The 461,373-nt window shown below is 61.4% G+C and carries 418 protein-coding genes, 8 tRNA genes, 5 pseudogenes and 1 riboswitch (2 of these 432 only partly in view); of the genes and pseudogenes, 192 read left to right on the top strand and 239 right to left on the bottom strand.

Features of this window, described 5'->3' with window-relative positions; translation table 11 throughout:
- The 4 genes from KSW38_RS06455 to KSW38_RS06440 all read right to left on the bottom strand — a co-directional run.
- Window positions 1–727, bottom strand: partial view of a beta-L-arabinofuranosidase domain-containing protein gene (locus tag KSW38_RS06455; protein WP_216923755.1) — the 5' portion only. The gene continues 1,568 nt to the left of window position 1, outside the view; only the first 727 of its 2,295 coding nucleotides appear in the window; it begins with the start codon at window positions 725–727; its stop codon lies beyond the left edge, outside the window.
- A gap of 505 nt (window positions 728–1,232) precedes the next feature.
- On the bottom strand, window positions 1,233–2,135 hold the full coding sequence (locus KSW38_RS06450) for a carbohydrate ABC transporter permease (protein WP_216923754.1): 903 nt from the start codon (window positions 2,133–2,135) through the stop codon (window positions 1,233–1,235).
- Window positions 2,135–3,094 carry a carbohydrate ABC transporter permease gene (locus KSW38_RS06445; protein WP_216923753.1) on the bottom strand — a complete coding sequence of 320 codons (960 nt, stop codon included), beginning with the start codon at window positions 3,092–3,094 and terminating at the stop codon, window positions 2,135–2,137. The genes KSW38_RS06450 and KSW38_RS06445 overlap by 1 nt, the downstream gene beginning before the upstream one ends.
- A 66-nt stretch (window positions 3,095–3,160) precedes the next feature.
- Window positions 3,161–4,432, bottom strand: coding sequence for an ABC transporter substrate-binding protein (locus tag KSW38_RS06440; RefSeq protein WP_216923752.1), 1,272 nt, complete (start codon window positions 4,430–4,432; stop codon window positions 3,161–3,163).
- Window positions 4,433–4,727: 295 nt separating this feature from the next.
- On the opposite strand from KSW38_RS06440, the gene KSW38_RS06435 reads away from it, so the two are divergent.
- Together KSW38_RS06435 and KSW38_RS06430 are read left to right on the top strand one after the other, a co-directional pair.
- On the top strand, window positions 4,728–5,729 hold the full coding sequence (locus KSW38_RS06435; RefSeq protein WP_216923751.1) for a LacI family DNA-binding transcriptional regulator: 1,002 nt from the start codon (window positions 4,728–4,730) through the stop codon (window positions 5,727–5,729).
- Window positions 5,726–8,131 (top strand): glycosyl hydrolase family 95 catalytic domain-containing protein, encoded by a 2,406-nt coding sequence (locus KSW38_RS06430; RefSeq protein WP_216923750.1) that lies wholly within the window; start codon window positions 5,726–5,728, stop codon window positions 8,129–8,131. Before KSW38_RS06435 ends, KSW38_RS06430 begins: the two co-directional genes overlap by 4 nt.
- A 21-nt stretch (window positions 8,132–8,152) precedes the next feature.
- Here KSW38_RS06430 and KSW38_RS06425 read toward each other — a convergent pair whose 3' ends face one another.
- The 6 genes from KSW38_RS06425 to KSW38_RS06400 form a co-directional block, all read right to left on the bottom strand.
- Window positions 8,153–8,536: a DUF7793 family protein gene (locus KSW38_RS06425; RefSeq protein WP_308169294.1), complete on the bottom strand. Its 384-nt coding sequence runs from the start codon at window positions 8,534–8,536 to the stop codon at window positions 8,153–8,155.
- A gap of 236 nt (window positions 8,537–8,772) precedes the next feature.
- The gene (locus tag KSW38_RS06420) at window positions 8,773–9,960 is read right to left on the bottom strand and encodes an acetyl-CoA C-acetyltransferase (protein ID WP_216923749.1); all 1,188 of its coding nucleotides are present in this window, start codon (window positions 9,958–9,960) and stop codon (window positions 8,773–8,775) included.
- 80 nt (window positions 9,961–10,040) lie between these two features.
- Window positions 10,041–12,128: a 3-hydroxyacyl-CoA dehydrogenase NAD-binding domain-containing protein gene (locus KSW38_RS06415; protein WP_216923748.1), complete on the bottom strand. Its 2,088-nt coding sequence runs from the start codon at window positions 12,126–12,128 to the stop codon at window positions 10,041–10,043.
- Between the two features lie 2 nt (window positions 12,129–12,130).
- Window positions 12,131–13,324, bottom strand: coding sequence for an acyl-CoA dehydrogenase family protein (locus tag KSW38_RS06410; protein ID WP_216923747.1), 1,194 nt, complete (start codon window positions 13,322–13,324; stop codon window positions 12,131–12,133).
- A complete protein-coding gene (locus KSW38_RS06405) occupies window positions 13,291–14,538 on the bottom strand; it encodes a CaiB/BaiF CoA transferase family protein (RefSeq protein WP_216923746.1) in 1,248 nt (415 codons plus the stop codon). The genes KSW38_RS06410 and KSW38_RS06405 overlap by 34 nt, the downstream gene beginning before the upstream one ends.
- Before the next feature lie 30 nt (window positions 14,539–14,568).
- Complete coding sequence (locus tag KSW38_RS06400) at window positions 14,569–15,945, bottom strand: MFS transporter (RefSeq protein ID WP_216923745.1); 1,377 nt, start codon at window positions 15,943–15,945, stop codon at window positions 14,569–14,571.
- 432 nt (window positions 15,946–16,377) lie between these two features.
- Between KSW38_RS06400 and KSW38_RS06395 the strand changes: the two genes are divergently transcribed.
- The 4 genes from KSW38_RS06395 (at window position 16,378) to KSW38_RS06380 (ending at window position 20,224) form a co-directional block, all read left to right on the top strand.
- On the top strand, window positions 16,378–17,409 hold the full coding sequence (locus KSW38_RS06395) for a LacI family DNA-binding transcriptional regulator (protein ID WP_216923744.1): 1,032 nt from the start codon (window positions 16,378–16,380) through the stop codon (window positions 17,407–17,409).
- Between the two features lie 84 nt (window positions 17,410–17,493).
- Complete coding sequence (locus KSW38_RS06390; RefSeq protein WP_216923743.1) at window positions 17,494–18,495, top strand: VOC family protein; 1,002 nt, start codon at window positions 17,494–17,496, stop codon at window positions 18,493–18,495.
- A 29-nt stretch (window positions 18,496–18,524) separates the two neighbouring features.
- The gene (locus tag KSW38_RS06385; protein ID WP_216923742.1) at window positions 18,525–19,067 is read left to right on the top strand and encodes a carboxymuconolactone decarboxylase family protein; all 543 of its coding nucleotides are present in this window, start codon (window positions 18,525–18,527) and stop codon (window positions 19,065–19,067) included.
- Between the two features lie 47 nt (window positions 19,068–19,114).
- Window positions 19,115–20,224 (top strand): alcohol dehydrogenase catalytic domain-containing protein, encoded by a 1,110-nt coding sequence (locus tag KSW38_RS06380; protein WP_216923741.1) that lies wholly within the window; start codon window positions 19,115–19,117, stop codon window positions 20,222–20,224.
- 65 nt (window positions 20,225–20,289) lie between these two features.
- Here KSW38_RS06380 and KSW38_RS06375 read toward each other — a convergent pair whose 3' ends face one another.
- The gene (locus KSW38_RS06375; protein ID WP_216923740.1) at window positions 20,290–20,820 is read right to left on the bottom strand and encodes a cupin domain-containing protein; all 531 of its coding nucleotides are present in this window, start codon (window positions 20,818–20,820) and stop codon (window positions 20,290–20,292) included.
- Between the two features lie 149 nt (window positions 20,821–20,969).
- Here KSW38_RS06375 and KSW38_RS06370 point away from each other — a divergent pair, with 149 nt between their 5' ends.
- The 8 genes from KSW38_RS06370 to KSW38_RS06335 all read left to right on the top strand — a co-directional run bounded on the left by KSW38_RS06370 (window position 20,970) and on the right by KSW38_RS06335 (window position 28,089).
- Window positions 20,970–22,037 (top strand): fumarylacetoacetate hydrolase family protein, encoded by a 1,068-nt coding sequence (locus KSW38_RS06370; protein ID WP_216923739.1) that lies wholly within the window; start codon window positions 20,970–20,972, stop codon window positions 22,035–22,037.
- A gap of 8 nt (window positions 22,038–22,045) precedes the next feature.
- On the top strand, window positions 22,046–23,035 hold the full coding sequence (locus KSW38_RS06365) for a C-terminal binding protein (RefSeq protein ID WP_216923738.1): 990 nt from the start codon (window positions 22,046–22,048) through the stop codon (window positions 23,033–23,035).
- Complete coding sequence (eno, locus tag KSW38_RS06360) at window positions 23,032–24,336, top strand: phosphopyruvate hydratase (protein WP_254186109.1); 1,305 nt, start codon at window positions 23,032–23,034, stop codon at window positions 24,334–24,336. The genes KSW38_RS06365 and eno overlap by 4 nt, the downstream gene beginning before the upstream one ends.
- Window positions 24,333–25,379, top strand: coding sequence for a phosphotransferase family protein (locus KSW38_RS06355; RefSeq protein ID WP_216923737.1), 1,047 nt, complete (start codon window positions 24,333–24,335; stop codon window positions 25,377–25,379). The genes eno and KSW38_RS06355 overlap by 4 nt, the downstream gene beginning before the upstream one ends.
- The gene (locus tag KSW38_RS06350) at window positions 25,376–26,332 is read left to right on the top strand and encodes a fumarylacetoacetate hydrolase family protein (protein ID WP_216923736.1); all 957 of its coding nucleotides are present in this window, start codon (window positions 25,376–25,378) and stop codon (window positions 26,330–26,332) included. Before KSW38_RS06355 ends, KSW38_RS06350 begins: the two co-directional genes overlap by 4 nt.
- Window positions 26,329–27,267 (top strand): quinone oxidoreductase family protein, encoded by a 939-nt coding sequence (locus tag KSW38_RS06345; protein ID WP_216923735.1) that lies wholly within the window; start codon window positions 26,329–26,331, stop codon window positions 27,265–27,267. The genes KSW38_RS06350 and KSW38_RS06345 overlap by 4 nt, the downstream gene beginning before the upstream one ends.
- 314 nt (window positions 27,268–27,581) lie before the next feature.
- Complete coding sequence (locus KSW38_RS06340) at window positions 27,582–27,749, top strand: hypothetical protein (RefSeq protein WP_216923734.1); 168 nt, start codon at window positions 27,582–27,584, stop codon at window positions 27,747–27,749.
- A gap of 121 nt (window positions 27,750–27,870) precedes the next feature.
- Window positions 27,871–28,089, top strand: a complete 219-nt coding sequence (locus KSW38_RS06335) for a hypothetical protein (RefSeq protein WP_216923733.1) — start codon at window positions 27,871–27,873, stop codon at window positions 28,087–28,089.
- A gap of 67 nt (window positions 28,090–28,156) precedes the next feature.
- Here KSW38_RS06335 and KSW38_RS06330 read toward each other — a convergent pair whose 3' ends face one another.
- Window positions 28,157–29,428: a glycosyltransferase gene (locus KSW38_RS06330; RefSeq protein ID WP_216923732.1), complete on the bottom strand. Its 1,272-nt coding sequence runs from the start codon at window positions 29,426–29,428 to the stop codon at window positions 28,157–28,159.
- Entirely contained in the window at window positions 29,425–30,021 is a 597-nt protein-coding gene (locus KSW38_RS06325) for a TetR/AcrR family transcriptional regulator (RefSeq protein WP_216923731.1), read from the bottom strand. Before KSW38_RS06325 ends, KSW38_RS06330 begins: the two co-directional genes overlap by 4 nt.
- Before the next feature lie 256 nt (window positions 30,022–30,277).
- On the opposite strand from KSW38_RS06325, the gene KSW38_RS06320 reads away from it, so the two are divergent.
- Window positions 30,278–31,552, top strand: coding sequence for an MFS transporter (locus KSW38_RS06320; RefSeq protein WP_216923730.1), 1,275 nt, complete (start codon window positions 30,278–30,280; stop codon window positions 31,550–31,552).
- 145 nt (window positions 31,553–31,697) lie between these two features.
- Here KSW38_RS06320 and KSW38_RS06315 read toward each other — a convergent pair.
- The 9 genes and pseudogenes from KSW38_RS06315 to KSW38_RS06275 all read right to left on the bottom strand — a co-directional run.
- A pseudogene (locus KSW38_RS06315) lies at window positions 31,698–31,915 on the bottom strand (NAD(P)(+) transhydrogenase (Re/Si-specific) subunit beta); the annotation flags it as partial.
- Between the two features lie 411 nt (window positions 31,916–32,326).
- A pseudogene (locus tag KSW38_RS06310) lies at window positions 32,327–33,339 on the bottom strand (citrate/2-methylcitrate synthase).
- 111 nt (window positions 33,340–33,450) lie between these two features.
- Entirely contained in the window at window positions 33,451–34,206 is a 756-nt protein-coding gene (locus KSW38_RS06305; protein WP_216923729.1) for an SDR family NAD(P)-dependent oxidoreductase, read from the bottom strand.
- A 51-nt stretch (window positions 34,207–34,257) separates the two neighbouring features.
- A complete protein-coding gene (locus KSW38_RS06300) occupies window positions 34,258–35,472 on the bottom strand; it encodes an acyl-CoA dehydrogenase family protein (protein WP_216923728.1) in 1,215 nt (404 codons plus the stop codon).
- Between the two features lie 47 nt (window positions 35,473–35,519).
- Entirely contained in the window at window positions 35,520–35,750 is a 231-nt protein-coding gene (locus KSW38_RS06295; protein WP_216923727.1) for a hypothetical protein, read from the bottom strand.
- A gap of 33 nt (window positions 35,751–35,783) precedes the next feature.
- A complete protein-coding gene (locus KSW38_RS06290; RefSeq protein ID WP_216923726.1) occupies window positions 35,784–37,100 on the bottom strand; it encodes a dihydrolipoamide acetyltransferase family protein in 1,317 nt (438 codons plus the stop codon).
- Window positions 37,101–37,112: 12 nt separating this feature from the next.
- Complete coding sequence (locus tag KSW38_RS06285; protein WP_216923725.1) at window positions 37,113–38,099, bottom strand: alpha-ketoacid dehydrogenase subunit beta; 987 nt, start codon at window positions 38,097–38,099, stop codon at window positions 37,113–37,115.
- The gene (locus KSW38_RS06280; protein WP_216923724.1) at window positions 38,096–39,178 is read right to left on the bottom strand and encodes a thiamine pyrophosphate-dependent enzyme; all 1,083 of its coding nucleotides are present in this window, start codon (window positions 39,176–39,178) and stop codon (window positions 38,096–38,098) included. Before KSW38_RS06280 ends, KSW38_RS06285 begins: the two co-directional genes overlap by 4 nt.
- The gene (locus KSW38_RS06275; RefSeq protein WP_216923723.1) at window positions 39,175–40,266 is read right to left on the bottom strand and encodes a Glu/Leu/Phe/Val family dehydrogenase; all 1,092 of its coding nucleotides are present in this window, start codon (window positions 40,264–40,266) and stop codon (window positions 39,175–39,177) included. The genes KSW38_RS06280 and KSW38_RS06275 overlap by 4 nt, the downstream gene beginning before the upstream one ends.
- 149 nt (window positions 40,267–40,415) lie before the next feature.
- Between KSW38_RS06275 and KSW38_RS06270 the strand changes: the two genes are divergently transcribed.
- The 4 genes from KSW38_RS06270 to KSW38_RS06255 all read left to right on the top strand — a co-directional run bounded on the left by KSW38_RS06270 (window position 40,416) and on the right by KSW38_RS06255 (window position 44,418).
- Complete coding sequence (locus tag KSW38_RS06270; RefSeq protein WP_216923722.1) at window positions 40,416–40,922, top strand: Lrp/AsnC family transcriptional regulator; 507 nt, start codon at window positions 40,416–40,418, stop codon at window positions 40,920–40,922.
- 46 nt (window positions 40,923–40,968) lie between these two features.
- Window positions 40,969–42,777, top strand: a complete 1,809-nt coding sequence (locus tag KSW38_RS06265) for a gamma-glutamyltransferase family protein (RefSeq protein ID WP_254186108.1) — start codon at window positions 40,969–40,971, stop codon at window positions 42,775–42,777.
- A 92-nt stretch (window positions 42,778–42,869) separates the two neighbouring features.
- Window positions 42,870–43,589 carry a GntR family transcriptional regulator gene (locus tag KSW38_RS06260; protein ID WP_216923721.1) on the top strand — a complete coding sequence of 240 codons (720 nt, stop codon included), beginning with the start codon at window positions 42,870–42,872 and terminating at the stop codon, window positions 43,587–43,589.
- A gap of 115 nt (window positions 43,590–43,704) precedes the next feature.
- On the top strand, window positions 43,705–44,418 hold the full coding sequence (locus KSW38_RS06255; RefSeq protein ID WP_308169293.1) for a DUF1275 family protein: 714 nt from the start codon (window positions 43,705–43,707) through the stop codon (window positions 44,416–44,418).
- Window positions 44,419–44,434: 16 nt separating this feature from the next.
- Here KSW38_RS06255 and KSW38_RS06250 read toward each other — a convergent pair whose 3' ends face one another.
- Entirely contained in the window at window positions 44,435–45,283 is an 849-nt protein-coding gene (locus tag KSW38_RS06250) for a dihydrodipicolinate synthase family protein (RefSeq protein WP_254186176.1), read from the bottom strand.
- 307 nt (window positions 45,284–45,590) lie between these two features.
- Between KSW38_RS06250 and KSW38_RS06245 the strand changes: the two genes are divergently transcribed.
- From KSW38_RS06245 to KSW38_RS06225, 5 genes are all read left to right on the top strand, one after another.
- On the top strand, window positions 45,591–45,992 hold the full coding sequence (locus KSW38_RS06245) for a hypothetical protein (RefSeq protein ID WP_216923719.1): 402 nt from the start codon (window positions 45,591–45,593) through the stop codon (window positions 45,990–45,992).
- A gap of 67 nt (window positions 45,993–46,059) precedes the next feature.
- Window positions 46,060–47,025 (top strand): alpha/beta hydrolase, encoded by a 966-nt coding sequence (locus KSW38_RS06240; RefSeq protein WP_216923718.1) that lies wholly within the window; start codon window positions 46,060–46,062, stop codon window positions 47,023–47,025.
- 111 nt (window positions 47,026–47,136) lie between these two features.
- On the top strand, window positions 47,137–48,318 hold the full coding sequence (locus KSW38_RS06235; protein WP_216923717.1) for an FAD-dependent monooxygenase: 1,182 nt from the start codon (window positions 47,137–47,139) through the stop codon (window positions 48,316–48,318).
- Between the two features lie 149 nt (window positions 48,319–48,467).
- Window positions 48,468–50,867 (top strand): phosphoenolpyruvate synthase, encoded by a 2,400-nt coding sequence (gene ppsA / locus KSW38_RS06230; RefSeq protein ID WP_216923716.1) that lies wholly within the window; start codon window positions 48,468–48,470, stop codon window positions 50,865–50,867.
- Entirely contained in the window at window positions 50,868–51,710 is an 843-nt protein-coding gene (locus KSW38_RS06225; RefSeq protein WP_216923715.1) for a pyruvate, water dikinase regulatory protein, read from the top strand.
- Window positions 51,711–51,741: 31 nt separating this feature from the next.
- Here KSW38_RS06225 and KSW38_RS06220 read toward each other — a convergent pair whose 3' ends face one another.
- A complete protein-coding gene (locus tag KSW38_RS06220; protein ID WP_216923714.1) occupies window positions 51,742–52,305 on the bottom strand; it encodes a TetR/AcrR family transcriptional regulator in 564 nt (187 codons plus the stop codon).
- Between the two features lie 94 nt (window positions 52,306–52,399).
- On the opposite strand from KSW38_RS06220, the gene KSW38_RS06215 reads away from it, so the two are divergent.
- Window positions 52,400–53,233, top strand: coding sequence for an alpha/beta fold hydrolase (locus KSW38_RS06215; RefSeq protein ID WP_216923713.1), 834 nt, complete (start codon window positions 52,400–52,402; stop codon window positions 53,231–53,233).
- A 200-nt stretch (window positions 53,234–53,433) separates the two neighbouring features.
- Here the strand turns inward: KSW38_RS06215 and KSW38_RS06210 are convergent, their stop codons facing one another.
- Window positions 53,434–54,474: an AAA family ATPase gene (locus KSW38_RS06210; protein ID WP_216923712.1), complete on the bottom strand. Its 1,041-nt coding sequence runs from the start codon at window positions 54,472–54,474 to the stop codon at window positions 53,434–53,436.
- Between the two features lie 157 nt (window positions 54,475–54,631).
- Here KSW38_RS06210 and KSW38_RS06205 point away from each other — a divergent pair, with 157 nt between their 5' ends.
- A complete protein-coding gene (locus KSW38_RS06205) occupies window positions 54,632–55,819 on the top strand; it encodes an FAD-dependent monooxygenase (RefSeq protein WP_216923711.1) in 1,188 nt (395 codons plus the stop codon).
- On the opposite strand, the gene KSW38_RS06200 is transcribed toward KSW38_RS06205, so the two are convergent.
- The 4 genes from KSW38_RS06200 to KSW38_RS06185 all read right to left on the bottom strand — a co-directional run bounded on the left by KSW38_RS06200 (window position 55,792) and on the right by KSW38_RS06185 (window position 59,758).
- Window positions 55,792–55,947, bottom strand: a complete 156-nt coding sequence (locus KSW38_RS06200; RefSeq protein ID WP_216923710.1) for a hypothetical protein — start codon at window positions 55,945–55,947, stop codon at window positions 55,792–55,794. The two genes, KSW38_RS06205 and KSW38_RS06200, sit on opposite strands and share 28 nt — an antisense overlap.
- 15 nt (window positions 55,948–55,962) lie before the next feature.
- Complete coding sequence (locus KSW38_RS06195; protein WP_216923709.1) at window positions 55,963–57,003, bottom strand: LLM class flavin-dependent oxidoreductase; 1,041 nt, start codon at window positions 57,001–57,003, stop codon at window positions 55,963–55,965.
- Between the two features lie 117 nt (window positions 57,004–57,120).
- Window positions 57,121–58,380, bottom strand: a complete 1,260-nt coding sequence (locus KSW38_RS06190; RefSeq protein ID WP_216923708.1) for an FAD-dependent oxidoreductase — start codon at window positions 58,378–58,380, stop codon at window positions 57,121–57,123.
- Window positions 58,373–59,758, bottom strand: a complete 1,386-nt coding sequence (locus KSW38_RS06185; protein ID WP_216923707.1) for an MFS transporter — start codon at window positions 59,756–59,758, stop codon at window positions 58,373–58,375. Before KSW38_RS06185 ends, KSW38_RS06190 begins: the two co-directional genes overlap by 8 nt.
- A gap of 48 nt (window positions 59,759–59,806) precedes the next feature.
- Between KSW38_RS06185 and KSW38_RS06180 the strand changes: the two genes are divergently transcribed.
- The 4 genes from KSW38_RS06180 (at window position 59,807) to KSW38_RS06165 (ending at window position 63,466) form a co-directional block, all read left to right on the top strand.
- A complete protein-coding gene (locus KSW38_RS06180; protein WP_216923706.1) occupies window positions 59,807–60,604 on the top strand; it encodes an IclR family transcriptional regulator in 798 nt (265 codons plus the stop codon).
- Window positions 60,605–60,735: 131 nt separating this feature from the next.
- Window positions 60,736–61,872: a cupin domain-containing protein gene (locus KSW38_RS06175; RefSeq protein WP_216923705.1), complete on the top strand. Its 1,137-nt coding sequence runs from the start codon at window positions 60,736–60,738 to the stop codon at window positions 61,870–61,872.
- Window positions 61,872–62,708 carry a fumarylacetoacetate hydrolase family protein gene (locus tag KSW38_RS06170; protein WP_216923704.1) on the top strand — a complete coding sequence of 279 codons (837 nt, stop codon included), beginning with the start codon at window positions 61,872–61,874 and terminating at the stop codon, window positions 62,706–62,708. Before KSW38_RS06175 ends, KSW38_RS06170 begins: the two co-directional genes overlap by 1 nt.
- The gene (locus KSW38_RS06165) at window positions 62,708–63,466 is read left to right on the top strand and encodes a maleylpyruvate isomerase family mycothiol-dependent enzyme (RefSeq protein ID WP_216923703.1); all 759 of its coding nucleotides are present in this window, start codon (window positions 62,708–62,710) and stop codon (window positions 63,464–63,466) included. The genes KSW38_RS06170 and KSW38_RS06165 overlap by 1 nt, the downstream gene beginning before the upstream one ends.
- A gap of 157 nt (window positions 63,467–63,623) precedes the next feature.
- Here KSW38_RS06165 and KSW38_RS06160 read toward each other — a convergent pair whose 3' ends face one another.
- From KSW38_RS06160 to KSW38_RS06130, 7 genes are all read right to left on the bottom strand, one after another.
- The gene (locus tag KSW38_RS06160; RefSeq protein ID WP_216923702.1) at window positions 63,624–63,866 is read right to left on the bottom strand and encodes an acyl carrier protein; all 243 of its coding nucleotides are present in this window, start codon (window positions 63,864–63,866) and stop codon (window positions 63,624–63,626) included.
- A complete protein-coding gene (locus tag KSW38_RS06155; protein ID WP_216923701.1) occupies window positions 63,863–65,302 on the bottom strand; it encodes a dihydrolipoamide acetyltransferase family protein in 1,440 nt (479 codons plus the stop codon). Before KSW38_RS06155 ends, KSW38_RS06160 begins: the two co-directional genes overlap by 4 nt.
- On the bottom strand, window positions 65,295–66,275 hold the full coding sequence (locus tag KSW38_RS06150; RefSeq protein ID WP_216923700.1) for an alpha-ketoacid dehydrogenase subunit beta: 981 nt from the start codon (window positions 66,273–66,275) through the stop codon (window positions 65,295–65,297). Before KSW38_RS06150 ends, KSW38_RS06155 begins: the two co-directional genes overlap by 8 nt.
- Window positions 66,272–67,291, bottom strand: coding sequence for a pyruvate dehydrogenase (acetyl-transferring) E1 component subunit alpha (pdhA, locus tag KSW38_RS06145; protein ID WP_216923699.1), 1,020 nt, complete (start codon window positions 67,289–67,291; stop codon window positions 66,272–66,274). Before pdhA ends, KSW38_RS06150 begins: the two co-directional genes overlap by 4 nt.
- Window positions 67,288–69,102 carry an acetate--CoA ligase gene (gene acsA, locus KSW38_RS06140; RefSeq protein ID WP_216923698.1) on the bottom strand — a complete coding sequence of 605 codons (1,815 nt, stop codon included), beginning with the start codon at window positions 69,100–69,102 and terminating at the stop codon, window positions 67,288–67,290. The genes pdhA and acsA overlap by 4 nt, the downstream gene beginning before the upstream one ends.
- A gap of 90 nt (window positions 69,103–69,192) precedes the next feature.
- Window positions 69,193–69,528, bottom strand: coding sequence for a CU044_2847 family protein (locus KSW38_RS06135; RefSeq protein WP_216923697.1), 336 nt, complete (start codon window positions 69,526–69,528; stop codon window positions 69,193–69,195).
- A gap of 455 nt (window positions 69,529–69,983) precedes the next feature.
- On the bottom strand, window positions 69,984–70,652 hold the full coding sequence (locus KSW38_RS06130) for a hypothetical protein (protein ID WP_216923696.1): 669 nt from the start codon (window positions 70,650–70,652) through the stop codon (window positions 69,984–69,986).
- Window positions 70,653–70,825: 173 nt separating this feature from the next.
- Between KSW38_RS06130 and KSW38_RS06125 the strand changes: the two genes are divergently transcribed.
- Both KSW38_RS06125 and KSW38_RS06120 read left to right on the top strand, forming a co-directional pair.
- Window positions 70,826–71,290: an LpqB family beta-propeller domain-containing protein gene (locus KSW38_RS06125; RefSeq protein ID WP_216923695.1), complete on the top strand. Its 465-nt coding sequence runs from the start codon at window positions 70,826–70,828 to the stop codon at window positions 71,288–71,290.
- The gene (locus KSW38_RS06120; protein WP_308169292.1) at window positions 71,227–73,044 is read left to right on the top strand and encodes a DUF5671 domain-containing protein; all 1,818 of its coding nucleotides are present in this window, start codon (window positions 71,227–71,229) and stop codon (window positions 73,042–73,044) included. The genes KSW38_RS06125 and KSW38_RS06120 overlap by 64 nt, the downstream gene beginning before the upstream one ends.
- A 243-nt stretch (window positions 73,045–73,287) precedes the next feature.
- On the opposite strand, the gene KSW38_RS06115 is transcribed toward KSW38_RS06120, so the two are convergent.
- The 8 genes from KSW38_RS06115 to KSW38_RS06080 all read right to left on the bottom strand — a co-directional run bounded on the left by KSW38_RS06115 (window position 73,288) and on the right by KSW38_RS06080 (window position 85,682).
- Window positions 73,288–74,796, bottom strand: a complete 1,509-nt coding sequence (locus KSW38_RS06115) for a sulfatase family protein (protein WP_216923694.1) — start codon at window positions 74,794–74,796, stop codon at window positions 73,288–73,290.
- A 91-nt stretch (window positions 74,797–74,887) separates the two neighbouring features.
- Complete coding sequence (locus KSW38_RS06110; protein WP_254186107.1) at window positions 74,888–77,341, bottom strand: beta-glucosidase family protein; 2,454 nt, start codon at window positions 77,339–77,341, stop codon at window positions 74,888–74,890.
- 11 nt (window positions 77,342–77,352) lie between these two features.
- Window positions 77,353–79,023 (bottom strand): sulfatase family protein, encoded by a 1,671-nt coding sequence (locus tag KSW38_RS06105; protein WP_216923692.1) that lies wholly within the window; start codon window positions 79,021–79,023, stop codon window positions 77,353–77,355.
- Complete coding sequence (locus KSW38_RS06100) at window positions 79,020–80,396, bottom strand: sulfatase family protein (protein WP_216923691.1); 1,377 nt, start codon at window positions 80,394–80,396, stop codon at window positions 79,020–79,022. Before KSW38_RS06100 ends, KSW38_RS06105 begins: the two co-directional genes overlap by 4 nt.
- 79 nt (window positions 80,397–80,475) lie before the next feature.
- On the bottom strand, window positions 80,476–81,312 hold the full coding sequence (locus tag KSW38_RS06095) for an ATP-binding cassette domain-containing protein (protein ID WP_216923690.1): 837 nt from the start codon (window positions 81,310–81,312) through the stop codon (window positions 80,476–80,478).
- Window positions 81,309–83,144, bottom strand: coding sequence for a dipeptide/oligopeptide/nickel ABC transporter permease/ATP-binding protein (locus KSW38_RS06090; protein WP_216923689.1), 1,836 nt, complete (start codon window positions 83,142–83,144; stop codon window positions 81,309–81,311). Before KSW38_RS06090 ends, KSW38_RS06095 begins: the two co-directional genes overlap by 4 nt.
- Window positions 83,141–84,082: an ABC transporter permease gene (locus tag KSW38_RS06085; protein ID WP_216923688.1), complete on the bottom strand. Its 942-nt coding sequence runs from the start codon at window positions 84,080–84,082 to the stop codon at window positions 83,141–83,143. The genes KSW38_RS06090 and KSW38_RS06085 overlap by 4 nt, the downstream gene beginning before the upstream one ends.
- A gap of 61 nt (window positions 84,083–84,143) precedes the next feature.
- Window positions 84,144–85,682: an ABC transporter substrate-binding protein gene (locus tag KSW38_RS06080; protein ID WP_216923687.1), complete on the bottom strand. Its 1,539-nt coding sequence runs from the start codon at window positions 85,680–85,682 to the stop codon at window positions 84,144–84,146.
- Window positions 85,683–85,941: 259 nt separating this feature from the next.
- Here KSW38_RS06080 and KSW38_RS06075 point away from each other — a divergent pair, with 259 nt between their 5' ends.
- The 3 genes from KSW38_RS06075 to KSW38_RS06065 are packed head-to-tail and all read left to right on the top strand — an operon-like array spanning window position 85,942 to window position 89,140.
- Complete coding sequence (locus KSW38_RS06075) at window positions 85,942–87,504, top strand: sulfatase family protein (RefSeq protein WP_216923686.1); 1,563 nt, start codon at window positions 85,942–85,944, stop codon at window positions 87,502–87,504.
- A gap of 2 nt (window positions 87,505–87,506) precedes the next feature.
- On the top strand, window positions 87,507–88,169 hold the full coding sequence (locus KSW38_RS06070; RefSeq protein ID WP_308169291.1) for a helix-turn-helix transcriptional regulator: 663 nt from the start codon (window positions 87,507–87,509) through the stop codon (window positions 88,167–88,169).
- A complete protein-coding gene (locus KSW38_RS06065; protein WP_216923685.1) occupies window positions 88,166–89,140 on the top strand; it encodes a formylglycine-generating enzyme family protein in 975 nt (324 codons plus the stop codon). The genes KSW38_RS06070 and KSW38_RS06065 overlap by 4 nt, the downstream gene beginning before the upstream one ends.
- A 25-nt stretch (window positions 89,141–89,165) precedes the next feature.
- Here the strand turns inward: KSW38_RS06065 and KSW38_RS06060 are convergent, their stop codons facing one another.
- The 5 genes from KSW38_RS06060 to KSW38_RS06040 form a co-directional block, all read right to left on the bottom strand.
- Entirely contained in the window at window positions 89,166–89,513 is a 348-nt protein-coding gene (locus tag KSW38_RS06060) for a ParB N-terminal domain-containing protein (RefSeq protein ID WP_216923684.1), read from the bottom strand.
- A 14-nt stretch (window positions 89,514–89,527) separates the two neighbouring features.
- Entirely contained in the window at window positions 89,528–91,198 is a 1,671-nt protein-coding gene (mctP, locus tag KSW38_RS06055) for a monocarboxylate uptake permease MctP (protein WP_216923683.1), read from the bottom strand.
- Window positions 91,195–91,542 (bottom strand): DUF3311 domain-containing protein, encoded by a 348-nt coding sequence (locus KSW38_RS23615; RefSeq protein WP_308169290.1) that lies wholly within the window; start codon window positions 91,540–91,542, stop codon window positions 91,195–91,197. Before KSW38_RS23615 ends, mctP begins: the two co-directional genes overlap by 4 nt.
- A 197-nt stretch (window positions 91,543–91,739) precedes the next feature.
- Entirely contained in the window at window positions 91,740–93,041 is a 1,302-nt protein-coding gene (locus KSW38_RS06045; protein ID WP_254186106.1) for an FG-GAP repeat domain-containing protein, read from the bottom strand.
- 148 nt (window positions 93,042–93,189) lie between these two features.
- Entirely contained in the window at window positions 93,190–93,990 is an 801-nt protein-coding gene (locus KSW38_RS06040) for an alpha/beta fold hydrolase (RefSeq protein ID WP_216923681.1), read from the bottom strand.
- 110 nt (window positions 93,991–94,100) lie between these two features.
- Between KSW38_RS06040 and KSW38_RS06035 the strand changes: the two genes are divergently transcribed.
- The 4 genes from KSW38_RS06035 (at window position 94,101) to KSW38_RS06020 (ending at window position 97,238) form a co-directional block, all read left to right on the top strand.
- Window positions 94,101–94,997: a LysR family transcriptional regulator gene (locus KSW38_RS06035; RefSeq protein WP_216923680.1), complete on the top strand. Its 897-nt coding sequence runs from the start codon at window positions 94,101–94,103 to the stop codon at window positions 94,995–94,997.
- 205 nt (window positions 94,998–95,202) lie between these two features.
- Window positions 95,203–95,895 (top strand): histidine phosphatase family protein, encoded by a 693-nt coding sequence (locus tag KSW38_RS06030; RefSeq protein WP_216923679.1) that lies wholly within the window; start codon window positions 95,203–95,205, stop codon window positions 95,893–95,895.
- Window positions 95,896–95,919: 24 nt separating this feature from the next.
- A complete protein-coding gene (locus KSW38_RS06025) occupies window positions 95,920–96,471 on the top strand; it encodes a DUF3090 domain-containing protein (protein WP_216923678.1) in 552 nt (183 codons plus the stop codon).
- On the top strand, window positions 96,471–97,238 hold the full coding sequence (locus tag KSW38_RS06020) for an SCO1664 family protein (RefSeq protein ID WP_216923677.1): 768 nt from the start codon (window positions 96,471–96,473) through the stop codon (window positions 97,236–97,238). The genes KSW38_RS06025 and KSW38_RS06020 overlap by 1 nt, the downstream gene beginning before the upstream one ends.
- Before the next feature lie 153 nt (window positions 97,239–97,391).
- Here the strand turns inward: KSW38_RS06020 and KSW38_RS06015 are convergent, their stop codons facing one another.
- The gene (locus KSW38_RS06015) at window positions 97,392–97,910 is read right to left on the bottom strand and encodes a cupin domain-containing protein (protein ID WP_216923676.1); all 519 of its coding nucleotides are present in this window, start codon (window positions 97,908–97,910) and stop codon (window positions 97,392–97,394) included.
- A gap of 192 nt (window positions 97,911–98,102) precedes the next feature.
- On the opposite strand from KSW38_RS06015, the gene KSW38_RS06010 reads away from it, so the two are divergent.
- Window positions 98,103–98,648 carry a MarR family winged helix-turn-helix transcriptional regulator gene (locus KSW38_RS06010; protein ID WP_216923675.1) on the top strand — a complete coding sequence of 182 codons (546 nt, stop codon included), beginning with the start codon at window positions 98,103–98,105 and terminating at the stop codon, window positions 98,646–98,648.
- A gap of 86 nt (window positions 98,649–98,734) precedes the next feature.
- Here the strand turns inward: KSW38_RS06010 and KSW38_RS06005 are convergent, their stop codons facing one another.
- The 12 genes from KSW38_RS06005 to KSW38_RS05950 all read right to left on the bottom strand — a co-directional run bounded on the left by KSW38_RS06005 (window position 98,735) and on the right by KSW38_RS05950 (window position 109,851).
- Window positions 98,735–99,535, bottom strand: a complete 801-nt coding sequence (locus tag KSW38_RS06005) for an aspartate dehydrogenase domain-containing protein (protein WP_216923674.1) — start codon at window positions 99,533–99,535, stop codon at window positions 98,735–98,737.
- A gap of 203 nt (window positions 99,536–99,738) precedes the next feature.
- Entirely contained in the window at window positions 99,739–100,827 is a 1,089-nt protein-coding gene (locus KSW38_RS06000) for a Rieske 2Fe-2S domain-containing protein (RefSeq protein WP_216923673.1), read from the bottom strand.
- Between the two features lie 3 nt (window positions 100,828–100,830).
- Entirely contained in the window at window positions 100,831–101,049 is a 219-nt protein-coding gene (locus KSW38_RS05995) for a recombinase-like helix-turn-helix domain-containing protein (RefSeq protein ID WP_216923672.1), read from the bottom strand.
- The gene (locus KSW38_RS05990; RefSeq protein WP_216923671.1) at window positions 101,042–101,665 is read right to left on the bottom strand and encodes an alpha/beta fold hydrolase; all 624 of its coding nucleotides are present in this window, start codon (window positions 101,663–101,665) and stop codon (window positions 101,042–101,044) included. Before KSW38_RS05990 ends, KSW38_RS05995 begins: the two co-directional genes overlap by 8 nt.
- Before the next feature lie 15 nt (window positions 101,666–101,680).
- Window positions 101,681–103,327 (bottom strand): thiamine pyrophosphate-binding protein, encoded by a 1,647-nt coding sequence (locus KSW38_RS05985; RefSeq protein ID WP_254186105.1) that lies wholly within the window; start codon window positions 103,325–103,327, stop codon window positions 101,681–101,683.
- 97 nt (window positions 103,328–103,424) lie between these two features.
- Window positions 103,425–104,213, bottom strand: coding sequence for an SDR family oxidoreductase (locus KSW38_RS05980; RefSeq protein WP_216923669.1), 789 nt, complete (start codon window positions 104,211–104,213; stop codon window positions 103,425–103,427).
- Between the two features lie 84 nt (window positions 104,214–104,297).
- Window positions 104,298–105,041: an SDR family oxidoreductase gene (locus tag KSW38_RS05975; protein ID WP_216923668.1), complete on the bottom strand. Its 744-nt coding sequence runs from the start codon at window positions 105,039–105,041 to the stop codon at window positions 104,298–104,300.
- Complete coding sequence (locus KSW38_RS05970; RefSeq protein ID WP_216923667.1) at window positions 105,038–105,853, bottom strand: alpha/beta fold hydrolase; 816 nt, start codon at window positions 105,851–105,853, stop codon at window positions 105,038–105,040. Before KSW38_RS05970 ends, KSW38_RS05975 begins: the two co-directional genes overlap by 4 nt.
- Window positions 105,837–106,781, bottom strand: a complete 945-nt coding sequence (locus tag KSW38_RS05965) for a VOC family protein (protein WP_428982371.1) — start codon at window positions 106,779–106,781, stop codon at window positions 105,837–105,839. Before KSW38_RS05965 ends, KSW38_RS05970 begins: the two co-directional genes overlap by 17 nt.
- A 77-nt stretch (window positions 106,782–106,858) precedes the next feature.
- Window positions 106,859–107,893, bottom strand: coding sequence for a PDR/VanB family oxidoreductase (locus KSW38_RS05960; RefSeq protein ID WP_216923665.1), 1,035 nt, complete (start codon window positions 107,891–107,893; stop codon window positions 106,859–106,861).
- A gap of 3 nt (window positions 107,894–107,896) precedes the next feature.
- On the bottom strand, window positions 107,897–108,244 hold the full coding sequence (locus KSW38_RS05955; protein WP_216923664.1) for a RidA family protein: 348 nt from the start codon (window positions 108,242–108,244) through the stop codon (window positions 107,897–107,899).
- 44 nt (window positions 108,245–108,288) lie between these two features.
- A complete protein-coding gene (locus tag KSW38_RS05950) occupies window positions 108,289–109,851 on the bottom strand; it encodes an aldehyde dehydrogenase (protein WP_216923663.1) in 1,563 nt (520 codons plus the stop codon).
- A gap of 404 nt (window positions 109,852–110,255) precedes the next feature.
- Here KSW38_RS05950 and KSW38_RS05945 point away from each other — a divergent pair, with 404 nt between their 5' ends.
- Both KSW38_RS05945 and KSW38_RS05940 read left to right on the top strand, forming a co-directional pair.
- Window positions 110,256–111,119: an MFS transporter gene (locus KSW38_RS05945; RefSeq protein ID WP_216923662.1), complete on the top strand. Its 864-nt coding sequence runs from the start codon at window positions 110,256–110,258 to the stop codon at window positions 111,117–111,119.
- Complete coding sequence (locus tag KSW38_RS05940; protein WP_216923661.1) at window positions 111,116–111,538, top strand: MFS transporter; 423 nt, start codon at window positions 111,116–111,118, stop codon at window positions 111,536–111,538. Before KSW38_RS05945 ends, KSW38_RS05940 begins: the two co-directional genes overlap by 4 nt.
- A gap of 141 nt (window positions 111,539–111,679) precedes the next feature.
- Here the strand turns inward: KSW38_RS05940 and KSW38_RS05935 are convergent, their stop codons facing one another.
- The 7 genes from KSW38_RS05935 to KSW38_RS05905 all read right to left on the bottom strand — a co-directional run bounded on the left by KSW38_RS05935 (window position 111,680) and on the right by KSW38_RS05905 (window position 120,145).
- Window positions 111,680–112,918: an XdhC family protein gene (locus tag KSW38_RS05935; protein WP_254186103.1), complete on the bottom strand. Its 1,239-nt coding sequence runs from the start codon at window positions 112,916–112,918 to the stop codon at window positions 111,680–111,682.
- Between the two features lie 17 nt (window positions 112,919–112,935).
- Complete coding sequence (locus tag KSW38_RS05930; RefSeq protein ID WP_216923659.1) at window positions 112,936–115,266, bottom strand: xanthine dehydrogenase family protein molybdopterin-binding subunit; 2,331 nt, start codon at window positions 115,264–115,266, stop codon at window positions 112,936–112,938.
- Complete coding sequence (locus KSW38_RS23765) at window positions 115,263–115,754, bottom strand: (2Fe-2S)-binding protein (protein WP_346433257.1); 492 nt, start codon at window positions 115,752–115,754, stop codon at window positions 115,263–115,265. The genes KSW38_RS05930 and KSW38_RS23765 overlap by 4 nt, the downstream gene beginning before the upstream one ends.
- Window positions 115,755–115,812: 58 nt before the next feature.
- Entirely contained in the window at window positions 115,813–116,679 is an 867-nt protein-coding gene (locus KSW38_RS05920) for an FAD binding domain-containing protein (RefSeq protein WP_216923657.1), read from the bottom strand.
- 234 nt (window positions 116,680–116,913) lie between these two features.
- Window positions 116,914–117,765, bottom strand: a complete 852-nt coding sequence (locus KSW38_RS05915) for a TauD/TfdA dioxygenase family protein (RefSeq protein WP_216923656.1) — start codon at window positions 117,763–117,765, stop codon at window positions 116,914–116,916.
- 202 nt (window positions 117,766–117,967) lie between these two features.
- Complete coding sequence (locus tag KSW38_RS05910; protein WP_216923655.1) at window positions 117,968–119,323, bottom strand: MFS transporter; 1,356 nt, start codon at window positions 119,321–119,323, stop codon at window positions 117,968–117,970.
- Window positions 119,324–119,827: 504 nt separating this feature from the next.
- A complete protein-coding gene (locus tag KSW38_RS05905; protein WP_216923654.1) occupies window positions 119,828–120,145 on the bottom strand; it encodes a DUF6457 domain-containing protein in 318 nt (105 codons plus the stop codon).
- Between the two features lie 175 nt (window positions 120,146–120,320).
- On the opposite strand from KSW38_RS05905, the gene KSW38_RS05900 reads away from it, so the two are divergent.
- Window positions 120,321–121,892: an ATP-dependent DNA ligase gene (locus tag KSW38_RS05900; protein WP_216923653.1), complete on the top strand. Its 1,572-nt coding sequence runs from the start codon at window positions 120,321–120,323 to the stop codon at window positions 121,890–121,892.
- 31 nt (window positions 121,893–121,923) lie between these two features.
- Complete coding sequence (locus KSW38_RS05895; protein ID WP_216923652.1) at window positions 121,924–122,511, top strand: TMEM175 family protein; 588 nt, start codon at window positions 121,924–121,926, stop codon at window positions 122,509–122,511.
- 20 nt (window positions 122,512–122,531) lie between these two features.
- On the opposite strand, the gene KSW38_RS05890 is transcribed toward KSW38_RS05895, so the two are convergent.
- A complete protein-coding gene (locus KSW38_RS05890; RefSeq protein WP_216923651.1) occupies window positions 122,532–123,143 on the bottom strand; it encodes a TetR/AcrR family transcriptional regulator C-terminal domain-containing protein in 612 nt (203 codons plus the stop codon).
- Window positions 123,144–123,208: 65 nt separating this feature from the next.
- On the opposite strand from KSW38_RS05890, the gene KSW38_RS05885 reads away from it, so the two are divergent.
- The gene (locus tag KSW38_RS05885) at window positions 123,209–124,438 is read left to right on the top strand and encodes a beta-ketoacyl-[acyl-carrier-protein] synthase family protein (RefSeq protein ID WP_216923650.1); all 1,230 of its coding nucleotides are present in this window, start codon (window positions 123,209–123,211) and stop codon (window positions 124,436–124,438) included.
- A 9-nt stretch (window positions 124,439–124,447) separates the two neighbouring features.
- Here KSW38_RS05885 and KSW38_RS05880 read toward each other — a convergent pair whose 3' ends face one another.
- The 5 genes and pseudogenes from KSW38_RS05880 to KSW38_RS05865 form a co-directional block, all read right to left on the bottom strand.
- On the bottom strand, window positions 124,448–124,606 hold the full coding sequence (locus KSW38_RS05880) for a hypothetical protein (RefSeq protein ID WP_216923649.1): 159 nt from the start codon (window positions 124,604–124,606) through the stop codon (window positions 124,448–124,450).
- A gap of 155 nt (window positions 124,607–124,761) precedes the next feature.
- The gene (locus tag KSW38_RS05875) at window positions 124,762–125,316 is read right to left on the bottom strand and encodes a hypothetical protein (protein WP_216923648.1); all 555 of its coding nucleotides are present in this window, start codon (window positions 125,314–125,316) and stop codon (window positions 124,762–124,764) included.
- 273 nt (window positions 125,317–125,589) lie between these two features.
- A pseudogene (locus tag KSW38_RS05870) lies at window positions 125,590–126,456 on the bottom strand (phenylacetaldoxime dehydratase family protein); the annotation flags it as partial.
- Window positions 126,457–126,525: 69 nt separating this feature from the next.
- Complete coding sequence (locus KSW38_RS23360; protein WP_254186102.1) at window positions 126,526–126,678, bottom strand: hypothetical protein; 153 nt, start codon at window positions 126,676–126,678, stop codon at window positions 126,526–126,528.
- On the bottom strand, window positions 126,679–127,713 hold the full coding sequence (locus KSW38_RS05865; RefSeq protein ID WP_216923647.1) for a carbon-nitrogen hydrolase family protein: 1,035 nt from the start codon (window positions 127,711–127,713) through the stop codon (window positions 126,679–126,681).
- A gap of 185 nt (window positions 127,714–127,898) precedes the next feature.
- Here KSW38_RS05865 and KSW38_RS05860 point away from each other — a divergent pair, with 185 nt between their 5' ends.
- The gene (locus KSW38_RS05860) at window positions 127,899–128,858 is read left to right on the top strand and encodes an AraC-like ligand-binding domain-containing protein (protein ID WP_216923646.1); all 960 of its coding nucleotides are present in this window, start codon (window positions 127,899–127,901) and stop codon (window positions 128,856–128,858) included.
- A 286-nt stretch (window positions 128,859–129,144) separates the two neighbouring features.
- Here KSW38_RS05860 and KSW38_RS05855 read toward each other — a convergent pair whose 3' ends face one another.
- Window positions 129,145–129,600 carry a DUF1003 domain-containing protein gene (locus KSW38_RS05855; protein ID WP_216923645.1) on the bottom strand — a complete coding sequence of 152 codons (456 nt, stop codon included), beginning with the start codon at window positions 129,598–129,600 and terminating at the stop codon, window positions 129,145–129,147.
- A 127-nt stretch (window positions 129,601–129,727) separates the two neighbouring features.
- Here KSW38_RS05855 and KSW38_RS05850 point away from each other — a divergent pair, with 127 nt between their 5' ends.
- The 3 genes from KSW38_RS05850 to KSW38_RS05840 all read left to right on the top strand — a co-directional run bounded on the left by KSW38_RS05850 (window position 129,728) and on the right by KSW38_RS05840 (window position 132,280).
- Window positions 129,728–130,498, top strand: coding sequence for an SDR family NAD(P)-dependent oxidoreductase (locus KSW38_RS05850; protein WP_216923644.1), 771 nt, complete (start codon window positions 129,728–129,730; stop codon window positions 130,496–130,498).
- Between the two features lie 73 nt (window positions 130,499–130,571).
- Window positions 130,572–130,829: an SHOCT domain-containing protein gene (locus KSW38_RS05845; protein ID WP_216923643.1), complete on the top strand. Its 258-nt coding sequence runs from the start codon at window positions 130,572–130,574 to the stop codon at window positions 130,827–130,829.
- Window positions 130,829–132,280 carry a multicopper oxidase family protein gene (locus KSW38_RS05840; RefSeq protein ID WP_216923642.1) on the top strand — a complete coding sequence of 484 codons (1,452 nt, stop codon included), beginning with the start codon at window positions 130,829–130,831 and terminating at the stop codon, window positions 132,278–132,280. Before KSW38_RS05845 ends, KSW38_RS05840 begins: the two co-directional genes overlap by 1 nt.
- Here the strand turns inward: KSW38_RS05840 and KSW38_RS05835 are convergent.
- Together KSW38_RS05835 and KSW38_RS05830 are read right to left on the bottom strand one after the other, a co-directional pair.
- Window positions 132,277–134,676: a phosphoketolase family protein gene (locus KSW38_RS05835; protein ID WP_254186101.1), complete on the bottom strand. Its 2,400-nt coding sequence runs from the start codon at window positions 134,674–134,676 to the stop codon at window positions 132,277–132,279. The genes KSW38_RS05840 and KSW38_RS05835 overlap by 4 nt on opposite strands.
- A gap of 8 nt (window positions 134,677–134,684) precedes the next feature.
- A complete protein-coding gene (locus tag KSW38_RS05830) occupies window positions 134,685–135,857 on the bottom strand; it encodes an acetate/propionate family kinase (protein ID WP_216923640.1) in 1,173 nt (390 codons plus the stop codon).
- 166 nt (window positions 135,858–136,023) lie between these two features.
- On the opposite strand from KSW38_RS05830, the gene KSW38_RS05825 reads away from it, so the two are divergent.
- The gene (locus KSW38_RS05825) at window positions 136,024–136,836 is read left to right on the top strand and encodes a universal stress protein (RefSeq protein WP_216923639.1); all 813 of its coding nucleotides are present in this window, start codon (window positions 136,024–136,026) and stop codon (window positions 136,834–136,836) included.
- 49 nt (window positions 136,837–136,885) lie between these two features.
- Here KSW38_RS05825 and KSW38_RS05820 read toward each other — a convergent pair whose 3' ends face one another.
- Window positions 136,886–137,404 (bottom strand): pyridoxamine 5'-phosphate oxidase family protein, encoded by a 519-nt coding sequence (locus tag KSW38_RS05820; RefSeq protein WP_216923638.1) that lies wholly within the window; start codon window positions 137,402–137,404, stop codon window positions 136,886–136,888.
- A gap of 136 nt (window positions 137,405–137,540) precedes the next feature.
- Between KSW38_RS05820 and KSW38_RS05815 the strand changes: the two genes are divergently transcribed.
- Entirely contained in the window at window positions 137,541–140,150 is a 2,610-nt protein-coding gene (locus tag KSW38_RS05815) for a cation-translocating P-type ATPase (protein ID WP_216923637.1), read from the top strand.
- Between the two features lie 54 nt (window positions 140,151–140,204).
- Complete coding sequence (locus tag KSW38_RS05810) at window positions 140,205–140,663, top strand: universal stress protein (protein WP_216923636.1); 459 nt, start codon at window positions 140,205–140,207, stop codon at window positions 140,661–140,663.
- Here the strand turns inward: KSW38_RS05810 and pta are convergent.
- Window positions 140,660–142,735 (bottom strand): phosphate acetyltransferase, encoded by a 2,076-nt coding sequence (gene pta, locus KSW38_RS05805; RefSeq protein ID WP_216923635.1) that lies wholly within the window; start codon window positions 142,733–142,735, stop codon window positions 140,660–140,662. The two genes, KSW38_RS05810 and pta, sit on opposite strands and share 4 nt — an antisense overlap.
- 205 nt (window positions 142,736–142,940) lie before the next feature.
- On the opposite strand from pta, the gene KSW38_RS05800 reads away from it, so the two are divergent.
- Window positions 142,941–143,363: a pyridoxamine 5'-phosphate oxidase family protein gene (locus KSW38_RS05800; RefSeq protein WP_216923634.1), complete on the top strand. Its 423-nt coding sequence runs from the start codon at window positions 142,941–142,943 to the stop codon at window positions 143,361–143,363.
- Here KSW38_RS05800 and KSW38_RS05795 read toward each other — a convergent pair.
- From KSW38_RS05795 to KSW38_RS05780, 4 genes are all read right to left on the bottom strand, one after another.
- On the bottom strand, window positions 143,302–145,170 hold the full coding sequence (locus KSW38_RS05795; protein WP_216923821.1) for a heavy metal translocating P-type ATPase: 1,869 nt from the start codon (window positions 145,168–145,170) through the stop codon (window positions 143,302–143,304). The genes KSW38_RS05800 and KSW38_RS05795 overlap by 62 nt on opposite strands.
- Window positions 145,171–145,242: 72 nt before the next feature.
- A complete protein-coding gene (locus tag KSW38_RS05790) occupies window positions 145,243–146,310 on the bottom strand; it encodes a zinc-dependent alcohol dehydrogenase family protein (protein ID WP_216923633.1) in 1,068 nt (355 codons plus the stop codon).
- Window positions 146,311–146,393: 83 nt separating this feature from the next.
- Window positions 146,394–146,858: a pyridoxamine 5'-phosphate oxidase family protein gene (locus KSW38_RS05785; RefSeq protein WP_216923632.1), complete on the bottom strand. Its 465-nt coding sequence runs from the start codon at window positions 146,856–146,858 to the stop codon at window positions 146,394–146,396.
- Window positions 146,859–146,944: 86 nt separating this feature from the next.
- Entirely contained in the window at window positions 146,945–147,415 is a 471-nt protein-coding gene (locus tag KSW38_RS05780) for a pyridoxamine 5'-phosphate oxidase family protein (protein WP_216923631.1), read from the bottom strand.
- A gap of 152 nt (window positions 147,416–147,567) precedes the next feature.
- On the opposite strand from KSW38_RS05780, the gene KSW38_RS05775 reads away from it, so the two are divergent.
- On the top strand, window positions 147,568–149,277 hold the full coding sequence (locus tag KSW38_RS05775) for a GAF domain-containing sensor histidine kinase (RefSeq protein ID WP_216923630.1): 1,710 nt from the start codon (window positions 147,568–147,570) through the stop codon (window positions 149,275–149,277).
- A gap of 21 nt (window positions 149,278–149,298) precedes the next feature.
- Here KSW38_RS05775 and KSW38_RS05770 read toward each other — a convergent pair whose 3' ends face one another.
- Window positions 149,299–149,988, bottom strand: a complete 690-nt coding sequence (locus KSW38_RS05770) for a response regulator (protein WP_216923629.1) — start codon at window positions 149,986–149,988, stop codon at window positions 149,299–149,301.
- A 228-nt stretch (window positions 149,989–150,216) separates the two neighbouring features.
- Here KSW38_RS05770 and KSW38_RS05765 point away from each other — a divergent pair, with 228 nt between their 5' ends.
- The 3 genes from KSW38_RS05765 (at window position 150,217) to KSW38_RS05755 (ending at window position 153,061) form a co-directional block, all read left to right on the top strand.
- Entirely contained in the window at window positions 150,217–150,579 is a 363-nt protein-coding gene (locus KSW38_RS05765) for an SPW repeat protein (protein WP_216923628.1), read from the top strand.
- Between the two features lie 97 nt (window positions 150,580–150,676).
- Window positions 150,677–152,062 (top strand): MBL fold metallo-hydrolase RNA specificity domain-containing protein, encoded by a 1,386-nt coding sequence (locus KSW38_RS05760; protein ID WP_216923627.1) that lies wholly within the window; start codon window positions 150,677–150,679, stop codon window positions 152,060–152,062.
- Between the two features lie 135 nt (window positions 152,063–152,197).
- Window positions 152,198–153,061 carry a universal stress protein gene (locus tag KSW38_RS05755; protein ID WP_216923626.1) on the top strand — a complete coding sequence of 288 codons (864 nt, stop codon included), beginning with the start codon at window positions 152,198–152,200 and terminating at the stop codon, window positions 153,059–153,061.
- A 66-nt stretch (window positions 153,062–153,127) separates the two neighbouring features.
- Here KSW38_RS05755 and KSW38_RS05750 read toward each other — a convergent pair whose 3' ends face one another.
- The 5 genes from KSW38_RS05750 to KSW38_RS05730 all read right to left on the bottom strand — a co-directional run bounded on the left by KSW38_RS05750 (window position 153,128) and on the right by KSW38_RS05730 (window position 156,982).
- Window positions 153,128–153,970, bottom strand: a complete 843-nt coding sequence (locus KSW38_RS05750; protein ID WP_216923625.1) for a universal stress protein — start codon at window positions 153,968–153,970, stop codon at window positions 153,128–153,130.
- A 40-nt stretch (window positions 153,971–154,010) separates the two neighbouring features.
- The gene (locus tag KSW38_RS05745) at window positions 154,011–154,454 is read right to left on the bottom strand and encodes a pyridoxamine 5'-phosphate oxidase family protein (RefSeq protein ID WP_216923624.1); all 444 of its coding nucleotides are present in this window, start codon (window positions 154,452–154,454) and stop codon (window positions 154,011–154,013) included.
- A 108-nt stretch (window positions 154,455–154,562) separates the two neighbouring features.
- A complete protein-coding gene (locus KSW38_RS05740; protein ID WP_216923623.1) occupies window positions 154,563–155,093 on the bottom strand; it encodes a flavodoxin family protein in 531 nt (176 codons plus the stop codon).
- A 26-nt stretch (window positions 155,094–155,119) separates the two neighbouring features.
- A complete protein-coding gene (locus tag KSW38_RS05735) occupies window positions 155,120–155,563 on the bottom strand; it encodes a universal stress protein (protein ID WP_216923622.1) in 444 nt (147 codons plus the stop codon).
- A gap of 87 nt (window positions 155,564–155,650) precedes the next feature.
- Window positions 155,651–156,982, bottom strand: a complete 1,332-nt coding sequence (locus KSW38_RS05730; protein ID WP_216923621.1) for a sensor histidine kinase — start codon at window positions 156,980–156,982, stop codon at window positions 155,651–155,653.
- A gap of 235 nt (window positions 156,983–157,217) precedes the next feature.
- Between KSW38_RS05730 and KSW38_RS05725 the strand changes: the two genes are divergently transcribed.
- The 4 genes from KSW38_RS05725 (at window position 157,218) to KSW38_RS05715 (ending at window position 161,271) form a co-directional block, all read left to right on the top strand.
- Complete coding sequence (locus tag KSW38_RS05725) at window positions 157,218–159,284, top strand: HAD-IC family P-type ATPase (protein ID WP_308169289.1); 2,067 nt, start codon at window positions 157,218–157,220, stop codon at window positions 159,282–159,284.
- Between the two features lie 68 nt (window positions 159,285–159,352).
- The gene (locus KSW38_RS23700) at window positions 159,353–159,622 is read left to right on the top strand and encodes a hypothetical protein (RefSeq protein ID WP_308169288.1); all 270 of its coding nucleotides are present in this window, start codon (window positions 159,353–159,355) and stop codon (window positions 159,620–159,622) included.
- A 69-nt stretch (window positions 159,623–159,691) separates the two neighbouring features.
- Window positions 159,692–160,693: a zinc-dependent alcohol dehydrogenase family protein gene (locus KSW38_RS05720; RefSeq protein WP_216923620.1), complete on the top strand. Its 1,002-nt coding sequence runs from the start codon at window positions 159,692–159,694 to the stop codon at window positions 160,691–160,693.
- Between the two features lie 155 nt (window positions 160,694–160,848).
- The gene (locus KSW38_RS05715; RefSeq protein ID WP_216923619.1) at window positions 160,849–161,271 is read left to right on the top strand and encodes an Hsp20/alpha crystallin family protein; all 423 of its coding nucleotides are present in this window, start codon (window positions 160,849–160,851) and stop codon (window positions 161,269–161,271) included.
- Between the two features lie 74 nt (window positions 161,272–161,345).
- Here the strand turns inward: KSW38_RS05715 and KSW38_RS05710 are convergent, their stop codons facing one another.
- Genes KSW38_RS05710 through ppsA (KSW38_RS05700) form a run of 3 tightly spaced genes read right to left on the bottom strand, consistent with a single transcriptional unit; the run spans window position 161,346 to window position 167,961 of the window.
- Window positions 161,346–162,371 carry an ATP-dependent 6-phosphofructokinase gene (locus KSW38_RS05710; protein ID WP_216923618.1) on the bottom strand — a complete coding sequence of 342 codons (1,026 nt, stop codon included), beginning with the start codon at window positions 162,369–162,371 and terminating at the stop codon, window positions 161,346–161,348.
- On the bottom strand, window positions 162,368–165,541 hold the full coding sequence (locus KSW38_RS05705) for an HAD-IA family hydrolase (RefSeq protein ID WP_216923617.1): 3,174 nt from the start codon (window positions 165,539–165,541) through the stop codon (window positions 162,368–162,370). The genes KSW38_RS05710 and KSW38_RS05705 overlap by 4 nt, the downstream gene beginning before the upstream one ends.
- Window positions 165,538–167,961 carry a phosphoenolpyruvate synthase gene (ppsA, locus tag KSW38_RS05700; protein ID WP_216923616.1) on the bottom strand — a complete coding sequence of 808 codons (2,424 nt, stop codon included), beginning with the start codon at window positions 167,959–167,961 and terminating at the stop codon, window positions 165,538–165,540. The genes KSW38_RS05705 and ppsA (KSW38_RS05700) overlap by 4 nt, the downstream gene beginning before the upstream one ends.
- Window positions 167,962–168,088: 127 nt before the next feature.
- Here ppsA (KSW38_RS05700) and KSW38_RS05695 point away from each other — a divergent pair, with 127 nt between their 5' ends.
- From KSW38_RS05695 to KSW38_RS05610, 18 genes are all read left to right on the top strand, one after another.
- Complete coding sequence (locus KSW38_RS05695) at window positions 168,089–168,418, top strand: DUF3040 domain-containing protein (RefSeq protein WP_216923615.1); 330 nt, start codon at window positions 168,089–168,091, stop codon at window positions 168,416–168,418.
- A complete protein-coding gene (locus tag KSW38_RS05690; RefSeq protein ID WP_216923614.1) occupies window positions 168,415–168,882 on the top strand; it encodes a flavodoxin family protein in 468 nt (155 codons plus the stop codon). The genes KSW38_RS05695 and KSW38_RS05690 overlap by 4 nt, the downstream gene beginning before the upstream one ends.
- Complete coding sequence (locus tag KSW38_RS05685; protein ID WP_216923613.1) at window positions 168,882–169,328, top strand: universal stress protein; 447 nt, start codon at window positions 168,882–168,884, stop codon at window positions 169,326–169,328. The genes KSW38_RS05690 and KSW38_RS05685 overlap by 1 nt, the downstream gene beginning before the upstream one ends.
- A gap of 1 nt (window position 169,329) precedes the next feature.
- Window positions 169,330–170,322, top strand: coding sequence for an ABC transporter ATP-binding protein (locus KSW38_RS05680; RefSeq protein WP_216923612.1), 993 nt, complete (start codon window positions 169,330–169,332; stop codon window positions 170,320–170,322).
- Complete coding sequence (locus KSW38_RS05675; RefSeq protein ID WP_216923611.1) at window positions 170,319–171,083, top strand: ABC transporter permease; 765 nt, start codon at window positions 170,319–170,321, stop codon at window positions 171,081–171,083. Before KSW38_RS05680 ends, KSW38_RS05675 begins: the two co-directional genes overlap by 4 nt.
- 2 nt (window positions 171,084–171,085) lie before the next feature.
- Window positions 171,086–172,537, top strand: a complete 1,452-nt coding sequence (locus tag KSW38_RS05670) for a DUF4389 domain-containing protein (protein WP_216923610.1) — start codon at window positions 171,086–171,088, stop codon at window positions 172,535–172,537.
- The gene (locus tag KSW38_RS05665) at window positions 172,534–173,490 is read left to right on the top strand and encodes a polysaccharide deacetylase family protein (protein ID WP_308169287.1); all 957 of its coding nucleotides are present in this window, start codon (window positions 172,534–172,536) and stop codon (window positions 173,488–173,490) included. Before KSW38_RS05670 ends, KSW38_RS05665 begins: the two co-directional genes overlap by 4 nt.
- Before the next feature lie 18 nt (window positions 173,491–173,508).
- A complete protein-coding gene (locus KSW38_RS05660; protein ID WP_216923609.1) occupies window positions 173,509–176,220 on the top strand; it encodes an HAD-IC family P-type ATPase in 2,712 nt (903 codons plus the stop codon).
- Window positions 176,221–176,229: 9 nt separating this feature from the next.
- Window positions 176,230–176,763, top strand: coding sequence for a hypothetical protein (locus tag KSW38_RS05655; protein ID WP_216923608.1), 534 nt, complete (start codon window positions 176,230–176,232; stop codon window positions 176,761–176,763).
- Window positions 176,738–177,208, top strand: a complete 471-nt coding sequence (locus KSW38_RS05650) for a pyridoxamine 5'-phosphate oxidase family protein (protein ID WP_216923607.1) — start codon at window positions 176,738–176,740, stop codon at window positions 177,206–177,208. The genes KSW38_RS05655 and KSW38_RS05650 overlap by 26 nt, the downstream gene beginning before the upstream one ends.
- A 15-nt stretch (window positions 177,209–177,223) precedes the next feature.
- Entirely contained in the window at window positions 177,224–178,192 is a 969-nt protein-coding gene (locus tag KSW38_RS05645; protein ID WP_216923606.1) for an ABC transporter ATP-binding protein, read from the top strand.
- Window positions 178,193–178,194: 2 nt separating this feature from the next.
- Window positions 178,195–179,367 (top strand): ABC transporter permease, encoded by a 1,173-nt coding sequence (locus KSW38_RS05640; RefSeq protein WP_223949112.1) that lies wholly within the window; start codon window positions 178,195–178,197, stop codon window positions 179,365–179,367.
- Window positions 179,364–180,530 (top strand): ABC transporter permease, encoded by a 1,167-nt coding sequence (locus tag KSW38_RS05635; protein ID WP_216923605.1) that lies wholly within the window; start codon window positions 179,364–179,366, stop codon window positions 180,528–180,530. Before KSW38_RS05640 ends, KSW38_RS05635 begins: the two co-directional genes overlap by 4 nt.
- A 125-nt stretch (window positions 180,531–180,655) precedes the next feature.
- Window positions 180,656–181,144 (top strand): GyrI-like domain-containing protein, encoded by a 489-nt coding sequence (locus KSW38_RS05630; protein WP_216923604.1) that lies wholly within the window; start codon window positions 180,656–180,658, stop codon window positions 181,142–181,144.
- Window positions 181,145–181,146: 2 nt separating this feature from the next.
- Complete coding sequence (locus KSW38_RS05625; protein WP_216923603.1) at window positions 181,147–181,533, top strand: hypothetical protein; 387 nt, start codon at window positions 181,147–181,149, stop codon at window positions 181,531–181,533.
- 40 nt (window positions 181,534–181,573) lie between these two features.
- Complete coding sequence (locus KSW38_RS05620) at window positions 181,574–182,443, top strand: universal stress protein (protein ID WP_216923602.1); 870 nt, start codon at window positions 181,574–181,576, stop codon at window positions 182,441–182,443.
- Window positions 182,444–182,555: 112 nt separating this feature from the next.
- Window positions 182,556–182,939 (top strand): ArsR/SmtB family transcription factor, encoded by a 384-nt coding sequence (locus tag KSW38_RS05615; RefSeq protein ID WP_216923601.1) that lies wholly within the window; start codon window positions 182,556–182,558, stop codon window positions 182,937–182,939.
- Window positions 182,936–184,642 carry a SulP family inorganic anion transporter gene (locus KSW38_RS05610; RefSeq protein WP_216923600.1) on the top strand — a complete coding sequence of 569 codons (1,707 nt, stop codon included), beginning with the start codon at window positions 182,936–182,938 and terminating at the stop codon, window positions 184,640–184,642. The genes KSW38_RS05615 and KSW38_RS05610 overlap by 4 nt, the downstream gene beginning before the upstream one ends.
- Before the next feature lie 67 nt (window positions 184,643–184,709).
- On the opposite strand, the gene KSW38_RS05605 is transcribed toward KSW38_RS05610, so the two are convergent.
- The 8 genes from KSW38_RS05605 to KSW38_RS05570 form a co-directional block, all read right to left on the bottom strand.
- Entirely contained in the window at window positions 184,710–185,096 is a 387-nt protein-coding gene (locus tag KSW38_RS05605) for a VOC family protein (RefSeq protein ID WP_308169286.1), read from the bottom strand.
- Between the two features lie 110 nt (window positions 185,097–185,206).
- Window positions 185,207–186,301: a tellurite resistance/C4-dicarboxylate transporter family protein gene (locus tag KSW38_RS05600; RefSeq protein WP_216923599.1), complete on the bottom strand. Its 1,095-nt coding sequence runs from the start codon at window positions 186,299–186,301 to the stop codon at window positions 185,207–185,209.
- 3 nt (window positions 186,302–186,304) lie between these two features.
- Entirely contained in the window at window positions 186,305–187,552 is a 1,248-nt protein-coding gene (locus KSW38_RS05595) for an MFS transporter (RefSeq protein WP_216923598.1), read from the bottom strand.
- 12 nt (window positions 187,553–187,564) lie between these two features.
- Window positions 187,565–188,452: a respiratory nitrate reductase subunit gamma gene (gene narI / locus KSW38_RS05590; RefSeq protein WP_216923817.1), complete on the bottom strand. Its 888-nt coding sequence runs from the start codon at window positions 188,450–188,452 to the stop codon at window positions 187,565–187,567.
- 8 nt (window positions 188,453–188,460) lie between these two features.
- Window positions 188,461–189,081, bottom strand: coding sequence for a nitrate reductase molybdenum cofactor assembly chaperone (narJ, locus tag KSW38_RS05585; protein ID WP_216923597.1), 621 nt, complete (start codon window positions 189,079–189,081; stop codon window positions 188,461–188,463).
- Entirely contained in the window at window positions 189,078–190,772 is a 1,695-nt protein-coding gene (narH, locus tag KSW38_RS05580; protein ID WP_216923596.1) for a nitrate reductase subunit beta, read from the bottom strand. The genes narJ and narH overlap by 4 nt, the downstream gene beginning before the upstream one ends.
- Window positions 190,772–194,482: a nitrate reductase subunit alpha gene (locus tag KSW38_RS05575; RefSeq protein ID WP_216923595.1), complete on the bottom strand. Its 3,711-nt coding sequence runs from the start codon at window positions 194,480–194,482 to the stop codon at window positions 190,772–190,774. The genes narH and KSW38_RS05575 overlap by 1 nt, the downstream gene beginning before the upstream one ends.
- Before the next feature lie 433 nt (window positions 194,483–194,915).
- Window positions 194,916–196,292: an aspartate aminotransferase family protein gene (locus tag KSW38_RS05570; protein ID WP_216923594.1), complete on the bottom strand. Its 1,377-nt coding sequence runs from the start codon at window positions 196,290–196,292 to the stop codon at window positions 194,916–194,918.
- A 129-nt stretch (window positions 196,293–196,421) separates the two neighbouring features.
- Here KSW38_RS05570 and KSW38_RS05565 point away from each other — a divergent pair, with 129 nt between their 5' ends.
- Window positions 196,422–197,990 carry a PucR family transcriptional regulator gene (locus tag KSW38_RS05565; RefSeq protein WP_216923593.1) on the top strand — a complete coding sequence of 523 codons (1,569 nt, stop codon included), beginning with the start codon at window positions 196,422–196,424 and terminating at the stop codon, window positions 197,988–197,990.
- Between the two features lie 89 nt (window positions 197,991–198,079).
- Here the strand turns inward: KSW38_RS05565 and KSW38_RS05560 are convergent, their stop codons facing one another.
- The gene (locus KSW38_RS05560) at window positions 198,080–199,585 is read right to left on the bottom strand and encodes a CoA-acylating methylmalonate-semialdehyde dehydrogenase (protein WP_216923592.1); all 1,506 of its coding nucleotides are present in this window, start codon (window positions 199,583–199,585) and stop codon (window positions 198,080–198,082) included.
- A 490-nt stretch (window positions 199,586–200,075) separates the two neighbouring features.
- Between KSW38_RS05560 and KSW38_RS05555 the strand changes: the two genes are divergently transcribed.
- From KSW38_RS05555 to KSW38_RS23805, 12 genes and pseudogenes are all read left to right on the top strand, one after another.
- Complete coding sequence (locus tag KSW38_RS05555) at window positions 200,076–200,792, top strand: GntR family transcriptional regulator (RefSeq protein ID WP_216923591.1); 717 nt, start codon at window positions 200,076–200,078, stop codon at window positions 200,790–200,792.
- Between the two features lie 5 nt (window positions 200,793–200,797).
- The gene (locus KSW38_RS05550; protein WP_216923590.1) at window positions 200,798–201,391 is read left to right on the top strand and encodes a short chain dehydrogenase; all 594 of its coding nucleotides are present in this window, start codon (window positions 200,798–200,800) and stop codon (window positions 201,389–201,391) included.
- Window positions 201,392–201,707: 316 nt separating this feature from the next.
- A complete protein-coding gene (locus tag KSW38_RS05545) occupies window positions 201,708–202,556 on the top strand; it encodes a substrate-binding periplasmic protein (protein ID WP_216923589.1) in 849 nt (282 codons plus the stop codon).
- 19 nt (window positions 202,557–202,575) lie between these two features.
- Window positions 202,576–203,313, top strand: a complete 738-nt coding sequence (locus tag KSW38_RS05540) for an amino acid ABC transporter permease (protein WP_216923588.1) — start codon at window positions 202,576–202,578, stop codon at window positions 203,311–203,313.
- Window positions 203,310–204,176 (top strand): amino acid ABC transporter ATP-binding protein, encoded by an 867-nt coding sequence (locus KSW38_RS05535; RefSeq protein WP_216923587.1) that lies wholly within the window; start codon window positions 203,310–203,312, stop codon window positions 204,174–204,176. Before KSW38_RS05540 ends, KSW38_RS05535 begins: the two co-directional genes overlap by 4 nt.
- A 30-nt stretch (window positions 204,177–204,206) precedes the next feature.
- Entirely contained in the window at window positions 204,207–205,469 is a 1,263-nt protein-coding gene (locus KSW38_RS05530) for an NAD(P)/FAD-dependent oxidoreductase (protein WP_216923586.1), read from the top strand.
- A 51-nt stretch (window positions 205,470–205,520) separates the two neighbouring features.
- Complete coding sequence (locus KSW38_RS05525; protein ID WP_216923585.1) at window positions 205,521–206,435, top strand: dihydrodipicolinate synthase family protein; 915 nt, start codon at window positions 205,521–205,523, stop codon at window positions 206,433–206,435.
- Window positions 206,432–207,523, top strand: a complete 1,092-nt coding sequence (locus KSW38_RS05520) for a proline racemase family protein (protein ID WP_216923584.1) — start codon at window positions 206,432–206,434, stop codon at window positions 207,521–207,523. The genes KSW38_RS05525 and KSW38_RS05520 overlap by 4 nt, the downstream gene beginning before the upstream one ends.
- 99 nt (window positions 207,524–207,622) lie before the next feature.
- Window positions 207,623–209,116, top strand: coding sequence for a gamma-aminobutyraldehyde dehydrogenase (locus KSW38_RS05515; protein ID WP_216923583.1), 1,494 nt, complete (start codon window positions 207,623–207,625; stop codon window positions 209,114–209,116).
- Entirely contained in the window at window positions 209,113–209,886 is a 774-nt protein-coding gene (locus tag KSW38_RS05510; protein WP_216923582.1) for an SDR family NAD(P)-dependent oxidoreductase, read from the top strand. Before KSW38_RS05515 ends, KSW38_RS05510 begins: the two co-directional genes overlap by 4 nt.
- A complete protein-coding gene (locus KSW38_RS05505; RefSeq protein ID WP_216923581.1) occupies window positions 209,883–210,632 on the top strand; it encodes an SDR family NAD(P)-dependent oxidoreductase in 750 nt (249 codons plus the stop codon). Before KSW38_RS05510 ends, KSW38_RS05505 begins: the two co-directional genes overlap by 4 nt.
- Window positions 210,633–210,881: 249 nt before the next feature.
- Window positions 210,882–211,007 (top strand): annotated as a pseudogene (locus KSW38_RS23805) (proline racemase family protein); the annotation flags it as partial.
- A 361-nt stretch (window positions 211,008–211,368) separates the two neighbouring features.
- On the opposite strand, the gene KSW38_RS05485 reads toward KSW38_RS23805, so the two are convergent.
- On the bottom strand, window positions 211,369–212,469 hold the full coding sequence (locus KSW38_RS05485) for a flavin monoamine oxidase family protein (RefSeq protein WP_216923579.1): 1,101 nt from the start codon (window positions 212,467–212,469) through the stop codon (window positions 211,369–211,371).
- Window positions 212,470–212,688: 219 nt separating this feature from the next.
- Between KSW38_RS05485 and KSW38_RS05480 the strand changes: the two genes are divergently transcribed.
- From KSW38_RS05480 to KSW38_RS05470, 3 genes are all read left to right on the top strand, one after another.
- Complete coding sequence (locus KSW38_RS05480; protein WP_216923578.1) at window positions 212,689–213,288, top strand: TetR/AcrR family transcriptional regulator; 600 nt, start codon at window positions 212,689–212,691, stop codon at window positions 213,286–213,288.
- Window positions 213,285–215,078 carry an alpha/beta fold hydrolase gene (locus KSW38_RS05475; RefSeq protein ID WP_216923577.1) on the top strand — a complete coding sequence of 598 codons (1,794 nt, stop codon included), beginning with the start codon at window positions 213,285–213,287 and terminating at the stop codon, window positions 215,076–215,078. Before KSW38_RS05480 ends, KSW38_RS05475 begins: the two co-directional genes overlap by 4 nt.
- 300 nt (window positions 215,079–215,378) lie before the next feature.
- Window positions 215,379–216,254, top strand: coding sequence for an NmrA/HSCARG family protein (locus KSW38_RS05470; RefSeq protein ID WP_216923576.1), 876 nt, complete (start codon window positions 215,379–215,381; stop codon window positions 216,252–216,254).
- Window positions 216,255–216,467: 213 nt separating this feature from the next.
- Here KSW38_RS05470 and KSW38_RS05465 read toward each other — a convergent pair whose 3' ends face one another.
- The 8 genes from KSW38_RS05465 to KSW38_RS05430 form a co-directional block, all read right to left on the bottom strand.
- Window positions 216,468–216,980: a gluconokinase gene (locus KSW38_RS05465; protein WP_216923575.1), complete on the bottom strand. Its 513-nt coding sequence runs from the start codon at window positions 216,978–216,980 to the stop codon at window positions 216,468–216,470.
- Complete coding sequence (locus tag KSW38_RS05460; RefSeq protein ID WP_216923574.1) at window positions 216,977–218,050, bottom strand: L-idonate 5-dehydrogenase; 1,074 nt, start codon at window positions 218,048–218,050, stop codon at window positions 216,977–216,979. The genes KSW38_RS05465 and KSW38_RS05460 overlap by 4 nt, the downstream gene beginning before the upstream one ends.
- The gene (locus KSW38_RS05455; protein ID WP_216923573.1) at window positions 218,050–218,820 is read right to left on the bottom strand and encodes an SDR family oxidoreductase; all 771 of its coding nucleotides are present in this window, start codon (window positions 218,818–218,820) and stop codon (window positions 218,050–218,052) included. The genes KSW38_RS05460 and KSW38_RS05455 overlap by 1 nt, the downstream gene beginning before the upstream one ends.
- A 62-nt stretch (window positions 218,821–218,882) precedes the next feature.
- The gene (locus KSW38_RS05450; protein WP_216923572.1) at window positions 218,883–219,821 is read right to left on the bottom strand and encodes a 2-hydroxyacid dehydrogenase; all 939 of its coding nucleotides are present in this window, start codon (window positions 219,819–219,821) and stop codon (window positions 218,883–218,885) included.
- 66 nt (window positions 219,822–219,887) lie between these two features.
- Entirely contained in the window at window positions 219,888–220,649 is a 762-nt protein-coding gene (locus KSW38_RS05445) for an SDR family oxidoreductase (protein ID WP_216923571.1), read from the bottom strand.
- 141 nt (window positions 220,650–220,790) lie between these two features.
- Window positions 220,791–221,804, bottom strand: coding sequence for a 5-oxoprolinase subunit C family protein (locus KSW38_RS05440; protein ID WP_216923570.1), 1,014 nt, complete (start codon window positions 221,802–221,804; stop codon window positions 220,791–220,793).
- Complete coding sequence (locus KSW38_RS05435; protein WP_216923816.1) at window positions 221,801–222,532, bottom strand: 5-oxoprolinase subunit B family protein; 732 nt, start codon at window positions 222,530–222,532, stop codon at window positions 221,801–221,803. The genes KSW38_RS05440 and KSW38_RS05435 overlap by 4 nt, the downstream gene beginning before the upstream one ends.
- Before the next feature lie 2 nt (window positions 222,533–222,534).
- The gene (locus KSW38_RS05430) at window positions 222,535–223,320 is read right to left on the bottom strand and encodes a LamB/YcsF family protein (protein WP_216923569.1); all 786 of its coding nucleotides are present in this window, start codon (window positions 223,318–223,320) and stop codon (window positions 222,535–222,537) included.
- 396 nt (window positions 223,321–223,716) lie between these two features.
- Between KSW38_RS05430 and nac the strand changes: the two genes are divergently transcribed.
- Together nac and KSW38_RS05420 are read left to right on the top strand one after the other, a co-directional pair.
- On the top strand, window positions 223,717–224,664 hold the full coding sequence (gene nac / locus KSW38_RS05425; protein WP_216923568.1) for a nitrogen assimilation transcriptional regulator NAC: 948 nt from the start codon (window positions 223,717–223,719) through the stop codon (window positions 224,662–224,664).
- Between the two features lie 123 nt (window positions 224,665–224,787).
- Window positions 224,788–225,030, top strand: a complete 243-nt coding sequence (locus KSW38_RS05420) for a hypothetical protein (protein WP_216923567.1) — start codon at window positions 224,788–224,790, stop codon at window positions 225,028–225,030.
- 153 nt (window positions 225,031–225,183) lie between these two features.
- Here KSW38_RS05420 and KSW38_RS05415 read toward each other — a convergent pair whose 3' ends face one another.
- Together KSW38_RS05415 and KSW38_RS05410 are read right to left on the bottom strand one after the other, a co-directional pair.
- Window positions 225,184–225,879 (bottom strand): 4-carboxy-4-hydroxy-2-oxoadipate aldolase/oxaloacetate decarboxylase, encoded by a 696-nt coding sequence (locus KSW38_RS05415; protein WP_216923566.1) that lies wholly within the window; start codon window positions 225,877–225,879, stop codon window positions 225,184–225,186.
- A 46-nt stretch (window positions 225,880–225,925) separates the two neighbouring features.
- Window positions 225,926–227,134: an aspartate transaminase gene (locus tag KSW38_RS05410; RefSeq protein ID WP_216923565.1), complete on the bottom strand. Its 1,209-nt coding sequence runs from the start codon at window positions 227,132–227,134 to the stop codon at window positions 225,926–225,928.
- A gap of 333 nt (window positions 227,135–227,467) precedes the next feature.
- Here KSW38_RS05410 and KSW38_RS05405 point away from each other — a divergent pair, with 333 nt between their 5' ends.
- The 5 genes from KSW38_RS05405 to KSW38_RS05385 all read left to right on the top strand — a co-directional run bounded on the left by KSW38_RS05405 (window position 227,468) and on the right by KSW38_RS05385 (window position 234,246).
- Entirely contained in the window at window positions 227,468–228,022 is a 555-nt protein-coding gene (locus KSW38_RS05405; RefSeq protein WP_254186099.1) for a hypothetical protein, read from the top strand.
- A gap of 338 nt (window positions 228,023–228,360) precedes the next feature.
- Window positions 228,361–230,541 (top strand): amylo-alpha-1,6-glucosidase, encoded by a 2,181-nt coding sequence (locus KSW38_RS05400; protein WP_216923564.1) that lies wholly within the window; start codon window positions 228,361–228,363, stop codon window positions 230,539–230,541.
- A 572-nt stretch (window positions 230,542–231,113) separates the two neighbouring features.
- A complete protein-coding gene (locus tag KSW38_RS05395; RefSeq protein ID WP_216923563.1) occupies window positions 231,114–232,493 on the top strand; it encodes an MFS transporter in 1,380 nt (459 codons plus the stop codon).
- A 725-nt stretch (window positions 232,494–233,218) separates the two neighbouring features.
- Window positions 233,219–233,431 carry a hypothetical protein gene (locus KSW38_RS05390; protein ID WP_216923562.1) on the top strand — a complete coding sequence of 71 codons (213 nt, stop codon included), beginning with the start codon at window positions 233,219–233,221 and terminating at the stop codon, window positions 233,429–233,431.
- 74 nt (window positions 233,432–233,505) lie between these two features.
- Complete coding sequence (locus tag KSW38_RS05385; protein ID WP_428982366.1) at window positions 233,506–234,246, top strand: GAF and ANTAR domain-containing protein; 741 nt, start codon at window positions 233,506–233,508, stop codon at window positions 234,244–234,246.
- Between the two features lie 199 nt (window positions 234,247–234,445).
- Here the strand turns inward: KSW38_RS05385 and KSW38_RS05380 are convergent, their stop codons facing one another.
- The 5 genes from KSW38_RS05380 to KSW38_RS05360 form a co-directional block, all read right to left on the bottom strand.
- On the bottom strand, window positions 234,446–235,987 hold the full coding sequence (locus KSW38_RS05380; protein WP_216923558.1) for a carboxyl transferase domain-containing protein: 1,542 nt from the start codon (window positions 235,985–235,987) through the stop codon (window positions 234,446–234,448).
- On the bottom strand, window positions 235,988–237,229 hold the full coding sequence (locus KSW38_RS05375) for a CaiB/BaiF CoA transferase family protein (protein WP_254186098.1): 1,242 nt from the start codon (window positions 237,227–237,229) through the stop codon (window positions 235,988–235,990). It lies immediately after the preceding gene.
- Window positions 237,230–237,245: 16 nt separating this feature from the next.
- A complete protein-coding gene (locus KSW38_RS05370) occupies window positions 237,246–238,472 on the bottom strand; it encodes an amidohydrolase (protein ID WP_216923556.1) in 1,227 nt (408 codons plus the stop codon).
- Between the two features lie 49 nt (window positions 238,473–238,521).
- Window positions 238,522–239,259, bottom strand: coding sequence for a hypothetical protein (locus tag KSW38_RS05365; protein WP_216923554.1), 738 nt, complete (start codon window positions 239,257–239,259; stop codon window positions 238,522–238,524).
- A gap of 74 nt (window positions 239,260–239,333) precedes the next feature.
- Entirely contained in the window at window positions 239,334–240,083 is a 750-nt protein-coding gene (locus KSW38_RS05360; RefSeq protein ID WP_216923552.1) for a DUF5058 family protein, read from the bottom strand.
- 274 nt (window positions 240,084–240,357) lie between these two features.
- Between KSW38_RS05360 and KSW38_RS05355 the strand changes: the two genes are divergently transcribed.
- The gene (locus KSW38_RS05355; protein WP_216923549.1) at window positions 240,358–241,806 is read left to right on the top strand and encodes an amidase; all 1,449 of its coding nucleotides are present in this window, start codon (window positions 240,358–240,360) and stop codon (window positions 241,804–241,806) included.
- Here KSW38_RS05355 and KSW38_RS05350 read toward each other — a convergent pair.
- From KSW38_RS05350 to KSW38_RS05340, 3 genes are all read right to left on the bottom strand, one after another.
- A complete protein-coding gene (locus KSW38_RS05350) occupies window positions 241,787–242,740 on the bottom strand; it encodes an Lrp/AsnC family transcriptional regulator (RefSeq protein WP_216923547.1) in 954 nt (317 codons plus the stop codon). The genes KSW38_RS05355 and KSW38_RS05350 overlap by 20 nt on opposite strands.
- Window positions 242,730–242,894 (bottom strand): hypothetical protein, encoded by a 165-nt coding sequence (locus tag KSW38_RS05345; protein ID WP_216923544.1) that lies wholly within the window; start codon window positions 242,892–242,894, stop codon window positions 242,730–242,732. The genes KSW38_RS05350 and KSW38_RS05345 overlap by 11 nt, the downstream gene beginning before the upstream one ends.
- Before the next feature lie 77 nt (window positions 242,895–242,971).
- A complete protein-coding gene (locus KSW38_RS05340) occupies window positions 242,972–243,913 on the bottom strand; it encodes a LysR family transcriptional regulator (protein ID WP_216923542.1) in 942 nt (313 codons plus the stop codon).
- A 120-nt stretch (window positions 243,914–244,033) separates the two neighbouring features.
- Here KSW38_RS05340 and KSW38_RS05335 point away from each other — a divergent pair, with 120 nt between their 5' ends.
- The 5 genes from KSW38_RS05335 to KSW38_RS23910 all read left to right on the top strand — a co-directional run bounded on the left by KSW38_RS05335 (window position 244,034) and on the right by KSW38_RS23910 (window position 250,243).
- The gene (locus KSW38_RS05335) at window positions 244,034–245,026 is read left to right on the top strand and encodes a DUF1852 domain-containing protein (RefSeq protein WP_216923540.1); all 993 of its coding nucleotides are present in this window, start codon (window positions 244,034–244,036) and stop codon (window positions 245,024–245,026) included.
- A 20-nt stretch (window positions 245,027–245,046) separates the two neighbouring features.
- Window positions 245,047–246,093, top strand: coding sequence for a methionine synthase (locus tag KSW38_RS05330; RefSeq protein ID WP_216923538.1), 1,047 nt, complete (start codon window positions 245,047–245,049; stop codon window positions 246,091–246,093).
- 2 nt (window positions 246,094–246,095) lie between these two features.
- Window positions 246,096–246,668 carry a flavin reductase family protein gene (locus tag KSW38_RS05325; protein WP_216923536.1) on the top strand — a complete coding sequence of 191 codons (573 nt, stop codon included), beginning with the start codon at window positions 246,096–246,098 and terminating at the stop codon, window positions 246,666–246,668.
- A 1,004-nt stretch (window positions 246,669–247,672) separates the two neighbouring features.
- Window positions 247,673–249,967, top strand: coding sequence for a catalase/peroxidase HPI (katG, locus tag KSW38_RS05320; RefSeq protein WP_216923534.1), 2,295 nt, complete (start codon window positions 247,673–247,675; stop codon window positions 249,965–249,967).
- 126 nt (window positions 249,968–250,093) lie between these two features.
- Entirely contained in the window at window positions 250,094–250,243 is a 150-nt protein-coding gene (locus KSW38_RS23910; RefSeq protein ID WP_308169296.1) for a hypothetical protein, read from the top strand.
- 416 nt (window positions 250,244–250,659) lie between these two features.
- On the opposite strand, the gene KSW38_RS05310 is transcribed toward KSW38_RS23910, so the two are convergent.
- The gene (locus KSW38_RS05310; protein ID WP_216923524.1) at window positions 250,660–251,028 is read right to left on the bottom strand and encodes a type II toxin-antitoxin system death-on-curing family toxin; all 369 of its coding nucleotides are present in this window, start codon (window positions 251,026–251,028) and stop codon (window positions 250,660–250,662) included.
- Window positions 251,025–251,231: a ribbon-helix-helix protein, CopG family gene (locus tag KSW38_RS05305; protein WP_223949093.1), complete on the bottom strand. Its 207-nt coding sequence runs from the start codon at window positions 251,229–251,231 to the stop codon at window positions 251,025–251,027. The genes KSW38_RS05310 and KSW38_RS05305 overlap by 4 nt, the downstream gene beginning before the upstream one ends.
- 257 nt (window positions 251,232–251,488) lie before the next feature.
- On the opposite strand from KSW38_RS05305, the gene KSW38_RS05300 reads away from it, so the two are divergent.
- Window positions 251,489–251,761 (top strand): DUF4192 family protein, encoded by a 273-nt coding sequence (locus KSW38_RS05300; protein ID WP_216923522.1) that lies wholly within the window; start codon window positions 251,489–251,491, stop codon window positions 251,759–251,761.
- A gap of 34 nt (window positions 251,762–251,795) precedes the next feature.
- On the opposite strand, the gene KSW38_RS05295 is transcribed toward KSW38_RS05300, so the two are convergent.
- Window positions 251,796–252,539: a FadR/GntR family transcriptional regulator gene (locus KSW38_RS05295; RefSeq protein WP_216923521.1), complete on the bottom strand. Its 744-nt coding sequence runs from the start codon at window positions 252,537–252,539 to the stop codon at window positions 251,796–251,798.
- A gap of 202 nt (window positions 252,540–252,741) precedes the next feature.
- Between KSW38_RS05295 and KSW38_RS05290 the strand changes: the two genes are divergently transcribed.
- The 6 genes from KSW38_RS05290 (at window position 252,742) to KSW38_RS05265 (ending at window position 258,942) form a co-directional block, all read left to right on the top strand.
- Entirely contained in the window at window positions 252,742–254,109 is a 1,368-nt protein-coding gene (locus KSW38_RS05290; protein WP_216923519.1) for an MFS transporter, read from the top strand.
- Window positions 254,110–254,229: 120 nt separating this feature from the next.
- A complete protein-coding gene (locus tag KSW38_RS05285; RefSeq protein ID WP_216923517.1) occupies window positions 254,230–256,011 on the top strand; it encodes a dihydroxyacetone kinase family protein in 1,782 nt (593 codons plus the stop codon).
- A complete protein-coding gene (locus KSW38_RS05280; protein ID WP_216923515.1) occupies window positions 256,008–256,478 on the top strand; it encodes a ribose-5-phosphate isomerase in 471 nt (156 codons plus the stop codon). The genes KSW38_RS05285 and KSW38_RS05280 overlap by 4 nt, the downstream gene beginning before the upstream one ends.
- Complete coding sequence (locus KSW38_RS05275) at window positions 256,462–257,274, top strand: triose-phosphate isomerase family protein (RefSeq protein ID WP_216923510.1); 813 nt, start codon at window positions 256,462–256,464, stop codon at window positions 257,272–257,274. Before KSW38_RS05280 ends, KSW38_RS05275 begins: the two co-directional genes overlap by 17 nt.
- The gene (locus KSW38_RS05270; protein WP_216923508.1) at window positions 257,271–258,080 is read left to right on the top strand and encodes a sugar phosphate isomerase/epimerase family protein; all 810 of its coding nucleotides are present in this window, start codon (window positions 257,271–257,273) and stop codon (window positions 258,078–258,080) included. Before KSW38_RS05275 ends, KSW38_RS05270 begins: the two co-directional genes overlap by 4 nt.
- Window position 258,081: 1 nt before the next feature.
- On the top strand, window positions 258,082–258,942 hold the full coding sequence (locus KSW38_RS05265; protein ID WP_216923502.1) for a phosphogluconate dehydrogenase C-terminal domain-containing protein: 861 nt from the start codon (window positions 258,082–258,084) through the stop codon (window positions 258,940–258,942).
- Between the two features lie 131 nt (window positions 258,943–259,073).
- Here the strand turns inward: KSW38_RS05265 and KSW38_RS05260 are convergent, their stop codons facing one another.
- Together KSW38_RS05260 and KSW38_RS05255 are read right to left on the bottom strand one after the other, a co-directional pair.
- Window positions 259,074–259,226 (bottom strand): hypothetical protein, encoded by a 153-nt coding sequence (locus tag KSW38_RS05260; RefSeq protein WP_216923499.1) that lies wholly within the window; start codon window positions 259,224–259,226, stop codon window positions 259,074–259,076.
- Between the two features lie 97 nt (window positions 259,227–259,323).
- A complete protein-coding gene (locus tag KSW38_RS05255; protein WP_216923498.1) occupies window positions 259,324–261,018 on the bottom strand; it encodes an apiosidase-like domain-containing protein in 1,695 nt (564 codons plus the stop codon).
- 401 nt (window positions 261,019–261,419) lie between these two features.
- On the opposite strand from KSW38_RS05255, the gene KSW38_RS05250 reads away from it, so the two are divergent.
- The 3 genes from KSW38_RS05250 to KSW38_RS05240 all read left to right on the top strand — a co-directional run bounded on the left by KSW38_RS05250 (window position 261,420) and on the right by KSW38_RS05240 (window position 267,034).
- Entirely contained in the window at window positions 261,420–263,831 is a 2,412-nt protein-coding gene (locus KSW38_RS05250) for a glycoside hydrolase family 3 N-terminal domain-containing protein (protein WP_216923496.1), read from the top strand.
- Between the two features lie 52 nt (window positions 263,832–263,883).
- Window positions 263,884–264,924, top strand: coding sequence for a family 43 glycosylhydrolase (locus KSW38_RS05245; protein WP_254186097.1), 1,041 nt, complete (start codon window positions 263,884–263,886; stop codon window positions 264,922–264,924).
- 256 nt (window positions 264,925–265,180) lie between these two features.
- Complete coding sequence (locus KSW38_RS05240; protein WP_216923494.1) at window positions 265,181–267,034, top strand: hypothetical protein; 1,854 nt, start codon at window positions 265,181–265,183, stop codon at window positions 267,032–267,034.
- A 190-nt stretch (window positions 267,035–267,224) separates the two neighbouring features.
- On the opposite strand, the gene KSW38_RS05235 is transcribed toward KSW38_RS05240, so the two are convergent.
- From KSW38_RS05235 to KSW38_RS05185, 11 genes are all read right to left on the bottom strand, one after another.
- Window positions 267,225–267,983 carry an SDR family NAD(P)-dependent oxidoreductase gene (locus tag KSW38_RS05235; RefSeq protein WP_216923486.1) on the bottom strand — a complete coding sequence of 253 codons (759 nt, stop codon included), beginning with the start codon at window positions 267,981–267,983 and terminating at the stop codon, window positions 267,225–267,227.
- Window positions 267,980–269,728, bottom strand: coding sequence for a D-apionate lactonase family protein (locus KSW38_RS05230; protein WP_216923485.1), 1,749 nt, complete (start codon window positions 269,726–269,728; stop codon window positions 267,980–267,982). Before KSW38_RS05230 ends, KSW38_RS05235 begins: the two co-directional genes overlap by 4 nt.
- Window positions 269,725–271,467: a DUF5605 domain-containing protein gene (locus tag KSW38_RS05225; RefSeq protein ID WP_216923484.1), complete on the bottom strand. Its 1,743-nt coding sequence runs from the start codon at window positions 271,465–271,467 to the stop codon at window positions 269,725–269,727. Before KSW38_RS05225 ends, KSW38_RS05230 begins: the two co-directional genes overlap by 4 nt.
- Complete coding sequence (locus KSW38_RS05220) at window positions 271,451–272,731, bottom strand: MFS transporter (RefSeq protein WP_216923482.1); 1,281 nt, start codon at window positions 272,729–272,731, stop codon at window positions 271,451–271,453. Before KSW38_RS05220 ends, KSW38_RS05225 begins: the two co-directional genes overlap by 17 nt.
- Window positions 272,732–272,792: 61 nt before the next feature.
- On the bottom strand, window positions 272,793–274,556 hold the full coding sequence (locus KSW38_RS05215) for a DUF5605 domain-containing protein (RefSeq protein ID WP_216923480.1): 1,764 nt from the start codon (window positions 274,554–274,556) through the stop codon (window positions 272,793–272,795).
- Window positions 274,557–274,567: 11 nt separating this feature from the next.
- On the bottom strand, window positions 274,568–276,088 hold the full coding sequence (locus KSW38_RS05210; protein WP_254186096.1) for a glycoside hydrolase family 43 protein: 1,521 nt from the start codon (window positions 276,086–276,088) through the stop codon (window positions 274,568–274,570).
- Entirely contained in the window at window positions 276,085–278,901 is a 2,817-nt protein-coding gene (locus tag KSW38_RS05205; protein WP_216923477.1) for an alpha-L-rhamnosidase, read from the bottom strand. The genes KSW38_RS05210 and KSW38_RS05205 overlap by 4 nt, the downstream gene beginning before the upstream one ends.
- Before the next feature lie 71 nt (window positions 278,902–278,972).
- Window positions 278,973–279,830 (bottom strand): ATP-binding cassette domain-containing protein, encoded by an 858-nt coding sequence (locus KSW38_RS05200; protein WP_216923475.1) that lies wholly within the window; start codon window positions 279,828–279,830, stop codon window positions 278,973–278,975.
- 3 nt (window positions 279,831–279,833) lie between these two features.
- Window positions 279,834–281,594: a dipeptide/oligopeptide/nickel ABC transporter permease/ATP-binding protein gene (locus KSW38_RS05195; RefSeq protein WP_216923473.1), complete on the bottom strand. Its 1,761-nt coding sequence runs from the start codon at window positions 281,592–281,594 to the stop codon at window positions 279,834–279,836.
- Window positions 281,591–282,529 carry an ABC transporter permease gene (locus KSW38_RS05190; RefSeq protein WP_254186155.1) on the bottom strand — a complete coding sequence of 313 codons (939 nt, stop codon included), beginning with the start codon at window positions 282,527–282,529 and terminating at the stop codon, window positions 281,591–281,593. Before KSW38_RS05190 ends, KSW38_RS05195 begins: the two co-directional genes overlap by 4 nt.
- Window positions 282,530–282,559: 30 nt before the next feature.
- On the bottom strand, window positions 282,560–284,095 hold the full coding sequence (locus KSW38_RS05185; RefSeq protein ID WP_216923469.1) for an ABC transporter substrate-binding protein: 1,536 nt from the start codon (window positions 284,093–284,095) through the stop codon (window positions 282,560–282,562).
- 309 nt (window positions 284,096–284,404) lie between these two features.
- On the opposite strand from KSW38_RS05185, the gene KSW38_RS05180 reads away from it, so the two are divergent.
- From KSW38_RS05180 to KSW38_RS23610, 5 genes are all read left to right on the top strand, one after another.
- Window positions 284,405–285,478 carry a LacI family DNA-binding transcriptional regulator gene (locus tag KSW38_RS05180; protein WP_308169285.1) on the top strand — a complete coding sequence of 358 codons (1,074 nt, stop codon included), beginning with the start codon at window positions 284,405–284,407 and terminating at the stop codon, window positions 285,476–285,478.
- A 16-nt stretch (window positions 285,479–285,494) separates the two neighbouring features.
- Entirely contained in the window at window positions 285,495–286,541 is a 1,047-nt protein-coding gene (locus KSW38_RS05175; RefSeq protein ID WP_254186095.1) for a LacI family DNA-binding transcriptional regulator, read from the top strand.
- A gap of 378 nt (window positions 286,542–286,919) precedes the next feature.
- Window positions 286,920–288,176: an ABC transporter substrate-binding protein gene (locus KSW38_RS05170; protein WP_216923465.1), complete on the top strand. Its 1,257-nt coding sequence runs from the start codon at window positions 286,920–286,922 to the stop codon at window positions 288,174–288,176.
- 55 nt (window positions 288,177–288,231) lie between these two features.
- Window positions 288,232–289,164 carry a carbohydrate ABC transporter permease gene (locus KSW38_RS05165; protein ID WP_254186094.1) on the top strand — a complete coding sequence of 311 codons (933 nt, stop codon included), beginning with the start codon at window positions 288,232–288,234 and terminating at the stop codon, window positions 289,162–289,164.
- Window positions 289,161–290,021, top strand: a complete 861-nt coding sequence (locus KSW38_RS23610) for a carbohydrate ABC transporter permease (protein WP_216923463.1) — start codon at window positions 289,161–289,163, stop codon at window positions 290,019–290,021. Before KSW38_RS05165 ends, KSW38_RS23610 begins: the two co-directional genes overlap by 4 nt.
- Before the next feature lie 110 nt (window positions 290,022–290,131).
- Here KSW38_RS23610 and KSW38_RS05155 read toward each other — a convergent pair whose 3' ends face one another.
- From KSW38_RS05155 to KSW38_RS05115, 9 genes are all read right to left on the bottom strand, one after another.
- Entirely contained in the window at window positions 290,132–290,584 is a 453-nt protein-coding gene (locus tag KSW38_RS05155) for a VOC family protein (RefSeq protein WP_216923461.1), read from the bottom strand.
- A 6-nt stretch (window positions 290,585–290,590) separates the two neighbouring features.
- Entirely contained in the window at window positions 290,591–291,340 is a 750-nt protein-coding gene (locus KSW38_RS05150; protein WP_216923459.1) for an SDR family NAD(P)-dependent oxidoreductase, read from the bottom strand.
- 134 nt (window positions 291,341–291,474) lie between these two features.
- Window positions 291,475–292,461 (bottom strand): Gfo/Idh/MocA family protein, encoded by a 987-nt coding sequence (locus tag KSW38_RS05145; RefSeq protein ID WP_216923457.1) that lies wholly within the window; start codon window positions 292,459–292,461, stop codon window positions 291,475–291,477.
- 135 nt (window positions 292,462–292,596) lie between these two features.
- The gene (locus KSW38_RS05140; protein ID WP_216923456.1) at window positions 292,597–293,880 is read right to left on the bottom strand and encodes an MFS transporter; all 1,284 of its coding nucleotides are present in this window, start codon (window positions 293,878–293,880) and stop codon (window positions 292,597–292,599) included.
- Window positions 293,850–294,842: a Gfo/Idh/MocA family protein gene (locus KSW38_RS05135; protein WP_216923454.1), complete on the bottom strand. Its 993-nt coding sequence runs from the start codon at window positions 294,840–294,842 to the stop codon at window positions 293,850–293,852. The genes KSW38_RS05140 and KSW38_RS05135 overlap by 31 nt, the downstream gene beginning before the upstream one ends.
- On the bottom strand, window positions 294,842–295,741 hold the full coding sequence (locus KSW38_RS05130; RefSeq protein WP_216923452.1) for a sugar phosphate isomerase/epimerase family protein: 900 nt from the start codon (window positions 295,739–295,741) through the stop codon (window positions 294,842–294,844). The genes KSW38_RS05135 and KSW38_RS05130 overlap by 1 nt, the downstream gene beginning before the upstream one ends.
- A gap of 3 nt (window positions 295,742–295,744) precedes the next feature.
- Window positions 295,745–296,311: a VOC family protein gene (locus KSW38_RS05125; RefSeq protein WP_216923450.1), complete on the bottom strand. Its 567-nt coding sequence runs from the start codon at window positions 296,309–296,311 to the stop codon at window positions 295,745–295,747.
- Window positions 296,308–297,303 carry a LacI family DNA-binding transcriptional regulator gene (locus tag KSW38_RS05120; RefSeq protein ID WP_216923448.1) on the bottom strand — a complete coding sequence of 332 codons (996 nt, stop codon included), beginning with the start codon at window positions 297,301–297,303 and terminating at the stop codon, window positions 296,308–296,310. Before KSW38_RS05120 ends, KSW38_RS05125 begins: the two co-directional genes overlap by 4 nt.
- Window positions 297,296–298,282 carry a Gfo/Idh/MocA family protein gene (locus tag KSW38_RS05115; RefSeq protein WP_216923439.1) on the bottom strand — a complete coding sequence of 329 codons (987 nt, stop codon included), beginning with the start codon at window positions 298,280–298,282 and terminating at the stop codon, window positions 297,296–297,298. Before KSW38_RS05115 ends, KSW38_RS05120 begins: the two co-directional genes overlap by 8 nt.
- 142 nt (window positions 298,283–298,424) lie before the next feature.
- On the opposite strand from KSW38_RS05115, the gene KSW38_RS05110 reads away from it, so the two are divergent.
- The 13 genes from KSW38_RS05110 (at window position 298,425) to KSW38_RS05050 (ending at window position 312,196) form a co-directional block, all read left to right on the top strand.
- Window positions 298,425–299,072, top strand: a complete 648-nt coding sequence (locus KSW38_RS05110) for a bifunctional 4-hydroxy-2-oxoglutarate aldolase/2-dehydro-3-deoxy-phosphogluconate aldolase (RefSeq protein WP_216923437.1) — start codon at window positions 298,425–298,427, stop codon at window positions 299,070–299,072.
- A complete protein-coding gene (locus tag KSW38_RS05105; RefSeq protein ID WP_216923436.1) occupies window positions 299,072–299,614 on the top strand; it encodes a P-loop nucleotide/nucleoside kinase family protein in 543 nt (180 codons plus the stop codon). Before KSW38_RS05110 ends, KSW38_RS05105 begins: the two co-directional genes overlap by 1 nt.
- 309 nt (window positions 299,615–299,923) lie before the next feature.
- Window positions 299,924–301,342: an MFS transporter gene (locus KSW38_RS05100; protein ID WP_216923434.1), complete on the top strand. Its 1,419-nt coding sequence runs from the start codon at window positions 299,924–299,926 to the stop codon at window positions 301,340–301,342.
- Window positions 301,343–301,456: 114 nt separating this feature from the next.
- A complete protein-coding gene (locus tag KSW38_RS05095) occupies window positions 301,457–302,269 on the top strand; it encodes a sugar phosphate isomerase/epimerase family protein (RefSeq protein WP_254186153.1) in 813 nt (270 codons plus the stop codon).
- A gap of 79 nt (window positions 302,270–302,348) precedes the next feature.
- On the top strand, window positions 302,349–303,137 hold the full coding sequence (locus tag KSW38_RS05090; protein ID WP_216923430.1) for an SDR family NAD(P)-dependent oxidoreductase: 789 nt from the start codon (window positions 302,349–302,351) through the stop codon (window positions 303,135–303,137).
- Between the two features lie 1,104 nt (window positions 303,138–304,241).
- On the top strand, window positions 304,242–304,643 hold the full coding sequence (locus KSW38_RS05085; protein ID WP_216923428.1) for a winged helix-turn-helix transcriptional regulator: 402 nt from the start codon (window positions 304,242–304,244) through the stop codon (window positions 304,641–304,643).
- A 246-nt stretch (window positions 304,644–304,889) separates the two neighbouring features.
- Entirely contained in the window at window positions 304,890–305,078 is a 189-nt protein-coding gene (locus KSW38_RS05080) for a hypothetical protein (protein WP_216923426.1), read from the top strand.
- 364 nt (window positions 305,079–305,442) lie between these two features.
- Entirely contained in the window at window positions 305,443–305,856 is a 414-nt protein-coding gene (locus KSW38_RS05075; protein ID WP_216923424.1) for a tautomerase family protein, read from the top strand.
- 380 nt (window positions 305,857–306,236) lie between these two features.
- On the top strand, window positions 306,237–307,100 hold the full coding sequence (locus KSW38_RS05070) for an alpha/beta fold hydrolase (RefSeq protein ID WP_216923422.1): 864 nt from the start codon (window positions 306,237–306,239) through the stop codon (window positions 307,098–307,100).
- 602 nt (window positions 307,101–307,702) lie between these two features.
- Window positions 307,703–308,494, top strand: a complete 792-nt coding sequence (locus KSW38_RS05065) for an SDR family NAD(P)-dependent oxidoreductase (RefSeq protein WP_254186152.1) — start codon at window positions 307,703–307,705, stop codon at window positions 308,492–308,494.
- 85 nt (window positions 308,495–308,579) lie between these two features.
- The gene (locus KSW38_RS05060) at window positions 308,580–309,977 is read left to right on the top strand and encodes an MFS transporter (RefSeq protein ID WP_216923418.1); all 1,398 of its coding nucleotides are present in this window, start codon (window positions 308,580–308,582) and stop codon (window positions 309,975–309,977) included.
- 25 nt (window positions 309,978–310,002) lie between these two features.
- Window positions 310,003–310,767, top strand: a complete 765-nt coding sequence (locus KSW38_RS05055) for an SDR family NAD(P)-dependent oxidoreductase (RefSeq protein ID WP_216923416.1) — start codon at window positions 310,003–310,005, stop codon at window positions 310,765–310,767.
- 457 nt (window positions 310,768–311,224) lie between these two features.
- Window positions 311,225–312,196 (top strand): alpha/beta hydrolase, encoded by a 972-nt coding sequence (locus KSW38_RS05050; RefSeq protein ID WP_216923414.1) that lies wholly within the window; start codon window positions 311,225–311,227, stop codon window positions 312,194–312,196.
- Between the two features lie 296 nt (window positions 312,197–312,492).
- Here the strand turns inward: KSW38_RS05050 and KSW38_RS05045 are convergent, their stop codons facing one another.
- Together KSW38_RS05045 and KSW38_RS05040 are read right to left on the bottom strand one after the other, a co-directional pair.
- Window positions 312,493–312,861: a type II toxin-antitoxin system death-on-curing family toxin gene (locus KSW38_RS05045; RefSeq protein WP_216923412.1), complete on the bottom strand. Its 369-nt coding sequence runs from the start codon at window positions 312,859–312,861 to the stop codon at window positions 312,493–312,495.
- Window positions 312,858–313,064, bottom strand: coding sequence for a ribbon-helix-helix protein, CopG family (locus KSW38_RS05040; protein WP_241650980.1), 207 nt, complete (start codon window positions 313,062–313,064; stop codon window positions 312,858–312,860). Before KSW38_RS05040 ends, KSW38_RS05045 begins: the two co-directional genes overlap by 4 nt.
- 403 nt (window positions 313,065–313,467) lie before the next feature.
- Between KSW38_RS05040 and KSW38_RS05035 the strand changes: the two genes are divergently transcribed.
- The 4 genes and pseudogenes from KSW38_RS05035 to KSW38_RS05020 all read left to right on the top strand — a co-directional run bounded on the left by KSW38_RS05035 (window position 313,468) and on the right by KSW38_RS05020 (window position 318,385).
- Window positions 313,468–314,499, top strand: coding sequence for a DUF4192 domain-containing protein (locus tag KSW38_RS05035; RefSeq protein WP_216923411.1), 1,032 nt, complete (start codon window positions 313,468–313,470; stop codon window positions 314,497–314,499).
- A gap of 280 nt (window positions 314,500–314,779) precedes the next feature.
- Window positions 314,780–315,319 (top strand): annotated as a pseudogene (locus KSW38_RS23800) (alpha/beta hydrolase); the annotation flags it as partial.
- A gap of 265 nt (window positions 315,320–315,584) precedes the next feature.
- Window positions 315,585–315,974: a glycosyl hydrolase 2 galactose-binding domain-containing protein gene (locus KSW38_RS23795; protein ID WP_216923808.1), complete on the top strand. Its 390-nt coding sequence runs from the start codon at window positions 315,585–315,587 to the stop codon at window positions 315,972–315,974.
- Between the two features lie 263 nt (window positions 315,975–316,237).
- Window positions 316,238–318,385, top strand: a complete 2,148-nt coding sequence (locus KSW38_RS05020; protein ID WP_216923407.1) for an amylo-alpha-1,6-glucosidase — start codon at window positions 316,238–316,240, stop codon at window positions 318,383–318,385.
- Between the two features lie 79 nt (window positions 318,386–318,464).
- On the opposite strand, the gene KSW38_RS05015 is transcribed toward KSW38_RS05020, so the two are convergent.
- The 4 genes from KSW38_RS05015 to KSW38_RS05000 all read right to left on the bottom strand — a co-directional run bounded on the left by KSW38_RS05015 (window position 318,465) and on the right by KSW38_RS05000 (window position 320,957).
- A complete protein-coding gene (locus KSW38_RS05015; protein WP_216923405.1) occupies window positions 318,465–318,869 on the bottom strand; it encodes a hypothetical protein in 405 nt (134 codons plus the stop codon).
- A gap of 75 nt (window positions 318,870–318,944) precedes the next feature.
- The gene (locus KSW38_RS05010) at window positions 318,945–319,520 is read right to left on the bottom strand and encodes an NADPH-dependent F420 reductase (RefSeq protein ID WP_216923403.1); all 576 of its coding nucleotides are present in this window, start codon (window positions 319,518–319,520) and stop codon (window positions 318,945–318,947) included.
- Window positions 319,521–319,626: 106 nt separating this feature from the next.
- Window positions 319,627–320,499 carry a DODA-type extradiol aromatic ring-opening family dioxygenase gene (locus KSW38_RS05005; RefSeq protein WP_216923401.1) on the bottom strand — a complete coding sequence of 291 codons (873 nt, stop codon included), beginning with the start codon at window positions 320,497–320,499 and terminating at the stop codon, window positions 319,627–319,629.
- A gap of 83 nt (window positions 320,500–320,582) precedes the next feature.
- Window positions 320,583–320,957, bottom strand: coding sequence for a DoxX family protein (locus KSW38_RS05000; RefSeq protein ID WP_216923399.1), 375 nt, complete (start codon window positions 320,955–320,957; stop codon window positions 320,583–320,585).
- A 163-nt stretch (window positions 320,958–321,120) separates the two neighbouring features.
- Between KSW38_RS05000 and KSW38_RS04995 the strand changes: the two genes are divergently transcribed.
- Window positions 321,121–321,648, top strand: coding sequence for a MarR family winged helix-turn-helix transcriptional regulator (locus KSW38_RS04995; protein ID WP_216923397.1), 528 nt, complete (start codon window positions 321,121–321,123; stop codon window positions 321,646–321,648).
- 820 nt (window positions 321,649–322,468) lie between these two features.
- Here KSW38_RS04995 and KSW38_RS04990 read toward each other — a convergent pair.
- The gene (locus KSW38_RS04990; protein WP_216923395.1) at window positions 322,469–323,509 is read right to left on the bottom strand and encodes an ABC transporter permease; all 1,041 of its coding nucleotides are present in this window, start codon (window positions 323,507–323,509) and stop codon (window positions 322,469–322,471) included.
- Entirely contained in the window at window positions 323,496–325,067 is a 1,572-nt protein-coding gene (locus KSW38_RS04985) for a sugar ABC transporter ATP-binding protein (RefSeq protein WP_216923393.1), read from the bottom strand. The genes KSW38_RS04990 and KSW38_RS04985 overlap by 14 nt, the downstream gene beginning before the upstream one ends.
- A gap of 342 nt (window positions 325,068–325,409) precedes the next feature.
- Between KSW38_RS04985 and KSW38_RS04980 the strand changes: the two genes are divergently transcribed.
- The 5 genes from KSW38_RS04980 to KSW38_RS04960 all read left to right on the top strand — a co-directional run bounded on the left by KSW38_RS04980 (window position 325,410) and on the right by KSW38_RS04960 (window position 330,710).
- Window positions 325,410–326,636, top strand: coding sequence for a cytochrome P450 (locus KSW38_RS04980; RefSeq protein WP_216923391.1), 1,227 nt, complete (start codon window positions 325,410–325,412; stop codon window positions 326,634–326,636).
- A 13-nt stretch (window positions 326,637–326,649) separates the two neighbouring features.
- Window positions 326,650–327,519 (top strand): SDR family oxidoreductase, encoded by an 870-nt coding sequence (locus KSW38_RS04975; RefSeq protein WP_216923389.1) that lies wholly within the window; start codon window positions 326,650–326,652, stop codon window positions 327,517–327,519.
- Window positions 327,520–327,820: 301 nt separating this feature from the next.
- On the top strand, window positions 327,821–329,047 hold the full coding sequence (locus KSW38_RS04970) for a thiolase family protein (protein WP_216923387.1): 1,227 nt from the start codon (window positions 327,821–327,823) through the stop codon (window positions 329,045–329,047).
- The gene (locus KSW38_RS04965) at window positions 329,047–329,850 is read left to right on the top strand and encodes an enoyl-CoA hydratase/isomerase family protein (RefSeq protein WP_216923386.1); all 804 of its coding nucleotides are present in this window, start codon (window positions 329,047–329,049) and stop codon (window positions 329,848–329,850) included. Before KSW38_RS04970 ends, KSW38_RS04965 begins: the two co-directional genes overlap by 1 nt.
- The gene (locus KSW38_RS04960) at window positions 329,847–330,710 is read left to right on the top strand and encodes a 3-hydroxyacyl-CoA dehydrogenase family protein (protein WP_216923384.1); all 864 of its coding nucleotides are present in this window, start codon (window positions 329,847–329,849) and stop codon (window positions 330,708–330,710) included. Before KSW38_RS04965 ends, KSW38_RS04960 begins: the two co-directional genes overlap by 4 nt.
- Window positions 330,711–330,983: 273 nt before the next feature.
- Here the strand turns inward: KSW38_RS04960 and KSW38_RS04955 are convergent, their stop codons facing one another.
- Window positions 330,984–332,177 carry an NAD(P)/FAD-dependent oxidoreductase gene (locus tag KSW38_RS04955; protein ID WP_216923382.1) on the bottom strand — a complete coding sequence of 398 codons (1,194 nt, stop codon included), beginning with the start codon at window positions 332,175–332,177 and terminating at the stop codon, window positions 330,984–330,986.
- Window positions 332,178–332,590: 413 nt separating this feature from the next.
- On the opposite strand from KSW38_RS04955, the gene KSW38_RS04950 reads away from it, so the two are divergent.
- Complete coding sequence (locus tag KSW38_RS04950) at window positions 332,591–333,091, top strand: HtaA domain-containing protein (RefSeq protein WP_216923380.1); 501 nt, start codon at window positions 332,591–332,593, stop codon at window positions 333,089–333,091.
- Window positions 333,091–333,609, top strand: a complete 519-nt coding sequence (locus tag KSW38_RS04945) for a flavodoxin domain-containing protein (RefSeq protein ID WP_216923378.1) — start codon at window positions 333,091–333,093, stop codon at window positions 333,607–333,609. Before KSW38_RS04950 ends, KSW38_RS04945 begins: the two co-directional genes overlap by 1 nt.
- Window positions 333,610–334,686: 1,077 nt before the next feature.
- Here KSW38_RS04945 and KSW38_RS04940 read toward each other — a convergent pair.
- From KSW38_RS04940 to KSW38_RS04805, 28 genes are all read right to left on the bottom strand, one after another.
- Window positions 334,687–335,949, bottom strand: coding sequence for an NAD(P)/FAD-dependent oxidoreductase (locus tag KSW38_RS04940; RefSeq protein WP_216923376.1), 1,263 nt, complete (start codon window positions 335,947–335,949; stop codon window positions 334,687–334,689).
- Window positions 335,946–336,263: a 2Fe-2S iron-sulfur cluster-binding protein gene (locus KSW38_RS04935; RefSeq protein ID WP_216923374.1), complete on the bottom strand. Its 318-nt coding sequence runs from the start codon at window positions 336,261–336,263 to the stop codon at window positions 335,946–335,948. Before KSW38_RS04935 ends, KSW38_RS04940 begins: the two co-directional genes overlap by 4 nt.
- A gap of 448 nt (window positions 336,264–336,711) precedes the next feature.
- On the bottom strand, window positions 336,712–337,887 hold the full coding sequence (locus KSW38_RS04930; RefSeq protein WP_216923372.1) for an epoxide hydrolase family protein: 1,176 nt from the start codon (window positions 337,885–337,887) through the stop codon (window positions 336,712–336,714).
- A 12-nt stretch (window positions 337,888–337,899) separates the two neighbouring features.
- A complete protein-coding gene (locus tag KSW38_RS04925) occupies window positions 337,900–339,327 on the bottom strand; it encodes an NAD(P)/FAD-dependent oxidoreductase (protein WP_216923370.1) in 1,428 nt (475 codons plus the stop codon).
- A 221-nt stretch (window positions 339,328–339,548) separates the two neighbouring features.
- On the bottom strand, window positions 339,549–341,204 hold the full coding sequence (locus KSW38_RS04920; protein ID WP_216923368.1) for an FAD-binding protein: 1,656 nt from the start codon (window positions 341,202–341,204) through the stop codon (window positions 339,549–339,551).
- Window positions 341,205–341,397: 193 nt separating this feature from the next.
- Window positions 341,398–341,856 (bottom strand): VOC family protein, encoded by a 459-nt coding sequence (locus KSW38_RS04915; RefSeq protein ID WP_216923366.1) that lies wholly within the window; start codon window positions 341,854–341,856, stop codon window positions 341,398–341,400.
- Window positions 341,857–341,926: 70 nt separating this feature from the next.
- Complete coding sequence (locus KSW38_RS04910) at window positions 341,927–342,766, bottom strand: SDR family oxidoreductase (protein WP_216923364.1); 840 nt, start codon at window positions 342,764–342,766, stop codon at window positions 341,927–341,929.
- A 128-nt stretch (window positions 342,767–342,894) separates the two neighbouring features.
- Window positions 342,895–344,037, bottom strand: coding sequence for a sugar ABC transporter substrate-binding protein (locus tag KSW38_RS04905; RefSeq protein WP_216923362.1), 1,143 nt, complete (start codon window positions 344,035–344,037; stop codon window positions 342,895–342,897).
- A gap of 420 nt (window positions 344,038–344,457) precedes the next feature.
- Entirely contained in the window at window positions 344,458–344,694 is a 237-nt protein-coding gene (locus KSW38_RS23790) for a transposase (RefSeq protein WP_216923360.1), read from the bottom strand.
- Entirely contained in the window at window positions 344,640–345,155 is a 516-nt protein-coding gene (locus KSW38_RS04895) for a transposase (protein WP_216923349.1), read from the bottom strand. The genes KSW38_RS23790 and KSW38_RS04895 overlap by 55 nt, the downstream gene beginning before the upstream one ends.
- 124 nt (window positions 345,156–345,279) lie before the next feature.
- Window positions 345,280–346,620 (bottom strand): FAD-binding oxidoreductase, encoded by a 1,341-nt coding sequence (locus tag KSW38_RS04890; protein WP_216923347.1) that lies wholly within the window; start codon window positions 346,618–346,620, stop codon window positions 345,280–345,282.
- Window positions 346,621–346,791: 171 nt separating this feature from the next.
- Window positions 346,792–347,427, bottom strand: coding sequence for a TetR/AcrR family transcriptional regulator (locus KSW38_RS04885; RefSeq protein WP_216923345.1), 636 nt, complete (start codon window positions 347,425–347,427; stop codon window positions 346,792–346,794).
- A 154-nt stretch (window positions 347,428–347,581) separates the two neighbouring features.
- Window positions 347,582–348,061, bottom strand: coding sequence for a nuclear transport factor 2 family protein (locus tag KSW38_RS04880; protein ID WP_216923343.1), 480 nt, complete (start codon window positions 348,059–348,061; stop codon window positions 347,582–347,584).
- A gap of 269 nt (window positions 348,062–348,330) precedes the next feature.
- The gene (locus KSW38_RS04875; protein WP_216923341.1) at window positions 348,331–348,729 is read right to left on the bottom strand and encodes a nuclear transport factor 2 family protein; all 399 of its coding nucleotides are present in this window, start codon (window positions 348,727–348,729) and stop codon (window positions 348,331–348,333) included.
- A 148-nt stretch (window positions 348,730–348,877) separates the two neighbouring features.
- Complete coding sequence (locus KSW38_RS04870; RefSeq protein WP_254186090.1) at window positions 348,878–349,813, bottom strand: zinc-binding dehydrogenase; 936 nt, start codon at window positions 349,811–349,813, stop codon at window positions 348,878–348,880.
- 223 nt (window positions 349,814–350,036) lie between these two features.
- Window positions 350,037–350,873, bottom strand: coding sequence for a cytochrome b/b6 domain-containing protein (locus KSW38_RS23340; RefSeq protein WP_254186089.1), 837 nt, complete (start codon window positions 350,871–350,873; stop codon window positions 350,037–350,039).
- 590 nt (window positions 350,874–351,463) lie between these two features.
- Window positions 351,464–352,432 (bottom strand): electron transfer flavoprotein subunit alpha/FixB family protein, encoded by a 969-nt coding sequence (locus KSW38_RS04860; RefSeq protein ID WP_216923337.1) that lies wholly within the window; start codon window positions 352,430–352,432, stop codon window positions 351,464–351,466.
- A 10-nt stretch (window positions 352,433–352,442) separates the two neighbouring features.
- On the bottom strand, window positions 352,443–353,219 hold the full coding sequence (locus KSW38_RS04855) for an electron transfer flavoprotein subunit beta/FixA family protein (RefSeq protein ID WP_216923335.1): 777 nt from the start codon (window positions 353,217–353,219) through the stop codon (window positions 352,443–352,445).
- 72 nt (window positions 353,220–353,291) lie between these two features.
- Window positions 353,292–354,053, bottom strand: coding sequence for an SDR family NAD(P)-dependent oxidoreductase (locus tag KSW38_RS04850; RefSeq protein WP_216923333.1), 762 nt, complete (start codon window positions 354,051–354,053; stop codon window positions 353,292–353,294).
- A gap of 107 nt (window positions 354,054–354,160) precedes the next feature.
- Entirely contained in the window at window positions 354,161–355,774 is a 1,614-nt protein-coding gene (locus KSW38_RS04845; RefSeq protein WP_216923331.1) for an SMP-30/gluconolactonase/LRE family protein, read from the bottom strand.
- Between the two features lie 26 nt (window positions 355,775–355,800).
- Window positions 355,801–356,718, bottom strand: a complete 918-nt coding sequence (locus tag KSW38_RS04840; protein WP_216923329.1) for a VOC family protein — start codon at window positions 356,716–356,718, stop codon at window positions 355,801–355,803.
- Window positions 356,719–356,739: 21 nt separating this feature from the next.
- A complete protein-coding gene (locus tag KSW38_RS04835; RefSeq protein WP_216923327.1) occupies window positions 356,740–357,723 on the bottom strand; it encodes an alpha/beta hydrolase in 984 nt (327 codons plus the stop codon).
- A 41-nt stretch (window positions 357,724–357,764) separates the two neighbouring features.
- A complete protein-coding gene (locus tag KSW38_RS04830; protein ID WP_216923325.1) occupies window positions 357,765–359,375 on the bottom strand; it encodes a bifunctional 3-(3-hydroxy-phenyl)propionate/3-hydroxycinnamic acid hydroxylase in 1,611 nt (536 codons plus the stop codon).
- A gap of 220 nt (window positions 359,376–359,595) precedes the next feature.
- The gene (locus KSW38_RS04825; protein WP_254186088.1) at window positions 359,596–361,608 is read right to left on the bottom strand and encodes a 3-hydroxyacyl-CoA dehydrogenase NAD-binding domain-containing protein; all 2,013 of its coding nucleotides are present in this window, start codon (window positions 361,606–361,608) and stop codon (window positions 359,596–359,598) included.
- A gap of 62 nt (window positions 361,609–361,670) precedes the next feature.
- Entirely contained in the window at window positions 361,671–362,585 is a 915-nt protein-coding gene (locus tag KSW38_RS04820; RefSeq protein WP_216923321.1) for a cyclase family protein, read from the bottom strand.
- Window positions 362,582–363,481, bottom strand: a complete 900-nt coding sequence (locus KSW38_RS04815) for an enoyl-CoA hydratase-related protein (protein WP_256449681.1) — start codon at window positions 363,479–363,481, stop codon at window positions 362,582–362,584. Before KSW38_RS04815 ends, KSW38_RS04820 begins: the two co-directional genes overlap by 4 nt.
- Window positions 363,482–363,725: 244 nt before the next feature.
- The gene (locus KSW38_RS04810) at window positions 363,726–364,628 is read right to left on the bottom strand and encodes an acyl-CoA dehydrogenase family protein (protein WP_216923318.1); all 903 of its coding nucleotides are present in this window, start codon (window positions 364,626–364,628) and stop codon (window positions 363,726–363,728) included.
- Window positions 364,625–365,770, bottom strand: coding sequence for an acyl-CoA dehydrogenase family protein (locus KSW38_RS04805; RefSeq protein WP_216923316.1), 1,146 nt, complete (start codon window positions 365,768–365,770; stop codon window positions 364,625–364,627). The genes KSW38_RS04810 and KSW38_RS04805 overlap by 4 nt, the downstream gene beginning before the upstream one ends.
- 250 nt (window positions 365,771–366,020) lie before the next feature.
- On the opposite strand from KSW38_RS04805, the gene KSW38_RS04800 reads away from it, so the two are divergent.
- The 4 genes from KSW38_RS04800 to KSW38_RS04785 all read left to right on the top strand — a co-directional run bounded on the left by KSW38_RS04800 (window position 366,021) and on the right by KSW38_RS04785 (window position 369,965).
- Window positions 366,021–367,583 (top strand): class I adenylate-forming enzyme family protein, encoded by a 1,563-nt coding sequence (locus KSW38_RS04800; RefSeq protein ID WP_216923314.1) that lies wholly within the window; start codon window positions 366,021–366,023, stop codon window positions 367,581–367,583.
- 133 nt (window positions 367,584–367,716) lie between these two features.
- On the top strand, window positions 367,717–368,565 hold the full coding sequence (locus KSW38_RS04795) for a fumarylacetoacetate hydrolase family protein (protein WP_216923312.1): 849 nt from the start codon (window positions 367,717–367,719) through the stop codon (window positions 368,563–368,565).
- 88 nt (window positions 368,566–368,653) lie between these two features.
- Window positions 368,654–369,640 carry a phosphotriesterase family protein gene (locus KSW38_RS04790; protein WP_216923310.1) on the top strand — a complete coding sequence of 329 codons (987 nt, stop codon included), beginning with the start codon at window positions 368,654–368,656 and terminating at the stop codon, window positions 369,638–369,640.
- Window positions 369,641–369,737: 97 nt separating this feature from the next.
- A complete protein-coding gene (locus tag KSW38_RS04785) occupies window positions 369,738–369,965 on the top strand; it encodes a hypothetical protein (protein ID WP_216923308.1) in 228 nt (75 codons plus the stop codon).
- A 1,178-nt stretch (window positions 369,966–371,143) separates the two neighbouring features.
- Here KSW38_RS04785 and KSW38_RS04780 read toward each other — a convergent pair.
- Window positions 371,144–372,130 (bottom strand): NAD(P)-dependent alcohol dehydrogenase, encoded by a 987-nt coding sequence (locus KSW38_RS04780; RefSeq protein ID WP_254186086.1) that lies wholly within the window; start codon window positions 372,128–372,130, stop codon window positions 371,144–371,146.
- A gap of 309 nt (window positions 372,131–372,439) precedes the next feature.
- Here KSW38_RS04780 and KSW38_RS04775 point away from each other — a divergent pair, with 309 nt between their 5' ends.
- From KSW38_RS04775 to KSW38_RS04755, 5 genes are all read left to right on the top strand, one after another.
- Window positions 372,440–373,468 (top strand): amidohydrolase family protein, encoded by a 1,029-nt coding sequence (locus tag KSW38_RS04775; RefSeq protein ID WP_216923304.1) that lies wholly within the window; start codon window positions 372,440–372,442, stop codon window positions 373,466–373,468.
- Window positions 373,465–374,190, top strand: a complete 726-nt coding sequence (locus KSW38_RS04770) for an iron-sulfur cluster assembly protein (RefSeq protein ID WP_216923303.1) — start codon at window positions 373,465–373,467, stop codon at window positions 374,188–374,190. The genes KSW38_RS04775 and KSW38_RS04770 overlap by 4 nt, the downstream gene beginning before the upstream one ends.
- Window positions 374,191–374,973: 783 nt before the next feature.
- A complete protein-coding gene (locus tag KSW38_RS04765; RefSeq protein WP_216923302.1) occupies window positions 374,974–375,315 on the top strand; it encodes a hypothetical protein in 342 nt (113 codons plus the stop codon).
- Window positions 375,312–378,875, top strand: coding sequence for a MobF family relaxase (mobF, locus tag KSW38_RS04760; protein WP_216923301.1), 3,564 nt, complete (start codon window positions 375,312–375,314; stop codon window positions 378,873–378,875). Before KSW38_RS04765 ends, mobF begins: the two co-directional genes overlap by 4 nt.
- 20 nt (window positions 378,876–378,895) lie before the next feature.
- Window positions 378,896–379,438, top strand: a complete 543-nt coding sequence (locus tag KSW38_RS04755) for a RipA family octameric membrane protein (RefSeq protein ID WP_216923300.1) — start codon at window positions 378,896–378,898, stop codon at window positions 379,436–379,438.
- Here KSW38_RS04755 and KSW38_RS04750 read toward each other — a convergent pair.
- From KSW38_RS04750 to KSW38_RS04705, 10 genes are all read right to left on the bottom strand, one after another.
- Entirely contained in the window at window positions 379,435–380,406 is a 972-nt protein-coding gene (locus KSW38_RS04750) for a GTP pyrophosphokinase (protein ID WP_216923299.1), read from the bottom strand. The two genes, KSW38_RS04755 and KSW38_RS04750, sit on opposite strands and share 4 nt — an antisense overlap.
- 147 nt (window positions 380,407–380,553) lie before the next feature.
- Entirely contained in the window at window positions 380,554–380,835 is a 282-nt protein-coding gene (locus KSW38_RS04745; protein WP_216923298.1) for a hypothetical protein, read from the bottom strand.
- Between the two features lie 102 nt (window positions 380,836–380,937).
- A complete protein-coding gene (locus KSW38_RS04740; protein WP_216923295.1) occupies window positions 380,938–381,441 on the bottom strand; it encodes a single-stranded DNA-binding protein in 504 nt (167 codons plus the stop codon).
- 53 nt (window positions 381,442–381,494) lie between these two features.
- A complete protein-coding gene (locus KSW38_RS04735) occupies window positions 381,495–382,640 on the bottom strand; it encodes an ArdC-like ssDNA-binding domain-containing protein (RefSeq protein WP_216923293.1) in 1,146 nt (381 codons plus the stop codon).
- Window positions 382,641–382,725: 85 nt separating this feature from the next.
- Window positions 382,726–383,226 (bottom strand): hypothetical protein, encoded by a 501-nt coding sequence (locus KSW38_RS04730; protein WP_216923291.1) that lies wholly within the window; start codon window positions 383,224–383,226, stop codon window positions 382,726–382,728.
- Window positions 383,223–384,986, bottom strand: a complete 1,764-nt coding sequence (locus tag KSW38_RS04725; protein ID WP_216923289.1) for a type IV secretory system conjugative DNA transfer family protein — start codon at window positions 384,984–384,986, stop codon at window positions 383,223–383,225. The genes KSW38_RS04730 and KSW38_RS04725 overlap by 4 nt, the downstream gene beginning before the upstream one ends.
- 26 nt (window positions 384,987–385,012) lie before the next feature.
- On the bottom strand, window positions 385,013–386,473 hold the full coding sequence (locus KSW38_RS04720) for an ATP-binding protein (RefSeq protein WP_216923278.1): 1,461 nt from the start codon (window positions 386,471–386,473) through the stop codon (window positions 385,013–385,015).
- Window positions 386,470–387,948 (bottom strand): SCO6880 family protein, encoded by a 1,479-nt coding sequence (locus KSW38_RS04715; RefSeq protein WP_216923276.1) that lies wholly within the window; start codon window positions 387,946–387,948, stop codon window positions 386,470–386,472. Before KSW38_RS04715 ends, KSW38_RS04720 begins: the two co-directional genes overlap by 4 nt.
- Window positions 387,941–389,353: a type IV secretion system protein gene (locus KSW38_RS04710; RefSeq protein WP_216923274.1), complete on the bottom strand. Its 1,413-nt coding sequence runs from the start codon at window positions 389,351–389,353 to the stop codon at window positions 387,941–387,943. Before KSW38_RS04710 ends, KSW38_RS04715 begins: the two co-directional genes overlap by 8 nt.
- Window positions 389,354–389,359: 6 nt before the next feature.
- Window positions 389,360–389,674 carry a hypothetical protein gene (locus KSW38_RS04705; protein WP_062096305.1) on the bottom strand — a complete coding sequence of 105 codons (315 nt, stop codon included), beginning with the start codon at window positions 389,672–389,674 and terminating at the stop codon, window positions 389,360–389,362.
- Between the two features lie 202 nt (window positions 389,675–389,876).
- On the opposite strand from KSW38_RS04705, the gene KSW38_RS04700 reads away from it, so the two are divergent.
- The 3 genes from KSW38_RS04700 to KSW38_RS04695 are packed head-to-tail and all read left to right on the top strand — an operon-like array spanning window position 389,877 to window position 393,512.
- Window positions 389,877–391,073 (top strand): ABC-three component system protein, encoded by a 1,197-nt coding sequence (locus KSW38_RS04700; RefSeq protein WP_216923272.1) that lies wholly within the window; start codon window positions 389,877–389,879, stop codon window positions 391,071–391,073.
- Window positions 391,057–391,560 (top strand): three component ABC system middle component, encoded by a 504-nt coding sequence (locus tag KSW38_RS23785; RefSeq protein WP_428982362.1) that lies wholly within the window; start codon window positions 391,057–391,059, stop codon window positions 391,558–391,560. The genes KSW38_RS04700 and KSW38_RS23785 overlap by 17 nt, the downstream gene beginning before the upstream one ends.
- 2 nt (window positions 391,561–391,562) lie before the next feature.
- On the top strand, window positions 391,563–393,512 hold the full coding sequence (locus KSW38_RS04695) for a DUF3732 domain-containing protein (RefSeq protein ID WP_216923270.1): 1,950 nt from the start codon (window positions 391,563–391,565) through the stop codon (window positions 393,510–393,512).
- Window positions 393,513–393,568: 56 nt separating this feature from the next.
- Here the strand turns inward: KSW38_RS04695 and KSW38_RS23335 are convergent, their stop codons facing one another.
- From KSW38_RS23335 to KSW38_RS04680, 3 genes are all read right to left on the bottom strand, one after another.
- Entirely contained in the window at window positions 393,569–394,675 is a 1,107-nt protein-coding gene (locus KSW38_RS23335) for a C40 family peptidase (protein WP_254186085.1), read from the bottom strand.
- Window positions 394,675–395,175: a hypothetical protein gene (locus KSW38_RS04685; RefSeq protein WP_216923263.1), complete on the bottom strand. Its 501-nt coding sequence runs from the start codon at window positions 395,173–395,175 to the stop codon at window positions 394,675–394,677. Before KSW38_RS04685 ends, KSW38_RS23335 begins: the two co-directional genes overlap by 1 nt.
- A 270-nt stretch (window positions 395,176–395,445) precedes the next feature.
- Entirely contained in the window at window positions 395,446–396,339 is an 894-nt protein-coding gene (locus tag KSW38_RS04680; protein ID WP_216923261.1) for an RNA polymerase sigma factor, read from the bottom strand.
- A gap of 180 nt (window positions 396,340–396,519) precedes the next feature.
- On the opposite strand from KSW38_RS04680, the gene KSW38_RS04675 reads away from it, so the two are divergent.
- The gene (locus tag KSW38_RS04675; protein ID WP_216923258.1) at window positions 396,520–396,843 is read left to right on the top strand and encodes an ArsR/SmtB family transcription factor; all 324 of its coding nucleotides are present in this window, start codon (window positions 396,520–396,522) and stop codon (window positions 396,841–396,843) included.
- Here the strand turns inward: KSW38_RS04675 and KSW38_RS04670 are convergent.
- On the bottom strand, window positions 396,797–397,300 hold the full coding sequence (locus tag KSW38_RS04670; protein ID WP_216923256.1) for a hypothetical protein: 504 nt from the start codon (window positions 397,298–397,300) through the stop codon (window positions 396,797–396,799). The genes KSW38_RS04675 and KSW38_RS04670 overlap by 47 nt on opposite strands.
- 183 nt (window positions 397,301–397,483) lie before the next feature.
- On the opposite strand from KSW38_RS04670, the gene KSW38_RS23780 reads away from it, so the two are divergent.
- On the top strand, window positions 397,484–397,765 hold the full coding sequence (locus KSW38_RS23780) for a helix-turn-helix domain-containing protein (protein WP_428982361.1): 282 nt from the start codon (window positions 397,484–397,486) through the stop codon (window positions 397,763–397,765).
- Here the strand turns inward: KSW38_RS23780 and KSW38_RS04660 are convergent.
- The 6 genes from KSW38_RS04660 to KSW38_RS04635 all read right to left on the bottom strand — a co-directional run bounded on the left by KSW38_RS04660 (window position 397,737) and on the right by KSW38_RS04635 (window position 403,028).
- Window positions 397,737–398,798, bottom strand: coding sequence for an alpha/beta hydrolase family protein (locus KSW38_RS04660; RefSeq protein WP_487345391.1), 1,062 nt, complete (start codon window positions 398,796–398,798; stop codon window positions 397,737–397,739). The two genes, KSW38_RS23780 and KSW38_RS04660, sit on opposite strands and share 29 nt — an antisense overlap.
- A gap of 133 nt (window positions 398,799–398,931) precedes the next feature.
- Window positions 398,932–399,384: a hypothetical protein gene (locus tag KSW38_RS04655; RefSeq protein WP_216923250.1), complete on the bottom strand. Its 453-nt coding sequence runs from the start codon at window positions 399,382–399,384 to the stop codon at window positions 398,932–398,934.
- A complete protein-coding gene (locus KSW38_RS04650; RefSeq protein WP_216923248.1) occupies window positions 399,381–400,394 on the bottom strand; it encodes a hypothetical protein in 1,014 nt (337 codons plus the stop codon). The genes KSW38_RS04655 and KSW38_RS04650 overlap by 4 nt, the downstream gene beginning before the upstream one ends.
- Window positions 400,391–400,882 carry a hypothetical protein gene (locus KSW38_RS04645; RefSeq protein ID WP_216923246.1) on the bottom strand — a complete coding sequence of 164 codons (492 nt, stop codon included), beginning with the start codon at window positions 400,880–400,882 and terminating at the stop codon, window positions 400,391–400,393. The genes KSW38_RS04650 and KSW38_RS04645 overlap by 4 nt, the downstream gene beginning before the upstream one ends.
- Before the next feature lie 257 nt (window positions 400,883–401,139).
- Window positions 401,140–402,039 carry a toll/interleukin-1 receptor domain-containing protein gene (locus tag KSW38_RS04640; protein WP_254186084.1) on the bottom strand — a complete coding sequence of 300 codons (900 nt, stop codon included), beginning with the start codon at window positions 402,037–402,039 and terminating at the stop codon, window positions 401,140–401,142.
- A 164-nt stretch (window positions 402,040–402,203) separates the two neighbouring features.
- A complete protein-coding gene (locus tag KSW38_RS04635) occupies window positions 402,204–403,028 on the bottom strand; it encodes an ETEC_3214 domain-containing protein (protein ID WP_216923241.1) in 825 nt (274 codons plus the stop codon).
- A 347-nt stretch (window positions 403,029–403,375) separates the two neighbouring features.
- Between KSW38_RS04635 and KSW38_RS04630 the strand changes: the two genes are divergently transcribed.
- The gene (locus KSW38_RS04630; RefSeq protein ID WP_216923239.1) at window positions 403,376–403,639 is read left to right on the top strand and encodes a hypothetical protein; all 264 of its coding nucleotides are present in this window, start codon (window positions 403,376–403,378) and stop codon (window positions 403,637–403,639) included.
- Window positions 403,640–403,654: 15 nt separating this feature from the next.
- Here the strand turns inward: KSW38_RS04630 and KSW38_RS04625 are convergent, their stop codons facing one another.
- The gene (locus tag KSW38_RS04625) at window positions 403,655–404,785 is read right to left on the bottom strand and encodes a tyrosine-type recombinase/integrase (protein ID WP_216923237.1); all 1,131 of its coding nucleotides are present in this window, start codon (window positions 404,783–404,785) and stop codon (window positions 403,655–403,657) included.
- 87 nt (window positions 404,786–404,872) lie between these two features.
- Window positions 404,873–404,954 (bottom strand) — tRNA-Leu (locus KSW38_RS04620).
- A 198-nt stretch (window positions 404,955–405,152) separates the two neighbouring features.
- On the opposite strand from KSW38_RS04620, the gene KSW38_RS04615 reads away from it, so the two are divergent.
- On the top strand, window positions 405,153–405,758 hold the full coding sequence (locus tag KSW38_RS04615) for an ANTAR domain-containing response regulator (RefSeq protein ID WP_216923235.1): 606 nt from the start codon (window positions 405,153–405,155) through the stop codon (window positions 405,756–405,758).
- A 139-nt stretch (window positions 405,759–405,897) separates the two neighbouring features.
- Here the strand turns inward: KSW38_RS04615 and pyk are convergent, their stop codons facing one another.
- The 11 genes from pyk to hisI form a co-directional block, all read right to left on the bottom strand.
- Window positions 405,898–407,388 (bottom strand): pyruvate kinase, encoded by a 1,491-nt coding sequence (gene pyk / locus KSW38_RS04610; RefSeq protein ID WP_216923233.1) that lies wholly within the window; start codon window positions 407,386–407,388, stop codon window positions 405,898–405,900.
- A gap of 55 nt (window positions 407,389–407,443) precedes the next feature.
- The gene (locus tag KSW38_RS04605; RefSeq protein WP_216923231.1) at window positions 407,444–408,901 is read right to left on the bottom strand and encodes a glutamate synthase subunit beta; all 1,458 of its coding nucleotides are present in this window, start codon (window positions 408,899–408,901) and stop codon (window positions 407,444–407,446) included.
- Complete coding sequence (gene gltB / locus KSW38_RS04600) at window positions 408,894–413,507, bottom strand: glutamate synthase large subunit (RefSeq protein ID WP_216923229.1); 4,614 nt, start codon at window positions 413,505–413,507, stop codon at window positions 408,894–408,896. The genes KSW38_RS04605 and gltB overlap by 8 nt, the downstream gene beginning before the upstream one ends.
- Window positions 413,508–413,767: 260 nt before the next feature.
- Window positions 413,768–414,922, bottom strand: a complete 1,155-nt coding sequence (gene lgt / locus KSW38_RS04595) for a prolipoprotein diacylglyceryl transferase (RefSeq protein ID WP_216923228.1) — start codon at window positions 414,920–414,922, stop codon at window positions 413,768–413,770.
- Between the two features lie 23 nt (window positions 414,923–414,945).
- Window positions 414,946–415,758, bottom strand: a complete 813-nt coding sequence (trpA, locus tag KSW38_RS04590; protein ID WP_216923226.1) for a tryptophan synthase subunit alpha — start codon at window positions 415,756–415,758, stop codon at window positions 414,946–414,948.
- Window positions 415,758–417,134, bottom strand: a complete 1,377-nt coding sequence (trpB, locus tag KSW38_RS04585; protein WP_216923224.1) for a tryptophan synthase subunit beta — start codon at window positions 417,132–417,134, stop codon at window positions 415,758–415,760. The genes trpA and trpB overlap by 1 nt, the downstream gene beginning before the upstream one ends.
- 113 nt (window positions 417,135–417,247) lie before the next feature.
- Window positions 417,248–418,066: an indole-3-glycerol phosphate synthase TrpC gene (gene trpC, locus KSW38_RS04580; RefSeq protein ID WP_216923222.1), complete on the bottom strand. Its 819-nt coding sequence runs from the start codon at window positions 418,064–418,066 to the stop codon at window positions 417,248–417,250.
- A gap of 2 nt (window positions 418,067–418,068) precedes the next feature.
- Window positions 418,069–418,341 (bottom strand): HGxxPAAW family protein, encoded by a 273-nt coding sequence (locus KSW38_RS04575; RefSeq protein ID WP_216923214.1) that lies wholly within the window; start codon window positions 418,339–418,341, stop codon window positions 418,069–418,071.
- A gap of 131 nt (window positions 418,342–418,472) precedes the next feature.
- A complete protein-coding gene (locus KSW38_RS04570) occupies window positions 418,473–419,075 on the bottom strand; it encodes a Trp biosynthesis-associated membrane protein (RefSeq protein ID WP_216923212.1) in 603 nt (200 codons plus the stop codon).
- The gene (locus KSW38_RS04565) at window positions 419,072–420,655 is read right to left on the bottom strand and encodes an anthranilate synthase component I (protein WP_216923210.1); all 1,584 of its coding nucleotides are present in this window, start codon (window positions 420,653–420,655) and stop codon (window positions 419,072–419,074) included. Before KSW38_RS04565 ends, KSW38_RS04570 begins: the two co-directional genes overlap by 4 nt.
- A gap of 57 nt (window positions 420,656–420,712) precedes the next feature.
- A complete protein-coding gene (gene hisI / locus KSW38_RS04560) occupies window positions 420,713–421,129 on the bottom strand; it encodes a phosphoribosyl-AMP cyclohydrolase (protein WP_216923208.1) in 417 nt (138 codons plus the stop codon).
- A gap of 89 nt (window positions 421,130–421,218) precedes the next feature.
- Between hisI and KSW38_RS04555 the strand changes: the two genes are divergently transcribed.
- Entirely contained in the window at window positions 421,219–421,863 is a 645-nt protein-coding gene (locus KSW38_RS04555; protein ID WP_216923805.1) for a TIGR03085 family metal-binding protein, read from the top strand.
- A gap of 81 nt (window positions 421,864–421,944) precedes the next feature.
- Here the strand turns inward: KSW38_RS04555 and hisF are convergent, their stop codons facing one another.
- From hisF to KSW38_RS04470, 17 genes are all read right to left on the bottom strand, one after another.
- A complete protein-coding gene (gene hisF, locus KSW38_RS04550; RefSeq protein WP_216923206.1) occupies window positions 421,945–422,721 on the bottom strand; it encodes an imidazole glycerol phosphate synthase subunit HisF in 777 nt (258 codons plus the stop codon).
- 66 nt (window positions 422,722–422,787) lie between these two features.
- Window positions 422,788–423,648 carry an ATP phosphoribosyltransferase gene (gene hisG / locus KSW38_RS04545; RefSeq protein WP_216923204.1) on the bottom strand — a complete coding sequence of 287 codons (861 nt, stop codon included), beginning with the start codon at window positions 423,646–423,648 and terminating at the stop codon, window positions 422,788–422,790.
- Between the two features lie 82 nt (window positions 423,649–423,730).
- The gene (locus KSW38_RS04540; protein ID WP_018778638.1) at window positions 423,731–423,994 is read right to left on the bottom strand and encodes a phosphoribosyl-ATP diphosphatase; all 264 of its coding nucleotides are present in this window, start codon (window positions 423,992–423,994) and stop codon (window positions 423,731–423,733) included.
- Window positions 423,995–424,126: 132 nt separating this feature from the next.
- The gene (gene ribH, locus KSW38_RS04535; RefSeq protein WP_216923202.1) at window positions 424,127–424,612 is read right to left on the bottom strand and encodes a 6,7-dimethyl-8-ribityllumazine synthase; all 486 of its coding nucleotides are present in this window, start codon (window positions 424,610–424,612) and stop codon (window positions 424,127–424,129) included.
- 18 nt (window positions 424,613–424,630) lie between these two features.
- On the bottom strand, window positions 424,631–425,335 hold the full coding sequence (ribA, locus tag KSW38_RS04530; RefSeq protein WP_216923200.1) for a GTP cyclohydrolase II: 705 nt from the start codon (window positions 425,333–425,335) through the stop codon (window positions 424,631–424,633).
- On the bottom strand, window positions 425,332–426,027 hold the full coding sequence (gene ribB, locus KSW38_RS04525; protein WP_216923198.1) for a 3,4-dihydroxy-2-butanone-4-phosphate synthase: 696 nt from the start codon (window positions 426,025–426,027) through the stop codon (window positions 425,332–425,334). The genes ribA and ribB overlap by 4 nt, the downstream gene beginning before the upstream one ends.
- Window positions 426,024–426,710, bottom strand: a complete 687-nt coding sequence (locus KSW38_RS04520; protein WP_216923182.1) for a riboflavin synthase — start codon at window positions 426,708–426,710, stop codon at window positions 426,024–426,026. Before KSW38_RS04520 ends, ribB begins: the two co-directional genes overlap by 4 nt.
- The gene (gene ribD / locus KSW38_RS04515; RefSeq protein WP_216923804.1) at window positions 426,710–427,801 is read right to left on the bottom strand and encodes a bifunctional diaminohydroxyphosphoribosylaminopyrimidine deaminase/5-amino-6-(5-phosphoribosylamino)uracil reductase RibD; all 1,092 of its coding nucleotides are present in this window, start codon (window positions 427,799–427,801) and stop codon (window positions 426,710–426,712) included. The genes KSW38_RS04520 and ribD overlap by 1 nt, the downstream gene beginning before the upstream one ends.
- Window positions 427,802–427,842: 41 nt before the next feature.
- Window positions 427,843–428,535, bottom strand: a complete 693-nt coding sequence (pnuC, locus tag KSW38_RS04510; protein ID WP_216923181.1) for a nicotinamide riboside transporter PnuC — start codon at window positions 428,533–428,535, stop codon at window positions 427,843–427,845.
- 86 nt (window positions 428,536–428,621) lie between these two features.
- Window positions 428,622–428,775: riboswitch (FMN riboswitch) on the bottom strand.
- Window positions 428,776–428,852: 77 nt separating this feature from the next.
- Window positions 428,853–429,539, bottom strand: a complete 687-nt coding sequence (gene rpe / locus KSW38_RS04505; protein ID WP_216923172.1) for a ribulose-phosphate 3-epimerase — start codon at window positions 429,537–429,539, stop codon at window positions 428,853–428,855.
- Window positions 429,540–429,665: 126 nt separating this feature from the next.
- Complete coding sequence (locus KSW38_RS04500; RefSeq protein ID WP_216923170.1) at window positions 429,666–431,216, bottom strand: RsmB/NOP family class I SAM-dependent RNA methyltransferase; 1,551 nt, start codon at window positions 431,214–431,216, stop codon at window positions 429,666–429,668.
- Window positions 431,213–432,133, bottom strand: coding sequence for a methionyl-tRNA formyltransferase (gene fmt, locus KSW38_RS04495; RefSeq protein ID WP_216923168.1), 921 nt, complete (start codon window positions 432,131–432,133; stop codon window positions 431,213–431,215). Before fmt ends, KSW38_RS04500 begins: the two co-directional genes overlap by 4 nt.
- A complete protein-coding gene (gene def, locus KSW38_RS04490; protein WP_216923166.1) occupies window positions 432,130–432,702 on the bottom strand; it encodes a peptide deformylase in 573 nt (190 codons plus the stop codon). The genes fmt and def overlap by 4 nt, the downstream gene beginning before the upstream one ends.
- A 50-nt stretch (window positions 432,703–432,752) precedes the next feature.
- Window positions 432,753–433,685 carry a cytochrome gene (locus tag KSW38_RS04485; RefSeq protein ID WP_216923164.1) on the bottom strand — a complete coding sequence of 311 codons (933 nt, stop codon included), beginning with the start codon at window positions 433,683–433,685 and terminating at the stop codon, window positions 432,753–432,755.
- 37 nt (window positions 433,686–433,722) lie between these two features.
- The gene (locus tag KSW38_RS04480; RefSeq protein ID WP_216923162.1) at window positions 433,723–433,902 is read right to left on the bottom strand and encodes a hypothetical protein; all 180 of its coding nucleotides are present in this window, start codon (window positions 433,900–433,902) and stop codon (window positions 433,723–433,725) included.
- A 242-nt stretch (window positions 433,903–434,144) separates the two neighbouring features.
- Entirely contained in the window at window positions 434,145–435,626 is a 1,482-nt protein-coding gene (locus KSW38_RS04475) for a SpaH/EbpB family LPXTG-anchored major pilin (protein WP_216923160.1), read from the bottom strand.
- Window positions 435,627–435,732: 106 nt separating this feature from the next.
- Window positions 435,733–438,033, bottom strand: coding sequence for a DUF7507 domain-containing protein (locus KSW38_RS04470; protein WP_308169284.1), 2,301 nt, complete (start codon window positions 438,031–438,033; stop codon window positions 435,733–435,735).
- Between the two features lie 715 nt (window positions 438,034–438,748).
- On the opposite strand from KSW38_RS04470, the gene KSW38_RS04465 reads away from it, so the two are divergent.
- From KSW38_RS04465 to KSW38_RS04445, 5 genes are all read left to right on the top strand, one after another.
- Entirely contained in the window at window positions 438,749–439,210 is a 462-nt protein-coding gene (locus KSW38_RS04465) for a hypothetical protein (protein ID WP_216923156.1), read from the top strand.
- A gap of 272 nt (window positions 439,211–439,482) precedes the next feature.
- On the top strand, window positions 439,483–440,046 hold the full coding sequence (locus KSW38_RS04460) for a hypothetical protein (RefSeq protein ID WP_216923154.1): 564 nt from the start codon (window positions 439,483–439,485) through the stop codon (window positions 440,044–440,046).
- 282 nt (window positions 440,047–440,328) lie between these two features.
- On the top strand, window positions 440,329–441,297 hold the full coding sequence (locus tag KSW38_RS04455; RefSeq protein ID WP_216923152.1) for an MFS transporter: 969 nt from the start codon (window positions 440,329–440,331) through the stop codon (window positions 441,295–441,297).
- Complete coding sequence (locus tag KSW38_RS04450; protein ID WP_216923150.1) at window positions 441,260–441,706, top strand: SRPBCC family protein; 447 nt, start codon at window positions 441,260–441,262, stop codon at window positions 441,704–441,706. The genes KSW38_RS04455 and KSW38_RS04450 overlap by 38 nt, the downstream gene beginning before the upstream one ends.
- Before the next feature lie 958 nt (window positions 441,707–442,664).
- Window positions 442,665–442,970: a hypothetical protein gene (locus KSW38_RS04445; protein ID WP_216923148.1), complete on the top strand. Its 306-nt coding sequence runs from the start codon at window positions 442,665–442,667 to the stop codon at window positions 442,968–442,970.
- 153 nt (window positions 442,971–443,123) lie between these two features.
- On the opposite strand, the gene KSW38_RS04440 is transcribed toward KSW38_RS04445, so the two are convergent.
- Window positions 443,124–443,315: a hypothetical protein gene (locus KSW38_RS04440; RefSeq protein WP_216923146.1), complete on the bottom strand. Its 192-nt coding sequence runs from the start codon at window positions 443,313–443,315 to the stop codon at window positions 443,124–443,126.
- Between the two features lie 480 nt (window positions 443,316–443,795).
- Window positions 443,796–444,263: an FG-GAP repeat domain-containing protein gene (locus KSW38_RS04435; RefSeq protein WP_216923145.1), complete on the bottom strand. Its 468-nt coding sequence runs from the start codon at window positions 444,261–444,263 to the stop codon at window positions 443,796–443,798.
- Window positions 444,264–444,866: 603 nt separating this feature from the next.
- Between KSW38_RS04435 and KSW38_RS04430 the strand changes: the two genes are divergently transcribed.
- The 7 genes from KSW38_RS04430 to KSW38_RS04400 all read left to right on the top strand — a co-directional run bounded on the left by KSW38_RS04430 (window position 444,867) and on the right by KSW38_RS04400 (window position 450,225).
- A complete protein-coding gene (locus KSW38_RS04430; RefSeq protein WP_216923143.1) occupies window positions 444,867–445,121 on the top strand; it encodes a hypothetical protein in 255 nt (84 codons plus the stop codon).
- Window positions 445,122–445,210: 89 nt separating this feature from the next.
- The gene (locus KSW38_RS04425; protein WP_216923141.1) at window positions 445,211–446,017 is read left to right on the top strand and encodes a hypothetical protein; all 807 of its coding nucleotides are present in this window, start codon (window positions 445,211–445,213) and stop codon (window positions 446,015–446,017) included.
- 324 nt (window positions 446,018–446,341) lie between these two features.
- A complete protein-coding gene (locus KSW38_RS04420; RefSeq protein WP_428982359.1) occupies window positions 446,342–446,632 on the top strand; it encodes an excalibur calcium-binding domain-containing protein in 291 nt (96 codons plus the stop codon).
- 236 nt (window positions 446,633–446,868) lie between these two features.
- Window positions 446,869–448,059, top strand: coding sequence for a serine hydrolase domain-containing protein (locus KSW38_RS04415; protein WP_256449680.1), 1,191 nt, complete (start codon window positions 446,869–446,871; stop codon window positions 448,057–448,059).
- 65 nt (window positions 448,060–448,124) lie between these two features.
- Window positions 448,125–448,283 carry a hypothetical protein gene (locus KSW38_RS04410; RefSeq protein WP_216923137.1) on the top strand — a complete coding sequence of 53 codons (159 nt, stop codon included), beginning with the start codon at window positions 448,125–448,127 and terminating at the stop codon, window positions 448,281–448,283.
- Between the two features lie 143 nt (window positions 448,284–448,426).
- Window positions 448,427–449,728, top strand: coding sequence for an FG-GAP repeat domain-containing protein (locus KSW38_RS04405; protein ID WP_254186082.1), 1,302 nt, complete (start codon window positions 448,427–448,429; stop codon window positions 449,726–449,728).
- Between the two features lie 197 nt (window positions 449,729–449,925).
- Complete coding sequence (locus KSW38_RS04400; RefSeq protein WP_216923135.1) at window positions 449,926–450,225, top strand: DUF4193 domain-containing protein; 300 nt, start codon at window positions 449,926–449,928, stop codon at window positions 450,223–450,225.
- A 534-nt stretch (window positions 450,226–450,759) separates the two neighbouring features.
- Here KSW38_RS04400 and KSW38_RS04395 read toward each other — a convergent pair.
- Window positions 450,760–450,834, bottom strand: a tRNA-Val gene (locus tag KSW38_RS04395).
- A 282-nt stretch (window positions 450,835–451,116) separates the two neighbouring features.
- Here KSW38_RS04395 and KSW38_RS04390 point away from each other — a divergent pair.
- The 9 genes from KSW38_RS04390 to KSW38_RS04350 all read left to right on the top strand — a co-directional run bounded on the left by KSW38_RS04390 (window position 451,117) and on the right by KSW38_RS04350 (window position 455,064).
- Window positions 451,117–451,189 (top strand) — tRNA-Gly (locus tag KSW38_RS04390).
- Window positions 451,190–451,234: 45 nt separating this feature from the next.
- Window positions 451,235–451,305: transfer RNA gene (locus tag KSW38_RS04385), tRNA-Cys, on the top strand.
- A gap of 38 nt (window positions 451,306–451,343) precedes the next feature.
- Window positions 451,344–451,418: transfer RNA gene (locus KSW38_RS04380), tRNA-Val, on the top strand.
- Window positions 451,419–451,475: 57 nt separating this feature from the next.
- Window positions 451,476–451,548: transfer RNA gene (locus KSW38_RS04375), tRNA-Gly, on the top strand.
- A gap of 24 nt (window positions 451,549–451,572) precedes the next feature.
- Window positions 451,573–451,647 (top strand) — tRNA-Val (locus KSW38_RS04370).
- 57 nt (window positions 451,648–451,704) lie between these two features.
- Window positions 451,705–451,780: transfer RNA gene (locus tag KSW38_RS04365), tRNA-Gly, on the top strand.
- Between the two features lie 175 nt (window positions 451,781–451,955).
- The gene (locus KSW38_RS04360; RefSeq protein ID WP_216923133.1) at window positions 451,956–453,410 is read left to right on the top strand and encodes an amino acid permease; all 1,455 of its coding nucleotides are present in this window, start codon (window positions 451,956–451,958) and stop codon (window positions 453,408–453,410) included.
- A gap of 83 nt (window positions 453,411–453,493) precedes the next feature.
- Window positions 453,494–453,727 (top strand): antitoxin, encoded by a 234-nt coding sequence (locus KSW38_RS04355; protein WP_216923131.1) that lies wholly within the window; start codon window positions 453,494–453,496, stop codon window positions 453,725–453,727.
- A gap of 116 nt (window positions 453,728–453,843) precedes the next feature.
- Window positions 453,844–455,064: a benzoate/H(+) symporter BenE family transporter gene (locus tag KSW38_RS04350; protein WP_216923129.1), complete on the top strand. Its 1,221-nt coding sequence runs from the start codon at window positions 453,844–453,846 to the stop codon at window positions 455,062–455,064.
- A gap of 13 nt (window positions 455,065–455,077) precedes the next feature.
- Here the strand turns inward: KSW38_RS04350 and zapE are convergent, their stop codons facing one another.
- The gene (gene zapE / locus KSW38_RS04345; protein ID WP_216923802.1) at window positions 455,078–456,118 is read right to left on the bottom strand and encodes a cell division protein ZapE; all 1,041 of its coding nucleotides are present in this window, start codon (window positions 456,116–456,118) and stop codon (window positions 455,078–455,080) included.
- A gap of 210 nt (window positions 456,119–456,328) precedes the next feature.
- Between zapE and KSW38_RS04340 the strand changes: the two genes are divergently transcribed.
- From KSW38_RS04340 to ybaK, 3 genes are read left to right on the top strand one after another with little or no spacing between them, the layout of a single operon-like run.
- Window positions 456,329–457,255 (top strand): sulfurtransferase, encoded by a 927-nt coding sequence (locus tag KSW38_RS04340; RefSeq protein WP_216923127.1) that lies wholly within the window; start codon window positions 456,329–456,331, stop codon window positions 457,253–457,255.
- A 37-nt stretch (window positions 457,256–457,292) separates the two neighbouring features.
- A complete protein-coding gene (locus KSW38_RS04335) occupies window positions 457,293–457,760 on the top strand; it encodes a SufE family protein (RefSeq protein WP_216923126.1) in 468 nt (155 codons plus the stop codon).
- A gap of 59 nt (window positions 457,761–457,819) precedes the next feature.
- Window positions 457,820–458,314, top strand: coding sequence for a Cys-tRNA(Pro) deacylase (gene ybaK / locus KSW38_RS04330; protein WP_216923125.1), 495 nt, complete (start codon window positions 457,820–457,822; stop codon window positions 458,312–458,314).
- A gap of 33 nt (window positions 458,315–458,347) precedes the next feature.
- On the opposite strand, the gene KSW38_RS04325 is transcribed toward ybaK, so the two are convergent.
- The gene (locus tag KSW38_RS04325; RefSeq protein WP_254186080.1) at window positions 458,348–459,604 is read right to left on the bottom strand and encodes an alpha/beta hydrolase family protein; all 1,257 of its coding nucleotides are present in this window, start codon (window positions 459,602–459,604) and stop codon (window positions 458,348–458,350) included.
- A gap of 137 nt (window positions 459,605–459,741) precedes the next feature.
- On the opposite strand from KSW38_RS04325, the gene KSW38_RS04320 reads away from it, so the two are divergent.
- From KSW38_RS04320 to KSW38_RS04310, 3 genes are all read left to right on the top strand, one after another.
- The gene (locus tag KSW38_RS04320; protein WP_216923124.1) at window positions 459,742–460,233 is read left to right on the top strand and encodes a hypothetical protein; all 492 of its coding nucleotides are present in this window, start codon (window positions 459,742–459,744) and stop codon (window positions 460,231–460,233) included.
- Between the two features lie 14 nt (window positions 460,234–460,247).
- A complete protein-coding gene (gene msrB, locus KSW38_RS04315; RefSeq protein ID WP_216923123.1) occupies window positions 460,248–460,724 on the top strand; it encodes a peptide-methionine (R)-S-oxide reductase MsrB in 477 nt (158 codons plus the stop codon).
- Window positions 460,725–460,907: 183 nt separating this feature from the next.
- Window positions 460,908–461,373, top strand: the 5' portion of a protein-coding gene (locus KSW38_RS04310; protein ID WP_216923122.1) for a DUF6421 family protein. Its footprint extends 902 nt past the window's final position; only the first 466 of its 1,368 coding nucleotides appear in the window; the start codon lies at window positions 460,908–460,910; its stop codon lies off the right edge, out of view.

Raw genomic sequence — 461,373 nt, 5'->3', positions numbered from 1 at the left:
CCGCAAGTGAGTCCTGCGCTCTTTCACCCGGTAGAGAAAGCACCCGGGTTATCAGCTCTTCCCGGATGAACCTCATGGACAGCTTAAGGTAGCGCCCATCCTGCCGGAGAAGTGCAAGGCGGGCGAACGCTTCAGTAAGACCGCCGAACTCGGTCTGGATTATGAGCTCGAGTGCTTCCTGGTCCAGTCGGTCCATGGTTTCCAGCCACCAATTGGCGAGCTCATCCAGGACCTGGTCCGCCTCTGCGGAGGGAACATTCCATGCGACATCCACCAAGCCCGCCAGCGTCTTGTGCAGGTTATACAAGGGAACCCAGCGCCCATTGAGCTCAAAAGGGGAAGCGCTAATGTCTCCCTGAACGAGTTCGTCCCAAAGCTGCCGCCCTTGAGGTACGCCGCCCAAGTATCCTGTCCCGGAGGCCTGCTGCACTTCCCGGAGTCCGGACAGCAGGCTTCCAAGCATCTTCTCCAGGCGTGGGTCACCGTCCCCGGCTACAGCGTGGGCCAGCGCTGACAAGACGTGCCCTGCCGTATGGCCGTTAAGTCCCGTCGATTCCCATCCGCCGTAGAGCCCAGCCGTAGCCGGAAGGCCCGCTTCTTGCCGGAAGGGCGCCAGAAGACGATCAGGATCCAGCCGCAGCAGCACTTCACGGTTCACACGCTGGGCTTCAGCGAAGCGGCCCTCACGGAGCCGAATCTGTCTGAGCGGCCGGTAATTAAGAGCCATCGTCATAACCTTCCGTGGAAATGCAGTTGAATGGCAGCAGCCCAATCGAACTATGGCAGCGAAGCCGTTTTTCCTGTCCATAAACTTCGCCGAAGCTGCGCAAAACCCGGGGAACTCTTGATCCAACTGCAGCATGGTTGAACCAGCAGGATGCAGGAGGAGCCATGAAGCGCATTACAGCCACCCCAACCTTTGGCGGAGCACCCAAGGGAAACTCCCCGGTCAAAGTGCCGAGCGGAGTAACGCATCCGACGACGGGGTGCAGGACTCCCTGCCCGACGGACCTGCGAGCCAAATCGTGTGGCTTTGGCATTCAGGAGACAAGCGCCCAGCTCTGGCCCGATTGTCGGGACTGAAGGATTTCCGGAGGCGTACCCACGCCTCGAGCTCGAGCCCGAGGCGTGGAGAATGTCTCTCTAGCCTGTCTCGGCGGCGATCGACCATGGTGTGCGCAGGACGCGCGAGGTCTGGGGTAATTCATTTGCGCTCGAGGTGTGTTGCAGCATCAGCCCTTGAACGCCCCATCCATGATCCCGGACACCATTCGCCGGCCGACAAAAAAGAACACGATCAACAGGGGCAGCGTAGCCAGGAACGAGCCGCCCATGGCCAAGGCAACATCAATCGTCCGGTTGGCCTGGAGCTGCTTCAGTGCGATCTGCACTGTGAACAGCTCCGGGGATTTCAGGACAATGAACGGCCACATGAAGTCGTTCCACACGCTGGTGAACGTGATTAGTCCAAGCACAAACGCGGCCGGACGCACTACCGGGAATGCGATGCCCCAGAACATCTGCCACGAATTGGCACCGTCAATGCGGGCAGACTGGATAAGCTCGTCGCTCACGGTGGTCGCCATGTGTTGACGCATCCAGAAGATACCGAACGCGCTGGCCAGCCCAGGAACGATGATTGCTTGGAGCGTGTCCACCCAGTCAAGTCCGGAAATGATCAGATACTGCGGAATCACACTGAGCTGGGCAGGAACGGTCATTGTCAGCAGGACGATGAGGAACAACAAATTCCGGCCGGGGAACTGAAGCTTGGCAAACGCGAACCCCGCCATCGCGCACATGATCGCGGAAACGACCGCGATCGTGAGCGAGACAAATACGCTGTTGATCAACGATGCGAAGAACGGAACGGTATCAAACACCTTCGCTGCGACGTCGAAGAATTGCGTGCCCGGATACATTCGGGGCGGGATTGAGGTCACAGCCGTGGCTCCCGCAGACGCGATCACAAACATGTAGTACAGCGGGAATACCGACACGGCGACGGCGAGGGCGAGGAACACGTACACGCGACGGCTGACTCCGCGCTTGCCGCGTCGCGTGGGGTGAGGTCCTGGCTTCACCCCGGGTGCGAGGAGCTGCTGCGGGATAGCCTCATCGATTACATCGGACATCAGCGGGCCTTTCTCGTACGTGTGGACAGGAAAAAGTTAAGGAGCGATACGAGAACGACGATCACAAACAGCACGACGCCGATTGCGGAACCATAACCAAACTTGAACAGGCCAAAGCCCTGCTCATAGAGAAAGAGGGAGAGCGTCTGGCACTGTCGGCCCGCCCCGCAGGTGAGGCCGGATTCGGGCGATACGAGAAGCGGTTCTGTGAAGATTTGCAGCCCGCCAATGGTTGACATGATGACACTGAACACGATGATGGGGCGCAGCGACGGGATCGTCAGATGCCGGAACTGCTGCCAGCTCGAAGCTCCGTCCACGGAGGCCGCCTCGAACATCTCCCGGGGCATCGACTGCAGTCCAGCGAGGTAAAGCAGTGTGTTGTATCCGAACCAACGCCACATGACCATCGCCGAGATCAGTATCCAGGAGCCGTAGTTGGTCGCAAGGAAGTTCACGGACGGGAGCCCGAACAGCCCCAGGACCCAGTTGATGAGGCCAAAGTTCTTGTCGAAGATCTGAGCGAATACGATCGCTGTCGCTGCGACGGAGGTGATGTAAGGAACAAGCAGTGCCATGCGAAAGAAGTTCGCCCAGCGCAGACGCGCATGGTTGAGCAGGTGGGCGAGAAAAAGTGCCAGAAGTAGCTGTGGGATTGTCGAGATCAGGAATATCCCGAACGTGTTCAGGAGTGCATTCCAGAACCTGCCGTCCGCAAAGAGCAGCTCAAAGTTCCTCAGACCAACGAAGGTCTGCTTCCCGATGGGATTCCAGTCAAAGAGCGAGACGTAGAAGGTGAAGACGAGGGGAAAAAGTCCGAAGACTATGAAGATCAGGAAGAAGGGCGCAACGTACGCGTAGGGAGCAATCCGCTCCGAGAGCGGGTTACGGATCCGCGTGGCCTTCTGAATCGGGCCTTTGCGCTGTTTGCGGGAAAGAGTGGCTGTCGCCGATGACATAGGTGTACCTCCGTCAAGGAGTGGCCCGGCCCTGTTCACGCCGGGCCACTCGGGTGGGTGGGACGATCAGCCGCCGATAGCCTGCTTGGCCGTCTGCAGGGCGGTCGTCCAGGCCTTATCGGAGGTGACACCGCCGGCTTCCAACTGGACAAGGGTGTTCAGGAGCGCACCGTTGATGGGGGTCGTGTCGGGGCCGTTGTAGAACGACGGGAATTGCTGAACGGAGGTGGCCATAACTTTGCCGATCTTCGAGTCTCCGAAGAACGGGTCAGTGTAGTCAAGGACTGACTGGCTTGTAACCGCGGAGGTCGCCGCCGGGAAGGTGCCTGATTGCACGAAGTGGTCCGTTTGACCCTCAGCCGACATCATCGTCTTGATGTACTGCCAGGCCGCCTCAGGGTGCTCCGCCCGGGCCGGGATGGCAATAACGCTGCCTCCCCAGTTACCCCCGACGCCGGGCACGCTGGCGATGCGCCACTTGCCTGCGGTGTCCGGGGCGTCGGTCTTGATGCCTTTGAGGATCCAAGAGGGAGCGATGGTGACGGCAAAGGCACCGTTCGCGCGGCCTGGAGCCCAGCCCGAGGACCACGCCGCAATACCGGCGCTGATGCCGGCGTCATGGGTTTTCACGGCGACGTCGAATGCGTCTTTCACCTGGGGGTTCGTGTCGTAGACGAGCTTGCCCTCGTCCGAATAGTACTTCTCGCTGACCTGGTTAACGGTCGAGAAGAAGACGCTGGTCTCAATGTTGTCAACGAAGGGCTTGCCGGTGGCGGCCGTGTACTTCCGCCCCATTTCGATAAACGAGGGCCAGTCCTTCCACATGGCAGCGACTTCTTCGGGCTTCGTCGGCAGGCCGGCCTGCTCGAAGAGATCCGCACGGTAGGCGAAGCCCAGTCCTCCGACATCCGTCGGAATGCCTATCACTGAGCCGTCAGGCGCGGTCGCAGCACCTGCAGCCCAGCCTAGGTAGTCGTGGGCGATGTTGTCGCCGCCCAGGCTGCGCAGGTCCACGAAGTTGGAGCTGTTCTCTACGAACTTGGGCAAGTCGTCATTCTGGATCATAACGAGATCGGGAACCTTGCCCCCCGCCAACGCGGCTGTGAGAGCAGTTGCGGTCTCGGTGGTGCTTCCGACCTCAGTCAGCTTGACCTTCGCGTCGGGCACCTTCTTGGCGTACTCATTGACGCTGTCCTTCGCATTGATCCCGGTGAAGGACCAGAAAGAGACCTCCGCATTCGGGCCGGCTGGTTTTCCGCCGCCACCGGAGGAGCATCCGGTGAGAGCGAGGGCAAGTACTGCTGCAGTGGCGGCTATCGCCGTCAAGCTTCTTTTCACGACAATTCCTCTTCGTTGGGGCCTTGGAAGTGATCTCAGAGCGTTCGATCTGGACTGAGAGAACGATCTCTGGCTAAACGGTAGCCGTCGGTTCAGGACCACGCAATAGCAATCTGCGAGAACAGATAAATATCGAGGTATCGATCTCTATACTGTTCGATAACCAAGTTTCGCCAACGGGGCGCGTTCAGCTGACGGGTTTCTGGATTCCATGGGAGCCTTGAGATCGAAGTCTGGAGCTGGCCTGCAGCCACGAACCAAGGCCCATCGTCGACAACCTTAAAAAGGATGCACAATGCCAAGACCCACGCTGGTAGACGTTGCCAAAATCGCAGGCGTGTCCCGAGCCACGGCTGCGCGGGTACTTGCCGGCGAGACGAACGTCGACGCCACGATGGCTGCGGCTGTTGAGCAGGCCGCCAAGGAGCTGGGCTATGAGGCCAACAGCGCAGCTCGCATGCTGCGCGGAGGGCGCGCGGGAGCGATCGCACTCATCATCGCCTTCAACGAGCTGGACAGCCTGACAGGCACGTTCTTTACCGCAGTGCTCAAGGGCGCTGCGAAGGGACTTTACGCTGGGGAGGTTCAACCAATTCTGGTCCCGGCCGACCACGACGATGGCGACCGTATCCCACGGTTTCTGCGCTCGGGGGCAATAGACGGTGCAATCGTCATCCTTCAGCACGAGATCACGCATCTGGCGCAGGCGCTCATCGACTCCCCCGTTCCGATCGCGTGGGTTGGGCAACCCCGCATCGCGCTTGCTCCCGACGCGATCGTCATCGACTCCGACAACTACGGGGGCGGAAGGCTGGCCGCCCGGGCGCTCGCGGACGCCGGACGACGACGGCTGGGCATCATCGCGGGCCCCAACGATATGGAGCCAGCCCGCGAGCGTATCAGGGGCTGGCGCGACGAGCTGGCGCGGCTCGGCATCGACGACAGTCCGATCGTGCACGGCGAGTTCACCCTTGTGAGCGGTTCAGCCGCTATGGCACGGCTCCTCAAGCGATACCCAGACCTCGACGGCGTCTTCGCGTCCTCCGACCTGATGGCGAGCGGGGCGATCCGGGTACTCCAGGCAGCAGGTCGACAAGTCCCGTCCGACGTCGCCGTGATCGGTTTCGACGACGTCTCCATCGCGACCACCATGGATCCAACACTCACGACAGTTAGACAGCCGTTGGAGGATATGGGCCGGGTCGCCGCAGAGACCCTACTCGCGGTCCTGCGTGGGCGCGACGTCGAACGGAGGCCGATTCTGAGCACTTCCCTCGTCCAGCGAGAGTCAGCATGATGAACGGCCTTCCACCCGCCACCCCCGGACGGCAAGGGCCGGTCTTTGTGACGGCAACGAACGCCGGCACTTGGGAGGAGGGGCTCATTGTCGGGAGTGGCCGGGTCGGCGCGGTCGCGTACGGTCCCGCCGACGCCATCACCATTTCCTTCGCGCACGAGAACTATTTCCTCCCCGTGAATCCGCGGCCTGACGCACCCGACCTCGCTCCTGTGCGGAGGCGGCTACGGGATGCCCTACTCTCGGGTGATGCGGACACCGCAAGCGCCGCGCTCAGCCATGGCGTCCGCGCCAGCGGCTATGGGGACGACCTGATCTGGACCGACCCACTCGGGCTTTGCGCGACACTGACCATCCGTACCCCCGGCGGCGTATCTGAGTCGCAGCGGACCGTCGATCCGCTTCTTGGCGAGGTTGCGATCGAGTGGACCGATCTCGATCTTGGACGGCACGCGCTCCGGCTCATCGCCCCGTACGGTAGCGAGTCTGTCCTGCTTGCGCTCGAGGCTGACTGTGAAAGCACCAGCATTCTCGAGCTAGGTCTGGGTGCCGGCGCACCAACGTCCTTTGACACCGGTGTGCCCGACGCTTCCGCCGTGGTCAACGCGAGTTTCGAAGGTGGGGCCCGAGGCATACTCTTTGCTGATGCAGGCGACGGACCCACCGCCATTCGTGCTGCCGTTACTGCCGTGACGGAGACGACGTGGCAGGCCGATGGAGGTCTTGCACACTCAGGCGTACCGACAGGGCCCGAGGTCCCGCGGGTGATCCGCGTCGACATCACGCTGGCGTCCGACGACCTAAGCGCTGAAGCGGCCGGTGACATGCCGACGTCGTGGGACGACGTCCGCAACGAGCAGCGGGAAGCGCTTTATCCCCTTACCGGCGCGTCAATGCTTGATCTGCAAAGCGGCTCGTCCGAGACACGAACCGAGGAACTTTGGGCAACGGCCCGGGCCGGTGACGAAAGTGCGCGACGCCGGGTGGTCGAGGCCGCGTATTTGAGCGGACGGGCGAACATCATCGCCTCCACAGGTGAGCTGCCACCAACCCTCCAGGGCGTCTGGCAGGGAACCTGGCGCCCTGCCTGGTCAGCCGACTACACACTGAACGGCAACGTACAGAACGGCGCCATGGCCGGTATGACTACAACTGGCACCCCGGAGCTTGCCCTGTCGCTCCTCAACCTCGTACTCCCCCACCTGGACGATTACCGCGATAACGCACGATTGGTCTTCGGTGCCGAGGGAATGTTGTTACCCTCGCGGATGTCGACACACGGCCGCGCTAACCATTTCGCCGAGCAATACCCCCACCTGTTCTGGACCGGGTGCGGCGGCTGGGTTCTGCGAATCGTGGCCGACGCCCTCACCACTACCGGCGATCGATCCATCGTGGACGACAGAGTGTGGGAAATGGCCGAAGGGGTTCTCCGTTTCGCCGAAACCGCATTTCCTAAAGTCGGCGGCGTGCGCAGGATTGTCCCTTCTTATTCACCCGAGAACACGCCCGGAAAAGCGCGAGTCCCCCTCGCGACGGACGCGACGATCGACGTCGCCATTCTGCGCGATTCTGCCCGGGCGACCAAGCTGCTTGGCCGAGCCCGCGACGACGACTCGCTGGATGCACGATGGTCTCATGTCCTGCGCCAACTGCCGGCCTATCGCGTGGCAGGTGACGGCACACTCGCCGAATGGCTCGACCCACAGTGGAACGAGAACATCGCGCACCGCCACGCCTCCCAGCTCTACCCGCTGTGGTACGAGATCGATCCGGCCTTCGACGGCGACGGTGAGGAGGCGGCACGATTGCGTGCAGCCGCCTCTGAAACCGTGAGGAACAAGATAGCGTGGCGTGCTGAGGCGCCCACCGCGCCCCCTGGACGCATGGAGATGGCGTTCGGCTTGGTCCAGGTCGGGCTGGCTGCTGCAGCGCTCGGGGATGCGGCGGCGGCAGAGACCTGCGTCAACTGGCTTGCGATTGACCACTGGAGCCCGACGCTGACAACGACGCACGATGCGGGCAGGATCTTCAACTTGGACGCAAGCGGAGGTCTTCCCGCACTCGTTGCTGCGATGTTGCTTGGGTCCACCACCGAGTCGCTGTCAGTGCTGCCCGCGGTACCCACCGCATGGCCGCGCGGGTCCGTGACGGGACTTCGCGCACGCGGAGGGCTCGCCGTCGATCATCTTAGTTGGGACACACAAGGTGCCTCCTTCACGGTGCGTCGACTTCCTGGAGCCGAATGGCTGGCACCATCGGCGGGGACGCTGGTGCGGCTCCCCCGTCCGGCGTCGATCCGCATTGACGGCAAGCCAGTGACGGGAGTACGACTCGAGATCGGCGAGTGTCCGGTTCACGTCGAGCTGGAATGGCTGAGCGTCCAAGACGCCGGGCTTTAAAGCCGCATGCCGCCCTACGGATCAGGAAAGCCGAGTACCGAGAAGCCAGGCCATGGCCTCGTCGCGGGAAGTGAAGTACCGAGTGGGACACGGGAGTGTGCGCCGTGCCATAGCAAAGTTGGCAATGACACGATCGAGTGGACTTGAACCAAGCAGCGCAATCCGCGAAGCGGCACACTTCACACTGAAAACGGACCTGGCTTGGCGGGTCACCGCTTGGGTGTTCGCTATGTCGATCAACATCGGGTATTCCACACCGTCTGCAAGCTCATTTACCTTCGCCATCGCCCCTTGTACATCCGGAGCCTCCAGAACAGTCCCTGGCTTCCACACAATCCGGAGAATTCCCTCGGCAGCCAATTCCACTGTGCCTTTGCCGCCGTCAACCATGATCGGTTTCATCATTTGCTCCCCCAGCATCTTGTTGAAGCCAAGACTAACTGCCTGCTTGAAGATGCGTACAGAAGTTATGCAGAAAGTTGGCAGGGTGCCATTACCTCGGAATCGAGACGCTTCTGGTGGGACACCACTCTCGGCTCGGGCGTCAGTTTCCGAAGTCATCTGCGTCGGCAATGCTTCTCGATAAGGACTTGGTTGTTGGCGTGGCTCTTTGAGGCCACGTTGAGGCCGTGACTACTTGATCACCTCCACAGAAGGAGCGCCTCGCCCTGGCCTCCGCCGCCGCACAGCGCCACTGCCGCTTTGCCGGTGCCGCGACGTTGCAGCTCGTACGCTGCGGAGACCACCACCCGCGCGCCGGAGGCGCCAATGGGATGGCCCAAGGCGATCGCTCCCCCGTTGATGTTGACCCTGTCCATGCCGATCCTGAGCTCCGCAGCTGCATGCAGGGTTACCGAGGCAAACGCCTCGTTGATCTCCACGAAGTCCAGCTCGTCCGTACTCCACCCTTGCCTCTCAAGCGCTGTTGCGATGGCACGGGCGGGCTTGTCAGGCAGCGAGGTATCGGGGCCAGCTGTCTGTCCCGGGGCGCCCAGCACTGCCATGATTTTGAGACGGTGGGCTTCTGCATAGCTGCGCGTTGTGAGGACGACGGCGGCAGCGCCGTCATTGAGCGGGGAGGCATTGCCGGCGGTAATGGTGCCCTTCGGGGAGAACGCAGGCCTCAGCTTGCCCAGCGACTCTGTGTTGCTGTCCGGACGCACACCTTCGTCTGTGTCTACCAGCTCGGACTCTCCGCGCCGCCGGGGCACTTTGACCGGAGAGATTTCCTGGTCGAATACCCCCGCCGTCTGGGCGGCCGCTGCCCGTCGGTGAGAGTCAGCCGCCACCCTGTCCTGATCGGCGCGGGGAATCCCAAGGGCGTCATTGGCGCTATCCGTGGCCAGGCCCATGGCCTCGTGGTCGAAGGCATCGGTGAGTCCGTCGTGGGCAGCTGAGTCGATCAACGTGGTGTTTCCGTAGAGATGCCCGGCGCGGGACCCTGGCAGCAGATGCGGGGCATTACTCATGGATTCCTGTCCGCCGGCAACCACGACCGCGGCTTCACCGAGACGTAACAGCCGGCTCGCCTCAATGATTGCGCTCAGCCCGGAGAGGCACACTTTGTTGACGGTGACGGCGTGCGCGCTCAGCGGGATGCCGCCGGCGACTGCTGCCTGGCGGGCAGGATTCTGTCCTGCTCCGGCCTGGAGCACGTGTCCCATGATGACGGCGTCGACATCCTTAGGGTGCACGTTGGCCCTTTCGACGGAAGCACCGATTGCGGCACCACCGAGTTCGGTTGCGGACAGCGGGGCAAGCTGACCCATCAGCCGCCCTTGCGGCGTACGGGCGGCCCCGACGATGACGACATCTAGTTGGGGGTTCATTTTCTTCTCCTCGGACGGGACGGCAGGACGGAAGGGCCGGGACGCAGCGTATGGCGACCCGGCTGTTGATCAGGACGGGGCTAGCTAACGGCGGAAACGGGGACGCGCATCCCGGGATGGAAGGTACTGCCAGCCTCCCGATCCAGAAGGGGTGTCAGGCCGCCGGTGTGAAAGGGATAGTTGGCGCCGAGGACCATGCAAAGATCGATCTGTTGCGGGCCGGCAACGATTGACTCTTCCAGCATCGCCGTCACTTCCTGGGCCAGCGCCGCCAGCACGTTCGTGCGGACCTCCCCGGAATCCGTCGGGTGGGCCGGCGGCAGGAGGGCGGCGGCGGCAGACGAGATTCCGCCCTCGTTGTCAAGGTAGCCCGGGAGCCCTGCCGCCACCACAGCGGTCAGGCTGCGGCTCACGCCAAAGCGTTCCGGATACGCCCGGTTCAGGGTCTCGCAAATGTGTAGCTGCACGCCCGGGCCGATGTACTGGAGAAGTTGCAGCGGAGTCATGGGCAGTCCCAGTGGTTCCAAGGCGCGGTCCACAATACCGGGGTCGCCGCCGTCGTCAATCAGTGACAGCACTTGGTCAATGAGCCGCGTCAGCAAGCGATTCACCACGAATCCGGGAGTGTCCTTGACGAGCACGGCTGTTTTCTGAAGTCGTCCCGCCAGGTCAAATGCCGTGGCCAGCGCCTCTTCGTCTGTGTGTTGTGTCGCGACTATTTCCACGAGCGGCAGCACGGCCACTGGATTGAAGAAATGGAAGCCAATGAGTCGCTCGGGGTGGTTCAGAGTGGCACCCATGGCCTCGACCGACAGGGAGGACGTGTTGGTCAACAGCAGCGCGTCTGGCCGGATGAGCGGTTCGACTTCTGCAAACACAGCGCGCTTAAGATCAAGTTCTTCGAAGACTGCCTCAATGACCACATCGCAGTCCGCCAATACCGCCTTGTCCGTCCCGCCGGTGATTAGAGCGAGAATGTCGTCGGAGTCCTCAACCGCGAGGCGGCTGGCGGAAACCTGTTTGTCCAACTGGACACCGATCCGGCCCAACGCGGAATCGACGCGTTCCTGGGACAGATCCGTGATTCGCACCGGGAGGCGCAGCTTTTGCGCGAAGATCAGCGCGAGCTGGCTGGCCATCAGCCCAGCTCCGATAACGCCCACGGATCGAACCGGGAGGGGCTCAACAGCTGGCCTGCCCGTGGGCTTCTTCACCATGGACTGTGTGACATGGAATGCATAAATGCTCGCTCGGGCCTCATCGGAGAGCAGCAGTTCGCCGAACGCACGAATCTCTGCCGCTGATCCCGTGGTGCCGCGCGGCGTTCGGGCTGCCGCGGAGATCAGCTCCAAGGCACGATAGGGTGCGGGGGCAGCGCCATGGAGACGCGCGTCCAGCTTCTTGCGCATCGCGTCCAGGGCCGTGAAAGGGGCGACGGCGCCAAAAGGCTTCCGTTCTTTGTCTGGGCCCATGTGCGCTGTGGCTGAGTCCTTTCCGGAGAGGATGCCGACCGCGAAGTCCAGCGAGGCTTGCAGGAACCCGTCCCCCGGGAGCATGCGATCGACCAAGCCAATGTTGGCCGCCGCCTGCGAAGAGAGCGTCCTGCCCGCGAGCGAGTCTGTGACCACCAGACGTGCCGTGAGGTCCGGGCCAAGGAGTTCCACTGTGCGCCGAATACCGCCCCAGCCCGGAATCAGGCCGAGCCGGACTTCCGGAAAACCCAGTGCCCGTGCAGAGTGGGCGACAGTGCGGTAGTCGGCATGCAGTGCCAGTTCCAGCCCGCCGCCCAACGCGACGCCATTGATGAAGGCGAACGTTGGAACAGATAGCGCGGCCAGGCGACCCAACGCCGTTAGGCCTTGGCGCGCCACATCCTCGGCCTGTTCCAGGGTGGTGAGTGCTGTCATCACTTTCAGGTCTGCTCCGGCACAAAACACCGGGCCTTGACCGGTGACAGCAACTGCGTCAACCCTGGAGAGGTCCAAGGAGTTCAACGCGGCCTCGAACCCGGCCAACGATGTCGGCCCCATGGTCACAGGGCGATGCCCGGAGTTCGTCAAAGTCAGAAGTGCAAAGCGGAATCCAGCATGGTCAATGTAGGTGGTGGAAGTCGTAGTGACTGACTTCCCGGACTCTTGAGGTACCTCGATGCGGGTAGCTGTTTCCATGGCTACGAAAAGCTCGGGATGCCAGTGATCGCACGGCCCATGATCAGCGTGTGAACCTCGTCTGTACCCTCGTAGGTGCGCACGCTCTCCAGATTGTTGGCATGGCGCAGCGGTGAATACTCAAGCGTGATCCCGTTTCCGCCAAGGATGGTGCGGGCAGAACGGCAGATCTCGATCGCTTGGCGGACGTTGTTGAGTTTGCCGAAGGAAATCTGCTCGGGGCGTAAGCGTCCAGCGTCCTTGAGCCGCCCTGTCTGAAGGGCAACGAGCGTTCCCTTCTGGATTTCCAGGACCATGTCAACGAGCTTTTGCTGGGTGAGTTGGAACGAGGCGATCGGTTTGCCGAATTGTATGCGCTCGTGCGTGTATGCCAGAACACTCTGGTAGGCGTCCCGGGCCGCACCCATCGCGCCCCACATGATGCCGTACCTCGCTTCGTTGAGGCAGGAGAACGGACCACGGAGGCCGACCACGCCCGGTAGTACGGCACTTTCTGGCAGTTGAACGTTCTCAAGGGTGATGTCGCACTGGATCGACGCCCGCATGGACATCTTCTGGGATATCGGAACGGCGGAGAAGCCCGGCGTGTCGGTGGGGACGACGAAGCCGCGGATGCCGCCGTCGGTCTTCGCCCAAATGATCGCGACGTCGGCGATGGATGCGAGGCCTATCCAGCGTTTCGCTCCGTTGAGGACCCAGCCCAACTTTCCTCGAACGGCCCGGGTGACCATCCCCGCGGGGTCACTGCCGGCAGTGGGCTCGGTGAGGCCAAAACAACCGATTAGTTCCCCGGCCGCCATGCCCGGCAGCCATTGTTGCTTGTGCTGCTCCGAGCCGAACTTGGAGATCGCGCTCATGGCGAGAGAGCCTTGCACTGACACAAAAGTCCGGATGCCGGAGTCACCGGCTTCAAGTTCCATTGCGGCGATCCCATATTCGACCGCGCTGCGGCCGCCACAGTCGTAGCCGCTCAGGTGCATTCCCAGGAGGCCCAGGCTCCCCATTTCCTTGACAAGGTCCTGTGGGAATACAGCGTCCTCGTACCAGGAATTGATGTTGGGACGGATCCGGTCATCGACGAACCGGCGGACCTGGGTGCGCAGGTCAAGCTCCTGCTCCGTAAGCAGGGAGTCGATGTCGAGGTAGTCGGTGGCAAGGTCGGTCACGTGTGTGCTCCCATTGGTTGATGCTGGCATTTGCTCTTTTGGTCCAGATGTTGCGGTAGCTTCGTTGTTGTGGGTCCGTGAAGCCAGGCGGACACTTCCTCAGCGTCCTGGCCGAGCCGTGGCGGCCGGCGGTGGTAAGAGACGGGCGTCTCTGACAGGCTGATCGGATTGGCCGGCAGGCTGACGGTGTCGGTTCCTTCCCCGACGTCGACGCGGGCGTTCAGTCCGAGTCGGCCTGCCATCGCGAAGGCGCCAGCAATGTCATTGACGGGACCGCAGGGGACCCCGCAAGCCGACAGCTCGCGGTACCAGTGCTCTGCGCTTTGACCCATGGTTTGCGCACTTATTGCCCGATCGAGTTCTTCGATGTGGGCCACGCGCGACGGATTGGTAGCGAAACGGGGCTCTTCGGCGATATCAGGGATTCCGAGTGCAGAACATAATTGGGCGAACTGCCGGTCGTTGCCTACGGCGATGACGATTTGCCTGTCCGACGCCGGGAACAGCTGGTAGGGCGCGATCGAAGGGTGCCGGTTACCAATGATGCCCGGAACGAAGCCGCCGGCGGTATAGCCAACGCTCTGGTTGACCATACTGGATAGCAACGTACTCAGTAGGTTCACTTCGACGAGTTGGCCCCGGCCTGTGGACTCCCGAGCCCTGAGGGCGGCCAGCACGCCAATCGCCGCATGCAGCCCGGTCAGCACATCTACCAAGGCGACCCCTGCTTTTACAGGTTCGCCCGGCCCAGGACCGGTCACACTCATTAGTCCTCCAACGGCCTGCACCAGGAGGTCGTAGCCTGGCAGGGCTGCCGCGTCATCACTCGAACCAAACCCCGTGATGGAGCAATACACCAGCTGTGGGTTAATCTCTGCGACCTGGTCGTAGGACAAGCCGTGCCGGGCCATGGTGCCTGGACGGAAGTTTTCGATCAGCACGTCCGCGCGCCGGATAAGCTCCACCAGGTCCCGATGGTCGGCAGGGTTGGCCATGTCAGCGGTGAATGATCGCTTGTTGCGGTTCACTGATAAGAAGTATGTAGCTTCATGATCGTCGGTAAACGGCGGGCCCCATTGCCGGGTGTCATCACCTAGGCCGGGCCGTTCAATTTTGATGACATCGGCGCCAAGGTCACCGAACAACATTGTTGCGTAGGGTGCTGCCAGCACCCGGCTGAAATCGGCAACGAGTATCCCGGTCAGTGCGCCAATTGGCTGCTCCTGGAAATCGGCGTCAGTCATGTGGTTCTCCTTTCGGTCGAATCACAGGGATCAATGGGCGGCCGCGCGCGGCGCGTTATTGAACAGCGATGTCTGAACGATCAGCATGATGGCGGCCGCAGCCAGCGGTAGTACGGTGACTTGCAGCAGCCCGGCTCCCTGCCAACCGAATTGAGGCACCAGCGCTGCGAACAGCAGGCCGGAAAAAGCTGCGGAGCCGTAGTAGCAGGTGACGAACAGCCCGGCGGCTCGCCCCACTTGGTGGGGACGGACTGCCCTTTGGATCACGCTGTTGGTGTTGGGGAAGAAGACTCCGGTCCCGAACACGCCCATGAGGCAAGCGAAGACGCACTGCCACACGAAGGTTGCCTGCACTACGTAGATGAGCACGCCGAGAACAGCCATCACGGCCAGGGATACGATCAACAGGATTCTCTGGTTGATCCGGTCACCGATCCAACCACCGAGCAGGCCCGCCAGACCACCCACACCGACAAAGCTCAGCGCCAGTGCTGATTCCCCGGTGGATACGCCCAACTGCGTGGTCAGGAACGTGGGGTACAGACCCAGGAATCCATATAAGGCGAGGGCCCCGCATCCGGAAGCTGCAGCGATAGCGAGTGAGTTACGGTTGTAGGCCTTGGCCGGCATGTAATCGTAGGAACCCTCCACGCCGGTGGTGCTGATAGCTTGCTCAGTGAATTTGCGGCTGACGGTGAACATCGCTGTCACTGCCAGAACCAGGCCAAGAAGTCCGAAGATGGTGAACGGGGCCCGCCACGTTCCAAATTGGCCAGCGAACATAATGCCGAGTCCGGGCCCGAAGGTTGCGCCCAAGCCAAATGCGAAGCCCAGAATCCCGAGGGCAAGGCCACGACGGTGGTGGAAGAACGCGCCAACAGCTGCGAACAGGGCTGCGGCTTGCATCCCCTCGCCGAGCCCGGAGATGATCCGGTACACGGCCATGTCTCCCCACGATGTTGCGAGCGGGGTAGCCAAGGTACCTAGTGAGTAAATCGCGATGCTGACCAGCAGGACGGCTTTACGCGAGAACCGCTCCACGAGGAAACCTGCGGGAATTCCGGCGACAGCCATACCCAGGGTAAATACCGTGGCCAGAAGTCCACCTGTCTGGAGGTTGAAGCCGTACTCTTTTGCGATCGTGGTCATGAGGGGCGCGAAGACCTGCCGGTCCATGGCGTTGAGCATGAAAGTGATGGCCAAGACCCCCAGCGACACGGCAGCAATGAGGTTCGTTGCCATGCCCTCGGGGTTGTTCTTGACCCTGGATGGGGCCGGACTGGCCGGGATGGCATCCATGGAGATAGCGTCCATCGGCTCAGGGTAGGTGGGGACTGCGTGCTTAACGCTGGAAGCCGCCGTGCCAGGGGCGCTCCCGGAACTGGAAGTATTTGGATGGGACATCATTGTCTCCTTGTAGAGGACTGGCGTTGTATGGGGCTTGCGTTGTATGTGGCTTGCATCAGCGGAGTGCCTGGCTGCAAGGGCCAGTTCGGAATGCTTGAAGTGGGCCAACCTGTAACGCAGGAAGGGGTTGGCTGCGCAGTAAGGCGGTGGGAACTTTCTGCGATTCGATGTAGTGCTAACGATAGCACCGAGTGGCATCGAGTCAAGAGCGGCTACGAAAATCACCATCAAGAAGTTTTGAAACCAGCAAGAATCCAATGATTACACTCGCATTGGGAGCCAACGACAAGGGGCTAACATTTCTTCGATCCAATGGATTCCCCTTGACGTCGCAGACAGCCGTGCTATCGTTAGCATCAAGCCAGGGGGTTTGGGCTACAAGTCAAACCACCGAAAGCAATGACCCACGAAGAGATTTGCCCAGGAGGAACGATGGTTACGACCAAGGATATCGCTGCGCATTTGCAACTATCCGTCTCTACGGTCGGCCGCGCACTGGCCGACGACGCCCGCATCAGCGAGCAGACCAAGGTGCGTGTCCGCCAGGCCGCTTCGGAGCTTGGCTACGTCGGTAACCGGGCGGCCAGGATGATGCGTGGCGCCTCAAGCAACGTCGTCGGGCTTGTCATCCCGGATGTCCGCAACAGCTTCTACTCGACCATCGCCCACGAATTGTCCGCGATCATGGCCGGGGAGGAGTATCAGCTGATGCTCGCGGAGACGTTCGATGATCGCCTGATCGAGCGGCGGCACCTCCGTGAGTTGTCCGCCAGTCACGCAGCAGGAGTGGTGATTGCACCGACACCCAACCCCCACGGGGACTCGGTCAACCTGCTGCGGGGCATGCCGCACGTCCAGTTGCTGCGCCGGCATGCATCCCTGGGCGGTCAATGGTTCGGCCTCGACGACCAGCGGGCGTTACAGGATGCCACGGCGCACTTGCTGGAACTCGGGCACACGCGGATTGCATATATCGGCGCTTCCGAGGACCTGCCCACGGGCCGGGAACGGCTGGAGGGCTACACCCAGGCACTACTCGCCGACGGCATCCCGCCGGCCTCTGATCTGGTCGAACTCGGGCCTCCTGCCTCACCGGAGCATGCCAAGGAAGCGATCCGCCGGCTGCTGAACCACCCAACCCCGCCAACCGCCGTCGTACTGGGCTCCGTGCAACACACCGTTGGGCTGCTGGACGCGGCCCTGGAGATAGGAATCGAGGTGCCCAGTGAGCTTTCGGTCGTCGGGTTCGGCGATCAAAGTGGATTCTCCTGGTGGGGGCCTGGCCTCACCACCATAAGTCTCCCTATCGGAGACGTGGCTACGTCCTGCGGACTTTGGTTCATCCGCAGGCTCAACAACCCGCCAGCCGGCAACGATCCCTATGAGTCCGTCTCGGCGGGCTGGCTCGTACCCCGCGGAAGCACCGCCGCGCCGCGGGCGGAATCGCGCAAGCGCTCCGCCTGACATCGTGACCACTACAAGAGATGCGCACCTTCTGCGCACGAAGATTAAAGGGTGCTGCCCCTAGCACCAATTGGAGAAAACATCATGCTGCCACCGGTCGACTTGCGCCCGCCGTTCAACATCAGCCGAACCAGCCATCTACGACTTAATGTCGCCGACCTGGCCGAGAGCCGTAAGTTCTACACCACGGTCCTGGGCTTGGTGGTAAGTGACGAGGACGAATCGACAGTTTACCTCCGCGGCCTGGCGGAGGCTTGTCACCACAGCCTCGTATTGGAGAAAAGCTCCGACGGCGGCACCGCCCGCAGGATTGGATTCCGAGTCTTTTTCGACGAGGACCTTGACGAGGCCTACCGCTATTTTCGTGACCGCGGCCTCCCCGCCGAGTGGGTGGAGATGCCGCATCAAGGCCGCACACTCCACGTTTCGGACCCTATTGGCACCCCATTGGAGTTGTGCGCAACAATGTCCACCCGGCCGCGCCTGCACATCAATTTCGAGCAATACCAGGGTGCCCATGCCCAGCGGCTGGACCACTTTCAACTGCTCGTCCCGGACGTCTATGAACTATGCGCTTTCTACAGCGGACTGGGGTTCCGCAACTCGGAGTACTTGGAGCATGGCGACGAGCTGATCGGTGCCTTCATGTACCGAAAGGGCACCTGCCTGGATCTGGCCATGGTGCCCGGCGACGGTCCCAGCCTTCACCATTTCGCTTACACCGTTTCCGAAAGCCACGATATCTTCACCGCCTGCGACTTCGCTGGAATCCTGGGTTACGGCGACGGGGTGGAACGCGGCCCGGGACGACATGGACCCGGCGGCATGCTGTTCAGCTACCTTCGCGACCCGGACGGCCACCGCGTCGAAGTCTTCAACAGCCACTACCAGACTATCGACATCGAGACTGAACCTGTGCGGTGGGATGCCACGTCGGTCAGCACCAACGCCCGATGGGGACTCCCGGCCTTGGAAAAGTGGTACTTCGAGGCCTCTGCTTTCGTTGACGTCCCCTTGAAGTCTCCTGCCACTCCCCCATCCCCCATGACGCTGGAGAAGTTCCTGTCCAGCCCACAGCCTCGCTGATCCCAACCCGAACTGGAGTCCAATACATCATGTCCCGAGTTCCTTCCCTCTCCCGTGACCATGCCGCGTCGGCTGATCATCAGTCTCTATGGGACCGCCTCGAAGCCGAGCGCAAAGTACCTACGGCCAACATTTTCCGCACGCTGGCGAATGCGCCTGTCCTTTTAGATGCCTTCCTTTCCTACGCCAACGCCTTGCGTGACGGTTCCAAGCTAAGTCCGAAACTGCGTGAACTGGCGATACTGTCCGTCGGCCATGCCACCGGTTCCGAATATGAAATCGCCCACCACCAGTCGCACGGGCGCAAAGCCGGGATCACAGAAGAACAACTGGGGGCCGTTGCCTCCGCGGAGGATTCCGGGCTCTTCAACGAGCCAGAGCTTGCCGTCATTGCCCTTGCCAGGGAGTCCACGACGCATGTGCACGTATCGAGTGCTACGTGGGATGCTGCCGCTGCGCATCTGGACGACCAGCAGATGGTGGAGCTAACACTGACCATTGCCTGGTACAACTCCGGAGTTCGCATCATGGGACTGCTCCACATTGACCTGGAAGACAGCTACCGCAAGTAGCTTCCGGCCCCACCCCAACCAACCCCTCTATTCAAGGAGCCCCGTCAATGACGATGATGCGCGCCGCACGACTGCACAAGATCGGCGAACCCATGTCGATCGACACCATAGAAGTACCAAAACCCCGGCCCACAGACGTTCTTGTCCGTGTCAAAGCTGTCGGCATCGTCCCGAACATGGCGAACGTCATTAACAGCTGGCCAACGTGGTTCCCACATCAACCCATCCCGGCCTTCCCCGCGATATTCGGGCTCGACCCCACTGGCGTAGTGGAGGAGGTCGGAGAATCGGTCATCAACGTCAAGCCTGGTGATCGGGTCTATGTGAGCCCTTTGCGCTCATGCGGCAGCTGTTATGCCTGTTCAGCGGGCACCCCCAGCCGCTGCCGCTACTACACACTCAACGGCTACTTCAGCACTTCCCGCGACGGCCAGCGGATTTTCGACCAGTATCCGTATGGCGGCTTCAGTGAATTCATGACTGCACCCCAACAGGCCCTGGTCAGGATCCCGGACAATCTACCCTTCGAATTGGCCGCCCGCTTTGGCTATATCGGCACAGCATACGGAGCGCTACGTCTGGCTGAGGCGGGGCCAGGAACCGTTGCCTTGATCGACGGTATAACCGGGACACTGGGTGTAGCTGCCACTGTGCTCTGCCTCAGCATGGGCGTGGCCAAGATTCTGGGCACCGGACGCAATCAACAGTTGCTCGAGAGGGTGAAGGCACTCGCACCGCGCAGAATCGAAGTGCTGACGCTTGGCGAGAAGTCGAGTGGAGAATGGGCCAAGGAACGTACCCGCGGGGACGGTGCACACTTCGTCATCAGCGCACTCGGTGCCCGGGCCGATGCTGCGGCCATGGTCGACTCCATGAAGGGAGTCAGGCGGGGCGGTCGCGTCGTGAACGTCGGCGGGGTCTCCGAAGAGGTTCCTGTGGACATGAAATGGCTCATGGACGAGCAGGTTCAAATCATCGGCTCCAATTGGTTTACCGCAGCGCAGGGCCAAGAAATGGCGGACATGATCGAAACGGGAACGTTGGATCTGTCCTATCTGGAGACTGAGGCGTTTCCGTTGTCGGAAGTCAACACCGCAATCTCCGGTCGGCTGAAAGACCCTCGTGGCGGCTTCAGCAACTACATCGTTCTCCCCTAGCAAGTAAGCGGTGCCGGTCATTCCCAGGAGCGACCGGCACCGCTTACGGATTAACCCAACAGCACTCAGGCGTCGACGCCGGTGAGCACGAAAGCCACCGTCGCCGGCGCTTTCGTCTTGTTACGCCACGCATGCCGCGCCGCAACCTGGACGATGGTGTCGCCCGGCGTGAGCTGAACCTGGACTCCGTCGTCCAGTTCGAGCCACACCTCTCCCTCCAACACAACTCCATAGTCGATGCTGGGCGTTTTGTGCATGCCGTTGGGCTCGAATAGTTCAGCAAGATCCGGAGCGTAGGCCTCCAGTTCCTGCCCTGCTGCCAGCGGGTCAAAGTCCGGACTCATCACCACGGAATCGGGCGCGTAACGCACGATCAGGAAGCTTGCACCGCCCGGGCCGGGGACCACAGGACCATGGTTGTTGGTCGGCTCGGCTTCAGGAGTCTGGCTTGTAGGCGTTCCAGCGGTGAACCAGACCCTGATCTGCGATTGCCCCGGCATGCTCTCGAAGTCGTGGCTGTGGGGCACCACTCCGTCCGAGACCAACACCGACTTTCCTGCGGAGTCGGTACCCGTTACTACCCTGCGAACGCTCATTGTGGATCCTCTCGTCAGATCATGCCATCGTTAGCACTATCGCCCACGGCTGTTTTCCTGTCAATGCTGCCGCGTTGTACTGCTCCATCAGGCGGTAGTCATAAAAATAGGTAGTGACCCGCCGCGATCATTGTGCTATCGTTAGCATTATGTTCGACGAAGATCATCAAGAACCTGAATTTGCCCCCACAGGAATCGTGCTCGCCCAAGCGGGACGGATGGAAGAGGCGGCTGAGGTTTGGCTCGTATACCAAGGCCGAGCCCTCCCCCTGCGGGACTGGGCGCCGCAGTGGGACTGTGCGAGGTTCGCCTCAATCACTGAACTGATTGGGCAATGGAGCGATCATCACACCGAACTTCGACGACTTACCGAGCTGCCGCAGACCGCACAAACCATCGCCGAAGGCGGTCTCTCCGTAGCCTCGCTCCGTTTCGAGGCCCCCCTCCGCCCCGCTCAACTCTTCTGCACTATCGGTAACTACAGGCGCCAGGTGGTGGAGGCCGCCGTCGACGCCGGTCTTCCGACCGAAGCCGAGCGAGTGCGTGCCGCGACGCTGCAGGCGCTCGACCAGCGCCAGCTACACGGCTCGCCCTATATCTGCCTGACCAGCGTGGACCGCGTTGGAGCCCCGGTCGGAGAGCTGGGTCTGGATCCGGAAGTGGACACCTTGGACTGGGAAGTTGAGATCGGCGCCGTCATCGGCTCGCCCCTCTCGCGACTCACACTCCCCGAAGCGTCGGCAGCTATTGCCGGCTACTGCGTGGTCAATGACCTGACAATCCGATCACGCGTTGTCCGGCCTGACCTTCCAGCTCTGGGCAGCGACTGGGTGCAAAGCAAAGGCATGCACGGATCGCTGCCCCTTGGACCTTGGTTCGTACCTTCATGGCAGGTTCAGGACCCTTCCGGCCTCCGGCTGCAGCTCTGGCTCAACGACACGCTGATGCAAGACGACACAGCAGCGGACATGGTCTTCACCATTCCCGAACAATTGCAGTATCTGTCCCAGCACACCAGGCTTCGCCCCGGTGACGTGCTGTGTACTGGCTCACCCGCCGGGTTCGGACTCCACCACGGCCGCTTCCTGCGGCCGGGCGACGTCGTCAAGGCTTCGGTAACCGGCCTGGGCGAGCAGATCATACGGTGTGCGGAGGTAGCTCCCGCCCCGGAACACATTCAATCCAACTCCGGCCGCACCGGCCGGACACTGACATAGGAGCACGCATGACACAGCAGCAAACCGTCCTGCTGACCGACCGGGCCTGGCCCGACGACAGCATTGAACGGGACATACTTGAAGAGGCTGGATTCCGCGTGGTTGCCGGCCCCGCCGACCCCGCGCCGGTGGAAGCCATCGACGCCTTGGTCGCTGAGCACCAACCCGCCGCAATCCTCACCTGCTGGGCGACCGTTTCTTCGGAAGCGGTCTTGTCCTCTGCCTCTCTGCAGATCGTCGCCCGTATGGGAGTGGGCCTGGACAACATCGCAGTACCTGCAGCTACGAATCGCGGTGTGCTGGTTACCAATGTCCCGGACTACTGCGTTGCGGAGGTCTCTGACCACGCCGTCGGACTGGCCCTCGCGTGGACCCGCGGCCTGGTTGCAGCCGACCGCGAGGTTCGCGCTGGCAAATGGAACCCGGCAGGGGCCCGGCTTCGCCGACTATCCACCCTGACCTGTGGCGTCATCGGTTACGGTCGGATTGGCAGGGCAACCGCTGCTAAACTCCGCGCACTTGGCGCCCGCGTGGTGATCAGCGACCCTCATGCCCCTGCAGATACCGACGGCATGGAGGCCATGCCCCTTGACGACCTTCTCGCGGCCAGTGATGTTGTTGTCCTGCACGCGCCTTTGGTGCCCCAGACCCATCACCTCATCGGTGAGAGGGAGCTGTCCTTGCTTCCGCAAGACGCATTCGTGATCAACGTCAGCCGCGGCGGTCTGATCGACACCGCAGCGCTGGTGGCGTCATTGGAAAGTGGGCACATCAGTGGAGCGGGCCTCGACGTCCTGGAGGAAGAGCCGACGGTTCCCCAGGAACTACTGGCGCACCCCGGAGTCATCGTTACCCCCCACATCGCCTTCGCCTCCGACGCATCGGTTATTGACCTGCGTCGCAGTGCTGCTGAGGAAGTCGTACGCGTCCTGCGCGGCGAACCGGCACACTACCCGTGCAACACGCCCTCCCCTCTCACAACTGGAGTGTCATCTTGAGCGCAATCCAACTCGTCCACGGCCGCCAGATTTTCGACTCCCGTGGTCGCCCCACTGTCGAGGTCGAAATTGTCCTGGACAACGGCGCCTTGGCGCGTGCTTCCGTTCCCTCCGGCGCCTCCACCGGCACCCATGAGGCCCACGAGTTGCGCGACGGGGATGACTCGGTGTTCGACGGACTCGGTGTTACCGCCGCAGTCGAGCATGTGAACGGCGAGATTGCTGCAGCGTTGCATGGTCTCGCCATCGACAACCAGCGTGCAATCGACGAGCGGCTGCGGGAACTGGATGGGACCCCGTCCCTGTCGCGCCTCGGGGCCAACGCCGTTCTCGGCGCATCACTGGCAGTCTGCCGAGCCTCCGCTGTGGCCAGCGGCTTACCGCTGTACCGACGGATCGCCCAGCTCGCCGGCACTGAGGAACCGGTTCTGCCGATGCCAATGGTCAACATTCTTTCCGGCGGTCTCCACGCCGGCCGTGGCATGGACGTCCAGGATTTCCTGGCCGTCCCGGTAGCAGCGACCTCAGCCCTCGAAGCGATCCACCTCACCTCCCGCGTCAGAACCGCCGCGGCCAGGCTTTGCGCAGACCGGGGGCTTCCAACCCTGCTGGCAGACGAGGGCGGTCTCAGCCCTGCATGCCGCACTGCCGAGGAGGCCCTCGAGCTGATCACACTCTCCATTGAGGCGGCGGGCCTGCGGCCCGGCACTGACATCGCGATCGCCATCGATGTGGCTGCCTCCTCCCTCTTCGACAGGGACACAGGTGATTACCACCTGCGGCGACAGGAACGGCACGTCAGCACCGCGGAAATGATAGACATGGTTTCCGCATGGGTGGATAACTATGCAATTGTGTCGATCGAGGACCCCCTCGACGAGGACGACTGGGCCGGTTGGGAGACATTAACCACCCGTCTGGGAGACCGGATCAGGCTGATCGGGGATGACTTGTTCACTACCAACAGTTCACGGCTTGCTCAAGGAATAGCCCGCGGCGTTGCCAATGGCGTCCTGGTCAAGGTCAATCAGAACGGCACACTGACCGGCACATTGGACGTGGTCGCAGAGGCCCGCGCAGCAGGGTATGCCCCTGTTGTCTCGGCGCGATCCGGGGAGACCGAGGATGACTTCCTCGCGGACCTGGCCGTAGGAACCGCAGCGGGGCAGATCAAGATAGGTTCTGTCCGGAACTCGGAACGACTGGCCAAGTACAACCAGTTGGTCCGAATCGCCGAAGACACCACCCTTGGGTTCAGTCAGCTGCCTGCCTTGGGCTCCACCCCCGTGGCTGTCCGGTGAGCGCGTACGAGCCTGAGTCCCGTGTCAGGGAGTTCCTGCTCCACCACGGGCTCATGCAGCCTGCCGAAGCCGCTGTGCTCACGCCCCTTGCCGGTGGCGTGAGTTCGGACCTCTGGCGGGTAGACCTGCCCGGCCGTAGCCTCTGCGTTAAGGGCGCGCTGGCCAGGCTGAAGGTGGCCCAAGAGTGGCTCGCACCCACCTCGCGCAACCGCGTGGAATACGACTGGCTGCAGTTGGCCGGCACGATCACTCCAGGGCAGGTTCCGCAGGTACTCGCCTATGACGAGCAGGCCGGTCTCTTCGCCATGCAGTTTCTTCCTCCCGAGGACTATCCGGTGTGGAAGACGGAACTCCTCGCCGGGCACATTGAACCCACGGCCGCGTATGCAGTAGGAGACCTCGTTGGCCGGCTGCATGCAGCAAGCGCCAAAGACCCCTCCGCTGCGGCCAAGTTTGCCACAGACGATAATTTTGACGCTTTACGCATCGAGCCATACTTCCGGGTCACAGCCCGCGCAAACCCTGATGTTGATGATCGAATCGATTGGTTGGCTGCAGTGACCACCGGTACACACCTGGTGGTGGTCCACGGTGACGTCAGCCCCAAGAATATCCTTCTGGGACCGCACGGGCCTGTGCTGCTCGACGCCGAGTGCGCATGGTTCGGGGACCCGGCGTTTGACGTGGCGTTCTGCTTGAACCATCTCCTGCTCAAAGCGATGGTCCTCCCCGACCACATCGAGCAATTGCACCGGTCCGCCCAACTGCTGCTGGAGGGCTACATGCAGCACATCAATTGGGAACCGGCGGCTCACCTCATGGGACGCGTCGCGGCGCTCCTGCCGCTGCTCGCCCTTGCCCGGGTGGACGGCGCGTCCCCCCTGGAATACCTGTCGCCAGACCAACGGCATCACGTGCGGGACCTCGCGCGATCACGGATGGCACGTCCGATTCCCGCCATCGACGTCGTTATCGACGACTGGATGGTGGCAGCCCGAGCCACCACGGCAGGAGCGCCGCCGATCAAGGAGCCGGCACCGTGACGTTCTCGCTTGCGACAACCCGGATTGACGGAACGCCGACACCAGTCCTTAGTCTTCCTGATGGGCGCCTTTACAGGATCGCCGACCTCTCTCCCGGCTTACTCTCCGACAAATCCCCAGCCGGGCTGATGGCTGTCTTCGAGAACTGGGAGACGGCCGAGCCGTTGCTGCTCGAGGCTGTTGACACCCTCCAAGAACGTGCTGTCCAGTCAGTCGACCCACCAGTGGACCTCGGAGACTGGCTTACGCCGTTGCAGTACCCGAGAAAGGTCATCTGCACTGGGGCGAACTACTACGACCATGTCATCAACGACGGCGGCCACGCGGGTTTTTCGAAAGAGGACAACGTTCCTGTCTTCTTCCTCAAGCCACCCACCACGACGCTGGTGGGTCAGGGCCGGTCCGTCCGCTATCCGAACCAGACCGAAAAGTTCGATTACGAGCTTGAGTTGGCATTCGTCATCGGCAGGGCCGGCAAGAATATCCCCGTAGGCCGTGCTCGTGAACACATCGCCGGCTACACCATTGCGTTGGACTTATCCGCCCGCGACTGGCAGCGCCATCCCAAGCACCTGGTCAAATTCGACCTGTTTGGAGGCAAAGTGTTTGACGACAGCTGCCCGCTGGGTCCGGGGATCGTGCCGGCACGCTTCATCGACGACACCAACCTGCAGTTGCAGTTCCGGCTCAACGGCGAACTCCGACAAAACGCCAATACTTCTGACCTCATCTGGTCGGTGCCAGAGCTAATATCCCTGATCAGCGAACACATGACCCTTGAACCCGGTGATGTCATACTCACCGGAACCCCGGCCGGGGTAGGGCTCGCCACGGGCACGTGGATGAACGTCGGGGACCAGCTGAAGGGCGAGATCAGCGGCCTGGGGGCCATCAGCGTGGAGATCATCGACGGCGCCAATACCCAACCTCCGTCATCAAAGGAAAGACCATGAAAGCAGCAGTCCTCACACAGGCTGGAACCATGCCGGAGTACGCGGACTTTCCCGAGCCCCAAGCTGTCAGCGGCCATGTGGTCGTCGACATCGCTGCGGCCGGGGTCCACCACCTCGATCTCGCGAAGGCATCCGGTGCCTTCGGCAATCCGGGCACCCTGCCCTACGTCATCGGGGTAGACGGCGTGGGCCGGACCTCCACCGGGCGCCGCGTCTTCTTCACGGCACCGATTTCACCCTACGGCTCCTGGGCAGAGCGCACTTTGGTGCCCGAACAGGATTTGCTGGACCTCTCGGACGACATAGACGATGTCACCGCCGCCGCGCTCGGTAACACCGGGCTCGCCGCCTGGCTGGCACTCACTTGGCGGGCGAACCTTCAACCCGGCCAGAACGTACTGGTCCTTGGCGCGACCGGAGCACTGGGGTCGGTCGCTGTCCAGCTCGCCAAAGCCCTCGGCGCAGCCACGGTGCTTGCTGTCGACCGGGATTCCGACCGGCTGGCCCTTTCCCGCCAAAGAGGAGCCACGGACACCGTCACCATCACACCGGAGACCGACTTGGTGGAGGCCTTCCGAAACACCGTTGATGGGCGGGGCTTCGACGTCATCATCGATCCCGTCTGGGGCGAACCGGCACTTGCCGCCATGCGCGTGGCCGCACGGGGCGCCCGTCACATTCAGATCGGCCAGTCCGCGGCCCCAACCATCGAACTCCCTGCCGACATCATCCGCGCAGCACGCCTGGAACTGCTCGGCTTCGCCCACGTCGACCCACCGGCAGAAATTCGCCGAAACGCCTATCTGAAGCTCACCGGGCTTGCGGCCACGGGTGCCCTGAACGTTGATACGACTGTCCTGCCACTCGCCGATTGCCAGCAGGCATGGGAGATCCAGCAACAGGGCTCCCCGCGCAAACTCGTCCTTACCCCCTAGTCCCGGCGATTTAGTCCGGGCGATCAGGAGGAATCCAATGATTAGCCAGCCTACTCATTACTACGTTGAGGTCAGGATTACCGATGGTAACCAGCTACAAAACCAACTCAACGAAGCCATCGGGAACGCGATCCGGGAAGGCCTCATGAACCCTGGCCGCGGAGTGATGGTTACCCGTCATGACCTGCAGACGTTCTCGGTGGAACTTACCCACGACGTTCCCTACGGAACGATCTCCGAGCGCGAAACGTCAGACCTCCATCCCGCGCCGCAAGCAGTCTACGAAAGCAGCCGACCCGTCTCCAGGAGCTTTTATGTACAGCGAACTCAACACACCATCTCCGAACCGGCGGATCGAGTCGGATCAGGAGGCCCACGAAGAAACCAACCGGATAATTGACCAGACGCCGGACGGTGAGGCCCTGATCGCGCTGCCATGGATCGGCTGGCACTACGTCAACGAAGTTCACCGTGGAAAATGATAAGCGACCCTCCGTCCGCGCCCCAGAGCGCAGTCGGGTTATTCCGAAGCCCCCTTCGGACTGGAGGCTTGCCTCAGGGGCAGCCTTTCGTGAACACGAGCGACGACGTGAACCCCTGCTTATGAAGCACTGGAAATACTTGTGGCCACATGAATACATTGAACTCCGCCGTGGAAACACCGTGTTGGGCACGGGATACGTCGACGAAACGACCGACGACGCAAGCGTCATATGGATTCACCTCGCCAACGGTCGGGGCCGGATCCTGGTCCATTACGACGACGGAATCGATATATGGCGCCTGGACGCCCGCATCAGTGGTCACCGAGGCCACTCCTAGACTCGGATGAGATGTTCAGAATTACACCATCAAAGAGCGTTCCGAGTGCCAGTCTTTTGCTGGGTATTCAGCGCGATAGCAGCTCCTCCAAGGCATCCGCCCCTGCCACAGCGCCTCCAGCGGCCGCATAACCGGCCGCGACACGACGCGCTCCCTCCGCCTTATCACGGGCCTTTTCGACCGCTTCCCTCAGCGAGTCCGGGGTGAGCTTCCTAGGGCTTAGCCGCACCCCGGCGTCGGCCGCCAAAACCCTGGCCGCAACCTCATGCTGGTCCCTCCCAAACGGAACCACCACTACAGGCACCCCTTTGGCCAGCGCCTTCTGGGTGGATCCCATGCCGCCATGGGTGATGGCGACAGCGGCCCTATCGAGCACCAGCGAGTGGGGCACGAAGTGCTCAACCCGGGCGTTGTCCGGAATGGCATGGATAGCGTTGGTGCCGGATGCCCGTGTGGCGCCTGCCGATCCGGCGTTGGCGGCCGGCAGCGTGGCTACGACAGTGTAGGGCTCTTTGGCGAGGGCCTCCAGGGCGGTACGCACCAGGTTTTCGTCCGCCTGATACTCCGAGGACGTCGTCACAAGCACCGCAGGGTTCTGCATTCCTTCGAGCCACGGCGGTGTACTGACAGGTGGTTCCCACGTCACGGAGCCGATCATTCGGATGCCCGGGGCCCAGTCGGGGTGGGCATACTCGAAGGGTTCCGCGGTGGTTACAAGCATCAGTGGGGCTGTCCGGAAAAAGGCGTCCGCAGTGCGCACCGGCGGTAGCTGCCCTCCAGAAACCTCTGCACGCAGGCGGTTCATCCCCGGCATCATCAACTTCTCGACGGCGCCAATCACCATGCGTCGGACGACGGCGTCACGGGCGCTTCCCAAAAGTCCTGGCATGGGAAGGAGCCCCGGACCGAAAGGCGGTGTCCCCTTGGACTGGAGAGGCGGGGTATAAGGGCTGAATGTCGCCCACGGAAGGCCGGAGTGTTCGGCAACAATGCGTGCACCCCAGGAATTGATATCGACGAGCGCAAGATCAGGGCCGACGTCGTCCATGGCTGCACGGAAGTCCGGTGCATCGAAGCGGGCGCGCGAGGTGAAAGTGTCAACGCTGGAGGCGAGGGCGTCTTTGGTCGACTTCGTGAGATAGTCCCGCGCTTCGATTTCGAGCAGCCGCTCGTCGACCGCTTCTGCGTGGAAGCCAAGATCCCGCATGGTTTGGACTTGTTTGGGGAGCGTTCGCAAGTGCACCTCGTGGCCCCGCGATTTCAGCTCCAACAGCAATGGAACCATGGGAAAAAGGTGGCCGATGGCGGGCGAAGAGTAGGCGAGGACGATGGACATCATGGTCTCCGGGTAAACGGCTCAAGCATCTCGAGCAGCGAAAGAGTGACCTGGTCGCGGCCCAGCCCTGCATCGTGGCGGAGGAGCTTCCAGGTGTAGACGTCGCACAGGGCGACGAACTGGGCAAGACGGCGATCGCGATCCGGCTCATTCCTGAGAAAGGGGTCAAAGACCCGTTCGCACCATTGCCGGTGCAGTTGCCGGCCCCCCTTCACGATTTCAGCCAGGACCGGTGACGAGCTTTCCTCGGCGAGCAACTTCAGCGCCAGTGCCCCCGTGGTTTCGTAATGTTCAATCAGATTCTCGACGGCGGCCCTCACGTCGCCCGCCGGAGCGGCATCCCGCTGGGCCATCACCCGGGCGGATGCGAACTCTGCGGTGGCGTTGATCAGGCCCAGACGGTCCCGGAAACGGCGTATCACTGTTTGCACGGTGACCCCAGCCCGTTCCGCGACAGCATTGAGGGTGAGGTCGGAGAGCGGACCCTCCATGAAGAGGTCTTCGGTTGCCTGCAAGATGCGACGTCCGGTTTCCGCCGCAGAGGAGGCTCGTTTACTCATGTTGTAGGAGCGGCTCTCCGTCCCACTGATTTTCATGTTAATCAGACTAACGTGAATTCCGCTGGAGGTCCAGAGTGTTTGCAGCGGATGGGTGCCGCGATGATGTCGCCCCACCCTTGACGCTGCCCGCCCTTACGTGAGATCGTCATCACATCAAACTGGATCCAATCACTAACAAATAAGATCCAATCCATATTAACCCGAGCCAGTTTGCAGCCTTTGGGCCTTGCGGCATGCCAGATGTTCCTCCGCTTGCCGCGGCCTCCCCAACCAATGGCCTAGTAGGAGTCCCATGCCATCCCCAGACCTCACCAAGCTCTCCAGGAATGACTCGACAATCCAGCAAAACAGCGGCGGCCTGAAGCTGTCCGAGCTAAGCGGGCGCGTGCTCTTCTTTCTGCTGGTCCTGGATCTCTCGTATTTCATCAATGCCATGGACAGACAGGTCTTCGCCGTCCTTCTGCCGGATATCAAGGCGGCTTATGGGCTCACCGGTGGCGAGGCGGGCATCATCGCGACCATTTTCACACTTGGCATGGGGCTAGCTGGGGTTCCGGCTGGTTACCTGGCCGATCGATTCGGCCGTAAAAAGGTGGTTCTCATTAGCCTCCTGATCTTTTCGGTCAGTTGTGCCCTCCAGTCAGTGGCCGCAGGAACACTGGACATGGCACTATGGCGAATCCTTTCTGGCGTAGGCGAAGGAATGCAGGTCGCTGCACTCTTTGCGGCAGTAGGGGCATACTTCACTCGTCACCGCGGATTGGCGCTTGGCTCTATCAGTGCAGCTTTTGGCTTGGGTGGTTTTACCGGCCCGTTGCTTGGCGGTGCCATCGTTTCGGCAACGGGCGACTGGCGCATTCCACTCATCCTGTTCGGTGTAATTGGCATCCTTATCCTTTTCCTGGTTTTGGCACTTGTGCCCAAATCCTTTACGGAGGTTGGTCGTGGGGATTCATCATCGAGCTCGTCGTCGGAGATGACCACTGGCCTGCGGTTCTTCAACCGGCGAGTCCTGTGCTGTGTCGTCGTGGCCATTGCGGGAGGTTTCGCAATCTATGGGTACTTGGGGCTGTACCCGACCTATCTACGGGAGACACTGGGATTCACGCCTGCAGAAGCTGGCTGGGCAGCGAGCATGTTTGGAATCGGCGCCCTCGGAGCCCTCGTTGGAGGCGCGATCGCAGACCGTGTTGACCAGCGATTGCTTAACGTCGTGGGTTTGCTTTCCATCATGGTCCTGGGAGTAGCCATATTTGGCTTCGCTGCCTCGCTGGCAGTTCACATGATCTTCTCGGCACTGCTTGGCGTTGCCTTCAGCGGAGTTCTCATCACGAATACAAGCGCCCTAATGCAGCGATCTGTGGACCCAAAGTACCTCGGCCGAGTCAGCGGCCTAATGATCGCAGCAATGTATATACCCGCCAGCGCTTCCGGCTACTTCGTAACCTTCATGCAAAGCAACGTAGGGTGGCAGACCGCCGGAATCATCCAATTGACGCTTATTCCAGCCATCGGCTTGATTGCCATGGCTGCCATGGGCAAGCTGCCTGCAGGCAGCAAGTCCTAGTACTCCCCTAAACGGCGTCTGCCTTCCTTGCGAAGGCAGACGCCACTTGGCGTTTCGCTTTGGCGGCCAGGACACTGGCGTACTTCGGAGGAGCCTGGCCCCTGACCTCCTCAACTTTTCGGAGCTATGGCCAATGGTGTCGAAACCATCCTCGTTTGAGGGGCAGTCCTGCAATTGGGCTGTTTGGATCTTCTGCTGCTGCAGGGTCCACCGTATCGTCGGCCCCAATGACAAGGACGACGGAGGTCGAGGAGAGGTCTTCGTTGATCTCGTCCATCTCAATGTCTATATATACGGGACTTTCGCGAGTTGTTTGGCGAGTTCTGCAATCGGGTATTGAGCCGGGGCTACGGCCATGCCATGGAGAGCTCCGAGGTCGAGGACGTTCCTGCCAGGCAGCATAAGCGGTAGGGGCCCGGCGCGGGTCCCGGCTTTCGGGTTTGTGCGTTGCGATGTAAGGCCGCGCCGGGAAAATCGGCTGGCTAGCCATGGCTGAACGTCGGCCTTCTTTTTTCCATGAAGGCCCGCATCCCCTCTTTTTGGCCTGTGCTGGAGAAGATTGAGCGGAAGCGCCTTCGCTCGAACTGAATTCCGGCGTCCAAAGTGATGCTGAAGGCGGCGTTGACGACCGGTCCCACCCTTGGAGCCAGTCCTCGAGGTACATGTCAAAGCCTCGGGTCGGTTCAAGCGGATGACGCCCACCGTCCTTCATAGGAGAGCTCAATGCTCCCGAACGTCTCAGGAGCAGGCTGAAGTGTCGTCGAGAGTTGGCGATCAGGCATTGGCCACGCACTTTTTCGGTAGAGGCCGTTCTTCCGGTCCGTTGTATTCGCTGAGCGGTCGGATGAGGGAGTTCGAGGCGAACTGTTCCATGATGTGCGCAGTCCAGCCGGTGATGCGGATGGCGACGAACAACGGGGTGAACGTTTGGGTGTCGAATCCCATGAGGTGGTAGGTGGGTCCGGCGGGGTAGTCAAGGTTGGGTTTGATGGCCTTGGCTTCGTCCATGGCTTGTTCGAGTCCGTTGTAGAGTCCCAGGAGTTCGGGCCGTCCGTAGTGGGCGATCATCTTGTCCAAGGCCGCTTTCATGGTGGGTACCCGGGAGTCGCCGTGTTTGTAGACGCGGTGCCCGAAGCCCATGACTTTCTTCTTCTGTGCCAGGGCGTCTTCCATCCATGCCCGGGCCCGTACGGCGGCTTCTTCCATGGATTCTTCGCTGCGGATGCCGATCTCGCGTAGAGGATCATCGAGACGTTGAAGGCCTCCACAACCTCGTCCACTGGGTCTTCGCCGAATGTCATCCACAGGAAGTTGGCCGAGTAGTCCAGGTCCTCCCGGGGCTCAACAACGTCCTGGCCGCGACGGCGGCGCTGGTCGTAGGCGACCACGGCAGGCATCGCAGCCCAGAGAGCGATAGCCTTCTTCATGTTGGCATCGGGGGATGAATCTTCGGCCAGCTCGTGCCGGGCTCCCAGCACGGAAGCAGCCGTTCGGCACACGTCCATGGGGTGCGAGGTGGTGGGCAGCGTGTCAATAACTGACTTGACCACCGGGTCCAGGGCACGCCCGGCGCGTTCGCGGGCAACAAATTCAGCCAGTTGGGCATCGTCGGGCAGTTCGCCGTTCCATAGCAGGTAGGCAACCTCTTCAAAGCTGCACTTCGCGGCCAGTTCCTGGACCGGGTATCCCCGGTATAGCAGCGAGTTGGTGTCCGGATTGACCTTCGAGACGGCGGTGTAGTCCACCACGACGCCGGCAAGGCCCTTCCTAATGTCTGCTTGGGCCATGTTGGAATCGTTCGGTGTGGTGAGGTTCTCCTCAGGCTTGTAAACACGGACGTGGTTGTTCACCGTGGATTGGTCCTTTGGTTGGTTTGTGTATGGGGTGATCCGGCCCGGCTATCGAGGCGCCATCCGGAGGGCACCGTCCATTCGGATTGTTTCCCCGTTGATGTAGTCGTTTTCGATGATCGAGATGGCCAGTTGGGCGAACTCATTGGGTGATGCCAATCGCTTAGGGAATGTGACGCTGGCTGCCAGGGCTTGACGTATTTCGTTCGTGACGCTGGCCATCATGGGTGTTTCCACAACACCTGGTGCGATTGCATTGACGCGGATTCCGTATTGCGCGAGGTCCCGTGCGGCTGGAAGGGTGAGGCCGACGATGCCGGCTTTGGAGGCAGCATAGGCAACCTGGCCGATCTGTCCTTCGAAGGCCGCTATGGAGGCAGTGTTGATGATCACTCCGCGCTGACCGTGTTCATCGGCCTGCGTGAGTGAAATGGCCTCTGCAGCCTTGGCCAGGATGTTGAAGGATCCGATCAGGTTGACTTGGATAACTTTGGCGAAAACAACCGGATCGTGCACTCCCCCGCGGGCTAGAATGCGCATGGTGGGAAGGATCCCGGCGCAGTTGATAACGGTCCGGAGCGGTGCCCCGGCTGCGGCTCTGGCCACGGCCTGGCGGACATCGTCGACGTCGGTTACGTCCGCCGGGACGTATTGAACGCCACGTGCGGGGATACTTTCCTGAATGGCACCGGGTAGATCAAGGGCGAATACTTCTGCGCCATGACCTGCCAATGCACGGACTGCGGCCGCGCCCAGCCCTGAGGCGCCGCCTGTGACGATGGCTGATGTGTTGTTGAGATCCATATCCGGGTCCTCTTATGTGATGTGTGGTGGGGCGGAGACAGGGGGGCAGTTTTAGGCGAAAGCGGAGATTCCTGTTACTGCGCGGCCTACGAGTAGGGAATTGATCTCGTAGCTGCCTTCGTATGAATAGATCGCCTCAGCGTCGGCAAAGATTTTTGCCATCTCGAAGTCGGTGCTTATGCCGTTGCCGCCAACGATCGAGCGCCCAAGCGCGACGGTCTTGCGCATGTTGGCGGTGCAGCTGGACTTGGCCAAGGCTGCATGGTCCATGGTCAGGCGGCCGGTTCCACGGAGGCGGGCGAGCTGAATCATCAACGACAAGGACATGGTGGCATTGCTGACCATTCTGGCGAGTTGTTCTTGGATTAGTTGGAAAGAAGCGATTGGTTTGCCGAACTGCTTCCGTTGCATGGCGTATGCCCTTGCCACATCAAAAGCCGCGAACTGTTGTCCCACTGCCTGCCAGCTCACCCAAACCCTGGAATGAAGCAGTAAGGAGTTGGCATCCTGAAACGTTGAAGTGCCGGGCAGCCAATTGCTGAACGGGATCCGTACGTTATCCAGCGTGATGTTGGCGTTTTGAATGATTCGGACAGAGATCTTGTTGTTGATGGCCTCGGCGCGGAAGCCGGGCGTTCCTTTTTCGACGATGAAACCCTTGATTTGTCCGTCCGCGGTGTCCCGGGCCCAAACCAAGACGAAGTCGGCAAAAGTTGCGTTTCCGATCCACCTCTTGTGCCCGTTGAGGATCCACGCGTCGCCCGAGCGTGTAGCTGAGGTTTCCATTTCACGGGAGATGTCGGACCCATGAAGGGGTTCAGTCAGGGCGAAGGCACCGATCTTACGGAGCGCAAGGAGATCCGGCAGGATTGTGCGGCGCTGCTCCTCTGACCCGAGTTCCTGGATGGCGGTCGTGAAGAGTTCGTCATGAACGCCGAAGAAGGTGGATACGGAGGTGTCCGCGCGGGCGAACTCCATCTGGATCAGTCCAGCGAGGAGAGGGCCACGACGGTTCATGCCTGTCAGCTGTTGCCTGGCCAGGCTTGGAATGAGCTCGAATGGAAATTCAGCACGATTCCAAAAGTCGACGGCGACCGGCCGCACCTGCCGTTGAAGGAAGTCCCGTGCCTTCAAATACAGCCTATGTTCCTCGTCAGTCAAGAGGTCCGAAAGGAACAGCAAGTCCGCTTCTACGTACGGGGGCGTCAGGCCGGGTTCGTCGCATGCTGCGAATACAGACGGTTCCGTCTCCTTGAGTACGGTCATGGTTTCTCTTTCTGAGGAGTCGTTAAGTGGTGCTGTGACCCATGGGGTCATCGGACCCGGCCTATGGCACGGAGCCGGTCTTCGGAAATGTAAATCTTGAAGCCGGAGCTTTTGTCCACAAGCTGCCGGCCGAATCCCTGGCCCTGTTCGAGCCAGACGATGGAGCCGTCGGGTGTGTAGGACTCAACGACTCCTTCTCGAAGGAAATCCCGGCCAATTCGGATTTCCACCATGGCCCCAGCGAGGATGGTCCAGTCATTGACGATGTAGTACTGCATTTGGCCCATGTTTTTGGTGGGTGCCGTACAGACTTAGATCAGTGCCAGGCCAGGTTCACGGAGCAGGGCCGCCGTGTCGGCCAAGAGCTGCGACCCTTGCTGGCCGTCCATGATCCTGTGGTCAAAGGAGAGCGCCAGTTGGAGGACCGTACGGGGCTCGATTCGTTCACCCTGTTCATCGTGAACGACCCACGGGGTACGCCGGGCAGTTCCGACAGCGAGAATTGCCGCCTCTCCAGGATTGAGAATCGGGGTTCCCGCGTCGATCCCGAAAACACCGATGTTCGTGATGGTAATTGTTCCGTTGGCCATCGCTTGGGACTCGGTTTTCCCAAGCCTGGCAGTTGAAGCCAGATCCGAAATTGCTGCTGCCAGCCCGGCAAGCGGCAAGGGCTGTGCGTCCTTGATATTGGGCACGATCAAGCCGCGCGGCGTTGCTGCGGCAATGCCTAGATTCACCTTCTCAAACTGCACGATTTCCTGCGAGGACTCATCCCACGTAGCGTTTGCTTCCGGCGTGCTCTTCAGGGCATGGAGGAAGGCCTTGGCGACAAACGTGAGCGGGGTCAGCTTCACGTCCGCAAATTCGCGGCGACGAGCTATCTGCTCCTTCAGCTCCAGGGTGCGGGTGATGTCGACTGCCACGAATTCGGTGACGTGGGGAGCTGTGAAGGCTGACTGCACCATAGCTGCCGCGGTGTGCTTTCGGACTCCCCGGACAGGTATCCGGAGATCGCCAGTGCCGCTTCGGGAAGTTTCGCCTGTCGTCGCCGGAAGGTTTTCTCTGTCTGAATGGGCCTTGAGCACGTCTGCGCGGGTACAGATTCCATCATTTCCGGTTGCCCTAACCATCCCGAGGTCGACGCCAAGGTCCTTAGCCAGCTTCCGAACCGGAGGCGTTGCCTTGGGGCGACCAGCTACGCGCTCAGAGTTGCCGGAGGGGCTGCCGACGGCGGTTGCCGGCGTGGTTGCCGGCGTGGTTGCGGTCGGTCCAATGCGTGGACCCCGTCGTCGACGACTTGCCACTTCCCGTGCCCCGTAGCCGACCAAGAGTTTGGGGTCGTCGTCGGTGGCTGCTTCGGAGGGTTCTGTCGCCTTGATGTTCTTTGCAGCGGTGGCAATGCTGATGATTGCGCGGCCTACATCGACGGTCTCGCCTTGCTGAACCAAGAGTTCGCTGACTTCCCCTTCAAAGGGGCAAGGGAGTTCCACAAGCGATTTGGCGGTTTCGATTTCCACGATTGCCTGATTGACGGCTACTTTGTCGCCGCGCTTTACCAGCCAATTGACGATCTCGGCCTCCGTAAGCCCTTCGCCTACGTCCGGGAGGGCGAATTCCTTGATGGTCATTTTTACCTTCCGTTAGTAGCTGAAGCTGCGGTCAATGGCGTCGAGGATTCGGTCAAACCCTGGCAGCCATTCCTCTTCCAGGCGGCTTGCCGGGTAAGGGGTGTCATAGCCGGTCACCCTGATGACTGGAGCTTCGAGGGAATGGAAAACGGCGTCCTGGACACGTGAGGCGATCTCGCTGCCTAGGCCAACACTGCGTGAGGCTTCATGGGCCACCACCAACCTTCCAGTGCGTTCCACCGATCGGACAATGGTTTCGTCGTCAATGGGAGACAGCGACCTCAAGTCGATGACTTCAACGTTCCGGCCTTCCTCGGCGCAAACGTCGGCCACTTTCCGGGCAACGGGCAAAAGGGCGCCGTATGCAACGAGCGTCAGGTCCTCGCCAGGGCGAACGATGCTGGCCTTCTCGAGTGGACCTGGTAGGCGGCTCAGGTCCACTTCTCCTTTGAGCCAGTAATTGCGTTTGGGTTCCAGGAAGATCACGGGATCGTCGCTTCGGACCGCCGCGCGGATCATGTCGTAGGCTTCCTGGGGTGACGAGGGTGTCACGACCTTCAGTCCAGCGGTATGCGCAAAGTAGGCTTCGGGAGACTCGGAGTGGTGCTCAATGGCACCGATGCCGCCGCCGACAGGAATCCTGATTACTACGGGCAAGGAGATCTTGCCGTCCGAGCGGTGCCTGTACTTGGCGAGCTGGGTGGTGATCTGGTTCATGGCCGGGAAAACAAAGCCGTCGAACTGTATTTCGCAAACGGGCCGATACCCGGCCATGGCTAGTCCTATGGCGCTTCCTACAATTCCGGCCTCGCCAAGGGGAGCGTCCACCACCCGGAGGTCGCCGAAACCCTTCTGGAGCCCATCGGTAACCCTGAATACACCGCCCAACTGACCGATATCTTCACCAATGAGCATGACCTTATCGTCGGCTTCCATCGCGTCGCGGAGGCCTGCATTCAGTGCGTGGGCGATAGGCATAGTGCTTGGTTGGGAGGTCATGCTCCAGCCTCCACAAAATTCAGGTGTTCGATCATTTGATCCTCAAGTTCTTTCGGCATCTCGGCATAGGTATTCCGGAAAGGATGATCTGGCGCCGGGTTGGGCAGGGCGCGGCACCCTGCCCGGAGCTTCTCAGCGAGTTCCTGTTCCTCCGCCGCGACTTTGCTCAGGAAGTCCTGGTCGATCTTGTTTGAGCCCACCAAGTAGTTCTTAAGTCGCTCGATGGGGTCCAACAATTCCCAGACATCGTTTTCTGCACCGGAGCGGTACCGTCCGTCGTCGTCGGATGTTGTGTGGGGGTTGCGGCGATATGTAAAGGCTTCGATGAGTGTAGGTCCGTTGCCTGACCTGGCGGCGGCCATGGCCTCACGTGTAGCAGAAAGGCAAGCAAGCACATCGTTTCCGTCTACCCTGATGCCTTTGAAACCAAATCCTTGGGCGCGCTGAGCCACGGCCACGCGACTTTGGACCGAATAGGGCGCCGAGATGGCCCATTGATTGTTTTGGCAGAAAAATACAACCGGCAAGTTTTGGGCCGCCGCCCAGACAAAGGCTTCGTTGGTTTCTCCCTCGCTCAGTGCGCCATCACCGAGGAAGACGAGGACAGCCCTGTCCCGTTCCGGATCCCCGGTGCCGACATCACCGTCCCGGACGATGCCCATGGCGTATCCCACGGCGTGCAGCGTTTGGGCCCCGATCACCAGGGTGTAGAGGTTGAAATTGTTTTCAGTAGGATCCCAGCCGCCCATCGTCGTCCCTCGGAACAAACCCAGTAAGTTCACGGGGTCCACTCCCCTGCACCACGCGACTCCATGTTCGCGATAGGTGGGGAAGACAACGTCCCGCGGAAAAAGCGAGGCGGCAGCGCCTACCTGGGCAGCTTCCTGGCCCAGGAGAGACGGCCACAAACCGAGCTCGCCTTGTCGCTGAAGCGCGATTGCTTCAGAGTCGACCCTGCGGGTCATGATCATGTCGCGCAGAAGCTGGGCGCAGTCAATCGACCCCGGGTCCAGCGGGAGGGCCATTTGCGATTGGTAGGTCCCGTCTTGAGTGAGAAGAGACAGCGGTTGGCTGGTCATGAATTGTGTCCTTTGGCTTCGGAAAGTCGGCGCAGGACGAGTTCCCGGGCTGCCTGGGCCGGAGTTTGTGATCCGTCCCCGGCTGCTTCGAGCATTCCGGTAACAGCTGGCCCGATCTTTGCTATTCGGTCGGTTACTTCTTCGGTTCCAAGGTCGGTGACCTCGGAGGAAACCTGGATCACCCCTCCGGCATTTGCGACGTAGTCCGGGACCCACAGAATGCCAGCGGACTGCAGCTGTTCTTCGCAGTCTGTGTCGAGTAGCTGATTGTTTGCGGCACCGCAGACAATGCGGGCACGGACGGCGGGAATGGTCTTGGGGTTCAGCGTCCCACCCATGGCGCACGGAGCGTAGACGTCGATGTCCTGGTCCAGGACCCGGTCAGTAACGTCGGTCCCGGGGTGTGTCCCTGAGACGCGTTGCAGGGCCATGGGGTCTCTGTCAGCCAAGACGACGTCCGCTCCGGCGTCGACAAGCAACCGGACAAGTTGGCTTCCAACCTTCCCGGCACCTTCAACACCGACGCGGCGCCCAGCCAGTCCTTGGCTTCCCCAGACGTAGACCGCAGCTGCCTGCATTGCCACGAAGACACCGAACGCTGTGGAGTATCCACTGTCACCCGAGCCCCCTGCGTTGCGGCCAACGACCCACGGCGTCTGCGAACCGATGACGTCCATGTCGGCAGCCGTCGTCCCCACGTCACCAGCCGTGATGTAGTCGCCGCCAAATGCGTGGACAAACTGCCCGTATGCGCGCAGGAGCTCGGGGGACTTGTCTGTGTGCGGGTCGCCAATGATGACGGCTTTGCCGCCACCCAGCGGCAATCCGGCGGCGGCCGCCTTAAGGGTCATGCCCTCTGACAGCCGAAGGACATCTGTGAGCGCTTCAGCTTCTCTTTGGTAGGGAAAGAAACGTGTTCCTCCCAGGGCCGGCCCCAAGGACGAATTGTGGATCGCAACAATGGCCTTGAGCCCGGTTTCCTTGTCACGAACCATTCGTACGCGCTCGTGACCGCTGGTGTGCTCGTCAATAATCTCGAAGGGACTGCCTTCAGCAACCCTCGGACCGTCCAACAATGCCGCACACATCTGGTGCCTCCTGCTTTGTTCAGACATTGGATCCAATACCAATGTGTCCTTCAACTGTGAATTAAGCGGGGTGATATGGTCAATTCATTTCCCTTGAACTAATCGAAACGTTCAGCTATGCAATATGAGGACGGAGTCATCTAGACAAAATGATCAGCATTGACAAGCTCGACGCCGAACTACTCAAACGCCTTCATGGAAACGCCCGGGCGGGGGTGGCTGAACTCGCCGCCCAATTGGGCATCTCTCGAAATACCGTCCTGGGAAGGCTCCAGCGGCTGGAGACTGCCGGCATTCTGAAGGGGTTCAGTCCCGTTATGAACCTTGAGGCCGCTGGCATTCCGGTCCAGGCGTTCATCGGCTTGGAGTTGGACCAGCGCCAACTCACCAGCGTCGTGGACGCCCTCAGCAAAATCCCTGAGGTCTTAGAGGTCACCACGCAAGCCGGGCGGGAAGACCTTATGGTCAGGGTGGCCTCCACCACCCTGCAGGGAGTGCAGTCCGCCGCCGCCAGGATGGTGGATATTCCCGGCGTGCGACACACGAATACGACACTGACCGTTTCCACGCCACTCCCCTACCGCGTGCAGCCACTCTTGGACCATCTGACGAGGAACTCGGGCTGGGGCAGGTCGACACCCTTGCCGGAAACCTAACCATCAAATTGGATCCAAACATAGAAAAATTGAATACACTGGTGATATGACTCAAACAGCCACGACGTTCACCCCTCCGTCGACTTCTCCCACGCGGCCCACGCTCAAGGGATCCTTTGGCATGAGCGCCTCAACCCACTGGCTTGCGACGGCTACTGCGCAATCCGTGCTTGAGCGAGGGGGCAACGCCTTTGATGCAGCGGTCGCGGCAGGCTTTGTGTTGCACGTCGTGGAACCCCACTTGAACGGGCCTGCTGGCGACATGGTTGCCCTTTATGCCCCAAAGGGCCGCAACCCCCGGGTTCTCATGGGCCAGGGCCCTGCTCCAGCCAGGGCGACCATTTCCCACTTTGCCAACGAAGGTCTGGAGTCTGTCCCCGGCGCCGGTGCGCTGGCTGCAGCCGTGCCAGCCGCCGTCGAGGCTTGGTTAACCCTGTTGGCCGATCAGGGCACTTGGGAACTTTCGGATGTGCTCGAGTATGCAATCCATTACGCCGGGCTCGGACATCCGATTGGGCACCAAGCTGCCGCTGTCATCGAAACAATGGCTGACCACTTCGAACAGCATTGGCCGACTTCCGCCGCGCAGTGGATCCCGCTAGGTAGAGTTCCCGAGGGAGGTGAGCTAATCAAAAACGGCGCTTACGCGAATGTTCTTCGAAAGCTCGTTGAAGCGGGTCATGCGGCAGGAACCCGGGAAGCGCGGATCCATGCCGCGCGGGAGGAATGGAAGGAAGGATTCGTTGCCAAGGCCATTGTGGAGTTTGCGCGAAAGCCCCACCGTCACTCTTCCGGTTCAGACCACAGCGGTGTCATAGAGCTTGAGGACTTTTCCCGTTTCGCGGTCTCGGACGAGTCCCCGATCTCCTTGGAGTTTCGAGGCGTCACCGTCGTCAAAGCCGGTTTCTGGTCCCAGGGCCCCGTGCTGCTCCAGGCGTTGGCTATTCTGAAGCATTTCGACGACGATCACCTGGACCCTTCAACAGCACTAGGCGCCCACACAATCATCGAAACCCTGAAACTTGCCATGGCTGACCGGGATTCATACTACGGTGATGCCCGCAAAGTAAAAGTTGACCTCAACGTGCTGTTCTCTGATGAGTATGGCAGGGAAAGGGCAGCACAGATTGCAGCGTCCGCATCCACACAGTTCCGGCCCGGAACACTTCCTGGTACGAGCCCCTACCCGCCGGCCCTTGTCACCGCGGCCGACCACCCCTCTGTCTTGGGTGCCGGGGAACCAACGGTCCGGATCTCGGGCGAAACCCGCGGAGACACCTGTCATCTGGACGTTGTAGACCGGTTCGGGAACATGATAAGCGCTACCCCTTCAGGGGGCTGGCTACAGTCATCGCCGGTTATACCAGAGCTGGGTTTCCCCCTCGGTACCCGCCTGCAGATGTCATGGCTCGATGCCGGCTCCCCGTCGGCCTTGAAGCCCGGGGCCAGGCCACGCACCACCTTGAGCCCTACCCTCCTTATGCGGGAGGGCCGAACCGTCGCAGCCTTGGGTTCCCCGGGCGGCGACCAGCAGGATCAATGGCAGTTGCTGTATTTACTCAGAACACTCGTGGGCGGCTACACCCCGCAGGAGGCAATTGATGCTCCCACTTTCCACACCAGTGCTTTGGCAAGCTCATTCTGGCCACGGACCTGGAACGCGGCCGGCGTCGTCGTGGAAGATCGCCTCCCGCAACACGTGATCGCAGAACTACGCGAACGCGGCCATGATGTGACCGTCGTGAATGGGTGGTCACTGGGACGGCTATCCACGGTCACTCTGGACCCGGAAACGGACGAGCTCGGAGCGGCGGCGAACCCACGCGGCAACCAGGGGTACGCTGCCGGGCGTTAGGCACCGACATTCTGCACCGCCGCAGCGGAGTCTGCAGAAGCAATCGGATAGGATCCAATTGACGACCCAACAGCGAGACAGTGGAGGCCTTCGTGACACAACCTATTGATATCGGTTCGCGCCGACAGCAGCTTGAAGGCCGGGCCAAAACCGTGGAGTCGCTGGTTGACGCACTTCAGGAAAGAATCAGCGACGGTGAGTTTGGCGTCGGTTCTTGGATTCGCCAAGAGCGCCTGGCGGAAGAGTACGGCGTCAGCCGAATGCCCATCCGGGAGGCGCTTCACCGCCTCCAGGCTCTGGGCGTTGTGGAAATCATCGCCAACCGTGGGGCGCGGGTTCAGATGCCGTCGATGCGGGACATTGCTGAGGCGTATGAAGTCAGGGGCGTCCTTGAGGGGCATGCCGCGTACAGGGCCGCCCGCTCCAGCACTCAGGCAGACATCGACAACCTCCATCAGGCTGTCAAGTGGTTCAATGATGCGGTAGACAAAGCCCGGAGCGGATCCAAGACGGCCGCCAAGGACCTTTGGTACAAGGCCAATGAACTGTTCCACGCCACGGTGATCCTAGCCGCAGGCAACAGCCAACTGAGTGCCAGCATCAGCGCCCTCCACCATCGAATGCCACGGAACCTGACGTGGGCAGCCCTGGGCGGAGATCCACGCCTTCTTGCCGACAATGCGCAGGAACACATGCGCATAGCAGAGGCGATCGAGACGAGGAACGCCGAAGTAGCCCGTCAGCTGACTGTTGAACATAGTGCACACGCCCGGGAATTAGTTGAGGTCCACGTAACGTCGAGGTCGTCGTAACAGAGATTAACAGATTGGATCCTAAAACACGTTTTTGGATACCATAAGTCATGATTCTTTCTTCTCAAATACTCCGAACCCTTGCTTGCCGCCCCGTGGTCGGTGGTTCTCAGCCGTGACGCGCACCTCAATAAAAACGGAAACAGTACACCTGTGGTTGATGCTCGCCCTTACGTTTTCCACGGGTGTGGCCGACGCCGTGGGCTATTTAGGTCTGGATAAAGTCTTCACCGGAAACATGACCGGCAACGTCGTAATTCTCGGCATGGCATTGGCGGGCGCTGATGGACTGCCTGTCCTGGGGCCCAGCATTGCCCTCGCCGGCTTCATGGCAGGAGCTGCAATTGCCGGTAGAGCGCTCCGGGGCCTGCCGTCGTCTTGGAGCTCCGTGACCACAGGTATTCTCCTGGTCGTCGGCCTTGTTCTTGCCGCAGCAGCAGTGTATCTAGGTATGGAGTCGAATGCGGGCTTTGAACTGAACCATGTCGCTCTTGCCGGCGTACTGGCAGCAACGATGGGCGCCCAAGCGGCGGCGGCACGCCATCTGGCGGTCAAAGATGTCACGACCGTCGTGGTGACATCTACTATCACAGGCCTCTCAGCGGACTCGTGGCTGGGAGCCCGGGTCTCGCAACCGTGGGCTCGCCGCCTTTTCGCCGTGGTACTCATCAGTCTGGGAGCGTCAGTCGGAGCGCTTCTCCTCAATCTTCATCTGGCGGCCGGAGTCGGTCTCTCGGCCGTAATCACGATCGTGGTCGCCATCACGGGGCACCTGCTGGGACGGCCAGTACGAGCGATTGAGCGAGACGCCCAGGCCGTCCGCGTATAGCTGCCGTTTCGCGCAGTCACGCTTGGTTGAATCCATAGAATCGGCTATGGGCATCGAAGGCCGCCGACCACGGGATGGTCGGCGGCCGAACGCCTGCATGCTCGATGACGCCCTGGCGGCGCCAGTGCTCTTTCCTGATCGCAATGCTCGGCCCCTGCTGCGTTTCCAGGTTGATCAGGCCGGAGATTCCGGCGATAAGGCTCGAAGCTCCGCGCTCATCGCCTGATTGCCATTGGTGTATGGCCTGCGCCAGCACTTCTGGACGGCTAATCCCCGCCGCCATGCCGGTGGCGCCTGCTCGCAGGTCATCAACGAGGCCGATGCCCCCGAACCCGCCAACGAGGCGACAATTGACCCTGGACGCCAGGTGCCGGATCCGCTCGAAAGTTGGCTCCGCTTCACATTTAATGGCCTGCACAAATTCCAGACCGTCAACCGCCTTGATGAGTGCGGCGGTCTCAATTCGTACACCCGTGGCCTTTGGCAGGTCCTGGATGATGAGGGGCAGGCCGCTCGCAGCATGCACCGCTCGGAGGTTCTCCCTGAAGGTGTGGTCGTCGCTATGTGACACCGGGACCATGATCGCCGAAATCCTGCCTTCGAGAGTGTCCGTAAATTCCCGGGCCTCCTCCACTGCTGCCGTGCGGTCCAGACTCATTACCGTGGCCACCACAGGCGCGGAACCGGCTTCCTCGGAGACGGCGGCAAGCACCTCGATCTTCTCCGTCGCAGACAGGCTTGCCGGTTCGGCAAGTACACCCAGGCAAACCAGCGATGTGCACCCCCGATCCAACAGTGTCCGAGCCAGTGTGCGAAGGGATGATTCATCCACGGCACCCCCGGGAAGAAAGGGTGTGGCAACCATTCCCCACAGTTGCATCGAAGGTTCAGTTTCCGCGGGCGTACGAGGGGCTGGGATCGGGAACGAGCTCATGGAGGACCATCCAATGGGAGTAGTAGAGAGGGTGACAAGTACCTGCCTGATGAGTTCGCAGGTCGCTGCCCCCTGTGAAGGGTGAACTTTCGGGATCATCTTGACGAACAGCGGTGAACGTGCCATATTCATCACATCAGATCGGATCCAATTCTACACATTTACATCCAATCTTTGACGTTAGAGGCGCATCAGACTTGGATCCCTCGTCAGGGAGCGGATAAATCCAGGGAGAATCATGACCCAGGCTACTTTTCCTCCTACCCCCGGTGACAGGCTCATTTTCGAGAACGACCGCGTACGTGTGTGGTCCATGACCATCCCCGCCAACGGGATGTTTGACTACCACCAGCACTTTCATGACCACGTGATTCTTTGGCCGGAAGCCGGACACGTCCAGGGCCAGGAACTTGGCGACGATGACTGGTCCTTGGAGCAGGTTGCTCAGCCGGGATATGTCGCATTCAAGACAGTGGGCTCCTCCGGGCCGCTTGTTCCCCATCGCGTTCGGAGCCTCGACGATCACCCAACAACCCACTACATAGTGGAGCTCATCAGCGAAAAGTCACCCAGTGAAACCGACCTTCCGACAGTCTCGAACGACTTGGGCAACGTCACCGATCTACGCAAAAGATACTGACTCTCCAAGACAGGGAAGTCCTTGGAAGCCGCGTCCCGGTTCGTACAGTAATTAGAAGGAAAGCAGGATGCTCCCCAACGACACTTCACCGGTTGATGTAACCGATGAACACGTATCAACACTCATGCCGGCGTTCGATTACGATCAGCTGGCTCCGGCTGCGTTGCTCACGCCAAGTCCGCAGCATCTGCTCGACCAAACGGTCAGCTACATGAACGTTCAGTACGCTACTCCGCTGGGCTGGCGGCCGTTGCTGTTGGACGTTCACCTTCCCGCACACGGCAACGGTCCATACCCCGCAGTCATCTATGTACACGGAGGAAGTTTCCTGGGGGGCATCAAGGCAATGGGGCCTTGGTTGTCCCTGCCCGCAGCCGGGATAGCGGTCGTCTCAGTCTCCTACCGATTGTCCGGTGAAGCCCGGTTCCCTGAACCGATCGAGGACATACGCGCAGCTGTCCGCTGGACCCGGTTCAACGCAGAAAAGTTCAACCTCGACCCCGACTCCTTGGCTCTGTGGGGAAGCTCGGCAGGCGCATATTTGGCATCGATGGTGGCGGTTACAGGCGATTCTGCCCTTGGCCGGACTACAGGAGCATCGATTTCCGCAACGGCACGGGTTGCTGGCGTAGTCAACCACTACGGGATCTCCGACTTCCTGGCACTGCGGGAGGATGCGTTCGAGAACGATGAGTCGGAGATGGACGCACTGGCCCGGATCGTGAGGCAGTTCCTTGGTTTCGACCCCGCAACCGATCGGGAGCGGGCCGCGCTGACCAGTCCGGCACTGCTGGCTGCAGGCCACGGGACCACTCCCCCGTTCCTTTTCATGCACGGGGACAAAGATCACCGGGTGGGTTTCGGACAGAGCCTACGCTTCCACCGTAGTCTTCTGGGGCTCGGGCGCTCGTCAACACTCATTACTGTTGCTGGTGCTGACCACGGGGACAGCGTGTTCGCGGAAGCCGAAGCGGTGGGCCAAGCGATCACGTTCTTGCGCATGTGTTGGGCAAACCACAGTTCGAACGACTAGTTCGGGCACATTGGAATCCGATCCTGAAGACCAACTACGACAGAGCTCATGCCCAGTCACATGCCATTTCCACCAGCGAACCACTGTTCCAGTAGACCCTGAGAGGCACTGATGCCGAACCTTACAAACTCCTCCCGCATTGAACCGACGCGCACGCAAAGCTCCAAACGTACGGCACTTGTCGTGGGCGCAAGCATGGCCGGACTTTCAGCTGCTGCGCAGCTTACGGATATCGGCTATCTGGTTACCGTGGTCGAGAGGGCGCCTCAACTGCGCCTTGTCGGCACGCCCATCGATGTCAGGGGTGAAGCTCTCGCCGTAGCGGACAAGATGGGCATTCTCGACGCCATCCGGAGGAACAAAGTCTCCAGTGATGAGCGCCCGGTGTTTACAACTTTTGTAGATGCCAGTGGACATGCCGTGGCTGAGCTGCCGCTGGAAATGGCGAACGACTCCCCGGACGACGTCGAGATCTCACGGGAAGCCCTTATCAACATCCTCCACGCGAGGATTGGGAGCGACACAAAGTTCGTCTACCGCGACTGGCCAGTGGCTCTGAGCCAGACTGGGCAAGGTGTAGAAGTTGGCTTCGCTGGCGGCTCTTCGGCAAACTTCGACATAGTCGTCGGCGCAGACGGTATTCATTCGTCTGTTCGAAAGTTGGTTCACGGACCCGAACACCTTTACCGCAAACACCTCGGCGTCTACTACGCGATTGTTGACCTACCGAGCGGCGCTCTGGGCATCGTCAACGAAAGCCGGACGTATAACTGTCCCGGCAGCATGGTAGGCATCAACGACTACGGCGATCGTGCCTATGGCGTGTTCGCATTCCGCGCTCCTGAAACCGAGTACGACTACCGCGACATGGCTGCACAACGGGACTTGTTGACCCGAGCCTTCCGGAATGAAGCCGGATGGCACATTCCCTTCCTTTTGGACGCAGTACGCGATGCTCCGGACATCTATTTCGACTCAGTGAGCCAAGTCCGCATGTCCGGCTGGTCACAGGGCCGGATCGTTCTGGTCGGCGATGCCGCACATGCCGCTTCTTTGTTCTCGGGGAGGGGAACCTCCCTGGCCATGCTGGGAGCCTCAATCCTTGCCGAGGAGCTCGACGCCTCAAATCACGAGCCGTCCGTCGCGTTCACACGGTATGAGTCCCGTCTGCTGCCCGTAGTCAGGAAGGCACAGGAGGGTGTCATCGAGGCCCGAGACTTCATGGTTCCTGAAAGCCAGAACAAGATCAACGAACGCAACAGCCGGTTTCCGCTGAAGTCCTTGCGTCACTGACTGGTCATTGGATGGACAGTGACTTTCCGTTACACCTGATGAATGTTGCACCCATCACATTTGTTTGCATCTGGTACCTGCGCACTAGATCCTTGCATGACCTAGTTTTTTAGCGCTTGTCAGAGCGTGCCCAATGGAGGACACAATTTATGACTAACGTTCTTTGGTTTTCTGAGCTTGGCTTGTCCGACCTTGACCAGGTTGGCGGCAAAAATGCATCACTCGGGGAAATGGTCCGGAATCTCGCCTCTGCCGGGGTGAAGGTTCCGGACGGTTTCGCCACCACCGCAGACGCTTACCGGCGTTTCCTGAGTGAGTCCGGCTTGGACGCCCGTATTGAAACCATCCTTGACGGCTTGGACAGCGGCGATGTGACTGCTTTGGCCACGGTTGGCCAGGAGATCCGGGACCTGATCCGTGTCACGCCGTTCCCGGCCGGTTTCGAGGAGGAAATCCGGACCGCGTATCAGCGCCTGACCGAGGAGCATGGCGGGGATGTGTCGTGGGCCGTACGTTCCAGTGCCACGGCCGAGGACCTGCCGGATGCTTCTTTCGCCGGGCAGCAGGAGACGTTCCTGAACATCCGCGGGATCGAGAACATCCTGCACGCGATCAAGGATGTCTTTGCGTCGCTCTACAACGACCGGGCGATCGCGTACCGGGTGCATCACGGCTTCACGCATTCGGAAGTGGCGCTTTCGGCTGGCGTGCAGCGGATGGTGCGTTCCGACGTCGGCGCATCCGGGGTGATGTTCACCATGGATACCGAGACCGGCTTCAACGATGCGGTCTTCATAACGTCCTCGTACGGCCTCGGCGAGGCAGTGGTCCAGGGAGCCGTGAACCCTGATGAGTTCTATGTCCACAAGCCGGCCCTGGCTGCCGGGCGCCCTGGCGTGCTCAAGCGTGGCCTTGGGGACAAGGCCATCCAGATGATCTACACCGAATCCGAAGAGGTTGGCCGGACGGTTGACTTCGTCCCCGTCCCGAAGGACCTCAGGAACCGGTTCAGCCTGACTGATGCAGAGGTTGAGCAGCTCGCCCGCCACGCGCTGGCCATCGAGGCCCATTATGGCCGGCCGATGGACATTGAGTGGGGCAAAGACGGTGTGGACGGAGAGCTCTACATCCTGCAAGCCCGCCCTGAAACGGTCGAGTCCCGCAAAGTTGCGGGGACCACTTCCCGGTACACCTTGGCGGAGCGATCGACTGTCCTGGTGGAGGGCCGCGCGATCGGTCAGCGGATCGGCGCCGGGCAGGTACGGGTCCTGTCCTCCATTGACCAGATGGCATCCTTCCAGGAGGGCGATGTCCTTGTGGCGAACATGACGGACCCGGACTGGGAACCGATCATGAAGAAGGCCGCCGCGATCGTCACGGACCGCGGCGGACGGACCTGCCACGCAGCGATCATCGCGCGCGAGCTGGGCATCCCGGCCGTTGTCGGTACGGGCTACGCTTCCCAGATCCTCAAAGACGGCACCCCCGTCACAGTGTCCTGCGCAGAGGGTGAAGCCGGGCTCGTGTACGAGGGGCTGCTGGAGTACACGCTCCAGGAGACCAGCCTGGAGACCATGCCGGAAGCTCCAGTGAAGATCATGATGAACGTGGGCACCCCGGAACAGGCGTTCAGTTTCGCCAAGCTTCCGAACCATGGTGTCGGGTTGGCACGGCTGGAGTTCATCATCAACCGGCAGATCGGCGTCCATCCCAACGCCCTGCTGGCAGTGGCCGGCGAGATTGAGCGCCCGGCAACCTTGGATGATTACACCGTGCGGCAAATCCAGGAGAAAACCGCCGCCTATGATGGGCCCCGGGATTACTACGTCCGGCGGTTGGCCGAGGGCATCTCTACCATCGCGGCTGCCTTCGCGCCTGAACCGGTGATCATCCGGCTTTCGGACTTCAAGTCCAACGAGTACGCCAACCTCCTGGGTGGTCCGGCGTTCGAACCGGAGGAAGAGAACCCAATGATTGGGTACCGTGGCGCCTCCCGGTACCTCTCGGCATCCTTCCGGCAGGCCTTTGAACTCGAATGTGAAGCACTGAAGTATGTTCGCAACGAGATGGGACTGAGCAACATCAAGCTTATGGTCCCCTTCGTGCGGACCCTGGACGAGGCCCGCGGCGTCATCGATTTGCTTGCAGAGAACGGGCTGCGCCGGGGCGAGGACGGGCTGGAGATCGTGATGATGTGCGAGCTCCCAGCCAATGCGCTCCTCGCGGATGAGTTCCTCGAGTACTTCGACGGGTTCTCGATCGGCTCCAACGACCTGACCCAGCTGACGCTGGGCCTGGACCGTGACTCCGCCTTGGTTGCTGAAGGCTTTGATGAACGCAACCCGGCCGTTACCAAGCTACTGGAGATGGCGATCGCCGCTTGCCGCGCCAAGGGCCGATACGTCGGCATCTGTGGCCAAGGCCCGAGTGATCACCCGGACTTTGCCGAATGGCTGCTGGCACAGGGCATCAGCTCGATCTCACTGAACCCCGACGCGGTGACCGAGACGTGGCTGCGACTGGCCCGTACCACCAGCGCCGCCGTCTAAATGGCAGAACACCACATCGTGGGGGCGGGCGCTTCGCCCGCCCCCACGGTCTTCTTCCTCTCCGACAGCACCGGGATTACCGCCGAAACCCTTGGCAATACCCTGCTCACACAGTTCCCCGGCCAGCGATTGGAACGGCGCACCATCCCGTTCATCACCACTGTGGAACAAGCCCGCGACGTCGTCGCGCTTATCGACCACGTCGCGGCTGCCGGTCCTCAACCGATCATCTTCTCCACGACCGTCGGACAGGATATCCGTGCTGTCCTGTCCCAAAGCCGCGGGCAGTTCTTCGACCTATTCGGTGCGCACATCGGCCAACTCGAGCAAGCCCTGGGCACGGCCGCCAATGGCAAGCCCGGTCAGGCGCACGGTGTGGGCGATGCGGTGCGCTACCAATCGCGCATGGCCGCCGTCGAATACGCCATCGAGCACGACGACGGCCAATCGCTCCGCGCGCTCGAACGCGCCGAACTGATCCTGATCGCCCCATCCCGCTGCGGGAAAACTCCCACAACTATGTACTTGGCACTGCAGCACGGCATCCTCGCCGCCAACTTCCCCCTGGTCGAAGAAGACTTCGACACGATGACCCTGCCCAAACCTCTGCTTCCCTTCGCGAGCAAATGCTTCGGTCTCACGTCCCAGCCCGTCCGGCTCAGCCAGATCCGCCAGGAACGGCGCCCCGGCAGCAACTACGCATCACTGAACCAATGCAGCTTCGAACTGCGCAACGCCGAAGACATGTACAGGGCAAACAACATCCCCTACGTGAACTCCGCATCCATGTCAGTGGAAGAAATATCCGCCACCGTCCTGCAACGGATGGAGTTGCACCACTAGACGCCCTGAGCGGTCTGATGCCCCCGCCGGTCTATTTCGTGTTCAGGGCCGCGTCGATCAGCACTTCTGCGGCTTGCCGCGCCTGAGTGGCAGCGTTCGGGGTACCTGCGATGGCAGCTGTTGTTTGCGCCCCCTCGGCAAGGATTGCCAGTTGCGGCGCGAGATATCCAGGCGCTCCAGCCCCGGCAGCGAGGGAGGCGACGTATTCCTGGAACGATTCCTTGTGCTTGCGCGCATACTCAGCCACCTCGGGACTGATCGCGCCGAGCTCGGCGAAACTGTTGATGAACCCACACCCCCGGAACGTGGACTGACAGAACCACTGCCCGAGGTAGTCGAAGATGGCGAGCAGTTGCTCACGCGGCGTCGGAGCGCGGCGGACTGTCGCATCCAGGCCTTCGGTCCATGATTGATGGCGTCGCTCGAGGACGGCCATGACGATGCTCCCCTTCGACGGAAACTCCTGGTAGAGCTTCTTGAGGGAAACACCGGCAGCCGTGCGCAGTTCATCCATTCCCACCGCTTGGATTCCCTTCGCGTTGTAGAGCTCATCGGCTGTGGCGACGATCCGGTTCCGGGCATCGGAGATATCCATGCGTACATTCTACTTGCACCGAGAACGATCGTTCTATACGATGTAACAACAACGAGAGAACGACCGTTCTCCTCTTCGAGAAAAGGATCAGTCCATGGGCTTCATCAAGGTCGGCACAGAGAACAGCACTGACATCGAGCTCTACTACGAGGACCACGGCGCAGGCCAGCCCGTTGTCTTGATTCACGGATATCCCCTCGATGGAGGATCCTGGGAAAAGCAAGCAGCGGCCCTGCTGAAAGCCGGGTACCGGGTCATCACTTACGACCGCCGCGGTTTCGGCAAGTCCAGCAAACCCACCACCGGTTACGACTACGACACCTTCGCCGCTGACCTCAACGCCGTCCTGGAAACCTTGGACCTGCAGGACGCCGTCCTGGTCGGTTTCTCCATGGGCACCGGCGAAGTCGGGCGCTACATCGGTACCTACGGCGAAGCCCGCCTCGCCAAGGCAGTCTTCCTCGCCTCCCTGGAACCCTTCCTCCTCCAAACCGACGACAACCCTACGGGAGTTCCATCCTCGGTCTTCGACGGTATCCGCAACGCCGCCATCGAGGACCGCTACGCCTGGTTCACCAACTTCTACAACGATTTCTTCAACACCGACAACTTCCTCGGAAACCGCCTCAGCGAGGAAGCCCTGCGCAACGCGTGGAACGTCGCCGCCGGCTCCTCCTGGTACGCATCTTTCGCCGTGGTGGATTCATGGCTCACGGACTTCCGCGCGGACATCGACAGGGTCACCGTTCCCTCCCTGATCGTTCACGGCACCGACGACCGCATCCTGCCGATCGACTCCACGGGCCGCGAGTTCATCAAGCGTCTCCCTTCCGCGGAGTACGTTGAGATCGAGGACGCCCCGCACGGCATGCTCTGGACGCACGGCACCGAAATCAACGAGGTCCTCCTGCGCTTCCTGGCCAAGTAGCCCGCCAAAGCGACTAGAAAGCACGACGGCGGCAGGTCACCCAAGGTTCCACGGAACCGCGGGGACCTGCCGCCGCTCATCAGGGTGGGGTTCATCGCCGGCAGGCTGGATGCGTTGGGCATTAATCGGTTCGGCCACGAACACGCGGAAGCATTGCCAGCGCGGCGGGGCATCCAGCCCGCCTGCCACCTAAGATCCGGTCAGACGAGCCAGCGCCACCATCGCGACTGCTCCGGTGCCGGCGTCGGTTCCGTCTCCGGCTCCGGCTCCTCGCCCAAGGCCAGCGCGGCCTCTGCGATGTCGTCCGCGGTGAGCGTCATGACGGCCTCACGATCGAGCGCGTCGAGACTTTGTTCCTCGTCGCGCGACAGCCGCAGCGCCTGGCGGTTGAGCGCCTGCTCGAACAGTGTGCGGGCGAAGCGTGCGTTGCCGGAGTCCTCGCCCGCGTGGAGCCCGGTGAGAATACGACGCAGCATCTGGTCCGCGCCCGGCTCCAGCGTGTACTCGTGCTGGGCCAGCATCTGGTGGAAGATCGTCTGGAGTGCATCGACGGAGTAGTCCGGGAACGTGATCTCCCGGGCGAACCGGGAGCGCAGACCGGGGTTGGAGAGCAAGAAGGATTCCATCAGCCGCGGGTACCCCGCCACAATCACGACCAAGCGGTGGCGGTGGTCCTCCATCCGCTTGAGCAGGACCTCGATCGCCTCCGGGCCGAAGTCCATCCGGCCGTCCTCCGGGGCCAGCGCGTAGGCCTCGTCGATGAACAGGACACCGTCCAGCGCACGCCGGATCACCCGGTCCGTCTTGATCGCGGTCGCCCCGACGTACTGCCCCACCAGACCCGAACGGTCGACCTCGACCAAGTGTCCTTTCTGCAGCAGACCGACCGCGCGATACATCTCCGCCAGAAGCCGCGCCACCGTCGTCTTGCCCGTACCCGGGTTTCCCAGGAACACCAGATGCTGAGACGTAGCCACCTCGGGCAGGCCATGCGCCTTACGGCGGGCCTGGACCTGCAGTAGCGCGACCAGAGCCCGCACCTGTTCCTTCACGGTCTCCAGTCCAACCAACGAGTCGAGCTCGGCCTGCACCTCGGACAGCGGCCGTGCCGGCCCAGGCTTCGCACCGATGAGATCACCCACGAGGTCGTCGACACGCTCCGAACCGGACAGCTTGAGCTGATTGGCCAGATGGCCAATGGTTTCGCGCAGTTCATCGAGCGGATTGCGGCTGGCAGCCATACATCCACTGTAGTACCGGATTCAAGGCCGGGTGGCCTCCGCTGTCTTGACGAGCCTCAAGGAGAGGCTCAAGAATGAGGCAACGGCGCGCCGATGCTGGCGCTTTCCGTTCCGTTGACGGTTCCTCGGGGGCCGAGCCGACGAAGTGGGGTAAGACGTGAAGGCCATAATCGTCGGAGCGGGCATCGCCGGCCTCGTCGCAGCCCGTCAACTGGGTTTGGCTGGCTGGGACGTCGAGGTGCTTGAGAAATCCCCCGCACCGCGTCCTGACGGGTACATGATGGATTTCTTCGGTCCCGGGGTTGAGGCATCAGAACGAATCGGTCTCTACCCGCGTTTGGCCGCCGTCGCTTACCACGTGAAAGCGGTGGAGTACGTCAATGCCGATCTGCGCCCGACCGCCAGCCTCGACTATGACCAGTTCGCCAGGATCGCCGGTGAGAAGGTACTGAGCTTGCTGCGCCCTGATATGGAGCGTGCCGCCTTCGCCGCCCTTGAGGACGTCCCGACGGGCCGGATCCGGGTCCGTTACGGCGCGCAGCTTTCCGGCGCTTGGGCGGACGACGACGGCGCGAGTGTGGCCGTCGGTTCTTCCGCGGAGGCGCTGCCCACCGCAGATCTCCTCATCGGTGCGGATGGCGTCCACTCCGGGGTGCGCGCGAACGTGTTCGGTCTCGAGGAGAACTATCTGCATTCCTTAGGTATGCGCGCTGCTGCGTTCATAGTGACGGACCCTGGGCTGAACTCCCGCTTCCGAAACCGCTTCGTGCTCACCGACACCTTGGACCGCATGGCAGGGCTCTACAGCCTGCGCACCGACCAAGTGGCTGCCTTCCTCGTCTACCGTGACACCGATGGAGGCACGAGGGAAAGACAGCCCCACGGTACCCGGGAGCGGCTCCGCAGTGAGTTCTCCGGTCTGGGCGACGCCGTAGACAGGCTGCTGGAACTGTGCCCTGAACACCCTTACGACGACGTCGTGGCGCAGGTCGTCATGCCCGCTTGGCACAGGGGAAGGGCCGTTCTGATCGGGGACGCCTGCGGAGCGGTCTCGCTCCTGGCCGGCCAAGGCGGCTCCCTCGCCATCGCTGGCTCGGCGCTTCTCGGGGATCTCGTCGGGCCTGTGGACTCCGCGGCCGGGATTGGTCCAGCGCTGGCTGAATTCGAGCGGCGCTGGCGGCCGGTAGTCGAGGCAGCGCAGGCCGCGGGACGGCGCGCGGCGTCGTCGTTTCTTCCCGCGAACAGACTCCAGCGTGTCCTGCGCCGCTGGATCATACGCGCGACCCACCTTCCCGGCATCGATAGGCTTGTGGCTCGTCAGATCGTGGGCAGGATCGCGAAGTAGGCGGCTACCGCGCCAAGCTCGGCCTCGGCGTCAGCTATGCGTTTGCACCCGACTACGCCCGGCCCCACCACAGGACAGTACAGGCTCGGCAACGTCCCCCACACCACTGTTTCGTCCAGACTGATCAAAGCTGAACTTGCTTTTCACGCAGCCGTCGCGACCCCGAGTTCCCGGTTGACCGCGGGCATGATCTCGGTGGCGAGGAGCTCGATGGACCGGGCCGTCTCCGCGAACGGCAGCCCGCCCAACCCGACCTGGGCCGCGTACCGTGTGGTCCCCAAGGACTCATGGATGGCGAGCAACTTCTCCACTACCTGCGGCGGGCTCCCAACGAGCAGCCCGCCGCCGGGTCCGGACCAGTCGTCGAAGGTGGAACGCGGGAAGTGGTCCACCGCGCGGGGCATGTTCTGCTCGAAGTAGGCGCGGTAGTACGGGTAGAAGGTATCGCGCGCCTGCTGCGACGTCTGGGCTGCGTAGAAATGCCCACCGGCACCCACCGGCAGCGCCGCGGCGTCGTGCCCGGCTTCGGTAGCGGTATTCCGGTAGAGTTCCACAAGGCGGCGGAATCTCTCGGGCCCGGACAACAAAGCGACGAACAGCGGCAGGCCGAGCCGCCCGGCCCGGGCGAAGCTTGCCGGCGTGCCGCCCACGCCCACCCAGACCGGGAGTTTTTCCTGCAACGGACGCGGGGCGATGTCCATGCCGGGGATGGTTTGGGTCAGGGTTCCCTGCCAGCTGAGGTTGGCGTTGTCCCGCAGCTCAAGCAACAGCCGAAGCTTTTCCTCGAACAGGGCGTCGTAGTCCACGGTGTCGTAGCCGAACAATGGGTAGGACTCGATGAACGCGCCCCGCCCGGCGATGATTTCGGCGCGACCGCCGGACAAAAGGTCCAGGGTAGCGAACTGCTCGAAAAGCCGCACTGGATCTTGCGTTGACAGCACGGTCACGGCGGTGCTCAGGCGGAGGTTGGTGGTTTCCCGGGCAATGGCGGCGAGCACGATCTCGGGCGCCGATAAGGCAAAGTCGTGGCGGTGGTGCTCGCCCAGGCCGAGAAAGCTGATGCCCGCCTGGTCCGCCAGCCTTGCCAGCTCGATGATTTCTGCAAGCCGCTGGTGTGGCGACAACGCCCTGCCGGTTGTTTCATTGCGCGATAGCTCACCGAAGGTAAAGATGCCGAAGTCCATAGTGGTTGAACATTCAAGTTTATTGTTCTATTCCGCCGCACCCTTTATCGAAAGGAAAGGCGGGCGTACGACGGCGGGAGCCACCCGCCGTCGTACGCCCGCCTGACACTGGGGTGCTTAGGCCTCCACGAGGTTTCCCTGTGCCGAAGCACCGGCTGGAACTTCGGCCGGAACGCCCGGCTCGTTGCGGCCGTACAGCCAGTCGTTGTACTGGAAGTTGTTGTCGCCGCGGCTCTTGAACAGCATGTTCCGCAGTAGCCGGGCCACCCCGTCCACGTGCCAGGACTCGCCCCAGATCCGGGCGGTGCGCTGGACCCGGGCGGTCCGGGCTGCGCGGGCTCCATTGAACGCGCTAAACGCTGCCTCCCACGCGCCGGGGTTGACGCCTTCCTCCGTAAAGACAAGGCCCTGCGTCGCATCCTGCAGAACGGCCGCATCCTCAAGCGCCTGGCAGGCGCCCTGGGCCAGGTACTGCAGCATGGGGTGCGCGGCATCGCCGATGAGGGCCATCCGGCCGGCAACCCAGTTTTCGATCGGGTCCCGGTCATACATGGGCCAGCGGATGCCGGTGGCCAGGTTCTTCAAGGCTTCCTGTACGGCCGGGACGCAGTCGGCGTAGGCGGCTTCGAGCTCGTCCACCCCGCCGTACTGTTCTTCGCCACGTTCGAAGGAAGCGGACTTGAAGACCGCCACAGTATTCAGCAGTTCACCCTTGCGCAGCGGGTACTGCACCAAGTGGCAGTTGGGGCCGAGGTAGACGATGACGTCCTCAAGGTCCGCGGCCGGGGTCTCGGGGGTGATGGGCACGGTGCCGCGGTAGGCGACGTATGCGGAGGAGACCGGACCGTCGTTGGCGACGCCGCCGCGCAAGGCGGACTTCAGGCCGTCGGCGGCCAGGACGGCGTCGGCCTCGTACACGGCGCCCGAAGCGGTGTATGCGCGCGCCTTGTCCCCCTCGGTTTCCACCTTCTGCACCAGGACGTCATTGACCAGCTCCACCCCGGCTTCCTGGCAGGCCTGGAGCAGGATGCGGTGCAGGTCGCTGCGGTGGATCACCACGTAGGGGGCACCGTAGCGCTCCTCGAATTCGCCACCCAGCGTCTGGCGCGTCAGCTCCTCGCCGGTAACGGCGTCGCGGAACACAAGGTGTTTGGGCTGAACGCCGATTTCCAACGCCTTCTCCAACAGGCCCCAGCGCTTGAGGACACGGGAGGCGTTGGGTGCCATCTGCAGGCCGGCGCCCACTTCACCGAAGGCCGGGGCTACCTCCACCAGGGTCACTTGGGCACCATTTTCCTTCAGGGCCAAGGCGCCGGCCAAGCCGGCCATGCCGCCCCCCACTATCAGGACGTCGGTGGTCGCTGCGTCTTTAGACATGTGATTCTCCTACTGCTTTGGATGTTGAATTCTTGGTGATGATGAAGCCGAGCAGGATCGCTGCTACGGCGGCGGCCCCGGCGAATGCCAGGAAGTTCGAGTTGACGCCCAGGCCTGCGACGAGCAGCAGTCCCCCAATCTGGGGTGCGGCGACGGCGCCGATGCGGCCTACGCCCAGGGCCCAGCCCAGCGCAGTGCCCCGCAAATGTGCCGGGTAGTGGCTGGCGACTGCGGCAATGATGAGGCACTGGGTTCCGTGCGTACCCACACCGGCAAGCACCAACATGAGGTAGACGACGGCGACCGGCGGCCCGGTTACCAGCACCAGGAGGCCTGCGGCGGCGACGGCGGCTGCCGCGATCGCCGTCGGAACCGGCCCGAAGCGGGTGCCGGCCCAGGCAGTGATCACCGATCCGGCCACGGCGCCGAGGTTCAGGGCAAGGGCAAAAGTCAGGGCGGAGCCGAGGTTGTACCCAGCAAGCTGCATGAGGTTCGGCAGCCAGGTTCCCAGACCGTACCAGGCGAACAGGGTGGCCAGCGTAGCCAAGGCGTACAGCACGCTGAGGCCAAGGAACGGCGGGCGGAGCAGTGAGCCGAAGCCCACCGGCTTTTTGCCGGCAGCCTGGTTTCTGTTCGCAGCCTGATCAGGGGCCTTTCCTGCCTCGGAGGGCAGCGTTTCAGGCAGGTAGCGCAGGCCGAGCGGGATAACCACCACCAGGGCGAGGACGCCCACGAGGAACATGACGGGCCAGCCGAACGCGGGGATAAGCGGGATGCCCGCCAGCGCCGCAATCGATCCGCCGATGGGGACACCGGACATCATCAGCGTGGCAATGGTGGACCGCCACTTGGGTGGCACGAGTTCAGCCACCAAGGCGTTGGCCGACGGCACCAGGCCGCCCAGGCCGATGCCGGCCAGTAGCCGGAGCGCTCCGAAGATGAAGGCGTTAGGGGCGAAGGCACACAGGATGGTGAAAACGGAGAACACCACGGCACAGCCGAGGATAGTCCGGCGCCGGCCCCAGGAGTCGGACATCCTGCCAGCAAAGATGGCGCCGATCATCATTCCGACGAACGCCATGGAGCCGATGGTTCCGGCGGTGGCCTTGGTCAGGCCCCAGCCGGTATCGCTGATCAGCGATCCCTGCACTGTGCCGTAGACAATGAGGTCGTAGCCGTCGAAGACCACCAGCAGCCAGCAAACCAGAACAGCCATTATCGAACGCTTGGGGAACGCGGCGGGGCCGGTGCCTGCGCCGGCGGGCGAAGCGCCGCCAGAGGGGAAGCCGCCGCCGGAGGGGGCGCCTGCGCCCGCTCCGGCCGGGGCGGGAGTCGAGGCATGTCGCTGTGGCGCTGCAGCGGAAGGGGTGTGATTCATCCCACCACTGTGCTGGCGAGCCTGCCGCGACGCCTATAACATTCTGTCATGCAGAATCTTCCCGCCCGGAAGTTGCCGACGTACCCCATAGAGGCCGTGGACAATGCCCTCCAGCTCCTCCAGCTGCTGCGCGACGTCGGGAGCCTTCGGCTCAAGGACGCAGCGGAGGAGTTGCAGGTGGCGCCGTCCACGGCCCACCGCCTACTGGCCATGCTCGTTTACCGCGGATTTGCCGTCCAGGACGAGTCACGCCGCTACGTTCCCGGACCCGCCATGGGTGCCGGGCCCGCGGGCGTGAGCTGGACCGGGCCATTGCGGGAAATCTCGCGGCCGCACATGGAACTGCTGTCCTCGCGGACCAGTGAGACCGTAAACCTCATGATCCGGGTGGGGACGAAGGTGCGGTTCCTGGACACCGTAGAGGGCACCAACACCTTGCGCGTGGGAGACCGGCAGGGGACAGTAATGCCCGCAAACAAAGCCTCGGGCGGCAAGGCAATGCTGGCCGAGCTGGACCCCGGCATGCTCGAACAGCTGTTCCGCAGCCCCAACGCCGAAATCGGCGGGGACAACATCCCGGACGATGAATACCCCGGATTCCTCCGCGAGCTGGACACCATCCGGACCAACGGCTTCGCCGCCAACTTCGAAGGAACCGAGGAAGGCATCAGCGCCTTCGGCATGGCCCTCCACAACGGCCGCGGCAACGTGGTGGGTGCCATCAGCGTGGCCACCCCCGTGGCCCGGTTCCGGCGACTGTTCGACGCCGGCCTGGTGGCAGTGATGATGGAGACCCGGCGGCAGCTCGAGATCGACATCGCCTCCAACCCGGCGGATCCGGACTGAGCCCGCCGTAGAACAGGCCCCACAAAGCAGTCTTTAATTCTGCACAACAGAATATGTTGGGCATCACAACCGCGCACTCCTTAGTGTCGAATCCACGCCGTATTCAGTCCGCACGCAAGGAGAAGGCCACCGTGTCCATCAGCGCCGATAACCCCACGCACGAGTCCGTTGCCCAGGGCATGTCCGTCCCGGAACCCAGCCCCGAAGAGGCTGCCCAGCTGGAACAGCTCTACCGCGACTTCGACAGCGAGAACCTGATCCCGCTGTGGACGGAGATCGCGGATCTCATGCCGATGGTCCCGTCCCCTAAGGCGGTGCCGCACGTGTGGAGGTGGAACGACCTCTACCCGCTGGCCGCCCGCGCCGGAGATCTGGTACCCGTGGGCCGCGGCGGCGAACGCCGCGCCATTGCACTGGCCAACCCGGGCCTGGGCAACACCCCGTACGCCACACCCACTCTCTGGGCTGCCATCCAGTACCTCGGAGGTCACGAAACGGCCCCCGAGCACCGCCACTCACAGAACGCGTTCCGGTTCGTCGTGGAGGGCGAGGGCGTGTGGACCGTGGTGAACGGCGATCCCGTGGCCATGCGCCGCGGTGACTTTCTGCTCACCCCGGGCTGGAACTTCCACGGCCACCACAACGACACCGACCAGCCGATGGCCTGGATCGACGGCCTGGACATCCCGTTCGTGCATTACACCGATGCCGGGTTCTTCGAGTTCGGCACCGAACGCGTCACTGACGAGGCAACCCCGGATATCTCCCGTTCCGAGCGGTTGTGGGCGCACCCCGGCCTGCGTCCGCTCTCCGGGCTGGAGAACACCACCAACTCCCCCATCGCCGCGTACCGCTGGGAGCACACCGACGCAGCCCTGCGCGAACAACTGCTCCTCGAGGACGAAGGCCACCCGGCAACGGTGTCACAGGGCCACGCCGCCGTCCGCTACACCAACCCCACCACCGGCGGCGACGTGATGCCCACCATCCGTGCCGAGTTCCACCGCTTCCGCGCCGGAGCTTCCACCGAGCAACTCCGCGAAGTTGGGTCCAGCGTCTGGCAGGTCTTTGATGGCACCGGCACGGTGGTACTCGACGGCGAGCGCCGGACTCTCGCCAAGGGTGACCTGTTCGTTGTCCCTTCCTGGGCACAGTGGTCCCTGGAAGCCTCGGTCGATGGTGAGTTTGACCTGTTCCGCTTCTCCGACGCCCCCATCTTCGAACGCCTGAACTTCAACCGAACCTACATCGAAGGACACACCAAGTAATGAGACTCCTTACCCTCCGCACCTCTGTTGAGGACAAGACAGTAACCACGGCTGTCCGCCAGGACGGCGACACCCTCACCGAGATCCCGGGCTTTTCCGACGTCGGCGCCCTCCTGCAGGATCCCGACTGGGAAACCACGGCGAGGGCAGCCAACGGCGCAACGCACGCGCTGGACGGCGCGGACCTCGCCGCCGTCGTGCCCGCCCCAGGGAAGATCATCTGCGTGGGCCACAACTACCGTAACCACATCAAGGAGATGGGCCGCGAAGTTCCCGAGCACCCCACCCTCTTCGCCAAATACGCCGAATCGTTGATCGGGCCCAACGACGACCTTGCCCTGCCGCAGGAATCGGACACTGTGGACTGGGAAGCTGAGCTCGCCGTCGTGATCGGCAAGACGGGCCGCCGTGTCCCCGAATCGGAAGCAGCGGACCACATCGCTGGCTACTCTGTGCTCAACGACGTCTCCATGCGTGACTACCAGTTCCGCACCATCCAGTGGCTGCAGGGCAAGACGTGGGAGAAATCCACCCCGTTCGGCCCCGCACTTGTCACCAAGGACGAATTCACCACCGGCCCGCTGATGACCTCGGCGGTGGACGGCGAAGTCCAGCAGTCCACTCCCACATCGGATTTGGTGTTCACCCCCGAATTCCTGGTGTCTTACATCTCCACGATCATTACGCTGAACCCGGGCGACGTGATCGCGACCGGCACCCCTGGCGGCGTCGGCCACGCACAGGATCCCAAGCGCTACCTGCAGGAAGGCCAGGTCCTGGTCACCACCATCGAGGGTCTGGGCCGACTAACGAACCGCGTGGTCAAGGAAGCCTGATGGTTGCACGGCGCGATCAGACCACCGACCCGGTGCTCCTCGAGGGACTGCTGCAGGCACGGCGTGGGACGGCGTTCTTTGCCCGCAAGCTGAACGAACTGACGGATGCGGAGCTGGACGGCGCCTCGCTGCTGCCGGGCTGGACCCGGCGGCACGTCGTGGCCCACGTCGGCTACAACGCCCGGGCAATCGCACGGCTGGTGGAGTGGGCGGCCACGGGCGTGGAAACGCCGATGTACCCTTCTGTGGAGGTCCGGAACCATGAGATCGACTTCGGCGCCACGCTCAGTCCCATCGCGTTGCGGAACCTGTTCGACCACTCGGCAGTGCACCTCAACGTCGAATGGCGGGACCTGGCCGCCGATTCCTGGCACCACAAGGTCAAGACCGTGCAGGGCCGGGTGGTTCCCGCGGAGGAAACGGTGTGGATGCGCACCCGGGAGGTGTGGGTGCACGCCGTGGACCTGGACAACGGGGCAAGCTTCGCTGACATTCCGGCCCCTGTCCTGGCGCGTCTGCTCAAGGACATCACCGGAGCTTGGAAGACGCGCGGCACCGACAAGGACCTGGTGGTTGAAGTGACGGACCAACCCGCCGCCTTGATGTTCGGCGATACTGCGGCTGTTTCACCGCTGGAGATTAGGGGCTCCCTGGCGGACATCGCCTGTTGGGCCGCCGGCCGCGGAGCAGCCGGCGTTCTTGCCCGCAGTGGAGGCAAATCCGTCAGCCCGGCGCCTCCGGCTCCTGAGTGGATCTGAGGCGGGCAATCTGAAACGGGAGTCCAGGAACGCTGGCCTCCCGGGGAACTAAGTCAAGATGCCCGCCTGGGTTGTTTCGAGGTGCTGGCATCTTTGATGAGTCACTGTACATTTTGCTGCAACCACGACCGGCCTTAAAGTCACAGGCACTGCTGCATCAGCCGCGGTTCACCAGGTAACTGACGAGGCCGTCAACCGTTGCCACCGCCGGATAGTCGCGTTCGGGAATATCGACGCCGGTGGACTGTGCGATGGTTTCTACGAGACGGAGAAAGTCCAGTGAGTCCATCTCCAGGTCCTGGCGCAGCCTGGCGCGACCCTCGAGGTCCTCTGGTTCGAGATCAGGGGCCACGAGTCTGATCGCAGCCTGCACTGCCTGACGGGCGTCCTGGTCTTTCATAGCTCCTCCGGTGTCTGCAGCAATTCATCAATACGGGAAAGGAATCTTGCGCCGCGCAGTCCGTCGCTGACACGGTGGTCTGCCGAGAGCGTTGCCGTGACCGCTTGGCGGACTCCGAGCATTCCGTTGTGTGCCCACGGCTGTTCAAGGATTTTGCCGAATCCCACCATTGCCACCTGCGGCGGATAGATCACGCCGTAGACGCTTTCCACCCCGAGGTCGCCCAGATTGGTCACGGTGATGGTGGGGTCGGCCATCTCGGCCCGCTGCAGCCGGCCTGCCCGGGCTCGGCTGACGAGGGCGCGCAGCTGAACCATCAGTTCGTCGAGGGTCAGCGTTTCAGCATCACGCAGGGCGGGAGCCACAAGGCCGCCTTGGCGCAGCGCCACTGCGACACCTAGATGGACGCTGCTGCTGGGGTGGAACGCACCACGGGTGAAATAGCCATTCATCTCCGGCGTTTCCGTTGCAGCCAGTGCGGTCGCCTTCAGCAGCAGTGCCGAAGGAACCAAACGGGCAGAGACGGACCGCCGTTGGTTCTCCGACTGCATCCATGCCATCGCCGTATCCAAATTTAGGGTGCCGGCCAGGTAGTAGTGCGGAATTTCCTTCTTCGATCGGGACATCAGCGAGCCAATTGCCTGCCTCAAAGTGCTGGCCTTATCTGCTGCCGGCTCTTTTCGGCCGCTCTGCGGCGCAGCCTCGATTGGTGCCTCGACTGGTTGAACCTGAGCAGGCCCCGATGCCTCCCCCCGCATTCCCGAGGCCATGCCCAAGGCACGACGCACATCCGATTCGGTGATGGCGCCCTCGCGCCCGGTTCCCTGCACGTCCTTCAAGTCAATGCCGAGCTGGGCAGCAACCCGCCGGGCCAGCGGCGAAGACCGCAGCCGCTGCTCCCGCGCCGGTCCGCCGCCCACTGCTGTGGGAGAAGTTGAAGGCATCTCGCTGACCGGACCTTTGACGGCGGTTTCGACGTCGGCCCGGCTCACCTCACCGTTGGGGCCGCTGCCCCGCACGGATTCAACATCGACCCCGAGAGCGTGGGCCAGGTGCCGGACCGGCGGCGAAACACGGACGCCGCGTTTGCTCGTCGGAGGCGAAGCCATTTTGGGCACCGACGGTGCCGGGGCCAACCGGACCGCCGGAAGTGCCTCCAGGTCCCGGGGCGCCGCCTGTGGAGCAGACATCTGTTCCGCCGGCGTGGCCGTGATCCGGGCGATGGGCGTCCCTACGCTCACTGTGTCACCGATTTCCACCAGGAACTCTGCCAGCACGCCTTCCTCAAATGACTCGATGTCCATGACGGTCTTGTCTGTGTCAACCGCGGCCACCAAGTCGCCCTTGTGGATGTAGTCGCCCGGTTTAACAAGCCACTCCACTACCTTGCCATGCTCCATGTCCGCGCCCAGGGACGGCATCCGAAACTCAGCCATGGCCGCCCACAGCCTTCCGTGCGGCAGTCACGATCCGCTCCACGGACGGTAGCGCGGCCAGCTCCATGTGTTTGGAGTACGGCACGGGCACCTCTTCACTGCAGACCCTCCCCACCGGGGCGTCCAGTTCGAAGAAGCCCTCGTCGCCAATCCTGGCGGCGATCTCGGCGGAGATGCTGCCGCTCCGCCAGCCCTCGTCCACCACCACTGCCCGGTGGGTCTTGCCGACGCTTCCAAGGATGGTCCCGTCGTCGAGCGGCCGGAGGGTGCGCAGGTCGATGACTTCGGCGTCGATGCCCTCCCCGGCCAGCCGGTCAGCGGCCTCGAACACGGCGGGAAGCGTGCCGCCGTAGGTGATGAGCGAGATGCCGGTTCCCTGGCGCCGGACCGCCGCTTTATCGATGTCAACCGGTCCGGCGTCGTCCTCCAGCTCCCCGGCTACGTTGTACAGGGACCCGTGCTCAAAAATCAGCACCGGGTCCGGATCCTGCAGTGCGGTCCACAGCATTCCACGCGCGTCGGCCAGGGTGGCCGGGGCAAGAATGCGCAGCCCTGGAATGTGCGCATACCAACCCTCCAGGCTGTGGGAATGCTGGGCACCAAGCTGGCGGCCCGCGCCGGTGGTCATCCGGATAACTACCGGTACGTTGAACTGTCCGCCGGACATGTGCAGCAGGGTCGCTGCATTATTGATGATCTGGTCCAGGGCGAGCAGGCTAAAGTTGACAGTCATGATTTCGACGACGGGACGCATGCCGCCCAAGGCTGCCCCGATCCCCGCACCGACGAAGCCGGATTCGGATAAGGGTGTGTCGCGGATGCGTTCGGGGCCGAATTCTTCCAGTAGGCCCAGGCTTACGGCGAAGCTGCCTCCGTAGCGACCCACATCCTCGCCCATAAGGAACACACGCTCATCGCGCTGCAAAGCGTCACGGAGGGCTGCGCGGACCGCTTCCCGGTAGGTGGTTTTCATCGTGCCGCCCGGCCTTCCCCGGCGTCGCTGCTTCGCTCGCTGTAGACGAACCGCCGGAGGTCCGCCACCGGTTCCAGGGTGCCTGCCTCGGCAAATTCGACACCGGCGGCCACCTCCGCGTCGACGTCGGCCTGCAGTGCCGCCCACTGCTCCTCCGACAGCTGTCCTGCCGACTTGATGGCGCTCTGGAGCAGGAGGATCGGGTCCCGTTCCATCCAACGCGCCACCTCCGATTTCTCCCGATAGAGCTCCGGATCGAACATTGAGTGCGCGCGGAAGCGGTAGGTGCGTAGCTCCAGGAAATGCGGCCCGCCGCCGGAGCGCACCGCATCTACTGCCCGGCGCGCTGCCTCCTCGACCGAGAGAACGTCCATCCCGTCAACGCTCCAGGCGGGAATCTCATATCCTGCGGCTTTGAGCGCCATATCCGTCTGCGACTCGGAGCGGACAAGTGCTGTGCCCATGGCGTACAGATTGTTTTCGCAGCAGAAGAGCACAGGAAGCTGCCACAGAGCAGCAAGGTTAAGACTCTCGTGGAACTCCCCTTCCGCGACGGCGCCTTCACCAAAGAAGCATGCCGTCACCCGGCGCCGGCCGGCCATTTTGTCGGCAAGTGCAAGGCCGACGGCGAGCGGGAGACCGCCAGCCACGATCGCGTTTCCACCGTAGAACCGGGTGGCTGCGTCAAAGAGGTGCATGGATCCTCCACGGCCTCGGCAGCATCCTTCGAGACACCCGTACATTTCGGCCAGGATGGCCCGGGCCGACACACCCCGCAGGAGCGCATGGCCATGCTCACGGTAAGTGGCCACCACGGCGTCGTCAGGCGCGAGGGTTTCAATGACGCCTGCGGCGACGGCTTCCTCCCCGATATACACGTGCAGGAATCCGCGGATTTTGGCAGCACTGTAGAGTTCGATGCACTTTTCCTCAAGCTTGCGCACTCGCAGCATCTGCCGAAGAACGTGCCGGGCGTGCTCTGCATCAGGGATGTCCTGGCCCCGCACGTCATTCATGGCCGCGGCCCAGCCTGTTCCAGCGTAGACAGGTCCCCCTCCGGCAGGCCCAGTTCACGGGCCTTCAGGAGCCGACGAAGGATCTTACCGCTGCGGGTCTTGGGCAGGTTGGTGGTGAAGTCGACAAGCCGGGGCGCAATGGCGGCACCCAGGCGTTTCCGGGCGAATCCGATGATTTCCAGCCGGAGTTCTTCGGACGGTTCGTGACCTGGCCGCAGTTCGACAAATGCTTTCACGACTTCCCCTGCCACAGGATCGGGAATACCAATCACTCCGGCCTCGGCCACTGACCGGTGCTCCATCAGGCAGCTTTCAACTTCGAAGGGACCGATCAGGTGGCCTGAGGACTTGATGACATCATCCCCGCGCCCTACGAACCAGAAATACCCGTCGTCGTCGCGTTTTGCCAGATCACCGGTTAAGTACCATCCGCCAGCAAAACAGCGGCGATACCTCTCCTCCTCATTCAGGTAGCCGCGGAACATGGAGGGCCAACCGGGACGTAGCGCCAGTTCGCCCATGACATCAGGTTCGGTGACGAGTGTGGCTGCTCCGTTCTCGATGAGGGGCTTGCCCTGGCCGTCCCTGGCTACCAGCGCAGCTTCGATCCCGGGCAGTGGGCGTCCCATGGAGCCGGGCCGAATGGGCATAGAGGCGAAGTTCGCGATCATGATGCCGCCCGTTTCGGTCTGCCACCAGTTATCGTGGACCGGCAGGCCCAGCACATCCTGTCCCCACACCACGGCTTCGGGGTTGAGCGGCTCGCCAACACTCGCGATGAACCGGAGCGCGGACAAGTCATGACCCGCAGCCCTTTCCGCCCCGGCCTTCATCAGCATCCGCAGCGCCGTCGGAGCCGTGTACCAGATTGTGACGTGCTGTTCGGCAAGGATGCGGTACCACCGGTCAACGTCCAATTCCTCCTCGTCCACCACAACGGTGACCCCGTGCACCAGCGGAGCGATGATTCCGTACGAGGTGCCGGTCACCCAGCCGGGGTCGGCTGTGCACCAGTAGATGTCCTCGGGGTGGAGGTCCAGGGCGTAGAGTCCGGTGGCGTAGTGCGCAACCACTGCCTCATGGACGTGGGTCGCCCCTTTGGGGGTGCCGGTGGTTCCGCTGGTGAAGTGCAGCAGAGCCATGTCCTCGGGCTGCGTGGCCACAATGTCCTGGTCAGGCGGGGCCTGGGCTAGGAGCGCGGCGAGGTCCAGTGTGTCAGGTTCAGGATTGCCGTCCGCGTCGGCCAGTAGGATGAAGCGGAGATCGGGAAGAGTATCCCGGATTGGTGCCACCTTTTTCCGGTACAGCGCCCTGGTGGTAACCAGTACCCGCCCTGCACCGAGATGCAGTCTTTGCCGGACAGGTTCGGGGCCGAAAGCGGAAAAGAGCGGGCAGAAAACGCTGGCATTTTTGAACGTGCCCAGGACGGCGACGTAAAGCTCGGGGCTGCGACCCAACAGCGAGAAGACCCGATCGCCCCTGCCTACCCCAAGGTCTCGCAGGACGGCGGCAAACCTACCAGTCTGCAGCGCCAGCTCCGCATAGCTGAGTGAGCGGGTGCTGCCGTCGGCCCGGATGAAGCGCAGGGCTTCCCTGCCTGCCCGGCTGCCTGCGGCGTGGCGGTCCACTGCCTCGTAGGCTATGTTCAGTCCGCGGCTGCCAGGGAGCCCGGACAGAGCCCGGCGGGCTTCATCCCATCTGAAGGACTTCCGAACGCCTTCGTAGTCTGCGAGGTTGGGAGGCATGCGATAGGTAGCAGGGCCCTTGGGAATGACGGGCCGGCGTATAGGCCGTTCGGTTCCTGCGGTCATGGTTCATCCTTCGTGTCGTCTGGCCAGGCGCTGTCCCAGCCGCCGGCCGGCGTAGGCCCTGTCCACGAGCTCGAGCATCGCTGATCCCTGTCAGGTGGTTTCTTCGGTATGCAGCGGGGACGTGGGAGTCCACGACATCCTCAGGATGAAGTGGGCATCCGCCGTGCTCTTGGCAATCAGTGCACCCGCGTCGCCGGCCAGTTTCACGCCGAATTCAATCTGCACCAGTTCGGGGCTCAACTCTGACATGGCATCCAATGCTGCTTGGGCGGCCAGGCGGACGCTTCCGAGTGCATCTTCCAGGCGCCTGCTCACGTTCAGGACCCCCTGTTCGTTGCGGGCAGGGTGGTCCACCCCGTAACTGTTGTCCTCAGCCTCAACGAGTACCGTCCCGGAGCCCACTTCGTATCGGAGCACCTCAGTCATGGCAGGTTTCCAACGCTAATGGGACTTGCGCCTTCTGTGACGGATGCCACTTCTTCACTGGATTTCCCTTCTGTCTGGCGCAGAAAGCCTTGGACATTCCGCCCCAAGGGCATAGCGCCCGCAGTTCCAGTCAACACTTCATAAACACCGCATCCTAGGGGAGAAAAACCCCACATCTTGGTTCTGGCGTCTTCTTCCTGGGACGGCAAAGCTGGAGGTCTCGTTGGGGGCTTCCCCAATAGCGTGGCGAACGGAGCGCTGCTGGGTGCTTCCGTACTGGGAAACAGAATTGGCAGGATTTTGGGCCACCACGAATTGTTGCCGAGTTCCTCAAGCGCATTGGTAAGGGATTCTGAAAGCATTTTCATCGATTGAAGAACCTTTCCCGGTAGCGGGCGGATTCGCAGCTGCAGCGGTCCGGGCCTTCGCCACAAAGAGGGCTGCGGTGGCTTGCCCTACTTGAGGCTGAGCACCTCTTCGATGGGTCGGCCGTTGACTAACACCCGGGCGCTCGTGGCCCCGGATGCGGCCATGGCGGTGTACTCCAGCTGTGCCTTGACCCGCGGGATATCACACACACCGGCCAGCACGAACTGCCCAGTGAGCCAGATGGTGATGGTGCTGCCGCTCAGCTCACCGCCAGCATAGGTGAGGTCCGACTGGTATAGGGCGTTCATGAGCCCGGACAGGCCGACGTCGCGGCTCTTGTTCGCGAGTAGAGTCCCGACGCTGGGCCCAACTTGGTCAGTGAAGCGGACCGGGGCCGTGGTTGTGGCGACGATGCTGTCGCCGCAACCGATCGGGGATCCAGAGACGCCATTGTCACCAACAGCGACGTAGTAAACGGTGAGTGGGGCAACCTGCTCCGGGAACGCAGGAGTAGTGGGTTCCGCCGTTGCAGGGGGTCCTGCCGGCGCAGACGACGGCGAAGCAGCAGGTGTGGAGATCGTTGCGGTCGGGGTCGGGCTCGCCGTTTTGCTTGTTGAGGCGGTGGGGCTCGCTGATGTCGTCGGAGCGGCCGAAGTATTCGTAGGGGCCTGAGCCGGTGGGCCGAAACAGCCCGTGAGCATGAGCAGAGTGGAGATCCCGAGAACGCCAATTACCGAATAGCCGAGCTTTGCCATGATGCCCCTTGTGGATGCGGGGCTCCAAATCTTCAGGAGCCCTATATCAAGCTACGTCGGTGCCTTTCTCCTGGACAGGGACTTTAGTCCGTGCTGACGTAGACCCGGGTTCGGAACCCAACAAACGGCCAAGAGTCATCGTCTCAGCGAGGCGAATGAGCCATACTGGCCGCATGAACGCTGCGGCGGGAAAGCCCGATAAGGTCATCATTGTCATCGTATCCGCCGTCGCGTTGTTGGTGATCGTAGCAATAGCTGTGATCTTCACCCGCGGGGAGCCCGAAGCATTAAGCGAAGCCACCCCGGCCGGTGTGGTGCAGCGTTACAGCACTGCCGTCATTGAAGGCGACCCGGGCACCGCCGATTCCTACCTCACGGAATCCGCCCGATCGTTTTGCAACGGCTTTATCCAGGGCGGACCGCCGCCCTCCCGGGTTGTCCTGATTTCGACGAATGAGCGAACTGAATCGGCAACGGTGAGGGTCTCGATCGTCTATTCTTTCCAGGACGGACTCTTTGGGCCTTCCGACTATGAGACGGAGGACAGGTTCTCCCTGGTGAAGGCCGATGGCAGATGGCTGGTGGACAAGGCCCCCTCGCAGCTCTTATCCTGCGTTCCGTCGCCGGTGAAGCGATGAGCTCCCCCGGGGCGGCGACGGTTTCATCGGTGGCGTCGGCACAAGTCATCCTGCGCCGTCTGATCCTCTACGTGCTGTTGTTCGCCCTGGTGGTGATCGCAGCCATTGGCCTCACAGGCCTGTTGGGGCGACTCTTCAACGCCGGCACCACGCTGGTTAGCAGCGATGTCGCCGAACTCGCCCGAGCCCTTGCCTTCACTCTCATCGGCGGACCGCTCGCGGCGCTCCTCTGGTGGTTTGTGTGGAAAAGGCTCGACGACGAAGCGGAGCGAGCCGCTGTGGGGTGGGGCCTTTACCTGGCCGGAATGTACACAGCTTCGCTTATCCTGTTCACTACATCGGTTCTGGCGATGGCGGCATCCTTCGTCGGAGGGCGTGATTCGAACTGGTCTTCGCCACTGGCCACCGCCCTGGTGTGGGCAGCGATCTGGACCTGGCACCGGTGGATGTGGCGCCACCCAGTTAAACACCCTGTGAATCTCGACGATGTTCCGGCTGTCATCGGATGGGTCTTTGGGCTGCTCCTGGGCGCCGGTGCCGCCGTCGCTGCGCTCGGCGGCTTGCTCGATGTCGCCCTTCGCGGCTTCACCAGTCTGACCCCTGCTGCGGAACATTGGTGGGTGCCGATAGTCCGAGCGCTGACTTGGGCCATTGGCGGAAGTACTGTGTGGTGGTGGCACTGGATCAAGGGTGGCGGACGCAAGCTGCAGACACGACTCGTGGATGTAGCACTAATCAGCGTCGGGGTCTTCGCTGCGGGGGTCACCGCCCTCGGAGGTGCCGGCGTCGTCCTGTTGGTTCTACTGCGACTGGCTTTCGACGCGGGTGATCCCACAAATGAACTGCTGGCTCCCTTGGGTTTGGCTATCGCCTCTTTCGCCATCGGCGCATTGGTGTGGCGCTATCATCGACTCAGCGGAGCTCATCGTTCTGTCGCGACCAGGCGGGCAAGCCAATTGGTGACCTCGGGGGTTGCCCTGGCAGCTGCTGCCTCAGGCGTGGGCGTGATTGTCAACGCAACACTTGCTATGACGGTTTCGCCGCTTGCGGGGGGTGGCACACGGACCCTGCTGTTGGGAGGTATCAGTTCCCTGATCGTGGGAGGCCCTGTCTGGTGGCTGGCATGGAAACCGACGCGGCCGCCGCAAACCGGAGACGCCATTCCTCCTGGGCGGCGCGTCTACCTCATAGTGTTCTTTGGCATCAGCGCCGTTGTGGCGCTAATAGCCCTCCTGGTCATCGGTTACCGGCTTTTCGAATATTTCCTGCGCGACGTGACCGAAGGGAGCTTCGTGGACCGAGTCCGTGCCTCGCTCGGCGTGCTGGTAGCTGCGGGCGTGGCTGCCGCCTATCACTTTGCCCTGTGGCGGCGCGAGCGGACCCTCTTAGGTGCAGTGTCCCCCGCCAAAAGGGTGGCCATCCGCCGGGTCACTCTGGTGACCGGCGCTCACGCGGAACAGTTGTCTCGAGCTATCGTTGAGGCGACTGGCGCCAAAGTCATTCCATGGAAGCGGGCCGACGTCGACACGGATACTCTACCCACCCGCGACCCCACCCCGGGAATAGAGACTCTGATCAAGAGTGCAACGGAGGCGTTGTCGGGCGTCGCCGCCGAGCACGTTCTGCTGATTATCGGCCCGCATGGCGGTTCGAGCACCTGCATCGAAGTTATTCCTCTGGAAGCCGGCGGTACAAATGCTGGCCACATAAGAACGCTGGGTCCCGCGCATCCAGGAACGGACGCACGGGACTAGCATTTTCCAATCATGGTTTTTCTCCGTTGGGTGGCTTGGAGATCTCAATTCGGGTCGTGATGTTTCTTCCCACCGTCCGGGTCGTTCTCGGGCGGCAGGATCATTGAAAGGACTCTGAGCGCGCGTTCCTGCCGGCTGCATTCGAAAAGTGAGGCGATCCATCGAAGGGCGGCAAGAACGGTTGAGAATGAGTCCGTGGGTTGTACGGCGGGTTCAGAACGGTGCTCACTGTCGTGCACGTTCTTAGCTGGAGGCTCGGAGTGCTTGGACGTATGTTTCGACGCGTTCGAGGGTGGTTTCGTCGTGAGGGCCCCATTCAGGGTGCGGCGTGCCGGGCCCAGCGTAGGGTTCGTCCCGGTAGTGGCGCTGATATTCGGCCAGTTTTTGTTCGAGTTCGGTCCGAATGAGCGCGTATGCGGGGTCATCAGCCACATTTCGAACTTCGGTGGGATCGTTATGGAGGTCGTAGAGTTCCCACTCTGCTTCGAATACGCGTTGCGAGGCACCGGGCACGTCGAGCCCGTCATTGTAGTAGTGGATGAGCTTGTAGTCCGCTGTGCGTATGCCGTAGTGTCCGGGGGCTGCATGGATCGGGTCATCGTGTTCCCAATAACGGTAGTACGCGGCGTCGGGCCAGTCATCGATCTCTTCTCCCCTGAGAAGGGGGCGGAAGCTGCGGCCTTGCGATGTGGGAAGCGCGCCCTCTGCCTTGATGCCAGCAATATCCAGGAAGGTGGCAGCGAAATCGACATTTGTGATGATGGCTTCGCAGCGGCTGCCAGGTGCAATTTCGGCCGGCCATTTCATCAACAACGGCATTTGCAGCGACTGGTCGAACATGAGGCGTTTGTCGAACCAGCCGTGGTCGCCGAGGAAGAACCCTTGGTCCGATGTGTACACGACGAGTGTGTTCTCAGAGAGGCCGCGTTCGTCGAGGTAGTCCAGGAGCCTACCTACGTTGTCGTCGATGGATTGGATGCACTGCAGGTAATCGCGCATGTAGATTTGGTACTTCCACCGCATCCGCGCTTCCCGGTTTTCCGGTCCGCGCAGTTCTTCGGGAACTTCAGTCTTAAGGTCGTCGGCGCCCATATCGTCGGCAATAGTCATGTGGACATTTCGCACGGCCTGGCTGCGCGTGGCGTAGTCGTCGAAAAACGTTTCCGGTTCAGGGATCTGCCCGTCAGCATAGAGATGCTTGTGCTTCTCGTCGGGAATCCACGGGCGGTGGGGTGCCTTGTGGTGCACCAGCATGCAGAACGGTTCCTCGCCCGTCAGCTTGTTCAACCAGTCTATGGACAAGTCCGTAACGATGTCCGTCGCATAGCCGGACACGGTGGTGCTCCCGCTGGGGTCGATCATCTCGGGGTCGAGGTAGTCACCCTGCCCGGGAAAGATCTTCCACTCGTCGAACCCCCGCGGCAAAGCCTCGCCTTGCTCTCCAAGGTGCCACTTTCCAAAAAGGGCGGTCTTGTAACCCTGCGCATGAAGGACGTCCACGAAAGTAGGCACGCGGTAGTCCATCTCCGTCCAGATGGACGATACGCCATTGATGTGGCTGTAAGTTCCAGTGAGGATTGAGGCACGCGAGGGGCTGCAAATTGAGTTTGTGCAGTAGACAGCATCCAAGCGCATGCCGCCTTCGGCGATGCGATCCAGATGCGGAGTCGTGTTCACCTGGCTGCCGTACGCAGAAATCGCGTGGGCGGCGTGGTCATCGGACATGATGAAGATGATGTTGGTATTCGACATCTCTCCCTTTCTAAAGTTCTTGGGTGTTCGGTGCACCCTTTAATGTGCGGGCGGTAATTCGCTTAGTCAGAGTTGCCGGAGCCGATCGGGTTCAGTTGAGCTGAACCTTCTTGGTGATGCCGAGGTCGGTCACCGAGGTGCCGAGGCGCAGGGCGTATTCACCGCTTTCGTAGGTCCACCCCTCGTCCCAGTACGCGAGCAGCCGGGTGGGGACCTCGATGGTCGCGGTCACCGTCTCGCCGGGGCCTGCCCAAACGGGCGCTGAAGCGACAAGCCAACGCACGGGACGTTCGACGGCGGAATCCGGCTTTTCGGCGTAGATCTGGACCACGTTCTTGCCGGCTCGGTTTCCGGTGTTGGTCAGGGTTACGGTCAGTGGCAGGACCATACCCGCTGCTGCTTGTGCCGGGGCGTCGCACGTATCGAGACTCCAGGTGGTGTAGCCGAGGCCGTATCCAAATTCGTAAGCGGGGGTGGCGCCGGTTTTGAGCCAGGCACGGTAGCCGATGTGAATTCCTTCTGCATAACGGAGCTTGCCGTCGGCGTCGGGTGTTGTGTTCAGGACAGGGACCGGCCCTTGAGTCGCCGGCCAGGTGGTGGGCAGGCGCCCGCCCGGTTCCGTGGTTCCGATGAGGATATCGGTAAGGGCATTGCCGAATTCCTGGCCGCCGAAGTAGCCGATCAGGATCGCGGCAACCTCGTGTCGCCAAGGCATGACGACTGGCGAGCCTGCGTTGACAATCACAATTGTGCGCGGGTTCGCTGCGGCGATGGCATGCACCAGACGGTCCTGTAGCCCGGGAAGATCCAGAGTTGTGCGGTCGTAGCCTTCAGACTCGACCCGCGAGTTGGTCCCGACCACAACGACGGCGACGTCGGCCTCCCGCGCGGCCCTGGCCGCTTCGATGATGAGCACCTCAGAGTCGGTGTCAGCGGGTTCCGTGCCGAGCGTGACGCTGAGGGCGTTCTCCAACGGACCGGTCCGGCCTGCGGTGTCCAGTTCCACGCGGATATCCATGGGAACACCGGCGCTGACGGGGACCTCAACGGTTGAGGAGGGCGGGGCGAGGAAGGACTCGGCGATATCTTTGCCGTCCATCTCAATGACAGATTCATGAAGCAGCGCGTCGTTGACGTAGAGCCGTGTACGTCCGACAGTGGCTGCGCCGAGACGGATGGTGCCTGTTTCGTCCGGGGTATAGACAGTGTGCAGCCGCACGGTTGAAGAGTCCCGTACCGGTGCGTCGCCACCGAACCACACGAGAGCCGTGGAGCGGCGGTCCTCCGTGAACAGCTCACCACCGGCGCCGTCGAGGAAGGAGACCCGCAGTCCTGGTTCACGGGTGACAGGATTGATCAGCTGGGCCAAGGGTAGCTCGGCGACACCTTCCTGCACGATGGCGCCAAAGCTGTAAGTGACGTTCTCCGTCCCGAAGGCGGCTTGGATCCCCTCCAGCGGGGAGACGATCTTCTCCGGCAGGACAGTCGCGGACCCGCCGCCCTGTGTCCTGGCGAATTTGGCGTTGTGCCCGATTACGGCCACTTTTCCCGTCACGGCACTGTCCAGCGGCAGCACGCCGTCGTTCTTTACCATGACAGTTCCCGCCGAGGAGGCTTCCCGGATGAACGCCACCAGGTCCTCTCTATCCACCGGTTCTGCCTGCACCGGCTCGAAACCTTCCAGGGCCCCCACTCGCGCAGCGAGCTGGAGGATTCGCAGCACCTTCCGATCGACAGTTGCCTCCGAAACATCTCCGGTCCTGACCGCAGCCACGAGCGCTTCCCCCCAAGGTCCGTCGGGGCCTGGCATGACCAGATCCTGGGATGCTTTAGCGGAATCGATGCTACGCACGGCCGTCCAGTCGCTAATGACCACACCGTCAAATCCCCATTCGCTGTTCAACGGGGTCTCCAACAGGTCGTTCTCGGTAGCAGTCGTGCCATTGATCGAGTTGTACGCGCTCATGACCAACCATGCCCGCGACTCCACGATGGCCTTTTCGAACGCCAAAAGGTAAAGCTCCCGCAGCGGCCGCTCATCGACCTGCACATCGACGGTAAATCGGTCAGTTTCAGAGTCATTGGCGACGTAATGCTTCGGCGTGGCGGCGACGCCGTTGCGCTGCAGGCCGTTGACGTATGCGGCAGCCAGTTCTCCCGTGAGCACGGGGTCCTCACTGAAGGCTTCAAAGTGCCGGCCGCCCAGCGGGGAGCGGTGCAGGTTAATGGTCGGGCCAAGGACGACATCCACTCCTTTCCGGCGGGCCTCGACGGCAGAGGCAGCACCGAGCCGGTCCGCAATGCCGGGATCCCACGACGAGCTGATGGCCGTCGCCGACGGGAAATTCATGGATGGCCGGCGTTCGTCCCACATCTCGCCGCGGACCCCGCTTGGGCCATCGGACATCACCATGGAGCGCAGCCCGATTTTTTCCACCGGCATGGTCGTCCAGAAGTCACGACCTGTCAGTAACTGAACTTTTTCCTCCAGGGACAGCTCCTGGACCAAGGAGTCCAAGCGCCGGTCTACGCTGAGGGTTTTCATCGTTCCTTCTTTCATTGGTGCTTGGTGCCTGTCCTGAGACCGGCCATGGTCGCCTCGGCGGTGCTTTCGTCACTGGGCGCAAAGCCAAGACGCCAGGCCTTGAAGCGCAGGGACGTGCCTTCGTTGGGGACCACAGGGGCGGTGTAGAGATTCCATATCCGGCCGTCCTCGGCTGGGCTGCCGGTTACCCGGTCCATGAGCCTCCGGGGAACTTCTGCCTGCTTTGGTAATGAGGTCCACCCGATCGACGCACCCGGGGTAGCGCAGTTCGCCGCTACGCCTTCGGCGGTAACTGACAGCGTGGGAGCCGCGGTTACAGGGGCCTGGCCATGAGGACGCCAGCTGTCCAGCAACTGCTGTTCCGGCATCATCCCCAGGTCGTGAATATCGTTCTGCCAGGCTTGGAGCGCGGCCCTCAGCCGGTGCAGGGTTTCGGCCTGCCGGGGTTCGTGTGCGAGGTTGCGGGCTTCGTGGGGGTCATGCTTGAGGTCGTAGAGTTCCTCAGCGGGCTTCGAGGCAGCGACGAGGCTCCGCTGAAGGTCGCTGAGGAGGCTGGGTTGTTCGCCGCATGCCAACTGGCGTGCTTCTTCGCCCCGTAGGCGACGGAGTTCTGACCAGGTAGCAGTGTGGTCGGGGTAGTCGATATGGGGCATGGGTGAGCGGTCAGGATGGAAGTTCCGTACGTAACGGTATTGGCTGTCACGGACGGTCCGGGATGTGTCTTCTGATTCGTCCATGCGATCCCGTCCCCCAAATATGTAGTCGTTGGGACGGTCCTTGAAGCTGCCATCCGGTTCTAGAAGGGGCTTGCCGTGCATGTGGGCGGGAACGTCCAGACCTGCTGCTTGGAGCATTGTCGGTGCCAGGTCCATGGTCTGGACGGGGTCCGTTCGGACGGTGCCGGGGTGGATGACTTCCGGCCAGCGCAGCAGCAGGGGCACGCGTAGGCCGGCTTCTGTCGCCCAGCGTTTCGCCCTCGGCATTCCTTTGCCGTGGTCGCTCCAGAAGACCACGAGGGTGTTGCCAGTCAGTCCGTCTTCCTCCAGCTGGCCGAGGATGTTCCCAGCCCACTGGTCCATTTCCGTGATCAGGTCCGCGTAGCGTGCCCAGGCCCGCCGGAACACTTCAGTGTCGGGATAGTAGGGCGGGAGTGGTGCCGTCGCCGTCTGGTGCCGCCTGTGCGCTGCAACGTTGGGAGTGGCCTGTTCAAAGGACTCCTCGTCAAGGTAGATCTGCGACTCGTGGGTGGTCATGCCATGGAACATCGCGAAAAAGGGGGTGTCCGCTCCTGGGCGGTTCCGCCAGTGTGCTGTCGGGCTGCACTCATCGAAAACTACGGGCGGAACGTCCACTTGGAAGTCCGTGAAGGAGTTGTTCGTGCAGTAGTAGCCGGCACGTCGGAAGATTTCGGGCAGCAGCCTTACCTCCGGGGGCGGAACGGCCTTCGTGCGCATGTGCATGGTACCGATGGCAGCAGGATGGCAGCCGGTCAGAATTGCCGACCGCGCCGGTGCGCACACAGGAGCGGATGCAAACGCCAGATCGAAACGGGCGCCTTCGGCCGCCAAGCGGTCCAAGTTGGGCGTGAGCGCATATTCGGCGCCGGGCCAGATGCCCGAGTAGCAACCAAGATCGGGGTTGATGTCGTGCGTCGAGATCCACACAACATTGGGCAGGCTCATGGGGTGTGGACTCCAGCGTGTTCGTTTGGTTGTCCGATACCAGACTGAAACTCCCCGAGCATCGGATCTCCCGTGCTCCTCATCCAGCGCGAAAGACTGTTCCTTTTCCGGGCAAGTACCGGCGCGAGGTCAGAGCTATCCACCAGATTCGTCAGGCAGTCCGGATCGTTAGAGAGGTCATACAGTTCTTCACGGGCACGGGTGAGGTAGAAGTCAGCGCGCTGCCGGATGGCCTCGTTGGTCGGGGCAGCCTCCACCATGGCCGGCCAGGTCAGACCCCACATGTTCTCCGCGCGGTATTTGGTGTCGCCATCAGCCCATCCGTTCCAGATATAGCCGTACTGCAGATCCTGAACGCACCGCATCTCAAAGCGCTGCTTTGCCGAGGTCTCGTGGAACACACTGAAGACTTCATTCCGTCCTTGTTCCGTTGCCCCTGTCAGAAGAGGGGTGATCGATACGCCGTCGATGCCGTCCGGTATGGCGACGCCAGCGGCATCACAGAAAGTAGGGAAGAGATCGAGCATGCTGATGAAGTCGTCGTCGTTACTGCTGCCCGGAGCGGTCACGCCAGGCCATCGGACGATGAGCGGGGTCAGCGTGCTGCGGAGGTAGCAGTTCGCTTTCGCAAACGGGAAGGCCATGCCGTTGTCCGACATGAAGACCACCAGGGTCTCCTCTGCCGTTCCCGTTCTGTCGAGGGCAGCAAGCACTGCTCCGACGACGTCATCGCACCTGCGGGACGAGCTCAGGTACTCTGCGTATTCCTGCCGGACACCCGGTAGGTCGGGAAGGAATCCAGGGACTTCAACGTCATCTGCGACGAACACCTTTGACGGCTCCGGATATTCGTTCCGTTCCGCTTCGCTCCAGAGTTCCCGCTCAGCCATGCTGCCGTGGAAGGGCCGGTGGGGATCGTGGGCATTGGCCATGAGGAACCAGGGGCGGCCTTCATGCGATGCGTTGGCGATGAAGTCTTCGGCCAGGCTGCCGTAGGCTTCCGGGTTCCGCCCTAGCCCTAACTGGCGCATGTCTGCGGCCATGTCCCAGCCGAAGCGCTCCACCGGCTGGATGTGGCCCACTTTGCCTAGGATCCCCACCTTGTAGGCTGCCTGTTTTAGGTGGTCGTTGATGACGCCGATGCCCTCGCGGATGGGTTCGAATCCTTCGGCCCCGTTACGGTGGGGCCACAGCCCGGTCATGAGGGCGGAACGGCTGGGTTGGCAGACTGCCGCTGGGACATGGGCGCGGTTGAAGACCATTCCCCCGGCGGCCAATCGGTCAAGGTTAGGGGTGGCGTCCTTGGGGCCTCCGAAGGAACCCGGCGTGTTGCCATCCATGTCATCAGCCGTGATCAGCAGGATGTTGGTCATTGGTTTTCCTCTCCGTCGTACGAGAGATGGCAGTTAGTCGGTGCCGGAGTGCGGGTGGTCGATAGCGTCTGAGGCGTTGTTAGGCATTCTGGGCGGCCAGCAATTGTCGGCGCTCCTCCCGGCGGCGTGCCTGGGCTTTCGGATCCGCCACGGGTGCCGCGAAGAACAGACGTTGTGTGTACGGGTGCTGTGGGCGGCTGGTGACTTGGTCGCCGTCGCCGAATTCGACGATTTCACCCCGGTACATAACTGCTACGCGGTGGCTGATGTGCCGCACCACCTCGAGGTCGTGCGAGACAAAGAGGTATGCCACCTGGGTTTGCTCCTGAATATCCTTGAAGAGCTCCAGGACCCGCGCCTGGGTGGAGAGGTCCAAAGCCGAGACCGGCTCGTCACACACAATCAGCGCGGGTTGCAGGGCCAAGGCACGGGCGATCGCGATCCGCTGGCGCTGCCCTCCCGAGAATTCCCGGGGAAGCCTGCTGCCTGCGTCAGCCGGCAGGCGGACCATGTCGAAGAGGTCCTTGATGCGCTTGGATGATTCAGAACGGGGAACTTTGCGGACGTCGAGCGGCTCGGAGAGGATTTGTTCCACGGTCAAGGACGGATTCAGTGATGTGTAGGGGTCCTGGAAAACCACCTGAATGTCACTCGCCAGTCGACGGCGGTCCGTACGGCTTGCGTGGGCAATGTCCTCGCCGCGAAAGAGCACCTGCCCGTCGGTGACGGGGGCCAGGCCGAGGACTGCCCTGCCAAGCGTTGTTTTGCCCGATCCTGACTCCCCTACCAGGCCAACGCATTCGCCTCGGTGGACGTCGACGGAGACGCTGTGCAGCGCCCGGAAAGGATTGCCGCGGAAGCCATGGCCGGGGTATTCGACGGTGACGTTTTGGACGTCAAGCAGCAACTCACTCATCGGACTGCTCCCTTCGGGGACGCGCTGGCAGAGTTGCCGGCAGTTACGAGCGGGCCTCGGGGTTCGGCCTCGCTGAGGATGGCACCCAGTAGCTCTTGGGTGTAGGGGTGGCGGGGGCTTTCGAATATCGGCTCTGTGGGCCCGGTTTCAACGATTCGCCCGAGCCGCATGACGGACACCCGGTCACAGAGGTCGGCGACGACGCCAAAGTTGTGCGTGACAAGGACAACGGCCATACGGAACTCTTTCTGCAAGTCCCGGAGGAGGTCCAGGACTTCGGCTTGGACTGTTACATCCAGGGCAGTTGTGGGTTCGTCGGCAATCAGCAAGTCAGGGTTGCAGGAGATGGCTCCGGCGATCAGGACGCGCTGGGCCATACCACCGGAGACTTCGTGCGGATAGGCGGCAAATGTTCGCTCGGGATGGGGAATCCCCACCCTAGCCAACAGGCTCAGGGCTCGTTCCTTTGCTTCCCTGGCGGATATTCCGAGCTGGATTTGCATCGGCTCGACGAGTTGGCTGCCGATTGTGAAGGAGGGGTCCAGGTTGGACATTGGTTCCTGCGGGATGTAGGCGATGCTTCGACCCCGGATCTTTTGCATATCCCTTTCGGATACCTTCGCAAGGTCCCTGCCCTGGAAGTGGATCGAGCCACCCACGATTTTGCCGCCTTCAGGCAGTAACCGGAGGATAGACCAGGCCGTCTGGGTTTTACCTGATCCGGATTCCCCGACCAGCCCGTGGACTTCTCCCCTGCGGACCGTGAGGGAAACATCGTGGACCACCTTCTTCAGCCCGCCGTCGGGGCTGGGATAACCAACGGACAAGTTGGTCACTTCCAGGACCACTTCTCCGTCTGGCGCACCCGATTCTTCGTGCCGGATGATTTCCGACGGCGCCTCAGCCTCCGTCGCGGCCGGCGCCTTCGCCTTGCGGCGTTGCTTGCGGGGTGCGTTGGAGCGCTCCAGCTCGTCCCTGAGGCTGTTGGCCAGCAAAGTGAGCGAAATGAGCGTCAATCCGATGGCGAGGGCCGGCCACAGAATGAGCATGGGAGAGGTGTAGAGGTTGGTGAAACCATCGCTGAGCATCGAACCCCAGGTGGGAACGTTGATGTCCCCCAGGCCCAGGAACTCGAGGCCGGACTGGACGGCCAGGGCGATGCCGCCAACGATGGCCGACTGGATAACAATCGGGGCGCGGACGACGGAGAGGATATGGACTGCAATAATGCGTCCGTCGCCGAGGCCCGAGACGCGTGCGGCGTCGACGTAAAGTTCGTTCCGTACAGCTGTAACAGAGGCGTAGACGAGCCTGAAGAACGCCGGAGAGAGCATGACGCCGAAGATCAGCATTGAGAGCCAAAGGGAGGGCCCCACGACGGCGCGGGCCGCCAGGAGGACAATGATGGTCGGCAACGCCATCATCAGGGAGATCACCCATGTCCAGGCAGTGTCGATCCATTTCCCGAAGTAGCCTGCGAGCCAGCCCCCGCTTACACCGATGATCATGGAGGTAAGCAGCGCCACCAGTGCTCCGGCGAGGCTGAACTGTGCACCGAAGATGAGCCTGGACAGCACGTCCCGGCCTGCGCCGTCCGCTCCCAGCAGGTTCTCGCTGTTGGGAGGAGCCAGGACGTTCTGGATCACGGCCGTGTTCGGATCGTGCGGGGCGAGGAAGTGCGCGAACAGTGCCGTGATGACGGCAATCGCCAGGAAACCCATGGAGGCGACGGCCAGAGGGTTGCGCAGGACGCGGCGGAAAAGGGAGACCTTTGACGCGTCGCGGGGGGCGACAACGATCTCGGGGTCGGTGGTGTGTGCAGGAGAAATCATGACAGACGCACTTTCGGGTTGAGCCAACCCTGGGCCAGGTCGACCAGGAGATTGAAAACGATGACGATGACGCCTGTCGCGACGAGCAGGCCCATGACCAGTGGGATGTCACCTTGGGTGGTGGCCTGGACTGCCACTTGTCCCAGTCCGGGGATCGCAAACACCTGTTCGACGATGACCGCACCGCCGAGCAGACCGACGAAGATGACGGCCAAGACCGCGAGGGCCGGACCAGCGGCGTTCCGCAAAACGTGTTTGAGGATGACACGGCGTTCTGGAATTCCACGGCTCCGCAGGGTGCGGACGTAGTCGTTGCGCAGTGCATCGATGACGGCACCGCGGATCTGCTGGGTGACGTTGGCGATGCCGCCCAGGGCCAGCGCGATCACCGGAAGAGTCACGGTCTTCACCCACCCCGTTGGGTCCTCCGTGAAGGGAACGTAACCCGTGGGATCGAACCAACCCAGGGTTAGTGCAAAGAACAACACGAGGCCGACGGCGAAGAGGAATCCAGGGATCGCGTGGCCGAGGATGGCAAGAAGCTGGGCGACTTTATCTATCCAGCCGCGCTTCGTTGCAGCCAGCACGCCTAGAACAACTGAGACGACTGCGACTACAAGAACGGTCCCGATGACCAAGGACAAAGTAACGGAGAGGCGGGAGAAAATGGCGGCCGAGACCGTCTGGCCTGTGAACCATGACGAGCCAAAGTCTCCCGAAAAGGCGTGGGCCACCCAGTCGCCGTACTGGGCCAAGACGGGTCGGTCGAGGCCCAATTCGTGGGACTTTTGAGCAACAGTCTGCGCGTCGGCCGATTCGCCGAGTATTTTCCTGGCGATGTCGCCGCCACCAAGGTAGAGAAGCGTGAAACCGAAGGTGGTGATGGCCGCCAGCAGTACTAAGCCGGTGAGTAGCCTTCTCACTATGAATGCAATCATGACTGGTTTGTCTTTCGGTAAATGGGGTGCCGGGGGCCCGTGGGAACCCCCGGCATAGGTCCTAGGCTTTGGGCGTAATGTTCCAAAGGTTGGGCCAGGCGTTCCCCTGGTTGAGCTCCACCTTCGTCTTTGCGTTAGTGACGAAGAAGTTCGTCGGCGTGTACCAGGGGGCAAACCACGCCTGGTCCACGACGTACTGGTTCAGTTCCTTCAGTGCAGCGTCCCGGTCGGCGCCTTCGGCCGTGCGGATCTTGCCGATGAGGGCATCGACCTTCGGGTCTTGATACTTGAAGGTGTTCCAGGTCGCCGTGGGTGCAAGGAGGTTGCTGATGAGCTGCCATTCGTTGGCGTCCCGTTGCAGGGTGAAGTAGGAGACGCCGTACTTCTTGCTTTGGAGGTCCGGGATGATGTTCTGTCCGACGTCCACGTAGGAGACCTTGATGCCGACATCGCTGAGCTGCTGCTGCAAGAGGGGCCACATCTGCTTGGGGAATCCCGGTGCGGTGGGGATGGTGAGTTCAAAGCCATTGGGATAGCCAGCCTTCGCAAGCAGATCCTTGGCCTTGGCCGGGTCGAACTTGTACTTATCGTTCAATGACTTGTCGTAGGCCGGCGAGTCTTCCCGGAAGACTTGGCCGGTCACCTCTCCGAAGCCCAGGCCGACCGCCTTCAGGAAAGCGTCCCGATCCACGGCGTAGTTGATTGCCTGGCGCACTTCGACTTTCCCCAGCGCGGGGTTGCTTTGGCCCGCACGGTCGAACAGCATCAGGCCAGCGAAGTTCAAGGAACTGCCGTTGTCAGTGAATCCGGCGGCCTTAACCTGGGGGATGATGCTCACGTCGTTGATGGCCGACGCATCCAACTGCTTGCCGCGCAGGGCGTTCAGCAGTGACGTGGCGTCGTTGTAGACGTTAATGGTCAGTGAGTCATACTTGACGGCGTCCGCGTTCCAGTACTTGGGGTTCTTGTCGAACTTGTACGACGTACCCACCACCGTTGACCCGGTATTCAGGGTGTATGGTCCGGAACCAACAGGGTTGGTCTGGACGTCGGATTTACTGAAAGCTGCGGGGCTTTCCTGCATGCCCGCGGCCTGTGCCAGATAGATCAAGAAGGCAGGATTGGCCTGCTTGAGCGTGATCTCCAGCGTGTTCTTGTCCTTCGCAGCTGCGTTGACCATGTCAACGACCTTGCTGCGCTGTGGAGAGGTGCCGTCACGGAACCGCAGGAGATTCTGAGCGGCAACCTCCGCCGTGAAGGGAGTTCCGTCGGTGAAGGTGACATCTTCCCGGAGTTTCATCGTCAGGACAGTCTTGTCTGCGTTGTACTCCCATTGTGTGGCCAGGTTCGCCTCAACGTCTTTGCCGTTCGGTGAAGGCTTCAGCAGGCTGTCATAGACGGCCTGGAAGTAGATCGACTGGTTACCCCAGTTAAGGTTCCGCGCCTCGAACGTCTGCGGCGGAATTATGTTGCCGAGGACAAGACTGGGCGCGGTTTTTGCCGCGCCACCGGTGTTGCCGCCTCCGCCTCCGCCGCAACCGGCCAGCGCAAGGCCGGCCGCAATCACGGCTGCAACAGCGGCCTTTTGAAAACGCATCATTACGTCCTTTCAGCTTTGGAGGCACCCAGCTGTGTCTCGCCGCAGTACCTGCCGCTCATCACTGAGCAGTAAGTCGAGAATGGCAGATTGTGAAGCACAACACAAGACCCAATCTATATAACTTGTGAAATAGTTTCTGACGAAACGAAGCTCGTAAATCTCTGGCCAAGGCAATTCCACTAGTGATATAACTAAGCCATCGGCCGGCCATGGCCTCAAATGAACGCCCCGGGATATCCCCGGAGACAGGAATGGATCGATGAAGATCATTTATGTGGACGTTGATTCACTTCGCCCGGACCATACCGGCGCTTACGGGTATGCCAGGAACATCACCCCCAACCTGGATGAGATGGCTCGGAACAGCGTCATTTTTGACCGCTACTACTGTTCGGACTCACCCTGTCTTCCCTCACGGACAGCGCTAACTAGCGGTCAGCACGGAATCACGAACGGCGTTGTAGGCCACTTCGGAGACGACGCGCGGTTCCGTCTGGATGCCGGCCACGCCCCACACCCCCACCGCCCGCTGCTGGGGCAGGCGTTGAACATGGCTGGCTACACATGTGCCGCTGTGTCTTCCTTCGCCGAACGGCATAGGGCCTACTACTTCATGGGCAATTTCAGGGAGAACGTCCAGGTCACCGCCGATATGGGCGACGAGCCAGCCGACATGATCACGGACGCCGCGCTGGAGTGGATCGAAAGGCACCAGGACGTCGAGAACTGGTACCTGCACGTCACGTACTGGGACCCCCACACGGACTATCTCCAGGACGAGTCCTGGACGGCCAAGGCTGCGGCGTCAGGTCCCGCTCCTTCTTGGCCCGATCAGGACGCCATTGACTCCCACGCTGAGATCTACGGCGCTCGAAGCGCCCTGGACCTGCACTACTCCGGGGGTCCAAGGAAGTCCAAGGTCCCCCACAACATGCCGGACGAAATCCGCACCCGCGCCGACTTTGAACACCTGATCAACGGCTACGACGGAGCCATCCACTTCTGGGATACCGAGTTCGGCAGGCTCCGCCGCGCGATTGAGGACATGGGGCTGGCAAATGACGTAGCCATCGTGGTTTCCTCGGACCACGGGGAATCGTTTGGCGAGCTCGGTCTCTATGCCGAACACGGCCTTGCCTCCGAACCAGTTCACCGGCTACCGATGATCGTTCATTGGCCAGGTGTGACTGACCAGCCCGGCGTAGCGGGCGGCCGCAACGATGCCCTTCTCTACAACATCGATTACGCACCCACCATCCTGGATTTGCTCGGGTTGCAGCAACCGGAAAAGTGGCAAGGTAAAACTTACGCACCCGCCGTCCGCGGCGAGTCCATCGAGTCACGCCCCTACCTTGTCTGGGGCCATGGGGCCCACACGTATCAGCGTGCCGTCCGTACTCGCGATCACCTGTACATCCGCACATACCACCCGGGCTGTTTCAGGGCCGAACTCGAATCGCTGTTCAACGTGACTGAGGATCCGTACCTGACCAACAACCTCATTGCCAGCGAACCCGTTCGGGCCGCACACATGAGGTCAAATCTCATGGAGTGGCTTGGCCACTACGCCGGAACACCAGGAGCCCTGCCGGATCCTATGCAGGGATCGCTTCAGGTTGGCCCCACCCTCTATAACCAGCCGAAAGATTACGCCCAGCATCTTCGCAATACTGGCCGTGGTCATCTCGCCAAACATCTCGAGGAGCAATTGAACCCGGGCAATGCAGCGACACACGTCTCATGGCATGCACAGGTGCCCATAAGCGAGGATGATCGAGAGGCGATGAGAAAGCGCTTTGCATTGATCACGGCCCAGGAGTAAAAGTGGCAAGAGTAACCGTCGAAAAGGAAGCGGCCCCCAAGGGGATCCGCGTTGAACCCGGAGCCTCACTCGGCAGGCTCGAAGTAATCCTTCTGAGCCTGCTGAGCACCAGCGCGCGCACCGGCTATGACGTCCGTAAATGGCTTGACCGGCATGGCGCCTACGTGGGTTACAGCGCGCAAACGTCACAGATTTACCGCCAGCTGGGCAAGCTCGTCGACAGGGAATGGGCGTTCCCCGTCCCTGACCCACGCAACTCCGGGCCCGACGCCAAGCTCTACCAGCTAACGGACGAGGGCCGCCGGAAGCTCCAGGAATGGATTGATTCACCCTACGAGCCGCCGTTGCGTCCCCTGGACCCCGATTTTCAGGTCAGGCTTCGTTTCGCCGGAACGGACAGCCCGGAAAAGGCCTTGGAACTCGTTCGTACCGAGCTCCAGTTTCGCCGCGAACACCGCCAGGACCACATGTTCACCACGGAGCTGGCAGAACAAGATTCCGGTCCTGACCTTGATGAGGACGAACGTTACTGGCGTGAGGAGTTACTGCGTCTCCAGAGTGAACGAGGCCTGTACATGGTCAACAGCCTGATGGCCTGGCTTGAGGCTACGGAAATCCGGCTGGAGGCCATCATCCGGCAACGGAACCTGAAGAGGGCAAGATGATCCAACTATCAACTACCAACTCAGTCCCGGATCCCGGCCACAGCTGCTGCACAGCCAGTGTCCACTCTGCTGCTCCCCATGCGGTCCGCGCTGCACCGGTGTCGACCGGATCGGCAAAACCCGCTCACGAGGAAATCCATATCCCCAGTGGAACGTACATGATGGGCGATGGGTTCGGGGAAGGGTATCCAAACGACGGCGAATCACCCGCTCATGAAGTCCGCCTCGACACGTTCGTCATGGACGTCACCGCTGTCACCAATGAAAAGTTCGCGGCCTTCGTTGCTGACACTGGTTTTTCTACAGAAGCCGAAACGTTCGGATCGTCAGCAGTGTTCCACCTCCTCTCGACAGCACGGAAGCAGGACGTTCTGGGTGTCGCTGCCGGGGCACCCTGGTGGTTGAACATCCGCGGAGCAGACTGGGCCCATCCCACCGGCCCGGACTCACGTTGGGAAGACGTTGCCGACCATCCGGTGGTCCATGTCTCTCACAACGACGCTCTCGCCTACTGCCAGTGGGCAGGACGCCGCCTGCCAACGGAGGCCGAATGGGAGTACGCCGCTCGAGGCGGACTCCAAGGAAAAAGATACGCGTGGGGCAACGAACTCACCCCGCAGGGGGAACATCAGTGCAATATTTGGCAGGGCACCTTCCCCACAATCAATACCGCTGATGACGGGTACCTCGGTACTGCCCCGGTCAAGTCCTTCCCAGCCAACGGATACGGCCTCTTTGAGGTGGCCGGGAACGTCTGGGAATGGTGCGCAGACTGGTTCCTCCCCAAGTACTACCGCAACTCCCCCGCAGAGAACCCGAAAGGCCCTACCATCGGAGCGGGTCGAGTTATGCGCGGGGGTTCGTACCTCTGCCATGACTCTTACTGCAATAGGTACCGCGTCGCAGCCCGCACATCGAACACCCCCGAGTCCTCAAGCGGCAACTGTGGGTTCCGCACGGTAGCACTCTAGTCTCCAGCTTCTCCTCATCGAGTGTTCACCCCTCGCTGACCGGCCTCCCCCGCCGTGCGATGGCATCAAGAATTTGCTGTTTGGTCAGCGGGCGCTGTTGTTGTGCGACGTCTATTGCGAGTTGCAGGGCATCACGCCGTTGTCCCTTTCGCACATCGGCTTTCAGCGTTGTCCGACCTAGTTGCTGGGCAGCTGCGAGGCGATGATAGCCGTCTGCCAGCAGCAGGTCGCCGTCAATATCGAACACGACCACTGGCATTGCTTCATCGAGATGCTCGGCGTAGTACCGCACCCGTTCAGGATCAAGGTGCGGTCGGGTGCGCTCGATGGATTCCTGGGAGAGTACGGATATCGGGAGATCGACGATTGGCATGAGGTCAGTCTGCCTCACGGCACCGGGGGCGCGCCTCCTGGCTCCACGAAACGATGCGTCCGCTCGATCTCGGCAACCTTCGGATCGGTTTCATCGGCGCCATAATCTGATGGCCGGGTCTTGTCCTGCCCTTCCGGCACCTTCAGCGCGCGCAGCACCAAGGTTAGGACAGCGGCGACGATGAGGTTGAGTGCGAAGGCCGTAATGGCGATATACACGCTGAAATCCGTTCCCGGGATGGGTGCGACGGATCCACCAAAGTGGGCGTGGGTCACCGGGTTGAGGACGTTGTAGGCCGAGACCGTACCGAAGGCTATGCCAACCGCCCATCCGGCAAGCAGCGCCCAGCGGTCAAACCATCGCGTGTATAGCCCGGCGACGACGGCCGGGAACGTCTGGAGGATCCAGATGCCGCCCAGCAGCTGCAAGTTGATCGCGGTGGTCTGGTCCATGGCGACGACGAAGATGAGCGCGCCTACCTTGACCACCAGCGAGACGATCTTGGAGACGCTCGCCTCCGTCTTTGCGTCAACGTCGGGCCGGATGAAGTCCCGGTAGACGTTGCGCGTGAACAGGTTCGCCGCGGCAATGGACATGATGGCCGCCGGCACCAGGGCGCCGATGGCGATGGCCGCGAGGGCAACCCCGGCGAACCATGCAGGGAAGTGGTCCAGGAACAACTGCGGGACCACGAGTTGGGGATTAACCGATCCGTCGAGGTCCGTCGGCTTGGTGCCGGCTTTGATGGCCACATAACCGAGCAGCGCGAGGAACCCGAGCATGAGCGAATAAAGCGGCAGTATGGCTGCGTTGCGTCGGATCGTGTTGCGGCCCTTCGAGGCGAGCACGCCAGTCACCGAGTGCGGGTACATGAAGAGCGCCAAGGCCGAGCCGAGCGCCAGGCTCCAATAAGCGGAGTAGTTGGCGCCGCCCGGGATGAACACCCCGGCCGGCTTGCCCGTTGCCTGGTTCACTGTGCCCAGCTTGGTTTCCGCAGCACCGAAGATCGTGTCCCAGCCGCCGAACTTGATGGGAAGGTATATGACCGCCACGATGACGGAAAGGTAGATGAGCAGGTCTTTGACGACGGCGATCATGGCCGGAGCCCGCAAACCGGATGTGTAGGTGTAAGCGGCCAGCACGACGAATGCGAGGATGAGCGGCAGGTCCGTCAAGAGCATGTTCTCCGAGCTGCCGAGGCCGAGCACTGTGAGGACGGCCTTGATGCCCACAAGTTGAAGGGCGATATACGGCATCGTCGCGACGATGCCGGTAACGGCGACGGCGAGTGACAGCCACCGGCTCCCGTACCGACCGCCAACGAAGTCCGCGGAGGTGACGTAGCCGTGCCGGTGGGAAACGGACCACAGCCGGCTCATGATGATGAAGATGATCGGGTAAAGGACGATCGTGTACGGCACGGCGAAGAAGCCCGTCACCGCGCCCGTGGCCCACATCGCTGCAGGCACGGCCACGAAGGTGTAGGCGGTATAGAGGTCGCCGCCCAGCAGGAACCACGTGATCCACGTCCCGAAGCCGCGACCGCCCAGCCCCCATTCATCCAGGCTGTGGAGCCCATCGTCCGACTTGCGCCACCGAGCGGCCAGGAAGCCCATGACGGCGACAACGACGAACAGCACGATGACGACGATGAGGGCGATCCAATTGATCTCGCGTCCGTTCATCGCCGATCCCCTCCGTTTCCGTTCCCCGCGCGGGCCGCTGCCCGCCGTCGTCGATCCTCCGAACTGACTAGCCAGTAGGCGATGCCGCTAAGGCCTGCCGAGATGGGCACCCAGAGCAACTGATACCAGTAGAAGAAGGGCATACCGCCTAGGCGGGGCGCATCGACCGAGTACAGCTGCGGCATGAGCGGGAGCACGATTGCGATGGCCAACAGCACGCCTGCCACCACGTAGGGAAACGGCCTCGCCGGCCCTCTGGTTGGCGTCTCTCGGGTTGGCTGTCCGCCCGGCGGTACAGCGGGTAAGGGGCCCTGATCCGGACCCGCACCAAATTGATCGGACACCGACGACCTCCTTGTCGACCATATGTGGAGGGCGACCATGTCCTCCTACCTCTTTTGTACCGCTGTCTGTCCGGCTCGGGAAGACTTCATCGGCCTATCAGAAGGCTGCTGCCTTTCTTCCGATTGGCCTCCGCATTGTGCGACACGATTCCTCGTGTTGTGAGACGGCGGCTAGCCGTGGAATGGGATGTTTCGGCTTAGATGAGCGAGCGGAAGATGTTCCAGCCAGTGCCGATCGGTTCAGCTGTCGGAACGAAACCGGAATACTTGAGCAGATCCCCGTCCGGGTTGATGGCGATGGTGTCGTTTCGGGTCACCGTGTGTCCCCAATGCACTGCCTCGCCCAGGTTGTGGGTGTAGCTACCGGCCCCGATGACCTCGGACATCACTTCCCAGCCAGGGCCCCAAGTACCGGCCCCTTCCCAGCCTCCTCGGCCGTCGGAGCGGTATTCGTGCATGTAGCCGGGGTAGTCACGACCAAGGATGTCCACGTCACCGTCCCCGCTTAGGTCGCCGGAGGCAATGATCTTGTCAAAAACCTGCCAGCCGGTGCCCACCACCTGCGATTGTTTCCAGCCGCCGCCGCCATCACCTGGATACAGGTGGAGTTCACCCTCAGCGTCGCGGGCGAGCACGTCGTTGACGGTGTCCCCATCAAAATCACCAGGGCCAACGATCGAGTCGAAAATGTTCCAGCCCGTGCCGACAACAGACCTGCCCGACCAGCCTCCGTGGCCGTCACCCGGATATAGATAGAGGTCTCCCCGGGCGTCGCGGGCAAGGATGTCGTTGTTGCCATCGCCGTCGAAATCACCCGGCGAGAACACGATATTGAAGACATTCCACCCGGTGCCCACGACCCTTGGTTCATCCCACCGCGCCGATTCGTAGCTCGGGCAAAGCCCGACGTCGCACGCTCCCAGGCCATAGGTATAAGTCCGTGGATACAGGACCAGTTCCCCATCGTCCGTGCGGCCGATCAGCTCGAAGTTCCCCCGCCCAGTCCAGCCCATGGCCCGGTTGGAGGCCGCAATGGGCGCCGTCTCTTTGCTGTGTAACAGTGTGTTCTCATCGCCCCGGGCCGAGTCACCGCACTGTTGTTTTTCCGGAGTCGTGGCGTAGACATTGAAGGAAAGGCGATTCCCGCGGTCCTCCGGCAGAATGGTGAGAGGTTCAACCTGACGTTCGGCGGGAAGCGGGGTGCCGTTGCTCAGCCATTCAATCGTGTAACCATTAGGCGCTGCCTCGGTCTTATCGCAGCCCGCGAATTCCGCCGGAGCACCCATTCGAAGCTCTGAGCCAACGTACGGCATTCCCACCATGGATACGATTCCGTCCATATCAATATGGTGCAGGGGGCGAGCCTCCGCCGCCGTCGCGGGGGCTGTGCCGACACCCACCACGCCGGCTGCGAGCAGGGCCGCGATTGCGCCGCCCCATGTCAACGACCATCCGCACAAAACGGCAGGAAGCCTCTTACGTAGTGACGAGGAGTTCATTGAGGGTCATTCCTGGCTAGGCCGACGCGGTAGCAACTACGGGCCAAAACCCGGCCCCGCGGTTAACCTAGCAATAGACCTCATGTAACGCCTTCGTCCGCCGACCGTGGCGCACAATTGGGATTGCCCGATCGCGCTTACGGATTGGCTACGACCCCGCGTCGATTTCCTTAGCGATTTCCCCGGGATGGCTCAGGAAGCCCATGTGTCCGCCAGGCACCGTCCGGCGGCTGACTCCGGCATGGGAGGCTATCCACTGGGCAGCTTCCACGAAGAACGGCGCTGTCTGCTCGGCACTGAGGATGGTCAGCGGCGTGCTCATTTTGGCCAAGGACTCCGGCTCGGGCCGCCATGCAGCGAACGCTCCAAACTCCGCTTCCAGCAGTACCCTGGCGTTTTTCCGCAGGTCTTCGAGAAATTCCGGCGGCAGGAGAGCGGCGGCATCGCCGGCGGCGAACTGGACGAACGCCTCGGCGCCCCCCGCAAGTCCACCGGCTTCCACACCGGCCGCAATCACCGGCTGCACCGAGGCCATGGCGTCGTCAGGATGGGTCAGAACACCCAGCAACGCCGGTTCGTGCAGCACGACGCCGGTAAAACGGCCAGGCGCCTTCAGCGCAGCGGCCAATGCAATCAGGGCCCCGGTGCTGTTGCCGAAAACGACGCATGGTGGCGTCCCGAGCATTTCCAACAAGGCAATGACGTCTCCCGCGTGCTGGTCCACCGAGGTCTCCGACCAGTCCGGTTGCTGTGAACTGCGTCCGTTGTTCCTGCGGTCATAGCTGATGACAGTGTGGTTTTGCGCCAATACCTGGGCCAGTTCCCCGTATTGCCTGGCGTCGCCTCCAGCGCCGGGAACCAGGAGAACCGGCGTTCCCTTTCCCGCCACGTCAACGTGGAACGTCGCGCCACTGGCCTCCACCAAGGCGGCGCCGTCAATTGTGCCCATTGTCCTGACCTTTCTGAAGGGATGATCTGTCCTTTCATTGGACGCCGGGACGCACCCTGCCGTCCAAGACCGGTATGGACTCGGACGATCGCAAATTCTTATGATGAGCCATGGAGCTCCGCCAACTTCGGCGATTCCTTGTACTGGCCGAGGAACTGCACTTCGGTAAAGCCGCCGCCCGCCTCCACATCGCCCAGCCCGCACTGAGCCAAGAGCTCAAAGCCTTGGAAAAAGGCTTGGGAATCCGGCTCGTTGACCGGACCCACAATCACGTTGCCCTCACCGACGCTGGCCGGCGTCTCCAGGAGGAAGCCGTCCACATTATTGAGGCCCACGAGGCCGCAGCGGCAGCAATGGAAGAACTACGCAACCCTCCGCTGGGCACCCTCAAACTGGGCGTGGCTGTGGGCGTCGGCTACCCGCTGCTGGCGGAGCTTCTCAGCGGACTGGGTTCAGGCGAGAATGCACCGGAAGTGGACGTCAAACCTGCGGCAGCAAGAGAAGGGGTCCAGAAGCTTCTTGAGGGCGAGTTCGACGCCGTCTTCATTCACGCCGTGCCAACCCACGACGAACGGCTCGGGGTGCTGACTCTGGACACCGAGCCCATGGGGGTTGCTCTTCCGTCCGGCAGCCCGCTTTCACAACTGGCAGCAATCAGCCCCAGCGATCTGAATGGCCAGGCCCTGATCTGGTTACAACGCGATGGCGACCCGGACGTTCGTGAACGCGTACTGGGCCAACTAATGGACGGCGGAATGATTCCCGGGCCACACCGCTGGTCCCCCAGCATTGCCACGACGATGAGCTTGGTGGCAGCCGGCCTTGGCGTGTCATTCAAAACGCCGCATCAGGTGGTACCAGGTGATCCACCCGGAGTTGTGTGGCGCCCGTTTGCCGGGGTGTCCCTCCCCATGCCGACGGTACTGGTCTGGCTCCCCAACAACGCCTCGCCACTGACAACCCGACTGGTGGCTCACGCCAAGCAGTACGTCGCCAAAAAATCCTAGGGCGGCATCTTCCGCGGGAGGGACTAATGCCGCTCTTCAGAAGTGACGTGCAATCACGCCGGGGTTGTGCTCCAGGAGCCACTTGAAGGCCTCGTCATCACGGAATGTCCTGGGACAAGGCGGTTGCCGCCACGTGCTGGAACTGATCCCCCCGGCATCGCGGCGACGACGGCGGGCTAGCGCGGGAAGTGGTTAGGCTGGGTGGATGGCGACACTACTTCTCGTGCGGCACGGCCGCACCACAGCCAATGCCAGTGGATTGTTGGCCGGTCGGGCCGTCGGCATCGGCTTGGACCAGATAGGGTGCGAGCAAGCGGCTCTGACCGCTGACCGGCTGGCGGCCGTGCCCGTCGTCGGGGTGGTATCGAGCCCTCTTGAGCGTTGCCGGCAAACCGCCCAGTTCATCCTCGATCGCCAAGCCGGCACACCGTGCGCGCCGATTGATCCCGATATCACCGAATGCGATTACGGCCAGTGGCAGGGCCGCAAGCTCAGTGATCTCGCCACCGAGGACTTGTGGCCCCTAGTGCAGTCGCAACCGTCCGCCGTCGTTTTTCCGGGCGGTGAATCCATGGCTGCGATGCAGGCCCGGTCCGTTGCGGCGATCCGGCGTCACGATGCTGCCTTCGAGGCCGAGTTCGGGCCAGGGGCCGTGTGGGCGGCCGTGAGCCACGGTGACGTCATCAAGTCAATCCTTGCTGACGCGCTGGGCATGCACCTTGACCTGTTCCAACGTATTAACGTGAGCCCCGCTTCCGTATCAATCGTCAACTACAGCGCTAGCAGGCCTAGCGTCTATGCGACGAACACCGAAGCGGGTGACCTGTCGTGGCTGTCCAACGGCATCCGTTCGGGCGATGCGCCGGTGGGCGGCGGTGCAGGACAGAAGACGCCTTGAATCTCATGTGCCTAAACTACTGGCATGCCTACACGCGTTCACGAGTTTTCCTGGCCTGATCGGGTTGTCATCGGCACCATTGGCCTCCCAGGAGCGCGCACGTTCTACTTGCAGGTGCGCGCAGGGGCACAGATTGTGAGTATTGCCCTTGAGAAGCAGCAGTCGGCTGTGCTCGCGGAGAAGATCGACGAAATGCTCGACCAACTCATCACCGTCGACGGAAACCCCTTCAGCGTTCCTACAGGTACACCCATTGAACTCGTCGACAATGACCCGCTTGAACCCCCTCTGGAGCAGTTTCGCACCGGCGCCATGACCCTGGATTGGGACCCAACCACTGCCCAGATCGTCGTCGAGGCATACCCCCTCACTGATGACGATACCGAGGACGAGGAACCACTTGATGGGATCGGCACTAAAGGAACCGAGATGATGCTGGTGCGCATGCCGGTGGGCACCGCCCGCGCGTTCGCCAAGCGCACCCGCGAAATCGTGGGGGCCGGGCGGCCGATATGCCCGCGTTGCGGTTACCCGATGGACGCCGACGGGCACGAGTGCACCTTGCCCGAGGTCTAATGCCGGCGCTGGACCTGGTGACCGCCGAGCTGACGCTTTCAGGCCGCATCACGACGGCCTCAAACGCCACATTCCTAGGCAGCATCGGCGACGTTCCGGTGGTCTACAAGCCAATAGCGGGCGAGAGTCCCCTATGGGATTTTCCGGACGGCACCCTCGCCCACCGGGAGGTGGCTGCGTACTTGGTCTCGCAGGTCATCGGTTGGGACGTCGTGCCGCACACTTGGCTGCGTGATGGCCCCCTGGGCGAAGGGATGGTGCAGCTCTGGCAGGAGCAAGAGCCGGCCCAAAGCCCGGTGGACCTTATTGCAGCGGACCACGTGCCCGGGACGGGCTGGAAATACGTTCTCGAAGGACAAGATGAGAACGGGCGGATGGTAGCCCTCGTTCACGAAGACTCGCCGGCGCTGCGACGCATGGCGGTGTTTGACCTGGTGGTCAACAACGCTGACCGCAAAGGAAACCACATACTCGCCATGAAGGACGGACACCGGCACGGTGTGGACCACGGGCTGACCTTTCACAGCGAACATAAGCTGCGCACGGTGCTGTGGGGATGGCTGGGAGAGCCTCTGACCGCGGAGGAACTCGACGGGGTTGATCGTGTCTCCGAAGGCCTGACGAGCGAGCTGGGCCGGAATCTGGCGGACCTGCTCACCGCCGAAGAAATCGCATCGCTCGCTTCGCGCTGCGGCCGGCTGAGGCTCACGGGACGATTCCCGGCCCCGAGCGGCGGGATGCCTGCGGTCCCCTGGCCGCTGTTCTAAGGGACCTGCGGATGCCGGCTTCAAGACTTTCGGCTACCGGCTTCGCGGGCTGAGTCCTCCAAGCTCGGGATCTGCGAATGCCGGGCAGCTGTAAAACAAGAAGCGCGCGTATCAACTCCCCAGCTGACACGCGCGCTTCTCGGCAGAACGGTTCTAGCGGGTTACTCCGTGCATTTCGGAAGTCGGCGGGTAAAAAGGGATCTCCGGCTTTTTTGCCCCGATGATTACGCAGATCAGCGCATCTTCTTCGCTGACCGTGCGAAGGCTCCGGGGAACGCCGGCAGGAACACGAATGAGATCCCGGTAGCCCAGAACACGGCTGGCCTTCTTCGTGCCGTCCTGGACATCGTGAACGCTGAACTCCACCTGTCCCTCGAGAACAAAGAACACTTCTTCGACGTCGGGGTGAGTATGTTCCGGCCCAACGCACCCGGCCGGAAGAACCATGTTGGAGAACGTGAAGTGTTCGGCCTGGAGGATGTTGTTATCGTCCGAGTGGTCCCCGGTAGCTCCGGAGCCGATGTAGCGGACCTGGCCACGCCGGAATTTGTCTCCCATTTTGGTCTGGAACTTCAGAGTGTCAAAGTCAACGATCCTGCTCTCACGGGCCGCGATAGACGAATCGATGAGCTCTTCAAGATCTGTCGTGGGTGCACTTACGGTTTCGCTCATTGTTAAACCTCTCGGACGGGGCAATGTACCAACTGATAGCAAAGGCGAGTTGAATTCCCTTAGCTCTAAACATCTCAATACTAAGGGAAGCTAAATCAAGTAACAAGACCCTGAGTGAAACGAGACTCAGTTAATTGATTGACCAAAAGCTCAGTGTTAAGATGCACTAACTAACAGCTAAGGACGAGGGCCATGTCAGACACCACGAACGATGCCGACGCCATAGATCGCATAGTTGCGGACTGGGAGCGCGAACGGCCCGACTTGGATCCGAGTTCAATTGGCGTCCTCGGGCGGCTCATGAGGCTGGCGAATCAGGTCCGCGCTGTTGAAAGTTCCTACTTTGATGAGAATGGGCTGACATTGGCGTCTTTTGATGTCTTGGCCAACTTGCGCCGCTCCGGGCCACCTCACAGGAAAACTGCCGGAGAACTGGCGACCTCCTCCATGCTGACGACCGGTGGGATCACTTTCCGATTGGACAGGATGGAAGAGCAGAACCTGATTGAGAGGGTTAGGACCCGCGAAGACCGGCGTGTTGTCTACGCCCAACTGACAGCTCATGGCAAGGCCGTAATCGACGAGGCATTCGGAAAGCATCTGGACAACCAACGTCAGATGTTGAACGGTCTAACGGAATCCGAACTCGACCAACTGGCAGCGCTGCTCAAGAAGGCAGAGGCATCAGTTGTCGCATTTGATGCGAAGGCAACGGACGCAGCCGGCCAGGCCTCCTGAGGCATTCCGCCTCCGGTGCATCATGTCTTGGCTGGTCCTTCAGTCATTGACGGCGCCGGCTGGTTCGTTAGCGGTGACTAGTGCCCTCATATCAGTCCACCTTGGGCGCCGATGACGGACTCCAATGATCGCAGAACAGCGAACGGCACTACACCGCTTGTCCTGGGATTGTCCTCGGATGGCTTGTTGCGGATTTCAAATCGATATTCGCCAAGGGTTCCGGAAGCTTCAATAACGTGGCTGGTAAGTTTCGCTGCGGGGTCTGCCCTGACCCTGACTGTCACAACGTCCCAGTCGTTGACAGCGATGGCAACGGCTGCGCCGGCGTTCATAGACTTGGGGAACAACTGGGCGGCTTCAGCAGCAGGTCCTTCATAGATGTCCAGTGGTCCGCGGGCACTGTGGATCTCCTCAATCAAAGCCTCATTCATCCAAGGCTGGATAAGGGACTCTGGCAACTTCGTCGTCGTAATCGTGACTCTGTCATAGCCCTCCACGCGGGCACCCGAGGACAAGAGGTCAAGGCCGCCAACTGCGCCAGCTGTCAGGAACAGCCGGCCCGGCCCTGCGGCGGCGAGCTGCTTAGAGAATTCTCCATCTGCCAGGGCACCAATGGACGTGACCAGCAGATCAACGCCCGCCAGGAGGATAGCCTCGCCATACTCAACCAGCGCTTCCTGCCCTGCACATTCAACCAGTAAGTCGCAGCGTTCCAAGGCTTCGGTCAAGTCCATCCGCTTCGCCGGAGCACCACTTAGGGGGCTGCGGGAAATGATCCCCTCCAGAGCAGCTCCCGGTACCCGTCCAGCTGCAATTTCAGCAACAACGGGCACTCCAATTGCGCCGTAGCCGATTACTCCGACCCGGCAGGTGCGTGATGACTTCATTGTGTCCTTAGAGTCTTGAGAATAGGTAGGTGGTTTCATTCGTCAGGCTGCACCCCGGTCCGCCATCCAGCTCGACGGCGACGCTAGTCAACCGCCGAGCCGAAGGCGAAGCTTGAATATTTGTCACACGCCCTTTGCGACGACCGTGCAACGGTCTGGCGGGCTTCCGGCAGGAAGCCCGCCAGCAACACGGAGCCATCCAGTTACAGGCTTTCCCCTCTTAGGATTGCTGCCTGTTTTTCCGCATCGGCCTCGTAGACGCGCCGAATTCGAGCGACACCTAGATCGTGCTGGTAGAGGTGTTCATCATTGTCAGCGTCGCCGGCGAGGGCTTCGAGCACTTCGCGGTCCTGTTCCAGAACAACCCAGTGTTTTTCTTCAAGGACCGTCTTGTACATGAACCGCCAGACATCGCGCTCCCAGTCGGAGACGGTGCGGGTGCGCCAGTGGAAAATAGCCGAGTTATTTGCGTCAATCGGCGTAGACATCCCGACGATGCCGAATGTCCCGCCAGGTCCTGCAGACTGGGCATAGGGTATTTCCAGGTCAACGTAATCCATCGCTTCGCGGCAGTATTCCACCCAGTCGAAGTTCACGCCTCGTTGGTCCGTCTTCTCAAAGAAAAAGCCACGCTCAGTTTCGCGGATGCGGAAGCGGGCGCTGGTGTCTCCACCAAACATTGAGTGCGAGTCGCGATGGAGGAAAGCGCCATGCATCGGATCAAGGACGTTGTCCATGTAGAAGCGCCAGGGCCCCTTCCATTCCGCGAAGTTGGAGAACCAGGAAACTTCGGGATTGGCCAGTCGGTCCGGCAGCTTGAACTCCGTTATCTGGGAGTCTGCCGTCAGGGGCATGAACGCGAAGATCGTATCGGCCGCTTCCGCGACTGCCAGGGACGTGGTTACCGTTCGACCTTCGAGGGCACATCCGGGCATTCCGGGTACAGATATGACGGTCCCGTTTCCGTCGACTTGCACTCCGTGATACTTGCAGGCCACGCGGTCTCCGAGGTGCTGCCCGACTGAGAGCGGGGCGCTGCGGTGGGGGCAGCGGTCCTCGAGCATGCGAATGCGGCCGGTGGCGTCGCGGAACAGTAGCCAGTCCACGCCGAGGCGCTTTACCTTGACCATGTCCCCCGGCTTGACGAAGCGGGAGGGATATATGGGGTACCAACGGTCCCGCAGGCCCATGGCCGCTAATTCCTTAGCATCGACTTCGTGGCGGACCCCGACGACGCTTTTCGTGGTGCTCTTGCCGCCGGTGGAGCGTGCGGTCTGTGTTGTTGTTGTCATTGCCTATTCTCCCAGTCGTCGCATTTCGGCGCGGAAACGGGCTATGTCCCACGCATTGCCATCCGGAGCATTCAGACCGAGGCCATTCAAACCCGCAACTACTCCAGGTAGATCATGTGTGCCGCCGGCGAAGATCTCACTGAGCGCCCCTGCGAGCTTCTTCTCATACGGGGTTGCAGGCCCTGTACGGGCCTGATTCGGTTCCAGGTACTGCTCAGGCATGGAATTCCTCCTTGGAATCGGCGAAGGTGTGAAGGCCTTCGGCGATGTTCATAAATGATGTTGCCCACTCGTTGAAAGAATCGGCCTTTGTCCGGTGTGCGGGGACGGCGGTATCTTCGATGATCACGAAAACGCCATTGTCGATGCCGCCTGCGATGCTTTGCGGCCCGGCGATGTCAGTGTCAGCCCGCGGAGCAGCCGCAATAACCAGCGAAGGTGCCTGAACGAGCTGCAGCGCAGGGGCATATCCCTCAATGGACGTGTCAACCTCGGGGTCACCTAGAATGAGGCTCTTAACCAGACAGGGATAGCGGCCGGCAAGAACAATCGTGCCGTAGGCCGCAGAGCCGGAAGCCACCAGGTGCACCGGGGTGGCCCCGCCGTCCCGCAGCTCTGCTGCCGCAGCTGAGACCCACTCGTTAAGCTGGCCTTCTGAAATGGTGGCGCCGGGCAATTGAACATCACCGTCTTCCCACGTGTGGGCATCGTAGGCAGCAACCTGCCGCGCGTACCACGCACCGGCTCCGGCGCCCTTGTGGAGACAGACGACGCGGTGCCGTAGTCGTTCTGTGGAAGTTTGGGGATAGTCCAAGATCAGTGGTTCATTCGGTGCCATTATTCCTCCTAGTCCCTAGTGGTTCCTGCTTGGGATATGTACCGGCGGAACAAACGCTCCCGGCGCCGGCTGCAGTGCCGCGACGTCAATCTCGATGATCGCCGGTCCCCGGACCGCCAACGCTTCTACCAGGGCTTGGTCGAACCGCCCCGGGCCAGCAACCCGCCAGAAGGGCAGCTGCAGCGATCCGGCCAACATTTCAAAGTCCGGTGTGTAGAGGTTCACGCCGGCTTCGGCGAATCCGTTGGCCTTCTGCATGTTCCGTAGCACCCCGTAGCCGTTGTCATTGAAGACCAGGACTACACACCAGGCACCCGAACCGCCGAGGGAGGCGAGCTCACCGAGATGGACAGCCAGTCCGCCATCACCGACGATCACCGCCGTCGGGATCCCGGGCCGGGCGCAGGCGGCGCCGATACCCATGGCAAGTCCCTGACCGATGCCGCCGCCAAGCGGGAAGATGTTTGTTTCCCGCGAGTAGATTTCCAGAAGCCGATTGCCCCATTGGCTTGAAGGAATCGTCACATCGCGGGCGATCACCGATTCACGGTCCAGCCTGCGGCGAAGACTTTCGCAGATCTCGGCGTATCCACCGATGTAGTCAGTCAGCGCATCACGGACGCTGCGGCGGGTAGCGCGGACGCGTTCGGTCCAGCCTGGCTCGACGCTGGAGGTGGTGAGTTGCCCCAGAATCTCCTCGAGCAGGACACGGGAATCCCCCCCCAACCCTACGTCCGCAGGATAGACGCGGCCCAACGCTGCAGGATCAATATCAAGTTGGATGTGGGGCCGGGGCAGGGTCATGGAGTAGTGCTTTGTTTCGTTGGAGCGGAAATGTGTTCCGACACTAAGCAGCAGGTCCGAGTCCGCAATGAGTGCGGCAGCCTCAGGGGTGGTGGCGAAGTTTCCGAGCACGTGGTCATCGTCCTCGGGCACCACGCCTCTGCCGGAGTTGCTGGTCAACAGCCCGGCGCCCAGACGGTGAACCAGCTCCGTCAGGGGTGACCCTGCACCGGCTGCACCGCCACCTGCCCAGATGAGGGGCCTTTTGGCCTGGGAAAGCAGCTTGACCGCTTCGGTCACAGCATCCTCATCGATGGAAGCACTAGGCTGGCTAGCCATGTCTGCGGGACGCTGATCGTCTGGGAGGGCCAGGTACTGCAGGTCTATTGGCCATTCGAGGCTGGCCGGCGTGTGCGGGACGGAAAGCAGGTGGGCAATGGCTTCCTCAAGATCCGCTTCGGCATCCTTGGCGTTGAAGATGGTCCGCGCGTAGCCGGAAACTGCATGAAGCATCTGCAGTTGCCTCGGGACTTCATGGATCACGCCGCGATTGCTGCCGAGGTATTCACTGTCAATCTGGCCGGTGATGTGCAAAACCCGGCTACCGGCGGTAAGGGCCTCCACCATTGATCCGGCCGCATTGCCGGCGCCGGTTCCGGTGCTGGTCAAAGCCACCCCAAACCTGCCTGAAGCACGCGCGTAGGCGTCCGCAGCGTTTACTGCGGCGGCCTCATGGCGGACTGCGACAAAGTTTAGTTCCCGGTCCACGGCTTCGATAAGGGGAAGGTTGTGGATGCTGATCACCCCGAACGCGGTGTCAATGCCGTGCCTGCGCATAACCCGGACGAGGATGTCACCACCGGTGGGATTCTGGGGCATATTTGTTCCTGCTTCCATTGACATGTCTTGCCTCTGACGTAGATCAGGGTCGGGACCGCCGGGCCAGCAGGGCGCCCCCGCATTAGAAGCAGTCGGATTAGACATAGCGGCCCACTCCGCCGCCAACATCGATGGTGGCTCCCGTTGTATAGCCGCTGAGCGGGGATAAAAGGGTGAGGATGTGGAAAGCGACCTCGTCGGCTGTGCCGAAGCGACCCAGTTTTATCCCCCGGTCTTTGGTGATCGTGGCGCTCCAGTCCGCGAAGTCCAGGTCGGTTCCCGATTGCTCGAACCGCCGGCGCCACTGGCCGGTGTCTATGAGTCCAAGCAACACCGAGTTGACACGGATACCATCCCCGGCGAGATCCTCGGACAAAGAGTGGCTAAGGTTCAACAACGCCGCACGCGCGGAGGAAGTGGCTGCCAGGCGCAACTCAGGCTGTCGGGACAGGATGGCATTGACGTTCACCACCGAGCCGTGTTCGGACGCCGCAAGTGCTGCACGCGCCGACCGAACGATGTTCAACACCCCGAAGATCTTCAGGTCGAATTCCTCACGGAACTGATCATCCGTCGTCTCATCCAAGGTGGCCATGAGGGACCGGCCGGCGTTGCAGACCAGCCCATCAACCGTGCCAAAGTTCTCCAGCGTCCCTGCCACGAACGCATCGGTGGCTTTGCGGTCCGTCACATCACAGGAGGCAAGGTAGATGGAATTCTTGTCGGCCCAGCCGAACTCTTCGAAAGCCGCCGCCAGGCGTCCGGCGTCACGGGCGCACGCGGCTACCCTCGCGCCCTCCGCGAGCAGGTAGCGGGCGGCCGCCAAGCCGACGCCGGAACTCGCCCCCGTCACAACAACGGTGCGGTCCTTCAGCTGCAGGTCCATCTGTAGATCTCCTTGGTTGGTAGCCGGCCGCCCGGCATCGTGGGTAATTCTCGGGAAAGGGAAGTTCAAGCCTGCGAAGTCATCTCAGTGCCCCATGACGAAGCCGCCGTCCACCACGATGTTCTGACCTGTGATAAACGCCGAGGCGTCCGAGAGCAGGAACTGAACAACGCCGGATACGTCCTCGGGCACCTGGTCCCGCTCAAGCACCCTGTTCTGCTCATAAAGCTGGTAGCGCGAGGACGGAACGGATTCAGTTGCCTCAACCCTGGTCAGGCCCGGAGAGACTGCATTCACGCGGACCCCGGCTACCCCCGCATCCCGGGCCATGGTCCGGGTCATCGCAAGAACAGCGCCTTTGGAGCCGACGTAGTGGACCAGGCGCGGAGAACCGTAGAGTGCAGCATCCGACGCGACGTTCACGATGGCGCCCGATCCCTTTTGTGCCAACTGGGGATAGAGGTACTTGCTCACCAGCCACGTACCGAAGGCATTGACTGTCATGACCCTGCGGAAGAAATCCTCATCAAGGTCCCAGAACGTATCCCCACCGACCCCGTCAGCAAGGGCGGCATTGTTGACCAGGCCATCTGCCCCGCCCATTTCCCCGACGGCCGTGGCCAAGTTTGTAACAGACTCCCTGTCCGCGATGTCGGTAATGATGGCCGTGGCATCAAATCCGCGCCCCTGCAGCGTGGTGACGGCCTTCTCGGCGAGTTCGGCGTCCTTCTCGGCGATGACCACCCGATCACCCGCTGCCGCCAGACGCTCTGCGATGTTGAACCCCAATCCGCGGCCGGAGCCAGTGACAACTATCAACCGGGTCATGAAAGCCCCTTCCAGAACTCGACAATCGACGACGCTATGGCTGCTGGTTTTTCCTGTACGGCGGCATGACCTGCACCGGGAATGATTTCGAACGACGCGTTCGTGATGGACTCAGCGAGAATCCTGGCCTCATCGACGCCCGTGACCACATCGTCTTCACCAACCAGGACGAATGACGGGACCTGCAAGGACGGCAGCAGATCTGTGGTGTCGCTGGCTGCCATCATGGCTGCCGCTGCCGAATATCCGGCCAATCGAACCGCGGCCATCCCGGACCTGACGGCTGCAGCCTGTGAAGCATCAGCCGACGGCGAAACCAACCGTGGAGCCCGCCTGTCAGCAAATGCTGCCGGCCCAAGATCAACCAGTTCCGCGACGCGTGCCAGCATCCGTTCGGCCGCATCCGCGCTGACAGCTGAGCCGCGGGTACTATCCGCGAGAACCAAAGAGCGGACGGCTTCAGGTGCCTGCGCCGCCGCTTGGGTGGCAATGACGCCGCCCCATGAGGTCCCGATCAGGTGGGCGGGTCCCAAACCGAGAGTCGCCAGAATCTGCAGGACGAGGCCTGGATGGTCCACCGGACCATGTGGATCTGCGGATTCGCCGTAGCCCGGTGCATCCCAGCAAAACGTGCGGTAGCCAGACTTGCTGAGAAGGTGCGCCAAGGCTCCACAGGATGAGGCATTTCCCCCAATTCCGTGCATCAGGAAGACGGGATCCCCGTTGCCGCGGACTTCCAGCGATACTCCGCGGAGGGAGATGCGGCTGCCCGGGTTACTGGTGTCAGAAGCTATGTCAGTGGTTGGCAGCATGATTCGCGACATTTGCCGAGGGAACGGTGAAGTAATCGGAGCTGCCGGGAACCACCAGCGAGCGGTAGCCTTCATCGGGGATTCCAGCCATGGCCGTACGAACATTGACAGTTGGCGGCCCCGCAGTCCCCCACTGGTCAGACAACTCAGGGGTCCGCTTCCATGTCCGGCACAGCCAACTGTCTTCATCAACCTGTGCCACTTCCGAGGTGTACTCGCAAACAAGGCCCGAGGGGTCGGTGAAGTAGGAGAAGGTGTTGTCGCCGGGGCCGTGGCGGCCGGGGCCCCACTGCGGGGCAATCCCGTGGGTCTTGAGGGACCCAATGCCCCGCATGAAATGGTCGATGCTCTGCATTTCGTAGGCCACGTGGTTGACAGCCGTCCACGGGGCCTGATTGAAGGCGATGACGTGGTGCTCTGTATTGCAGCGCAGGAAGGACATCTGATGCTCCGACCAGTCCGAGACCCGCATGCCGAGGACTTGGGTGTAGAACGCTGTAGCCCGGTCAATGTCAACGGTGTTCAGTACGACGTGGGCAATCTTGCGCGGAATTGCCCGCCGCCCGCCGGGTTCTTGGATGACGACGGCATGAACGTCCGCGGAGAGCTCGATGAGCCTGCCCTCCGGGTCCACCAGCTGTAGCCCGTATCCCCCTGCAGCATCATCCAATGGGCCCGGTTCACGGAAGAGGGGAATACCTAAAGCGGCCAGCTTAACCGCGGCTTGGTCCACTTCCTGGGGCGTGGCGAGGGCGAAGGCCACGCCGCCGAGGGCGTTCTGCTGGCCCTTTTCCAACTTCAGGATGTGGTGCTCCGAGCCAGTTCCGCGGAGCCAGAAACGATCGCTGTCCTCCTCGACGGTGGAAAGGCCCCAGACCTCGTGGTAGAAATCTTTGGCTCGCGCCGTTTCGGGTACTTTCAAGGACACCGACCGAAGAGATCGCAACTTACAGACAGGCTCGGCTGCAAAGAAATTCATGAGCTACCTTCTTACATTTCGAGGATTTAGAGATCTAAGATCAGTTCGGCCGAACGGCAACGCGAAACGCACACGAACATGCTTTTGTTCGCCGCCTGCTCAGCCTTGCTGAGGAGAAAATCACGGTGCTCCACGTCGCCGCTGATGACGCGTGTTTCGCAGGTGCCGCAGATTCCTTCCGCGCAGGAACTGGGAACATCGATGCCGGCGTTATTGAGGGCAGCAAGCACAGACACATCTGGGGCCACGGGTATCCGTTGGCCGGTGCTGTGGCACACCACGTCAAACGCCGACTCGCTCTGCGCCGGGACGGCAACTTTTTCTGGTGCCTTGAACCGCTCGATTCGAAGCTGCGTTTCGTCCTTCATGGCGCCGGCAACAGCCTTCAGCAGCGGTTCCGGTCCACACGCATAGACCAGCACATCCGGGCTCAGCTCTCCTACAGCGGCCGCCAAGTCAGGGTAGCGGCCGTTGGCTTCGTCGTCGGCGTGGATGGTAATCCGGTCCGGGGCCAGAGCCACGATCTCGGGAAGAAAGGCCATCGTGGCGCGGGACCGGCCGGTGTAGAGCAGCGACCAGTCTGCGCCTGCTGCGTGGAGTTGGCGCGCCATGGAGATGATCGGGGTGATGCCGATCCCACCCGCGACGAGCACGTAGCGTCCGGCGTCTTCGAGCGCGAAGTTGTTACGCGGGCCTTCAACCTTGAGTAGTGCTCCCACCGGTAGACCCTCATGGACGTGTTGGCTGCCTCCGCGTGAATCTGGGGTCCGGAGCACAGCTACCGTCCAGCTGTTCGAGTCCAGTGGATCCGAGCAAAGCGAGTACTCGCGTATGAGCCCATTGGGCAGGTGAAGACTCAGGTGGGAACCAGGTTGCCATTGGGGCAGCTGCGCTCCGGTCGGGTCAGCGAAGGTCACGCTGGTTACCCCGTCCGATTCCCACGTCTTTTGCTGGACCCTTAGGGTTCGTGCGGTGGGCTCCCCCGCCGTTGCCCGGTCAGTAATCGGATTCTGCTGGGGTGATTCTTCCGGTCCCCGTGTGTGCAAAGTGACGGTAGTCATGGTTCACTCCTGGCCTCGGTGGGCGATGGCTTCGATTTCCACCGTGGCACCGTACGGCAGAGCAGAAACCTCCACGAAGGTCCTTGCCGGCCGGGGCACGCTGAAGAACTGCTCATAGTGACTGTTCGCTTCTTCGCGCAAGGTCAGGTCCGTGACGAAGTACGTGGTCTTGACGATGTCCTGCATAGACATGCCGATGGTCGCCAACCGTTCGGCGAGCCTGGTTGCGGCGGCCTCGATGGCCTCGGCTCGGCCACTTACGGGAATATAGTTCTCGTCAACAGACAACGCCCCGGATACAAAGCCGAAGCCTCCGGCCTGATATGCCGGACTATAGGGATGAGCGGTCACTGACTTGCCTTTCATCGGAGTTTGTTTGGAATATGCCGGGGATTTCATGCGCTGGCCCATGGCAACGGGGCACCGGAAAGATCCACATAGATACTCTTTTGGCGCATGTAGGACCGGATACCGTCACGACCCTTTTCTGTGCCGAGTCCGCTTTCCTTGATCCCGCTAAAAGGGGTGGCAATGCTGAACTGTTTGTACGTGTTGATCCAGACAGTTCCGGCAGCAACGGCACGCGCAACGCGCCAAGCCCGCCGGTAGTCCGCCGTCCAGATGCCGCAAGCCAGGCCAAAAACGCTGTCGTTGGCTTGCGCAAGCAGATCGGCTTCGTCCTCAAAGGGAAGAACGACGGCCACCGGACCGAAGATCTCCTCCTGGCAGATCAGGTCTGAGTTGGCGACACCGGCAATGATGGTGGGTAGGTAGTACGCGCCCTGCTGCAGTTCCGGCTCTAGCGGCCGTGCTCCGCCACACAGGATGTCTGCACCGGCCCTGCGTGCGTCGTCAACCATCTTTTCGACGGAGTCTCTATGGGCGTGGGCAACAAGCGGTGCAACCTGAGTTCCGGCGTCGGTTCCCGGACCCAACCGCAGCGCTTTTGCCCCTTCGACCAGGCGTGCCAGGACTGCGTCATAGATGTCGCGCTGGATAAATACCCGGGATCCGGCGATGCAGCTCTGGCCGCTGGAGGAAAAGATCCCGTACAGCACACCGGCAACGGCTTGATCGAGGTCCGCGTCCGAAAAAACGATGGTTGGAGATTTTCCTCCAAGTTCCAGCGTGATCGGCATGATTTTATCGGCCGCGATGCGACCCAACTGCCGGCCCGTCGAGGTGCCACCGGTGAAGGAGACCTTGCCCACATCCCTGTGGCGTGCCAGCGCATCCCCCACAGTCCGTCCCGGGCCCGGGAGCACCGATAGCAGACCCGCAGGCAATCCTGCCTCGTCACAGATCCTCGCCAGCAGCAGCGACACCCACGGAGCCCAGACCGGCGGCTTGATCACGACGGCGTTCCCGGCGGCAAGCGCCGGGGCGACCTTTTGCGCGTCGCTGGCAATCGGTGAATTCCATGGCGTAATCGCAGCCACCACGCCGATACGTTCGTAGGTGGAGATGCTCAGATAGTCACCCCGCGGCGGGGTTAGCGTGTCCTCCATCGTTTCAAGGGCTGACGCGGTGAATCGGAAGGTGGCAGCAGCGCTCATCGCCAAAGCACGTGTTTCCTTCAGGGTCTTACCGGTGTCCTGGGTCTGAAGAGTCGCGATGCGGTCGGCATTGGCTTCGATTGTGCCGCCTATCCTATACAGAACAGCCGCGCGTTCATGCGGTAGCTTACGTGCCCAGCCAGACTCTTCTATGGCCGCCAGGCCGGCGGCGACCGCCACGTCTACATCCTCAACGGTGGCACCATGCAGTGTCGCGAAGACCTCAGAGGTTGCCGGATTGACTGACTCGATCAGCGCACCAGCGCCTTGGGCCCAGACCCCACCGACATAGATCTCATCGAGGGTGTCCACGCCCGCGGCAAAGGCGTGGGAGGAGAGGAAGCCCTCGGAATCCGCCCCGACGGGCAGCAGCAAATTGTCCGCATTGGCCTGTGTTGTCATGCTCGCGGTCCACCAATCTTTATAGTCACTCAGGTTGCCGTCGGCGTAACGAGCGGCTTGTCCCGAGGTCGTGGGAGCGACCCGGAATGTGAACTAGGTCATGCCAAAATAGTAACAGTACTAAGATACTTTGTGTCAAGGGACTCAGGGCTTGACCTTTAAGTGCTAAGGAGATAGAACTAACGCTGTGCCATGATCTTCACCACATTCAGGCACTCGGTCACCGCACGAAAGCGCGGCCAATGGCGAGCCAGCCCACGACCTGCGTCAAAGAAGAAGCAGCATGAACCTCGCCTACGACGCGTACGCCTCGTCCGAGGTCTGGGCTGGCAAGCCGCATATGACGGGTGGCGTGCCCCCGTATCAGGACTGAATTCGAAGCCCTCACAACCTAAGGATGTTCGATGGAGACGATGAGTGAACCCAAGAAGCAGGAAGAGACCAGAACGCATTGGTGGGTACTCTGTCTCGCATGTGCCGCTGTAGTGCTCGACGGCTACGACACGGTCGCGTTGGGCGTATCAATACCGGCGATAGCCAAGGATTGGGCTGTTGCACCCTCGAGCTTCACCCCTGCCTTATCACTAACCAGCGCTGGAGTGGCCTTGGGGTATCTCGCGGTCGGGCGCCTTGTGGCCCGGCTGGGAACGCGAAACGTCATTTTCGCAGCGGTCGTGGTGTTCACCGTCGGTTCGCTGTTGACAGCATGGTCGACTTCGATTGTTGAACTGACGATCCTGCGTTTCGTGACCGGCCTGGGACTGGGTGCCGTGCTGCCAGCCGCCGTGTCGCATGCAACCGCTGTCAATCCTGTTCGTTTGCGTCAGTCGATTGCAGTGGCCGTGATGACGGGCATCTCGCTCGGAGCCCTTATCGCAGGGTTGGCCGGTAGCAGTATCGTGGGCTCCCTCGGATGGGAATGGGTGTTCATTATCGGCGCTATCGCGTCAGCTGTTCTTCTGCCGTTCCTTTGGTTCGGGCTGTCCAACCGCCAAGTCCCGGGAATGCCCATCGACGCTGCTGAGGCCAAGCACCACGCTTCCGTAGCGCGCCTTTTCGATGCGTCCGTACGAAGCAGAACGCTTCTCTTTGGGCCTTTTCGTTCCTTATCTTTGCCGTCTACTACGTGTTCTCATCATGGTTGCCAACCCTGCTCACCAGCTACGCCTTCAGCACGGGCCTGGCACCGCTGGGGTCCGCGGCACTGGGGATTGGAAGCATCATCGGTGCCTGTCTTCTCATTCTCGGATCGCGTCGATACCGGATGACGTCAGTCCTGGCCGGAACCTCGGCAGCGGCGATCGTGTTCCTTGTTATCTCTGCATTCCTGGGCCCGGACAAAGCACTGCTGCTGCTGGTCTTCGGCGGCGTTGGCCTCGGCCTTCAGGCGGGCATGATCGGCCAAGCCGCGGTGGCAGTGTCGCTGTACCCGGAAGCAACAGTGACTGCCGGCGTCGGCTGGGCGGCTTCACTGGGCCGACTCGGATCGGTGATCGGACCTATCTTCGGCGGCGTCCTCATCGGACTCGGCGTGGATACGAGCATCATCGTTCTCTCTGTGTGCGTGCCCGTGATCATCGCCTTGGTGTTGGTGCTGGCTCTAGGGCGGATTACAGCTGCAAAATCCCGGACGCAAATGTCAGCACCTTCGACAAAAATGTCTCTCCCCACGCCGCCTCGGACCTAGCGCTAGCTGCCCGGCCACTGCCCCTCTCACCGAGCCAAGGGCAGTGGCCGGCGTCGTCGGAAGGGCTCGCCGACCTTGGACTGCTTAGGTGCAGTCACGTCCTCCATGACCGGGTTCCTTCACTGTTGCAGGCAGTGTCATTCAAGGACACATGCCGTCCGCACCCAGGACACTCAGCAAGGCAGTCGGCCGAGCGTCCGGTTGCGCTGGGCAGTCCGGTTGCGCTGGGCAGTCCGGTTGCGATTGGTACTCTCCGTCAAGAGTTGGAGCACCCTTGTGTATTGGCTGGTTGGTCTGGCTGAGAGGTAAGCCAGACGCCCGGTTCTTACTTGCGATAATCTCCGCCATGATGGAGACCGCCGTTTCTGCCGAGGTAGCAGCGGAAAGGTCCAAACCGATTGGCGAACGGAGCGGCGCCAGAGTCTCCTCTGTGTGACCCGCAAGGATCAGCCTGGCCCGGCGATCACGTGCCGTTCGGCGGGATCCCATGGCACCGATGTAAGCAAAGCCATGCCTGAGCGCTTCATCTAGGACAGGAACGTCGAACTTGGCATCATGGGTCAGAACGCATATCGCGGAGTCCCGTGCAATCCTTCCCAGTTCAATTTCCTGCCGAAGGTAACGCCCTGGCTGATCAACGACGATTTCGTGGGCAGCAGGGATTCGCTCGGCTGTCGCGAAAACGGCCCGCGCGTCGCAGACAGTGACGCGAAATCCAAGAAATGCCCCAAGCTCCGCCAGCGAAGCGGAGAAATCGATGGCACCGACGATCAGCAACCTGCGCGGCGGGCGGTAGGCATCGATCAGCAAGGACAACGGCAATCCCATACCAACCACCGCGGGGAGAGTGAATGGCATCGTTGTTCCGGAGGCAATAGCGTCCTGGACGGCGACCGCAGCCGCGCTGACTAGATCGGGCGGAAGTTCTCCGACGCCGAACAGCTCTCTGAATTCTTCGCCTTCAAGCACCAGTTCCGAGTTGCCTACAAGCTCAGGAGGTCCGTCGAAGATGGTTACCATGGCGCACGGCAGATTCTCCCGAAGTGCCAGCTGCAGGGCAGCATAATGAGGGAACGAATCCGGCGTGAATGGTTGGATGAAAATCTCGATGGTACCGCCACAAGTCAGTCCTATGGCGAAACTGTCATCATCAGAGATGCCAAAGCGGTGCAGCTCTGGTTTTCCGCTGGCTAGGACATCACGCGCGGCTTCGAGCACGCTTGCCTCTAAGCAACCGCCGGAAACGGAGCCGAAGAGTGCTCCATCGTCACTTACCACCATTGACGTTCCAACCACCCGGGGCGCGGAGCCTTCAGTGCGCACCACTGTCGCCAGTGCGACCCTCCGGCCGCGTCGCGACGCCTGTTCCAGTACCTCCATGACCTCGCGCATCCTCGTCAGCCCCGCCCCTTGGTCGCTTGCGCATCTCGGATCGCGTTGTAGACGCGTTGCGGGGTCATGGGCAACGAAGTTAACTGAGCCCCGGTGGCGTCGGCAATCGCTTGGGCAATCGCGGGAGCAATCGGCAGCATGCCTCCTTCGCCCATCCCCTTGGCTCCGAAAGGACCAGTGCCATGGCCCTGTTCCTGGGTTATGGACCAGAATCGGCGCGGGATGTCTTCCGCCAGAGGCACACGATAGAGAAGGGCCTCCGCATTAAGCAGTTCGCCGTTGTCATAGCGAAGTTCCTCGAAGAGCGCCTGCGCCAGTCCGAAGACTGCGGCTCCCTCATCCTGACCGCGGCAACCGAGCTTGTTGACAACCTTGCCAGCGTCGCCGCTTACCACTAGCTGAAGCAGTTGCACCTTGCCGGTTTCCGGATCAACGGCCACTTCGGCAGCTGCCCAGCCAATCTCCCAGAAAATACAGGGGGCCTCCAACGGTGCCCGCCGCGACGAACGGGCCTTGTAGAAGCCATCGCCGGTGAACTCGAAGCCCGTTCCGCCAAAACCATTCATGATCAGGGGCGCAAGTTCATAGGAATTGCCTTCAGCGTCAATCACTTGCCAGTTCGCCAGGCTTATCGATTCGCGCTCAAGTTCCAGATGTTCGGCCGCGAAATCCAGTACAGCGGACCTCACACGTTCGGCGGCTTGAAGGACGGCCCGACCCATGACTGCGATGCCTGAGGACGCATTGGTCCCCTGATCAAAAGGGTTGGAGTCAGTGTCAACCCGAGCAAACTTGACCCGTTGCGGGTCACAGGCAAGCACCTCCGCGACAATCTGGCAGAGGGCTGAGTGCCCACCCTGGCCCATTTCGATAAGGGCACAGTTGAGAAAGACATCCCCGTTCGTAGTCACCTTCACGCGGGCCTGGGCGGGCTTATTGACACCGCCACCGTCTTTCAGGCCGACTGCAACACCCATACCCCGGTTACCGGAACGATTACGGTCACGATACCCAATAGCGTCCGCCACAAGGTTCAGCCCGTGTTTTAAGTCCGAATCGATAGGGGTTTCCCCGGGAACGAAGTCCTCGCCAAGGTCCTTCATGTTCTTCAGCCGAAGATCAAAGGGATCCAAACCCAGCCGTTCTGCGATGAGGTCCACCTGACGCTCACTTGCCCAAGTCGCTTGGGTCGCACCGAAGCCGCGGAAGGCGCCGGCTGGCACGGTGTTGGTGATTACGGCCTGGCAGACCGAATCAATGCGTTTCCATCGGTAGGCTCCGGGCATCCGGTATCCGGCCTTTTCGGCAACAAGCGGGCTGGCATCGGCGTAGGCGCCACCATTTAACAGAACCCGTGACTGGCGCGCGACAAACTCCCCATCAGCCTTGAGCCCGGATTTCACTGTGAGAACGGCATCATGCTGGCTCAGTGTCAGGAAAACTTCCTCAGTGGTCATGCAGTAGCGAACCGGCCGGCCGGCCGAAAGCTGTGAGAGTCGGATGGCTATGGTCTCGGTCTTTGGTCCGTTCTTAGCCCCGAAGGCGCCACCCAGAAGCGGGACATTGACCCGGATCCGGTTTTCCGGCAACCCAAAGACGTAGGCCAGTTCTTTGCGCATTGGGAACGGACTTTGCGTGGAAGTCCACACTTCTATTTCGTCCACCGTTGCCTCGGCGACGGTTACAAACGGCTCAAGATGCATGTGGTTCATGCGGGAAAATGCGAAGGTGTCCTCGAAGACGTGGTCGCATTCGTCCCACGCGTCTTCAGGGCCCGTCTGATATCGGAATTCGTAGCTCACATTGTGCGCGCTCCGGGCATTCCCTGAGGCACCATCCCCGTATTCGGGAAACGCTGCGAAAGGTTCTGCGGGGAAAATCAAGGGAGCGGAGGGGTCCAACGCTGCTTCCGGGTCGAAGACGGCTTCGAGCTGTTCGTATTCGACGGTGATCAAATCCAATGCCGCAAAAGCGGTGTGCTCATCTATGGCCGCCACAGCGGCCACAACGTCACCAACGTAACGGACTAAATCAGTGGCTACGATTGGCTGATCTTTGACGTAAGTGCCATAGCAGTTCAGTCCTTTGATTTCGTCGCGGGTTAGAACAGCGGTGACTCCTTCCAAGCGTCGGGCGGCTTCGGCGTCGATACTTAGGACCCTGGCATGGGCATAGGGACTGCGCAGCACCTTGGCGTGCAGCATTCCGGGCCTGTCGATATCCACGGTGTAAACGGCGCGGCCCGTGACTTTTGCAGTGGCGTCGAGCCGCGGGAGGTTGCGGCCGACGATCGGCGCATCCTGCGCGGCTGTGAAGGGGCTGGGAGTTTTTGTCACTGGAGCTCCCCATTCGTCTGCGGGGTACGCCCCAGTTCGGCAGCTCGTTCCACGGATTCCAGAATCATCTCGTAACCCGTGCAGCGGCACGTGTTCGAACTAATCCATTCCCGGATTTCCTCCCGGTCTGGCTCTGGACTTTCCCGTAGCAAGGCGGTCGTCAACATCAGCATGCCGGACGTACAGAAACCACATTGAAAGCCCCCGCACTCCCTGAACGCCTGCTGCTGGGCGCTCAAGGTACCGTCTTTGGCAGCCAAACCCTCCACCGTTTCAACACGGGTGCCATCGATTTCGAAGGCAAACGTGGAGCAGGCAGCCACGGGAACGTCATCAATGAGCACCGTGCAGGCGCCGCAAACACTGCGCTCACATGAACCGCGGACGCCTCGTTTACCGCAATTGTTTCGAAGCAGGTCCAGGACTGTCGTGCTGGTCGGAACGCTGTGCCTTTCCGGGCTTCCGTTCAGGTCAAATTCAAGATCCACAGTGAGCTTTTCATCCCCGACTGATGGGGAATCTTGTGCGTCGGGAGTCACCCGGTCCTCATTTCTGCTGGTAGCCGGCGGCGCGGGCAAGAAGTCGGCTGGAGAGTACGCCCACCAGATGGCGGCGATATTCGGCTGTTCCGGTGAAGTCGCCAGCTGCGTCCGGAAGCTGCGAGGCCAGGACGGCGCCCACTGCCACCGGGTCCAAATCGCTGATGGCAGTCGCGGCCGCAGTGTGTGAAAGAACGAAAGGTTGTCGGTATTCGCTGCCGCAGACGGCTGTAACGGTAATCCCGGCACCTGCCTGCCTGCGCACAGCGAGGGCCACAGTACTCACGGGGCGCATGGAACGCTCGTAGCCGTACCACAGCAAAGAGCCGGTCTCGACAGTCACCCCGGTGAGAATGCCTGGACTCCTGGCGTCCCGGTCCCAAAGGGAAGACACGGGCAGGGTGGTGACGTCGCTGGCCTGAAAATGCATTTGCCCATTCAGGGCTGAGAGGATGACCGGAAGTTCGTACCGGAATCGCCGCGCCATAAGGTTGCCGCCCAGCGTACCGCGATAGCGGATTCGTACGGTCGCAATCGATCCCCAGGCCGTAGCCAGAGCGGGCATGAACGCACGAATGTCGGGACTGGTGCTGCCGGCATGGTGAGTCACCATGGAGCCAATACCTAAGACTCCGTCTTCGTGGGTAATGGAGCGCAATTCATTGACGTGTTGTAAGGAAATCACAACCTCGGGCTCGCATCCCTCGCGAATTTGCGCTACAAGGTCTGAACAACCCGCGGCCATCACGGCCTCCGGATGCTGTTCATTGAGGTCCACGGCCTCGGGCAGCGATGTTGGACGGTACAGGATGAACGGCGGCAGGGCTGACTGGTTCTGGGCTATCAGCCCTGCCCCTAAATTTTGGCCACGCAATGGTCGGACTTCCTTCGCTTTGGCTGGAGAGGGCTGTCCGCGACACGGCGGCCGCTACCAGCCACTCTACTTACTAAAGTGGGCACTTTGAATCAAGACCAAGTATCTGAATACTAAGTTTCATGAGTGGGTCAGGCAATAGCTGGGTCCCAAAGGAACGAGCCTTGACCCAGATGGATCACCCCGGGAAGATGCTGGGCGACCCTCAAACAGGGCCGCCCAGCATCGAAGGCACTAGGCCGGACGATCTCCCTTGAGAGTTACCCGGTGCATTAGCCTGTAGTGCGGGTGGTAGTCACCAACCGCGTAGTGCTGAGTAGACCGGTTATCCCAAATGACAACGGAGTTTGGCTCCCAGCGGAATCGGACCTGATATTCCGGGGTCTTAGCCAGGCCGGTGAGCATGGTTCGAAGCGAGTCGCCCAGTTGAGTGGGGACCCCCGAAATGCGGGTGGTGAACAACTCGTTCACGTAGACAAGCTTGCGGCCGGTTTCTGGATGCTTACGCACCACAGGGTGGGTCATTGGCGGATATTTCCGACGGGTTTCTTCATAGCGGGCTTCACCATTCTCGCCCTGGCGGACAACACCCGTCAGCTCCTTTTCCCAGTCATGCACTGCTTCGAGGCCGTCAATGAGCTCTTTCATTGTTTCAGGCAGGGCATCATATGCGGCAGTCATGCTGGCCCAGAGAGTATCGCCGCCACAGGGTGGGATTTGCTGAGCGTGGAGGCATGTAGCGGAATTAGGATTTCCCTGCCAGGTCAGGTCCGAATGCCAGACGTCGGTTCCGGCTGCGCGTCCCCGAGACTCGAGGACCTCTATGAAGGGGTTGCCAGGGAGGGAGGGAAAGAAGGCACTGACTTCCTGGGGGTCACCGAAAACCTTCGCGAACCTAATCTGATCGTCAGGGCCGATCTGCTGATCGCGGAGAAACAGCACCTCGTGCTTGAGGAAAGCGCTGCGTAGCTCGTCCTGGCATTCCGGGGTGATCTCCTCACGAAGATCCAGTCCGTGGATAAAGGCGCCAATGGTAGGTGTTGCCCGTTCCAGGGTGAATGTCTTGAACTCAGGTTCGTTGGTCATGGTAATTCCTTTCTTGTAAGCGAGAAATGTGGAGCTTGCTTGTCAGGATTGGGCTCCCCCGCCTGTGGCCGGCCACTGGCCGAACCACTCGGATTCGCGTTCGATGCAGAAGCGGAGAACTCTGTGGTCTTGGAGATGTCCGGGTCAGGACCAGCCTTCAACTCGATGACTCTGCATCGATACCGGCACTCGCAGCCGCACATCACTCTGAAAAGGTTGGAGTAGGGAGACCGTCAACCCCGGCCGATTCGTTCCTGATACCGCCCGCCTGCGCTTTCCTCCGATTCGACCGCCCGAGCACAATGGCGCACGCGAACGATATGGCTCCGGCGACGAAAACATACAGCGAAGTGGAGAGAGAGGAGTTCGTTGCGCTGAGTAATGTTCCAGCGACGAGGGGGGCGATGGCGCTGCCGAAGAGGTTGCCCAGCGTGGTGGCCAGGGAAAGACCGCTATAGCGGACTCTCGCATCAAAGGCATCGGAGAAGTATGCGGGCTGAAGTGCCCACGGGGTGTATACGGCTACTGTTGCAGCGACATATCCCACGGCTATAAAGCCGTACATGCCCGCGTCCAGCGCCCAGTAAAGCGGGAAGGCCACAACACTAATGAGCGCAAGCCCCAGAAGGTAGATCCGTTGGCGACCGAATTTGTCGGAGAGTGCGCCCGCCATCGGAGTCACCACGAATCCAACCGCTGAAGTGGCAATGACCAAAATCAGCATGGAGCTTTCGCTCAAGCCCCCGGAGTTTTGGGTGTACACAAAGTTGTAGACGGTGATCAGGTAGAAGAAGATGCCCGGCGAGAGACTAGCCCCTGCGACCAGCAGCACCTGCTTCGGATGCGTGCGAAGAACCTCGATGATGGGAAGGCGCACCACAGCGTGCGCTTCCTTTACACGATCGAACTCCGGACTCTCGGCGACCCGCTTTCGAATGACCAATCCAGTGATGACAAGCACCAAGCTGAGCAGGAACGGAAGACGCCATCCCCAGGCCATGAATTCGTCCGTTGCCATTGCATCCAGGGGCAGATAGACAGTCATAGCCAGGATCAGGCCGATAGCCACCCCAGCCTGCGGCCAGCTACTGAAGAATCCCCGCCGCCCCTCTGGCGAATGTTCCGTTGCCATGAGTACGGCACCGCCCCATTCCCCGCCAAGTGCGAATCCTTGCGTCAATCGCAAGATCACCAACAGAACAGGTGCAAGGGCGCCGATCGCGGCATACGTCGGCAATAGCCCAATAGATACAGTGGCGACGCCCATGATCAGGATCGTGATGACCATCATTGGCTTTCGTCCCAATCTGTCCCCGAAGTGACCGAACACGATTGCCCCGATGGGACGGGCGACGAAGCCTGCGGCGAAGGTGGAGAAGGCAAGCAAGGTTCCGGTAGCGGGGTCGAAACCGGGGAAGAAATGATGATTGAAGACAAGCACAGCGGCGGTGCTGTAGATGAAGAAGTCGTACCATTCGATGGTTGTGCCGATCATGCTCGCAATAGCGACCTTTTTCGGCGAACCAGCGCCCGCTTGTTGGGCGACCGGAACTTTCATATTGTGCCTCCCGGCAATTGGCAAACAAGGGCCACGCGGTGCGCGACCTTGGCGAAGCGGGTGCTCTTGGAACACGCCGCTTTCTGGGAAAGTGCTGCAATCTGGAGGTCTGAAGTACTTCAGTAGTCATTATCTTACGACTGAGATGTCATGTGTGCAAGATCTCATTTTTGGATTTACGAGCGACTGGCTGGCGCCCCAGGACCAACGCCTCCCCCGCGCCCCGACGCATGTTTTTGATGGGACCCCGCTTCTAATAGACGTCAAGCGGGTGCTCGCTAAGGGGCCAAGTGTCTTACCTGGCTGGGAATGACTTTCGCGGGGTTATCGTGCCGAACTGCAGTGTAAGAATGGGTCGAGACATGCGTCATTGCGACTTACGGGCTGAGGCCGTCCGCCTCGGCAACCGATGACCACGGAGCCAGTACCTCGTCCGACAGTTGATCTTGGGAACAGCAGGGCCACCGATGTCTCGGCGCGCACGTGACAGAGGAGTCCTCGACTTTACGACTGATTTGTCGGCTCCGAGCCCTTTCCTTCCGCCCTCTCAGAACAAAGCTTGAAGGCGACGTCTGCCGCCCTGTTGGTCGCCACGGCAGGTGAAACGTCCGAACCCTGGCTTCCTTTCCCGGCTTCAAGGCCGGCGGCATAGCCGACCATGAAAGCCGTCACAGGCGCTGCTGCATGGATCACGGAGTCCGCAGATTTCCTGGCCAGATCAAGGACCAGTTCCTGGTCCACGTCGAGATCCAGGATTTGCAGCGCCCTCGCCAGTTCCTCACTCCATTGGGACAGAACCTGTGCTTCGTCGTCGCTGGGCATGATTTCTCCTTGCCGAATCTCGAGTGGTCGGAGGTGGTGCCACGAGAATACAAGGCATTCCCCCACAAGTCAGTGGGTTAACGGCAAATTGGCTGGCCCTGATCATTCCCACGAGCCGTTTCTGGAACGGGGCCTAATCGCTGTCCACGGACAGCAGGCGTGACAGACTGGTGCCATGCTGCTCGATGAGCTGGTGAAGACCTCGGAAGCCGTAGCGGCAACCCGCTCGCGGGTCGCCAAGATCAACGAACTGGCAGGCCTGCTGCTCCGGCTCGACCCCGCGGACATCCCGACGGCGATCGGCTTGCTCACCGCCAAGCCTCGCCAGGGCCGAGTCGGCATCGGCTGGAGCGGCATCAGGGCTGCCAAGGGCGAGCCCGCTCCGGAGCCAAATCTCACTATCGCCCGCCTCGACGCAGCGTTGGACCGGCTACTGGCAGCCGGCGGCGCTGGCTCGAGCGTGGAGCGCGCCGCCACCCTTCGGTCGCTGATGACCGAAGCCACCGAACGAGAGCAGGCCTTCATCGCCGGCGTACTGCTCGGCGAACTTCGTACCGGTGCTCTTGAGGGCGTACTGACGGATGCGGTAGCTCGAGCTGCCGGTCGGCCGGTCGAGGCCGTACGCCGCGCAGCGATGCTCTCCGGCGATCTGGGCGCGACCGCACTGCTGGCGCTCACAGGCTCCGCAGCCCAGCTTGACGCAGTCGGCCTCGTCGTCGGACGTCCCGTGCAGCCCATGCTCGCCGCAACCGCGGCGAGTACCGGCGAGGCGCTGGAAGCGACAGGGGAAGCGTCCGTGGAATACAAGCTCGACGGCGCTCGCATCCAGGTGCACCGTGCCGGCGCCGACGTGCACATCTACACCCGCACCCTGGCCGAAGTGACCCATCGGCTGCCCGAGGTGGTGGAGGTGGTGCGCGGACTGCCCGTGCACGATGTGATCCTCGATGGCGAGACTCTAGCTCTGGACGAGGACGGTGGGCCCCGGCCGTTCCAGGAGACCATGTCCCGGTTCGGGGCGAACGCGGCGCGTACCACGCTGCTGCATCCCTGGTTTTTCGACGTGCTGCACGTCGACGGGCGCGACCTCCTCGACGAACCGCTGGCCACACGCATCGACGTGCTCGAACGGATCGCCCCCGGTCACCGCATCCCGGGGAAAATCACTGCGGACGCGGCTGTTGCCGAGAGTGTGTCCCGCGATGCGCTGGATGCAGGCCATGAGGGTGTAGTGGTGAAGGCGCTGGGCTCGGCCTACGCCGCAGGGCGGCGGGGTTCGAACTGGATCAAGGTGAAGCCGGTGCTCACCTACGACCTGGTGGTGCTCGCATGCGAATGGGGGTCAGGACGGAGGGCCGGGCTGTTGTCGAACCTGCATCTCGGAGCCCTGGACCCTGTTGGCGAGTTCGGCGTACCCGGCGGTTACGTGATGGTCGGCAAGACCTTCAAAGGCCTCACCGACGCTCTGCTGCGGTGGCAGACTGAAAAGTTCCAGGAGTTGGAGGTGCGGCGTACGGCGGGCACGGTGTGGACTGAGCCGGTGACCGTCGTCGAGATCGCCATCGACGGCGTTCAGCAATCCCCCCGCTATCCGGGCGGAATCGCCCTTCGGTTCGCACGCGTCAAACGCTACCGTGATGACAAGACTGCCGCGGAGGCTGACACCATCCAGACGTTGCGCGCTCTGCTCCGTCCATCAGGCAGGACAAATGTATCGCCCGCGCCAGCGGAGCCGGATTCGGAATGACTAGGATGTTGGTTTTCATGGAGGGAGGCCGGTGAACAAGAACCGTCTGGAAGCGTTCAGTGATGGCGTGCTTGCCATCATCATCACAATCATGGTGCTGGAACTCCATGTGCCGGACGAACCGACCTGGCTTGGCTTGAGGTCCGTCCTGCCTACGGTCCTCAGCTATCTGCTCAGCTTCGTCTACGTTGGAATTTACTGGAACAATCACCACCACATGATCCACCTGGCAAGCAGGGTCAACGGCGCGATCCTCTGGGCCAATCTGCACTTGTTGTTCTGGCTTTCACTAGTCCCGTTCACCACGCGCTGGATGGACGAGTCCGGCTTCGTGCAGATCCCGGTGCTGACGTACGGGATCAACTTGCTGTGCGCCGCGATCGCCTACTTCATCCTGGAACGGGCGCTGATCCGCCAACAGGGCCGGGATGGCCCCCTCGCGCAGGCAATCGGCTGGGACTGGAAAGGCAAAACGTCGCCGCTGATTTACATAGCTGGCCTTGGACTCACCGCCATACAGCCACTGCTTGGAGTTGCGGCCTACACCATCGTGGCCCTGATCTGGCTAATTCCTGACCGCCGCGTTGAGCACTTCGTCACGCGGGCCCACCAGGACTGAAGGCCCAGGACTGCCTATAGTCATTGGCTCCCATCTCGAACCGTCAACGTGCCGGACAGGTCCACGTCGCTCCCCGATCCCATAGCACCGGCCTGCGACAGGAGGCTGGCTCCGAAGGCTGCGCTCCAGAACGTCCTGGTTTCCACCGGCATGGGACGTTGCACTTCCCAGCGCCGTTGCTTCATAAGACGGGCAAGATAGCGTTCGGACTGGCGGAACAGCAGATTCAGATGCTGATCCACCACGGCGGCGAGGGCGGGCCGGGATGTTCCCACTGCCAAGGCGCGCACCACCAACGGCATGGACGGGAGCATCAGGACCGTTCGGGCCATGTTCCTTCGAAACGACTCGGGACTCGCTGCACTGTTGCCGATCGCCTCAACGCGTTCCGCATCGTGGAGCAATGCCAGAAAGGCAGCATGGATGAAGAGCGAGTCTTTGGAACCGAAGTAGTAGGTCACCTGGTTGGGAAACACGGCGGCATCGGCAGCGATCGCTGCCACGCTCACCTCACCCGAGGTGTTCGCCAGGTAAAGTTTCACCGCGCTGTCCAGGATTCGGCCCCTGGTCGAGTGGCCACGAGCCTGCGAGGGACCACCCGGTAGACGTTTCCCCTTGCATTGTGTGCCCATGCAGACAATTGTACTTCATACAATTATCCGTATATCTTGTATGTCATACAAGAAAAGGAGTTGCCATGAGGGCGCGAGACATTGCTGTGACAGGAATAGGCGCCACAACGCCTTTGGGTGGCACGGTCGATACGACCTGGGCCGGCCTCCTTGAGGGCTGTTCGGGCGTGCGGGATGTCGGGCCGGATATGTTGCAGGGCAGCGGACTGTCCGTAACCATCGCCGCATCCGTGGCCACCGACCCAGCTACCAGGCTTGACGCCGTCGAAGCCAAAAGACTGGACCGGGTTCAGCAAGCCGCCCTGGTTGCCGCGGCAGAAGCTTGGGCAGATGCCGGTTCGCCCCAGGTTGACGGCACCCGCCTGGCTGTGGCGGTGGGAACAGGCGTGGGCGGAATCGGCACGCTCCTCCGGGAAGACGACACCTTGGAGAACCGCGGCCAGCGCCGTATCTCCCCCCGGGCAGTACCAATGCTCATGGCCAACGGACCCGCCGCGGCTGTCAGCATCCGCTACGGTGCCAAGGCGGGTTCATACACTCCCGTCTCGGCGTGCTCGTCGGGAGCCGAAGCGATTGTGATGGCCGCCAGATTGATCCGTTCCGGCGAAGCTGACGTAGTCATTGCCGGCGGTGCCGAAGCCGCGATAACCCCCTTCACCGTCGCTGCCTTCTTGCAAACGAGGGCTCTCTCAACACTTATAGCGGACCCCGCCTCCGCGTCGCGCCCCTTTGCCTCAGACCGCGACGGCTTCGTCCTAGGCGAAGGCGCAGGCATCTTGGTGCTGGAAAGTCCCGAGCACGCCATGACCCGCGGCGCAACCGTCCACGCAGTCCTGCGCGGCGTGGGCATTGCCTCCGATGCCTTCCACATGACGGCACCAGCGGACGACGGCCAAGGCCAGATCACCGCCATCACCAAAGCCCTCAACGACGCCGGCATGAGCCCAGCGGAGGTGGGCCACGTCAACGCCCACGCGACCGGCACCTCCTTGGGGGACCTGGCGGAAGCAAAAGCCATCAAGGCCATCTTCGGCGACACCGTTCCGGTGACGGCACCCAAGGCCTCCCTGGGACATCTCTTCGGGGCCGCCGGCGCAGTTGAAGCCATCATCGCAGTCCGGAGCGTCGCACAGGAAGTCATCCCTCCCACCCGCAATCTTCACCAAGGAAACGTGGACCCGGAACTCGGGCTGGACATTGTCACCGCAAAACGCCGCGGAACATCTCCCGCAGCACTCTCCAATTCGTTCGGATTTGGCGGCCAGAACGTCAGCCTGATTTTCAGCAAGGGCTAAACAGCAATATCAGCCGTCCTGGGCCCGCGCTGCCCTCTTCAGCTCAGCGATCCTTAGCCGTAAGAAGATGACGACCAGGACCAGGGCGTATACGGCCAGGACGGCCACCGCGATCATGAAGACCGCGTAAAGGATCCCGATAATTCCGAAGGCTGGACTTAAATTCATTGCTACCCCCAATAGTCGTTGAGCCCCCATGCTACGCAAACCACCAGCGATTCCCCGGGACGGGCGAAGGCGCGCCCCGTTTCGCTGACGAGTGTTCCACCCGGTGAAGGATGCACCCGAGGCCAGCCCTTCAAGGATCCTCGATCGTGCCGTTCTCAGTCCTCGACGACTGACATCGGCAGCGCGCCGCCGTGCTCGGACGGGGCGATGCTATCTAGCTGCCAAGTGCCCGCGGACGCCCGGAATAGAGCGGTCTGCGGGAGCGAGTAGACCGTGGGGACGCTGCTCGGCCCGTTCGCAGCCGAGCTTTGGTACTCCTCAGTCAATTCCTTGAAGTGGACACTCACCTCCGCACCGCTCACTTCGAGCGACTGCACCGTCACCGTCGTCGAAAAGGACGTATACCAAAATCCGCTCGACTTGAACGCTGCCTTCGACCGGGCCACCACCGAGAGGTCCCGCTCGCGCTTCGCCCGGTAGGCCGCCGTTGTCTGCCCGCTGTCGAGGCGTTCGGCCGGTGGAACATCGAGGGCTGTGCCGTTGCGATCCTCGACAGCCGTCTGGACGATAGCCGCCAGTTCGAACGACGACGGGTTTGGCACCGATGCGGCGGACACCACCGTTTCCGGCCCGACCGCTGGCTGGCACCCGGTAAGCGCAAGCACGAGCAGTGCCGCAACAGTTGCCGCGTTGCGTGAGTAATTCGTCATGGTCCCCCTGGCCTGAATGTCTTCACAGCCTGCCTTGCAGGTCATGGCCGGTCAACAGGCTTGCTGATGCGGGTTTAAGTCCCTGCCGTGTATCCAGTTGTCGAGTTCAGCTCTGGCGGTTCGACTAACGGGATGGGTACCTCGTGCCTCTGCCGGATCAGCGGAATCGCGGAATGCTGGACCGGCCGTTGACCCTACGCCACTGATTCGTGAACCGTGAAGGCGGGCGGACAGTTCGAATTGGCCGCCCGCCTTGCTGATCTTGTCCGTGTGTCAGGCGTGACTGACCCCCAAGGGCCTGCATGCGCCGAGCATGCCTGTTGTGACATGGCAATTGTTGTACTCGTAGTATTGCTGCTCGCGTGAGACTGTCGCGACTTCATGGCTGAGGCGAAGCCTGGCGCCCGCGTTTGCCTGCAGGAATTTCATGGCGGCTATGAAGATGGCGACGTGGGTGGGGTGGGACTCCGCCCATCTCTCCATGTCCTCCAGGCTGTGCCAGAAGCTCAGGCCGAAGCTCTGTTCAAGGGCAGAACCGTCGCCGTCGCTGCTGGTCATGTACCTGTTCGCGTAACAGCCGATCGATGCGCCGTCCAACGTCAGGAAGTCCATCCCTGCTTTCAATTGGGGTTCCACGTCGCCGAAATAGGAGGCACGTTCTGCATCTTCACAGAGGCTCCAGTCTTGGCCGGAACGGATAATTGCCAGGTTATCGTGGGGCTCCACCCGGACGATGCCGGAGTTCTCGGCGGCGTACGGGCGTCCGTCAGGCTCCAGGGCCTCTGTTTGTGCAATCGGGAGACGGTCACGCATGCTCCCCCAGTACCCGTGTTCCTGGATTTCCCCGCTGTATCCTCCCGTGGCAACCCTTGCAGCCCCTTCCGGGAAGGTGTTGGACGAGTACAGGGTCTCGAAGCCACGTGCTTCCGGACTGAACGCTTCGATCCAGCGGCCGTGATCTGCAAGTTCCAGTCCAGCGCCAATCAATGCATTCCTGTGCTTTTGAAACCAGCGCCCATAAGCGTCCGCGTCGTCCCAGTAGGCGATGATGACCTGGTTATCGAAGCCTTGTTCGTCCGTGTGGACGGCGTACTCACGGGACATCGGTCCGTCTTCTTGTGCGCATAGTTCCCACATTCCAGCAGAGGCTACCTTGGCCTGGCTGGAGAGCGGGTGCTTGCTTTGGACGCCGAAGAAGGCGCAGACAAGCTAGCTGACGCCTTCCGCGAAGCGCACGGAGTACGACGGGTAGGGCGGGGCATAGTTGTCCCCCACACGTTTGGACCGCGTCCGTTCGACCCGGAGGTGCGCCGCGATTGAGGATTCGATTGCTGGTTCCTGCTCGTCGCTGCCCCGTGCCATCTAGAGTTCGGCCATTGCTGGAAGGGCCGGCTCGTCCGCGCCGTGGGGCCTTTCAACGGCTGGCGCGGGGTCCGAAGGCGGAGCGGTATCGACCACGGCACGTCGAGGAGCCTTGTTGTGGATTAGCTGTGTGACATCGGGGCGGGAGTAATGGCCTGCGGGGTCCCCCACGGCCTTCGACACTGAAATCAGGCCCAGATCGATCTCAGCGTAGATGAGGCCTTCCTCGCCTGCCGGAAGGGACTCGTGAAGTTGCTGACCGTCGGGCCCGAAGATGCGGGCGTATCCGCCGCCGGTCTTGAGAAGTGCCTTTTGCAAGTCCGTGGTGCACATTTCGTCCACCATCTCCTGGGATACGGTGGCACACGGAGCCAGGACGAAACACTGGCCCTCCACCGCATAGATCCGCGAAGCGGAGGTGTTGACTTCGGGGCCAAGGGCGTAAGCGCCAGCCTCATAGAGGGAAAAGCTCGGCCATGCAGCAACGTGTACCTGCTCGTTCTGGGCGTACATTGCGTATTTTGACAGCGGCTGCAGGTGCTCCCAGCAGCACAGTCCGCCGACTCGGCCCAGCCTGGTGTCCCAGACAGCGAGATCGCTTCCGTCGCCTTCGCCAAAAATTGTGCGCTCCACGTGGGTCGGCTTTAGCTTTCGGCGCTGGGCGATGGTCTGCCCATCGCGGTCGATGAACCATTGAGAGATATACAGGCTGCCCCCGCTTCGTTCACTGAGGCCCATGCTCACGACAATGTTGTTGTCCTTGGCGGCCTTCGAGATCCGTTCGGCCTGGGGCGTGCCGTATTCCAGCGAATTATCGAAGTAGCGCTGGGTGTACTGCGGAAGCCACATCGCCGGGGCATCAAGCCAGGCGTACCACGGGTATCCCGGGAGCCAGGTTTCAGGGAAGGCAATCAGCTCCGCACCGTTCCGGGCCGCGTCCTCCATCAGGGCGATAGTTTTATCGATGGTCTTGTCCAAGTCAAGGAATACAGGTGCTGCCTGAACGGCCGCTGCTTTGAATTTGGGGTGATTCATTGCGATCTCCTAAGGGATGTGACGCTACTCACAAGAGTGGATGTGTGTCCACGCTACGCGTCAATGTCGAGGGATTCTTGATCGAGAATCGCAGGAGCATTGACTGCGAATGTCACGTTTGCACGCACCACATCTGCCTAGCGAACCAGCCGACGGGTGGGCGCAGCGTGGCAGTAAGATTAGGCATGGCCAAGGTTGTGAGCACAGCGGCGGTGCCTCCCCGAAACAGGGTTTCGTTCTGGACGGAGACCGTTTCTGATACTTTCGTTGAGCTCGACTGCAGGGCCGGCAACGGCCGCGAGTCCATAGACGGTGAAATAGCTGTCCAGTCTTTGGCGTCCCTTGACTTGGCCCGAGTTCGCGCCTCTGCGCAATCCGTCCACCGCACGCCAGTTGCCATCGATGCTTCCTCCGACGACTATTATCTGGTGGGCATGCAAACCGAAGGCTCATGCTTGGTGACCCAGGATGGGCGCGCGGCCGCCATCCACAACGGCGGGTTCGCCCTCTATGACACCACCCGACCGTATTCACTCCTGCTGACCGATCACTTTGAGCAACTCGTGATCCGGCTTCCGAGAACTGCTTTGGAGCGACACCTGCCCGAAGCCGCAAGACTCACTGCACTGGCAGTGAACGCCGATCCGGGGGCTGCGCGTCTGCTGGTCAATACAGTGCAGTTCCTAGCCAACGATATTGACGCCCTCTCGCCGGATGTCGCCTTATCGGTTTCCCAGGGCGTGGAACATCTGATTGTTGCTGGCCTGGGCGGCCTAACCCGGGGTGTCGCGGACGCGGACCGCTTCTCGCGCCGCAAGCTCGTGCAAACCCATATCCTCGAAAACCTGGGCGACGAGTCCCTGAGTATCAAATCCATCGCAAGAGAGCTTCATTTGTCTCCGAGCAGCGTCCACCGCGCCTTCGCAGCGGACGGTGAAACAGTGATGGGCTGGGTCTGGCAGCAACGTCTGCACCGGATCCGGGAGACCTTGTTGACCGGAAAATATGGCGGCACACTGACTGACTTGTTCCTAACGTGGGGATTCTCAGACCCTGCGCACTTCAGCCGTGCCTTCCGCCAGCGGTACGGACATGCCCCCTCGGAATTGCTGCGGCCAACAACAGAAGCGCCTTCAACCCACTAAGACCGCTCGCTCGGAGCACGTCATCTGCTAGCTCCCAAAACTTCTCGCTGCAGGCAACACACGGTGTTGAAACCTGGGCCGACGTCCGACGGCGCGCACTCAGTACCGCTGAAACCGGTTGATCCGGGATGCTCCCGTGGGAACTACGCAGCGATGTTCCAAACACCAACCACCACCAACGCCAGGAAGTAGAAGCCATGTAGCGCTTGCCAACAAATGCTTCCTTGAGCCCGGTACGACGCCGGATTCTCCCACCTTGGATGGTTTCCGAGAATCCAAGGCCTGACTACTCGCCAAACTCCTCGCGGCCCATATCCACTTCCGTGCCCGTTGGGCTTGGCCTGAGCAGGAGGGCCCTGAGTTCTTCCAGCAGTTCCAGTTGCTGGTTGTTTACCGCCATGAGCCGATCGATTTCTGCCTTTGCCTGCACATCTGTTTCGAAGTCATGGAGGGCCATGGCGGCAGCTATGGCATCCTGCCGTTTTGCGGCAATGAGCAGTATGGCGCCTTGGAGGCCCGCCAGCATGGATAGGAAGAGGTTCAGCAGGATGAATGGATAAGGGTCCCAGGCCTGCGTAGCAAATAGATAGGTATTGATGGCGGCCCAGGCAGCCATGAACGCGACGAAGGCCCCAACGAAAGTCCAGCTGCCCATGCCATTCCGCAATACATCGGCTGCGCGCTCACCTCGGCTCAACCCAGCCTTGTGCTGTCCATGCCACGTTCTCACTCGCTCACTCATGAGCACAGCGTAGGGCCTGGGAGGCAGCGTAGGGACTTTCAGCACTTGTTGAGCGTTGCGAGGCCGCCGCACGCTGTTGATGAAGAGATTGTGCGTCCCTCCCCGGACTGAAGAAAAGGAGAACCCGATGCCCGAATGGCAGGAAGTTGTCACACCCGCCCGCTTCGACGGCCAGACGGTGATTGTCACCGGCGCTGCGTCCGGCATTGGCCGGGCAACGGCGTTGCGCGTCGCGCGCGAGGGCGGCCGTGTCATTGCCAGTGACCTCAGCCTGGACGGTCTGGACCGGTTTGTTGCCGAGCATCCGGAGCTTAGCCTTGTGCCGGTGGCTGGTGACATCAGCACGGAAGATGCCGTGCGTCGCGTTGTCGCCGCTGCGAATGGACGGGTGGACGCATTGGCGAACGTTGCCGGCATCATGGACAGTTTCCAGCCGGTTCATGAGCTGGACGATGAGACGTGGAACCGGGTGCTGGACGTCAACCTTACATCGATGATGCGGCTTATGCGCGCGGTAGTCCCCCTCATGCTTGATGCCGGATCCGGATCAATAGTAAATGTCTCGTCAGAGGCAGGGCTTCGTGGCTCGGCGGCGGGTGCGGCGTACACCGTATCGAAGCATGCAGTCATCGGACTTACCCGCAGTTCGGCGGTAATGTACGGGCGCAGGGGTATCCGTGTGAATGCTGTCTGCCCTGGCGGCACGCGGACCAACATCCACGCCGAGTTCAAGTCCCAACTTGCGGTGGAAGTTCTTGGGCCCTTAATGCAAGCCAATGTGCCACCAATTGCCGAGGCCGATGAACTCGCCGCATCGATCTCATTCCTGCTGAGCCGGGACGGTTCAAACATCAATGGGTGCGTGCTCCCCTCCGACAACGGTTGGTCCGCCACCTAAGGCCCAATATGCGCGCCGACCGCGGCGTCAGCTAGTTCGAATTAACGATTCCCTGTGGGAAGGGGTGCTTGTCATGGTGTGGGGATATGGGATGGGCAACGGCTGGATGTGGCTGTGGGGGCTGCTCATGCTCATCGGCCTGGCAATACTCGTGCTTCTGGTGGTGAGGATGTTTGGCGGCTTGAATGGACCAGGACCACGCCACTTCACGAACGGAACACCCCAAGGAAGAAGTACGGCCCGCCGGATCCTGGATGAGCGTCTGGCGAGGGGAGAACTGACCGCGGAAGAGTACCGCGACCGGGTCAAGGTCCTCGGCGAGGACCTGTGATGCGGCCGCTCAGCCGGCGCTCGGCGCTGCTGCTGGGCGGCTTGGGTTTGGCGGGTACGGTGACCGGCGGAACCGGCCTTGCCCTGACGCTGGCATCACAACGCTCCGTTCCCACTGCGGGGGCGGACTTGCAATATCCGTCTGTTCTTCGGAGTTCGGATGGCTCGCTGAACGTCCAGCTTGAGGCCGGTGGTACCACCCTGCTATTAGCTGGACGCCAGGCATCAGCCCTTGCATACAACAAAGAAATACCTGGACCTACACTTCGTATCCGGCCAGGAGACGTTCTGAAAATCCGTCTCATCAACAACTTGAGTGAACCGACCAACCTGCACATGCATGGGCTGCATGTTTCGCCCCAAGGCAACGGTGACAATCCTTTCATCAGAGTTGATCCGGGCACCGCCTTCGATTATGAATACCGTCTCCCGAGGGATCATCCGCCGGGCGTCTACTGGTACCACCCCCATCATCATGGCGGTGTGGCTGACCAGGTCTTTGCCGGCCTCTACGGCGCAATCATCGTAGAGGACCCTGAGGCCACGAACGCAGGCCTGGAACGTATCCTGCTGGTTTCCGACACGACCCTGGATCCTCTTGGCGATATCCATCCGGCGTCCCCGATGGAACGGATGTTGGGCCGGGAAGGCGAACTGCTTCTCGTCAACGGCCAGCTCAATCCCCAACTGACGGCACCCCCAGGGGATACCGAACGGTGGCGAGTCATTAATGCGTGCGCTTCCCGGTACCTTCGCCTTAGGCTTGACGGCCAGTACGTCCGCCTGATTGGGACCGACTCAGGACGTCTCCCGCTGCCCGTTGATACAGACGAACTGTTTCTGGCTCCCGGCAACCGGGCAGACATACTGGTTGAGACGGTAACTGGCGAATCAGTCCTGCTGGCCGCCCCTTACGATCGGGGCAGTGTGCGGGGAATGGCCGGTCCTGGTGGAGCCGCCGGCGTGCCTCCAGCGGCTGCTACGCCTGTGGCTCTCCTGCGAGTATCGGGCGCGCGGAAAACGTCTGGAACGGCAGTACCCGCGGCCAGCGAGGCACTCGATCTAAGGCTCTCCGGGGTTGCCGCCCATCGCCAGCTGACATTCGGGACCCAAATGGGTATGGGAATGATGGGATTCACCTTGAACGGCAAGCGTTTCGAACCCACTAGAACGGATATCACAGCCTCCGCGGACACAGTGGAAGAGTGGACGTTGCTCAATGACAGCCCGATGGAACACCCCTTCCACCTTCACATCTGGCCCATGCAGGTCACCGAGGTGAATGACCGGATGGTGAAGGGAGTGCGGCTCCAGGACGTGGTGAACGTTCCGGCGAACGGTCGAGTGAAGGTGCGGGTGTCTTTCGCTGACTTCACGGGCCGTTCCGTTTACCACTGCCATATCCTTGACCACGAGGACCTAGGCATGATGGGCGTGATCGAAGTCCGCTAGGAACCTGGCTCCGTCCACACCCAGTCTCTGACCTCCGGCAAGTCTTCAAAGTGCTCCCTGATGTAGGAGGCGTGTGCCTCAAGCTGACCCTGGCAGTGCCTCACAAGTTCTTCCGAACCTGAGAAGTGCCCGCGGGTCCGGTGAAGCGCCTCCATGGCAAGGTGATAGCGACTGACCTTGTTCAACACCACCATGTCGAACGGTGTTGTGGTGGTCCCTTGCTCGTTGTAGCCACGCACATGGAATCTTTCCGGACGGGGGCGGCCATGCAGCAATTGATGCAGAGCCCGCGCATATCCATGCCAGGCCACCACCACATCGACGTCAGCCGTGAAGAGTTCTTCGAACTTTTCATGCGGAAGTCCGTGGGGATGCGTCCCGGGAGGCGGCAGGACCATGGCATCCATGACGTTAACGACCCTGACGGCGAGCCCTGGGATATAGCGCTGGAGAAGCCAGGACGCGGCCAGGGTTTCCTGGGTTGGAACGTCCCCCGCACAAGCTAGGACAATATCCGGACGATCGGACATGCCTGGCCTTTCGTTTCCTGCCCAACCCCATGTAGAAGCTCCTACTGCTGCGTGCTTCCGGGCTTCGTCAAGCGTCAGGTACTGGGGGTGCTCCTGCTTGTCGATGACGGCAAGGTTCACATAGTCCTTGCTGCTGAGCATGTGTTCGGCGGTGACCAACAGAGTATTGGCGTCCGGTGGAAGATAAACCCGAATGACGTTGCCGGACAGCGACAAGACGGTGTCGATGAGACCCGGACCCTGATGGCTGAAGCCGTTATGGTCGTTCCGCCAACAGGTAGACGTCAACAGGATGTTCAAGCTCGGGACAGGCGGCCGCCAATCCAGCTCGCGGGAATGTTGCAGCCATTTGGCGTGCTGGATAGTCATCGAGGCACTCACCATCGCGAACGCCTCGTAGCTTGCGAACAACCCGTGCCTGCCCGTCAGCACGTATCCCTCCAACCATCCTTGGCACAGGTGCTCCGAGAGGACTTCCATCACGCGCCCGTTGGCGGAAACATGATCATCGGCAGCGGCCGGGTTCGCGGGCGGCTCCAGCAAGCACCTATCCGTTGCCTCAAAGACCGCGCTGAGCCTGTTGCTGTTGGTCTCGTCCGGACAGAACAAGCGAAACCTCGGGTCATCGGCAGTATCAAGGTAGATGTCCCGGAGCATCTCCCCCAGCGGTTTGGTGCTCTGATGCATTACTTGCCCCCGGGGCAGGGTTTCGACGGCGTACCGGGCAAGGTCCGGAATCAGCAGGCCCTTGCCACCGACGCCTCGTCCCGCAGCCGACGCTCCCATGCGAAGACCGCCGTCGGGAGCAAGCCCGGCAAGTTCGGCGATCAGCCGCCCCTCGGCGTCGAAAAGTTCCTCCGGCCGGTAGGACCGCATCCAGGCCTCCAGCTGTGCCAGGTGTTCGGGCTTCTCCCGCACTCCAGACAAGGGAACTTGATGCGACCGGCTGGTTCCCTCGACTGGTAGACCATCAACCACTTGTGGTCCCGTCCAGCCTTTGGGCGTGCGCAGGATGATGGCGGGCCACCGGGAGGGACGGTCGACGCCTTGGTGACGCGCGTGTGACTGTATGGCACGAATGGAGGCGTACGCCGAATCCATGGCGGACGCCAGCGCCGGATGAACAATTCCCGGATCCTTGCCGGACACGACCACTGGATCCCAGCCATGCGCTTCGAGCAGCGCGGCTACCTCCAAGTCCGACCGCCTGCCAAGCACAGTAGGGCCGGAAATCTTATGCCCGTTGAGATGGAGAATCGGAAGGACGGCCCCATCCCTGAGCGGATTGATAAAAGAAGGCGCCTTCCACGAGCCTTCCAACGGCCCTGTCTCCGCCTCCCCGTCGCCAACAACGCAGGCCACGATGAGATCAGGATTGTCCATGGCCGCGCCGGTGGCATGCATCAATGAATACCCCAGTTCACCGCCTTCGTGGATGGAACCAGGTGTGGCAGGGCCGACATGGCTGCCTATACCACCCGGCGTCGAGAACTGCCGGACCAGGCGTCGGAGTCCCTCCAAATCCCGCCCCACCGCCGGGTAAACCTCCGAATAACTGCCTTCCAGATACGTATTCGCAACGATGGCCGGTCCCCCGTGACCGGGGCCCGTCACCAACAGGACCTCCGCGCCCGTGCGACGGATGAGGCGGTTGAGATGGGCATAGATCAACGACAACCCTGGGCTGGTCCCCCAATGACCCAGAAGCCGCGGTTTGATGTGCTGAGGTTGCAAAGGCTCGCGCAGGAGAGGATTCTCCTGCAGGTATATCTGTGCCACCGTAAGGTAATTCGCGGCGGCCCAATACCGGTTGAGGAGTTCGAAATCTTCGGACTCACGGTGGGAACCAGAGGTGTTGCTTTCCATACCAGAACTCATCTTCTCCGTCCCCTTCTATCCTTAGTGTCTTCCTCGAGCAGCGAAGCAGTTGCTTCCGCTATGGCCCGTTCCTCATCGCTGGGAACCACGAGGACGGGAAATGACGAACCATCTGCACTCACCACGCGGATTCCTTCACGCGGGGACAGGTTCCTGTCCTGATCCATGGCAAGCCCCAAGGGCAAAAGCCATGAAAGGACCTTCGTTCTGAAGGCCACGGAATTCTCGCCCACGCCACCTGTGAAGACCAGGGCATCAGGCCGGCGAACCACCATGGAGTAGGCAGCAATGTACTTGGCAAGACGATAGGCGTAGATATCGAGGGCCAGGCTTGCCTTGGGCTCGCCGCGTTCGACGGCCGCACCAACGTCCCGCATGTCTGCGGTACCAGCCAAGGCCAGCATGCCCGAGCGGTGATTAAGAATCTCATCAACCTCGTCCGGCGTTGCCCCCTCTCGCTGCATCAAAAGGACAATCGAGGGGTCGATATCCCCGGAGCGCGTGCCCATCACAAGGCCTTCCAGCGGTGTCATTCCCATGGACGTATCCACGCTCATACCACCCCTGACGGCTGTAACCGAGGCCCCGTTGCCCACGTGGGCAACAACAGCGTTGAGCGAGGAACCTGGTACCCCCAAAAAACCAGCTGCGTCACGGCAAGCCATCTCCACTGAGATCCCATGGAACCCATAGCGTTTGACTCTCTGGGCTTTGTAGACGTCTTCGGGGATGGCGTAACGTGCCGCGTACTCCGGGATCGAGGCGTGGAAAGCAGTATCAAATACGGCAACTTGGGGAACGTCCGGCCACCGGATGCCCGCAGTCCGCATGCAGGCCGCGCTCGCGGGGTTATGCAGTGGCGCCAAAGCACCAAGTCTTTCCACGGCCGCAACCACATCCGCTGTGACCCGTGTCGGCCTTCTGAACTGGTCGCCACCGTGCACCACGCGATGGCCGATTGCCTCAATATGGCCCGCTTCGGTGCTTTTGGCCAAACCGGCATTTATCACGTTGAAAACTTCGTCCAGACGGGATGGGTCTGAGCGAGCCTGAGGCGCCCAGTTCACTTGCCCGGAGGCCTGCACGCTTGCTTCAGCTTCAGGTACCGAGGTGTCCCGCACGTGGTACTTGAGCGATGAAGAACCGGGATTCAGCACGAGAACATGCACGCGATTTCCTCCCCGGCGAGGTCGATGAAAAGGTGATTCCTTCTCTCTCGAGGACCCTAACGCACTCAGGCAGCTGGCGGAAAGGCCTTCCGGCCCTTGCGGTGGCAACCTCTCCCGCAGATAGTGGAAACGATCACTGTTGGGATATGCGAGGGGACGCCGTTACGTGAAGAAGCAGATCGTGGCAGCCCTTGATGGTTCCAAGGCTGGCCGGAACGTCGCAGACTGGGCAGCCGCACATGCTGATGCCTTTGGCTTGGCGCTCAACCTTGTGCACGTGGTGCCGCCGGACTGGGCGTTTCCCGCGCGCAGCGAACGCAAATTAGCCATCGAACGGGCAGAGGACCTGCTGGGGAGCGAATCCGGGCGGATTGCGCAGGCCTATCCCGGTTTGGAAGTCTCATCCACGCAACTGTCAGGAGAACCCGCGGAAACTCTCGCCGGCCTGTCCTCGGAAGCGGACATGCTCGTGGCTGGAACCGACCGCGGGCCGGGGACGGAGGGCCAGGGATACGGTTCCGTCAGTTTCCAGATCGCAGTGACAAGCAACTGCCCGGTTGCTGTGGTTCCGGAGATGGCATCCGGAGTTCGCAAAGGCGTGGTGGTCGGAGTCGACGGATCCTCCGACTCGCTAGTTGCCTTGGACCTTGCAGCGAGTGAGGCACAGCGCATGGATGAAGACCTGGTCATCGTTCATGCTTCGGGTCCGGATCCCCGCCCTTCCAGCGTTTCCGGCGATAGCGATGTTCTGGCTGACGCCGTCCGTAACGTGAAAGAACGCCACCCCGGAGTATCCGTGCGGGAAAGGCTGGACACCAGCCGCGGCCCCGGAGAGGCGCTGGTGGCTGCTGCCAGGGATGCCCGGCTGCTGGTCATGGGTTGTCGGGGGCGGGGCGGCCTTCGGGTGCTGCTAGGCTCCGTGGCGCAGCACGTGCTCCTGAATGTCCAGTGCCCCACCATCCTGACGCGGCCCTCCTGAGACCGGGCCGCAAAACAAACCGGCCACAGGACAAGCCGGGCCATGCCACCTACTGGTTTCCGGCGTCGTCCCCTTCCGCTGCCACGTCGTCGTCAGACGCGGCAGGGTCCAAGGGCGGCCACCACTTCGAGGGTGGCGTGATGACAAACCGCCGGCCGCTGATATGCGTTGGCGTCACCCGCACCAGAATGTCCTTGGGTCCGGGTTGCCACGGGGACAAACCTGCATCCACCGCTTCCTGGATTTCTTCGGGATGGGTCACGAACTCGGGACGTCCTTTGATGATGACGCTCCAGGCGATGGTCCCGTAGCGGTTGAACCCGTCGGCTTCCATTGCTATCACTGCCCCTTCGCGGAGGGCCTTGTGTTTGGTTCCCTGCCCTGTCCTGAACAGCAGGGTTCCAAAATTGGGGATGTAGTTGACCGGGAAGATTTCCGGAACGTCTCCGTTGATGAGTGCCACCCTGCACGTGGATGTGGACTGCAGATACTTCCAACAGTCGTGGACACTAAGTTCTTTGGTTTCCTGGTCCGGTGATGTGGTTTGGTCCCGTGATGTGTTCTCCATGGCGCCGAGCCTAACGCTTAGGGCGAGGCCCGTGTAGGGCAGAAGGTCCTTTCCCAACCGTGCCCTTTGGCCCTAGACGTGCCCCGGTCACACGTGGAGCCTTACATCGAACAGGCGTCCCGTTTTTGGAGAAATAATGGCCCTAGGGAACAAACCCCCCGCACCGCCGCCTGCGGTCACCGGAACCGACGGCCTGAGTTCCCGCATGGCTGCGCAGTTGTTGGCAGAAGCGGGACCCAACATATTGCCGCAAGCCAAGAGGGTGCCTCAGTGGCGAAAGCTGCTGGGCGAGTTGACACACTTCTTCGCGTTGATGTTGTGGGTCGCAGCGGTATTGGCATACGTCGGTGGCATGCCGCAGCTGTGCGTGGCAATCATCGTTGTTGTCATCGTCAACGGGGTCTTCGCCCACATCCAGCAAGAACGTGCCCAGCACGCAGCCGAACGGCTGCAGGGCCTCCTCCCGGCCGAAGTAAATGTGCGGCGTGATGGCAGGATCCAAAGCGTCCATGCCAGTGAGCTGGTCCCCGGAGACCTCGTCAGTATGGCAGCCGGGGACAGGCTTCCCGCCGACATCGTTTTTGTCTCGGCATCAAACTGCACGGCAGATGAATCCATGCTGACGGGTGAGAGCGCAGCAGTGCCGAAAGGAACCAATGACCCGGCCTGGGGCGGAACGTTCCTTGTCAACGGCGAAGCAGAAGGCATTGTCACCGCCACAGGCAGCAACACCAAGCTGGCCGCGATTGCCGCCCTCACGAGCGGCACCAAACCGCCACCCACTCCCTTGACCATGGAACTCCGAAGGATCGTCCGGCTCGTAGCATTCGTCGCCTTGAGCGTGGCAGGCGTCTTCTTCGTCGTTTCCCTCTTGGTTGGAATCGTCTGGCGCGACTCGTTTCTGTTTGCCATCGGTGTGGCCGTTGCGCTGATTCCGGAGGGTCTGTTGCCCACCGTCACTTTGTCACTGGCTATGGGAGCTCAGCGCATGGCTGAACGACAAGCTCTGGTCCGCAACCTGGAGGCAGTGGAAACACTTGGTTCCACAACCTTTATCTGCACGGACAAAACGGGAACCTTGACGCAAAACCGGATGAACGCCGTCGAGGTCTTCACTGCCGACGGTCCGGTGAAGATCGTGGGCGAGGGCTACGGGCCTGAAGCACGGATCGAAGGGCAGGCACGAAGCATGGCTTTGCTGGCCGCCTTGGGCGCACGGGTAGCGTCGCAGGGACGGGCGGTGCACCACGAAGGCGGCTGGACGGCCAGCGGCGACCCCATGGAAGCGGCGATTGATTCCCTTGCGCGTCGGCTGTTGGGACGTGAGCCTGAAACGGTCAAAATCATCCGACGCTTTGCCTTTGACGCCGACAGGCGCCGGGAGTCCGTGATTGCCGGGACCACACTGTACGTCAAGGGGGCACCGGAATCCGTTTTGCCACTGTGCACGGACACCTCAAGCGTTTTGGCTGGTGCCGTAGAGGCGATGGCTTCCCGCGGGTTGCGTGTGATAGCAGTGGCAAGCAGGGAATTGCCAGGAACGGCTTCGGACTGGCTGGACCGATCGGCAGAGGACGCCGAACGCAACCTTGCACCTCTGGGGCTCATCGGACTTCATGATCCGCCAAGGCCGGACGTGGGTGACGTGATCAAGGCAGCAAGAGGGGCCGGAATCCGGATAGCAATGATCACTGGCGACCACCCATCAACGGCCGGGGCAATCGCCAGGGAGATTGGCCTGATGGGTCCCGACAACCTCGTTGTCCAAGGCGCGGACCTCCCCGGAGATGAGCAAATCCTAGGTGCCCTCCTGGACCGCGATGGAGTGGTGGTCAGCAGAGTCTCCCCGGAGCAAAAGCTCCGAGTGGCGAAGGCGCTGCAGGCACGGGGCCATGTGGTAGCGATGACGGGAGACGGCGTCAACGACGGTCCCGCGCTTCGCCAGGCCGATATCGGAGTAGCCATGGGCCTCAGCGGCACGGATGTTGCCCGCGAAGCTTCGGACCTGGTTCTCCTGGACGATCATTTCGCCACGATCGTGGCCGCAATCGAGCAAGGGCGGGCAACGTACTCGAACATTCACCGCTTCCTCACTTACCACCTCACCGACAACGTAGCGGAATTGGCACCTTTCGTTATCTGGGCCCTGTCAGGCGGCCAGTTTCCCCTTGCGCTTGGTGTCCTTCAGATTTTGGCGCTGGACATTGGAACAGATCTGCTGCCTGCCTTGGCTCTCGGGGCCGAGGCTCCGGGAAAGCGGGTATTGAAGAGGCCCCCCGAAAAACGGCACCTCCTGGACCGTCACCTCATGCTGCGGGTGTTTGCCGTGATGGGGCCCACGGAAGCCTTGATCGCAATGGCGGCGTTTTCAACGGTCCTGTTCGGCAGCGGCTGGGTTCGGGGTCAATCATGGGATCCCGGTGTACTGATGTCAGCGTCCGGGGCTGCGTTTGCCGCCGTCGTGCTGGGCCAACTGGCTACCGCTTTCGCCTGCAGGAGCGCAACGGCGCCCCCGTGGAAGCAGGGTTGGTTTACCAACCGCCTCCTGCTGTGGGCGGTATCCGCTGAATTGGCGGCGCTGGCCGTGTTCCTGTTCGTTCCACCTCTTGCCGGAATCCTTGGACAAGCGCCGCCTACCGCAGCGGGCTGGACTGTAGCTGTCCTTGCTATTCCTGGCGTTCTCAGCGTCGATTGGCTCTACAAACGGCTGCGTCACAGGCACAGCGAAACCTCTTCGCCTGCCTGAAAAACATGTCCTTCGGCCCTATCGTTGCATCATGCCCAGCGTCAAGCTGGTCCCATGAACTCACAATCACGGCCGAATCGAATCGTCGTCGGCGTCGATGGCTCCGAATACTCCTCGAAGACCCTCGAAATGGCAGGCCGGATGGCATCCACACTGGGTGGGCCGATCGACGTCATCACGTGCATCGGAATGTCGGATTTCTACATGGCATCCCGCTTCGAACATGAGCTGACCCGCTTCACGTCACAGCTTGAGGACACGGCCAGGCGACTGGTGGATGAGGCACTTGAGCGTGCTTTCGGCGAATCCCGCCCCGAGGGCCTGACCGTCACCGTGAAATTTGGCGAACCTGCGAAGGTATTGGTCGAGGAAAGCCGCGGATCCCAACTGCTCATTGTAGGCAGGCACGGCGCGGGGGGCTTCCTTAACCAGCCCATTGGCTCGGTCAGCAAGGCCTGCGCAGCCCATGCCCACTGCCCGGTTCTTGTGGTGGCTACGGAGGAAGAAGCCTAGCTTGGCTCCTGTGCCTGGACGGCAGTGATGGCAACCGTGTTGATGATGTCCTCCACGGTTGAGCCCCTGGACAGATCGTTGATGGGCTTACGAAGTCCTTGAAGGATAGGCCCGACGGCGACAGCACCGGAGGACTGCTCCACCGCCTTATAGGTGTTGTTGCCGGTGTTGAGGTCGGGAAAGATGAAAACAGTGGCCTTTCCTGCCACTGCGGACGACGGCAACTTGGAGCTCGCGATGGTTGCATCCACCGCCGCGTCGTACTGGATAGGCCCGTCCACCGGAAGCCCAGGACGCGCCGCCCTGACCAGTTCCGTGGCCCGGCGCACCTTGTCTACGGCAGTTCCTGATCCAGAGCCTCCTGTCGAGTAGGAAAGCATGGCCACCCTCGGCTCCACACCGAAACGGGAAGCAGTGTCAGCCGAGGCGATGGCGATTTCCGCGAGTTGATTGGCATTCGGTTCAGGAACCACGGCGCAGTCTCCATAAACAAACACCCGGTCCGGAAACAACATGAAGAAGACAGAGGACACCAAGCCCTCCCCCTTCCGGCCTTTCACGAACTCCAAGGCCGGCCGAATGGTATTGGCGGTAGTGTGGGCGGCGCCGGAAACCATGCCGTCCGCTTCACCGAGTTGGACCATCATGGTGCCGAAGTATGCCCCATCAAGCATGATTTCCCGGGCACGCTCCATGATCATTCCTTTGTGCGCCCTCAAGCGGCAATACTCGGCAGCAAAGCGCTCCCTGAGGGGTGAGCTGGCCGGATCAAGGATCTGGAGGCCACTTACGTCGATGCCATGGGCTTCAGCGAGCTCCCTGACCCCAGCTACGTTGCCCAGCACCGTCACCTTGCAAACGTCCCGGCGTCGAAGGATCTCCGCCGCACGCAGAACGCGCAGTTCTTCGCCCTCGGCGAGGACAATCCTTCGCTCCTGCTTCCGGGCCTTTTCGATCAGCTCATTGAGGAAGCGGAGCGGCGTCATCGTCGCAGGATGGGGCAGGGCCAAACGATCGAGCATTTCGGTTTCGTCGATGGAGCGGGACCAAACCCCCAGAGCCGCCGCCAGCTTGCGGTTCTCCCCAGTGTGGATTTCACTGCGCACTCCTGCCACCTCTTGTGCCGTGGCATACGTATCCTTCGAGTCCACGAAGACGGGGAACGGTGCACGGTCCAACAAGGGCAATACCTGAGCACCTGGCAGCAAACCGTCCGCCAGGATAATGCCCGCGGGCGTAGGGAGATCGGGCGCCAAAGCAGAGGCCAGGCAAGCCATCATGACGTCGGATCGGTCGCCGGCAGCGATGACCAGGTCGCCTGCACGAAAGGTCCGAAGAAAGTTGTCCACGTTCATCCCCGCCACCTTGATCTTGCCCACGTCACGGTCCAGTTCCGTGCTGCCCGATAGACGGGTGAGGCCCAGGGAAGATACGACGTCGGCCACAGTCGGGGTGGAAATCCCGGGCACTTCCGGTATCACATAGGAAGGGACCTCCCCTACAGAAGCCCTGACGGCTTTGTAGACCTCGTCCATCACGCCGGGATCGACACGGTTCACCACCAACGCCAGAACCGGGCAATGCGCCGCCTTGAACTGCCTGATGCCTGCCTCCGCGGCGCCAACTGTCTGTTCCGCCGGGAGCCCCTGTGCGCCAACCACAGCCAGGACGGGCAGACCAAGGTTGTTCGCCAGCCGAATGTTGAGGTCCAATTCCTTGTCGGAGTCGCTTCCGCGGAGGTCCGAGCCATCAACCACCACCGCATCGCACCCGTGCGCGATCTCCGTGTATTCCCTGAGCATCAACGACAACAGTTCGTCCTGAAGGCCTGCGGCGACGTCGGCCCTTGCTGCAGTCAAGGGCATACCGCTCCGGCAACGTGACGGTCCCAGTTCGTAGAGTCGCCGAAGCATCAAGATGACCGGGTCCTGTTGAGCTTCGGCTTGGTTGACGAACGGCCGGAAGAATCCCAGACGACCTGTCCTGCGATGCAGGGCATCGGCCAGCCCCAAAGCCACCAGCGACTTGCCGGAGCCCGGGGCAACGGAAGCGACATAAACGCCCTGGACCATACATCTCCCTCCAGACCTGAACCGGCTGCTTCATAGCTTCTCCCGAACAGGGCCTGGACGCCAGAGACTTAGGTCATGGTGCCCCGCCGGCCAACAGGACCTTTGACCCTGTTGTGGTCAACGCAGCCAGCCGTAGGATCGCGGACATCAGCTGTCAGAGGCCATCCAGCCCTGCGGCCCCTACGTCAGGTGCAGGAGAAAGACCGTGGAAAATGACGAGCGACCAGGCACTGTCCTGTCGGAAGCCGACTCATGGAAAGTCCTCGAACGGAACCAGCATGGTCGTTTGGCCGTCAGCGTCCTGGGCGAACCGGACATCTACCCTTTGAACTTCATCGCCCACGAGCGGCGCTTGCTCCTCAGGACGAATCCGGGAACCAAACTGGCCGAGTTGACCGTCAACGAGAAAGTTGCCTTCGAAGTGGAGGAGATCGTTGACGCGGAAGCCTGGAGCGTGGTCCTCAAAGGCACGGCACGCGTGATCGAGTCGCAGTCGGAAATCGACGAGGCAGATAAGTTGCCTCTCAAACCATGGATCCCGACCCGCAAATACACTTACGTGGAGATCACTCCAACGCGGGTCCAGGGCCGTCACTTTGAACTTGGGGACGAACCCGAGCGCTACTGACTGCTGGGGCCTGGGCCGTGGGGCGCCTGTTCCCCGGCCGCCGGCCGAGCGCCCTGAGCGCATTCAGGATGGTCGCCAGATCCACGAATTCCTGAAGCAGCGCACCGGCCACAGCGGGGATCACGCCCAACGTTGCCACGGCCATCAGGCCAAAGCTCAGGAGGATTCCTGTCCAGATACTCAAGCGGGCGATGCGCATGGTGTATTGGCCGATGTCAACCGCAAGCGCGGCTCTTGAGAGGTCGTCGAGCATGATGACCACGTCCGCCGATTCGCTCGCTGCAGTGGCGCCTTTGGCGCCCATGGCGATGCCGACGTCGGCCGCAGCCAAGACGGGGGCATCGTTAACGCCGTCACCAACCATCATGACCGGTCGCACAGGGATGGCCGCAACGGCGGCGACCTTGTCGGAAGGCAGACATTCTGCCTGGACATTACCGATCCCCGCGGAGTCAGCAATGTGCTGGGCGGTGGACGAGGTATCGCCGGTCAGGAGCATGGTTTGCGTGACCCCGAGCCTGCGGAGTTCCGCGAGTGTCTCCACAGCATTGGCCCGTAAAGGGTCACTCATGATGAGCGTGCCGGCAAACTTTTCCCCAACACCCACGTAGACCGCAAGTTGCCCTCCTTCCAAGGGCGTTCTTTCAAAGCCTGTCGTATTTTCTTTGATAAACCCCGGCTTTCCCACCAAGACTCTCCGCGATCCGACATGAGCGCCTACACCATTGGTGGCGTGTTCGCTGGCGCCCGTCGCCGGCAGCAACGGTAAGCCCCGCTCGCGGGCTGCCGCAATGACCGACGCCGCGAAGATGTGGGACGAGTACTGCTCAGCCGATGCTGCAAGCTGTAACAGATCGTCCTGTGACAGCACTGCCCCGGCAGCGAGGCGAATTCCGGTCAGGACAGGTCTGCCCTGGGTGAGCGTGCCTGTCTTATCGAACACAGCAGTCTTCACGCGGCTGAGCTGCTCCAACGTGCCTGCATCCTTGATAATGACTCCGGCTTTGGCAGCGCGGCTGGTGCCAGCGAGGAAGGCGACGGGCGCGGCAATCAGCAAGGGGCATGGTGTTGCAACCACGAGCACCTGCACAAACCGGACCGGATCCTGGCTGAGCCACCACGCCGCCCCGGCAAGGACAAAGGCAATCAGGGTGAACGGCACGGCGTATCTGTCAGCCAGACGCACCGTGGGAGCACGACTCGCTGCGGCCTCCCTCACCAGGGCAACAACCTGGCTGTACTGGGAGTCACTGGCAGAGGATGTGGCCACCATCCGGATGGCGTCGGCGCCGTTCACGGAGCCACTGAGCAGCAAGTCACCCGCCAGTCTCTCGGCAGGGAGGCTTTCCCCTGTCAACGCGGACTCGTCAAAGGTCCCGGCGTCCGACAACAGCCTGCCGTCCACGGGGACCGTTTCAGCCGGTTTCACCAAGAGGATGTCACCGGGACCAACGATGTCGACTCCGACCTCTTCCACAACTCCACCGGCCTCCTCCCGGTGGGCGATACGCGGCGTGCGCTCCAGCAGGGATCGGAGCTCCCTGGTGGCGCGGCCGTGGGCAAAATCCTCCAACGCTTCGCCACCGGTCAGCATGAGAACAATAACCAAGGACGCGATGTACTCCCCCACAACCGCCGTGGAACAAATAGCCGTTACGGCCAGAAGGTCAATGCCCCACCGCCCTTGAAAGAGGCCCTTGACCATGCTCCCGGCGCGGTAGAGCGCGACCGAGAGCGCGTAAATGGTGGCCGTCCCCTGCGCGGCAGCATTATTGCCGCTGATAGCCAGCGCTGCCACGCCGAGCATAGCCAACACCGTGCAGGCCACCAGCGGGAAACGCACACCCAGCGACACCAGGCGATTTCTCACGGCGAACGTTCAGTCATGGGGATTCCTACTGAGCACCACTTTCAGTGCCTCCGTTTCGGCGGCCCGTGAAAAGGTGTCGTAGGCATCCATGATCCGGTCGAGGGGAAAGTGATGCGTGGCGAACTTTTCAGCGGACAGCTTGTGCTGGGCAACCAGGCGCAGCAGCATCGGGGTAGTGTTCGTATTGACCAGGCCCATGCTGATATTGATGTTGCGGATCCACAAGTCTTGCAGGGGCAGTTCCACAGGCTTCCCGTGAACGCCGATGTTGGCCACGTTGCCTCCTGGACGCACCAGCCGCAATGCCATCTCGAAAGTCTCCGGAAGCCCTACCGCTTCCATGGCAACGTCCACGCCGGCACCGTCTGTGAGGGCCAGGACGTCGCTGATCCAATCCGGGCTCTCCGGATTGACGGTGTGCGTAGCCCCGAAATCGGAAGCCCTTTCAAGGCGGCTTTCGTTGGGGTCGATGGCGATAATCGTCGACGCTCCGCAGAGTCCCGCCGTCGACATGACCGCCAAGCCAATGGGTCCGGCACCCACGACGGCGATTATGTCGCCTGGGGCTACGCGGCCGTCCAGCACGCCGATTTCGAAGGCCGTGGGAAGGATATCCGACAGCATGACGGCCTGATCATCGCTGACGCCGTGCGGGAGCTTGTGGAGTGAGTTGTCCGCATAGGGAACGCGAACGAACTCCGCCTGGGTGCCGTCAATGAGATGACCTAAGATCCAGCCCGTACCCACTTGCCCTTCGTCTCCGAGGCAATGCGAAAACAGCCCCTTGCGGCAATTTACGCAGTGTCCACAGGACTTGATGCAAGAAATGATCACACGGTCTCCTGCCCTGATGCCGCTGACGGAACTGCCAACCTCAGTGACCGTACCCACGCCTTCATGGCCAAGGATCCGTCCAGGCTCCACCGCTGGTACGTCACCCTTGAGGATGTGCAGATCAGTGCCGCAGATGGTGGTCGTATCGATGCGCACAACCGCATCAGTGGGTTCGACGATGCCCGGATCCGGAACGTCCTTCCATGCTTTGGTGCCTGGACCGCCGTAAACGAGGGCTTTCATAGTGTTGGTCCGTTCTTTGTATGGCCTCTGTATAGCCTCAGAGCGTGTCATCCGGCACGCGCGCAGGGCAGCTTGGACGCGGGTTAGTGGAAGGTAGCGGTACGGGCGTCGTTCAGGGGGGTTCCCCAGAGGTCCGGTCGTTTGGTCTTGAAGCGGCGGCCAGTGACGGCTTCCAGACTCAGGCGCAGGTAAAAGTCCTTGTTGCCAGGTTGCCAGGGATCCAGCCCCAGCGCGTCTACGGAGGCTCTTTCCTGCTGGTCCAGGATCAGGTTCGTCCGGCCTCGTACCACCACACTCCAGGCCTTTCCGCTGCTGGCCCGGTAGCCGTCGATTTCCATGGCGCAGGGAGTGGTCATTGTGCTCCAGAATTTCGTACCCACTCCCGTACGGAAGACGATGCTGTCTCCGTCCAGAATGTAGTTCACTGGAAAGACATCAGGGTGTCCATCCACCAAGACCGCCAGGCGGCCAACGTTGGTCTGCTCCAACAGGGTCCAGCATTCGTCTGGAGCAAGCCGTTCTACGACGGGATCAGGCTTGGCGTTCATGCCCTCGACGCTAACGCCGGCAGCTCGCCGTCGTTAGGGCCGTTGGTCCCGGGCCATAGGCGTTCCGGACGCTGCGGTACCCGAAACTATTCCAAACCTGCGCGGGTTGCATCGTCCAAGGGGCTCCACCACGTCAGGGGCGGCGTCACTTTGAAGCGCCGCCCGGTCATGGAAGTTGGGACGATACGGACAAAATGGTCCTTGCGTCCAGCCTGCCAAGGGAAGAGCAGCAGGCCCACGGTGTCCAGCACATCCTGAGTCAGCTTGATGCTCTCCGTTGTCCCCTTGACCACAACGCTCCACGCAACACCGGATCCGGAGTCCACACCGTCCGCCTCCACCGCTACGGGCGTTGCCCCCAGGGCGGCCTGGAGCTTTGTGCCCTCGCCTGTGCGGAAGACCAAGGTTCCGTGGTCAACCTTGTAGTTAATGGGGAAGATATCGGGGTGGTCGTCCGCCCAGACGGCCAGGCGCCCCACCGACACACTGCGGAGGAGTTCCCAGCATTGTTTGATATCCAGGTTCTCTGGCTCGGGGATTGCTGGTTTGTTCGTCATGCGACGACACTAGACCGGCGCACAGCATTGGGACAGGGCACAAAGCCCCTGACCCAGCCCACTGGTGGATGGCTGAATTGACCCGGAGTAGGCTGGCACCGTAGACGGCTGCGACGCCTTCAGGTGTTGCCGGTCCTGGTCGAAAGGTGACAATGAACGGCTCTCCGGACTTACCACGCAACGAGCCCACAAGCCCTCCTGCAGCCCAGTTGGAAGACCTCCTAAAAGACTTCATGGCCCGCGCTGGAGAACTTCTCCAAGCACAGGAGCGAACTCGGGGGCTTCTGGAAGCTGTGGTGGGCGTGGCCGAAGACCTGAGCCTGGAATCGGTGCTGGAGCGGGTTGTCAGATCCGCCTGCGATCTTCTGCGGGCGCGGTATGGCGCCTTGGGTGTCATAGGGGAGGACAACGCGCTCAGTCACTTCATCACGGTCGGCATTGACGATGACTTGGCCACCCGGATCGGGCCGCTTCCCACAGGGCACGGGGTCCTGGGTCTTCTGATCACAGAGCCCGCACCGCTGCGGCTCCATGATCTGAGGCAGCATCCCAAAGCGTATGGTTTCCCCCGGCATCATCCCCCTATGAAGTCCTTCCTCGGTGTCCCGGTCCGGGTCCGGGACACGGTCTTCGGAAACCTCTATTTGACGGAAAAGCACGGGGGCGAGGACTTCACGCCGGAAGATGAGGATCTTGCGGTTGCTTTGGCAGCCGCAGCCGGAGTGGCCATTGAGAATGCCCGCCTTTACGAGGACGCCCGACGCCGGACTTCGTGGCTTGAAGCCTGTATGGACGTTACCGGAAGGATGCTTGAGGACGGCCAGCCAGAACGCACCTCCCTGGACCTCATTGCGGGAAGGGCCTTGCTGGAATCCGAGGCCCGGCTGGCATTGGTCCTGATACCTTCGCCCGAGCAGGATGGCGACTACACCGTGGAAGGCTCCGCCGGCGCGCACGGTGAGACGCTTAGGGGCCGTGTGCTCGCGATGGGGTCCATCGATAACCGCGCCGGCATCTTCGATGGAGCTGCGTCCACTCTCGAGGATCCCTGGCGCCTCGTGGACGGCACTGGTGAGGGCCCGCCGGGTAAATTGCTCATGGTGGACCTCAACGCCCAGGACAGTCACCAAGGGTTTCTGGTACTTGGCCGTCCGGCCGGCACCGGCGCCTTTTCGGCGACCGATGTTGAAATGGCTTCCGTCTACGGCTCCCATGTTGCGCTGGCTTTGGCCCTTGACCGTATCCACCGCTCGCGTGAGCAACTGGTGGTGTTCACGGACCGGGACAGGATCGCCCGGGACCTTCATGATCTGGTCATCCAACGGTTGTTCGCCGCGGGACTGAGCATCCAAAGCCTACGGCGCTACACCTCAACAGGGTCAGCTGCCGGGCGCATTGATGCCATAACGGACGAGCTCGACACCACCATCCGCGATCTTCGGAACACCATCTACTCCTTGCGGGCCAACACCCGTGAAAGTGAACTCCTGAGCAGCCGGATCCTTCGCACCATACAATCCGGCGCAAAAGCGCTGTCGCATGCGCCCCATCTGACACTGACAGGTGCGGTCGACGCCCTGGAAGACGAGGTTGTCGTCGAGAACCTGCTGGCAGTCATTACAGAAAGCCTGAGCAACGCCGTGCGCCATTCCGGGGCAGAAAGAATTACCGTCTCAGTGGCCGTGGAAGACAACGCGCTGATCATGGAACTGGCGGATGATGGCCGCGGGTTCAAGGAGCCTGGTTCCGGCCATGGACTGGGGAATATGGTCCGCCGGGCCGCTGAACTGAATGGTTCATGCACCATCACCAGTACTCCCGGTAAAGGTACTTTGCTCACATGGACCGTTCCGTTGGGCTGAGATGGTCGCCCCGTGCCCCCCCTAACGAACGCTACCTGCATCCTCCTCGGGCGCGTGAGCCATGAAAACCGCAGCCTGGGTCCTGCGCTCGAAACCAAGTTTCGCCAGCAAGGACGAAACATAGTTTTTGACAGTCTTCTCTGCGAGCAGCATCTCCTCGCCAATTTGGCGGTTGGTCATGCCTTGGCCCACGTACTCCAGGACACGCCGCTCCTGCGGTGTCAGGGACGCTACCCGCGGATCCAGCCTCTTTGGCTCCGTGAGTCCCTTGATAATGCGCGTCTTGACTGCCTCATCGAACAATGACTCGCCGCGGGCTGCCCGTCGTAGGGCACCCAGAAGATCCGTACCGCCGATCTCCTTGAGAATGTAGCCAGCCGCCCCTGCCAGTACTGCACCCCGTAGCGCCTGCTCGTCGTCGTAGCTTGTAAGAATAAGACAGTTCAAGCGGGGGTCAACGGAACGGACGTCGCGGCAAACTTCGATCCCTGTCCCGTCCGGAAGCCGTCCATCCAGAACCGAGACGTCCGGGTGCAGCGCTGGTATCCGGCGTGTCGCTTCCTCCGCGGACCCTGACATCCCAACCACTTCGAAACCTTCGCTTTCCAGCAGCTCCTGCAGACCCCTTCGCACCAATTCGTGGTCGTCGAGGATGAACACACGGAGGGGCCGCGACTGCGTGCCCTGGCCGGGTTCCTGTTCGCGATTCATGGGTTTCCTCTCAGGCGCAGGGCGCACGGCACATGCCGATCTTTAACTCCTCCAAATTGTTGCCGACCTCCTCAGCCGGTCACAAGGGCCCAAGGACCCTGCCAAAGCATTATGACTTTCGGCACTGTTCTGCCACAGGGCTTTGGGCGGACTCTGGGAGTACGGGAGACCGAAAGCTGCCCTGCAGAAGCAGGCGGTGTTTCCACATAATGAAGGAGCAAGATCACCATGAAGAAATGGACGCGATGGCAGGACTGGACGGTTGTCGCAGCCGGCGCCTATGCGGCCCTCTCAGTGCTATGGACCACGCAAATGGGTTCTTCGACGGCGGTAATGGTCACGCTGGGCATACTCCTTGCCATCGGCGGGGTTGTTAACCTTGCCGCGCCGGGGATGCCCGCCGCGGAGTGGGCTCAGGCTGTCATTGCTGTGGCCCTGTTGCTGGCGCCGTGGGTAGCCGGTTTCACGTCAGCCACAGGCGCGGCTTGGACCGCATGGATTGCCGGCGCCGTTGCCTTGGTGGTTACCGCGCTGGCAATAAAGCCCAGTACAGAGGAATACCGGCATCACCACGTCATGCCGTCGTCCTAGGGAGGGCAGATATCTGGCGCCGGAGCACCGCTCGGCGCCAGATGCTTCCCCGGAATCCCCCCAAACATAGTCCGCCGGCCAAAGTGGATAGGTTCCCATGCATGACAAACACTCCCCCAAGCTCCGGTTTCTCGGCGCAACGGATACGGTAACGGGTTCGCGTTACCTCCTTGGGTTCCAAGGCTCACGGATACTCGTGGACTGCGGACTCTTCCAAGGCTACAAACGGCTGCGGGAACGCAATCGGAGACCCTTCCCGGTTGCACCCTCCTCCATCGACGCCGTACTTCTGACGCATGCCCACTTGGACCATACCGGTTACGTCCCTGCCCTGGTGCGCGACGGTTTTCGCGGGCCCGTCTACGCGACACATGGAACCAGCCAACTATGCAAACTCTTGTTGCCCGACAGCGGGCATCTGCAGGAAGAGGAAGCCCGCTACGCAGGCCATACCGGCTCTTCGGTCCACGTGCCCGCCCTTCCGCTCTACACCGCCGCGGACGCCGTCAAATCACTGAACAGCTTCAGACCCGTGGATTTCAACGCGACCATCGAAGTCGCCCCCGCCATAGACGCAACATTCGTCCCGGCAGGCCACATCCTGGGGGCGGCCCAAATCCTTCTCCAATTGGGCGGCCACACCGTCCACTTCACAGGAGACTTGGGTCGGGCGGATGATCCCTTCATGTACCCGCCCCGTGATCTTGAGGAAACTGACGTCCTGGTAACTGAGTCCACGTACGGCAACCGGGCACACCCCTTGGGCAGTTCTGAAAATGAACTCGAAGAAGTCGTCAACCGGGTTACCAAGCGCGGCGGTGTAATCCTTATCGCGGCGTTTGCAGTGGGCCGTGCCGAAACTTTGATGCTGCAGTTGGCGCGTCTGCGCCGAAAAGGAAGTATTCCGGACATACCGGTCTACCTCAACAGTCCCATGGCCATCGATGCCTCCTACATGTACCAGCAGCACCCGGAGGAGCATCGCTTACGTCCCGAGGAGTTCAAGGGCATGTACGCGCTTGCCACCATGACCAGGAGCGCGGATGACTCGAAGCTCCTCAACCTGCGTGGCGGTCCGATGATCATCATTTCAGCCAGCGGAATGTTGACCGGCGGGAGGATCCTGCACCATATACAGGCGTACGGGTCCGATCCGAAGAATGCCCTGGTGCTGAGCGGCTACCAGGCCGCCGGAACCCGCGGTGCGGCACTGGCGGGCGGTGCCCGCGAACTCCGGATTTATGGACAGGATGTTCCGATACGAGCAGAAGTTGTCCAACTTGAGGGCTTCAGTGCACACGCCGACGCCGACGCGATCATCCGTTGGATGCGTTCGGCTCCGCGGGCGCCACGGATGACGTATGTCACCCATGGTGAACCAGACGCTTCAGATGCGTTACGTCTCCGGATCAAACGCGAATTGGGCTGGAATGCGAGGGTTCCGGAGTACCTGGAGACCATCTCACTTCAGGCTCCGGACTAATGGCGCAGTTTGCATCCATCCGAAACTTCGTGGGACTTCCGACCCTAACTCTTAGGAAAGGGAAGACGGAAACTGGACTCACAAAGCCCCGGGCTCGACCCTCCGGGGAACCATCCAAGAAGAATGGGACCCGTCATGAAGGAAGCAATTGTCGTTGGTGTCAGTGATTCGCCCAGCAGCGATGCCGCAACACGTTGGGCGATGCAGAGGGCGGCCGCCCTGAAGCTACCGGTGCAGCTTGTTCACGCCGTGGATGATCGTTGGGCATATGACGCCATTGGATATAACGAATGGATCAGGGAGTCGGGCGACAAATTCCTTGCTACGGCCAAGGACCGGGCCAGCAAACTTGAACCAACTGTAGAGGTAACCACCGATCTGGTCTCGGGAGGGGCCGGATACGCGCTGCGCAAGAAGTCAAAGAAGGCCTCGATGGTGGTTATCGGGTCCGGGCACAGCTGGGTTGGGGGGTCACTGACTGACCGTGCACTGCAGGTTGCCGCCGTGGCACAGTGCCCTGTGGCCGTCATCGGAGAGCACGACATGGCGAACCGGCACGGCGTCCTGGTCGGCACGGACGGCTCGGAAGAGTCCACCCAGGCCGTTGCGTTTGCTGCAGCCGAAGCCGACAGGGAAGGGCAGGAACTCACCGTGCTTCACGCCTTCCACCTGCCCGAGCCCGTGGTTAGCCGCGGCATGCCCCCAGGAAACTTCTCCGAAATCGTCGCGGAGGAAGAACGCGTGGTGTTGGCCGAAACGGTAGCTGGGCTGGCAGACAAGTACCCTGACCTCAAGGTGCATCAGGTTCTGGAGACCCACATGCGGCCGGCCGAGGCACTGCTCGCCGCTGCCGCAACTGCCCGCTTACTGGTTGTCGGCAGTAAAGGGCGTGGGGGTTTCAAGCGCCTTCTGTTGGGATCCACAGCACACTCAGTGCTTGGCCAACTGCCATGCCCGGTGATCATTAGCCGGGTCCATGCAGTGAAGCACTCGGAGTAGCTTTGGGAAGCACTCAGGGAGTTGTGCGGGCCCCGGTTCCATCCATTGGTTCCGGGGCCCCGGACGCTATGACGGTTCAGCGTGCCTGACGACTATCACCGGGCAGCCGGCGTGGTGCAGCACCGCGTGTGCAGTTGAACCAATGCTGCCCCTAACGAGGCCGTGACCTGCACTCCCAACAATGACAACCTCGGCATCACTTGTTGCGCTCAGGAGGGTTCCCGCTACGGATGTTCCGGTCAGCAGGACGTCCGCCACGTCCAGGCCCGGGAAAGCGTTGCGTACCGACCGGACCGCCGAGTCAAGCATTTCCCGGGCACCGGGTCCGCCAGCCGGGTCGTGACCGTCGTGCTTCCTGCGAACGTGCACCACCCTAAGGCTGGCGTTGGACTGGGACGCGTAGGACGCCGCGTACCTTAGCGTGGCCTCCCAGCCCTCCCCGTCAATTCCGACGACGACCGGCCCACCTGGACGCTCCACGGGACCGATAACGGCCACGGGACAGGCAGCCGTCGCGGCCAGTTCAAGGCTTACCGATCCGACCAGCAGGCCCAGGAATCCCCCCATGCCCCGGGTACCCACAACTAGGAGGGAAGCATGCGAGGCCAATTTGCGAAGGTTCTCAGCCGGCCACCCGTATACCAGGCTGGTTGTGACCTCGAGATTGGTAGATACCTCGCGAGCGCGGGCCACGCCATCGGAAACGATCGACTCGGCCGCGTGGCGCAAGCCGCTTTCGGCGATTCCAGGCACAGGGTCCATGTTGTGCGTTATGACGGGCCAGAGCGAGCAATGCACCAATTCCAGCGGGCAGTTTCTCCTGTCGGCCAGCCGGGCAGCCCAGTGCACTGCCCTGTCTGCTTCGTGTGAGCCGTCGTAACCAACGACGATCAGCTCTGTGTCGTTCATGGTTGCATCCTCACTCCGCCGCCCCTGCCCACGGGTGTTGTCAGGCCAGGTAGACGTGGCGGCCCGTCAGCTCGACGGCCTGAATCCGGACGAAGAGGTCACGTCCGCCGCCAGCCCAAGGCTCGTGCATAGCCTTGCCCCAGAGCTGGGTCAACAGCTCAGGCTCAACGACATGGGAGGACGGGCCACTGGCCAGCACCGACCAGCCTTCGCTCCTGTCCGCCCGGAAGTCGTCAACCTGGAACGATATCTGCATCCGTGCAAATGGCTCACCGATGAGCCCTTCCGCAGCTGTACGGAAGTAGATGTTGTTCTCGTGGATCACGTGGTTGACGGGCAGGATCATCACCCTCCCGTGGTGCACGAATCCAACCCTGCCGGTTGTATGGGATCGTAGCAATTCCCAGCACTGCTCTTTGCTTAGATCTTCGCTGACATGCCGTGCTCCATCGATCCGGCTGGGTTCCATGCTTGGCAACGTCATCTTTATCTCCTCCATTGGGCGGGTGCGTTCACCCGTCGCCTACTGCGAGCCTAGGAAGTCCGGGGCAGGTGGACCTAGGGCCAAAAGGCCCCGCCTACGCTTTCGGTGTCAAGTTGCACTGTCAAGAACTTCGGCCAGGATTCCTCCCCAACGGGTCGCGCGTTCGAGCTGGTCCGGGCCGACGGATGGCGTGGCGTCTACCTCGAAGCTCTGGGGCTCAGCAATCAGCGTGAAACCGGCTTTGCGTAGTCCGGTTGCGATGCCTTTGGATGCCCTTCCGGTGAGGAATGCAGGTCCGTGGTTGCGGGTATCGAATGATGCCGCCTTTTGGCCCTGGAAAGCCGGACGGAGCTGCGACAGCCACTCCCGCACGCCAACGGTCAGATTGGCATCCGGCACATCGGAACCACTTGCAGCCGCCACGTTGATGGCGGACCGTCTCGTTGACGATCGACTCATGCCGTGCACATGCGTCGGCCCTCCGACGATCAGCAAATCGCAAGCACCCGGTTCTTCCCCCGTGAGTTCGGCAACAGAGACAGTCCGGGCTTCGCCCCTGTCACTGAACCCCGCTGCAATTGCCTCCGCTACGCGGCGGGTATTCCCGTACACGGTTTCGTACACAATAAGAACATCCATTACTGGCTCCTGCCGCTGTCCGCCGTCTAACCCTTCTCCGGCTCATGCACAACGAGTACCGGGCAGTGGGCGTGTGCGACGCACGCTGAGCTGACAGATCCAACCAACAGTCCGCCGAACCCGCCATGTCCGCGCCGGCCAACGACGATCAAATCCGCCTCACGGCTGGCTTCGATGAGGCCTTGCCGGGGATGATTGCGGACGAGGTGGGACACCACGTTTTCCGGGATGGCAGGACCAAATGCTTTTTCCACGGATTGCTTGAGGACCTCCCCTGCGGCTTCCTCGAAGCCGGTGATTCCCATGGCAAGGTAGCCCTCATAGACGCGCGGATACTCCCAGAAAGCCGTAGCAACCACCTCAGCGCCCAAGGGCGCAGCCAAACGTTGGGCTTCCCGGAGTGCCGCGATTGATGCCTCCGACCCATCGACTCCAACGATGATAGTGCCCGCTGAATCTGAATTGTTCATAGCCGTCCTCCCACCGAACAAAGCATTTATACTGCCACATTCTCGTGAAAGACCGGCGCCAACCAGAGTCTAAGGTCACGACGCCACTCACAGGACGTCGCTGGATTTTCCCGAGTCGTTGGATGTGTGCGAGCGGAGTCCCGCAATGGTTTGCCGGAGCGTCCGAATGGTGTCGTCCAGTTCCGACGATACGTCCTTCATCCGCTCCAAGGCTGAAGGGTCCTCCATGAATCGCCGAAGGTTCTGAATTCCCAGCCCTGCGGCAAAGAGGCGTTGGATGACGAGGTCGTGCAGGTCACGCGCGATTCGTTCCCTGTCCGTCAGCAGCAGCGCCTGTTCCCGGAGGGCGCTGACTCGCGCCAGGTCCAATGCGAGACCCACCCGGCTGCCAAACAAGGCGCTTGATTCAATATCTGAGCGGGTGTAGAGGGCGCCGCCCACTGGACGGGCCAGCAGGAGGACTCCGTTCCCAGTCCCGCGGTGTCCCAGGGCGGAAACCAGCACCGTGCCGAGCTTTTCCGACACCCCGGCCCCGAACACCACCGCGGCGTCGTTCACGAGCTGGGATTCTCCCGTTTCCAGCACCGACGCCACGACGTCATTGGCTGGAAGCTCTTGGCCCGAGTACAACCCCTGCACCCCTACAGCCGAACGGCAGCGCTGTATTCCAGTTGGAGTCGGTACGGCTACGACGCCAAGGATAGAGTCGGAGGCCCGCAAGGCAGTTTCGGCAACACGGTCAAGATTGGCCGAGCCACTGTCCGTCTGGCTGGCGATCAGGCGGCCGCCCAACTCCATTCCGGCTTCCAGCCACCGCTGCCGGCGACGGCTCTCTTCGAAAAGGCGGGCATTCTGGATGGCAACACCGGCAGCCGCTGCCAAAGCGATGGCAAGTTCCTGATCCGCTGCGGTGAAGTCCTGGCCATTGCTCTTTTCGGTGAGGTACAAATTGCCAAAAACGATGTCCCGGACCCTGATGGGAACGCCAAGAAAAGTCTTCATGGGCGGGTGGTTCTCCGGGAAACCAGCAGCCATCGGATGATCGCGCAGGTCGTGGAGCCGCAGGGGTTCCGGCTCCCGGATCAAGTGCCCCAGCACCCCATGTCCGGTCGGAAGGTCGCCAATGGAGCTTATGCCGTCCTCGTCGATGCCCACCGTGATGAAGTGGCTCAGACGCTGGTCCTCGCCGATCACGCCCAGCGCTCCGTACTTGGCGTCCACCAGCACACAGGCCGATTTGACCACGCGATCGAGAACGGCTTCCAGGCTGAGGTCCTCAGCGATTGAAACGACTGCTGCGAGCAGCCCGTTCATTTGTTCTTGGGCGTGGAGCAACTCATCTGCCCGCTCCACGAATTCGCGGAGCAGTGTGTCCACACGCCCTTTCACCGGGGCGCTCCAGTAGTGGTCCTCGTCCATTGGGATACCGGACTCCCTTGCGTCGGTCCACGGGTGTCTCTTGGTTGAGTCTAGGGGAAATCACGGGATACGGACATATGTCCCGGAACGTCTGAAGGGAGCACTTGCCGGGCCATGACCTTTGGCCCTAGACCAACGTCCCCATATCCGGAACCCTTTTATCTGAGCGTGAACAGCGTGGAGGTAGCATGCACCGTACGAGGGGTGCAAACGATTGCAGCGAGGGTTGCAGCCAGTGACCAATTCGTACGGTCGGCCTGCGGGTCTTACGGCCGAGGAAGTCTCGCAGCGGGTCCGTGACGGCATGGTCAACGTCATGCCCGACCCAACCAGCCGAAGCTTGGCGGCTATCGTCCGCGCCAACGTCCTTACGCTTTTCAACGGCATAGTGCTGTCCGGGTTTATGCTTCTGCTCTTCCTCGGACAGTGGCAAGACGCCCTTTTCGGGTTGGCGGCCATCGGAAACGCCCTCATTGGCGTGATTCAGGAATACCGCGCCAAACGATCACTCGATCGCCTGACCATCATCCACGCAGCCACGGCCAGAGTGGTCCGGGACGGACATAACCAGGAAATTCCCGCAACCGGACTGGTGATGGATGACCTGCTGTTGCTTGGCGCCGGCGATCAACTGCCAGCTGACGCAGTTGTCATCGGGGACGGTTCCCTGGAGGTGGACGAGTCGTTGCTCACCGGCGAATCCGCACCTGTCCCCAAGCGCAGCGGGGACCTGCTGTTGTCTGGCTCCTTGGTTTTTGCCGGGTCCGGTTCTGCCAGGCTCATCAGGGTCGGCAGGGAAACATTTGCCAACCGCCTGACAGCTGATGCCAAACGCTTTTCCCTTGTGACCTCCGAAATACGCAGGGGAATCGACAAGGTGCTTGGTGTCGTGGCCTGGATCGTCCTGCCGGTGACGCTGCTGGTATTGAATTCGCAGTTTGTCCAGCAGGACGGCTGGGAGGCAGCATTGGCTTCCGGGGATTGGCGGCAGAGCGCTGTATCCACAGTAGCAAGTACCATAGCCATGATTCCCCTCGGCTTGGTGCTATTGACCTCCGTCGCCTTCGCAGTTGGTGCCGTTCGCCTGGCCCGGCAGAAAGTCCTCATCCAGGAACTGGCAGCTGTTGAAGTACTCGCCCGCGTGGACGTCCTGTGCTTGGACAAGACAGGAACGCTCACGGACGGACAAATGGCCTTCGACGCCGTCCACCACCTCCGGGACGACGCTATGGATGGCTGGAGCGAGGCATTGGAATGGTTTGGTGCCAATCAGCCGGCCAACGCCACCTCACGGTCCGTCGGGGAGGCTTTCCCCCTGAAACGGGAGCCGTACGCCTTGGCTTCAGTGCCGTTCGACTCAGCGCGGAAGTGGAGTTCGGTGACACTCGAAAAATCCCAGGGCGGCTCCTGCACGTGGGTACTTGGGGCCCCGGAAGTTGTCCTGGCGGGAGGCCATCCTGGCTGCAGTTCCGCACGGCAACGGGCTGAACGGCTGATTTCGTCCGGTTTCCGAACCATGGCGTTAAGCCGCTCCATTTTGGACACTGATGGGTCCCAGATCCGCTTGCCCCCCGATTGCGAACCGGTGCTGCTCCTGACATTCCGTGAAAGTATGAGGCAGGATGCACCGCGCACGCTGGCCTACTTCCGTGAAGAGGGAGTGGCCATAAAGATTCTTTCCGGCGATGATCCGCGCACAGTTGGTCTGCTGGCCGGCAAGCTGGGCCTGGAAGACACGGGTGCAATCGACGCCAGCACCTTGCCGGAAGATCGCGCAGTGTTGGAAAGGCTCATCGAAGAACATTCGGTGTTCGGACGCGTCTCCCCGAAGCAAAAGAGGGAGCTGGTGCTCGCCTTGCAGCGCCGGGGCCACACAATTGCGATGACGGGAGACGGTGTCAATGACACCTTGGCGCTCAAAGTCGCAGACCTTGGCATTGCGATGGACTCTGCAGCGCCGGCCACCAAGGCTGTGGCGCGCATCGTCCTGCTCGACGGCAAATTCAGCCGGCTTCCTGCAGTGGTGGCTGAAGGGCGCAGGGTAATCAACAACATGGAGCGGGTTTCCATGTTGTTTCTCAGCAAAACGGCCTATGCGGTTGCTATTTCCGTGTTCTGCGGGACGCTCCTGCTGCCCTTTCCATTCCTTCCACGCCAACTGTCCGCCGTCGATGGACTGACCATCGGGCTGCCCGCGTTCTTCCTGGCCTTGCTTCCCAATTCGCGTGGCTATACCGCGGATTCCTGCGCCGCTCGCTGTCCTTCGCTGTACCTGCGGGGCTGGCCACCGCAGCAGGGGTAACCGCGCTCAATTACTACGTCGAAGCCACAGGCAACTTCAGCATCGACCAGGCCCGCTCCGCATCGACCATGGCTTTGACACTCATTGGTTCGTGGATCCTGGCAGTCATCGCGCGTCCGCTCGACGCCAGGAAAACGGCTGTCCTTGTGTCGATGTATATCGGCACCATCAGTGTGTTCAGTTTCCCGCTGCTCAGTGACTTCTTCCGGCTCGACTGGCCCCCGGGCGATCTCTTACCGGTGACGTTGGTAGTTGCGGTGGCGTCCAGCGCCGCCGTCGAGATCGCAGGACGACTCCGCAGGAGGATCCCGCCCGGCCCCAAGAGTGGTGTCCCGTGACCTTTGGCTCTGGTTTGGGCCCATCCAACCTGCAAGCCTCGTGGCAGTGAATCATGGAAGGACGTAGTAATGCGTGCATGGTGGGTAGGTAATCCCGGACCAATATCGACCCGGCCCTTGGTGCAAGGAAATCGGACAGATCCCCGGCCCAAAGCCGGGGAGATATTGATCCGTGTGAGTGTGTGCGGTGTATGCCGGACCGACCTGCACTTGGCTGAAGGTGATTTGCCGCCGCGCGGCGCCAACGTGGTTCCGGGCCACGAGGCCGTTGGGACTGTGCTCGAAACCGGCTCGAATGAAAGCAGGTTCGCGCCGGGCGACCGCGTAGGCGTGGCATGGCTCGGTGGCACCTGCGGAACCTGTACCTTCTGCCGACGGGGCAAGGAAAACCTTTGCCTGGCACCAACCTTCACGGGATGGGACCGCGACGGTGGATTCGCGGAGCTGCTAACGGCCCAGGAGGATTTTGTCTATGCCGTCCCCGCCCGCTTCACGGACGAACAGGCCGCTCCCCTTCTCTGCTCGGGAATTATCGGCTACCGCGCGCTGAAACGATCTTCCCTACCGCCAGGTGGGCGCCTGGGCATCTACGGTTTCGGGGGCTCTGCTCACCTCACCGCCCAGATTGCGATGCATCAGGGCGCCTCGGTCTTCGTCATGACACGTTCAGCCGAAGCCCAGGCGCTTGCCCGTTCCCTTGGTGCGGAGTACGTTGGGGGCGCCGCAGACGTTCCTCCGGTAAAACTCGACTCCGCCATTCTTTTCGCACCGGCGGGAAATCTGGTGCCCTACGCATTGAGGTCGCTGGACCGCGGCGGAACCCTGGCCATTGCCGGCATACACCTCACGGACATTCCATCACTCCGGTATGCCGACGACCTGTTCTACGAACGCCAGGTCCGGAGCGTAACAGCCAATACGCGCGCGGACGGCGTAGAACTGCTGGCCATCGCAGCGGACATGGCATTGACACCGACCACAACCACGTACGACTTCGCGCGGGCAGACCAGGCCCTGGACGACCTGGCCAACGACCGGATCACCGGAGCTGCCGTGCTCCACGTCCACTGACCATTAGATGCCCCGGCAGGTGGCCAGGACCGGTCCGCTGGCTTCGAAGGACTTTCGACTCTGGATGGCCGTCCCTTGGTGACCGAGGCTATAAGTGCCCGGGGAACCAGTCCCGGCGTTGATTACACCAGAGTTGATCGGACCAGGAGGAAGACATGACGGACTTGATGAAATGGTTTGACTCGCGTCGTTCGCCCATTGAGCTAATCGAGAGGCTCTTCGATGCAGACACCGGCACGGGTGCGATAAGGGTTGAAGAAGTGATTGAGGGCAACACCTTGGTTGTCCGGGCCGAGCTCCCCGGAATCGATCCCGAAAAGGACGCTGAAATCACCGTCTCCGATGGCGCATTGACGATCAAGGCCGAAAGGCAGGAGAAGAAAGAGCAGAAGGACAAAGACAGTTATCGCTCAGAGTTCCGCTACGGATCCTTCTTCCGGCGCGTCCCGCTACCTGACGGGGTGCAGGAAAGTGATGTTAAGGCGTCGTATAAAGACGGGGTCCTGGAAGTAAGGGCTCCCATCCCGGAGCCGGCGTCGGTAGCCTCCCATTCAAGAATCCCCATCACCAGGGAGTAGTCGTTTGGCCCGGCCTCACCGGGCCAATCGATTTGTCGGGAACTTTGCTTCCGGCCGGGTGCGGCCGCCGGGGCCTAGCCGAAGAGTTCCTCGGCTTCCAAATACCGTGAAACCGGCACCGATTTGGTGGTCCCCAAGGCGGCTTCCAGGCCCACGGTAGTAATGTCCGTTCCGCGCAGGGACACCATGGTCCCCCATTCTCCGGCCGCGGCTGCCCGGACCGCTGCCATTCCCAGACGGGTTGCCAGGACCCGGTCAAAAGCAGTGGGCTCGCCGCCACGTTGAATGTGGCCAAGAACGGTTGCGCGGGTCTCGATTCCCGTAAGGTCCTGCAGTTGCTGTTCCAACAGCAACGCGATGCCACCGAGGCGGGGGCGGCCGAATGTGTCCAGTCCACGCGGCGAGTACGGTGCGTCCCGGCCGGCAGGCACAAACGCCTCGGCGACAACAACCAAGGGCGCCCGGCCGCGCGCATGCGCCGAATTGACCCATGCGGCAATCTGGTTCATAGTCACTCGATGCTCGGGAATGAGTATGGCGTGTGCACCTGCGGCCATGCCCGCATGCAGCGCGATCCACCCGGCGTTGCGTCCCATCACCTCAGCAATCATGCACCGATGATGCGACTCACCCGTGGTGCGCAGCCTGTCGATCGCTTCAGTGGCCGTCTGGACTGCGGAATCGAAACCAAATGTGAAGTCGGTAGCGCCCAAGTCATTGTCAATGGTTTTCGGCACCCCGATGACGTTGATCCCTGCATCCGACAGAATCCTGGCCGCAGCCAGGGTGCCCTCTCCCCCTATCGCAATCAATCCCTCCACTCCATTGCGCTGCAACGAATCCGATACAGGCGCGGGGCTGTCCGCCTTCAAAGGATTTGTCCGTGACGTGCCCAGGATTGTTCCGCCGAGTCGGGAGATTCCGCGAACAGCCCGCCGAGGCAACGGGATGACGTCGTCCTCCAGCACGCCTCGCCAGCCGTCGCGGAATCCAACGAATTCGACCCCGTGGGTCAAGGCTCCTCCCAGCACCGCCCCTCTGATGACAGCGTTCGAGCCCGGGCAGTCGCCACCGCTTGTCAGGATGCCCAATCGGTTCATTGGCGATCGCTCCGGCGTGTTGATTGCATCCGGAAGCTTCGGGTGTCTCCACACGCCAACATCACGGTTTGGCCATGGACCGTGACCCTGACCGGTGGTGCGTCGCCCGGGGCAGAGGAAATGCGGATGCGTCCATCCTTCAGTTGGATGTCCATGAAGTGGCCCCGGTAGGTCACGTGGAAGGAGACCGATCGAAGGCCGTGGGGCATGTTCGGCGTGAACGACAACCCCATCCGGTCCAGCCGCAGGCCAGCGAAGCTTCTCTGGACCACGTCTATGGTGCCAGCCATCGCTCCCAGATGTATACCTGCTTTAGTGGTGCCGTGCTGGGTGTCATCGAGGTCAGCGTCAAGGGCTTCCCTGAAACTCTCCCATGCACGTTCCGGGTCCAAGGCGGCCAGTACAGAGGCGTGCGCGACCCTGCTCAAAGTCGAACCGTGCGCCGTTCTCGCCAGGTAGTACTCAACCGTTCGATCCAACTGTTCCGGCTGCAGGGCGTAACCCAGCCTGCCTAGAAACGAAATGAGACCTTGTCGTCCCATGAGGTAAGGCAGCATGAGAACGTCGGCCTGTTTGGCCAGCTTGTATCTGTTGACATCGTCTCCCTCTGCTTCGAGGATGAGGTCCAACCGCTCAATGTTGTCGTACCGTTGGCGGTACTTGTCCCAGTCCAGTTCCTCCAGCCGGTCATAGCCGGCGAATTGGCTGATGATTCCATCCTTGGTGAAGGGCACAAACATGGCACGGGACAGGCGGCTCCACCGGGCAACTTCGTGTTCCGTGACGCAAAGGCGTTCAAGGAGGTCGGCCAACTCATGACCCGAGAAGGTATCGGGAATCCCTGCTGCACAGGCACAGACCCACGCAGCCATCACGTTGGTGTACGCGTTGTCATCGAGGCCGGGATTCCTGTTTCCAGGCAAACACGTGTGGTACTCGTCCGGTCCCACTACCCCACGGATGTGGTAGCGGTGGTCCGCGGAGTCGTACTCGGCGACAGCGGCAAAATAGCGGGCAACTTCCACCACAAGGTCCGCCCCTTTCCTCGAAAGCCACGCCAAGTCGTTGGTGGCCTCAAAGTACTGCCACGCGTTAAAGGCCACAGCAAGCCCCACATGCCTTTGCAGGTGCGAGTGGTCCGGCACCATACGTCCCGACCTCGCGTTGTACAGCCACCGCGGAGTTTCTTCAGTACCGTCGCTCCCGCTTTGCCACGGAAACCTGGCACCGGGTAGACCGCCGCCGGCCGCAGCCTGCCGGGCCGCGGGGAGCCGTCGCCAACGGTAGTCCAACAAGGCCCGCGCCACGTCAGGTGTCCTTGACGTGAGAACGGGAAGGACGAACAGCTCGTCCCAGAAGACGTGGCCCCGGTACCCTTCACCATGCAACCCCCGTGCAGGCACGCCAACATCAAGTTCGCTTGTATGCCGCGTCAGCGTTTGCAGCAAGTGGAACAGGTGGAGATTCAGGACCAGCTTTACCTGTGCCGGAGCATCCAATTCCACCTTGAACGGGCGGATCGTTCGCTGCCACGCCGCCTCATGGGCCCGCAGGAGCTTGTCGAAATCAGTGCCGGCCCTTACAAGGCTCGCGGCGGCCGCCGTGCCAGCCGAGGAAATGGGCCTATCCCGGGAAGTCACTACGGCCACGATCCTCGTCACCGTCACTGCTGCACCGTCGGAACAATGGCTTTCGAAAGTCCGGAAGTGGAAAGCCCCCTTGCTCCCCGGAATCCCCTCGATGCCGCCGACATCAGCGCGAAGACCCACGCCGATCCGAATCTGGCTTTGGCTGGTTTCCGCTTCCACCATCAGGGTGTTCGCTTGATCGGCGCCCGCTCCGTCAAAGGTTGTCCGGTCAGTCAAGTGTTTCCGGCCCGTCAAGGGTGGTTCGGGAAGGTTTGCGTTGCGTACGCCCACATCGACACCCACCCGGATTCCAATCAATCCACTCCAACCCAGTGGCGTTATGCGGGTCTTGAGGGCCATCAGGTGGGGATCGGCCATGGAGACGAGTCGCGCCTCGCTGACTTCCAGGCGCCGTCCGTCGGGTGACTCCAGGACGAGACGCCGCGCGAGGACTGCCTTGTCCATCTGAAGTGTTCGTCGCTCATGGATCACCCGCAGCCCGTCACGAGACCACCAGGAACCGCCTTCCAGCCGCAAATCCATCGGGAGGCAATCGGGCCCGTTCACCATGTGTTCCTCGAAGACGGTCTCCTGACCGGCTCCGGACGGGACACGATTGAACACCCCGGCAAGATACATCCCGGCATACCGCGTGGTCCGGTTGGATTCCATCACGGCGCCGCGGACGCCCATGTAGCCGTTCCCGAGTGTTGTCAGTGCCTCGCGATGCCCCTCGTGGTCCGGATCGGTGCCCTCGAAGATCAGCTGCCACGGCTCACCCATGACCAGCCCAAGGTCAAGTTCACTCACGTCGTTGAGCACTACGCTCGCGCCAGCGGCTTCGAGTTGGTTCCTGATTCCCCTGCGATCAATCCCCACCACCAGCCCGAACCCGCCCCGATGCGCGGACTCCACCCCCGCAACAGAGTCTTCTATGACCACTGCACGCGTTGGCGGGACGTTCAATCGGTGGGCGGCTTCAAGGAAGACCTCGGGCGAAGGCTTGCCGGGAAGGCCCATCGCGGTGGCTGTCGTCCCGTCAAGGACTACGGCGAAGGTATCTTCCATGCCGGCCGCAGCCAGGACGGCAGTGGCATTGCGACTTGAGGTCACCACAGCCGTTGGCACCCCCGATGCCTTCAAACCCGCCAGGAACTGGACTGTTCCGGGGTAGGTTTTGACACCGTCAGTCCGTAGACGCGCCAAGTAGGCCTTGTTTTTCAACGCCCCCAAACCGAAAGCGGTCCACTCCCCTGTGGGGTCGCTTGGTAGTCCCGCCGGTATTCGAACACCCCGGGACGCCATGAGATCCATCAAACCTTGTTCGCGGGGCTTTCCGTCCAGCAATCCGAAGTAGTCGCCCGGTTTAAAGGCGCGGCGGTCGGCGTCCGGCGGAAAGCGGGGATCACGAATGATCGCCTCATAGGCGTCCTTCCAAGCCGCTTGATGAACAGTCGCAGTGGTGGTCACCACCCCGTCCAAGTCAAGAATGACGGCATCATAAGGGGGCCTGGCCGCTGCAGCGGTGGGTGATCCCTTCATGTGACGCTGTCCTCGGCCGGCCGCTGTTCGGCCGCTGCGATCACCGGCAAGGTGCGGAGGAAGGTGTCCGGGTTCAATGAGATCGAGTCGATACCCTCGTGGACCAGGAACCCGGCGAAATCGGGGTGGTTGCTTGGCCCTTGACCGCACAATCCGATCTTGATTCCCGCACGATGTGCTGCCTTGATGACTTGGGAAATCATTGTGGTCACGGCGGGATCCCGTTCATCGAAAAGCCCGGCCAACATTTCCGAATCCCGATCGACGCCCAGAACCAATTGGGTGAGGTCGTTGGACCCCACTGAAAAGCCATCGAACATCTGCGCGAATTGTTCTGCCAGCACGACGTTCGAAGGCACCTCGCACATCATGTAGATCCTGAGCCCATTGCTGCCTCGCACCAGACCGTTGTCCGCCATGACATCCATGACCGTCTCCGCCTCGTGAATCGTTCGGCAAAACGGGACCATGACAATGATGTTGGTGAAGCCAATAACGTCCCGGACGCTCTTCAAGGCCCTGCACTCCAGCTCGAAACCCTCCTTATATTCATTGCTGTAATACCTGGAGGCGCCCCGGAAGCCCAGCATGGGGTTTTCTTCGGGGCGCTCGAAGTATTGGCCTCCCATCAGGTGCGCGTATTCATTGCTCTTGAAATCGCTGAGCCGTACAACCACGGGCTTGGGATGGAACGGAGCCGCGATCTTCGCAATTCCTGTGGCCAGGACCGAAACGAAATACTCCTCGGGACATTCGTAATTGGCGGTCAGGTCACGGATCGATACGGCTGTATCCGCATCGGTGACCCGCTCCGGGTGCACCAAAGCCATGGGATGAACGCGGATCAGATTGTTGATGATGAATTCCATCCTGGCCAAGCCCACGCCAGCTGCCGGCAGTCGCCACCAGCGAAACGCGGCAGAAGGGCTGGCAACATTGATCATCACGTCAGTCCGGGTGGCCGGAAGCGTTCCCAAGTCCACTTCTTCGACGTCGAACTCCAGCAAGCCCTCATAAACCCTGCCTTGCTCACCTTCAGCGCATGAGACCGTCACTTCTGAGCCGGGCTTGAGGACTCCCGTGGCGTTTCCTGTTCCAACAATTGCCGGGACCCCGAGTTCCCTGCTGACGATGGCAGCGTGGCTGGTGGGGCCACCATGATCCGTGACAATGCCCGCAGCACGCTTCATGACGGGGACCCAATCGGGGTCCGTCATCTGCGTAACCAGAATGGAGCCATCCACGAACGATTCGATATCCCCCGCATCCCGGATGACACAGACGGGGCCCTGGGTGATCGACTCGCCCACCGCCGCACCGGTTGCCAGGAGCCTCCCAGGGCGCCGAAGGTGGTGCATGCGGAAACTGGAGGCAGACCGTTGGGCTTGGACAGTTTCCGGACGCGCCTGGACCATGAACAGCTCTCCCGTGACGCCGTCCTTTGCCCACTCCATATCCATGGGACGGCCGTAGTGCTCTTCCACAGCAGCGCCCCACCGTGCCAGCTGGAGTATCTCCGAATCCGTCAGGACCAACGAGCGCTGTTCCTGCTCGCTCGTGGCTACGAGCCGGGTCCGGGCACTACCACCCTGCCCGTAGACCATCTTCCGTTCCTTGGCTCCAATATCGCGTTGGATCACCGGTACCAGCGACGGATCGCCCAGGAGCGGCTTGAAGACCTGATACTTGTCAGGGTTGATGGTTCCTTGAACAACCGTCTCCCCCAGACCCCAGGCCGCGCTGATGACGACGCTCCGCGGAAAACCGGACTCAGTGTCAATGGAGAACATGACACCGGAGGCCCCGACGTCGGAGCGGACCATTCGCTGTACGCCTACTGACAGGGCCACGTCCAAGTGCCCAAAGCCCTTGATCTCCCTGTAGCTGATGGCCCGGTCAGTGAACAGGGATGCGTAGCACTGCCTGCAGGCCTCCAGGACGCCACGCTCGCCGGAAACGTTGAGATATGTTTCCTGCTGGCCGGCAAAGCTCGCGTCCGGCAAATCCTCTGCTGTCGCACTGCTCCGAACAGCCACCGCAAGCTGTTCCTGGCCTGCGCGTTCGCACAGCATGCCGTAACTCTGCTGAACGCTGCGGGCGAAGTCCGGCGGGAATTCGGCCGATAGGAATGCTTCCCTGATGATGCTCCCGGCCTGCCGCAAGGATGAGCCTCCGGAACGGTAACGGTCCAACGAATCACTGATCACCGATTCCAGGCCGTTCGCGGAAAGGAAATGGCGGTAGGCGTCAGCAGTGGTGGCAAATCCATCAGGTACCTTCACTCCCGCGGACCGAAGAGACCTCGTCAACTCACCCAGTGAGGCATTCTTACCGCCCACGAAGGGGATGTCCTGGATGCCTGAATCTTCAAACCACATGATGTGGGCGCTGTTCAACGAAGCTTCATGTGCTGAATACATGCCTTGATTCTGGACGCACGGGCGCAGGATGGGGAGGGTCTTTGGTCCCCGGGCCTGTTGTGACTTTTGGCCCTGTTTCGCATGCTGGCAGCCGCCCATGCTGGAAAAGAGAGCAGGAGGCAAAACCATGGAACTATCCAACTTCGAGAAGCTGGAATTGGACAAGATCGCGCGGGGACTCGAAGAAGACGACCCCAGGCTGGCCACCCTCATGAGCATGGAAGATCTGGGACGAATCCGTTGGAAGTACGCCATCCGGGGAGCCCTTGTCGGTCTCTCAGGACTGGCCTTGCTGCTGGCCGGCGTCGCGTTGGGTGAACCAGTGCTCGGAATAACCGGCTTCATGGTGATGGGCGGTGGCACCTACTGGGCAACGCTCTTCATAGATGCCCGTCCCGCCCGCAGGAAAACCGCGGCCACGAGGCTCCACCAGGGAAGAGACAGGGAAACACCATGAAAGCAGTTGTTGTCTACGACTCCGCTTATGGGAATACGAAGGCCATCGCGGAGGCCGTGGCGGCCGGTCTGGGAACGACCAACGCAAGGACAATGCCGGTCGGAAAGTTCGGCCGCGGGGACGTTTCGGTTGGCGACCTGTTGGTCGTGGGGAGCCCCATCAACGGCTGGCGGCCAACGCCCAAGACCCTGGAAGTTTTGGCCGCTCTTGGGACCCAGGGACTTTCCGGGATTCTCGCAGCTTCCTTCGACACCAGAGTCAAGTTGTTCATCCACGGCGATGCAGCCAAAAAGATCTCCCAGCAACTGAAAAAGGCCGGCGCAACGCTGGTCAGCCAGCCCACGCCTTTCTACGTCAAAGGGACGGAAGGCCCCCTTTTGGCCGGCGAGACTGAGCGCGCACGGACTTGGGGCGGGGAGCTCCTTGCACAGATGAAATCCCATGCAACCAGAAGGAGCGCCTGATGGCCGGTCGTTTGGACCCCAGCAAGATCATCGTCGGTGTCGATGGTTCCAAAGCGTCGGTAGAAGCCTTGCGCCAGGGCCAGCATCTGGCCCTGGCACTCAATGCCCCTCTGGAGGCATGGGGCTGCTGGGAGCTTCCGTTGGGATACGAAGGCTATTTGGCCATGGGCATAGACGGCTTTGCCCATGATGCCGAGCAACACGTGGCGGATGCCCTCAAGGAGGCTTTCGGGGCGGACTTGCCAAAGAACGTCAGTACACGGCTTGTTCAAAGCTCGGCCCGGGCTGCCTTGGTGGAAGGCAGCAAGCATGCAGCGCTCGTTGTCGTCGGCCGCCGTGGACACGGTGGCTTTGGTGGCCTCCTTCTTGGTTCAGTGAGTTCTGCAGTCGTCGCACACGCCCACTGTCCCGTCGTCGTCGTCCATTCACGCGAACCCGCCACCTGACATGGAACCGGACCAGAAAACGCGGCTTCCAGCCCAAAGGCCTGCGGCTCCTGAACCGGCAAGCCCACGTGCGGTGATTGAGTGCTCGGGCCTGACCAAAGCCTTCGGACGCAAAATTGCCCTCGACGCGGTCAACCTGAGCGTCCCTGAAGGCTCGATCTTCGGTTTCCTTGGCCCCAACGGCGCAGGAAAGACCACACTGCTCCGCATCATGACGGGCCTCTCCCGTGCTACATCCGGCGGACTTCGGATACTCGGCATGGACGTCGGCGCCGAAGCACCCCAGGTCCGTCGCGAAGTTGGCTACCTCCCTGACGTTCCGGCCTTCTACGACTGGATGACAGCTTCCCAAACCCTTGAGCTCGCCGGCCGGCTGTGCGGGCTCAAGGGCAAACTTCTTGCCGATCGGGTCCAGGAGCTGTTGGGCTTTATGAGGTTGAAGGGAAACAACCAGGCAATCGGGAAGTACTCACGGGGAATGCGTCAGCGTCTGGGTGTGGCGCAGGCCTTGATAAACGCCCCCAGGCTACTTTTGCTGGACGAACCCACCAGCGCGCTGGACCCCGGCGGACGAAGGGAACTCCTGGAATTCATCGGCGGGCTGCGGGGGCAGACAACGGTGTTCTTCTCAACCCATATCCTCAGCGATGTGGAGCGTGTTTGCGACTCAGTGGCCATCCTCGACAAGGGCAAGGTCCTCTCCCAATCCTCAATGGACGAGCTTCGGTCCAGGCATGGACAACAGACAATCGCAGTGGAGGTCAGTACCGGAGCCGAGAGGCTCGCCCAAGCAATCGCCGGAAGGAAGTGGACCATATCGGTGCGCCCCGGTCCGCGGGGGGAAATCCTCGCGCGCGTATCGGATGTGGCTGCAGCCCAGCACGAGATCCCCGCTCTGGTCAGTGAGCAAGGTACGGGCTTGGTGCGTCTGGAAAGCGCCGAGATCAGCCTGGAAGACATTTTCCTCGAACTCGTTGGAGAACCGGTGCCATGAACAGCTTCCCAGTCCTCGCCCGGAAGGAAGCCCAGGAGATAGTACACACGTGGCGTATATGGGTGCTTCCCGCGATGGTGATCTTCTTTGCCGTCACCGGCCCGCCCCTGGCCCGGATCACTCCTGAGCTCCTGGGATCACTTACGGCCGGGACCCCGGGGTCGATCACGCTTCCCCCGGCAACGTTTGCCGACGCTTACGGGCAATGGGTCAAGAACCTGTCCCAGATCATCCTGTTCGCCGTCATCATCATGTACGGCGGAATGGTCTCCACCGAGGTCCGCGAAGGCACCGCCGCTTTCGTCCTCACCAAGCCTGTGCGCAGAAGCACGTTCATCACTGCCAAGGCAGCCGTTCATGGGCTCTTCCTCGCCATCGCGTTTGGCCTGGGCACCTTGGCAACGTGGCTGGTCACCCAATTGGTGTTTGGCGACGCACCCGCCGGCCGGCTCTGGGGCCCGGCGCTCCTGCTCCTCCTCTTCACACTGGTGATCCTCGCCTTTATGGAACTCTTTTCGGTCTTGATTCCGGCCCCGGCAGGGGCCGCCGGGGCCGGACTTGGCCTGTATGCCCTCCTCGCAGTGGGCGGAGCATGGGACCCGTTGGCGAGCTATTCTCCGGCAGGGGTCCCCGGTCTGGCAGCCGCCATAACGGCGGATCAAGCACATCCTTCGCCGGTCTGGCCTGTGATCACCGGGCTCGCTGGCATAGCGGCCGCTGTCGCCTTGGCCACGCTGGCTTTCAAAAGGAAAGAACTGTAGCGATGACGAAACCAGCCTCAATCGCAATGCTCGTCGTCGGCATCGTTTTGTCACTCTTGGGACTCGTCGTCACCACTGGAGGGGCAGCGGCTGCCTTATTGGCCTCGGGCCAAGGCGATGAGGGCTACTTCACCTCGCGCACGGAACGCTACACCGTGGCATCGTACGCGTTGGTCTCTCCACACCTGGATGCCATCGGCGAAGGAACCCCTGAAAGGCTCCCCTTCGACGTTGGCACACTGAGGCTCAGGGCAACGCCGGCCGAACCTGACGGCCGGGTTTTCATCGGCATCGCGCCACAATCCGATGTTGATACCTATCTGAAGGGAGTCCACTATACGGAGCTGCAGGAAGTGAAGTTCCAGCCCTTCCGCCCCGTCTACCGGGACATCCCGGGGTCGTCAACTCCGGCCTCACCCGATAGTCAACCCATGTGGGCCGCCTCAACTTCCGGTCCGGGACAACAGGAACTCACATGGAACATATCCGCAGGCAGCTGGACTGTGGTCGTCATGAATGCCGATGCAAGTGAGGGTGTTTCCGCCGATCTCCAGGCAGGCTTCCGATCAGAGCTCATTAAGCCTGCGGCAACGGGCCTGCTGCTCGCCGGGACTCTGGCCCTCGTCCTGGGCGTGCCGTTGTTGGTAGCAGGCGCCGTAGGCCTCGGCAGGCACGGCCGCGCCACATCGCCAGTGCCCCAGCAGGCACCCTTCGTCGCCGGGCAACAACCGGGAGCCGCAGGGACCATTGTCTATCCGGTTCGCTTGGGAGGCCATGTGGATCCGGCCTTGGCACGTTGGATATGGCTGGTCAAATGGTTCCTTGCGATTCCGCATTTCTTCGTGCTGTTCTTCCTTTGGTTTGCATTCGCGGTGACCACCGTTATCGCGTGGTTTGCCATTCTGTTCACGGGCCGGTACCCGCAGTCACTCTTCCACTTCAACGTGGGCGTCCTGCGGTGGACCTGGCGTGTGGCTTTCTACGCCTACGCTGCAGGCGGAACGGATCAATACCCACCGTTCACACTTGCACCTGCCAACTACCCTGCTGACCTGGACATCGACTATCCGCAGCGTCTTTCCCGTGGACTTGTCCTTATCAAGTCCTGGTTCCTGCTCATCCCGCACTTGCTCATTGTCGGAGCCATGACTGGCACGGCGACGTGGTCGTGGCGCTCGCAGGACGGACCCGCCGGTGTGGTGGGCGACCGCGGCGGAGGATTGTCGCTGCTTGCCCTGCTGGTGCTTATTGCCCTGGTGATGCTGCTGTTCACCGGCAGGTATCCCCAACCTCTTTTTGCTTTCATCATGGGCCTGAACAGATGGGTGTTCCGCGTCATTGCCTACGGCGCGCTCATGCGTGACGAGTACCCTCCATTCCGGCTTGACCAGGGACCTGATGAGCCGTACGTGGCCCGGGCTCCGGATCCAAACCAACAGGACGGCCACCCGTGACCGGGAACGGCCTGCCGCCCAGGCGTAAGGCTCGACGGCGGATGGTCGCCGTCGTGCTTTTGGTTGCCCTGGCGGTTATTGCGGCCGGCCTGACGCTGATGATCAGCTTGAGGCCAAACGGATCTCCGGGCGCCGTGACGCAGACTGCATCGCCCGAGCCAGATGCGGCAAGTTCCCCAGCCAGTCCTACGCCTCCTACCCCCGACGCGACACCAACCACGACACCAACCACGGAGCCATCTCTGGTTCCCCCACCGGAACCGTCACCCACCGTTCCCGGAACCACGACGGCCGCGCCGCCTGCCCTCCCCTTTCCAGAGCCCCTCCTTGGACAGGACATCACGTCGATTCCAGGAGCAGGAAAACAGATCGCCTTGACCTTCGACGGCGGTGCCAATGCGGCAGGACTTCAGAGCATTCTGTCCACGCTCGAGCGGGAGAACGTCCGGGCGACGTTCTTCCTGACAGGAACCTGGGCAGCGGCCAATCCGGACGGCGTGGCCCGGATAGTGGCATCCGGGCATCGCCTGGGCAACCATTCGATGACCCACCCGGCTTTCACCCAGCTCACGGACCCGATGATCGCCGACGAAATCGGACGCGCCGAATCGGCCATCGTTGCTGCAGGTGGTTCACCCCGGCCCTTCTTCCGGTTCCCTTTCGGAGACAGGGACGCCCGGACCATCAACACAGTCAACGGCCTCGGCTATGTGCCCGTGCGTTGGAGCGTGGACACCCTCGGATGGCAGGGAACCAGCGGCGGCATGACCCGTGAATCCGTACTCCAACAGGTCTTGGGGGGTTTGCAGCCGGGCGGCATCGTCCTCATGCATATTGGTTCGAATCCCGACGACGGCAGCACCCTGGATGCAGACGCTTTGCCGTTAGTCATTGAAGGGACACGGTCCGCCGGATTTGGTTTCGTTACCCTCGATGCGCTCTTGGCCGGCTAGTCCAAAGGATGCGCCCCGATGAAGAACGGCATCCAGACAGCCCACCACAGCCTGCGCGCCCATGAGGTAGTGCTGCTCCTGGAAGCCGACGCGTTTCGCGGCCTCAAGGTTGATGAAATTGCGGGTCGGAGGCAAGCCTACGGACTGAACGTGCTCCCGCGCAGTGCCCGAAGCGGGATTCTGCGCGCCACGGGCCGTCAGTTCAACAATCCCTTGGTCTATGTGCTGATTGCTGCGGCCATCGTGACCCTGGTTCTCGGTGAGTTTGTGGACACCAGCGTCATTCTTGGAGTTGTGATCGTCAACGTCGTGATCGGACTCATCCAGGAAGTCCGTGCAGAGGCGGCGTTGGAGGCATTGCGCTCTCTTGTGGCTACGCGCAGCGTCGTGCTCAGAGGGGGCCAACGCATGGAGGTAGCCTCCGAGTATTTGGTGCCGGGAGACCTCGTATTGCTGGAAGCAGGCGACAAGGTTCCCGCGGACATCCGGCTGGTACGTGCTTCCGGTCTACGCGTTGACGAGTCCGCCCTGACGGGGGAATCCGAGGCAGTGAGCAAAGACGAGGTCGTCCTACCGCTCACCACACCCGTGGCCGACCGCCGCAACATGCTCTATGGAGGTACCCTGGTCACCACCGGCAACGGCTCCGGAATCGTCGTCGCCATTGCCGGCGAGACGGAACTCGGGGCGATCCAGCGGCTCATGGGGGCGGTCACTCCGGCACCCACTCCCCTTACCAACAAACTGGCCTCATTCAGCATGAGACTCACTGTGGCAATCCTCGCGTTGGCTGCGCTTGCCTTCATCATTGGCGTGGTCCGGGGCCAACATCCCGCCGGAATGTTTACCGCCGCTGTCGCCTTGGCGGTCGGCGCCATACCCGAGGGACTGCCAGCTGCCGTCTCCGTGACGCTGGCCATTGGAGTGAGAAGGATGGCCCGCCGACGTGCAGTGGTCCGTCGGCTTCCTGTGGTGGAGACCTTGGGGAGCACCACAGTTATCTGCTCGGACAAAACCGGCACGTTTACTGAGAACCAGATGACAGTGACCGCGCTAAGGACGCCCTCCTGCCACTATGAGGTCACAGGAACCGGATATGGTCCTGCGGGAGCCATCGCGGCTCCTTCCCCGGTGCAACCTGCAGTTCCTGCGGCCGCCGGTGACGCTGCGCTACGTTGGTGCCTTGTGGCCGGTGCTGTCTGCAACGATTCCGCAGTCTTCCAGGAAGATGGGCAGTGGCATGTGCGGGGTGACCCTACAGAAGCGGCCATGATCGTGGTTTCGGGCAAGGGCGGGGTGGATATCCAGCGCTTCATTTCCTGCAATCCCAGGCAGGGCACCCTCCCGTTCACGCACGAACGCCAATACATGGCAAGTTTCCATAAGGACGCTGCCTCGGAAACGGGCAGCCTGCTTCTGGTCAAAGGAAGCCTTGAACGTGTTTTGGAACTTTCTTCCAGCCACATGGGCAGCGACGGCAGCTCCATGCCGCTCGACGGGCGGACCATCAGCCAGGCCGCTGAGGAACTTGCCGGACGTGGCCTCCGGATACTGGCAACAGCCATGAAGCGCCTGCCCGGAGCACCGGAAATCGACGCCACGACACCGCTTGAAGGACTCGTGTTTACGGGGTTTCAGGCGATGTACGATCCTCCGCGGGCTGCAGCCGCAGGTGCTGTGCGCTCCTGCCGGGACGCCGGCATTGCCGTGAAGATGATCACGGGCGACCACCTTGGAACCGCCATCGCTATCGCCGAAGCCGTTGGTCTTGACAGCGTAACAACCCCTAAAAGAGCCCTTGCGGGCACCGACCTTGAAGGCATGGGCGAGGAAGAACTGGCGGCCGCGGCGGACAAGGCGTCAGTATTCGCAAGGGTATCGCCGGAACTGAAACTGCGCCTTATCGATGCGCTGCAAAACAAGGGGCACGTCGTCGCCATGACAGGAGACGGCGTTAACGACGCGCCCGCACTTCGGCAAGCCAACGTCGGGATCGCCATGGGCCGGTCAGGAACGGAAGTCGCTAAGGAGGCATCTGACATTGTGCTGACCGATGACAATTTCGCGACCATCGAAGCCGCAGTCGAGGAAGGCCGGAATGTCTTCGACAATCTGGTTAAGTTCATCACCTGGACCCTCCCGACCAATATGGGAGAGGGCCTGGTCATCCTGGTGGCCATTGTCCTGGGCTCGACGCTCCCAATCCTGCCGACGCAGATTTTGTGGATCAACATGACGACGGCTGTTGCCCTTGGGCTCATGCTCGCCTTCGAACCGAAGGAACCCGGTCTCATGTCCAGGCCTCCGCGGGATCCGGGCCAGTCCCTGCTGACCTGGACCCTGATGCTCCGCATCCTGCTTGTTTCCGTCCTCCTCGTGGGTGGTACCTGGTGGATCTTCGAATTTGAGACAACCCATGGATCCACGCTCGTTGAGGCGCGAACGTCAGCCGTCAATCTCTTTGTCATGGTGGAACTCTTCTACTTGTTCAGCTGCAGGTCACTGACGCGCTCCGTATGGAAGCTGCCCCTTTTCAGCAACCACTGGCTTGTTGTGGGTGTTGTCATCCAAGCAGCAGGACAAGCGGCACTTACCTACCTGCCGTCCATGAACGACGTGTTCCACACTGCTCCCCTGTCATGGGAAGCGTGGCTGCGCATTCTCGGAGTCGCCCTCCTGGCGTCCCTGGTTGTGGCATTGGACAAGCACTTTCGTGGCAACATCATTTAGGAGGAAGAGATGACCATTGTGCTGCTTCTGATCGTTCTTGGCTTTGTAGCCATGACATCCATTGCCGGTGGTGCGGCCCTGGCGCTTGGATCCTGGCTGGGTCCGGAACGCCTCGGTCTGCCCGCCGAGATACAACTGCCGGCTGAGTACCTGGAGGGCTCTCCCTTCAGCACATACCTGGTTCCCGGAATCCTGCTCGCTTGCGTCGTGGGCGGCCTCCATACGGCTGCCTTCGTCCTGCTCCTCAGGCGCAGTTCCTTGGCCAGTCCGGCAACCACCATCGCTGCCTACTCCATCCTGGTATGGATCTTCGTGCAGATGTCCCTGATACCGTTCAGCGCGTTGCAAGCCGTCTACTTCGGTGCAGGCCTTGCAGAACTGGGACTGCTGCTCCTTCTCCTTGGTGCCGTTCCTGGACTTGGCCGGCAAAACGGTATGCGGGGGGTGGGACAGGACGGACCGCGCGGCAGGACTTTGGGCCCTGTTGGGCGCAACCGTGCCGCCGTAGGATCGCCGCATGACCGACAAGAACATAGTGCCTGAGGCAGAAGTACTCGAAGCCGATGATTGCTGGAGGCTTCTAGGTGAAACGAATGTTGGGCGTCTCTCCGTGATCGTGGATGGCCACCCTGACATCTTTCCGGTGAATTTCGCCGTGGACAACCGGACAATCGTCTTTCGGACCGGAATGGGGACCAAGCAGCAGGCCATGGAAGACGACGCCGTCGTCGCGCTTGAAGCCGACTCGGTAAGCGCCGAGTTCGGCATGGCCTGGAGCGTCGTAGTGAAAGGAGTTGCCGGGGAGGCAGGGTCGGGCGGTCCCGCCTTGGACGAAGTCAGGCGTTCTCTCTTCCCATGGCAAGGAGTAGGCCAGGACTTCCTCTACCGGGTAGTTCCCCAGTCCATCACCGGCAGGCGGTTTGATCTCTCGGCTCCCATGTCGCTGCAAACCCGGCTCGACGACGCTACCCGCGCCGGCTTGGAATAAGTCCGGCCGGGATCAATGGAGCGGGAACCCGCACCCCCTCTCACTGGAACGGCTCTTACGGCGCGCAACCTCGTCAAGCGGTTCGGTGACCTGACCGCCGTCGACGACGTCTCTTTCCAGATCCGGCCCGGCGAAACATACGGGCTACTGGGCCCCAATGGCGCGGGCAAGACGACCATCATTTCCATGGTGGCCGGGCTGTTTCCCCCCGACTCCGGCTCAGTAGACGTGACCGACATCCGGATGGGCCCGTCCAGCCTAGGAGCCAAACGGCATATAGGGCTTGTGCCCCAGGAGCTCGCAATCTACCCGGACCTGACGGCTGAGGAGAACCTGAACTTCTTCGGACGGCTACAAGGCCTCCGCCGCAAAGACCTGAAGTCAAGGGTGGCCCTAGTCCTGGACCTCCTTGGATTGGGCGAGCGGGCACGCGAACAGACCAAGAAATACTCCGGCGGAATGAAGCGACGCCTGAACATAGGTGTCGGTCTGCTCCACCGCCCCCTCTTGTTGATCCTGGATGAACCCACCGTGGGTGTGGACCCGCAGTCACGGAACTCGATCCTCGAAGCTGTGGCGCAACTCTCCACGGAGGGAACGGCAGTCCTCTACACCACGCACTATATGGAGGAAGCTGAGCGGCTATGCGACCGGATTGCCATCCTGGACCAAGGCAAGGTCCAGGCAGAAGGAACCAGGGATGAACTCATCACCCTGACTGGAGGCGTGGACCGGATCAACCTGATCGGCACCGGAAGGATGGTCGCAGCCGCAGAGTCCCTAAGAACCGTGCCGGGCGTCCAACAGGTCAGCGGAGGGGGACTTTCAGGGCTGACCCTCACCGTCACGGACGGTCCCGCCCTCCTGGCCTCAATCATCACGAACGCCGCCACCGCCGGCATGGCAGTGACCTCGGTGGAATTAACCCGCCCCGACCTTGAGTCTGTCTTCCTTCACTTGACCGGCAAGGCCCTGAGGGACTGATCGTGAGAGCCCTCGTGACCATGGTCGGAAACGACTTCCGTCAGCGGCTCCGGGACAAAACCGTGCTCATCTTCTCGTTGCTGGTTCCCTTGGCCCTCATGGGCGTCCTTAGTTTGACCTTCGGCCGGCTGGGAAACGACAGCGTTGAACTACAGCCCGCAACGGTCGTTGCAGCGTCCGAAGACAACGGACAACTCGGCAGCATTCTGCTGGACAGTCTCGACTCCCTGGAGACAATGGACGTTTCCATCCACCGTGTGCCTGCCGAGGAAGTCAGCCCGGAGACGCGCAATGGCGGCGCCGCGCTGGGCATAATGATTCCGGAGGATTTCACCACGGCTGTGACGTCAGGTGAGGAAACCACCATCCGCCTCATCGAGGGCAATGGCTCCCCGTTGGAGACGAGCGTCTTGATTTCCGTGGTCACCGGCATAGTGGACCAGTTCAGTGCCGGTTCCGTTACCGCGATCGCAGGCCGGATCGCCGGGCTTTCCCCTGAACAGGCGGCCGAAACAGGCAGGACGTCCGCGGCCGGACCGCCGCAGCTCGCCTTGGCAGAAGGATTCGCCCCGGCGGAGCAGCTCTCATTGCGTGCCAGCCTGGTGGCCGGCCAAACAGGGCTGTTCCTTCTGTTTACTGTGGGCTTTGGAGTCCTGGGACTCCTGACCGAGAGGGAGCAGGGAACTTTGGCAAGGATAAGGTCAACCACCGCACCGTCATGGACGGTCGTCACGGCAAAGGCGGTGGTCGGGTTTCTGCTTGGTGTGGTGGCCAGCGCTGTCTTGCTCACCAGCGGCAGTTTCCTCTTCGGCGTGAACTTCGGTTCACCACTGATCGTGGCGCTCCTGGTAACCGGGGTTTCGGCAGCCGCTACCAGCCTGACGTTCATCGTTGCGCGGCTGGTCCGTACGGCCGAACAGGCAAACGTAGCCCAATCCATCCTTGCCATGGTGCTGGGCATCGCCGGTGGAGCCTTCTTCCCCATCCAGTCCTCGGGCTTCATGGCCGCGATCATGGACCTGAATCCGGTGGGTGCATTCATCCGGGGGCTGGGCATATCCGCAGGTGGTGGGGGCATAGCTGAAATCGGCGCACCCCTGGCTGTCATGTGGGGATTCGCGGTGGTTTGCACTCTGGCTTCCCGTTTCCTGCCTGACCGCGGGGCAGCGGCATGAGCCCCGTTGCAGCCATAGCCGGCCTGGAAGTTCGCCGTTTCCTGAGGGATCGGTCGAACATCTTCTTTGTCTTCATCTTCCCGTTGCTCCTGATCCTGTTGTTGGGGTCCCAGTTCGGATCCAGCGCCGCATCGACACGTGTAGCAATAGCGGGTGGAGCGGGAACCACCCTGGAAAAGGCCCTCGCTGAACAGCTGACCTCAGATCGTTTGCAGGTCTATTCGGGCTCTCCCCAAGCGATACGCGAGGAAATCAGCAGAGGAAGGACCGACGTCGGGCTCTTCATCAGCGAGCAAGCGGCACAAGCATTCGACGACGGTGTCCAGGCACACATGGAGGTACTGACCGCATCGCAAGCCTCCGGACAAGCGGCCCTCCAAAAGGTGAGGGCATCCGTCCAAATCGTCAGTTCCAGGCAAAGCCAACTGTCAGCCTTGATGAAGGCAGGGCTGACGGGCGACGCAGCGCGTGCCGCGCTGGAGCGGTCAAAGGAGCAGGTCCATGCCCCAACCATCGATCTGGTGGATACCGGCGACGTTTCCCAGGTATTCCGGGGACTCGGGCAATTTGACCTCGGTGCTACCCAGCAGCTGCTGCTGTTCATTTTCCTCAGTTCCCTGACGGGAGCTGTCGCGCTTATCCAGGCGCGGCGGTTGGGCGTTGTTTCACGCACGTTGGCAGCACCGTTGTCGGCCCGCCAAGCGGTCTCGGGCCTGGCGCTGGGCAGGTTCGGGATCGCTGTCGTCCAGGGCATCTACATCATTATTGGGACAGCCCTCCTGTTCGGCGTCGATTGGGGCAACCTATGGCTCACTGCCCTCGTGCTGGCGGCATTCAGCGCTGTGGCCGCCGCGGCGGCGATGGTGATCGGTTCACTGCTGGATCACGACGGCGCGGCGACAGGTCTGGGTATCGGTGCGGGCCTGGTACTGGCCGGGTTGGGCGGGTGCATGGTGCCGCCCGAGTTCTTCCCCGAACCGCTAAACACGATATCCAGCTTAACGCCGCATCGCTGGGCTTATGAGGCGCTCGCTGACATCCAAAGGCATGATGGAACGTTGGCCGACATCATGCCAAGTGTGGGTGTCCTGGTTGCATTGGCAGTGGTCCTGCTGGCCGTGGGCGCCCGAATTTTGCTTCGAAGCCTGGGCCGGGCGCTGTGACCCCGGATCTTCCTCCCGATGCGTGGCCTTTTTCGACGGGTCACCCCAAGGACTGGCGTCCACTGTTTAGGTTTTAGAGTCCTTCGGCCCTGTCGTTTGCAGCACGGTCAGGGAAATCTGGAGACATGAGCACCATCGATCCGCAACCGAGAATGATTAAGACATCCGAGCAGCCCACCGCGGTGCTCCGCGAACGCGTGGCAATGGCCAACCTGACAGAGTTCTTCGGCCGTGCCTTCGGTGCTGTCATGGCCGCTGCCCAGGCCCAGCACGCCAGCCCCACAGGCCCGCCTTTTGCCCTGTACCACGGCATGCCTACCGACACAGTGGATGTTGAGGCAGGGTTTCCTGTGACCCCGGGCTTCTCCGCTGCCGGGGACGTCATCAGTGGCTTGCTGCCGGGGGCAGACGCTTTCGAGGCCGTCCACAAGGGTCCCTATGACACGCTGGAAAGGACATACGCCTTGATCCTTGAGCGGATGAGTGCTGAAGGAATGACGCCCTCGGACACGATGTGGGAGTTCTACCTGAGTGACCCGGAAAGGGAACCGGACCCCGGCAAATGGCAGACACGCGTCGTCTGGCCCGTGGTCGGAGAAGTGCGGGCAGGCTGACCATGGCGATTCGACAGGACAAACCACGTAAGAGTGACCGCGGATTCCATCAGGGTTACCCATCCGACGCTCACCGGGGGCAGGCCCAACGAACCGGAAAACTGCAGATGGTGGTCAAGTTGGAGCCAGATTATCCGGCTGCAGGCATCATTGTCCGCGGACACATCACCAGCCAGAGCATCCCCGTCATCTTCGCGGTGGTGCGCCGGGTCAACGCAGCCGTGCCCGGCGTCGATATCTCCGTGGATCTTAGCCTTGCCGGCATAACGACCGAGGCACTGGAGGAACTCAAGGAGGTCTCCAGGACCGGCATGCTGCCTTTGGCCGCGGATCCTGCGAGGGTTCCATGCCACCTCCGGATTCTGGAATCCTCGAGGCAAATGGCCTGAACGGCTGTCGATTGCAACTTGACGAAAGCAGGCAACAACAATGAGCAATGACCACACGATCGCCGTCGGCGTAAAGGACTCTACCCAAAGCGAGGCCGCACTGGTTTGGGCTGGCCGGCGCGCCGAAAAGCAGCATGCACCTCTCGTAATCCTTCATGTCGTGGATGATCGCTGGCTTGTAGAACCCGGCTCCTGGAGGGCGTCCCTCACTCAAACCGGCGAAAAACTGCTTCAGGCTGCGGCGGCCCGCATAGGTCAGCGTTTCGACGTCAAATCAAGCACGGAACTACTCACCGGAAGTGTGGCGGCGGCCCTTGGTGATTACGCCCGAAAGACCTCCCTGATGGTCATCGGTTCGGGAAGCCCCCATCTTGGCGGTTCCATGACAGACCGGGCTCTGCAGATAGCGGGCGCCTCCTCGGGGCCCGTGGCCGTCGTCGGGACTGCAAACGACTATGAGGACAGGCACGGAATCGTGGTTGGCGTGGACGGTTCGGAACACTCCCTCAGGGCCGTTGCCTTCGCTGCCGCAGAGGCGGATCGCGAAGGCCAGGAACTCACTGTGCTCCATGCTTACAACGCACCTGATCCGGTCGCGGATGCCGGTTTGGCGCCCGCGGAACTCAGGCAGTTGATCAGCGAACAGGAGCGCATTGTGCTATCTGAAACGGTGGCCGGACTGAGCAACTCCTATCCCGACCTGGCCATCAACAGGGTTTCGGAACCTCACAAGGAACCAGTGCGGGCCCTGGTGGACGCAGCTGCCAATGCACGACTGCTCGTTGTGGGAAGCCGCGGACGTGGAGGATTCTCCCGCCTGTTGCTTGGTTCGACTGTCCATGGCGTCCTAACTCATCTGCCCTGCCCCACCATCGTCATCCCACCCGCACACACTCCGGAGAGCGACTAGCCTGCGCGGGTCCTGGTGCCAGGTTCTCGTCAATAATCCGATTCGCCCGCTTGCAATCCTGAATGATGGATCCATAAAATAGTCAAATACAGATGCGGCGAACAAGGAGTCAATGGTGGAAGCCTTTTCGGATTTTCGGGCGCCCTTGTATGAGGTGAAGGCCAATCTGTTCAAGGGTCTGGCCCATCCGGTCCGGATCCGGGTGCTGGAGTTGTTGTCGGCTGCCCCTGAAGTGTCGGTAACGGAGATGCTGGCTGCAACAGGACTGGAGGCCTCGCACCTGTCCCAGCACTTGATGGTGTTGCGCCGCTACCATCTGGTCACAGGTGAGCGCCGGGCGTTGCAAATGTTCTATTCGCTGGCGTATCCGCAGGTCGCCGAGCTGCTTTCGGTGGCGAGGCTTTTGCTGAACGACATGCTGCGCACGACGCGGGATCAGCTCGAGTCGTCCCAGGAAGTGTCCCGCGGGTCCGCTGCTGAAGCCAGCACGCGGTGAAGGTTTTCGCCGCAGGCTTGGCATTGCTGCCTGGCCGGCAAGACTATGCCGAACTCCCGCGCACCTGGAAGGGGGATCTGGTTGCCGGTGTCACCGTGGGCATCGTAGCCCTGCCGTTGGCGTTGGCATTCGGGGTCAGCTCGGGCGCGGGCGCGGCGAGCGGCCTGATCACCGCCGTCGTTGCGGGCGTGATCGCGGCGGTATTCGGAGGCTCCAATATCCAAGTCTCTGGACCCACGGGCGCCATGGTCGTGGTCCTTGGCCCGGTCATCGCCACTCATGGGCTCGGCGCCTTGGCGGCGGTCTCCGTCATGGCCGGGGTGATCGTGCTTGCTGCGGGGCTGCTCAAGCTGGGCCGGCTGGTTACGTTGCTGCCTTGGCCGGTGATTGAGGGGTTCACGGTCGGTATCGCCGCGATTATCTTTCTCCAGCAGGTTCCCGCAGCGTTCGGGTCCAGTTCCGGGTCCAGCGGCAATGCCGCCGTCTCGGCCGTCCAGGCGCTGGCTACCGTTTCTGCCGCCTCTGCGCTGGCTCCGGCCGCGCTGGTTGCACTGGTGGTGCTGATCATGGTTACGGCGCCGCGGATCCATCCCCGGATTCCCGCCTCACTTATCGCGATCATTGTGGCCAGCGTCACGGCGCAAGTCCTGGATCTTCCGGTGACCAGGATCGGCGCCCTGCCCCAGAGCCTGCCTTCCCCCGTCATTCCTTCCCTGGACTGGACGACACTGGCAAACTTGGCCGGACCGGCGGCGACGATTGCGGCCCTCGCAGCGATCGAGTCCCTGCTCTCGGCACGGGTTGCCGCCTCGATCTCCGATACGGGCCCCTACGACGCGGACCGTGAACTTTTGGGCCAGGGCCTGGCCTCCGTGGCGTCCGGCTTCTTCGGTGGCATGCCAGCCACCGGAGCCATCGCCCGCACCGCGGTGAACATCCGCTCGGGCGGCAGGACACGCCTGGCCGCCATCACCCATGCCCTCCTCCTGTTGGCCGTGGTGTACCTGGCCACCGGCCCGGTTTCCCGCATTCCGCTTGCCGCCCTTGCAGGGGTGCTGATGGTCACCGCGACCCGCATGGTCTCGCCCGCCGCACTGCGCGCCGTGATCGGATCGACCAGGGCGGACACAGTCGTGTTTTTCGTCACCGCGCTCATTACCGTGTCCTTTGACCTGATCGAGGCCGTGGAGATCGGCATCGCCGTCGCCTCCTTCTTTGCCCTGCGCTCCTTGGTCCGTTCCAGCGGCGTCCACCGGGAGGAAATCCCCGGCCCGGTCCACGACGGGGACGAGCACATCGCTATCTTCAGGCTCGACGGTGCCCTCTTCTTTGCCGCCGCCGAACGCGTCCTGGACCGGGTCAGCGCGATCCAGAACGTCGACGTCGTAATCATCCGCATGTCACAGCTACAGACCCTGGACGCGACCGGTGCCAGGGTCATCACCGAGATCGTTAATGCCCTTGAACGGCGAGGGATCACCGTCCTCATCAAAGGCATCCAGGACCGCCACCTTCGCCTCCTCACCCGGGTAGGAGTCCTGGAATCCCTGCGCCACCACAAACACCTCTTCACCGAACTGGCCCCGGCAGTCGAGCACGCACGCAGCCACGTCGCCCGCGCGGCCACCGCGCGTGCCACCCGAACCCACGGCCCGGCCCTTGAATCCAACCCGGCCCCCACCTCAGGCCCCACCGACGAATGAAGAAGGTGTCAGCGCCTAGTCGGTGCCGCCCCATTCCCCCGCACGACAGGCGGGGCGCAAATGGGTTCTAGGTGTTTGGGCGGACCACGCACCACTCGTTGCCCTCTGGGTCCAGGAGCACCTGGAAGGTCCCAGGACCATCCACATGAATCGCGCCAACCCTGACAGCGCCAAGGGCAGCAGCCTCATCGGAAGCTTGCGCCACGTCCTTCACAAGGACATCAATGTGCAGCCGGTTCTTAAGCTGCTTCACCTCAGGTACCCGCTGGAAGGCTAGCCGCGTCCAGCCCGGCGGGTCGATATACGACCAGTCATCACTTCGGTGTACTGGTGTACCGCCAAGGATCAACGACCAAAACCGCGCAAGCGCGGCAGGGTTCTGACAGTCAACGACCACTTCATCAACGCTCCCGATCATGAACCGAGCATATTGGGAGCCGATCACATCACTCACCTATGACTGCTTGCGTGTCACAGCCGTACGTCCTTGGAAGTGGGACATCGCGTGTACGGGGCACTCCCCCGTTTATCGGAAACGTCTCTTCCGGGACAGGCTCTCGGCACTCACCCCATCAGGCCACTCCCTCGGTGTCGCATGCCCGGGCTCATTAAGGTGATCCAGAGATGCCGGAGCATCGCCGCAAAAGTGGTGAGGAACGCTGCGACCGCGATCCATAACTCTGCACGGCCTATAAGAGCGACAATGGGTAATTGGTCTGCTCGGCCCAGATAAATTCCGGCCACCGCGTACATGCCAAGGGGAAATATGACGCTCCACAGCCCGGGCTCGAAGGCCAGGGGAACGCGGTGGATCACGTGCCGCCACCACCCGGCTGCGAGAAGCACGGGAAATAGCCACGAGGCGAATGCCCAGAACACCACGGACGAACCGGCCACGAGCCCTCGGGTCGCGTCGACCATGGGCGCGCCGGCCATCTCGACAATCCGCGCGCCAGCCAGAACGCTGATGGCCATGGCGCCCATGGCCACAAAGTACTGTGGGCGGAGGTCCTCCGGCTTGATCGGATAGGTCATGAGTCGCAACGAGACGAAGACTCCCACAGCGGCATACAGAATGAGACCCACCGACCACGCGGTGACAGCGACAAGCGCTAAGGTCGGGCGCCAGTCCGGTCCGGCCAGTGGCTCGACGGACGCCGCTGCGACTGCCACGGATTGGCTGGCCACGCACCAAATAAACCATGTGCCGTTGGCGTCCTTAACTACGGGCCGTTCGTCCCGGCCGAGGACAGCGGTCCACGGCACAACGTAGCCGAGTACTACCCATGCGAGCACCGCGACGACGAGGAGCGCCGCCGTCGTGCCCTGCCATCCCATCATTCCCAGCCGCACGCCAAGTACATTGGTCCCGGCGATGAACGTGAAGAAACCGAAGGCCCGGGAGGGATCCATGAAATCGCGCCGCATATCCTCGCGGAACCTCACCAGACGCACCAGGCTGAGCACGAGAATCACTATGTAGGAGAGGGCGCAGATCACTAGGAGCGCCGCGGACAGGGTGGCGAATCCTTCGAGCTCGAGCCCCACCGAAATGATGCCGCTGGCCATGGTGAGGGCGAAATATCCAGGCGTGAGGCTCCGCACCGCCTCGGTGAGACGCGTACCGAATAAATTCGGGTCTTGAGTGGTGCTGGTCATCAGCTAGGTACGCTTCCGGCGGGAAGCACCGCCTGTGCGCCCCGGAACGTCAGCCGCCGCGAGCGTGCGGACGAGAACGAGAGTGAAGGCAAACGCTGCCGCCGCGGTCACCACAAGCAGCATGAGCCCTATGAAGTAGCTGTTATCCGCGGCGTTATAGGTGGCGCCCATAACCAGCGGGGGGAAGTAACCGCCCAAGCCGCCGGCCGCGCTGACGATGCCGCTGATGCTGCCCACTTTGCCTGGTGGTGACAACCTGCCCACCCAAGCGAATACACCGCCTGTGCCCAGGCCCAGCGCGGCGGCCATCGCCACGAAGGTCAGGCCGGCGGGAATTTCGCCGTCTGGCCGCAGGTGCACGATGAGGGCAAGGATCGCCACCCCCGCCAGCGATACAAGAACTACCGGTTTGGACCCTGTCCTGTCCGCCAGGACGCCACCCACGGGGCGGAAAAGGACGGCTGCCAAAGCGAAACCAGCCGTCCGGGCGCCCGCTGCCGTGGCATCGAAATCGTAGATGTCCCGAAGGTAGGTGGGCAGGTAGGTGGCAAAGGAAACGAATCCGCCAAAGACGACGGCGTAGAGGAAGCACAGCTTCCACGTGACGGCGAGCCCTGCAGCATCCTTGAGTTTGGGGATCACCGGGGCGGTGTTCGGTTGCCACCCCGGGGCTTCCTGCAGATTGAACCAGAGCAGAGCAGCCATGGTCACCAGAAGCCCGGCAATGAGCAGATGGGTGGGCAGGTAACCGATCCAGATCACCAACCGCGGGGTCAGGAAGGCTGCCAGCGCCGTGCCGCCCATGCCGGCACCGAAAACACCGGTGGCGAAGCCGCGCCGGGAAGGCTCGTACCATGCGCTGACGAAAGGAATCCCCACGGCGAACACGGTGCCCGCGATGCCCAGGAGCAGACCCGCAGCCAACACCAGGGCGTAGGAACCGAGCGAACCGCCAAGGGCGACCAGCAGGACCGGCAGGACACTGCCCAACAGGACAAACGTGAACATGACCCGCCCGCCGAAACGATCTGTCATGGCTCCGACCACGATCCTGCCGAGTGATCCGACGAAAATGGGCATGGCCACCAGAATGGCGGTGGACGTTGAGTTCAGTCCCATTTCCTGGGTGTAGCGGGCGCCGAGGGGAGCCACGATGTTCCAGGCCCAGAAGGCCGTAACAGAGGCGCCGGTGGCCAGAGCAAGGTTGCATCCAACTCCGGCGCTGGAGGCCTTAGTGGCGGATCCTGGCATGTACTTCTCCTCTCACCGGTTGCGGGTGTCCCGGTCCTCGGTCCCGACGGCGGACCAGCCTCGCCGTGTGGCAGAGGCCCTGGAATTCCTGACAGCACTGGCACGGGAATTTGCCTTCGCCCTGCTGCCGGGCCGGGCGCTGGTGCGCCCAACCCCCCGGCCGCGGCTGTTGTCCCGTGAGCGGTAGACGATGTACGGGCGGAAAAGGTAGTGGAACGGTGCGGTGAAGGCGTGGACCAGCCGGGTGAAGGGCCAGATGATGAACAGGGACATGCCGACCAGGGTGTGCAAGTGGAAAGAGAACGGCGCCACTGCCATGGCGGCGATGTCCGGCTGGAAGATGAAGAGGGACCGGAACCAGGGCGCTACCGTTTCGCGGTAGTTGTGCCCGTGCCCGCCCTCGAAAACGCTGGCCAGGGTGGTCCACAAACCGAACACGATCGCCGCCGTGAGGACCACGTACATGGTTTTGTCATTCTTGGTGGTGGCCATGAACACCGGCCCGGTGGTGCGGCGCCGATAAATCAGCAGGAGTATTCCGCCCAGAGTCCCCGCCCCCGCGATCCCGCCCACCATGAGGGCGTTGAAGTGATAGAACTCCTGGCTCATGCCAACAGCTTCAGTCCACGTCATCGGGATGACGAGACCGAAGAAGTGTCCGGCGATCACGGCAAGCAGGCCGAAGTGGAACAACGGCGAGGCGATCCGCAGCAGCCGGGACTCGTATAGCTGCGAGGACCTGGTGGTCCAGCCGAACTGATCGTACTTATACCGCCAGATCAGCCCGCCCACAAGGACCACGACCATCACATACGGCAGGACACCCCAGAGCACGATGTCCAGGGCGGTGAGCTCGACGGCGGCAGCCGGCCCGGTTTCAAAGGCAGCGGACTCGGCCATCAGCATGGTCAAACCCCTTTCACGGGCAGCAGGCGCGGATCGTACGGGTCCAGACCCACCGCTTCGGTGGGCGGCCCGTAACCGGCCATCCGCATGACGGCCTGCTCATCGGCAGGAGATTTCCCGGGCAGCGTGTCGCAGATGGCCTGCAGGATCCGGGCGTGGGGCAGTTCGTCACGCAGCAGCCCGAATCGGAGCATTTCCAGGCTGGCCCGGTAGCGGATCAGCAAGTCACGACCCCCTGCAAGGTCCACCCGCGCCGCGTATTCGAGAACCATGGGGAGATAGTCCGGCAGTTCGCCGTGGGTGTCCACCAGGGCCTCGCTTTGCCGGTAGGCCTTCTTGAAGTTGCCCAGCACTTCGCCACGGCGCCTGGTGTCACCATCCGTCCAGTAGCTCAGGTGCAGTGCGTGGCGCCGGCCCATGTCAAACTCGCGCACGTAGTGTGTCTGGATTTCCATTGGCTCCGAGGATTCGAGCAGGTCCAGGACGCCCTCGAAGTCCTCGACCGCACCCGGATACTCAGTCAAAGCGGCCCTAATGAGCGGGGTCTTGGTAAGCAGCTCCTCATCCGGGTACGACAGGCACCATGCCGCAGCCATGTACACCACCTGCTCATGCCGGCTCACGGCTCCTCCTTGTCCGTCGCAGAGTCCGGATCGTAGTTCGGCCGTCCAGGGAAGAGCCCGGGCGGCGCCCCGCGCCCGTCCCAGTTCAACAGGTTGACCCGGCCACTGAGGCCTGGACCGGACCCCATCTCGTTTGTCGTCTGCCGGTCCCGCAGGGCATTGAACGTTTCCACCGCCACCGGGATGGGCCGGCCGCTCGCCTCACCGAACGGCGAGGAGTCCTGCATGCCCGGACCGCCGTCGAAATCCAGTGAACAGCCCATCTCTTCCAAGTCATGCGCCTGTTCCACATGGGCCTTGGGTATCACGTAGCGCTCATCGTATTTGGCGATGGCCATGAGACGGTACATCTCGTACATGCTCTGACTGTCCATCCCGACGGACTCGGGGATGGAGTCCTCGGGATCATTGCCCAGGCTGATGCCACGCATGAAGGAGCGCATCGCCGCGAGCTTGCGCAGAACCCCGGCGACGCGGTCGGTGTCGCCGGCGGTGAAGAGTTCCGCAAGGTATTCCACCGGGATGCGCAGGGCGTCGATGGCGCCAAAGAGGTTGCCATGATCCTCACCGTCGTGGCCTTGGTCCCGCAGCAGGTCCACAACCGGCGAGAGCGGAGGAACATACCAGACCATAGGCATGGTCCGGTATTCGGGGTGCAGTGGCAGGGCCACCTTGTAGACCTTGGCGAGGGCGTAGACCGGGGACCTGCGGGCGGCGTCGATCCAGTCCTCCGGAATGTCCTGGGCCCGTGCTTCGGCCTGGACAGCGGGGTCATTCGGGTCCAGCAGCACGTCCATCTGGGCGTCGTACAGTTCCTTGGGGTCGGTGACCGAGGCAGCCGCGGTGACGGCGTCAGCGTCGTACAGAAACAGGCCCAGGTACCGCAGCCTGCCCACGCACGTCTCGGAGCAGACAGTGGGCAGGCCCACCTCCACCCGGGGGTAGCAGAAGGTGCACTTTTCGGCCTTGCCCGTTTTGTGGTTGAAATAGATCTTCTTGTACGGACAACCGGTGACGCACTGCCGCCAGCCCCGGCACCGGTCCTGGTCCACCAGGACGATGCCGTCCTCCACCCGCTTGTAAATCGCCCCCGACGGGCAGGACGCCATGCAGGACGGGTTCAGGCAGTGCTCGCAAATCCGCGGCAGGTAGAACATGAACGTCTGCTCATAAGCGAACTTAATCTTGTCCTCGGATTCGCGCCGGATCTTCTCCACGATCGGATCCAAATGCCCATACTGGGTGGACCCGCCCAGGTCATCGTCCCAGTTCGCGGACCAGGTGATCCTTGTATCTTCCCCTGTGATCAGCGATTTGGGCCGGGCCACCGGAAAATCGTCACCCAAGGGCGCGTCGACCAGTGTCTTGTAGTCGTAGGTCCACGGCTCATAGTAATCCTTGAGTTCGGGCTGGACCGGGCTGGCGAAGATCCCAAACATTTTCTTGACCCGGCCGCCTGCCTTCAGGACCAGCTTGCCGCGCTTATTCAGGGACCAGCCGCCGTACCAGCGCTCCTGGTCCTCATACCGGCGGGGGTAGCCCTGGCCGGGACGGGTTTCGACGTTGTTGAACCACACGTACTCGGTGCCGGCACGGTTGGTCCAGGCCTGTTTGCAGGTCACCGAACAGGTATGGCAGCCGATGCATTTGTCCAGGTTCATCACCATGCCCATTTGAGCCATCACACGCATCAGTACTGCACCTCCTGTGACCGACGGCGGACGGTGGCCACCATGTCACGCTGGTTTCCGGTGGGGCCAAGGTAGTTGAACGCGTAGGCGAGCTGGGCGTAGCCGCCAATCAGGTGCGAGGGTTTCACCAACAGCCGGGTAACGGAGTTGTGGATGCCGCCGCGCCGCCCGGTGGCCTCGGACTTCGGCACGTCGATGGTGCGTTCCTGCGCGTGGTGGACGTACACCAACCCGGCGGGCATCCGGTGGCTGACGATGGCACGGGCCACCAGCACGCCGTTGATGTTGGTGCATTCCACCCAGTCGTTGTCCTTCACTTTGATGGACTCGGCATCGGCAGGGCTCATCCACACCGTCGGGCCGCCACGGGACAGCGAAAGCATCAGCAGATTGTCCTGGTATTCGGAGTGGATGGACCACTTGGAGTGCGGCGTCAGGTACCGGACCACGACCTCCAACTGCCCGTCCCCGCCCAGCTTAGGCTCGCCGAAGAGCCGGTGCATGTCCAGAGGCGGCCGGTAGATCGGCAGGGCCTCGCCGATGTCGATCATCCAGTCGTGGTCCAGGAAGAAGTGCATCCGTCCCGTGAGGGTGTGGAAGGGCTTCAGTCTCTCGATGTTGATGGTGAACGGGGCGTAGCGGCGCCCACCGGTTTCAGAACCGGACCATTCCGGCGAGGTGATCACCGGGACCGGGCCGGCCTGGGTCTGGGCGAAGGTGATGAATTTTTCCTCCGATCCCTCGGAGAGGTCCGCGAGCTTCTGCCCGGTGCGGATCTCCAGGTCCTTGAAGCCCTGGACGGTCAGCTCACCGTTGGTGGTGCCTGAGAACGCCAGGATTGCCTCGGCCATCTTCGCGTCGGTGTCCAGAGCGGGACGGCCGTCGGCAGCGCCGCCAAGCATGACCCCGTTGGAGTGGCTCAGCCGCTTGAGCGGCCCGGCGAGTTTGTAAGTGACGTTCTTGACCGTGAAGCCATGTTTGTCAGCCAGCGGCCCGACGGCGGCCAGCTTGTCCGCGATCGCGGTGTAGTCCCGCTCCACCACCGAAAAGACGGGCATGTTCTGCCCTGGCACCGCAGGGATGTCCGGCCCCCGCCAGTCTCGGACAATTCCGCCGGGCTGGGCGAGCTGGCCGGAGGTGTCGTGCTGCAGCGGCACGGAAACCAGGTCCCGGCGGACCCCCAGGTGGGTTTTCGCCTGCCGGGAGAACTCCCGGGCCAGCAGCTGGAAGGCGCCGAAGTCGGTTTTCGTCTCCCAGGGCGGGTCGATCGCGGGAGTGAAGGCGTGAACGAAGGGATGCATGTCCGTGGAGGACAGGTCGTGCTTCTCGTACCAGGTGGCAGCGGGGAAGACAACGTCGGACAACAAGGTGGTGGAGGTCATCCGGAAGTCCGCCGAGACCAGCAGGTCCAGTTTCCCTTCCGGCGCCACTTCATGCCACTTCACGTCCCGGGGTTTGAGCCCTTCGGCGTGGTCCTGGCCCAGGACGTTGTTGTGGGTTCCGAGCAGGTTGCGCAGGAAGTACTCGTTGCCCTTCGCCGAGGAACCGAAAAGGTTGGAGCGCCACAGCACCAGAGTGCGCGGCCAGTTCTCCGGGGCATCTACGTCCTCAATCGCCGGTGTCAGCGTACCGCTCTTGAGCTGTTCCGCGATGTATGTTGGGGTGTCCTTCGCGGTACCGGCGGCGACGGCGGTCACCGCCTCGTCCGCGATATCCAACGGGTTGCGGTCGAACTGGGGATAGAACGGCATCCACCCGAGTCTCGCGGACTGGGCGAGGGCGTCGGCAGTGTGCATGCCATCCAGGGCGCCGGTGGACAGGGGGGATTTCAGCGCATCGGCGGAGTAGCCGTCCTGGCGCCACTGGTCCGTGTGCATGTACCAGTAGCCGGTGCCGATCATGGTCCGTGGTGGCCGTGACCAGTCCAGCGCATTGGCCAGGGACACCCAGCCCGTGACGGGCCGCGTCTTTTCCTGGCCGACGTAATGCGCCCAGCCGCCGCCGTTGCGGCCCATGCAGCCGGTCAGCATGACCAGGGCCAGCACGGCGCGGTAGGTGGTGTCGCCGTGGAACCATTGGCAGATCCCGGCGCCCATGATAATCATGGAACGGCCCCTGGACTCTTCGGCATTCCGGGCGAACTCGCGGGCCACCCGGATGCAGGCTTGCGCCGGGACCGAGGTGATTTCCTCCTGCCAGGCCGGAGTGTACGGTGTGGAAGCATCCTCGTAGCCGGTGGCCCAGTCCCCCGGGAGCCCTTCCCGGCCCACCCCGTACTGGGCGAGCATGAGGTCAAAGACGGTGGTGACCAGATGGCCCTCCACCTCCATGACCGGCACTCCGCGCCGCAGAACGCTGCCGGTGCCGTCCGGCTGTTCGAAGCACGGGAGCAGGATTTCTGCACCCTCGCCGGACACTTCCCGCAGGGAAAGGGCCGGCGCGATTCCTTCGAGGTCAAGGTTCCACTTGCCTTCGCCACTACCCGAATATCGGAACCCCATGGAACCGTTGGGAACGGCGGGGAGTCCCGTGTTTTTGTCGAACAGGACGGTACGGAAGGCCGCGTCCTCAGCCTCGGCTTCGCCGGGAATGTCCCGTGCGGTGAGGAATTTCGACGGCGTCAAGGCACCGTCGTCGCGCCTTACCAGCCGGACCAGGAACGGCAGGTCCGTGTACTGCTTGACGTAATCGGTGAAGAACGGGACTTCGCGGTCCACGAAAAATTCCTTGAGCATCACGTGGCCCATGGCCATCGCCAGCGCCGCATCGGTGCCGGCCTGCGCAGGAAGCCATTCGTCGGCAAACTTGGTGTTGTCCGCGTAGTCAGGGCTGACGGTTACCACCTTGGTGCCGCGGTAACGGACTTCTGCCATCCAGTGTGCATCCGGTGTGCGGGTGACGGGGACGTTGGATCCCCACATCATGAGGTACCGGGCGTCCCACCAGTCACCCGATTCCGGGACGTCGGTCTGGTCCCCGAAGACCTGCGGGCTGGCTACTGGAAGGTCTGCGTACCAGTCGTAGAAGGACGTCATCACCCCGCCGATGAGCTGGATGAAACGGGTCCCGACGGCGTGCGAGACCATGGACATCGCGGGGATGGGCGAGAAGCCCGCGCACCGGTCCGGGCCGTAGGTCTTGATGGTGTTCACATGCGCGGCGGCGGCGATTTCGATCGCCTCCTGCCAGGACACCCGAACCAACCCGCCCTTGCCGCGGGCCTGCTGGTAACGGCGCCGCCGTTCCGGATCACCGGCGACGTCAGCGAAGGCCAGCACCGGGTCGCCGAGCCGGGCCTTGGCCTCCCTGTACATTTCCACGAGGACACCGCGGGCATACGGAAAGCGGACGCGGGTGGGTGAGTAGGTGTACCAGGAAAAAGCCGCGCCACGCGGACAGCCCCTCGGTTCGTATTCCGGGCTATCGGGGCCAACGGACGGGTAGTCGGTCTGCTGGGACTCCCAGGTGATTATGCCGTCCCTGACATACACCTTCCACGAACAGGAGCCGGTGCAGTTCACTCCGTGCGTAGATCGCACCACCTTGTCGTGGCTCCACCGGTCACGGTAGAAGATGTCGCCCTTGCGCCCGCCCTCCCGGAACACCGCCCTGCCGTCATCGGTCTGGTCCCATTTCGTGAAGAAACGCCCCAGTTTCAACATTGCATCGGAGGCGGGTCCGTCCAACCCCGCCGGTCCCCTGGCAGTCATGCCCTCATCCTAGGGACCGGGTCCAGGTCAAGAAAGGGTCCAGGAGGCACTTGTCATTCCGCCTGGGTTATGCGTGCCCCCTCGGTCAACGGCGCATGGGGCACCGTTGACAAACCACGAAAGCTTTTCACGAATTGTGCACAGCGAGAATCGGGCCGGTGACCGGGGAGAACGCGTGGTCAAGGAGAAGCGGCTGTATGGCCCAGTCCGGGGCGGGAAGTGTGAACATAGACTCAGCGACCAAATGCGTGGGACTACATCGTCGCTGGTTGGAATACCAACAACTACACGCATATAAGACACAACTCGACACGCCCTCCGCTCAGCTCGCTAAGTTGTCGCGTCTATGTTCAGATACAAAAGGCTCGACGCCGGCACTCGCGTGAGTCCCGGCGTCGAACTTGTACGGGTAGCGCACCGCACGTGTGGCGCGCTACCGCTCAACAGCGGTAAGCGCTTGGTCGTAGATGGCAAGTGCCGTCACTACTTCTTCAGGCGTAACGACGGCTGGAGGCACCACGTGGATGCGGTTGTCGGCAATGAACGGGAGCAGTCCTAGCCGGAGGAGCTCGGCTTTGACCCGGCCCATGTACTCGGCGGTGACGGGCGTGCGCGACTGACGGTCCTGGACGAGTTCGAGGGCCCAGAACACTCCGCGGCCACGCACTTCGCCGATGACGTCGTGCTTGTCGGCCAAGGCACGGAGGCCGGGTTCGAGGTGGTCGCGGCCGATCCTGGCGGCGTTGCCGATGATGTCTTCTTCTTCGAACGCTTCGATGGAGGCGACCACTGACGCGGCCGCGAGGGGGTGGCCGGAGTATGTCAGGCCGCCGGGGAAGACCCGTTCGTCGAAGGTAGCCGCGATCTCGCCGGAGATGATGACGCCGCCGACCGGCACGTAGCCGGAGTTCACACCTTTGGCGAAGGTGATGAGGTCCGGGGTGACGTCGAAAGCGTCCAGAGCGAACCAGTCGCCGGTCCGGCCAAAGCCCGCCATGACCTCGTCAAGGATCATCACAATGCCGTAGTCGTCGCACAAGGCCCGCACGCCTTGGAGGTATTCGGCGGTAGGGACCAGGATGCCGGCGGTTCCGGGGACGGTTTCCAGCAGGATCGCCGCGATGGACTGCGGCCCTTCGCACTGGATGGTGCGGCGCAGGTGCTGCAAGGCGCGTTCGGTTTCCTGCTCCGGGGTTTCGGCCCAGAACTCGGAGCGGTAGAGGTAAGGGCCGAAGACGTGGACGTGTCCGCGGGAGTATTCGTTGGGAATGCGGCGCCAGTCACCGGTGGCGACGATGGCTGCGCCGGTGTTGCCGTGGTAGGAGCGGTAGCGGGAGATGACCTTGTCCCGGCCGGTGTGAAGACGGGCCATACGGATGGCGTTCTCGTTGGCGTCTGCCCCGCCATTGGTGAAGAACACCTTCTCCATGTTTGCCGGGGCGTGCGAGAGGATCTTCGCGGCCGCTTGTCCCCTGACGTGGCTGGCATGCGACGGTGCCAGAGTTGCCAGCGTCGTGGCCTGCTGGGCGATCGCGGCAATGAGCTTAGGGTGCTGGTGGCCGATGTTGGTGTTAACCAGCTGGCTGGAGAAGTCCAGGTAAGTGTTGCCGTCGTGGTCCCAGACAGTACTGCCGGACCCGCCCGCGATTGCCAACGGGTTCAACGACTTCTGCGCGGACCAGGAATGGAACACGTTCGAGCGGTCGAGGTCCACGGCTTCGGCGTTGGTGATGGCTGTTGCATCTTCGACGTCGGGAGCGGTGTCTACGGTGAGTTCTGCGGTAAGCGTGTCCGGGTGGCTGGCGACCATGACGGTTCCTCTCAATAAAAGGCGGTGGGGGCTCTCCTCCATCTTGCTTTTTAGTACTGCTGCGGAAGGCTATACCTTTGTACAATCACCACAATCAAAATAGACGTTTTTACATGCAAGGACCCGGCCATGCCACCAAGCCTGAATATCCTGCTCCGCAGCCGCACACTGAAACTCCGGCTTGTGGTTCCGGACCCCGCTTCGCCCGCCTTGGACGAACCCATCAGCTGGGTGCACAGTTCAGACCTGGAGGACCCCACTCCCTTCCTGGACGCGGGACAGTTCCTGCTCACCGACGGCACGCAGTTCCCGGTGGATTCAAGCACGACGGCGGAGCGCGCCTCTGCGGGGCAGTCACCCGGGGTGCCCAACGGCAAGATGTGTGAGGACTACGTACGTCGGCTGGTGGACCACGGAATCTCGGGTCTTGGCTTCGCTACCCAGGTCATCCACGGGGTGCTGCCGCCCGGACTGGAAGAAGCGTGCCGCAAGCACGGGCTGCCCCTGCTGGAGGTTCCGGACCGGACCCCGTTCATCGCGATCATCCGCTCGGTAGCAGACTATCTGGCGAAGGAGGACCATGCCCGCGCCGAATGGTCGCTGCAGGCGCAGCGGGCGATCTCGCGTGCGGCGCTGCGGCCCGATGGATTGACCTCGATTCTGGGCGAGCTGGAACGTCAACTGCATAGCTGGGTGGCGCTCTACGACGCGGCAGGAAATTACGTCCGCATGCCGCGGAATCGGCCCATCCCCTCGGAGATCGCCGGTGAAGTAACCGCGAAAGTCCGAAAAGCACTGGATCTGGGCACACGGTCGGCCTCCAACCTGGACATCGGTGGCCAGTCAGTGACGCTGCAGACACTGGGTCGGAAAGGCAGCCTGCGCGGCGCGTTGGTATTGGGCGCCATCGAGCCCTTGGACCCGGCAAGGGCGGACATCGTCAACACTGTCATCGGCTTGGCCAGCCTTGCGTTGGAGCAAGCCCGCACCCTCGATACCGCCCGCAGGCACCTCCGCGCCGGCGTCTTCGAGCAATTGCTGGCGGGCAGCACCGACGTCGCAAGCAAAACGGCACGGCAAGTGTGGGGCCAACTCCCCCGCGAGCCCTTGCTGGTGACGGCCTCCCGTCAAGAGAACCCGGCACCCAACCTGCTGGAAGCCTTGGAACTTTTGGCCGACGACTACCGTGGGGCAGTGTTTTATGCACTCCAAGGGGAACTGCTGGTGGTCCTGGCAGGCCGGCCGCATCAGGAGAAAGTCCTTGAACTGCTCAAACGACACGGCCCTTGCGGGATATCGGCCGAAACCACCATGGATGGACTCACGGCCGCGCTTGAAGAAGCCACGCGGGCGCTGCGGCGGGCCACGGAACTGGGCAGGGACGCCGTCGAATTTTCCGAACTCTCCGAAGGCGGGATGCTGGGCCTCCTGCGCGAGGAGAGCGCAGGTCCGGTGGCACGCGGGCTGTTGCAGCCTCTCATCGAATACGACCGCTCCGAACAGACCGAACTGCTGGACACAGTGCGTGAATGGTTTGCCAACAACTGCGTATGGGACAAGACCGCGCGACGTTTGGGTGTCCACCGGCATACCCTCAGGAACAGGATCGATGCAGCGGGTAGGATCCTGGGCCTGAATCTTGACGGCATGCGGGACAGGCTGGAACTGTTCGCCGCAGTGCAGTTCCTGGACCGGTGAGTAAATGCGTAATCCTCCGGCGCCGCGGGACGCCGGAGGATTACGCTGTCAGAGACCAGTGCCGGGCCCTGACACCTTGAGGTTGGCCGCTAGTTCTGCGGGAAGCCCAGGTTGATGCCGCCGTGGCTGGGGTCCAGCCAGCGGGAGGTGATGGCTTTTTCACGGGTATAGAACTGAAAACCCTGCAATCCGTAGGCTTTGGAGCTGCCGAAGATGGAGTCCTTGAAGCCGCCGAAGGAGTAGTAGGCCACGGGTACGGGGATGGGGACGTTGATGCCTACCATGCCCACTTCTACCTCGTTCTGGAAGCGGCGGGCTGCGCCACCGTCGTTGGTGAAGATGGCTGTGCCGTTGCCGAAGGCGCCGTTGTTGATCAGGTCCAGGCCTTCCTCGTAGCTGCGGACGCGGACTACGGCCAGGACGGGGCCGAAGATTTCCTCGGTGTAGACGCGGGAGGTGACGGGGACGTCGTCGATCAGGGTGGGACCGAGCCAGAAGCCGTTCTCGTCGCCGTCCACGTTGATGCCGCGGCCGTCGACGACGACTTTGGCGCCATCTTCGATGGCGACGTCGATGTAGGAGGCCACCTTGTCGCGGTGCTGACGGGTGACCAGAGGGCCCATGTCGCAGTTGCGACGGCCATCGCCAATCCGCAACGTGGCCATGCGGGAGGTGATCTTCTCGATCAGCTCGTCAGCCACGGGCTCAACAGCGACCACTACGCTGATGGCCATGCAGCGTTCACCGGCGGAACCGAAACCGGCGTTGATCGCGGCGTCGGCGGTGAGGTCCAGGTCGGCATCGGGCAGCACCAGCATGTGGTTCTTCGCCCCGCCCAGGGCCTGGACCCGCTTGCCGTTCTTCGCAGCGGTTTCGTAAATGTACTGGGCGATCGGGGTAGAACCGACGAAGGAAATGGCCTTCACGTCCGGGTGTTCCAAGAGGCCGTCCACGGCTTCCTTGTCACCGTGCAGGACGTTGAAAACCCCGTCCGGCAAGCCCGCTTCGGAGAACAGCGCCGCGAGCCAGTTCGCCGCCGTCGGGTCCTTCTCGGAAGGCTTAAGCACGACAGCGTTGCCCGCGGCGATCGCGATGGGCAGGAACCACAGCGGGACCATGGCCGGGAAGTTGAACGGGCTGATGATGCCCACCACGCCCAGGGGCCCCTTGGTGGAGTAGACGTCGACGCCGGAGGAGACGTTCTCTGAGTGCTCACCCTTGATCAGGTGCGGGAAGCCGGTGGCCAGTTCCACGACCTCCAAGCCGCGGGTGATTTCGCCGAGGGCGTCGGAGACCACCTTGCCATGCTCGGAGGTGATTATTTCGGCGAGTTCCCCCTTGCGCTCATTCAGCAACTCCCGGAAGCGGAAGATGATCTGCTGGCGCTTGGTAATGGACAAGTCACGCCACGCCGGGAATGCTTTCTGCGCCGAGGAGATCGCCGCCTCAATGTCGGCACCGTTGGCCAGCGCCACGCGCTTGGTCTCAATGCCGCGGGCGGGGTCAAAGACCGGAGAGGTGCGTTCGCCCGCCGAAGGCGACTCAGCGCCGCCGATCCAGTGGGACAGTATGGGAAGTTCCTGATTGTGTGACACGCGTCTTCTCGCTTTCGAGTGGGGGTGAGGGTGGTGCCGATCTCGGCTTGATAGCCACCGTAGCTTGGGCCGCTGTCCGCTCCACCCCTGACATTTGGCAAACGTCCTCACCCCTGTTCGACACATGTCCAGAGTCTCGTCGCGGATGTGCGGCTCTAGGGTTTTGGCATCAACCCCACCTACCCAGGAGCCCTCCATGAAGAAGCTTCGCCCCACCCCCAATCTCCGGCCGGAAACCTCTGCCCCGGTTCGTACAGGCGAGCACTGCCCTGAAAGCGGCTGGTGGCTTCCCGTCACTTCAGTAGGGCATGAGGCTGCGTCTCGCTTTGTGGGCCAAGGTAACGTGATGCCGACTTTTGCCGGCACGCCGTCCGCCTGGATTCCGAGTCAGGAACATTGATCCGATTCATTTACTCCCGGATAAGAACAGGCTAGGCTTGTCTGACAATCTGCATTTAGCGGATCAGCGAACTAGTAATTGGGGAACCCCATGGCGGAAACTTACCTGTCAACCGAGCCAACAGCGCTTCCCGTGCGGGTCTCACCAGTAGCATCCGTGTCCCGACGTGACGGCGTCGTTAATGAGATCCGGCGCGCGGTGGTGGTGGGCTCCATCAAGCCCGGTCAAAAGCTGACCGAAGTACAGCTCTCCGAGTGGCTTAACGTCAGCCGCCCAACGGTTCGTGAAGCCCTCAATCAGATGGCCCAGGAGGGACTCCTGGTTCAGGAGCCGTACCGCGGCCTTCGGGTCGCCACGCTGGATGCCGCGGCCATCATGGATCTGGCCAACACCCGTATGGCGCTGGACATGCTCGCCGTTGAAGCGATCATCAAAGACGATTCCGGCCGGCGGATGCGGATGGTTGAGGAAAGCTGGGCCGAGTACAGCCGCGTTGAAATGGACCCGGATCCCGTTGTCCGGCACGAGAGCCACGTGGCTTTCCACCGAAAACTGTGGGCGGCGTCGGAGAACGCTTTACTTTTGCGCCTTTGGCCCGTCACCGAGGCCCACGTCACGATCATCCTGGCGCAGGATCAGGCCACGCGTGCTGACCCTGTACGCGCCCACCGTGTACACGTGAAGCTTGTCGAGGCGATCCGGACGAAGGATATGAAGATCATCCGCAAGGCCTTCAAAGAACACACCATTGACAGTGCGCAGGAACTTATCGCACTTCTGGACAGCACATCCGAAAAGGAGAAGTAGGGCACATGAAGGTATTGATCGTTGGCGCCAACGGCCTGCTCGGCTCCGCGGCCGTGGCCGCGCTCAAGGGCAGGCATGAAGTCATCGAGGCATCCCGCTCGGGTGAGGTGAGCGTCGATCTTACCGATCCCCAATCAATTCTCCGAATGTTCAAGGAGGTGGGAACCGTGGATGCCGTCATCTCGTGCACTGGCTCGGTTCCGTTCAAACCATTAGCTGAACTGACAGCTGAGGACTTCCGATCCGGTTTTGAGGACAAGGTGATTGGGCAGGTGAACCTGGCCCAGTTGGGCGTGGACTACCTGTCCGACGGCGGATCAGTCACCCTGACCACCGGGGTACTGGCTCGCGAGCCCATCCTGACCGGGGCCGCAGCCTCCTTGGCAAATGGCGCCTTGGAATCCTTCGTGATGGCCGCAGCCGCAGAGCTACCACGACGCATCCGCATCAATGCCGTCAGCCCTACCGTCCTTGCTGAAGCAACCGGCTACCACGAGTTCTTCCCTGGCTTCCAGCAGGTTCCTGCGGAGACGGTCGGCCGCGCCTACGTCAAGTCCGTAGAAGGCATCCAGACAGGGCAGATATACGCCCTCGACTAGACAAACCTCCCGAAGGCCGGGTCGCCCCCATGGCGGACCCGGCCTTTTTTCTGCCCTTTTTGCCATTAAAAATCGGCTTCTTTTCACTCAGCCGAGACTTCTTTGAAAAAGGGCTGGACGTGGCAGCAATCACACGCTAGCTTTTAACTAACAAACAGATTGTTTGACAACCAAACAAACAATCAAGGGCCACGTAGCGGGCCTACCCCTTCGGCCCCGCCGATCACGGCAAAGCCCACGAAGATTCCCCACGAGCTGGCAGCCAGCGGTAACCGCGGCCAGCCCGGTCACCCGTTCCCGTCAAGAGGGTTAAACCATGACCAAGACAAGCAAGATCACCCTGGCAGTTCTCGCCATCGTCGCACTCTCCCTTGCCGCCGGCTTTTTCGGCAGCGGCCTGCGAGGAAACACCGCATCTGCCTCAGCAAGCTCGAGCCAAGGCTCGTTCATCGAGGACATCAAGAAGCGCGGTGAGCTCCGTGTGGGCGTCGCCATCGCTCCGCCGATGACCACCCAACAGCCCGACGGCACCCTGGGCGGACCCAACCTGATCCCCCTCGAGGAGCTGGCCAAACAGCTCGGGGTGAAGCTGGTCCCGGTGGCCGCTGAATGGAAGAACATCGTGGCTGGCCTGCAGGCCAACCGCTACGACTTCGCGGCAAACCTGGACTACACCGTGGAAAGGTCACTCGCGATTTCCTTCACGAACCCCGTGTACGAATACCCCGGAGTCTTCCTGGTCAAGGCAACCTCGCCCTACTCCACCTCGGAACAGATCATCCAGAGTGGTGGCCAGATCGCCACGGCACAGGGCGCTGCTCCGGAAGCGACGCTCAAGGGCCTGACGCAGAACATCATGCCGATGGACTCCTACTCCAACGCCATCTCAGCGATCCAGGCCGACCGCGCAGTTGCTGAATTCACGGACCTTCCCACTGCTGAGTCCCAGGCACAAGCGGACAAGTCCTTGAAGATTGTGGTTCCGGAACCGGAGATCTACTCAGGCACCGCCGCCTACGGTGTCCCCGCAAGCATCGATGCCCGCTCCATGCAGATCGTGAACATCGCCATCGAACGGGCCCAGAAGAGCGGCACACTCGCCCAGGCCTACGCCAAGGTCAACTACTTCGAGGTTGACAGCCTCGGCGACCTCCAAAAGAAGTAACCTGGCAAGGAGCCAAGCCATGAACTACAACTTCGACTGGGACGTAGTAGCCCGGGCACTTCCAGCAATGATGCAGGGCCTGGGAATCACTCTCCAGATAACTGTCATCACCATCGTCATCAGCATGATCCTCGCGGTTCCCGTGGCCGTGGGCCGCATGTCCAAAATCGAGGTCGTCCGCTGGGCAGCACAGGCCTACATCGAGGTCTTCCGGTGCACCCCGCTGCTGGTCCAGCTGTTCTGGATCTTCTACGCGATGCCGGCACTGACCGGTGTCACCCTCCCCGGCTACGTCTCGGCGATCATCGCCCTGACCTGCAACCTCACAGCTTTCATGGCAGAGGCCTACCGCAGTGGCTTCCAAGCCGTACCCGTGGAACAGGTCGAAGCCGGCCGGATGCTCCAGCTCAGCCGCTTTCAGCAACTCCGCTACATCATCGTTCCACAGGCGCTTCGCCAACAGCTACCGGTCATCCTCTCCCTGAACATCTCGCTGTTCAAGGACACCGCACTGGTGTCCACCATCGCTGTGGCTGACCTGATGTTCGTAGCCAACACCATTTCCTCGCAGACCTACCGGTCATTGGAAGTGTTCACACTTGCGGCGATAGTCTATTTCGCCATCGCCTTCCCGGTTTCCCTGGCCACGAGCGCATTGGAACGCCGGATGCAGAACAACGCAGGCATGGGGGCAAAACCGAAAGCCGGAATTGTTGCCCGTATGATGCCGGGTTCGCGCGTGGCGGTGTCGCGATGAGCCACGCACTCAGCCCACAGCTTCCCACCACCACCGCGCAGAAGGACAATGATGTGAGCGAACAGAAGGGCATCCAGGTGGCCACTCCCGAGCACACGCAGGGCACCGCAGGTAATGGACAGGTTTTGGTGGAAGCCCGCGGCCTACAGAAGAGTTTCGGTATCCGCCAGATCCTGAAGAACGTCGATTTCCAGATGAACAAGGGCGATATCACGGTCATCATCGGCAAGTCCGGCTCAGGCAAGTCCACGCTGCTCCGGGCCCTTGCCGGACTTACGGACCCTGATGAGGGCGAAATCCTGGTGGACGGCCGCACCGTATTCGCAGAACAGAAGCGCACCAAGGAATGGACCAAGGTACGCTCCGAGGTGGGCATGGTGTTCCAGACCTACACCCTCTGGCCGCACATGAACGTCCTGGACAACCTGGTGCTTGCTCCCCGCAAGGTCCGCGGCGCCGCCGGCTCGGAATCGCGCGACCGCGCCGAAGCAGCATTGGACGAAGTCGGCATGAAGCACCACATCCTCAGCCGTCCCACCCAGTTGTCCGGTGGCGAACGGCAACGTGTCGCCATTGCCCGTGCACTGATGATGAAGCCCAAGCTCCTGCTCTGCGACGAAATCACCTCAGCCCTCGATCCACCCGTGGCGGCCGAGGTCCTGGATGTCCTCCGCCGACTGAAGGAGGAGGACGGCATCGCAGTCGCCTTGGTTACCCATGACATGGCCTTCGCTTCCAAAGCAGCTGACCGCGTGGTGTTTTTCCACGACGGAGAAATCGCCGTCAACGCCACACCGGAAGCAGCCTTCGATGATTGCGACAACCAAGACCTCAAGAAGTTCGTCGACGCGGTCCGGTTCTAAGCCGGAGAACGCAGCGAGAAAGGAAATACAGTGCACACCGTAGTCATTGGTGGCGGGGTTATCGGCCTCACCCAGGCCTACCACCTGGCCCGCGAGGGCGAGAGCGTCACCGTCATCGATGCCCGGGCTACCGGCCTCGGTGCATCGAAGGTCAACGCGGGATGGATCTGCCCGGCAGAATCGGCACCCGTGCCGGGACCCGGCGTCGTCCTCAAATCCATGAAGTGGATGCTCCGCCCGGACAGCCCGCTCTACATCAAGCCTTCCCTCGATCCGGCTTTCGTCCGGTTCATGCTGGGTATGTGGCGTAAGTCCAATGCTCGCGACCAACGCGCAGGATTTGAAGGTCATCTGCGCCTCGCCGCAGACACCCTCCAGATCTTCGACGAGTACCGCGCCGATGGCATGGACTTCGAGATGCATACCGACGGGCTGCTCATGGCGTTCATGGAGCAGGACAACTTCGACCACCACATCGACAACCTCGATTTGGCGTCCCAGTACGGCCGGCAGCCAAAGGTGCTGGACCGGGATGCCGTTCACGAGCAGGAACCGCTTCTCACCGACGGCGTACTGGGTGGCATCTACTTCCCACAGGAGCGCCATGTGGATCCGGGGGCCATGGCAACCGCCCTGCACCGCCGGCTTGTGGCCATGGGCGTGAAGGTTATCGAGAACTCCCCCATCGATTCAGTGCAGGGCTCCGGAGACAGGGTCACGTCCGTGGAAAGCGGCGGAAACCGCTACGCGGCCGACAAGTTTGTCCTCGCCGCAGGCGCTTGGAGTGGAAACCTGTCCAAGCAGTTCGGCGTTGCCCTGCCGGTACGCCCCGGTAAGGGATACAGCGTTGAAGTACCAGCACTGGGCCTGCGCAGCGCGATCAACCTCTGGGATGCCAAGGTTGCGGTGACACCATTCAACGAACGGCTCCGCATCGCCGGCACCATGGAGTTCGGCGGACTTGACGAGAAAATCAACCAAGTCCGGGTCGATGCGATCCTGCGAGCTCCAGCGAAATACTTCCGCAACTGGGAAGCACCGGCCACCAAGCCGACGCCGATGGCCGGAATGCGGCCGATGACACCGGACGGACTCCCTGTCATTGGACATCTGGGACACCTGGAGAACACTTTTGTCTCCACGGGCCACGGGATGATGGGCATCACCCTCGCACCGGGCACCGCAGCCGCCCTTAGCGATCTGATCCTGCATGGCCGGACGGCCGAGACACTTCAACCGTTCAGGGCCGACCGTTTCCGTGGCGTCCAACGCCAACCGGTCCCGGCCCTCTAAAACCCTTCCGCATCGATGCGGACCACTATTCTTCCCGAAAGGAACCACCACATGTCCCACCTCAAGAAGGACCTCCGCGGCATCCTCGCAGCCGTCACCACCCCGTTCACCCAGGATGGCTCCGCGATCGACGAGCCGGCACTGCAGCGCCAGGTGGAGCGCTTGGTCTCGGCGGGCATTCACGGCATCGTACCCACCGGCACCACCGGCGAATTCACTACCTTGTCCGCCGACGAATACCGTCGCGTGATCGAGCTTTACGTCAAGGGCGCGGACGGACGCATTCCCGTTGTGGCCGGTATCGGTGCGCTCTCCACCCAGGGCGCCATCGATCTTGCCCAGCACGCCGAGAACGTGGGCGCTGATGCGATCATGCTGGTTCCGCCGTTCTACGATCCCCTGGACCTTAGCACTCTCAAGTCCTTCCTCTCGGCAGTTGCAGGTTCCATCTCCCTGCCGATTGTGTACTACAACGTACCGGGCGCCACCGGCATCCAGCTCACGGCAGCCGAACTCGCCGAACTGGGCGACATCGAGGGCGTGGACTACATCAAGAACACCTCTGACGACGCCGTGGGCCTGGCCGAACTCCTCGCCAACCACTCGGACCGCATCAAGGCCTTCAACGGCTGGGACACCCTGACGTTCTTTGGGATCGCCTCCGGAGCGGAAGCCTCGGTCTGGGGAACCGCAGGCGTGGTCCCGGAGCTCGCGGTCGAATTCTGGAACGCACTGGCCGAAGAGAAAGACCTGGTCCGTGCCCGGGAACTCTGGAAGCACCTCTGGGCCATCAGCGATTTCCTTGAGTCCGTCAACTACGTCGCTGGCATCAAGGCTGGCTTGGAACTTATCGGCGAGCCCGTTGGCCCGGCCCGTCTGCCCATCCAGCCCCTCCCCGCTGAAGAACGCGAGCGCTTCGCCCGCATCCTCCAGGACGCCGGAGTCCTCCCGGTCGTAGCAGCATGATGCAGCGCTCCACCAGCACCGGTCTATCCGGAAAGCTCGTCCTCGACGCCATCGAAGTACACGCGGAGGGCGAACCGGGGCGGATCTTGACCTCCGCTGCCAGCCTCGTCAAAGGCGGGACCATGGTGGAGCGTCTGCAGTACTGCAAGGAGAACCTGGATTGGCTGCGCCGGCTCATGTTGCATGAGCCGCGCGGCTACCCGGGCCTGTGTTCGGTGATCCTCCTGCCTCCGGTGAACGAAGGGTCCGATTTCGGCATCGTTGTCCTGGAACAGGGAGGGTTCACTCCGATGTCCGGCTCGAACACCATTTGCGCGGTCACCGCAGTGCTGGAACAAGGCATAGTACCGGTCCGCGGACCCGAAACCGTGGTCACCATCGACACCGCTGTCGGCGTCGTCACCGCCGTCGCGCGGGTAGAAGGTGGCAAGGTGCTTTCGGTGACTGTCGTGAACGTCCCCGCCTTCGTCGTCGAACTTGACCACCCCCTGCAGGTGCCCGAGTACGGCACCGTGCCGGTCGACGTCGTGTTCGGCGGGCAATTCTTCGCCCAGGCCCGTGTGGCGGATCTCGGACTGGAACTGCATCCGGACAACGGCAAGGAACTCGCCCGGGCAGGGGCACTGATCAAGATGGCCGCGCTGGAACAGATCCACCCCATCCACCCGGAGAATCCTGCAATCGCCGGAGTCAACCTCGTCATGCTGCACACCGGCGACCGCGTGGCCGGACGGCAGGACCGCAACACAGTGGTGCTGTCCAACGGCAAGCTCGTACCCAGCGACCCTTCCACCTGGACCGGCGCACTGGACCGCTCCCCCTGCGGCACCGGGACATCGGCACGCATGGCAGCATTGCATGCCCGGGGCCAACTGGCCGTCGGTGAGGACTTTTCGCACCACAGCATCATCGGCAGCGAATTCATCGGCCGCCTGACAGGCACGACGACGGTCGGCCGTCGGGAGGCGGTCCTGCCCACCATTACCGGCCGCGGCTGGGTCACCGGAACCAGTCAATGGGTGCTGGACCCCACCGACCCCTTCCCCACGGGATACACCGTGGGCGACATCTGGGCCCCCGGCGCCTAATTTCCCTCCCCGCGAGATGGCATTTGATGGCAGTCTTTGCCCAAACCATTGCCACTAACTGTCATCTCGCGCACCCAAAAATCTTAGAAAGCAGGAGATGTGAGTCAGTTCATCAATGGCAAGCTCGTCGAAGGCACCACCGGCGAAACCGTGGACGTCAAGGACCCATCCAATGGCCAAACCATCCGGACCATCACCCTTGCCGGCAGCGACGACGTCAATGCCGCAGTCCAGGCCGCCAAAGACGCGTTCCCGGCGTGGTCCCGTGCGACGCCCGCCGAACGTTCGGCCGTGCTGACCAAGTTCGCCGCACTCATGGAAGAACGCGCCGAAGAGTTCGCCCAGTTGGAGTCCCGCCAGGCGGGCAAACCCATCAGGCTCACCCGCGAGTTCGACGTCCCCGGGACCATAGACAACATCGCCTTCTTCGCCGGTGCCGCCAGGAACCTGGAAGGCAAGGCCACAGGCGAATATTCCCCGGACCACACCTCCTCGATCCGCCGCGAAGCGATCGGTGTGATTGGTTCGATATCCCCGTGGAACTACCCGCTGCAAATGGCCGCGTGGAAGATTCTGCCCGCCATCGCCGCCGGCAACACCATCGTTCTCAAGCCGGCCGAGATCACCCCGCTGACTTCGCTGCTGTTCGCTGAAGTTGCCACCGAGGCTGGCGTCCCGGATGGCGTCATCAACGTCCTTACTGGTCGTGGCTCAACAGTCGGCGCCGAGCTGCTCCGCCACCCTGACGTGGACATGCTCTCGTTCACCGGCTCCACTGTTGTGGGGCGTACCGTCCTGGAAGCCGCGGCAACCACGGCCAAGCGTGTGCACCTGGAACTCGGAGGCAAGGCCCCGTTCGTGGTATTCGACGACGCCGACCTCGAAGCCGCGATCCATGGTGCCGTTGCCGGCTCCCTGATCAATACCGGCCAGGACTGCACCGCCGCCACCCGCGCAATCGTGCACAGCTCCCTCTATGAGAAGTTCATCGAAGGCGTTGCCGGTCTTTACGCCAAGGTCAAGCTCGGCCCCACCCAGGATCCTGCCACCGACCTCGGCCCGCTCGTATCCCGCAAGCACCAGGAAACTGTGGCCGGAATGGTCGAGCGCGCCCGTGCTTACGCCCGGGTGATCGGCGGCGGCGTACCCGACGGCGATCTGGCCAGCGGTTCCTATTACCGACCCACCCTTGTGGCTGACGCTACCCCGGACAGCGAGATTTTCCGCGACGAAGTCTTCGGTCCTGTCCTGACCGTGACCCCGTTTGAGACCGATGATGAAGCCATCACCCTCGCCAACGACACCCCCTACGGGCTGGCCGCCTCGGCGTGGACCAAGGATGTCTACCGGGCGCTGCGGGCTACCCGGGAAATCCGGGCCGGCGCAGTCTGGGTCAACGACCACATCCCGATCATCAGCGAAATGCCTCACGGTGGCATGAAGCAATCAGGCTTTGGCAAGGACATGTCCACTTACTCCCTAGACGAATACACCGTGGTCAAACACGTCATGTTTGACCTCACCGGCGCCCAAGCCAAGGACTGGCACCGCACCATCTTCACCCTCAACGAGCTAAACGGGAAAGGCCAATGACGACGACGGGACTCGCCGGACGCTTCTTCGGCAAGTCTGCGTTGGTCACCGGCGCTGGTGGCGGCATCGGATCCGCCATCAGCCGGCGACTGGCCGCTGAGGGTGCGTACGTATACGTGGCGGATGCTAACGAGATGGCAGCAAAGGACGTCGCGGAGGCGATCGAATCCGACGGTTTCATGGCCGAGCCACTCGTGTTTGACTTGCTCGATCCTGAGGCGAGCGCCAGGGCGGTCGACGAGGCTGTGGAAGCACGGGGACGGCTGGACGTGTTGGTCAACAATGCCGGCATCAATCGACGGGGTGACCTGCTCTCCATCACGGAGGATGATTGGGACCTGTCCTTCGCCGTCAATGTCGATTCCCTGTTCCATCTTTGCCGTGCCGTGCTCCCCCATATGATCGCGGCAGGAGGTGGCTCCATCGTGAACACCGCGTCGCAGTGGGGCCTCTACCCGGCGCCGGCCCATATCGCCTACAACGTTTCCAAGGCAGCGGTCGTTGCTTTCACCAAGAACCTCGCCCGGGACTATGCGCCGAACAACATCAGGGTGAACGCCGTTGCCCCTGGAGAAGTCCGTACACCGATGCTCGAAGCAGGGTTGGCCCGGAACGGTCGCAGCGTGGCGGAACTCGACGCCCTGGTGCCGTTTGGGCGGATCGGACAGCCCGAAGAAGTCGCTGCGCTGGTGGCCTTTCTGGCTTCCGATGAAGCTCCCTTTATCTGCGGATCGGTGGTCGAGATTACCGGCGCCCAGGCAGTGGCATGATCACTGGTATGTTGGCCGGCAAGACGGTGCTGGTTACCGGGGCCTCAAGGGGCATTGGGCTCGCCACCGCTGTCGCTCTGCACCGCGAGGGTGCCCATGTGGTGCTGCACTACGGCAACGACCAGGACTCAGCGCGGACAACAGCTGACAGGCTCGGCGATCGCGTCCATCTGGTCCAAGGAGATCTAAGAGACCCTATTGAACGCCATCGGGTCTGGCGGGAAGCAGTGGGCTGGCGTGATGGCGTCGACGTTCTAGTGAACAACGCCGGGGCCTGGCTGTCGTCGTCGATTGACTGTCCCGACACGTGGCGACTGGGCTGGGAAGCGAATTATGAGCTCAACCTTCTTGCCCCAGCCGATCTTTGCCGCCTTGCAATCCTGGGGTTCCGCGAGCGAGGCGGTGGGATCATCGTGAACATCACCAGCCGCTCGGCCCACAGAGGGGACGACGCCGAACACCTCGCCTATGGTGCCTCGAAGGGCGGACTCCTTGCACTCACAAAGGGGATTGCCCGCGGCTTCGGCAAGGAGAACATCCTGGCCTACGCCGTTGCGCCAGGCTGGGTGGCCACGGATATTGCTGGAGACCTCGCCGCTGACGCCGCGGTCCTTGCCGGACTCCCGCTCGGCGAAGTCACTCCCCCGGATGATGTGGCTGAAGTGGTCGCGTTCCTGGCATCCGGGCGTTCGAGACACTCCACCGGATCAACCATAGATATCACCGGCGCCGACTACGTCCGCTAGGAGCTCGCCTGCCCCGGTGAGTTGCCTCATTAGGGGCCTGCCGCCGTCGAATCTGAAATCTTTGAAAGGGGACCCATGCGGTTCAGTCGTACGCTCACCGTGGTGGACGCCCATGCGGAGGGCGAATCCGGCAAAGTCGTTGTAGGCGGTGTCGGGCCGGTGCCAGGCTCGTCTATGTTCGACAACAATGCTGAGGCGGACTTTGGGTACATCATCCTGGAGTCAACGGAATACCCGGCGGATCAAGAAGGCAGCAGCCGAACAACTGGACGTCACGCATCCGCTCGAATCGTCTCCCCCGGCCGGCTTGACCGTTCGCCATGCGGCACAGGAACATCTGCTCGGCTTGCCTTGCTGCATGCCCGCGGCCAACTCCGATCACTTCCTACAACCAACTGGTCCTTGACCCAACCGACCCCTTCCCAGAAGGATTCGTCGTTGGGAAACCGTGGAAAGCTGAGTACTGACATGACGAACGGACCCATTACCGACTGGTCCAATCTTGCGGGCGCCCATGTGGAGATCCGCCAACAGGGTGCGGCCATCTGCACAGGAACCGTAGACGCGGTGACTGAGGATGGCAGCATCCTCTGGGTTTACGCAGAACCTTATGGCCGGCGGTTATTCGAGAAGGCAGAATATTTTGAAGCGTGGGCTGCCGAGGAACGGCTCGGCTTCCACTACAGGATGGCTATGGGTTGGACACGTCCCGTGCCCGGCCAGTAACCCTCAGTCCTTACCGCCCGAGCCGGCTACGCAGATCCTCTGCCGCGAGATCGGATGCTTCTATGGCACCGGCCAGGTAGCCCGCCTCAGCAGGACTCACTTCGCTGCCTGCCAGCACGATCCGGTCCGCCCACGCCCCTTGAACCCATGAGGCTGACGGCGCTGGGTGGCCGCTGGACGCAACGTCCTGCGCTGTGGCTGTGAATTCATCGAACGCCCAGTCTTTGAACAGAGTCGCCTCCGGAGTTCCAGCTTGAGGGCCGAACAGCCTTGTGAACTGTGCCAAGCAAGCTTCCTTGATGGCCTCCTCGCCCATGGACTGCCGTTCCCCCGGGCCGATCCCGAGAAACCCGAAGAGAGCAGGTCTTCCTGATTCGGTGGTTGCGTCATGGATCTCCAGCATGGGGCCAACCATGCTTTGCGCCGTCCCCGACAACCCGTCCTCACGCCAGAAGGGCGTGTCATAGAGTGCAAAGAACTTGGCTTGTCCGGCCATCCACGTCGGCGTATCCCGCCAGAGGGCCGACGTCGCAGTTTCGGGCTCCGGATTGAAGGTGATCGTGGCTTCAAGCAACCTTGGTGGCAAGCAGAACGCCACGAACCGACTTCTTAGTGATTGTTCCGAGCCCTGAGCGTCGCGGAAAATCACGTCGACGCCGTGGGTCTCAAGTGAAAGTCCCGTAACCAGTGAGTTAAGGCCTATGGCTTCAGCCACCACCTTGTCCGACAACGCCCTCACAAGCGCCGCAGAACCACCTGAGAGCCGCATGGTTTCAGCTGAACTGCCGACGCCCGTGTAACGTCCGGCCGGCTCCCGGGACATGCGCTCAAACACCACGTCTCCGTCGCTGCTCTGGGCGAAAGCCTCGAGTTTCAGCTCATCGACAAGTCTCGCGAGTGCCGGCTGCAGTCTTGGCCAGTACCACGACGGCCCGAGATCAAACCCGTCCGCGCTGGGCTCACCTTCGGCGTCCACCGTCAAGACCCGCCCGCCAAGACGACCCCGGGCCTCCAGCAACCGGCACGAGATGCCTGCCTCCGAAAGGTTTCGCAGGAGGTTGAGCCCTGAAACTCCGCCACCAACAACCACGACTTCGACGGGTTCGTCCATTAGCAGCAACCTCTTTCCTCAGCCTGCCCGTGTCTACCATCATCATGTCCCAGTTTCCTTGGAAGCGGGAAAGCGGAAGCGAGACGGCCGTCTGGCACATTTCATAGACCCCAAGCGGAATAATTCGGCTGCGGTTTGCTGGAGTTCCCAGAAAACACCCACAAAAGCACTGGCTGAATACGTTTGGAAAAAATATATAGACCGGTCTATTCTAATGTCATGGCAACCAAAGGAAACCTGACAAAGGAACGGCTCACAGAGTCCATGCTCCAGCTCATACAGACCAGCGGCTACAGCGGCACGGGCCTAAATGCTGTGATCGAACACGCCGGAGCACCAAAGGGGTCGGTCTACTTCCACTTCCCCGACGGGAAGGAAGGCCTGGGCGTGGCAGCAGTCGAACTCGCGGCGAAGCGGTTCGAGACATTGATTGTAGAGGCGGCCCTTTCCGCGGACGGTGCTGCTGAGGCTGCCCGCGCCGCTATCGAGGCTCTGACGACTATCGTCAGCGAGAGCAACTTCCGGCTCGGCTGCCCGGTCTCCGTCGTCACCCTGGAGATGGGCGCGGAGAGCGAGCGTCTGCGGGAGGCTTGCGCCACTGCCTTCGAGTCGTGGATCACCCCGACGGCCGCGCTCCTCGAGGCCGACGGTCTTGACGCCAAGGAGGCCCGGGCCCTGGCAACCGTTGTTGTGTCGACGATCGAGGGGGCGGTCATCGTCTCTCGTGCCATGCACGACACCCAACCCCTGATTTCGGCCGCTGACGTCGTATCGGAACTCATCAAGCAGCGCTGCCTAAAAATTGAGGGGACGCGATGACACACCATGGAGACAACCGTCACGCGTTGGTCTTCGGGGCCTCGGGACTGGTGGGCCGGCACATGGTCCTTACCCTCGCCGAGGCTGGTGCGAGGGTCACGGCCGCAGTTCGAACCGCCGAGTCCGGAACGCGTGTTGAGCAATGGGTCAGGGAGCGTGGCCTGACACGGAGCATCAGCACCACGATCGTCGACTTCGATGCTCCTGAGATCCTGGCGGGGGGTCCATCGGCGTTCCCGTTTATCACCGAGATTCACAACTGCGCCGGGTCCTACCGATTCGGGATGACTGCCCAGGAGGCACGCAGCGCGAACGTCGGCATCGTCGAGAAGCTGATCGACTTCGCCGAAGACCTACCAAATCTCCAGCGAGTCGTCCACGTGTCGGGCTACCGCGTCGGCGGGCAGGACCCTGCAACTGTTCCATGGTCAGATGAACACCGCACCGCGGCCTACAGGGAACTTGGCGCCTACGAAGCATCAAAGGTGGAATCCGATGCCATCTTCCAAGCCCGGGCTCTGGAAAGCGGAATACCTTGGACCATCGTCAACCCGTCCAGTGTGATCGGAGACAGTGCCACCGGGGAGTCCGACCAACACATCGGGCTGGTCACCACCATCGAGCAGATCTGGGACGGCACCGCGGCGGCACTGCCCGGAAACGAGACGACTTTCCTGCCGGTCGTCACAGTCGACTATCTGGCGGCGTTCATGGCGGCGGCGGCGATCGATCCCGTAGCAGCGGGCAGGGCCTACTGGGTTCTCGACGACGCTACCCCGCCGCTGGCAGACCTGCTCACGCACGTCGGCCAGCATCTCGGTGTCAAAGTCCCGCGGGTAAAGATGCCGATCGGTGTCATCAAGCGGCTCCCGCAATGGATGACCAAGGCGGATCCCGAGACGCTTACCTTCCTGTCGTCGGACCGCTACCCGACAGAGCCCGCCATCGAGTTCGCCAACAAACACGGAATCCAAATGCCTGACGTTGTGCTTTCCCTCGAAAAATGGACTGACCACCTGGCTGCGCATCGGTTTGGTGCCGTGATGGCGGATAGCCGTCGATTTGTGGACGTTGGCGGCCTGAGGACCTTCGAGCTGGGAATACCCGAATCCAATCGGGTGATTCTTCCTGGCTTGCCAGTCAACGCAGACACGTGGGCCGAAGTGGCGTCGGGCATCGGCGCGCGGGTCGTAGACCTGCCCGGCCTGGGCCTCAGCAGGGGAAAAGGCGTTCAGGACTGGGAACGGTGGCTGCCCGGTGTGCTGAGTGGTCAACCTACTCACCTCATCGGCCATTCCATCGGTGCGGCTGCGGCAGTGGTCGCAGCTGACCGCATCCCGGGCCATGTCAGCTCCCTCACGCTGATCGCACCGTTCTTCCTCCAGGACCGGATGCGTGCCTCAGCCAGACTGCGGCCGCTCGTACCCACGTACTTGCGACACATCAGCCCCGCACGGCTGGCACACCAACTGACCGGATCAGAAGCCAGCGCGGCTGCTCTCGAGTCGAGTCTGAGTGACCTCAAGCGAAGCAGTGCCAAGAGGGTAGCCGAACACCTGACCCTTGCGGGATCGAAGAGGTGGCGAGCCGAACTCCAAGAAGCGCTTGGGCGATTCAAGGGCCCGGTCCGTATCATCACGGGAAGCGACGACCCAATCGCCCCAATCGCCGTAAAGCAGCTCGAGTTACTCCCAAACATTGAGCTGATCTCGATACCGGGTGCGGGGCACCATCCGCAACTGACCCACAACCATGCGCTCGTTGCTCTGCTCAAATCCCCTGTCGCGTGACAGGATGCCCGCGGTTTGGGCGCACTCCTCGTGGCCTTTTCGGCGCGAGGACGACTCCTTCGGCGGTGACTTGATGGTCGCGCTTCCACGGGTCTGCAGAAGCGGCGAACCCACTCGTCAAACTCCACTGAATCCACAAGCAGCCCTATCCTGCGTTTTCCCGCCTTACCTCGCTTGTCGCGGTGGCGGCAACAGTCCCGCCGGGTGTGAAAGACGCGGGCGCTCTCATCCATCCGGACGGGGCGTGGGCTGTTCCTTCCGTGCCAGGTCAAATCCTCGGCCCGAATGGGATACTAAGCTATGGCTTTTTCCTCGGGCAGGGGCACTCCGGGTGTGGTGGCAGTGGTCGGTGCGACCGGCCGGCAGGGATCGGCCGTGGTCCGTCACCTCCTCAAAGACGGGTGGCAGGTGCGCGCCCTGACCCGAAATCCGTCCAGCGACGCTTCGCAGGCCCTGCGCGCGCTCGGCGCCGAGGTTCAGCAGGCGAACACCGAGGATCCCGGCTCTCTTCGGACACCGTTCGAAGGGGCCTACGGGCTTTTCAACGTCCAGAATCCCATGACCAGTGGAATCGACGCCGAAGTCCGGCAAGGTAGCAACGTGGCGGAGGCCGCAGCTGAAGCAGGCATACGCCACGTGGTGTACGGGGCGGCAGGAGTCAGCGACCAGCCGACAGGCGTCGGCTCCTGGGACTCAAAGCTGGTCATCGCCCGGCGCTTTCGCGAACTCGGACTGCCGCTCACCGTGCTCCGGCCGATGGCGTTCATGGAACTGATGACGGACAAAGGTTACTACCCACAGTTTTCCACCTGGCACCTGATGCCAAAGCTGATGGGCCCGACCCGGCCGCTGGGCTGGCTGTGCGTTGACGATCTGGGTGCCATCGCCGCCCGGATGTTCGCCGACCCCGAACGGTGGAGCGGGGCGGTGCTGGGACTGGCATCGGACGTGCGGTCAATAGACGAGTGCCGCACTCTATGGCAGGAACGGACCGGACGAAAGCCCCGTGGGTTGCCAATGCCGGAGAAGTTGTTTGAACGGTTCGTGGGGAAGGACCTCACCACCATGTGGCGATGGCTGCGGACCGGGCAGTTCGACATGAGTACGCAGGCAACGCGCGAGATCCTGCCCGAGGCCCGGACGATTAAGGAATGGCTGATACAACGGCCAAAGTGAGCGGTGCTGAGCAGGCGGCAGTGCTTACAAAGCCGGTAGTTGTTTGTGCCGGCTGCTTGTTGCGCTCCGGAATCTGCTGTCCACTCGGGCAATCGCTGTGCCTGTGGTGGACGTCAGGATCACTCGGGTTGCTGTAGAAGTACGGGCTGACGAGCATGAGGCCTCCTAATATTTGGCCCGCAACATGCGAACTGACATCAAAGCAGATGTCACCTATGACAATTTCAGCTGGAGTGACTCCACCAGAAGATCCAGCGGCTGCGTGATGTCGCCCAGTACGTGGGCCTCGTCCGCCTCCAGGTCCTCCAGGGCGGCGAACTGTGAGTCCAGCAGGGCGCGCGGCATGAATTCGTGGGAACGGGCATCCATCCGGGCGCCGATTGTTGCCGCGGTGCCGGTGAGGTGGACGAAGACGACATCCGGTGCATAACTGCGCAGGAGGTCCCGGTACCTGCGCTTGAGCGCAGAGCAGGCAACTATCGGCGGGACTCCCGCGCCGCCGTCGTTCTTCCCTGCGAGCAGCTCCCCCAGCCGGGCAAGCCATGGCTCGCGGTCCGTGTCCGTCAACGGAATCCCGGCGGCCATCTTCTGCTTGTTGGATGCAGGATGGAAATCATCCCCGTCCAAGAACGGCATGCACAGCCCCTGCCCAAGGAGGGCGCCTACCGTGGACTTGCCGCAGCCCGATACACCCATGATTACCAAGGGAGGCAGCTGCCCGCTCACAGGGCATCACCCGGTTCCCCAAAGCTGAGGAGGACCTTGCCGGAGGTGGTGGAGTCTTTGGCGACCTCGAAGGCGTGCAGGGCATCGGCCAGGGGGTATTCGTGGGTGATCACGGGATCGATGTGCAGGGAATCGTCTGCGAGGGCCGTTATGACCTCATCGATTTCGTCGTTGAAGCGGAAGGAGCCCTTGAGCTCGAGTTCGCGGGTGATGGCCAGCGAGATGGGCACCGGCTGCATGCCGGTGGGCAGCAGGCCGACCATGACCACGGTGCCGCCGCGCGCCGCGCCGTTGATTGCGGACGCGAGGCCGTGGTGGTTGCCGGAGGATTCGATGACGACGTCGGCCTCCACGGCCGCGATGGCTGCGGTGTCCGCGGCGTTGACTACCTCATCCGCCCCGACGGCCCTGGCGATCTCCAGGGGCTTGGAGTGCAGGTCGACGGCGGTGATGTGGGCGGCTCCGGCACGTTTGAGGACGGCGACGGCGAGAGCGCCGATGGGCCCGGAGCCGATCACCAAGGCCGTCTTGCCGTTGATGTCGCCAGCGCGGGACACGGCATGCCAGGCCACGGACGCGGGTTCGATCAGGGTCGCGGTGCGCAGGTTCAGTCCCTCGGGCAGCGACCGGAGCATCCGCACCGGCAAGGTGACGTACCGGCTGAACGCGCCGTCCGTGTGCGGGTAACGGGCGGCACTGCCCAGGTAGGTGCAGCCCGGGGACAGATTGGGGCGGTCCGCCGGGTACCTCCCGGCGCCCGGGCCCGGGGTGGCGGGGTGGACGGCGACGGCGGTCCGCACCTGCGGGCCTGACCCGTTGGCCGCGGCGCGGACCACCACGCCGGAGATTTCGTGGCCCAGGACCAGCGGGGCCTTCAGGATGGACTCCCCCGCCGCGCCGTGCAGCCAGTAGTGCAGGTCCGAGCCGCAGATCCCGCCGTACCGGACCTCCACTACTGCTTCGTCGGGTGCGGGCTGGGGCAGAGGGACCTCGTCGATGCGGAGGTCGAGGGCCCCGTGGGCCACCAGAGCCAAGCCGGTTGCCGGGAGTTCTTCTGTGATTGGAGCCATCAGACCACCACCGTCATCCCGCCATCGATGAAGATGGTCTGTCCGTTCACGAAGTTGGACCCGTCCGAGGCCAGCCACACCACGGGACCGGCGAGGTCCTCCGCGGTGCCCCAGCGGTGGGCAGGGGTCCTGCCGAGGATCCAGGAGTTGAATTCCTCGTCATCCACCAGATTCTGGGTCATTTCGGTGTGAATGTAGCCGGGAGCAACCGCGTTGATCTGCAGCCCCGAGGCAGCCCATTCGGCGGTCATCGCCCGGGTGAGGTTCCGCAGCCCGCCCTTCGCCGCGATGTACGGGGCGATGGTGGGGCGTGCCAGATCCGTCTGGACCGAGCAGATGTTGATGATCTTGCCCCGCCCACGGGTAATCATGTGCCGGGCAGCCTCGCGGCCCACCAGGAAGGCGCTGGTGAGGTCCGTGGAGAGGACGCGTTCCCAGTCAGCGACATCCAGGTCGAGCATGGGGACGCGGTGCTGGATGCCGGCGTTGTTCACCAGGATTTCCAGCGGCCCCACGTTGTCCTCGATCCACCGGATGCTGCGGGCCGCGGCGCCGTCGTCGGTGACGTCGAAGGCAATGCTGTGGATCCGGCCCGGCGGGAAATTCGCTGCCATGGCCGCCTGGGCGTTCTTGAGCCGCTCCTCGTTGACGCCGTTGAGCACGACTGTTGCTCCGGCGTCGGCCAGTGCCCTGGCAAGGGCGGAACCGATGCCCCTGCTCGAACCAGTGACCAGGGCTACGCGCCCCGTGAGATCAAAAAGCCCTGTCATGTCCTGGTGATTTCCTCTTCATCGTTGTTTCGTACCGCGGCCTGCATCAGATCCCGGGGCCCTTAGAACGGGCCCTGCTGGACAAGGTTGGCCGGGGTTTGGCCGGCGGCGAGGGCCTCGAGCTGCTGTTTCAGGAGTTTCAGGATCCGGGGCTCAAAGGCCGAGGCGTTGCCGCCAACGTGCGGGGTGATGAGGGCATTCTCCGCGGCCCACAGCGGGTGGCCGGCGGGCAGCGGCTCGGGATCGACGACGTCGATGGCGCATTGCAGGCGGCCGGACACCACTTCGCGTGTCAGTGCCTCGGTGCTGATGACCGCGCCGCGGCCCACGTTCACCACCAGGGATCCGTCGGGCAGGGCGGCCAGGACTTCCGGGCCCACCAGATGGTGTGTGTTGTCGTTCAGGGGCAGAACTGAGACCAGGATGTCGTGGTCCGCGGCGAGGGTCACCAGTTCCTCCGGGCCGTGGACCTGTCCGGCCGCGTCCGTGCGTGCAGTGCTTCCCACCCGGGTAATGGTGACCTCGAAGGGTTCGAGGCGCCGGGCGAGTTCCTTGCCGATCCCGCCGATGCCCAGCAGCAAGACTTTGCGGTCCGCGAGGGACTGTCGGCGCTGGGGCTTCCAGCTTTCGGTTTGCTGATCCTTGACGGCCTGGTCGATGCCGCGCAGCTTGGCCAGGATGAGGCCCACGGCCAGCTCTGCGGTGGCAGCTGCGTGGACGCCTGAGGCGTTTGCCACTGCGGCGCCCGGACCCGCGGCCTCGCGGACGCCGTCGTACCCTGTTGACTGCGTCTGGACGAATTTAAGGTCCGGGACCTTGCTCAGGGAACCCATCACTGCCCCGGCGTCGACGTACGGGAGGATGACGCCGTCGATGCCGCCCAGCTCCTCCCCCGGCTCCTCCTTCATGTCCCACACCACGCCCCGTAGTCCATCGGGGAGTGGCGAGAGGTCAGCCAGGAGCTGGGGTTCGGGGAAACTGACTGTTTGTACTAACTGCATCTGGAGTGCCTATCGGTTGGGCGGTGGGAAGGTAGTTCGCCGGGTTTGGGTGTCGCAGGGGCGGCTTTAGTCGGAGTCCCCGCGACGGTCGAAGGTGAGGCCGCCGGGGACCTGGAAGGTGGGCATGAGTTCCAGCATGCCCACGTTGACGTGCCGAGGGGTTTCGATGGCGTAGTCCAGGGCGTTGACGATGTCGTCGGTGGTCAGCGACTCGTAGCCCTCGTAGTACGTTTGCCAGGCTTCTTCCATGGCTTCCGGGCTGCCGCCCATGTTCCGGCCGAAGATTTCTGTTTCCACGCGGCCGGGGCAGATTTCGGTGACGCGGATGCGCTTGCCCACGGTGTCGTTTCGCAGCTGACGGGAAATCTGGTGCACCGCGGCCTTGGTGGCGTGGTACACCGTGTGGCCGTAGAAGTTGTAGGTACCCGCGATGGAGCTGATGTTGACCACATGGCCGAGGTCCCGTTCCACCATTCCGGGCAGCACCAGCCGGGTGAGCTGCAGCAGCCCGCGGAGGTTGACGTCCACCAGTTCGTCGATGTCCTGCTCGGAGGAATCCAGGATGTTGCCGGGCCTGGAAACGCCCGCGCAGTTCACCAGGACGTCCAGTTTCAGGTCGCTGACGACGGCGGTCAGGGCGGCGGTGTCTGTCAGGTCCACCACGTGCGGGATTACTCCCGTACGGTCCGCCAGTTCAGCGAGGCGTTCCTCATTGCGGGCGACTGCGTGAACGGTGAGGCCGCGCTTGGCTAGCCGTTCGGCGATTGCGGCGCCCATGCCAGTGGATGCACCGGTTACGAGGGCGGTGGTGTAGTCGGAAAAAGGCATTGGTACTCCAAAAAGTGGGAATGGGCGGGCTCTTACCTCCGGCAACGGGCTGGACGTAAGAACCCCGGGTTGGCAGGGGTTAGGGATCGCGCGGCGGTTGGTGGGCGCGGAACTCGGCGGTGGGAAAAGGATTCATGATGTTCAGGCTCCTGACGCTGGGCTGAGTTCGTGCCAGCGCTGGCCGGCGCCGATGCCGAGGAGTCCGAAGACTGTGTTGATGGTGTTCCGGAGCCTGTCCAGTTCCAGGCAGGCGGTGCGGTGCATGGCTGTTGCTTCAGCCACGGTTGTCTTTCTGAACGTGATGGTGTGTCCAGGCCTGGCTTGCGCCAGGAGATCGAGGGAGCGGCTCGTGACCACTGCAAGGACCGGGTAGCCGGCCGTAACGCCGCGTCCCCGGTGCAGCACCAGCAGCTCCTCCCGGGACGGGACTTCGATGGCCCCGACCGGAACGCCGCGGGAGAGCACTTCGGAGGTGAGCTGGCGTTCGGGAAGGGCACCACCGAGCCTGAGCCCGATGTGGTTGCTGCGGGGGCTCACGGTGTAATGCGAGGTGAACAGCAGGTCTGCCGTGTCCCCGAATTCCGCGACGTCCGGCCCGCCGGTGACGTCGATGACCGGGTTGGTGGTGAAGACGGGTTTGGTGAGGCCGAGCCGGAACAGTGGCAGGCCAAGGTATGGCTGGGTGATGGGCGCCGTGGTCTTCCGCGTTTCGAGGCGGAAGCCCTCCACGAGCTTCAACCCGAAGCCCACCACAGTGTCAGGGGCGCAGCTGCCCAGCAGGCTGGGCACCGTGAAGGAGCCGTGGACGGCGATGTAGGCTCGCAGTCCGGTCCGGATTCCCCGAACTGCCACGACTTCGCCGGCCCGGACGGACACCGGCTCCCATTGCGGGCATTCCCGGCCGCCCACCGTGAGGTCCAGGGGCGCTCCGGTGACGGCGATCAGCAGGTCGGTGGCGGCTCGCATCCGGAAGTCCAGTGCGGTGAGTTCCAGGAGGGGGGCGTTGTCTTCGTTGCCCGCAAGGATGTTGGCGGCCTTGGCTGAATACTGGTCCAGGGCGCCGTTGACGGGGAGGCCGTAGGCCGGACCCTTCGTCCGGCCGAGGTCGGTGACCACGGAGTGGCCCGGCTGCAGGATGATCAGTGAACCGGTCATGGCCGGGCTTCCAGGAACTGCCCCGCGAAGTTTTCGAAGTCCTCCGCGGGGATCCGGTAGAAGCGCAGTTCATCCCCCGGGACGTAGGGCACCAGAGGTTCGCGTGCTGCGTCCAGGACCGTCAGGGGGGTCTGCCCGATGACGCACCAGCCACCCGGTGCCACTGCGGGCGCGATGACGGCCTGGCGTCCGGCCACGGACACGGCACCCGCGGGGACCGACAACCGTGGGTCCTTCAGTCTGGGGACGGGCACCGGGAAGTCCGGCCCATCCATCATCGGAGAACCTGCCGGCGCCCCGAGGCAACGGATGACGTAGGTCTTTGCGGTGTGTCTGGCGATGACGTCCTCAACGTCCAGGCCCTGGTGGTCCGCCACGCGGTCCAGGTCGGGTCCGTAGTCGCCGCCGTAAACCACGGGGACTTCGAAACGGCGCGGTTTCCGCATGGCGATGCCGGTGAAGTCCAATTGGCGCATTCCCAGGAGGACGAACGCCCGGATTTGGCGCGCGGACGTGACGTAGGGGTCGAATTCCACAAGTACCGAGTCGTAGGTAGGAACGGCCCCGTAAATGCCGTCGACGCCGGCGGTGGCCAGCCAACCCGCCAGGGAGTGGACGGTGGACCAGTTCGCTTCCGCGTCACCGGACCGTGCCACGACGCGCAGGGCGGCGTCACCGGATTCGAAAATATCCAGCGCCGTCGGCGTTGTCGTTGTCGTTGTGGCCATGGTCATGACACCCTCTGCTTTGTCTCGAGAACCTGTGCCAGCGGGGCGATAGTGACGCCCGCGGCGATCAGTTCGCTGCGGATCAGTCGGGCCAGTTCGACGGCGCCCGGGTTGTCGCCGTGCAGTAGCACCGTGTCTGCCTGGATGGCGATGTCCCTGCCGGAGGCAGTCTCGATGAGTCCTTCACAGACCATCCGCACAGTGCGCTGGACGATGACGGAGGAATCGTGGATCACGGCGCCGGGCTGGCTGCGCGGCACCAGCGTGCCGTCATCCTGGTAGGCGCGGTCGGCGATGCCCACGATGGCAACCTGCAGGCCGCGGCCTGCCGCGGCGGTGGCGAGTTCTCCGTCCTGCGCAAGAACGATCAGAGCGGGGTCCACGCGCACGGCGGCATCGGCCACTGCTTCGGCGTAGTCAGCCCTCGTGGCCACGAGGTTGCCCAATCGGCCGTGCGGAGCCAGATGCGAGACCGACCCCCCGTGGTAGGCAGCGAACGCTGTCAGTGCTCCCAGCTGGTAGATGACGTCGTTCCGGACTTCGTCAGGCGTGAGGTCCATGGCCCGGCGGCCAAAGCCGCGGAGGTCGGGAAAGCTGGGATGGGCTCCGACCCCGACTCCTTTCCGGATACATTCGGCCACAGTGGCATCCATGATGTCAGGGTCCCCTGCGTGGAAGCCGCAGGCGATGTTGGCACTGGACACGATCTCCAGGAGGGCTTTGTCGTCACCGATCGAGTAGGCACCAAAACCTTCACCAAGATCCGCTACGAGATCGATTGTGGGCATTGTGGGCCTTTCTCTGACGGGTACTGCGGGTTTAAATGAGTGTGGCATCGGAACTTAGTCGACACAAAGACGTATGTGGTATCACGCAATAGTGGAAAGTTATGACCTTCGCAAGGCGGTATTGGCGCTGACCCACGGAATATACGCAGCTCTTGTTTCGTAATTATAAAATTGGTGCGACCATAGACTCTTTCCCCTGTTTATGCAAAAAACATATGCCGCCATCAAAATCATCGATGGCTTGGAAGGGGATAGAATGTCCTGGTCATTGGAAAGTCATCTGCAATTAACCTATGCCCGAGACTCGGATCACACAAAGACGTAATGCCTGTCCCGCCATAGCGCCAACGTATGACCCCGCATGCTGTGCCGTCCCCGCTGGAAAAGAGGAGCGCTATGGACACCCGGAAGCTGGCCTACTTCGTCAAGATCGTCGACTCAGGAAGTATCACCAAGGCGGCCGCCGCGCTCCACGTGGCCCAGCCAGCGCTGAGCCAGCAGGTGTCCGCCCTGGAGACGGAGCTGAAGCAGCGGCTCCTGATCCGGAGCAAGCAGGGAGTGGAGCCCACAGCGGCCGGCCATACCCTGTACCGGCACGCGCAGACCATCCTGCGGCTCGTGGAGCAGGCCAGGATAGATGTGGCAGCTTCAGGAGCAGCGCCTTCGGGCCGAGTGTCGATAGCGATCGCGCCCTACAGCATGGCCTCAAGCCTCACTCCGCGGATCATCAGCGAGGTGGGACGGCGCTACCCGGACATCGTGCTGCACCTGACCGAGATTTACGGGGGCGTGCTCAGTGAGGCCATCAAGAACGGCCGGTTGGACATGGCACTCATCTATGAACCCGGGCCCATCCGGGGGGTGCAGTTCACCACCCTCATCGTCGAGGACCTGTACCTGATTGTGAACTCCCGGCGGGAACTTCCGGTAGCGGCCGTGGACACCATTACCCTGGACGAGGTGGCTGCTGTCGGGCTCTTCCTGCCGGAACAGATCCACACCCTTCGGCAGGTGGTTCAGGCGGGCATCGACAGCAGGGGCTTAAAGCTGAAGCTGGTAGGTGAGGTGGAATCGGTCCCCTCGCTCACCCGACTGCTCCGCACGGACCTCGGTGCGACTATCTTGCCCAAGTCGGCCGCGGATGCCCTGTTCCACGAAGAGGACTTCCGGGTCCTGAGGATCGTCGAGCCCGCCCTGCAGTGCAGGATCGCGCTGTGCACGCCCGACCATGAGCCTCTATCCGAAGCCGCGTCAGCCGTCCTGCTGGTACTGAAGGAAATGCTGCAGGAAATGCTCCGGAGTAAATATTCCCCGCTCCCCACCGCACCGTTCGAGGCATCATAAGCAGGCCTTATCAGGTCACGCCGCTTTAGTCTTATTCAGGGAATTGCGTGAGTTCTAGGATAAAAGCCATAAAGGTTTCGCCAAAGGCGATACCGCGGCAATAGATTCCCTGGAGCCCAAGCCATGAAGAAGATCACCCGTCTGCAGTACAGTAAGGCAGCTGAAAGAAGAATCCATCTGAAAGCCAGCACCGGTTCACATTGCCCCACCAACGGTTTTTGGCGTCCCGAAGACGGGCCCGCCTCCGATCCGGTCTTCGTGTTCGAGGGAAGCATGATGCCCCCTGGCAAGTGCGGCTCCACCATGTGGTACCTGGAGGACGCGCAGGTGGGACCGCCCGCTTACCTGCTGCCCGGCATGAACTGATTAGTCGTTAAACCAAGAGGCGAGGCCCGGAGTTCCGAAAGGGAACCCCGGGCCTCTTGGCTTAACGCCCCTTGGCTTAAGCGTCGAATGCTGGGCACTCGTCGCCATAAGGAGTCACGGCGACAACTGCCCAGCAATCGTGGGAGTGGGTGGTTACAGGGCTGGCTCCAGTTCGGCGTCCTCCACCAGCAGGCCCTTGGCCTTCAGGACGTCCGTCAGTTTGCACAGCTCGATGGTGGTGCCGCCTTCCTTGTAGCGGCGGATGAGGTCGTCCTCTGCGTCCACGCGCGCCTGCGACAGCTTGATGACTTCCTCGATCTCGTCCTTGCGGACCACCACCACACCGTCGGCGTCACCCAGGAGGACATCGCCGGGGTAGACAATCTCGTCGCCGAACACCAGGGGATGGTTGATGGGCCCGATAGTTTCCTTGACGGTCCCCTTGATGCAGACACTGCCGGAGAAGACCGGCAATCCAAGTTCGATCAGGTCCTTGGTGTCGCGGACACCGGAATCCGTGACCATACCGGCCAGGCCTTTGGCCTTCATGGCGTTGCCCAGCACGTCGCCGAAAGTCCCGGCCTCTTCGTACTCACCGGCAGCTACCAGGACGACGTCACCCTTCTGGGCATAGTGTATGGCCACCTGGAGCATCAGGTTGTCCCGCGGCGCACAGACGACGGTGACAGCGGGGCCGCAGAAGGACATGCTGCGGTCGATCGGTTTGATCCTGGAGCTCAGTGCACCTTTGCGGCCCTGAGCTTCATGCACTGTGGCGGAGGAGAATTTGGAGAGGCGCCTAATGGCGTCCCCCGATGGCCGGTCGAATTTTGTTTTGACGTGGATCATTTGGGTGCTCCTGTGGTTGGAAAGCTAGGCAAAGGGGATGGTTGGGTCAGGCCAGCGCCGTGACGGCCTTTTCGATGGCGGCAACGGATTCCTCGATCACCGGCAGTCCGGTGGCGTAGGAGATCCGGAAGTACGGGCTCAGTCCGTAGGCCGAACCCTGGATGACGGCAACAGACGCTGCTTCCAGCAAGTAGAGGGTGAAGTCCTCGTCGTTGGTGATCTGCCTGCCATCGGGTGTCGTCTTGCCGATGACCCCGGCGCAGTTAACGTACGCGTAAAAGGCGCCATCCGGCGTCGCGCATTGCAGGCCCTTGACGGCGTTCAACCCGGCAACCGCAGCGTTGCGCCGTTCGCGGTACACGTCTACGCTTTCGCGGACGAATCCCTGGTCTCCGGTGAGGGCCGCGGCGGCAGCGGCCTGGCTGATGGAGGACGGGCAGGAAGACATTTGGGACTGTAGCTTGTTGATTGCAGCCACCAGTGGCGCCGGGCCGCCAGCGTAGCCCAGACGCCATCCGGTCATGGCGTAGGCCTTGGAAACGCCGTTGGTGACCAGCACACGGTCCTTGAGTTCCGGGGCAACGGCCACCATCCCGGCGATGCGCTCTTCGCCGAAGTGGATCTCGTCGTAGATCTCATCAGTCAGGACGTAGACGGCCGGATGGTCCTTGAGGACGGCGGCCAGGCCGGCCAGTTCCTCGCGGGAGTACACCGCTCCTGTGGGATTGGAAGGCGTGTTGAGAATGACCCACCTTGTGCGTTCCGTCAGTGCCCCGGCCAGGGCCTCAGGGGTGAGTTTGAAGCCAGTATCCTCGCCGCAGGAAACGATGACGGGGGTGCCTTCATTAGCGAGCACCATGTCCGGGTAGGAAACCCAGTACGGCGCGGGGATGACAACCTCGTCGCCCTGGTCCAAGGTGGCCATGAATGCAGTGAAAATGACCTGCTTGCCACCGCCGCCGATGGTAATCTCGGCCGGCGTGTACTGCAGGCCGGTCTTGCGCTGCAGCGTCTGCAGGACTGCCTTTTGCAATTCGGGTGTCCCGGTCACGGACGTGTACTTGGTTTCACCGCGGCCGATGGCTGCGGTCGCAGCGTCCTTGATGTGCTGCGGTGTATCGAAGTCGGGCTCTCCGACCGTCAGGTCCAGGATCCGGCGACCCTCGGCCTTGAGCTCCCGCACACGGGCCGCCGCGGCAACGCTGGGCGAGGACTTGATACGGGTTACGCGTGATGCGGGCACGAATTCAGGCATATTTTCTTCCAGGCTTCCGGGACAGACGAGTGTGGTTCATTCGAGCCTAGGGAAGCAACCGTCCTCTTGGATAAGACCTAAAGTGCGTGGACAGATAAGCAGCCCTTATGACGAAGCAGCCAGAACTTTCGCGTATTGCTCCACGCACTTTCGGTATTGCCTTCCGCGCTTGCCAGCGGCGTAACCTGCAGGGTGGACAACGGACCCAAAGACGACACAGCGCCCGCCCCGCGACTTTCCTCCCAGTCCGTCGGGGAGAACCGCGGGAAAGGTTCCCCCCGCCGCCGGCAAGCCGCGCTGACATGAAAACACCAACGGAGACAAGGAGCAGAGGTGCTCGGTAGAGAAACTCAGGAGCGGACACTTCCGCGTGCAGCCGGTAGCGGGACGGGCAGGAGCGGCGTGGCCGCCTACCGGTACCGGGGCGCGCCGACGCCGGACCCCGCCACGGCCCGCGCCCAACAAGTCCTGGCCTCGCTGGCCCAGCTTCGGAGGACCATCGCGCTCCGGTCCAGCCGGGTGCGTGCCCTCACCGCCGAGCTGGGTGACTGCGTTGCCCAGGCCGTGTGTGACGGCGTGAAAGTTGCCGCCCTCGCACAAGCCACCGGCGTGCCTGCCGCCAGTATCCGGTCGGCCGCGGTGGCCCGCGGGGAACTGTATCCGTCGGGCCAATCCCGGAGCGATCACCTTCACCTCATTGCAGGATTGGCTTTGGAGCTGGCCGCGGCCGAAGGCGCCCGGAGCGCTCTGGAAGAGGAACGCACGCAGATACTGGCCCTGGCAAGGAAATCCCGAGTGCTTGACGACTACCAACTCGCCGGGGCAAGCGGTCTGAAGTCCGACGAAATCCGGAAAATGACCAGGGGTGTGGGCTTGCGTGTGGCCTAGCCCGGACGATCCGTCCGGGCGGATCCGCTACCTGCCGTCTTCCGCCCTCGGATAGGGGACTCGTTCCTCTGCCAGCCTGGGCCCAGTGGGCTGTGTATCAACCCGGGCACAATCGTTTGCCAGTCCCTGCATTTGAACGTGCTCCTAGTCAGGGCCGGCAGCGGAAAGGTAATCGCGCTGGTTTGTCCTAGGCGGACGCACGTGTTGAGGAGTTCCGCTTCGCTTCACGCCTCCGCACTGGCGGCGACTGGCAACCAAGCGTAGCGTCTTTTCGAAGAGGCCAGCGCAAGCACGGTGTCTGCTTGTAGGCGCTTCGGTTTGTCACGGAGGAGGCCAGGATGGCGGGGTGGAATGCGGATACGGCGGCCGGTCCGCTAGGGGCTGGCTCTGTGACGTTGGTCGAGGGTTCATCCTTCTGTATTTCGTCATCCAACGGGGATATTCAGGCCGGTCGTCCGCATGGGCTCTTCGTGGCCGATGTCAGGATCCTTTCAATATGGCGACTGACAGTGGATGGGCAGGAGCTTGAACCCCTGACGGCGGAGACAAAGGAGCCGTTCCGTGCCGCATTCGTTGCAAGGATCCCCCGTTCCGAGGGCTACGCGGACAGCCCACTTATCGTGGAACGGCTCCGGGAAGTGGGAGCCGGGCTCCAGGAGCAGCTCACCGTGCACAACTACTCCCAGGAGCCGGCTGAGTGCCTCATCGTTCTGGAAATGGGGGCCGACTACGCGGACCTCTTCGAGGTGAAGGAGGCACGTATCCGGCGACGGTGGGAGGAAACACGGGAAGCCGACGACGGGATGCTCACCATTCGGGGCAGTTGGCGGGACGTCCGCAAAGGCACCGCTATCCACGTACCTGGTGCCGGGATTTCCGGCGACACCGTCCAATATCGGGTGTCGGTGCCCCCTCATGGGCAATGGAGCACAGTCTTGACCGTTCTCCCCACCGACAATGGAGCCCACGTTCCGGCTTTCGCCCATTCCGAGGGGGATGGCCTGTCTCCCCGGGATCGTCGCCGAAGGGAGTGGGTTGCGAAGATCCCCGTACTGCAGGTGGCCAACCGCTCCGTGGAACGGACCCTGCGCCGCAGTTATGACGACCTGGGCGCTCTTCGGATCGAGGACCCCGAGCATCCGGAGCGCGTCGTCGTCGCCGCCGGTGCGCCCTGGTTCATGACCCTGTTCGGCAGGGACTCCTTGTGGGCTTCGGTGATGGCGATGCCGGTGGACCCCTCGCTCGCGTTGGGCACACTCCAGACCCTCGCCGACCGCCAGGGCACCGTGGTGGACCCCCTGACGGAAGAGGAGCCGGGCAAGATCCTCCACGAGGTCCGGCTTGATGTCTCCAGCGGCCTGTCCCTGGGCGGCAAGTCGAACTACTACGGCAGCGTGGATGCCACTCCCCTGTTCCTGATGGTGCTTGGGGCGGTGAGCCGTTGGGGATTCGCTGCGGACACCATCAAGGCCCTGCTGCCCCACGCCGACCGCGCACTGGACTGGATCGTGAACTACGGCGACAAGGACGGCGACGGCTTCGTTGAGTACCAGCGGCTCAACGACCAGGGGCTGATCAATCAGGGCTGGAAGGACTCCTGGGACGGCATCAACTTTGCCGACGGCACCCTGGCCGAGCCGCCCATCGCGCTCTGCGAGGTACAAGCCTACGTTTACGTAGCCTACCTCTCACGTGCATGGCTGGCCTACGAGGCCGGTGACATGGCATTGGGCAACGACCTCACCGACCGCGCTGCCCGGCTGAAGAAGCAGTTCAACGAGCAATTCTGGATCCCGGAGCGCGGGTATTACGCCATAGCGCTCGACGGCAGGAAACGTCAGGTCGACGCATGCGCCTCAAACATGGGGCACTGCCTGCTCCAGGGCCTGATTGACGAAGACAAGGCCCCGCAAGTCGCCGCGCACCTGATGTCACCGGAAATGTTCAGCGGGTGGGGCGTACGCACCCTGGCCAGCAACATGGGCGCCTACAACCCGGCCAGCTACCACAACGGGTCCGTCTGGCCCCACGACAACGCCATCATCACGGCCGGGCTTCTCCGGTACGGCTTCGTCGCCGAAGCGCAAAGAATCGCCACCGGGATGATGGAGGCCGCCGAGTTCTCCGACGGCCGCCTCCCGGAACTGTTCTGCGGCTTCGGCCGCGACCACCTAGCCACTCCCGTTCCTTACCCCACCGCGTGCTCGCCCCAGGCGTGGGCAGCCACCGCACCCATCCAGATCGTGTCCAGCCTGATGCGTTATGACCCCGTTGTGTCAGCCGGTGGAGTCTGGCTGGATCCCGTCCTCCCCCAGTCCTTCGGGGATCTGCACATCTCAAACGCCCCGCTTGGCAACGGACGCATCACCATCGACATTGCCGGCTCCGTCCCGTCCATCGAGGGACTGCCTCCGGGGATGGCGCTTCACCGGGGACACCGGCCATGGATGTCCGAACTGGTAGAGGAAGCGGTACGGCGTCGTGGAGATACCCGCCCCACGTCAAACCCACTTCCCTAAGATCGGGTCATGCGCCAATGGCTGCCCCACCCTGTCGCCCTGTAGCCGATGCGAGCCACGGTGCTCTCTCAGACGACTTGCCGGACTCCAAACCCCGGCGAGGCCCTTCGCATCAGGCGAGTACGTGGCCGAGTGCGGGAGCCATTCCAGGCCAACGTAGTCCTCACGGGAGAATTTGCCCAAATGGCCGCTGCATGCAACTCGAGTCTTCGCCCTTTTGGGTCCTGGCACTGGGATACTCAACCGCCGCCGCCGGGCGCAGGCCACATATTCACGCGTCTGAGGGACAGCTTCAATGCGTCCAGATTCAGCGCGGGTTCCAGTTGTCCAGCGTCTCCCACCTTTCGAAATCCTCCATAGGAAATCGCTATGTAGGGACAGAAAAGCTGTCTTTGTGTGACCGGCGCCGCAAACGTTAACGTGATGTCTAGGGCCAGTACGCAAAGCCGTACAAACATACGATCTCGCACCTGAGAGCCCGCAGTAGCACCGATAAGACGTCTCAATCGAGATCTCTTTCCAGCCTACGTATATCGGTAGGCCGCCGTTCACCCATCGCCAATGGAGACGAAATGACAGAAACCACACTTCCCAGGAAGACCCCGGTCAGGGCCGCAGTCGCGGCCTGGGTCGGCACGACGTTGGAGTACTACGACTTCGCGGTGTATGGCACCTCGTCGGCGTTGGTTCTGAACGTGCTCTTCTTCTCGCCCGAGTTGCCCCAGGGCATCAGCGTGCTGCTCGCCATGATCACGTTCGCGGTCGGCTACGCGGTACGCCCCCTCGGCTCCCTCATCCTGGGGCCGATGGGTGACCGCCGTGGCCGCAAGTTCGTCATGATGATCACACTGTTCGGCATCGGCGGTTGTACCTTCCTGATCGGTTGCCTGCCCACGTACGCCCAGATCGGTCCTCTTGCTCCGATCCTGCTCGTGCTGATCCGCGTCATCCAAGGACTGTGCCTTTCCGGCGAGCAGCCCAGTGCCATCACGATGAGCCTGGAGCATGCTTCCGAGGGCCGTCGCGGGTTCCTCGCGAGCTTCACCACGTTGGGATCCTCCTCCGGCACGTTGCTAACACTGCTGGTCTTCATCCCGGTCGCCGCTATGCCCTCAGAGCAGTTGCTGAGCTGGGGTTGGCGGCTTCCGTTCTGGGCCTCCGCCGTCGTGGTCGTCGCTGCATACCTGATCCGCCGCCACATCCAGGAGCCGCCCGAGTTCGTAAAGGTCCAGGCCGCCAAGGTGAACGTCGCCCCCCTCAGGCATCTTCTGCGCTTCCACTGGCGCGCGGTGCTGCGGATCGTATTCTGTGCGCTCATCGCGGGCACGAGCTACATGATGCAGACCTTCTCGGTGGCATTCGGGACGGCCGGATACAAGCTGGATAAGCCGACCATGCTCCTGACGACCACAGTCTCGGCAGTGATCGCCCTCGGAGTCACGCCCCTGGCAGGATTCCTTGTGGACAAGATCGGCCGCAAAACGATGTTCCTCATCGCAACGGGCGGCGTAGGCATCACAATGGTGCCGTACCTGTGGTCAATCACGACCGGCAACTGGTCGCTGATCTTCCTGTTTGGCATCATCAACTACTCCCTGTTCTACTCAATGGTGAACGCGTCCTGGCCCTCGTTCTTCGCAGAGATGTTCCCCGGCCGGCTGCGCGTCTCCGGGCTCGCCCTTGGCACCCAGATCGGCTTTGCCATCTCGGGCGTCATCGGCCCCGTTCTCTCGACAGCACTCGCTGGCCCCGATCTGAAAGATTGGGTTGGGCCGTCCATGGTCGCCCTCGGGTTCATGGTCCTGGCAGGGATCTCAGCCCTCACCGCCAAGGAGACCAAAAAGTACACGCTCAAGGAACTCGACGAGGTGCAGCAGGGCGAGCGGGAGACGGCAGTCCTCACGGCGGCGACCGTGTCGCCGGGCACAGCTACCCACGGCCTCGCTGGTTAGCCTGAGATGCAGAAGTGACGGGTTATCGCCCCTGAGCTGCTCGGCACTAGCTGTACGGGTCAGGGCCTTGGTTACATCGTGAATACGTGAAGACCTCTTAGTTTGGTGGCTACCACACACTGCCAACGACTAAGAGGTCTTCACGTTCCGCCCGTATGGCCGCCTTGGCATAGGGGCCTCCGCGTCCCGGGGGGTGGAGGTGCAAGGCCAGTGCGACACACCAACCTGACGTCGGGTTGAGGCGTAATTGGCGTCAGGTTTGAGACTCAATTGATGATGCCGTATGGGCTACTATCAATGCGTAGACGTAAAGCTGACAACCCGACTTCGGCTCAGGCGACCTAACGACTCGCGGCCCATCGCCACTGGGATTTGACTCCAACTAGACATAAGTCCCAGCGCCTACCTACGCACTGCGCGTTTTGGCGACCAGTCATGTCGCCGAGGATGGCACGCCGAATGAACACGTGACGGCAAGAAGGCGAACAAACCGTGGTCACCAAGACAACAGACTTAAGTGTGCACATTGTGCACACCCTCTTCGGCCGGACAAAGCGATCTTAGGCGCTGGGGTGGGGACGGAAGCTTCCTGCGTTTGATGTTCTGGCGCCTTACGCCGCTGTCGGAGCGTCCGACAAGGGCCCGCTTCTTAATAGCGCGAATTGGGCTGGCAAGCGGTGTTGAAGTGCGGTTTCTCTTGCTTTGACGGGGAAGCAGTTCCTAGCATGGGCGTTGTGGAGGAAGCGCGTCGGGTCGCGCTTGCCGTGCTGGACACCACCAGCACGACGGTCAACGATCTCTGGGTCTCGTTCTGGAGCATGGGCGGCAACGCCGATGTGCTGGATCTGGACGCCTATGTCCACGGATTGGCACCTTTCAGCGCCTCCGACAAGCTGGCTTTGGAGGCCGCCGTCGAGGAAATCAGCGCCCCGAACTGAAGCGGAAATCCCGGACCAAAAAGGGCCCCTCATCCGTCTTGCCCCGGTTAATACCCGCTTCTACAATGCTGGATGTGGACACTGAGGAGCAGAACGAAAACTTCCAGCGACTTCACCAACTCATCGCTGGTACCGATGACGTCAAGTCCTTTCTGGACGGAATGACGCGCTGCGCGGCCGCGACTTTAAGCCGCGCCACGCAGATCAGGATCGAATCCGCAGTCACCCTATGGCGCCGGAAACGGGCCGTGACCCTGGCCGGGAGCAGCGACGAGGCAATCCTCTGGGACGGGATTGAACAGGGCCTGGGCGACGGCCCAGCCCTGGAAACACTCCAAACCGGCCAGCCAGTGGTGGTGGCGGACACCAGCGCCGATAATCCGTGGCCCAAGTACACCAACACTATCGCTGAGGCCGGTGCGCGCAGTGTCCTCGCGGCACCACTGGAGCTGGGCCACGACGCCTCAGCGGCCCTGAATTTCTTCGCCCCCGAAGCGGGGGCCTTCACCAAGGAGGTCGTGAACGAAGCCATGGTCTTCGCGGACACGGCCGGTCAGGCGTTGCGGCTGGCGCTGCGGATCGCCACAGCTGATTTGCTCACCGAAGACCTCAAAGCCGCCATGGCCCGCCGCACCGTCATCGATCTATCGACCGGGATCATCATGGCCGAGAACAACTGCACCCAGGAAGAAGCTTTCGCGTTCCTTCACCAGGCATCCCAGAATCGGAACCAAAAACTCCACGACGTCGCCGGGAGCATCATCGCCGAACGCAATGGCACCACCACGGCACCGGTAAACCATTTCGAAGAATAAGGCCACCACTGGAAGCACGCATCTTCGACACGCTTCTTGGTTCAGTAGTCGCCGTCGTTGTCTTTGCCCTTTCAAGCACGTGGTCACGTTGGTGAGGTCCAGGACGTGACAAGCGCCTGATAAACCTCCTGTTGCGGGGCCCGCTCTGCGTCCCAAAGCCACGGGTTAGAACGCAGAGCAGGCCCCTCAACGCACGGGGCTACGAGACCAGGGCGCGGTACCGCGCGCGGCGGGCCTGCAGCCGTGGGAATCCCGAACCGGCCAGCGCTCCCGAACCGGCCAGCGCTTGAAGTTCGACGCCGATCACCTCACCCATGCGTCGGCAGAAGTCCACGGGTTCCTGGGCGGCATCGGGGCGTTCCTCCAACACCACGTCCACCACTCCCCTGCCCGCGAGCGCAGCGGCCGTGATGCCTTGGCTTTCTGCGAGCGCCGGGGCGTGCGACGTGGTCCGGTGGACGATGACGGACGCGCCTTCGGGAGGCAAGGGAGCAAGCCAGGCGTTCCGGGCGGCAAGGGTACGGTCCGCGGGCAACAGGGCCAAGGCTCCACCGCCGGTCCCCTGGCCGAGTAAGACGGACAGAGTGGGTGTTCCCAATCCAAGGAGGTCGTAGAGCGCCCGGGCGATCTCCGCAGCGAGCCCGCCTTCTTCGGCTTCCTTGGATAGGGCTGCTCCGGGGGTATCGATGACGGTCACCAGGGGAAGCCTGAGGTCTTTGGCAAGACGGATTCCGCGTCGGGCGTCCCTTAGGGAGGCCGGTCCCATGGATTTCCCCGAAGCACCGTGACGCTGATGACCGACCACCACGCAGGACGTGGTACCGAAACGGGCCAGGGCCACGAGCATCCCGTTCTCCTTGGCACCGTCACCGGCACCCCGCAGGAGAACCACGTCGCCGGCACCATCACGGAGCAGTTCCTCGGTTGAGGGCCTCAAGGGATCGCGCGACCGCTGCACTGCGTCCCACGCGCCGGTTTGTTGGGTTTCGGGCGCGGCCGCTTGCCCAAGCCCGGCAACAGCAGCACTCGATGAACCACTGCTCGGCGCCAGCAACAGATCCAGCACGCGGGCAAAGTATTCGCTGAGCCCCTCGGGAGGAACCACGGCATCCACGTGCCCGTGATCGAACAGATTTTCGGCGGTCTGGACACCGGGCGGGAAAGCTTCGCCATGCAGTGCCTCGTAAACGCGCGGGCCAAGGAACCCCAGCAGGGCGCCCGGCTCCGCTGCGGTCACGTGCCCCAGCGAGCCCCAGGATGCCATGACTCCGCCGGTGGTCGGGTGCCGCAAGTAGACCAGGTACGGAAGCCCGGCATTGCGGTGCGCTTGGACGGCAGCAACGATTTCCACCATGGCCAGGAAGGCGCTGGTTCCTTCCTGCATGCGGGTCCCGCCGGAAGCGGGCATGGCCACGAGCGGCAGGCCGAGTTGGGTTGCGCGTTCGACGGCGGCAACGAGCCTTCGTGCCGCATCCCGCCCGATCGAGCCGGCCAGGAAAGCGAAATCGGAGACCACGACGGCGACGCGATGGTTCCGTATCCTGCCCTCGCCGGTGAGGACTGACTCGTCGCTGCCGGATTTCTCCGCTGCGGCTTCCAGGTCTGCGGCGTATCCCGGTGCGGCAGAAAGGCCCACCACCCCACGCACCGGACTGTCCCACGAAACGAAGGTGCCGGCGTCGAGCATGTGCTCAAGCAGTTCCCGGGCGCCGAGGCGGCGACGCATGGCCATGGCGGTCATTCAGTCCTCCTCCCCTGTGGACAACCACTCACGAATGCTTGCGTCGTGCTCGTTGAGCAGCGGCGGTGCCGTGTGTAGGCGGCGGGTGGACTCGGCTCCGGCAACGTTGTCGAAGAAGCGCAGCGGCGGGCCGGGCAAGGTGACCGGGCCCAGGAGCGGGTGCTCGACGTCGAGCAGGAGTCCCTGTGAGGCGAGCTGTGGCCACTCGTAGACTTCCTTTAAAGACCGGACTTTGCCCGCGGGGATGCCCGCGTCGGCGAGCTTCGCGAGGAGCGGCTCAGCGTCGTACTCCGCGAACGCCGCTTCCACGACGTCGATAACGCGCGAGCGGTTACGCACCCGGTCCGCGTTGCTTGCAAGACCCTCAGCTGCCGGATCAAGGCCAAACGTGGACATGAAGGCTGCCCAGAGCTTTTCGCTGCCGACGCTGATCTGCACGCTCCCGTTGCGGCAACGGAAGAGTCCGTAGGGCGCGATGGAGGGGTGGTGGTTTCCCTGGGCCTCAGGCGATTCCCCGGCCACGGTGACTTTGGTTCCCTGGAAGGCGTGCACCCCGACGAGGGACGCCAGCAAGGACGTCCGAACCACTTGGCCCTGACCGGTCCGTTCGCGTTCGAGCAGCGCGGCCACCACCCCGTATGCGCCGTACATGCCGGACAGGAGATCGGCGATGGGTACGCCGACGCGTTGGGGGTCCTCGGGTCCGGAGCCGGTGAGCGACATGAGCCCGGCCTCGCCCTGGAGGATCTGGTCATAACCGCTGCGGTGGGATTCGGGTCCGTCATGGCCGAAGCCCGTGATGGACAGGATCACCAGCCGGGGGTTGATCGAGTGCATGGCATCGGTGCTGAACCCGAGCCGTTCCAGGACACCGGGGCGGAAGTTTTCCACCACCACGTCTGCGCGCTCGAGGAGTTGCCGCAGGGTGGTCCGGCCATCGGCGCTCTTGAGGTCCAACGCCAGGGATTCCTTGTTGCGGTTGCAGGACAGGAAATAGGTGGCCTGCGGATCGTCTTCGGGTCCAACGAAGGGCGGGCCCCAACCACGGGTGTCGTCCCCGGTGCCAGGGTTCTCGATCTTGATCACCCTGGCACCGAGGTCACCCATCATCATGGCGGCGTGCGGTCCCGCGAGGGCCCGACTCAGGTCCACCACGAGGCGGCCGGACAGGGGGCCGCCCGCTTCTTGTGGAACAGACTGCGGTGCTTCCGTGGCGCGGGTTTCGGTCAATGCTGAAGTCATGGCCATTCCTCCAAGATCAGTTGCCCAGGCGGGACAGGAGGACGGCGACGGCGGCCGAGACTCCGCCGGCGAGGGAACCTTCCAGCTCGGGGGCGAAGAAGGGTGAGTGGTTGACGGGGACAGCGCCGGGTCCGTCGAAGGCGGAGGCGGGCGTTCCGCCGAACATCCAGAACACGGACGGCACGCCAATCGCGGTACCCAGGTGACCGAAATCTTCGCTCCCCATCATCGGCGGGGTGACCTCAACGGACTCCGCCCCCAGCGCACCGCGCAGTGCCTCGAGAACGTAAGGAACGGCGTCGGGGTCGTTGAAGCACTGCGGGAAGCGGTACATCTCCTCAATCTGCGGGGTAGGCGCACCGGAGGCGGCGGCTTCGGCCTCGATGATGCGACGAACGGCGCCAAGGACCTGGCCACGAACGTCGTCGTCGAAGGTACGGATGTTGAGCGTGAACTCGGCCGAGGCCGGGATGATGTTTTCCTTGAGTCCGGCGTGGAATGTTCCAACGGTCACGACGGCGGACTTCCGCGGGTCCAGCTCACGGGACACGATAGTCTGCAGCCGCGTAACCATGTGCGCGGCCATGACGATGGGATCGATCGAGTCCTGCGGCTGCGACCCGTGGGACTGCTGGCCGTGGACAGTAACCCTGAGCGAATCCGCCATGGCCGCGACCGGCCCGCTGGAGATGGACACGGTACCCACCGGGCGGGGCATGACGTGCTGCCCGTACACTACTTCCGGCCGTGGAGCCTTGTCCCACAGACCGTCGTCGAGCATGGCCAAAGCACCTGCCGCGGTCTCTTCGCCGGGCTGGAAGATCAGTACCAAGGTCCCCGCCCACGCGTCCCGGTTGCCCGCGAGGATTTCGGTGGCTCCCAGCAGGCTCGCCACATGGGTGTCGTGGCCGCAACCGTGCATCACCGGAACTTCGGCGCCGTCCAGCATGCCCTTGTCCGTACTGGCGTACTCCAAACCCGTCGCTTCCTCGATGGGCAACCCGTCGGTGTCTGCGCGGAACGCAACCACGGGGCCCTCGCCGTTGCGCAGGATGCCCACAACACCCGTGCCACCGCAGCGGAAATGTTCCACCCCCAAACCGTCCAGTTGTTCTTCGATGAGTTGTGCGGTGGCGTGCTCCTGCATGGACAGTTCCGGGTGGGCGTGCAGGCGGCGGTACAGGGCATGGAGCTTGGTGGTCTGTTCGCTGTCGAGTTCCAGGGCGGTGGCGGTTTGGGTCATGGTGATCTTCTTTCTGGTGCGTTCTGGGGGTTTGCCGTGCGACTCGGGTTTACTCGATGTGGATGGGTTTGGCCGCTGCCACCTGCTTCCCGCGGAAGAACCATGCCAGGAGGATGGTGCCGAGGACGGCGATGGCGGTGGACACCATGGCCAGCGACGGCACCATCGGCAGGACAACAAAGACGACGACGGCCGACACCAGTAGCGCGAAGACGGTGGTGCGGGGCTGCTTCATTGACACGATGGCCTGAACCAGTACCGCACCCAGGACGGTGGGCAGGACGTACAGCCGCGTGACCGTCAGCACCGACGGCGGAATGACGCTGATCAGCCAACTGCCCAGCAGTCCCACGAAGACGGCGAGCGACGTCAGGTGGACCACCGCCGCACCACAGATAGCCACGACGGCGGCAAGTTCGGCGCGCTTGCTGCCCGGCTTTGCGCCGATGTTCGTTTGGGCGATGAGCGCGGCGGGGAGGAGCTTGTTGGAGATGTTGCCGATCATGAACGCCTGGTACATGGCGGCAGGGCCGAGGATCGGGAAGTAGGTCAGCGGTTCGACGATCCAGATGATCCCGAACGTAGCGGCCACTGCGGCGAAGGCGATCCAGAGTTGGGCGGGTCCAATGTCCAGGCCGCCGGCGAATACGAGGTACAGCGGTCCGGCCACGGAGATCAGCAAACCCGCGATCATGGTGATTTGGCCCCAGCGGGAGGTGGTCCGATTGAACTCGGCCATGGCCGTGCCGGTGGTAGGAGTGATGGCGGCAGAAGTTGTGGAAGTCATGGGGATATTCCTTGTCTCTTGCTCAGTGCTCGGGAGCTCAGTGCTTACGGGAGCAGTGCTTGCGGGAAACGGGCTCAGGCGCCGGCGGCGAAGAAGGCCGCGCCGAGGCCGATGACGATGGAGAAGCCAAGGCCCCATTCCCTCAGCCAGCTCTTGCCGAGCTTGTTGGCGAGCAGCAGGCAAAGGCCCATGACCGCGGCGGAGACGAGGAACGAGAGGACATGGATCCAGGACTTGGGGAGCTCGGTAAGGCCGAGGCAAGAGAAAGCCCCGATCAGCGCAGCAGCGGGGACGATTGCCATCGCGGCGGGGTTCACGGAGCGGATCTTGGCATCGCCCTTGCGCAGGAGCGGCGTCAGGATCAGGGTGGCCAGCATCCACATGGCCCCACCGATGCTCATGGCGAAGAAGGCAACGGCGAAGACGCTCTGTGTATAGCTGGCGTCACCAAGCTTGGCGCCCATGGAACCTGCGGCGATACCGGCAGCGGAGACATCGTAGGCGGCCGAACCGATCAGGCCGATCCGGGACAACACCGCCGGGGCTCCGAACAGGCCAAGCAGCGCAATGGCCACGAGCGAAACGGCCAAGGAGGGTCCGATCGCCGAGACGGCGCCGGAACGGAACGACGTTTTGATGTCCTGGGAGCTCATCTCCACCGAGGGAGCCGCCCGACGTGCCGCCTTCATGAAGATGGCGGACTGGATGATGATGACGCCGAAGACGCCGGCCACGCAGATCCACAGGACCGGGTTGTTGGCGATGGCCAGGATGTCGGTTGCGCTGTTGGACGCGAGGGGTTGAAGTGCCAGGGGTTGGTGCATGGAAACCTCCGGTGTAAGCCCCGCGCACTCCACAACCGAACCACTTTGTTACGGCTGTTTCCTGCTCTGGGGGCGAATCCACACCCATCGACCAGATCGGCCAGTGGGTTACGAACACCATCCGCTATGAGCCGGATCACACGCAATGGCTGACGGAATCAGCCATTGGATTGGCCGAAACGGTCAAACAGCACCGCGCCGACCCTCGAGGCTTCCACCAAGGGCATGTGACTCGGCACACTTTCAGGCAGCGAACATCCAGCAAAGGAGCACCATGCCCGAGACCATTGGCGAGCTGTCCGCCGTCGAACTCACCACCGCGATCCGCAGGAAGGACATCTCGGCGCGCGAAGCCCTGGCCGATCATCTGGACCGGATCGCGGACGTCAATCCCGCGATCAATGCCGTGGTGACCATTGACCCCGAGGGCGCACAGTCACTGGCGCACCAGGCCGACCAACTGACCGCCTCCGGGGCCGAACTGCCGCCGTTGCACGGACTACCCATGACGCACAAGGACACCAACAACACCGCCGGGATGCGCACCACCCAGGGCTCGGTCGCCTTGCGCGACTTTGTGCCCGACGCCGACGACCTCATCATTGCGCGGCTCAAGGCGGCCGGCGTGGTCAGCAGCGGCAAGTCGAACGTCCCGGAGTTCGGCGCAGGATCACACACCTTCAACGACCTCTTCGGAACCACCACCAATCCATACGCGCCCGCACTTAGCGCCGGCGGAAGCAGCGGCGGGGTTGCCGCCGTCGTTGCTTCCCGCGTCCAGAGCATCGGCGACGGAAGCGACATGGGCGGCTCGCTCCGCATCCCGGCTTCGTTTTGCAACGTAGTGGGTTTCAGGCCGTCGACGGCGGTGATCCCCACGCCGTCCGACGTCAACGCTTACGCATGGCTGGGACGGACCGGTCCGATGGCGCGCACCGTGGAGGACATTGCGTTGTTCATGTCCGTCACGGCCGGTCCGGATCCTCGCGTCCCCCATCCGGCGGGGCTTGACCCGGAGGTATTCCGCTCGTCGCTGGAAACGGACATGCGTGGCGTGCGGATCGGCTGGTCCCGCGACTTTGGCATTGGCGTGCCGGTGGAACCCGAAATCCTGGAGCACCTGGAACAGCAGCTCAGGGTTTTCGAGGAGCTGGGGGCGATCGTGGAGGCAGCCACTCCGGACTTCAGCGAAGCCGACCTGGTCTTCGGGAACACGCGGGCCATGGATTTCGCCGCAGGGCTGGGACCCCTCCTGGAAAGGGCAGGGGACGTGATCAAACCTGAAGTGCACTGGAACGTGAACAAGGGACTCGCCCTGACTGCCCGGGACCTGATCGAAACCGCTGCTGCACGCACGCGTCTTGAAGCGGGCGTGCAGTCGTTCTTCGGCCGCTACGACCTCTTCGCGAGCCCCTGCGCGCAGGTTCTGCCGTTCGATGCGACGCTGCGCTACCCGGCCTCGGTCGCCGGGGTTCCTTCGGAGACCTATTTGGACTGGATGCGCTCAGCCTGCGTGCTGTCCGCCACCGGCCTGCCCGTGCTCAGCGTGCCCGCCGGGTTCAGCGCCGCCGGGCTGCCGATCGGGCTCCAGCTGGCGAGCAACCACTACACGGACATGCAGCTGCTCCGCTGGGGCCGGGCGTTCGAGCAGCAGACGGGGTACGCCGCCGTCGCGCCCGTCATCCCCAACGAGGTGCCAATCCTTACGACGACGTCCGCATGAACCGTCCGCCTCGCTTATGCGCGTCCAGGAGGACGGAGACATCCACGCCGGATGCGTACTGGACCCAACCCGAGGCCGTGATGAAGCGGTAGAGGGACGACATGTCTCCAACGGTGACATCCGCGATGACGTGGTAGTCCCCGGCGATCGCCGCAGCGTAGCGGACCATCGGAAGTTCGGCGAGGCTCTTGCCCAGTTGTTCGACGTGCAGCGGCGACGCCCTGATCCACAGGAGCGCTTCGACGGCGAGGCCAAAGGCCGCCGGTTCGATCACCACGCGCAAATGGACCTGGTTGTTGGCAAGGAGCCATTCCGTGCGTCGTCGGGCTGTGGCCTCCGACACCCCCACCCGGCGGCCCAGCGCCTCGAAGCTCATCCGACCATCGGCGCACAGCGCTTCCACGATTTCGGTGTCCTGCCTGCTCAGTTCCTTCTGGGCCTCCAGGATGCCCGAATCCAGGGTGAGCGGTGATCGGAGCGCCTCGGCACGGTCCGCGCTGAGGATCTCCGGCCGCCACCCCCGGATGGTGCGGAAGTATCGCAGCACCGGGTAGCTCGTTGAATCCCTGAGGCCAATGGTGGAGGGGAGCTCGTCGGACAGCACGTCAGCCATGTGCCTGGGGTCGGTCATGATCTCGGCCACGCAATCGCCAGTGCCCGTTGTGGTGTAAACGAATGTGATGTCTTTCCGCTGGGCCAGTGCTTTCGCTGCCGTCCTCAGCGTTCCGGGAATGCACCGCATCTCGAAGAGCACAGCCGCAGGCTTTGGCCGTACGCCAACCACCGCAACGGATCCGGACTCCAACAGTTGGGAGCCCCGGCGTGCCACCGTTCGCTCAGCCTCCCCCAACACGGCAGCCATCTTGCGCCAAGGGCAGCGCGGATCGATCTGAAGGGCGGCCACGATCTGCCGCTCCAATGCGTCAAACAACACCGGGGGCGCTCCGTTCGTTCCGGTTGGAGCCCTGGGTTTCTTTCACGGGTCCACAGACAGAATATAGGTGGATGGCCAGTTCGAACTGCTTCCCGGGTGCGGCCCGTTCCCACGCCAGGGCACCAACGACGGCGACGGCGACGGCGACGGGCATACACGACACCAGCAACCCGCCCGGCTGCAACTAACACATCCAATCAAAGGGGCAATGACCCGCCCACCTAACTGCAGTCAGTTGAGTAGCGCCACGCCGAACTCAGCGACGACGGCCCGCAATTCCTTGAGGTAGCGCTGCGCTTGGTCGGTGAGCGGAATCGCGGCGTGGCCGATCCAGCCGATCTCGATGCGTTCGTCAACGTCAAGCGGGATGGCGACGATCTCCGGGTCGAGCTGCCCGCTGATGATGCCCGTCGAGATCGTGTAGCCGTGGAGCCCGATCATGAGGTTGAAGATCGTGGCCCGGTCAGAGACCCGGATCTCCTGCTTACTGGACAAGGTGGAGAGAATCTCCTCGGCGAAGTAAAAGGAGTTGTTCGCACCTTGATCGAAGGTTAGCCGGGGCAAACCGGCGAGATCGGCGAGAGTCGCACGCTCTTTTGAGGCGAGCGGGTGGTTCCGTGAAATGAAAATGTGCGGATCGGCGAGGAAAAGCGGAGTGAACGCGAGCCCGGATTCCCGGAGCAGCTTGTCGATGACCTTCCGGTTGAAATCGTTCCGGTAGAGGATGCCTATCTCGCTGCGGAGCGTCCGGACATCCTCGATGATGTCCCAGGTACGGGACTCACGCAGCGAGAACTCGTATTCGGCCACATCAGTGGCCTTGACCATCCGGACGAAGGCGTCCACCGCGAACGAGTAGTGCTGCGTTGACACCCCGAGAAGGCGTCGCCGCGGTGGCCTACCAAGGTAGCGCTGCTCGAGGAGAGCGAACTGCTCGACGACCTGCCTCGCGTAGCCGAGGAACTCTACTCCGTCGGCCGTTAGGGTGACTCCGCGGGCGGAGCGAACCAGGAGCGCACGGCCAACCCGGGCCTCAAGGTCCTTCATCGAGGCGGACATTGTCGGCTGCGCTACGAAGAGAAGATCGGCGGCCGCGGAGATCGACCCCTCAGCCGCAACTTCTATGAAGTAACGGAGCTGCTGCAGGGTCAATCCGCTCGAAATCTGAGGCATAGGAAGATTCTATATGAATGCATAGTAACCACTAGTTACTTGATACCCATCGGAAGGCTGCACCATGGATACATCCCCTTCGGAAAGGCCGTCTCCGGCCCATCAACGGATTGGCAGCACATGGCAGACGACTTCACCTTCAGCATCACCACGACCCCCTTCGACGAGGACTACTCCCCGTCGGAAGGCTCGCGGATCACGACGAATTTCGCCAACCTGGCACGGGGCGAGCACCGCCAGGAGAACCTCCGCAACGCCTTGACCATGATTCGGCGCCGCTTCAACGATCTCGCAAGCTGGGACAACCCGGACCGGGACCGCTACACGCTCGAGCTTGAGATCGTTTCCGTGCAGATAGAGTTCACTGCCGAAGGTACGGATCAGCAGTTCCCCCTGTTCGAGGTTCTCGACATCCAGATTGTCGACCAGCTGAACGGGGTCCGCCACCAAGGGATCGTGGGGAACAACTTCTCCTCCTACGTCCGTGACTTCGACTTCAGCGTCGTACTGCCAGCGGCAGCAGCGGAGTCAGGCAAGCCCACCGTTCCCGAGAACTTCGGCGATCTTCACGGCAAACTGTTCCAGCAATTCCTCGATTCCCCGGCATGCCAGGAACGCTTCCCGCAGTCGCCTGTAGTGTGCATCAGCGTCTCCACGAGCAAGACGTACCGCCGTACGGAGAACCGCCACCCGGTCCTGGGCGTCGAGTACCAGCAAGACGAGTTCTCGCTTACGGATGCGTACTTTGCGAAGATGGGGCTGCAGGTTCGCTACTTCATGCCACGCGGCAGCGTTGCGCCGCTCGCCTTCTATTTCCGCGGCGACCTGCTCAACGACTACTCCAACCTGCAGCTCATCGGCACGATCAGCACCATGGAGACGTTCCAGAAGATCTACCGCCCGGAGATCTACAACGCTAACTCCGCCGCCGCCCACGTCTACCAGCCGAGCCTGGGAGAGCAGGATTACTCGCGGACCCAGATCGCTTACGACCGCGTCGAGCGCAGTCAGCTCGCGGTCACGCAGGCGAAGTACACGGAGGAACACTTCATCACGCCCCACAAGGATCTATTGGACCAGTGGACCGCCAAATACCCCGCTCTCGTCAACTGACCCACGGAGAATCGTCAATCATGAACACACTTTTGCCCACCACCGTTGTCGGAAGCCTGCCGAAACCATCGTGGCTCGCGCAGCCGGAGACTCTTTGGTCCCCGTGGAAGCTGGAGGGAGATGCGCTGCTCAAGGGCAAGCAGGATGCGCTGCGCATCGCAATCCACGAGCAGAGCCGACGCGGCATCGACATCGTCAGCGACGGCGAGCAAACCCGCCAGCACTTCGTCACGACCTTCATTGAGCATCTCAGCGGGGTCGACTTTGAACAGCGCAAGACCGTGCGCATCCGCGATCGTTACGACGCGAGCGTGCCGACCGTCGTCGGACCGGTGCGCCGCGAGCGGCCGGTATTCGTCGAAGACGCAAAGTTCCTCCGCGCGACCACCGACCGGCCGATCAAATGGACTCTTCCCGGTCCAATGACGATGGTGGACACACTCTACGATGACCACTACAAGAGCCGCGAGAAGCTGGCCTGGGAGTTCGCCGCGATCCTGAACCAGGAGGCGAAAGAACTAGAGGCAGCCGGGGTGGACATCATCCAGTTCGACGAGCCCGCGTTCAATGTCTTCCTCGATGAGGTCAAGGACTGGGGCGTGGCCGCGCTTGAGAGAGCGGCCGAAGGACTGCGCGCGGAGACCGCCGTGCATATCTGCTACGGCTACGGGATCAAGGCGAATAATGACTGGAAGGCGACGCTCGGCTCACAGTGGCGGCAGTACGAGGAAACGTTCCCGCTGCTTCAGAGCTCCAGCATCGACATCATCTCGCTGGAATCCCAGAACTCCCACGTGCCCATGGACCTCATCGAGCTCCTCCGCGGCAAGAAAGTCATGCTCGGGGCAATCGACGTCGCAAGCGAGACCATCGAGACCCCGGAGGACGTCGCCAACACCCTCCGCAAGGCCCTGCAGTTCGTCGATGCGGACAAGCTCATCGCCAGCTCCAACTGCGGCATGGCACCGTTCCCCCGGGACGTCGCACTGGCCAAGCTGAGTGCTCTCAGCGCAGGGACGAACATCATTCGCGAGGAACTCGCCCGCTCCGCCCCCAGGGTGTCCTAACGATGTTTCACGCCTACCCCGCAGACACCTGGCTCGAGGCTCCGAAGCAAAGCTTCCCGTCCTCCCTCTCGGCCGACGAATTCAAAGCACTGTTCCGTGGCCACCCGGGAGGTGTCGCCGTTATCACGGCTGATGCCGGCGAAGGACCGGTGGCACTGACGGTATCGTCGGTCGTGTCAGTGAGTGCGGAACCTCCGTTGCTGATTTTCTCGGTCTCGGCACTGTCCTCCGCGTCCGTGGTGCTCTCGCGCGCCGAAACCGTCGTCGTGCACCTGCTGGACGCACACGACGTCGACTTGGCGAAGTTTGGCGCGACCCCCGGCGTCGACCGCTTTGACCAGACGCACCGATGGTCGGCCCTTGCAACCGGCGAAGCGGTGTATAACGATGTCCGCGCCTGGGTGCGCTGCGCCGTCATCAATCGTATGGAGGTAGGGACCTCCACAATCATCGCCGTTCACGCCCTGGAGTCTCGCGTGATGCGTGACGTCCACGCGGGCGAACCCGGTGACGCTCTGGTCTACCACAACCGTTCATGGCACCGTCTGGGCGAGCATTCCAAGCTTGAAGGCTGAGCGCCCGCGCCAACAATGCGAGGCGGCAAGCCGAACGGCTCACGACGGCGGGAGGTGACTCCCGCCGTCGTCCTCGTTAACATCGGACGTCCATCGACTTCCTGAATGGCCCGGATGCAACCCTGGTGTGCACGTGTGAGCAAGAAATCCGGAACCGGCTCCCCCACCCCAAACTGAACTGGCCGCACCCGGCGGCCAGGCACCAACCGGGCCTCCAAATCAGAGACAAATGTCAAGCTTTGTACACACGTAAAAAGCAAAAACCCCTCTGACGAGGGGCTATGCCGTGCCCGAGGTGGACTCGAACGGGATTCCGGCCCGCGTGAACACTGGGAAGTGGCAGGAACATGAGGAATCCGGGCCAATACGATGGTGTACGAGCCAGTCCAAGGTGGAAAATGTTCACATTGTCCACACCACTTTTTTGCTCGATCTCCCACGGAGGAACAGACAACCGTTCTCCGCACACTCGAGCCGGCGCCAATAAATAGGTGCCGCCACATCTGCAGATCGTCCGGCTCAATCTCACGCTTTCAGCCCGCTGGGACCCTCCTGATTCGATGAGGGCGCAGCCTCCGGGGCATGACTCTCACGAATCCGTCGAACAACCCAGAATCCGGCCACACTCCGCCCCGCAGAACGATGAAACACCTCGCCAAGCTCCCTGAGTTCCCAGGGTGCGCCCAGAAGACACTGCAACGTTGGTATGCAACAGTGTCATGTATGTGACGGAAACGTGAAGAAGCTTCGACGAGAGACCCGTAACGAGCAAAGAATATGTTTGACAACAAACCAACCCTAGCCCCACGCTGTTGCCTAAGGCGAGACTTGATGATCATTGCGGAACAGCACGCGGGGGTCGTTGTCACACAAGACTTCTCGGTGCGGCAGGCACCGGACGGTCCCTCCCGATGGGCTCTTCCCCGACGCGCGTTTACGGTGCAATAGGAAACTTTGAACCGGCCCGAGCCGACGGCGGCCTCGGCCAGATGAAAGGAAGAAAAATGACCGATCCCCAAGAGCATCCCCCAGTCCCCACTCCCGGGAGCGCGCAGGGCTTGAACCCGAAGGTGGAGGGCGGATGCCCGGTGGCCCATGGCAGTGCCACGGACCAGGGCAGCGAAAGTGAAAACCCGGCAATCGATTCCCCCCGGCCCAAAGGCCACCGGCCGCGGACCAACCAGGATTGGTGGCCCAACCAGCTGGACCTTTCCGTGCTGCACACGCACGGCAAGTCAAGCAATCCGCTGGACCCGTCGTTCAGCTACCGGGAGGAATTCCAGAAGCTCGACCTCGATGCTCTGAAGCGTGACATCACCGAGGTCCTGACTACCTCGCAGGATTGGTGGCCGGCGGACTTCGGCCACTACGGTGGCCTGATGATCCGCCTGAGCTGGCACGCGGCCGGCACCTACCGCGTCCATGACGGCCGCGGTGGAGCGGGAGACGGCAGCCAGCGGTTCGCGCCGCTCAACAGCTGGCCGGACAACGCCAACCTGGACAAGGCCCGGCGACTGCTGTGGCCGGTCAAGCAGAAGTACGGCCAGAAGCTCTCCTGGGCCGACCTGCTGGTCCTGGCCGGCAACGTCGCCTTGGAATCGATGGGCTTCGAGACCTTCGGCTTTGCCTTTGGCCGCGAGGACGTGTGGGAGCCCGAGCAGATCTTCTGGGGCCCCGAAGACGCCTGGCTCGGTGATGAGCGTTACGTGGGTGAAGGCCAGATGTCCGAGGACGTCGGCTCCACTGAAATGGGCCTGATCTACGTCAACCCCGAAGGCCCCATGGGCAACCCGGACCCGGTAGCTGCTGCCGCCTTCATCCGGGAGACGTTCAAGCGCATGGCGATGAACGACGAGGAGACCTTCGCGCTGATCGCCGGCGGCCACACGTTCGGCAAGACCCATGGCGCCGGCCCCGCCGATGCGCATGTGGGCCCCGAGCCGGAGGCCGCCAACCTGGAGGCGCAGGGCCTGGGCTGGCTCAGCACCTACGGCAGTGGCACGGGCGCGGACACCATCACCTCGGGCCTCGAGGTGACCTGGACGGACATGCCGACCCAGTGGAGCAACCGCTTCCTGGAGATCCTGTTCGAGTACGAGTGGGAACTGGTCAAGAGCCCTGGCGGTGCTCACCAGTGGGTTGCCAAGGATGCTCCGAAGATCATCCCGGACGCGCACGACCCGGAGAAAAAGAACCGACCCACGATGCTGACGACGGACCTGTCACTGCGCTTCGACCCCGTCTACGAGGAAATCGGTCGCCGCTTCCTCAAGAACCCGGACGAGTTCGCCCTGGCGTTCGCCAAGGCCTGGTACAAGCTGCTGCACCGCGACATGGGACCCGTTGGCCCCCACATGCTGGGCCCGTGGGTTCCGGAAGCCCAGCTGTGGCAGGATCCCGTTCCCGCCGTCGACCATGAACTGGTCGACGAGCACGACATCGCTTCGCTGAAGGCCAAGCTGTTGGGCTCCGGCCTGACCATCCCGCAGCTCGCGGGTACGGCCTGGGCCTCGGCAGCCACCTACCGCAAAACGGACCGGCGCGGCGGCGCCAACGGTGCAAGGATCCGCTTGGAGCCGCAGCGCAGCTGGGAAGCCTCCGAACCGGAGCAGCTGGCAACCGTTCTTCCGGTGCTCGAACGTGTGCAGGAGGAGTTCAACTCTGCGCAGGCTGGCGGCAAGAAGGTCTCCCTTGCAGACCTGATCGTCCTCGGCGGTGCCGCCGCGGTGGAAAAGGCCGCTGCCGACGCCGGATTCCCCATCACCGTGCCATTCCGGCCGGGACGCACGGATGCCGCCCAGGAGCAGACCGACGTCGAATCTTTCCAGTACCTGCAGCCCAAAGCTGACGGGTTCCGCAACTACCTGCGGCCCGGCTCGAAGCTCCCGCCCGAGAGCCTCCTGCTGGACAAGGCCTACATGCTGGACCTCACCGCACCGGAGATGACGGCGCTGGTAGGCGGCATGCGCGCGCTGGGCACCAACGTGGGCGGTTCCAGCCACGGCATGCTGACAGACAAGCCACAGGTCCTGAGCAACGACTTCTTCGTCAACCTGCTCTTGCCGGGCACCAAGTGGAGGGCGTCGGAGTCGGAGGAGAACGTCTATGAGATCACCGACGCCGCCACCGGCGAGCTGAAGTGGACGGCCACCCCGGTGGACCTGGTCTTCGGGTCCAACTCCCAGCTGCGCGCCCTTTCCGAGGTCTACGCCAGCGAAGACGCCAGAGAGAAGTTCGTCAACGACTTCGTGGCCGCGTGGGCCAAGGTCATGGAGCTGGACCGCTTCGACCTCAAGTAACAAGTTGAACTGAACAGTGGTGTCAGGGCCGGTTGCAACTGCAGCCGGCCCTGACACTTTTCGAAACCTAGTGTTCAGCGGGGAAGCTGCCCTGGTCTACCGACTGGTACTGCCGCGCCGGAGCGCATCCCGGCCAGGACCTTCGCGTCGCTCTGCGATATTCTGGACTGCACCCCAAACGACCTGTTCGAACCGTTCGTGGAGATGTGCCGCCGCGGCGACAGCGAATGCACCACAGCGCAGCGAAGGCATCGGAATCCAGCCCCGGTAACCTGATCGCCAAGCGGATCCGACTCGTCCGTCCCGAAGACGGTGAGTAGGCCACGCACACCGGAGGATCCCATCCGCTGGACAGACCCCCGCGCCCGGACAAGCTCCGCCTAGATGCCGCCGTCGGCACCTTGGTTGATGTCTTCGAAGAAGGCTTTGTACGTAGTCGCATCGATCGATAGCCGCAGCCATCGGATTCAGACCTCTGGGTTGAACGACGCCGCCATCTAAACGGATCGGTGGGCATACCCCCACCCAAACTAAACAGGCCGCACCCGGCGGCTAGGCACCAGCCGGCACTCCAAATCAGAGGCACTTGTCAAGGTTTGTACACACTTAAAGGCAAGAACACCTCTGACGAGGGGTTATGCCGTGCCCGAGGTGGAAAGTGTGGACAGTAACCACGCTCCTGTTACAAAGGTTCAGCGCAACACCAGATGTTTCGAAATCACGGCGGCCGAATCCCGTAGTTCAACGTCCCCGGCGGCGACACCCACCACTAGTCTGAAGCCCTCGTCAGTTGTGAAGTTATGACGGTAGCCGTTGATCCATAGCAGGAGCACCATAATCGTCCACGCAGTCCGTTTGTTCCCATCAAGCAGTGGATGGAACCGCGCGACCGACTCAAGCAAAGCAGCCGCCTTCACCGCTAGTTCCGGATAAGCTTCCGCGCCCCTTACGGTTGTCGCCGGCCTGGTCAATGCCGACGCCAACAAGCCGACGTCGCGGATCTGGAAGCCATAGCGATCTACAACTTGAAGCGCGTCTTCAATTTCCAGGTAGGCGGTCACGCGTCCTCAAGGCGAGTGAGCAACTCAGCATCATGGCTCATGACAAAATCCAGACCCTCAGTAATCTCGCGCCTACGAGCATGGCGCTGCAAAACCAACTCGGCCCCCTGCAAGAGAAGCGCGGACTTGGACGTGTGTTCTTCAGCGGCCAGCTTCTCCAGCCGACGATCGAGCTCATCAGGGACGCTCAGATTCATAGCCATGAACCCACGGTACCAAAACGGTACCCCTTGCGCTCCGGACTAACTTCCCCACGCCGAGGGATGTAAACCGACAATGGCGCAGCTCAATGGTTACGCTGCGTCCGCGACGCTGGCACAACAATCGTCTCGCACGCTCGATCCCCAAAATCGGCGCAATCCGGTCATGGTGAGGGCAGGTCAAGCGTCCATGGATGTCTGGAGGCCCAGCAGAACGGGCCCCGTCAACAACGGTCAAGAACGCACGAGGAGCCAGGGCCATGAATGCTCTCACCATCAAGGACCCCGCGGACCTGCTTAGCTTCATCGGGCACACCCTCCGGTTCTGGCCACAAGAAAGCCTCGTCTGCGTCACCCTCGACAATGACAAGGTCGGCGCCACCCTCCGCATCGACCGCCTCCAACTCGCCCTCGACACCGACCCCGGCTACCGCTTCGCACGACTCAGCGACCAAATGCTCGGAGCTGGCATCATCGCCGGCTGGAACACCAACAGAGACACCGCCTACACAGCCCACCTGGATATGCCGTAGGCGGAGCAGCAGGAAACCATAGCGGACCAGCGTCCTACTGAGCGGCGTCGAAGCCCGCGAGCAAGCGCTTGGATGCAGTTTCCATATGGGCGCGCATGGTCTCTGCAACCGCCGCAGAGTCACGCTTTTCGAGTGCCTTGAGAATGGCCGCGTGTTCCTTGAGTGCGGCTTCTGCATGGCCTTCGTCGGTGAGGGCACGGTCCACCCAGATGCGAAGTAGGGAACGGATGCTTTGCAGGAGTTCTTCCAGGACGAGGTTTCCCGAGGCGGCCGCTATTTCGCGGTGAAAGGCGGCGTCGGCTTCGACGAAGGCTGCCAGGTCATCGAGGTTCTCTCCCATAGCGTCGAGGTCGGCCTGCATGCGCTCCAGGGCCTCATCGGTGACCCGCAATGCTGCCAGCTCGACGGCTTGGACCTCCAGCCCGCTGCGCAGTTCGACCAGCTCGCGGGTCCTGGGCTCGCCAAGCATGAGTCCCCAGCTGAGCGTTCGAGGCAACAGTTCGGAGACGCCGTCGCGCAGGTACGTTCCCGAACCGGGTCGTACAACGACGATGCCGAGTATCTCCAGTGCGGCCAGTGCCTCGCGCACAGCTGAACGGCCGACGCCAAGGGAAGTCGCGAGTTGGCGCTCAGCGGGTAGGCGCGTACCCGGCGCGATATCGCCGCTCGTGAAGTAGGCGAGCAGCCGCTCCGCTACCTCGGAAACAACGGAGCCTTGCTCCATGGGGGCAAGAGCCGCCGTCATATGGGCCGCTGCTGCGGCGGAGTTCGCTGACACCTTCACAGCGTAGCAACCGGATGACCAATCCTTCGGTTACGGATGCGAAGAGAAATATGTCAACCGGTTGACCAATTTACGATCCCGCCCTATGGTTTAAATCACAAGCTTCCCCAACGCCGACCCGTACCCGGCAAGGACACGAATCAGCCCAGCGGATCCAATGCAGGAGCCGCAGGGATACCAACATCTAGGAGTCAATGTGGACACCACACAATCGGTGGTCGAAAAATCCGCAATCAAGAAGGTAGCTATCCGGCTGGTGCCGTTCGTCGCCCTGATGTTCTTCATCAACTACCTGGACCGCACAGCCATCTCGTTCGCCGGCCCCAACGGCATGAACAACGATCTGGCCCTCTCGGCGGCCCAATTCGGCTTCGCCTCCGGAGTCTTCTTTATCGGCTACATCCTTCTTGAAGTCCCCAGCAACCTGGCCCTGCACAAGTTCGGCGCCCGCCGCTGGCTTGCCCGCATCATGGTCAGCTGGGGCATCGTTTCCCTCCTCTTCACCTGGGTGGGAAATGTGGAGCAGCTTTACATCCTGCGCTTCATCCTGGGCGTGGCAGAAGCCGGATTCTTCCCCGGCGCCATCCTCTTCCTGAGCCTCTGGGTTCCCTCGAAGCACCGCAGCAAGATCCTTGCCCTCTTCTACTTGGCACAGCCCCTCACCACCGTCATTGGCGCCCCGCTTGCAGGCGCCCTGATCCAGCAGCACGGCGTGTTCTTCGGCCTTGAGGGCTGGCGGTTCATGTTCTTCGGCGTTGCCATCCCCGCGATTGTCATCGGCATCGCCGCCTGGTTCTACCTGGCCGACTCCCCCGCCAAGGCCAAGTGGCTGACGTCCGAGGAAAAGACCTGGCTGACCGGCGCCCTTGAAAAGGAAAAGAAGGAAACCGCAGCCAGCAACAAGCACGTCAGCGTGCGCACCGTGTTCGGCAACGGCCGGGTCTGGATGCTCTCCCTGATCTACTTTGGCTTCATCTACGGCCTCTACGCGCTGGGCTTCTTCCTGCCGACGATCATCGCCGGCTTCGAAGGCCTCTACGGCACCAAGTTCGATGTCTTCCAAAAGGGCCTGATCACGGCCATCCCATATCTGCCGGCTGCTTTCGCGCTGTACTTCTGGTCCAAGGACGCCACCAAGCGCGGCGTGCGGACCTGGCACATCGCACTCCCAGCGCTCATTGGCGGCATCAGCATCCCGCTGGCGCTGTTCGCTGGATCCCCGGCAGCAACCATCGCCGTCATCACCATCACCGCCATGTCCATCTTCGCGGCGCTACCCAACTTCTGGACAGTGCCAACACAGTTCCTCACCGGTGCAGCAGCTGCGGCAGGCATCGCACTCATCAACACAGTGGGCAACCTTGCAGGCTTCAGCGCCGGCTACATCACGGGCTGGCTCAAGGACCTGACAGGGGGCTACACGGTTCCCATGTTCGTCGTCGGAGGCTTCATGTTGCTCTCCTCGATCCTTATGGTCACCCTCAGCCGTCAGCGCAAGGCTTCTGAAGGCATCCCCGCCGAGGCCCTGGATCCCCAGGGCGCTGGACACCACGCAGAACCCTAACCATCCCCTTGGAGTTTGTGTACGGCAGTTGCCCTCTGGCGACGTCTGGTCAGGGCATCTGCTGTACACAAACCCGCCGGAAGGCACCGACTTTCCATCCATAGCTCCAGGAGCCCCCGCATGACCCGTTTGTTCAATGAACCCGCAGCTTTCGCTGACGAGATGATCGAAGGATTCGTCGCCTCGCACGGCCGTTGGGTACGGCGCGTCTCCGGCGGTGTCGCCCGCAACACCCGCAGCACTCCCGGCACGGTCGCGTTGGTCATCGGCGGCGGATCGGGCCACTACCCCGCGTTCGCAGGTCTGGTTGGCCAAGGCCTGGCCCACGGCGCCGCATTGGGAAACCTTTTCGCTTCCCCCTCTGCCCAGCAGGTCTACAACGTGGCCAAGGCGGCGGACAACGGCAGTGGCGTGCTCCTGGGTTACGGCAACTACGCCGGCGATGTCCTCCACTTCACCCAGGCACAGGACAAGCTCCGCGCCGAAGGCATCGACTGCCGCAGCATCGCCGTCACCGATGACATCTCTTCCGCACCCCTGGCAGAACGGCACAAGCGCCGGGGCATCGCCGGCGACCTCACCGTTTTCAAAGTGGCCGCGGCCGCCGCCGAGGCCGGGTACGACATGGACCGCGTCATGGAGACCGCCCGGCGCGCCAACGAGCGCACACGCTCCTTCGGCGTCGCTTTCACCGGGTGCACGCTGCCGGGAGCACCGCAGCCGCTCTTCACCGTCCCGGCAGGACGCATGGCGGTGGGCATGGGTATCCATGGCGAACCAGGCATCGGCGAAACGGACATCCCGACGGCGGACCAGCTCGCCGAGCTGCTGGTCAAGGACCTCCTCAGCGAGGTCCCTGACGGCCTCACCGTGCAGGGCGCACGCGTGGTGCCGATCCTCAATGGACTCGGCAGCGTTAAATACGAGGAACTCTTCGTGGTCTACCGTCGCGTAGCCCAACTATTGGCCGAAGCAGGCATCGAAGCAGTAGACCCGCAGGTGGGCGAACTCGTTACGAGTTTCGACATGGCCGGAACCTCCCTGACTCTCTTCTGGCTGGATGCCGAGCTGGAGGAACTCTGGCTCGCTCCCGCTGACGCCCCGGCCTTCCGGCGTGGTGCAGTGAGCGCCCAAGCGCTCGACGCCGAAAAGCTCACCCAGGCCGCGGAGGTGCAGTCCGTGATCCCGGATGCCTCGGACGAATCCCGCAAAACCGCCCCCACTGTTCTCGCCGCGCTCGAAGCTGCCAAGGCCGTGGTGGACGCCAGTGTCGCTGAACTGGGCCGCATCGACGCGATCGCCGGCGACGGCGACCACGGCATCGGCATGGAACGGGGACTCCACGCGGCAGCAGCGGCTGCGGCAGACGCCGTCGAACGTGGAGCCGGTGCCGGAACAGTCTTGAACCTGGCTGCGGACGCCTGGGCCGACAAGGCTGGCGGCACCTCAGGCGCGCTGTGGGGCATGGCGCTGCGCGCAGTCGGGCAGTCGATCGGGGACGTTGACCGTCCGAGTGCAGAAACAGTGGCCGCGGGTGTTGCCGAAGCGAAGCGCTCCATCATGGATTTCGGCAAGGCCAAAGAGGGCGACAAGACCTTGGTGGATGTGTTGTCGCCGTTCAGCGATGCCCTCACCGCAGCCGTGCATGGCGGGAGCTCCCTGCATCAAGCTTGGGGCGCCGCCACGATAATCGCCGAGCAATCCGCGGAGGCCACGGCAAACTTGCTTCCCCTGATGGGTCGAGCCAGACCACACGCTGAAAAGAGCCTGGGAACACCCGACGCCGGAGCCGTTTCGATGGCCCTGATTGTCCGGGCCATCCACAACACCCTCGTCGAAAACAACGTCGAAAACAACGTCGAAAACGACGTCGAGAAGAACACTGTTAAGGAGAACGCATGAGCGCCAAACTGCGCCTGGTCATCGGATCGGACGACGCCGGATTCGAGTACAAGGAAGCCCTGAAAGCCGACCTTGAGGCGAACGAGCTGGTGGAGTCCGTCACCGACGTCGGAGTGGACGCTACAAGCCACACTCCCTATCCGTCCGTGGCGATCGCTGCCGCTGAACTGATCGCGGCCGGAAATGCCGACCGCGCGCTTCTTGTCTGCGGCACGGGCCTCGGTGTGGCCATCGCCGCCAATAAGGTCCCGGGCATCCGTGCTGTCACCGCCCACGATTCCTTCTCCGTGGAACGTTCAGTCCTTTCCAACAACGCCCAGGTTCTTACCTTCGGCCAGCGCGTTGTGGGCCTGGAGCTCGCGCGCCGACTGGCCAAAGAATGGCTCACCTACACCTTTGACGAAGCTTCCGCCTCGGCCGAAAAAGTCACGCTGATTAAGGACTACGAAGGTGTCACTTCCTGCTAAGTCATCGCACCGCAAAGCAGTAATCGGCGTGAGCCTGAAGATGTACTTCGGCTATCAGCGCTCCATCGACTACTGCCGCGACGTCGCCACGATCGGCTTTAAGCACCCGGCCGTGGTCAGCGGTGACATCGAGCTGTTCGTCCTGCCGATCCTCCCGGTCCTCCCGGAGGCAACCCGGCTTCTGGGCGCGGCCGGCGTAGGTACCGGCGCGCAGGACATCTTCTGGGAAGACGAGGGCGCCTATACCGGCGAAGTCGGCGGCAAGACCGTAGCCGAACTCGGCGGCCGCTACGTTGAGGTAGGCCATGCCGAACGTCGCCGGATATTCGGCGAAGACGATCGGATCATCGGCCTCAAAACCGCCGCAGCCTACCGCAACGGCCTGACCCCTGTGCTCTGTGTTGGCGAACTGAATGCGGGGTCCCCCGAGGAAGCCATTGCACAGTGCACCGCGGACATCGACGCCTCACTCAACAGGGCCGCAAGCCTGGGTCCGACCGGCCGAACCATCGTGGCCTACGAGCCGCAATGGGCCATCGGCGCACCGGAACCAGCCACACCCGGATACATCAGTGCCGTGGTTCGTGGCTTGAACGACCACCTCCGCTCTTTGCCCGGCCAGTCGGACAGCCAGGTCATCTACGGCGGAAGCGCCGGACCCGGCCTGATCACCGAACTGGACCCCGCCGTCGCGGGCTTGTTCCTGGGCCGGTTTGCCCACGATCCACAAGCGCTGAAGACCATCCTGGACGAAACTGCGGCCCGCCTGGCCACAAGCGAGGCGGTGGCGGCATGAGCAACGGTACTGGTCGCATAGGTTTAAGCAGCTACGCGTTCTTCTGGCAGCTCTCAGACCAGGTCAGCGAACCCCTGACCATCCATGACACACTGCGGAAATCCGCAGATCTGGGCGTGGACCTCTTCCAGATCTGCGATTACGCACCGCTGGAAGACATGAACGACGACGACCTCGCCGCCATCCGGGCAACGGCGGAAGAGCTGGGGATCACCCTGGAACTCGGGACCAAGGGGATCCGCCCGGAGCACCTGCGGAAGTTCCTGCACATCGCAGGCATCCTGGGCTCAGACCTGCTCCGGACCATGTTCAATGTGCCCGGCCACTCGCCGGACACTGACGAAGCGGCAGGGGTCTTCGCCGAAGTCCTTCCCGAGTTCGAGGCAGCCGGGGTGCGGATCGCGATAGAGACCTACGAACAGGTCCCCACCGAACGGATTCTCGATGTCATCAGAATCGTCAACAGCCCGTACCTCGGCATTTGCAGCGACCCCGCCAATACCGTCGCGGCGCTGGAGATGCCGCGCGAGGTGATTGACGCCGTCGAGCCTTACGTCCTGAACATGCACATCAAAGACTTTGCGTTCAGTCGCAAGCAGGGATGGGTCGGGTTCACGTACTCGGGCGCACCGCTGGGCGAGGGTCTTCTGGACTACGACTACATGGTCAGGAAGATCCGGCCCAAAGAAAGAAAAATCAACCAGATCGTCGAACACTGGCTGCCGTGGCAGGACTCCGAAGCGGAAACGATCCGCCTCGAAAACCAGTGGACCCAACACAGCCTCGATTTCCTAAGGAGCAAATGAAATGTCAGCAGAACAATTGACGGTCGCCGTTGTCGGAGCCGGTGGCAAGATGGGGATGCGCGTTTCCGCAAACCTCCAGAAGTCCAGCCACAAGGTTTTCTACAGCGAGAACTCCCCCGCAGGCCAGGAACGTGTCCGCGCCGAAGGCCGCGAAATCACCGGCACTGACGACGCCGTCAAGACCGCCGACGTGGTCATCCTCGCCGTCCCGGACACCGTCTTGGGCATCGTCTCCGAGGGCGTAGTCCCGCAGATGAAGTCCGGCGCGATCCTCCTCACCCTTGACCCGGCCGCTGCCTACGCCGGCCTGCTGGCCAAGCGCGACGACGTGGTCCAGGCCGTTGCCCACCCGTGCCACCCGTCGGTGTTCCTGGAGCGCACCACCAAGGAAGAATGGGCCGATACCTTCGGCGGCCAGGGCGCCCCGCAGAACGTCGTCTCCGCCATCGATGAGGACGCCCCCGGAGCCACCCGCGACACAGCCGAAGCCGTGATCCGCACCATCTACGCCCCGGTGATCGACGTCCACTGGGTCACCGTCAAGCAGCTCGCCATCCTGGAACCCACCCTGGTGGAGACCGTGGCCTGCATGATCGGCACGCTGCTCAACGAAGCACTCCACGAAACCGTGCACACCGCCGGCGTCCCCGAGGAAGCCGCCAAGGCCATGCTGTTCGGCCACGTACAAATCGCGCTGACCAACGCCCTGCGCGGATCCAACCCGTTCTCCGAGGCCTGCGAAATCGCCATCCAGTACGGCAAGGACACCATCATCAAGGACGACTGGAAGAAGATCTTCGACGACTCCGAACTGGACGGCGTCATCGCCAAAATGCTCAAGCTGGACACCGTCAAGCACTAAGTTCTTGTAGGAGGTGCGGTGGCTTCTACACCACCGCACCTCCTTGGTTTAAAGTCCTTACAGCTCGCGCTGATTCTTCCGGGATCCAGTCTTGCTTTCGTGCAACGCCGTCGCTTCGATGTACGCAGGAGCTATGCCCGTCCCCGTCGCTTCACCCATCCCCATACGCCTGTGGCAACAAACAAGATAAGCCCGATGATGGCTAGCCATACCAGCCCTTTGACGACAAATCCGATGATGGACAGAATGAGCCAAATGACCAAGAGCGCAATGATGAGTCCCATATGGGCATCCTACGCCGGCATCCTCGTTCTAAAACTGGATGAGTGAGAGCATGTTGCCCCCGCCATTGAGAGCCAGACTCCGATCACGCGTTCTTGCTCACGGCTCAGCGACGAAACGGACGGCTATGTAGGGTTTACCGGGCAAAGGCACGTCAATGCGGCCCCTTGCCCCTTGGGCCACGGTCGTCGATGTCATGCCCCAGGTGTCGATGACGTCCACAGTGTATGAGCGTGTCGGATCGAGCAGAAAAAGGTGATGTCTGGCTTGGGTGAGGCCGAGGTACGAAATGAACACGGTGTTATCTACGCCCGCGGTTGGGTAGTCCCAGGCTCCAGCAGCCGGTTCCCAACCAGCGTCAGGCCCAGCATCCATAATGTCTTTTAGGAAGAAAATCCGGGCAGGACTTTTGCCGCGGAGGTCGCCTCCGGCGGACCACCACAATTCATTCTCAGGATGGGCGTATGTTTCGCCATGCCCGGCGTAGCCTCCTCTGATGGCAGCGGCCCAGTGACGGCGAGTGAGCTCCTCGGCCGTAATGTCGCCCCAGGCGTATTGCAGGTCGCCTTCATACCCGCACTCATCAATGACCACCGGTTTCCCCCACCGCTCGTGCCATTCAGCCGTGCGTTCAACCTCGGCACTCTGAATGCTTGCGTGGGTGATCCATTCCCGGCCGTGATCGTAGAATTCCAAGCAGTGGTGGATCGACCGCAGGTGCTGAGCTGGATCATGTGTCTGAACCAATTGGCCCAAGCGCTCCCAGTCCGAGGCGGTTTTGAACACCATCACATCGTGTTCGTTCGCGAGGGACCACCAGATGTTGGCGTATGAGGCCAAGCGGGCAACTGCGTAACGCACGTAACGGTCGTCGTTGGCCGACCCCATGTTTTCAAAACCCCACCGGTCATAGGGGTGGAATAGCACCAGGTCGGCCTCAATACCGAGGGAGGCAAGTTCTTCTACACGGGCCTCAACTTCTCTCCAAAATGTGATGTCTGGTCGGGCGAAATCGAAGGTACTGTCGCTTCTTCTTTCGAACGGGGAACGTTCTGGTTCAGCTTCGTTGTATGCGAACCACTTGGGGAAGAGGCACATACGCAACTTGTTGAAGCCAGAGTTGCGGATGGTTGCCATGGTGCGGTCGCGCCGCTCCCGGCTTTGATGGAGCCAAGCATAGGCAGTCGTCCCCACCGGGCGGTATACCGTTCCATCCTCGTAGCGGAAGTGGCGGCCATCCGCTCTAACTGGGCCGCGGCTGCCCGCGGCTGGGGCGGTCACGGAGAATTCCCCTTCGTGGCCGCGGAGACTCTCTGCATTGCTCAAGGTAACAAAGCTGTATGTTCCCGGCTCGAGGGGCATGTAACGGAGCCGGTAGATGCCATTGCCGTCATGGAAGCCTTCGACGCTTGACTGGCCGGAGGGGCCTGTAATCACAGCCGAGAAGACAACTTCCAAATATGGTTGAACGTCGTCGCGGGGCCCCTCTACTTCCAGTTCGAATCGACCGAATGTTTCAACCCGAGTCGGGAACGTGCCAGCGGTACGGACCCCGGGGATGTGCACGGGAACTGCTAAGGGATGCTCGTCAGGCCGCCGGTACATTGAAGGGTCCGTCGGCGTTGCTTGCGCCAGTTCAGAGAGGGCAGCGACTTGCCTGTCCGGATCGTTAATCAGCGCGGGCGCAGTCCTTAGTGCCAACTCCACAGGAACTGATGCGAGTTCATATCGCTCGGCCTCGTCACGAGGAAGTGCATTCCAGCGCTCCAGAATCGTGCGACCGACGGGGTGCATGAGGACCTGATTGTAGGAAACGTCAGGGCCGAAGCCTTGGGAGTAATCAAGAGCGCTAATTTGTGTCTCCTAGGTATGTGACGACGTTCAAGCCGTGCAACGTTGCACTAAAGCGTAGCTTCTCAGCCTGAAGGAAGCAACGACGGCGGTCACACTACAGCCATCACGGTCGCAGGAATCCCCAAGCCCCCGTTCTCCCATAGCGTCAGTGCCCGCAGCCCACATTTCCATTGCGTTCTGATGAATGAATCTATATCCTTGCGTATAACGTTGCACGCAAGCGCAGCGTTTCACGTAGAAGTCCGGCGCTCTGTCGTCCGGCGCGGCGGGGAAACCCCACCGTCCGGTTGGGCTCCCGAGTTTCCCTCAACCGGTTGAACGACTGTGGATTGAGGACTTCCATGAGTGCACATATCGCGAAACCCTGGCTGGAGAGCGCGCTTTCTCCCGCGCAGCGTGCTGACCTTCTACTTCAGCAATTAAGCCTCGACGAGAAGCTGGCTCAAGTTTCCTGCTACTTCCCGACTGACATCACCAACACCGACGACTTTGCCGGGCGATTTCCCTTTGGTATTGGTGAAGTGTCGTGCCTTGAGGCCCGTTCAGCACTTTCACTGAACGACGTGACCGCGTTCCAGCGGCAGATACAGTCCGAGGCGATGAAGCATTCGCGGCACGGTATCCCTGCGATTTTCCATATGGAGGGCCTGTGCGGTGCCTACCTGCCCGGCGCAACGAGCTTTCCCTCCGGTCTGGCACGGGCGGCGGGCTGGAACGTTGATGTGGAACGCAGGATCGGAGAGATCGTAGGCAACCAGGAACGTGCGGTGGGCATCACCCACACTCTGGCGCCCGTTCTGGACATTTCCCGCGACCCGCGAATGGGACGGCAGGGCGAAACCTACGGTGAAGATCCCGCCCTTGCCTCCGCACTTGGCGTCGCTTACACGCAAGGGATACAGAGCCAAGACCATGCAGGCCGGCGTACTGAGGCGGTAGCAAAGCACTTTGTTGGTTCGCATCACACCGAGGGCGGGATCCACGGCGCGCACTGCAATATACCGGACCGCACACTCATGGAGGTCTACGCCAAGCCTTTCCAGGCCGCTATTTCAGAAGCGGGATTGCGGGGCGTGATGCCGTCGTACAACTCGGTGGGCGGGGAACCAGTCACAGCGTCCGTCCGGCTCCTTAAGACGGTGTTGAGGGAGCAAATGGGTTTCGACGGACTGGTCGTGTCCGACTACGGCGCCGTTGGGAACCTTCTCTCCGTACAGCGTGTCGCAAAGTCCCCGGCGGAGGCAGGGCTGGCCGCCCTGCGCGCTGGCCTGGACGTTGAGCTCCACGTACCCCAAGGCTTCGGGCCGGAACTTAGAGCGTGGTTTGCCGAGGGACGCGCTGACATTGCGCTGCTGGACCGGGCCGTCCATCAGGTACTCCAAGCCAAATTCCGCATGGGACTCTTCGAGCATCCGTTTGCCCCCGATCCCGCCGAACGGGACACCGCATTCAGCGTGGCCTCTGATATAGCGGTCTCCCTCCAGTCGGCACGCGAGTCACTGGTGCTGCTCACTAATGACGGCGCCCTTCCCCTGCGGCGGGACGTTAGACGACTGGCTGTTATAGGTTGCCATGCCACCACGGCAAGGTTCTTCTTCGGCGGTTACACCCACTATTCGATGGCGGAAGGAAAGCTGGCCGTCAACGCTTCTATGGCAGGACTGACCACCAGCGGCGACGCCCTGAGGACTATTAACGATACTGTTCCGGGTACAACGATCGAAGCTTCTGACGGCCCAGCATTCGAGGAATTACTGCAGCAGCAAAAGCCGGGAATCCGCAGCGTCCTCGAAGAGCTCGTTGAGCGAATGCCCGAAACAGATGTGATGTGGGCTTACGGGTATCCCGTTGCCGGGGCTGATGAATCCGGGCATGAGGAAGCCCTTGCCCTGGCTTCAAAAGCCGACGTCATACTCTTAACGCTCGGAGGCAAGCACGGCACGGCATCCATCGCTTCGATGGGCGAAGGAATCGACGCTACGAATATCAACCTTCCGCCCTGCCAGGAACAGCTCATTGTAAAGCTGTCGCAGCTGGGCAAGCCGATGGTCGGGATTCACTTGGACGGCCGCCCGGTGTCGAGCGACGCAGCGGACAAATACCTGGCTGCGCTTTTGGAAGCATGGAGCCCCGCAGAAGGCGGCGCGGAGGCCATCGTTGATGTCTTGCTTGGCGAACAATCTCCCAGTGGCCGACTTCCAGTCAGCATTGCGCGCAACGCCGGCCAGGTCCCGGTTTACTACAACCATCCCCATGGCTCCTCCTGGCACCAAGGCGAAAGCATAGGGTTTCCCGACTACGTCGACTCGCCGCACACGCCCCGGTACGTCTTTGGACACGGATTGTCCTACACGACCTTCGACTACACGGAACTCTCGGTGCCGAAGGAGCGGGTCACGGCCGATGACGGGTTCGATGTTTCCTTTGCCATCACCAACACGGGTGAGCGAACCGGGACCGAAGTCGTTCAGTTGTACGCGAGTGATAGATTCGCTTCCGTCTCCCGCCCTGTAGTGGAACTCATCGGCTTCCGCCGGGTGACGCTGGAACCGGGACAGCAAACTCACGTAGTTTTTCACGTTGAGACGTCTCAGCTGGCCTTCCTCGACGCTCAGATGCAGTGGAAGGTCGAAGCGGGTGATGTGGACATCCTCGTAGGCGCTTCTTCTGCAGACTTCCGATTAAAGGGCTCGATATGCATAGATTCGGATGCACTAATCGACGGCAGGAACCGTTCCTTCTACGCCAGCTAGCGCAAGCATGCAAACCCAGTCAACTACCCCTCACAGACAAGGTGTGACTCCCATGACCGCGACCATCCGCCCGGGCGAAATCATGTTCGACGCCGAAGGCAACCGAATACATATCCATGGAGGCTCCATCATCGCCGTGGACGGACAGTACTACTGGTATGGCGAAGATAAATCCAAGTCCACGCCAGCGACCGGCCGATGGCACAGCGGAGTTCGGGCGTACCGCTCCTCCGACCTAACAACCTGGCACGACGTTGGGACCATCATTCCGGCAGAGCCGGACGTACCTGACTCTCCACTGCATCCGGAAGCCATGATGGACCGGCCGCACATCGTGCGGCACCCCAGGACGGGAAACTTCGTCTGCTGGATGAAAGTGATGCACACTGACGGCAAGCAACGCTCCTGGGTGTACCAGGCTGAGCACTTCCAGGGACCCTACAACCTTGTGCGACCAGGGTTCGAACCGTTAGGAATGAGTGCCGGCGACTTCGACCTGGTGGTGGATCCTGAAACGGGGCGCGGCTATTACTTCTTTGAACGGGTCCACTCCGAACTCATCTGCGCGGACCTGACCGACGACCTCACCGACGTTACGGGGACCTTCAGCTCCCATTTCCCGCACCCCCACCCTCCCTTCGTCCGTGAAGCGCCGGCCTATTTTCGCCATGACGGCCGCCATTACCTCATCACCTCAGGAACCAGCTGGTATTTCCCCAATCGTTCCGAAATCGCAGTCGCCGACGACTACCACGGACCCTGGACCGTTCTGGGGGATCCACACCCAAACGACGCAACCGGCACCTCCTTCCATTCCCAAATATCTTCGGTCTTCACGCTCGAAAATGGGCGTCACATCGCACTTGCCGACAGATGGCTTCCCGACATGCCTGACGACATGATCCGGCGGGCATGGGATGCCACGGAAGCCCAGTTCGCCGGTGGAACACCCGATCCGGAGATTAACGAGATCGTTCAGGCCGGCGCTCCTGACACATCGTCCGCCCGTCATGTATGGCTCGAAATCCAGTTCCAAGACCACCGGCCGGTCATCGAGTGGCAGGACGCCTGGAGTCCCGAAAGCAACAAATAAACGGGGCACCCGAGACAGCCGAGGTACCCGGCAACCGCTAATCGGTTGCCGGTACTTTCGCTTGCCCCCGGTAAACGGGCGGGGACGCCAACCTCTGCCAAAGAAGGCAGCACCTTCGTTGTTGTCAACCGGTTGACCGCCTCGGGATGTCGGGGTAATCTCCTCTGAAACGTTCCATCGCGTGCGTTTCCCCCACTATCCGCCGCAGAAAATGACCGTCCGCGTGCACCCTGGGGACCCCCAATGAAGGAGGACCATGATTATCAATCCCGTTCTTGCTCGTCACGGAAGGATCGGCCTCTTGGCAGCAACGCTGCTGCTCGGAACCGGCCTTGGAAGCGCAATCCCGGCAAAGGCAGCCGCACCCGACTGCGCCACCGTTGCCGGCGCCATGCAGATCACCGCAGACTGCATCGACCCTCTCTACACCAAACCCGTCATCGACAGCGAAACAGATGAAACAGCTCCTGTTGCCCACCACAGGATTCGCGCGCATTTCGAGGGCACCAACATCCAATTCAACGTCTACTTCCACGCCAAACAGGATCTCGGCAAATGGGAGGGGCGCTTCTTCCAGTACACGTACCCAACGGCATTCACCCCCGAGGAGGACACCTCCCAAGCCGATGACCGTGCCGTAGGCTTCGCACTTTCCAGCGGCGGTTACGCAGTTCAGGCGGGCAACAAGTCTCTGGCTCTGGGCTACCGGCACACAGCCGCGGCCGCGAAGTTCGCCGAAACACTGGCTGCGAAATACTACGGAAGCGACCGGAAGATTTCGGGATATCTTTACGGCCCTAGTGGCGGCACCTACCAGACCATCGGAGCGACGGAGAACAGCACCGGTGTGTGGCAGGGATTTGTACCGATGGTCCAAGGTGTCCCCCAACCCACCAGCTACAACTTCCTGGGCCGGTCAGCCGCTGAACTGATTCTTGGCGACAAGTCCGAGCAGATCCGCAACGCACTTCTCCCAGGTGGCAGCGGAAACCCGTATGCCGGCCTCGATGCCGCCGAGCAGGCCATGCTGAAAGAAGTCCACGCACTCGGGATCCCATGGAAGGGCTGGGAGTTCCCCGACTACCTCCTCGGACGCTCCGATCAGTATCCCAATGGCCTTGACTCCAGCGCTCCTTTGTCATTCGACCCGAGCTACGCCAACGACTTCTGGAACGCCCCGGGGTACCTGGGCACTGAGACCTCCCCGTTGGGAGTCCGGGTCCGGGCTGAACTGGCGAAGATGGGCGACACAGTCGACAACCGCTGGAACATCGCAAACCGCTTCTACTACCGCTACCAAACACCTCCCGCTAGCGAAGGCTGGGTCGGACTGCAGCAATTCCTCAAAGCTGACGGCACCCCTCTGTATCCGCAGAGGCCCGTGAAGGATCCAGGCTTCTACGGCTTTGTCTCGGGCAACACAGCCTTCGACGGCTCCATCAATGGAAAAGTCATCGTGGTGGACAATCTCTACGACACCGACGCCCTGCCTCTGCACGCAGACTGGTACAGGAAGCGCGTTGAGGCCAGCCTGGGCAACGCCGCGTCTGATAGCTATCGGATCTACTACAACGATCACGCTGACCACCAGAACGCGCCTGTCTCCGGGGAACGGGCCAAGCATTTGGTCAATTGGTACGGCATGGCAGAACAAGCCCTCCGCGATCTAGCGGCTTGGTCCGAAAACGGGGTGCAGCCACCAGCATCCACGGACTACAAGATCAACGATGCCCAGGTTTCTGTGCCTGATAATGCAGCTGCCCGGCGTGGAATTCAGCCCACTGTAGACCTGACGGTCCAAGGAAATGAGTCCACCACGATCAAGGCCGGCCAGTCGATCAAACTCAACGCGAAGGCGCAGGTTCCGCCAGGGGCCGGCGCGGTTGTGAAGGCCGATTGGGATCTGGACGGCGACGGCGTTTACACCAATGCACCACTCACCCAGATCGGGAACGTCGTCACGCTGCAGACTGACGCGACATTCGCAAAGCCAGGCACTTACCTGGTGGCGCTTCGTGTCTCTTCTGAGCGCACCGGAGACCCGTCAGCCACGTTCGCCTTGGCCCAAAACCTCGACCGTGTCCAGGTCGTCGTGACGCCGGGCGGTTAAGAGACCCAGGTCCTGACCCGAAGGAGACGCCCGACTATGACCGGGGTACAGCTGCTGGCTGGACCCCGGTCATAGTCGTGCACGGTCAGCACCGCTTTCCTCCGGACTGTCGGCTTTTAGTGCCTCGACAAAACTGAAGGTCCCCGCCAAAGGATTGGCGAGGACCGTCTCAGAAATCTGCAGGGACCGATCAGAGGGCTGTCAAGCCTCCATCGACAGTGAAGATGCCCCCGGTTGCGTATGCTGAATCGTCGCTGGCCAGGTAAACCATAATGCCTTCGACGTCGGCCGCCGTGCCGGCCCGGCCAAGCATGGTGGCGTTCACCAATCCGGCCCTACTCTCTGGGTCATCAGCGATCGTCTGGACGAGCGGAGTTTCTGTGTACCCCGGGACCACAATGTTGACCCGGATTCCCTCGGCCGCGTAATCCGCTGCGACCACACGCGCCAGCCCGTGAACTCCGGCTTTGGAGCTGGTGTATGCCGTGAATGTCTGACCGCAAGCTACAACGGCCGTCGGGCTTCCGGTGACGATGATCGATCCTCCCCGATTCTCCATGGCGCGGACAGCGTGCTTAAGTGTCAGAAAGGCGCCGCGCTGGTTGATGGCCATGGTGCGTTCCCAGACTTCAAGGTCCAGATCGCCGACCTTTGCGTCTTGCCCAAACAGTTGAACCCCGGCGTTGGCTACGACGATGTCCAGGGCCTCGTCCTTACTTGCAAGGCTGAACGCCTCAGTGACGCTGGTTTCGTCCGAGACGTCCACCCGTACCGGGACTGCCCGATCGGTCCCCGCTTCTGCCGCCGCCTTCGCTGCCGCGTCAACGTTTATGTCGGCGAAGTACACCTTGGCCCCTTCTGCTGCGAATCGTTGGGCGACCGCCAGTCCAATTCCGGAACCCGCCCCGGTGACAAGAGCTTTTTTCCCGAAGAGTCGGTTGCTGGTCATGTGGTTCTTCCTTCTGTCTTGATGTCTTGGATGATGGCTGACCATGGTTCGAGGGCAATCTCCGCGGTGCTGCCGCTGGGCAGCTGCACCTTCCCGGTCATGAGTTTCTGTGTCAGGTTTGCGGCGAAGAGTACGATTTCGTCGTCCGCCTGGACCGGGTACAGGACAAGCCCCGAACGGACTCCCAGGACCTTGAGGACGTTGTGGCCACGAAGTGCCGCGATGGAGGCGAGGACCTTCCCTGCGTCCGTCAATCCGGTTGGTGTACTGATGCCCCGAGGTCCTTCCGATTCAAAGTAACTGATGCTTTGGACGCCGGGAATGCTAAGAGCTGCGATGCTGCCCAGAACCCAGGCCGCCGCAAATGGGTCCAATTGAAGCGGATCTATCGGCGCTTCTGTGGAGCCTCTTTCCGCGCCTGTGGAAGTGGCCACCGCGTTGAACCGGGGTTTGAGCGTGACCGGGCCCACGTGAAGCGGACGGCCTCCTGAGATTCGCAGGGCATTTTGCGCCGTCAGCCGCTGCATCGGAAGACTTTCCACCAGATGGTGAACCTCTGTCGCGTGCATCTGCGGGGTGATGCTGTAAGCCAGCGCCTCGGCATCAGCCGGCACGATATGGGCATTGCGATTGAGCTCGGTGAAATGAGACCGGGCACCTGCGATGAGCGAGGCGGTCAAACCTGCATCGTCCGCAGCGGATTTCAGAGCTTTCCAAAGGTCCGGTTCCGTAATGTGGCGGGTTGAATGGAAAACACCGAGTCTCGCAATGTTCCGGGTAGGAACAAGTTGCAGCAAATCCGGTACTTCATTGGGTGTTTCGGCGCTGAGCCGGACATCCAAAGGCACTTGAAGGGCCTCGGCCATATCTGTGGCATACCTGCCAAGCTGCGCCACTCTTGGCGCTCCAGCAACAAGTTCAACCAGCAAGGACTCGACACCTTCAAGGAACCCGGTTTCTGCATGCGGTTCAGATATGGAGGCGACAGGCAAGGACAACGCCGGCACAACGGACTCGATGTCTGCGGTGATGACCAGGTCCTCAGCCAGGTTGCTTTCCGGCGCGGGATACTGACCACTCAGTGCCGTCAGCCTCACGCTTTGGTGCAGCCGGCTTCCCGCAGGGACGTCCATCGGGAATGGCAGAGCCAGTGGCCGGCTGTACGTTTTGAAGGAGGCGTCGGTCCAGTTGCGTTGGTCTTCCGTCTCGAAAATATCGCCGGTAAATGCCAGCTTGAAGTCAGTTCCGTCACGCTGCCACCGCATGGTGGCAATGTTCTGGAACGGCTGGTGCGGACTGATATCCACCGGGAACGTCGACGGCGTGTGGTCACCGGAGTTCCCCCCGATGAGAACTTCCCTTCCTGCGTCATCGGGCCTGTGAAGCACAACCAACCCTATGCGGTTGCTCTGGAAATCGGCGGGCGATACCCCGTCGAAGACCACCTCGAGGGAATCGGCCGAAATGGCGATTCCCAACGTCCCGGAATAACGGTAGCCGTACCCGTCGAATTCAAGATCCAGGAGCAAAGAAGTGCCCTGCTTGGCCGGAATCCGTTCAATGCCCCGCAGGACCGGGACCAGCGTTTGCCAGTCCCGGTCCCGGACTACTGCACGAATTCCCCGCAGCACCGGAACGCCGGCGTAGCTGATGTCAGCGATTTCATCCTGGCGCAATTCCGCCCGCCAGGCACCTGCTTCAAGGACCTCGGAGGCTGCAAAGAGCCGTTCACGATTGTTTGTCACAGCGATTCCTGCTGTACGCGAACGCGCACAGCCATATACGGACGAACCGGCAGCTCAACCCGCGCTCGGCCTGAGCAGTTTCCTGGCAGCGTCTCGATGGTCATTGCCCACGTGTCGATCACGTCAATGACTGCCTTGCGGCCTTCAGGGATTCCCAAGGTGACGTACCGGTACTGGCTAAAACCGTTGTAGTGAATTTCGTATTCGCCTGCCACCCCACCGGAAGGCGTGGGGTTTGTCAGCGGCAATGGTTCCAAGCGTCCGGTCGGCGATTCAGCCACCAACTTGTCGAGGAAGGCGATCCTGTCTGCGCTCTTGCCTACCAGTTCGCCGCCCTTGGCCCACCAGAGTTGATCTTCGGGATGGTAGTAGGTCTCCCCGTGCGTGTGATAACCGCCGCGCAGAGTGGTCTCCCACACCCGGCGAACGACTTCTTCAGCGGAAATGCTTCCCCATTCGTATTCGAGGTCGCCTTCATAGCCGATTTCGTCCAGGATGACCGGCTTGCCCCACTTTTCCCGAAGGTCTTCCACCAATTCTGCCGTCTTGTAGTAGTCCACCTTCTGCAGACTGCAGTGGGTAGCCCACGAAGCCGAATAGTCGTAGATCCGGGTGCCGTTGTGGATGGATATCAGGTGCCTTGCGTGGTCCTCTTCGGTGACGATCTTCGCGTAGCGTTCCCAGTCCTCCGGCATCTTTGTGGTCATGAAGTCGTACTCGTTAGCCAGGGACCACCACACATTCGGAAGTGCTGCCAGCCGTCGGACTACATAGCGAAGATACCGGTCGTCCGCTGCGGCTCCCAGATCCTGGAAACCCCACCGATCGTAGGGGTGGAAAAGGATAACGTCTGCTTCGATGCCCAGCTTTCCAAGGTCGCGGATGCGGTTTTCGAAGTGCTGAAAGAACGCGGGGTCAAAGCGGGTGGTGTCCCAGTTCCCGCTTTCACCCTCAAAGGGGTAAAGATCGGGCTCGTTGTCGTTGAAGATAAACGCCTTCGGGAAGACGCACATGCGGACTTTGGTGAAGGGACTAGTGGACAGCGTCGCCAGGGTTTTCTTTTGCAGCTCAGGGCCTTGGTGGGTCCATGCATACAGAGTGGTCCCCACCGGCCGGAAAACCTCGCCGTTGGCGTATGAGAAGTGGTACGTGTCTGCCACCCGCACGGCTCCGCGTGCGTGGCTTGGTTCGACGCTGAAAGTACCTGTGTGCCCGTCCAAAGAACGTGCCGTGGATTCCGTCCGGAACTGCCACGCCCCCGCTGTATCCGGGAGGAAGCGGACAACGTACCGACCGTTGCCGTCGTAGAAGCCTCCTACACGGATTTCTTCGCCGTTCAAGGAGAAGTACGCTTGGAGTTCAACGTCGGTAAACGGGTTACCATGCGAGGGTCCCTCCAGGACCATTTCAACGGTCTCGTTAACTCGCCCACTCGCGGGAAGAATGATCCGCGCCGATGCAATGGCAACCTCCGGCCCTTCATATCCGGGGTTGGGCTCGATCGGCGGCAGTTCGACGCGATCGGGTACCTCAATGGTGGAGAGCTTTAGCCACAACTTCTCTTGTGCCGCTTCCTTTACTCGGAAGACCGTGGCCAAAGCCCCAATGGGCAGATCAATAGCCCCACCGTAGTTTTCGGGGTGGCTCGCGAAATCCGGCAAGGCTTCAGACAACGCTGCCCTCCCCGCTTCGTAGTCAAAGATCAGTCGGGCTTGCGTGAATTCACTCATGTACGCCATCGATGGCTTCCTTCTCTTTCTTACCCGGTTTTTTCGGGCGTCGTTTGATGTAAATTTCCCAGATGACTGCGGCGATTAGAGCCACACACATGCAGATGGCCGCCCAGAAAGGCAAAACTGTCAGCGAGAGGTGGTCGATCACGGCTCCACCCATGAAAGCCCCGCCGCCGATACCCACGTTGAAGGCTGTGGTCTGCAGGGCTGCCGCCACATTGCGAGCGCCGACGGATGCTGACTGCATCATGCGGGTTTGGAGCATGACCGGGATGCCCCCAAAGACGGCTCCCATGACGGTGATCAGGATCCAGACGGGAATTTGGGAGTTCATGGTTGCGGCCACGGGGATGGCGCACAGAATGCCGACTTGGGTGGCTAACGATGCCAGGAACATCCCGGTGGGGAACTTCCTGTAGAAGGCACCAGTCACGGCCACACCCACCGCGCTGGCAATCCCTGAGACGAAGAGAATCACGGGTACGCCCGCGGGTGCGAGATTCACAACGTCCAGCAGCCAAACGACGGTGTACGTTCCAAAGCTGATCTGTGCGGACACCACCATGAGGATCAGCACGGAAATGATCAAAATAGCGGGAATGCTCTTGTCACGCCCCACCGGGCCGGTCTTTGGTGGCTTCGTGTCAGCGCCGTGCGGGTGGACGGCAGGAAGCATCCACACCATCAGCAGCATTAAAACGATGACCAGCCCTGCAAGGACTGCGAAGGCTGACCGCCATCCGAAGATCTGACCCAAGGCATTGCCGAGCGGGGTGCCGATGACGCCGGCAACTGACCCGCCTGCCGCTGTGATGGCCATGGCCTTGGCAAGCTGGGTTGGCCGGACCAGGTAGGCCGGGTAAGCGGCGACGACGGTCCAGAACGCTCCATGTCCAACCGCTCCCAGAATTCGTGCGCCCAGCAGGAACTCGAAACTGGGCGCAAGCACCAAGACGACGTTTCCCGCGCCGATGAGGGCGAAGGAGATCAGCACTATGGTCTTGCGTGGGATCCGGCGGGTCAGGATCGCCAGCGGCGCCGCGGTGAGGATGACAGTCAGGGCGAAGACCGTCACCATATTTCCAACGTCGGATGCCGACCGGCCGAAGTCTGCCGAGATCTGCGGGATGAGTCCGCTGGGCAGGAACTCCGTAGCCATCGATATGAACATTGCCCCGGAAAGCGTCAGCAGACCAACAACTGGTAGTCGTTCGCCGGAATTGGCTGGTAAGTGCCGGCCCGTAACGTCCGGTTTCACGGAAGAAGTCATCCTGTTTCCTCACAAGATTGATGTTTCCTGCCGCGAAGAATGCGGATCAGTGGCCCGTAATTCAGTTGGTTGTAGCTGAGGCCCGACGTATCCGGATTGCCATGTACTCGCGCCCGGGCAGCTCCACTTTTATCCGGCCTTCAGCCGCATTGGGCATCGTGGTGATTTCCATGTTCCAGGTATCGATGACATCGACGTGCCACTGCCATCCCGCGGGAAGCAAGACGGAGCGGAAGCCGGGCCGGCCCATGCCCAGGTAGATGATCCGATGGTCATCGTCGCCGCCAGTGCGGGAATCCCAGTCCCCAGGCAGCGGATCCCACCGTCCGGTGGGCGCTTCGGCAATGAGGCGGCGCAGAAATCCTATCCGCTCCGGTGACTGGCCTTTGAGAGTGCCGCCCTTGGCCCACCAGATAACGTCTTCCTCGTCGAGGTATGTTTCGCCGTGGTTGACGTAGCCACCCCTTACAGCTCCTTCCCAGCAGCGACGGATCAGTTCCTGGGGGCTGATATTTCCCCATCCTTCGGCGACGTCGCCTTCATAGCCGACCTCGTCGATAACGACAGGTTTGCCCCACTTTTCACGCCACACGTCCGTGTTCTCGGCCGTAAGGTAGTTGTCCGTTCGCTGAATGCTGCAGTGGGTAATCAAAGGCCTTGAATAGTCGTAGAACCTGGTCCCGTTGTGAATGGACAGAAGATGTCCGGTGTGGTCCTCTTCCCCCACTATTGCGGCGAACCGTTCCCAATCCTGCTCAGTCTTGGTTTGCATGAAGTCGTACTCGTTTGCCAGTGACCACCAGACGTTGCGGGTTGCTCCCAGGCGTCGAACGACATATCGCAGGTAGAGGTCATCCGCCCATGACGGCATGGCTGAGAACCCCCACCTGTCATAAGGGTGGAAGAGGATCAGGTCTGCTTCTATCCCCAGCGCTTGAAGATCGTTAATTCGATGTTCGAGGTTGTGGAAGAAAGCGAGGTTGAACCGGCTGAAATCCCAGCTGCCATCAGGGTTCTTCTCGAAGGCGTAGTTCTCGGGCTCATTCGCGTTGTACGAGTATGACTTCGGGAACACGCACATGCGGATTTTTGTAAAAGGGCTTTCCGCAAGCGTATGCAGAGTTTGATCCTGTAATTCCGCGCTTTGGTTGGTCCAGGCGTAGGCGGTGGTTCCCAAAGGCAGATATGGTGTGCCGTCTGCGTACGCAAAGTGGAACGTGTCACGAACCCGCACAGGGCCCCGGTTGCCTTCCTCCGGCCCCGTGGCTTCGACGGTGCCCGTGGCTCCGTCGAGCTCATCGGCGTTGGACCGCACAGTGAATTCCCAGAGACCAGGCCTTGGAGGCATGAACCGTATGCGATACAGACCTTCCCCGTCGTAGAAACCTCCAACTCGCACTGCGTCATTGCCGGAGCGGAACCTAGCTTCCAGTTCAACGTCCGTGAACGGATTTCCGGTTGAGGGCCCGTCCAGAACAATCTCAGCGACTCCCCATTGCTGGGATCGGATGGCAAGGCTCGTGACAGGATGCTGCGCATGGCGGCTTGATTGCACCCCGGTTGAAGTCCGAGGCGCGGGGCGCTGAAGTGCGGCGCTCCTTCGGGGAGACGATTCGACGGCGGCCATATCCGCCCATAGCTCGGTGAGGTCAGGCGTCTGCTCGCCCACTCCACGGGCCCAATGGGCCACTTCGTCCAGTGTTGCCAAGGGACTGAGGGACCAGTCGTTCCACGTAGCGAAACCCGGCAGGTGGTTGTCCAACACGCGGGCGGCGTTGGGATCGGCCAGGATGTCTACGAGCGGTGCTTCTTTCGTGAAAGGCATGGAAAAGTTTCCTACGTTTGTGGAGTGTATGGGGTGTAACGCATCGACAGGAAGGTCCCCTGGCCCTGAGAGCCTTGAATGGCCAGCATGCGTCCGGTGAAACCGGACGCAACCTCCGTGGACAAATAGCGGCCGTCGAACCGGCCCAGCAGGTGCTCACGACCCTCTTGAACAACAGACAGCACGATCTCGTCGGGACCTCCATGCCCCAACGGGACTGGCGGTGATAATGGCGGCGCACTCTCAATACGCAGGGTGGTTTCCGCTCGAGCTTCAGTTGAGCCCAGTTCGTGGTGGATCCCACCAAGGTGAACCCAGCCGCTGACGCGTCCGGCTTCGACCGTCAGTCCATAGCAGTTGCGGTCGTCGATGCGTAGGAGAAAGCTTCCTGAGCCGGAGATTACGGTCTCGGCACTCCATCTCAGGTCGCGCACCCTGGCGCAAAGAAGCCCCATAGATCCGTCCGCCAACCTCGAGAGCCCAATACCGCCGTCGGGCGCTTTGGACACAATGCTTTCGGGCTCGCCCGACGGAACCACCCAGCGCCGGTGGAGGCGCGCATCAGAGAAATCATCCGAGAAGGCTGTGTCAACAGCGGGGACACAGAAGCGATCCTCGTCGAAGACCGGCCACCCGCCCATCCAATCGATGCCTGCGACGAACGTTTCGCGGCCCAGGACATGAAATCCAGGCGTGGATCCGCGTGGCCGGACGCCAAGGTACACGGCAGCCCAAGCGCCTTCGGGCGTCTGGACAAGGTCAGCGTGACCGACGTTCTGGACGGGGTCGATAGAGCTGCGGTGCGTGAAAATCGGGTTATTCGGACAAGCTTCAAAAGGCCCCGAAGGATGCAGGCTGCGTGCAGCCGTTACGCAGTGGCCCCGCTCGGTGCCTCCCTCCGCCAGAAGGAGGTACCAGTAACTGCCGTTTCGGTAGAGGTGGGGGGCCTCGACGGCACCCATTCCGCTACCTTGCCATATCGGATACGGCGCATCGCGGAGCTTTCCGGTGCTCGCATCAAGACGTGCTTGCAGGATACCGATTTCACCCTCGGTGAAGCTCATGGCCTTCCAGCTCAGGTAACAGTCGCCGTTCTCGTCCCAGCACAGGTCCGGGTCGATGCCGATCGCTTCGCCGATGAACACCGGGTCGCTCCATGGCCCTGCCGGGTCTGTTGCCTGGACCAACACCTGCCCGGCACCGTAATCGCTGACATTGGTGGTGATGAACCAAAAAATCCCGTCGTGCTCCCGAAGGGTGGAACCATAGATGCCGGTCGAAGGACGCGGGTCCCCCAGACGGAACTGGCTACGGCGGTCAAGGATGTGGCCTTGCTGGGTCCAGTTCACCAAGTCGGTGCTGTGGAAGATGGGCGCACCGGGAAAGTACTCGAAGCTGGACGTCGACAGGTAGTAGTCATCCCCCACCCTGCAGATGGTCGGGTCCGGGTAGAACCCGCTCAGAATCGGCTGAGTGGCAGAATTCGTCATCTGCTTGCCGTCCGCGCCCGTCAGCGTTGACGTAGCTGTCATGACGTAGAGCCTTTCAGGATTTGCTCTACTTTTTCGCGCAGGGGAACGCTACGGCTGATCCACGGTTCGGGAGCCAGAGCATATCCCAGGTTGCCGACGGGTTCGTCCAGATACCTGGCGAGTTTGTCAGCGGTCTGGGCCTCACCCTCGGGGGCAATGCCTGTTTCGACCGCGGCGTCAACCACGGCCGACCAGGTGAGCGGTTGACGATCCAAGAGTTCGCGGATGGTGAGGGCGTTGCCCTCATCGATGTTCGGAGTGGGATCGGCAACGGTCCACGTGTGGGTTCCATGCGGAACCGCCTCGGGTACCTTGGTGCCGGGGACATGAACGACGGCGGTAGTACCGACCGGCACGGCAACGTCGAGGATCAGTTTTCCCCCTACCCGCCGCCACTGAACCGATGCTTCACCATAAGGGGTGAGGTGCCTTGCAGCTGCCGAGGTGAGGGCCGCCGTCGCGCGTGGTTGGACAATGATCCGTCGGTACCCCGGCGCGGCAGGTGCCAGTCCGGCGACGGTCCGGTGAAGCCAGTCCGCCACCGCCCCCAGCGCGTAATGGTTGAACGAGGTCATACCGCCAGGATTGACGCTGCCATCAGGTCGCAGGCTGTCCCACCGTTCCCAGACGGTGGTGGCACCCATCGTGACGGGGTAAAGCCAGGACGGGCACCCGGTTTGGAGGAGCAAACGGTAGGCAACGTCCACTTCACCGGCGTCCGTCAGGGCATCACAAACGAGCGGTGTGCCAACGAAACCGGTACTGATCCGGAATCCACTGACACGAACCAGATCCGCGAGCCGGCGCCCCGCCTCTTGACGCTGGTCTTCACTGGGCAGCAGGGCCCATTCGAGGGCCATTGCATACGCCGTTTGGGTGTCGGAAAGGATCCTGCCTGAAGGGGTCACGTAGGAGCGGGCAAAAGCGGCGCGCACCTCTTCGGCGAGCTTGTGATAACTGGCGGAGTCCTCGTCGTGACCGAGCACGGCGGCGGTGTTAGCCAGTACCTCTGCAGAACGCGCCAAGTGCGCCGTAGCAACGACATCCGGATCCGTTTTGGCCCGCGCCGCGTCTTCCGGAGGGGCGCTGGGATCGAGCCAATCTCCGTATTGAAAACCACCTGTCCACAACATGTCATCACCGGCCAGTGAGGCAACCTTATCGACATATTTGCATGCACTCGAATACTGCTGTTCCAGGATCAGGCGGTTGCCTGTCCTTTGGTACAACGTCCACGGAATGAGTACAGCCGCATCTCCCCAGGCAGCCGTTGGGGTGTTCGTGAAATCCGAGTGGATGACGTCCGGGACAACGTGAGGTACGGAACCGTCCGGGAGCTGCTCCGCGGCAAGGTCGCGGAGCCAGGACCCAAGGAACCCGCCAACGTCGTAAAGGAACGACGCTGTGGGAGCGAAGATTTGGATGTCGCCAGTCCATCCAAGCCTTTCGTCACGTTGGGGACAGTCAGTTGGCACATCGACAAAGTTTCCGCGGATGCTCCAGTTGACGTTCTCGTGGAACCTATTTAGCAGCTCGTTCGAGGACGAGAACCAGCCGATGCGTTTCAGGTCCGAACCGATGACGACGGCCTCAATATCATCGACTTTCAGGTCCGGGACGCCGCTGACTTGGGCGTAGCGGAAGCCGTGCAGGGTCAAAGAGGGTTCCAGCGTTTCTTCCGCAGCCCCTGCCACTACGAAGGTGTCGGTGGCTTTCGCCGTACGCAACGGCTCGGTGCAGAGCTCGTCGTTTTCAAGAACTTCGGCGTGCTGGATGACCACTTCGCTGCCCTCCGGCAGGCCGTGGGTCCGAAGCCGGACCCATCCAACGAGGTTCTGCCCGAAGTCGACCAGCGTCTTTCCGGAACGCGAAGTGAAGACGGACACTGCCGGGAGCACCTCGGTTGGACGGATCGCCGGGCCTTCGGGGGCAACGAGCAGAGAATGATCCGCTGAAATGACTTCTACAGCGCTGCGGGGAACGACGGTGACTGCTTGGTCGCGCAGGTCGGTGCTCTGGCCGTCGTAAAGATCGTCGGCGAGGATATTGCTGTTGTGGGCAGTCCAGGAACCGTCGGACAGCAGGACGTGGACGCCGCCGTCCGCTGTGGAGACTTCCAGTTGTGCCAGGACGGCGAGGCGCTCGCCATAGATGGCGCTCTTGTTTTCGAAGCCCAGCCGCCCACGGTACCAGCCGTTGCCCAGCAGCATGTCCAGGTTGTTCGAGCCTTTGCGCAGCAGCGACGTGACGTCATAAGTCTGGTAGCGAAGACGGTTCTCGTACGAGGTCCAGCCCGGCGCCAGCACAGTGTCGTCGATACGCTGACCGTTCACGGTGGGGATGTAGATACCGTGGGCCGTGGCGTACAGACGGGCCCTGGTGATATCTGCAGGCAGGTTCAGGACGCCCGAGAGGATGGGTGCGGGCATCCCGTTCGCGCCTATTTCAACGGGGCTGACGAAGTTAGCCCGCCAGTCCGATGGATTGAGCAGACCGGTTTCGGCCGTTGAGGCTTCGCTCCAGTCACTCCAATCCTCGCCATCGCTGACGCGTACCCGAACGACTGCGGACTCCCTGGACCTCAGCTCCGGCGCAGGCCATGGGACCAGCACCTGGTCGTTGCTCTGGACACGGTAGACCTCTGCTCCTTCACCGCGGGTGACCTCGACTTCGTAGGCGGACTGTGTGTATCCGGCATCGGCGACAGGCACAAACCAAGACAGTCGCGGGGTTCCTGTACCCAGTCCAATAACGGGTGAGGTTTCAGTTCGTTGTTCAAAGCGAAGGCCTTGGGGAGCGGCAGCGTATGCCATCAGTGTCTCCAGACGGTGTTGTATCGGGCGCTGGTCCCTATGACGAAGGGTCAGCTGATTAAGCGAGAGGGTCAGAGCTGTGCAGGCGCGCCTCTGGGAAATTCCGCGGCTTTTTCAGCTGCAAGGAACTGGAGGCGGGCGGCTCGGCGTTCGCGTTGCTTTTTCGGGTCTGCCACTGGCGCTGCCATTTGCAGGCTGCGGGTGTACTCGTGGCGTGGTGCACGGGCAACCTGATCAGCTTCGCCGATTTCAACCACCGATCCCTGATACAGCACGGCGATTCGGTCGCTGATGGAGTTCACGACTCCCAGGTCGTGGCTGATGAACAAGTACGCAACCCCGGTCTTTTCCTGCAATTCCTTGAACAGGGTAAGAACACGGGCCTGAGTGGTAACGTCCAGTGCGCTAGTGGGTTCGTCGCAGATGATGACAGAAGGATCCAGAGCCAGTGCCCGTGCGATGGCAATACGCTGGCGCTGCCCACCGGAGAACTCTTTCGGGTAACGGCTGCCCGAGTCGCTGGGCAAGCCAACAGAATCGAGCAGCTCCCTCACCCGCTGGCGGCCACCGGCGGCACCGGCGGCGGCCATGGGCTCCACCAGGATGTCCTCGACCGTCATGGACGGGTTCAACGACGAGTAAGGGTCTTGGAAGACCACTTGGATACCGAGGGCCACCTTCCGCCGCTGGGAGCGGGAGATGTTGCTGATGGTGTCGCCACGGAACTTGATGGAACCTTCAGTGACGGGTGCGAGCCCGAGAATGGCGCGGCCGATGGTTGTCTTGCCTGATCCGGATTCACCTACCAGGCTCAAAGTTTCGCCGGCGTTCAGTTCCAGGCTCACATTATCGATGACCTTCTTGGAAAGCCCGCCCCGCCCCGTATAGGTCACCACGAGATTTTCGACCTGAAGTATGGGAGTAGTCATGCTTTACGCCTCCATCAGTTCTACGCTGCGCGAGGATTCCAGCAGCACTTTTGTGTAATCCTGTTTGGGGTCGCTGAACAAGGATTCGACGTCGTTTCGTTCTACGATCCGCCCGTTCTTCATGACACTTACGGTGTCGCAAAGATCTGCGACCACACCCAGGTTGTGGGTGACAAGGATCATGGCCAGGCCGCGTTCGGTGCTGAGCTCGCGGAGGAGTTCAAGGACCTCCGCCTGCACGGTGACATCGAGGGCTGTGGTTGGTTCATCGGCCACGATCAGGTCGGGGTCCCCGGCAACGGCACCGCAGATCAGGACTCGCTGTGCCATCCCTCCGGATATTTCGTGCGGGTAGAGGCGCATGACGTTTTCGGGGTTGCGGATGCCAACGCGTGTCAAAATTGCGATCAGCTGTGCTTTGGCTTGCTTGTCGCTGATCTTCTTGACGGCCCGGAGACCGTAGACGAGCTGGGCGCCGATAGTGAATGAGGGGTCCAGATTGGACATGGGCTCCTGCGGGATATAACCGATGCGCCGGCCGCGCGCGTTCTTGAGTGCTTTGTCATCCGCCAGTAGGTCTTCGCCCTCCAGATAGATGCTGCCGCCGAGGACGAGGGCTTCCTTGGGGAGGATGCCGAGCGTTGAGAAGGCCATCTGGGATTTCCCGGATCCTGACTCGCCAACGAGTCCGTGGATTTCACCGCGGCGAACGTCCAGGTCGACCCCGTGTACGACTGTTCGGACGCGGTCCGGGCCGTCCGGGTAGCCCACCTTCAACCCACGGATGGATAGGAGTGCTTCTTCAGATTTGGCCGGGGAGGACGTTGTGCGCGCCGCCTGGGCTCCGTTTAGCAGTGCACGTCGGCGGGACCTCTTCAAGGTTTTATTGTGGGCCGAGGATTGTAGGACATCGCGCAGCACATTCCCCAAAAGAACGAGGGCAAGAATGGTGAGGCTGATCAGCAGAGCCGGCCACAGCACACCAAACCTGTTGTTGTAGATGTTGCTGTTCGCGTTATCCAGAATGCCACCCCAGGACGGCTGTTCCGGATCGCCGAGCCCGAGGAATTCCAACCCGGCCTGTATGGCGATGCCTGCCGCTGCGACGAAGGAACTCTGGATGACGACCGGGGCCCTGACGGCCCACAGCACGTGACGCCCAATGATGCGTTGATCAGAGAGTCCGACAACTTTGGCCGCATCGATGTATAGCTCCGTCCGGACGCCGAGAACGACCGAGCGGACCAGGCGGTAATACGTCGGGGCGACCAGGACACCGAAGACTGCCATGGCAACCATGACGTTGGGCCCGGTAAGCGTAAACAGGGCAATCAGCAGGACGATGCTGGGCAGCGACATGATGAGGTCCGTGATGAAGCCGGCGACGGCTTCGAACCTGCCCCGGTAGAAGCCGGAAAGGAGGCCGGTGGTAACGCCCAGTAGAACGGATATCACCAAGACCAGCACCGATCCCAGCAGTGTCCCATTGGTCCCCCACATGAGCTGGGAGAGGATGTCACGGCCGGCGCGGTCGGCACCGAGCAGGTGTCCTTCCGAGAAGGGCGCGGCGTTCACGGCGTTCAGGTCTGCTTGGTTAGGCTGGTAAGGAGCCAGCAGGGGGCTGAGTACTCCGAACAGGATGACCAGCAGCAGAAAGACGATGCAGATCATGCCCTGCGGGTTGGTCAGCAGTCTTCGCAGGACGGAGCGGCCCTTAGCTGGAACCGCTGCGGCAGTATCTATCATGGTCGCGTCAGCGCTCATCGCGTCCTCGCTTTCGGGTTCAACACGGAGTTGGCGAGATCGCCGAGGAAGTTCACGCACAACACGATGATGATGGTCACCACGACAGATCCCATCACCATGGGCACGTCAGCTTGCTGAGCGGACTGAACAGTCATCTGCCCCATACCGGGAAGAGCCATGACCTGTTCGACGAAGATTGCTCCGCCGAGGAGCCCCAGTGTTTGAAGGCTCAGGACGGTCAGGCCCGGCCCTCCGGCGTTTCTAAGAACGTGCCTGAAAACCACGTGCGACTCTTTGAGTCCCCGTGCCCGCAGCGTTCGGACGAAGTCCTTGGAGAGGGCATCCAGGACAGCGCCACGGAACTGGCTGGCGGCGCTGGCTACCGACCCTATCAGCAGGGCTACAACCGGGAGTGTTATGGAGAGTATCCACCCGGTGAAGCTACGGTCAGGGGAAACATAACCCGTCGCCGGGAACATGCGGACGGATATTGCGAACGTGAAAACCAGGGCAATGGCAATGATGAACGGCGGCACTGCCGCACCCAGAACAGAGATGAACTGTAATACCTTATCCAGCCAGCCGCCGTAGACGGCTGCTGCCACGCCCAAAAGGACACTAAGAATCAAGGTGAAGATCAGGGTAAGAATGATCAGGGTTAGCGTCACCGGCACCCTCGTCGAAAGAGCGGACGTCACAGTTTGTCCCGTGAAGAACGATTCGCCGAGGTTGCCGGTGACCGCATGGACCAGCCAGTCGCCGAACTGCACAAGCAATGGGCGATCGAGGCCAAGATCGACCACTTTGCGTTGAACATCAGCCTCTGTTGCCTGGTAGCCCAGGATAGCCCTGGCAGTGCCCGTGCCGTTGCCAAACATGAGACAGAACGCTGCAAAGCTGACAAGGAAGAGGATCGCCGCGGAGCGGAGAAGGCTTTTGAGTAGAGATAACATCATCGTGGTCGCTGGGTCTCTTATGTTCGGTTACTTGAAGTCGCGCAGGAGCGGGTGCAGACCGGAGAAGTCGCTTGACTCCTGGACGTCAACCTTGGGATTGGACGCGTAGAAGCGGTCCATGAAGGCCATAGGAACGAACCAGGCCTGCTCGGTGACGTACTTGTTCAGGTCCTGCTCAGCCTGCTTGCGTTCGGTTTCGGAGCCGGTCAAGACCGTGTTCCAAAGCGCGTCAACCTTGGCATCCGGCTGGTGCGAAACGTTCCAGATGCCGTCCTTAAGGATGTAGTCGCTGATGTCCTGAAGGGATTCGCCATAGTTGCCCAGCTGCCACAGCGGTACTGGGAACTTGCCGCTGAGAAGCTCCGAGATGGCGTTCGGTCCGGACAGCGCAACCTGTTCGACCTTGATGTTGATCTGTGCCAGCTGCTGGGTGATGTACGGCATCAGGGTCTCGTGGCCCTGACCGGTCATGGTTGGGATCTGCAACGTGAACCCGTCGGCGTATCCGGCCTTGGCCATCAGCTTCTTGGCTTCGTCAACGTTGAAAGGGTACGGGTCCTTCATGTCAGGGATGTACGCGTCGCTTCCTTCACGGAAGATCTGGTAGGCCGGCGATGCATGCCCCAAGTAAAGCTTCTGGGAGATCGCGTCACGGTCGAAGACCATGTTCATGGCCTTGCGGACATCCAGGTTTCCCAGTGCCGGGATCTTCTCGCCGAGGTGGTCGGTGATCAGCAGGCGCGTGGTGCTGCTGCCCTTCAGCGTCTGAATGTTCTCACCAGCACCCTTTGCTTCCTCAAGCGTTGCTGAGGAAACGATAGTGCCATCGATCTGCTCGGTCTTCAGGGCGTTGACCGCAGCTGTCTCATCTTCCAGGACCTTCAGGACAAGCTTCTTGTACGGGAAACGGCTGCTGTCCCAGAACGAGTCGTTCTTGGTGAAGGTGTAGACGGAGCCGCGGGTGGTGTTGGCAACATCCAGGGTGTAGGGACCGGAACCGACTGGCACATCAAACTTCTTGCTTTGGATGGATGCAGGGGTAGCGATCTTGGACTCGCACATGCGCAGGGCCAGAAGCGGATTCGGGGCAGGCCAGGAGATGGCTACAGTCTGCGTGTCGGGGGTCGTGACGGTGATTCCGGCCCAGCGGCTAGAGGCTCCACCGGCCGTGGCATAGTACTCAGCGTTAGCCTTCACCGCGGCAGCATCAACGGCGGTTCCGTCCGAGAATTTCACACCGTCGCGGACGTGGAGCGTAGCCGTCTTCTGATCGGCGCTGAATTCCCATTTGTCGGCCAGAGATGCCTCCGGCTTGCCGTTCTTGTCGCATCGCAGCAGGGAATCCCATACGGCGTCTGCGCTCCACCCCTGATAGCTGGGCTGAACATGCGGGTCCCAGCCCTGAATGTCAGCGGTCATACCGAGGGTCAGGATGTCTTTGCTGGTCGAACTTCCATTCGTACCGCCCGCCTGGCCACCGCTCGTGCAGCCCGTCAAGGCTACAAGCCCCACGGCCAAGGGTGCCGCAAGGGCGACTAGGGCACGTCGTCGTGTGCGTCGCATGAATAACTCCTTTGTTGTTGAGGGCAGGAACGCTGCCAGCAACGGCCGCCAAATTCTCTAGTCGGTGACATGGAACCCAAAGCGTGCAACGTTGTCCGTAAGAACAGTAAGCCAGACTCCTGAGACCGTCAAGAGACTTTTGTTGTTCAACTCACAGCAATACCTTCAGAAGCCTTTGGGGGCGCCGATTTTTGATTTTTTGCCTCCTGATGCACCGACCCTCGACTGCCAAGCTTGTCTGCCTATAGTGCAACGTTGTCCGACGCGATACACTGGCCTAGCTATGAACTCAGACAGGAGGGGTCGAGGGTGACACCCAAACAAACCACATCCCCGGAAAAACCACGCCGGGCAACTCTTCAAGACGTTGCCAGCGAAGCAGGCGTGTCGTTCTCCGCGGTGTCAAAAGTCATCCGGGGCGCCTCCGGGGTTAGTCCGCAAATGCGGGAGCGCGTCACGGCTGCCATCGACAAGCTGGGTTATCGGCCGCACGCCGGCGCCAGGGCAATGCGTGGAAAGTCGTACACGATCGGGGTCATGATCGTGGAAATGAGTTCGCCGTTCCAGCCTGAAGTGGTTCAGGGAATTACCGACGCCCTTGAGGGTACGCCCTACCAAGAGGTACTCATCGCGGGCGGGCTCTCCCCCGCCCGGCAGAAGCGAAGTATAGAAGCACTGATGGACCGGCAGGTGGACGGTCTCATTCTTGTCGCCCCCTGGATGGAGGCAGACTGGCTTGAGGAGCTGGGCGCCAAAATCCCGACAGTGGTTGTGGCACGGCATGGCACTGCCGCCAATTTTGACACCGTCGTTGACGACGAGTACCAGGGGGCCCGGCTGATGGTTGACCATTTAGTCTCCCTCGGCCATGAAAGAATCGTCCATACGAGCATGCCTTCTGGTGGGCTGGAGCCCTTCGTTTTGTCGCATACTGCCCGTAGGCATGGCTACGAACAAGCCATGACGCGCCACGGACTTGTCCCGAAGGTCGTGGAAACCACCTACTCGGAAATCGGCGGCTACGAGGCAGCGATCCAGGCGTTCTCTGGAGATGACCGCCCCACCGCAATTTTCGCCGGAGCCGACATCGCGGCGCTCGGTGTCCTGCGCGCCGCCGAAGAGCGGGGACTTCGGGTCCCGGAGGATCTCACTGTTGCCGGGTACGACAACATCTACGTTTCCGCCATCGGTCGGATCTCGCTAACTACCGTGGATCAATCCGGGCAGCTCACGGGAGCCAACAGCACCAGGCTCCTCCTCGAGCGCATCGGAGGCAGGACCCAACCGGCGCACTACGTGATTGCACCCCAATTGGTACCCCGCAAAACGAGCGCGGCGCCCGGACTCGTGGATCAAGCCACGCCGATTTCGGTTCAGCACTGAACGGATTTTGTCACCCATGCCGGCCTCCTTACACGATTCGAAGCAACGGCGACCGACCCTATACGACGTGGCCTCAGTTGCAGGCGTGTCACACCAGACGGTTTCCCGATACATCAAGGGCGGCAGCGCCCTCCGGCCGGCCACTGCAGAGCGAGTCGCAAAAGCATTGGCGGAGCTCCACTACACTCCAAATCTCGCCGCCCGTGCGCTCCGGTCAGGAGAGCCCGACAAGATATTTGTCGTTGTTCCGGAACACTCGATTCATGTCCCACCCAAAATGATCTCCGGCGCAAAAGCTGCCGCGCAGGCCCATGGATACCGCGTGGAGACTGTCATCCTGGACCGACATCCTGAGGCTGCAGACTCGCAATTCCGCCGGTTGCTCTCCGGTGGGGACGTCGCCGGAGTCCTTTCCTTCGCGCCATCGCCAAGGTCTGTCTCCGACCCGTTAGTTAGCCAACCACCACTGGTTGTAGCCGGCGACGATGACGACGTACTGCCCGCACGAGGCACCCTTGCCGATGGCTCACCTATCGGAGCCATCGTGCGGCACCTTGCCTCGCTGGGTCATAGCGACTTCTTCCATGTTGCTGGCCCATACGATTGGACCGCGGCCCGTAGACGCGCCGCCGCCTACTCCGAGGCCATCATCGAAGTTGGCGTAACCTCCCATGGCATCGAGTCCGGCGACTGGACCCTGGGTTCCGGCTACGCGGCCGGCAAACGCATCGCCGCCCTTGAGCAGGTCACAGCCGTTGTCGCCGCCAATGACCAGATGGCAATCGGCGTGATCCGGGCACTCCATGACAGTGGTTTCAAAGTCCCCGAGGACATCAGCGTTGTCGGCTGGGATGACATGGAAGAGTCTTCCTTCCTCGTCCCGTCACTTTCCACGGTTCGTATGGATCAGGCAGCCGTGGGTGCCAGAAGCATGATGGGCCTCATCCGACAAACCCGGAACCCACCCAAAGCGCCATTAGCCGCCGCGTTGGACACCCAGATCATACGGCGTGAATCCATCGCTCCTGCCAGGAAACGAAGGCCCAAACGCCACGGCACCTAAGCAGCCGGGACCGACGCGACACCACCAAACCTGATCGCCCTCCCCCGTCACCTGCCCAACAGAGCATGCTGCCGCCGTCGAGCATTACATCCAGACCCTCCTCAGCCGACCACCTGCCACGGCCCGGTTCTCCGTGACATTTGGACGTTTAAAATCCATAGCACTTGTTTCCTTGACAGAGCCTTCCTTCGGCTCTAAGTTTGTTGCAACCGATCTCAGCAACCGATCTCACTATAGATTTTCATAAATGCAACCGATCTCAAAGGAGAGACTCGATGACCAACCGGTTCCTCCCTACCGACGGTGGCCCGCGTCCAGTAGGCGTCGTTTGAGCACGGCTCGCTCCCGCATTAGCAACTCAGTCCACAGGAGAAATTCATGATCAACAAGCGATGGGGCTTGGCACTCGTCACAGCCGTCGTAGCCGGCCTTGCCCTCAGTGGCTGCTCCCCCTCAGCATCGGAGCCCAAAGGGCCCGTGACGCTGAACTATTGGGACTTCCTTGATCCCAGCCAAAATAACCCACGCTCAAAGGCTCTCAAGGAAAACATTGCCAAGTTTGAGGCGGCCAATCCGGACATCAAGATCAACCTCTCCGTTGTTTCGCTGGGCGATATGTTGAACCGGCTCCCGCAAGCTGCGGCAGCCGGTCAGGCTCCTGACGTCTTCAAGATGTTCACTCCAGTCGTTCCCCAGATGGCCTCCGCCGGCGTCTACTCCCCGCTGCCTGATGCTGCTTCAAAGGTCACCGACTGGCTGCGTCCAACGGACACTCTCGCTGGTCCGGACGGCAAGACTGTTGCGGTGCCGTACGAATACCGAACCTGCGCCCTCTACTACAACCAAAAGATCCTTGACCAGATCGGTGCGACCGTTCCCACCACGTACGACCAGGTTGTCCAGGTTGCCCAAAAGGCTGCTGCCGCTGGATACACCGGCTTCGGGACCGGTTTCTCGGACACGGACAACTCAGCCATCATCAGCACTTTCTTCAATTGCTTCATGTCGCAGGTTGACCAGGAAATCTGGAACAAAGATGGACAAGCTGATTTCGCCACGGCCAAAGGCAACGAGTTTGGCAACTTCCTGGCCAAGCTCAGGGACGCAAAGGCGCTGGGTAGCAACGTCGTCTCAGACACGTACGGCACCGTAGCTGACGGTATGGCGAGCGGCACGGTCGCCATGGCGGTTTTGGGCACGGAACGAGCGGTTTCCTTCGGCACGCAGAACAAGGACCTCAAGTGGACGGCCTTGCCGAAAGCAAGCACCGGAGACACGACGGGCACCACCATCGGGTGGACCCTGGGCATAGGCAATGGCAGCAAGAACACCGAGGCCGCCTGGAAGTTTATCGAGTACATGACCGGGCCGGAAGCCGGTGCCCTCATGGCAACGGGTGGTGAGGTACCCACCCGCGCAGCCACCTACCAGCAACCGTTCTTCTCCACCCCTGAGGCAAAGACCGTCAACGACATCGCAGCCTACGTCAAGACCAACAGTGAGCCACGCACATATTCCAACACGTGGACCGCGCTTGCCACGGGCCTCTCCCAAGCCGGGCAGAAACTGACTCTCAACGGCTCATCAGGCAACGACTTTATCCGTTCCGCGCAGGATGCGGCCAACAAGAAATAGCCGCCCGATATCAGGGGAGCCTGAGAAATCAGGCTCCCCTGGGAAGGAACAGATAATGTCAACAGAAAGCCCCACCCGCAGCCCACGCAAGACCGCGGCTTCCCCCTCAGGCACCCCAACTGTTCGCCGCATCCGTAGGGACCGCATGGTATGGCTTTACGTGGTCCCGGTCAGCGCCGTCTTCCTCTTTGTTTTTGTGGGGCCACTCATCTACACAGCATGGACGGCCCTCCACGAGACGACTTATTACCAGATCGGCAAATTCTCCGGCCTGAATTCCTTCGTCCGGCTGTTCTCAGACTCCGACCTGCCGAGCCGCATTTGGACGACCCTGGTATTTTCGCTCGGTGCCTTGGCCATTGCCTTGCCGGCCGGGCTTCTGTCGGCGATCGTGCTGAACAACCTCCACCGCTTCAAGCGCTCCGTCCGGAGCCTCTTCCTGCTGCCATGGCTGATGTCACAGGCCACAGCCGGAACAATCTGGCTTTGGTTCCTCAACCCCAACTACGGTCCAGCCTCCGCCATCACCAAGTCCCTCGGGTTCGGTCCCACCGATGTCTTCTCATCACCTGCCAGTGCGCTTGTTGCAGTAACTCTGATGACGGCCTGGTGGTCGTACCCGCAAGCCATGCTCCTCTTCCTGGGCGCCCTTCAAACGATTCCTGAAGAGCTCCGCGAAAGCCTCAAAGTCGACGGTGGCGGAGCCTGGCACGGATTTGTGAACATCACGCTCCCCTACTTGCGCAACACCATCGTCTCCGTCGTGGTAGTTCTCCTCATGCTCTATGTGCAGATGGTCACCATCATCCTGGTCACCACACGAGGAGGCCCCATCGGGTCTACGGAAACGTTGTCCATGCGCGTCTACAACCAGATGTTCGACAAGTTTGATCTATCCGGAGCTTCAGCAACGGCAATCCTGCTTTTCGCTGTAAACATCGTCCTGACTCTCGTCGCCATTCGCTTCCGACGGAAGGAAAGCCTGTGAGCATCACAACCCCCCGCCGCCAGCGACGCTTGGGCAGTTTCATGCGGGCAGTCCCTGCTTGGGCATACATCCTTCTCTCCGCCGCTGTGGTTCTGCCTCCCGTCGCATGGATTGTCTCCACATCGCTGAAGACCGCTTCGGGCACCCTGGAATTCCCACCAAGGTGGATACCTGCCCCCTTCTCCCCCGAGGGCTATGTTGGTCTCCTGACATCGACCAACATCCGCTTCTTCGTGAACTCCCTCATCTATGCCGGCGGCTCTATCCTCCTTGCACTGGCCATTTGTATCCCGGCGGCGTATGTAGCCACGAGGTACCGGAGCCGCCGCATGGAAACTTTGATGACCGGGATTCTGGTCCTGTCCATGGTCCCGGCGATCGTGGTATTTATCGCGCTGTACTCCATGTTCGTCAAGACCGCCTTGATCAACACCTACCCGATGCTGATCATCGTCTACACAGCGATCATCTGTGGACAAACCATCCTGTTTCTGCGCAATTTCATCGAGAACATACCGGTCGAAATCGAGGAAGCGGCGGCAATCGATGGCTGCTCCCGTTTGCAGATCCTGTGGCGCATCATCCTCCCACTCATCCGCCCCGGTATCGCTGCCGTAGCCATCTTCATCTTCGTTTTCGTTTGGAACGACTTCCTTGTGGGCACCGTCCTTGCCACCACAGAAGATATGAAGACCGTTCAGAACGGCATAGTGCGATACATAACCACCGGCTTCGGTAGCTTCTGGGGACTCTTCGCCGCATTCATCGTGGTTGCGTTCATCCCCGTTCTCTCAATCTTCCTGGCGTTCCAGCGCTGGTTTGTTGCCGGCATGACGTCCGGCGGTGTCAAGGGGTAGCTGAAGCAACCGTTCAGCCGCAAGGTCCGACAACTCAACAAGCAGGCCCCGTAACCGCCTCCAGCGGTTACGGGGCCTGCGGTGTTGCTGATGATTCCGAAGTGAGTGACTTATGAGTCTTCGCTCGAGCGCCAGTCGGGTGACTGAATCAGCTCTACGCGATTTCCGTCCGGATCGAGGAGGTAAACCAGCCACCCGCCTGCGATGGGACCTGAAGTCGGTGCAACGGGTTCGGACACCGCGCTGTAACCAAGCGCTGTTATCCTGGCGTACACCTCTCGCACGTCGATATCTGTGAAGGCAAGGTGAGCCGTGCCCGGTTGCGCCTCTGATGGATTGACAGCCGGCAGTAGAGGCTCAGCATGGGCGAGTTCCAGCCGAAAGGATCCGTCACCGGCAGTGAGCATCATTGCCTTGACCTTGACGTTAGGACGGCCGTAAAGTTCGCCGACGTAGGGGCCCGACGTCCACTCATTCAAACGCGTAAAGCCCAGCCCTTTCTCGTAGAACCGGGCGCTGCGCTCGAGGTCCGCAACGTGCAGAGCAGTGTGGTGATGTCGCATGATGTGTCAGCTTCCTATTCCCAAATGTGCTCCGCCGGCCACATCGAGGGACACTCCCGTGATGTAACGGTTGTCGGGGTCGGACAGGAACAGGATGGCGCGGGCAACTTCTTCGGGCTCGGCAAAGCGACGCATCGGCAGTTGTGCTGCCCGCTTCGCACGGTTGGCGGCCGCGTCCGGGCCGGAGTCCCGGGCGAATTGTGCCCACATGGGTGTGTTCACGGGCCCTGGTGCGATCGCGTTCACGGAGATGCCGTCGGGTCCGAGCAATTCGGCAAAGGACCACATGATGTGAAGGACGGCGAGCTTGCTCGCGTTATAGGGAAGATAGTTGAGGCGTGCTTCTTTGGCCGCTACTGAGGACAGGACCACGATCGCGCCGGCTGTGCCTGTCTCAAGCATGGATTTCGAGGTCTCGCGTACCATCGTGAAAGTCGCCGTCGTGTTGATCCTCAGGATGGAGTCGAACTCTTCAGTGGTTGTGTCCATGATGTCCGGGGTGGGGCCGAGCACTCCGGCCGCGTGGACGAGGACATCTACGCGGCCGTACTTGGCTTGGATGTCCTGTATGACTGCTGCGCATTGCTCTTGCGCGGTGATGTCCAGGGGGTAGAACGCCTCCAGTGACTGGTCCTCCTTGGCGGAACGGTCGGCGCCGATAACGATTGCTCCTGCTGCTGTGAGTGCGCTGACCGCGGCGTCGCCGATTCCTCCGCTTGACCCGGTTACCAGAACCACCTGGTCTTTGAGGCTCATCGGTTCGCTCCGCTCTCGGCGCGGCTTAACAGCGGTGCTCCCATGGTCGGAGCGTGAGGTGCTTGCTTCATTGTCATTTCCTTACTCGATATTGCTCAGTCCGGGCGATTGCCGTTTGTTCGTGTTTGGTGCTGCTAGGGGCTTATCACCTCTTTGGCGCCAGAGGCTGCCCCTGCCCGGACTGCATCGGCGATTTCTGTGGCGCGGAGTGCCTGGGCGAATGTAACGGCAGGCGTTTCGCCCGTGCAGAACCTCAGCGCAGATTCTGCCTGCCGGAGGAATAGATCGGAGGGGGCAAAAGTCTTTTCGTACTGGCCGCCGTCACGGTCCCACATGCGAAGGGAATCGTTGGACCACAGCAACCGCCCCGCGGTGGCAAGGACATCGATGGTAAGGCTCCAATCGCCTTGATTCAGGCCCTGGGGCTCCTGCCAGGGCGACCAATAGCTCTGCATGGTGAACACCACTCCAGAGGGAAATTCCAGTGTGGAAACGACATGTTCCGGTACCGGAGACCCGTAGAGGCTGCTGCTGGCGCTGGTGGCCAGGACTTTCGGGGCACCCTCAAACCACGATGAAACCAGTTCGATGGCGTGAATGCCATTGACTACCGCGACGCCTCCCTCTTTCGGATCAGGACGCCATGAATCGACGTTCTGCTTATGGGCAACCGATCGAACATTGACGGCGATCACATTGTTGTCCCTGACCCACTGGGAGACGAGTGGAGCACACGGATGCTGGTGGAGTGTGTACCCCACCATGAGTCGTTCGTCCACTCCCGAGGCGGCGCCAAGAATGGCAGCACCTTCTGCGTCCGCCGCCACCGGCTTTTCCGTCAGCACCCGGAATCCCTTGTTCAGCAGATCCGCACAGATGGCCGGTTGCAGAGTTGTAGGTAAAGCCACAACCACCAGGTCCAGCTGATCAGAATGGAGCTTCTGGGCACCGGGCACCAAGAGTGCACCGAGCTCCTGGGCCAAGGCCAACGCACGCTCGTCCTTGTCCACGAGGTGGGTGACATTGGCACCCGCATTGGCGAATGCCCGTGCATGCCGGGACCCGGCCCAGCCCGCCGCTCCGACCACCGCCACGCGCGGGGCCCGTGCCGCCGTCGTCATGAGACAGACCCCGCGAAGGCCCGACCGGGGGTGAAAGAGTTACTCATGAAATCTCTCCTTTGAGTGCATTCAATAAGCCAATGCGATCGGATTGATGGACCATCGGCATATCTTGGTGTCGTAAAGAAAGGGGTGTTAGAGACCCTTTACTTTTGTTTTCGGAGCGGGCTTTGGAACCGGCAATTGATCTTCCAGCATGCGTGGCCTATTGACCATAATTGCCCCTGCCACAAGCACTACGAGCCAGGCACCGAGCATGCCGAACGAGGGCAGCCAGCCGTCCCTTGGACGGTGCAGGAGCGCGAAAAGGAATGGGCCTGCGCTTGCGAGTGCGTAGCCGGCTCCTTGGGCGAACGCGGATAAACTTCCTGAGCCGGATTGCGTGCGTGTTCGCTTATTGATAATGGTGAACGCAAAGGAATATGCGCCTTGGCCTAGTCCCGCCAAGACAACCCAAACCGCTGCAGTGGCTGGCGGAGCGAAGATGATGCCCCCGTACCCCATGGCAAAGGCGACGACAAACAGGATCGCCATAGGTAGGGGGCGGGGCATTCTTACGACAACCAGGGGCACAGTCAGGGCGACCGGCAACGCGAGGATCGAATAGAGGGCCAGCATGGAGCCAGCAGCTTCCTGTCCCATTCCCCTGTCGACGAGAACAACAGGAAGCCAAGCGAGCGCCGCAAAAGTATTGCTGGAGCAACCAGCAAAGATCAAGGCAGTGCCCCAGCCGATCGATGATCTCCAGGGTTTGACCAAGTTCGCAGGGGTCGACGGCCTATCGTTGGCTAGTGAGGTCCCGGAGTGGGCAACGGTCCGGTTGGCTAAACGAAGAAGAATCAGCCAAGGGATCGCGGCAAGCGTACTGAGGACAGCCCAAATTCCTGTGGAGAACCGCCACCCATGAAGATTTCCCAAAGGAATGGCAAATTGGGCGGCCACGGCCGTGCTGACACCTAGGAGCGTGACATGGAGCGCTGCGAGAATCCCGATTCTGTCGGGAAAGTACTTCATCAACACAGGCGGAGCCACGACATTGACCAGGCCAATCCCGAGCATGGCGATGCAGGTGAACACCAGGAATGCCAACACATTCCATCCCGCTGCGCGGCCGACCTGACCACATGTTGTCAGCAGGATGGCAATCAGTAGAAGGTGTTCGAGCTGGATACGCCGCAGGAGCGGCAACGCAAAGAAACCCATCACTGCGAAGGCGGCCGTCGGCAGCATCCCAAGGATCCCTGTGCTTACCGCGTCGAAGGGAAGGTCGGCGCTTATTTGGCCAAGGAGCGGGGACACTGCCGACACCGCTTCTCTGGCGCTGAAAGCCACCAGCAGGATGCCTGCAAGCGCAGTGAGACGCCCCCGGAATGGCCGTCTCTCTGCTGTTAGCTTGCGTTGACTGCGTGGCTGGCCCATTCCCGCCCGGCTTGTTCTTCTGTCGGTAAACCGGCGGCTGCGAGAATCTGGTCCAGCAGGCGCTGGGTGTGAACAGCTTCGCGGCCCGAGGTAAGCGGCTGTGCCCTGTCAGCGACCCGGTCCAGGAAGTGGTGAACGGCGGCAGAGAACCCGAGGGTGTCTGTCGCAGTGGCCCAGCCGTACGCTTCGGCGCTCAGCTCCCGCGATGTCGTGATGCCGTTGATGGTGGTGGACACCGCTTCAGGTGCCCTGACTTCGACGGATTTGCCGTCACCATAGGCGTCCAGCTTCTCGTTCCATGCCCCCGCTGTACGGGCGGCCATCAGGACGCCGGTGTTGCCGGTGCTGAAGCGGATGGTCGCTGCGACGCCGTCTTCTTCCCAGGGGTCGTCACCTGCGGCGTGGGCGGCGACCTGTTCTGGTTCGCCTCCGCAGTACCAGCGAAGGAGATCGACCATGTGAATTGCATTCTCGAATGTCGCCCGGTATTCGGATCCTGGGCGGTTCTTTTGAGCAACGCAGAAGGTAGCACCCTTGTCGCCAAAAGCTTCCCGACCGGCCGTGTAGACGGGCGCATAACGGCGGTTGAAGTCAACCATCAGTATCCGTCCCCGCTCGTCGGCGAGATCTGCCAGGCGTTCTGCTTCACCGGTCGCTGGAGCCAGTGGCTTCTCGCAGAACACGTCCACGTCGCGGCTGAGGCAGAGCTGGACGGCATGGGCATGCTCGGATCGTGGCGTCAGCACGAAGACGGCATCCAGCTCCTGCGCAGCAAGCATGTCCTCCACCGATTTGTAGGCGGCGTTGAAGCCCCAGCGTCGGACCAGGCTGCTCGGATCTTCGCGCCGGGACACCAGAGCGGCCAATTCCACGTCGTCGCGTTGTACGAGGGTGGGCAGTTGGGCGATGGTGGCAATGTTACCGGCGCCGATGACGCCGACACGGAGGCGGTTGTTGTTCATCAGGCGTTCCTTACTTCAGCAAGATCGGTGAGCATTGAGCGCAGAACGGATACGGATTCCCTGAATCCGTCCTCGGGCGCGGGGAGGTCTTGAGGGTGCCAACGGTATTCGAGCTCGATGCTCAGCACATCGTCATAGCCGTGCTGCAGCAACGCAGCCAGGATCTGGGACCACGGAACGACGCCGCTTCCGACGACGCGTGAACGGACTGCCCGCTCTGAGGCGTTGACCCTGGCTGTTTCTGTGGCGCGGAAGGCCGCGTTGGGATCTGTGAAGACAAGATCCTTCACGTGGACGTGACCGATAAGGTCGCCTTGGACGGCGAAGGCCTGTTCGTAGGTTTCATCGTGCGTGAATGTCAGGTTCGCCTGATCATAGAGGACGCGAACGGCCGGATGGGCTATTTCCCGGACAAGGGCAGCGGTGTCCGCTGCGGTCTGGGTCATGGTGCCGAAGTGGTTTTCCACGCATAGGCGAACACCGGCCTGGCCTGCTTCGGGTGCAAGGGTCTCCAACGCCCTACGCAGTTGTCCCCACCGCGCATCGTGGTCGTTGTCCCCGGGGTGCCACGAGCCAGCATAGACACGGACCCGGTCAGCGCCAAGCACGTGTGCGGTTTCTATGGCGCCACGGAATTCATCGACAGCTGTGCGCCATTCCGCGTCGTCCAGCGAATTGATGGCGGTCGTGTAAGGCGTCAGACCTACGATGGGAAGCCCAGCATTTTCAGCCGCTTTCAGTGCCTCCATCGCGGCACGACGGTCACCTAAAGGCAATCCGGATTTGTAGTCATTCTGGTAGATGACTTCGGCGGCATCGAGCCCTGCGGCTCGGAATAGATCAATTGCTTGGGGAACCGTGTGGTCCGGGGTGCCTAGTGTGTGACCGGCTAGCCGCATTGTTTATGTCCTTTCTGGAATGTTTGGAGGTGCTGTCCAGTCCGCAGGACCGACCAGCCGGGGTGGGGCTGTGACGCGGGATCGATCCACGATTTCCATCAGCAATCCCCAAGGGGTGATGAAGTAGGTCCAGCGGTTGCCGGCTACTCGGGGGCTGTCGCCGGCGACTTCCTTGCGCTCACCGAGCACACGTACCCCGGGTGTTTCCTGCAGCACTGCGATCGCTTCATCTACGTCGTCCACGACGAAGCACAAGTGGTGGCCACCGGCGTCGCAGTGCCGCGGTGGCGTTTCGCGCCGTTCGGCGCTGCTCCATTCGAAAAGTTCGATGTTGAGGTTTGGTGGCAGGCGCAGCATCGCGAGTGTGAGCTTGGCATCTGCAGGGACTTCGAAGTTTGTGGGCATGAATTCTTCGTCGGGCCCGCGTTCGGAGCGATATAACTCTTCGGCTCCTAGGACGTCGACGAAGAAGCGGATGCCTTCTTCGAGGTTTGGAACCGTCAACCCGACGTGGTCTGTGTGCTGGAGTCCCGGCAGACGCCGGAGCCTCTGCTCCTGTACCCCGCTCATTTGCGCGGCCCCGAGGTGGAAGCCCGGACCAAAAGCTCAGGCTCGAGGACGATATGATCCACCGATCCGTCCAGATTCTGTTTTTCAGCCAGTTCGATGGCAATGTGCCCCATGTCAGCGATCGGCTGGCGGACCGTTGTCAGGGCAGGGTTGAACCGGGAACCAAGAGCCAGACCGTCGAATCCGACCACCGAGACGTCTTCCGGCACCCGCACGCCGCGGCTACCAAGCGCCGAGATCACGGCAAAAGCCACCATGTCGTTGGCCGCGATGATAGCCGTTGGCGGATTGTCCATGTCCAGGAAATGCTCGGCCCCGCGGGTGCCCGCATCAAGATCAGACCCGCTGTCCAGCACTATAGGTGTGCTACCGCTCTGGGCCGTGAGTTCCAAGTAGGCGTCCATCCGATCCTGAGCAGTGTGCGTGCCCGCGATGCCGGATACGTAACCGATCTGGGTGTGCCCCAGACCATGCAGGTGCTCCAGTGCAAGCATGATGCCTCGGCGGCTGTCAACCGTGACGGTGGGCACGGAGGTGTCGCCCTCCACGCGGTCGATCACCACAACCTTGTGGCCGAAGGCGAAGCGCTTCAGCGCCTCGGTATCTACCTTTGTCGACGGAGCAACGATCCCGAACGGGGCGTACATGGCCTGCATGGCCGTGAAATATCCATCGGTTTTGGCCGGATCCCCGTTGGTGACGCAAAGCATCAATTGGTAGCCGCGCTCGTCTGCTGCCTGTGTCATCGTTTTGGCAAGTTCCGCGAAGAAGGGGTTGGTGATATCGGGCACGATCAGCGGAATGATGGTGCTGGTCTTCCGGCGCAGCGCCTGTGCGAGCGGGCTCATCGTGTAGCCGAGCCCCTCGGCGACCCGGAGGATGTGCTCGCGTGTTTCGCTCTTCACCGCCTCTGGGCGTGAGAAGGCCCGGGAGACCGTCGACCGATGGACACCGGCGGCTTTTGCGACGACGTCGATACTCAAGTCAGGCATGTTCTCTTCCTCCGTGCTGGTCGTCATAGGCCTGCCAAATGGGGCGCATGACATCTTCGAGTTGGGCCAGCGTTGGCAGGCCCCGGAATCCATCTTCCAGTGTCCGGGCGACGCTGCGCACAAAAGGATCGTAGAGAGGGTCGCTGTCCACGTTGATCTTGTCGACGTCCGTGGTTCCGTCCAGGGCCGTGAAAGTAGCTGTGCCATCGGAATCAACGGTGGCGAATCCAGTGTCACCGACCGAGGTAAAGCTGCAATACCGCTTCAGCGGCGAACCAGGGAATGCGTAGCCCACCTCCACAATCGCTTCGCGTCCTTCCGGCGTGGTGATGATCAGGCTGGCATGGTCCTCGATAGCTTGGCCGTGAAGAACCGATGAGAGTCGGGAATCCACCTGCGCTGCAGACTCCTCGCACCCTCTGAGGAACAGGTCAACAAAATGCGGGCCCAGGTTCGCGAGGCAGCCTCCCCCGGCCTTGACCGGGTCCAGCATCCACGGATTGGCATTGTCGAGATACCGGCCCGGAGGGCCAGCAATGAATGAGGCTCGCTGGTAGGTGGGCCTGCCGGCCTTGGCCAACCACTTCTCTGTGGGTCCGCCGCGCTGGACGAGGGGCACAGTGGCCGGTACACCAGCTGCTTCGGCAGCTTGGCGCACGGTGGAAAGCTCGCCAAGCGAAGTGCCCAATGGCTTTTCCACCACGAATGGAATGCCCCGCTCGATCAGGGCCATGCACTTTTCTGCCATTCCCTCGTGGGGACCAAACACATATGCAAGCCCGACGTCGGGCAAATCCACCAGTTTCCGCCAGTCAGCTTCAACCGGCGCTCCCCAGCCGTCGGCCAGTCTCTTTACCTGCACACGGGAGACATCATCGTCGCCTACTGCGATGACTTCGTGCTCTTCGGCCATGGCCTGTGCGCAGAGCGGAACATGCCAATGGGAAGCGCCGAGAATGATTGTTCGTACATGAGTCAACCGCGATACCTCCTTGTATGAGATCGGTTGCTGAGATCGGTTGCAATAACACTATGGATGGTGGGAGAGTTTGTCAACGAAACATCAACAGAGCCGGGGTTGGCTCAAGAGAATGACGTCACCCGGCCAGAGAGAGGCCACCATGTATAAGAAACTTCGCACCCTGCAGACCATCGATGAGTCCGGGGCCGTCCTCATCGTTCGACTTGAGAGCGCCGAAATCGCCGAAAAGGTCGCGGAGGCTGCCATCGAGGGAGGCTTCCGGGCACTGGAAATCACCCTTTCGATTCCCGGCGCCGTAGACGTGATCCGCCGCCTGGCAGCAAAGCACGGACCAAGCGGCGTGGCCGTCGGGGCGGGGACTGTGCTCGATGAACACTCCGCGTACGAGTGCATTCGCGCCGGCGCCGAGTTCCTGGTCAGCCCCCAGCTGAATCCCGCGATGATCCGCACAGCAAACCGATACCAGGTACCAACAATCAGCGGAGCGTACACGCCGACGGAATTCGTCGAGTCCGCCGAGGCAGGCGCTGACATCCTCAAGCTCTTCCCCACCGAAGCCGGCGGGGTGGCCTATGCGAAAGCAGTTCTGGCGCCACTGGCACATCTGCCCATCATGCCTGCAGGTGGTGTAACGCTGGAAAATGTGGGCGAATGGTTCGCCGCAGGTGTGGCAGGGGTCGGCGTGGGCAGCTACGTGACAAAGGCATGGCAGCCGGACGGCGACTTTACCCGCGTCACCGAAGCAGCCCGGTCTTTCCTCGCTGCAGTAGCAGAGGCCCGCCGATAATGTCCCCGGAAGTCTTCATCGTCATTGGACCCGCCGGCTCAGGAAAAACGACGATTGCCCAACAAACGGCTGAGAAGCATAAGGCGACATACCTTGACAAGGACCGGGTGAGCGGCCGCTTTGTCGAGTTCGCACTGACTGCCACGGGGCATGACCCAACCGACCGCGAGTCCAACGACTACTATCGCGCCAACCTGCTGCCCCTTGAGTACGAGACTCTCATGGATGTGGCAGGAGTAAACCTTCGCCTCGGCCGCTCCGTAGTCCTCGATGCCCCCTTCGGGGCCTATTTTGGCGATCCGAACTATCTGACCCAGGCGGCAACCGACTTCGACTGGCCCTCCCCCGAGATCACAGTGATACGGGTCCGGGTGCCGCAGGACGTTCTGCGTTCGCGGCTCACCCGTCGTGGCCTTGAGCGCGACCAGTGGAAACTTACACACTGGGATGACTACTGGGCCACTTATGGCAGCCTCGAATGCGCCTGGTCCGGAGTGCAGTTTCAGGACCTCAATAACGAGGCTCCCCTCCCCGCCGATTGATGCGGCCGCAGGTGGGGTATCAGTGGCATTGGCTTGGATGATGCGCAGGGAATGGGCATTGACAAGCATCACATGCCATCCCTATCGTTGAATGCAACCGATCTCAGCAACCGATCTCATTCCGGGACCTGGAGGTCTTTGGAAGATCTTCCGCTTTAAAGCAAGCAGCACCCCCTGCGCCGCACCGACCGCCGCTCTCGGCATCCGGTATCCGGCCGGACCCATTTGCAGGCGGCCCGGCCCCGCACACCAAGTGCCCAGAACAAGCACTACAACCACAGCACCAAACGTGAAAACATGGAGAGTTCAATGAAGACCTCAAAAGAGGCCGTCGGGAGTCCCGACACTTCGGGGCGTCCCGAAACGCCTAAGCATCCTCGCCGCACCCTGAACATGGTGGCAGGCACGATCGGCCACTTCGTTGAGTGGTACGACTGGTACATTTACGGGCTGCTCGCGGCAGTATTCTCGTCGCAGATATTCCCAAGCGATTCCCCATTCGCCTCCCTGATCGCCGCACTCCTCACTTACGCCGTCGGGTTCGTTGTACGCCCACTAAGCGGAATCATCATCTCTCCTTTGGCCGACCGCTTTGGCCGCCGGGTCATTCTTACGCTGTCCATCTCCGGGATGGCCCTCGGCTCGCTCCTCATCGGCCTCACCCCTTCGTTTGCGACCATCGGCTACGCAGCGCCGGTTCTGTTTCTGGTTGCACGCATCCTCCAAGGCATCTCGGCCGGCAGTGAGGGACAGAGCGCCATCGCATTCATGGTCGAACACGCTCCTGCGAACCGGAGGGGTCTGTTCGGCTCCTTCACCAACATGGCGAGCGGCCTCGCGACCCTCGCCGCGACCGGCGCCGCAGCAATGGTGACATCATCATTCTCGACCGCCGACCTCGCCGCCTGGGGTTGGCGCATCCCATTCGTCGTGGGAGGCTTCCTCGGCATCGTCGGCCTAATCCTGAGGGCGCGGGCAGAAGAAACCCCCGAGTTTGAGGCCGAGGCCCTCGTCGATCAGAAGTCCGCTGCAGCCCGCCTGATGGACCTGCTTCGCGAACACCCGAAGGCCCTGCTTCAGGCAGCAGCCCTCTCGGCGCCGGCTGTGGCCTACTACACCTGGGCGACGTTCCTTCCCACTTACGCCAAGCTGACCTCCGGGCGGGACCTGGCCTCCACCCTGGCCGGGAGCGTCATCGGGCTCGCCTTGCTCGTGATCATCGTGCCTGTTTGCGGCGCGCTCTCTGATCGACTCGGCCGACGCAAAATCTTCCCGATCATCGGCGCCATCGGCATGATCGTTCTCTTCTACCCCTTGCTCCTGCTCCTCAACCAGCCGGGCTTCTGGGTATACGTCCTGGTATCGGCGTCCGGGTGGGTAGTTCTCGGTATCTGGCAGTCGGTGTATCCAACCATCCAGGCCGAACTGTTTCCGGCATCCGTCCGTGTATCGGGCATCGGCTTCGCGCACCAGATCGTGATTGCCGTCTTCGGTGGCACTGCGCCGCTGATCGCCGCCGCATTCGTTGGTGCCGGGCAGCCGATGCTCGTCGCGGTCTACATGATCGTCGTCGTTGCACTCTGCCTCGTCGCCTACTTCACGCTGCCGGAGACCGGCAACCGCGGCGACCGTTCCACCGTGGCACTCGCTGACCCCGAGGTACTCGAAGGCAAGCAGCTGGTTTCGGGCACGACGTCGATGGTCGACGTATCCACGCACTCCAAATAGACGGTCGGCGGAGTTGTGGCGGCTCGGCCGCAGCGCAAAATTCATAGTGCGTTATGAAGGGAAGCCTTCTTCAACATGGCGCGGAACTGAGAGGACTTATACGACGTGAACAGCATGATTATAAATACCTTTTCATATCTTTGGTCAGCGAAGGCAATCGATGCGATAGCCGAACTTGTCGACAACGGGTACAAAACGTTCGAAGTTCCAGTCAGCTCTCCGCACTGCTGGCCGGACGAACTACCAGAGTCCGAGCGCACGGCAATCAAAGCAAGACTGAACCAATACGGTGCCAAAATCAGATCCTTGAACGCTGGCGGATATGACATTAACCTGGCCAGCCCCGGCGCCAACATGCGCCGCAAAAGCATTGACCACATCAAGTCAGTGATTGAGCTGGCTGCCGACTGGGGCGTACCCGAGGTTGTCATATCACCCGGCACGCGCCGCCCGATGATTTCACCCTCACTTGAAAACACCTACGGATGGATGTACGAGAGCCTGGAAAGTCTCATCCCACTGGCCAAGCAGGGTGGCACACGACTGCTCTTTGAAAACACGCCGTATTGCTTCACCCCCACCATCCAAGACCTGGCAGGTGTCGTCAGCACAATTAACGACCCGTCAGTCAAGATCGTCTACGACGTGGCGAATGCCGCCTACATCGAAGAGGATCCCGTGGCCAGTCTTCGTGAGCACCACGAATCCATAGGACTCGTGCATATTTCCGATACCGGCACGGATACTTGGGGTCACGACCCTATCGGCACAGGCGTCATCGACTGGGACGGGCTGGGCAGCGTCGTCAGGGACACCTGCGGAGTCAACAACGTCGTACTTGAGATCATCCGTGAGCAGAACCCCGTACACGAATTTGCGAAGGCGATGCAGGACCTCAAGAACCACGGATGGGAACTGGAGAGTTAGCTCCGCCGGACATCCAGCTCTACAAATTGTTGGTAGTGAATTTTCAATGCGAATCAACCCTAAAGAGGAGTTTGTGCAAATGAGGGCTTTGGTCAGTGGCGGAAGCAGCGGTATCGGCGCAGCGGCATCCCTGAGACTCGCGGAGGCGGCTCTTGCACGTGGGGTGCACCCGATGATTGCCGTATGCGGACACGAACCGAACAGCAGCCAAGAGCAGGTTGTTGGTTCAATCCAGGCAATCGGAGGCACTGCCATCGCCTTGGCAGGTGATCTCGGGGATCCGGATGTGCCAAGCCAGCTGGTCGGAGCTGCTGTAGCAGAATTCGGTGGCCTGGACGCGTTGGTAGCCAACGCCGGAATCGCCAACCCCGGAGCCATATGCGACCTGTCCATTGAGGACTGGGACGGAATGTTCTCCGTGAACCTCCGCGGCCCATGGCTTCTTGCCAAAGCGAGTTACCCGCACTTGAAGGACAGCCATGGCGCCGCCTGTTTCACCTCCTCCATGTCCGGCCAACAACCCCATGCGGGATCAGGTGCGTATAGCCCAAGCAAAGCTGCGTTGACGATGTTAGCGCAGACTCTGGCATTGGAGTGGGCGCCCGACGGCATCCGCGTCAACGTCGTGTCCCCCGGCATGACTCACACGCGGATGACCGAAAAGATGTATGAAGATCCCAAAATCAAGAAGGCAAGGGAGGATATTATCCCGCTGGCAAGAATTGGGGATCCTATGGACATCGCAAACGTGATCGAATTTCTTGTTAGCCCTTTGTCGGGCTACGTCACCGGGCAAGATATCTGTGTCGATGGCGGCTTCTCAAAGTCCATCCTGAGCCATATCCCCGGACGACCCAGCTCGAAGTAGCAGTCCCGATGTTTCGTCATGGACTCGCTGCGCGATACCAGCGGGTCCATGGCATTTGGACATCCGATTGGATCCGGGACCACACGGGGTACGAGATGAGGAACCGAAACCCATAGTGCCCAGTGTGGTGACCTGTACGGCCTCGCGAGGCACCACCGCTCGCGCGGCGAGCGGTGGAGGGCTGCAGAGGTTCTCATGATGGGCACTTGAAGTTTCATTTCGCAATACACGAGGAGGCCCCTTGTATATGGGAAAAAGCGTTCTGGACGGCACCGAATGGACGGCAACACAATTTGCAGGTGTTACTCCGGAAGAACAGAGAGCAACCGCCAAGAATTGGCATGCCTGTCCTGTGACGGACACGCTGTGTTCCGATCGGGACTGAAGCGTCAGTCCTCGTTTGCTGCCCGACACAGGCAGGAGTGACGATTGGTTTCGAGGCCGTGGAACGCCTTCACATTCCTTGCAGAAACTGGAAGCCGCACTGGGCGGGCTGGCACGCATGCCCCCAAAGATTTGAGCAAACATTCATCGACAGCTGCATCTATCCAGCTGTCTGAGATGAGGAACTCGCGATCCGCAACGTCTGAATGGTTTCGGATCGGCTCCAACTGGAGCCCCCTATTGCGCTGCGTCGTGGCCGATCGGGCACCGTGCATACTCTGGATGCAGCGACCAAACCACCAGCTTGAAGGAACATCGGTTATCGGTGTTGAAACGACGGGAGTAGAAGTAGCTGCGACAACTCCCGTTCCGTGACCTATCCGACGTGTCCTCAGGTCAGCCCTGCTTTGCTACAGATGCGGGTATCCCTGCAGGACAGCGGGCGCGGAAGCGCATCCTTCGTGCGCAAGGGACCTTGCGAATCTGGGCCTTGAGGAACCTGGCTGCAGATGAGCGGAGAGCCGGACTCGGTGCGGCGCCGCCCGGCCGCTGGTCCGAGATTTTGATTGAGGCTCATCCTGAGGCAGAACCTCACTCCCGACAGAATTCGGGCCCTTCAGGTATGATGACTATCAAATCAGGAGTTAGTTAGTTAGATCAGTGATTGAGTCGACCCCGGAAGGCGGTGGGACAATGCGCAGCCGAAGCAGCTTTGACGGAATGAAATGCAACGTCGCCCATGCTCTCGATGCCATCGGTGACGAATGGAGCGTGCTGATCATCCGGGACGCCGTCTTCAGGGATAAGAGCCGCTACGACGAATTCCTTGAAAGTCTTTCCATCTCGCCTACGGTCCTGTCTAAGAGGCTGGCCACTCTGGTGGACTCGGGCATTTTCGAGCGCTCCCTTTACAACGAAAAGCCGCCGCGGTTCGAGTACAAGCTGACCTCCGCCGGCAAGGAGCTCGAGGTGCTGATCAAGGTTTTGGATAACTGGGGATACGAACACGCCCCCAGGCCCGAGGCCGCTGACCCCATCGCGGTCTCAGGCTATGCCCGGAGCGTCATTTCCCGGTGGTTCAGCGAGCCTGTAGCCGCAGTATCAGGCGCCTCCCGCCGGTAGCCGGCGCACCGCACCCGAACAGCATCTGCGGTTGGACATTGCAGAACGAAAAAACAGGCACAGGAGAGCGTAAACGACTCGTCGAGCGGCGGAACCCGCCATCGGCACAGCCTGCCGACAATGAGCTACCTCGCTGCCTGTAGACAATTACCGGCAGAGAGCTGGCGCCTCTGCCCATGCGCGAACAGCTGAAGATGACACTGGTCGAGGCGGCAGCGGGCAAGGTCGGCTTCACTTGCTACTCCTATGAATCCCACCCCCATCGGCGCCGTTCACAGCAGTCCGGTCTGCACCTTGCTGGACTCGTCCTTCGGCTGTGCAGACCACATCACAATGCCGGGCTACACCTCCGTCTGGTTCAAGGTACTAACGCGCCCCGTGGGTGTGGGCAGTGGCGTGCTGGCATGTGCCGACATCCAAGCCGGGAAGCGGTGACCTCCGCTCAGAGCATCGGGAGCGATGCCGGCGGAAAACTCGTTGCCCCTGCGCCGCCCCCCTTGGTCTTCCACTCCGCTAAGCACCAAAAGCCAACCTACGGGATGGTGAACCCGAACCGTTGACAGCCGCGCTGCCACGGAATACTATTGCATGCATCACCAGTGACTACTGAAAATGTAGTGACCATTCGAGCTTCTACCGAGATGCAGCCACGGCTATCTGTTTAGTGTCGCCCGAGCGTTCCCAATCACGATATTCGGCGGCAGTGGCGCCCTCAAGGCCATGTTCCCGTCAATTGTAAATTGGCCAGACGTTCCACCGTCGAAGCTATTCAAGCTGCACAACTACAAAGGAAAACTTTATGCCCATATTCCACGCATATATTCCCGCTCAAAAATTCTCAAGCGAGGAGAAGCGAGCTCTCGCCGATGCCTTGAATCTTGCACTTCACGAAGCGATGGAAACGCCCATGGATGATCGCTTTGTTATCATCAGCGAGCATCGCGAGGATGAGCTCTTCATCCACCCGACGTTCCCGGCCCAAGAAAGATCCGACCGGAGCCTGATCGTGACCGTAACCTTCGGCGACAGTAGGACGACCGAGCAGAAGCGCAGGCTCGCCGAGTTAGTCACGCGCTATTCAGTGGAACGGGTCGGTGTCAACCAAGACGATATAACTTTGCTTATGTATGCCATTCCGCTGGAGAACATGAGCTTCGGCGGCGGTAGCCTGGTTTCTGATATCGACCTTTCGATGCCTTGGGTGGATAAGTAGAAAAGTTCGCGGATATAGCGGCAAGGGCGTCGTTAATCTGGTGCAGGCCGGCGGGATACGTCGGCGGCTCCGCCGCCGACGTATCGCCAGGGCCTGCGAGGGCTTCTGCCGCGCAGCAACGCGCTATCGAGGATGTTGTCGCTCGGTGGCGTGTGGGGCGCCGTTGCCACCGCGCCGCGCCTCCCGCGGTCTTCCACTCCGCTAGCTACCAAGTACCAACCTGCGGGATGTGCAACCATTGACAGCCGCGCTGCGACGAAATAATGTGGCACGCATCACCAGTGACTACTGAAAACGTAGTGACTATTCGAATAGCTATCGAAATGAAGCCAAAGCGATCTGCCCGGCACCCCCAAGCATTTCCAACCTGAAAGGAAAACATGTCTTCTCTGTACGTTGCCGCCCCCGTGCGTTGCGTCGACGTTGACGGCACACAGCTGGCATACCGCGAATTCGGAGAGCAGTCGGGCGTTCCGCTGGTCTTATTCAGCCGGTTCCGCGGAAGCATCGACGACTGGGATCCTGCTGTCATCGAACTGCTCTCCCGGGAGCGCCACGTGGTCACCTTCGACAACGCCGGTGTGGGATTCAGCGACGGTGAGGTTGGGGCCAGCATTACCGAGATGGCCAAGACCGCCGTCAAGTTCATCAAGACGCTTGGTACTAAGAAGGCCGACTTGCTGGGCTTCTCAATGGGCGGGTACATCGCCCAGCGGATCGCCCTGACCGAGCCGGAGCTGGTCCGGAACGTCATCCTCGTAGGTACCGGACCTGGCGGCGGCGACGGAGCCACCTACCCCGGGGCGGACGTCGAACACTGGGTGAATTCAGTACGTGACCCGGAACTCACGTTCCAGGCCTTGTGGTTCAACAAAAAGCCGACCGGCATTGCGGCAACCCGCGCCTACTTGGAACGCATATACACCCCCGAGCGTCCGGAACGCGCCAACGTCACTGCCGAGGCCGGTGCGAAACTACGCGCAGCCATCGTTGACTGGTGGGAAGGCAACGGTTCCACCTTGCCGGAGCTGGAAAACATCCAGCACCCGGTCCTGGTCGTCAACGGTTCCAACGACGTCATGGTACCCACCCCGAACTCCTTCCTAATGGCCCAGCGCATTCCCAATGCCCAACTGATCATCTACCCCGACTCCGGACACGCCTCACTGTTCCAGTACCCGCAAACCTTCAGCGAACATGTCCTAAAGTTTCTCCGGGACCAGGAAAGCGGCGGCTTAAAGTGACCCGATCCCCTTGGACATGTCGGGGAGAACATTCTTCGTCACCGGATCGGACGCTGGGAATGGGAATGACCCTCGCCAAGGGCTTTCACGCCTGCGGCGCCCGCACGGTCATCTCCCAACATCCAGCAGGACCTTGACTCCGCGGTCGGGGAACTGGGCAGTGAAGACACTGCCGCCGAAGGCATCAAACTTTGACCTTTGGGGTACAGGACACTTTGGACCTGATAGGTGGATTCCTTCCTGGAATGGCGACCAACGGCAGCGGCAGCATCGTAGTCACCTCCAAGGTGGCCTCCATTGAAGCCACACGCTGTTGGGAGCGTAGGGGCAGGTAAGGCCGCCCCGCTGTTCCGTGCACCAGCAAAAGCCTACATCCCCGGCACCACCACCCTGATGGTCGTCGGCGGTCGCCGCGTCATCTCGGACCCCGACCGGCCCCCCGGTCGAAACCCTTCCATCACTTTCCTCCATTTAGACAGGACTGGAATTCAATGGAGACTTCCACCTCACTTACAACATCCAGCGCCAATGGATATCCAGCCTTCGCGAGCGGCCACAAGTCCGCTCCAATCCCTCAACGACGACAGGAACTCTCTGTGCCGATGCACTCACTGGACCAGGGGGCCGTTGCGTCCGGCAGCCCCTTTGAACTCCGCGGCAAGCGCGCCGTGATCACCGGAGCAACCTCCGGCATGGGACTTGCAATCGCGCGAGCCTTTGCGTTGCACGGGGCAGACACCATCATCTCGAGCTTCGACCCCGCAGATGTTCGAAGCACAGTCGATACGCTGGCCAGCGACGGTATCGAGGTCTCGGGCACCACATGCGACCTCTCAAGTCCGGATAACGTGCGCTCGTTCCCAGCCGCCGTGACCAACGAATTCGGGCCCATCGACATCCTGATTGCCCATGCCACGCCATTTGCGCCAATGGGCCCAATCGAACAAACTACCCGCGAAGAACTTGACCGCCTCTTCAGCGGCGTCCTCAACAACTTCGAGCTGATGCGCGGCTTCCTGCCGATGATGTCGAACAACGGCGGCGGTTCCATCGTCACCACTTCAAGCATTGCCTCAGTCCGCGCCAGCATTTCGCTCGGCGCATACGGCGCAGGCAAAGCGGCCACGGACGCCTTCGTACGAAGCATTGCCGCGGAGTGGGGCAGTCGCGGCATCCGAATCAACAGCATCGCCCCCTCGATCGTGCGCACACCATTCGCCGCTCCCGTCTGGGACGACGACGAACGCGGCGCCGTGGCAGCAGGCAAGACCGCCCTCGGGCGCATCGCAGAACCGGAAGAGGTTGTCGGTGCTGTCATGCTGTTCGCCTCGCCGGCCGGCTCCTACATCACCGGTCAAACACTCGTGATCGACGGCGGCCGTTCCATCCTCTAAGGGAACCGCAGTGCACCTCACCCACCAGTTAGACGTTCCCTCACACACATCTACAGGGTCAATGTTGATCCAAGAAAGGCCGATCGTGACTACCTCTGATCCAGCCTCGCCAATCGTGGCTACCGCTAATACAAATTCCGAGAAGAAGAACATTCAGGGCTTCCTCGACTCGCAACCCGTCGGAAGAAGACGCTGGGCTATCGTTGTCCTGGCGTTCCTGGTGATCACACTCGACGGCATCGACGTCCAGGCGTGGAGTTTCGTCTATCCGCAGATTGTGGCCAAGTGGGGGACGCCGCTTCCCGCGATTACCGCAGTGGTTACCTTTGGTGTAGTGGGTATGGCCATTGGTGCGATTCTCGGCGGTCCCCTCGCCGACCGCTTCGGACGACGGACAATCATCTTGGTGGGGACCGCATGGTTCACAGTCTTCACGCTTCTCGGTGCCGCATCGCAGACTGTTGAGATGGTTGGCGCAGCCCGCTTGTTGGCCTGCCTGGGCCTCGGCGCCGTCCTGCCTACAATCGTCACTCTGGTCGCCGAGTTTATGCCGGCCGCGCGACGTTCCACTCTCATCACCATCGCCTTCTCCGGATTCACCTTCGGTGTGATCCTGTGCGGCTACTTGGCAGCTGCAATCGTTCCGACCCTCGGGTGGCAGGCGCTCCTGGTCACTGCCGGGATACTCTCGCTCGCGATCATCCCCGTCCTCGCGTGGAAGATTCCGGAGTCGCTTACCTTCCTGGCGCTCAAGGAACGCTCCCCCGAGACGGTCAAGCGCACTCTCCAGGCAATTTCGCCTTCCGCTGACGTTGAGAACATTGACCTCGGCATCGATCGCACCGAGCCTGTAAGGGCGGGCGGCGTCCGAGTCGTGCTCTCCAAGCAGTTCCTGGCTTCGAGCATCCTGCTATGGGTCTGCTATTTCATTGGACTTTCGGTTACCTACCTTCTCGTCAACTACTTGCCCCTAATTATCAAAGCCTACGGGCTGACCGCCGCTGACGCGGGGGTGATCGTCGCAATGTACGGCTGGGGCGGCACGGTCGGCTCGCTGCTCGTCGGTTTCGCCATGGGCAAGCTCGGCAGTTTCCGAGTGCTCGGTGTCATGTTTAGCCTCGGTTCCCTCTCAATCTGGGCTGTCGCGGCGTTCACACTCGGGTTGTCCGGCCTCTTGGTGGCCGCCTTCGCGTGGGGACTCTTCCTCCCAGCGACGAACACGGGCGTCAACGCGCTTGCCGCGCTTGTCTACCCAACAAGGGCCCGAGGTACGGGCGTTTCGTGGATGCACGGCTTCGGTCGCATCGGCACCATTGTCAGCGGCATTGTCGGCGGCGTCATGCTCACCTTCGGCTGGAGCACCGGGCAGATCTTCTTCGCAATCGGCTTCCCGCTCCTCATAGGAACGATCGCAATGATCCTGCTCGGGGTCGCGTCACGCCGCCGGGAGGCGCGCGCGCTGGCCGACAACACCCTCAACTAAATCGCGTCGATAAGGAAATTACACCATGAACGAGACAACCGATCGCTTCCGCCTTGACGGCGACGTCGTCGTCGTCACAGGCGGCGGGAGCGGCATCGGCAAAACGTTGGCCGCGGCATATGCCGGTGTCGGCGCGACCGTCATCATCACCGACGCCAACGAGGAAGCCGCCGAATCGGCCGCCGCCGAAGTCGGTCATGGCGCAACTGCGGTCGCTATCGATGTCACGAACGAGGCATCCGTAACCGACGGTTTCGCTCGGATCGCCGACGAGCACGGCAAACTCGACGTGCTCTTCAACAACGCCGGCGTCAACCGGCGCGTGAAGACCACTGAGCTCACCATGGCGGACTGGCAGTTGGTGATCGCGGTGAACATGACTGGATCGATGCTCGCCGCCCGCGCCGCCGCCGCGATTATGTTCACCGGTGGCGGTGGCAGGATCGTCAATACTGCCTCGGCGCTGGGGCTGTCTGGCGGGTGGTACCCGAACCTGGCTTACCAGGCCGCCAAGGGTGCTGTCGTGAACATGACGCGGTCGCTGGCGGTTGAATGGGGGCCGCAGAACGTCCGCGTCAACGCTATCGCGCCGTCCCTGGTGCGCACACCGTTCATCAAAGCACTAACGGATCAACCGGACCAGGTGAAGTTCTTCGAAGGACTCTCTCCGCTCGGGCGCATCGGTGATGTCGAGGACATGATCGGGCCCGTGATTTTCCTGTCATCGCGCGCCTCTGATTTTGTGACCGGACACATCCTGCTCGTCGACGGCGGCCTGATGGCCTCGTAGTGATGGTGGTCGTAGCGGGAAGGCCGATTCCCTCAGCGTTGGGCCGTCGAACATTACAGACAGAGCATCGGTACGGTTGCGGCGTCTTCTTGAGGAGCGATATGACTAGGCTCGAAGACTTGTGTTGGAGGCATCACCCAGGTGCTCTTTTACAACATTGAGTTAGGACCCCCTGATAGGGACGGAACAACAATGCATGGCGACTCTGTCCTATGAAGTCTTGGTGCTGGAGGGCGCTCCGGACGCCAGGGAGCAGCGACTTGCCAGCGGCGAAGCGATAGTTTCCTCACCCTTGGCGATCACTTTTATTTCCGGGGCCCCTGCGAATGAACACAGGGTCCGTTTGGTACGGAGCAGTAGGACTTCTGAGCCGCAAGCGTTAGAACTAGTTTTTAAAAACTCCCTACATAGATTCCCCAATCCAACAACTGCACTGCTAATGACAAAGGAGTCAGCCATGTCCAATGGCCAGGACCAAACTCTTCGGTCGAAAACCGAGGACAAATACACGATCGAACGGGTCGGCTTTCGTGCCGACGGCAACGTTGAGCTTCGGGGCAACCTTTATATTCCCACCACTGGTGATGGCCCGTATCCGGCACTGACGTTGGGTATGGGGTATGGCGGGGTCAAGGAGCAGGGCGCCCTCCCCTATGCTGAAGCCTTTGCCAGCGCCGGTTTCGTTGTGCTCTTCCACGATCACCGGGGATTCGGGGAAAGCGGTGGAATACCCCGTCAGGACATCAATCCCTGGCGGCAAATCGAGGATTGGCGCAGGGCCATCACCTTCCTCGAATCGCGGCCGGAAGCGGATCCGGAACGGATCGGTCTGTGGGGCTCAAGCTATGCAGGGGGCCATGCCTTCGTCCTCGGCGCAACCGAGCCCCGGCTGAAGGCGATCGTCTCGCAAGTGCCTACCATCAGCGGCTATCAGCAAGGGCTCCGGCGGGTGACCCCGGAAAAACGGGCAGCATTGGAGGCCTCGTTCGCGGCCGATGACCAGGCACAACTCGCAGGCGAGGAACCGCACCGTATTGCCTTGGTCTCCGACGGGTCCGTCCCGGCAAGCTACACCGATCCGGAAGCCGTATCGTTCTACCTGCAGCCAATCCCTGACGGGCTCTGGGAGAACAACGTCACGGTACGCTCAACAAGAGCGGCCCGGGCATATGAGCCTGGGATCTATATCGAACGCGTCTCACCGACACCTCTTCTGATGATCGTCGGGGACAACGATCGCGTGACCCCCACTGACTTGGCACTGCAGGCCTACCAGCGTGCCCTCGAGCCCAAAGAGCTGCTGCTCTTCCCGGGAGGACACTTTGACGCCTACCTCGGGGAATTCGCAGCAACCTCGGGTGCAGCCCTGCAATGGTTCACCCGACACCTAATGCACGACAAGTCGAGCAAGGAGAACTGCTCGGCATGACTGAAGGATCCGGACGCTACATTGGCTTGATCCGCTACAACCCGGTACAGGCTGTCTGTTGCGCCCGGAACCCTAGGTCTCAACCGTCAAGCTTTGTACACACTTGAGAGCAAAAACCTCCCTGACGAGGGGTTATGCCGTGCCCGAGGTGGGACTCGAACGCGATTCTTAGCCTAGTCATTGCTGGGATCCCGCGGGAACCTGCGGAATCCGGGCCAGTCCGGCGGAAGTACGGGCGAGTCCGAGGCGGAAAGTGTGGACATTGTCCACACTTTCCTCTTGGGGAAAAGGGCGAGTTAACGCGGCACCAAATGATTCGAGATCACAGCGGCAGAGTCCTGTACTTCCACGTCCCCAGCGGCGACCCCGACGACCAGTCCGAAGCCCTCGTCAGTGGTGAAGTCATGACGGTAGCCGTTGATCCACAACAGCAGCACCATGAGCGTCCAAGCAGTCCGCTTGTTCCCATCAAGGAGTGGATGGAACCGCGCGACCGACTCAAGTAAGGCAGCCGCCTTCATCGCTAGTTCCGGATAAGCTTCAGCGCCCATGACCGTTGTCGCGGGCCTGGCCAATGCCGACGCCAACAAGCCGACGTCGCGGATATGGAAGCCGTAGCGATCAATAACTTGAAGCGCATCCTCAATGTCAAGGTAAGCCGTCACGCGTCCTCAAGGCGCGTCAGCAGCTCAGCGTCATGACTCATCACAAAATCAAGGCCCTCACTGATTTCACGCCGGCGCGTGTGCCGCTGCAGAACCAACTCGGCCCCCTGCAATAGGAGTGCGGACTTTGACGTGTGTTCCTCGGCAGCCAACTTCTCCAGCCGTCGGTCAAGATCCTCAGGGACCCGAAGATTCATAGCCATGAAACCCATGGTACCAAAACGGTACCCTAGCGGGCCGGGATTAAGACATCCTCCACCGAGGGAAGTGAAACCGATAACGGCGCATATGTTCGAATCCTCCACTCCCCCGATCCCGGCTGTCCGTTAAGGCCCGGGGGCAAAGGCGTTCGCTAGCAACTTTCTGGACGCGTCCGTGCCAGGGACCGCGTCCAAGCGCCACTCAAAGAAGCCACGAAGACTGCGCTGTAGCTCAATCGATTCGCTGCATCCGCGGCACCCGCACGATTAACCGCGTGCCCGCGCAGGATTCCCGAAGCAGGCGGGGTCCCGTCATGGTGCAGGGAACGTCAAGCGCCCATGAATGGCTAAGCCCCAGCAGAAGGGGGCCCTCAGCCACAGCGAGAGTCGACGAGGAGACATGACCATGAACGAGCTCACTATCAAGGACCCGCCAGACCTGCTCAGTTTCATCGGCCACACCCTCGGGTTCTGGCCACAAGAGAGCCTCGTCTGCATCACCCTGAACAAGGACAAAGTCGGCGCAACCCTCCGCATCGACCTCCCCAAGCAGCCAGGCTACGAGGTCCACTTCGCCCAAACCGTCGCCGCCTACCTGACCTCCGATGAACAAGCCAACGGCATCGTCTTCGCCCTGTACACCACAGAACCACCAGAACCAGGAGAAGCCAGGCCGCACCGGGCGACCATCGCAGCCCTCACGGGCGTCCTCGCGCGGGAAGGCATCACCATCCGCGACGGCATCTACGTCACTAGCACCACCTACTCCCCCTACGACGCGGTGCCAGGTAGCAACATCGCGATCCCACTCAGCACTACCGAGTACTCACGAGTCAACGCCGAATTCATCTACCGCGGCAGCACTATCGCACCCACCAACCAAGTGACCCTCCCTGCGGCGACGGACAAGCGAGAGCATGCCACCGCCGTCGAACACCACAGGGAAACCATCCTCAACGGCCCTCCAGCCGCAGCCACCCAGGAAGCCCACGAACTATGGACGAGGATGCTGGGGGCCAAGGATTACCCCACCGACGACAACGTCCTGAAGCTCATCGCCTACTACCAGTTCCCGCACATCCGCGACCGGCTCATGGCCGATATCCCCGGCATCATAGAACCACCCGAACACATCCTGTTCGCCCAAACCACCCAGGCACCGGACTGGTCACGTATCGAATGGGCCAAACAACTCCTCACCCACGCCTACACCCTCACTAGCCCAGAACACGCAGCACCCATCCTGACCACCATCGGCTACATCAACTGGTGGGAAGGCAGAGGATCTAAGGCACACCAATACCTCCAACTCGCTCTCGACACTGACCCCGGCTACCGCTTCGCACGCCTCACCGACCACATGCTCGGAGCCGGCATCATCGCAGGCTGGAACACCAACAAAACCACAGCCTACAAAAACACCCCCGACATGCCCTGATGGAGGTGGGGTCCTCCCATCTCGCAGACACGAGGTGCCGCGCGGTCCCTGGTTCAAAGCGGCGTTGGCGCAAGCTGGCGGAACATCGGCTAATGGCGCTCAAGTGGGACGAGTAGTTGTAGCTGACAGAACCCGTCACAATGACGCCTTCGGCGTGTCCGCAAGGCAGTCTCGGAGGCCGTACGCCGGGTTGATTCAGCCGCGCATGTCGCGACACGTACTCACCAATTGAGAGAGCCGCAGGTTTACACGAAGGACTGACGTTCATCGCCACCGCCGCCCAACAAAAGCCTCTCAGGGCAAAGTGCTGCTCGGCGGTGCGAGTGCCGGAGCGTGCCTTTCAGCCGCCGCAACCGTGAGACTCCGCGATGAGGGAAGCAAACAGCCCCACGGGCTAATTCTCGCGTACGGGACGTTTCACGCAGCACTTCCGCCCCTCTCACCCATCGTTCGGCGACGGACACGTGGTCTTCATGGCATTGTCCAGTTCCGCCCGGAGACAGTTCGACGGATGAACCTGAACTACGCCGGATCAACAGAAGCCATGGAGGAATCACATGCCTTTCCGGGTAGCCACGATCTAACAGGCCTCCCTTCGACACTCCTGATTGATGCCGATCGAGATATCCTAAGGGCATCAGGCGAAACTTTCGCGACAGAGCTATCCACCGCGGGCGTCGAAGTTATCCACAATGTAATTTCCGACTCCGCCCATGGATTTTTGGATCGCCCTCACTCACCTTCCTTTCGTGTGGGCATCACAGCCGTGACCAATTGGCTGCATGAAAGGTCCGCAACCACTGCAGAAACTGTCCAGTAGCCAGAGTTGTCGAGGGGATACCCAGCCCCCCTTACCCGCCCGTTTCGACACACAGACCATAAGCAGGAACCGCAATCATGATCCGTACACCCTTCAATACCGACTGGACCTTCGGCCCCAAACAGAATGAGTTCGCCGAACTGGGCAACACCAACACAAAAGTCCCGGTGCGCTTACCCCACGACGCGGTCATCGCCCCACACCGCGACCCCGCAGCACCAAGCGGCGCCCCCACCGGCTTTTCCAAGGAGGAGTCTGGGAATACATCAAAAGATTCGACTTCCCCGTCGAATGGCGCAGCAAAACCGTCCTTCTCGACTTCGAGGGGGTCTACCGCTCCGCCACCATATTCCTCAACGGTGCACGCATCGCCGAACACGCCAACGGCTACACCAGCTTCATCGTAAACCTGGACACCCACCTACGCTACGGTGCAGAAAACACCCTCACGGTCGAAGCCCGAGCACACCTGGACTCCCGCTGGTACACCGGCGGAGGCATCTACCGCCCCGTACACCTCATCGTCGCTGACCCGGTACACATCACCTTGGACGGTGTCACTGTCAGGTCCCCTGGGTTCTGCGCTGACAGACTCTGCGCCTTTAGGCTCAGGCAGTCGTTGCCGGTGACGGTTCCCGATGTCGCGGATCCCTAACACCTGCGGCGATACCCACGGCAAGGCCCACTGGGCAGGACGAGTAGAAACGGATGGATGGCACAGTCCGTCCATTTGCTGTCGCAGGTCAGTCGTAGCTCAGGCTCATTGACGTAAAAACGAGCCGAAAGCGTTCTGCTTTGCTGGCATCAATGAGCACACAGGCGTAGCGTCGATTGGACAATCGACGGCGGCAACGTCGCGTTGACGCGGTACCTTGTGCAGTTCCGTAGTGAGCCGTTATGTCCCTTTAGGAGCTTGGGATGACTGGATGGAATGTGGACACCGTTGCTGGGCCTCTGGGGCCCGGCACAATCACTTTGGTGGAGGGCTCGTCTTTCTGTATCTCCACGGCGAACGGGGACATCCATCCGGACTACCCGCACGGGGTTTTCTTCGAGGACACCCGCATCCTGTCCCGCTGGAACCTGACCGTGAACAATCAACCCTTGGAGCCACTGGCCGCGAATACGCCTGAGCCATACCGGGCCCTGTTTGTCGGTCGCGTAGTCCGATCGGGCGGGTACTCCGACAGCCCGTTGATCGTTGAACGGCTTCGCGAGGTAGGTGTCGGGATTCTGGAGCAAATCACTGTCCGAAACTACGGAAACATCAGTGTTGATTGCGTGGTTTCCCTCTGGGTCGAAGCGGACTTCGCGGACCTTTTCGAGGTAAAGGAGGCCAAAACCCAGCGCCGCTGGAGCGAATCCCGCGAAGTATGTCCCGGATTGCTGACCATCCGCGCCCTCTGGCAGGACGTGAGGAAGGGCGTCGTAGTGTCGGCCAGTGGAGCCGACGTGGCACACGAAGGTCTTAGCTATCATTCCGTTGTCCCGCCGCATGGGGAATGGAGCACGACCGTGAGGGTGGCACCTACCTCCGACGAGACCGGCCCGATGGCACCGTTCGTTCGTCCGCATGAGGGTGAAATGTCCCCGCAAGACGTGCGCCGACACGAGTGGGTATCGAAGATTCCCGTGCTGCGCATTGGCAACAGCTCCATCGAACAGACCCTGCGGCGAAGCTATGACGATCTGGGCGCACTTCGCATTGAGGACCCTGACCACCCTGATCGGAACGTGGTAGCTGCAGGCGCCCCCTGGTTCATGGCGTTGTTCGGACGGGACGCACTTTTGGCCTCCCTTATGGCACTACCTGTTGATCCGTCCTTGGCCCTTGGTACCATCCAGACGCTGGCCGACCGTCAAGGTCGCGTCGTGGACCCAATAAGCGAGGAAGAACCCGGCAAGATCCTGCACGAGGTCAGGCTCGATGTCTCCAGCGGACTGGCTCTGGGCGGGAAATCCGCCTACTACGGCAGCGTGGACGCCACCCCGCTCTTCGTGACAGTGCTGGGGGAAGTTGGCCGCTGGGGTTTTGCCGCGGAGACCATTTCCGCCCTTCTGCCACATGCCGACCGGGCACTGGAGTGGATCCGCGACTACGGCGACAAAGACGGTGACGGTTTCGTCGAGTATTCGCGGCTCAATGACCGGGGACTCATCAACCAAGGATGGAAAGACTCCTGGGACGGTATCAACTTCGCTGACGGCAGTCTGGCCGAGCCACCTATCGCGCTGTGCGAGGTGCAGGCTTACGTCTTTAGCGCATATCTGAGTCGCTCCATGATCGCCTACGACGCCGGTGACATGGCACTGGCCGAAGAGTATCGCGAGCGGGCGGCGCGGCTGAAGCGGCAGTTTAACGAACAGTTCTGGCTGCCCGATCGCGGTTACTTTGCCATCGCACTGGACGGCCGAAAGCGACCGGTCGATGCGTGCGCGTCCAACATGGGGCAATGCCTTTGGTTCGGCATCGTCGACAAGGATAAAGCACCACTGGTAGCCGAACGTCTAATGTCCCCCGAAATGTTCAGCGGCTGGGGGGTGCGTACCTTGGCAACCGACATGGGCGCCTATAACCCCGCAAGCTACCACAACGGGTCGGTCTGGCCCCACGACAATGCGATAATCGCGGCCGGTCTTCTCCGATATGGCTTTGTGGAACAGGCGCAGCGCATCTCCACAGCGCTGCTGGAGGCAGCACAATACTCAGAGGGAAGACTTCCGGAACTGTTCTGCGGCTTCAGCCGCGAGGTCATTAACAAACCAGTACCCTATCCCACCGCGTGCTCGCCGCAGGCCTGGGCCGCCACAACCCCAATTCTTCTGTTGAAGAGCCTCATGGGCTACTACGCAGATGTTGCCCGCGGCAGTCTGTGGATGGATCCCGTGCTCCCGGAATCCTACGGTGGACTGCATATCACCAACGCACCAATGGCCGGCAGTCGCATCACCATCGACATTTCCGGTTCCACGGCTACTATTGAGGGGTTGCCGCAAGGGATGGTCTTCCACCACGGCATCCGGCCATGGGTGGCCGATCTAGTGGAACGGCGCCGAAAGGCATAGCAGCGGTCCTCCACTTCGGGCACGCCGACACTTGGGCGGGGACCGTTCTCAATTTCGGAAGGGGCTCGTCTGTCCGGGTTCAGTAGGGCACTGGCAGGTACATGATCGCCTGATTGACTTTGTAGTTCAGGCCCACATCTTCAAGAGTTACCCATATTTCGAAAGACTCGCTCCGTTCATACAGTCTCCGTCTCCCCGTGTCGTCGTGAACCCACGCAATGGCACCATCGCTTGTGACACCGTCGACGACGCCGCGCGCCAATGTTTGCCCCTTTTGCAGGACTTCAGCTGCGGCGCCGTCAACGGAAGTCCAATCGTCAACTCGTCGGCGAACGCCTGGTTTGGCATTCAGGTTTTGATCTCTATGTTCGGCGCTATTCCTCGCTTCAGGCGTCGCTTCGAAGGTGCCCCGATGTGGGACAAAGGTGCTCGAACGTGCTACTGCAGCTACGGTCGCCGTCTCCGGGTCCAGGGGCGGTGGCATATTGACTCTCTTTTCTCCGTTTGGTGGCCGTACCTGTGTCCTACTCCAATGGGGCCAATTCGGGAACACTGGGTGCTACTTGAAAACAGCAAAGCCGCCGGTCCAACCCACCTGCTCGGAAACTGCCAAGGTGATCTGCAGAAAGCCGAGGGCTTCAAGTTCGCGCGCACGTCGCAGGGAACCTGCGTCTACGCTCTGGAGGCCGCCGGCGGTGACGACGTCGGCGAGGACAGTCTTGGCGTCGGCATCGTCTCCTGCTATGAGCACTGTGGTGGGCTGGTCCCCGACCCTGCCAAAAGCCAGGGTGGGGGCCAAGATGGTGTTGAAGGCCTTCAGGACTCTGGACTGCGGGAGTGCTGCGGCAAGTTCCGCAGCTGCGGAGGAGTCTGCGGGGACCGTGAGGGAGTCGAAGGTCTCGAAATTCACCGGGTTGGTAATGTCGACGACGGTGCGGCCGGAGAGCTGTCCGGCGCGCACTGCAAGGACTTCATTGATCGCGGGATAGGGCACGGCGAGGATGACGATGTCGCCGGTGACGGGCTGATCTGTGTCCTTGCTGTTGAGGGCTTGGACGGTGTTGCCGCCCTTTTCGGCTATGGCCGCGATGGCCTTGCCCATGTTGCCGGTTCCGAGAATGCTGATGCTCGTCATGATGATCTCCTCTTGGTATCCGCACTCTTTGAGTGTCTGGTTGTGATTGCTGTCGGGGACGGGCTAGGCAGCGCCCGACCCTGGTCAAAAGGTTTGAAGCTCCGTTTCATGCGACTTGAAGCGAGCGTATGGAGTTCCCGAAGCGCATGCGGTCGATGGTGGTGGTGACGCTCGTTGGGTCGGTCGCGGCTCCGAGCGTCAGGAGCAATGGGACGAAATGGTCCGCCGTCGGGTGCGCGATCCGGGCACCGGGCCCCTTCTTGGCGTAGTCGGTGAGCGCGTCAACGTCCCCGCTCGTGAGGGCGGTGTTTGCCCACTCGTCGAACGCCTCCATGTACCCGACGAGGGCAGGCCGACGCATGGCCTCGAAGCTATGGGTCATGAAACCGGACCCTATGATCAGGACACCTTCTTCACGAAGATGTTTGAGTCGCTGGCCGAGCTTGAGGAGGGCTTCGGGGGCGAGGCTGGGCATGCTGAGCTGCACGACCGGGACGTCAGCGGCCGGGTACATGGCCATAAGCGGAACAAACGCTCCGTGGTCCAGTCCGCGGTTACCGTAGTGATGGATGGTCGTCGTGTCGGACAATGTTGCAGAAATACGCCGGGCCAGCGCGGTTGCGTCCGGGGTGGCGTACTTCAACGTGTAATAGCGGGGGTGAAAACCGCCGAAGTCGTAATACAGGGGCGTGCCGGCCGCGGCACCGGTGATGGCCATAGGCGCGTTTTCCCAGTGTGCGGAGACGATGACGATCGCGCGGGGCTTGGGCATACTCTGGGACCAGGTGAAGAGGTCGTTGAGCCATTCCGGGTCGTCCAGGGTTGGAGGGGCGCCGTGACTGACGAACAGCGACGGGAGCGGCCCGTCGTCGGGCTGCCACGATTTCTGCGCCTTAGCCAAGGGCAGGACACGTTTAAGCAGGTCATCGTAAGCACCGGCCGGAACAGCCGGGTTGAACAGGTCAGTGGTGTTGGTCATGACAAGGGTTTCCTTCACGGATGCGCGGCTTGGGTGCGCGGGTACTGGCGGGGGACGGCCCCGTACTGCCGGGGGTGGTGGGGCTAGAAGGCCCAAGCACCAAAGCGTCCAACGGCCACAACCAGGGCAAGAACGGCGAGGACAACACTGACAAGTGCCATCGACTTCTCGCCCCGTTTGAGGTGGGTGATGGCTGCGCCGACCATCACGATGGCCAACCCCGTCGCAGCCAAAGGAACCAGGTAACTTGCGATACCGGTGACCGCGGGAAGTATCATGCCCGCGGCCCCCAGAATTTCGGTGACCCCGATGGCCTTGATCGCGGCGGGTTTTGAGTCCTCGGTCCAGCCCATGCCCGAGGCGGCCAGCTTTTTCTGCGGCTGGAATATTTTCACGCCACCGGCCGCAAGGAAGGCCAGAGCCAGGAGGGAAGCGACAATCCAGAGGGTGATGTTCACGATGGGTATCCTTTTGCTGCGGGTGTGGCGGCGGCGTGACCTTCCGCACTTGGTCAATTCTCTTCACGCTTGAAGTAAACGTTAAATAGAATTGCTTCAATATGCAAGTAAATTTCAAATTTTTTGTTCAAGGCTGGACCCATGGGTTGGTACAGTTTGGGCTATGGAAACGTCAGCCATTACTAGAGTGCCCGATCCCGGAGCCGGGGGCAGTCCACCATCCGCGCCCCGCTGGCTGAATGAGGAGGAACGCACCACATGGTTTACTTTCGCCAGCGTCCTTCTGCGGCTTCCCGGAGCACTGGATGCCCAGCTGCAACGCCAAGCCGGCATCAGTCATTTCGACTACATCGTCATGTCCACCCTCTCCGAATCGCCGGGGCGCACACTTAGGATGGGTAGCCTGGCTGTCATGGCCGAATCTGGCCTGCCCCGCCTATCCCAAGTCGTTGGACGACTCGAAAAGAGGGGCTGGGTTACACGAACAGCTGATCCCACCGACGGACGTTCCACTCTGGCTTCCCTCACTGACGAAGGGTGGGACAAGGTGGTTGAAACAGCGCCCGGACATGTTGAAGAAGTACGCCGGCTCGTATTCGACCCCCTCACTAAGGCCCAACTGAAGCGCCTTACCGAGCTCAGCCGCCGCATCATGATCACGGTTGACCCCGAAGACCGTTGCCTCCGGTAGTTTCCTACGACCTTCGTGGCCTCGCGGCGGCAGATGGGATTTCACTCCCGAAATATTCGCTGTCGCTGACAGGGGCACGCGGGGGCAGACAGTTCGAGAAAACCTCGTATCCGTCAAGACGGAACACTATCTGCCTCAGTGAGGCACCTTCTGTAGAAATCCAAAGAAACGAATCGTCCGGCATCACGGCCTCGACCGTACCTTTGCGGACCATTTTGCCGCCCTTCCAAATTTCTACACGCTGCCCAACAGTGCGTTGCCAATCCGGTTGCAGGTGAAGTTCCACCGTTTACTCCTCGTGCACTTCAGTAAGACATGAACAGCTGTCCGGTGACTCCGGGAGCCGAGGGCTCGACGCCCTGGTTTTGCGAATTCTTACAATTTACGTGCTGATATCCGAACGACGGCTATGAAAGCCGCGCGCGCCCGGCTGCGGTATGGTGCCGCTGAACGGACCGAGCGCTTCCTTGGCGAATGTCCGGTGCCCCGGGTATCGAATAGCCAGGTTACGGTTTGACCATGTCACCTCATCGTGCAGGGGTGGGCTTTTGGGCTACAACGTGGTCATTCGGGCTGCGCTTCGAACAGTATTCATCTGCATAGTGCATTCCTACCCAGGGGGAGACAGCTAGCTGTCTCGGATAGGCCTCTCTCGCGAATCCTGATGTGTTATCCCAGGCCGAATCTACCTCCCGAGATGAGCAAACCACTTCTGTTCGTGTCCTTGTGAATCGCATTGTGCTTCCAATCTGTTCTCTTGCTAGTGACTTTTTGGACATTCCATCGCTACAGCCTCGGCCTTAGGAGCCGTCCATCGGAATCAGGTAGACGCTCCGTTTCGCTTCTTTGCGTTTCTATCGCGTACCCTCACCATGACTTTCGAGAAAACGACAGCAAGTACGAGAACGCCGCCATTAAATACCTGAGTGATCCAGTTCTGGGCGCCGAGGAGCGTGAAGCCGTTGACTGCGATGGCGACGAAAAAGACGCCGATCATCGTACCGACGACGTTCGGATATCCGGGCTTGATGGTGGTCTGGCCAAGGAATACAGCAGCCAGGGCCGGGAATAGAAAGCTGGGTGCTGAAGCGGCATCGGCAGAACCCGATCTCACAGTCAGTAAGACTCCAGCGAAACCAGCCACCAGGGCACCTAGCATGTAGGCGATGAAGACGTGCCGTTTGACGCCGATACCCGCGAGCCCCGCGGCACTCCTGTTGGAGCCGATGGCGGCGAGCCTTCGGCCAAACGGGGTCTGATTCAGCAAGTACCAGACGATCGCTGCGGCAAGTAGAAGCAGCCAGAAGGGGCGGGCGATCCCGAGCCACTGTCCAGCACCCCAGGTTCCGATCTCCGCAGCGACACCCTGAACCACCCTGCCTCCTGTGAAAGCGAGAAGAATCCCGTTAATCAGAACGTACGTCCCGAGAGTCACGATGAACGGATCCAGATCCAGGGCTGTGATGAGCGCGGCGTTTATCACGCCAGCAACCAGAGCAAAGAATACGGACACCAGGATTGCCATCCAGAGGGGTACCTGATTGGAGGCGAGTAGGGAGGCCATCGTCACGCTGGAAATCCCCGCAATGGCAGCGACGGAGATGTCGAAGTATCCTGCAACGAGCGTGATGACCATGGCCAGGGCAATGAGACCTGCCACGGATTGGTTGGCGAGAATATTCTGGATGTTGGGTGCCGAGAAGAAAAGCCTCGAGGTTGGAGCTACCAACCCGAACACCAGGATCATCAGAACGAGCAGCCCACCCAGGCCGTATCTTTCAGCAAGGTTGACGGGGCTCCTTCGGGCCCGGTCCAAAGCCTTGGGATCTTTTCTTGCTTCAACCTCTTCAGACAACAACACTGGATTCCTCTCCCCGTTGGTAGATCACTTCGTTCAGCCCCTGCGCGCTCAGCTCAGGCGCCCGTACCTCGGCGACAATCCGGCCCTCATGCAGCACGATCGCCCGATCAACGACCTGTGCGAGTTCCTCCAAGTCAGATGTGACGATCAGCGCCGCGCCGCCGGCAGCAACCACCTCACGGACTGCCGAATAGATGTCCGCTCTCGCTCCGACGTCGACACCTTGGGTCGGCTCGTCAAGAAGTAGCAGGCTTGGGCCGAGGCGAAGCCACCGACCCATCACAATCTTTTGCTGATTCCCTCCAGACAGTGACCGGATCGCTACGTCCCCGGATGGCGTCTTCACCCTGAATCGCTTTCGGAGGACGCCGGCGTCACGTTCGATGGCGGCTCGACGGAACCAACCGCCACGCCAATATTTGCCGAGTACGCTCACCGACATGTTTTCATCGACAGTGAGATTCGGAAATATGCCACCGTTGACACGATCCTCCGGGACCATGATCACGCCGGCAGCGATGGCCTGACCCGGGTTGCGGAAGGCAACGTGTCGTCCGTTCAACTCAACTCGACCAGATGCCAGCCGCAGGTCCCCATACAGAGCACGCAAAAGCTCCGTCCGGCCGGATCCGAGCAGACCCGCCACCCCTACAACCTCCCCAGGGCGAAGTTCAAGGTCTACATTCCGCAGCGGGCCGGCGTCGAGATCGGCAACCTTCAGAACAAGGGGTCCGGGAGCGTGCCCGGGACCGTGGATTTCGAGGCGGTCTGCGGCTACCTGCCGTTCGGTTCGATCCATCGTTGACCGCTCACCAAGAATTGACCCGATGAGGTCTTGCTCGGTGAGGCTGGCAGTTGCATGCTCGCCGACAACCATTCCATCGCGCATTACGGTGACGCGCTGCGTGAGTTCGAGAACCTCGTCCAGTCGGTGGCTCACGAAAACTACCGCATGACCCTCTGCGGCCATTCGTCTCACTGCTTTGAAGAGGACGTGTACCTCGTGCCTGGGCAGTGAAGCAGTGGGTTCATCGAGGATGATGATTCCGTGGCGCCCATCCATGCCGCGCATCGCCCGTGCCGCCGCGATCTGCGCCCGGACAGCAACGGGAAGGTCGCGAATAAGGTCAGTGGGACGAGCAGCGATGTCCAGCTTCCTTATTGCATCGCGAGCTCCCTGATGCAGTTCGCGCCAACGAACCTGACCCAACCTTGTTGCCGGGTAATCTGTGCCGAGTCGCAGATTCTCGGCGACGCTGAGGTCCGGAAACACTGCAAGGTCTTGGTGGACGACCCTAATGCCGAGGTCGTGAGCGAACCGGGGGTGCATTCGGGCCGCCTCCATCGTGTGACCTGCAATGTGCACCTCACCCGCGTCAGCCTGGACGATGCCGCTGAGAATCTTGATGAGTGTCGACTTGCCGCATCCGTTGCCCCCGACCAAGGCGTGAATCTCCCCTCCGCGTACGTCGAGGTTGACACCATCGAGTGCGCGGGTGCCCGGATACATCTTAGATACCCCGCGCACTGACAGGAGTGTTTCGCCGTCGTGCATCATGCCACCCCTTCGAAAGCAACCAAGTGATCGGTTGACATGGCTCCCGGCATAGACCAAGGTAGGCCTCTTCGCCGCTGCATGCGACGCCACCGCCACGAGGCAGCACCGCCGCGGAAATAACAGTTGAGTGACATTGCAGCTCCTTTGCTGTTGTGTCCTACCAAGCTCCGTGCAGGTTAGCACCCATTTTCTAATCAAACAACCGTCGGGTAGCTTCGTCGGCTCACTCGCGTAGACAATCGATCGGTTGGTCGAATAGAATCGCGGTGGCACAATGCAGTGCGATCGAAGTGCTGCAGCAATTCAGTGCTTCGGGATCGAGACCACCAGAAAAGGAAGCGCATGAAGAACGCGACTAAAGCATCCCGTCAGGGAGCACAGTTTCCACCGCGGCTACCGATTGAACGCGACCCCGTCGACCGAGTGGCACCGTCATCCAAGCTCGCCGAGGCTCGTCGGAGCGGAGAGTGGCCGTCTTTCGACTTCATCGATCCGATGGTCGGTGGCTCTGGCGTCCAAGATGCGAAGGCCATCACGCGATACGCGGAAGTACGCGAAGTACTGCGAGCTCCGGGAACGCGGTTGGGTATCGTCGTCCATGCGGAAGAAGAGTCGCTAAAAATGCCGGGCATGCTTCTCGTCGGAGAAGGCGAGGAGCATAGGCGGGCAAAGTCCGTGCTCGTAAGACACCTCAACCCGAGACGGGTACAGGAATTGAGGCCCGAGCTTGAGCGTATCGTCGACGAACTGCTGGACCGACTTGCAACACAACCCAGTCCAATAGATCTCGTCGCGGAGTACACGTCCCAGCTTCCGGCCCTGATGGTTTCGCACCTACTTGGCATACCGTACGAGGAAGCCAGCAAGATTGACCACTGGACGCGGAAACAGTCAGACCAGACAGTCAGTGCCGGGGAAGTTCAGACCGCAATAAGCGAGTTGAAGGCGTATACCGCCGAGAAGGTGACTAAGGCTCGGGAAAATCCAGGCAACGACCTTCTCAGCGCGTTGGTCCACGATCACACCGACGTTCTCAGTGACGAGGAGTCTGGCGGCCTCGTCTTTAGCATCATCACCGCGTCCCTCGATACGACTGCGAGGTTCAGCACGCTCGTCATCTTGACGCTGCTGCGAAACGCAGAGCAACGGGCCATCATGCAGGAAGCAGGCGGGATATCCGAAGCGAACATCGACGAGCTCATTCGCTATCTCTCCCCCGCCCCGGCCGCGCAATGGCGATACATTACGGAGGACCTCGAGATTGGCGAGAAGTCATTGAAAGCTGGCGAACGCGTGCAAGTTTCACTCCTGGCGGCCAACTGGGATCCGGAACTGGTGGGCGACCATCCGGAACTCGATCTCCGACGCAAGCCCATACCGCATGTTGCGTTTGGCTACGGTATGCACCAGTGCCCAGGGCAGCACCTCGCGCGCCTTGAAGTCAGCATTCTCGTGAGCAAGCTCTTCGATCGCTACCCTGGACTTCGACTCGCAGAGGACATTGATGACCTTGAGTGGCTCAAAGATGACCTGCTTTACGCCACACGCACGCTCCCGGTCACGTGGTGAAACGAACAACCGCATGAGCATCGTTATCACTGGGGCAACGGGCCAGCTGGGTCGCCTCGTCATCGAGGCCCTATTGGACCGCGGTGTTCCCGCCGGGGGGATCGTTGCCGCGGGCCGCTCCATTGGGAAGCTGGCAGATCTCGCCGGTCACAGAGTCAAGGTCATATCAATGGACTACGAAGACGCCGCCTCTGTCGCCAGAGCGTTGAAAGGGGCCAGCAGAATATTGCTGATCTCCAGCAGTGAGGTCGGCCAGCGTGTGGAGCAACACCGCACTGTTATCGAAGCGGCCAGGGACGAGGGCGTGGAGCTGCTTGCCTACACGAGCATCGCGAACGCCGACACAACTGGCATGAAGCTCGCCGCAGAACACCAGGCTACAGAGTCAATTCTCGTGGAATCCGGAGTCCCCTTCGCACTCCTACGGAATAGCTGGTACTTGGAGAACTACACCGGCCAATTGTCGGTAACGCTGGCCCAGGGGGCACTGGCGGGCAGCGCTGGAAATGGCAAGGTCAGCGCTGCCTCCCGCGCCGACTACGCAAACGCTGCCGCTGCCGTCCTGTTGGCAGAAGACCAAGCGGGCAAGGTGTATGAACTTGGTGGAGATGAATCTTTCACCATGAACGACCTGGCAGCCGAGATCACCGCGGTCTCGGGCCAGACGATTATCTACAAGGATCTTCCTGTCGACGACTACATTGGCCTGCTGACGGGTGTTGGCGTACCGGAGTCGTTCGCGCATATCCTTGCCGATTCCGACCTGGGCATCGCGCGCGGAGACCTCTTGGTTACCGGCGGTGACCTTCGCAGGCTGATTGGACGGCAGGCAACCTCCTTATCCCAGGCCGTACGCTCGGCTGCCGCCAGAGCCTTGCCCTAATCCGGCCCGGTCAGCGAGATGGAGCCTACGCCAGCGATCCCCCTCCCGAGGACTTGTGGGTCAAGCCTCCACTGTGGCGGCAGCCAGCATCCTGCCCAGCCAACTCGCGAGGTACCAGAAACCATTTTGGTCACTCAACGGCGCCACGACATGGAGCGCCTGGATTTCCGCACAGCATGGGAGGCCCAGCGGCCGTGACGCAATATTACATTGACCGTGCGCGGCCCCCGTGTAATCTTTATAGAACGAACGGTCAGTAATTGGCTTCTGACCCTCACTCACTTTCGCGAAGGATGTTCTCATGGTCGAGGCTTTTCTTGTTGGCGGCGCACGTACGCCTGTAGGTCGCTACGGTGGGGCACTGTCCTCGGTCCGCCCCGATGACCTCGCTGCATTGGTGGTCCTCGAAGCAGTGGCGCGTGCCGGCGTCGATCCTGATTCCATTGACGAGGTCATTCTCGGTAACGCCAACGGCGCAGGTGAGGAAAACCGTAACGTCGCCCGCATGGCCACCATCCTGGCAGGACTTCCCCTCCACATCCCCGGCATCACGGTCAACCGCCTGTGCGCCTCCGGCCTGAGCGCCATCATCATGGCCAGCCACATGATCAAGTCCGGCGCCGCGGACATTATTGTGGCCGGTGGCGTCGAGTCCATGAGCCGTGCCCCCTGGGTGCAGGAAAAGCCGACGACAGCATTCGCCAAGCCTGGCCAGATATTTGATACCTCCATCGGCTGGCGCTTTGCCAACCCGCTCTTTACCAAGGGTGAGCTCTCCCGCGACGGCAAGATGACCTACTCAATGCCGGAAACGGCCGAGGAAGTAGGCCGCGTAGACAAGATCTCCCGCGAGGATGCCGACGCTTTCGCCGTCCGGTCCCACGAACGCGCTCTGGCGGCCATTGCCGGGGGCCGTTTCAAGGACGAGATTGTTCCGGTCACGGTCAAGACCCGTAAGTCCGAAACCGTGGTGGACACTGATGAGGGCCCACGCGAGGGCACCACCATGGATGTCCTGGCAGGACTGCGCCCCGTTGTCCCCGGCGGATCAGTAGTCACAGCCGGCAACTCCTCGACTCTCAACGATGGCGCGTCCGCCATCATCGTCGCCTCTGAAGCAGCCATCAAGAAGTTCGGACTGACACCCCGCGCACGCATCGTCGACGGCGCCTCCGCAGGGTGCGCACCGGAAATCATGGGCATCGGGCCGGTCCCCGCCACGCAGAAGATCCTTGCGCGCACGGGTCTCAGCGTGGACCAGCTCGGCGCCGTAGAACTGAACGAAGCCTTCGCCACACAATCCCTGGCCAGCATGCGTCGCTTGGGCTTTGATCCGGACATCGTGAACAACGACGGCGGTGCCATCAGTTTGGGGCACCCGCTGGGTTCCAGCGGATCACGTATAGCGATCACGCTGCTGGGGCGTATGGAGCGCGAGCTCGTATCCGTAACGGGACCGAAGGTCGGCTTGGCGACGATGTGCATCGGTGTCGGACAGGGCACTGCGATGCTGCTGGAAGGCGTGTAATGGCAGTGAACCCGGAAGATTTCACCACACTCCTCATTGAGGAACGGGACGACCGCCTGACCGTGTTGTTGAACCGACCCGAGGTCCGCAACGCGATAGACCAGACGATGGTGGATGAACTCCATCTCGTTTGTGCGGAGCTTGAACGCAACCCGAAGGTACTGATCATTGCAGGAACCGATGGGGTGTTCGCTTCCGGCGCTGACATTGGGCAGTTGCGCGAACGCCGCCGGGACGACGCTTTGCAGGGCATCAACTCCACGATCTTAGTCCGGATCGCAAAGCTGCCCATGCCCGTCATCGCCGCATTGGATGGTTACTGCCTGGGTGGTGGTGCTGAACTTGCTTATGCTGCTGATTTCCGGATCGGCACTCCGAGTGTCCGCATTGGAAACCCGGAGACTGGCCTCGGAATCCTCGCCGCGGCTGGCGCTACCTGGCGGCTCAAAGAGTTGGTTGGAGAGCCGAAAGCCAAGGAGATTCTCCTTGCCGGTGCCGTGCTGCGGGCAGAAGAAGCGCTTCGGATCAGCTTGATCACCGAGATCCATGAGGCCCCGGACCTCATGGATGCAGCCCACAAGCTGGCCGACCGGATCGGCCGCCAGGACCCCCTCGCGGTACGCATCACCAAATCCGTGTTTCACGCCCCGGCAGAAGCTCACCCCCTGATCGATACGCTTGCCCAGGGGATCCTTTTTGAGTCCGAGGCCAAATTCCAACGGATGCAGGCCTTCCTGGATAAGAAATCGGCGAAAGCTCCGCAAGACACGGCCGCTCCCACGCAAGACAGGACCCAGAAATGACAGAAGTTCCCGCTATCCCGCACGTAGTCGGAGTCCTGGGCGGTGGCCGGATGGGTGCCGGCATAGCGCACGCGTTCCTCACTAAGGGCGCAACGGTGGTCGTGGTCGAACGTGACCATGAGGCAGCAGCCGGGGCACAGGGACGGGTCGCAGAAGCCGTCGCGAAATCAGCCGCCCGCGGCACACTGAGCGGGACGACCGAAGAAGCCATGGCCCGCTTCAGCACCTCCACGGACTACCAATCCTTCATCCACTGCGGCCTGGTGGTGGAAGCCGTGCCCGAGGATTACGAGCTCAAAGTCACGGCACTGAAAGCTGTGGAAGAGCACCTCTCCGCCGAGGCCTTCCTCGCATCCAACACGTCATCGTTGTCGGTCACAGGGCTCGCCAACGAACTCCGCCGTCCCGCCAACTTCGTGGGACTGCACTTCTTCAACCCGGTGCCCGCGTCCACCCTCATTGAGGTGGTGCTGGGCAACCAAACCTCACCCGAACTCGCTGTTGCGGCGAAAAGATGGACCGAGGCACTCGGCAAGACCGCCGTCGTCGTCAATGATGCGCCCGGCTTCGCGTCCTCCCGCCTGGGCGTAGCGATTGCGCTGGAGGCGATGCGCATGGTTGAAGAAGGCGTCGCGTCCGCCGAAGACATCGACGCCGCCATGGTCCTCGGCTACAAACACCCCACCGGACCCCTGAAGACCACGGACATTGTGGGCCTGGACGTCCGGCTGGGCATCGCCGAATACCTGCACTCCACCCTGGGTGAGCGTTTCGCCCCGCCGCAGATCCTCCGGGACAAAGTAGAACGCGGCGAACTAGGCCGCAAAACCGGCAAGGGCTTCTTCAACTGGAACGACTAGGGTCCGTGCGCGAGCAAGTGGCCCGCAGCTTCGAGGGAGCATCTCAAGCGCTCCTAGTGCCCAGGAACTGGTACGCGCTACCAATTCGCTGCATCAACTCGGCGTTCCCGGCCTGGTTGGACGCAAAGGGCGGTACCTCAGTGTGGATCTCCCCCGCTGAGGTACCGCCGCAAAAGAACGCATTGGATGTTCGCGCCTCCGGCAAAGCGGCCTAAAAGGTCCGGGCCCCGCTATTTGGCGCTACGTGGACTCTATAGCCACTAATGCAAGGCGTTATGCCGACATTGAGACCGCCTTACGCTCGTCGCTCAGCCAACGCTTGAAACGCGCCGCTCGTTCCTTCATGCCGATAAGGACAACACCCACGGGTGCACCACCTCGTCTATAGGCAACGGCGCATTCGGCGGAGAGGTCACCCTCGAGAATCTCGACTTCGTCAGCGAGCCCGAGCATTCCGTAGGACGTCAGGCGCACATCGCCTTGATCCGACCAGAACCAAGGCATAAGGGCGACTGCCGGCGGAATGTCCTGGGTGACTCCGAGGTCGTAGAGAAGGGTTCGTGCTGCGAATCCGGCAGTGTCAATGGCTGTCTGCCAGTGCTCGATACGAAGTGGAGGGGCATTGAACACCGGATTCGCGAAGCGCGCTGCATCGCCTACGGCAACGACGCCTGGTCTGCCTCCTGCACGCATCTGAGCATCGCAGAGAATTCCATTGGTGAGGTCAAGTCCGTTTCCATCGAGCCAGCCAGCGTTAGGTACGGATCCGATCGTTTCGAGGAGAATGTCAGCGGGAAGATGTTGGCCGTTGTCGAGCACCACACCCTCAACCCGCCCGTTGCCCTCAGTCGCTAAAATCGTCCGGGACATATGGAAACGCACACCGAGCGCCTCGTGTCTACGCTGAACTTCGCCGCCTACCATTTCTCCCAAAGGAACGAACATCGCGCAGGGGTCCATTGCCACCACGTCGACCTCACAGCCGAGTTTGCGGGCCGTCGCCGCAACCTCACATCCGATGAAGCCCGCTCCCAAGATGACAACGTGGGCACCAGGGACCAAGGCACTTCGAAGGGCAGCTGCATCTGCGAGCGTGCGAAGTACGGTTCGCCCCTGAACCGGGCCCGGTGCCGACAAACGTCGCGAGGAAACTCCGGTTGCGGCCACGAGGCCGCTGAAGCTGAGCTCAGTACCCGTGGCCAGCGTCAGGACATGGGACTCGAGGTCAGCCTTCACCACAGGAGACCCTAGTAACCAGTCGACATCGGCCACGCTGTCGCTCAGGGCGAAAGTCAAGTCCTCGCGTTCCATCGTCCCCCAGAGCAATTCCTTCGAGAGGGGCGGTCGGTTGTAGGGCATCTCCTGTTCGTCAGAAGCAACGACGATGCGGCCGGTCCACCCTCCGGAGCGGAGGTTCTCGGCCGTTCGAAGGCCGGCAAGGGCTCCTCCGGCGATGACAATAGTCATGGCATACCTACTAAGACGGCGGATAACGTCACGCCGTCGAGCGCTCCGCTTCCAGCCGGAGCGGAGGGGATATCAACACCAAACACTAAGACTCCTATCTACGCACTATGAGCGGCGTGACGTCACATGAGGGTCGCTTCGCCTGATCACAGGACCACCGTGCAGCGACTTCTGACGCCTGTTTAGAAAGCTAGCATCAAGCAGCCAATCAAACAACTGGACGGTATATAACGTATGCTGGCATTCACGGCAAAGGGTAGAAAATAGCCCCGATATGCCAGTGATTGACGAGAAGATGAAAGCACCATATTCGCTCGTTGACAAACGGTCGGTTGGTTGAAATAATCAGAGAGTTATCGTCATGGTCCTTGGTACAGGGACGTTGACATTTGCCACCGTCGAAAGGTGTCGCTGTGGATTCGCTCGCTTGCCTGTGGGGCATCAAAGCAAGCTTCAGGCGGTATCTCGCCATGCAGCCTGGTGCGGAGGCCACCGTTGGCGGTGGAGCCGCGATCACCGCACGTAGTGAGTTCCTGTTCCCTGCGGCAGTCGGAGTCGATCTTCTCCCGCCCACAGGGCCTGGCGAAATGAAGTTTGAGGGCGACGTTCAGTTCATTGCCCACGGCGGTTTGCTTAACGTCATACTCGCGGACCCGCGTATTCAACGCGGCGACGACCAGATCTTTCTGAGTGCCCTCACGGGACAATACTCCGGATCTGCAGGAAGCCCAACGGTCGTCGCCGAACTTGTTGAGCGGATCGAAGCGGACGGCTCAATTTCTTACGATGCCACGTTGGCGTCCTCTGGCGTCCAGGTCTTCGGCGGTGTGTACCCCGCGGGTGAGCCTCTTGATGCGGTCCAAATCGTACATAACCCCCTGTTAATAGCCACGCCGAGAGCAAAGAAGAACTAATGATGACCGAGACCACTAATGACATTCGCATTATCTTTGGATCGGAATCGGGTGGTGGCGAACTTACCGCCGAAGACATAGCGGAGTCGCTTCCCGAAGGGTTCCAGGCGCGAATCGAAAGCATGGCTGACGTGGATGTGGCAACTCTGACCGACGGAGCCTTCCTCTTCGTCATTTGCTCAACATACGGGGAGGGCGAACTCCCCATGGGTGCGCAACCGTTCCACGACGCCCTCGAATCCGGGCGGCCCGATCTAAAGGGCCTGAAATACGCCGTATTCGGCCGCGGCGACAAGACGTACCTCAAGACATTCGCACAAGGCAGTGTGATCATCGACAGCTTGCTCGCCGAGTTGGGCGCCGAACGCTTCGGTGACGTCTGCCACCACGACGCGAGCGACTGGAGCATCGGTGATGACCTCGCCATCGAGTGGGCAGCCGGGATTATTGAGGGCTTCTTTATGGACAAAATGTCAGCACAAACGGTCGCTGCCGGTCAGTCTGCGAAGGCCACTTAGCGGCTGCTGCCTCTCCAGAGGCTCTCTCCTGACCCCACGCCAGCACCCACACGGGCAGTAAGCCAGCGGCAGTGCTAAAACCTTCAACCAGGACCACAGAGCACAAAACCCAGCTTCAAGCGCCGAACGCGCAGCCTATGGGGCAAGCCGATGAAAACGCTCCTCATAGGGGTACCAGCAGCAGTGGGACGGTCCCCGCTCCCTCCTGTCAGTCATCCCTGACCCCCCAGACCGTCTTCGCCCGAAACGAGACGACCTAACGGCGACAACGGGAACTGGATCTCTGGCATCCTACCCACAGCACAATCGGAGCGCTTCCTGGGACCTCAAGACGAGCGGCTATGTCGTTAGCTGGGTTGCGCTCGCCGCGGCGGTGCTTCTGATGTGTTTGATGTCGCGCTGCCGAACTCCCCTCTGACTCGCGTCAGGATCATGTGGTGGGTCCGGCTTTGTCTACGGCCCGGCCATTGAACTGGTGGGAGAGATTCGTGGCCTGGCCGGCGTCCAGGTCCCGGACGATAGTGACCAGGACTCGAACCGGGCCAATGCCTTCGTTGATGGGTCCTGGAAATAGCGCACGAACCAGAACCGGCGCCGATAATATCCAGGATCCGTTGACGGAGTTTCTCGCACCCCCGCTCCTCGCAGTACCAAACGGTGCTTACCAACACCACCTCCGCCGGCCCCGCAACGGGAATGTCGCAGAGCCACGGGGTGACCTGCCGCCCACCGGCAGTGACGGTGGTGGAGGTCAGGCGTAGCCGGGCAGACGAAAAAGGAGGGCCGCAGCTTCCGCTGCGACCCCGGTAGGCTCGCTCAAGATTCCTAGTGCTGCTCCACATTGAATGCGAAACAAATACTCATCCCGCCAGCGCCATGGCCCCATTGACTTCAAACACACGTACCCCAGATTCCTCGCCCCCCAATGCGCCGTTGGCGGAACGCCGGCCCGGCACTCTGCGCGCCACACCGGCATACCGCTGTACAGGCTCCCTCCACCCGCTAGCGAATCTGGGCCGAATTATGATCCCGGCGCTGGAACACTCCGCTGGACATTCTGCGCCTTCCCCAACACGTCTACGGCACTTTGGTTGCCAAGCTTTTGAGCTGGATCGAGGTGTCGGCAAGCTCCTCGGCGGTCGCTGGCGTGCCTTGCGCTACCAGGAGCTTGCCCTGCGCGAAGTCCGCTATTGAATTGATACAGTCCAGAGCGATGACCCTGCCACCGCGAAGGTAGACGATACTGAATTTAGACTGCCCGGGCTCGCCTCGAAGGATTGCCTCGTCATGGCCAGCCTGCAGACCCACCGTCTGCAGCCGGGTATCGAATTGATGCGACCAGAACCACGGTGGAGTCATACCCTCGTTAGGCGTCGATAGTATCGCGCTCGCAACGGCCTTACCGTGCTCGACGGCGTTGGGCACGGATTCCAGACGAACGCGCATCCCACCGGCGAACGGACTCTTGTAGTTGGCGCAGTCCCCGACAGCGAAGATGTGAGCAACCGAGGTGCGGCAGTCGCCATCTACCTCGACGCCGTTAGTGCAGACGACGCCGGCCGCGGCAAGCGGCTCGACATTCGGAATCAGTCCGACACCTACGATGACCAAGTCGGCAGGCAAGATCTGTCCGTCGCTGAGTTGCACCCCGACTACGTGGCCGCGTTCGCCCAGAATCTGTTCAACGCCTGAGCTAAGCAGAACTGTGGTGCCGGAAGCCCGGTGGAGGTCTGAGTAGAAGTCAGAGACCGCAGCGCAGGTTACACGGGCCAGCAGGCGTTCCTGCACTTCGATAACAGTCACGCTAACAGCTCGCTGAACGAGCGCTGCCGCAGCTTCCAGGCCAATGTAACCTCCACCGATGATGACGGCGTTCCGTGCACCAGCGAGACTTCCCCGCAGCCGCTCAGCGTCAGCGTGATTGCGCAAGCTAAAGACGCCGGAAAGGTCTGCTCCCGGGACTGTGAGCCTCCGCGCTCGCCCGCCGGCGGCCCAGACGAGGTGCGAGTAGCCGATCCGTAGACCCATACCGGTTAGGACCTCGTGCGCTTCGACATCGACGGATTCAACAGTCGTACCGGAGATTAAGTCGATTGAGTTCTTTGCCCAGTAATCGGCGGACCTGAAGCGGAACTCTCCCACCTCCGCATCGCCGCGGAGGTACGCCTTCGAAAGCGGCGGTCGCTCATATGGCAATTCGTTCTCGGCATCCACAATTGCTATGGAACCGCTGAATCCACCCTGGCGAAGAGACATTGCTGTCTGCACTCCGGCTTGCCCGGCACCGACGATGAGCACGTCGTATGACCCCAGTTCGCCAACAGAAGACTCCCCGCTCATTGGTGATCAGAGATTCGCGAGGTAAAGCCGTGCATGTCGGCGTGGACGCGAATCTGGCACGCAAGCCGGCTCTCGGGCCTCACATCATCCATCATGGAAAGCAACTCACGCTCGCCCTCCGATTGCGGGGCGACCCGGTCGCTCCACTCGCTGGAAACGTATATGTGGCACGTTCCGCAGGTGAGTTCCCCGCCGCATTCTCCAACGATCCCAGGCACGTCGTTTTGGAGGGCCGCCCGCATGAGGGATTCACCGTCCGTGGCGTTTACTGTGTGTTCGGTGTCATCGACTGACACATACGTGATCTGCGTCATTGTTATGTCCTCATCGTTCGGGCCGTCGCACGTTCTCTGGCTCGCCTGGAGGCGAGCACGTCCCGGCGAACTGGCGGTGGGGTCACGCAATTGCTTGCGCTTGAGTAACTTTAGTCTACCATTCATTTGGTTGATTAGGCCTTTGGCCCGCGAAGGGATTGGCGGCAGTCGGTCACCGTGGCTAGTCCCGAAAGCCAGCTATAAAACCTGGCTTGAGATTTCTCTTGAGAGCGGACGGCGCCGCCAAGAATCCCACAATGCCGCACGATCAGAAGGCCCAAAGCTGAAGGCCCCCGCCGGCCCGTGGGCTTGCCGACCCCTGGGTGATCCAGCTCGTCGCGGACCTACATCACGGTGGCCGGTCCCTGAAAGAACAGCGGCGCGGAGCTGATCGCTCCCCGCCGCTGTTCCGCACGAAATACTACATATAGCAGGGACAGACTTCCGCCTATCCGACGCTCCTCTCGACAGCAGGCAGGCCTGACATTGCGCGGAGCGACTCTTGAATATCGGACGTCAGGAGGTCTGGCTGTTCCAACGCCGGGAAGTGACCGCCCTTCGCTTGCGGAGTCCACCGCACAACGTTGTAATGATGCTCCGCCACCCGCCGCGTTGCGCGATATAGCTCGTGCGGAAAGATTGCAACGGCAACGGGCGACTCCACCCGCTCTGATGAGGGACCCATCATCCCTGCGGCGCCGGTCTCGAAGTAGAGTCGGCCCGACGACCCACCGGTCGCGGTGACCCAGTACGTCATGATATTGGCCAGGATCTCATCCTTGCTGAGTACTGACTCAAGGACGCCGCCATTGTCAGTCCAGGTGTTGAGCTTCTCGACGATCCATGCCGCGAGTCCAACCGGGGAGTCGACCAGCGAAAAGGCGATAGTCTGTGGCTTGGTCGCCTGCAGTGCCAAATAGCCCGTTTCTACCATGTTGTATACGGCTTGGTCGGCAGCCAGTTGCGCTTCTTCCGCCGTCGGCTCGCCATCCTCCGGCCGAAGTCCACCCGTAACCAGGAACGTGACATGCAGTCCAGCAATCCGGTCGGGATGGCGAAGTGATAGCTGACCCGCGAGCACCGAGCCGAAATCGCCGCCATGGGCAAAGAACGTGTCATAGCCGAGTCCCGTCATGAGTTCAGCGAACGCGTCGGCGATCCTGCCCGGATGCCAGCCGGCCTCAGTCGTCGGCCCGCTGAAGGCAAAACCCGGAACCGACGGGATGACAAGATCGAAAGCGTCCTCGGCACGCCCGCCGTGCGCAACCGGATTGCTTAGTGGTCCTATTACCTTCAGGAACTCGAGCGGAGAACTGGGCCAGCCGTGCAGTAGCAACAGTGGCTTAGCTTCAGCTTCCGGCGACTTCACATGAAGAAAGTGGACATGCTGCCCATCGATGATCGTGGTGAACTGCGGGAAGGCGTTGAACCGCTTCTCGAAGGCGCGCCAATCGAAATGGTCCTTCCAATACGTCACGAGTTCCCGCAGGTAGCCGAGATCCGCGCCGTAGGTCCAGCCGGAGCCGGGGATAGCGTCGGGCCAGCGGGTGCCTGCGAGGCGACGATCCAGATCAGCAAGGACCTCGTCGGAAACGTCGACACTAAAGGGTCGGAACTCCATCATCACTGTCCCATCTCAAACGTTGGTTGAAACATCAGAGCGGCGAAGGGATCCGAGACGATCCCAGTCCCCGAGCACTCGATCCCGGAGAGCCTCGTCGCCCAGCCATTCTGTAGACCGCACCATGTTGATCGTCTCCATGAACTTGAGCGAAATCGACTCGTCCTCTGTTGCGAGGGCGATCACGCGGTCGGCGTACTCGGATTCCGGTGACTTGGACGACTCCTGGGTTACACCGTTGATTTCCACCCCCGGGATGCCGTAATCAGACGTAGTTGAGAACATCCAGGACGGCTCAATCACGGCCTGAAGATCCTTCTGGAAGCGCTCGGCGAAACCATCCAGACCCGATTCCGGCGCGGAATCTTGAAGGAAGCCCGTGAGCGAAGAATCCAGCGTTCGTGCGCCGCGTGCCGCGACGGTCATCCCCTGTCCGTAAATGGGGTTGAAAGCTGCCGCCGCATCACCGACGACTACGAAGTTCTCGGGACGCTCTTTAAGGTTCGACCAGTCACGGAGCCGGTTGGAGGTGTTCTGCCAGGCCTCGATGCCGCTCACCCGGCCGTACTGCTCGATCAGATCTCGGAACTCTGACGAACCAAAACTGGAGATGAAGTCAAGGAAACCCTCGACGTCGCTCGGCGGCAAGTCGCCGGCGCACCCCTGCGCTGTGACGACCATGAGGTTATCCTCCTGGCGCCACATGGATGCGCCGCGCGTTGCCGCATAGCCTTCGCCGCTGACTGTGGGCCCGACGTAAAGGGCAGTCCACCCCGGGTCAAATCCCTCCGGTACGCGCACATAGGTAGTGGCATAGCCCCACCGTGCGTTGATGACCGTCTCGACAGGCTTCGCGTAACCGGCCTCAGCAAACCATTCGGGGGCGATTGACGGGCGCCCGCTCGCGTCCACGAAGAGGTCGGCGCGAATGACTCGGAGCTCTTTGGTGTCGAGGTCCTCAACTTCGACGCCTACAGCCCTGCCGTCCTCGATGATGAGGCCCTTCGCGGGCGTACGCTGTATGTACGTCACGTTGCCTAGTTTGGCAGCGCGGCCCCGGAGATACCACTCAAGGTAGCGTCGCGTGCCAAGCAGGATGCGCATGTCGGAAGAGTGCCTCGGAAACCAGCCAAACTTCGACCCGTATCGGAACACCGCGGTCGGATCGGCATACGGCACACCGACTGCTGTCAGATCATCGGTTAGACCGGGAAATATCGCTTCAAGGTCCAGCCTGCCGCCCGCGCTAAGAATGTGGAATTGACCCGAGTGGGGTACGCCCCGTCGTTTAGTGGCTTCGGCTGGAAGAGTGTCGCGATCGATGACGATCACCTCTCCGAACCTGGTCGAGAGCGCCGCCGCGGCGCTGGAGCCCGCGATGCTTGCACCGATGACGACGGCCGTGCCGAGTCCTCGGGTGGAGACGTTTTGATCTGAGGTCATGAGTATCGGAATCCTTTCGTATGCCGGGCGGCATTGCCCGGCCTGTTGTCTGGACGTCATTCCGTCGCCCGCACAGGCCCGACTAACGTCCACTAATACTACCAACCGACCGACCGTTTGACACCGGCTGATGGGTATTTTTCTTATGAATTACTGGCTAAGGGAGTCCTTGGAGGTGGTCGCTCGGCGCGACCGGACCACCTGCACGCGCCACTTTTGGCTTACGGCGCCGAATTTGCCGCCGCGAGGGCAGCCCGATAACCGAACACCATTGCTGCTCCAATGGTTGCGCCGGCCGCAGGATAGGAGTCCCCGAGCATGGACGCCGTGGCATTGCCAACCGCATAGAGTCCCGGGATCGTCGTGCCGTCTTCACGCAGCACCCTGCCGTCGCAGTCGGTGATCGCGCCACCCTTTGTCCCGAGGTCCCCTAGCCCGATCTTAATGGCGTAGAACGGCGCAGACTCTATCGTCCCGAGCGTTGGGTTCGGCTTCTGACGCGGATCACTATAGTGGCGCTCAAAGGCGCTGTAGCCGCGGTTGAAGTCCTCGTCGATGCCGGTCTTGGCAAACCCGTTAAAACGATCAACAGTAGTGCGGAGGGCCCGAGGATCGAGACCAATTTTGTTGGCAAGCTCCTCGATAGTGTCCGCGCGAATCAGGAAACCTCCATCGATCGCCGACTGCGGAGTCACACCGGGGGGCATATAAGCGAATGGGTATGAGCGGCGATGCTGACTATCGATGATCTGCCACGACGGCAGGGCAGGAACTGTCTTGTTGCGCTCCTCCATCGCTGCCCCGAACTCAAGGTATCCGGTGGATTCACTCACGAAACGCTGAGCGGTCGAATCGACAACGATCGCGTGGGGATGCGATCGTTCCCAGATATTGAACCGCGTCACACCCTTGTCATCGATCATCGTCGGCATCCACCAAGCGAGGTCCATCTGCGCCGTCTCCGCACCCAATTCGGTCACCCACTGGTAGAAATCTCCGTCGGCACCTTCAGGAACGAGGCTCCAGTTGAGGTCAACGGGGCCCTGCTGGAACTCCTGGCGCATGCCCGTGTTCCGCGAGAAGCCTCCTGAAGCAATCAGTACACCCCGGCTGGCGCCGATCCGCATCTTCTTGCCATTATGGTCCGCTACGACCCCGACGACGTTCCCGCCTTCGACGATCAGCTCGCCTACAGGGCTGGAGGGCCAGACCTGAACCCCCCGGTCCAACGTGATCTTCAGCAGTTGACCGATGAGCGACTGTCCCACGGCAGCCGTGTGTCGGCCGATGATCTTCTGAATGAACGACCGAAGGCCAACCTTGCCGGCTGTATAGAAGCCCCGAATTGTTCGCCGAATCATCAGAAAGTCCCGGGCTTCGGTGTTGTACAACACAAGCCCTGGCATGCCTTGGGCTCCGCGGACACGCTGCTCCCAAGGCCCAAGCGTCCTCATATCGAAGCTGTCCACCTCCAAAGAGCGCCCCTTGACATCGCCCTTCGGCAACGATGAATAGTACTCGGGATACGGAATCATAACCCGCCAGCGCATGCCCTCGGTTTCGAGGAACTGGACCATTTCCGGACCACTATCGAGGAATGCCAACCGAAGGTCCATGCTCGTCGCCGGCGTCTCCGGCCCGACTGCAGCGTTCATATAGGTGAGCGCGTCCTGGCGGCTATCGCCCTGTCCTGCACGGTGGAGTAAGTGGTTATTCGGAATCCACACAGCACCACCTGAAATGGCGGAAGTGCCACCGACCTTATCGGTCTTTTCCAGGATCAGCGTCTTCATTCCCTGCTTGCGGGCTGCAATGGCTGCGGCGAAGGCTCCAGCCCCCGAACCGATCACCACGAAATCAAAGTTTGCGTCGAACACAATGTCTCCTCTCTGAGACTGGCTACCAAGCGCTGTAATCCAAATTGAATCGCCTCAGCCACTTTCGCGAGGTTTCATCTACCAACTGTATGGTAGATTCGCTTGTCGTTAAGCGCAAGCACCTTGGCCGGATTCTTCTTGATACGTCCCCTGGCAGCCCACCGCTACCTGCGACAAAATGATAAGAACAGGTTCATGCAAAGCTTCCTGTATCGAACCAGTGCTCAAAGGAAGCCCGTTGAGCATCGGCGACGTATTCGACGCGCGCCCCGGGCACGCTTGCCGACCGCGCATAGATGATGGATACAGAACCGTCCTCCTCGCGGAAGACAGCATCCACGGGATCGCCGGCTTCCTCCAATGCTCGTAAGCGCCCAGTGGGGTCGGGCTCCCAAATTCCCAAGTGATGCAACCCAAGGAAGTCCTTCCCATAGATGCCCACGCCCGTACTTTCTATAACCTCCAGCCGGAACGGAGAGTCGATCGTATAGGCGATCCACAGATCCATCGGGCCTCTGGATCCGCTAACGCGGTCCTCCATGTCCTGCGCTTTCACCTGGGTGGGTTCATTGAACCGGTATCCGAGACGTTCTTCGAGATCTCGGATGCCCTCGCGGATGTCGGCAACGATGAATCCCGCGTGATATGGCATCTGCAACATAGTGTTCCCATCAATTGTTTGTTGGATTGAAGAACCAGTATCTGAATAGAGGACACGCTAGTCAGGGAGACACCTTCGCGGAGATTTCTGCAAAGGTTGTGCTCATTGCTGCGTCTGCCCAGCTGTACGCATCTGTTCCGCGCAACACCACCTCCGCGCCGCCGTCGCAGTAGAGGGTTTGCCCGCACATATGGCTGTTCTGCTCAGACGTCAGCCAGATCAACAGATCCGCAATTGATTCTGGCGACTGGTGGCCGTTCAGCGGCGTCGGCACTATGGCGTTCATCATCGACGCGCCATCAGCCGTACCAAGCAACTCTGCCGTCATCGGGGTCGTTACCAGTCCAGGTGCCACGGCGTTAAGCGGAATGCCGGCGCCTGCCCAGACAGCGGTTGGGGCCTCGCGACGTAGCCACAGAGATATCGCACGTTTGGTGGACTGATAAACGAGATTCGCCGAGCCCTCATCCAGCGCCATGTTGGATGCAATCTTGAGCGCAGCGCCCTCATCATCAGCCACCAGCGCGTCCACCAATTGCGGGTGATTCGGGTGGATACACGACACGGAGGAGACGAGTGCGGCACGCGGGGCTGGCGCCTGCGCCAAAACGGGGCGAATCAAGGTAAGGAACTCCGTCATACCGAAATAGTTCACAGAAGCCGTCAATGGCTTCGGTAACGCGATTCCCGCACAGGCGATGACCGCGTCCACGGAGCCCGACGCCGCATCGACGGCAGCCTTCACTGCAGCCCTTCGGCCGGTAGCTGTTGACAGATCCCCCTGGATATCAGCGCCCCGCAGATCCACTCCCACGACGGTCGCTCCCTGTGTAAGCAAGCGGTCCGCGGTGGCCCTACCTATGCCCGAACCGGCCCCAGTGACTACATACGTGCGGCCCATGCCCAGACCATCCCTTCCGCTGCGTTGCAGCCCGACCCCAGGTCAATTGCCTGGGACTCCTTGCCGGCAATAAACCGGACGTATAATTACCAACGGGTAGCACTCGTCCACCCTGGATCATGATTTGTCTAATTCCCGGCCCAAACCGACCTATAGATAGCTTTGTAATCAAACGGCACGTGATACGGCTTGCCCGCTGGCGGAATGGCGTCCGGGTTATCTGTGTTCACGGCCGCCTGCCCGACGCCCTGAGGGGCCGCAGCCACCCCATTGAAGTACCGGTTGAGGTTGTCCATCGCGGCCCACCCCTTGAAAGTGTCGTCTGCTGCACCGGGCCACGTTAGTTTTCCGTTGCTGACAAGTTCGGTCGCCTCGGCGATGCCGAGCCCTCCGGCCATCGTTGCCTTACTGCCCGCTTCGTTCATCGCCGCGGCCCCGCCAAGCGTGCCGTACATGAAGTCAAACGGCAGGAACACGCCGTTGGCGTCGGGGTTGGTCACGAGTGAGGTCCGGAAGTTTTGGATCCACGGACCGTTTGGGATGAGGTCTGTGCCTGGGGAATTGATCGACTGAAGAATCTTGCATCCCGAGCACTTTGCGATCTCTTCCTGGAACCCTTCGGCGATCGCATGTTCCAGCGGATCCGGCCCATCAGTTGAGATAGCTCGTAGATTTCCGTTCGTTGCTGCAATGAGATACCAGGCCGCCCGCCGACCGTTGTCCTTCCAAAATTCCTCTATGTTGTCACCGACGGACTTATTGACGGCGTTTGGGACAGTGAACAAGGAGGTTCCGTCGGCGCCATTGCAGTTCACGCCGTCAACGCTGATGACAGGGACACCTTGGTCTTTCGCTTCTTGCAACGGCTGCTGCGCGACAGTGCAGCTGAAGCCTTGGATGTAGAGGGCATTAGGGTGGGATGCCAACGCTGTGCGAATCGCGGTGGCATACCCGCCGGCGATGTTCAGGTTGCCGTCCGCGTAGTGGTAGTCCCAACCCAGGGCTTTGGCGGCTTCTTCGGCAGCCTCCGCACCCGAGTTGCAGGGTGACCCGCAATTGATGACCCATACCGACTTGCCCTTCGCGGCCGCCGGCCCGTCAGATGGCGGCTCTGCAGAAGTCCCCTTGTAGAGTTCGGCGAGCGACGGAAAGTCAGCAGTGCCGGCGCCGCCGGCGGAGGATGAACCGATAGTTGCGGCCTCAGGTGAGACTGACGAGCAGCCCACCACCAGCATGGCCAGCACGCCCATCACTGCGATTGCCGCAGACATCCTCCGTGCTTTCGTGAATCTCATCTTGCTTCCAATCCATGAGTAGTTAAAGTTGCCGTGGGAAGGTGCGGCCCGGAGCCACTTTCGCCCCGGTTCCAGCCCGCCTCGGTTTTGTGATGCCTTCCGCAAGCCTGACTTGGTACTACGGGCGGCGCCAGCGCGTCCGTATGCCTGTGTTCGCCCTTGTGAAGCAGACGGCCTGCGGGGTTGCTGTCATTCACATCAGAGTCGAGGACATTTCCAGCTCCCTTGCTGTTGGGTCCTGCCAGGCTCTTTGCACAAGCTAGCATCGAAAGACCTATCAAACAATCGTACGGTAGTTAAATCTTGAGACAGATTCTGGAACTCTACTCCTGAGCACTCATGCGAAATCGTTTATTCATTCACCCGCCAGGCATCCAGCTTCATGCTCAACACGGGTTAAAGTGGTGGTGGTTGCGGTAGTTTCCGCCTCACCGGTCTAGAGCGCGTCTCCGCCACGACGCCGCGGTCGCGAAGGTGGGTTCGGATCGCTTTGGACGAGTACGCCTTGTCTCCGCGAACGCGGTCCGGGCGGGTTCGTGGCCTTCCCGGACCGGCCCGGTTGATCTTCAGCTGCTCCATCAAGTGAGGGAACATTGGCGCATCGCCGCCCTGTCCGGGGGCGACCAGCAGCACCAATGGCCTGCCTTTGCCGTCGACGAGGGCGTGGATTTGGTGCTCAAACCACCGCGGGAACGGCCAACCGCATCATCGTCCGGCGCATCAAACGAATTCATGTCATTCGATGAGCCCCGGTGGGGAAGGTTGGTCCCGTGCTGGGGCCGGTTCACCGTCACGTCAACGGAGTTCGACCAGCCCACTTCCCCGCGGGCATCTGCGACCGTCACCAGCCCGGCCAGGATTCTGTCCCCCGTTCCGTCACCGCTGTAGCGGCGGTGACGCTTCCATATCGTCTGCCACGGACCGAACTCGGCCGGCACATCCCGCCAGGCAATCCCGCACCGATACCGGTAGATGATGCCCTCCACCACCCGGCGATCGTCCCGATACGGACGAAGCCCGCGACCAACAGAGGACGGCAGCAACGCCTGAATGCGGGCCCACTGCCCATCAGTCAAAACAGCAGTACGAGACACCCTTCAAGTTTTCCTGACCAGCACTCCCGGATTTAGGAGACACTCCCTTGGGACGAAATCCGCCATTAGGCGGATGGCATGGACTGGGCATGGTCACGATGGCGACGACGTAGTACGGTATTGGCTACTCAAGCCCAGGAAAACTGAAGAACCGCCTCGACCCGTCGTGCTTGTCGCGGAGTTCTTCAAGCTTCTTGAGCTTCGGATCTGAAAGCGGTCGGAAATAGCGACGCCCGAGGTTCTCGTCGTTGAGTTGCACCCCATTGGACCAAGGCTCAAGAGCCCGCATGTTCTCCGTTACCCACGAAATGGCTCTCTCATCGTCCGCAGCATCTTCGTAGATCGCGTACGCGGAATAGAACGAGGGCCCAGGAGAGGAAACGGCAGCGGTCTCCTCGTCGTCAGCGGTCCACAGCCACCACAGAAGATACGACCTTGGAGACGGCAGGTTGTCGATGATAGGCGCAAGTTGAGGAATAAGGTCATCGATTCCCGCACTTGTCCACATGTTATCGACGGCGTACCTGTAACCAGGGGGGTCGATGAGGTCATTCAGCGCGTAGATCTCCTCGATAGTCGTAGGCACGGCTTCACCAATGGCGGCCTCCGCCACCGGGCAATCCTTGAGTGGCTGAAGAGCGGCAAGAGCGGCCTCTTCGCTGTCGGCAAATATGGTTGCCGCGACCAGTACTCCAAGGTTAATAACCGAAGGGTCCTCACTGTCGGGGTAGCCGCCGATCAGCAGGTACAACTCGACATCGTTGTCAAGCTTGTCCGAGATGGTCAGGCTCCAGCGCAGCGCCTCCTCCCAGCGCGACAAGGGAAACGTGACGGACAAGTTCATCCCCACATTGGGCCGTGGATAGACCTCAAGATGGAAGCTTGTAACAACGCCAAAGAATCCGGCGCCCGAACCGCGTGCTGCCCAGTAATAGTCAACGTTCCGGGTCTCGTCAGCGCGAATTAGTTCGCCCTGTGGAGTGACGACGTCGACCGCGCGTACGCTCATGCACGACTCGCGCTTACCCCCTGCCACGCCGTAGCCGCCACCCAGCAGGAAACCGCCCAGACCCACCGAAGGGCAGTGACCGGTGGGAAAGAAAAGATCATGGGGAGCCAAAGCGCCGTTCAGCTGCTCACCCTTGGTTCCCGGCCCTACACGGGCCAGATGTGATTCAACATCTACTTCAATCGAGTCCAAAGCAGAGAGATCGACGAGCACGCCACCGTCACGCAGACTCGAGGCGGCCCAGGCGTGGCCACCAGAGCGCGCGGAAACCTTCAAATTGTTGGCTGCGGCCCATTGGACTACCTGGGCAACCTCCAGTTGATTCTTGACTTTCACGATCACATCAGGAAAACGGTCAGGGACGTTCTCCTGCCACACAATCCCCTGACGTGCTTCCTCGTAGCCATCGTCACCTCGAGCGACTGCGAAGTCCACCAAATCCTTTACGCTACTCATCCCGACAGGTCCTCTCAACAGCCAAGGTAATGAAGCCCATTCAGCGTACGCTAAGGCGAAACTCTACCCTACAGTTGTTTGAAAAGAGGGTGTGAGCCGTCGCGGTTTCACAGAGTTGCTGAAGACGGGCAGCCGCCCTAAGACTAAAGGTGAATGCCGGGACTCCCGCAGCTAAGAGGCTCGGATAGAGTCACCGACAAGAGCGACGAGCGCATCAACGATGGCATCGTGGTCAAACTGACGGCTCGAACGCCGGCTGGGCCAAAACCTGACGTTGTTTACAGCGCCGAGTATAAAGCGCGTCAGCAGGCGCTGATCAATGTCGTCGCGGATACTTCTGTCGGCTTGACCAGCGACCACCTGATCGCTGATGTCACGCTCGAACGCGCGGCCCCACCCAGCAGCTGCCACCTGCCGATCTCCGGTCAAATGCTTCATCTCCGTGAAGAAGATGTTCGCACGCTCGACGTTCGCCAAGTACCACACACTTAGCCTGCGAACGTAGAGCAGGAGGGTTTCCAGCGGCGGCAAGTCGAGTTCGATCACTTCACGGTGAATTTCCCTCGACTGTTCATGGGACTCTTCCAGGATGCGGTAGAGAAGCTCTTCCTTGGAACTGAAATAGTGGTAGAGGCTGCCCTTAAGAACGCCGACCCGTTCCGCGACCTCCTGGATCGACGTCGATGCGTATCCTTTATCGGACATGACCGAGATGGCTGCAGCGATCACATTGTCGTCCCGGTTAAAGCGTTCGCGGGTTTTTGCGGCTTTAACTGGCACGCCTTGGGTAGTCTTGGCGGTCGGCATTTTCCTCCTAGGATCAGCTCCACGCGACTGGCTGCGCGGAGATTTGTCAAGATTATGGCTGCAAGTTGACTCGCCAGGAACAACAAACGAAGTGTTATTACCTCCGGTTGTCAGTTACGAGACAGCCGCGACGAGGTGCGGGTTGAAACTCCAGCTAGTCATCTCCCCTCACGGTCCAGACCGCATGGTGGCGAATGAATTTGGCGCTAGCGACCTTCCAAGCCCCGTCCACCCTTTTGTAGGTCTCCTCGTAATGACCGTAGCCCTCCAGTTTGGAGAAGCGAAATTCCGAGCCGGGTGGAAACCAAATCTGATCGTTCAAAGACCACGTACCGATGGCTGACTCATCATCCAAAACATCGATGTCCGGCATGTGGCCATGGTGCGACGTTACGGCGTCACCGAGGGCATCCCTGGCCCACGCCGCTGCTTCCTTGGCGCCTTCAACCCGGTAAACATGCTGAACCAGTTCGTCGACATCCTGGCCAGTATCCGACTCCGTAAAGTCGAAGATGATGTCGTCAGTGAAGTTCGCTGCAAACGCGTCCCAGTCCTTTTTGTCGAGCGCTCGAAAGTACCGCGACTTGAGTCTTTTGATTTCTTCCACTGCGATCAGCCGCTGGATATCATCCAAGCCCTTCTCCTCTCGACGTTTTCCCGAACAGGATGTACAATTCAAAATTTTACAGAAGCGGCAATCTCCTGTCAAACAAACGATCGAATTACTAGGGGCTGGTCCCATGAGCGTTGAGATGACTGCGTACCGGACAGCAGACAGAAACGTGCTGCCCGGCAGCAAGGCCAAGAGCGCGGAAGCCAGCCGCCGCAGGGCCAGGTAGCAGGATGCAATGCACCCCGAATTTGTCTCGGACCGGCGACATCGTGAATCCAGTAGTCATGGCCTTATGACTGGAAGGCTTCAAAGGCTGCGTAGCTATCCAAATGCTCGCGGAAGAGATTGATTTTGTCACCCTGGAAGCGAAAGTACCAGTGATAGCGATTGGAGTAGCGCTTTCCCGCCCCTGTCACCGTTTCACATGAGCCCTGCATCGACGCGTGGGTGCCGTCAGCCAATGCTTGGCCGCAGGTGTAGTTGAAACCGTTGGGGAACATTTCGCGCAGCACGCCAGGCATTACTTCGAGAAATTGATTCCTGTCCACTTTTTGCGAGCTACCGGGTGCAGAGGTGACGATTTCGAATTGAAAATCTGCTGCGATCATGTCGGCCAAGTCTGCAGTAGCATTTCGGTCGAGTGCTGCGATGAACTCGCGGATGCGCTCTTTTTGTCGATCTGGGTTCATTATTCTTTCCCTTTCAGAATGTGATTGCACTTCCAGGAGCTATGACTTTGGGAAGCCGAGAGCCTCAATGAGTATCTTTTCTACCGTACGTTTGGCGGCCATCTCACAAAGTGCCGGTCGTTGTGCCCAGAGACTCACGGTTCGGAGCTCAGTACACCGCGACGAGGCGGCCCGTAACTTCCCCCTTGGCGAGCCGGCGTATCCCGTCCGGGATACCTTCGAAGTCGGTGGGGGAGATTACTGGCTCGATGTCACCGGAAGCGATCCAAGCGAGCACAGCTTCCATATCCCTTTTGCTGCCTCCACCGCTGCCCACAAGGGTGACGTTCTTCGATACCAGTTGATAGGTGTCGATCGTCGCTTCCAAACGGCCCATTCCGATCAAGACAACTCGTCCGCGCTCACGGACAGCACCGATCGCACCTGACGTAGTAGACCCGAACCCAGCGAAGTCGACGATGACGTCCAACTCCAGGTCCGCCAATTCGGACACGTCGCGCACCACTCGTTGCGCACCGATCTCTCGAGCATCCTCCCACACGTCCTGATTTACCTCTGCGACGTAAATCTCTGCACCGCTTAGCACAGCGATGCGCGCACCCATCCGTCCAAGGGCCCCGAAACCGATGATCCCGACGCGTAGCCCACTCTTAACCTGGCCGGCTCCGACAATGCCCGCGTGGGCGGTCATCCCAGGTTCCGCGAACACAGCTCGCTCCAGCGCAACGACATCGGGAATGCGAACCAGATTCTCGGCGCGGGCCACAACATACTGTCCGAATCCACCATTCCTCAGGTAGCCGTGGAGCTCCCCAATCGACCACACCACCACGCGGTCCCCCTTGGAGAACCCCGTGACATCTGAACCGAGAGCGATAACGTTACCCGCGATCTCATGGCCGGGGACGACGGGCACATTCATCATGCCGAGCCATTTGCTGTCTTCGAACAGCCCGACATCGGAGTGGCAAATACCACAGGCACCCACGGCGATGAGCACCTCCCCCGCTTTGGGCTCGGGGTTCGGTAGATCGACCAATTCCAGGGGGGCATCCGTATCGCTAAAGCGCCAAGCTTTCATCATTCTCTCCTTATATTTCGGGCACAGCCCATGCCGTGCAGACGCACCGACAACGGTTCGCGTCTAATGACTTTCGCTAAAACTGATGCGTGAAGGTCCTAGCGAGATGCAGTTGGTTCGTTCCTCGACCACAACGAGCGGCACCGGTCTCAGGCCGGTCGCCAGGAAGAACCAGCCATATGCGATCACGCCCCCGCCGATTTGATTTTGCAATTCTGTGACGCGCTTAGCGCCCGCTGACTTTGCCGAAGAGTTGGGCTACGGGCGCCAGCACGGGGGGCCGGGCGGCGAACCATCCGACAACGATCAGCACGAGACCACCGAAGAATACCCAGAACCCAAACCAGTTCACGGCATCCTGCCCGCCGTACATGTGGTTAAGGTTGCGAAGGGCACCCGTCGCCATGACCAATGTGACGTGCACGACAATGAAAACTACGAAGTAGAGCATCACTGGGAAATGCACCGCCCGCGCCCATTCGAGTGGGTAGAACTCATTCAATCTGGAAGCGTTCTTGGGCCAGAAGCCTGACATGCGTACACCGGTGATCGCGGCCAGAGGTGCAGCAATGAAGATAGTCAGGAAGTAGGCGAGCACCTGCAGGCTGTTGTAGTTGACCCATCCGTTCTCGGTCGGCCAGTCCAAGGATATGTACTGTAGCGCTGCCGAGCCAGCGTTGGGAAAGACATCCCAGCCGGTGGGAACAACCCGCATCCACTGGCCAGTTGCGAAGAGCAGGACGACGAAGACAAGGCCGTTGATCAGCCACAAGAGGTCAAGGGATTGATGAAACCACAGCGAAAGGCTGACCTTGCCGCCGCCATTCTTGGACCATCGAGGCGTCCAGAACACGCGTGGACGCTTATCGGTGCGAACCTGCCATCCGGTACGGATGATCAGCACCATGAAGAACGTATTGAAGTAATGCTGCCAACCCAGCCAACCGGGAATCCCCACCGACGCGGTATCCGGCAGCCGCGACTCCCCCGGATAAGTTGCCAGGAAATCCTGTACATCATCAAGGGAGACGAACCATCGTGCTGCAAGCACGAGCGCTGCCATGGCAACAAGCATCCCTCCGCCGCCGAGAAGGCCCGACCGCCACCACTCAACGCCTGTGCGTGATCTGCGGCGCTTCGGCTCGGATGGCGGGGTTTTACTGCTCGACGATTGCGCCGGCAACACTCCCGCGGTAGGTTTCGCCAGCTTGAGCGGTACCGCTGCCGCGGCATCGACGGATTCTATTGGAGCCGCTGCAGGGTGGTCGTAGACGGTCGACGGCTTTTGGGCGGCCGGCTGGGGCGAGGCATTTGGCTTCGGTGCCGATTCCACCGCGGGCTCGCCGGCGACAGCTCGCGGGAGCCCACGACGCACCGGTGTCGGACGGGCGACCGGTTCAGTGACTGACCCCTGGACGGCCTCGACTGCCGAAAAAGGTTTCGGTGCCGGTTTGCCTGCGGTCGATGAAATATCGAAGGGGGAGTCTACCAACGCCGCGGAACCCGCCGCCGGGCGTTTTACGGGCTCTGCAGTCGCCGCGTACCCCTCGGCCTGCTCGCACTCAGGAGCCGACACAGAGGTAGGCCAGGGCTCATCACCGAGGCGCCGTGGCAGACCACGGCGTGTAACGCCCCTATACGTCCCCACGGGACCTAAGCCTTCCGCGCTTGCAAAGCCGCGATCAATTGCGGCACTACGGTGAATACGTCGCCGACGACACCGAAATCCGCAATCTCGAAAATCGGCGCCTCCTCATCCTTGTTGATCGCGATGATAGTCTTCGCTGTCTGCATTCCCGCCTTGTGCTGGACTGCCCCCGATATGCCCAGTGCGACATAGAGCTGCGGCGACACCGAAACGCCGGTCTGGCCCACTTGATGTGTTTGCGGTACGTAACCCGCGTCAACAGCGGCCCGCGACGCGCCGACTGCGGCACCAAGGGCGTCGGCCAGCTGATCCACGAGCACAAACTGTTCCTTCGAACCCAATCCCCGACCACCCGACACTACGGAGACGGCCCCCCGTAATTCCGGACGGGACGTGGCGACCACCGCGATGTCCACCGAACCGATCGACGACGAGCGCCGCCCCGAAGGCTTCACCACTAATTGCTCCGCAACCGCCGGCATTGCCGCGGCCCGCGACTCGATGGCGCCTACGCGTACCGTAACTACAGGCGTGCCCCAAGTGGCCGCAGACTCGACGTTGTAGGCGCCACCATACACCGAATGGTGAATGACGATCCCCTCGGCGTCTCGTGCAATACCGACTGCATCCACCGCGATCGTCGACCGGGTGCGTGCTGCATATCGGGCGGCTACATCGCGTCCTTCAATCGAATTGGACACGAGGATGGCATCGGGACGAACCAGGCTCGCCGCGGCGGCCAGTGCATCGACCAGGGGTACGGTGAGTCCGGCGCCAAGAGGGGCGACCAAGACCGAAGCCGCGCCCAACGCCGCGGCGTCCGAGGCAAGCTCAGTCCCGTTGGCCACAATCAGTGCTATCGGGGTGCCGATATCGGCGGCGGCCCCAAGCAACGCTGCACTGGATCGGGCGAGCTCGCCCGTCGGCGTCACATCGAGATACACCAGGATCGCATCTTCCGCGTATGCAACCATATCGATCTCCTTAAGTCAGCTGGTTCTGGATGAGAAAGTCCGCGAGCTGCTCGCCCGCGTCGCCCACGTCGACAATCTTCGTGCCCCCGGCGCGCGGAGGCTTCTCCGATAGGGCAATGACAATCGACCGGGATGCTTCAGGATCTTCCGCATTTACGCCCAGATCCTCCAGCGACAACGTCTCGATGGGCTTCTTCTTCGCAGACATGATGTCCTTGAAGCTCGGGAATCGCGCCTCCGGCAGGGCTTCAGTGATAGAGATTACCGCCGGCAATTCGGCAGACACCTGGAGGGACGCGCCGTCTGAGGCACGCAGGCCGGACACCGCACCTTCTGATATGGCAACCGAGCTCAACGACGAGAGCTGTGGCGCATCCAACAACTCGGCAATCATGGCAGCAATCACGCCACCCGAACCATCTGTAGACTGATTTCCCGCGATCACCAGATCGAACCCGATGCGGGTGAGTGCGGCCGCGAGTACCTCAGCCGTCAACCCCAAGTCGGCCCCAGTTAGCGCGTCGTCAACCACCTGGACTGCGGAGGCCGCCCCCATCGCCAAAGCCTTCCGCACCGTGGCGGTTGCTCTCGACGGAGTCATGGAAAGCACCACTACCTCAGTCCCTGCATTCTTTCTTGCATAGCTCAACGCGACCTCGAGAGAACGCTCACAGACTTCGTCCATGACCATTTCCACTGAGTCACGATCAGCCAGTCCCGTCTCCAAATGCAGCTTTCGATCCCCATAGGTATCCGGGACGTCCTTGACCAAGACGACGATCTTCATATGCGCTCCCAACTTTGGCTAGAAATATAGTCTACCAAACGCTTGTTTGCTAAGCAAACATGGCGAACTGGTTCAGGAGATCGAGTTTCCCCCGTCGGCAACAATCGTGGTACCGACGACGTAACTGGAAAGCTCGGATGCTAGCCAGACGACAACGTTTGCGATCTCATCCGGCGTTCCGAATCGGCCAGCAGGGATGGATGCAGCCATCTCAGATCGTACTTCGGCGGTGGTAGACACCGAGAGCATCGGGGTGTCGGTCATGCCAGGTGCTACGGCGTTGACGCGAACCCCACTCTGGGCGTAGTCGAGAGCGGCAGACTTGACGAATCCAAGCACAGCATGCTTGCTAGCGACATAGGCGGCGAGCCCCGGTGCGCCTACTACGCCAAGTCCCGAGGCCGTGGCAATGAAGGACGCTTTTCCGGATTTCACGAGTTCGGGTACCGCCGCCTGAAATGTCACGAACAGACCTGTCAGGTTTACCTCGAGCACACGTCTCCACAGATTCAAAGGGATATCGCCAGCAACTGAGGCAGGTTGGGAAATGCCAGCGTTCGCATGAACGACGTCAAGTTTTCCGAACTCGGCGACAGCGAAGGCAACAACCGCCCGGACGTCGTCAGGATTGGTTACATCTCCTCGCATATATCGGGACGAGCCCGGCCGAATGATGTTAGCCAGGCGACAAGTTTCCGCGAGCGCGTCCTCGTCCACGTCGCAGCCCACCAGGTTCGCTCCGTGCTTTACCAATGCGAGCATGGAAGCGCGCCCGATTCCCTCACCCGCGCCGGTGACGAGCGCAACTCGTCCAGTCAGCAGGTTCGACGTCATAACTTCTCCATTCATTTCAATCGACACTCGTGCCTCCAACAGATCGCTGGTCACGAAGATCTAGCACTGGACAGCACACGCATTCCACTAGTGCTCTGGTGGACATTTCATGGTTCGCGTTTGACTGCGATGATGCCGCCGGACCCGTCGCAACCCACCACGACGGAACCGTCCGGAGCAATGGCCAGGTCGGCGAAGGGAAGCCATGGACCGGGTGCGAGCCCCGGGAGTCCGGCGACAATGGTCTCCCCCACTCCAGCGGCGGGTCCCACAGGGACGTTCTTCGCGATTACCGAGCTCGGTATACGACCACTGAGCGCTACATGATGCAGCTCCCGCGTTTGGCGATCGATCACGTATGCGTCGTCGCCGGAAGCGGCGACGCCGTGAGGTTCACCAAGGCCCGTTAGCAGCAATTTCGAGGACCCGTCCGGATGGAAATATCGTAGTTGTCCTGACCCTGACTCGGACACAATCACTCCCCCATCCGCAGTCACCGCGACGCCCATGGGGCGCGCAAGGCCCGTTGCGAGAACGGCCACGCCAGTAGTATCGACTCGCAGGATTTCACCGCTCTCCGATGCCGCGGCGATTATCTCACCGTCTCGGGTGCTGATGATTCCCATCAGCCCATTGATTCCTTCTGCCAGAAACTGCGCGTCGCTTCCCGGACGGTAGACCGCTATGCCGCCGGCTGTCGTTCCGAGGGCGAGCCGTCCGTCACTGAGATACGTGACTGAACGCAAGACCCCTGGAAAACCGGGGATACTTACAGATCCTGGTCGATCGATGACACCATCTTGGCTCAAGACCGCGTAACTCAGAGCGTCTGCAGCACAGATTGTGCCGTCTGGTGCGACGTCGATCCCGAACGGACCCACGAGACCAGGACTGATAAGGACCGTCGACGCGCCGTCGTGGTCTATTCCGACGATGCTCCCGTTGAGCTGATTGGATACGAACAGCCAGCCGTCCCTGCGGAACGCCAAGTTGTCGGATCCTTGCGGCAGGGATGCCACGACGACGGTAGAACCCGACCGCGGGTCCACCCGCAACACATCGCCTCCAGCCAGTGATGCATAGAGCTCGCCCTCAGGGCTGAACTTGACCGCGGTGGGACTGCTTAATCCGGAGGCTACGCGCTCGGGTGAACCTGCGTCGATGCCAACTTTCCACAGCTCCCCTGCGAAGACCGATGGGTAGTAAAGGTGGTCGTCGGGTCCCACCGCTAAGCCGTTGGGCCAATCGACGCCCTCGGCGATCACCCTTCGCTCACGTCCGTCGGGGTAGAGTTCCATGATGCGTCCGCCCGGACGAAACTCATCGACGAATACCCTGTCCCCGTGAGTCGTCACGCCGTTGGCCGACGGCACGTCGGCATCCAGAACGCTAATCTCACCGCCTGGATGCCGCATGCTGACCCTTCCGAGAGCAAACTCGGTGACGTACATCGTGCCGTCTGCGTCGAACGCGAGGTCGTCGGGACACTCGATGGGGTCGTCAGAACGACTGATGTTCCGCACACTTCCGTCACGAGTGTCGATCGCACTTATCTCGCTTCCATGCCCTTCAGCGACATAGAGGTCTCCATCCGGCCCGAACACCAGTCCATTTGCACCGACCAGCGAGCTTGGAGGAGCGACGTGCGTCCAAGACCATCCCGGAGCCACCCCGAGTTCGTCGACGACATGGCCCCCATATCGGGTCGTAGTTTCATTCATCCGGCTTCGCCCCCTGACCGGCAAGGCTAGCGCTTGGCGATCGGTGCGTGCGGGGCCATGAGCTTCTGAAAATCCCCGGGCATTTCACCCCAGAGGTTACCGCCGCGAGGGTCCTCGACGCTCCAGTGGCGTGGCTTCCATCCATCTCCGGCGATCTTCTGCATGTCCGCGTATACCTCTACGAGCAACCCATCGGGTGCTACATGGTAGCTCGCGATGTTGTCCCCACCACCATGCCGTCCAAGTCCCCACATGTATCCGAGACCCGAGCGCGCGAGTTGGTCGCCCAAGCGTCCGAGGTCAGCCGTGCCGGGTACTTCCATGGCGTAGTGGTGAACGCCCTCGATCGGTCCGCGTCCAACCGCAATCGTGTGATGCTCAAGGTGGCACCGCAGGAAGCCGATGTAGGGATCTTCGGGTGTCCCGATCCAGTCGGACGCCTTGAATCCGAATACGTCGATAAGGAATTCGACCAGCCCTTTAACATCCTGGGTCCACATGAACGCGTGTGCCAGCCGGTGTGTCATGACCCCCTTGGGTTGGTAGTCGCGTTCGACCTGTTCCATCTCCACATAGGTGTCGATGACGTGTCCAGTGGGTGCGATAATACGCAGAAGTTCCGGAATTCCGGGCTCACTGGTAACAGAAGAGTCAATCGTCGCGCCGATCGCGATGGCTCGCGCACGGATCTCGTCCAGTGCAGCTTGATCCTGGGCGATGAGACCGATGTGGTCGAACTCCGGTCCCTCGGATCCGCCAATGAACTCCATGATGTGGTGGTTGCACTGCGGCCAAACGGAGGGGTAGGGGCTTCCTTGAGTTACGTACGCGGTATCTCCGATCCGCTCAACTTCGAGCATCCCGAGTACTTCCGTGACGTATTTGACAGAGACATCGACGTCCGGGACGCGGAAGGCGATATGTCCGATGTCGGCGATAAGCATGAGCAGTTACTCCTATTGGTTTTAGACGGTATCCGTAGCCGAACCGGCGACAGGGTTGAATGGTTGGTCGGTGTAGGCCAGTTGGCGCTGGATGAATCCTGCTATCCCAGCGAGGGCCCTGACGAGGTTTTCGCTCTCGGGAGCGAGACCCCGATTGAGGAAGATATGCGGCGCGTCGGGGTAGATCGCGAGTTCCACGATCCCGCCAGCTTTGGCGTAAGCGCCAGCGAAGGCTACTTGACGGTCTGTCGAAACGCCTCCCATATCGTCGGCATCGCCATGAATGAGAAGCAATGGCGGAGTTGCGATGTCCGTGCGCGAAGAGACGATGTGCAACGGACTCAGCGCAGTGACCTCCTTCACGCCTCCGAAGTATTCGTGCAAGCCGTAGAAGTCAGGTTCACCCACCTCGATACCGGGAGCAGCTTCGGTGACATTCGCGTCCACCATCATGTCGACCAGGTCGACCGGGGATCCGGAGCAGACGATGTACGCGAGACTGGCATCGACCGAAACCGCATTGGGAAGAGTCGTTGCCGTAAAGGGTGCCTCGTGCCCCAACATTGCGTTGACAAGAACGTTGTGTGCACCGCTGGAGACCCCCAGGGCACCGACACCCTCGGCATTTGCGTTGAACTCTGCGGCGTGTGCCTTGAACCATCGGATGCCGTAATTGACGTCGCTGAACGTAGCCGGATAGGGGGCATGAGGACCGTCGACGCGGGTGAATGTCGACGTCGGGGGCGCTTGGCGGAAATCGAGCGATACGACCACGATGCCGTGCGAGGCGAGTTCGAGATCGATAGGACGCTGTCGCGTGCGACTGAAAAGACGCCACCCGCCGCCGTGGACGTCGATGAGCATGGGAAACGGACCCTGGCCCCGCGGCTGGAAGACCGTAGCGACGAGGGTCACTCCGTCCACATTGAGGTATTCGACGTCGCGGCTGTCGACTTCGAACATCGCGGTCGGATCGTAGTAGAGCGCAGACTTCAGATTGGACATAAGCTTTTGTCTCCTTCGTAGTGTCGAATAACTTTTGGCGGCTAGCCGGCGTGCGCTGCTTCGTGCACCGCTTGTTCGTGCGATCCACTCAGCTGCCGGCGCAGCTCGCCGACGACGACAGCCGCGTCCTCGATCTCGTGCATAACTCCGAAGACGTAGAAATCCGGCCGAGCGAGAATTCCCACGATGCGGTGTTCGTCGAAGTAGGCGGCATACGATCTGTCGACGTCGACTGCCACGCCGTTTCTCTCTACGTCACCGACACCGACGACGGAGCAGTTAATCGCCTCGAGAAACGCACGGTCCTCGTCCGAGAAGCTTCTGGACACGTCCGCGTCCCGCACGATGAGTTGGAACCCCCAGCCAAAGACGTCGTCAAATTTTCCTTCACGCCCACCAAAGGACACACGTCCTTGAGGGGCGAGCTGGCCCACTGCCGGTTCAATGTCATGCTTGAAGAGGATTCCCTCATCGATGTCGGCGGCTGGTGGCGGCGGCGGCAACACAGCTCCATCAAGCAAGTCCTTGTCACGTTTTCGAGCCTTCACCGGATCCAATTCCATCGCCCAAGCTCCGATTTGCTCGGATACGGCAACCACCTCGCTGACCTGCGGAAAGCGCTCGACGAAGTACATGTCTAGCAATGAAGGATCGCTCGCGCCGCGCAGAACAAGATCAAGTTTCCACGAAAGATTCACCGCGTCGCGCAATCCGGAACAGGCTCCCTGGGCAAGGAACGGCGTCATGGTGTGGGCGGCGTCCCCCGCCAGCAGAACCCGCCCCTTCCGCCACGTGCGGGCGAGTCTGCTCTCAAAGGGAAAGAGCACCGTCCGGTAGATCTCGACATCGTCCCGCGTCAATCCATGCACGCGCTCAAGCACCTCATAGCCAGCATCGAAGCCCATCCGCTCGTCGTGCGCGCTCGCCGGGTCGGCGTAGAACTCGAATCGAAGCCGTCGGTCACCAATGGGGATAACCGCGAACGCCCGGCCCTCGGGTGCCGCCATGATAACCGACTCCCGCATGTCTTCCGACAGGCCCCAGAATTTCGGCAGAGTACGTTTTCGCACGGCGTCGACGCAGATCCAGGCACTGCGAAAATCGGAGCCGTCCCTCGCGATGCCGGCGGATTCCCGGACGGCGCTTCGTGCTCCGTCCGCGCCGATAAGGTATTTTGCCTGGAGAGTCATGGTGTCTGCGGGATCATTGGACCCGGTCTGCCGCGCTTCGACCGTGACACCATCTTCGCTTTGGGTCCAAGACTGCACTTCCCATCCTTGGTAGACGGTAGCGCCGTGCTCACGGGCCGCCGCGTCCATGGCGTCCTCGATATGCGGCTGATACATGGAAATATGGCTCGGGTAACCGCTGGTGGTGATGCGATCGTGATCCATCTTCAAAATGAGTTGCTCGTCCTCGTTCAGGAGCAGGGTGCGCCTAAGTTGGTGCGAGTCACGAAGTGCCTCATCGATGTTGCCGGCAGCCTGGACGATCCTCGCGGACTCGCCATCGATGGTGCATAGCCGGGGAAGGCCATACAGGGAGGGCCACCTTTCTATGACACAAACACGATGACCAAGCCGAGAGAGCAAAGATGCAAAAGCCTGCCCGGTCGGACCGTAGCCAGAGACGATTACGTCAAAGGTTTCCATATGTGCGCTTCCTCCACGGAGCTAGACGCCGATGTCTTTTGTAGTTTCGCGAGAGCGGGAAATACCGGCTCATCAAACGACTGGTTGTTAGATTAGCATCAAAATTGCGACAGTTCCATACTTTGCCGACCTTTGGCCTTTATATGGCCCTATACTTCTTCGCCGCGCAACTTCCCTCCCGATTCCAGCATCGTGTGGCTAAGCCTCAGCGGCGTAGAAATCAGCGATTCGGAGCCCGGACAGCGTCCAGAGCAACGCGAATATCCTGTGGCACCTCGCCCAGAAGTGCGGGTGCGGCAATTGCGAACACAATGGGGTCGGATTCAAAGACCGCTTTGAGGACACGAACGACGTCGTCGTCCTTGAAGCTGGAAAAGTAGCGGAGCGGGCCACCCAGCCAACGCGGGAATCCGAATCCTTCCGTTAAAGCGATGTCGATATCGCTGGCCCGCTCAGCGACGCCGGCCCGCAGCACGACCGCCGCCGCGCACACCATAGATCCGAGCACCCGCAACTGGATGTCCCGGGCAGCTATCGCACGCGGAGTAATTCCCTTTTCAGCACGAGCCGCATCTATGATGGCCACGACTTGTGGATCAGGGGTCCCTCGAGCCGCATCGTCCGCATAGCTATACCACCCTGCACCCGTCTTCTTGCCGAAGCGGCCGAGTTCGCAGAGTGTATCGGGAACTACGACATAGCGCTGAAGAGGGTCGCGGGTCGCCGCGAGGCGCTTCCGGCGCGCCCAGGCGATATCAAGGCCGGACATATCGCCAACCGCGAAAGGACCTATCGGGAGGCCAAAGTCGCGCATCGCTGCATCGATTTCCTCCGGATTCGCGCCTTCCTCCATCAAGAACTCGACTTGACAGCGGTAGTCTGCATACACGCGATTGGCAACGAACCCGTCACCCACACGCGCTGGAATCGCCGTCTTTCCTAGTTTGAGCGCCAACCCCGCGAGTACTTCGATGGTCTCCGCACTCGACGACGCCGTGCGCACCACCTCGATCAACGGGTTACGATCAGCCGGGTTGAAGAAATGGAACCCGGCGAACCGCTCCGGACGATTGAGAACACTGGCAATCTGATCGAGGTCGAGATAGGACGTATTACTGGCGAATATAGCTTCATCGGATACCAGTGGTTCCAGATCCGTGAAGAACTGCCGCTTAACTTGCATGTCCTCGAAGATCGCATCAATAACGACGTCCGAATCGGCGAGATCCTGCAGCTGGTCCGTAGTCACAATCGCGCTCGTTGCACCAACTCGCTCCAGGGCAGTCGTATTTAGATCGAAAACGATAACGGAAAATCCGCAAGCGTTAAGGAGCCGCGCAACCGCCGCACCCATAGTGCCTGCCCCGGCCACTGCGATTCGATCGATTCTCCGTTCACTCGTCGAGGCGCGCAGGCTCCTGACGGCCGTCCGCTTGGCGAAGAACAAGTAGCGAAGATTCGCTGCCTCATCAGTACGTCGAAGTCTGTCGAAAATCGTACGCTCTTCCAAAAGCGCCTCGTCCGGTCCCAGAGTTAGGCCGCGGCGCACCATGGCGATGGCTTCGAGCACATTCGGCCGTGCGCGCGTTGCAGCGCGTTGAGCCGCGTCTTCTATCACCGCCGGATCGAACGCGGGAACAGGTAGGTCTCGAACCCGCCGCTTAGTGCCCATGGTGGATGCATATTCGATGGCGGTATCGCGCAGCCTGCGAGGCTCTACGACCCGGTCGAGGATACCCAGTTCTTTTGCCTCCCTGGCGTCAACCCGCCGCCCAGATCCGACGAGATCAATCGCAGAGGCAGGCCCGATGAGACGTCCAGCCCGGACGGTACCTCCAGCTCCGGGGATTATGCCGAGTGTCACCTCGGGGAATCCCACTATCGCACTGGTGTCCCCTATGCGTGCGTCACAGGCGAGCGCGAGCTCGAGCCCTCCGCCAAGTGCAAACCCGTTGATTGACGCGACAACGGGCACCGGCATCGCCTCGATAAGGGTGATAACAGCCGTCAGCTGCGGTTCCTCGATTGGATGATCAAGCTCACTGATGTCTGACCCCGCATAGAAGTGGCGTCCCGACGATTCAATTACCACGCCGTCGAGGTCCGCAACAGCCGCAGCGCTGAGAAGAGCGTCCCGAAGGTCGCGGCGGAGATTTGCGTCTCCAGTATTCACGGGCGGATTATTTAGTGTCAGGATCGCTGTCGACCCAGACCATGAGGTTTCAACGGGCATGATGTACTTTCCAGATGTTGAGCACCGTGCAGATCTGCCGCGGGCTAGGGAGTTCAACTCAATCAGAGGATCGCCATCGCATTCGCAGGCGAACTGACCCCTCCGCTGAGATGCAGGGGTACAGAGACGAAGAGGAATTCCCATCGCCCCAGGCGCTTGCACATTTCGCTAAGCGTTTCCAAGTCAAGTAGCTCGAACATTGACATTCCGAGTGCGGGCAGCAGACGACGGTGCAGAGAACCAATATCACGGGCGCCGGGCGCGCACTCCACAGCGGGGTTGTCTGCTCCCACCGCGGCGATTCGGTGATCCCACAGCCACGCAGCCATGGTCTCATCTGCTCTCAGGCCGTTCCAGCTCGAGGGGGGCCTCCGGTTGGACGCCGGCAGCTGCAGATACCCTGGCGCCCACCCCGTCCGAATGAGCAGAACATCGCCTGATTGGATCTCGACCCCCTGCGCATCGGCCACGTCGTTGAGCAATTTGGTGTCGTACATACGCCCGTCGAATGGTGTGAGGCCTTCCCCGCCATCGCGTTCAGCGATATCCAGTAGAACACCGCGAGCTGCGATACCTCGGGATGCGACATGCTGGATACCGATTCGCTCGCGGGCTTCTGCGAGTTCAAGGAGTCCGCCGAAGTACCCGAACTCACGGGCACGAACATGCGCAAGGCCGTCGAGTTGGGAAGAGGCTTGCGGGTTGAACGAATCAATCAGGTCCTCGGCCTCATTACCGGTCGGCTGCAGCACTGTATGGCCAATAGGCGCCCGCCCGAACAGCGGTGGATCGAAGGCGTTGATGGGGAGGTTCAGAGGGATTGTAGCGCCGGCCGAGACGAGCTTGCCCGCCCGTACGATGTCCTCCGGTTCAACGAACGAAAGCGTCCCCATGGGCGAGGACAAAACGTCCCAGGAATGCCTGACGTCGAGTCCCCCAAGTTTCGGAAGGTCCGAATAGGGTGGCAGTATGTTCACTGCGCGTCTTCGATATCAGGCAGACCGTCGTCACGGAACCGCTGGATCGCGCCCTTGAGACCAAGTTCTTTGATCCAGGCTTGGGCGAGAGCCACCTCCGGAGTGAGGTGAAGCAGTGCATCGGTCTCAGCACCCGTCCGCGCATAGCTCAACAGTCCGTCCATTTCGGCCGCTCGATTGATCGCCTCCTTTTTTAGCCGGAGGAGGTTACCCGGCGTCCTTGCAATCGAATAGGCCAACTCGCGCACGTAAGTCTCGAGTTGAACGGCGGGGACTGCCTCGGTGGCCCAACCCCAATCCACGGCCTGCGTGCCCGAGATGCGTCGACCTGCATCGAAGGACATCAGCTTCGCGCGTTTCGGCCCCACCAGGTGCACCCAGAGAGGGGAAAGATATCCGCCACCGATCGGCAGGGAGGGAGATGACTGAATCGATGCGTCATCGGCGACGATCGTTATGTCGCATAAGGATGCCAATTGGGTGCCGCCGCCAATGCAGTGCCCGTGGATTGCCGCGATGACCGGCTGCTCGTGGCGCCAGATTCGAGTCCATAATTCGATATTGGACAGCAGCCTGTCGCGGTCACCCACCGGCCCGCGTGCTGAGGCGTAGCCTATCTCTTCGGAATCTGGGGACACGTCGTAGCCGGCGCAGAAGGCACGTCCGGCGCCGCGTATGACCACTACCCGATTCTTCGTACCCCGCAGGCTCTGCAGCGCACTGTCGAGATCGGTCAACAGTTGATCGTTCATCGCGTTGAGACGTTGCGGCCGGTTGAGTGTGATCCACGCAACTGGGCCATCGTGCTCTAGAAGTATGCATTCATATGACACAGGTGACTCGCAAAGGTCGGAACCCGTCTCCGGGTTGAGATGGTGCCCTTGACTGAGTCGCATAATAGAGCCAGTCGGAGTCGGGCCAGGGTGGCCACAACAGGCAGTAAGAAGGGGAACAAGAATTACACCCTTCAGGTTCACAGTTCATCGGCATTAAGAACGAATCAAACAACCGATTGGTATTATCGTAAAAAGGTAATGCTTGACCGTCAACGGTCCGGGTCCTGCCACGAAGGCCTACGGAGATTAGCGTTCGGGGTCTGTTCGGGGTCGCTCGTGGATTCAGCAACCCCGAACGCGTAGTTCACGGACAGTTGCGTAACCCACCGACAATCTCTTGTGCCGTGAGCATATGGCGCAGGTAGTAGTGCAGACCCATCTCCCAGGTGAACCCCAGTGCACCGTGCACTTGGAGGACGAGTTCGGCCGCATCAATACAGCGCTTGACGACGAACTCCGTAGTCTGCCGTACGCCTTCAGTGGTCCGACTTGCTCGAATGACTGCGGTGTCAGCCTCTTCTACGGCGATCAACGCATCTGCCAGATGATGTTTGACTGCCTGGAACGAGCCGATAGGTCGACCGAACTGCTGGCGTTCCTTCGCGAAGGTGACACCGAGTTCAAGCATTCGCCTCGCAGCTCCGACTGAGCTTGCTGCGTAGACGACGGCGAGCTCCCGAGCTGCAGTTTCCGAGAAATCAGTCAGGATCACATCCACTTCCACACCACGAGCACAAAGATCCAGTCCGGCTGGGCGACCTTCCGGAATTTCAATGAGTTGACCAGAATCGCCGCCAAGGGCAGTAACCACACGCAGGCCTGCGAACTGTCCAAATGGGATATACCGCTGCTTTCCAGGCCCGAGGGTCGAAGTGGGTAACGCGAAGGACACGGGACCGTCCCAACTTCGGGCTATCTCCGAGTGACGTTTAGCCATCACAGTTTCCAGGTACGGTAAGGGGATCAGGCGAGTTCCCCATACTTGAGCGATGGCGACAATATCTCGCAGTTGAGCTCCTTCCCCATCGTCAAGGATCCCAACGAGGTCCCACCCCCCTTCCTCAAGCGCGTTCCACGACAAAGGCGATTCGCCTTCGGCGTAGGCGGTGATGCTTGTTCCAGCGGTGGCCCGTTCGATGATGTCGCTTATCGCCTCAGCCGCAAGCTCGCCAATTTCTCTGGCCTTTGTATCAATGAGAACGTTCATCGCGGCAGCCCCAAAACTCGTTCCGAAATGAGGTTACGCTGAATCTCATTCGTGCCTGAGTAAATTGATACAGCCTTCGACTCGAAAAACTGGTAGCGCCAATGCTCCCTGTCGGCAGGAACGTGAGCCTCGAAACCCACCCGCGCCACGACTTGCCATAGCTCGCTCCATAGAACCTTGAGGACTGATACTGCCCGCGCGAATGCCTCACCACCCATGCCCTCAAGATCAATCACCTTGGCAAGATGCCAGCGTAGAGTCTCGGTGCGCTCGTCCAGTTCCTGCAGTGCGTTCGCCAACTCCGGCCGATCGCCGCAGGTGCGGAACAGCAGGTCCAAATCGGATCTGATTTCGACATACCGGGCAGCAGCCTCGGAGCCACCCCGTTCATCACCGAGCAACTCCATGGCTATCTTCCACCCGTCACCTTCATTCCCCACACGATCTCGTTCCGCAACAAATACGCCGTCGAAGTGTGTCTCTGCGAAGTGGATGGCGCCGGAAATCTGCCGGATGTCGTTGATGGAGACGCCCGGTGCGCGCATGTCCACAAGGAACATGCTCAGGTTCTTGTAGCGCGGTGCATCGGGATCAGTGACTGCCAGAACAAATATTCGGTCGGCGTGCTGGGCAAACGTGGTCCAGGTCTTGCGCCCGGTGATTCGATAGCCGTCACCGTCTCGCACTGCGCGGGTCCTCACGCCAGCAAGGTCAGATCCGGCGTCCGGCTCGGAGAAGCCTTGGCACCACAATTCCTCCCCGCGCAACAAGGGCGGAAGATAGCGTTCCTTCTGCCAGTCGGTTCCGCTACGAACCACCATGGGGGCAACAAGCGTTTTGCCAACGCGCGAGAAGCCGTCGGGAGCCTGCGCCTTGGCTGCAAGCACGTGAAATATCACGTCCTCGGCCAGACCTAGGCCCTGGCCACCAAAATCTTTGGGAAAAGCTATCCCCGCAAATCCGCCGCGCCACAGCTGAAGGTCCCACTCGCGCCGGATTGCATCTGATTCCTCGCCGCTGAGAGCACCTCGGGACTCCCGCCACTCAACGGGCACCGCAGTCTGCAGCCATTCCTCGGCACGCAGCGCAAAATCGCTTAAGTCCGCGTCGCCTGCACAAACATCATTATTCACGGTCGTCATGGTGCCACCTTTCGCTTACAGCCAGGCCCGCGAACACTTGGTTACTCGCGAGCTCTACAAATCGATCGTTTGTTTGGTAGCATACCGTATTGCAGGCCCAAGCTGGCAAGTGGGCGGACTTTATCTTCGATCGGGAGGCGATCGGGGTACATGATGGTTGCATTCGACCAACATGCTGCTTGACGCGGAAATCGGATCATCGCATTCGTTCGATCGCTTTCACACCAGGACCAATGCTCGGAGGGCAACGATGACCACCACACAGACACTCCTTAACCCCGCCGCATACAACCTCGGCTCTCTCGTGCGAATTGGTGCTCAACGAGCGCCTAACCGCATTGCGATCCGCATGCTGGATGGAATCGGCGTCACTTACGCCGAGCTCGATGACAACACCAACCGCATTGCGAACGCGATGCTGGGCGCGGGCATTTCGTCCGGGGATCGTGTAGCGATCTGGATGGAAAATGACATCCGCTATATGGAGGCATATTTGGCCTGCCTGAAGGCCGGTATGGTGGTCGTCCAATGCAATGTGCGGCACACATCCTTCGAGGCACAACACATGCTCGACGATTCCGGAGCAGTCGCTCTCTTCATCGACGACAGTACGGCAGAGCGGGTCGAGGCACTCGAAAACCGCGACTCCATTCGGCTGACGGTGACGACAGGGGCCAATCGCGATGTCGCCACACGCGGGTACGAGGAATTTAGCGCTTCCGGACAGCCAACCCCTCCAACGCCAATCAGCCCTGCTCCCGACGACCTGGCTGTTCTGGCCTACACAAGCGGCACCACAGGTCTCGCAAAGGGAGCCAGGTTGACCCATCGTTCACTTCGCTCGATCGTCCAAACTAATCAAGTGGCAAACCGCTACAGCATCGGCAGCACCCAGATATTTGCGCTGTCACTATCGTCATCCGCGGGTATTCCCGCCCATGTGTTGCCCCATCTGGCAGTAGGTGGCACGACGATCCTCATGAGCAATTTCGACACGCCGCGACTCGTTGATGCGATCGATCGGCACCACGCGACTTTCACCACTCTGCCTGGTCCGCCGATCGTCGACTTCTGCACCATTGTTCGCGAGCAAGGGCTCACGCTGCCATCGCTGCAGAGTCTGCTCCACGGCACGGCCAAGGCACCAGAGGAACACCTGGAACTCCTCGTGGACGCCATCGGCCCCCGCTTGGTCGAGGGGTGGGGCATGACGGAAAACTCGGGAGGACTCGTGGCTGCCACATCGGCGTTGGACTACTCGGAGCGCCGACCAGGAATCTTCTCATCGACCGGCCGATCCGTACCGGAGACCGTCGTCCGACTCATCGACGAACACGGAAACAAGCTCCCTCACGACGGCAGTTCCGTCGGTCAGCTGATCGTCCGCTCCGGCTCTCTTGCTGACGGGTACTGGAACAACGAAGAGGCGTCAGCGAAGGCATTTCGCAATGGCTGGTATCACACTGGCGACGTCGGCAGAATAGACGAGGAGGGGTACATCGAAGTCCTGGACCGTCGCACCGATCTCATCATCTCCGGCGGCATGAACATTTATCCGAGCGAGATCGAGCGTGTCCTGCTTCAGATTCCGGGCGTCATCGAATGCGCCGTCGTCGGCGTCCACCACGAGAAGTGGGGTTCAACACCCGTCGCATACGTCGTTCGGGCTTCGGACGTATCGCCGTCTCTGGGCGAGCTCGAGGCTGTTTGCAGACGGCAGCTCGCCTCCTACAAGCAGCCAAGTCGAATCGAGTTCACGTCGACTCTCCCCCGAAATGTTGGCGGGAAGGTCATGCGCCATCGGCTCCGGTAGAAACCAGCACTAACAACATAACCTGACGGCGACCCCCGAGCAGCTGACACGCGTTCGGCTGGCCTCTGCCTGAGCGGTCCACCCCGTATGTCAGCCCTGGTGCTGGCTTGCGACAATCATGAGGAGAGCAGTAATGCGACTTGCAACGATCAGGCTAGAAGGCCGCACCGCGGCAGCTCGAGTAGAGAACGGGCTATATTACGTACTCCCGTACTCGGACGTTCGAAGCGTCCTGGAATCGAGCGGGGACTGGCGGAAGACCGCAGAGACCGACATAGGTCTCGTGCTCGATGAACACCAGGTGGATCTCGCGCCTGTTGTACCGAATCCGGAGAAGATCATCTGCGTCGGCCTGAACTATCAAGACCACGCAGCCGAGACTGGACAAATGATCCCGGAATTCCCCACCCTATTCGCCAAGTACTCGCGGAGCCTCATTGGCGCGTTCGATGAGCTGGTGCTTCCCGATGCTTCCGACGCGGTCGACTGGGAAATTGAGCTCGGCATCGTCGTTGGCCGGCAGGTACGCAGTGCCACCCCGGAAAAGAGTTGGGATGCCATCGCCGGGTATACAGTCGTCAACGACGTCTCTATGCGCGACTGGCAAGTTCGAACGTCGCAGTATCTTCAGGGCAAGACTTTCGAGTCGTCGACTCCGATCGGACCACACCTCGTATCGCCGGACGAAATCGACCACGCACGCGACTTGGAAGTGCGATGTGACGTCGACGGGGATGTCGTGCAGAAGTCGAGCACCTCAAAGCTGATTTTCAACCCCGCAGAGATCGTGTCATACATCAGTCAATTCATTACGCTCGTCCCCGGTGATGTTATCGCTACGGGAACACCCGGTGGAATCGGAGCTGCGCGCAATCCCGCCCGTTTCTTGGAAGCGGGCCAGCGTCTCACCTCCACCATCGACGGCATTGGTTCGCTCTCCAACCCCTGCACCCGCAATATTGGACAGAACAGAAAGGTATAGCAGTGTTCATCACAGCTCTAAGACTCAGTTCCCGCGTCGACCGGACCCGGCTCTGCCCCTCCCCCGAATCCCAGTCGTTCGGGCTGTCATGAGCATCCACACGGTAAGCGGTACCGCCGAGGAAGCATCAATTGGCTTCACCCTCATGCATGAACATCTTTTCATGCTGTCAGTGGGCATGTACGAGCGATGGCCGCACCTCCTTGACCGCGATGCTGCCGTCGCGGCCGTTGCAGCCAAGGTCTCTCGGGCGAAAAGTCTCGGTGTGAAGACGATCGTGGACATGACAACGCCCAACATGGGAAGGGATCTGTCGCTGTTGACGGAAGTTGCCCGCCTCACCGATGTGAACATCGTCGCCGCTACCGGGGCGCACCCTCACGAACCGCTGCCGCTCTATCTGCAGGGAGTGGTGGGAGATGCTGCGGATGGTATCGATCCAGACCGGCTGGCCGATCTGTTCGTTCACGACATCGAAGTGGGCATGGATGGAACCGAGATCAAAGCGGGAATCATCAAGACCGGCTCCGACCCAGTTGTGGACGAAAACAACACACGGCTTTTGTTGGCGGCGGCGCGCGCTCATCTGCGCACGGGTGCTCCGATCTGTACCCACACTCACGCGGGCAACCAGGTGGGTCTCCAGCAACAGGACGTCTTTGCCAACGCAGGTGTCGATCTCCGTCACGTGATAATCGGACACTGCGGCGACAGCACGGACCTGAGTTATCTCACAGCTCTTGCAGACCGGGGCTCGTATCTCGGGATGGACAGGTTCGGCTACACCATGCCAGGACGTGCCACCTTGACAACCTCCCAACGCGTAGAGGTTGTGGCCGAGCTCTGTCGCCTCGGCTACGCATCCAAGATGGTGCTTTCCAGTGATTCAGTCACCTGGAGCGATGTCATCTCAGGTGACTACTTCGCCGAGCATCTTCCGGATTGGAACTTGGCGTACGTGCCGAACACCGTTATCGATCACCTGAAGGAAGCGGGAATCTCTGACCACGATCTGTACCAGATGACGCATGTGAACCCCGCAACGGTTCTCTCGGGCAGACGGGGCGGTTCCTAGAGCGGGACTGCATTTCCCGCGATGGGGCACACCTCATGGGGCACAATGCTGGCCCAGTATCGCCTGCAGCTGCTACCAACCACTAAGGAGACCAGGAATGACCGTCCAAGAGCTGGTACCCATCGAAATTAGAGTCCACGACAGGGCCTCAATGGACCGTTGCCTCGCCGCTGCGGTCGACCGGATGATCGACAGCGCCAAGGGGCAACGGACGCATGGCATCCTACTGACCCGGCTTGGCGATGGGCACTTCATTGTCGCTTTCAGCAGTGCAGTCCCCTTTGGCCACACGGACCAAGTCGATCTCCGACACCAAACCGCCTAGGGGACTTTCCGAGACGTTTGCTTTGCTTCGAACTATTCGGGCTCAGGGCCGCTCTGTCAGGACCATCGCGGGTGTAATTCCGACGACGGCGACGTGCGCAGGCCCGTCCAGTCCCGTGATGCGCTCTCACCGTCGGGGTCGTTCCTGGGATCCTTGACTTTCGGGCGCTTCCGCCAACTGGACGCCGTTGGCTCCCGGTTCTGGTAACCTCGTCCGTCCCGATTTGGCGTTCCCAGGGCGCACCACGGCCAAAGCCGGCGCCGCGGTCTCCTTCGCAGCCGCAGGGACCCGCCATCAGACGTGCGATCGCGGGAACAGCCCAGGACGCCTGCGAACCCATCCAGTACACGAACGCGGTCTTCGACGAAAATGCTGACCGGTGGATCTCCACCGGTCAGCATCGCTGAAACCCGATTCGTGCGGAAGCAGTCCGAAAACTTCAACGGGCGCCTGGGGCAGTCTACCATCTTCAACATCTGCCGATGGCTGGAACGGGCCGCATCACCGACCGCTGACCGGCACCGGGAACTGACAGGAATGGTCAAGGCGATGCACGATTCCTCCCATGGGATCTTCAGCCACCGCACGGGCCATCGGACCCGGAAAACGCCTTCTGGACCAACCTCGCCAGGACTTCACCCCTTGCCTCTGATGCCGCCGGCACGAAGCCCATCGGGACCCTCACCTAACCGCGCACCCGCGAGGGCTGACGCTATCTGACGACTGTCATCGACCTGTACACCCACATGGTCATCGGCTGGACTATGACCGACCACCAGCGTGCCTCCCTCGCCAGCACGCGCTGAAATAGCCAGGAACACCTGACCTCTGATGCTGATGCCACTTCCCGCAGGGAATATAGCCTCGCCAGCCGCCAGGCCGCCCGAGGGCGACCCCGCGCTACTTCCGAGGTCGTCTATAACCGCTGCCCCACACCAACTACAACGGCGGGGGCTACCGCCAGCAACAGCAGTAGCAAACTACAACACCAAAAACCAGCACATACCTCCGGCCGCCCAACCACCGAAATCTTATGCCGGCCGGCCTAAACCGCGATGACCCACCGTATTGAAAGCCAGGCCGGATCTCGTCGAACGCCTTAGCTCCCGGACTTAATGAACCGTCAAGAGCAGACACCCCAGCTATGCACTCGGCGCGCCCGGCATACCCGCAGTCGTCTAGGGCACGAGGATGGCGCGTCCAACGACCCGCCCGCGGTGAAGATCGTCCAGCGCATCAAGAGCGGCATCGAGCGGATACTCCGACGTGTGAAGGGTGACCTGACCCTTGGCCGTAAGAGTCATCAGCTCGACCAGGTCGGTATAGGTGCCGACCAGATTCCCTACCACGCTGATTTCCTTCGAGATAACCTCGATGGTCGGTAGCTCGATTGCCCCGCCGTAGCCGATCACGTAATGCGATCCCCGGTTACGCAGCAGCTGAGGAGAAATCTTCTCTGCGCCCAACTCCCCGACGTAGTCGAACACGACATGCGCCCCGCCCTCGGTGATATCCCGCACGCCCTTCCTCACCGCGTCGTCCGTTGTGGCAAGGATTGTATGGTGGGCCCCCAGTGTCCTCGCCAGCTCAAGAGCCGATTCGCTCCGATCCACTACTGTGATCTCGGCGCTAGTGATCGCAGCCAGAGCCTGCACCCCAATGTGGCCCAGCCCTCCGGCGCCGAACACAACGGCGTGCGAGCCGGGGAATAGCCCGGATGCGGCTTTTCTCACCGCGTGGTAAGCAGTTAGGCCGGCGTCAGCCAAGGCCGCCACCTTGCTGGGGGCGAGCGAAGGGTCCAACTTGACCACTGCCCGGGCGTTTGTCAGGATCAGCTCAGCCATACCGCCGTCTGCGTTGATTCCGGGGAAGCTTGCACGCTCGCAATGCGAGTCCTGTCCGATGCGGCATGGGCCGCAGAGCCCGCAGGTGACGAGCGGATGCAGAATCACCAGGTCACCCGGCTTTACATTGTCGACGGCGCTGCCTACCTCCCGAACCCAACCGGCGTTCTCATGCCCGAGGGTGTATGGCAGATCGGGCTTCTGAATCTCCGCCCATTGACCCTCGATGATGTGTAGATCCGTGCGGCAGACGCCAGCCGCCCCAATCTCGACGATCACATCCCAGGGACCAGAGACCTTTGGCTCGTCGATCTCATCCATCGAGGGTGCTTGCTGATATCTGTGGAGACGAAGCGCCTTCATTTTCCTACCTCACTGTCGATCACGTGGTGACCACGCTAACAAACAAGTGCTTGGTTGACCAGCGCAAGTTGGCCACCCGCCCGTCAGGAGCAATGTGCCCCCCGACGGGCCTAGTTCGGAACCAATTCAGGGCCACATTTCAGGCGTTGGCCGGACAAGTCGCGAGACGTGCCTTGCGATCTCAAACATATGATTGGTAGATTGCCCTTGAAATGCAGCATTCAACATCGCGACGCCGCTGTCGCGGAATAGAGAACGAGGGTCGAGATGTACTCCAAAGACGGGGAAGATTATTTCGTAGTGGACTCCCATGTCCACATGTGGGATGGCTCGGACGAGAACCAGCGGAACATTCACGGAGCGGAGTTCATTGAGTGTTTCTACGCATACCACCGAAACCTCTCTCCCGAGGAGTACGTGTGGGATTTCCGCAAGTATCAGAAGTACACCGAACAGAATTTCATGACAGACATCTTCGAAAACGGTTACGTCGATCACGCGATTTTCAACCCTGCGGCGCTCCCAGCGTTCTACAAGAACGGATTCAGTCGCGACCTTGCTCAGGACATGGCTCGCCGGTCGCCGGAGCGCCTCACCTACAACCATAATTTCGATCCTCGATTTGGCGAGGCCGGGCTTCGCCGTTTGGAGGACGCCGCGCACGAGTTCGGACTAAAGGGTGTCAAGATCTATACGGCGGAATGGCACGGAGAGAGCCGCGGGTTCAAGATGAGCGACCGCGAAACCTACCGCTATCTGGAGAAGTGCCAGGAGCTCGGGATCAAGAACATCCACGTACATAAGGGACCGACGATTAAGCCACTCGACCGTGACTCGTTCGACGTCGCTGACATCGACTACTGCGCTACCGACTTCCCGGACCTGAACTTCATCGTCGAGCACGTTGGCCTTCCCCGACTCGAGGATTTCTGTTGGATAGCGACGCAGGAGACCAATGTCTACGGAGGACTCGCAGTCGCTATGCCCTTCATCCATACCCGACCGCGGTACTGGGCTCAGATCATCGGTGAGCTGCTCTACTGGATCGGTGAGGACAAGATCCTGTTCGGTTCCGACTATGCCCTTTGGCAGCCCAAGTGGCTGGTGGAGAAGTTCGTGGACTTCCAGATTCCCGAGGATATGCAGGGCGAATACGGCGAGATCACTGTGGCACAAAAGAAGAAGATCCTGGGCCTCAACGCCGCCGCACTCTATCCGCACATAGAGGTGCCCGAGCACCTCCGCTTGAATCCCGCAGCGACCGAAGCCGAACCCGTAGGCGCGCTGGAAAAATGACCGCGACAAGCACGCGTTTTGGCTTGATCGAAGACCGAGCATGGCGGGCACTTTCCACCGTCACTGACCCGGAATTGGATGAGCCACTTACGACCCTCGGATTCGTCGGGAGGGTAGAGACGGACGGCAGGGTCGTCACAGCCACGCTGAGACTACCGACGGCCTTCTGCTCTCCTAACTTCGCGTTCATGATGGCGGCCGATTCCGCTGATGCCTTGCGGGCGGAGTTTCCCGAAATGTCCACTCGGGTTGAGCTCGAGGGTAATGCTGACTCCGAGCGCATCAACTCTGCTGTCGCAGCGGGAGTCGGATTTGCCGACGCCTACCCGGACGAAGCATCAAGCGGCCTGGATGACCTTCGCACCATCTTCCGATCGAAGGCTCACCTCGCATCCCTTGAGCGCGTGATCGCTATACTCGTATCCATTTATGCGGTCGTCCCAGAATTGCTACCGTCAATTAGGCTCAAGGATGTGCCGCCGACGCAGGAACGAGAAGCGCTAGTGAGGCGCCGAAGCGATCTCGGGATCAGCATCGACGACAACGCATTCCTCCTCGTCAACGCCGATGGTTCCCGCTGGGACACCACCGACTTGGCAGTTCAGATAAGGTTCGCCAAGGCAACACGAATCTCAATCGAGGGAAACGCCCACTTCTGTCGCGGTCTACTACGCACCCGGTATGACGAGCCTACATACGTCCCTGGGCCCACAAGCCCGTAAGGGTCGGCTAGAAGGGTGTCGGTCGGATCCTTGACTACGAACACTTCTTTGAGCCGCCGGGAGGCCCTGCAGCTGAGCGACCACCGCAGCACAGCAGAAGCATGCGGTGGTGGGCCAGGCCTTGCCGATCGCCTGGCCACATGGATCATTGACCTGCTTGGGGAGGTTCTGTCGGATTCCGGTCATGGTCTGATTCGCCAAACGAGACCAGATGGAAGTGGCCGACCACGACAATGGGCGGGGAGCCACACCCGATGCGGTCCCGGCGGCCAAGTATACTCGGGACCCTTACCGGTGTGCAGATTTACGATGGTCCTCATCCAGGGCTCGAACCCGGTCCATGCCTTCGTTGACGGTTCCTGGAAATAGCGCACGGACCGGAACCGGTGCTCGTTTATGCCCAGGATCCGCGGACGGAGTCCGTCCACGTCGGGCAGCTGCGTCCGACGCGCTTCGCTGACAGCGGCACCGACTGCCCTAAGGACGCGTGCAGCCGGCAGCTGTTCCGACACGGCACTGCCCGGGAGCGGGACCCTCCAATACCTGACAGCTGCTACCGAAGTTCTAGACCCAAAGCTGACAATGCTTCCAGCCTCGTCCGCCACAGAATCAGGCACAACCCCCGCTCAGCCGTAAGCTGGACGTCACCGCCCAACCACCTACACTCATCTCCTGCGCCTGCAAGCCGTTCTTCGTCTCACACCTCTGGCATCCAAGGCCCCGGCGCTCCGAATTTGATTCGAAACGTCATGCACGCGGTCGTTGTCTCCACCATGAACGTTCGTGAACAAGAAGAATTCGGCAGCAACCGAAAAGACAAGCAGGGACGCCTGCCAGGACCGCGTTGACCGCCTCACCACCGAACTGAGATCCCAATCGACAGAACTCGAACGCCTCCACGCCATCTACGACGAACTCGACACACGGAATGCGCTCCTCCACAACGAAGTCCTCCGACTCAAAAGAGCGCAGCGCACGAACGTCCAGGACCTCGCACACGTGGCCGCAGCCCTGGTCCACGTGTCGAAAGTGAAGGGCGTTGCCCTGGATCCCACGACAGTTGGCATCCTCCGCCGTAGAGGCTGGCTGACCAGCAAGAGCAGAACCGGGGCGCTTCGTGCATGACTATGTCCATCGCCCGACTGTCCGTGAAGTCCGGGCTGAAGTACCTCTTCAAGTCGACAATGCTCGACGACGTCCGCCCCACTCCCGAGGACACCATCAGCTACTACCTGGCCACGGGAACACCCCAGGGCCGCTGGATGGGTCGCGGACTCGACGGCATTAACCGAACACCCGGCCAGACAGTAACGGAATCCGACGCAAGATCAATCTTCGAGGACGCCCAACACCCTGACACAGCAGCGCCTCTCGGCCGCCCTTACGGCGAAGTCACCATTGCCCAAAAGAACCACGAACAAACCACCAACCACCATGCCGTCGCCGGGTTCGACCTCACCTTCAGCGTCCCAAAGTCAGTCTCCGTGATATGGGCGGTCAGCCCACGAGAACTCCAGGAACTGATTCTCCAAACCCACCACGAAGCCGTCGAAATGACACTCCAATGGCTCGAGGACCTCGTCATTAGCACCCGCGCCGGACGCAACGGCATCGCGCACCTCGGCACACGGGGAGTCATTGCCGCCGCTTTCGACCACTGGGAATCACGGGCCGGCGACCCACAACTCCACACCCATGTCGTCATCGCTAACCGCGTTCAGCGCATCACGGACAACGCCTGGGTCACGCTGGATTCGCGAAGTCTTTATAGGGCCGTCGTCGCCGCCAGCGAACACTACAACGGGCTCCTTTTCGATGCCCTGAAAAAGAATCTCGGGACCGACACGGACATCCGGGCTCCGGCACAGAACACTCACAATCCGAGCCAACAACTCACCGGCATCGACGACGCCCTCATTCGCGAATTCTCCAACCGCTCCAGGCTCATCGATGTCGAAACCGACAGGCTCGTTGACGAATGGATCACCGAACACGGCAACCGTCCGTCAGCCACCACCGTTGTCAAGCTTCGCCAGCAGGCAACTCTCTCAACCCGATCCCCCAAGGATCTAACTCCGACTCCCCTCCGCGAGCTCTCGGCCACTTGGCGCGATCGCTCACGAAGCAAAGGCTTTGATCCCGAGCGAGTCGTCTCATCCACCATTCGGCGCTCCCGCAACCAGCCCTTCCGCATAGGCGACTTCGCCCCTGATTGGATTGCCGCCGTCGGGCATGTCACCCGTCAGCGCGTCGCCGCAAAGCGGTCCACCTGGAATCGCTGGAACCTGATTGCAGAAGCCGAGCGCGTGTGCGCCGAGATTCGTTGCGCCTCGCCGGAGGACCGGAACGCGATGATCGACGCCGTCGCCACAGCTGCGGAGCTCCAGTCGGTGCCGCTCAACGAATACCGCTACAGCCTCCCTGCCGAGGCTGAAGGCGATCTCCGTTTCGCGAACCGGAGCGTCTTCGACTTTCACGGATCGCGCCTGTACACGGATGAGGCGGCTCTCGCCTTCGAGGACCAGATTCTCGCGGCAAGGAACGACGACGGCGGCCCGGCTGTCAGCGCGAATGTCGCCATGGCATTACTCGCCTCTTACAGAAAAGGGGGCACGTCGGAGCTGCACGAAGACCAGCAGGCTGCCGCTGTCGAAGTCCTGCTTAGCCTCCATCGACTGGACGCCATCGTTGGCCCGGCCGGTACGGGCAAGACCACAACCCTCGGGGCGATCAAAGCAGCTTGGGAAGCGCAGTTCGGTCCAGGCAGCGTTGTCGGATTGGCTCCGGCGGCTGCGAGCGCCGAGGTTCTTGGCTCGGAGTTGGCCATGGTTGCTGAGAATGTCTCTAAGTGGCTTTACGAGTCCGTGGGTAGCGGAGCAGCGCAAAGGAGTTCGGCCTTCTTTGATGCAGAGTCTCGGCTCACCTCAAACGGGACTACGAACGCTGCGAAGTCTCTTCTCGAGCAACAGATCACCCGGTTGGCGGCGGAGCAGACTCAATGGACCTTCAGGGCGAATCAGCTCGTCGTGGTCGATGAAGCGTCTATGGTTTCCACCCAGCAGCTTGCGGCCATCGTGGCGCAAGCCCAACAGGCCCAGGCGAAGGTCCTGTTGGTTGGCGATCCGGCTCAGCTTGATTCAATAGACGCTGGCGGCGTTCTTGGCTGGCTCGACAGGCTGGGAAAGGCCGCAAGGCTGAGTTCGATCTGGCGCTTCCAGCACGCATGGGAGGCTTCGGCTTCTATGGGTCTCCGTGCAGGTGACATCTCCGTGCTCGCTGAGTACGAGCAACATGGGCGGATCAGTCACGGCACCTATCTGGACATGATGGACCGTGCGTATGCCGCTTGGCACTCCGACGTCCTTTCAGGGCAGGCTTCGGTCCTGATCGCTCCTGACAACGAGACGGTCGGCATGCTCAACCAGCGGGCCCAAGCTGACAGGGTGATCCTGGGCGTCGCTGATGCAGAACATGCACTCGTGCTCAGGGATGGGCTGCGGGCGGGTCGCGGCGACATCGTCATTGCCCGTCGGAATGAGCGATCGATTGTGGACGACCAGGGTGCCTTCATTCGGAATGGAACTCTGCTTGAAGTCCTGAGTGTCAGCGTCCGGCCGGATTCGCTCAAGGCACGCCGAACGGATACCGGTGCGACGGTCGAACTCGGCGCATCGTATCTGGAGTCGTCCGTTGAGCTCGGATACGCCACCACGGCCCACCGATCTCAGGGCATCACGGTGGACTCTGCCCACGTCGTGGTCACTCCGGGGCGACTCACCCGTGAGCTCCTGTACGTCAGCATGACCCGTGGACGACTCTCCAACACGGCCTATGTCAGTGAGAACGACCCCGACGAAGACGAGATCCTTGACCCGAGCGCTCGATCGGGGTGGCGGGCGATACTTGGCGAAGTCCTCGCAGCCGAAGGCGCAGAGCGAACGGCCCACGAGGTCCGCGACCGTGAACGATCCCACGCGGACCGCCTTGAGCGGCTAAACCGCGAGTATGACTATCTAGCTCAGATAGCAGCGTCCGCCGAGTTGGCAAGAACTCTCGAGCCCCATTCACCCGGTCTGGCTGACACACTACGAGCCTCCCCCGCATGGGGAGCGGCAGTAGCTGCATGGCGCCAGGCGACAAACACCAATCGCCCAGGGGCGCATCGCGTACTCTCCGAATCCCTAGGGTCAGGCGCCACGGCCAATGACCTCACTGCATTGATCCGCTCACGCCTTCGCCGCTACTGTTCCGCGATGCCCCGTACACCCATCGATCCCCTGTCAGAACAGATCGCCGTCGAACGCGACGATGTGAAAGAGACCCTGGATCAAGTACGACGGCGGATTGGGAACCGTACCGACCATGTCATCAGGGCTGCACTACTTGAGGAACCTGAATGGAAGACAGCCCTCTTCGATGAACTCGGGGCGCAAGTGGATTCGTTCGCGATCGCGGCCCTGATTCGCCAAGTTGCCGTCTATAGAGACCGATGGGGTATCCACGACTCCCCTCTCGCTCTCGGTGCAGCTCCAGCCAACTGGGAGTGGGAACAGCGCACGCAATGGGAGCACCTCCAAGGGGCAGTCCAAAGAGCGGCCCGGCCACTCCTCGAGGCGCCAGACTTCGTGGACTTCAACGGAATGCAAGCCCAGCTAAGCCTTACCAACACGGGTTGGCAGCTTTAAGCTGGGAAGAGGAGCAAAACGTGCAAGCAAATCCTGTCCTCAAACCGAAAGTCGCTACACCCGCTCTGATCGTCACAAGCGCGGTGACGCTGGCACTTGCTCTCATGTTGGCTGCGACGACCTTTACGTTTCCCGTTGCCGGCTGGGCTCTGGTCTTAGTCGTGGCTGTAGGACTCGTGCTGTCCTTCATCTGGTACGGGAGAATCCGTGACTACCGAGTGTGGCAGACCGCGAGTCGTGCGCAGTGGGAACTGCTGGAATCGTTGAAGCGGTCCACTGGGACCACCACGGAGGTGACAGTCGTCAGTGTTGACTCACCTCAGCCGACTGGAGCCTGGATCACCATCCGCTGGAACCGCTTCGACTACTTACAGCCCGCATGGATCGAAGCGCTATCAGAGCCCATCTGGCCCGGCTCCGTGCTGCTGATCCGACCGGATCCTGCTCAGATCCGACCCGGCATGCCGTGGCCCCCGACCTACAGCATTTCAGGCAAAGAAGTATTGGGGTGGGCACCGCGAATTTCAGGACTACGGAAAACGTCGGGCCTCCCATATGTCTAGCCCTTACCGTAGGTCCTTTCATAGATGATGGAGACGAACTTGGCGTTTCCGTACGCCACGGCATGTCGGGCTATGCCGACCCGGAAATACTTACCTCCCTCTCCCGGACCGGGGTGATGTTTTTCCCAATCCAAAGCAGCCGGAAGGTAGGTCAGTAGGTCGCTTCGGAGCTGCCCAACTGTCTCGTACCCAGCGTTTAGAAGGTCCTCCACTAGATGCAGGAGCGGCCGCCGCACGTCTTCGTCGGTAGGTACTGGAATCCCGTCGGGAGGAACAAGGTGATCGACTCGGTCCGGCAGAAGCACTTCCAAAAGCGCCGCGACAGTGACGGCGTCGAGTGCCTCAAGAGAATCGGCAGGCTGCGCCACCGCGGCGGCAAGATCTTGAAAACGACCATCCGCCAAATAGAGGGTCTCGGCCAATTCGTCAAAGGCTTGTTGATTCTCGCCGGAGGTGTCTTCGTCACGCTTATAGGACAAATGGTGAGAAACATTTGCCCACGCGTCCATCAGGATAGTCCGCACCTGGAGCTCAAACTTGAGACCTCTTAGTCGATCATACCGAGGACCAGAATCGGTTGGCTGGAGTGTGCACACGTAGTGGACAGCCATGTAACCGAAGTTCCCTTGGCTAGCACCCACAGTCTTGTCTTCTCGGACGACAACATCGAAGACCCGCCGAATTGCCGCCTCGATGGCTTCCAAATCGGAACGGTATAGACAAATTACCCGCACACCGACGATATCCTCGACCTCACGTTCTGGGGAATCATAGGACTTTCGCAGGATCTTGCCGAAGAGGCTTTTCCTATCCTTGACTCTCCCAGCGATACTGTGGACCGGGATGTCAATTGCCTGCTCAAGGGCAAAGACTACTTCGCCTTTGAGCCTCTCGTAGAGTCCAACATTGTCGTCATAAAAGCTCAGATCGCTATACGGTGCTTTGTTATCTGAGGTCTGCGGATCCATAAACTGACTCTAAGACAAACCGACGTCAAGGATCGAATTGAGAACCTACGCGAGCGGCTACAGGTACCCGTCTACCCATGAAGTCAAAGGCGTCGCGTCGGTAGTTGATGAGAACTCACGCCATTTAGCCGCTTACATATGAAGTGATCAAAGCGGCCGTCCCCGCCACGAGTCCCGATCCACCCTCTTGATCTGCCCAGCCGGGAACCACTCCACATGGTAGACCCGCCGGTCATCCACCCACTCCACCAGCCCAAACGACCTCGTGTACTTAATCGCCCGCCCATAGATTTCACCCACGCGAACCAACGGCTGCTTTCCAAGGTCAAGCTCAATGATCTTGCCGTCGTCCGGTTTGGGGTGGTTGTCGTCGGCCTCGATCTGGGCCATCATGCGTGCGAAAGCGATGGAGTCTTGCTTCGGTCTCATAGAAACAAGATTAGAACATATATTCGAATAGCGCTTCGACGCCAGACAGACAGCTGCCCACGACACCAACGTGCGACGTGGGCAGCGAGTTGCAGGAGCGGATCAGATCGACATGTCAGTCCGCGCTCCGCCGAAAGGGGACGACACCACCGGGCTTTTGGTCGTCACGTTGTATACGGGCCAGCCAGACGCGGTCGTTGCCTCCGGACCGGTTGCCTCCACCGCGGTCTCTGGTTCCGTGACGGCACGGGCAGAACGCTGGTAGGTGGCGGTCCCAAACCGAAGATCAGGGCCAATCGTGTCAGCAATGATGCGTCGAGCCTCGCGTCGCTCGCCGTCCTTGTCGTACGACCGGAATTCCAGTTCACCCGACACGGTCACCGGATCCCCTTTCTTCAACGACGTAGCGGCGTTCTCCGCAAGCATCCGGAAGGCCGAGACGTTGTGGAAGACCGGTTCCCCGTCCCTCCACGTACCGTCCGGGTTTTGAATCCGCTGGTTCACAGCGACCCGAATCTTCGCATGCGGCGTTCCGGACTCCCCGATCGTGAGCTCAGGGTCCGCGACAAGATTTCCCGCAATGGTGATGGGAATTTTCGTGTTCATGGTCGGTTACCTTTCTTCGCCAACGGGCCTTTCCCATCGGACATCTGAACGGATCAGGGACCTGCCAACTCAGGGCCAGGCATCGAGGCGCCCGGGCCGGGCACGCCAGCGTATGTAGAGGAAGCCGTGACAGCGGGCGAAGCGCTGACAGCAGCGAACTTCCCACCAAACCCAGGAGGATCCGAAATGGCGAGAATGCCTTTGGTTGCCGCCGTTACCCGCCCCAGCACGGACTTGGCGATGTCCACGCGCGACGTCGGAGCACGCCCCTCCTGCAGTTCCTTTTCGGTTCTGATGACCGCGTCAGCCCACCCAGCCAAGTAAGTGGCCGACTGTGGCCCACGATCAATGCCATGAGCCCTGAGGACGGTGTAAGCAACCGATTCGGCCTCCACTTCAGCCAAACCGCGGTGATTCGCGCTGCTGCCGTACAGCCGACCAACACTGTCGTCCGGCCCGTGCAACAAGACGTGACCAAGTTCGTGGGCAAGCACGGCGACCTGCTCTTCGGCGTTCATCCAAAGGCCAACTTGGATTCGACGAGCATCGAAGTCGGTGTAGCCACTCGTATAGCCATACTGGACACCTGACACCTCCACCCGGAAGCTGCGTTCCTTCGCAACATCACACAGGGAACGCCACAGGTCATCCAGGTTCTCGCCGGATTCAACGCCCCCGCGCGGCACCAGGATCGGTGTTCCTTCCGTTTGGGTAACGTCAAAGACTGCCTGTCCGCGCCAACCCGTGACGACGTTCTTCTTGCCAAGACTGATCGCATCGACCGGCGCTGCCTGGGCCACGGGCAATAGCTTCCGCTGACCATCGGCCATTTTCAGCTCCTGCATTGACGCAGTCCGCGGTGCGATCACCCAGAGCGCGTGCTCGCCCCGCAGCACCGTCCGCCCATGACGCGCCCACTCTTTGTAGCCGGCCACCAGCGTCGGCTCCTCAGTACCACGCTGTGCCATCTGCGCCATTAGCAGGGCCACGTTGCCCCCTGAATAACGCCACAAAGTGGCTGAGGCGTCGAGCAACACCTGCCATCGAGCCGGCGACTCAATAGCTTGCTCGAGGGCAGTATGGAGCCCTTCGGTGAGACTGGCGATGCGCTCTTCAGGTGACATTCGAACGCTCGGCGGAAGGCCGACGTCGTCCGTCCCACCAGGCAGGTGAGCGTTCGATTCAGGTGCAGCGGCCACGACAGCCATCCTTCGTACTTCTGAGTCAGCCCCGAGAAGGGATCACCTATCCATGTCCGGCCCGAGCCAGGACGCCATGACTTGCTCAGGACCCAAACTGATGAGCGCTCAATTTCCAGTCGTCGAAGGCCGGTTCCACTGGTACAACCCTGGTGACCGTCTCCTTGTGGCTCTGCAGCGCGACGCAACCTGCGGTTCTCGTGTGGGCTCGGAGACGCTCGACGGCGTGTGGGAGCCTTTCGTGGAAGGCCAACGGACCGAAGCCCGAGTCATCGGGAGTGAAAGAAGCGATCTCGGCTCGCTGCAGCGCGTAGAGCTCGGCCACCACTTCCGAATGCCGCCACCAGCAATCCGGAACAACGGAGGTGGTCAGCTGGTAGGTGGCGACGAACCATCGAACCCATTCAAAGAGGCTCTGCCACACGACTTCAGCCTGTTCCGGTGACATGTCCCGCCACCGGCGCGTAACGCCCACGGTGCGGGGCGAGGGCTGAAACGACGAGCGGAACAATTCAGCCGTCAGTTCGTCGTCCAGGTCAGAGACGCGGCCGACTTCGAAGTCAGAGTCGTCGGCCTGCGTGCTCACGTTTCAGCCTCAGTGTTCGATTCCTGTCGGGTCAGGTGACCGGCAGCCAGCTCCCGTTCTGTCTCAAGTTTCGACCGGCCCAGTTCAGCAGCGTCTTTCCGCTTATGCCAGTCCCGCAGGTCAAGAAGTATGGGTCGGGTTCTTCGGCCAAGCATGAGAGCAGTACCAACCGGAAGGCGCCGGATCTCGTCAAGGCGGATCACGGGAGTGTCCCGGATCTGTTCGCCGTCCTGGCGCCCTTGAGCGGACCAGGACCGGGTGTTCATGATGAGGCTGCGCTCCCCCAGCAGCCCTGCCAGCGAGCGCAGGTCACGTTCGTCAGACCCGCCGCCGAAGATGACTTTGATGATGGCTGAGTCCCAAATTGTCGCTGCCTCCTCGATCGACCATCCACTGCGGGCTTGGGACAAAGACTGAAGCACCACCAGAGTGGAAATCCCAATCCCTCCGCCATCAGAGAGCACCACTGGAAGCCCGGGCCAAGGAGAAAGGTTGGCGATCTCGTCGAGGATCAGTGACAACGGTGGATCCAGTCGCCCGCCGGCAGAGACGAACGCCATCTCGCGGGCCGCGTTGTCTATGTCGTCGATGAGCGCGGAAAGGTACGGCCCTGCGGCCGCCGCACCGGATCGCGTTCCAATCAGATACAAAGTCCCCCGCTGTCTGATGAATGCCTTCGGGTCGAACTCCTGGGCTTCGTCCTGCGGACTCAACGCCGCCAATACGCGTGGCGAGGACAACGGTGCGACAGCGGCAGAGACTCCGATCCACGAGTTCGAGGTATTGCGCGGATCGTCCTCCAGTATCCCCATCAAGTCTGCCTGCCAACCGAGCGCGGCTCCCGTTCGGCCGAGGACGTCCAAGGCCTCGCGTGCCAGGACCGGGCTGGAGGACCAACGGCGGAAAGCACCAATGCCCTCGCCCGACAGAGCCGCCGCGTGGAGAAGACACTGCAACACGATCAGCGAGCGCTTCTGCCACGCCGCGTTCTCACCCTTCATCTCAGTATCTGCCGTGATCACCAGGGCTCGACGGGTTGCGATATCTGGATCGCCGCACCCACGGACTGGCGACCATCGAAGCGTGGACGGCAGCCCCGACATACCTTGCGGATCAAACACAGTCACAGGTCGCCCGTCACTCATCCGGGCCCGCATTGCCACTACCAGGTTGTCGGCACGGGTTGACGTTGTGACCACCGCCCCTGGCGCGTCGAGGATTGCATTGATGACCACGTACAGGCCCTTGCCCGACCGAGGTGCACCTTGAATAACCATCGACTCTTCCGTTGAGACGTGGATGGTCACTCCCCGCGAGCGCCCGAGAGTCCACGAGACGTCCTGAATGCTCGGCCGACTCAGCTCGGGACGCGTGTACAGACCGCGACGCCGGACGGCTCGGGAGCCAAAGTCACGAACGATCTCCGCCCGGCCCGCCACACCATCCCGGCTGAGGATGTCTCGACGGAGCCATGCGCCTGATTGTTTCCACATCCTCCAGCCGAGCACTCCCCCGACGGCGAGCGCAGCGACCAGGGCGAGCAAGCCACCCACGATCCACCAGACTGCAGCCAGGTCAGGCGCACACTCTCGCGAGATCCAGTCAGCGCGGCCAACCAACAGTCCGACGCCGGCCACGGGATTGAAGAACGACGGCGGCCTGCCGCCACACTGCCGAGGCGTCACCACAGAGGCAGCGGCCTGAACGAGAAAGCAAAAGACCACATAGCCAGCAATCCCCCAAAGACCTACCGACACCATCGGATTGGTACTTCCTGATCGCGTCCTCACAGGTGCATCCGGTCATCGGTTCCGAAGACCTCGAGCTCATCGGTGGTCACCCGGTTAGCAACGATGAACGAGCGGTTCCCTACCTTCCACAGCCCGACGCCCTTCGGAAGATTCTCAACGTGATCACACTCAGCTTCAGTTAGTCCCAGAGCCTCCTTGGTCAGCCTCATGGCGTCGTGCTTCTGCCGGTAGATGATGCGAGTGTCCGCCTCGGTCAGTAGCCCAAGCGCCTTCTGTCGGTGACCGCTGGTGCTGTCACCGATCTCGTTGAGGTCGGCGACCTTGTGCATGATCAGCAGGTTGGCGATCCCGTACGTGCGGGCGAGCCTCCACTGCTCGCTCATCTTCGCCAGCATGTACGGATCGGCGAGCATCCGCCAACCCTCGTCGTACACCACAAGTCGCTTACCGCCGTCGGGGTTTGTCACCGCGGCCTCAAGCCAGGTGGCGCTGCAGGCGGCAGCCAAAGACAGCGCTTGCTCGGAAGCGCCAATCAGGGCCGATGTGTCCATAACCATCATTGGCGCGTCTGCATCAAAGGCCACGGTGGACGGAGCATCGAACATTCCTTCCAGGTCGCCCGATACGGTCCTCCGCAGCGAGTGGCTAACAGCCACGCCTCCATCCCTACCAACCAAAGCCAAGGTTTCCGGGGATGGATTGAGCAGGTGGTCCAGCACCATGGGGAGTGTCGGGGTCGAGTTCTCCGCCGTCGTTTCCATCAGCGCCATGTCCATGGCCGTGTGTTCAACCGGATGCAGCGGAGTGCCCTGTCGCATGAGGGATACGAGCGCCACGAGCAGTTGCCGGCGCCGCTGCCTAACGACTGCCTTCCACTGAGTGTCCGTCAGCAAGCTCGGCCGCGGTCCGGCATCGAGCGGGTTTACACGCGCCGAACTACCCGGGCCAACGGAAATGACCTTGCCGCCCACAGCATTCGCGACAGATACCCACTCACCCTTGGGATCGGAGGCAACAGCCGCCTTTCTTCCCAAGGTTATGGATCTCGCAACCAGCGACTTGCCGCACATCGACTTTCCAGTTCCGACCGTGCCGATGACGACAATCGACGGGCCGCTGATGATCCCCTTGTCGTAAAGAATCCACGGATCATACGAGAAGGCGCCGGAGCCAAAGACGTCCGTTCCGATGTACGTTCCTTCGTGGCCCAAGCCTGACTCCGTGATGAACGGGTAGGCGGCAGCAAACGTCATGGTCGATGCGCGATGCGGAGCTGGCCGCAAGCGGTGGGGACCCCACAAGGAGTTGGCTTCGTGGCTACCCCAGTCACCACGAAGGCGCTCGGGGTCCGGCTGTTCCGCCGTCTTGTCCTCATCGCCATGGAACAGACGTCTTCTCGGTAGTGTCGCGTCCCTCGCGGCCGCTCGTTTGGCGTCCTTCCGCTCGGCGCGAGTGCCCGACGGCGTATAGGTCACCTCTTGGTTCTTGAGACTCATCGCAGTCCCCTCCCCAGTGGGAGACCACCGGCGATGAACGCGGCCCACTGCTGGCCTGCAAGCAATCGCAGCTCAACGAATGCACCAGCAGCCGCAGACTCGAGTTCATGTCGATGACGAGCCAGGTCTTCCAAGGAATCGGCGGTGATGGTGACGAAGGCCGTGGGTCTGACATCGCCGTGCCCCGCAACGATCTCCTCTTCCCGCTGGGAAACCTCTTCTTCCTCAGCACGCTGTTCTCGCGTCGTCGGTCGATCGAAACGTGCATTGATCCGCCGTCGTGTTTCGTGGGCTTCTTGGGCGGAGCGTATGTCGCGTAGGGCTTCGATGGTCGGCACAGTGCGAATGACTTGGGTAACCGTGTGCCTGAAGTCGCCGACGTAGACGAGCGGATGCAGGAAGCCCGGGTAGACCTTCTGGCGCGGCCACTCGGCGACCCAGAACGTTTGATGGAAGCCGGAGTCGCTTCGAAGATAGGTCCAGTGCTCATCGATGGCCATTGGGCCTGAGCTCTGACGAGGCGGCTGCTTCTCGTCCCTTGGCTGTCGCGCCGAGTCGGAGGATCCGCGCGCGAGAGCCTCAGGATCGAATGCTCCGCGAAAAACGTCGAGGAGCCTCGACTCAGACAACCATTCATCAACCCTGACACCGTGGGTTGCCAGCGATGTCGTGATCGCACCAACCTCAAGACGCAGCAAGCGTTCGAGCCCGGTCCTTCCACCGCCCGATTCCTTGATCCGCCGTCGCGACTTGGACGTATCGACCACAAGCGACAGCAACACGTCATGGCTCATCGCCGACCCAGCCGCAGAGATCAGATCCTGGTAGGCCACCTGCCCCCATGTGCCGCGCTCGCCGTCGTCAATGGTGACCGTTCGATCGTAGAAGTCCTGCAGCGCTGACGATGGGTACGGGACCGTGTAGTCCTGGACAGCGATCCTGGCGATGTCCGATCGTTGGGCGAGCCCCGCTTGCACCCTGGACCACGCCTTCGCGGCCCAAGCTTTGTCATCGTCGTCCAGCAATGCGAAAGAGCGCGTGCTGCACCGAAGCACGACGATGGCTTCTTTGCCCGGGGCGTCGAGGATCACACATTCCCCACGGGAAAGTGGCTGAACCTTGAGGTTTCCTAAACCGCCGGGAAGGGCAAGCTTTCCAGCCCTTACCGGGCGCTCTGGCCGAGCCAAGTAGCGAGTCTGCCCTAGAAGACTGCGCACGAAGAACAGGACGATGAGACTGCCCCAAATGGGATACGGAATCCGCGAGTACTGGAGCACTCCGAACAGGACCAACGACACCCACATAGGTGCTGTCACTATCAGGCCGCCCGGACCGCCGGCAGCTGAGGCAATAATCGCTACGAGAACGCCTGTGGCTACCAGCACGAGCTGATACCACTTCAATCCCATGAAGATTCCGCGGCGTTCATACCTGGGAAATTTGACGGGTTCCAGTGCCCGCGATTCATCACTCATTGGACTTGTCCGGAGGTAGTGGCCTGTAGATGTCCTTGTGCTTGATCGGCGGCAGTTCGGACGATGGCAAGGCACTGTCCGGGGCCCGGACTTCAGGTGCCCGCGTCGTTGGTTGGGCGCCTGGGGGCGCTACCCTGCCCGGGCCAGCTCCAGCACGGTTCGTGTTCGTGCTCGTGCTCGTGCTGACGTCGCGGTCAGTGATCACCTGCCCCCGTAGGACTGAGGTGCTCGAGTTTGAATTGCCCGACGACGACCCGCCCACGAGTGCGACGTCGCCGCCCGAATGGTGTACCGGCGTCGTGCTTGTGAGACTCCGAGGCAGCGGAACGGAAGGCGGCAATGCTCGTGTGGGAATGTCTCGGCGGCTCGACGGAATAGGCCGTGCAATTGAGGATCGGGCCATCATGGACGCGATCGTCAGACGACCGCCAAGTTGCCGACTGAGTTGTCGCGTTGCAACGCTGTTGCTCCGCGACAGAACGTGTCCGCCGCCCGCGGTTTGAGCCGCTGCGGCCAACTCTCCACCCGCGAAGCTGACTAGACGAAGCGCCATTAGTGGCGCTCCGCAGGCCAGGACCATGCCGACAGTTCCTGCAGCCAGACCGGCGAAGGATTTCGAATCGGCAAACAGCTTGATCGCGGTGGCCAGGACTGTCGCCGCGAGCGGTTTCGCAAGGAGAAGGGCGACGACGATTTCACACCAGCGTCCGGCCCACACTTTGGATTTCTCCCAGGGAAGCATCATGAGAGCAACGGGTGCCACCGCGGCGAGGACTGCAAGGGCGAACGTCCGGAAAATCATCGAGCACATGAGGATGAATGCCAGGATCCAAACCACGACCACGGCCATCGCCGTCACGACGGCTCCACCAACCGCGCCGCCCTGGTTACCCGGCGCGAGGGAAACGACGTTCCATTCCCGGTCAGAGCCAGCGGCGGCTCGTTCGAATCCGAACAGGCGCATGAACACGACGTAAGGGTCTGTACCGATCGACTCCAGGAGCGCGGCTGAAGCTTGGTCGCTGGCTCGGGTGAGCTGCCGAACGACGTACACCGCGGCCGCCACAAGCGGAACGGCTGCTGCTCCCCCGATCAGGGCACGCAAGAGTCGCCGAGGCTGTTGGCTGAGCAGACCAGACAGAAGTTGGATGATCATCACCACGACCAGCGGTGTCATCATGACGACTACCCACCAATTAGTCAGTCCTCCGATGGCGGTCCATTGAGAGTCATCGACGTCGGAGACCGTGAAGGCGCCCGTGATGAAGCCCCACATCCACGAGGCGATGTTCTGCAGGACGTTGGCGAAGATGGATGTGATGGAACCTTGGATTCCGTCGTTCGCTTGGGAAACGAGTCCGCATCCTGGCGGCCACCAGCCGTTGAGGTCGCAGTCGACTGGCATGACAACTCAAAAACCGAGCGGAAATGCCGTCTGCGACCAGAGAATGTAGCCGTTGATGCCGCCGAGGATGGCCGCGACAGGACCGGTCCACAGCAGAATCACGCCACCGCCGGAAGCCAGTCGCGAGGACTGGCTCAGTTTGCCGGCTAAGAGCATCGCGGCTCCGATGATGGCCACGATGGCGATGACGATGAAGGCACCGACGAGGATGCCGCCGCCGATCTGCTTCAACGACTCAAGAAAAGGGAAATTCGCGTTTGGTGTGATCCCAGGATCCACCGCTGCCAGAAACATCTGGTGCTCCATCCAGTCGTCTTCCAATGGAATGAGCTGATTGAGCTCACAACTTCATGGATGGGGAGCGGGACACCGACATGATCAACACCACGCAGCTGGACACGGCATGAGCTCCAACTTCCGATTTGGGCTGAAAGTGTCTTGTCTGCGCGTCATATGGGCATCTGGTCACCACCGGAAGATATGGTCAGTTCATCAAGGCAAAAGTACTTCAAGGGTGAACATTGTGACGCAGGATTCACTACACAGCGCCTCCGGGCAGGCTCTCGGATACGTGCATCAGTGCATGTGGGCCCTGGTTGAACTCGGCAAGCGAGCTAACGTCGATCCCGCCACCCAGTTACGTTTGGAAGCGCTCGACGATGTCGAGTTCGAGAATTCGGGAACGGCCAGTGAACTACTTCAGACAAAGCACCACGTGGGACAAAGCTCTCCAATCACAGCAAGTAGCGTTGACCTCTGGAGAACGCTAAACGTCTGGATGGATCTCCCTTCATCCGACTTCTTTGAACTCCACCTGGTTACTACCCAGAACCTTAGCGATACTTCCGGGTTGGTTACGCTTCGTCGTGGGGGTACCAGAAACACCTCAGCGGCGCTCGACGACCTATTGCAAGCCGCAGAGACGTCTCGGAACAAAACAACCGAGCCGTGGCGGCAAAAATTCAAGGAGCTCGACGAAGAGTCTCAATTTGAGCTTGTGGATCGAATCACTATCGAAGACGGCTCACTGACTGCGGATCGCATCGACGAAGATTTGGTCAAGATTTTCCGATATTCTTATCCCCCCGGTCATGAGCAGGTCTTCCTACATCTGCTCAAAGGATGGTGGTCTGGAATATCGGTTCAGCTCCTGAGCAGAACCCTGGAATCCGTCAGCGGAGATGACCTAATTCTGCAAGTTGCGGAGATAACTGATCAACTGAGAAGCGACACACTCCCGGTTGATCCGGATGTTATGCAGGCCTTAGATGAATCAATTTCTGAATTGTATAAAGATAGACCTTTTGTGCAACAGCTCCTTTGGATCGCGTTTGAAAATAACCGACTGTGGAAGGCAATTCGAGACTATCACCGTTCTTACGCACAGCGATCATTCTGGCTGCGACATCAGTTGTTGAGTGAAACAGAGTTGGACCGGTTTGCTTTCAAGCTGTTTGACGAATGGGAACAATTATTCGATGCGAGCGTAGCGGCGATGAAGCGAAAGCAGCGCGAGGATTCCGACATAGTAGGGCAAGAAATCCTGGAGCAACTCGCGAGAGAGTCGCGTGCTCGCCTCCGGAACCGCTTCGACGAACCCTGGTTCAACCGAGGAATGTTTCATGCCTTGGCCGACGGCGAGTTAGGCTATCGCATCGGTTGGCACCCCGACTTTGAAACCAAACTAGAGGAAATGCTTAGCAATGTCACAACTACCTGAAGCTCCCGTGAGGCGCAGCTTCCGGTCCCCCGAAGCGGTGGCCCTATTCAACACCGCCTTAACGACCGAGCTGTTGGTTAATGCCTGCTGGTCCAAATCGCAGAATGGAGCAGCTGGCTTGTCATGGCCTGCAGCCTTTCTCATCCTGCCACTGACCCTGCATCCGGAGACGCGTTCGAGCCTTCCCCGCGATCGTCGTATCGCTCTGGCGCGCTGGGCAATACGACATTCTGACCTTCTAGCTGATATGGAATATCGCGTAGCAAATATGGCACTGCCAACGAAGAGGGCAATCCGGAATGGTTTGCGCAATAAGCGGTTGGGGCTCGAGGGCACGGATTTGATCGCTTTGGAAAAGCCCAGGAACCCGACTTCAAAGTGGCCAGCCGAGTTGCGTGACTCCGTAAAGGCTGCACGCTTTTGTGGGCAGTGGTTTAATGCAGTGGAGACTCACATGGCTTACGAACTATTGGGGATTGGTGATTGATCATGCAGATCGTCTCATTGGGCGTCTTTAACAAGACAGGCAAGCGCCGCGATGTATTCTTCCAAACCGGTGCTCTAAACATACTTACCGGCAAGTCTAAAACCGGCAAGTCGGCAATTCTCGATGTCGTCGAGTACTGCCTAGGACGGAATACGGTAACTATCCCGAGCGGGGTGATCAGCGACAACGCATCCTGGTACTACATCATCGTGCAGTTCTCAGACGAGCGCTTGCTGATTTGCAGACCCAACCCCGAAACAGCTAGTACTCAGCAAGCTATGCTTCGAACCGGCGATCTGACCATGGGACCCCCTTCCTACGATGACCTTGAGGTGAACGCTGATACCGACGTTCTTAGAGAGGCACTCACAGAGCGCCTAGGAATTGAATCTTTTACCGTGGACCCCGAAAGTGGTTCTCTCAGGCAGCCGTTCGACATTTCGGTGAGACACGCTCTGTTTTACTGTTTCCAGAATCAAGGAGAAGTGGCTAGCCGCGATGTGCTGTTTCACAGGCAGATAGACGGCGAAATCAAGAACCTGATTCGCGAAACTCTGCCTTATTTCCTGGGGGCAGCCACTCCTGAGCAAGGGGCAATCCGACGTCAGATCATAGCCACAAGAAGGACCCTGCAGCGCACTCGGAACAGCCTTCGTGCGGCAGAAACCGACGTTGGTCATCAGGGCGACAGAATCACTCATCTCGTAGAATCCGCAGTCAGCCTGGACATGCTTTCCTCCGACGCCGGCGTAGACGCAAGGACCAACGTGCACGCCCTACTCGAGTCGATACTGGCCTATCGGCCCGATGCCTCGGGCTCGAGCGACACCGAAGGGGCACGCCGCAGGGAAAACTTGGTGGAAGAAGGTCGTGCAATTCGAACGAAGATTCGGGAAATCGATGCCCAGGTAGAGCTCCTCGGCAGGCTACAAGGGGAACAAGGTGACTCAGCAACCGAAGCACAGTATCAGCGAGATAGATTGCGGGCACTCGACTTCCTTCTCCCTAAGTCTGCTGTGACCGACGGCGACGAAAGCCTTTGCCCACTCTGCGATCAAACTCTTCAGCATCCGGATGAGACTGTTGACGAACTGCGTTCGCTGCTCCATGGTCTCGAGACCAGGCTGGCATCATCCAAAGGCATTTCTGCGCGTCGGGCCGGGACGATCGATCGGCTCAGGGAGAGCCGTTTACCCCTACTCGAGGCTCTACAGGATAACGTCGTTGAACTCGACGCACTCGCGCAGCAAGAAACGGCAATCATTCTGGGTCGAGAACGGCACGAACGAATTTCATTTCTTCAGGGGAGGGTCAGCCAAGAACTTGAACGAGGTGTCGACATTGCCCAAGACGTAGCCACCCTCAAGAACGCAGAGCGCCGTTACCGGGGACAACTTGCAAAGCTAGAGGAAGCCAGCGATCGCGACGACCCAGCCGTCGCGCTCAAAGGCGCCATTGATGCCGTGTCCAACCTGATGACAGATTATGCCCGCCACTTGGAGTTAGAAAACTCTGAACATTACGTGCGGCTTGACCCGGTCGAGCTTACCGTCGCCGTGATGCGGTCTGGAACTCGGATTCCACTCACCCGCATGGGTAGCGCGGAAAACTGGGTTGGCTATCATCTGGCTGCACATTTGGCCCTTCATCACTGGTTCACAACAAACAACTGCCCTGTTCCACGTTTCATTATGGTTGATCAGCCAACTCAGGCTTTTTTCCCAGAGGAGGTCGTGGATGCTGCCGATGATGAGAACGCTGACTGGGAAGCTGTGCGTCGCCAGTTCACACTTATGCGCGACGTCGCAACTGAACTCAATGGAAATTTCCAAATCATCGTTTGCGACCATGCCAACCTGGCGGACAACTGGTTTCAAGAAGCGGTCGTGGAAAACTGGCGGAACGGCGTCGCATTCATCCCAACCGACTGGTTGCTGGATGACTTATTGTGACCACTACGGGCAGCTTCTGTTCGAACCAGCTGAGGGGCATACAACTCGTTTTCTATCTAGCCAATTAGGTCGAAGTAGGCGGTTCCGGGGTTCCAGTCGATGGGATGCATTAATGTTCCGGCAGACGGGTTGAGCGCGCTATACATCATTCCGTTGCCGGCGTAGATGCCTACGTGGCCCCAGTTGTATGGACCTTGCGGATTCTGCACCACCAAATCGCCGATCTGCGGGTTGTCGGTCATCGTTCCAACTCGCCACTGCTCCACGCGCGGCAGCTCAATTCCGGCCTGCCGGTAGATCCACTGAACGAACCCAGAACAGTCCCACGCCTTGAACGCCGTGCCGCCCCAAACGTAGGCGCCGCCGAGACCCATCTTGGTGAAGCGAAGGATGTCCTGACGGATCTGGCTCAGCCCTTCGACTGAGACGACACCAGAGCTCGCGGCGGGAGCGTCCGTACATGCAGGAGCTGGCGCAATCCCGCTAAGGGCATCCACAATTGCAGACGCTTGCGGTTCCCATCGGTCGTATAACTCCGGAAAGGCCGAAACTTGCACCGCTTGCACCGCCTGTCCCTTGCTCAAAGAGGCCCACCCCGGTACATCCAACAATCCGCGCGGGCTTCCGTGATTCGGCCCCGACGTCCCTCCGTAAAACGCTCTAGCGTTGTAGGTGACGTCCATCAGCTCTTGGACACTCCCCCACCCTGCGGCAGGACGCTGCTGGGCCGACCCGACGGAGTCGTGATCACTACCAATTCCGTCGTGCGGGTAGTTGAAGGAATCGGGGACGTTGGTATTGGCAAGCATTCGGAGACTGGACTCTTGCAGCGCCATCATGATGGCAATGACCAGCGCCTCACGAGGCAGGCCGAGCCCTTTGCCCACCGAGACGTACCCCTTGGCGACATCCGTCTGTGCCGCCGACAACCCAACGACGCCAACGCCGGCTGGCAGATCGAGTACTTCGGCGGCGCTATCTGAATCCACATCAGCGCCAGGTACACAGGCGATAGCCGCGGTGGGACGGTCCCCCACCAGTACAACCGCCACCGAACTGGCAACGACAGCAAATGCGAGAGCAACTACCGCAACGAAAGCTCCGAGCAACCTGAAAAGGGTGCGCCGTCGCACGAGAACGACAGCAAGTCCAGGATGAGGCATCAGTAAACGATTCGGTCGGATGACGCGTAGAACGCGACCATCACGCAACGATCAGCAGGTGCGCTCGGCGCCGGAGGACAGTTCACCATCACACTGACGGGTGCGGAGTACGAGTTGGTACTTGCCAAAGTGTGGTCCAGGACAGAGAGTCGCACAGTGCAGACATGCAGCCCTGGCCACGGAGCGGGCCGCTCGCGCACCTTGACCAGTTGCTCGTCACACGTCAATGACTCCGACTTCGCCTCACGAAAAGCCCCTTGGCCTGCCAGATTCACGAACGATCCTGCGTTTACGCCCGTAGCCTCAAACTGCTGAACCAGAACGGTCCATGGATTCGAACCGTCCGGAAGCAAAATCCAAAGATCGCGCATCCTGCCGTAGACCTCTGAATAGGACGAGGTCCTCGTATCCCACGTGTAGATAGCCTCGGCAGCGGCAGAGGCAACTGCGCGAAAGTCCGTCGGCCCGGGCACAGGCGATACAGCCGACGGTTTGGCCATTCCCGAAGGTTTTGCTGAGGGCCGCGGCGCGGATGCAGATGCGATCGGAGCAGGAGCCGAAGCTACAGGACCAGCCGCCGGCGGCGCCCCCGTGGCTGGCCCCTTGGACGGCAGTGCGATTAGCAGAGCTACTGAGCCAACCATGAGAAGGACCGTCAGTCCAAAGACCCACCGTCCTAAACGTGTCCGAAACCCGTTTGCCTTGCGAATGCTCATGATCACCACCTCAGAGGCATTGGTTGTCAGGTGCGGAGCAAAGGCATCCGCCGACTAGAAGGAGGCCGCCCTGCGCGCTACGCGCCAAGCGGTTTGGTAGAGGCGACGTGCTGTGCCGATCTGCACAGCAACATAGCGATCGGTGACGCCAAGTTCCCGGGCGAGTCGAGCAATCGCTGCTTGCCGTTCCGATCCGTGAATGTCGGGAAGAACTATCGCATTGGCGACCTCACGTAGGAGGGCACTGGGGAGGCACGCAACCGCACGCTGACAGAGTTGGCCGATATCGCCAATGCTGCCAGGGGTGACATCGAGTGCCAGGCTGACTGTCTTCGCGGTTTGGCGCACTGCAGTCACGGCGTTCCAACGACGGCGGTCGTGCCGCGTTGGAAGCGCATATTGGCGCGGCGCGGTGAGGCTTTCAATGGCCATCCGCCACGTCGGTGCCGGCACAGCTTCTCTAGTCAACTGCAGGACCATAACCGCCCACTCACGGTCGATGATCTCTTGGTTTTCGGGATTGTCCTGCGCTATGAGGATCGCTGAGAGGCGTCCCCATGAACCCGAAACCTCGTCGCCCGTGGGGTCGAGCAACAGAGGCAGCGTCTTGTGGTTCAGCTCTCGGCGGGTGTGGGCGGCGCAGATGTTCGACGTCACGCCCTGTACCCATGCTTCAAAGGGGACACCAGGCAACGCGCGGTAGCTCCCCCGAGCTACGCCATTCCAGACAGCCACACGGATGTCCTGCAGAACGTCGTCAACATCGCATGCGCGTCCGATATGAGCCAAATGAGAAGCGACATAGCGCCGCACCCCTTCAACCGCTCCCATCATCTGATCAACGGACACGGACAACATCGGCTCCGGCGGACCAGTAAGCGAGATGTCCACCGTTCCGGGACGTGACTGCAGTTGTTCGGCCTGCTCAATCTTGTCGTTTAGGCTCATCGCCCTCACCGCTTCGAATAGCTACTGTTCTCTAACGTTCGCCGCGAAGTGGCGGCATTGACGCGGCCGAGCCGACTCAGCCACAAACCAAAGCATCTAAAATTTATTGTCAAAGATAGTTTAAGTATCGTCAAGAGTGCGCTTCTTACTTTTTTTATGTTGTTCGGCAAGAATTGAACCATGCCACGGATTACGCAGCCTCACGACGACGCCTGGTCACCTGACGTCGAGGCAGCCGTGACTACCTTTGGAAACAGGGCAAGGAACGAAATACTAAGGTTCCTCACGGCTTTCGGCCCTGCAACGCGCGGCGACATTGTGGATTCCGTCAGCGCTGGCGAGCCAAGTGTCGCAAAGCATCTCGTCGCCCTGGAGCAAGTAGGGGCGATCGTCGTCGACGTTCCAGCCGGTCGCCGCCACGGCCGTTCTCCGCGGTACTCAGCAAATCCCGCTCGCATCAAGGAGCTGCTGGACGCTCACCTTCGCTATGTCCTGAAGGAATAGCTGCTGCCCTTCCTCCAGGTGGGTGGAGGTCGATGTCCTGGTTTAGATACTCGGAGATAGCGCGCAACGTCTCCGGGGAGACATCCCCCAGCGTCCTGATGGCAAACGACTTCACTCTGGCCGCCCTCAACGACTTCACAAACTCCAGCTGTGAATCGATGCGTTCTGGAATGTCGCCTTCCACGCCGTTGAGCAGATAGGAAGGATCGACGTCGAACATCTCACAGATGGCGGTGAGCAGCTGAGGATCGCTGACCAGACGTCCAGTTCCATCCTTCATGTAGAACCACCTGGCGCGAGAAATCTTGACACCCCGAGCCTGGAGCCCGGCCTCAACTTCCCTGAAAGTAACCGGCGATCCCCTCTCCGCAACAACCACGTCCAACAGGAGGTTCAATCGCCGCGCGAGCGTTGCCTGCGGTAGCTCGCCGTTGCGGCTAGCGTCTTTCGCCGGCATGCTCCACCTTTCGATTGCCTGTCTGACCGTGACCACGGCTCCTTCGCCATCAGTATTCCGCGAGTGCCGTACCGACACAATCATTTGCAGTTTGAATCTGTTGTGCGGATGACCGCAGGGCGTATCCTGTTCTTGTAGACCCGTCTACAGCTTTCAGCCTACTCACCCCGAGCCGTGGTTTGCATGTCGACATCCATTCTGATGAACCGAACACGCACCCAAATACTCCGCTTCTTGATAAGGAGAGGGCCGGCCACCCGTACCATTTTGGCTTCAGAGCTCCAGACTTCGAAGGCCACCATTCGACGTCATCTCATGCTCCTCGAGTTAGCCGGCCTCGTCCATGACTTGGACGGTGAGCGCTTCGCTGCTCGGCCCGCGCTTATTGAGAGCCAGCTCATCGACTTGGCCGACCAATACTCCCTGCAAATGCCTCCTACGACGCCACCGCTTGTCCAGGGCTAGCGTCAGCCAACGCGAGGCCGTGGAACCAGTCCTCAACGGAGTGCTCCCACTTTTCGGGGTCGAAATTCCACTCGAGGGAGTGGCCCACGGACTCAAACTCCACCATGCTGACGAGGTCGGGCCGCACCGTCGCAGCCCTTTTGGATGCTTCAAACGGGGTGGTGTCATCCTTCCTGCCGTGGAGGATCAGGATCGGCTTCCTCAGCTCCCCCGCCCGCGCTAGCCAATCCAGGGCATCCAGGTGTATCGGTTCGGCGAGACCGGTCACCCACCGAAGCGCTTTCGACTGAAGGATGGCGAACCCCAACTGCACGAGCGGACGCGGCAGCCCGGCGGCCTTGGCGTTCGCGCGCAACGTTGAACGCCAGTCAAAGACGGGGGCGTCGAGAACCATCCCCACTATTCGAGGAGCGTACGCTGAAAGGGCTGCCGCTTGTAGGGCTAAGGCCGCGCCCAATGACCACCCGAAGATCACGATGCGCTCAGCGCCTTCGGCAACGGCATAATTGATAGCCGCTTCGACGTCGCACCACTCGGTTTCGCCGAGTCGGTACCGCTTATCGGACGACGGCGGTGCGTCGCCGTCGTTTCGGAACGAGACCACCAGCGAGGTCAGTCCCAGACGTCTGGCGACTGGTATGCCTCGAAGACAACCAGCTCTCCTGCCCCCCATTCCGTGGATATGGATCGCCCACGTCCGAGCCCTGTGAGAAGGAGTCGAGTCGAACCTCCAGGCCGGAGCCACGCCGTAGTCGACGGTAATCTCAACGTTTCGGTATGGCAGGCCTAGTTGTTCGGGTTCGGAGTAGACGTAACCACTCCAGATCCCTGCCGCCGCTTGTGCAAGGTTTCCGGAGTCCACGCGCTCCACCACGCGGGTGAGTGAGCCTCTGTCCGGGCTCAATTCAACCACTGGTCCCAAACACGCATGCCCGGTCCCCTTCGCAAACCATAGACTGTGCCGTCCAGCGGCCTTGGTGTGCGTGGTTGCCGGCAGTTCAATGAGAAGTTGCCCATCTCTGCCGGGGTACACGGACCGAATGGAAAGGTCCTCGAGACGGCTGAATTTGGGCACGACTACTCGGCGCGCAAAGTACGCAGATCCGCAAAGACCCGCCAGCAACGCGACCAAGCCCACGGTCAGCCCGGCGTCGACAGCCAGACGCCTATAAGCCAGCGACACCGTTCCCGCCCTTCTGCTTCTTCCGGTCGTCAATCACCTCACGGAGCTTCTCCAGCGTTTCTGGAGAGATCCCCTGCAGCTGTCGGGCGGCAAAATTGCGCACACGGGACTCACGCAAGGCCCGAAGAAGCTCCAACTGCGCATCCACTAGCCGCGGAATCTCCCCGGCATCGTCAAGGAGGTAGTCTCGGTCCACACCGAAGAACTCAGCTAGATTTCTTAGCAACGCGGCATCAGTAGCCAGTGAACTATCGCCGCTGCGCATGTACGCCCAACGGGATCGCGACAGCGGGGTCCCCCGCTGACTCATATGCCGACTGATCTTTGGATAGGTCAGAGCCCCTTCTCCACCTGCTTCGTAAAGATCTAGGAGCAAGTTGAGCTTGCGGGCCAACCTTGACTGCGGCGACTCGGAGACGTTGGCACCCTCCGTCATAGCGCCCGCTCCCCTCTTTGCTTACGCGCCTTTGTTCCCCGCTCAATTGGTCCAGCCAGATAATTCTCCGCAGCACTCAATACTCTAAGCTCGCGGATATCCAAAGAACTGGCTAATCCTGGCTCCACGAGGAGAGCGTCCTGCACCTCCACTAGCATCCGATGGAGTTTTAGTGCCGGAGCCTGCTGTGCTAGGTCTTCAACTCCAAGCTGTAGACGAACGTCCTGCCGCATCCCGGCGGTCTTGTCCCAGACTACTCGGAGGCCACGAACCAAATCGTCCTCAGTCGCCGCGTCCTTAAGGCGAAGAATGCGCCGCGCAACAGGAGGGATTGCCAGGCCCACACACAGGAAGGCCAGTGCTGCAACCACGGTCACGTCGTAAGCAGGCGATACTGCGCGCATGGCGTCGAGCCGCCCCTGCAGATGCAGGGTGTCCATTACCAGCACTAGCGATACGAGCAGAACCGCTAGCGCGCAGCCGATACCGATGAACGTGAATGCCAGACGGTAGTAGGGCCTCGACATGCCGGGTCGGAACCGGAAGCACGTAGCTCCGGTGATACTGACCACATAACCGATGTAAACGAACTGGATGGCTGAGTACAAGGCAGCTGGGAACTGATCGCCGTAGTCCAGCATGAAACGCGTCGAGCTTCCGTGCGTGGTGATGAAGCTAAAGCTGGAAACTAGTCCAAGGATCACAACGCCCAGGACTACGGCGCCGATCGCGTCTCGTCCCTCTCCAGCATCTTCTGGGGTTGCTGCTCGGATAATCGCCTTCGAGAGAAAGTAGATGCCCACCACCATGGAGACATTGGCCAGCAGGTCAACGTAGTTGCGTGCGGCAAAGGCCTCGTCAAGGCTCGTATAGACCGGGTCGATGTTGAGGGTCATTGCCACCGCAATCGTGATGGCGGCAGTCAAAACACTGTGGTCCCGCCGTCGAGTTCCTGGCAATAGAGAAATCACGAGAAGCCACATCAAGACCGCGGCGACAACCTGGATCATCCGAAAACCTTCTCGAAGGACCTTGGCTCCCTCGCACTGTTCCTGATCGCTGCGGCGAAGAGATCCGCGAGAGATTCCGCGGCCGCCTCTAGCTCATCAGTGAAACTGCTGCGGGCCAGGGCGCGACGGACCAGAGCCGGCGGGAGGTTCGGAAAGAGCACTTCGATGTAATCGAGGGGTACAACCAGTTCATCGTGCCGCAAAACCATGTGCCCCAACTCGTGAAGGACGAACTGTTGTCGGTGAACACCGGATGGGCTGAGAGCATGCAGGATGATCTCGACATTATCCGTGGAAAGCCATAATCCGCAGACACTGCCACCGTTCAGCGCTTCAGAGGCTTCGATTTCGATAGGCCGATACCGCACTCGCTCGACCACCCTGATAAGGCGTTCCAAGCTCAAGTGAGCAGGAAGCACCAACGAATCGAAGGCCCTCGCTGCGCTCTCTGCCGGCGATTGTCCCGAGGAGTATGAGTCTCTGTCCATGGCGTCCCCTGTGACGTGATCACGCTCGGTACGTCCGCGGCCCAACACCTACTAAGATGCGGCAGACCAACGTCGAACCCTCAAATCCATTGAACCCTCAGGCTCTGGACATGTCCAGAGCAGAAGAGTCCTGATTTAGGATAGCGGTGAACTCAAGAGCTTTGGGCAGTCTGGCAACTAAAAAGAGGTAGATGAACGAGCCCTAAACCTCAACCCGCCCTGACGGCCATCACCAGCCTTAACAAGCGCCGTTCGATTTAGGCCTCCGGATGAGATACCAGATTTCTCATAGCAAGCATGGCTCGCAGATCTTCTATCTCTGATTTGTCCATGGGATAGTAAGAAATTTCGATGTCGTGTTCGAGAATCTCCGCAACAGCGTTTGCCATCTTGCCTGCAATGACATCGTTCACCGGATTCTCCGAGCCAACTCGCGCCCGCTTCTTGTCAGGGAAGGTTATGGACATCTCACCCAAGCCGGTAGCCCGGCCGACATCACCAACGGCCTTCGCCACAACTCGCATGTCGTGGTCAGAGAGTCTGAAGTCCTGACCTGGACCGCCCCATCGCTGGTGGGCAAGTATCGCCGTCGTCTCAGCAATATCGCGAACGGTGACAAGTAGTTCTTCGTACTTATCGTCATCAGTGCGCTTCTTTACATCCTGAGAGTCATGACTACTTTTCACCTTTTTGACTTCAGCTTCAATGCTGGGCCAGATCAGTTCGACCCGCATTCTGAGGATGTCAGCATCGATCCCAGGCCCCAGCTCGCTCTCGTTGAGGTCCTTCATGATGACGAAGAAGTCTTCGAGGTTGGCGAACTTCATCTGGAAGCCAGTCACAGGACCTGTGACCTCTACGGTGTCATCAAAGTCGACGAGCAGCACCGGCATGAGTTCACGCTTGGCATCTACCTTGCGGGACAATGCTCCCGCCTCGTAGTTGAGCCAGGGCGCACCTTGATTCTGCTTTGATACACAGACGATGCCGAAATCCGTATCGCTAAGCTGCTTGTCTATTTCGGGGAGCCAAATGGAACCGGAACGGTTCTCCGTGCTGATCCACGGCTTAGCATTGTCAAAGAGACTGGGAAGACACTTGTAGATGGCCTGGGCCACTGCTTTTGTGTTGCCAGACCAGCTAATAAAAACCTTCAAGACACATCCCGTTCATTTTTGAATTACTCAAATAAGCGTACCAACGGAGAGTGTCTAGAGAGTGCAGATTGATCGCGAAGCCAGTCTCTGGGTCGAAACTACATGCCAGCACATCATCCAGGACTCGATGGATCGCGCGCCGCAGCCCGACAAGTAAGATCCTTCTACTTCCATTTCCGTAGACTCCGGGCCCTCTGTCGTAAACCCCTGCGGGTTCGCAACTTCCGGTAAGGCTGAAAGAGGCGCGTCACATCCCCATCAGCTACGGGCAAAGACTGTTTCATAAGGTCGGCCACGCTGATGGAAGGCGACAAGACGATTATGGTGTTGACCGTCGTGTTCATGCGCGTCTCATCCAGCGACGGCGTGATCTCTCCGTGCTCCCTGTCGCGAGTAAAGTCACCGGTCATGACGACATCCTGACCGCTCGGATGCGGACTCCCGACACCGCCGGGGTGGTACAGGAAGACGAAGTTCTGGTAGGCGCCGGGATTACCAAAGGAGGTACTCTCGCCATACTCGTACCTTCTGGAACCACGCTGCTCGAATCGTCCAGACGGTCTCTTCACGAGTGAAGCGAAGGTTGCCCTGCCTAGCTGGCCTTTCAGCATGTTGAAGGTGGCATCCTCGACATCCCACCAGAACTTCGGATCAGTGATTGTCACTGACCAGCATTCAACACGCTGCCTGATACTGCGGGTTACCACCCATGCATGGGGTGTTGAGTAAATTCGATCTACCCATGACAGCTCGTCGTTTGCCTTCACTCCGCCAAGCTGGCCTTCATGGCGGAAGACCGGTGTACCAAGTAGGTCCTTGATGTAGTCGTCGTCAGCCCAGTTGCTAAGCAGGTTGAGCTTCTTCCGCCACACAAGGCGGCTCCCCCAGCCGTTGAGATACCAGGCGCGCACTCCGGCAAAGATAGTCCGGGAGGCAATCAGGGCAGCCAGGAATGCGCCCACCAGCTTCAACGTTTCGAGAAAGTCCACTCTGCAATGATCCGTGGATACCGGCCAATTACCTGAATCGGCGCTCCGAGCAGGGGCTGTAACGTCCGTCTACTTGACGATTCAGCGTGGTAGACCCTAAATTCGACGCCTCCCCAGATTGTCCGATAGTCACCCTGCACCAAATGTCAGCAACACATGTTGTCGTGAGAACTGCAGGACCTTCGAGCGTCGAAGAACCTAACGACGCCAACTTGTTCAATCATTATCCGATGGCAGGGCGCGCGCCTAGCATCAGAAAAAACCAAGTTTGCGTGAATCTCGTCATGTCCTCGTGATCAGGAAAGACAATGAATTGTCGACACTAGACCAATTGTGATCGGACTGAGATGGACTTGGAGTTCTTCGAACCCTCGGAGGCCGCAGCCCTCATGCGCTGCAGCGAAGGCTGGCTCCGCGACGGTGCAGCCGCCGGCCGCTTCCCCCACGCGTGTTGGGGCAAAGGCAAGATCGTCTTCACTTCGGAGCACATCGCGGAGATAGCCAGGCTCAGCGAGATCCTCCCGGCCACCCATCCTTTGAGAACAGACCACGGCGCCAATCCCGGCACCAGGCTCATCGGCACGCGGGCACGTAACCGCCTAGTCTCCTGATAGGCCAGAACAGCTTCACCGCATGAACGCCGCGACCTGCCGCTCCATCGCATCAGCCCCAACCTGCAGCGCTTCCGGCATGAGGTGGCCATAGACCTGCTCAGTGGTCTTGATGGAAGCGTGGCCAAGGCGCCGCGAGATCGTAAAGATCGGCACCCCATCCTGAATCAGCCAGGACGCGTGCGTGTGCCGAAGATCGTGAATCCGCGGGTCCTTCCGCAAGCCCCGAAGCTGGGCTGCCTTCACCGCCGGCACCCAGAAGTGGTGCCAGTACAGCTTGTGCACGATCCGCTCCCCCTTGGGCGTCGTGAACAGCAGATCACTGCTTGGACGGCCAGCCACCAACGGGATCAGCAGTTCAACCAGCGCCGGGTTCAGACCGATCGTCCTCTTACCCGCCCCAGTCTTAGTCGGCCCGATGTAGAACTGGTTCTGCCCATCCCGCTTCCACGCCTTGTTGATGCGGGCTGTCGCCGGCTTTCCTAGCAGATCAATGTCCGCCACGGTCAGCGCCGTTGCTTCACCAAACCGCGTTCCGGTCATCACCAGAAAGTTCGTAAAGTCTCGGTACCGCTTCCCCATGTTCTCCATGATCAGGCCAAACTCTGCATGAGTGAGGAACATCATCTCGTCCTCGGCCTTCTCCACGCTCGGCAGTTGCACCCCGCGGCAAGGATTGCGCGTGATGTACCCGAGCATCTCTGCAGTGTTCATCGACGCGGAGATCAGTCCATGCACGTTCTTGATCGTCTTTGGTGAACGGCCCTTGGCCATCATGGATTTCACCCAGAACGCAATCGCCCGGTAATCAAGCTTGTCCACGGGCAGCCCACCGATGACCTTCTTTACGTGAAGGTCGAGCATTGTTTGGTAGGTCTTCACGGTGCCGCTGGAAGGTCGAACCAAGAGGTCGATGTGCTCCTGGATCACCTCGGCGACGGTCGGCACTCGCTTGGCGTTTTCGAGGATCGCGTGCTGTGCCACTTCGAAGTTCTGGCCGTTGGCGTCGAGCAACCGTTTGAGGGTCTCGGCTTCAGAATGAGAGACGAAAGTGAGCCCCTGGGCCTTGCCAGTCTTGGGCTCCCGCCAACGCACCATGAAGGACTGAGAACCGTCCTTTTTGGTGCGTGTAGAGATGCTGGCCATGCATAAAACGCTACGCCGCTGTACACACTTTTAGGGGTTTTGTACACAGTCAGGGGCCATATAGGCCCCTGACCTGCGACAACACGGTGCCCGAGGTGGGACTCGAACCCACACACCTTTCGATACCGCATTTTGAGTGCGGCGCGTCTGCCAATTCCGCCACTCGGGCGCGGATTACCGGGAAGTTAATTCTCGCTGACTGCCCTCATTTCTGTGAGCAACGCGATCCGTTCCCAGCACGCGAAACTACTCTACATGCAGATAGGCTAAATCAAAGAACCGGGCGCGCGAGTGCAACAAAATCATGTGCCGCAGCGGTCCACACTAAGATGGACATGAACCCGCCGAACCTTTTCAAGGAGATCCCGTGACCGAACAGACGGAGTCCACACCCGCAGCCCAGCCGGCCCGACGCGTTGTCGTAGCCGAGGATGAGACCCTCATCCGCTTGGACATTATCGAGATCCTGAAGGGCGAAGGGTACGACGTCGTCGGCGAGGCAGATAACGGCGAGAAGGCCGTGCAGTTGGCCGAAGAGCTGAAGCCGGACCTCGTCCTGATGGATGTGAAGATGCCCGTCATGGATGGCATCTCAGCGGCAGAGAAGATCGTCAAGGCCCGCATCGCCCCCGTTGTCCTGTTGACTGCTTTCAGCCAGAAGGAACTCGTGGAGCGTGCCCGCGATGCCGGTGCCATGGCCTACGTTGTGAAGCCGTTTACGCCGGCGGACCTCATCCCGGCCATTGAGATCGCTCTGTCCCGCCACGAGGAGATCAAGGCGCTCGAAAACGAGGTTTCCGACCTTCAGGAGCAGTTCGCCACGCGCAAGCTCGTAGAACGCGCCAAGAGCCTCCTGACCACCAAGATGGGCCTGACTGAGCCGGAAGCTTTCCGCTGGATCCAGAAGACGTCCATGGACCGTCGCCTGAGCATGCGTGAAGTTGCCGAAACGATCATCAACCAGGTCAACTAGCACCAGGCAATAAACGACGGCGGCCGGTCACCCAAGCGCGAAAGGTGGCCGGCCGCCGTCGTGCCCGTCCAAGTGACGAAACAACCCAAAACAAAGCGGGCCCCGCCAAACGGCGGGGCCCGCTTTCAAACCGAGGAACTTAATCCCTGGTCTTGCTCTTCTTTTCCGGCCACGGACCCACAGGTTCCTTGCGCGAAGCATCAACCTTGGACGTGTCGGCGAGGTCGCCCACCTTGTGGACCTTCAGCGAGTTCGTCGAACCGGCCTGTCCTGGAGGGGAACCGGCAGCGATGACAACGAGGTCGCCTTCATCGACGATCTTCATGTCCAGGAGGCTGCGGTCCACCTGTGCGGTCATTTCGTCGGTGTGGCCCACGGAGGGAACCAGAACCGGCTGGATACCCCAGGTGAGGGCCAGCTGGTTCCACACGTGCTCAACAGGCGTGAACGCGAAGACCGGCTTGACCGGACGCAGACGCGACAAACGGCGTGCCGAGTCACCGGACTGGGTGAAGGTACAGATGTACTTTGCGTCCAGCTGGTCGGCGATTTCGACGGCGGCACGGGTGATGGCGCCACCACGGGTCTTGGGCTTGGTGCCCAGCGGGGGGACGCGCTCGAGGCCGTGTTCTTCGGTGGACTCGATGATCCGGGCCATGACCTTGACGGTTTCGATGGGGTACTGGCCAACGGAGGTTTCGCCGGACAGCATTACTGCGTCGGCACCGTCGAGAACTGCGTTTGCGCAGTCAGAAGCCTCGGCACGCGTCGGACGCGGGTTGTCGATCATGGATTCCAGGACCTGCGTTGCCACGATGACCGGCTTGGCCCAGCGGCGTGCCAGTTCAATGGCGCGCTTCTGCACGATCGGCACCTCTTCGAGCGGGAGCTCAACACCGAGGTCGCCACGGGCAACCATGATGGCGTCGAACGCGTCGATGATTTCGTGAAGCTGGTCCACGGCCTGGGGCTTTTCGATCTTGGCGATCACCGGAACGCGGCGGCCTTCTTCGTCCATGATCTCGTGGACGCGCTTGATGTCCGAGGCGTCACGGACGAAGGACAAGGCAACCAGGTCCGCGCCACGCTTGAGGGCCCAACGGAGGTCGTCCTCGTCCTTTTCGCTCAGAGCGGGGACGTTGACGGCGACACCGGGCAGGTTGATGCCCTTGTTGTTGGACACCTTGCCGCCGACGGTAACGGTGGCGACAACCTTGACGTCGTCTACCTCAATGGCGCGAAGGGCAACCTTGCCGTCGTCAATCAACAGTGCATCGCCTACGTTGACGTCTTCGGTGAGGCTCTTCAGGGTGGTGGAGCAGATGTCCTTGGTGCCGGGGACATCTTCGGTGGTGATGGTGAATGTGTCGCCGACAGCCAGCTCGTGCGGGCCGTCGACAAAACGGCCAAGGCGGATCTTGGGACCCTGGAGGTCAGCCATGATGGCCACGGGCTTGTGCAGCTGCGCCGCAGCCTTGCGGACATTCTCGTAGGTGTTGTCGTGCACGGAGTAATCGCCGTGGCTCATGTTCATGCGGGCAACGTCAACGCCGGCTTCCAGCACTGCGAGAGTGTTGTCGTAGCTGGAGATTGCCGGACCGAAAGTTGCCACAATTTTCGCGCGTCTCATATACCTACCCTAAGTAGTGTGCTGCTGATTGAGTTAAAGATCATTCCTACCGGCGCTATAAGACCGCGATTGCCCGATCGGTGGGGGCGACCGGTGCCGGAAGGATTGTGCTTCCCATAAGGAACTTGTCCACTGCCGCCGCGCACGCACGGCCTTCGGCAATGGCCCACACAATCAGGGACTGGCCACGTCCGGCGTCACCGGCAACAAACACACCCTCGGTGTTCGTCATGTAGTAGCCGTCGCGGGCTACGTTGCCCCGACCGTCGAATTCTGCACTGACCTGCTCGGTGATACCGGCCGGTTCAGCACCGGTGAAGCCGAGGCTCAGGAAGACGAGGTCGGCGGGAATGATCCGCTCGGTGCCGGCCTTCGGGAGGCGCTTGCCATCCACGAACTCCGTCTCGGCAACCTTGACCCCGGTGAGCTTGCCATTCTCGCCAACAAATTCCACGGTGGACGCCAGGTACGTGCGTTCGCCACCTTCTTCGTGGGCGCTGGCGACCTCGAAGAGTGTGGGGAACGTCGGCCAGGGCTGGTGGCCTGCGCGCTCGAGAGGCGGCTGCTTGCCGATCGCGAGTGTCGTGACCGAGGCGGCCTGGTGACGGTGCGCTGTACCGATGCAGTCTGCACCGGTATCGCCGCCACCGAGAATGACCACGTGCTTGCCCCGAGCGTCGATGTGGTTTTCGGGGCTCTCCCCCGCCACGACGCGGTTGGAAGGAACGAGGTAGTCCATGGCGAAATGAACGCCTTCGAGGTCACGGCCCGGAATGGGCAGATCGCGCGGAACTGTGGCCCCGGTAGCAATCACCACGGCGTCGTAACGGCGGCGCAGCTGTTCCCAAGTCACGTCCGTACCGACTGCGACGCCGGTGCGGAAGCGGGTACCTTCGGCCTTCATCTGCTCCAGGCGGCGGTCAACCTGGTCCTTCTCCATCTTGAAGTCGGGAATGCCGTAGCGGAGCAGGCCGCCGATCTTGTCGTCGCGTTCGTACACGGCAACTGTGTGACCAACGCGCGTCAGCTGCTGGGCAACTGCGAGACCTGCAGGACCGGAGCCCACCACGGCGACCGTCTTGCCTGTGAGGCGCGTCGGCGGAAGGGGGTGGACCCAGTCGTTGTCGAAGGCTTCATCGATGATGGAAACCTCAACCTGCTTGATGGTCACAGCAGGCTGGTTGATGCCAAGCACGCAGGACGCTTCGCAGGGTGCCGGGCACAGACGGCCGGTGAACTCCGGGAAGTTGTTCGTGGCGTGGAGGCGCTCAATCGCTTCCTCGCCCTTGTCCCGCCACACGAGGTCGTTCCATTCAGGAATGAGGTTGCCCAGCGGGCAGCCCTGGTGGCAGAACGGCACGCCACAGTCCATGCAGCGGCCGGCCTGGCTCTTCAGGACGCCCTTTTCCTGGGCTTCGTACACTTCCTTCCAGTCCATGATGCGGACAGGAACGGGACGGCGTGGCTGCGTCTCGCGCTGCCGGACTTTCAGAAATCCGCGTGGATCAGCCACCGGTTACCTCCAGGATTCGAGACCATACTTCTTCGCCGTCGGGGTCAAGGCCCTCTTCGATGGCGTCGAGACGGGTTTGCAGGACTGCAGCGTAGTCGCGTGGCAGTACTTTGGTGATGCGGGCGGCGGTGTCGTCGAAGTTCTCGAGCAAACGGCCGGCCAGGACGGATTCGGTTTCCTCGGCGTGCTTGGTGAGCAGGCCATGGACGATGTCGCGGTCCTCGGCGTCCAGCTCCAGGAGCTGAAGTTCGCCGGAGTCCAGTGCATCCTTGTTGACGCGCTCATGCTGCAGGTCCAGCACGTAAGCGGTGCCACCGGACATGCCGGCACCGAAGTTGCGTCCGGTACGGCCAATGATCAGTGTTTGGCCACCGGTCATGTACTCGCATCCGTGATCGCCAATACCTTCGACGACGGCTGTCGCACCCGAGTTACGCACCAGGAAGCGTTCACCAACCTGGCCACGGAGGAACATCTCGCCGCTCGTTGCACCGTAACCGATGACGTTGCCGGCGATGACGTTGCGCTCGGCCTGGAACACATTGGTACGGTCCGGGCGGACAATGATGCGTCCGCCGGAGAGGCCCTTGCCAACGTAGTCGTTGGAGTCTCCGTACATGCGCAGCGTGATGCCGGCAGGCAGGAAGGCGCCAAGTGACTGGCCGGCGGTGCCGTTGAGCGTGATGTCGATCGTGTCCGTCGCGAGCACGTCGGTGCCGAACGTCTTGGTCACCACATGGCCGAGCATCGTGCCCACGGAACGGTCCGTGTTGATGACGTCCAGGGTGATCTTGACGGGCATGCGGTCGCTGAGCGCTTCGGCGGCCATGGTGATGAGCCGCTGGTCGAAGTGCTTGTCCAGCTCGTGGTTCTGGGTGGTCATGTTGCGCAGCGGCACGTCGTCGTCAAACTCAAGGCCGTGCAGGATCGGATCCAGGTCCAGGCCCTCTGCCTTCCAGTGGTCGATCGCTTCGCGGGTGTCCAATACCTCGGCGTGGCCGATCGCCTCTTCGAGGCTGCGGAACCCGAGCTCTGCCAGGATTTCGCGGACTTCTTCTGCGAGGAACTCGAAGAAGTTGACCACGAACTCCGGCTTGCCGTTGAACCGCGAACGCAGTTCCGGGTTCTGGGTGGCAACACCAACGGGGCAGGTGTCCAGGTGGCAAACACGCATCATGATGCAGCCGGAGACAACCAGCGGAGCCGTTGCGAAACCGTACTCTTCGCCACCCAGCAGGGCTGCAATGACCACGTCACGGCCGGTCTTGAGCTGGCCGTCCACCTGAACCACCACGCGGTCGCGGAGTCCGTTGAGCATGAGCGTTTGCTGGGTCTCGGCCAGGCCAAGTTCCCACGGCACGCCTGCGTGCTTCAGCGAGTTCAGCGGCGAGGCGCCGGTACCGCCGTCGTGACCTGAAACAAGCACGACGTCGGCCTTCGCCTTGGTCACGCCGGAGGCCACGGTGCCGATCCCGACTTCCGAAACCAGCTTCACATGTACACGGGCCGAAGGGTTGGCACGCTTGGCATCGTAGATGAGCTGCGCGAGGTCTTCGATCGAGTAGATGTCGTGGTGCGGGGGCGGGGAAATGAGTCCGACGCCGGGCGTGGAGTGGCGCGTCCGGGCTACCCATGGGTAGACCTTCTGGGCCATCAGCTGGCCACCCTCGCCGGGCTTGGCGCCCTGGGCCATCTTGATCTGGATGTCGTCAGCGTTGGTCAGGTAGAGGCTGGTGACACCGAAGCGGCCGGAAGCGATCTGCTTGATGGCAGAGCGGCGCTCCGGATCCAGCAGGCGGTCAACGTCTTCGCCACCTTCACCCGTGTTGGACTTTGCGCCCAGACGGTTCATGGCGATGGCGAGGGTCTCGTGGGCTTCCTTGGAGATGGAGCCGTAGCTCATCGCGCCGGTAGAGAAACGCTTGACGATGCTGGAGACGGGCTCCACTTCCTCAAGCGGCACGGCCGGACGGACGTCGCTCTTGAACTTCAGCAACCCACGCAGGGTCATCAGGTTCTCGGACTGGTCGTCAACGCCCTTGGTGTAGGCCTTGAAGATGTCATAGCGACGCTCACGGGTAGCGTGCTGCAGGCGGAACACCGTCTCCGGGTTGAAGAGGTGCGGTTCACCGTCACGGCGCCACTGGTACTCGCCGCCACCCAGGAGCGGACGGTGCGGGTGCTCGATGCCGCCCTCGGGGTACGCCATCTGGTGCCGTGCCGAAACTTCCGCCGCAATAACGTCCAGGCCCACGCCACCCAGTTGGGAGTGCGTACCCGAGAAGAATTCGTCAACGAGTTCCTGCGAAAGGCCCAGTGCCTCGAAAGTCTGGGCGCCGGTGTAGGAAGCAACAGTGGAGATGCCCATCTTGGACATGATCTTCAGGACACCCTTACCGAGGCCCTTGATGAGGTTATAAACGCCGTCTTCCGGAGTCACGCCCTCAACGTCGCCGTTGGAGATCAGCTGCTCCACCGACTCCATGGCGAGGTAGGGGTTCACTGCCGATGCGCCATAGCCAATGAGCACGGCGACATGGTGCGTCTCGCGGACGTCGCCAGCCTCAACCACGAGTGCCGTCTTAGTGCGGTTGGCACTGCGGAGCAAGTGGTGGTGGACAGCGCTGACCAGCAGCAGCGACGGAATGGGTGCCCATTGCGCGTTCGAGTCACGGTCGGAGAGCACAACATACTGCACGCCACGGTTGATCGCGCCGGAAACCTGCTCGCAGATCTCGGTCAGGCGGGCACGCAGTGCCGCTTCCCCACCCTCCGGGCGGTAAAGGCCGCGTACCTTCATGGCGATGCGGTCGCCGTCGGCGTTTTCGATATTCGAGATCTTGGCGAGTTGATCGTTGTTGATCACGGGGAACGGCAGGGAGATCTGCGGCTGGCGGACCTGCTTGCCATCCAAGAGGTTGCCGTTGGGTCCGATGGCGCACTTTAGCGACGTCACCAGCTCTTCGCGGATGGCGTCCAGCGGGGGGTTGGTGACCTGGGCGAAGGACTGCACGAAGTAGTCGAACAGCAGGCGCGGACGCTTGGACAGCACGGCGACCGGAGTATCGGAACCCATGGCGCCCAAGGGCTCTGCGCCCGTACGGGACATGGGGCCGAGCAGGATCTTCAGTTCTTCAGTGGTGTAACCGAAGGTCCGCTGGCGGATGTTCACCGATGCAGCGGTGTGGCGTACGTGCTCACGCTCGGGGAGCTCGTTGATGTCGATCAGGTTGTCCTTGAGCCATTCGGCCCACGGGTTGGCTGCTGCGACCTCGGCCTTGACCTCGGCGTCGTCGATGATGCGGCCGGCTTCGGTGTCCACCAGGAACATCTTGCCCGGGGCAACGCGACCCTTCTTGACCACATTGGAAGGCTCGACCTCGATGACGCCCACTTCCGAGGCAAAGACGATCAAGCCGTCTTCAGTGATCCAGTAGCGTCCCGGGCGCAGGCCATTGCGGTCAAGCGTTGCGCCAACGAGGTTGCCGTCAGTGAAGGAGACGGCGGCGGGACCATCCCACGGCTCCATGAGCAGCGAGTGGTACTCGTAGAAGGCGCGGCGTGCCGGATCCATGGTGGCGTGGTTCTCCCACGCCTCGGGGATCATCATCATGATCGAGTGCGTGATCGGCCGACCGGAGAGCCAGAGGAGCTCGGCTACTTCATCGAAGGAGGCAGAGTCCGAGGCACCCGGGGTGCAGATCGGGTAGAGCTCTTCAGGGGTGTCGCCAAGCAACGGGCTGGCCAACTGCGACTGGCGTGCACGCATCCAGTTGCGGTTGCCCTTGACCGTGTTGATTTCGCCGTTGTGGGCGATGGTGCGGAACGGCTGCGCCAAGGGCCACGACGGAAAAGTGTTCGTGGAAAAGCGTGAGTGGACAATGGCCAGCTTCGTCTTGAAGCGCTTGTCCGAAAGGTCCGGGTAGAACGGCTCCAACTGGGCCGTCGTCAGCATGCCCTTGTACACAATGGTGCGCGAGGAGAGCGACGGGAAGTAAACGCCGTACTTGTTCTGGGCGCGCTTCCGGATCCGCCATGCGCGGGAGTCAAGTTCGTTGCGCTCAAGCTGCTCGCCGGTAGCGGATGCAAAGAAGGGCTGCGAGAAGTACGGCATACATGCCCGTGCCATGGCACCGACGAGGTCTGCGACCACGGGCACTTCGCGCCAGCCAAGGACCGTGAGGCCCTCGTCCGCTGCCAGTGCCTCGATCCCGGCCTTGGCCGTAGCTGCTTCGCGCGATTCAGCAGGAAGGAAGGCGGTGCCCACTACGTACTGACCCGGAGCGGGCAATTCGAATTCGGTGACGGCCCGGAAGAACTCGTCCGGAACCTGCATCAGCAGGCCCGCACCGTCGCCAGTACCTTCATCGGCGCCCACGGCGCCGCGGTGTTCGAGATTGCGGAGGGCAGTCAGAGCCGCTTCCACGATGTCGTATCCCGGTTCCCCGCGGAGCGTGGCAATAATTGCCAGGCCGCAGGCGTCCTTCTCCTTGTCCGGGTTGTAAAGACCCCGGGCCTCCGGAAGCGCAGCAAAGCGCTTGAATGGAGACATGGCACCCTGCGGTTCGATATTTTCGGACCAACCGGGGTTATGAAGATGGGTCATGGGAGACGTCCTTCCTCGTGATCGTGCGTATGGAAGGGACAACGTTGGCCCCACCTTGCATGCCCTTGTGATGGGCACAACAAAGCGCTAGTTATTGGAATTGTAGGCCAGCCAATCAAGCGCAACTAACAGTTACGCAGACCGCTGGCCCCGGCTTGACCAGTGAACATCGGTATGCTGCGATCCGGTTTCCGGGGTGCCACGACGCTGTGGACTGGGCCCTACGAGCGGTGACTCTGTTGCCCCTTTGCCGGAAGCGACTACTTGGTGTCGTCAGCTTCCAGCGAGGATCCGGGGGCCTTCCTTGCGGCAGTCGCAGCAGATTCCGACTCCGCCTTGGACGGTGTGTCCTTTGCGGAATCTCCTGCAGCTTCCTGCGGCTCGTCAACGTGGCCCGGATCGCTTTGGTTATCTGGGAGATTACCACGGGAACCACTATCTGAGACAGATGGGTCCACATCATGACTGGTGACGCTCGTCACGGATGCCTCATCTTTGGCCGGCGTCGCTTCAGGTTCCCGGCCCGGCAAATAAGGGGTGTCCGGCTGTGGCCGCCCTCCCCTGCCGAGAACAACGAAGATAACCAGCGCCGCAACAAAGACGAAGATGCTGGTCCATACATTCAGCCTGGTGGTGATCCCGAAAAGGCTGATTTGCTCGGCATCGTCAATCCTGAGGGCTTCGATCCACACGCGGCCAAGCGTGTAATACATCGCGTAGAGCCAGAACAGGCGCCCGCGGCGGAAGCGGAACTTCCGGTCCAGTAGAAGAAGTATGGCAACGCCCAAGATGTTCCACAGGAATTCATACAGGAACGTCGGGTGGAAGAGCGTGTCCGCGGGCATGCCCGCTGGGAAGTTGGCGTTGGCAGGGTCAATCTGGAGTCCCCACGGCAACGTGGTGGGGGCGCCGAACAGTTCCTGGTTGAACCAGTTGCCCCAACGGCCGATCGCCTGGGCAAGCAACAAACCGGGAGCCGCGGCATCCAGGAACGCCGTGAGCTTGACGCCTGCACGACGACAACCTATCCAGGCGCCCACGGCACCCAGCAGCACGGCCCCCCAGATGCCGAGGCCGCCTCTCTGTATCTGCGGAATCAGGGAGAGGTCACCTGTGCCGTCGAACCCAGGGCCAAAGTACGCATCCGGAGACGAAAACACGTGGTACAGGCGGCCCCCGATGATGCCGAAAGGAATCGCCCAGATGGCGATATCCCACAGGCTCCCCTCGGGGGCTCCACGGCGCTTCCATCGGACAGACGTCAGCCAAAGGCCGATGATGATGCCCGCCAGGATGCAGAGGGCGTAAGCGTGGATACGCAGCGTCCCCCACGGCAGCGGAATGTCGAAACCGGACCACGATGGGCTCGGGATGCTCAGTGGAACCATTGCCGCTGCGTGGAGGACGGTCTGCATTGGGCTTCGCTGTTTCCTTTTTCCTAGGCGTCTGCAGCTGCGCGGCCCAAGCCGGCGCTGAGGTTCTTGGTGAGTTGGCCGACGGCGTCAACGCCGCCGTCGCGGAGGGCCGCCACGAGAGCGGTGCCGACGATCACGCCGTCCGCGTACTCAGCTATCTCGCGGACATGATCCGGGTTGGAAACACCAAGGCCAACGCAAACCCGTTCAGCACCTGCAGCGTGGGCACGTGCCACGACGTCTTCGGCTGTGCTGCTGACGGACTGGCGTGTACCGGTCACGCCCATGATGGAGACGGCATACACGAAGCCCCGGCTGGCCTTGACAGTCATATCCAGGCGTTCGGGCGTTGACGACGGAGCCACCAGGAAGACCCTGTCCAGTCCGTACTTGTCCGAAGCCTCGAACCACTCACTGGCTTCATCCGGGATGAGGTCCGGGGTAATAAGGCCTGCTCCGCCGGATTCAGCGAGGCGGCGGGAGAACTCATCCACGCCCATGCGCATGACGGGGTTCCAATAGGTCATGACCAACACGGCGGCGTCAGTAGCGGCAGTGATCCCTGCAACGACGTCGAAGACATTGGCCACCCGGAAACCGTTGTTGATCGCTTCCGTAGTAGCAGCCTGGATGACAGGTCCGTCCATCACGGGATCGGAGTAGGGAATACCGATCTCGATGAGGTCCGCACCGTTCCGTGCCAGGGCAATGCCTGCATCGATGCTGTCCTGGACCGTGGGGTAGCCCGCCGGGAGGTATCCGACAAGCGCTGCCCGGCCCTCGGCCTTGGCGCGGTCGATGGCGGCAGCGGATTTGCTTGCGAATTGTTCAGTCATCAGTTCTGGTCCTCGTTTACGTCCACGGCTGCTTCGGAGGTGCGCTCTGCAGGACCTTTGGGCTTACGGGTGGACAGCGTGGTGCCCTTGACGTGACCTTCTTCGTCCAACATGTTGAACCAAGCGGCTGCCGTTTCCACATCCTTGTCCCCGCGACCCGACAGGTTCACGATCACGGAGATCTCCGACGGATCCTCTTTGCCCTCGGTGAGGCGCTTGCCCACCTTGATGGCACCGGCAAGGGCGTGTGCGGACTCGATTGCGGGGATGATGCCCTCGGTCCGGCACAGGAGGCTGAAGGCGTCCATCGCTTCAGTGTCAGTGATGGGCTCGTACGTCACGCGTCCGATGTCCGCCAGGTACGAGTGCTCGGGTCCCACGCTGGGGTAGTCCAGTCCCGCGGAGATCGAGTGGGATTCGATGGTCTGGCCGTCTTCGTCCTGCATCAGGTAGGAACGGGCACCATGCAGCACACCGGGACGTCCCAAGGAGATTGCTGCAGCGTGACGCCCGGTCTCAACGCCGTCGCCGCCGGCTTCAAAGCCGTAGATCTTCACGGAAGCGTCGTCCAGGAAGCTGTGGAACAGGCCGATGGCATTGGATCCACCACCAATGCATGCACAGATGGCGTCGGGCAGCTTCCCGGTCTGGTCCAGGATCTGGGCACGGGCTTCCTCGCCAATCACTTCGTGGAAGAAGCGGACCATGGCAGGGAACGGGTGTGCTCCGGCAGCCGTACCCAGCAGGTAGTGGGTGGTCTCCACGTTGGAAACCCAATCCCGGAGGGCGTCGTTGATGGCGTCCTTGAGTGTCTGCGAACCGTTGGTGACGGGAACAACAGTGGCGCCGAGCAGTTGCATGCGGGCAACGTTCAAAGCCTGGCGGCGGCAGTCCTCGGCACCCATGTAGACCACGCAATCGAGGCCCAGAAGCGCTGCTGCGGTGGCACTGGCAACGCCGTGCTGGCCTGCGCCGGTTTCCGCAATAACCCGGGTCTTGCCCATGCGCTTGGCCAGGAGCGCTTGCCCCAGGACGTTGTTGATCTTGTGGGAACCCGTGTGGTTGAGGTCTTCACGCTTGAGGAATATCCTCGCGCCGCCAGCATGCTTGGAGAAGCGCTTGGCCTCTGTCAGCAGCGACGGACGTCCGGAGTAGTTCTTGTTGAGGTCCTTCAACTCCGCGAGGAAATCGGGATCGGCCTTGGCTTTCTCGAACGTGTCCTGGACTTCGTCGAGTGCGGCGATAAGTGACTCAGGCATCCAACGGCCACCGTAATTACCGAAGTACGGCCCGCTTGCGTTGCGCAGCGAATGGCCACCTTGCAGGAATGCGTCGGCCGCATTCTCTTCCGAGCTGGCTGTTGGCGCGTCCACCATCAGTCTCACCGTCCTGTTCCAGTTAGTTCATCGGGTAGTTCCACGTGCCACAAGGCAGCCGCAGGCACATGCCAGGGCTGCCTCATGGCTGTCGCCTTGCTTCAGGTACTGCCTCAGTTCCTGACGGCGATGGCGGCAGCTCCAGCTGCCTTGAATTCGGTGATGCGTTCGCGCGGGGTTGAGTCGCTAACCAGCGCCTCCCCCACCAAAATGGCGTTGGCGCCGCTCGCGGCATAATGCGTGACGTCCTCAGCCGTCCGCACGCCTGACTCCGCAACAACCACTGCCTCAGCCGGAATCAAACCGGCCAGTGAACCGAAAACTGAGCGGTCGACGTCGAGCGTCTTCAGGTTACGGACGTTGACACCGATGATCTTGGCTTGCGCTGCAACAGCGCGCTCAATCTCCTCTTCGGTGTGCGTCTCCACCAGCACGTTCATGCCAAGCTCCTGGCTGAGTGCGCTGAAGTCAGCCAGCTCCGAGTCAGACAAGGCCGCAACGATCAGCAGAATGAGATCCGCACCATGGGCGCGGGCTTCCCAGATCTGGTACTCGTCCACCGTGAAGTCCTTGCGCAGCAAGGGAATATCGACGGCGGCACGTACGGCATCGAGATCTGCCAGCGATCCGCCGAAACGTCGTTTTTCGGTAAGGACGCTGATGACCGAAGCTCCGCCGTCTGCGTACTGCACCGCGAGGGACGCGGGATCGTCGATAGGTGCGAGGTCGCCCTTGGAGGGGCTACGACGCTTGATTTCAGCGATGACCTTGAGATCGTCACGATTCGAGGAGGGACCACCCAAGGCGGCCCAAGCGTCGCGCGCGGGCGCTGCGCCTGCAACGCGGTCCTTCAGCTCAACGAAGGACACAAGCCGACGGCGGGCCTCCATGTCCTCCTTGACACCGACGATGATGTCGTCAAGAACGGTCACGATTAGTGGCCGTTGTTCTGCAGCTTGCTGCCACCCACTCCATAGCCGGCCTTACGCATGGCCCAACCTACGATGAGGCCGGCCACCATGACCACAACGCCACCGATGAAGATGGGGGTGCTGGCGATGACGAAAGCAATGGAGGAAATCAGGGCGCCGACCAGCATCACAATCACGCAGGTCCAGGCAGCCGGGCTGTTACCGTGGCCGATGGCATCAGCGTGGCTGGCCATGGTGGAGGTAGCTTGGTTTGCGGACACTGTGGTTTTGCTCATGTGGAATCTCCTCAGGATGAATACTGCTTACATTCTGCCATTTATTGACGGCGGCCGGGACATCGTCCGACGTCAGGACCGGCGCCGGCACTTATGTTGCGCCAGACCGGCCCGAAAGATTGCTGGACGGCCTAGGTTGGGTCTTCACCCCGGGAAAGACTGTCCCAACTGTCGATCTCGTCCACTGGTCCGCTACCGCGTTCCTTGACGGCAGCGGCGTCGTACTTGGTCCGGGTTTTCCAATGCCGTCCCGCCAGCGGCAAGACCACCGCACAGACGGCGAGCAGGGCACCGGCCACGATTGCCAGGACAGGGAAGACCGTTGTGGCCACGCTCGCCTGACCTCCCGAGATGCCAGTTGCCGCAGCGATGGAACCCTGGGCTGCGCCGAGAGGATCGGACAGGACCGTGGCGGCTGCCAGGATTATCCCGGCAGCGGACAGGCCCAGGAGGCCCGCGATGATCCAGCGGGCGATCCGTCCTGCGATGGAAGCCGCCAACCCGCCGGCAAGCGCTACAAGTGCCAGTGCAGTAACTGCCGTGGCTGCCTTGCTGCCCTGAACGTGGAGGTCGCTGTTGGAGGCAGCCGTGGGATCAAGACGGACCTCGATCCAGGTCTGGGTGGTGGTTCCAAAGACGGCGAGTGCCAGGAGCGCCGTGGCCAGAACAAGGGTTGACTTCCGTGCCCAGCGCGGCGATGTGGTCGCCGTGGGTCCCGGTGCTTCAGCGGTCATGAGGCGGGAGTCCCGCCGTCGAGGATTCCTGCATCCGGCACCGTCTCGGCGGAAATGTTCTGCAGTGAACCGGCCGTGTGCACGGCCCGAAGCGGCGCGGCGGCTTTGTTCACAGTTTCAAGTGCTTCCGACGGCTTGTGTGAGTCAGCAACAATCCCGCCTCCGGCCTGCACGTAGGCACGGCCTTCCCGCAGCAACGCAGAACGGATGGCAATCGCCATGTCCATGTCACCGGCAAAGTCCAAGTAGCCCACGACGCCACCGTAGATACCACGGCGGTGGGGTTCGAGTTCGTCCAGGAGACGCAAGGCCCGAGGTTTCGGGGCACCGGAAAGGGTACCCGCGGGGAACGTTGCCTTGAGGACGTCGTAGGCTTTGGCATGCGGAGCCAATTCTCCCACCACGGTGGACACCAAGTGCATGATGTGGCTGAACCGCTCCACCTCCATGAACTGGGTGACGTCAACCGTGCCGGCCACGCACACCTTGGAGAGGTCGTTGCGTGAAAGGTCAACCAGCATGAGGTGCTCGGCCCGTTCCTTCTGGTCGGCCAACAGTTCCGTGGCCAGGGCTTTGTCAGCTTCAACAGTCTTGCCACGGGGACGCGATCCGGCGATGGGGTGCGTAATGACTTCCCCACCCGTTACCGTCACCAGCGCTTCCGGCGAGGAACCCACGATCGAGTACTCGCGACCGTCCGCATCTTCGAGGCTGAAGATGTACATGTACGGGCTCGGGTTGGTGTTGCGCAGCACGCGGTAAACGTCCAGGGGGTCTGCCTTGCACTCCATTTCGAAGCGGCGCGAAATAACTACCTGGAAGACCTCGCCATCGACGATCGCCTCCTTGCCGCGATCGATGGCTTCCAGGTACTTGGCCTCGTCCCAGCGCTCCTGCACGCTCGACGCAAAATCCAGTGCGGCCGGCTCCAGCACCGAGACCGGCTGGGCAACAGGTGTACTGACCTGGTCCAGCAGCGCTTTAACCCGCGCCACGGCGTCGTGCCAGGCGTCATCCACACGCTCCGAACTGTTGTCGAAGTTGATCGCGTTGGCAATCAGGAGGACAGTACCGTCCACATTGTCGTGCACTGCCATGTCGGTGACCAGGTTCAGTGCCATCTCAGGCAATTGGAGGTCGTCTTCCGGCGGTGCCGTCAGCTTTTCCCAATGGCGCACGGCTTCCCAGCCCAGGAAACCGACGAGGCCGGAAGTAAAGGGCGGCAGCCCTTCAAAACGATCTGTTTGCAGGGCTGCGATGGTGTCACGGACTGCTTCCACCGGATTGCCAGCCACTGGCACGCCGACTGGTGGCTCACCGATCCAGTGTGCCTGGCCATCCTTGGTGGTCAGCGTGGCGCGGGACTTGGCACCAATGAAGGAATAGCGCGACCAGGCCCCGCCAACGGCTGCCGACTCAAGGAGGAACGTTCCGGGCTGGCCCTTGGCGAGCTTACGGTACAGGCCGATGGGGGTCTCGGCGTCGGCCAGGACTTTGAGTCGGACAGGGATGACACGGCTGTGGACGGCGAGTTCGCGGAACTCTTCCAGGCCCGGGCTGATGATTCCAAGGTCCTGCATGGCTATTGTTCTCCGCCTTTGGTCTTAGGTGGTGCGTCAGGGAAACTAGGGGATGCCTTAATCGCGGTGGCCCGTTACGACCGAAAGGTCGCGCCCGTCGAAGCAGGTCCGGGTACCGGTGTGGCAGGCTGCGCCGATCTGGTCCACACGGACCAGGAGGGCATCGCCGTCGCAGTCAAGGGCGACTGACTTCACGAACTGTACGTGCCCGGAAGTGTCGCCCTTACGCCAGTATTCCTGGCGGGAGCGCGAGTAGAAGGTCACTCGTCCCGTGGTCATGGTGCGGCGGAGTGCCTCGTCATCCATCCAGCCCAGCATGAGGACCTCGTGGGTATCGTGCTGCTGGATGATGGCGGCTACAAGGCCTGCGGAGTCGCGTTTAAGGGCACTGGCGATCTCCTGCGGCAGGGTGTCCGCGGGGTCGCTGGAGAGCTCCACGGCGGGAGATGGACTGGGGGCGGACTGCTCTGACATCAGATCAAGTCTAGTGCCTTTGATGGGAGCCGTATTCTGCGGCGGTTCCACTGCGCAACCTTGCCCTGATCGTGCTAGTTTCACAAGTGATGCATTTCGTCGATCCTTCCCGAGAAGTACTGGCCGAAACCCTGCTGGCGGCCGGACCTGACTCCCCCACGCTCTGCCAAGGGTGGCTCACCCGGGATCTTGCGGCGCACCTTTACCTGCGCGAGCGTAAAGCGGCCGTGGGCATTGGCCTCCTGATCCCCAGCCTCGGCAAGGCTTCGGACAAAGCGACGGCCAAACTTGCCGCCAAGCTCAAGACCACTGACGACTACGCGGAACTCGTCAAAACGTTCCGCGCAGGTCCCCCAGCCCTTTCCCCTTTGAAGATCAAGGCGCTGGACGAAACGTCGAATCTCATCGAATATTTCGTCCACACCGAGGACATTCGCCGCGCAGGCGACCGTTGGGCGCCCCGGGCCCTTGACGAAGCGTACTCGGATGCATTGTGGGATGAACTGATCAAGCGGGCGGCTTTCCTTTACCGCGGCGTGGACCTCGGCATCGTTCTGGTGCGGCCTTCGGGTCCCCGGCACGTGGCCAAACGCGCTCCAGTGTCGGTAGCGATTGTCGGCGAGCCCGGCGAGCTGCTGATGCATGCCCATGGGCGCACAAGCCAAGCCCTCGTCACCTTCGAAGGCCAGCCGGACGCCGTCGCGCTTCTGCAAACTGCCGACATCGGACTTTAAACCAGCCAACACGGGGTCACTTACGGCCCATCATCCTTGCGGTGATGGGCTCTAAGTGACCCCGCGTTGCTTTTGGCGGAGCTACCGGACTTCGAAGCCAGCCTCGCGAATAGCCGCTTTGACTTGGGCGATCATGTCATCCGGACCGAAGTGGAACACCGAAGCTGCCAGCACGGCATCGGCTCCGGCTTCCACGGCTGGAGGGAAATGTGCGGGCTTTCCGGCACCACCGGAGGCAATGATCGGAATATTGACGGCCCCACGGACAAGGCGGATCAGTTCAAGGTCGAATCCGTCCTTGGTGCCGTCAGCGTCGATCGAATTCAGCAGGATTTCTCCCACACCCCGGTCCGCGGCTTCCTTGGCCCAGGCGATGGCGTCGATTCCCGTCCCGGTCCTGCCACCGTGGGTGGTGACTTCAAAACCGGACGACGTCGGGGCGTCGCCTTCGCGGGTTCGGCGTGCATCCACGGAGAGCACCAGGACCTGGGAGCCGAAATGGCGCGTGATTTCATCGATGACCTCAGGCCGGGCCACAGCGGCGGTGTTGATCGATGCCTTGTCAGCGCCGAAGCGCAGGAGCTTATCGACCTCCGCTACGCCCCGGACGCCGCCACCCACGGTCAGAGGGATAAAGACTTCCTCGGCCGTGCGGCGAACAACATCGAACGTGGTTTCACGGTTGCCCGATGATGCTGTGACATCCAGGAACGTCAGTTCATCGGCACCGCCATTGTCGTAGCGGTGGGCAAGTTCCACTGGGTCTCCGGCGTCCCTTAGTCCCTCGAAGTTGACGCCTTTGACCACGCGGCCGGCATCGACGTCCAGGCAGGGAATAACGCGTACGGCTACAGCCATCTGCTGCTCCTTAATTCTGCTGTGCGCTGCTCACGAATTCTGCGGTTCGCTGCTCAGGCGATCCGGTCAGATACGGCAAGCGTGGATGCTGCTGACCAGGATGGCGCGGGCGCCAAGATCGTACAGCTCATCCATGATGCGGTTGGTTTCCTTCTTGGGGACCATGGAACGCACGGCCACCCATTCCGAATCCCGCAGCGGGGAAACAGTGGGTGATTCAAGTCCGGGGGTGAGCGCCGCAGCGTCCTCCACCAGGTCCTTGCGGATGTCGTAATCCATCAGCACGTACTGCCGCGCCACAAGGACGCCCTGCAGGCGACGGATGAGGACGTCGATTTCCTTGGCCGTGCCATTCGCGGCACCACCGGGACCAGTGCGCTTGATCAGCACGGCCTCGGACTTAAGAATGGGATCGCCGAAGATCTCCATTCCGGCTGCCTTGAGGGTGTTGCCCGTCTCGACGACATCGGCGATGGCGTCCGCGACGCCGAGTCGCACTGATGACTCGACGGCGCCGTCCAGCCGGACCACCTTGGCGTTCACGCCCCGATCCGCGAGGTAATCGCGCAGGAGCCCGTCGTAGCTGGTGGCGAGGCGCTTGCCTTCGAGCTGTTCGACGCCGGTGAAGTCACCTACGGGGCCGGCGAAACGGAAGGTAGAAGGGGCAAAGCCCAAGGGAAGCAGTTCTTCGGCTTCCACCTTTGCGTCCAGCAGGAGGTCGCGTCCGGTGATTCCGACGTCCAGGGTTCCCTGGCCCACATACACCGCGATGTCGCGGGGGCGCAGGAAGAAGAACTCAATGTCATTGTCGGGATCGACCATGACCAGTTCGCGGGTGTCGCGGCGCTGGCGGTAGCCGGCCTCGGACAACATTGCAGAGGCGGCTTCTGACAGGGATCCCTTGTTGGGGACTGCTACACGGAGCATGGGGAGACTTTCTGTTTGGAATGGAGGTTTTCAGGCACTTCGGCCACGCAGCTGGCTCCTTATTGAAGACGGAGTGGCGTGGCTAGAGATGCTTGTAAACGTCTTCCAGGCTGAGGCCCTTGGCGAGCATGAGGACCTGCAGGTGGTACAGCAACTGGGAGATTTCCTCAGCAGCGGCTTCATCGGATTCGTACTCGGCGGCCATCCAGACTTCGGCGGCCTCTTCGACCACTTTCTTACCGATGCCATGGATTCCGGAGTCCAGTTCGGCAACCGTACGCGAGCCTGCCGGGCGGGTCGCTGCTTTCTCACTCAGTTCTGCGAACAGCGTCTCGAAATTCTTCACGCCCTACAGACTACTTGCTTAGGGGCTGGCACCGCTTGTTGGGGCGTTGCATGACGAAGGGGATGTGAGTGAAGACACACCCACATCCCCTTCAACGCCTGCTGACCCAGTGTCAGCTGTACCGCTTCAGCGTCAGCTGTACTGCTTCAGCGTCACTGCCGTGGCAAGGGCCGCGGTGACTGCCTCGTGCCCCTTGTCTTCGTTGGAACCCGGGAGGCCTGCGCGGTCCAAGCCCTGCTGCTCCGTATCGCAGGTCAGGACGCCGAACCCGACCGGAACGCCGGTGCGGACGCTGACATCGGTGAGTCCCGACGTCGCGGCCTGGCATACGTAGTCGAAGTGCGGCGTTCCGCCGCGGATAACAACACCGAGGGCCACGACGGCGTCGAAGTGCGGTGCGAGGCGGGCCGCGGCAACCGGGAGTTCGAAGCTGCCAGGGACGCGCAGCAGGGTGGGCTCGGCGATGCCGGCTTCCTTGGCCGCGCGGAGTGCACCATCAACCAGTCCATCCATGATCTGGGTATGCCAGCTCGCTGCCACAATGGCGAGCTTGAGCTGCGAGGTTTCCTCGGGCTTAAGGGTGGTGAGGTCGATAGTGGGTGCGCCGTGTCCGCTCATTGTTTGCTGGGATTCCGTTCAGTCTTGTTCGTTGTCAAAGGGGCTTCGGGATGGGGTCTTTCCGTTGCCGACGGGCTCGGTTTCGAGCGTCAGACGGTGATCCATCCGGTCTTTCTTGGTCTGCAGGTAGCGAAGGTTCTGTTCACGCGAAGGAACCTCGGTGGGAACCATTTCCACCACCGAGACGCCGGCCTGGGCCAGGCGGTTCTGCTTGTCCGGATTGTTGCTGAGCAGCCGAACCTCATGCAGGCCCATCTCGGCCAGAATCTGACCCGCGGCACTGTAGGAGCGTGCGTCTACCGGCAAGCCAAGCTGTTCGTTGGCCTCAACCGTGTCGAAACCGGCTTCCTGCAGCGCGTAAGCCTTGATTTTGTTGGCCAAGCCAATGCCGCGCCCTTCCTGGCCCCGCAAGTACAGGAGCGTCCCACCTTCAGCGTGGATGAGCTCCAGGGCAAAGGCCAATTGCTCGCCGCAATCGCAACGATAGGATCCGAAGACGTCGCCGGTAAGGCATTCGGAATGCAGGCGAACCAGTGGTGCCTGGCCATCCTTGGGCGGGTTGGGGGAACTGACGGCAAGATGTTCCACGCCCGTGACGTGATCCGTCCAAGCCTGGGCTACAAAGTCCCCAAAGGCGGTGGGCAGCTGGACAATCGGGCCGCCGCTCACCGGGTGGGGTGTGGGCTCGGTGTCGTCGCTGCTGCGCGTTGTCGATGCGGTCATCGCTTCTCCTCGTCTGCGACTGAAACGTGTGCCGTCTGGGACTCTACCGCGTCAACGTATGCCACCAGATCCTCAATGGAGATAAGGGGGCATCCGTGTTCCGCGGCGAAATCGCGCAGGCTGTCCAAGCGCATCATTTCACCATCGTCATGTACCAACTCAGCGATCACACCCACCGGAGCAAGTCCGGCAAGCCGACACAGATCCACGGCTGCTTCCGTGTGTCCCGGGCGTTCACGCACTCCTCCCTTAACCGCCCGCAGCGGGAAAATATGCCCGGGGCGGGTGATCGAGGACGGAGTGCTCTGCGGATCGGCGAGGATCCGGGCCGTCAATGCGCGGTCCGTGGCCGAAATACCAGTGCTCACTCCGATGGCGGCATCGCAGGAAACAGTGTAGGCAGTGCCTTTGGCGTCCTCATTGACTGCCACCATGGGCGGAAGCGCCAGGGCATCCGCGCGTTCCGCTTCAAGCGGAACGCATATGACGCCCGATGAATACCGGATGGTCCACCCCATGAGGGCGGGAGTGGCATGTTCGGCAGCGAAAATGATGTCGCCTTCGTTCTCGCGGTCTTCGTTGTCCACAACGATGACCGCCTGGCCGGCAGCCATCGCCGCGATTGCAGCTTCCACGGGATCCAGGCCTGTACGACCCGTCGCCGTCGAGACCGTCTTGGTTGGGGTGCTCATCGCGCAGCCTCCTGGTTTCCGGACGTTTCGTCGCTGGCCTTTTCCACGCTGGCGCGGTGCGCCGGGGAGCCCTGCGGAGCGAAGGACAGGAGCCTCTCGGTGTACTTGGCAAGTACATCCACTTCCAGGTTCACCCGTGCACCAACAGGCTTCGCCCCCAGGCCTGTCTCCTCCAGAGTCGTAGGGATGAGGCCTACTTCGAACCAGGGCGACGCTTCAGTTGCGGCGCTCACGGCCGTCACGGTCAGTGAAACACCGTCGACGGCGATCGACCCCTTCTCGGCGATGTAGCGTGCAAGCGGCCCAGGGACGCCAAACCGCAAACGGTCCCAGTTGCCCAGCGGCTCACGTTCCAGCAGCTCACCCACGCCGTCAACATGTCCTTGGACCACGTGGCCGTCGAGGCGCCCACCAGCAGGGACGCACCGCTCAAGGTTTACGGTATCGCCCTCGGCCAATTCGCCGATGGTGGTTCGGACCAGGGTCTCCCCCATGACGTCGACGCTGAAATCCTGGCCGTCAATCCGGGTTGCGGTGAGGCAGACTCCATTGACTGCGATGGAGCCTCCCAAGGCTAGGCCCTCGGTGCTGGTCGGGGCTTTCAGCCGCAACGTCGCGCTGGCATCGCCGTCGCGGGCAATACCCAGGACGGTGCCCTGTTCGGCAACGATTCCGGTAAACATCAGTGTCCTCCTGTGACGTATTCCGCAGCTTCACTGCGCGGAATGGAATTCTTGGTTGTGCTGGCCGCTGGTGTAGTGGCCGCTGATCGCATTGACCGCAAGTGCAGCCGAAGGTCGTTGCCGAGGTTCTGTACAGCCCCGCCACCAGCCTCGTCCCAGGCCCAGTGTTGGGCATCGGCCAACGTGGTAATGCCGAGGTCGTTCAGCGCAGGCGTTCCGGATCCTAAAAGGGTCGGAGCTAGATAGACAATCAGTTCGTCCACCAATCCAGCAGCAAGGAACGTACTGAGGATGCTGGAGCCGCCTTCCACCATGACGTGCCTGACGCCTTGGTGGAACAGTTGGCTGAGCGCTTCCGCCGGATCCCTGGTTTTGAGGTGAACAAAAAGGCCGTCGGTTCCGCGTACCGCCGCATCTTCGGGAACATCCCTCAAACCCATGACGGCGCGGAGTGGCTGGCGCTCAGCCAGGCTGCCGTCGGATGCCCGGGCCGTCAGACGGGGGTCGTCGATAAGTACCGTGCCAGTGCCCACCAGGATGGCATCGATGAGGCCACGCAATCCGTGATTGTCCGCGAGGGACTCGGGACTGGAGATCCACTGGCTGGTACCGTCCACTGCAGCGATGCGGCTGTCCAGCGTCTGGGCGATGTGCAAGGTCACGAACGGACGTTTGGTTGCGACGGCGTCGAACCATTCTCTGTTGAGATTAAGCGCTTGGTCGGCGGCGAGCCCGGATTCGACGTCGACTCCCGCTGCTTGCAGGGTACGGGCGCCGCCCGCTGCGGGATCGTGGGGATCATCGACGGCGTAAATCACCTTGGAGATCCCGGCCTCAATGATGGCCTGTGCGCAGGGACCGGTGCGGCCCACGTGGTTGCAGGGCTCCAGGGTGACCACCATAGTGGTTCCTGCGAGATCCACGCCCTGACGGCGTGCCTCAAGAATGGCATCTGCCTCGGCGTGGGCTGTGCCGGCTCCCCGATGGTAGCCAACGGCGAGCTGTTCTCCACCGGGACTGAGTACAACGGCGCCCACCAACGGGTTGGCTCCACGCGGCCCGCCCAACGCCGCTGCAAGGGCCACATCCATAGCCGCAGTCTCGGCGGCATTGAAGAATTTGGGGTTCAGGGTCACGGAGCGACTCCTACAACAGCCGGAGCAGGGCTGGCCGAGGCACGTTCGCGCTTCTCTGCGCGCCACCACACGAAGAAACCGGTCAACGTAAAGAAGCCATAGAAGAGGTACATGACGGCACTGGCATAGTATCCGGCGCTGAAGAGCAATGGGACGCCAACAATGTCAACGGCTACCCAGATGAGCCAGAACTCCGTCCATCCCCGGGCCATACCGTAGGTCGCCAGCAGGGAACCTGTGAATGTCCAAGCATCAGCCCATACGGGCGGGTAGGAACCCAGCGCGTCGAAGAGAGGTGTCAGGGCGGCCGTTCCAGCCACCATTGCCGCAAGGAGGGCGATGCGGACTTTGTTACTGGCCCAGCCCGGGACGATTGCGCGTCCCTGGGTGCTGCCCTGGCGGCCTTGCTGCCAGCGGAACCAACCGTAGACGGCGACGGCTATGAACATGATCTGCCGTGCGGCCTGTCCCCATAGGGTTGCGGGGGCGGCTGCGCCGAAAACGTTGCCAAGGAAGACCGTGAGCAGGAGGATATTCCCCACGATGCCGACAGGCCACGCCCAGACTTTGCGGCGCATTCCGCCGAGGGCGCTGGCGAGCCCAAAGATGTTGCCAAGCACTTCGCGTAAAACAAGCGCAGATCCTCCAACGGGAATCTGTGCTTCGAAGAGCCATCGCAGAAAGTCCATGCCGTTCCTTCCCAGTAAGCCGCGATGGCTCCGGGGGTGTACGACAGCGCACTGCGCGGATCCCTAAGGACGCACACAGCATGACTGTACGTGCTTCTCCCATCCAGACTTTAACTGTCGGTACCGGAATTCCACCGGTTCAACCGTTTGCCAGCGGTTTCCAATTATTTGGATCCCAAGGCGCGCGGGTCGCGGACTATAACCGCCGGTTCGGACTTACACCGACCCCGGAGCACGTATGTGTGTTGCTATTCTGCCACAACTGCGGAAATGCCTGAGCTATTCCCCGCAATCTTCGTAACATCTGATGACGGTCGTCACGGTTTGGCCGAGCCGTCCGCCATTGCGGCCTTGGACCCGGCCGCACGGAGCCGATCGATTGCCGCGGCAGGGTCTTCATCCCCGTACACAGCTGAGCCTGCCACGAAGACATTCGCGCCGGCTTCAGCTGCGCGAAGGATGGTTTCCTCAGTGATCCCGCCATCCACCTGAATGGCCACGCCGATTCCGGATCCGTCAATGGCTGCGCGGGCGCGGCGGATCTTGGGCAAGGTGATGTCCAGGAAGGACTGGCCCCCAAAGCCCGGCTCAACGGTCATGATCAGGAGCATGTCCAGTTCGCTGAGCATGTCCAAATACGGCTCAATCGGAGTGGCGGGCCGCAATGCCATACCCGCTTTTGAACCGCGGGCCCGCAGTTCACGGGCAAGCTTGACAGGCGCCATGGCAGCCTCGACATGAAACGTCACCGACGCGAGGCCTGCGTCCGCATAGGCAGGTGCCCACCGGTCAGCGTCTGAAATCATCAAGTGTGCGTCCAAGGGAACCGGGCTGACAGCTTGGATCCGCTGCACCACCGGCAAGCCAAGCGTCAGGTTGGGAACGAAGTGGTTGTCCATGACATCCACGTGCACGGCATCGGCATTGCCGATGCGCCGCAGCTCCGCCTCAAGGTTGACGAAGTCTGCGGACAGGATGCTCGGGTTGATACAGCACTGAGACAAGGCAGCCCCTTTGGGTCAGTTGTTTATCGATTGTGGTCAAACGAGGTGGCGGCGGGCTAGGACTTTTGCGGAGCCAGGACTTTTTGGGACCCGGGAATTTTGGCGGAGCCAGGACTTTTTGTGGATCTAGGACTTTTTGCGGATGAGCGCCATGAACATGGCATCCGTGTGGTGCACGTGCGGCCAAAGCTGGGCCGTAAGCTCGTGCCCGGCCCCCAGGCCTCCGGTGAGGCTGACAGCGTCCAGCGCCTGACCGGCGTCGAGCATCTCAAGGTCATCACGCTTTCCCATGACGTCACCCACAACGGCCGTGGTTTCCGCCGGGTGCGGTGAGCACGTCACGTATGCCACCACGCCACCGGGCTTGACGGCATCGATGGCGGACGTCAGCAGTTCACGCTGCAGCGGACCGAGGTCCGCGATGTCCTTAGGTGCCCGGCGCCACCGCGATTCGGGACGCCTGCGCAAGGCACCAAGACCACTGCAGGGGACGTCCACCAATACACGGTCAAAGGATTCGGGCTGTTCGCCGCCAAGCTCCCGTCCATCACCGGTCCGCACCGTCCAGGATTCGCCAGGCACCGCAGACAGCGCCTGCTGGACCAGCTTGGCGCGGTGCGGGGCGGGCTCGTTGGCCACCAAGGTGGCACCATCGCGGTGAGCCAACGCGGCAAGCAACGCAGCTTTACCTCCCGGACCTGCGCACAAGTCCAGCCAGCGCTCTCCGTCCCGGGCAGGGGCGCCGAGATCGACGCTTGCAACGGCGCGGGCTACGAGTTGGGAGCCAACATCCTGAACGCGGGTGGTGCCCTTCCGGACGGACTCGAGCCGGCCAAGGTCGCCACCGGCCGACAGCGCGGAGTCCTCTACCAGCTCTCCGGCTGTAGCCCCGTTCTCGAAAGCTTCATCAAGGTTCCCCAGCCCTGGCAGAGCCACCAGATTAACCACAGGCGCGGCGTTGTCTGCCTCCAGCAGGGCGTCAATCTCGGTTTTGGATCTCCCATGGTTCACCAGCGACTGGCGCAGTGCGCGGACGATCCATTCCGGGTGGGCGTGACGCAGCGCAGCAATCCTGGTCTCGTCAGTCTCCTGCTCCAGCAGGATGTCCAGCCACTCAACCATGGTGTGCGCGGTGACTTTGCGCAGGACGGCGTTGATGAGCGCCGACGGCCCAGCGCCGATGACCGCGCGGGCGAGGCCCACGGTTTGGTCCAGCGCAGCATGGGCCGGAACGCGCATGGAAAGCAGCTGATGTGCGCCGATGCGTAGGGCATCAAGGATCGCCGGATCGAGTTGCTCGAGGGGCCTGTCCACGCAGCGGGCCAGGATGGCATCGTAAGTGCCCTGTCCTCGCAAAGCACCGTAGCTCAGCTCGGTTGCAAAACCGGCGTCGCGGCGGTCCAGCCGGTGTTCCCGGATTCTGGCGGGCAGGACAAGATTCGCGTACGCGTCTTCCGATGCGACTGCACGGAGGACTTCGTAAGCTACCAAGCGTGCAGGATCAGCACGCCGCGTGCGTTGGGATGGAGCGTTGTTGGAGTAGCCCCTCTGGGGGCCCCTGTTTCGTTCCCTGCCCTGGGCATTGCGCTTGCTGTCGCTGCGGCCTCCACGATTGGCGTGTCCGCCACCGTCCCGGCTCCCGCTGTTGTTGGGGCCTCGCCGGCCGGACTCGCTCATTGAAATACCACTTTCTCAGGTGCAGCCAAGCCGCGGGCCCAGTCGGCCGGCGACATCATCTTTTTGCCGGCGGGTTGAATCCGCCCCAATTCCACTGCATGGGAACCGGTGCCTACCAGCACTGATTTTCCATCCACGCGGATGGCTCCGGGAGCAATGTCCTTGACGTCGGGCCGGAGCCCCACGGGTTCAAGCTTGATCCTTTGACCCTCCAGCGTTGTCCAGGCGCCGGGCTCGGGCGTAACGCCACGCGCCCTTCGATTCAGGGCAAGGGCCGGCTGCTGCCAGTCCAACCGTCCGTCCTCGAGCGACAGCTTAGGGGCCAAGGAAACCTCGCCGGTCTGCGGCTGCGGTGCCGCCTGACCGGCGTCGACGGCGGAAAGCGTCTGGCTGAGCAGGACGGCGCCGCTCAGTGAGAGACGCTCCAGAAGATCGCCAGCAGTGTCATCCGGCCGCACGGTTTCGGTTAGCGTTCCAAAAACCGGGCCGGTATCCAGCCCTTCTTCCAGCTGGAAGGTAGCCGCCCCAGTGACGTCGTCACCTGCGATGATGGAGCGCTGCACGGGCGCAGCGCCACGCCATGCGGGCAGAAGCGAGAAGTGGAGATTGACCCAGCCATGCCGCGGAACGCCCAGGGCAGCGCGAGGCACGATCCCTCCATAAGCAACGATGGCGGCTACATCTGGAGCAATTTCAGCAATTCGAGCCGTAGTGTCAGCATCCACCTTGGCAGCGCGAATGACCTCGATACCAAGTTCTTCTGCTCGGGCGGCAACCGGTGAGGGTGTGAGGACACGTTTGCGTCCCAACGGTGCGTCCGGGCGGGTCAGGACTGCAACGACGTCGAACCCGGCCTTCACCAAGGCGTCCAAGGATGGGACGGCGACTGCCGGAGTTCCTGCAAAGAGGACCCTCACTCGGGAGCCCCGAAACTGCCGCCACCAAAGCTGGAACCAACAGAGCTTGCCCGCTTGGATGTGGTCTGCTCAGTCACAGCGTGGTAGTTGGCGTTTCGGATGGCACGCAGCGCGGCTTTTCGGTCTTCGCCCTCAAGCCTGTCTGTATAGAGGACGCCGTCCAGGTGATCATTCTCGTGCTGGAAGCAACGTGCCAACATACCTTCGGCCTCAACCTCCACAGGATTGCCATTGAGATCCACACCCGTGGCGCGCGTTGCGCGGCGACGGCGCACGGGGAAACCAAGGCCGGGTATGGAGAGGCAGCCCTCAACTTCGTCCGGTTGGAAGTCTTCACTGTTTTCCAGGACCGGGTTAATGATGTGTCCCTCTTCACCACCAATGCGATAGGTGAAGACGCGCTTACTGACGCCCACCTGGGGAGCGGCAAGGCCAGCTCCTTCCACGTCCTCCATGGTTTCCATCATGTCTGCTACCAGCTTGGCGAGCTCCGGACCGAATTCAGTGACGGGATCGGCTACGGTGCGCAACACCGGATCCCCAATGATTCGGATACTCAAAATTGCCATCTGCTGTCAGTCCTCACGATCGTCACACTCTGGTCCGGCTGTTGCGGAGCCTAAGCCAGTTTAGTTGAGTGCAGGCTGCTGCCGCTGTCCCCGGCCCCAGCGCCTGCCGGCACCAGCGACGCGGACTCCACTGACGGTGACACGAACGACGGCGGCGGGACGGGCATGAGTGCCTGCCCAGCCGCAGTTACATCGGCTGACATCTCCCAGACGCGCCTCAGAGCACAGAACTTCCACCAATGATGCTTAAGGACGTCCGGGTTGGCTCGTTGAGGCCTAACTTCCGTTTCTCCGATGGCGACGGCGAGCAGCATTGGATTCTGACCAAACTTCCATGGCTCCCACTCCCCCGCTACCGGGTCCACGAGGCTTTCTTCTGCCTTCATCCCGGCCACGAGCTGCATCACGACTTTGTCATCGAGGGCTTTGACCGTGCCATCGCGGGTGGTGCCCTTGGTCTTGTAATCGATCAGGCAGATGCGCCCGTTAATCCGCGCAACGAGGTCCAGCGTGCCGGCATAGCCAACGGTCTTGTTCCAGACAGTGATTTCCGGAGCCAGCGGCTCCACCCTGTACAGCTCCCACCATTCGTCGAAGCGGGCTGCAAAGGCCTGCTCACCATGGGAGGCAAGCTCATCGCGGCATTCCTGCATCCGATGCGGACGACCCAGGGCGCGCAAGGCTACCTGCTCGCAGTAATTGTGGACGCGATCGCCTCTTGCCGCAGCCTGGTCCCTGTAGGCCTCCGCTGCTTTGGAGGCCTTGTTGACCGCCTGCCGGATCTTCGCAGGGCTGCCAAGCAAGGCTGGAAGTTCGGGATCTGCGGCCAAGCTGCTTGCTCCCATATAACTGAACCATCCGTCCAGGGAGTGCGCCTGCTGCCCTATCACCGTGGTGATGGAGGGGACAGAGAATTGCTCCGTTGTGGAGCGGGCGTACATTCGTCCGTAGTCGGTAGCGTGGGCAAGAAGTGGAGCTGTCATATAAAGACTCTGACATAGAGCACCGACAGAATTCCCCTCAGCTGCCAGGCGTGCCTGCCCTGGCAGCGCTAATCCAACCTTCGGTGGGCCGTTCCCCGAAGATCATGGCCGCCTGTTCAGCCGGCAGGCGGGCGAGCTTTGCCGCGAGGATGGGCGACGTCGTGGCCAGCTCTTCGAAATCGGGTTTGACGTCTTCGGCTTCCTTTGATTCCTTCATGCTGTTGCTGTGCAAAGGGAGACAGGTTCGTGACGCCGCTCTGGGCGCTGACCGGACCACGGCAAAGCAGCAGTTGACCATCGACCAGGCGGCGGCAGTTCTGAAGACTGAAATGGGGAATGCAAGTGGGGAAGAGCGCGTGGTTGGCGTTCTTCCCCACTTGGGTTTGCTGCGGGGGCCGCGGGTAGCGGCCCCCGCAGTGTTGTGTACCGGTTGGTGGTGTGTACCGGTTGGTGCTGGTGTTAGTTGTTGCTGGTGCGGCGGTTGCGGAGGAACATCAGGGCTGCGCCGACGACGAGGAGGGCACCGGCTGCGTAGAGGATGCCGGTTCCGACGCCACCGGTCAGGGGCAGTTCGAAGCCGCTGTTGGAGGGGATATTCTTCACTTCCAGGTCGATCCCGACCGTGGTGGTAGTGCTGTTGATCAGGAAGGACACCGGCTCGGCGAGCAGTTCATAGCCTGCCGGGGCGGTGGTCTCCACCAGGTAGTACGTGCGGTAGTCCGGGCTTCCGGGTGCCACGGCGGCGCCGTTGGCCCAGTCGGAGTACCGCAGTCCCGAGATCGTGAGCGTGCCGTCAGCGGCGACGGTGAAGACCGTCTGGCCGTTGAGGTCTACAGGGTTCGTTCCGGCGTTGGCGTCGGCTTCGTTGGTGTAGACGGAGAACGCGGCACCGGCCAGGGCTGCACCGTTTTCGTTGACTTTCTGCAGGGTCATTTCGCCCCACTTGGTCACGACCGGGGGCGTGACCGTCGGGCCGCCGGGCTGGCCCGGTGCGATGGTGAAGCTGGAAGCGTTCGGGTAGACGAGGGCTTCGTTTTCGATTTCACCGATGGTGTTGACCTTGGTGTTCACCACCACCTGCACGCGGGTGCCGGTGTGTGCTGCCAGTTTGGTGCGGCCGGCGTCGGTGAAGATGACCGAGACGGTGTTGGTCGCGGCGTCGAAGTTCACGGTGTAGTCCGTGCCCGCCGTGATGGGCGTGCCGTCAACGAGGGTCGCGGACGCGCCGATGTAGGTCAGTTTCTGGTCCAGGACGTCCACGATCTTGTAACCATCGATGGTGGTTTCGTTGGGGATGTCACCGGTGATGGTGAAGTCGATCTGGTCCCCGAGCTTGACGTCCGGGGCGTCCGTGACGGTCTTTTCAGCACCCGTGATGGAGTTCTTCGGGTAGACGTGGACGTCGTAGATCCAGTTGTCCTTGTTATCCGGGTCCGTCAACGGCACGGAGACCAGGAACGGGGCCGAGGGTGTCACACCGGCCGGGTAGTTCGTTTCCGTCACCAGGTACAGGCCCACGGGCAGTCCGGTGAAACCGGCGGTCCCGGCAGTATCGGTGGTCTTCGCCTGGGCAGTGCCCAGGGTGTAGCCGGCGCCGGTGATCGAGGCTTCGGGGTTGGCCGGGTCGAAGATGCTGGAGAGGTTGTGCGCCGCGTCCCAGCCGGCGTTGGTGGACAGGTCAATGGTGTTGACCTGCTCGATGGTGAACTCGACACCGGCCAACGCTGTCAGGCCGGTGGTGTCCACGGACGTGCCGTTGTTCGGCAGGCCCGTGGGGGTGGCGGGGCGTTCGAACTTGTGGACCGTGATGGAACCGGTCGTGTCCCCGTCGACCAGGGGCGCGGCCGAAGCCGGGGCCACGGAGAAGGACATCGCCAACACCGCCCCCGCGATCGTGGCGGCGGCGGTCTTCCAAAGCCGCCCGGAATTGTGATGACTCACAGTGTTTTCCTCTTTCATAGTGATGGTTTTTCATCGTGGTGGTGCTCGGACATGGACATGCACCGCCCGGGGCCCCGCAACACGCACGGGGCCTGGGGGAACTCTTCTAGGTAGTGATCGACTCGTGCCCGGTAGTGGTGGATTCGTGCCCGGTAGTGGTGGATTCGTGCCCGGTAGTGGTGGATTCGTGCCGGGTAGTAGTGGTCTCGTGCCGGCGGCGGTTGGCGACCAAGGCAAGTGCGAGGGCGCCCAGCAGCAGGGCTGATCCTGCGGTGGTGAACGGCCACCAGCCAATGCCGCCGGACTCCGGAAGCTTCAGGGCCGGCACGTCCCGGACCGTGAGGAGGTAGATCCCGTCACCGTCGGCGTCGGTGCTGGTAACTACCCCACCCCCGGTGCCTTGTCCCAGGGAGCCTTGGTCCAGGGTCACGGCGCCGGTGGTGGCGATGGTGAATTGCACCGGTTCGGCCAGGAGGCTGAATCCGTCCGGGGCCGTGGTTTCTTCGAGCCAGTACGTTCCGGGTTGGATTCCTTCGAGTTGGAACCGGCCGATTTGTCCCGTCACGGCGGTGACGGCCGGGCTGGCCAGGACGGTGCCGGGGGTGCCGCTGCTGTCGGCATGTACTGCCCACGTCGATCCCGCCATGGGAACCCAGGTGGATCCAGACGATTCGCCGATCTTCTCGATCAGGACCTTCGCCGGGGTGTGGTGGGTGGTGGTGCAATCAGGACCGGGCCCGCTGGAGCTTGGTGCGCAGGTCTGCGGTGGCGTGGTGGTGGAGGTGCCCGTCACCACGTTCACCAGCTGCGCGTTCCACGCGCCGGACTTGACCACCACGCTGTACTTCAACGTGGCCGTCTGGCCGGCCGGTAAGGTGAAGGCCTGCGTGGTCAACAGGGTGGACGGCGGCACCGGATTCGCGACAGCAACGGGTGTTCCCGCGCCGATTGTCAGGGTTGCTGAACCGGACACGAACGTCGCATCATCGAGGACCTCTGCCAGGTTGTCCTTCAGCACGACCCCGGTGATGGTGCCGCTGATACTGCTCGCCGTCACCGTGTACACGATGGTTTGGCCCGGGCTGACGGACTGGTCCGCGGGAACCGACCCGTTGAACGTGGCGCTCTTCTTGATCTTCCACCCAGCAGGTGCGGTGACCTGCGCGTCGTCGCTCGCCGAGACGGGCAAACCCAGGGGCGGGTTCCCGGTGACCTTCGCCGTGTTGGTCAGCAACCCCGTGGTGACATCCGGCGCCGTGACCACATACGTCGCGGTCGCGGTCACTGACTGCCCCGGCAAAAGGATGCCCGGAAGGCCAGGCCAGGCATAGGACAGCGCCGACATCGTGCCCGTCCCGGAGAACTGCGTCTCGGTGATGACCACGCCGGACAAGGTCACGTTTCCCGTGTTCTTGGCAACGAACGTATACGTGGCCGTTTCACCGGCCACCAGGGTGGTCTTGTTCACCGTCTTGACCAGGGTGATGGCCGGAGCGGCGGCAGGAGCAACGGTGAAGATGTAGTCTTCCACTTCCCCGGAATTGGATGCACCGATCGGGACCTGGACCTGGGCGGTGGTGTAACCGATCCGGAACCGCGCATACGTCGTCCCTGCTGTCACCCCGGTAGGGACAACCCAGGTCAGCGTGGCGGTGGTGGCGCCGGCGGCGAACGTGGCACAGGCCCGCTCAGCAGTGTTGTCGAACATCCCGTTCTTGTTCAGATCAATCCACCCGCAGGTGGTACCGGGCTTGCTGGCGCCACTGATGGCCACGGTCGTGGAGTAGCTGGTAGCACCCAGTGTCATCGGAGCCAGAACCACGCCGTCGTCCATCAGGTCCAGCAACGCCGTGGCACCGGCGTTCGGCGAAACCGTGCCGTTGGCCACAGTCGCGTTGTCCTCCGTGACATTCGCACCCAACGTCACATCCGACAGATCCGCCCGCGCAGCATTGCCCTGATCATAAGTAGGAGGCGCATCACCGAAATCCTGCGGGACGGTCATCGCCATGACGAAGTTGTCCGCGTTATGGTTTGGATCTTGGGCGTCGTTGATCGTGTATGGCGGAAGCGCGCTGGTGGTCTGGACGAAGATCGCGCTGATATCGAACGTCAACGAGGTCACAATGCCATTGATACGGACCGATCCACAGGCCGCAGTCGCTTGGGCATTCACGGGCTGAGGATTGTCCGTTTGGGTGGTCGTCTCGCACCGAGTACCCGCGTTGTCGTTAGTGGCCGTAATGGCATTTCCCGACACACTAAGATTCCCGCCCGAGAGCTTGGTCATGGTCAAACCCGTGGTTGCGAGATTCAACACGGCGTGGAGCTGGGACTGGCGGTCGACAGGTCCTTTCTTGTTTTCGTACCAAGTCACGTTTCCACCGATGCCAGCGATGTTGAGCACAGGATTCCTCACGGGCTGGCTAAACGCGATCGTGACCGTCCCCAAGCCGCTGCAGGGACCGGTTGCCGCGCAATTATTGACCGCGTTCGTTGCGAATTCAACAGCCGGGGCCCCGGTCCCTATGTTTTGTGAGAAATCAGAGGCCACAAATCCACGGCTACCCATCGTTGACTGCCCCACGAGGTCAGTCAGTCCGGATTGATCATAGGTGGCCGTAAGACCGGATCCTGGCATCGTCAAAATAGCCGCTCCGCCGGTAACGTCTGCCTGGTTGGTTGCTACTTCGTAGGCGTGAGCTGATGGACTTAGGCGGAGCACCCCCATTGAAAGTGCGCCACAAACGACCACTAATACGGCGACGAAGGCTGTTATTTTCCCAAGCAGATACTTCAAGGGATTCTCTCCAATGAACAGTGACCGACAGACCCCACAGCCGACGGCCAAACATATGTTGCGGAGACTGACCGGTTGCGTCCGGCAAGGTCGGTCTCCAGTCAAAGGAGTGCGGGAATGGAAAAGTTCATGTCGCAGAAATCGAGAAACTCTTTGCGAGAAAGCTCTCGGGGCTCCTACAGGGAAGGAGGCGGGCCGGAGCTAGGACCTTGGATTTAGCAAGGGGAAGGATCCGCTCTGGCTGACCTTCATTGGCCCCTCCGTCGCGAGTTCTCGAACGACTGGGCGTGATAACTTCATCAATTGCGCGCAGGCTGGTCCGATGGGGGAAATGGAGCATGGTCAAGCCGATGGGCAGCGGGGCGAGGCACGGTCGGCGTCGGTCGCCGTTGCGGTCCTCTATGTAGCCAGGATCGTTACTTGTCTCATGATCATCGGTGGGCTCGGCCTGGCTATCTGGATGTACGTGTGGCTCCGGGAAGTGATCGCGACGTACCCAGCCCAGCCTGACAATGACGTAACACGCGGGTTCTTCATCGGCATGGCCGGCGGCCTTGGAATAGCGGGACTCTCCGTCCTGGCTCTTGTGGGATTGAGCCGCGGAAGGCGCTGGGGCGGCATTGTTGATGTGCTCCAGTGGGTTGTCATTTGGCTCCCCTTCTGGTTTGGCCTTCAACAGTTCTCAGCTGATGCCTTCGCGATCTCAACGACCGTATCTCTGGTGGGTGCGCTGGTGGGCGTGCTGGCATTCGTTGCTGCGCCGCGAGGCCGCCTCCCCAAGTGAAGGCTCGGAGGAAGGCGAAGTCCACGGCATGAGCATTAAGAACGAATGCAATCGGCTCGACTACGAGACCCGCACATGGCTCTTGTACGAGGAGACGGCGGTGACTTAATCACCACAGAACTGGGAGCGACTCCGTGGTGCAGTCCTGCCTGGCCTGCGGGCAACGCACATCTCGATCAGCCTGAAATAGTTAACTCGCGGATTCGTGAATGGCGGTGGGCGGCCTCTGCGATGCGACGCTCTGGAAACATTCCACGGGACCGGCGATACGTATGACAGCCCTCACGATTGGCTGCGTTTTCAACAATGGCCTGCCCATTCATATCGGCGCGGCACTTCCTGGGCACGCAAACCTGCGGAACACCCGCGGGTACGTTGCCGTGTTCGATGAGGACGAGGTCCGCCACTACCAGATGCACATCGCCCGGCGGAGAGCCCTGCGGCCCGACCACGAATACCGCCTGGTAACCGGTGCGGAATGGGAGGAATTCGAAGAACACTTTGACAAGCGCAAGGTCGAACTTGGCGCCTGCGGCCGACCCTACGGCGCTCCTTGCGCCCATGAACACGCCTGCGTCCGCTGTCCCATGCTCCACGTGGAGCCGCGGATGATCGCCAGGCTCGACGACCTGGAGGCTGACCTAATCACCAGGCGGGAACGGGCCGAGAAGGAAGGAAAGAGCGGGGAGGTGGACGGACTAGAACTTACCCCGGGACGCCTCCACGACAAACATAGCCGCGCGATGCGGCTGCAGACGCAGAACCCCACGGCCCTGCACGTCCAAGGCAGTGATCCGTTCCGCAGCGGACTCATCCGTCTGCTGGCGGTCAGCTAACTGCGGCTCCTAACTAACGATGACCAGCGGGGCTGTCGTATTGCCGCTCATGGTGCGTCTACGATCTCGACTGGTCTTCTGTCCCTCAAACTGGGCCAGTTCCTCGACCGCGGCGTCGAACCGCGAGCGGCTGCCGGACTCACCGAGGGATGCCCTCCCGGTACCCCTATTCACCAGCGCTCCCTCATTCGCGCCGTTGATGGTCCTCTGGATGATCGAGGGCGCCGGCTGCCTCGCGGCCGACACTGACTTTTGCCTCACCAACGAAAAGAAGGAGGATTCATGTCACACGGCACTTCCGTGTCCACTGAAAGCGCGGCACAGAGACCGGGCGACGACGAACACGTCCCCGCGCGTTGGCAAGGCATCTTCGCGATGTCCCTGTGCGTCTTCGTGCTGATCGCATCCGAGTTCATGCCTGTCAGCCTTCTCACGCCAATGGCGTCCGAGCTACAGGTCACCAAGGGGATGATCGGGCAAGGTATCGCGATCTCCGGTGTGCTTGTCGTTCTGACGAACCTGTCAACCTCCACCCCGGCCGGCCGAATGAACCAGAAGACGCTGCTGCTTGGCCTGACGGTACTGATGGCCGTCTCCGGCGCTCTGGTCGCCCTGGCGCCGGATTACCTGCCCTACATGATCGGCCGAGCGCTCATCGGAGTGGTTATAGGCGGATTCTGGTCCATGTCTGCGGCCACCGCCATGAGCCTGGTGCCGGCTCATCGGGTACCGCGCGCATCGGCGATCTTCAATATCGGCAATGCCCTGGCCACCGTTTTGGCACCGCCTCTGGGAAGCTACCTGGGCTCGATCATAGGATGGCGTGGAGCCTTCTTCTGCCTGGTACAGGTGGCAGCGATCGCCCTGATCTGGCAGTGGATCAGCCTGCCTTCCATGGAGGTTCGGCGGCCCTCTGCACCATCAGGCAGCATCTTCACGATCTTCACAGGGCTCAAGAGCCCGCCCCTGACCTGGGGCATGTCCGCCTGCGCTGTCTTCTTCACGGGGCCGTTCGTCCTGTTCACCTACATCCGGCCCTTCCTGGAGACCGTGACCCGGGTCGGAGCGACAACGATTTCTCTGGTTCTGCTTGTCATGGGAGTGGCAGGCTTTGCCGGTACCGGTCGGGGCGCGGTAATGATGCCGGTGGGTACTCGGACAATATCGACTGGACCAGTTGTCAGGACTCGTCCTGCTGCCGATAATTCACACCATGATTCGTTTCGAGAACTCAGTCACCGTAGATCGTGATCCGACCATCGTCTTCAACTTCGTGGTGAATTTCGAAACCCTGCCCAAGTACGACCGGTATGTAATCAGCGCACAGAAGACATCGACCGGTCCCATCGGCGTCGGGTCCACCTGGACACACATCCGCACGCAGGGCCCTCAGAAGATCGTGGCACCGATCACGCTGACGGAGTTCGATCCGCCCCGCCGGTTTGTGATGGAGAGCGGGTCGGGGGGCTTCGAGGTTCGGTCAACGATGACGTTCGAGCCGTCTGGCGACGGGGTTACCAAGGTAACGGAAGTCCTGGAAATGAAGACCAAGGGCTTGACCCGCCTATTCGAACCTATGATCAAGCGCCAGGTTCCCAAGCAAGGTTCGGAAGTCCACGATCGCCTGAAAGAAGTGATAGAGGCTCTTCCGACGAGTTGACGTAGGTCGGCCGAGGCGACGAGGTGCACCGGGGCTCCTGCGTCACCTTTCCAGAAGTTCTTCATCTTGGGCATCGGACGCGAGTCTCCTCATGGGCCAAACTCTCACACCAACCGGTCAAGGTTAGCGACATCGAGTAGTCGGAATCCGCCCACTGCGATTCCGGCCAGGCGGTGGCGCATCTAAAAGTTCCAGGCTCACGCGATAGGCCTGTTCCTCCACCAGTTCAGAGCCTTCAATCACGCTGCCCTGGAGGAAGAGTTCGACCTCCCGGCCCACTGGGAAATCACCACGTTGGCTGCGGTTGCTTGCCTCATGAACACCCCCGCACCAAGTCAGGCACCGGCACGAGCCGCCATCGGCACCCCTCGAACACATCACATGGAAGCGCTACGACCTTCTGCTCACTGGCAGTTCTGCCAGCGAGTCCAGCCGCCTTCATCGCTGGGTCCACCATCATGTCCCTACTCACCGGGACCGGGGCTACGTCGAACCAGGCGCTGCAAGTTAGCGCCGTCCTGGCAACCTTTGTGGCCGGCTTAGTGGCATTCGTGATCATGCGACGAAGCGTCACCGCCCGTAGAACCTGGGTATGGGCAGGCTTGGCCATCGTCCTCGTTGTAGCAGCATCCGCGCCTGTTTTTTTGGGTTGCCGCCCAAGCCTTCACTGAGGAGTGGTGCGAATATCAGCCGGGCGGCAGAGGCAACCCCGGCATTGGCTCGCTTGATGAAATTCCGGCTGTGTGTCGTTAGGCTCTTCGAGCACCAAAGGTTTCCTACCTCGCTGGCAAGCAATCAGCTTCACACCGCGTCCGTTGAAGGATCCCCCGGCGGACGATGGCACTGAAGAGGCTTCCCGACTATGCGGATGGCCTGCACGCGTCTGTGCCCCTATTGCAGGCCTTCGGAGGGCTAAACTAGCATGAGCCCCAACCCAAGGCTTTAGGAGGTCATCGCAATGTCTGTCATTGTCAATGTCAAGGTTTTCGCTGACACGAGCGTCTTCACCAAGTCGCTAGGAGAGCGTGCTGACGAGTTCCGCACGTTCGGTGAGCGCGGTCGGGAAGCAGGGGCCCTCCACCATCAGTTCGCTATCGGAGACGGATTCGTGCTTGTCAATGATGAGTGGGAGTCCGCGGGGGCGTTCGAGAAGTTCTTCGGCGATCCCGAGCTGCAGGCATTCATCGGTTCTATCGGCGCTGACGTCAACATGGCCCCGGAGATCACAGTCGGGGAAGCGGTCCACTCGCCTGACAAGTTCTAACCACCGGAGCCGCCCTAACGACCCTTGGGACCGTCGCCCTCATAGGGTCGCGGGAGGCGGAGTGGCTTCGTCCGCGGCAGCGAACGGGAAGGGAGCGAAACTGACGACAACGGCGGGCTTGCGGCCGAGGGAATCGCTGTACTCCTGCAGGGTCTAATGCACCCAGTCAAGGTTCACGCCTGAAAGAATTCCCGCCATCGGTGCCAGGTCCGCCCCGTCACGAACCTTGCACTCGGGAGCGGTTTGGGTACCGGCGTCGTTTCCTTCCGGCATCGCTCCGCAGCCGGGCGCTGCCATCACCATCAGCGCGGCGAGAACTGCCCAGGACCCTCTAGTGTTCTTCATCGGACCCTAATCTATGCGAAAAGCACCTGGAATGGCGGGCGGGAACATGGGTGCCGGCAAGGTTGGTCACTGCGCTCCGCGGGGGTTTCCACGACATGGACGCTGCTTTCCTCCGTCACATGACCGATCCAGGAGCGGCTACTTTCCCTACGCGGCAGGTTCCGTCAATTCACGTGGTGCCTTTTGACCAAACTTTCGGACTGATCGAGGCACAGATCGACAGGTGCAGGAAGCCTTCAAGGTCTGAAGTTCTGTTAGGTCAGGCTTGGGGGTCCCGGCGTTGGGAGGTCAGAGGACTTGCCGGGCAGAGTCGATGGCCAGGTGCGGTACACGGTGGTTCTGGCCGCCAATCCCCTTTTGTCGATGTTCACCTTGTCGCGTGGTGTCCCAAGTTGGCGGCTGCTCGGATACTGTCTGGTTCAGATGATTGAGTTGGGCATCAGCCCCCAGCGCCGCTTGCGTTTGAGGCGTCGAACGCATTCAGCCGAAGACTTGCGCAGCAGGAATGTCCATTAGCCAGCGCTGCCCCGTGAAGCCTCCGCTTCCATTTCCCTGGTAGAGCCATATGGTGCCATTGCCATCTTGGGCGATGACGTCGCCAATCCCGTCGTAGTCGTAGTCGCCGGGGGCGGCGATCAGGTCCATGCCCTGCCAGCCCCATCCGATCTGAACGCGGTTTTGCCACCCACCTTTCCCATTGCCCGGGTACAGCCACAATCGCCCGTTGGTGTCCCTGGCAAAGACGTCCGAGGGGCCATCGCCGCTGAAGTCGTGCCCGCTGAAGATAGCGTTCATGACGTTCCAACCCCAGCCAACTTGGGTCCGGCCGGGAAACCAGCCACCATCGCCGTTGCCTCTATACATCCAAAGGGCACCGCTGCCGTCCCTAGCGAGGACATCGGGGGCTCCGTCGCCGTCCCAGTCCCCGGGTGAGGTCAGAGCAGTCATAGCGTCCCACCCCCAGCCGATCTGATTCATCCGCGTACCACCGCTCCACCCGGGCACCCTAACTAGGTGGCCATACGGGGACCGAAAAATCCAGTCAGCATAGCCGTCGCCGTCCCAGTCCCCCGGCATAAGCACGGCATCAACAGGGCCTAAGTTTCCCCCTCCCGTCTCTGGCTGACTCTCACCATTTGTGGCATAAACCATGATTTGCGAATCGCCACGAATGGTCACGAGGTCTGAGAAGACCTCGCCGGCATCGGAAGGTTCCTGGACCAAGTTGTGCCACAGGAAATCGTCTGCGCGTGCAGGGGCGGCGGTAATAACGCCGGCCAATAATATGGCGAAAAGTGCAACAACGGACATGCTGAAGCGGCGCACTGAATCCCCCTAAACAGAACCCCTTCCCTGTGGGCTCCTTGAGCTTATACGGCCACCTGTGGACCAGCAATAGCTTGACCAGAATCCTCATCGAGCTCGCGAAATCACGGTCCGTCAAGGCGCGGTCGTGCCGATTCGGGATGAACCTGCAGACAACACTGCGAAGCGAAATCACGAAGAAGTGCGCCCCTTCCTTCCCTGGACGATGGACCCTACGGTTGTCTCATGGCCAGAATGACCCCAAAGGAAGCTACTGCCGTCAATGTGCTGCTGGGCTACTTTGCAGGTCGGTCCGAACAACCACCTGCACAGATCGTGCGGTCGCTCGAAACCCTCGCTAACCGGGCCCATAATCGTTTGCAGGCAGGATGGGATGAAACTGCGGTGCGGCGCCAGTGGCCCTATGCCTTTCACGTGGAGATCGACCAGGGTACCGAACAGCCAACTGAACAAGCACCATCTCCTCCTGACTCCGACTAAATCAACCCCGTCGGCGGCCCGTCCAGGCAATCCTCCGGAAAACACAGAGCATCTCGCCTTGCTTGGCCCTTGACCTGTAGGGTCACCCCATGGACTTCGCCTCGCCCCAGCTTCCAGCGTCTGTCATCGGCCGGCTGGTCGACGAGTTGTCTTGGGAAGGCAGGAAAATCCGCAGGCTGAGGAACGGCGGCAGAGGAGATGAGAACGTCCTCACCGCTGAGGCACTGCTGTTGCTCTCCTACCTTCCCCGGGAAGCATTCCTCGGCGGCGTCCTGGGAGCCGCACATGGCGCAGACCACGTACGGTCCAAAATTGCCGCTGGTTCGGAGGACGCAACGCTCCAGATGTTTCCCACGGAGATCAAAATCCCGGGCACCAGCATCGGCGTACAGGCCGATGCTGCGATCTGGCAGGAACACTCGGCCGTGCTGATCGAGGCAAAAGGTCCGCGGGCAGGTGCGCAATTCCAGAAGACCCAGCTTGCACGGGAGTTCCTGGCGCTCCTGGCAGATCCACGCGAACACCGTCTCCTCCTGGTCATCCTGGGATCCACTCCACCTGTCCGGATCCAGTCTTCAGGCCTTGTTGGGCTGCACGACGGCGTCGCCACCGGGTTGGAAGAGCTATGCGCCCTCAGCGGACGACCGGCTGGGGACTATGAGCGCCTGCGCCAGCTGATTCCCGAGACAGTGGGCTGGATAACCTGGCAGGAAATCAGGGACGTCGTCGCAGCCACAGCCGCTGACTTCAACTGCCCAAATGGCAGCGTCTCCAACACAGTGCAAAGGCTCGCTGGGGACCTAGTGAACACCGTCGACTGGCACTGCGGCATCGGGACTCCAAAAAGCCCGAGCCCACTTGCCCAAGCACTGATCACACCGGAGAGCGGCAACTGATTCGCAGGGACTTGCCCCGTCGGCTGTTCGATTCAATGTTTCGTTCATCCATCGCGTCCCCTGTATCTGGACAGAGTCCTCCGTCAGGGACGATCCCGCCAGGGCATGCCCGTCGCCCGCTTAAGTCTAGGGACACATGCAAACGAAAGCCCACCAGGATCTTTCCTGCGGACTTTCCTTATCTGGAACTTACAAATCAGAAAAAAGGTGACGGCGACGCTGCAACCTGGTTGCCACCCAACACAGGCTTCCGCTGCGCGTATATAGCCCGCCAGATTTTGGTGAAAGCGACCTACGATCTATGAGTCACACAGGCTGAGCACGATGCCATGGCACGGGTCCTGGGCAACTGCCCAGATCAGCTTGCCCCTGCTCATTAGCCAGCCCCGGACAACCGCTGCCGCGCCGCAATCATCGCCTGCACCTCCTGCGCCGGACCTCATGCCAGTCGTTCCTCCGGCGCCACCACCGGTTGCTCCCGTGCCACCGGTGGACGCGTACTACGCAAACTGTGCTGTTGCCAAGGCTGCGGGCGCTGCCCCTCTTTACGCCGGACATGCGGGCTTTCGGCTTGGACTGGACGGAGACAAAGATGGCATCGCCTGCGAACGGTAGGGAGACCTGCATGGTTGAGCTCAGCCCCTTGGGGGCTCTCACTTCCTGAGTCCGGCAGATAATGATGGGCCGCCCTGGATTCCGACCCTACTGGCGTTCCCGAGGGCGTTGGGCCGACACCTCGGCTTAGCAGGCAGCTGCGGTTACGACTCCTCCGACGCATCACAGGTCGAGCCTCGGCAACCTTTGAAATGTCCAGCCTGTCCGCTGGATAAGTTTGAGGGTAAAACGGTGTCATGAGTGCATTGGCTGTCTGGCGGCGGAGGCGTTCTCATCGGCTCGGGGCAACTGCCTTCTCCGCGGCTCTAGTTGTCGCTGGAGGCGGTTGTGTTGGGGACCCTCCCGGCCCGGCTCCCTCGACCGCATCGGCCCAGGCAGCGACAGAGCTCCTGGAAAGCAGAATCCAGCATTTCATGGATGGGGGTGCGACATCCGTTGTTGTGCAGTTGAGGTGGCCGGATGGAGAATCGTCCAAGGCCTATGGAGTGCGAAACCTGGATACCAAAGATCCGGCCAAGCCCCAAGACCGGGTATCAGTTGCCAGTATTACGAAATCGATGGTCGCCGTTTCCGTCCTGAAACTCGTTGACCAAGGACTTGTCGGGATCGAGGACCCCGTGAACAACGTCCTCGAGAGCTTCCGAACCACGCTTCGCCCGCCTGGACCGATCACCGTCCGCCAGTTGCTGAACCACACGTCCGGCATGCCCGATGTCGCAGACTCGGAGTTTGCGGCGGGACCCCCGAAGCAGGTTGCAAACACGCCACTCAATATCCAACGAGGACTCGAATTAACTGCCACGCTCCCTTGGGAGCCCAAGAACGTTGGCCGCTTTGCCTACTCAAACTCCAACTACCTGGCTCTAGGCCAGCTGATCGAAAAGCTGCGGGAACGGCCCATCGCTGATGTCCTGAAAGAAGATATCTTCGGACCTTTGGGACTTACCCATACTTCGCTGAGCGAACCAGACCGCGCCGCCCCGAACAACATCCATGCCTACATCATTGACGGCGGTGAACGAATCGATGTCACCCAGCCGGAAGTTTTTGTCGGCTCCCCCCAAGGCGGCGTCGTCTCCACGGCTCAGGACGTCAACACCTTCTACCGGGAACTTCTCCGCGGCCACCTCCTCTCCCCAGCATCGCTTGAGGAAATGAAGAAGAAGACTGGCTCCACTGATTACGGGCTTGGCCTTGCGCTGTTTCCTGACACATGTTCCGGCGGCTTCCGCTACGGCCACGCTGGACTTACCTTCGGCTCCATCAGCATTTCCATCACAAGCGCCGACGGCGGCAACCAGATCACGATGACGATGGCACTTCCCCCGCTCCCGTGGCAGGACGCTGCAACGGCACGCCGCATTGACCTCCTGCAGACGCAGATGCAATCGGCCGCCCAAGAGACCCTTGATCGGCTTTGCCAGTAAACAGACTGATGGCTGGGCGGCGGGCCGCCGGTCTTGCCCGGTTGATGTCGCCCCAGGTGTCGTGGTTGTCGGCAGTCCTAGGAGTGCTCGTCGTCCAGGCGCTCACGCCGCTTACCGCGTTGGCTTTGAAGAAGACGAAGGCGAGGCATATCCGGAACACGCAGCCGCGTGCCGCACATGATGACGCAGACACCCTGGCCAGCTTTGAAACCCTGGCTTCTTGAATCCGTTGGCAATGAACGTGTCACCTCGGGAAGAGCCCCCGCAAGCGCCATAGGCCCCGCCACCCTGTGTTCCCGTTCTGCTGTAATCTTGGCGGAAATGAGCCGTGTTGATAGCCATTAACTTGCGCTTCGAGGGGGAAACAATGGCAATGATTTTCAATCATGCGGCATGGCGCAGCGCTGCCGCTGGGATGCTCGCGATCGGCCTGGCATGCATTGGCCTTGGACCGGCGGCAGCCGCTGGCATAAAACCCCTCCTCCCCAACATTGGGGAGGACGGAATCCTACCAATGATCGGGATGCCATACGTCGGATCCGAACTCAGAATGGGGTCACCCGACGCGTTCGTGGAGTGCGCAAAGACTGAGGCAGCACCCAACGGCTACACGGTTCAGTGGCTCAGCAACGGCACGCCCCTGCCCGCGGAGCGCCAAAAGGAAGCCCTGAAGGTCCTTCCCGAGGACCGGGGGAACCGCCTTTCCTTCAACGTCTACCCCACCGCCTATACCAAGTTTCCGGAGTCTCCCCCGTACCAGAATGTGGGGTGTCCCAATATCTACAATCCGAACCCGGAAAAACTCCTGCTTCACAGCCTGGAGACAGCACCCATCGCGGCGTCCAACCGTGCCAACGGCTGGACCGGCCGAGGCAATCTTGAGCTGTTGGGACGCACGGACGACGGCGAACTAGTCCTGTATCCCAGAACCTCCACCTACGAGCACGTACCTTGTCCTCCGAATCCCTACTGCCCGGCCTACACGTCGGACTGGGAGCAACCCAGACTGGTCGGGATCGGATGGAACATCTTCAATATCGTCTTCTCACCCGGGGACTTCGACGGTGACGGCAACAACGACATCCTGGGCAGGGACAGCGCCGGCAACCTCTATCTGTACCCGGGCGACGGCCTCGGCAACTGGCAACAGAGGTCCGTCGTTGGCACGGGTTGGAATATCTTCGATGCGATTATTGGCCCCGGTGACTTCGACGGCGACGGCAACAACGATGTTCTCGGTCGCGGCCACTACGGTGATCTGCTTCTTTATCCTGGTGACGGTCACGGCGGTTGGAAGCAACCCCGAAGGGTGGGTATTGGATGGCAGGTCTTTGACAAGATCATTGCTGCGGGGGACATCACCGGCGACGGAGCCGTGGACATCTTCGGCCGCGATCACGGCGGTGATCTGCACCAGTACCCCTCGGACGGGCACGGAGGCTGGCTACCACCCTCCCGCTGGGGCCCAGGCTGGGAGGACATGTCCGAAATCAGCGCCGCTGGCAGCTACGATCGCAATCTCGTCGGGACGCTTATGGGAACGATTCCCCAAACGTCGAATGATCTGTACGCCATCAACCCGGACGGTGCCCTGCTCAGGTATGCGTACACCTTGCGAATTGGCCATACCATAGGCACCGGTTGGGGCATCTTCACCGCGCTGATTTAGGGCACGTTGCCGAGCCTTTTCCTGTTCCAGTAGTCCGGCGAACGCTAGCCTGAGGCTGCACTCCTGACACGCACGTTCGGCCTCAATAGGAACTGATCGAAGCATCGGGACGTGCCTCCCTTCCTGCATGGAATTTGTCGGCACCAAGTTACGTTGCACGGCGAAGATCCACCAGAAGAAAGAGAGAACAACAGATAGTGGCTGCTGATTACGACGAGGTCCGCTCCGATGTCAAAGAGTCCCAGGAAAACTCCCTCGAGGCACTCAAGACAGCCAACGCACCGGACGCGCACAGTGTTGTCCTTGAACTTGACCAGGCGGATGGCCTGGATCAGGACGGACCTGGCGGCGAGTTCATTTCCGAGGAACTCATCGTCCAGGTGATACCCCAGGCCGATGACGAGTTCACCTGCTTTTCGTGCTTCCTGGTCCGGCATAGGTCCCAGATTGCGCGCGAGAAGGACGGTTACTCGTACTGCATCGAATGTGAAGGCTGATCTCGACTTGTTCTGAAGAACATGAAGGCCCACACATGAAACGAGCTGGGTAACTGCGCATGCGGATCACCCTATGGCCAGCCCAGGTTCCATCTTTCCTATGGCCTCAGCTATGAATCTGAAACATTCCGGATCCACGGGCCCCGCGCACGCGCCGTAAAATTCAGTACACCGGAGCGCCTGCGACTGCGGATCAGCTCAAGCTCGGCCTCCACCTGCAGTGACCACCGCATTCGCGAGAGTTTGTAACCAGATAGCGACTGATCATTCGCTTTACGGCCGCATCCGAACCATACTGCTCTGAGATTCAATGCTCAATGGACTCCGAGGGAAGTTACGCAGCGAACCCAAACATCCATGGCTGACCACTTGAAACGAGCGGACTCGCCCTGGTATCGGCGTCGTACCTGGGCCCTGCGCAGTGACCCTCGACCTTGACACATATGTCGGTAGGGAACCCGTTTGCCAGTCCTACGCAGCCGTCGAGAAAGCCCCAGAAACGCAAAAGACCCCCGGAGATCCGGGGGCCTTTCTTGGTGGGCGATACTGGGTTCGAACCAGTGACCTCTTCGGTGTGAACGAAGCGCGCTACCACTGCGCCAATCGCCCCGGTTACAACGGGTACAAGCTGCATCAACTCGCTGATGCATACAGAAGACTAGCCCACCGTGGCTGGAATGCAAAACGCAACCGGACCGCCCTCCCGCAGACGAATCACAGGCTTGGAATTACAGCCATGAAACTCCCCGAGAGCCCCGTAAATTCAAGGATCCGAGGCCCTTAAGAAGCAAAACCAACCAGCCGATTTGGAGTTTCAAGCAACCTCCTATAGAGTTTTTACTCGTCGGAAAGCGACGGAATGCCTACTGGGCAGGCCGGCGCAACGGCACTGCGGACGTAGCTCAGCTGGTAGAGCACCACCTTGCCAAGGTGGATGTCGCGAGTTCGAATCTCGTCGTCCGCTCGCAAGGCACTGTCAAGGCAAGAATTCCTCGGAATCTGCTTACACGGTGGGTTGGCCGAGAGGCGAGGCAGCGGCCTGCAAAGCCGTATACACGGGTTCGAATCCCGTACCCACCTCGGTGAAAACCATGTCTTCCAGCCACGGCTGGATGCATGGGCGATTGGCGCAGCGGTAGCGCGCTTCCCTGACACGGAAGAGGTCACTGGTTCGATCCCAGTATCGCCCACCAGAACAAGGCAACTTGTTTGTTGTTGAAGGCCAGGCTCTTGCAGGGCAGACAACATGTGCGGACGTAGCTCAGCTGGTAGAGCACCACCTTGCCAAGGTGGATGTCGCGAGTTCGAATCTCGTCGTCCGCTCTCCTTTCATAAGGACCCGGAAACGGGCGATTGGCGCAGCGGTAGCGCGCTTCCCTGACACGGAAGAGGTCACTGGTTCGATCCCAGTATCGCCCACCAGAACAAGGCAACTTGTTTGTTGTTGACGGCCAGGCATTTGCTTAGCAGACAACATGTGCGGACGTAGCTCAGCTGGTAGAGCACCACCTTGCCAAGGTGGATGTCGCGAGTTCGAATCTCGTCGTCCGCTCCAACGAAAAAGGCAGCTCCTCGGAGCTGCTTTTTTTATGCCCACGCGGAGCCAAATGCCATTCATCATTTGAAGTAACTGATACACCTAAGAAAAAGTCGCTTTATCTAATGTGATTCGTCTCGCACAATGTAATGCGAGCTCATCACCGTTCCACGCCAACTGGCAGGAGTACCCCATGAATCAACAGACGGCTTCCCAATCCGTCATGAGGCGCAAGCCCATCGACGACATCGAGGAAGAAAGCAAGCACAGTGGACTCTTCAAGAGTCTTGGCCTCTGGCAACTGACGGCCATCGGCGTCGGCGGCATTATCGGCGTCGGCATTTTCTCGCTGGCCGGCCTGGTAGCCCACGGCGACGCAAACAATCCGGGCGTGGGCCCCGCAGTGCTCGTATCGTTCCTGATCGCCGGACTCGCGTCGGGCGCCGCCGCTTTGTCCTATGCCGAATTTGCCGGCATGATCCCCCGGGCAGGTTCGGCCTACACCTATGGTTATGTGGCTTTGGGCGAGATCATTGGCTGGTTCATTGGCTGGGATCTCCTGCTTGAATACATCGCCATTGTCGCCGTGGTGGCAATCGGCATCTCCGGCTACTTCGATGCCTTCTTGTCCGGCATCGGGATCCACATGCCCACCTGGATGACGTCCACAGTGGATGAAGGCAAGGGCGGCATTATCAACCTTCCGGCGATCCTGGTTTGCCTCCTGGTGACCTGGATCCTCAGTAGGGGAACCAAGGCTTTCGGCCGCTTCGAATTGGTGGCTGTTGCCATCAAGGTGGTGTTGATCCTCTTCATCATCGGGTTGGGCATTTTCTACATCAACACTGAGAACTTCAATCCGTTCATGCCCAGTGGTTTCGGCCCGGTCTTTGCCGGTGCAGCCACGGTATTCTTCGCCGTCTTTGGTTACGACGCCATGAGTACAGCCGCGGAAGAAGCCAAAGACGGCAAGAAGCACATGCCCAAGGCCATCGTCCTGTCCCTGATCATCGCCATGCTGCTCTACGTGGCAGCTACGCTCGTCCTCACCGGCATGCAGAACTACAAGGACATCGATCCCAAGGCTGGCTTCGCATCGGCCTTCACGGGGGTTGGTCTGCCTATCATCGCCACCATCATTTCGGTTTTCGCTGTCCTGTCCATCCTGACAGTGATGCTGACCTTCCTTCTGGGCGTTACCCGTGTTTGGTTCTCCATGAGCCGCGACGGCCTGCTGCCGGGATGGTTCGCCCGTACCGACCGTCACGGCACACCCCAGCGGGTCACCTGGATCGCGGGCATCGCCTCAGCGTTCCTGGCCGGCGTTTTCCCGATCAAGGAAGTGGCCGACCTCACCAACATCGGCATCCTGGCAGCATTCGTTGTGGTTTGCATTTCCGTCATCGTCTTCCGCTACAAGAAGCCAAATGCCCCCCGCACCTTCCGTCTGCCGTGGATGCCCGTCGTTCCCGCCTTCGGCGTGCTGGCCTCCGCGTTCCTGATGTCCCAGCTGCATTGGGAAACCTGGCTACGTTTTGCCGTCTGGCTCATTGTTGGCTTGATCATCTACTTCTCCTACGGCCGTAAGCACTCACTCATGAATCCGGACAGCCCACGCCACCTTGAGCTCAGTAAGCCCTTGGCGTAGCGCGCCTGGAATCCTTGGCACACCCTGAATCCAGTGTTAGGGTCGGACGCGGAGGAGCGAACTGGCTCCGCGAAGGAAGGGAGGTGCCCGTGGGTTTAATTGACGACCTGAAGGGTAAGGCTCAGGGTCTCATTCAGGGCAACGAAGAAGCCATTCAGAATGGCATCGAAAAGGCCGGAGACTTCGTCGACCAGAAGACAGGCGGCAAGTTCGCAAGTCAGGTTGACGCGGTTCAGAATGCCGCTTCCGACTTCGTGGCTACAACAGACGGTGACGCCGCACAGGCTCCCGTCGCGGATGAGCCTAAGCAGCTGTAGCTGCCTGAGCCCGCCGTACCAGATACGTCAAGGGGGCACCGGTCCCGCCGAGAGGCGCCACCGGTGCCCTTGGCGTTTAACCGGTAACCGGGTTTCCGTCCGGTATTTTGGTCCTTATGCCATCAGCCTCTTCCACAGTCCAGCGCCCCTCCCGCCAGGACACGCTGGGGCCGCCCATCACCGCTGGCATCGTCACCGCCCTCGTCGGTTTCACGTCCTCCTTCGCTGTGGTCCTTGCTGGACTGCGTGCTGTGGGAGCCAACCAAGCGCAGGCCTCCAGCGGCCTCCTGGCCCTTACACTGACGTTCGGACTGGGCATCTTATGGCTGGCATGGAGATCCAAAATGCCAGTAACCCTGGCGTGGTCCACCCCGGGGGCGGCGCTCCTCGTCTCGGCAGGAATGGTCGACGGCGGCTGGCCGGCAGCGGTGGGTGCGTTCGTCGTCGTCGGGGTGCTGATCGTCCTGACGGGGTTACTGCCCAGCCTTGGCCGGCTGATGACGAAGATACCCACACCGCTTGCGCAGGCGATGCTCGCGGGCGTGCTCCTCCCCCTGTGCCTGGCACCTTTTAAATCCCTGGGAGAAGTGCCCTTGCTGGTTGGCCCGGTGGCCCTTTGCTGGTTGGTGATGATGAAGTTCGCGGCGCGCTGGGCGGTCCCGGCCTCACTGGTGGTGGCCCTCGCCGTCATCGGCATCCACATCGTGGCGAACGGAGTTCAGATTCCCGGAGATGCCCTCTTGCCGCAGCTCGAATGGACTACTCCAGCGTTCACCCTGGAGGCAGCGGTGGGGCTGGCCCTGCCCCTGTTCATTGTCACGATGGCATCGCAGAATATTCCCGGCGTCGCCGTGCTTAAATCCTTTGGCTTCACAACGCCCTGGCGGGCATCGATGGTGGTCACTGGAGCCGGAACCATTGCGGGCGCTCCGTTCGGAGGCCACGCCATTAACCTTGCTGCTTTGAGTGCAGCGTTGGCGGCCGGAGAGGAAGCAGGGAAAGACCACGGCAGGCGCTGGATCGCGGCATTCGTGGCTGGTGTGGCCTACCTGATGCTGGCAGCGTTCTCCGCAGCCCTTGTCACAGTGGTGGCTGCCGCACCCGCCGGCTTGCTTGAAGCGGTCGCAGGCCTGGCGTTGCTCGGCACGCTGGCCTCAGCCATCTCCTCCGCATTGGCAGTTGCCGAAGAACGCGTACCCGCGTGCATCACTTTCCTGCTTGCCGCCTCAGGGATCAGCTTCGCAGGAGTGGGTGCGGCATTCTGGGCGTTGGCGGGAGGCATCCTGGTCCGCTGGTTGCTGAAAGACCGGGAACCGCTGACGCCTTCACACAAGTAAAGCCGGAACCGAATCAGGCAGGTTCGTGGTTCTGTCCCTCTCGGGCAAGAGCCGTGAGCCTGGACACGGCGCGGAAGTACTTCTTCATGTACCCGCCGGTCATCATTTCTTCGGTGAAGAGTTTGTCGAAGGGGACGCCGCTGGCAAGAATCGGCACATCTTTGTCATAGAGACGGTCGGCGAGGACAACGAAGCGGAGCGCCACTGCCTGCTCGGTAATCGTCTCGACGTCGCGCCACACCACGGCCTCGACGCCGGAGATCAGCTGCCGGTAGCGGCTGGGATGGACGCCCGCGAGGTGGTGCACAAGAGTGCGGAAATCATCCACGGCAACTGTTTGTCCGTCGAACTCGGCGTGCATGCGGTGCTTGAGCTCTTCAGTCTTCAAAGGTGACGGAGCAGCGGGCAGGCCACGGTGGCGGAAGTCTTCGCCGTCGATCCTGACGACGTCGAACTGGTCGGCAAGGACCTGGATTTCCCGTTGGAAGTCCACGGCTGCGAAGCGGCCTTCGCCCAAGGAACCCGGAAGTGTGTTGGAGGTAGCCGCCAGCTTTACGCCGGCGTCGGCCAGTTCGCGCATCAGGCGGGACATCAGCACAGTGTCGCCGGGATCATCGAGTTCGAATTCGTCAATGCAGACAAGTTTGTAGTTGCTGAGGGCTTCGACGGTCTTCCGGAACGAGAGCGCGCCTACGAGGTTGGTGTATTCAACGAACGTACCGAAGGCCTTGGGACCCGGAGACCGGTGCCAAAGGGAGGCCAAAAGGTGGGTCTTGCCGACGCCGAAGCCACCGTCGAGGTAAATGCCGGCACGGGTGGCGGGGGCCTTCTTGGCGAACAACTTCTTGAAGAGGCCACCGCCGTCATCGGCCCCAACACCGTCAGCGAAAGCGGACAGCAGCTTGACCGCATTGGCTTGGCTGGGCTGGGCGGGGTCCGGGCGGTAGCTGTCGAACGATACCTCTCCAAATCGCGGAGATGGGTAGAAACCCTTGAGGAGTTCCTCCACGGAGACTGCCGGTGTGCGGGCAGCCAGTTGTTCGATCTGTACCACGGTGGTCCGTTCTTCAGTATTTGGGTCCCCAGCAAGAATACCGGCATCGGGCGTCCCGAAAACGGTGACGTGACCAATGCCATGTTTCACCATGTGACCAGCGGGGAAGCATTCCGCGCGGCCCGTGGTTAGTGTTGGAGCACGCCGGGCCGGCAACTGATGCAGCTTCCACGGCCTGGCTCCGCCCGTTGTCAGTGAAAGGCCATCACCATGTCCTACCCCGTTGAACAAAACGAAAAGTTCGCGTCCTACGCGAACCCTGAACGACTCGTGTCCACCCAGTGGCTTGCCGAAGCACTTGCCGATGGCGCCATCGCCGATGGCAAGCTGGTGGTTGTGGAGTCCGATGAGGACGTCCTCCTGTACGAAACCGGCCACATTCCCGGTGCCGTAAAGATCGACTGGCACACGGACCTGAACGATGAAGTGACCCGCGACTACGTGGACGGGGCCGCATTCGCTGCTTTGGCAGCATCCAAGGGCATCTCCCGCGACACCACCGTGGTGATCTACGGCGACAAATCCAACTGGTGGGCTGCCTACGCCCTCTGGGTCTTCACGCTGTTCGGACACGAAGATGTTCGCCTGCTGGACGGTGGCCGCGACAAGTGGATCGCTGAAGGCCGCGAATTGACCACGGACGTATCGACGCCTGCCCCGGGCACCTACCCCGAAGTAGAGCGCAACGACGCTCCCATCCGGGCCTTCAAAGAGGACGTCCTAGCTCACTTGGGCAACCCGCTGATCGACGTCCGCTCCCCCGAGGAGTACACGGGCCAGCGCACCCACATGCCCGCGTACCCGGAAGAAGGCGCACTGCGTGGCGGCCACATCCCTACGGCTGCTTCGATTCCGTGGGCCCGTGCTGCAGCTGAGGATGGCACCTACCGTTCCCGTGAGGAACTGGAAGCCCTCTACCTGGGTGAAGCCGGTTTGACGGCCGGCGACGACGTCGTGGCGTACTGCCGCATTGGCGAGCGGTCCAGCCACACCTGGTTCGCGCTGAAGTACCTGCTGGGCTTTGAAACCGTCCGCAACTACGACGGTTCCTGGACCGAGTGGGGCAACGCGGTCCGCGTACCCATCGTCAAGGGCGCCGAGCGCGGTTCCGTGCCGGCAGCCTTGGTCCGTAACTAGCAATGCAATCAGCGCCGTTGTGCGTAAGCTGGAAGTGATGAGTACCAACACCTTGCCCGCCGCGCTGGCGGAAATCGTCGATGACTTCCAGGCACTGACGGAGCCTGACCGCCTGCAACTCCTGCTCGAGTTCTCCCGTGGGTTGCCGGAACTTCCGGAGCGCCTCAAGGACCACCCGGAGCTGCTGGAGCAGGTTGTGGAGTGCCAGTCACCTTTGTTCCTCACGATCGAATCCGAGAAAAACAAGGACAATGCCGAAGGCCCGCGCGCCTACCGGTTGTTTTTCAAGGCTCCGCCCGAGGCTCCCACTACGCGTGGATTCGCCGGGGTGCTGCACGAAGGACTCGATGGGTTGACGGCCCAGGAAATCCTGGACGTTCCGGATGACATGCCGGAGTTGCTGGGATTGACCAGGGCCATCACTCCCCTGCGTATGCGCGGCATGACCGCCATGCTGGGCCGTATCAAGCGGAAAGTTGCAGCCGCAAGCCGCTTGGAACACTAAGCAGCTTCTGTAAGCAAAGCGGACTTTCTGCAAGGCAAAGCTGAGAGGCGTCCTGGCACATGGCCAAGAAGATGGCATCACAGGGAACGCCGGCCACTGCAGCACTAGCTGCGGCCGGCGTTTCCTTCGTGCTGCACCCGTATTCCCATGATCCCTCGGCCGCCAGCTATGGGTTGGAAGCTGCCGAAGTCCTGGGCATCGATCCCAAACGGGTTTTCAAGACATTGATGGTGGAAGTCGAAGGCAAACTCGCCGTGGGCATCGTCCCCGTTTCAGGAAACCTGGACCTCAAGTCAGTGGCGGCAGCCCTGGGTTCGAAGAAGGCAGCCATGGCCGACCCCAAGGCGGCAGAGCGTCGTACCGGCTACGTCTTGGGCGGAATCTCCCCCTTGGGCCAGCGCCAGCCCTCCCCTACCGTCCTGGACGAGTCCGCATTGTCCTATGACACCATTCTGGTTTCCGGTGGGCGACGCGGCCTCGACATCGAAATTGCCCCAGGGGACCTGATTCGACTGACCAAGGCAGTGACGGCGCCCATCGGCGCCAAGGGCTAACGTCGCCCCGGGTAAGCTCACCCAGCCTGCCCGTTACACACCCTCTGACTGCCCAGGGTTGTTCCGGGGAGCCAACCGGCGCTGCAGCCACGAGCGAACCAGCCGTTCCCATTTCTCCGGGTCAACGTTCCACTCCTTCGTGTGCCGCGCTCCGTGGAACGGTTCGAACGTCACCATTTCAGGGTTCTTCTCTGCAAGGCTGGCGGAAGGTTCAAAGGGGACGTAGTCGTCGTCGACACTGTGTATCAGCAGGGTTGGGGTTCGTAACTCAACGGCTCGTGCTTCCCAGTCCATCGCTTTGAAATCCACGGGAGCGGAAAGTCCGGTGAGCCTGCGGCCCAGCGGATGTCCGAGCATCAGCTGTCCGTATCGGCCTACGTTGTAGGGGATCCTGTTCATCTCTGCATGGTGGGCCATCACGTTGACCCAATTGATCACTGGCGCGTCCAGCACCAAAGCACGGATCAGGTGCCTGTACTTGGATAAATCGGCTGTTTGGAGGCTAATCGCTCCACCCATGGACCAGCCGAACAGGACCACTTCCCGGGCGCCATGAGCCATCGCATATTCGATAGCGGCTTCCACGTCCCGCCACTCCGTGGAGCCCAGGCCGTACCGCCCATCAAGTGCCGATGGCGCAAGCCCGTCATTCCGGTACGAAATCAGCAGACTGTCCAGTCCCAACTCCCGCGCGGTCCGGACAGCCCTGAGGCATTCAAGCCTGGTGGCACCCCGGCCGTGCACCATGATCGCCCAGATGGGTGCGTGGGCAGCTGCATCCGCCCGGACCAGCCATGCCGGCGCCTTCCCGACGTCGAGGTCAATCTCCACGTCCTCGGCGGCCAGGCCGATGGCCGCGGGATCCGGGTACGTTGCGCCGCTCCACCATCCCCGGCGGGCTTCAGCGAGGTTGCCACTGTAAACCTCTTCTACCTCGCGCAGCACCGTTTGTTCAGCTGGCGAGTAGGAGACGATCCTGCCAATCCTGGCATGGCCTTTTCCGCCCTCGAAGAAGAGACTGAACACGCCGTCGATGGTGGTGTCAGGGGTGGCCGCAAGGATGACCTGCAGTCCCTTGTCGCTGCGGATGACGGCGAGAACCTCCTGGTCCTCATGACGGGCAGCGGGCGTAATGACGCGGCGGGCAAAATACACTGCGAGCGCGGAAGATCCGGCACCGACGAGTCCTGCGAGTGTCCCTCCGGTGAGGATTCCGGCGATGGCCCATTTGGTTCGCACGGACATTTTCTTCTCTGCAGCCTCGCTCGCTGACCGGGTATTCAATGCCATGGCTCCATTGTCGCCGTTCCCTGGCCGTCGTCCATGCAGGTGGGGGGCGCGCGGCGGATTGGTTGCCGGGAATGCTCTGGCAGGAATTGAGTGCCGAAAATCTGCGTCGTCTCGTTCGGCGGGACTACGCTGTAGCCATGAGCGATCCCATCGTCATCCTGACAGAAGAGCCCCTTGGTCCCGACGACCGCGTCAACATCGCCAAATTGGTCGACGGCGGCGACGCACCCTTGGTTGTCCTGGTCCCGGCCAATACCGAGCGACATCTCCTGGTTGATTTCCTGGAGAACCTTTCCATGCTCGATATTGCCAAAGCGTTCCGGGAACTTGGTGGCCAGTCCCCCAACCCGGATGCTGAGAGGGCGGAGGCGTCGGAAACCTTGGCAACGTCGTTGGCTGCGCTGGAAGGTTTGGGCGGCGGTGTCACGGGGGAGATTGTCGACGGCGGTGCCGTGGCCGGCTTGGTAGCGAAGGTCCGGGCCTTGGATGCCGCGCAAGCTGTGGTGGTAACACGTCCGCACGCAATCGCGGATACGTTCCACACGGATTGGGCCAATAAGGCGCAGGACCAGTTGGGCCTTCCCGTTCTTCACTTGTATGCGGGTTCGGGATTTATCGGCGACTCGTGAGCGTTGCATAAGACATGAACACTCCTGAGAACACCAGCAAGACCACCGGCGTGCCCTTGGAGAAGTCCGATGCCCAGTGGCGTGAAGAGCTGACTCCGGATGAGTACCGCGTGCTGCGTCAGGCCGGTACTGAGCGGCCTTACACCGGCGAGTACTGGGACACGCATACCGAAGGCGTTTATCAGTGCCGCGCTTGTGGCAGCCAGTTGTTCACCAGCCACGAAAAGTTCGATTCCCATTGTGGTTGGCCGTCCTTCTGGGCGCCGTTAGCCGAGGGCACGGTGCGTTACCTGCATGACCGCACGATGGGGATGGACCGTGTGGAAGTCCGGTGCGCGAACTGCGACTCGCATTTGGGTCACGTGTTTGAAGGCGAGGGCTACGGCACTCCCACGGACCAGCGGTTCTGCATTAACTCGATTTCGCTGCGGCTTGTGGAGTCGAAAGAGCCGGTTGAGTCCAAGGAGCCCGCTGAATCCGAAAGGAAGTAGGCAGCTTCCGGGCGGGCCCACATGCGGGGCCCGCCCGGAAAGCGCATTGCTACATCTCGGACGCTTTGAAACAACCCTTTGCACCAGAGTTTCTTACGCTCAACCCTTTTTTGGATTAGCTAAACTTTTCGGTTGCTACGCTCACATCAGAAGCAAGAACGACTTCTGAAAGGACGAGCATCAATGACCATCACCGCCACCGCCGCCCTCCCGCGTGTCACTGCCGACAACGCGGAATGGACTGCGCTCAAGGCCGCCGCCACCGCACTCCAGACATACCAGGAGCAGGACGGCTCCATTACGGATCCGGCTGCCCACCATGAAGCTGCCCAACTGGTGGCAACGATTTCGGATGCCATTAACGCGCTGGCCCCGCACTTCGCGCATGACGCCCGGTACCTTGAACTGTTGGTGGAAGACTTCAGCCGCTGGGTCCAGGGAGGCTTTGGAGTTCCGGACTTCCTTGACTCCCTCCAAGCCTTCCAGCCCCAGAAGCAGCGGGTGGATGGACTCCAGCATCTGGTGGTCTTCCCGATGTACACCCAGAACGGCAGCACCAACCGGCTGGTCGAAGCTGTCTTGATCGAGGTCATTTGGCCGGAGTTCATTGGTGGACTGGAAGCTGGCGAGTACTCCAACAAGTTGTTCG

The organism is Paenarthrobacter aromaticivorans (assembly GCF_019038615.1).
Lineage (GTDB): Bacteria > Actinomycetota > Actinomycetes > Actinomycetales > Micrococcaceae > Arthrobacter > Arthrobacter aromaticivorans.
The sequence above is the reverse complement of the archived record's forward strand: the minus strand, read 5'-3'. Positions and strand labels throughout refer to the sequence as shown.

Bases quoted from the DNA above. Each gene is read 5' to 3' on its own strand.
- KSW38_RS05960 (WP_216923665.1), bottom strand. From the start codon at position 107,893: ATGACTACCGTCACTTTGCACACACGGGGACCGGAAGAATCACCCCAG.
- KSW38_RS05675 (WP_216923611.1), top strand. From the start codon at position 170,319: ATGAACAGCTTCCCAGTCCTCGCCCGGAAGGAAGCCCAGGAGATAGTA.
- KSW38_RS04320 (WP_216923124.1), top strand. From the start codon at position 459,742: ATGAGCGATCCCATCGTCATCCTGACAGAAGAGCCCCTTGGTCCCGAC.
- KSW38_RS04425 (WP_216923141.1), top strand. From the start codon at position 445,211: ATGGACTTCGCCTCGCCCCAGCTTCCAGCGTCTGTCATCGGCCGGCTG.
- KSW38_RS05285 (WP_216923517.1), top strand. From the start codon at position 254,230: ATGACCCGTTTGTTCAATGAACCCGCAGCTTTCGCTGACGAGATGATC.
- KSW38_RS04775 (WP_216923304.1), top strand. From the start codon at position 372,440: ATGTACTCCAAAGACGGGGAAGATTATTTCGTAGTGGACTCCCATGTC.
- KSW38_RS04455 (WP_216923152.1), top strand. From the start codon at position 440,329: ATGTCACACGGCACTTCCGTGTCCACTGAAAGCGCGGCACAGAGACCG.
- KSW38_RS05990 (WP_216923671.1), bottom strand. From the start codon at position 101,665: ATGGCACCGAATGAACCACTGATCTTGGACTATCCCCAAACTTCCACA.
- KSW38_RS05860 (WP_216923646.1), top strand. From the start codon at position 127,899: ATGGCCAAGGTTGTGAGCACAGCGGCGGTGCCTCCCCGAAACAGGGTT.
- pta (WP_216923635.1), bottom strand. From the start codon at position 142,735: ATGGTCCAGGGCGTTTATGTCGCTTCCGTTGCCCCGGGCTCCGGCAAG.
- nac (WP_216923568.1), top strand. From the start codon at position 223,717: ATGGACACCCGGAAGCTGGCCTACTTCGTCAAGATCGTCGACTCAGGA.
- KSW38_RS06170 (WP_216923704.1), top strand. From the start codon at position 61,872: ATGAGACTCCTTACCCTCCGCACCTCTGTTGAGGACAAGACAGTAACC.
- KSW38_RS04420 (WP_428982359.1), top strand. From the start codon at position 446,342: ATGCCATGGCACGGGTCCTGGGCAACTGCCCAGATCAGCTTGCCCCTG.
- KSW38_RS06270 (WP_216923722.1), top strand. From the start codon at position 40,416: ATGATCAGCATTGACAAGCTCGACGCCGAACTACTCAAACGCCTTCAT.
- KSW38_RS05390 (WP_216923562.1), top strand. From the start codon at position 233,219: ATGGGCGTTGTGGAGGAAGCGCGTCGGGTCGCGCTTGCCGTGCTGGAC.
- KSW38_RS05375 (WP_254186098.1), bottom strand. From the start codon at position 237,229: ATGACTTCAGCATTGACCGAAACCCGCGCCACGGAAGCACCGCAGTCT.
- KSW38_RS05410 (WP_216923565.1), bottom strand. From the start codon at position 227,134: ATGCCTGAATTCGTGCCCGCATCACGCGTAACCCGTATCAAGTCCTCG.
- KSW38_RS05145 (WP_216923457.1), bottom strand. From the start codon at position 292,461: ATGACGACGGCGGCACGGGCCCCGCGCGTGGCGGTGGTCGGAGCGGCG.
- trpA (WP_216923226.1), bottom strand. From the start codon at position 415,758: ATGACTGAACAATTCGCAAGCAAATCCGCTGCCGCCATCGACCGCGCC.
- KSW38_RS05200 (WP_216923475.1), bottom strand. From the start codon at position 279,830: ATGACTACTCCCATACTTCAGGTCGAAAATCTCGTGGTGACCTATACG.
- KSW38_RS05300 (WP_216923522.1), top strand. From the start codon at position 251,489: ATGAATGCTCTCACCATCAAGGACCCCGCGGACCTGCTTAGCTTCATC.
- KSW38_RS05775 (WP_216923630.1), top strand. From the start codon at position 147,568: ATGAACGGCTCTCCGGACTTACCACGCAACGAGCCCACAAGCCCTCCT.
- KSW38_RS06420 (WP_216923749.1), bottom strand. From the start codon at position 9,960: ATGAACCCCCAACTAGATGTCGTCATCGTCGGGGCCGCCCGTACGCCG.
- KSW38_RS05650 (WP_216923607.1), top strand. From the start codon at position 176,738: ATGACCGACAAGAACATAGTGCCTGAGGCAGAAGTACTCGAAGCCGAT.
- KSW38_RS04565 (WP_216923210.1), bottom strand. From the start codon at position 420,655: ATGCAGGACCTTGGAATCATCAGCCCGGGCCTGGAAGAGTTCCGCGAA.
- narI (WP_216923817.1), bottom strand. From the start codon at position 188,452: ATGGCCGAGTCCGCTGCCTTTGAAACCGGGCCGGCTGCCGCCGTCGAG.
- KSW38_RS05885 (WP_216923650.1), top strand. From the start codon at position 123,209: ATGAGGGCGCGAGACATTGCTGTGACAGGAATAGGCGCCACAACGCCT.
- KSW38_RS05710 (WP_216923618.1), bottom strand. From the start codon at position 162,371: ATGAACCGATTGGGCATCCTGACAAGCGGTGGCGACTGCCCGGGCTCG.
- KSW38_RS04350 (WP_216923129.1), top strand. From the start codon at position 453,844: ATGCCATCAGCCTCTTCCACAGTCCAGCGCCCCTCCCGCCAGGACACG.
- KSW38_RS05170 (WP_216923465.1), top strand. From the start codon at position 286,920: ATGATCAACAAGCGATGGGGCTTGGCACTCGTCACAGCCGTCGTAGCC.
- KSW38_RS06370 (WP_216923739.1), top strand. From the start codon at position 20,970: ATGTTCGACGAAGATCATCAAGAACCTGAATTTGCCCCCACAGGAATC.
- KSW38_RS05850 (WP_216923644.1), top strand. From the start codon at position 129,728: ATGCCCGAATGGCAGGAAGTTGTCACACCCGCCCGCTTCGACGGCCAG.
- KSW38_RS05370 (WP_216923556.1), bottom strand. From the start codon at position 238,472: ATGACCCAAACCGCCACCGCCCTGGAACTCGACAGCGAACAGACCACC.
- KSW38_RS05545 (WP_216923589.1), top strand. From the start codon at position 201,708: ATGACCAAGACAAGCAAGATCACCCTGGCAGTTCTCGCCATCGTCGCA.
- KSW38_RS05540 (WP_216923588.1), top strand. From the start codon at position 202,576: ATGAACTACAACTTCGACTGGGACGTAGTAGCCCGGGCACTTCCAGCA.
- KSW38_RS06000 (WP_216923673.1), bottom strand. From the start codon at position 100,827: ATGACAACAACAACACAGACCGCACGCTCCACCGGCGGCAAGAGCACC.
- KSW38_RS06210 (WP_216923712.1), bottom strand. From the start codon at position 54,474: ATGGCTGCCAGCCGCAATCCGCTCGATGAACTGCGCGAAACCATTGGC.
- KSW38_RS05985 (WP_254186105.1), bottom strand. From the start codon at position 103,327: ATGCCCCAGAATCCCACCGGTGGTGACATCCTCGTCCGGGTTATGCGC.
- KSW38_RS05480 (WP_216923578.1), top strand. From the start codon at position 212,689: ATGGCAACCAAAGGAAACCTGACAAAGGAACGGCTCACAGAGTCCATG.
- KSW38_RS04840 (WP_216923329.1), bottom strand. From the start codon at position 356,718: ATGCTTATCGCCGACATCGGACATATCGCCTTCCGCGTCCCGGACGTC.
- KSW38_RS04670 (WP_216923256.1), bottom strand. From the start codon at position 397,300: ATGCCGGCGAAAGACGCTAGCCGCAACGGCGAGCTACCGCAGGCAACG.
- KSW38_RS05265 (WP_216923502.1), top strand. From the start codon at position 258,082: ATGTCAGCAGAACAATTGACGGTCGCCGTTGTCGGAGCCGGTGGCAAG.
- KSW38_RS05450 (WP_216923572.1), bottom strand. From the start codon at position 219,821: ATGCAGTTAGTACAAACAGTCAGTTTCCCCGAACCCCAGCTCCTGGCT.
- KSW38_RS06125 (WP_216923695.1), top strand. From the start codon at position 70,826: ATGAACGCTGCGGCGGGAAAGCCCGATAAGGTCATCATTGTCATCGTA.
- KSW38_RS05780 (WP_216923631.1), bottom strand. From the start codon at position 147,415: ATGACGAACAAACCAGCAATCCCCGAGCCAGAGAACCTGGATATCAAA.
- KSW38_RS04445 (WP_216923148.1), top strand. From the start codon at position 442,665: ATGTCTGTCATTGTCAATGTCAAGGTTTTCGCTGACACGAGCGTCTTC.
- KSW38_RS05815 (WP_216923637.1), top strand. From the start codon at position 137,541: ATGGCCCTAGGGAACAAACCCCCCGCACCGCCGCCTGCGGTCACCGGA.
- KSW38_RS04965 (WP_216923386.1), top strand. From the start codon at position 329,047: ATGGCAGTGAACCCGGAAGATTTCACCACACTCCTCATTGAGGAACGG.
- KSW38_RS04925 (WP_216923370.1), bottom strand. From the start codon at position 339,327: ATGACCTCAGATCAAAACGTCTCCACCCGAGGACTCGGCACGGCCGTC.
- KSW38_RS06130 (WP_216923696.1), bottom strand. From the start codon at position 70,652: ATGGCAAAGCTCGGCTATTCGGTAATTGGCGTTCTCGGGATCTCCACT.
- KSW38_RS05135 (WP_216923454.1), bottom strand. From the start codon at position 294,842: ATGAACAACAACCGCCTCCGTGTCGGCGTCATCGGCGCCGGTAACATT.
- ribB (WP_216923198.1), bottom strand. From the start codon at position 426,027: ATGAGCACCCCAACCAAGACGGTCTCGACGGCGACGGGTCGTACAGGC.
- KSW38_RS04795 (WP_216923312.1), top strand. From the start codon at position 367,717: ATGCGACTTGCAACGATCAGGCTAGAAGGCCGCACCGCGGCAGCTCGA.
- KSW38_RS05075 (WP_216923424.1), top strand. From the start codon at position 305,443: ATGCCCATATTCCACGCATATATTCCCGCTCAAAAATTCTCAAGCGAG.
- mobF (WP_216923301.1), top strand. From the start codon at position 375,312: ATGACTATGTCCATCGCCCGACTGTCCGTGAAGTCCGGGCTGAAGTAC.
- pdhA (WP_216923699.1), bottom strand. From the start codon at position 67,291: ATGAATGACGTGCGGGGCCAGGACATCCCTGATGCAGAGCACGCCCGG.
- KSW38_RS05755 (WP_216923626.1), top strand. From the start codon at position 152,198: ATGAAGGAAGCAATTGTCGTTGGTGTCAGTGATTCGCCCAGCAGCGAT.
- KSW38_RS04935 (WP_216923374.1), bottom strand. From the start codon at position 336,263: ATGACGCAGATCACGTATGTGTCAGTCGATGACACCGAACACACAGTA.
- KSW38_RS05040 (WP_241650980.1), bottom strand. From the start codon at position 313,064: ATGGCTATGAATCTTCGGGTCCCTGAGGATCTTGACCGACGGCTGGAG.
- KSW38_RS05520 (WP_216923584.1), top strand. From the start codon at position 206,432: ATGATGCAGCGCTCCACCAGCACCGGTCTATCCGGAAAGCTCGTCCTC.
- KSW38_RS05005 (WP_216923401.1), bottom strand. From the start codon at position 320,499: ATGACCAACACCACTGACCTGTTCAACCCGGCTGTTCCGGCCGGTGCT.
- KSW38_RS05970 (WP_216923667.1), bottom strand. From the start codon at position 105,853: ATGCTGCCAACCACTGACATAGCTTCTGACACCAGTAACCCGGGCAGC.
- KSW38_RS04955 (WP_216923382.1), bottom strand. From the start codon at position 332,177: ATGACTATTGTCATCGCCGGAGGAGCCCTTGCCGGCCTTCGAACGGCC.
- KSW38_RS04915 (WP_216923366.1), bottom strand. From the start codon at position 341,856: ATGCCATATCACGCGGGATTCATCGTTGCCGACATCCGCGAGGGCATC.
- KSW38_RS05470 (WP_216923576.1), top strand. From the start codon at position 215,379: ATGGCTTTTTCCTCGGGCAGGGGCACTCCGGGTGTGGTGGCAGTGGTC.
- KSW38_RS05910 (WP_216923655.1), bottom strand. From the start codon at position 119,323: ATGAAAGTTCCGGTCGCCCAACAAGCGGGCGCTGGTTCGCCGAAAAAG.
- trpB (WP_216923224.1), bottom strand. From the start codon at position 417,134: ATGGTGGACGCGCCAACAGCCAGCTCGGAAGAGAATGCGGCCGACGCA.
- KSW38_RS04875 (WP_216923341.1), bottom strand. From the start codon at position 348,729: ATGAACCCAGATCGACAAAAAGAGCGCATCCGCGAGTTCATCGCAGCA.
- KSW38_RS05125 (WP_216923450.1), bottom strand. From the start codon at position 296,311: ATGAGCGGGGTACAGGAGCAGAGGCTCCGGCGTCTGCCGGGACTCCAG.
- mctP (WP_216923683.1), bottom strand. From the start codon at position 91,198: ATGAACGGACGCGAGATCAATTGGATCGCCCTCATCGTCGTCATCGTG.
- KSW38_RS05210 (WP_254186096.1), bottom strand. From the start codon at position 276,088: ATGACAGCTACGTCAACGCTGACGGGCGCGGACGGCAAGCAGATGACG.
- KSW38_RS06220 (WP_216923714.1), bottom strand. From the start codon at position 52,305: ATGGATATCTCCGATGCCCGGAACCGGATCGTCGCCACAGCCGATGAG.
- KSW38_RS05795 (WP_216923821.1), bottom strand. From the start codon at position 145,170: ATGCTCGGCGTGGCAGCGCTGGCTATCAGCGGCAATAATGCTGCCGCG.
- KSW38_RS05730 (WP_216923621.1), bottom strand. From the start codon at position 156,982: ATGGACGAGGACCACTACTGGAGCGCCCCGGTGAAAGGGCGTGTGGAC.
- KSW38_RS05245 (WP_254186097.1), top strand. From the start codon at position 263,884: ATGACCGCGACCATCCGCCCGGGCGAAATCATGTTCGACGCCGAAGGC.
- KSW38_RS05705 (WP_216923617.1), bottom strand. From the start codon at position 165,541: ATGAAGGGATCACCCACCGCTGCAGCGGCCAGGCCCCCTTATGATGCC.
- KSW38_RS05155 (WP_216923461.1), bottom strand. From the start codon at position 290,584: ATGCGACATCACCACACTGCTCTGCACGTTGCGGACCTCGAGCGCAGC.
- KSW38_RS04870 (WP_254186090.1), bottom strand. From the start codon at position 349,813: ATGATGAAAGCTTGGCGCTTTAGCGATACGGATGCCCCCCTGGAATTG.
- KSW38_RS06040 (WP_216923681.1), bottom strand. From the start codon at position 93,990: ATGGGCACAATTGACGGCGCCGCCTTGGTGGAGGCCAGTGGCGCGACG.
- KSW38_RS04905 (WP_216923362.1), bottom strand. From the start codon at position 344,037: ATGTCTGCGGCAATCGCAGTGATGGGCGTGCTGGCCATGCTGGTGGTG.
- KSW38_RS06015 (WP_216923676.1), bottom strand. From the start codon at position 97,910: ATGAGCGAAACCGTAAGTGCACCCACGACAGATCTTGAAGAGCTCATC.
- KSW38_RS04435 (WP_216923145.1), bottom strand. From the start codon at position 444,263: ATGACTGCTCTGACCTCACCCGGGGACTGGGACGGCGACGGAGCCCCC.
- KSW38_RS06435 (WP_216923751.1), top strand. From the start codon at position 4,728: ATGCCAAGACCCACGCTGGTAGACGTTGCCAAAATCGCAGGCGTGTCC.
- KSW38_RS05975 (WP_216923668.1), bottom strand. From the start codon at position 105,041: ATGACCCGGTTGATAGTTGTCACTGGCTCCGGCCGCGGATTGGGGTTC.
- KSW38_RS04480 (WP_216923162.1), bottom strand. From the start codon at position 433,902: ATGAAGGAATCAAAGGAAGCCGAAGACGTCAAACCCGATTTCGAAGAG.
- KSW38_RS04675 (WP_216923258.1), top strand. From the start codon at position 396,520: ATGCCACGGATTACGCAGCCTCACGACGACGCCTGGTCACCTGACGTC.
- KSW38_RS06395 (WP_216923744.1), top strand. From the start codon at position 16,378: ATGGTTACGACCAAGGATATCGCTGCGCATTTGCAACTATCCGTCTCT.
- KSW38_RS05165 (WP_254186094.1), top strand. From the start codon at position 288,232: ATGTCAACAGAAAGCCCCACCCGCAGCCCACGCAAGACCGCGGCTTCC.
- KSW38_RS05615 (WP_216923601.1), top strand. From the start codon at position 182,556: ATGGTGGAAGCCTTTTCGGATTTTCGGGCGCCCTTGTATGAGGTGAAG.
- KSW38_RS05335 (WP_216923540.1), top strand. From the start codon at position 244,034: ATGGCAGACGACTTCACCTTCAGCATCACCACGACCCCCTTCGACGAG.
- KSW38_RS06275 (WP_216923723.1), bottom strand. From the start codon at position 40,266: ATGTGTGCGGCATTGTTGGACGGTCCGAGGGTTGCTGAAGGCAGTCCC.
- KSW38_RS05010 (WP_216923403.1), bottom strand. From the start codon at position 319,520: ATGACGAGCATCAGCATTCTCGGAACCGGCAACATGGGCAAGGCCATC.
- ppsA (WP_216923616.1), bottom strand. From the start codon at position 167,961: ATGTATTCAGCACATGAAGCTTCGTTGAACAGCGCCCACATCATGTGG.
- KSW38_RS04970 (WP_216923387.1), top strand. From the start codon at position 327,821: ATGGTCGAGGCTTTTCTTGTTGGCGGCGCACGTACGCCTGTAGGTCGC.
- KSW38_RS06375 (WP_216923740.1), bottom strand. From the start codon at position 20,820: ATGAGCGTTCGCAGGGTAGTAACGGGTACCGACTCCGCAGGAAAGTCG.
- KSW38_RS05980 (WP_216923669.1), bottom strand. From the start codon at position 104,213: ATGGACCTGCAGCTGAAGGACCGCACCGTTGTTGTGACGGGGGCGAGT.
- ribD (WP_216923804.1), bottom strand. From the start codon at position 427,801: ATGGATGTGGCCCTTGCAGCGGCGTTGGGCGGGCCGCGTGGAGCCAAC.
- KSW38_RS05055 (WP_216923416.1), top strand. From the start codon at position 310,003: ATGAACGAGACAACCGATCGCTTCCGCCTTGACGGCGACGTCGTCGTC.
- katG (WP_216923534.1), top strand. From the start codon at position 247,673: ATGACCGATCCCCAAGAGCATCCCCCAGTCCCCACTCCCGGGAGCGCG.
- KSW38_RS05655 (WP_216923608.1), top strand. From the start codon at position 176,230: ATGACCATTGTGCTGCTTCTGATCGTTCTTGGCTTTGTAGCCATGACA.
- KSW38_RS04405 (WP_254186082.1), top strand. From the start codon at position 448,427: ATGGCAATGATTTTCAATCATGCGGCATGGCGCAGCGCTGCCGCTGGG.
- KSW38_RS05905 (WP_216923654.1), bottom strand. From the start codon at position 120,145: ATGCCCAGCGACGACGAAGCACAGGTTCTGTCCCAATGGAGTGAGGAA.
- KSW38_RS06090 (WP_216923689.1), bottom strand. From the start codon at position 83,144: ATGATTTCTCCTGCACACACCACCGACCCCGAGATCGTTGTCGCCCCC.
- KSW38_RS05880 (WP_216923649.1), bottom strand. From the start codon at position 124,606: ATGAATTTAAGTCCAGCCTTCGGAATTATCGGGATCCTTTACGCGGTC.
- KSW38_RS04810 (WP_216923318.1), bottom strand. From the start codon at position 364,628: ATGAACGTTCTCATTGATACAAAGGCCAGAGAAATTGGCGAGCTTGCG.
- KSW38_RS04520 (WP_216923182.1), bottom strand. From the start codon at position 426,710: ATGTTTACCGGAATCGTTGCCGAACAGGGCACCGTCCTGGGTATTGCC.
- KSW38_RS06240 (WP_216923718.1), top strand. From the start codon at position 46,060: ATGCTCCCCAACGACACTTCACCGGTTGATGTAACCGATGAACACGTA.
- ybaK (WP_216923125.1), top strand. From the start codon at position 457,820: ATGGCCAAGAAGATGGCATCACAGGGAACGCCGGCCACTGCAGCACTA.
- KSW38_RS05255 (WP_216923498.1), bottom strand. From the start codon at position 261,018: ATGCACCCCGTCGGTCGCACGATTCTGGAGCGCTGGAATGCACTTCCT.
- KSW38_RS04555 (WP_216923805.1), top strand. From the start codon at position 421,219: ATGCATTTCGTCGATCCTTCCCGAGAAGTACTGGCCGAAACCCTGCTG.
- KSW38_RS06400 (WP_216923745.1), bottom strand. From the start codon at position 15,945: ATGATGTCCCATCCAAATACTTCCAGTTCCGGGAGCGCCCCTGGCACG.
- KSW38_RS05695 (WP_216923615.1), top strand. From the start codon at position 168,089: ATGGAACTATCCAACTTCGAGAAGCTGGAATTGGACAAGATCGCGCGG.
- KSW38_RS06305 (WP_216923729.1), bottom strand. From the start codon at position 34,206: ATGGATCTCAACAACACATCAGCCATCGTCACAGGCGGCGCCTCAGGG.
- KSW38_RS04485 (WP_216923164.1), bottom strand. From the start codon at position 433,685: ATGACAGCTCCACTTCTTGCCCACGCTACCGACTACGGACGAATGTAC.
- KSW38_RS05065 (WP_254186152.1), top strand. From the start codon at position 307,703: ATGCACTCACTGGACCAGGGGGCCGTTGCGTCCGGCAGCCCCTTTGAA.
- KSW38_RS06035 (WP_216923680.1), top strand. From the start codon at position 94,101: ATGGAGCTCCGCCAACTTCGGCGATTCCTTGTACTGGCCGAGGAACTG.
- KSW38_RS04630 (WP_216923239.1), top strand. From the start codon at position 403,376: ATGGACTTGGAGTTCTTCGAACCCTCGGAGGCCGCAGCCCTCATGCGC.
- KSW38_RS05100 (WP_216923434.1), top strand. From the start codon at position 299,924: ATGAAGACCTCAAAAGAGGCCGTCGGGAGTCCCGACACTTCGGGGCGT.
- KSW38_RS05735 (WP_216923622.1), bottom strand. From the start codon at position 155,563: ATGAACAATTCAGATTCAGCGGGCACTATCATCGTTGGAGTCGATGGG.
- KSW38_RS05620 (WP_216923602.1), top strand. From the start codon at position 181,574: ATGAGCAATGACCACACGATCGCCGTCGGCGTAAAGGACTCTACCCAA.
- KSW38_RS05760 (WP_216923627.1), top strand. From the start codon at position 150,677: ATGCATGACAAACACTCCCCCAAGCTCCGGTTTCTCGGCGCAACGGAT.
- KSW38_RS05345 (WP_216923544.1), bottom strand. From the start codon at position 242,894: ATGCCCGTCGCCGTCGCCGTCGCCGTCGTTGGTGCCCTGGCGTGGGAA.
- KSW38_RS04770 (WP_216923303.1), top strand. From the start codon at position 373,465: ATGACCGCGACAAGCACGCGTTTTGGCTTGATCGAAGACCGAGCATGG.
- KSW38_RS04960 (WP_216923384.1), top strand. From the start codon at position 329,847: ATGACAGAAGTTCCCGCTATCCCGCACGTAGTCGGAGTCCTGGGCGGT.
- KSW38_RS05750 (WP_216923625.1), bottom strand. From the start codon at position 153,970: ATGAACGACACAGAGCTGATCGTCGTTGGTTACGACGGCTCACACGAA.
- KSW38_RS05175 (WP_254186095.1), top strand. From the start codon at position 285,495: ATGCCGGCCTCCTTACACGATTCGAAGCAACGGCGACCGACCCTATAC.
- KSW38_RS05220 (WP_216923482.1), bottom strand. From the start codon at position 272,731: ATGACTTCTTCCGTGAAACCGGACGTTACGGGCCGGCACTTACCAGCC.
- KSW38_RS06045 (WP_254186106.1), bottom strand. From the start codon at position 93,041: ATGAACTCCTCGTCACTACGTAAGAGGCTTCCTGCCGTTTTGTGCGGA.
- KSW38_RS05130 (WP_216923452.1), bottom strand. From the start codon at position 295,741: ATGCGGCTAGCCGGTCACACACTAGGCACCCCGGACCACACGGTTCCC.
- KSW38_RS06195 (WP_216923709.1), bottom strand. From the start codon at position 57,003: ATGGACTTCGGCATCTTTACCTTCGGTGAGCTATCGCGCAATGAAACA.
- KSW38_RS05090 (WP_216923430.1), top strand. From the start codon at position 302,349: ATGAGGGCTTTGGTCAGTGGCGGAAGCAGCGGTATCGGCGCAGCGGCA.
- KSW38_RS04745 (WP_216923298.1), bottom strand. From the start codon at position 380,835: ATGAGACCGAAGCAAGACTCCATCGCTTTCGCACGCATGATGGCCCAG.
- msrB (WP_216923123.1), top strand. From the start codon at position 460,248: ATGAACACTCCTGAGAACACCAGCAAGACCACCGGCGTGCCCTTGGAG.
- KSW38_RS05745 (WP_216923624.1), bottom strand. From the start codon at position 154,454: ATGACGTTGCCAAGCATGGAACCCAGCCGGATCGATGGAGCACGGCAT.
- KSW38_RS05280 (WP_216923515.1), top strand. From the start codon at position 256,008: ATGAGCGCCAAACTGCGCCTGGTCATCGGATCGGACGACGCCGGATTC.
- KSW38_RS06080 (WP_216923687.1), bottom strand. From the start codon at position 85,682: ATGATGCGTTTTCAAAAGGCCGCTGTTGCAGCCGTGATTGCGGCCGGC.
- KSW38_RS06010 (WP_216923675.1), top strand. From the start codon at position 98,103: ATGTCAGACACCACGAACGATGCCGACGCCATAGATCGCATAGTTGCG.
- KSW38_RS05050 (WP_216923414.1), top strand. From the start codon at position 311,225: ATGTCCAATGGCCAGGACCAAACTCTTCGGTCGAAAACCGAGGACAAA.
- KSW38_RS05690 (WP_216923614.1), top strand. From the start codon at position 168,415: ATGAAAGCAGTTGTTGTCTACGACTCCGCTTATGGGAATACGAAGGCC.
- KSW38_RS04850 (WP_216923333.1), bottom strand. From the start codon at position 354,053: ATGACGTCGAACCTGCTGACTGGACGAGTTGCGCTCGTCACCGGCGCG.
- KSW38_RS04715 (WP_216923276.1), bottom strand. From the start codon at position 387,948: ATGAGTGATGAATCGCGGGCACTGGAACCCGTCAAATTTCCCAGGTAT.
- KSW38_RS04685 (WP_216923263.1), bottom strand. From the start codon at position 395,175: ATGGCCAAACCGTCGGCTGTATCGCCTGTGCCCGGGCCGACGGACTTT.
- KSW38_RS04415 (WP_256449680.1), top strand. From the start codon at position 446,869: ATGAGTGCATTGGCTGTCTGGCGGCGGAGGCGTTCTCATCGGCTCGGG.
- KSW38_RS06345 (WP_216923735.1), top strand. From the start codon at position 26,329: ATGAAAGCAGCAGTCCTCACACAGGCTGGAACCATGCCGGAGTACGCG.
- KSW38_RS04885 (WP_216923345.1), bottom strand. From the start codon at position 347,427: ATGCCGACCGCCAAGACTACCCAAGGCGTGCCAGTTAAAGCCGCAAAA.
- KSW38_RS05395 (WP_216923563.1), top strand. From the start codon at position 231,114: ATGACAGAAACCACACTTCCCAGGAAGACCCCGGTCAGGGCCGCAGTC.
- KSW38_RS04750 (WP_216923299.1), bottom strand. From the start codon at position 380,406: ATGGATCCGCAGACCTCAGATAACAAAGCACCGTATAGCGATCTGAGC.
- KSW38_RS05525 (WP_216923585.1), top strand. From the start codon at position 205,521: ATGTCCCACCTCAAGAAGGACCTCCGCGGCATCCTCGCAGCCGTCACC.
- KSW38_RS06325 (WP_216923731.1), bottom strand. From the start codon at position 30,021: ATGAAAATCAGTGGGACGGAGAGCCGCTCCTACAACATGAGTAAACGA.
- KSW38_RS05510 (WP_216923582.1), top strand. From the start codon at position 209,113: ATGACGACGACGGGACTCGCCGGACGCTTCTTCGGCAAGTCTGCGTTG.
- KSW38_RS06340 (WP_216923734.1), top strand. From the start codon at position 27,582: ATGTACAGCGAACTCAACACACCATCTCCGAACCGGCGGATCGAGTCG.
- def (WP_216923166.1), bottom strand. From the start codon at position 432,702: ATGGCAATTTTGAGTATCCGAATCATTGGGGATCCGGTGTTGCGCACC.
- KSW38_RS05105 (WP_216923436.1), top strand. From the start codon at position 299,072: ATGTCCCCGGAAGTCTTCATCGTCATTGGACCCGCCGGCTCAGGAAAA.
- KSW38_RS06425 (WP_308169294.1), bottom strand. From the start codon at position 8,536: ATGATGAAACCGATCATGGTTGACGGCGGCAAAGGCACAGTGGAATTG.
- KSW38_RS05120 (WP_216923448.1), bottom strand. From the start codon at position 297,303: ATGCCTGACTTGAGTATCGACGTCGTCGCAAAAGCCGCCGGTGTCCAT.
- KSW38_RS06380 (WP_216923741.1), top strand. From the start codon at position 19,115: ATGACGATGATGCGCGCCGCACGACTGCACAAGATCGGCGAACCCATG.
- KSW38_RS06235 (WP_216923717.1), top strand. From the start codon at position 47,137: ATGCCGAACCTTACAAACTCCTCCCGCATTGAACCGACGCGCACGCAA.
- KSW38_RS06135 (WP_216923697.1), bottom strand. From the start codon at position 69,528: ATGACTGAGGTGCTCCGATACGAAGTGGGCTCCGGGACGGTACTCGTT.
- KSW38_RS04830 (WP_216923325.1), bottom strand. From the start codon at position 359,375: ATGGAAACCTTTGACGTAATCGTCTCTGGCTACGGTCCGACCGGGCAG.
- KSW38_RS04785 (WP_216923308.1), top strand. From the start codon at position 369,738: ATGACCGTCCAAGAGCTGGTACCCATCGAAATTAGAGTCCACGACAGG.
- KSW38_RS06030 (WP_216923679.1), top strand. From the start codon at position 95,203: ATGGCGACACTACTTCTCGTGCGGCACGGCCGCACCACAGCCAATGCC.
- KSW38_RS06180 (WP_216923706.1), top strand. From the start codon at position 59,807: ATGCAGAATCTTCCCGCCCGGAAGTTGCCGACGTACCCCATAGAGGCC.
- KSW38_RS04680 (WP_216923261.1), bottom strand. From the start codon at position 396,339: ATGAGCCTAAACGACAAGATTGAGCAGGCCGAACAACTGCAGTCACGT.
- pnuC (WP_216923181.1), bottom strand. From the start codon at position 428,535: ATGGACTTTCTGCGATGGCTCTTCGAAGCACAGATTCCCGTTGGAGGA.
- KSW38_RS23700 (WP_308169288.1), top strand. From the start codon at position 159,353: ATGGCTTTGACACTCATTGGTTCGTGGATCCTGGCAGTCATCGCGCGT.
- KSW38_RS04650 (WP_216923248.1), bottom strand. From the start codon at position 400,394: ATGATCCAGGTTGTCGCCGCGGTCTTGATGTGGCTTCTCGTGATTTCT.
- KSW38_RS04335 (WP_216923126.1), top strand. From the start codon at position 457,293: ATGAGTACCAACACCTTGCCCGCCGCGCTGGCGGAAATCGTCGATGAC.
- KSW38_RS04835 (WP_216923327.1), bottom strand. From the start codon at position 357,723: ATGTCCAATCTGAAGTCTGCGCTCTACTACGATCCGACCGCGATGTTC.
- KSW38_RS04825 (WP_254186088.1), bottom strand. From the start codon at position 361,608: ATGCCCGTTGAAACCTCATGGTCTGGGTCGACAGCGATCCTGACACTA.
- KSW38_RS05765 (WP_216923628.1), top strand. From the start codon at position 150,217: ATGAAGAAATGGACGCGATGGCAGGACTGGACGGTTGTCGCAGCCGGC.
- KSW38_RS05555 (WP_216923591.1), top strand. From the start codon at position 200,076: ATGGCGGAAACTTACCTGTCAACCGAGCCAACAGCGCTTCCCGTGCGG.
- KSW38_RS05240 (WP_216923494.1), top strand. From the start codon at position 265,181: ATGATTATCAATCCCGTTCTTGCTCGTCACGGAAGGATCGGCCTCTTG.
- KSW38_RS05715 (WP_216923619.1), top strand. From the start codon at position 160,849: ATGACGGACTTGATGAAATGGTTTGACTCGCGTCGTTCGCCCATTGAG.
- KSW38_RS04325 (WP_254186080.1), bottom strand. From the start codon at position 459,604: ATGGCATTGAATACCCGGTCAGCGAGCGAGGCTGCAGAGAAGAAAATG.
- KSW38_RS04780 (WP_254186086.1), bottom strand. From the start codon at position 372,130: ATGGATGAGATCGACGAGCCAAAGGTCTCTGGTCCCTGGGATGTGATC.
- KSW38_RS06290 (WP_216923726.1), bottom strand. From the start codon at position 37,100: ATGACCATCAAGGAATTCGCCCTCCCGGACGTAGGCGAAGGGCTTACG.
- KSW38_RS05595 (WP_216923598.1), bottom strand. From the start codon at position 187,552: ATGCCAGGATCCGCCACTAAGGCCTCCAGCGCCGGAGTTGGATGCAAC.
- pyk (WP_216923233.1), bottom strand. From the start codon at position 407,388: ATGAGACGCGCGAAAATTGTGGCAACTTTCGGTCCGGCAATCTCCAGC.
- KSW38_RS05110 (WP_216923437.1), top strand. From the start codon at position 298,425: ATGTATAAGAAACTTCGCACCCTGCAGACCATCGATGAGTCCGGGGCC.
- KSW38_RS06100 (WP_216923691.1), bottom strand. From the start codon at position 80,396: ATGACCAACATCCTGCTGATCACGGCTGATGACATGGATGGCAACACG.
- KSW38_RS05865 (WP_216923647.1), bottom strand. From the start codon at position 127,713: ATGAATCACCCCAAATTCAAAGCAGCGGCCGTTCAGGCAGCACCTGTA.
- KSW38_RS05630 (WP_216923604.1), top strand. From the start codon at position 180,656: ATGAGCACCATCGATCCGCAACCGAGAATGATTAAGACATCCGAGCAG.
- KSW38_RS04430 (WP_216923143.1), top strand. From the start codon at position 444,867: ATGGCCAGAATGACCCCAAAGGAAGCTACTGCCGTCAATGTGCTGCTG.
- KSW38_RS06245 (WP_216923719.1), top strand. From the start codon at position 45,591: ATGACCCAGGCTACTTTTCCTCCTACCCCCGGTGACAGGCTCATTTTC.
- KSW38_RS06105 (WP_216923692.1), bottom strand. From the start codon at position 79,023: ATGAGCCTGCCCAATGTTGTGTGGATCTCGACGCACGACATCAACCCC.
- ribA (WP_216923200.1), bottom strand. From the start codon at position 425,335: ATGACCGCATCGACAACGCGCAGCAGCGACGACACCGAGCCCACACCC.
- KSW38_RS04910 (WP_216923364.1), bottom strand. From the start codon at position 342,766: ATGGGCCGCACGTATGTAGTCACTGGGGCCGGTTCGGGCATAGGTAGG.
- narH (WP_216923596.1), bottom strand. From the start codon at position 190,772: ATGCGTGTGATGGCTCAAATGGGCATGGTGATGAACCTGGACAAATGC.
- KSW38_RS05015 (WP_216923405.1), bottom strand. From the start codon at position 318,869: ATGCCACCGCCCCTGGACCCGGAGACGGCGACCGTAGCTGCAGTAGCA.
- KSW38_RS04645 (WP_216923246.1), bottom strand. From the start codon at position 400,882: ATGGACAGAGACTCATACTCCTCGGGACAATCGCCGGCAGAGAGCGCA.
- KSW38_RS23780 (WP_428982361.1), top strand. From the start codon at position 397,484: ATGTCGACATCCATTCTGATGAACCGAACACGCACCCAAATACTCCGC.
- KSW38_RS06450 (WP_216923754.1), bottom strand. From the start codon at position 2,135: ATGTCCGATGTAATCGATGAGGCTATCCCGCAGCAGCTCCTCGCACCC.
- lgt (WP_216923228.1), bottom strand. From the start codon at position 414,922: ATGCAGACCGTCCTCCACGCAGCGGCAATGGTTCCACTGAGCATCCCG.
- KSW38_RS05250 (WP_216923496.1), top strand. From the start codon at position 261,420: ATGAGTGCACATATCGCGAAACCCTGGCTGGAGAGCGCGCTTTCTCCC.
- KSW38_RS06300 (WP_216923728.1), bottom strand. From the start codon at position 35,472: ATGACCGTACTCAAGGAGACGGAACCGTCTGTATTCGCAGCATGCGAC.
- KSW38_RS04945 (WP_216923378.1), top strand. From the start codon at position 333,091: ATGATGACCGAGACCACTAATGACATTCGCATTATCTTTGGATCGGAA.
- KSW38_RS05845 (WP_216923643.1), top strand. From the start codon at position 130,572: ATGGTGTGGGGATATGGGATGGGCAACGGCTGGATGTGGCTGTGGGGG.
- KSW38_RS04845 (WP_216923331.1), bottom strand. From the start codon at position 355,774: ATGAATGAAACTACGACCCGATATGGGGGCCATGTCGTCGACGAACTC.
- KSW38_RS05570 (WP_216923594.1), bottom strand. From the start codon at position 196,292: ATGGTCGCCAGCCACCCGGACACGCTTACCGCAGAACTCACCGTAGAC.
- KSW38_RS05645 (WP_216923606.1), top strand. From the start codon at position 177,224: ATGGAGCGGGAACCCGCACCCCCTCTCACTGGAACGGCTCTTACGGCG.
- KSW38_RS06335 (WP_216923733.1), top strand. From the start codon at position 27,871: ATGAAGCACTGGAAATACTTGTGGCCACATGAATACATTGAACTCCGC.
- KSW38_RS06330 (WP_216923732.1), bottom strand. From the start codon at position 29,428: ATGATGTCCATCGTCCTCGCCTACTCTTCGCCCGCCATCGGCCACCTT.
- KSW38_RS23360 (WP_254186102.1), bottom strand. From the start codon at position 126,678: ATGGCACGGGGCAGCGACGAGCAGGAACCAGCAATCGAATCCTCAATC.
- KSW38_RS04855 (WP_216923335.1), bottom strand. From the start codon at position 353,219: ATGAAGATCGTCGTCTTGGTCAAGGACGTCCCGGATACCTATGGGGAT.
- KSW38_RS05035 (WP_216923411.1), top strand. From the start codon at position 313,468: ATGAACGAGCTCACTATCAAGGACCCGCCAGACCTGCTCAGTTTCATC.
- KSW38_RS05430 (WP_216923569.1), bottom strand. From the start codon at position 223,320: ATGCCCACAATCGATCTCGTAGCGGATCTTGGTGAAGGTTTTGGTGCC.
- KSW38_RS06285 (WP_216923725.1), bottom strand. From the start codon at position 38,099: ATGACCTCCCAACCAAGCACTATGCCTATCGCCCACGCACTGAATGCA.
- KSW38_RS04940 (WP_216923376.1), bottom strand. From the start codon at position 335,949: ATGAGCGGGGAGTCTTCTGTTGGCGAACTGGGGTCATACGACGTGCTC.
- ppsA (WP_216923716.1), top strand. From the start codon at position 48,468: ATGACTAACGTTCTTTGGTTTTCTGAGCTTGGCTTGTCCGACCTTGAC.
- KSW38_RS05190 (WP_254186155.1), bottom strand. From the start codon at position 282,529: ATGTTATCTCTACTCAAAAGCCTTCTCCGCTCCGCGGCGATCCTCTTC.
- KSW38_RS05455 (WP_216923573.1), bottom strand. From the start codon at position 218,820: ATGACAGGGCTTTTTGATCTCACGGGGCGCGTAGCCCTGGTCACTGGT.
- KSW38_RS06410 (WP_216923747.1), bottom strand. From the start codon at position 13,324: ATGCCAGCATCAACCAATGGGAGCACACACGTGACCGACCTTGCCACC.
- KSW38_RS05680 (WP_216923612.1), top strand. From the start codon at position 169,330: ATGGAACCGGACCAGAAAACGCGGCTTCCAGCCCAAAGGCCTGCGGCT.
- KSW38_RS04695 (WP_216923270.1), top strand. From the start codon at position 391,563: ATGCAGATCGTCTCATTGGGCGTCTTTAACAAGACAGGCAAGCGCCGC.
- KSW38_RS05625 (WP_216923603.1), top strand. From the start codon at position 181,147: ATGGCGATTCGACAGGACAAACCACGTAAGAGTGACCGCGGATTCCAT.
- KSW38_RS05670 (WP_216923610.1), top strand. From the start codon at position 171,086: ATGACGAAACCAGCCTCAATCGCAATGCTCGTCGTCGGCATCGTTTTG.
- KSW38_RS05685 (WP_216923613.1), top strand. From the start codon at position 168,882: ATGGCCGGTCGTTTGGACCCCAGCAAGATCATCGTCGGTGTCGATGGT.
- KSW38_RS04790 (WP_216923310.1), top strand. From the start codon at position 368,654: ATGAGCATCCACACGGTAAGCGGTACCGCCGAGGAAGCATCAATTGGC.
- KSW38_RS04575 (WP_216923214.1), bottom strand. From the start codon at position 418,341: ATGAGCAAAACCACAGTGTCCGCAAACCAAGCTACCTCCACCATGGCC.
- KSW38_RS06295 (WP_216923727.1), bottom strand. From the start codon at position 35,750: ATGCAGTACTACATCGTCAATGACTGGACCATCCTCGCTGGGGCCATG.
- KSW38_RS05535 (WP_216923587.1), top strand. From the start codon at position 203,310: ATGAGCCACGCACTCAGCCCACAGCTTCCCACCACCACCGCGCAGAAG.
- KSW38_RS05270 (WP_216923508.1), top strand. From the start codon at position 257,271: ATGAGCAACGGTACTGGTCGCATAGGTTTAAGCAGCTACGCGTTCTTC.
- KSW38_RS05235 (WP_216923486.1), bottom strand. From the start codon at position 267,983: ATGACCAGCAACCGACTCTTCGGGAAAAAAGCTCTTGTCACCGGGGCG.
- KSW38_RS05915 (WP_216923656.1), bottom strand. From the start codon at position 117,765: ATGACCAACGAACCTGAGTTCAAGACATTCACCCTGGAACGGGCAACA.
- KSW38_RS05420 (WP_216923567.1), top strand. From the start codon at position 224,788: ATGAAGAAGATCACCCGTCTGCAGTACAGTAAGGCAGCTGAAAGAAGA.
- KSW38_RS05785 (WP_216923632.1), bottom strand. From the start codon at position 146,858: ATGAACGCCAAGCCTGATCCCGTCGTAGAACGGCTTGCTCCAGACGAA.
- KSW38_RS05440 (WP_216923570.1), bottom strand. From the start codon at position 221,804: ATGACCGGTTCACTGATCATCCTGCAGCCGGGCCACTCCGTGGTCACC.
- KSW38_RS05020 (WP_216923407.1), top strand. From the start codon at position 316,238: ATGACTGGATGGAATGTGGACACCGTTGCTGGGCCTCTGGGGCCCGGC.
- KSW38_RS06430 (WP_216923750.1), top strand. From the start codon at position 5,726: ATGATGAACGGCCTTCCACCCGCCACCCCCGGACGGCAAGGGCCGGTC.
- KSW38_RS06085 (WP_216923688.1), bottom strand. From the start codon at position 84,082: ATGATTGCATTCATAGTGAGAAGGCTACTCACCGGCTTAGTACTGCTG.
- KSW38_RS04570 (WP_216923212.1), bottom strand. From the start codon at position 419,075: ATGACCGCTGAAGCACCGGGACCCACGGCGACCACATCGCCGCGCTGG.
- KSW38_RS04985 (WP_216923393.1), bottom strand. From the start codon at position 325,067: ATGATGCACGACGGCGAAACACTCCTGTCAGTGCGCGGGGTATCTAAG.
- KSW38_RS06265 (WP_254186108.1), top strand. From the start codon at position 40,969: ATGACTCAAACAGCCACGACGTTCACCCCTCCGTCGACTTCTCCCACG.
- KSW38_RS05340 (WP_216923542.1), bottom strand. From the start codon at position 243,913: ATGCCTCAGATTTCGAGCGGATTGACCCTGCAGCAGCTCCGTTACTTC.
- KSW38_RS05940 (WP_216923661.1), top strand. From the start codon at position 111,116: ATGACGTCAGTCCTGGCCGGAACCTCGGCAGCGGCGATCGTGTTCCTT.
- KSW38_RS06365 (WP_216923738.1), top strand. From the start codon at position 22,046: ATGACACAGCAGCAAACCGTCCTGCTGACCGACCGGGCCTGGCCCGAC.
- KSW38_RS04440 (WP_216923146.1), bottom strand. From the start codon at position 443,315: ATGAAGAACACTAGAGGGTCCTGGGCAGTTCTCGCCGCGCTGATGGTG.
- KSW38_RS04360 (WP_216923133.1), top strand. From the start codon at position 451,956: ATGAATCAACAGACGGCTTCCCAATCCGTCATGAGGCGCAAGCCCATC.
- KSW38_RS06225 (WP_216923715.1), top strand. From the start codon at position 50,868: ATGGCAGAACACCACATCGTGGGGGCGGGCGCTTCGCCCGCCCCCACG.
- KSW38_RS05460 (WP_216923574.1), bottom strand. From the start codon at position 218,050: ATGGCTCCAATCACAGAAGAACTCCCGGCAACCGGCTTGGCTCTGGTG.
- KSW38_RS05380 (WP_216923558.1), bottom strand. From the start codon at position 235,987: ATGACCGCCATGGCCATGCGTCGCCGCCTCGGCGCCCGGGAACTGCTT.
- KSW38_RS06075 (WP_216923686.1), top strand. From the start codon at position 85,942: ATGAAGATCATTTATGTGGACGTTGATTCACTTCGCCCGGACCATACC.
- KSW38_RS05900 (WP_216923653.1), top strand. From the start codon at position 120,321: ATGCTGCTCGATGAGCTGGTGAAGACCTCGGAAGCCGTAGCGGCAACC.
- KSW38_RS05660 (WP_216923609.1), top strand. From the start codon at position 173,509: ATGAAGAACGGCATCCAGACAGCCCACCACAGCCTGCGCGCCCATGAG.
- KSW38_RS06110 (WP_254186107.1), bottom strand. From the start codon at position 77,341: ATGAAAACCCTCAGCGTAGACCGGCGCTTGGACTCCTTGGTCCAGGAG.
- KSW38_RS05225 (WP_216923484.1), bottom strand. From the start codon at position 271,467: ATGGCGTACATGAGTGAATTCACGCAAGCCCGACTGATCTTTGACTAC.
- hisG (WP_216923204.1), bottom strand. From the start codon at position 423,648: ATGCTCCGTGTAGCAGTCCCCAACAAGGGATCCCTGTCAGAAGCCGCC.
- KSW38_RS05485 (WP_216923579.1), bottom strand. From the start codon at position 212,469: ATGGACGAACCCGTCGAAGTCGTGGTTGTTGGTGGCGGAGTTTCAGGG.
- ribH (WP_216923202.1), bottom strand. From the start codon at position 424,612: ATGAGCGGACACGGCGCACCCACTATCGACCTCACCACCCTTAAGCCC.
- KSW38_RS05565 (WP_216923593.1), top strand. From the start codon at position 196,422: ATGCCACCAAGCCTGAATATCCTGCTCCGCAGCCGCACACTGAAACTC.
- hisI (WP_216923208.1), bottom strand. From the start codon at position 421,129: ATGTCAGAGCAGTCCGCCCCCAGTCCATCTCCCGCCGTGGAGCTCTCC.
- KSW38_RS04655 (WP_216923250.1), bottom strand. From the start codon at position 399,384: ATGACGGAGGGTGCCAACGTCTCCGAGTCGCCGCAGTCAAGGTTGGCC.
- KSW38_RS05215 (WP_216923480.1), bottom strand. From the start codon at position 274,556: ATGCCTTTCACGAAAGAAGCACCGCTCGTAGACATCCTGGCCGATCCC.
- KSW38_RS06160 (WP_216923702.1), bottom strand. From the start codon at position 63,866: ATGAAAGACCAGGACGCCCGTCAGGCAGTGCAGGCTGCGATCAGACTC.
- KSW38_RS06060 (WP_216923684.1), bottom strand. From the start codon at position 89,513: ATGCCAATCGTCGATCTCCCGATATCCGTACTCTCCCAGGAATCCATC.
- KSW38_RS05855 (WP_216923645.1), bottom strand. From the start codon at position 129,600: ATGAGTGAGCGAGTGAGAACGTGGCATGGACAGCACAAGGCTGGGTTG.
- KSW38_RS04805 (WP_216923316.1), bottom strand. From the start codon at position 365,770: ATGACGACCGTGAATAATGATGTTTGTGCAGGCGACGCGGACTTAAGC.
- KSW38_RS05400 (WP_216923564.1), top strand. From the start codon at position 228,361: ATGGCGGGGTGGAATGCGGATACGGCGGCCGGTCCGCTAGGGGCTGGC.
- acsA (WP_216923698.1), bottom strand. From the start codon at position 69,102: ATGACCGCAGGAACCGAACGGCCTATACGCCGGCCCGTCATTCCCAAG.
- KSW38_RS04500 (WP_216923170.1), bottom strand. From the start codon at position 431,216: ATGAGCGAGTCCGGCCGGCGAGGCCCCAACAACAGCGGGAGCCGGGAC.
- KSW38_RS06005 (WP_216923674.1), bottom strand. From the start codon at position 99,535: ATGAAGTCATCACGCACCTGCCGGGTCGGAGTAATCGGCTACGGCGCA.
- KSW38_RS04800 (WP_216923314.1), top strand. From the start codon at position 366,021: ATGACCACCACACAGACACTCCTTAACCCCGCCGCATACAACCTCGGC.
- KSW38_RS04975 (WP_216923389.1), top strand. From the start codon at position 326,650: ATGAGCATCGTTATCACTGGGGCAACGGGCCAGCTGGGTCGCCTCGTC.
- KSW38_RS05720 (WP_216923620.1), top strand. From the start codon at position 159,692: ATGCGTGCATGGTGGGTAGGTAATCCCGGACCAATATCGACCCGGCCC.
- KSW38_RS04860 (WP_216923337.1), bottom strand. From the start codon at position 352,432: ATGGTTGCATACGCGGAAGATGCGATCCTGGTGTATCTCGATGTGACG.
- hisF (WP_216923206.1), bottom strand. From the start codon at position 422,721: ATGGCTGTAGCCGTACGCGTTATTCCCTGCCTGGACGTCGATGCCGGC.
- KSW38_RS05945 (WP_216923662.1), top strand. From the start codon at position 110,256: ATGGAGACGATGAGTGAACCCAAGAAGCAGGAAGAGACCAGAACGCAT.
- KSW38_RS06390 (WP_216923743.1), top strand. From the start codon at position 17,494: ATGCTGCCACCGGTCGACTTGCGCCCGCCGTTCAACATCAGCCGAACC.
- KSW38_RS05185 (WP_216923469.1), bottom strand. From the start codon at position 284,095: ATGCGACGCACACGACGACGTGCCCTAGTCGCCCTTGCGGCACCCTTG.
- KSW38_RS05835 (WP_254186101.1), bottom strand. From the start codon at position 134,676: ATGGAAAGCAACACCTCTGGTTCCCACCGTGAGTCCGAAGATTTCGAA.
- KSW38_RS04980 (WP_216923391.1), top strand. From the start codon at position 325,410: ATGAAGAACGCGACTAAAGCATCCCGTCAGGGAGCACAGTTTCCACCG.
- KSW38_RS05330 (WP_216923538.1), top strand. From the start codon at position 245,047: ATGAACACACTTTTGCCCACCACCGTTGTCGGAAGCCTGCCGAAACCA.
- KSW38_RS05140 (WP_216923456.1), bottom strand. From the start codon at position 293,880: ATGGGCCAGCCACGCAGTCAACGCAAGCTAACAGCAGAGAGACGGCCA.
- KSW38_RS06020 (WP_216923677.1), top strand. From the start codon at position 96,471: ATGCCGGCGCTGGACCTGGTGACCGCCGAGCTGACGCTTTCAGGCCGC.
- KSW38_RS05770 (WP_216923629.1), bottom strand. From the start codon at position 149,988: ATGAATCGCGAACAGGAACCCGGCCAGGGCACGCAGTCGCGGCCCCTC.
- KSW38_RS05820 (WP_216923638.1), bottom strand. From the start codon at position 137,404: ATGGAGAACACATCACGGGACCAAACCACATCACCGGACCAGGAAACC.
- KSW38_RS04710 (WP_216923274.1), bottom strand. From the start codon at position 389,353: ATGCCAGTCGACTGCGACCTCAACGGCTGGTGGCCGCCAGGATGCGGA.
- KSW38_RS05740 (WP_216923623.1), bottom strand. From the start codon at position 155,093: ATGGATGTTCTTATTGTGTACGAAACCGTGTACGGGAATACCCGCCGC.
- KSW38_RS06095 (WP_216923690.1), bottom strand. From the start codon at position 81,312: ATGAGTGAGTTGCTGCTTGACGTCCAAAACGTCACCGTCGAATACCCC.
- KSW38_RS05070 (WP_216923422.1), top strand. From the start codon at position 306,237: ATGTCTTCTCTGTACGTTGCCGCCCCCGTGCGTTGCGTCGACGTTGAC.
- KSW38_RS05150 (WP_216923459.1), bottom strand. From the start codon at position 291,340: ATGAGCCTCAAAGACCAGGTGGTTCTGGTAACCGGGTCAAGCGGAGGA.
- KSW38_RS04815 (WP_256449681.1), bottom strand. From the start codon at position 363,481: ATGCGACTCAGTCAAGGGCACCATCTCAACCCGGAGACGGGTTCCGAC.
- KSW38_RS05890 (WP_216923651.1), bottom strand. From the start codon at position 123,143: ATGGGCACACAATGCAAGGGGAAACGTCTACCGGGTGGTCCCTCGCAG.
- KSW38_RS05435 (WP_216923816.1), bottom strand. From the start codon at position 222,532: ATGGCCACAACGACAACGACAACGCCGACGGCGCTGGATATTTTCGAA.
- KSW38_RS06415 (WP_216923748.1), bottom strand. From the start codon at position 12,128: ATGGAAACAGCTACCCGCATCGAGGTACCTCAAGAGTCCGGGAAGTCA.
- KSW38_RS05810 (WP_216923636.1), top strand. From the start codon at position 140,205: ATGAACTCACAATCACGGCCGAATCGAATCGTCGTCGGCGTCGATGGC.
- KSW38_RS04625 (WP_216923237.1), bottom strand. From the start codon at position 404,785: ATGGCCAGCATCTCTACACGCACCAAAAAGGACGGTTCTCAGTCCTTC.
- KSW38_RS05935 (WP_254186103.1), bottom strand. From the start codon at position 112,918: ATGGAGGTACTGGAACAGGCGTCGCGACGCGGCCGGAGGGTCGCACTG.
- KSW38_RS05305 (WP_223949093.1), bottom strand. From the start codon at position 251,231: ATGGCTATGAATCTGAGCGTCCCTGATGAGCTCGATCGTCGGCTGGAG.
- KSW38_RS05550 (WP_216923590.1), top strand. From the start codon at position 200,798: ATGAAGGTATTGATCGTTGGCGCCAACGGCCTGCTCGGCTCCGCGGCC.
- KSW38_RS23785 (WP_428982362.1), top strand. From the start codon at position 391,057: ATGTCACAACTACCTGAAGCTCCCGTGAGGCGCAGCTTCCGGTCCCCC.
- gltB (WP_216923229.1), bottom strand. From the start codon at position 413,507: ATGACCCATCTTCATAACCCCGGTTGGTCCGAAAATATCGAACCGCAG.
- KSW38_RS05195 (WP_216923473.1), bottom strand. From the start codon at position 281,594: ATGAGCGCTGACGCGACCATGATAGATACTGCCGCAGCGGTTCCAGCT.
- KSW38_RS05875 (WP_216923648.1), bottom strand. From the start codon at position 125,316: ATGACGAATTACTCACGCAACGCGGCAACTGTTGCGGCACTGCTCGTG.
- KSW38_RS05205 (WP_216923477.1), bottom strand. From the start codon at position 278,901: ATGGCATACGCTGCCGCTCCCCAAGGCCTTCGCTTTGAACAACGAACT.
- KSW38_RS06115 (WP_216923694.1), bottom strand. From the start codon at position 74,796: ATGTCGAATACCAACATCATCTTCATCATGTCCGATGACCACGCCGCC.
- KSW38_RS04465 (WP_216923156.1), top strand. From the start codon at position 438,749: ATGGGGGAAATGGAGCATGGTCAAGCCGATGGGCAGCGGGGCGAGGCA.
- KSW38_RS06215 (WP_216923713.1), top strand. From the start codon at position 52,400: ATGGGCTTCATCAAGGTCGGCACAGAGAACAGCACTGACATCGAGCTC.
- KSW38_RS05355 (WP_216923549.1), top strand. From the start codon at position 240,358: ATGCCCGAGACCATTGGCGAGCTGTCCGCCGTCGAACTCACCACCGCG.
- KSW38_RS05950 (WP_216923663.1), bottom strand. From the start codon at position 109,851: ATGACAACACAGGCCAATGCGGACAATTTGCTGCTGCCCGTCGGGGCG.
- KSW38_RS05505 (WP_216923581.1), top strand. From the start codon at position 209,883: ATGATCACTGGTATGTTGGCCGGCAAGACGGTGCTGGTTACCGGGGCC.
- KSW38_RS05325 (WP_216923536.1), top strand. From the start codon at position 246,096: ATGTTTCACGCCTACCCCGCAGACACCTGGCTCGAGGCTCCGAAGCAA.
- KSW38_RS05095 (WP_254186153.1), top strand. From the start codon at position 301,457: ATGATTATAAATACCTTTTCATATCTTTGGTCAGCGAAGGCAATCGAT.
- KSW38_RS05445 (WP_216923571.1), bottom strand. From the start codon at position 220,649: ATGCCTTTTTCCGACTACACCACCGCCCTCGTAACCGGTGCATCCACT.
- KSW38_RS05085 (WP_216923428.1), top strand. From the start codon at position 304,242: ATGAAATGCAACGTCGCCCATGCTCTCGATGCCATCGGTGACGAATGG.
- KSW38_RS05840 (WP_216923642.1), top strand. From the start codon at position 130,829: ATGCGGCCGCTCAGCCGGCGCTCGGCGCTGCTGCTGGGCGGCTTGGGT.
- KSW38_RS06405 (WP_216923746.1), bottom strand. From the start codon at position 14,538: ATGACTGACGCCGATTTCCAGGAGCAGCCAATTGGCGCACTGACCGGG.
- KSW38_RS05600 (WP_216923599.1), bottom strand. From the start codon at position 186,301: ATGACCAGCACCACTCAAGACCCGAATTTATTCGGTACGCGTCTCACC.
- KSW38_RS04725 (WP_216923289.1), bottom strand. From the start codon at position 384,986: ATGGTGTCGGTAGGTCTTTGGGGGATTGCTGGCTATGTGGTCTTTTGC.
- KSW38_RS04340 (WP_216923127.1), top strand. From the start codon at position 456,329: ATGTCCTACCCCGTTGAACAAAACGAAAAGTTCGCGTCCTACGCGAAC.
- KSW38_RS06385 (WP_216923742.1), top strand. From the start codon at position 18,525: ATGTCCCGAGTTCCTTCCCTCTCCCGTGACCATGCCGCGTCGGCTGAT.
- KSW38_RS06185 (WP_216923707.1), bottom strand. From the start codon at position 59,758: ATGAATCACACCCCTTCCGCTGCAGCGCCACAGCGACATGCCTCGACT.
- KSW38_RS04740 (WP_216923295.1), bottom strand. From the start codon at position 381,441: ATGAACACGAAAATTCCCATCACCATTGCGGGAAATCTTGTCGCGGAC.
- KSW38_RS04720 (WP_216923278.1), bottom strand. From the start codon at position 386,473: ATGAGTCTCAAGAACCAAGAGGTGACCTATACGCCGTCGGGCACTCGC.
- KSW38_RS04890 (WP_216923347.1), bottom strand. From the start codon at position 346,620: ATGAGTAGCGTAAAGGATTTGGTGGACTTCGCAGTCGCTCGAGGTGAC.
- KSW38_RS04995 (WP_216923397.1), top strand. From the start codon at position 321,121: ATGGAAACGTCAGCCATTACTAGAGTGCCCGATCCCGGAGCCGGGGGC.
- KSW38_RS05635 (WP_216923605.1), top strand. From the start codon at position 179,364: ATGAGCCCCGTTGCAGCCATAGCCGGCCTGGAAGTTCGCCGTTTCCTG.
- KSW38_RS23340 (WP_254186089.1), bottom strand. From the start codon at position 350,873: ATGGCAGCGCTCGTGCTTGCAGCACGATGGTTCGTCTCCCTTGATGAT.
- KSW38_RS04460 (WP_216923154.1), top strand. From the start codon at position 439,483: ATGACAGCCCTCACGATTGGCTGCGTTTTCAACAATGGCCTGCCCATT.
- KSW38_RS06155 (WP_216923701.1), bottom strand. From the start codon at position 65,302: ATGGCTGAGTTTCGGATGCCGTCCCTGGGCGCGGACATGGAGCATGGC.
- KSW38_RS05260 (WP_216923499.1), bottom strand. From the start codon at position 259,226: ATGGGACTCATCATTGCGCTCTTGGTCATTTGGCTCATTCTGTCCATC.
- KSW38_RS06190 (WP_216923708.1), bottom strand. From the start codon at position 58,380: ATGTCTAAAGACGCAGCGACCACCGACGTCCTGATAGTGGGGGGCGGC.
- KSW38_RS06320 (WP_216923730.1), top strand. From the start codon at position 30,278: ATGCCATCCCCAGACCTCACCAAGCTCTCCAGGAATGACTCGACAATC.
- KSW38_RS06250 (WP_254186176.1), bottom strand. From the start codon at position 45,283: ATGGTTGCCACACCCTTTCTTCCCGGGGGTGCCGTGGATGAATCATCC.
- KSW38_RS23335 (WP_254186085.1), bottom strand. From the start codon at position 394,675: ATGCCTCATCCTGGACTTGCTGTCGTTCTCGTGCGACGGCGCACCCTT.
- KSW38_RS05475 (WP_216923577.1), top strand. From the start codon at position 213,285: ATGACACACCATGGAGACAACCGTCACGCGTTGGTCTTCGGGGCCTCG.
- KSW38_RS06445 (WP_216923753.1), bottom strand. From the start codon at position 3,094: ATGTCATCGGCGACAGCCACTCTTTCCCGCAAACAGCGCAAAGGCCCG.
- KSW38_RS06150 (WP_216923700.1), bottom strand. From the start codon at position 66,275: ATGAAAACCACCTACCGGGAAGCGGTCCGCGCAGCCCTCCGTGACGCT.
- KSW38_RS06025 (WP_216923678.1), top strand. From the start codon at position 95,920: ATGCCTACACGCGTTCACGAGTTTTCCTGGCCTGATCGGGTTGTCATC.
- KSW38_RS05080 (WP_216923426.1), top strand. From the start codon at position 304,890: ATGAATCCCACCCCCATCGGCGCCGTTCACAGCAGTCCGGTCTGCACC.
- KSW38_RS05575 (WP_216923595.1), bottom strand. From the start codon at position 194,482: ATGACTGCCAGGGGACCGGCGGGGTTGGACGGACCCGCCTCCGATGCA.
- KSW38_RS05365 (WP_216923554.1), bottom strand. From the start codon at position 239,259: ATGACTTCCACAACTTCTGCCGCCATCACTCCTACCACCGGCACGGCC.
- KSW38_RS06120 (WP_308169292.1), top strand. From the start codon at position 71,227: ATGGCTGGTGGACAAGGCCCCCTCGCAGCTCTTATCCTGCGTTCCGTC.
- KSW38_RS05360 (WP_216923552.1), bottom strand. From the start codon at position 240,083: ATGCACCAACCCCTGGCACTTCAACCCCTCGCGTCCAACAGCGCAACC.
- KSW38_RS06065 (WP_216923685.1), top strand. From the start codon at position 88,166: ATGATCCAACTATCAACTACCAACTCAGTCCCGGATCCCGGCCACAGC.
- KSW38_RS04930 (WP_216923372.1), bottom strand. From the start codon at position 337,887: ATGATGGAGTTCCGACCCTTTAGTGTCGACGTTTCCGACGAGGTCCTT.
- KSW38_RS06165 (WP_216923703.1), top strand. From the start codon at position 62,708: ATGGTTGCACGGCGCGATCAGACCACCGACCCGGTGCTCCTCGAGGGA.
- KSW38_RS05995 (WP_216923672.1), bottom strand. From the start codon at position 101,049: ATGCCTGAGCAGTACCTGGAACCGAATCAGGCCCGTACAGGGCCTGCA.
- KSW38_RS04450 (WP_216923150.1), top strand. From the start codon at position 441,260: ATGATTCGTTTCGAGAACTCAGTCACCGTAGATCGTGATCCGACCATC.
- KSW38_RS06280 (WP_216923724.1), bottom strand. From the start codon at position 39,178: ATGACCAGCCAACCGCTGTCTCTTCTCACTCAAGACGGGACCTACCAA.
- KSW38_RS05415 (WP_216923566.1), bottom strand. From the start codon at position 225,879: ATGATCCACGTCAAAACAAAATTCGACCGGCCATCGGGGGACGCCATT.
- KSW38_RS05790 (WP_216923633.1), bottom strand. From the start codon at position 146,310: ATGAAAGCCCTCGTTTACGGCGGTCCAGGCACCAAAGCATGGAAGGAC.